Consider the following 446351-nt stretch of genomic DNA (forward strand, 5'->3'; position numbering starts at 1 on the left):
CTCGAACAGCATGCCGAGATACATCACCGCCACCCGGTCGGCGATGTGCTCGACCACGCTGAGGTCGTGGCTGATGAAGAGATAGGAGACGCCGAACTGGCTCTTCAGGTCCTCCAGCAGGTTGATGACCTGGGCGCGGACCGAGACGTCGAGTGCCGAGACCGGCTCGTCGCAGATGATCAGCTTGGGGCTGAGCGCCAGGGCGCGGGCGATGCCGATGCGCTGGCGCTGGCCGCCGGAGAACTCGTGCGGGTAGCGCTGCTTGGCGTCGCTGGGCAGGCCAACCCAGCGCAGCAGGGTCTCGACCCGCTCGGCGGTGGCGCTGGCCTTCCATCCCGCGAGGACCATCGGCTGCGCCACCGAACGGCCGACCGTCGAGCGTGGGTTCAAAGACCCGTAGGGGTCCTGGAAGATCATCTGCACCTTGCGGCGCATGTCGGCGAGCTGCTCGCGGTTCAGCGGCGCAATGTCGACGCCCTCGACCACGATCTCGCCCCCGGCCACCGGGACCAGCTTCATGATCGCCTTGCCGAGGGTGGACTTGCCGCAGCCCGATTCGCCCACCAGGCCCAGCGTCTCGCCGACGGCAAGATCGAGGCTGACGCCGTTCACGGCGCGCACGATGCCGCCCGATGTGTTGAACTGGACGCGCACGTCCCTCAGCGAAAGGAGCGACACGGTCAGCCTCCCTCGGCCGCGAAGCAGGCGACGAGTCGGCCCGGCCCCGGAACCGTGAGGGCAGGCTTCTCGGTGAGGCAACGGTCCATCACCCGCTTGCAGCGCGGCGCGAAGGCGCAGCCTTCCGGCAACGCATTCAGCGGCGGCACCATGCCGGGAATGTCGGCCAGCCGTTCGGCGCGCTCGGCGCCGGGGATCGGCGTCGCGCCGATCAGGCCCACCGTGTAGGGGTGCAGCGGGTTCTCGAACAGGTCGTCGACCGAGGCCTCCTCGACCTTGCGGCCGGCATACATGACCACGACGCGATCGGCCGTCTCGGCGACGACGCCGAGATCGTGGGTGATGAAGATCATCGCCATGCCGGCATCGGCCTGCAGCTTCTTGAGCAGCGCCAGGACCTGCGCCTGCACCGTGACGTCGAGCGCCGTGGTCGGCTCGTCGGCGATCAGTACGGACGGGCTGCAGGCGATTGCCATGGCGATGACGACCCGCTGGCACATGCCGCCGGAGAGCTGGTGCGGATAGGCGTCGAGGCGGCGCGCCGCATCGGGCATGCCGACCAGCTCCAGCAACTCGTGCGCCCGCACGCGCGCCTGACCGCGACCGAGCTCGGTGTGGGTCATCAGCACTTCGACGATCTGCTTCTCGACCGTCGTGACGGGGTTCAGGGAACTGATCGGATCCTGGAAGATCATGCCGATCTCCTTGCCCCGGATGCCGAGCATGGTTTCCTCGGGCAAGGGCACGATGTCCCGCCCGTTCAGCCTGACCTCGCCGCCGACGATGCGGGCCGGCGGGTCGGGCAGGAGCCGCATGATCGAGAGCGCCGACAGCGACTTGCCGCAGCCCGATTCGCCCACGATGGCGACGGTCTCGCCGGCGCCGACGGTGAGGCTCAGCCCGTCGACCGCCTTCATCTCGCCGCGGCGCGTGAACAATGTGGTGCGGAGGTTGCGAACCTCCAGGGGAAGGGCGGCCATCGCTCAGCGGTCCCGGAGCTTGGGGTTGAGCGCGTCGTTCAGCCCGTCGCCCACCAGGTTGAGGCAGAGCACGGTGATCATGATCGCGATGCCGGGGATGGCGCAGATGTACCAGGAACTGCGGATGAGCTGCCGCCCGTCGCCGACCAGCCGGCCCCAGCTCGCGACGTTGGGGTCGCCAAGGCCGAGGAACGAGACGGCCGATTCGAACAGGATGGCGCCCGCCACGACCAGCGAGGACAACACGATCACCGGCGGCAGGGCGTTGGGCAGGATCTCCGAGATGATGATGCGGAGGTCGCTCATGCCCATGGACCGGCAGGCCTGCACGAACTCGCGGTCGCGCAGCGACAGGAACTCCGCCCGGGTCATGCGCGCGATCGGCGTCCAGCTCACGATGCCGATGGCGATCACGATGTTGGTGAGGGTCGAGCCCAGGATGACCACGATGGTGAGCACGAAGATCAGGTTCGGGATGGTCTGGAACAGCTCGGCCACGCGCATGCCGATTTCGTCGACCCAGCCGCCGAAATAGCCGGCGGCGGCGCCCACGCTGACGCCGATCAGCGTGGCGACCGTCGAGGCGAACAGGCCGATCAGCAGCGTCGCCCGCGCGCCGTGCACGATCATCGAGAGGATGTCGCGACCCAGCGAATCGGTGCCGAGCGGGAACTCGGGGTCCTCGCCCGGCCACAGTTCGGGCATCCCGACGATGCGCAGCGGGTCGGTCGGGAAGAAGACCGACGCGAAGGCCGCCATCAGGGCGACGACCAGGATCAGGCAGGCGCCGACCAGCGCGCCGCGGTTGCGCGAGAAGCGGCCGAGAAATTCGAAGCGCTGCATCAGCGGATCTCGATCCGCGGATCGAGCCACATGTAGATCAGGTCGACCGCGATGTTGGCCGCGATGACCACCAGCGATCCCAGGACCATGATGCCGAGTACCACGGGGTAGTTGCGCGAGCTCACGCTGTCGAACAGCAGCGAGCCGACGCCCGGCCAGCTGAACACGCTCTCGATGACGACGCTGCCGGCCAGCACGGTGCCCATCTGGACGCCGAGGATCGTGACCACCGGCAGCAGCGCATTGCGCAGCACATGATGGATCGTGACCTTGTTGCGGCTGAGGCCCTTGGCGCGGGCGGTGCGCACGAAGTCAGCCTGCGCCACCTCCAGCATCGAGGATCGCATGACGCGCGTGTAGATCGCGGCATAGAAGAGGCCGAGCGCCAGGGTCGGCAGGATCAGGTGGTGCACGATATCCAGAACGCCGCCGGTGCCGCCGATCTTCATCATGCCGCCGACCGGCAGCCAGCCGAGTTTCACCGAAAACAGCACGATCAGCATGATGCCGAGCCAGAAGCTGGGTGCGGCGTAGAAGAACATGGCGCCGATCGAGACCAGGCTGTCCCAGAAGGTGCGGACTTTCATCGAAGCGACGACGCCTGCCGCGACGCCCACCGAGACGGCGAGCGCGATGCTCGACACCATCAGCAGGATGGTTGCCGGCAGGTGGATCCAGATTGCCTGGATGACCGGCATGTTCTGCCGGTAGGAGAAACCGAAGTCGAAATGCAGCAGCGCCCAGATGTACTTCAGAAGCTGCATCCACACGGGATCTTCCAGCCCGTAGGTCTTGCGCAGCAGTGCAACCGTCGCCGGGTCGCTCACCTGGTTCTCGGCCGTCATCAGCTCGAGGAAGCTGCCCGGTGCCATCTGGATCAGGCAGAAATTGATGATCACCACGCCCAGCATCAGCGGGACGGCCTGAATCAGCCGTCGCCGCAGGAGCTTGAACGCTGCCGCCCGGCGGGCGGAGCCGCGCAGCGTGGGCGTTGGCGAGACTAGCTCGCCAGCCATAGGTCTCCCCAGCTCGCCGCGAGGAAGTTCGGGTCGTTCGAGTGGTTCTGCACCTTGGTGCTGGCCAGGGTGATCGACTCCAGCTCGACCAGCGGCAGGAGCGGGGCTTCCTGGGTGATGATCTTCTGGAACTCGAAGACCAGCGCCTTGCGCTTGGCCGGATCGGTTTCGACCTTGATGCTGGCGACCAGCTTGTCGACGTCGGGATTGGAATAGCCCGAGGCGTTGCGGAAGGGCACACCCTTCAGGATCCCATCGGTCGTGAAGTACTGCGTGGTCGATGGCACCGGCTCGGACGGGTTGGCCTGATTGGAGATCGCCAGGTCGAAATCATAGTCGGTGTAGATGCGCTTGATGGAACTCGGACGGTCGGGGACCGTGAGATTGATGCCGATGCCGACATCCTCGAGGGCCTGCTTCACGTAGGCGCCGACCTTGCCGTTCTCCTGGAACCAGCCCGCCGAGAGCAGGTTCAGCGTGAAGCGCTTGCCGTCGGCCTTCTTCGGAAAGCCTGCTGCGTCGAGCAGGGAGGCCGCCTTTTTCGGGTCGAACGGCGTCTTGAACGTGTCGGCGGTGAAGAACTCCTTGTTGGGGGAGTAGATCGGGCTCGTGCCCGGCCGCGCGTAGCCGTAGTAGACGGTCTTGGCGATGAAATCGCGGTTGACGGCGTTGAAGATCGCCTGGCGCACCTCGCGCTTGGCGAAGATCGGATTGCGCATGTTGCATTCGAGCGTCGTCGACCAGACGGCTTCCTCGTAGCCCTTGGACGTCGCGACGAACTTGCCGGTGCCGGTGAGGCGCTTGATGTCCGGTGGTGCGACCGGGTTGAATACGCCCATGTGGATATCGCCGGCTTCCATCGCCGCGGCGCGACCCGCCGGGTCACGCACGTAGCGGATGATCAGACGATCGAGATAGGGCTCGTCCTTCTTCCAGTAGTTCTCGTTTTTCACGTACTCGAAGTGACTGCCGCGCACCCATTCCTTGAATTTCCACGGACCCGTCGCAATGGGCGCGTTGTTGGCCGGATTGGTGACGGGATCGCTGCCGGCATAGACATGCTTCGGCACGATGTAGGAGACGATACCGCACAGCGTGGAGGCGAAGAAGAATTCCGGCGTCGGATTGTTGTACTTGAAGACGACCGTGTCGGCGTCCGGCGCTTCGATGCCGGCGAAATCGGTGAGCGCCGAGGCGGCAGCGTACTTCTTCCAGATCTCGCTGACGGAATATACGACGTCGTCGACGGTCATGTCCTTGCCGTCGTGGAACTTCACGCCCTTGCGGATCTTCATGGTGTAGGACTTGAAGTCCGCCGAAGGCTTCCACGACTCGGCCAGCACGCCTTCGAACTTGCCGTCCATGTTGCGCTTCGCCAGCCGCTCGAACAGCTTCGAGGAGGAGAAGGTCGGGCTCGAACCGCCGCCGGCCGGCACATAGCAGGCCTGCGGTTCGCCACCGCCCCAGGTCGCGACCAGCGTGCCGCCCCGCTTGGGCGTGCCCTGCGCGAAAGATCCCTTCGAAGCGCCGACCAGACCGGCCGCAACTACACCCGCGCCGAACACGCGGCGTGAAACCTTGATCGTCATGAATCCCTCCGTTTCCCCAATCCCCGACGCAGACTAAGCAAACTTCATACCGTGTGGCCTAGGCCTGAAGCGTCGAATAGGTCGCACGACCGACGGCGACGAGTGCGCCCTGGTCGTTGAACACGTCGACATCGACGACACCGACGCTCTTGCCGGCACGGCGCACGCGCGCCGTCGTGGTGAGCGCCGTCTTGATCGCGGGCCTGAGATAGTCGACCCGGAAGTTGATGGTCGGCAGGCCGCGGCGCAGCGCCATGACCAGCGCGTAGTCGCCGACCGTGTCGATGATCGCCGCGATCGGGCCGCCATGCCATTGGCCGGTACCGGCGCCACGCTCGAACTCCGGACGCATGGAGCAGGTCATGGTGACTTCCTCCTTCGCCGGATCGGTCGCGGTCACTTTCAGGCCAAGAAAGGCGATGAACGGGGAGCGGTCGAGCTGCGCCTGCATCTCTTCCGAGGTCAGCGGCTGGAGCTTGTCGCTCATGGGGCCACCACGATCTTGCCGAACACTTCGCGATCCTCGATCACGCGCAGCGCTTCGCGCGCCTCGGCGAGCGGGAAGATCTTGTCGACCAGGACCTTGAGCTTGCCGCTCTGCACCAGTTCCAGGAGCTTCTCGATGTCGGTGCGCATCCAGCCGTTGGAGCCCAGGATCTTCAGTTCGAAGGTCCAGATGAAGCGGATATCCTCGGTCGGCGCATAGCCCGCGGTGGCGCCGCAGGTCAGCAGGCGGCCGCCGACCTTCAGCGTCTTCAGCGAATTCACCCAGGTGTCGCCGCCGGTGTAGTTGACGACGACGTCGACGCCCTGGTCGGTGCCGTTGCCGCGCCGCGTGGGCTTGCCGTACATCGCGAAGATTTCCTTCATGAAATCCTTTTCGATGTAGTTGATCGTCTTGTCGGCCCCGAGCTCGGCCAGGCGCTTGGCCTTGGCGTCGGTGCCGGCGCAGGCGATGACCTCGCAGCCGGCGAGCTTGGCGAGCTGCAGGCAGCACACGCCCACGCCACCGGACGCGCCGAGGATCAGGACCTTCTCGCCCTTCGCGACATGACCGTTGGTGACCATCATGCGCAGCGCCGTGCCGTACGCGACGGGAAGCGCCGCGGCGTCGGCGTAGCTCACGCCGTCGGGAATCTTGATGAGCTGATGGGCGCGTGCCTTGCACAGTTCGGCCAGGCCGCCATGCACCGTTTCGCCCATCAGGCCGCCTTCGACCCTGTTGATCGGATCGACCAGGACGCGGTCGCCCTTCTTCCAGCCGGTCACGCCGGCGCCCACTTCGGCGATCTCGCCGGCGACGTCGAGGCCCATGATGGCGGGCATCGGCACCTTGATGCCGGGCATGCCGCGGCGGGTGAAGACGTCGTGATAGTTCAGCGACGAGGCCTTCACCGCGACGATGACGTCGCCTTCGCCCGGCGTCGGGTCAGGAAAGTTGGTCTCGAAGACGAGGCGGTCCGGTCCGCCGTGCTCACGGACGACTGCTGCTTTCATGGGTCAGACTTCTCCAGTTGGGATCTGCTTTGCGAGGACACGCTTGTCGATCTTGTTGGTGCCGGCGAGCGGCATTTCATCGACGAACAGCACGCGCCTCGGATGCTGGTAGGCCGGCGCATTGGCCAGCGCGTAGGTCTTCACCGCCTGCTCGTCGAGCTGGGCGTCGGCCGCCTTGACGACGAAGGCGATCGGCTTGTGGCCCTTCAGCTCGTCGGGGACGGGGATCACGGCGGCCTGGTGGATGCCGGGGTGGCGTTCGAGCATCTTCTCGACCTCGCCGGGATAGATGTTCTCGCCGCCACACACGAACATGTCGTCGACGCGGCCGACGAAATAGAAGAAGCCGTTCTCGTCGCGGCGGAAGACGTCGCTGGTGCGATAGAAGCCGTCCGGCGTCATCACCTCGGCCGTCTTGGCCGGCAGCTTGTGATAGTGCGTCATCAACGCGCCGCACTTCATCTGGAGCTCGCCTTCGTCCTGCACTTCCTGGCCGTCGCGCACGAGGCGGAGCTGAACCTCGGGATGCGGATAGCCCGTCGAGAGGACCGGCTGCGGCAGTCCTTTGGGGTGCGGCCCGAACACGACGGGGCCGGCTTCGGTGGTGCCGTAGCCGTTGCTGACGACAGCCTTCGGAAACACCGCGTGCACCTGATCGATCAGCGATTGGGTAACGGGCGCCGAGCCCATGCGGACGGCCTCGACGGCCGAGAGATCGGCTCTGGCGAGCAACTCGCGCTCACGCAGCATCATCGCGATCATGGTGGGCACCGACGTGAGGAACGCCACGCGATGCTTCGCGGCGGCCTCGATGTAGCCACGCGTCGTGAACTGCGGCAGCAGCACCACGGTGTCGCCCTGCGAGAAGGTGGTCTGGCACATGGCGAGGCCGTTCATGTGATAGAGCGGCGCGGCCACGAGGGCGCGCTGGCCGAGGGGCCCCGGCCGGCGCACGCGCTGGCTGATCGCCCAGAGATGCGAATAGTGAGACAGTACCACGCCCTTCGGACGGCCCGTCGAGCCCGACGTATAGAGGAACATGGCCGGTTCCTCGGGCTTCATCGGAAGCGGCGTGAACGGGCCCTCGTCGAGCAGGCTCTCGAAATCCCTGTCGAATGAGAGTTTTGGTACGTCGTCGGGCGCCAGTGGGAGACGCGCATCGTCGCCGATCACCATCTTGGCGTCGCAGTCGCCCACGACGTAGGCGACCGTCTCGGCCGGCAGCTTGTAGTTCACCGGCACCGAGACGAGCCCGGCCTGCATGGTGCCGAGGAACGTGAGCAGGAACTCCGCGCGGTTGGCCGACAGGATCGCAACCCGATCGCCGCGCTGCAGGCCGCGCTTCAGCAGCCCGCGCGCCACCGCGCCACTCAGCCGGATAATGTCGGCATAGGTGTAGCTGCGCTCGGCGCCATTCCCGCCGGCATCGATCAGCGCCAGGTTGTCGGCCGGCACGTCGCGCGAGATCGCATCGCCCTGATTGTCGTACTTGATGGTCACCATGAGGAAAGTCCCGAAAGTGCCTGGTCGGTGAGCTTCAGCCCGTAGTCGAGCGTGTCCTTGCGCCACTGCCCGTCGAAGGGACAGAAGGCGTCCATCATGTCGGCCTGCAGCGTGGCCAGGACGTCGGGATCCAGGCCGTGATGGTGGCGGCGCAGCCACTGGTCGAGGCGCAGCACGCGGCGCATGTTGACGCCCCGTGTGCCGAACTCGATCACCGCGCCGCACATGTCGCGATTGCCGAGGAAGCGCTGCACGCCCTGGAAGACGAGACCGGTATAGTTGGGCCGCGCCATGCCGTGCGGCCGCACGCCGTCGACATTGTCCTTGCCCCACCAGTCGCAGGCGCGTGCGAACAGCGGACCGGCCGGATCGTTGAAGCAGAGGAAGAACGGCTTGCCGTAGTCGCCGATGCCGGTGTGCCAGTCGATGAAGGCCACGCGCTCGGCGCCGGCCAGCGTCTCCTCGACGATGGCTTCCAGCGTCCGGTTGGACCATTCACGGTCCTTGCCGCCGAACATCAGTCCGTCCTGGTGCGCGTACTGGCCCCGCGCCAGGGTGTCGAACAACACGTCGCGGCCTTTGCTCTCGGCGAACCGGTCGAGCACGCCCGCGACGCGATCGTTCTCCGCGTCCGTCCATTCACGGATCAGCAGGTCCGCGTGGAGCGTCTCGTAATGGGGGTTGGCGGGCGCCGGGCCGGCCTCGCGGTCGATGAAGTTGCGGTTGAGATCGACGTTGTTCTCGGTGGTGCGCGTGAAGTGCGCGAAGCCGTAGGGATTGAGGCCATGCACAAGCACCACGCCGAGGTCGGCCGGCAGACGCGCGGCGCCGCCCGATTTCAGCCAGCCGATCTGGACCGCCGACCCGGAGAACCCTTCCTGACCGTGCGTGCCGCTCACGAACAGCGCCTGCCGGGGCGCCTTGCGGTCGCCGAAGCAGGCCACGTCGATGGCCAGCGGACCACCGTCCGGCGCTTTCTTCGCGGGGTGCAGGAAGGAACGCACCTCGCCCTGCGCCGCCGTCGCAGCCTTGTGAAATTTCGCGCGCGCATTGGCATAGCTCGCCGCGAAGCAGTCGTAATATTCCATCGAACCCCTTCTCGGCCGCTCCCCAGCAGCCCTGACGTCGTTCTTCAGTCTATTCGATGAACTCCAACACTGCGTTCAACGCTTCCCTGGCGGGCACGACCACGCGACCCGCACTCTCGGTCACGCCGCCGATCCTGCCGGCTTGCAAGGCACGTGCCGCCTTGGCCGTCGAAAGGGTGCGGAAGGTCAGGCCCGCCATATAGGCCTTTCGACCCTCGGGGTCGGGCACCGCATCGCCGAACTGCGCCTTGAGTTCGGCTTCCGTCACGATCTCGACACGCGAATTTCCGACCACCACGGCCTTGCCGCCCTTGATGTCGCGCACCGATTCCGCACCGAACATGTCGGCATAGAGTTTCGAGGCCGCAGCGGGATCCGGCTCGACGATCAGGAAGCGCGCGATGGCGACCGTGCCGTTGGCGTGATGCCGCCACTCGTCGCGCCACACCACGTCGCGGGTGAAGTGATGACAGTAGTAGACCCGCCCGTACGGCACGACGCCGGCCTTCATGCGGACCGTGCGGAAGCGCGCGTCACGCATCTCGTCGCCGACCTTCACGGGGCGCGTGAACTCGACCGGCGCCTCGACCGGAACGCCCGCCTTGCTGAGGGCTTCGTAGGTAACGGCGGAATCCTCGGACCCGAACACGAGACCGTTGAGGCCGAACGGAAAGGTGAGCAGGTCAAGGCGACCCGACGTGGCATCCTTCGGGATGGCGATCAGTTCGAGATAGTCGGTCCCGAACATCGCGAGGTGGTTCATCGAGCCGAGCGAGTGGTAGCCGCGTTCGGTGAGCGAAAAGCCGAGCCGTGTATAGACATCGGCGGCATGATCCATGTCGTTACGCGCATTGATGACCACATGGTCCAGCGTCGCCAGCGGCAGCTTCATCTCGTGTCCCCTCTCGCCGTTCATCGTTGCCGATCTTGGCACAGCAAACACGTCAGGATTTCTTATATTTGGTCACGATCCATTTATGCGCGGAAACCATTTCCAAATTCGACCGTCAAACAAGAACAATAATCCTATTTTCGCGCTTCGGCGGTCAATGCCGCCTTGTGGCGTGCGTCTTGCCGCAACGTCAGGCCGATGCGTTGCGAGCGATCACTTCGCGAAAGAAGTCGGGGCTGAGCCTGGGCGTCCGCTTCCGTGTCGCATGGTCGACGCGGACGAGGCTGATAGGCGGCGCATTGAGTCCACGCGCCGCCGGCACGGCGAGGCCGTGCGCGAAGTGGCCGGTCTCGCGGCCCCGCTCGGTCACGGACCGCTCCAAAGCATGCTGCGTGCCCACCCGCCCGCGGGGGCGGGTTGCCGTTCTCAGGTGCTTTCGTTGCTCAGCACGTCACCGAACAGCTTCCACGTCTCGCCATCGAAGGCGGACAGGCGCACCGACTGGATGGGATAGAAGTCCGTCGGGCTGGTGTTGATCTTGATGCCGGGCAGCAGCATCGGCACCACCAGGTTCTTCATGCTGGCGGCCTGCTTCATCAGGTTGTCGCGCGTGAGGTTGTCGCCGCAGGCGTTGAGGCAATGCCGCATCGTGGACGAGACCGCATAGGCATAGACGTTGCCTGAGTCGGCCGGATTGGCGTCGGGCAGGTACTTCTTCATCCACGCGTCCCATTCCTTGTAGTCCGCGTCGTTCACCCACTGCTTGTCGGTCGCGTCCTTCAGGTAGGCGGCGGTGATGATACCCTTGCTGTTCTCGAAGCCGGCGGGCTTCAGCACCGCGGCCACCGAGGCCGAGACGTTGGCGAGATAATGGTCTGGCTTCCAGCCGAGATCGGCCACCTTGCGGATGGCCTGCGCCGCCGCCTTCGGCGCGCAGTCGTTGAAGAAGACGTTGGCGCCGGAGCTCTTGATCTGGATGATCTGGCTGTCGACGGTCGGATCGGTGACCTCGTAGCTCACCTTCGCCGTGACGTACTTCTCGTTTTCCTTGCCGAGGCCGTCGAGGAAGCCGCCGATGTAGTCCTTACCGGAATCGTCGTTCTGGTAGATCATGCCGATGCGCAGATCCTTGAGATTGTCCTTGTACTTGGCCAGCACGTGCTTGGCGTAGATCGCCGCCTCGGTGTGGTAGTCGGGCTGCCAGCCCATGGTCCAAGGGAACTCCTTGGGCATGCCCCACTTGGAGGCGCCGGTGGCGACGAAGAGCTGCGGTACCTTCTTCTGGTTCAGGTACTTCTGCACGACCGTGTTGGTCGGGGTGCCGAGCAGCTGGAAGATGGCGAAGACCTTGTCGTCCTCGACCAGCTTGCGGACCATCTCGACGGTCTTGGGCGGGGAGAAGCCATCGTCGTAGGTGAGGAAGTTGATCCTGCGGCCGTTGATGCCGCCGGTCTCGTTCACCATCGTCCAATAGGCGGCGATCGCCTTGCCGATCGTGCCGTAGGCCGACAGCGGCCCGCTGTACGGGTTGGTGTGGCCGAGCTTGATTTCCTTGTCGGTGACGCCCGGGTCGTACTTCTTCTGGGCACTTGCGATGTAAGGGGAGAACGCGAGCGCAGCACTTCCGGCCGCGAAAGTGCGGCGGTTCATCTTGGTCATTTGTTTCCTCCAGTCGTCGTTATTAGAGCAGGTGGCCTGCTCGTTCTGCCTTGGTACGCAGGTAATTCTCGTTGTGCCCGTTGGACGGGAAGGAATGCTGGACCCGGGCCGCAACCTCGATGCCATAGCGCTCGAGCTGCGCGATCTTCTCCGGGTTGTTGGTCATCAGCCGCACGCGCTGGATGCCCATGCGCGACAGCATGGTGGCAGCGGGTGCGTAGATGCGTTCGTCGGCGTCGAAGCCGAGTTGTTCGTTGGCGTCGATCGTGTCGAAGCCGTCGTCCTGCAATTCATAGGCGCGCAGCTTGTTCACGAGGCCGATGCCGCGCCCTTCCTGGGCGAGATAGAGCAGCACGCCCGATCCCTGCTTGGCGATCTCGGCGATGGCGCTGCGCAGTTGCACGCCGCAGTCGCAGCGCAGCGAGCCCAGCAGGTCGCCGGTGAAGCATTCCGAGTGCAGGCGGATCAGCACCGGTTCGGTCGGGTCGATGTCGCCGACGACGATGGCGAGATGTTCCTTGCCGCCGTCGCTGGGGCGCCAGGCAAGGATGCGGGCATTTTCCGCGCCCTCCAGCGGGACGTGCGCCTGCGCCACCTGCTGCAGGGTGCGCGACGCCGTCTCCTCGTAGCCCGCGACGTCGGCCGCATCGACGTAGACGAGATCCTGTTCGCGCGCCCAGTCCCGCCGCTTGTTGCCGGGATCACGGGTGAGCGGTCCCAGAACCACGGCGGGCAGAAGGCGGGCGAGCTTGGCGAGTTCGATCGCGGCCTGGGCAAGGCCCGGCGCATGGCTGGCCACGGGCCGCGACAGGTGGCGCAAAGCCACGTGGCGGCCGGTACTGTCGCTTTCGTGCGGCCGCAGGATGACGTCGACGGGCACGCCCTCCGGCAGGTCGATCGTGATGGGCTTGTTGGTCTCGCCCATGCCGCCCGCGATATGCGGCGGAATTTCCATGCCGATCGCCTCGGCGCGCCGGCGGGTGGTGACCAGGACGGGGGCGCTCTGGGCGAGACCCTGCAGGCGCTGGAGGGCGCGCGGACCGCAGGATTCGGCGGCTATCACCAGGCAACCGGCCCCGTGCTCGTCGCGCAGCACGACGATACCGCCGCGGCGGAGTTCGGCGAGGGCGCGCTCTACGGCGGCAACTGCAGACGCTGTGCGAGAATGGATCGGGCTGGAACTCATGTCTCTAGCTATCACGCCATGGGAATTCGCCGAAGTGAACCGCTTTTGTGCCCTGATCGTACCGGATAGAGTGAATTTCGAGATGGCTGACAGGTAAAGAACGCATGTCCGTGAACAATCGTGGCAAGAAAATCCTGTTGGTCGATGACGATCAGGCGTTGCGTGGCGTGCTTGCGGAGCAGCTCGATCTCTACGACGGCTTCACGACGATCCAGGTCGGGACGGCGGCGGAGGGTCTCGAGAAGGCCAAGATCGCGCATTATGACGCGATCCTCCTGGACATCGGCCTGCCCGACATGGACGGGCGCGAACTGTGCAAACTGATGCGCCGCCAGGGCGTGCGGGCGCCGGTCATCATGCTGACCGCGGCCGACAGCGACGCAGACACGATTCTCGGCCTTGAATCCGGTGCAAACGACTACGTCACGAAGCCATTCCGCATCAACGTCCTGCTCGCCCGCCTGCGGGCCCATCTGCGCCAGCACGAGCGTAGCGAGGATGCGGTGATGACGATCGGTCCCTATGAATTCCATCCCGCGGCCAAGATGCTGATGGAGAAGGGCGGCAACAAGAAGGTCCGGCTGACCGACAAGGAAGCCTCGATCCTGAAATACCTGTTCCGCGCCGGCGACCGGCCGATCGCGCGCGACGTGCTGCTGAACGAGGTCTGGGGCTACAATGCCGGCGTCACGACCCACACGCTGGAAACCCACATCTATCGGCTGCGCCAGAAGATCGAGAAGGATCCCGCCAGCGCCGCGATCCTGGTGACCGACCGGGGTGGGTACCGCCTTCAGCCGTAGGGGCTTGCCAATTCGTGAACGGAGCGTCATCTTTTCCGCAAGCAATATGTGACGACTTGCCCGGGAGGGTGATGCCATGACCACGCAGCGGATTTACGCCCTGCCCGTCGACGTGACGCAGTGGACGTTCGACGGCGCGACCGACCTCCAGTTCAACTGGGAATACGACGACGGCTCGTCGTCGCTGCTCGAGCTCTACGAGAAGGGCAAGCAACAGCAGTGGGACGCCAGCACGCGCCTCGACTGGTCGCTCGAACTCAATCCCGACAATCCGATGGAGCTGAAGGACGAGGCGATCTCGATCTACGGCACGGATTACTGGAACAGGATGAACGAGAAGGAGCGAAGCTGGCTCAGGCTCCATCTCCAGGCCAACTCGATCTCGCAGTTCATGCACGGCGAGCAGGGCGCGCTGATCGCCAGTGCCAAGATCGTCGGCACCGTCCCCGACATGAACGCCAAGTTCTATGCCGCCACCCAGGTGATGGACGAGGCGCGCCACGTCGAAGCCTACAAGCGGCTGCTGCACGAGAAGTTCAAGGTCGCCTATCCGATCAACAAGGCGCTGCAGACGCTGCTCGAGCAGACGCTGACCGACCGCCGCTGGGACATGACCTATCTCGGCATGCAGGTGCTGATCGAGGGTCTGGCGCTCGCTGCCTTCCAGTCGATCCGCGACAAGGCGGGCAACACGCTGGCGGGCGCCGTGAACGCCTATGTGATGCAGGACGAGGCGCGGCACGTTTCGTTCGGCCGCCTGGCGCTGCGCGAATACTATCCGCACCTCTCCGATGCCGAGCGCGACGAGCGCGAGGAGTTCGTGGTCGAGGCGCTCTATTTCATGCGCGACCGCTTCAACCAGTCCGAGGTCTGGGAGCGGCTCGGCCTGCCGGCCAAGGTGCTCGACGACATCCACTACAATTCCAAGCAGATGAATTCCTTCCGCGGCCGGCTGTTCAGCCGCGTGGTGCCGACGGTGAAGGATATCGGCCTGTGGGGTCCGCGCGTTCAGAAGGCGTTCGCCGAGATGGGCGTGATGGACTACGCCAAGATCGATGTCGCCGAAGTCCTCGCCAACGACGGCAAGGTCGCCGACGACTTCGACCGGAAGATGTTCGTCGAGAAGTCGATCGCGGCGGAGTAGCGCCGGGTCAGAGCAGAAGCAGCAACAGGACGAGCAAAGCGGCCGGGACGAGCAGCGGATAGGCCAGCACCGGCAGCAGCGCGCCGCCGATCACGGCCCCGATCAGGTAGCCGGTCCAGGTGAGCGCCAGCAGCCATGTGTTCACGGCGGACGGCGGCGGTGTCGGCGACCCCGGCCAGAGCCGGTCGACGGCCGCGTCGGCGGTGCGCGCCAAGGTGCTGGTCACCACCACCGTGCTCACCGAATGGCCGGCGAAGCTGGTGATCGCCGAGGCCTGCAGCCCCATGGCGAAGGCCACGATCATCACCGCATTCTCTTCGCTGACCGGGAGGAAGCCCACCACCGCGATGAGGACGGCTTCGAGCAGCAGGACCGCAGCCGGCCCCTTGAGCAGTCGCACCAGCACGCGCGCGAGCATGGCGCCGGGAAAGAAGGCGACCAGCGGCGTCAGGTGGTTCCAGGCGCCGAGATGGTTGCCCTTCGCCAGGTCGATGCCGGCCAGCACCGTGTTGCCGGTCATGTTTGCCGCAAACACGCCGTTCATGGTGACGTAACCCACGGCGTCGGCGATGCCGGCGACCACCGTCAGGATGGTCGCCTGCGCGAGGGGGCGGACGCTAATCGCTACACCACGTCGTAGGTGATCTCGACCTCGGCCCCGAAACAATGGCCCTGGCAGGTCAGGATCCAGTTATTGGCGAGATCGTCGGGCGTGTAGATGTCGTTCTTGGCCAGCACGACCTTGCCCTTGATGGTCTTGGCCGCGCACGAGGCGCAGAACCCCTCCTCGCAGGAAGAGAGCGGGTTGAGCCCGCCGGCGCGAGCGGCTTCGAGAATGGTCTGGCCCTTTGCGTAGGCAACCTTGTGCGCCTTGCCCTCGAAATGGATGGTGATCTCGCCCGGGATCACGTCGCCCTCTTCGCTCGGCTCGACCGGAACCGCGTCGTTGCCCGAGGCCTCGAAGCGTTCGATCCGCACCTTCTCGTGCGGCATGCCGTGCGCGAACAGCGTCTGCTCGACCAGGCTCATGAAGGGGCCGGGGCCGCAGAGATAGACGTCGCCCGCCTCGAAACCCTTCATCGCCGCGACGATCTCCTCGGGCTTCAGGATGCCCTGCGTCGAATCGAGGTGATGGATCACCTCCAGCCGGCCGGGATGGGCCTTCGCCAGGGCCTCGAACTCGGCATCGAAGATCACGGAAGACCTGTCGCGGTTGGCATAGAGCAGCCGGATGCGCCGCGTGCCCTTCAGGGCGCTCTTGATCAGCGCCATCATCGGCGTGATGCCGCTGCCGCCACCGAACAGGAGCAGGGGCGCGTCGCCCTCGCCCAGCACGAAGCGGCCGGCCGGCGGCAGCACGTCGAGCATGCCGCCTTCCTTCAGCGCGTCGTGGAACCAGTTGGAGCCCTTACCGCCGGCGACCCGCTTGATCGTGACCTTCGGCAGACCGTCGGTCTCGGGGGCGCTGGACAGCGAGTAGCAACGGTTGAATGTCCCGTCGGCGTGCGGGACGCGGAAGGTCAGGAACTGGCCCGCGCGATACCGGTACTTTTCAGCGAGTTCGGGTGGGACCTCCAGGACGAAGGAGCGCGCGTCCGGCGTTTCCTGGATGATCTTGGCAATGCGCAGCTGATTATAGGACATCAAAAACTCATCTTCAGATGCCCGTTTTCCGGGCGGACTCTCCTAGCAGACTGTGCTAGCGTCCGCCGAGAAAAATGAGCGGAGCGTCATTGTTCCGACGCTCCATAGGGATGGGACAAGGTTCAGGGCCAGGAGGCAAGAGCCGATGACGACGCAAAAAATTTATCAGCTGCCGGTCGAAATCACGAACTGGAAGTTCGACGGTGCCACCGAGATTGCGTTCAACTGGGAGTACGAGGACGGGTCCGCCGACCTGCTGAACCTGTACGAAAAGGGCAAGCAGCAGCAGTGGGACACCAGCACCCGTATCGACTGGTCCCAGGAGCTGTTCGAAGGCAACCCGATGGGCATGGCCGACGAAACGATCCCGATCTACGGCTCTCCCTTCTGGGACAAGATGACCGACAAGGAGAAGGACTGGCTGCGCTTCAACCTGCAGTGCCATTCCATCTGCCAGTTCATGCACGGCGAGCAGGGCGCGCTGATCGCCACCGCCAAGATCGTGAACACCGTGCCGGACATGAACGCCAAGTTCTATGCCGCCACCCAGGTGATGGACGAGGCACGTCACGTCGAGAGCTACAAGCGACTGATCCACGAGAAGTTCAAGGCGGCCTATCCAATCACGGAATCGCTGAAGAACCTGCTCGAGCAGACGCTGACCGACCGCCGTTGGGACATGACCTATCTCGGCATGCAGGTGCTGATCGAGGGCCTGGCGCTCGCCGCCTTCCAGCGCATCCGCGACACCGCCAAGAACAACCTGGCCGGCGCCGTGAACGCCTACGTCATGCAGGACGAGGCGCGTCACGTCACGTTCGGCCGCATGGCGCTGCGCGAATATTATCCGCACCTCTCCGATGCCGAGCGCGCCGAGCGCGAGGAGTTCGTCGTCGAGGCGCTCTACTTCATGCGCGACCGCTTCAACCAGGGCGAAGTCTGGATGCGGTCCGGTCTGCCGGTGAAGGAAATGCTGGAGCACGCCTATCACTCGGGCGCCATGCAGCAGTTCCGCACCCGCCTGTTCACCCGCATCGTGCCGATCCTCAAGGAGATCGGCCTGTTCGGGCCGAAGGTGCAGAAGGCGCTGGGCGAAATGGGCGTGCTCGGCTACGCCGAGATCGACATCGAGAAGCTGATCGGCAACGACCTCAAGGTCGCCGAGGATTTCGATGCCAAGAAGTTCGTGAAGGAACAGATCGCCGCCGAGTAACGCGCGATCGCAGCCGCAATCGGAAAGGGGGCCTCACGGCCCCCTTTTTTCGTTTGCACCACCCCGTCATCTGGACCGGAGCCTCGCGCAGCGAGGCGGAGTGGAGAGATCTTCTCTCTGCGACTTGTCGGCTTTTGGTGGAGCGAAGGTCTCTCCACTTCGCGCCTTCGGCGCTTCGGTCGAGACGACGGTGTTTGCTAAATTCTTCTACTGACAGGTATCGATCCGCGGCGCCGCGCCGAGCACCGTCGCCACCTTCGTGATGTCGATGCAGCGTGTGCCGATCCACGCCTTGCCCTGCACGAAGATCGCGAAGCGGGCGAAGGCGTCGGCCTGTGCGTCGGGTGTCGGCCTCTTGCGGGCCAGCAGCCAGCTCAATGCGTAGATGTTGCCGGTCGCGAAGTCGGCCGACGCGATGTCGGGATCCTTCTGCCAGAGGGCCACGTTCTTCTTCGCCGCGCCGGTCGCGTCGGCAATGCCGGCCAGCCACGTGTTGGCGTTCGCCGCCAGCGCGTAGGAGCCGCCGTTCTGGGCGATCAGCGCCTTCACCTCCCCGGCCGCGCCGACATAGCCCTGGCCCTCGACCGTGCTGCCGGCGCAGCCGACCCGGCACAGCGCCACGAACATCAGATACTCGGCAAGGATGATCTCTATGTTGCCGTTGTTGTGCCGTCGCCAGGCGCGCGCGAGGTTCCAGCCTTGCGTCAGCTCCGCGCCGGTCCAGGGCTTGGCCGCCTGCGGCGTGTCGCGCTCGAGCTCGCCGATCACGGCCTGCGCGGCGGCCTGCCATTCGGGAGGGATCTGGGCGGCGGCCGGTGTGGCGGCGCCGAGCAGGATCAGCAGCAGGGTCGAGAAGACTCGTCTCATGTCGCGCTCCCTAGATGATCAGTATTTGCGAGCCGTCTTGCGATCGCGGCTTTCGTATTGAACGATGTCGTCGGCCCGCAGCACGGTGGCGTCGGGCGGCATCAGCCAGCGCATCTGTGCCGGCTTGATCAGGCGGTAGTGGCGGGCATCGTCGAGCGCCGCGCCGACGTCCCAGCAATTTTCTTCGCTGGTGATCCATTCGTCGGTCGCGAAGCGGCGCAGGTCGATCGAGGCCGAATAGGTGCGCAGCGTCTTGCGGCCCTTGTTGAAGTACTCGTGGAAGTACGACATCGCGAGCTCGCGCAGGCTGCGATAGACCGGGTCGCGCCAGCGCAGCCAGGCATGGTTGCTCTTGGAGATCGCGCCCCAGCAGCCGTCGCGGCGGAACAGGGTGACGACGTGATCGGAATCCTCGCGCGTGGCCGTCAGGTCCATGACCAGCGGCGGCTCCCCCTGCAGCCACAGTGCGCAGGCCGCGACGAAAGCCGCCTCCAGGCAATGGGCCTCGCGATGGCGCAGCACGCCGCGCACGGACCGCAGGCTGTCGCCGCCCTGCTCGAAATTGGCGGGGAGGGCAGACACGTATTCCTGCACGCGCTGCGGCGTGCGCAGCGAGGTGAGGATGCGGCCTTCGGTGGCGGTGAGGCCGAGCTCGGCAGGCGTGGGGCGTTTGCGTCTGCGCATCGAGTGCAATTGTGCCGGGATGCGCCGTGGCAGGCTAGTAAATGAAGCCGGCCATCGAAAAAGGATCGGGGTGGTTGGTGGAGCTGAGGGGGATCGAACCCCTGACCTCCTCATTGCGAACGAGGCGCTCTCCCAGCTGAGCTACAGCCCCCTCCGACCCTTGGAGAACCGCGCGGATAATGGTTGCCGGGCCCCCTGTCAAGCAAACCGGCCTGTGATAGCGTCCGGCCCCTGCTTTTGATGAGGTGAGCCAATGGCCAGCGCCAAGAAAATCGTTCAGACGGACGCCGCCCCCAAGGCCCTCGGCCCCTATTCGCAGGCGGTCGTGGCCAACGGGCTGGTCTTCTGTGCCGGTCAGATCCCGCTCGATCCGGCGACCGGCAACATCGTCGAGGGTGGCATCGCCGAGCAGACGCACCAGGTGCTGAAGAACCTGCGGGCGGTGCTGAAGGCGGCCGGCAGCGACCTCGGACAGGCCGTGAAGACGACGGTGTTCCTGAAGAGCATGGACAGTTTCGGCGCCATGAACGAGGTCTATGGCCTGCCGGAATATTTCGGCAGCGCCACGCCGGCCCGCTCGACCGTGGAAGTCGCGCGCCTGCCGCGCGACGTCATGGTCGAGATCGAAGTCGTAGCCCTGGTCTGACGTCATGGATCCGGTGAGCTGGCTCCTGGCGCTGGGCTCCTTCACGGTGTTCGTCCTGCTGGTCGTGCACCTGTTCCTGTCGCTCGTCCTGATCATCCCGACCTGGCGGATCTGCACGCGCGCCGGTTTCTCGGGCGCCCTGTCGCTGTTCCATCTGGTGCCGGTCATCGGTTCCTTCATCGTCATGGGCATGCTGGCCTTCAGCACGTGGCCCGCGGGCGAAGCCGCGCCGAGGCGATAGATGTTCGGGGTGGAAATCGCGGCCCTCACGGGCCTGTTCGGTCTGACCGGCGCCTTCGCGCTGATCGGCACCATACTCGCGGCCTGGATGGCCTGGCGCATCGTCGAGAAGGCCGGCCTGCCCGGCTGGACCGGACTGGGCGCCATCCTGGTGACGCTGACCGGTATCGGCACGATCGTGCCGCTGATCCTTCTCTGGGTCTTCGCCTTCATGCGCTGGCCGCGCGACGAGCCGGCCGGCGCGAGCGGCGGCGGTTTCACGGCCCCTCATCGGCCCGCACCGGCCACCGGGCCGGTGGCCTTGGGCGGGCCTTCGATGGCGCTGCCCGACGCGCGCGGCTGGCGCCTTGCCGGCGCACTCGCCAATGGCGGCACGGTCTCGCTGGGGATCGACGGGACGTCGGGCAGCTACACGCTGACGGGCGCGCCGGCGGGCGCCTCGACCGATCTCAGCGTGCCCGATCCGTCAGTCGGCCAGCCGCATGCCCGCCTTCTGGTCTCCGGCCGCAGGCTGGGCCTGGAAGACCTGGGCAGCCCCGGCGGTACCTTCATCGACGGCGCCCGGCTGTTGCCCGAGCACGGTCCGCGCGACATCAGCGCCGTGCGCTCCGTCCGCCTCGGCAGCGTCGAACTCGTCCTGACGCGCGCCTGAAATGGGCTTGTGATCGGCAATCGCTGCCGAGTAGGGTGCCGCGGCCGGCGGTTGGCCGGCCTCGAGGCGTGGAGGCCAGATGCTGTCGTTGGCGGTGCTGATCGACAAGATCATCGACATCTACACATGGATCGTGATCGCGAGCGCGATCATGAGCTGGCTGGTGGCGTTCGGCGTGGTGAACGTGCGCAACCAGTTCATCCGGGTCGTGGTCGATCTGCTGTTCAAGCTGACGGAACCCGTCCTGCGTCCGATCCGGCGCATCCTTCCCAATCTCGGCGGCGTCGATATCTCGCCCGTCATCCTGCTGCTCGGCCTGTTCTTCATCCGCAGCCTGCTGTGGGAGTATGTCTGGCCGGCCCTGGTTCGCTGACGTTCCGCTGAGCAGCCTGCCGACCGATCCCGTTTTCCTGCGTCGCCTCTCCGGCGGCGTGACCATCCAGCTTCGCGTGCAGCCGCGGGCGCGGCGATCCGTGCTCGAGCGGACCGCCGACGGCGCGCTCAAGGCCGCAGTGACGGCAGCGCCCGAGGATGGCAAGGCCAATGCCGCCGTCGTCGCCCTGCTGGCGGCCGCTTGGCGCGTCCCGAAATCGACCATAGAAATCGTGCGCGGCGGGACGGCGCGAGAGAAGACGCTCAGCGTCGCGGGCGAGCCGGATGCGCTCGTCGGACGGATTGCCGAATGGATGGACAAGAATGGCTGACGCAAAACTGATCGATGGAAAAGCCTTCGCGGGCGGCCTGCGCCAGCGCGTGGGTGCTGGCGTGGCCGACCTGATCGCCAAGGGCGGGCCGAAGCCCGGCCTCGCCACCGTGCTGGTCGGCGCCGATCCGGCCAGCCAGGTCTATGTCCGCAGCAAGGGAAAGCTTGCGGTCGAACTCGGCATGGCGAGCTTCGATCATCAGCTGCCGGAGAACACGACCGAGGCGGAGCTGCTGGCGGTGGTCGCGCAGCTCAACGCCGACCCCACGGTCAACGGCATCCTGGTCCAGCTTCCGCTGCCCCGGCATATCGACACGGCGAAGGTGCTGATCGCCATCGATCCGGCCAAGGATGTCGACGGCTTCCATCCGGTGAATGTCGGCCGCCTGGGATCGATCGCGCCGGGCGCCCCGCTCGATTTTCCGGTGCCGTGCACGCCGCTCGGCGTGTCGATGCTGCTGCAGGACGCGCTGGGTTCGTTGTCAGGCCTCAATGCCGTGATCGTCGGCCGCTCCAATCTGGTGGGTCGTCCGGTGGCCCAGCTTCTGCTGCGCGCCGATTGCACGGTGACGATCACCCATTCGCGCACCCGCGACCTGCCCGCGGTCTGCCGTCAGGCCGACATTCTCGTGGTCGCGATCGGCAAGACCGAGTTCGTGAAGGGCGGCTGGATCAAGCCCGGCGCGGCGGTGGTCGATGTCGGCATCAACCGGATTCCGACGCCGGAAGGCAAGAGCCGGCTGGTGGGCGACGTTGCCTTTGCCGAAGCGCAGAAGGTGGCGGGATATGTCACGCCGGTGCCGGGCGGCGTCGGCCCGATGACCGTGGCCTGCCTGATGTACAACACGCTGCAGGCGACTCGTCGCGTCGCTGGCCTGCCGTTCGTCGCGGTCTGATGGGGCGGTCTGATCAGTTCTTGAGCATGCCCGCGACGAGGGCCGTCACGTTGTGCCGCATCATCTTCTCGTAGGTCGGCGCGGGTCCATTAGGGCCTGACAGCGCGTCGGTGTAGAGGCGCGGGCCGACGACGGCCCCCGATTCGCGGGCGATCTGATCGACCAGGCCGGGATTGGTCATGTTCTCGACGAACAGCGCCTTGATGCGTTGCTCGCGCGCCTCGCGGATCAGCAGCGCGACATCGCGGGCCGAGGGTTCGCTGCTGGTGTTGTAGCCGCGCGGGGACTGGAACTTCACGCCATAGGCGGCGGAGAAATAGCGAAACGAATCGTGGCCGGTGATCGCCCGGCGCTTGTCGGCCGGTACCTTGGCGATCTCCGCCTTCACCCAGGCATCGAGCTCGACGAGGCGGCGGTCGGCCTGCGCCGCACGCTCCTTGTAGTGCGCGGCGTTCGCCGGATCGGCATCGACGAGACCCTTGGCGATGTTGGCGACATAGGTGCGCACGCGCTGGACGTCCTGCCAGCAGTGCGGATCCGGTCCGTGGGCATGTGAATGCCCGTGCCCATGGCCCGATCCGGCGGCCAGGGTGGCGACACCGGTCGAGGCCACGACCGCGCGTCCCTTGAAGGGCGCGGCCTTGGCGAGACGGTCGATCCAGCCCTCGAAGCCAAGCCCGTTGCTCACGAGGAGCTGGGCGTCTGCCAGCATGCGGGCGTCGCTGGGGCGGGGCTGGTAGGCATGGGCGTCCATATCGGCGCCGACGAGGACGGAGAGGACGACCTTGTCGCCCGCCACCTCGGCCACCAGGTCGCCCAGGATCGAGAAGGTCGCGACGGCCCTGATCGGTGTCTGGGCGGCGGCGGGCAGGCCGGGCAACAGGCCCAGCGCCAGGAAGAGAAGCGGGAGACGGCGACGGGGAAGCATGCTGTTATAATATAACGTCAGACCGGGAAGTCGAGCCACTCCGGGGTGTGACCGGTCGCCGCGAAGAAGCGCAGCAGATCGGCGAGGCTCAACGCCGTCGTCATGGTGTTCACCAGCGGATGGGCGTTGATCGGCCCGCCCTCGGTCAGGCCGCGATCAAGCACCACGCGAACCTTGTGGTCGGCATCGTTGATCGCCGACAGTGGCGTCACGGAGCCCGGCTCGACGCCGAGATGGCGCTTCAGCCGCTCCGGGCTGCCGAACGAGAATCGCCCGGCTCCCAGCCGTTCTCCGAGGCGCTTGAGGTCGATGGCCCGATCCTCCAGTGCCACGATCAGCCACATCTCCTCCTTCTTGTTGCGCAAAAAGAGGTTCTTGATGTGATGGCCGGGCAGGTTGCCGCGCAGGGCCTTGGCTTCCTCGACCGTGAAGACGGGCGGGTGCTCGACGGTGCGGTGGGCGATGCCGAGCTCGTCGAGTCGGCTCAAGAGTTGTTGCGGGCTGAGCATGGGGGTGCGCTAGATGGCTGGAATGAAGGGTATCGTTCTCTCGGGCGGCAGCGGCACGCGGCTCTACCCCATGACGCGGGCAGCCAACAAGCAGCTCCTGCCTGTCTATAACAAGCCGATGGTCTACTACCCGCTGACCACGATGATGCTCGCGGGCTGCCGGGACATCCTGCTGATCGTCAATCCGGGCGACGTCGAAGCCTATCGCCGCCTGTTCGGCGACGGCAGCCAGTGGGGCATCAACGTCTCCTACGAGCCGCAGCTCAAGCCCGGCGGCATCGCCGAGGCCTTCATCATCGGTCGCAAATTCATCGGCAATTCGCGGGTCGGCCTGATCCTGGGCGACAACCTTTTTTACGGCGATTCGCTGCCCGAGGTGGCGGGACGCGGCGCCGAGGGCAAGGGCGCGTGGGTCTATGCCTACTGGGTGGCCGATCCTACCGCTTATGGCGTGGTGGAGTTCGATGCCGCGCAACGGCCGGTCAGCATCGTCGAGAAGCCCAAGCAGCCCAAGTCGAACTGGGCCGTGACCGGACTCTACTTCTACGATTCCGACGTCTGCGACGTCGCCACCCAGGTCCCGCGCTCGGCGCGCGGCGAACTCGAGATCAGCGACATCAACGCCCATTACCTGAAGGAAGGCCGGCTAACCGTCGAGCGGCTGGGTCGCGGCTATGCCTGGCTCGATACCGGCACGCCGTCGAGCCTGCTGCGGGCCGCCCAGTTCGTGGAGACGGTCGAGGAGCGCCAGGGCCTGCAGATCGGCAGCCCCGAGGAAATCGCCTGGCGCAAGGGCTACATCGACGACGGCGCCTTCGAGAAGCTGATCCAGCCGATCCGCGAGAGCGAATACGGCAAGTATCTGCAGCGTCTCCTGGCGCGCGGATGAGGGTCGCGACAGCCCCTTGCCAAGGCGCCGGAAAAGCCCTATCAGAGCCGCCTTCCGGCGACCTACCCAGCCGGATCGGAGCGCGGGCGTAGCTCAGGGGTAGAGCACGACCTTGCCAAGGTCGGGGTCGAGGGTTCGAATCCCTTCGCCCGCTCCAATTTCTACCAGTCCTTTCGGCGGCTCGAACTGCTTCGGCATCCGCGCCGACTGGACTAGGTTGCCGGCGAGCCCTCGGATCCTAGAGAGCGCCGGATGAAGGTTAAATTCCTGCATATTCCCAAGACGGCGGGAACGAGCGTCCGTCGCTTCCTGAGCCGGTTCTTTCTGTCCCGCCATGTCTGTCCGGCGGTCAACAACGAGCAGTTCAGGGCATTGCCGCCGGAGCGCCTGCGTTCGTACCGCCTGTTCGCGGGACACATCGACTGGACCAGCCTCGACCGGATCGAGGGCGAGTGCTTCACCTTCAGCATCCTGCGGCAGCCGCGGGAAAGACTGGTCTCCTTCTACTTCTTCCTGCGCGCGGAAGCCTCGAAGCTCGATCCCGTCGCTTTGGCGACGCCGGAGAGGCGTGGGCTGCATGCCGCGATCATGTTGTCGCCAGACGCATTCTTCTGCGACGGCGGTTCCCCCGAGCTGCGCCGGCATCTCGATTCCGTCCTCGACAATTTCTACAGCTACTACTTCGCCGAGGGATCCTACGACGCGCGGCGGCGCTTGAAGGCGGGGCTGACGATTTCCGAAGCCGAACTCCTGGCCAGGGCAGGGCACAATCTGGACAGGCTGGACGGTCTCTATTCGATCGACGAGCTGGTCTTGCTGGAGAAGGACATCGTCGAAGTGTGCGGCCGGCGCGGGATCGGATGGCGGGGCACGCTGCACGCGCGGTTCTCGCCGCTTCGCGACCTCAAGCTGAACACCAACGCCGGGAGCTACGCGTCGCGCCTCGACGAGCTGAAATCGCTCGGCGCAACGAATCGCACTTTCGATCGGATAGAGGAGATGACGCGTCTCGACGACGTCATCTGGAAGCGAGCGACGGCGCGGCTTCGGCAAGGCTGACCGGCTGCTGCGTCGCGCCCCCTTTACGTTGATCGGCCTCAGATTCCCGCTAGTTTGAACGGGATAGGGGCGTCGAAGTGCGGTGTATCAAGTGAAGACTTCAAGCGATCCGATCGAAAGCACGGGCCTCCTCGTCGTCCGCACGGTGGCAGACCTGCGCCGCGCCGTCGCCGGCTTCCGCAAGGCGGGCCGCACGATCGGTCTCGTGCCGACGATGGGCGCGTTGCACGAGGGCCATGTGAGCCTCGTGAAGGGCGCGCTCGAGCGCGGCGACGTGCCGGTGACCAGCATCTTCGTCAATCCGACGCAGTTCGGACCGAAGGAGGATTTCTCCGCCTATCCGCGCGACGAGGAAGGCGACTTCACGAAGCTGCGCGAAGCGGGCTGCCGCATCGTCTTCGCCCCGACCAAGGACGAGATGTATCCGGGCGAACAGCTCACGACGGTGACGGTCGCCGGCATCACCGACGGTCTGTGCGGTCCGCTGCGGCCCGGCCACTTCCAGGGCGTTGCCACGGTGGTGAGCAAGCTGCTGCTGATGGCGCTGCCGGACCGCGCCTATTTCGGCGAGAAGGATTACCAGCAACTCCAGGTCATCAAGCGCATGGTGCGCGACCTCGCGATGCCGTTCGAGATCGTGGGCATGCCAACGGTGCGCGAGCAGGACGGGCTCGCGATGTCGTCACGCAATCGCTACCTCAGCACCGAGGAGCGGACGAAGGCGCTGGTCATGTACAGGCAGCTCGTGAAGGTCGCCGACACGGTGCGCGACGGCACGAAGTCCTGCTCTGAGGCGACGGCGGTGGCGTCGCAGGCGCTGCGCGACGGCGGCTTCGACATCGTCGAGTATTTCACCGTCGTCGATGCCGACAGCCTGAAGCCGCTGGAGCATGTCACGGGCCCGGCGCGCGTGATCGCCGCCGCGCGCCTCGGCCGCACGCGCCTTATCGACAATCTGGCGGTCTGACGCAGGCTTCGGTCGCTCAGGCGGCCTGTTCGAGCGTCGAGGCGACGTCGCGCGTGGTGACGCGGCGCAGGTCGCGTACCTTGGTCGTGTCGAACGGCCGCGCGCGATGCATGGTGCAGCGATTGTCCCAGATCACCAGATCGCCCTTCGCCCAGCGATGGGCATGGACGAAGCGCGGCTGCGTCGCGTGCTCGATCAGGTCGAGGATGATCAGGCGTCCGTCGGCCACCGGCATGCCCAGGATGTGCGAGGCGTGCGCGGCGAGATAGAGCGTCTTGCGGTGCGAGCCTGGATGGGTGCGCACGAGCCGCTGAGGTACCGGCGGCAGCGAGGCGCGTTCCTCGTCGGTGTACTGCACGACGCCGAGCTGTTCGCGCGAGCGCCAGATCGAATGTTCGGCGACCAGCCCCTCCAGTTCGTTCTTCTTCGCCTCGGGCAACGCGTCGTAGGCCGCGCGCAGGTCGGCGAACTCGGTGTCGCCGCCTTCCTCGGGAATGACGTGGGCGTAGAGCATGGAGAGGGCGCCGGGCACGGCGCGGAAAGAGGCGTCGGTATGCCAGAGCCGGTTGGCCAGGCCGTCGAGACGCCGCCGCGCATCGGGCTTCAGCACGTTGCCGTCGCCGTCGAGGTTGGAGATGTCGGCGACGTCGCTCGATTCGATCCGGTGCTTGATGTCGCGATGCCGGAGTTTCAGGGCCGAGGAAGCGATCGGGCCGAAGTTGCGGGCAAAGGCCACCTGCTTCTCGTCGTCGAGTGTCTGGCCGCGAAAGACCACGACGGCATAGCGGTCGATCGCGTCCTCGATGGCCTGCCGGTCGGCAGGATTCAGCGGTCGTGACACGTCGACGCCGGCAATCTCGGCGGCGAAATCAGGATGAGCTGGCGTAACGGTGATGCTCACGACCGCCTCCCGCGGCTATAATGCCTTTGAAAACATTCTCTCCCAGGAAACGCCATGCCGCAAACGATGAAGCTCGCCCTGCTCGACGATTACCAGAAGGTCGCCATGCGCATGGCCGACTGGGACCGCCTCAGGAAGCGCGGCGTCGAGATCACGGTCTTCCACGAGCCCTTCGCGTCGGCCGAGGATGCGGCGCGGAAGCTGGCGCCCTTCGATATGCTGGGCCTGCTGCGCGAGCGGACGGCGTTCCCGCGCGCCCTGATCGAGAAGCTGCCGAACCTCAAGTTCATGGTGCTGACCGGCGCGCGCGCCGCCAGCCTCGACGACAAGGCCGCGGCCGAGCGCGGCATTCCGGTCTCCACGACGCCCGGCGGCGGCTCGAACGCGCCGACCGCGGAGCTTGGCTGGGCGCTGCTGATGATGTGCGCCCGCGATCTCGCCAAGGCCGAGCGGCTGGCGCGGCAGGGCAAGTGGCACGACGGCATCGAGCAGATGGTGGTGCTCGAGGGCAAGCGCCTGGGCATTCTCGGCCTCGGCAAGCTGGGCAGCCGCGCCGCGCGCTACGGCAAGGCCTTCGGCATGGATGTCGTGGCGTGGAGCCAGAACCTCACGCCAGAGAAGGCGGCGGAGGGCGGCGCTACATACGTCAGCAAGGACGAGCTGCTCGCCACCTCGGACTTCGTGTCCATCCATCTGGCTCTGTCGGACCGCACGCGTGGCCTGATCGGCGCGGCGGACCTCGCGAAGATGAAGAAGACCGCGATCCTGGTGAACACCTCGCGCGGTCCGATCGTCGATGAGGCGGCTCTGATTGCGGCGCTCAAGAACCGCACGATCCTGCACGCCGGCCTCGACGTCTACGACAAGGAGCCGATGTCGGCCGACCATCCCTTCACCAAGCTCGACAACGTTACGCTCATTCCCCACCTGGGCTACGTCGTGGAGGAGAGCTACCGGCACTTCTACGAAGGCACGATCAAGGACATCGAGGCCTGGCTCGACGGCGCACCGATCAACGTCCTCAACCCGGACGCGCTCAAGAAGGCGTAGGCGTCTTCACGCGAACGACGATCAGCCAGATCGCGCCGGCGAGGATCACGCCGGCGGCCAGCCACTCCGCTGTGGTCAGCCTTGCGGGTGTCAGCCAGCCGGCGTGCGCGAGGATGGCTTCGAGCGCGATGGCGAAGAACGGCATTGCGGTGAGGGCGATCAGGTAGGTCTGCACGCCCGAATGGTTGATGGTCCAGAAGCCGAGCCAGGTGCCCGGCGCGCGGAACAGCAGGCCGGCCAGGATGGCATAGAGCCAGAGCTCGATACGGCCGAATGCGTCGCCGCCGCCGGCCCAGGGCGACGCCATCGCCCCCGCGAGGCCGGCCACCGTCCAGACCACGATCAGCGCCAGCGACGCGGCGACCAGGATCTCGCCGGTGAAACGGCTGCGCGCCGCCGCATCGTTCGCCCGGTTGCGCGGGTGATAGGCGATCATCCACGACGCCGCGACCGCCACGGCCTCCGAGGCGAGCAGCCAGGCGACGCCGCGCCACGCCGTCTCCGAACCCAGGCCAGCGACGAACGCCACGATGCCGAGAGCCAGTAGGGCAAGCCCCGGCCAGTCACGCCGGGCAGGCGACTGGCGCGACAAGGCCCATCCACTCCCTGCGCCGATCAGCACGCTCACGGTCGAGATGAGGGTGCTTTGCGTGACGGCGAGCCACACGATGGCGGCGGCGGTGCAGCCGTTGATGATGACGCGCATGAAGGCGTAGCAGACCGTCCAGGGCAGCAGCAGGTCGGCCCAGCTTCCCGGCGTGCGCCGGCCGACCCATAGCAGGACCAGGCCGGCGCTCAGGAGCTGCACCAGCGTGTAGGCCCAGGCGTCGAGCTGCGCTCCGCTCACGACGTGGCGGGTCAGCAGCAGATAGATCGACCAGAGGAGGGAGTTGCCGAGCGCGATGGCCAGGACGTGACCGCTCATTGCGGATCTCGGAGGCTTTGTCTCAGGTGCGGAAGCGCAGCAGCAGGTGATTGACGCCGTTCAGCTTGACGTAGAGGTCTTCGAACTGCGCGTAGAAATCCTCCCACTGCGGCAGGCCGCCCTGGCTGCCGAGCGAGGTGTAGATCTCGGCGACCGTCCGGCGGCCGTCGATCTGCGAGATGATGCGCGGCGCGAGTGCCGGAAGCTGGGCGCGCCACGGAAAGCCGTCGAGATTGGCGACCAGCGGCGCGCCGGGCTGCAGGCCGGCGGCGAACTTCTGCGCATCCATCTCGCGCAATACCGGAATGGCGGAGGTGTCCTCGGGCCGCGCCACCGTGTCGAAGCCGGCGCGCGTGGCATAGAAGACGTGGGTGCGCAGATTGCCGGCGAGACGTTCGGCGAAGGCCGCGCGCTCCAGCAGCGGCAGCGAGCTCATCTGGCGCGAGATCACCGGATCGCTCATGTAGGTCGAGGGCTCGTAGCGCACGGGCTCGAGAAAGGCCACGACGCGCAGGCCGGAGGACGCGGCCATCTTGCCGATCTGCGGTACCGTGAAGGCACGGTCGCAACTGTGCAGCAGCAGGTCGTAGAGGCCCGCATCGCCGCCCGTCACGTGATCGTTGAGATAGGGGTTGCGGCGGAACAGGTTGGTCGTCGGCAGGAAGCGGATCAGGCGCTTGGCCATCGCCAGCCGGTCCTCGATCGCCATCGACAACGGCGCCAGCGTCTGCAGCATCTCCTGCAAGGGATAGACCCCGCTGCGGCCGTATTCGCCGTAGAGCATGATGCCCATGCCGCCCTCGTTGTGCAGCACGCTGGCCAGCGCCTGCATGCCGGCCGCCGGATCGGTCAGGTGGTGCAGCACGCCGGTGCAGTCGATGTAGTCGAACTGGCCGATGTTCATCGTCGGCAGGTCGAGCAGCGAGCCGGTCAGGAACTGGATGTTGCGCAGGCCGCGCGCCTTGGCCCGGGCCTCGCAGATCTGGCGGGAGGCCGTCGAGAGGTCGAGATAGACGACCTCGCCGGGGCAGCGCCGGTCGACGAGCTGCTGCGCCAGCATGATGCAGGCGTCGCCCGTGCCGCCGCCGGCGACCAGGGCGCGGAAAGGGCGGATGAAATTCAGCCGGCCGGAAAACAGGTAGTGGTTGATCTCGAGGATGTGGCTCGGCGTGCCCGTGATCAGGCGGATCGCCTCGTCGCGCGGGTCGCGCGCCGGGTACGGCAAAGCCTCGTACTGGGCGCGAACGCTGTCCAACGGCGAGGGAACGGTCATCAGGGCCTTGTTTGGCGGCGGGCGGGGCGCTACCGGGGGGATGGCAACACCTGCTGAGCATTACTGCAACAAATCGAAGGGCCATGAAAGGCTATTTCGGCATCGGTATCGAGGGTCCGAGCAAGTCGATGAACGTCGGCACTTTGTTCCGGACCGCCCATGCGTTCGGCGCCTCGTTCGTCTTCACGCTACGCGCCCAATACGACGTTCGTGCCGGCGCGCTGGCCGATACCTCGGACGCGCCGGGGTCGGTGCCGACCTACCGGTTCGCCGATCTGGATTCGTTTCGCCTGCCGCTGGGCTGCCGGCTGGTCGGCATCGAGATCACCGACGATGCGATCGAGCTGCCGACGTTTCGGCATCCGCGCCAGGCGGCCTACGTCCTGGGTTCCGAGCGGGAAGGCCTGTCCCCGGGGGTTCAGGCGGTATGCGACTACGTCGTGAAGATCCCGACCCGGTTCTCGGTCAATCTCGGCACCGCCGGCGCCCTGGTCATGTACGACCGGCTGATCAGCCTCGGCCGCCATGCGCCGCGGCCGGTCGGCGAGGGCGCGCCGACGGAGGAACTCGACCAGCCGGTCTTCGGCGAGCCGATGTACAAGCGCAAGCAGCGGCTGCGGCAAAAAGCGCAATCAAAACAATAGATTGGCCGGGCGCAGTTGCGCAGAGGCAGTGCGGCGACTATCTCACGCGCTTCAATGACCGTTTTGCCCACCGAACCGCTACAGATTCTGGAGCCCGGCGCCGCCGCGCACGGCCGCAACGACCTGCGCCGGAACCTGATCGGCCTGTCGCGCGACGGTCTGAAGACGGCGCTCGCGGAGGCCGGTCTGGAGCCGTTTCGAGCCGCCCAGATCTGGCAGTGGATCTACTGGCATGGAGTCACGGACTTCGGTCGCATGACCAACATCGCCAAGAAGGCGCGTGACCGTCTCGCCGACCAGTTCGTGATCGAGCGGCCCGCGATCGTGACGGAGCAGCGTTCGGTCGACGGCACCCGCAAGTGGCTGCTGCGCTTCCCCGACGGCAACGAGGCCGAGACGGTCAACATCCCGGAGACCGATCGCGGCTCGGTCTGCGTTTCCAGCCAGGTCGGCTGCACGCTCACCTGCACCTTCTGCCACACCGGCACCCAGCCGCTGGTGCGCAACCTGACGCCCGACGAGATCGTGGGCCAGTTCATGGTGGCGCGCGACAGCTACGGCGAGTGGCCCACGCCGACCGCCGATGCCCAGCGCATGCTGTCCAACATCGTCATGATGGGCATGGGCGAGCCGCTCTACAATTTCGACAATGTCGTCACGGCGCTGAAGATCGTGATGGACGACCAGGGCATTGCACTCAGCCGCCGCCGCATCACGCTCTCGACCTCCGGCGTCGTGCCGATGATCCCGAAGGTGGGCGAGGCGCTCGACGTCAACCTCGCGGTGTCGCTGCATGCCGTCAGCGACGAGGTGCGCGACACGCTGGTGCCGATCAACAGGAAGTGGCCGATCGCCGAGCTGCTGAAGGCCTGCGCCGACTATCCCGGCGCGCGCAACAGCCGGCGCATCACCTTCGAATACGCGATGCTGAAAGGCGTCAACGACAGCGACGCCGATGCGCGAGAACTGGTCCGCATCCTGAAGCCGATCCACGCCAAGGTGAACCTTATCCCGTTCAACCCCTGGCCGGGTGCGCCCTACGAGTGCAGCTCGAACAACCGCATCCATCGCTTCGCCGAGATCGTGAACGATGGCGGCCTCAGCGCCCCGGTGCGCACGCCGCGCGGCCGCGACATTTCCGCCGCCTGCGGTCAGCTCAAGAGCGCAAGCCTGCGTCAACGCGGCGAGAAGGTGGCTCTGTAGCCAGCACTACCTCATCCTGAGGAGCGCGCGCAGCGCGCGTCTCGAAGGATGGGCGAGGGACGTGGTGCGCGTGCCCATGCTTCGAAACGGCTGCTCCGCAGCCTCCTGAGCAGGAGGTTGGGTGTGGTTCTGCTGCGTGAACGCAGCGACCTTCGACAGGAAGGCGAGTTCCGTCGAAACGGGCTGAAGCCTGGCCGCGCGGAACCACTCTTCGAGGCTGCCTTCGGTGTATTCCGCGGAATACGCCCCGAATCATCCGCTTCGTCTATCCGCCAGGCCTGCGACCTGCAACGGCCTGCTAGAACTTCTTCATGAACCACAGCCGCGAATGGCCCGGTGGATAGTCATCGATACGGCCAAACTCGGTGTATCCGTGCCTGCGATAGAAGTCGGGAGCCTGAAAGCCTGTTGTGTCGAGACGAATCCCGACACAGCCGCGTGCCCGGGCAATCTCTTCAGCTGCGACAAGCAAGCGTGAGCCGATTCCTTGGCCACGGTAAGGTTCGGCGACAGCCAGCGCATCGATCGAGCACCAGGACCAATAGGTTTGCCCCCGCACGCCGCCGTGAACTTTGCCTGCAGCGTCGCGCGCGAACAGCCACAGCGGCACATGCTTCACGGGGCCGACGAGCCCGGCATTGTAGTCATTGAGGATCGTGTTCAACGTCGCGAAGGGGTCTTCGGCGGCTTGCGTGACCTCTTCGAACGAGAGTGGCGGAAGGGTGATGGACATCGAGATTAGCTCGGCCTCTGGGATCGGTTGCTGCCGCGGGTGCGAACAGCGCCCCATATGATCGGGCGCTTGTATTCCCGCGTCCTAGCGTTTGAACGATGTGACCTTCGACAGGAAGGCATTCTCGGTCGAGACCGGCCGCAGCCCCGCGGCCGCAGCGCCTTCTTCCAGGCTGCTGCCTACATACTCCGCGTAATAGGGTTCGTGGAAGTAATGGGGGAAGAGGTCGAGCAGCCCGTCCCAGTCGGGGCGGTCGCCCTTCTGCAGCGAGTCGACGATCACGACCAGGCCGCCCGGCTTCACGGCGCGCGCCATCTCGGCGATGACCTTGGCGCGGATCTCCTTCGGCAGCTCGTGCAGCAGGAACGAGGAGACGACAAGATCGAGGCTCGCCTCGCCGAAGGGCAGCGATTCGGCGGCGGCTTCTTCGAGTTTCACACGCGCCGTACGGCCGATCAGGCGGCGCGCCTCCTCGAGATAGGGTTTGCTGAGATCGATGCCGGTGAGTCTCATGCCCGGCCACGCTCCATTGAGCGCCGCGAGCAGGCGGCCGGTGCCGCAGCCGACGTCGAGGCCGCGGACGTCGCGCTGGTTGCGGCCGGCGAGCCAGGTCGCGACCGGCGCCAGCGCACGGCGGCGCATGACGTCGGCGGCGCCGGTGAACAGGACCTCGACCTGCGTGTCGTACAGGGCGGCCGAATGGTCGGAGAGCCAGCCGTCGCTCTGGAAATGGAAGTTCTGCCGGTAGTAGTCGGGCAGGCCGTCCGCCTGGGTGCCGGGCGGCAATTCTTCGTCGAGCGTGCCGTGCCGGCGCGCGTCGACCTGCGGCAAATCGCGGAAATAGAGCAGGCTGCGACGCAGGAATTCGGCCGGTTCCGGGCCGAGAAGGCGTGGCGCCGGATAGAGGCCCGCTGCGACATCCCGCCATTCGCGCTGGAACAGGGCCCGCATGTCTGCGGTCAGTTCCGCCCGGCTGGGCGTCGGCCCGATGGCGAAGTCGGGCTTGGGCATGGGTTTCAGCAGCCGCCGGCCGGCCGCGTAGTGGCCGGCATACCAGGCGACCCGGGCAGTCTGCTGCGCAGCGTAGGAAAGGCGGTCGAGGGGGGAAACCATGGGAGCGTATTCCTCACCCCGATTATAGCCTCTTTGCGGCGCGCTTGCCCCGGTGGGGTCGACCGCTATATTCCGCGCGCCTTTACCGAATCGACATGAAAGCGGCCAGCATGAGCGTTTCTTATACCGGGCCCTACAAGAAGGGCGAGATCAAGAAGGTCGTCCTGGCCTATTCCGGCGGCCTCGACACCTCGGTCATCCTGAAGTGGCTGCAGACGGCCTATGGCTGCGAGGTGGTGACCTTCACTGCCGATCTCGGCCAGGGCGAGGAACTGTCGCCGGCCCGCAAGAAAGCGGAGCTGCTGGGCATCAAGCCCGAGAACATCTTCATCGAGGATGTCCGCGAGGAATTCGTGAAGGACTTCGTCTTCCCGATGTTCCGCGCCAACGCCCTCTACGAGGGCCAGTACCTTCTCGGAACCTCGATCGCCCGGCCGCTGATCTCCAAGCATCAGATCGACCTCGCGCTGAAGACCGGCGCCGACGCGGTCTGCCACGGCGCCACCGGCAAGGGCAACGACCAGGTCCGCTTCGAGCTGTCCTATTATGCGCTGAAGCCCGACATCAAGGTGATCGCGCCGTGGCGCGAATGGGAGCTGACCTCGCGCACCAAGCTGCTCGAGTTCGCCGAGAAGCACCAGATTCCGATCGCCAAGGACAAGCGGGGCGAGGCGCCGTTCTCGGTCGACGCCAACCTCCTGCACTCCTCCAGCGAGGGCAAGATTCTCGAGGATCCGTGGGAAGAGGCCGACGAGATGGTCTACCAGCGCACCATCTCGCCCGAGGCCGCGCCCGACAAGGCGACCTATATCGAGATCGAGTTCGAGAAGGGCGACGCCGTCGCCATCGACGGCGTAAAGATGTCGCCCGCGACGCTGCTCACAAAGTTGAACGAACTGGGCAAGGCCAACGGCATCGGTCGCCTCGACCTGGTCGAGAACCGCTTCGTCGGCATGAAGAGCCGCGGCATCTACGAGACGCCGGGCGGCACGATCCTGTACGCCGCCCATCGTGGCATCGAATCGATCACGCTCGACCGCGGCGCCGGCCATCTCAAGGACGAGGTGATGCCGAAGTACGCCGAGCTGATCTACTATGGCTTCTGGTATTCGCCGGAGCGCGAGATGCTGCAGGCGCTGATCGACAAGAGCCAGGAGAACGTCACCGGCACGGTGCGTCTCAAGCTCTACAAGGGCAACACCACCGTGGTCGGCCGCAAGTCGCCGGTGTCGCTCTACTCGATGCAGCACGTCACCTTCGAGGACGACCAGGGCACCTATAACCAGCGCGACGCCGAGGGCTTCATCAAGCTCAACGCGCTCCGGCTGCGGCTGCGTGCCCTGGGCCAGGGCGGTCCCAAGAGCTGACCTGACCTCACCTGACCCGACGGGACCGGCGCATGCCATTTGACGACGACGAGCGCCGCCTCCCCGGAGGGCGCGGAACGGGCGAGCGGGCCATCAACCTGCCGCCCGCCGTGCTGTGGCTGATCGGCATCAACGTCGCCGTCCATCTGCTGCGCCAGCTTCTCGGCGAACAGGCGGATCAGGAAATCATCCTGCAGTTCGGCCTGGTGCCTGCCGCCTATACGACCGACAGCGGTCGCGATCTCTTCTCCCTGATCGCGGCGCCGATCACCTACCAGTTCCTGCATGGCGGCTGGATGCATCTCGGCGTCAACATGCTGACCCTGGCGGCCTTCGGCGCGCCGGTCGAGCGGCTGCTGGGCGTGCGCCGCTTCGTGCTCTTCTATCTGGTGTGCGGCGTCGTCTCCGGCTTCGTCCACATCCTGGTCTATCCCGATTCGATCGACCCGGTGGTCGGCGCCTCCGGCTCGATCAGCGGTGTCTTCGGCGCCGTGCTGATGTTGATGCGCTATGTCGGCAGCCTCACGTCGCTGCTGCCGGTCGCCGGCATCTGGATCGGCCTCAACGTGTTCTTCGGCATCTTCGGCGGCACGCCCGGTGCGGGTGGCGAATCGGTCGCGTGGGTCGCGCACATCGCGGGCTTCCTGTTCGGGCTCGCGAGCATACGCTTCTTCGCACCGAGGATGAGTTAAGCCGCTATAGTCGGCGCATGGCCGACAACGGGATCCCGCTTCGCCGCACTCTGGCCGCCAACGCCGTTGCACTGGCGCCGTCGTGGGGTGCGCTGGCGATCCTCTACGGCCTTGGAGAATTGCCGGGCCGCAGCGCGCTGATTGCCATGGCGGGGATCGCCCTGGTCACGTTCTTCCTGATCCAGCGCTATCTGAATTCCCTGGCAAGCTTCGCCCGCTTCGTGGGGGAACTGTCCGACGAGCGGGAGCCGGTGATGCCGCGCCTTTCCTTCGCGCCCGCCACGGAGGAACTCGCGACGGCGGCGGCCACCCTCTCGACCGGCTGGCGCCGCCAGCGCGCTTCGATCGACAACCTCGCGGCCTCGGCGCAGGCGATCGTCGACGGGCTTCCCGATCCGCTTGTGTCCGTCGACCGCCAGCGCCGCATCGTGCGCACCAATCTCGCCGCCGCCCTGCTGCTGGGCAGCTCCGGCGGCGCCGAGCGCGACGTCTCCACGGTGTTGCGCCAGCCGCAGCTCCTGGCGGCCATCGATGCGCTGCTCGAGACCGGCCCCGACGGCAACTTCGCGAAGCCCGACCAGTCCGTGGTCGAACTGGTGCTGGCCGGGCCGCCGGAACTCGACATGGTCGCCCATCTGCGCCGCCTTCCGCGGGCGGCGGCTGACGGCTCGCTGGCGCTGATCGTGCTGCATGACACCACGGCGCTGCGCCGCGCCGAACGGATGCGGGCCGATTTCGTCGCCAATGCCAGCCATGAGCTGAAGACGCCGATCGCCGGTCTGGCGGGATTCATCGAGACGTTGCGCGGTCCGGCGCGAGAGGATGTAGCGGCGCGCGAGCGCTTCCTCGGAATCATGGCCGAGCAGGCCGACCGCATGCGGCGCCTGGTCGACGATCTCCTGATGCTGTCGCGCATCGAGCAGCACGAGCATGCGCGGCCGGCCGCCGCCGTCGACCTCGCGCCGGTGCTTCGATCCGTCCTCGACCTGCTGCAGCTCAAGGCGTCGTCGCGCGGCGTGACGATCGCCCTCGATATCGCGCCGGATCTGCCGCGCGCCGTCGGCGATTCCGACGAACTCACCATCGTGTTCCAGAACCTGATCGACAATGCGGTCAAGTATGCGCGGCCGGCTACGGAGGTGCGCGTGATCGCGGCACCGTCCGGCCCCGATCGCGTGGGAATCGCCGTCAGCGACAAGGGCGACGGAATTCCGGCCTCGCACCTGCCGCGCCTCACCGAGCGCTTCTACCGCGTCGATGCCGCCCGTTCCCGCCAGCTCGGTGGAACCGGGCTGGGCCTCGCCATCGTCAAGCACGTGGTGAACCGTCACCGCGGCCGGCTCGACATCCAGAGCGCGCCCGGCGAGGGCTCGACGTTCACGGTGACGCTGCCGGCCGCGGGGAAACAGTGATGCAGCCGGTGCGCAACATTGCGAAAGCCGCGTGTAAGTTTCAACCGGCATAGTCGCTTCGAATAACGCGTGAGTGTATGCGCATGACATCGAAGGCGAGCGAACCGTGCGAGATCGTCGTGACCGCCCGGATGATCCGGGCAGGCCTCGACGTGGTGAAATCCTGGCCCTCCCTCGCCGACGGCGAGGCGCTGGCCACGGCTTACCGTGCAATGGCGGCGGCGGCGCCTCCTGAAAGTCTCGCCCTGAGCATGCCGACGCCGACGATGCTGCAGGCGCTTCGGCTGCTCGGTCACAAGTAGCGGCAAGTCGTTCGAGCAGCACTCTGGCGGCGGAACGACCTGCCGAGCCCGTGCGTTTCATGGACGATGAGCATCATCGACTCGTTGGGGTGGGCGATGGCCACCCAGTTTCAGCCCCTTCGCTCGGGTTACGTCTATCGTCAGGATCGCACCGGCCGGCCGATTCTCGTGACGGCCGGCGAGCGCCGAGGATTTGTACGAGCCTTCGGTTGGAATTTCCCGGCGCATGTCGCCGGCTTCATGGCGACGGTGATCATGGCCGCCATGGTGACTGCGCATCTCTATCCCAAGGGAAACGAGACGGGGGGCTTCGTCCTGATGGGCGGGCTTCTCGCCATCATAGGCTTTGGTCTCTACGCGTCCGTGAAATGGGCAATGCATGCACCCAGCCGCGTGCTGTCCGATCGCCCGACATTGTCTAACGGCGCAGGATCCTGACCGCGATCATGGCAGTCGGAATGCCGACCACGAATCCTGCCACGACTGCGTAGAACAGAAAGAAGACCATCGAGAAGATCACCATGCCCATCGTCCCGCGCTCGGGCACGGCAGGCGCGTCGGCGAGGGTCGCCAGCACCGCCACCGCGAACAGAGCGACCGACAGCAGCGGCCCACTGAGCGCGGAGAAGGTAACCTGCCATCGTTGCGTCCTGTGCGGCCAGCGGGACGTCCCGAACCAGGCCGCCGCGAAGGTGATGGCCACGATCGTGACGACAGAACCCACGATATGGATCACGCTTGTCTTCCTTCCCGTATTCTCCGTGTTCTCCGTGTTCAACGTCGCGGCCGGCTCCGGGTTCGGCCTTCGTGAATTTCTCCACATCTGTCTTCGGTCTGTAACTCAATTGTCGCGCGGGCGAAGCCTGCGGCCGGTACCGAGCCACGGTAGGGCGTGGAGGCCGGATGCTTCGACTGGAAGACGTTACCAAGAGCTTTGGCGGCAAGCCTGCCGTTGACGGCGTCTCGCTCGTCGTGCCGGCCGGCCAGATGGTCGGCGTGATCGGCCGTTCCGGCGCCGGCAAGTCGACCCTCCTGCGGATGATCAACCGGCTGGGCGATCCGACCTCAGGCCGCATCCTGTTCGGCGACACCGACGTCACGGCGCTGCGCGGCCGCCCGCTGCGCGCCTGGCGCGCCCGCTGCGCCATGATCTTCCAGCAGTTCAATCTCGCCGGTCGCCTCGACGTTCTGACCAACGTCATGATGGGGCGGCTCAGCTACGTCGGCACGTTGTCGGCACTCCTCAATCTCTGGAGCGAGCATGACCGTGCCGTTGCGCTCTCCGGTCTCGATCAGTTCGACATGGCCAGCCTGGCGGCTCAACGGGCCGACACACTGTCGGGCGGCCAGCAGCAGCGCGTGGCCATCGCGCGGGCGCTCGTGCAGGAGCCCGACATGATCTTGGCGGACGAGCCCATTGCCTCTCTCGATCCGCGCAACACCAGGATGGTCATGGATGCGTTGCAGCGCATCAACAAGCAATTTGGAATCACGGTGATCTGCAACCTGCACTCACTCGATACGGCGCGTGCCTACTGCGATCGGCTGGTCGGCATGGCTCAGGGCCGCGTGGTTTTCGATGACGTTCCGCAAGCCCTCACCGACGAGGTTGCCCGCGGACTGTACGGGCTGGATGCCGGGGAGATCATGGATACGGCGGGCACGGCCTTGCCCGCTCCGGCCACCGCCTATCGGCCCTCGTTCGCCGTCGCCTGAAGCCGGGACACCGCGCCAAATCAAGCCATCCAGACGGAGTAAATTCATGATCAAGCGTCGTTCGGTTCTCGTCTCCACGGCGGGTGTGCTTCTCGCCGTGCCCTTTGCCGCGAATGCCCAGGACTGGAAAGCCAAGTATCCGGAGATCGTGGTGGCGATCGTTCCCGCCGAGAATGCTGGCGGCGTCGTCGACCGCTACGGTCCGTTCGTCAAGTACCTCGAGAAGGAACTCGGCACGAAGGTCACCCTGCGCGTCGCCAACGACTATACGGCGGTGATCGAGGGACAGAAGAACCGTCAGATCCACGTTGGCTTCTATGGCCCCGGATCCTATGCCCGGGCGTACGCCGTCTCGGGCGGCAACACGGTCGCTTTCGGAACGACCCAGAACCAGGACGGCTCGATCGGTTACTATTCGGTCGTCTATGTGAAGGCGGACAGTCCATACAAGAGTCTCGACGACCTGAAGGGCAAGAAACTCGGGCTCGTCGATGTCGAGTCGACTTCAGGCTACAAGGCGCCGGTCTTCTTCATGAACAGGGAAGGCAAGGCGCCGGACAAGTTCTTTTCGGTGGCCCAGGTGACTGGCAGCCACGAGAACGCCGTGCTGGCCATGACCCAGGGTACGGTCGATGCGGCCACCAACTGGTGGAATTCCGACACCGACTCGAACCTCACGCGCATGCTCAACAAGGGCATGCTCAAGAAGGCCGACGGTTCGCCGATGAAGTACGAGGACTTCCGCATCGTCTGGAAGTCGCCGCTGCTTGCGGGCTCTCCCTTCGCCTATCTCAACGACATGCCGGACGACCTCAAGAAGGCGATCGCGAGCGCCTTCTACAACGCCCACAAGAAGGACAAGGCTGCGTTCGACAAGCTGTCGGACGGTAAGGATCTCGCCTTCGTTCCGGTCGGTCACAAGGACTATCTGGAGTTCATCGAACTCAACAAGTACCTCGAAGAACTGCGCCGCAAGAAGGGCTGACCGTTCGTCGACCGGGGCGTGACGACTCAGATGGCAAAGACCTTGGCGATATTGCCAGCGGCGCAGCTTGCTCCGCTGGCCGAAGCCTATCGTGCCGCGATGGCGGTCAAGCGACGCTGGACCATCGGCGGTCTCGCGGTGCTGGCCGTCTGCACGGCATTGTCAGTATGGGCCGGTCAGGTCGACATCGTGAAGTTCTGGTCGGGTTTGCCCCGGTTCGCCAGTTACTTCCACGACATACTGCCGCGCCTGCGGTTTGAGACTTTCGCCGCCGACATGGCCGAGTGGTTCTGGAACCTCGACGGATGGCTTGGCCTTCTATGGGACACGCTGCTGGTGGCCTATGTGGGCACACTGGCCGGGGCAATGGCGGGATTCGTCCTCTGCTTCCTCGCTTCCGCGAACCTGACGAGATCGCCCGTCGTGCGGATCTTCGCCCGGCGCTCATTGGAGTTCGGCCGGACCTTTCCCGAAATCGTCTTCGCCCTGATGTTCGTCTATGCCTTCGGCTTCGGTCCGATGCCGGGGGTCCTCGCCATTGCCATTCACACCGCGGGCGCGCTGGGAAAGCAGTTCTCGGAGGTCGTCGAGAATGTGGACATGAACCCGGTCGAAGGCCTGACCGCGAGCGGAGCGAACTATGTCGAAGCCATCCGTTTCGGCGTGGTGCCGCAGGTACTGTCGAACTTTGTCAGCTATTCCCTGCTGCGGTTCGAGATCAACGTGCGCGGCGCGACCGTGCTCGGCTTCGTGGGCGCAGGGGGAATCGGCAAGGAGCTGATCTCATCCATCCGGCAGTTCTACTACGCCGACGTGAGCGCGATTCTGGTCATCATCATCGGTACGGTCTTCCTGATCGACTGGCTGACCGAAATGCTGCGTCACAGATTGCTCGGCATTGAAGGAGGCGCTCGATGAGCGAACCCGCGAGACCGGTCCGCGGCCTTGGAGAAACCGATCGGTCCGAGCTGAAGCGCCGTTACCCGCAGGCGTTCCGGGCGCCGATAGCCAAGCGGTGCCTTTCGCTGGCGATCGTCTTCGGCGGAGCCGGTCTCGCGGTCTACACGCTGTGGCGCTTCGGCTTCTCGCCGGCGAAGTTCGTCGACGGGCTGGACAAGCTTGGCATCGTCGTCGTGTTGATGATGCCCCCCGATCCCGGCAGCCAGTTCTGGCACTACACCTCGGCTCTTGCCGAGACCCTGGCGATCGCATTTCTCGGCACACTGGGCGCCGCGGTTCTCGCCCTTCCCATGAGCATGCTTGCCGCGAAGAACGTCGTCGCCAATCGTATCCTCCACTTCGCGAGCCGGCGATTCCTCGACACGATACGCGGTGTCGACACACTGATCTGGGCTCTCATCTGGATCAATGTCGTCGGCCTTGGACCCTTCGCCGGCATCCTGGCCATCATGACTTCGGACTTCGGCTCGTTCGGCAAGCTTTTCTCGGAGGCGATCGAGGCGTCGGATCGCAAGCCGGTCGACGGCGTGCTGTCAGCCGGCGGGTCGGAACTGCACGGCTTCCGCTTTGGCATTCTGCCGCAGGTTCTGCCCGTGCTGCTGAGCCAGGTCCTCTACTACTTTGAAAGCAACACGCGCTCGGCCACCATCATCGGTATCGTGGGCGCGGGCGGCATCGGTCTCTACCTTGCCAACGAGATCGCCCAGGCGGAGTGGCAAAGGGTGGCTTTCATCATCCTGATGATCCTCGTTACGGTCTCCGTCATCGACTGGTTCTCGAGCAGGCTCCGTCTCGCCATGATCGGTCGTCGTGCGGGAGCAACCGCTTGAGCGGAAGCATGCAAGATGCGCCGGGGTTGCCCCGTTATGCACTCTATTACGCGCCACGTGCGGAAGAGGCGCTGGCGGTCGTCGCCGGCCGCTGGCTTGGTCGCAGCCCGGATTCGGGTGAGGCGCGCGACATCGCCCCGATCGGAAGCATTTCCCGGGAGCGGCTGTCCGAGCTGGTGGCGGACCCCGGGCTCTACGGTTTTCACGGCACGTTGAAGCCGCCGATGGGGTTGGCCGACAGGGTCACCGAACGTGATCTGCTCGACGCGGTCGGCGCGTTTGCCGCAACGGAACGCCAGATCGATATCCCGTCCGTCGCGCTGGCGGAGCTGAGCGACTTTCTTGCCCTCGTGCCGTCGGAGCGATGTTCCACCCTTCAGGATTTCTCCGACCGATGTGTCGCGGAGTTCGATGCGTTCCGTCGTCCCGCCGGAGAGGCCGAGCTGGCGCGCCGGCGCGGCGCGGGCCTGAGTGTGCGGCAGGACGAGCTGCTGCGGCGCTGGGGCTATCCCTACGTGATGGAGCAGGGCCGCTTCCACCTGACGCTCACGAGCCGGGTAACGGATCGGGTGGAGCGAGCCGTGATCCTGGACGAGCTGCGCCGTCGGTTCGCAGCCTTCATCGGTCAGCCGCTGGCGGTGAGGGACATTTGCGTCTTCCGTCAGCCGGCGCCTGGTCGTCCGTTCACCGTCCTGGCGCGGTTCAGGCTCGGCGGAGGGCGGCGCCTGACCACTCAAGTGTGGAGAGCAGCCTGACGAAGGCCTCGGCGGCCTTCTCGAGGGTGCCGTCGTTGACGATCGTCACCAGGCGCGGGTCGTCGATCTCGTAGGCTTCGGCGCGGTCGAGCCGTCTGGCGGCTTCGGCTGAGCTCTCGCGCCCGCGCGCCGCAAGTCGCTGTCTCAGCCGATCGGCCGGCGCGGTGATGAGGACGGGCCGGGCCTGCGAGTCCAGGCCGCCGGTCCGCAGGAAATGATCGCGCGAGCCGCTCACCACCACGGTCAGGCCGGCGGCGCGCCAATCGTGGATCTCGCGGCCGACTCCATAGTCGTTCCCGTGGGCGCCCCAGTGATAGGCGAACAGACCATGGGCGCGGCGCATGGCGAATTCCGCGCGCGTCACGGCCACATGGTTTTCGCCGCCGGTGTCGGCCGGCCGGGTGATGTAGCGATGCGCGAACACGACGGGCGCGTCGGACGGGAGCAACGCGCGGGCGCGGCCAAGGACGGAGTCCTTGCCGGCGCCGGACGGGCCCATGACGTAGACCAGTGAACCTTCCATCGCCGTGCCCCGGCTCAGACGACGCGCTCGCCTTCGCGCCACACGGCGCGCACGACGGCGGCACCGTCGACGGTACGCACGCGCGCCAGATCGGCGCGACGTTCCGGCGCGATCTCGCCCCGGTCGCCCATCCCGACGGCGCGAGCGGGATTGAGCGAAGCGAGCTTCACGGCCTGCGGCAGCGAGATGCCGATGCCCGACGAAGGCAGCTTGAAGACACTTTCCATCAGGCTCGCCGGCACATAGTCAGATGACAGGATGTCGACATGGCCGGCGCGCAGCAGGTCGATGGCGGCGATGTTGCCGGAATGCGAGCCGCCCAGCACGAGGTTGGGCGCGCCCATCAGCACGGCCAGGCCGGCATCGCGCGAAGCCCGGGCTGCCTCATGCGTGGTCGGGAACTCGGCGATGGTCATGCCGTTCGCAACGGCCTCCTGCACATGACCATGGGTCGCGTCGTCGTGACTGGCGATCGGCAGGGCGCGGGCCTGGGCGCGGCCGACGATCTCGCTGCGGTGCCTCACCGCGTTGCGATGGTGCAGCTCGGTGACGCGGGCCGAGAACTCCTCGAACTGCGCGTCGGTCATCGCATACTTGCCCTTGTAGTACTGCTTTAGCTTCTCGGGATCGAGGAACTGGCGCTGGCCGGGCGTGTGGTCGTTGATCGACACCAGGCCGACCAGCGGCAGGTCGATCCACTTGTCGACGGCCTCGACCGCGTCGTCCGCCGTGATCTCGCAGCGCAGGTGGATCCGGTGTTCCGCGCGCGTCATGCGCCGGTCGGTGACGGCGCACACCGCCTCGATCATGCGCTCGCGGTTCTGGACGCGGTCCGACTTGCCGTGGACGTCGCCCAGCGCCAGCGAATCGAACACCGTGGTGATGCCGGCGGCGCTGATCTGCGTGTCGTGCGCCATGACGGCCGAGACGCTGGGCCATTTCACGCCGGGGCGCGGCGCGAAGTGCTTTTCCATGTTGTCGGTGTGCAACTCGACCAGGCCGGGCACGAGATAGTCGCCTTCGAGGTCTATTGCGCCTGCCGCGCAGGAACGGTCCTGGGCGATCTCGACGATGCGGCCTTCGCGCACGATGACGGTGCCGTCGAACTCCGCATCGGCGGTGACGACGCGGGCGTTAGTCAGGATGGTCTCGACGCTCATGGGGAAACTCCGGCCGGTTGGGCAGGGGGGAGGACTTCATGGACGCGGGTCGCCACCGCGTCGCGCACGTCGGTGTCGTGGAAGATGCCGACGACGGCAGCGCCGGCATCGCGGCGCTGGCGGATGAGCTCGACCACACCGTCGCGATTGGCGGCATCGAGCGAGGCCGTGGGCTCGTCGAGCAGCAGGATCGGGTAGTCGACGATCAGCGAGCGCGCGATGTTCACCCTCTGCTGCTCGCCGCCGGAGAAGGTCGCCGGCGGAAGCGACCACAGCCGTGCGGGAATGCCGAGCATGCCCAGCAGGAACTCCGCGCGTCGCTGCGCCTCGTCGGCGTCGGTGCCGCGTCGCAGCAGCGGCTCCGCCACGACATCCACGGCAGACACGCGCGGGATCACGCGCAGGAACTGGCTGACGAAGCCCATCGTGCGGTGACGCACGTCGAGGACGGTGCGCGGCTCGGCGCCGACCAGCTCGGTCCAGGCCTCGTCCTGGCGCACGCGGATCGAGCCGCCGTCGGCGCGATAGTTGCCGTAGAGCGAGCGAAGCAGGGTGCTCTTGCCGGCGCCGGACGGGCCGACCAGCGCGAGACATTCGCCGGGCGAGACGGACAGCGCCACGTCCCGCAGCACGGGAAGCGAGAGACCGCCCTGAGCGTGTACGATGAACGACTTGGTGAGGCCGCAGACACGGAGGGCGGGCTGGGAGGAGGTCATGCGCTCACACCGGCAGGATCGAGGCGACGAGCATTTGCGTGTAGGCGTGCTGCGGATCGTCGAGCACCTGGTCGGTCAGACCCTGTTCGACGACCGTGCCTCCCTGCATCACCATCAGCCGGTGCGTCAGCAGCCGCGCGACACCGAGATCGTGGGTCACCAGCACGGCCGATAAGTGAAGACCTCCGACGAGCCCGCGCAACAGGTCGAGGATGCGGGCCTGCACGGAGACGTCGAGCCCGCCGGTCGGCTCGTCCATGAAGACCAGCCGCGGCTTGCTGACGAGGTTGCGGGCGATCTGCAGGCGCTGGCGCATGCCGCCGGAATAGGTCGTCGGGCGGTCGTCGAGGCGGTCGGCATCGATCTCGACCCGTGCCATCCAGTCGATGGCCTCGCGGCGGATCTCGCCATAGTGGCGCGCGCCCACGGCCATCAGCCGCTCGCCGATGTTGGCGCCGGCGCTCACGCCCATGCGCAAGCCCTCGCGCGCGTCCTGGTTCACGAAGCCCCATTCGGTGCACGCGAGCAGGCGGCGGCGCGCCTCGGAGAGGCGGTGCACGTCGACGGTGCCGGCGGACTGCGTTTCGTAGGCGACGGAGCCGCCGTCGGGCAGGAGCCGGCCGGCCAGGCAATTGAGCAGCGTCGTCTTGCCGGAGCCCGATTCACCCACGATGCCCAGCACTTCGCCGGGCCACAGGTCGAAGCTCACGTCGCGGCAGGCGACGCGGCCGCCGAAACGCTTGGTGACGCCGCGAGCGGAGAGGAGCGGCGCGCTCATCGCCGGCTCTCGCAATAATCGGTGTCGGAGCAGACGAACAGGCGCTTGCCGGCATCGTCGACGATCATCTCGTCGAGGAAGCTTTCCCTGGAGCCGCAGAGTGCGCAGCACTCCGTCCAGGTCTCGATCTCGAAAGGATGGTCGTCGAAATCGAGGCTCTTCACCGGTGTGTACGGTGGCACGGCATAGATGCGCTTCTCGCGGCCGGCGCCGTAGAGCTGCAGCGCGGGGCTGCGGTCGAGCTTGGGATTGTCGAACTTCGGGATCGGCGAAGGGCTCATGATGTAGCGCCCGTTCACCATCACCGGATAGTTGTAGGTCTTGGCGATGCGGCCGTGGCGGGCGATGCTTTCGTAGAGGCTCACCTGCATGACGCCGTACTCGGACAGCGCATGCAGCGTCCGCGTCTCGGTCTCACGCGGCTCGAGCATGCGCAGCGGCTCGGGGATCGGCACCTGGAAGACCAGGATCTGGCCGTCCGTCAGCGGCGTCTCGGGCACGCGATGCCGTGTCTGGATAACGGTCGCCTCTTGCGTGTGCGTGGTCGTGGCGACTTCGGCCACCTTGGCGAAGAAGCGGCGGATCGAGACGGCGTTGGTCGTGTCGTCGGCGCCCTGGTCGATCACCTTCAACGTGTCGTCACGCCCGATGATCGCTGCCGTCACCTGGATGCCGCCGGTGCCCCAACCATAGGGCAGCGGCATCTCGCGGCCACCGAAGGGAACCTGATAGCCCGGCACCGCCACGGCCTTCAGGATGGCGCGGCGGATCATCCGCTTGGTCTGCTCGTCGAGATAGGCGTAGTTGTAGGCGGTATCCTGGATGTTGCTGTCAGGCATGGGTCACTCCGCCGCCTGGCTGAGGGCCGCCTGCTCGCGGCGCTTCTCGACCTCGGCGCGCAAGGCCCGCACCACCACCAGCTCGGACTGGAAATCGACGTAGTGCGGCAGCTTGAGGTGCTGGACGAAGCCCGAGCCCTCGACATTGTCGCTGTGCGCCAGCACGAACTCCTCGTCCTGGGCGGGCGACGTCGCGGCCTCCCCCAGCTCGTCGGCGCGCAGCGCGCGGTCCACCAGGGCCATGGCCATCGCCTTGCGCTCGGCATGGCCGAACGCCAGGCCATAGCCGCGCGTGAACTGAGGCGGCACGTCGTGCGAGCCGGCAAACTGGTTGACCATGTCGCACTCGGTCACCTCGATCTCGCCGATCTCGATGGCGAAGCCCAGCTCCTCCGGCACGAAGGACACGGGCACGAGGCCGTAGCGGATCTCGCCGACGAAGGGATGGTTGTTGCCGTAGCCACGCTGCGTCGAATAGCCGAGGGCCAGCAGGAAGCCTTCGTCGCCACGCGCCAAGTTCTGCAGGCGCAGCGGTCGGTTGGCGGGCAGCACCAGCGGCTGGCGCGTCAGGTCATTTGTCTCACCCTCCACCGAGGTGGGTGGCGGTTCGAGCAGGCCGTCGCGCTGCAGGATGTCGCCCACGCGCGGCAGGCTGTCGGTGGTGTCGGCGGGCGCCGTGGCCGCGGTCGGGCGCTCGCCCGACGCCGTCAGCGCGAAGTCGAGCAGCCGGTGGGTGTAGTCGTAGGTCGGGCCCAGCACCTGGCCGCCCGGCACGTCCTTGAAGGTCGAGGAGATGCGGCGCTCCGCCACCATGCGGCTGGTGTCGAGGGGCTCCGACGCGCCAAAGCGCGGCAGGGTCGTGCGATAGGCGCGGAGCAGGAAGATCGCTTCGATGAGATCACCGCGCGCCTGCTTGATTGCGAGGGCCGCCAGGCTGCGGTCGTAGCAGGAGCCCTCGGTCATCACGCGATCGACGGCGAGGCCCAGCTGCTGATCGATCTGCTCCAGCGAAAGCTCGCAGACGTTGCGGTCGCCGCGGCGCTTGTCGGCTAGGAGATCCAGCGAATGGGCGATGGCGGTTTCGCCGCCCTTGACTGCGACATACACGGTCAGGCCTCCACGGCGACGCTGCGCGGCAGCGAGACAAGTCGGGAACCCGAGGCGAAGACGAGGTCGACGCCGCAGGGGAAGAGCGCGTGGTTGGCGGCCCAGGCCGGCCAGAAGCGGGAGCCGAGCCCGGCGATGGCGACGCGTGTCTCGCCGTCGATGCCGGGGCCGCGCCAGGTGCAGCTCGGACCGTCCTCGAGCGACGGCACTTCGATCACCAGCGTGGCGGCGCGGTCGGGATAGGTGTCGGTGCCAATGGCGAAGCCGGCAAAGGGATCGCCGCCACCGCCGATGATCACGGCGAAGGTCGCGGCTTCGCGCGCATGGACAATGGGGGAACCGGCATGGAAGCGCAGGAAGTCGCGGACTTCCTGCTTGTCGAGACCTGCCTCGAGCCAGAGCGGCGTCTCGCGGTCGGCGAAGGTCAGCAGGAAGGCCACGGTTGCGGGACTGAGTGTGCCCGGACCGGTGGGCGCGTCGCGCAGTTCGACGATGCGGCCGGGATGGGAAAATGCATCAAGCACGCTGCGGAACAGGCGCTGCGCGTCGTGCGGCGGATCGGCGAGGCCCGGTGCGAGCAGGCTGGTCACGTGCCGGCCTCGCGGGCGACGGTGAAGAAGTCGACCTTGGTGGCGGCGGCGCGCGCGGCGATCAGGCGGTGTCGGGCCTCGGCTTCACGTGCAAGCGGCGCCACGAGTTCGGCTTCGAGTCGTTCTGTCCAGTCGGCCCGCTGACCCAGCGCATCGATCGCGGCGACGGTCTCGGCGTGGCGGGTATCACGGCCGCCGACATAGCCGAAACCCATCTCGCCACCGTCGAGGCGCACCGCGGCGCGAGTGACCGTCATTTCACCGGTGCAGAAGGGCGCGCCGGTGCCGGAGATGCGGCCCTGCACCATGACCAGCCCGATCTCGGGGCGGCGCAGGACGACATAGGAGGGAGTGGCCCCAAGCGCCTGCCACAGGGCTTGCAGCCTTGTGCTTGGTGCTTTCGCGAGGACGGAAAGCCATCGGCGGCGACGCTCGATTGACGGGTTGGGAGACATGGGGCGCTCTTGAAAGAGGCGCACCATCCAAGCGTCCCGTTACCGTTCCGAGGGAGCGACGTTAAGTTCCCATGACACTCGGCCCGTTGTTCCCGCCTGGGGTCAACTCATTGATCCAGAACAATTCCTTACGTCGATTCGGGGTCCATCCTCAGCCAGCAGTCCTCTTTGTCATCGAAGTGTAATATATTCGTCATAGTAGAGAGACGTATGGCTCCTAGATGACGGGCGCTTCGAAATTCAACGAAGGAGAACCCCGTGAACCTTACCAAGATCGTCCTCGCGACAGCCCTCGCGCTGTCCCCGGCCGCGGCCTACGCCATCGACATTTCCGGCGCCGGCGCGACCTTCCCCTACCCGATCTATGCCAAGTGGGCCGATACCTACAAGAAGGAGACCGGCAACGGTCTCAACTACCAGTCGATCGGCTCGGGCGGCGGCATCAAGCAGATCAAGGCCAAGACCGTGACGTTCGGCGCCACCGATGCGCCGCTCACGGGCAAGGACCTCGAAGAGTCGGGTCTCGTGCAGTTCCCGATGGTGATGGGTTCCGTGACGCCCGTCGTCAATCTCGAAGGCATCAAGCCCGGCGAACTGACGCTCGACGGGCCGACGCTGGCCCAGATCTACCTCGGCCAGATCAAGAGCTGGGACGATGCGGCGATCGCCAAGCTCAATCCCAACGTCAAGCTGCCGAAGCAGGCCATCGTGCCGGTGCGTCGCTCGGACGGATCGGGCACGACCTACAACTTCGCCTACTACCTGGCCGAGGTGAGCCCGGACTGGAAGACGAAGGTCGGCGTCAGCACGGCACTGCAGTGGCCGGTGGGCATCGGCGCCAAGGGCAATGAAGGCGTCGCCGGCAACGTGGCGCAGACCAAGGGCTCGATCGGCTATGTCGAGTACGCCTACGCCAAAGAAAACAAGATGACCTTCACCAAGATGATCAACAAGGCGGGCAAGGCGGTCGCTCCGGGCTCGGACACGGTGCAGGCCGCCGCGGCGAGCGCCGACTGGAACTCCAAGCCGGGCTTCGGCGTGATCCTGGCCAACCAGCCCGGCGACAAGTCCTGGCCGATGGCGGCCGCGACCTGGATCCTGATGTACAAGAAGCCGGAGAAGATGGCGGAGTCGGCCGAGGCGCTGAAGTTCTTCGCCTGGGCCTACACCAAGGGCGACGCCATGGCGGACTCGCTCGACTACGTGCCGATGCCCCAGAACGTCGTCAACGACATCATGAAGATGTGGGCGGCGGAAATCAAAGACGCCAGCGGCAAGCCGCTGTACTCGCCGACGAACTAGATGGTGACGGGGCGGGTGGCGACACCCGCCCCTCTTTCTTGGGGGGCTTATGGCTTCGGGGGAGCGCGACGTGAGTGAGGTTGCATTGAAGGGCGCAAGCGCGCCGGCGGCGGCATCCGCCTCGCGGGCGGCGGTGCTCCGACGCCTGAGATTGACCGACACGATATTCCACGGGCTGACGCGCGGCGCTTCGCTGGCGGTGCTCGCCCTGCTGAGCGGCGTCATCATCGCCCTCGTCATCGGCGCGGCTCCGGCGCTCAGCACGTTCGGCTTCGGCTTCCTGTTCGACGAATCGTGGAACCCGGTGACCGAGCGGTTCGGCGCCCTGGCGCCGATTTTCGGTACCCTGGTCACGTCCTTCATCGCCATGCTGATCGCGGTGCCGGTCGGCCTGATGGTCGCCTTCTTCCTGACCGAGCTCTGCCCCAAGGTGCTGCGCCGCCCGATCGGCATCGCCATCGAGCTGCTGGCCGGCATACCCAGCATCATCTACGGCATCTGGGGCCTGTTCGTCTTCGCGCCGTTCATGCAGGAGCACGTGCAGCCGCTGTTCATCAATACCTTCGCCAATGTGCCCGTCCTGTCGACGATCTTCGCGGGCCCGCCCTACGGCATCGGCATGTTCACCGCCGGGCTCATCCTGGCGATCATGGTGCTGCCCTTCGTGACCTCGATCTCGCGCGACGTGTTCGACGCGGTGCCGCCGGTTCTCAAGGAAGCCGCCTACGGCGTCGGCTGCACGACCTGGGAAGTGTTCCGCTACGTCGTCCTGCCCTTCACGCGGGTCGGCGTCATCGGCGGCTTCATGCTGGGACTCGGTCGCGCGCTGGGCGAGACGATGGCTGTCACCTTCGTGATCGGCAACGCCCATCACATCTCGGCCTCGTTGTTCGCGCCCGGCACGACGATCTCGGCCTCGATCGCCAACGAATTCACCGAGGCGGTGGGCGACCTCTACACATCGTCGCTGGTCGCGCTCGGCCTCATCCTCTTCTTCATCACCTTCTGTGTGTTGGCGATGGCGCGCTACATGCTGATGCGCCTGCAGCGGCAGGGAGGGAAGTAAGACAATGGCTACTATTGCCTCCAAGACAGCCGCCCTGGACAGTCCGCTCTACGCGGGCCGCCGCCGCCGCAACGCCATCGCCAAGGGCCTGGCTTTCGCCGCCACGATCTTCGGACTGGGCTGGCTGGTCCTGATCCTGGGCATTCTGGTCTACAAGGGCATCGGCGGTCTCTCGCTCGCCGTATTCACCGAAAACACGCCGCCTCCTGGGGCCGCGGGCGGTCTGCTCAATGCGATCATGGGCAGCATCGTGATGACCGTCCTGGGGGTGATAATCGGCACGCCGATCGGCGTCCTCGCCGGTACCTACCTCGCGGAGTACGGCCGTCACGACAAGCTCTCGAGCGTCGTGCGCTTCATCAACGACATCCTGCTCAGCGCGCCGTCGATCGTGATCGGCCTGTTCGTCTACGAGATCATGGTGGCGCCGATGGGTCACTTCTCGGGATGGGCCGGCGCCGTCGCCCTGGCGGTCATCGTGATCCCCGTCGTCGTCCGAACGACCGAGGACATGCTGACCCTGGTACCCGACACGCTGCGTGAGGCGGCTGCCTCGATCGGCCTGCCGCGCGCCCACATGATCGTCCGCATCGCCTATCGCGCGGCGCAGGCGGGCATCGTCACCGGCATCCTGCTGGCCATCGCCCGCATCAGCGGCGAGACGGCACCGCTGCTGTTCACCGCCCTGAACAACCAGTTCTTCAGCATGAACATGAATGCGCCGATGCCCAGCCTGCCGGTGGTCATCTTCCAGTTCGCCCTTTCGCCCTACGCCGAATGGCAGAAGCTCGCCTGGACCGGCGCGCTCCTGATCACCGTCACCGTCCTGGGTCTCAGCATCCTGGCCCGTTCGCTCACCTCCGCGAGGAAATCCTGATGTCCATGCAATCCACGGAAACGCCCAGCGTCGCCGTTCCTGTCGCGACGCACGCGAAGCTCGACGTCTCCAAGCTTACGTCCAAGATCTCGATCAAGAACCTCGAGTTTTTCTACGGCGACAGTCGGGCGCTCAAGGGCATCACCATGTCGCTCTACGCCAACAAGGCGACGGCGTTCATCGGGCCCTCGGGCTGCGGCAAGTCGACCCTGCTGCGCGTCCTGAACCGCATGTACGACCTCTATCCCGGCCAGCGCGCCACCGGCGACGTGATGTTCGACGGCGACAACCTGCTGCGCGACGATCAGGACATCAACCTGCTGCGCGCGCGCATCGGCATGGTGTTCCAGAAGCCGACGCCGTTCCCGATGACGATCTACGAGAACATCGCCTTCGGCATCCGGCTCTACGAGAACTTGCCCAAGTCGGAACTGGACGGCCGGGTCGAGCAGGCCCTGCGCCGCGGCGCGCTGTGGGACGAGGTCAAGGACAAGCTGGGCGCCAGCGGCCTCAGCCTGTCGGGGGGCCAGCAGCAGCGCCTCTGCATCGCCCGCACCGTGGCGGTGAAGCCCGAGGTCATCCTGTTCGACGAGCCGTGCTCGGCGCTCGATCCGATCTCGACGGCGAAGATCGAGGAGCTGATCGACGAGCTGAAGAAGGACTACACGATCGTCATCGTCACCCACAACATGCAGCAGGCGGCGCGCGTCTCCGACTTCACCGCCTTCATGTATCTCGGCGAGCTGGTCGAGTTCGGCGCGACGGCGACGCTCTTCACCACGCCCAGCGACAAGCGCACCCAGGCCTACATCACCGGCCGGTTCGGCTGAGCCGGCACGACGAAGAAAAGAAGGGACAGACCATGCCCGAACATACCCTGAAGCGGTTCGACGAGGAGCTGGAGCGGCTGAGCGCCACGATCAGCGAGATGGGCGGCCTGGCGGAAAGCCAGCTCGCACGGTCGCTGGCGGCCCTGCGCGAACGCGATACCGAGGCGGCCGAGAAGGTGATTGTCGACGATGCCCGCGTCGACGCGCTCGACGAGGCGGTCCAGGAGCAGACCGTGCGTCTGCTGGCACTGCGTCAGCCGATGGCGGTCGACCTGCGCGTCATCCTGTCGTCGATCAAGATCGCGGCGGCGCTCGAGCGCATCGCCGACTATGCCAAGAACACCGCCAAGCGCAGCATCGTGCTCAGCCAGACGACGCCGCCGGCTGCGGCGGTGACCGGCATCGAGCGGCTCGGCCGGCTGGTGCGCGCCGCACTCAAGGACGTGCTCGATGCGTTCGCGCACGGCGACGTGGCCAAGGCCCGTGACGTGTGGGAACGCGACGAGGAGATCGACCAGGTCTACACCGGCTTGTTCCGCGAGCTGCTGACTTACATGATGGAGGATCCGCGCACGATCACCGCCTGCACGCACCTCATGTTCATGGCCAAGAACATCGAGCGCGCCGGCGACCATGTCACCAACATCGCCGAACTGGTGAGCTTCCGCTCCACCGGCCATGGGTTCGACGAGGCCCGGCCGAAGGGAAGTGCTGCGATCTACGCTACGCCGGACGCCCCGGCGGGGACCGCGCCGTGAGCATGACCGCCACCAGCCCCTCGCGCCGCGACGCGCAAACCTCGTCGATGAAGCCGCACGTGCTCATCGTCGAGGACGAGACGGCCCTAGTCGAGCTGCTGCGCTATAATCTCGAACAATCTGGCTTCAAGGTCGCCGTCGCCTACGATGGCGAAGAAGCGCTGCGCTCCGTCCAGGAGGACGTGCCCGATCTCATCCTGCTCGACTGGATGCTGCCGCTGATGTCGGGCATCGAGGTCTGCCGCCAGCTGCGCCGCCAGACGGCGACCGCCAACGTGCCGATCATCATGCTGACGGCGCGCGGGGAGGAAGGCGATCGCGTGCGCGGCCTCGACGCCGGCGCCGACGACTACGTTCCGAAGCCCTTCTCGCCCACCGAGCTGGTGGCGCGCATCCGCGCCGTGCTGCGGCGCATCCGCCCGGCGCTGGCCGACGAGGCGCTGTCCTATGCCGACATCGTCATGGACCTGGTGGCGCACCGCGTCACGCGCGGCGGCAAGCCGCTGCATCTGGGGCCGACCGAGTTCCGCCTGCTGCGCCATTTCATGGAGCATCCGGGCCGCGTCTTCTCGCGCGAGCAGCTGCTCGATTCGGTGTGGGGCAAGGACGTCTATGTCGAGGCGCGCACCGTCGACGTCCACATCCGACGCCTGCGCATCGCGCTCAACGGCGAGAGCCATGCCGATGTGATCCGTACCGTCCGCGCCGCGGGCTATGCGCTGGACTCCACGCCGGGCTGACGCGCCCGGTTTTCCACACGGTCCTTAACGGTTCTGTAGCGTCCGGCGCCTAGACAGGGTCTGCCCGTTCCGCGCCGGCAACCCCACGCCCCGCATCGGAACGGGCCGGTCCCCCGGCTCGGCCACGATACCCGCAGCCGACTTACTCACCCCTTCTTCCGTCAGGAAGGAGGGGTTTCTTTTTCAAAGTGGCGGCGGACGATCAACGCCAGCACCAGCGCCGGCAGGCCGAGCAGGGCGGTGTAGACGAAGAAGATCGCGTAACCGCCGAACTTATGGGTGGCCGAGAACTCTTCCTGGAGTTTGTCGACGACCCAGCCCGAGGAGCCGCCCAGCAGCTTGCCGGGCAGGGTCATGATCGAGGTGAACAGCGCGTACTGTGTCGCCGTGTAGGCCGTGTTGGTGAGGCCCGACAGGAAGGCGATGAAGATCGAGCCGGACATGCCGCCCACCAGGTTGTCGATGCTGATGGCGACGGTGAGGATCATCAGGTCCGGCTGGCCGACCCAGGCGAGCCACGAGAAGGTGAGGTTGCTCGCCGCGATCAGGAAAACCGCCGGCGCCAGCAGGCGCGCCGCGCCGACGCGGAAGACCAGGGCGCCGCCCAGCAGCGCGCCCAGGATCGTCATGACGAACCCGTAGATCTTGGAGACGTCGGCGATCTGGTCCTTGGTGAATCCCATGTCGATGTAGAACGGGTTCGCCATCACGCCCATGGCGATGTCCGACAGCCGGAACAGGCCGATGAACAGCAGCAGCAGCAGGGCCATCCAGCCGTAACGCGCGAAGAAGTCGACGAACGGGCAGACGATGGCGCCGTAGACGAAGATCAGCGCCTTGCGCGACCAGTCCGGCATCGATCCGAGACCGGCGGCGAAGGAGGCGACCTTGCCTTCGAGTTCGGTCGTGCCGGTGGATGCGCGCCGTTCGGGTTCCGAGATCAGGAGGGTCGTCGCAATGCCGACGAGCCCGAGCGCTGCCATGGTCTGGTAAGCGGCGGTCCACGAGACGAACTGCGCCACATAGAGCGCGCCTGCGCCGGCGGCGAGAACGGCGATGCGATAACCCAGCTGGTAGGTCGCGGCCGTCGCGCCCTGCAGGCTGGCATCCGTCGACTCGATACGGAGGGCGTCGAGGGCGATATCCTGCGTCGCGGATGAAAAAGCGACGACCAGCGCGAACACGACCATCCACCACAGGTCGGTGCGCGGGTCGCAGAAGGCCATGGCGAGCAGGCCGCCGGCGATGCCGGTCTGGGCCAGCAGCATCCAGGAGCGGCGTCGACCGAGCCATCGCGTGAGCAGCGGCAGCGGCACGCGATCGACGACTGGCGACCAGACGAACTTGAAGGAGTAGGTGATGCCGATCCAGCTGATGAAGCCGATCGCGGTACGGCTGATGCCGTACTCGCGCAGCCACGCCGATAGCGTCGAGAAGACCAGCAGGAACGGCAGCCCGGCCGAAAAGCCGAGGAACAGGAACTGGACGACGCGCGGATGGCGGTAGGTCGCCAGCGACTCGCGCCAGCCGCGCGCCTGCGCGTCTGAGTTCATGCCTCCCTCCGACCGTTGGCCATCACAGCTGACAACGGGAGAGGAAGAGAAGGATCCCTCGCTTCGCTCGGGATGACACTTTTGGTCGAACTTGCACGAGGCGCCGATGCCGAAAACAGTGTCATCCCGAGCGAAGTGAGGGATCCTTGAGTCATGTGCATCGCCCTATGTAGATTCGGGGAGGTGCCCGCAGGACGGTTTGGCTCAAAGCAGGCCCTTGAGCGCCTGCTCGGGACGCGCGCCGACATGGGAGATGACCTCGGCGGCGGCGATGCCGCCCAGCCGCGCGCATTCGGCGAGCGGCTTGCCGTGCGTGAAGCCGAACAGGAAACCCGCGGCGTAGAGGTCGCCGGCGCCGGTCGTGTCGACGACCTTCGAAACCGGTGCGGCCGGGACTTCGTAGGTCTCGCTGCCCTTAATCACGACCGAGCCCTTCTCGCTGCGCGTGAGGGCGGCGATTTTCGCCTCCTTGCGCGCTTCAGCGAGCGCTTCCTCGAAGGTCTCGACCTCGTAGAGTGCTTTGATCTCGGCTTCGTTGCCGAACAGGATATCGACCTTGTTGCGGACCAGGTCGCGGAACTCCTCGCGGTAGCGATGGACGCAGAAGGAATCCGAGAGCGTGATCGAGACCTTGCGGCCGGCGGCGCGCGCGGCGTCGAAGGCCTTGAGCACGGCCTGCTTGGCGGCCGGTGCATCCCACAGATAACCCTCGACATAGGTGACCTGCGCCGAGGCCACCAGCTTGGCGTCGATGTCGACGGGGCCGAGGCCCGTGCAGGCGCCGAGATAGGTGTTCATCGTGCGCTGCGCGTCGGGTGTCACCAGGATCAGGCAGCGCGCCGTCGCGGGGCCTTCGGTCGCCGCCGGAGTCGCAAAGGATACGCCGGTCGCCTTGAGGTCGTGGCCGAACACCTTGCCGAGCTGGTCGTTGCGCACCTTGCCGATATAGGCGCCCTTGCCGCCGAACGAGGCGATGCCGGCCATCGTGTTGCCGCAGGAGCCGCCGGACATTTCGATGCCGGGACCCATCCCGTCATAGAGCTGCTCGGCGCGCGCTTCGTCGATCAGCATCATGCTGCCCTTCACCAGCCCGTGCTGGCCGAGAAAGGCTTCGTCGGAACGAGAGATGACGTCGACGATGGCGTTGCCGATTCCCAGCACGTCGAAGGGGGCGGATGTCATGAAGTCTCCTACAGCGTCAAAGCGATACCAGGTGCATGCCCGGCTTGGTTTCTTCCAGCAAGGTGACGAGGCCGGCCACCGCGAACGGTATGTCGGCCCGCAGGCTCGCACGATCGATGTCGAGCGATCGCAGGCCCATTTCGCACACGATGAGCCGCGCGCCAAGCTCGACACAGGCCTGCAGCAGCGTCTCGAAGTCGCCGACGCCGCGCGCGCGGTTGGCGGCGTCGCGATCCCAGTCCTGGAGCGCCGGCGGCGAGCCCTGCAGGGCACGGATGCCGCCCATGGTGAAGAACAGCACCGCCGGCTTGTTCACGGCCAGCGCGGCGGCCGCGAGGGCGAGGCCGTAATGGACGCTCTCGTAATCGTCGGAACGCAGGATGACCGAGACGCCGTCGTCGCTCACCGGGATGCCCCCGCCGCGGCGCCACAGGTCGGACAATCGGCGCGCTTGGTGACGGAAAGCGTCTCGAAGGAGGCGTTGAGCGCGTCGTAGAGCAGGAGCGAACCCGAGAGCGAGCGGCCGACGCCCAGGATTTCCTTCACCACTTCCGTGGCCTGCAGGGTTCCCAGGGTCCCGGCCAGCGCGCCCAGCACGCCGGCCTGCGCGCAGCTCGGGACGGACTCTTCCGAGGGCGCCGCGGGAAAGAGGCAGCGCAGGCAGGGATGGCCGGCGCCCTGCCATGCCTTGTAGGTCGAGATCTGCCCGTCGAAGCGCAGGATCGCCGCCGAGACCAGCGTCTTCCTGAGCCTGAAGCAGACGTCGTTCAGCAGGTAGCGCGTGGCGAAGTTGTCGCTGCCGTCGGCCACGAGATCGTAGCCCGCGATGATGCGCTGGGCATTGTCGGCGGTAAGGCGCTCGTCATGGGGCTGCACCTGCACCTCGGGGTTGATCTCCGCGAGGGCGCGGCGCGCGCTCTCGACCTTGGAGATTCCCACGTCGGACGTGCGGTGAATCACCTGGCGCTGCAGGTTCGAGAGGTCGACCGTGTCGTGGTCGATCACACCCAGCGTGCCGATACCGGCCGCGGCCAGATACTGCAGGAGGGGTGCGCCGAGGCCGCCGGCGCCGACCACCAGGACTTTCGCCGCGACGAGCTTCGACTGGCCGACGCCGCCGATCTCCGCCAGCACGATATGTCGCGCGTAGCGGCGGATCTGCGTTTCCGACAGGGCAGGTAGCGACGTCATGGTCCGCTTATAGCATGGGACCCGGTGCCCAATGCCTGTATCAGCGAGCCCGATGACCTCCACCCCGAGCCCGATCCGCCCGTCGCTCACGCCGGCGCTTCTCATCCTGCTCGCGCTGCTGTCGTCGTTCACGCCGCTGTCGATCGACATGTACCTGCCGGCGCTGCCGGTGATCGCCGTCGACCTGCGCGGCACCGCGGGCGACATCCAGCTCACTTTGTCGGCCTTCATGATCGCCTTCGGGCTGGGGCAGGTCTTCTACGGGCCGGCGGGCGACCGGTTCGGCCGGCGTCCGGTCATCCTGCTCGGACTGGCGGTCTATGTCGTGACCAGCGTCGGCTGCGCCTTCTCCGCCGAGGCCGCGCACCTTATCGGCCTGCGCCTGCTGCAGGGGCTGGCGGCCTGTGGCGGTGTCGTGCTGGCGCGCACGATGGTGCGCGATCTTGCCGAGAAGGATCAGGCGGCGCGGGCCATGTCGCTGATGATGGCCTGCACCTCGATCGCGCCGATGCTGGCGCCGCTGATCGGCGGCCAGATCCTGTGGTTCCTCGGCTGGCGGGCGATCTTCTGGGTACTGGCCGGCATCGGACTGCTGGCCCTCGTCCTGGCCTATATCCGCCTGCCTGAGACGCTGCGACCGGAGTATCGCCAGCCGCTCGTCGTGTCCTCGATCCTGAAGCGCTTCGGCGAGCTGTTCCGGCATCGCGCCTTCATGGGCTACGCCTTCACCAGCTCGTTCATGTTCGCCGCGCTGCTGTCGTTCCTCTCGGGCTCGCCCTTCGTCTTCATCGAGCGCTACGGCATCGCGCCGCGCGCCTATGGTTTCGTCTTCGGAGGGATGGTCGTCTTCATGACCGTGGGCAGCCTCCTGAACGCGAAGTTCGCGCCGGTGTTCGGCGCCGGCAAGATCCTGCGCCACGCCGTGTGGGTCCCGGCGATCACCGGGCCGATGGCGATGGTGCTGGGCTGGATCGAGGCCCGCTACGGCACGATCGGCATCTGGCCGTTCTTCCTCTGCTTCGCGCCGCAGATCGCGACCATCAGCCTGATCGGCCCCAACTCGATGGCGATGGCGCTGCAGCGCTATCCGCACATGGCGGGTACGGCCTCGTCATTGATGGGCGTCATGCAGTTCGGCCTGGGCGCGGCGTTCGGCGCCGTGGTCGGCCAGACTTTCGACGGCACCATCGCGCCGATGACAACGGCGATGGGCATCGCCGGCATCCTCTGCCTGATCTCGCACCGCGCGCTGGTGCGGCGCGGTTAACGCCGCAGGTCGATCGTCAGCAGGTCGCCGCGGTCGTTGCCGACGGCCAGCCTGAAGCCGTCGGGCGACCAGGCGAGGCAGGTGATGGCCGCGCCGTCGGCCATCTTCAGCACCACCGAGCGCCTGGTGCGGATGTCGCCGAGCTGCAGCTCGCCGGAATCGTATCCGCCGGCCACGAACTCGGCGGTGGGATGGGCCGCGACCACGGTCATCAGGCCCGCGCCCTCGTCGCCGAACTGCAATGGCGGCTTGCCCTCGGGGCCCTTGCCGGAGAACGGCCAGGCCGTGAAGACCGGCTGCGAGGAGGTGTAGAGGAAGCGCGCGTCGGCGGTCCACGACAGCGACTTCACCTTGGCGGGATAGCCCTGCATGCGCATGTCGGTGGCCTGCGCCACGCGCCAGACATGGATGTCGTTTTCCTGCGTGCCGGTGGCGATGAACTTGCCGTCGGTGCTCCAGCGCAACGCCACGTGGCTGCCCTGCCAGGCGAAGCGGCGCGGCGGCAGGACGACTTCCTTGCTCAGGCTCCAGACGGTGATGCCGCCGTAATGCGCGCAGGCGACACGGCTGCCGTCCTTGCTGAAGTCGAGGCCGGCCACCGTGCTCGGATGCGGCCCGAACTCGCGGACCTCGCCGTCGCGGAACAGGAACATGCTCTTGCCCGCCGACGCGGCGACCGCGCCCGTCTTGTGGGCCACGAGATGCTCGATCCACTTGCCCTTCTGCGCCAGTAGCTCCGTCGCCGTGCCGTCGGCGGCGAGGCGCAGCACCCGGCCATCGTCGCCGCCGCTGACGAAACCGTCGCCGGCCGGATCGCCGACCAGCGACAGCGCGACGCCCTTGTGCAGTGGGGCGGTCGCCTCGGGTGCGGCTTGCTTGATGTCGGCGGGAAGCAGGCGGACGCAGCCGTCGCCCAGGGCGAAGGCCACGGTCGAGCCGTCGCGATTGAAGGCACAGGCCGCGACGGGAGCGTCGGTCGCGACGGAGCGGGCCGGCGGGAGGGTCTGCTGCCAGGCCGGATTTGCGAGATCGATCTTCACGGTCTTACTTCAGGCACTCGTCGAAGCCGCGCTGCAGATTGTCGGCGTCTAGGTTCCGGCCGATGAAGACCAGCTTGCTCGAACGCTTCTCGCCATCCTTCCACGGCGTGCCCCAGTCGCTGTCCATCATCATGTGGACGCCCTGGTAGACGTAGCGGCGCGGCGCACCGTCGATGGCGAGGATGCCCTTGCTGCGGAAAATGTCGCCGCCCTTGATCTGCAGCAGCGCGCCCATCCATTTCTGGAACTTGTCGGGATCGACCGGCCGGTCGGCGGTGATCGACAGGCTGCGGACCTCGTCCTCGTGCTTGTGATCGTGGCCGCTGTGCAGGAAGTCCGGCTCGAACTCGAGGATGCGGCCGAGATCGAACGCGCCCTTGTCGAGGATGGCGTCGAGCTCGATCCGGCTCTTCTCGGTGCGATGGATGCGGGCGTAGCGGTTGATGCCGCGGATCCTGTCCTCGACCTTCTTGAGCTCGTCGGCGCTCACCAGGTCGGTCTTGTTGAGCAGGATCACGTCGGCGAAGGCCACCTGCTGCTCGGCCTCGCTGCCCTGTTCGAGCTGGCCGAAGAAGTGCTTGGCGTCAATCACGGTCACGATGGCGTCGAGCCTGGTGCGCGCCTTGACGTCGTCATCGGTGAAGAAGGTCTGCGCGACGGGGCCGGGATCGGCCAGCCCGGTCGTCTCGACCAGGATGCCGTCGAACTTGTCCTTGCGCTTCATCAGGCCTTCGATGATGCGGATCAGGTCGCCGCGCACGGTGCAGCAGATGCAGCCGTTGTTCATCTCGAACACTTCCTCGTCGGCATTCACCACGAGGTCGTTGTCGATGCCCAGCTCGCCGAATTCGTTGACGATCACGGCGTACTTCTTGCCGTGCTGCTCGCTCAGGATGCGGTTGAGCAGCGTGGTCTTGCCGGCGCCGAGATAGCCGGTGAGCACGGTGACGGGCACTTGCGCCGAAGTCTGTGGGCTGGCCATGGAGGGTCCTTGAAATTGGGTCCCTGAGATAGGGTGGGGCTTGCGAAGAGTCCAGTTGGCGGGGCCGGTTTGTTGACACGGCCAATTCGGTTCTCCTAAACGTCCGATAGCAAGGCGCATCTGAAAATCGCGCCGGAGATGTTTTGGGGGAAGTGATGTTTGCACGCAATCTGCTGTTCGTCGCCCTGGCCCTGTTCGTGGCGGGTTGCGAAACCTACTCGGCGCCGCGCTACGGAATGTCGGCCGACAATATCGTGGCGTTGAAGAGCCTCGCGCCGAGCCGGATCGCGGTCGGCGCTTTCACGGAGGCACAAAAGTTCGCCGATGGCTGTCGCGCCGCCGGCCCGATCACGGCATCCGACGGCATGGGCTTCGCCGCCTACATCCGCAAGGCCTTCGTCGACGAGCTGAAGATCGCCGGCGTCTACGCCGACAGCGGGACAGTTACCCTGACCGGCACCGTCGACAAGCTGGCCTTCTCCTCGACCGTCGCCTACTGGGACATCGGGCTCACGGTCCGGTCGTCGAACGGCAGGTCGGTCAGCGTCGAGGAGCATTATGTTTTCGATGGCGCGTTCGCTGCGGTGACGGCGTGCAAGCGCGTTGCCGATGCCTATTTCCCGGCCGTCCAGAACACGCTGCAGAAGCTGATCGCTTCGTCGGATTTCCGCGGCCTGGTGATGCCCTGACCTAGGGGCGCTCGCCCCGGATCAGCTTGGGCAGGTCGCCGACCAGGCCCATTGCGTGGCGGACGAAGAACTTGCGCAGCGCCGGCACGCGGTTGACGGCGGCGAGGCCGGCATCGCGCACGAGGCGAAGCGGCTTGATGTCGTTGGAGAACAGGCGGTTCAGCAGGTCGGTGGCGGCGACCATCGTGAGATTGTCCGCCCGGCGCCACTGCGCGTAGCGCTCCAGCGTGTCGGCGCCACCGACGTCGAGGCCCAGCCGCTTGGCGTCGGCCATCACCTCGACGAGGGCGGCGATGTCGCGAACGCCGAGATTGTAGCCCTGGCCCGCGATCGGGTGGATGCCGTGGGCGGCATCGCCCACCAGCACGAGTCGCGTGTCGATGTAGCGCTCGGCATGGACGAGACGCAGGGGATAGGACCAGCGCGGGCCGGCGGGCGCCACGGGACCGAGATGATCGCCGAAGCGCCGGGCGAACTCCGTCTGGAAACTGGCCGCATCGAGTTCGAGGAGGCGGCGCGCGATCGAGGTCCGCTCCGTCCACACGATCGACGAGCGATGCTCGCCGCCAGGACCGTCGGTCATGGGCAGGATGGCGAAGGGGCCGCCGGGCAGGAATTTCTCCTGGGCGACACCCCGATGCGGTTCGGCGTGATGGGCGACCAGGACGATTGCGATCTGGTCATAGGACCAGCTCCGCGCCCCGATGCCGGCATCCTCGCGCGTCGAGCCGAAACGGCCCTCGGCCGAGGCGACCAGCCGCGTGGCGATGCGCCGCCCGCTTTTCAGGACGATGCCGGCGCGATCGGGACCGCGCTCGCTCTCGACGACTTCGTCGGGCGCCACGAGTTCCACTTTCGGGCAACCGGCGAGACGGCGCAGAAGCGCGGAGCGCAGGAAGCGGTTCTCGACGATCCAGCCCATCGGTGCGGCAGTCTCCGGATCGTCGGAGGCTTCGCGATGGTCGAAATGCAGGAAGAGGGGGCTTGCGCGGCCGTCGTGGCCGGCGTCGGAAATCCGGATGTCCCGGATCGGTTCGGCATTGGGTGCCAACTCGTCCCAGAGGCCGAGAGCCGCGAACAGGCGCTGGCTCGTGTAGGCGATGGCGGTGGTTCGACCGTCGAACCCCTGTTCCGTCATCGCGGACAGCGGTACGCGGTCGACGAGGGCTGTCGAAAGTCCCGTCTCACCGGCGGCCAGTGCGAGAAGGCTGCCGTTGAGGCCTGCGCCGACGATGGCGAGGTCGAAGGGGGAGCGGTCGGAGGGGCGCCTGTCCATCAGCCATAGATGGCAGCCGCCCCGGGGGGCGGCAACCCTCTATGGCTGCATGGATCGGTTGCCGATCGGTTGCCCGGGATCAGAACGCCTTGGCGATGCCGAGGATGACGCGGCTGGCGCAGTTCTGGGTGCCGAGGCAGTCCTGAACGCTGAGGTTGGTCCCGGTGTAGACGGCGGAGAGGTCGAAGCCGTAGACCGAGACGACGAGGCCGAGCTGCCAGTCCCAGTAGTTGTCGTTGGGAATGCCGTAGTTGATGTTGCGCTCGACATACTGGTTGCCGATCGTGCCGAAGGCCTTGAAGGCCACGTTGTCGTTCACGTGGATGAACGGCATCGGAACGGTGACCGAGGCCCACTTGTACCAGGCGTTGCCGGAGTTGGCGAAGAAGTTGGGGCTGTAGCGGACCGCGGCGCTGACCTGGGCGAAGCCGAAATCATAGCCGGCGACGAGGCCGAACTCGTTGAAGTCGTAGAACAGGCTCGAGGGGGCGCTGAGGTAGTTGTAGCGGATGTAGCCGAGGTCGAAGGTGAGCTTGTCGTCCATCAGCTTGAGCTTGAGGCCGGTGAGCACGTCGATCTCGGCGGTGGTGCCGGTTCCGGGGAAATTCACGTTGGAGCCCCAGGCGCCGAGATAGGCGCTGAGGGGGATCTTTTCGCTGACGGTGGGGGTCTCGTAGCCGAAGGCGGCCTGGACGGCGATCTGGCGCTGGGTCTGGGAGATACCGCGATAGGAGTAGTCGTTCAGGACGGCGAAGCCGGCGGTGAACGTGCCGCCCCACGGGGCCTTCCAGCTCTCCTTCTCCGGGGGAGCCGAGGTCGCCGGATCGGGCGTGCCCTGCGCCACTTGCGGGGTCGGCGTGACTTCCACGGTCTGCGGGTTTGGCGTGCCCTGTGCTTGGGCAACGCTGGCTGCGCACATTGTGATCAGCGCAGACGCCAGAACAGCGGATTTTTTGAACAACATGACCACCCCAAAATACTTTTGACTTGTTTCCGCCCCAATCCCTGCAAGCCGCATGCCAATCGCGCGCCGCTATTTCACAGCGCGTTTGGCACGACACTTGCTCGCGCTGATTTGAACTTTGGGGGCGGGGGTGCCGCCCGGTGGAGGACAGGCGCAAATGAAAATGATCGTGGCAATCTTCAAGCCCTTCAAGCTGGACGAAGTCAGGGACGCCCTGACCTCGCTCGGCATCCAGGGACTGACCGTAAGTGAAGTGAAGGGGTTCGGCCGGCAGAAGGGCCAGACCGAGATCTATCGCGGCGCCGAGTACGCCGTGAGTTTCCTGCCGAAAGTGAAGATCGAGGTCGTCATCGACGACGGCATGGTCGAACGGGCGGTCGAGACCATCCGCAAGGCGGCGGGCACCGGCAAGATCGGCGACGGCAAGGTCTTCGTCGTGCCGGTCGAGCAGGCGATCCGCATCCGCACCGGTGAGTCCGGCAGCGAAGCGCTCTGATCCTAGGCAACGCAATCAACTCAAGAACCAGGGGACCATGATGAAGTTCAAGACCAACTCGGTGCTTGCCGGCGCGGGGGCGGCCGCAGTGCTGCTCCTGCCGGCGCTTGCGCTGGCCCAGGCCGCCGCGACGCCGGCTCCGGCGGCGGCGCCGAAGCTCGATACCGGCGACACGGCATGGATGCTGATCTCGACCGCGCTTGTCCTGATGATGACGATTCCGGGCCTGGCGCTGTTCTACGGCGGCATGGTGCGCAAGAAGAACGTGCTGTCGACGGTGATGCAGAGCTTCGCCATCACCTGCATGATCTCCGTGCTCTGGCTGATCGTCGGCTACAGCCTGGCCTTCACGCCCGGCAGCACGGTCGTCGGCGGCCTGAGCCGCATCTTCATGTCGGGCCTCGCGCTGGACAGCGTGCATGACCTCGCCAAGACGATCCCCGAGACCGTCTTCATGTGCTTCCAGCTCACCTTCGCCATCATCACGCCGGCCCTGATCGCCGGTGCCTTCGCCGAGCGCATGAAGTTCTCGGCGATGATGTGGTTCATGGCCCTGTGGTCGCTGATCGTCTACGCGCCGGTCGCCCACTGGGTGTGGGGCGGCGGCTTCCTCGGCGACTGGGGCGTCCTCGATTTCGCGGGCGGCACCGTGGTTCACATCAACGCCGGCGTCGCGGGCCTCGTCTGCGCGCTGGTGATCGGCAAGCGCAAGGGCTTCGGCACCGAGAACATGGCGCCGTTCAACCTGGTCTACTCGGTGATCGGCGCCGCCCTCCTGTGGGTGGGCTGGTTCGGCTTCAACGCCGGCTCAGCGGTCGGCGCGAGCCCCAACGCCGGCATGGCGATGGCGGTGACGCAGTTCGCCTCGGCCGCGGCGGCCATGGCCTGGATGTTCGCGGAGTGGGTGACGCGCGGCAAGCCGTCGGTCCTCGGCATCATCTCGGGGGCTGTCGCCGGCCTCGTCGCCATCACCCCGGCTTCAGGCTTCGTGACCCCGATGGGCTCGCTGGCCATCGGAATCGTGGCCGGCCTGGTCTGCTTCTGGGGCGCTACCGGCCTCAAGAAGGCGATGGGCTATGACGACTCGCTCGACGCGTTCGGCGTGCATGGCATCGGCGGCTTCGTCGGCGCCATCCTGACGGGTGTGTTCGCTGTCGAGGTGATCGGCGGCGAGGGCAAGAAGGGCCTGATCGACGGCAACGCCGGCCAGGTCCTGACCCAGCTCTGGGGCACGCTGGTCGTCGTCGCCTGGTGCGCGGTCGCCACGTTCATCATCCTCAAGATCGTCGATGCCCTGATCGGGCTGCGCGTGACGACCGAGGAAGAGGTCGAAGGCCTCGACATCAACCTGCACGGCGAGACGATCCACTAGGACCGTCTCTCCTCGAGATCTGGAACCCCTCTCCTCCTGGTTCCCTCTCATCCGCCGCTCCGTGTCGCGGCGGACCCTCGGGCCCGGCGAGTCTCTCGCCGGGCCTTTTTCTGTCCGGCGTTTGACGCCGCGAACGGCAGACGCCAGTCTGTCGGCGAACGCCGAAAAGGCAGAGGGGAACAAGATGAAGCTCGTGTCCGCCATCATCAAACCGTTCAAGCTGGACGAGGTGCGGGACGCGCTGACCGGCGTCGGCGTGTCGGGTCTGACGGTGAGCGAGGTCAAGGGGTTCGGCCGCCAGAAGGGCCAGACCGAGATCTATCGCGGCGCCGAATATCTCGTGAGCTTCCTGCCCAAGGTGAAGATCGAGATCGTGGTCGACGACAACCAGGTCGAGCGCGCGGTCGAGGCGATCCAGAAGGCCGCCCACACCGGCAAGATCGGCGACGGCAAGATCTTCGTCACGCCGGTCGAGCAGGCCGTGCGCATCCGCACCGGCGAATCCGGCTCCAACGCCCTCTGAGGTGGCTGGGCCCTTCGAGGAACGACAAGAGCAAGACTGAACGGCAAGCAAGCAAGACAAGACACGGGGGATGAAATGAACAGGACGATCCTGCGCTTCGGCGTGTTTTTGGCGTGCCCGATGATGTTCGCCCCGGTCGTCTGGGCCGCCGACAAGCCGCAGATCGACACCGGGGACACGGCGTGGCTGCTGATGGCCACCGTTCTGGTCCTGATGATGAACATTCCGGGCCTGGCGCTTTTCTATGCCGGCATGGTCCGCAAGAAGAACGTGCTGGCGACAGCGGTCCAGGCCTTCGCCGTCGCGGCGCTCGTGACCGTCCTGTGGTTCGCCGTCGGCTATTCGCTGGCCTTCACCGACGGCGGCGCTCTCAACGGCGCGATCGGCTCGCTGTCCCGCGCCTTCGGCAATGGCCTGCTGGGAAGCACCCATGATCTCGCCAAGACGGTGCCGGAGAACGTTTTCCTGATGTACCAGGCGACCTTCGCCGTCATCACGCCGGCGATCATCGCGGGCGCCTTCGCCGAGCGCATGAAATTCTCGGCGATGATGTGGTTCATGGCGCTGTGGGTGCTGTTCGTCTACGTCCCGGTGGCCCACTGGGTATGGGGCGGCGGCTTTCTGGGGGCTGCCGGCGTGCTCGACTTCGCCGGCGGCCTCGTCGTCCATCTCAATGCGGGTATCGCGGCGCTGGTCTGCTGCGTCATGATCGGCAAGCGGCACGGCTACGGTCAGGAATACATGGCGCCGCACAATCTGGTGCTCACCCTGATCGGCACGTCGCTGCTGTGGGTCGGCTGGTTCGGCTTCAATGCCGGCTCGGCACTGGCCTCGGGCGAACTGGCCGGCAGCGCGATGCTGAACACCCACATCGCCGCATCCGTCGCCGCTTTGGTCTGGATGGTCATTGAATGGGCAGCCCGCGGCAAGCCGTCGGTCCTGGGCATCCTCACCGGTGCGGTCGCCGGCCTCGGCATGATCACGCCGGCCGCGGGCTATGTGGAGCCGTGGGCGGCGATGGTGATCGGCGTCATCGCGGGCGCGGTCTGCTACTGGGCTTCGATCGTGCTCAAGAACAAGCTCGGCTACGACGATTCGCTGGATGCGTTCGGCGTCCACGGCGTCGGCGGCATCGTGGGATCGATCCTGGTCGGTGTCTTCGCGACCCGCGCGATCAACGACGTGGCCAAGGGCCAGCCGGTCGGGCTGGTCGACGGCCATGCCGGCCAGATCCTGACCCAGCTCTACGGCGTCGTCGTGATCGGCGTCTTCTGCGCCGTGGCGACCTGGATCATTCTCAAGATCCTCGATGTCGCAATCGGACTGAGGGTCACGCAGGACGAAGAGGTCGAGGGGCTCGACACGGCGCTCCACGGCGAGCGCGTCCAGTGAGGCAGCGGGCGGCCGACTAGCGCTAGTGGCCAGGCGGGGAAGGGGTCCCAACCCCTTCCATTGTATGAAGAAACAAGCCTATTCCATTGTTGTGATTGGCAAATTTGTTCCATAGAATATGGCGATAGGCTGGCCAAGTCGGGTCAGCACCGTTGCTTTATTGGGGCCGGTTCTGGCCCATTGGATACGAGAATGCTCAATCCGCGCCTGACCGAGACGCTGACCGACTTTCCATTCGCGCGGCTGAACTCGCTCATCGCCCCGATTACGCCGCCCGCGCACCTGTCGATGATCAACATGTCGGTCGGCGAGCCGCAGGGCGCGATGCCGGCCTTCGCCCGCCAGATCGTGATCGACGAGGTCGACGGCTGGAACCGCTATCCGCCGAACCAGGGCCTGCCCGATCTCAATCTCGCGATCTGCGAATGGCTGACGCGACGCTACAAGCTGCCCCAGGGCTTGCTCGATCCGAACATCCACGTCCATCCGACGGCGGGCAGCAAGGAAGGCGTCTACGTCATCTCGACGGTGGCGACGCCGCAGGAGAAGGGCGGGGCCAAGCCGATCGTCGCGTTGCCCAACCCGTTCTACCAGGCCTATCTCGGCGGCGCGGTCCTGTCTGGCGGCGAGCCGCTGCTGGTCAACGCCGAGGCCTCCAACGGCTTCCTGCCGGACTATGAGAGCGTCGACGAGGCGACCTGGCGGCGGATGTCGGTCGTCTATCTCTGCTCGCCGGCCAATCCGCAGGGTGCCATCGCCAGCAAGGACTATCTCAAGAACCTGCTGCGTCTCTGCCGCAAGTACGACACGGTGCTGGCCGTCGACGAGTGCTACGCCGAGATCTACACCGGCGCACCGCCGCCGGGGGCCCTCGAAGCGGCGCTCGAGATCGACGAGACCGCGGGGAAGGACCCGTTCCGCAACCTGGTGGTCTTCCATTCGCTGTCGAAGCGTTCCAACGCTGCCGGCCTGCGCTCGGGCTTCATGGCCGGCGATCCCAGGCTCGTGGCGATGGTGTTGCGCTGGCGCAGCTACGGCGGCCCGCAGATTCCGTTCGCCGTCCAGAAGGCGTCGGCCGCGCTGTGGCGCGAGGAGACGCATCCGGTGCAGACGCGCGAATGGTACGCGAAGAACTTCCGCGTCGCCGAACAGATCCTTCACAACCGCTTTTCCTATTACACGCCGGGCGGCGGCTTCTTCCTCTGGCTCGACGTCGGCAACGGCGAGGAAGCGACGCGCAAGCTCTGGGGCGAGGCCCACGTCAAGGTCCTGCCGGGCGCCTATGCCTGCCGCGAGACCAACGGCATCAACACCTCCCATCGCTACATCCGCGTGGCGCTGGTGCATGACGAGAAGACCACGCGCGAGGGGCTCCAGCGCCTCGCGGCCGTCCTTTAGGGAGCGTTTGCGCGCATGGCCATGCTGAGCCTTTCGTCAGCGTTGCAGCCCCGGACTTCCATCCTGCCGGAAGGCGGGCGCGATTTCCTGCGTCGCCGCATGATGGAGATCGTGGGTGTCGCGACGGCGGGTTTCGGCCTGATGCTGATGATGGCGCTGTTCACCTACAGCCCCGGCGATCCCTCGCTCAATCACGCCACGGCGCGCGCGCCGAACAACCTGCTCGGCCTGCCGGGCGCCTACATCTCGGACCTGCTGCTGCAGACCTTCGGCCTGGCCATCATCCTGGCACCGGTCGCCTTCATCACCTGGGGCGTCCGCATGGTGCGCACGCACCATCTCGGCTTCTTCGGGCTGCGCCTGTCGCTGCTGCTTCTGGCGCTTCTGATGATGAGCGTGGCCTGCGTCGGCCTCGGCGACGTCGGCGGCGCGGCGACGCATGCCGGGCCGGGCGGCCTGGTCGGTCTCGCCCTGGTCGGCCGCTTCCGAGAGCTGGTGCTGACCCATTCGAGCGGCGGTGCGCTCACCCTGATCGAGCCGGTGTGCGCTGCCCTCGCCTTCATCGCGATGGCGCCGGCGCTCGGCATGAACCGCACCGACCTGCCGCTGATCTTCCGCATCCTGCGGGCGCCCTTCCTGTGGACCGTGTTGGGCGTGCGGGCGGCCATCGGCCTGTGGCGCGGCAAGCCGCAGAACCTCGAGGAAGAGAACGAGCCGCCGGCGCCGCATATCGGCTACGCCGAGATTCCGGGCGAGATCGACGCCAGCCAGTACGATCCGGCGCGCTTCGAGAACCGCTATGAGCAGATCCCCGAGGAAGGCACGGCGATGCCGGCGCGCGAGTCGCTGATGGTCGACGCGCCCTATGCGCCGATCGAGCGTCCGGCCGACGACATCCCGGCTGCGCCCGACGGCTTGAGGATGCATTCGCCGGTTCTGGACGAAGCCGCGCCGGCGCGCGCCCAGGAGCGTACCTTCCTCAGCCGCCTCACCGGGGGCCTGCGTATCGAGCCCTTCATGCGCCGCTCCGCGTCGGCCTCCGCGCCCGCCGCAGAGCGCATCGAGCCGGGCTTCGGTGGCCACGAGGCCGCGCCTTCGCCGCAGCAATACCGGCAGCCCGTCGCCGACGAGGAATTCGAGGCGCCGCCGCATGCCGTCGCGCCGCCACCGTCGTCGCCGCCGGCGGTGGTCGAGGAAGAGATCGACGAGCAGGCCGACGAAAATCCCTTCACGCCCGACAATGCCCTCGATCTCGAGCAGCCCGCGGTCGCGGTGGCCCAGCCGGCCGTGAAGATCGTGCCGCGCAAGACGGCCGTGGCGCAGGGCAAGCGGGCTGCCAAGGCCGGCCAGCGCGAACTCGACCTCAGGGCCGGGGAGTACAAGCTGCCGCCGCTCGACATCCTGTCGCTGCCTTCGCGGGTCAACGCCCAGCCCAAGATCGACGAAGAGGCGCTGGAGCAGAATGCGCGCCTGCTCGAAACGGTGCTCGACGATTTCGGCGTGAAGGGCCAGATCGTCAAGGTGCGGCCGGGTCCGGTCGTGACGCTCTACGAACTCGAGCCGGCGCCGGGCACCAAGTCGAGCCGCGTCATCGGCCTTGCCGACGACATTGCCCGCTCGATGAGCGCGGTGTCGGCGCGCGTCGCCACCGTGCCGGGCCGCAACGTCATCGGCATCGAGTTGCCGAACGCCAAGCGCGAGACGGTGTTCCTGCGCGAGCTTCTCTCGACCAAGCACTACGAGGACGGCCGCCTCGCCCTGCCGCTGGCGCTGGGCAAGGACATCGGCGGCGATCCGGTGATCGCCGACCTCGCGCGCATGCCGCATCTGCTGATCGGCGGCACCACCGGCTCGGGCAAGTCGGTGGCGGTCAACACCATGATCCTGTCGCTGCTGTACCGGCTGACGCCGAACCAGTGCCGCTTCATCATGATCGATCCGAAGATGCTGGAACTCAGCGTCTACCAGGACATCCCGCATCTTCTGACGCCCGTCGTCACCGAGCCGCGCAAGGCGATCGTGGCGCTGAAGTGGGTCGTGCGCGAGATGGAAGACCGCTATCGCGCCATGAGCGCGGTCGCGGTGCGCAACATCGCGGGCTACAACGAGAAGCTCCTCGAGACCGCGCGCAAGGGCGGCGTGTTGACCCGCAAGGTTCAGACCGGCATCGATCCCGAGACGCGCAAGCCCACCTTCGAAGACGAGGAGATGGACCTCCGGCCGCTGCCCTTCATCGTCGTTATCATCGACGAGATGGCCGACCTCATGCTGGTCGCCGGCAAGGAAATCGAGGCCACCGTGCAGCGCCTCGCCCAGATGGCGCGCGCCGCCGGCATCCATGTCGTGATGGCCACGCAGCGCCCGTCGGTCGACGTCATCACCGGCACCATCAAGGCCAACTTCCCGACCCGCATCTCCTTCCAGGTCACGTCCAAGATCGACAGCCGCACCATCCTGGGCGAGCAGGGCGGCGAGCAGCTGCTGGGCCAGGGCGACATGCTGTACATGGCCGGCGGCGGCAAGATCGCCCGCGTCCACGGCCCGTTCGTGAGCGACGGCGAGGTCGAGGAAGTGGTCCGCCATCTGCGCGCCCAGGGCGCCCCGGCCTATATCGATTCCGTCACCGACGATCCCGAGTCCGAGGCCGAGGGCTCCGGCCTGCCGGGCGACGGCGAGGAAGGCGAGAGCGACCAGCTCTACGATCAGGCGATCGCCCTGGTCGCCCGCGAGCGCAAATGCAGCACTTCTTTCATCCAGCGCTATCTGCAGATCGGCTATAACAGGGCCGCCCGCATCGTCGAACGCATGGAGCGCGAAGGCGTCGTCAGCTCCGCCAACCATGTCGGCAAGCGCGAAGTCCTGGCCCGCGACATCGACGACCGGGAGCGCTGAGCGCCCGCGCAGAGGGCGAACGAGGAACGATGAGCGAGCAAGCCCAGCCTGGATCCGCCGCGAGGCCGCCCGTTGCGGGTGGCCCGGTTGCGTCAGCCTCGGTGCGCCACCGACGACGCATCCCGTTGGTTTGGATCGTTCCCATCCTGACCGTGCTGATCGCCGCCTGGCTTGCCTGGGACACGTTCTCCAAGCGCGGCCCCGTCATCACGGTGGCCTTCGACACGGCCGCCGGCCTGACGGCGGGCCAGTCGCAGCTCAAGTATCGCAACGTCGTCATGGGCACGGTGAAGTCGATCACCATTCCGCCGGACCTCTCAAAAGTACTGGTGACGATCGAGACCGTGAAGGAAGCCGAGCCGCTTCTCACCGACAAGACGACGTTCTGGGTGGTGAAGCCGCAGCTCTTCGCCGGCAACGTCTCCGGCCTCGAAACCATCCTGTCCGGCTCCTACATCGGCATGCGGCCCTCGACCGACAAGGGAACGCCTACGCGCAGCTTCGTGGGCCAGGAGGATCCGCCGATCCTCCAGGCATCGGTCAAGGGCACGGTCTTCCGGCTCGATACCGCCAGACTGGGTTCGATCAGCCTCGGCGCGCCGATCTTTTTCCGCGATATCGAGGTCGGCACGGTGCTGGGCTGGGACCTGCACGATCTTGCCAGCCGTGTCGCCATCCATGCCTTCGTGCGGGCACCGTTCGACCGCTATGTCCGCGACGACAGCAATTTCTGGAATGCCTCCGGCCTGTCGGTTTCGCTGGGTGCGAACGGCATCAGCATCCAGATGGAGTCGCTGCGCGCCATCCTGCTGGGTGGCATCGCCTTCGATACCGCGCACGACTCGACCGCCCCCATCAGCAAGGCCGATCATCGTTTCAAGCTCTACGCCAGCATCGAGGAGGCCAAATCGGCGGGCTTCGGCCAGCAGATCAAGCTGATTTCAATGTTCCCTGGCTCGGTCGCCGGTGTCACCGAGGGGGCCGATGTCACATTTCACGGTCTCAAGATTGGCGAAGTCACCCGTGTCGGGCTGGTCTACGATCCCAAGCAGGACCGCGTCGTGGCGCCCGTCCACTATCGCGTCGAGGCCGGCCGCATCAGCAATCTCGCCAAGGCGCAGGGCCTCGAGCCGGTCAACATCGCCGAGGAGATGATCCATCGCGGACTGCGCGCTACGCTGCAGGCGCCAAGCCTGATCAGCAACTCCAAGATCATCTCGCTGCAGGTGGTGCCGGATGCCGCCCGGGGCGAGCTCGAGAAAATCGGAGACCACTATGTCATCCCGGCCGCCGAGATCGGCGGCTTCGACAGCATCACAGCTTCGGCCAGCGAGCTCTTGAGCAAGATCAACCGCATCGACTTCGACAAGATCGGCAACAGCCTGCTTGGCGCCGCCACCGGCATCGAGCAGACCGTGAACGGGCCGCAGATCAAGGCGACACTGGCGGCGCTCGAGAAGGCGATGATCGACGTGCAGGACATCGCGGCCAAGCTCGACAAGGACGCAACGCCGGCGCTGAAGCGCCTGCCCGAGATCGCCGCGCAGCTCCAGGAGGCGGTCGTCAAGGCGAACAAGCTGATCGGTTCCGTCGACAAGGGCTATGGCGACACGTCGAAGTTCCATCGCGACATCGAACGCCTGCTGCCCCAGATCACCGACGCCGCGCGCTCGATCCGCGCTTTGGCCGACCTGCTGTCGCGTCACCCCGAGGCCCTGATCAAGGGCCGCACCAACACGGGCAAGGAATGATCTCCACTCGCTTCGGCCGCCGCCGCTTCGGTCTTTTTGGCCTTCCGATCCTTGCGGCGCCCGCGCTGCAGGCCTGCGGCTCCTCGCCGGAACCCATCCTCTACACGCTGGCGGTTCGTCCCGGTCCCGTTCTGTCGCGCGGCCCGCGCATCGTGCAGATCCGCGACATCGGCCTGCCGGGCTATCTCGACCGCAAGGAGATCGTCCGCTCGACCGAGGACTTCAAGCTCGACGTGCGCTCCAACGCCTGGTGGGGCGAGCCGGTCGGCGGAATGATAGGTCGCACCATCGTGCTCGAACTCTCGCAGCGCCTGCCCGGCAGCCAGGTCTACAGCGAGGCCGGATCGATCACGATCGATCCCTATGCCGCCGTCGGCATCGACATCCAGCGCTTCGACGCCGACAAGGCCGGCAATGTCATCCTGCTCGCGCAGGCCGCCATCCAGTTCAACCGGCCGACCCGCACGGCGGCGCGCAACTTCTCGATCACGAAGCCCGTGCCCACGCCGGACACGCCAGGCCACGTCGCCGCCATGAGCGATGCGCTGGGCGAACTGTCGGACGGCATCGCCACGCTTCTGCAGTAGCCGATGTTGCGGGCCTTCGCCGCGCGACGCGAGGCCGGGCCGCTGGTCACGCAGCCCCAGCTCCGCGAATGTCCGGGCTGCGGCCTGTTCCAGATCGTGCCGGCGATGACGGCCAACATGCGTTCCGAATGCGAGCGCTGCGGCACGCCGCTGCGCGCCACGCGCGCCGACCCGACCGGCCATTGCCTGGCGCTCACCTTCGCCTCGCTGGTCCTGTTCGCCGTGCTGTGGCTGTCGATGCTGATGAAGGTTTCGACGGCCGGCATCGTGCACGAGACCACGCTGCTCTCGGGGCCTGCCGAGCTGGTGCGCCATGGCCTATGGCCACTGGCCATTGCCGTGGCCTTCACCACGGCGCTGGCGCCGCTCATCAAGTTCGCCGGCACGATCTATGTGTTGATCGGCCTGCGCATGCGAACCCTTCCGCCGAACCTGCGTGGCATCTTCCTGATCTCCCGCCGCATGGGAACCTGGGCGATGCTCGAGGTGCTGCTGCTCGGCGTGTTCGTGGCCTACACCAAGCTGGGCGATCTGGTGACGATCCAGCTCGGGCCCGCGGTCTATGCGCTGGGAATCCTCACCATTGTCATCGTGTGGGCGGAGCTGGCGCTCGATCCGCAGGCGGTGTGGGACGAGATCGAGCGGCGCGGCCAGACCCATGCGCCGATGCCGGCCGTGGCGCCGCTGGAATACCGGGCCGGTGCGGCCGGTTGCGAGGACTGCAAACTCGTCTGCGTGCCGGCCGAGCATGACGGAAGATGCCCGCGCTGCGGCGCGCGCGTGCATGAACGCAAGCCTGACAGTCTCAATCGGACGCTGGCGCTCGTGCTCGCCGGCGTCATCCTCTATATCCCGGCCAACATCTATCCGGTGCTGACGGTCATCCAGCTCGGCTCCGGCGCCCCCAGCACCATCATGGGCGGGGTGGAGGAGCTGGTCTCCTCGAAGATGTACCCGTTGGCGCTGCTGGTCTTCTTTGCCAGCGTGCTGGTGCCGCTGTTCAAGCTGATCGGCCTCGTGAGCATGATCGGTGCGACCTCGCTCACCGGGACGGCCGAGAATGCCGGCGTGCTGCTGCGCCAGCGTACGCGGCTCTACTTCATCGTCGCCTGGATCGGCCGCTGGTCGATGGTCGACATCTTCATGGAGTCGCTGCTGGGCGCGCTCGTCCAGTTCGGCCGCGCCGTCACCATCGAGCCCGGCATGGGCGCGCTCGCCTTCTGCGCTGTCGTCATCGTCACCATCTTCGCCGCGGAAGCCTTCGATCCGCGCCTGATGTGGGACGCCGCTGCACGCAACCCGCACCGCACGGCTCTGCCGTCGGCGGCGAGCCGGAGTGATGGGCAGGCCGCGACCGTCAGTTCAGGCTGAATGCCAGGTTCAGCTTGATGTTGTGTTCGTTACGGAAGGAGCCGTTCAGCCTCCGGATCGAATCGAGCTCGTAGCCCAGCGATCCTTTGGCCCAGGCGGTGAGCTGGCGGCCGAAGCCGATGAAGGCGCGGTTCTGCGCGAAGCCCGACGTCCGGGTTGGACGATCGGTGCTTACATTGATGAAGACTTCGTCGGACAGGGCGAGTTCCCAGGGCGAGCGCCACAGCGGAATGCGCACGCCCGCCAGAGCGCGCGTGCGCACCAGCAGACGGCCGTCGTCGAAGAACAGCTCCTCCCAGCGCAGTCGGCCCGCTACCGGTAGGCCGTCGATGCGTGTGCGATGGAGGATGTCCTGGAAAGGCCCGCGCGACTGCCGCGCTCCCGGAAGGTAGCGGGTGAACTGGACGTAGCCGGCGGCCAGCGCCCAGTTGGGTGAGAGGACATATTCGAAGCCCGGCCGGACCTGCAGCGTCCGCAGGCGGCTCATGTTCTGGTCGAAGCGCAACTGCGCATCGAGATGGAACGACCAGTTCCTGTCGATCCGGTATTCGAGCGCCGCGGCGGGCGATTCCCAGACGCTGCCATTCTGCGCTTGCGCCGCCTGTGCCTGTCTCTGGCGCCTTTGCGCCTGCGCTGCCGTGGCGGCGAGGCTGAACATCGTCAGCAGCGCTACGAATCGGAAAATCGAACTCGGCACCGGATCGACGATAGCGGCGGCGCCATGGACGAGCAATCCGAGGTGACTTTTGCGCAGCGAGTGACGTCTGCGGCGCCGGATTGACTCGCCCGGACTCGAATGTCCTAATGTCATAACAATAGAAGAGCCGACTCATGATGTGTCGGCCAAAAAATCCCTGGGAGGGAATGATGAGGGCTTTCAAGGCCGCCGTGCATGCGTTCGCGTTTGCCAGCCTGGGCCTGCTGTCGGCCACGGCAGCGCGCGCCGACGATATCGTCGTCACCCACTACGGTTCGCTGCTCTATGGCGTGCCCTATGCCATCGCGATGGAGAAGGGCTACTTCAAGGAAGCCGGCGTCGACATCAAGGGCATCCTGACTTCCAAAGGCGGCGGCACGTCGGTCCGCAACATGATGGCGGGTGAAACGCTGTTTGCCGAGGTGGCGCTTCCGGCGGCGCTGAGCGCCATCAAGGAAGGCTTCAACATCAAGATCATCAGCGGCGGCACCAACGGCCGCAGCTCCTTCTGGGTCACGCGTCCCGGCGAGGCGATCGACAAGCCCGCTGACCTCAAAGGCAAGCGCTTCGTCTATTCGCGCCCGAAGTCGGTCAGCGAGGCGATCACGCTCACCGCGCTGAAGTCGTGGGACATCACCGCGGCCGACGTGAAGATGATTGCCATCGGCGATTTCGGCGCGGGCCTGACGGCGCTCGAGCACAACAAGGTCGACGTCGCCATCATCCCCGAGCCGATCTACTCCCAGAAGGAGAAGGCGGGCACCAAGTACAAGACGCTCGGCTGGCTCGATGAGAAGCTGCCGGCCTACGCCCAGACGGTCGGGATCGCGACCGACGAGATGATCGCCAAGAACGGCCCGAAGCTGAAGGCGGTGATCGAGGCGCGGCGCAAGGGCGTCGAGTTCCTGCACGCCAATCCGAAGGAAGCGGCCGAGATCGTCTCCAAGGCCTACAACCTGCCGCTCGACGTCACGACCAATGCCATCAACAACATCAAGAAGATGAACCCGACCTGGTGGAGTCGCGGCGATCTGGCGATGCCGCTGATGCAGTCGATGGCCGATGCGCTGGGCTCGGTCGGCGCGTTGCAGCTTCCCGTGGACTGGAAAGCGGCAATCGATCCGAAGTTCGTGCCCGCCGCGGCGGCGAAGACCCAATGATCGCCGGCGGGCCGCGCCTGGCGGCCGTCGGAGCCGAGGCTGCCCACAAGGTCCATGCGCGGCTCGACGGCGTGACGCGCGTCTACCCGCCGCGCGCGGGCCATGGCGAGGTCCATGCGCTCGGGCCGATCTCCTTCGATCTCAGGGCCGGCGAGTTCTTTAGCGTCGTCGGCCCGTCGGGTTGCGGCAAGTCGACCCTGCTCGATGTGCTGGCGGGCCTCGCCATGCCGTCGGCCGGCTCGGTCGAGTTCGAGGGCAAGCCGGTGCGTGGCGAGGTACCGGACGGCGTCGGCGTCGTGTTCCAGGAAGATGCCAGCTTCCCGTGGCTCACGGTCGAGGACAACGTGTCCTTTGGCCTGCGCCGGGCCGGCGTCGATGCGGCGGAAAGCAAACGGCGGGTCGATTTCGCGATCGGCTTCATGGGCCTGCGCGATTTCAGCCGCGCCTATCCCAGCCAGCTCTCCGGTGGCATGCGCCAACGCGTCTGCATCGCGCGGACCCTGGTGATGCAGCCGCGCCTGATCCTGCTCGACGAGCCTTTCGGTGCGCTCGACCAGCAGACGCGCCTCCTGATGGGCGACGAATTGCTCCGGCTGTGGCGAGAGACCTCGGCAACGGTACTGCTGATCACCCATGCGCTCGACGAGGCCAACCTGCTGTCGGACCGCATCGGCGTCATGTCGGCTCGGCCGGGCCGCTTCATGGACATCGTTGAGACCGGCTGGCCTCGCGACCGCGATTCGCGCATGGCCGAGCGTGCCGATTTCGGCGCCGTCACGTCGCGCCTCTGGTCTTATCTGCGCGGTGAATCGCTGCGCGCCCTGGGGCAGGGGACGGCGGCGCGATGAGCAAGGCCGGCTGGATCCGCACCATCCTGCTGGTCGGCGCCGTCGGCGCTCTCGAACTGGCCTGCCGGACCGGCGCGATCGCGCCGACCATGGTGACCGCCCCGTCGAAGATGGTGACGACGCTCATCGCGACGCTGCAGTCCGACGAGATCGGCATGCACCTGCAGCACACGCTGTCGGCCGTGGCGATCGCCATGAGTATCGCCATCGTCGGTGGCTTCGTGATCGGCTTCATCCTCAACTGGGTGCCGTTCCTGCGTCGGGCGTTCAGCCCGTTTCTTGCGGCCTACTACGCCATTCCGCATTTTGCGTTCTATCCGCTGCTGATCGTCATCTTCGGCCTGGGACCCGTGCCGTTGATCGTGCTGGCGACGATGTTCGCCATGGTCGCGATGATCCTTGCCACCATGGCGGGTCTCGACCGTGTGCCACGCGTGCTGCTCAAGACGGCGCGTATCCATCGGCTGTCGCTGATCGAGGAGATCTGGCGCGTCCGCCTGCCGGCCGCGGCGCCGCACATCCTGTCGGGCCTGAAGCTGGCCGTGGCCTATTCCTTCATCGGCGTGATCGCCGGCGAGTTCATCCTGTCGACCAGCGGCATCGGCCACGAGATCGCGTTCGCCTACGACAATTTCGACAATCCCCGCATGTATGCGCTGATCCTGTTCGTGCTGGGCATCGTCACCCTGTTCAACATGGCGGTCTTCGCCTGGGAGCGTCGCATGCTGCGGCGGCGCGGCGCATGAGCGGCGGCCTGCTGACCCTGCGCGCCTGGCGCGATCCCATCCTCGTCGCGATCTCGCTGGTGGCGCTTTGGCAGGTCCTGCACGAGATCGCGGGCGATTCGGCGGTAACCGCGCCGGCCCCGACCATGGCCCATCTCTGGGAGATGATCGGGCAGGCGCGCTTCCTGCCGCACCTGCGCGAGACCGGCCTCGCCTTCCTGCAGGCGCTGGCCATCGCCTGCGGCGGCGGCGTGCTGATCGGCGTCGTGCTGGGCGGGCACAAGCTCACGGGCGAGGTCGCAGAGCCGATCCTGGTGGCGCTCTATTCAGTACCGAAGATCACCCTCTATCCGGTGATCCTGCTGTTGTTCGGTCTCGGCATGCCGGCCAAGGTTGCCTTCGGGGCCCTGCACGGCATCATCCCGGTCGTGCTCTTCACCATGAATGCGGTGCGCAACGTCAACCGCACCTATCTGCGGGCAGGTCGCGCCATGCGCCTCACTCCGGCGCAGACCGCCTGGTTCGTGCTGGTTCCCGCCACCTTGCCGGAAATCTTCTCCGGCCTGCGCATCGGCTTCTCGCTCACCCTGCTGGGCACGATGCTGGGCGAGCTCTTTGCCTCGCAGCGCGGGCTGGGTTTCCTGCTGATGACGGCGATCGACCTGCACGACGTGAAGACGATCCTGTCCATCGCCGTTCTCATCTCGATCTTCGCGATCGTGGCAAATTCCGCCCTGCTGGCCATCGACAAGCGCCTGCACCGCGGCGCCGCGGCGGAAGCGTCGGAGAAGCCATGAACCGGATCGCCGTCGTCCGCGAGATGGGCTCGCCGCTGCACCACCAGATCTACCTGGTGCTGGCGGACGGCATTTCGACCGGCCGCTATGCCGAGGGCGAGCCGCTGCCGACCGAGGAGCAGCTCACCCGGATGTTCAGCGTCTCGCGCATCACGGTCCGTCGCGCCATGACCAGCCTGCACGATGCCGGCCTGGTCGAACGCGGCGCCGGCCGGCGCACCGTTGTGCGGCCGCAGATCGGACAGCCGATGCGCATGCCGATGACCTCCGTGATCGAGAACATCGTTTCCTACGGCGCCGAGACCGTGGCCAAGGTCGTGGAGTTCGGCTACGTGCAGGCCCGCGGCTTCGCCCGGGACCGGCTGTGGGATGCCAACCAAACGCCGGTGCAGCGCGCCGTGCGCGTACGCTACCAGGACGGCACGCCGGTGATGCATCTCACCAGCTACATTCCGGCCGCGCTGGGCGAGACCTTCACGAAGACCGACCTCAACCGCATTCCGATGTTCCAGCTGCTCGCGCGGGCCGGTGCTCATATCTGCGGCGCCGAACAGCTCGTCTCGGCCGTGCTGGCCGAACCGCTGGTCGCCTCGCGGCTGGGGGTCAAGGTCGGTGCGGCCCTGATCGACCTGCGCAGCCTGATGATCGACCAGCAGGGGCGGGCCGTCGAATATGTCGAGATGCTGGCGGTGCCGGAGCATCTCAAGCTGCGCTTCAATATGCACCCCGAGCAGCTCAGGTCCACCGGCGTCGCGCCGGCGCAGAAACGCAAACGCTGAAGGAGGAAACCATGTCGAACGCTGCCAATTTCCGCAAACTCATCGCGTCGAAGAAGATGATCGTCGCCCCTGGTGCGATCGATTGCATCACCGGCCGTGCCATCGCGCAGGCGGGCTTCTCCGCCGTCTATATGACCGGCGCCGGCACCTCGGCGACGCTGGGCTATCCCGACTATGGCCTGATCACGATGAGCGAGATGGTGGGCAATGCCAGCCGCATCGTGAACTCGATCGACATCCCGCTGATCAGCGACAGCGATACCGGCTTCGGCAACGAGCTGAACGTCTATCGCACGGTGCAGGAATTCGAGCGCGCCGGCGTCGCCGCGATCCACATCGAGGACCAGGTGTTCCCGAAGAAGTGCGGCCATCTCGACAACAAGGAGCTGGTCAGCCGCGAGGACTTCATCGCCAAGATCCGCGCCGCCGCCGCGGCCCGCAAGTCGAAGGACTTCTGCATCATTGCCCGTACCGATTCGCGCGCCGTGGTCGGCCTCGACGAAGCGGTCGAGCGCGCGAACGCGGCACTGGCCAACGGCGCGGACGTAGCCTTCGTCGAAGCGCCGCAAACCATGGCCGAGATCGAATCGGTGCCGAAGAGGGTCAATGGTCCCTGCCTGCTGAACGTCGTGCGCGGCGGCAAGACGCCGGAGATCGACCTCGATGTCGCCGAGCGCATGGGCTACGCCATCGCCATCGTCCCCGGGCTGCTGCTGGGCGGCATCATCCAGGCCTGCGACCGCCTGCTGGGCGACCTGAAGCAGGGCAAGTTCCCGCCGGTCAGCGGTTCTCCGGGCAAGACCTTCGCCCGCTTCGGCGCCGCCGAATGGGACGAGCGCCGCACCGCCTTCCGCGACCAGGTCAAGGCCGCCGCCGAGTAGTTAGCATCATGTTCCTCTCCCCCCGCGGCTTGTAATCAAGCCGCCTCTTAGGGGGAGAGGCTAGGTGAGGGGCTGAGTCGGTGCGTTGCCCCCTCACCCAACCTCTCCCCCTAGCGTGGGAGAGGGGTAAGAAAATGAAGGAGGAAGTGCATGGCCGCCGCGCGCACGATGTTCGAGAAGATCTGGCAGCGTCACGTCGTCGTCGATCGCGACGACGGCTACACGCTGCTCTATATCGACCGCCACCTGATGCATGACGGCTCCGCCGCGGGCTTCGCCAAGCTGCGCGAGCGCAACATGAAACTGCGGCGCCCGGATCGCGGTTTCGCCACGCCCGACCATTACGTGCGCAGCGACAGCCGCGACGTGGCCGACATCGTCGACCCGCATCATCGCAAGCTGGTCGAGGCGATCCGCACCAACACCGCCGAAAGCGGCGTCACCCTGTTCGATCTCGGTGACGAGCGTCAGGGCATCGCCCATGTCGTCGGCCCGGAGCAGGGCGTGACCCAGCCCGGCCTCACGCTGGTCTGCGGCGACTCGCACACCTCCACGCACGGCGCGCTGGGTGCGCTGGCCTTCGGCATCGGATCGTCGGAAGTGGCGCATGTGATGGCCACGCAATGCCTGTGGCAGCGCAAGCCCAAGGCGATGCGGATCAGCGTCGATGGCACGCTGGGCGAGGGCATCACCGGCAAGGACGTCATCCTGGCGATCATCGCGAAGATCGGTACCGCGGGCGCGGTCGGCCATGTCATCGAATATGCCGGCAGCGCGATCCGCGGCCTGTCGATCGAGGGCCGCCTCACGGTCTGCAATATGTCCATCGAGGCCGGCGGCAAGGCCGGCATGGTGGCGCCGGACGACACGACCATCGCCTACCTCAAGGGGCGGCCCTTCGCACCGAAGGAATCCGAGTGGGACAAGGCGGTCGCCTTCTGGCGCACCGTGCCGAGCGACGAGGGCGCCACCTTCGACCGTGACGTCAGCCTCGACGCGGCGTCGATCGCGCCGATGGTCACCTGGGGCACCAGCCCCGAGGACGCGCTGTCGATCACCGGCCGCATCCCCGAGCCCTCGACGGCGCCGGATGCCGCGAAGAAAGACAGTATGAAGCGCGCCCTCGACTATATGGGCCTCGTGCCCGGCACGCCGCTCGATCAGGTGCCGGTCGATCGCGTGTTCATCGGGTCCTGCACCAACAGCCGCATCGAGGATTTGCGCGCCGCCGCCAAGGTCGCCAAGGGCCGCAAGGTCGTGATCCCCTCCTGGGTGGTCGCAGGATCGGGCCTGGTGAAGAAGCAGGCCGAGGCCGAAGGGCTCGACAAGATTTTCCGCGAGGCCGGCTTCGAATGGCGCGAGCCCGGCTGCTCGATGTGCGTCGGCATGAACGGCGACACCGGCAAGCCGCAGCAGCGCATCGCCTCGACCTCGAACCGCAACTTCATCGGACGCCAGGGGCCGGGCGTGCGCACGCACCTGCTGAGCCCTGCGATGGCGGTAGCCGCCGCCGTGTCCGGCCATTTCGCCGACGTCCGCAAGCTGGCCTAGGGGAGCATCGCCATGGAAGCTTTCACCACGCTCGACGCGGTCGCGATCCCGATCGACCAGCCGAACCTCGACACCGACCAGATCATCCCGGCGCGCTTCCTCGGCAAGCCGCGCGACATGCAGGTCAGTGCGCTGTTCCACGACCTGCGCTACACGCCCGACAAGACGCCGCGGCCGGACTTCGTCACCAACATGCCGGCCTATGCCGGCGCGAAGATCGTGGTCGCGGAACGCAACTTCGCCTGCGGCTCCTCGCGCGAGAATGCCGTCACGGTGATGGTCGACAACGGCCTGCGGGCCTTCATCGCCCCGAGCTTCGGCGACATCTTCTTCAACAACTGCTTCCAGAACGGTGCCCTGCCGATCCGCGTCGACGCCGCGCGTGCGGCCGAGCTGCGCGGGCTGCTGCACGCCTCGCCGGGCGCGAAGATCAAGATCGATCTCGCGGCCCAGACAGTGACCGGTCCGGACGGCAAGACCGACCGGTTCGAGATCGATTCCTTCCGCAAGGACTGCCTGCTGAAGGGTGCCGACGAGGTTACCCTGACGCTGGGCTACGACAAGGACATCAAGGCCTTCGAGGCCAGGCAGCGCCAGGAGATGAGCTGGCTGTAACTACTTCGCCGGCCCGAAGCCCTGCAATGTCCAGACGAGCGGTGCGGGGTCGATGCGGACCTCGCCGGTCTGCGGCCGGTCGATGTCAATGATCAGCACGATGGCGAGGGTCCAGACCGCGAGCAGCACCACCGATAGCAGGAGCTGGCGGCTGCCGACGAGGCCGAACCCGTAGCCCACCGCCCCGACCGCGAAGATCGAGACGGTCAGGAGGAGCCGTAATATGTAGGCCGGCACATGGGCGTTCAGATTGCGCCTGTTCGTCAGCGACAGGTCGATCATCTCGTTGAGTGACGTGAGCAAGAGGCCCGAGATCGGCGTCGGCGAGCGTTCGGCCACGGTGCGGGCGAGGGCCCATATCTCGGACTGGAGGTTGTTCGTGCGCTGCAGCAGCTCCTCGGGCGGCGAGGGGTTCGAACCGGTCACTACCGCGATGCGGACTTCGGTGTACTCGCGCAAGAGCTTTTGCAGCGCCGCACCCTCTGCGCCCGTCCCGACGCTGGCGCGCAGCCAGACGGTGCCGATCGCATTGGCCTCGGCCAGGACCGAATCGCGGCGCTGCTGGTAGCGGTCCGAAGCCATCGACAGCGAAACGCCCAGCAGGAACGCCAACAGACCCATCATGCCGGCCGTCGCGAAATTGACCGACGATTTCTCGCCTTCGGTGGGGACATGACGACTGGCGGCGAGCCGCCCGAACCGGACGCCGATCTCAAGGGAGGCCAGCAGGATCAGCAGGACGAGGAGGCCGGCGAGGTGAAGGTTGCCGCTGGAAAGCCTGCCGAGGAAGGCGAACAACGTGTCGAAGGGGCCGAGGGACATGCAGGCGAAGGATCGGCGATCAGTCCTCGCGGAACAAGGTCGATCTCGCCGGATCCGTCGCCATCCGCTCTTTGACTAGGGTCCCGCCGCGCCCAGCGATATCGCGGCGTCCCGGCAGGCCGTCTCGCATGCCCGGCAGGCCTTGGCGCACAGGCAGCAGTGGTCGTGCTCGTCGACATGCAGGTCGCATTCGGCGGCGCAGGCTTCGCAGAGTCCGGCACAGGTTTCGGCCATGCTTCGCAGCAGGACTGAATTGGAGGCGGTGACACGCGCCAGCGCCGGACCTGTGGTGGCGCAGGCCTCCGCGCAATCCAGCGCCAGCCGGATGCAGCGGGAGAGGCTGACCGCGGCATCGTCGAGGCTCACATCGGCACAGGAAACGCAGGCCTCGGCACAGGCATGGCAGGCCTCGATGGCGCGCGCGAGGGGCGCGCTGAGGGACCCGCGGGCCGGCGGGAAGCGGGACGGCCTCGGATGCGCGTGCATGGCGTCTCCTCTGTTCATGAACAGCGGAGAAACGCGCGCGAAGCCGGTTGGTTACGGGATCAGGGTTTCCAGCGCAGGAAGTTGGCGATCAGCCGCAGGCCGGTGGCCTGGCTCTTCTCCGGATGGAACTGCGTGCCCGCGAGATTATCGCGGCCGACGATGGCCGTGACCGGTCCGCCATAGTCGGTCAGTCCCAGCACCGTTTCGGGCTTGCTGGCCGCAAGCTGGAAGGAATGGACGAAATAGGCATGGTCGTGCGGGTGGATCCCGTCGAGCAACGCGTGCGCCTTGAGGTCCGACAGCTCGTTCCAGCCCATGTGCGGAATCTTGAGATGATCCTTGCCCGGTTCTATGCGCACCACGTCGCCGGCGATCCAGTCGAGCCCGGCATGGATGCCGTATTCGACGCCGCGGGTGGCCATGAGCTGCATGCCCACGCAGATGCCGAGGAAAGGCTTGCCGCGCTCGATCACTTCGCGCTGCAACGTGTCGACCATGCCCGGCACGCCATAGAGGCCGGCGCGGCAGTCGGCGAAGGCGCCGACGCCCGGCAGCACGATGCGGTCGGCGGCGGCGACCTCGGCCGGTGACGACGTCACCAGCACGCGCGGGTCCGTGCCCGCCTCGCGCGCGGCGCGCTCGAAGGCCTTGGCGGCAGAGCGCAGGTTGCCGGAGCCGTAGTCGACGATTGCGACGGTCATGTCGGGGTGCCTAGAGCACGCCCTTGGTGCTGGGCACCGCCGTCGTCTGCCGCGGGTCGATCTCGACCGCGACGCGCAGCGCCCGGGCGATGCCCTTGAAGCAGCTCTCGACGATGTGGTGGTTGTTCTCGCCGTAGTGGTTCCACACGTGCAGCGTCAGGCCGCCCAGCTGGGCGAAGGCCTGGAACCATTCCTTGAACAGCTCGGTGTCCATCGTGCCAAGCTTTGGCTTGGTGAATTCGACCTTCCAGATCAGGTACGGCCGGTTCGACGCATCGAGCGCCACCTCGGTCAGCGTCTCGTCCATCGGGATGGTGGCGCTGCCGTAGCGGCGGATGCCCTTGCGGTCGCCCAGCGCCTTGGACAGGCACTCGCCCAGCACGATGCCGGCATCTTCCGTCGTGTGATGATAGTCGATGTGCAGGTCGCCCTCGGCGCGCAGCGTGATGTCGATCAGGCTGTGGCGGGAGAGCTGCTCGAGCATGTGGTCGAGGAAGCCGATGCCGGTCTTGATGTCGTAGACGCCGGTGCCGTCGAGGTTGATGGCGGCGGCGATGCGGGTTTCCTTGGTCGCCCGCTCCACGGTCGCGCGTCGTCCGCCGGCGCCGGGTGTGGTCAAGGGAGTGGTGGTCGTGGCCATGGGGAGGTTCATACAGGAACGCGGGCGGCACGGTCGAGCGCGACACGCGTCAGAATGACGCCGGCCAGCACGATCAGCCCGCCCAGCACCCGGGCGGTGGTGAGCGGATCGCCGAAGAAGGCCGCCGAGAGACCGACCCCGGCCACCGGGATCAGGTACATGTAGACCATGACCCGGCTGACCCCGAGCCGCTCCAGCCCGGCGGTGAGGCCAAGGAAGGCGACGCCCACCGGGAAGATGGCAGTGTAGAGCCAGAAGCCCAGCAGCCTGTCGTCGAGCCGTCCGAACTCGCTCAAGGAATCGAAAGCGAGCGAGATCGGCACCAGTACGAGCGAGCCGAGCAGGGTCGTCCAGGCCATGACCGGAAGCGCGCCCAGCCGCTGATTGTATGGCGCGCAGCGCTCAACATAGAGCGCCCAGGCGAAAGCCGAGAGCATCCAGAGCAGGGTGCCGTCCAGGCTGCCGAACGACAGCGTGACCGAGGTGAGGCTGTTGTTCACGACCAGCACGACGCCCGCGAAAGCCAGTACGATGCCGGCCCAGCCCAGCCCCGGCAGCCGCCGCCCGCCGAACCAGGCGAGGATCGCGGAGAAGGCGGTGGTGGTGGTCATCACGATCGAGCCCAGGCTCGGCGCGGTGCGCGTCATCGCCAGGCCCCAACAGGCCTGGAACAGGGTGACGCCGATCAATGAGAGCAGGAACAGCGGCACCCAGTCGCGCCGCGCCAGACCGAGCGGCCGGCCCATCAACGCCATGGCGGCGAACAGGAAGAGGCTCGCGATCAGGTAGCGCGAGCCGCTGTAGAGCAGCGGACTCATGACCTGGAGCACGTCCTTGGCGAAGGGATAGCTCGATCCCATCAGAATGGCCGTGCCGAACATGATGAGGTCGCCCGTGTAGCGGCGTTCTGCTTTCACTCGTTCCTCAGTCCTCTCCGCCCGCGCAGCCGGGGGAGAGGAGGAAAGAGGGATTATTCACTTACTGCTTCGGCGCCGTCGACGTCTTCTGGGCGCCCCAGAAGCCGAACAGCGTGCCGGCGACGCGGCGGATCTGGATCTCCTCCGAGCCTTCGGTGATGCGGTAGCGGCGGTGGTGGCGGTAGATGTGCTCGAACGGCGTGTGGCGCGAATAGCCGATGCCGCCATGGACCTGCATGGCACGGTCGGCGGCGTCGCACACCAGCCGGTTGGCGCGGTAGTTCGACATGGCGACCCATTCCGAGACGTTCATGTGGTGCTCGCGGTCGAGATGCCACGCCGTCTTGCGCACCAGCCCGCGCGTCATCTCGGCCTCGGTGTGCAGCTCCGCCAGCGGGAACTGGATCGCCTGGTTGGTCGCCAGCGCCTTGCCGAACACCTTGCGGTTCTTGGCGTAGGCCACGGACATGTCGATGCAGTATTGCGCCGCGCCAAGGCTCGACGCGGCCTGGCGGATGCGGTTCTCGTGAACGAAGGTCTGCGCCACGTCGAGGCCGCGGCCTTCCTCGCCCAGCATGGTCGAGCCCGGCACCGTGACGTTGGTCAGCGACACCTCGGCATGGTCGGACGGCATGTTGAACGTCCACCACATGTATTCGATCTTGAAGCCTTGGGTCTTCACCGGCACCAGGAACGCCGAGATGCCGCGCGCATCGCCGTCCTTGCCCGAGGTGCGGGCGAAGACGAGGTCGACCGTGGCGGTATGCATGCCGGTGTTGAACCGCTTCATGCCGTTGATCACCCAGTCGGAGCCCTGCTTCGTCGCGGTGGTCTCCATGAAGGTGGCGTCGGAACCGTGCAGCGGCTCGGTGAGGCCGAAGCCGATGCGCTCGGTGCCCTTGAACATGCCCTCGATGTAGCGGTCCTTCTGCTCCTGCGTGCCGAAACGATGCAGCAGCAGCGCGACGGGGAAGTTGCCGACGATCGAGCTTTCGTTCTGCAGGTCGTTGTGCAGGCCAAGGCCCTTGTGCGCGAGATGCTCGCGGATCAGCGCCATGGCGAGGTTGGAGCCGTTCTTGCCGCCCAGTTCCTTCGGCAGGCCGAAACGCAGGTGACCGGCCTTGTCGGCCCGGCGCTTCATTTCCGCCAGCAGCTCCTCCCATTCGTGCCGCGGCTGACCGTCATTGTCCCAGTCGGTGCGGGCGTGCTCGCGGCGATGGTCGAAGAAGCGGATATTGTCGTCCTGCCGTTCCAGCGGCCGGATCTCGCGCTCGATGAACTCGTCGAGTTCACGCAGATAGGCTGCGATGTCGGCGGGAATGTTGAAATCCATAGTGAGCTTCCTTGGTAAACGGTTGTTCACCTCATACCACAGGACGCCGACCCGCTGCCTTTCCAATCGTGCGAAGAGCGCCCTTGCGGGGCGCTCTTCTGGTCGGTGCCACATGGGCGCGAGGCAGGTCGGGTCAGATGACGCCGACGATGCCGATGAGGCGAACCATCACGCTCAGCGCTGTCGGCGCCGTCGAGTTGATCTTGTCGACGGCCTTTCAGATCGCGTCCGCCCGCTGATACAGGGCCTCGATCACGGACATCAGTTCCTTTGCCGTCAGGCGACTCTCGCGGGCACTGCGGACAAGTTCGTCATGGGCCGCCAGTGTCTTCTGGGAGAGTCGGGCAAGGTCGACGGACTGGAGTTCGGCCGTTCCCGCCTGGGCAGAGGCGATGGCCTCGAGCGCCGCGCGCCTGTCGGCGGAGAAGGCGACCGTCCTCGGGATGACGTTGTAGGTGAGAACCCGGTTGTTCAGGTCCTCTGCCGCGCCGTCGGCGATCGTGCGCTGGAATTCGGCCATCAGGCTCAGTCCGCCGCTTCGTGGCCTGACCCTGCGATCATTCGCTTGACGCCTTGGAGGGGTCTTGGAGGCGTGCCGCTCGTCACTCCGTGGGTTCACCACAGAGAGCCGCGAATCCCTTCATTCCGCGAACGTGGGGATTGCCACAGAGGTTTTCCGATCGGCCGGCCTAGCGTGCGTCCAGACACAGCGGTGTCGTTCGGGAGAAGCACAAATGGCTCAGTTCAACATGGAGATCGCGGCGCCGACTTTGCCGCTCAGCGCGACCAGCGGCGACAAGGACATACTGCGTCTTCAGGAATGGCTCGTCGTCCGCGGCATCGGTGTCGGCGAGAACGGAAACGCCGCGCCCGGAACGGCGGCCTCGGTCGGAATCGACGGAGACTTCGGTCCATCGACCCAGGCCGGTTGCGCGACCTTCGCCGCCGCCGCCGGTCTTCCGTCTGCCGCCGTCAACGCCACGTTCTGGCAGGCGCTGACCGTCGGGATGGCGACGGCCTTCGCTTTCCAGTCCACGTGTCCGAATGTCGGCGACGCGGTGATCGAGACGGCGCGCGCGCATCTCGTCCAAAGGCCCCTCGAGGCGCGGCGCTTCGTCGACAGTGAGCTCAGGGGGCGCGACAATTCCGGCCCCTGGGTGCGGGCCTACTGCCTCGGCATCTCGGACCAATGGTGCCAGGGTGCTGCCTCGCAATGGGTGAAGCAGGCCTTCGCCGCCCTGGGCAGGCCGTTGCCGTTTCCCCTGGATGGCCAGGGAATTGCGCCGCTCTATGTTCCCTCCATCGTCGGGTCGGCCCGCAGGAACAATCGTCTCGTGTCCGGTGCAAGCACCACTGCGGTTCCGGCGGGCTCCTTCTTCTTCGTGCGCGGCACGATCAACGGGCAGCAGAGTCACGTTCACGTCGGCGTGGTGATTTCGCCGATACGACCGGACGGTAGATTCGACACGATCGAGGGTAACGCCAACACTGATGGCGGCCAGAACGGATGGGAGGTTTGTCAGCGAACCAGATCGCGGGCGACCTGCGATTTCGGCGTGCTGGCGTGACACTCGTATGCGGTCGACAAGCCGAAGATCAGGCGGCTCATCCCGTCGGCAGGTCGACCCGGAAGCGGCTGCCGCCGCCTTCTGCAGCAAGGCAAACCGCGTCGCCGCCATGGCGGCGGGCGATGTCGAGGACGAGAGCCAGGCCGAGTCCGCTGCCGCGCCCGCTCTCCGCCGAGCCGGCCATGCGATAGAAGGGCTCGAAGATGCGCTGGCGCTCGGCTTCGGGGACGCCAGGGCCTCGATCGGTCACTTCGAGGACGGCGCAATCGGACTCGCGAGTGACCGACACGGCGACTGAATCGTCGCCGTCCTTGCCGGTGCCGTAGCGCTGGGCGTTCTCGACGAGATTGCGGACCAGGCGGCGCAGCAGGGTGCGGTCGCCGTTGACGGTCACGGGTTCGCCGCTCACCTCGACGTCGTAGTGCGAGGCTTCCTCGGCGGCGAGCGCCAGCAGGTCGATCGGCTCGTGTCTTTCCAATGTTGGCAAAGCTTCCAGCCGGCTTGCCAGGAGGATCTGCTCGATGAGCTGGTCGAGTTCGGCCACGTCGCGCTTCAGCGATTCGCGCGTCCGGGGATCGGCGGCGTCGCCCAGCAGTGAGGCGGCGACCGAAATGCGGGTGAGCGGCGTGCGCAGCTCGTGACTGGCATTGGCCAGCAGCAGCCGGTGGGCCGCCACCAGCTCCTCGATGCGCTGCGCCGAGCGGTTGAAGCTCGCGGCCAGCGCGGCCACTTCGTCGCGACCCTCCACCTTCACGCGGGCGCCGAGATCGCCGTGGCCCAGCCGGTCGACGCCGGTCTTGAGCCGTTCGAGCCGCCGGCCGAGGCCGCGCACCACGGGAAACGAGCCGACCGCGACGGCGATGGCGACGAGAGCCAGTGCCGCCGCGATCCAGTAGATGGGGTTGGGCCGTTCCCGGACCTGACGCGCCACCAGCCAGCGGCCGTCGGGCAGTTGCAGCACGAAGTTCGGCCCACCGGGGCCGCGACGCCAGCCGGTGCGGGCGCGACTCGGCTCGAAGCGCGGCGGCGGCTTGCCGGCCATGGCGATCATGTCGCCGTCGGGTTCGTAGAGCGCGATGTCGAAGCGCAGCTTGCGCTGCAGCGCCTCGATCGCGCGCTGCTGCTCGGGCCGCGGTGCGTTGCTGTCGGGTAGCAGCGCGCCGGTCAGTTCCGCCGCGACGTCGAGATATTGCGGCGTGCGGTTGTCGTCGTCCGCCAGCCGCCACAGCAGCACCGCCGCGCCGACGAACACCGCCAGCACGACGAGGATGGTGACGTAGAATTGCAGGTAGAGGCGCTGCATGGGCTAGCGGTCCTGGTCCCTGGCGAAGACGTAGCCGGTGCCGCGCAGGGTCAGGATGCGGCGCGGTTTCTTCGGATCGTCCTCGATGGCGGCGCGGATGCGGCTGATATGGACGTCGACCGAGCGGTCGAAGGCTTCGAGCTTCTCGCCCTTCAACACGTCCATCAGTGCGTCGCGCGAGAGGACGCGGCCGGCGCGCTCGGCCAGCGCCAGCAGAATCGCGAACTGGTACGAGGTGATGGCGCGCTCCTCGCCGTCGATCCTCACGACGCGCGCCCCCTTGTCGATCTCGAGGCGGCCGAAGCGAAGAACGTCGGCTTTCGCTGCGGTGCCGCCCTTGCGGCGCAGGATGGCGCGCAGGCGGGCCTGCAATTCGCGCGGCTCGAAGGGCTTGGCGAGATAGTCGTCGGCGCCCAGTTCGAGGCCGACCACGCGGTCCATCGGCTCGCCGCGCGCCGTCAGCATCAGGATCGGGACGTCGCTGCTGCCGCGCAGGCGGCGGCAGAGATCGAGGCCGTCGGCGTCGGGCAGCATGAGGTCAAGGATGACCGCGTCGAAAGTCTCGCGCTTCAGCTGGGCTTCGCCGTCGCGGCCGGTGCCAGCGACGGTCACACGAAAGCCCGCCCCGCCGAGATAGTCGGAAACCATCCCGGCGAGGCGGTCGTCGTCGTCGATCATCAGGATGCGCTCGGCCATCTGCTCAGTATCGGACCGGCGCGGTCCCGATGTCATCTTCCGTCAGTCCTTGCTTGCTTCAGCCCTTCCGCGGACCGTGCTTGTGATCGCTCCAGGTCTTGAAGAAGGCCTGGCGCTGGTTGGCGTTCAGCACGTTGCCGGCGTCGGTCAGCGCCTTGGTGAAGCGCTTGGAGCTGTCGTCCGCGATCTTCATCTCGGCGGCGCGGATCTGCTCGATCTTCGCCGGGTCGATGGTCGGGGCCTCGAGCGCCGCACGCATCGCCTTGCGGTTCTCGGCGCGCTGGGCGTGCAGCGGCTTCAGGTCGGCGAAGGCGGCCTGCAGGATGCCGGTGATCTGCTTCTTCTGTTCCTGCGTCGCGTCGGTGCCATTGAGCGCCTTGTCCACGCGCTTCTCGATGCGCTCCTGGAACTTGGCCGGGTCGACCGACCCGCCGTCCGCCCGGGCAAAGGCCGGCGCGCCGGCGGTCGCCGCGAGGCTGCCCGCGAGGAGGGCGGCCATTACCGTCTTGATGCTGAGGTTCGTCATGTCTGTCTCCATCTGGTTTCGGGTTGCTGTCCCCGTGAAGCCAAGATGGAGGGTCCCGGTTTCGCGCCCATCTCGCGGCGGTAAAGTTGTGTAAAGTGCCCCGGCCATGACGATCGTGACGACCGAGCGCCTGTCGCTCAGACCATTGCTGCCCGCCGATGCCGAAGACTACGCGGCCATGCGCTTTCATCCCGAGGTGGCGAAGTGGCTGCCGCCGGCGCCGGGCAAGGCGCAGGAAGGCGATTTCGTGGCGTTGGCCCACACCACCATCGAGCGCTTCATCGTTTCCTGGCAGGAGCGCCGGTATGCGCCCTGGGGCGTGTTCCGCGAAGGCAAGCTGATCGGCCATGCCGGGCTGAACTACATCGAGCAGTTCGATGGCGTGGAAGTGTTGTGGTCGCTGCATCCCGACGCTTGGGGCCAGGGCTATGCCGCCGAAGCGGCACGCGCGGCACTCGCCTACGGATTCGAAACGCTGGGACTGGACCGGATTTTCGCGATCACGCTCGAGGAGAATCGCGCTTCGCGCGCGGTGATGGAGCGGATCGGCCTCACCTACCGCAAGCGCGTCGATTACAAGGGCTTCACCGACATCGTCTGGTACGACATCGATCGCACGGCCTATGCCGAGAGGATGTCCAGCGCGGCGCGGTGAACGGCAGGGTCGCCGGCCGCGACGACCGCGCCCTCGGAATGCATGTCGAGCGGCTTGCCCTTCCAGTCTGTGATCACGCCGCCCGCGCCCGTGATGACGGGGATCAGCGCGGCATAGTCGTAGAGCTTGAGGTCCGCCTCGACGACGAGGTCGACGTGCCCTGCGGCCAGCAGCCCGTAGGCGTAGCAGTCGCCGCCCCAGCGGAAGAGCTTCACCTTCTCGGTGAGCGTCTGGTGCGATTTGGCGTAGCCGCCGGCAAACATGGAAGGTGCGGTCGAATACATGTAGGCGTTCGCGACGCTCGCACAGGCGCGCACCGAGATCGGCTTGCCGTTCAGGGTCGAGCGCTCGCCGGCCACGCCCAGCCAGCGTTCCTGCAGGATCGGCTGGTCGATGATGCCGAGCACCGGCTTGCCACGATGGAACAGGCCGATCAGCGTGCCGAACAGCGGCAGGCCGGTGATGAAGGCCTTGGTGCCGTCGATCGGATCGAGAACCCAGACGTATTCTGCGTCGGTGCGGACTGCGCCATGCTCTTCGCCGAACACGCCGTGATCTGGCACGTGACGCGTCAGCAGATCCCGCATCGCCGTCTCGGCTTCGCGGTCGGCGATGGTCACGGGGCTCTGGTCGGTCTTGTCGTCGACCGTGACGCCGGTTCGGAAATAGCGGGCCGCGATCGGCCGCGCGGCGTCGGCCAGCTGGTGGGCCAACGCGACGAGGTCGGAAGGAACCACCTAGGGAAGCGGCGCGGGCGTGTCGGCCATCGTGCGCAGGTAGGCGATCATGTCGGCGCGCTCCTGCTCCTTCGGGAGGCCGGCAAACGCCATCTTCGTGCCGCGCACATAGGCATTCGGCTTGAAGATCAGATGATCGATGTCTTCGTAGGTCCAGTTGCCGCCCTTGGCGGTCAGGGCCGAGGAGTAGCCGAAGCCGGCATGGCTGGCCTTGGGACGATTGACGACGCCCCACAGGTTCGGGCCGACCTTGTTGGCGCCGCCCTTGTCGATCGTGTGGCAGCTGAAGCACTGCTTCTGGAACAGCGCCTTGCCGGCCTCGACGTTGGCGCCGGCCAGCTTCGGACCGATCGGCGGAATCTCGATCGCGGCGGGCGCGGCGGCCGTGGCCGTCGGGGCTTCGTCGGTGACGGCAAGCGCCGGCTTGTCCAGCTTGTGCGGGTGCACGACGGCATTGGAGACCTTGCCGACCACCATCGCGAAGAGGGCGGAAGCCAAAACGCAGCCTGCGATCGTGTTGAAACTGGCCATAGTCAAATCCCGAAACGGCAAATTCTACGGACGCTGCTGTAGCATGCCCGCACGCCCGCCAGTAGTATTCCATCGCGTCTGGCAGCTCGCGCGGCGGAACGTCGCAAGTGCCGGATATTACGAGGTTTTTCGCCTATCGGTGGGCGTCGAAACGCGACGCGGGGAGCAAGGTAAATGGCCAAGGGACGGGGCGGCAAAGCCGCCGCCAGCAACATCATCGCCTTCCAGGGCGAGCCCGGCGCCAATTCCGACATGGCCTGCCGCGCCGCCTTTCCCTGCATGACGACCCTTCCGTGCCCGACCTTCGACGCCGCCATGGGCGCCGTCCAGGCCGGCAAGGCGGAGCTGGCCATCATCCCGGTCGAGAACTCGATCGCCGGCCGGGTGGCCGACCTCCATAGCCTGCTGCCGCACACCAGGCTCAAGATCGTGGCCGAGCATTTCCAGCGGGTCGAGCACTGCCTGGTGGCTCTGCCGGGGGCGTCGCTGAAGTCCATCCGGACTGTGAAGAGCCACGTCCAGGCGCTGGCCCAGTGCCGGAACTTCCTGAAGAAGAACAAGCTGCAGCCGGTGGTCCATGCCGACACGGCCGGCGCGGCCCGCGAGATCGCCGAGATCGGCGACGCCAGCGTGGGCGCCATCGCCTCCTCGCTCGCCGCCCGCATCTACGAACTCAAGGTACTCGCCAAGAACATCGAGGACGCCGACCACAACACCACCCGCATGCTGGTCTTTTCGCGCGAGGAGGCCCATCCGGACTGGCGCACGGTACAGTGCATGACCGCCTTCCTGTTCCGCGTGAGGAGCCGGCCCGCGGCGCTCTACAAGGCGCTGGGCGGCTTTGCGACCAACGGCGTCAACATGGTGAAGCTGGAGAGCTACCTCTCCGGCGCCCGCTTCGAGCAGGCGCTGTTCTACGCCGAGGTCGAAGGCCATCCCGACCAGCCCAACGTCGCGCTGGCGCTCGAGGAGCTGGACTTCTTCTCCGACGAGCTGAAGCTGCTGGGCTCCTTCCCGACCAATCCGTTCCGGCGCAAGGGCTGGGACGCCCCGACCCGTCCCGGCACCTGAGAAAGACAATGCCGCAACAGCCCGTCCGCATCGCACCGTCCATCCTGTCGGCGGATTTCGCCGCGCTCGGCCAGGAGATCGAGGCCATCACCAGGGCCGGTGCCGACTGGGTCCATGTCGACGTGATGGACGGGCATTTCGTGCCCAACCTCACGATCGGCCCGATGGTGGTGAAGGCGCTGCGCAAGCACAGCAAGCTGCCCTTCGACGTCCATCTCATGATCTCGCCGGTCGATCCGCTGGTCCCGGCCTACGTCGATGCCGGTGCCGACGTGATCTCGTTCCATCCCGAGGCCGGGCCGCACGTCCATCGCACGATCCAGCTCATCAAGAGCTTCGGCCGCAGGGCCGGCATCGTGCTCAACCCGGCGACGCCGCTGTCGGTCGTCGAGCCTGTGCTGGGCGACCTCGACCTGGTGCTGGTGATGAGTGTCAATCCGGGCTTCGGCGGCCAGGCCTTCATCGAGAGCCAGTTCGCCAAGATCGCTGCGCTCCGCAAGGCGATCGACGCGCTGGGCAAGCCGATCGACCTGGAAGTCGACGGCGGCGTCAACGTCGAGACCGCGAAGCGCTGCATCAAGGCCGGCGCCGACGTCCTCGTCGCCGGAACGGCCGTGTTCACGGGCGGACCCGAACGCTACGCGGCCAACATCGAGGCGCTGCGCTCATGACCGACATGATCCTGCACCACTATCCGAACTCGCCCTTCTCCGAGAAGGTGCGCATCGCCTTCGGCGTCAAGCAGGCCGCCTGGAAGTCGGTGGTGATCCCGAACATTCTGCCGAAGCCCGACCTGATGCCGCTGACCGGCGGCTATCGCAAGACTCCGGTGATGCAGGTCGGCGCCGACATCTACTGCGACACGCAGCTCATCATGCTGGAGATCGAGAAGCGCGCGCCGACGCCGCCGCTCCTGCCCAAGGGCAAGGAAGGCGTGGCGCGGGCGCTGGCCATGTGGATCGACCGCAACATCTTCTGGGCGGCGGTCGGCGTCGTCATGGGCGCGCTCGGCGACAAGCTGCCGGAGGCCTTCCTGAAGGACCGCAGCGCCTTCTCCGGCCGTTCGTTCGATCCCGCCGCGCTCAAGGCCGCGGCGCCGACGGCGCTGCAGCAGACCTACGCGCAGCTCGTCATTGCCGAACAGATGCTGGCCGACGGCCGGCCCTACCTGCTCGGTGACGAGCCGTGCCTGGCCGACTGCGCGCTCTACAATCCCGTCTGGTTCATCAAGGAGCGGCTGGGTGGCGGAAAGACGGTGCCGCCGTTCGACCGGCTGCCGCTGATCACGGGCTGGTCGGAGCGCATGAAGGCCGCCGGCAGCGGCAAGCCGACGGAGATCTCTGCCGCCGAGGCAATCGCCATTGCCAAGGAAGCGACGCCGGAAGCGACGAGCGTCGATGCCAGCGATCCCAGCGGCCTCAAGGCCGGTCAGACGATCGGCGTCACGCCCGACGATACCGGCAAGGTGCCGGTGAGTGGCGTGCTGGTCGGTCTCACAAACGACCGCGTCTCGATCAAGCGGCACGACGACAAAGTGGGCGACGTCGTCGTCCACTTCCCCCGCGCCGGCTTCATCCTCACGCCGGCTTAAACGACCTCGACGCCGATTTCGGCGGCGATCCGGCGCAGACCGGCGACGGAGCGCGCCGTGGCGTTGCGTCCGTCCTGCGGACAGTGCGTCTCGATGCTGGCATGGATCTCACGGACCGGGCGCGGCGCGCCGGCGACCGCGGTGAGTAACCGCGTGAGCTCGGCGGCCCAGGGAATGTCACCGTCGCCGAACGGCACGGTCCGCCGGGCCGAGCTGTCGCGATCCTTGAGATGGATGAGGTCCACGAGCGGCGCCAGGTGGGCGATCTCTGCATCGCTCGGCGGTTTGCCGATGGCCCAGGCATTGCCGATATCGACCAGCGGCTTCAACTGCGGCGGCATCGGATTGGGGTCCGTGGCTTCGGCGAGTGCCGTGAAGAAGTCGGAGAGGTCGGTGATCGAGCCGATGTTGCAGACGGGCTCGTTCTCGATCTCCACGGCGATGGAATAGGTGAGGCCGAGGTCGGCCAGCCGCTCGAAGCGGCCGATCAGGTCGGCCGGCCTGTAACCCGGATAGCGCAGGTGGCTGAAGACGCGGATCTTCTCGGCGCCGAACACGGTGGCCATGTCGAAGGCGTGGACCAGCGGGTCGTCCGCGGGGCATTCGGCCGGATCGAAAGCAAAGTCGACCGGACCACCCTCCGTTCCCTTGCCGGGCGCGGCCCATTTCAGCAGCGGCGACACGAACGTCGGGACGCTCAGGCCTTCCTTCTCGAGCCGCCGCGCGATCGCGCTTCCCTGCTCGAGCGACAGGCCGAGCAGGTTCTTTCCATCCACCGTGCGCATGTCGAGGCGACGCACCTCGTGTTCGCTGCAGAAGGAGATCATTTCGTCGAGGGAGGGGCCGATTTCATCGCCGATGACGGCGAGCGCGAGACGGGGGAGGGACATGCGGCTACCCTACTATGGACCGGCTGCTTTGGCTAAAGTCCGGCCAGGCGCAAGGGAGACGGCATGAGCGACGACGCGATCTTCGTGGGAGCCAGCGAGGCGGACCAGTATCTCCTGCTGAAGTATGCCAACCGCCACGGTCTGGTCGCCGGCGCGACGGGGACCGGCAAGACCGTGACTCTGCAGACCATCGCCGAAGGTTTCTCCGCCTATGGTGTCCCGGTCTTCATGGCCGACGTGAAGGGCGACCTTTCCGGTGTGAGCCAGCCCGGCGGAAACAATCCGCGGGCGCTGGAGCGTGCGAAACAGCTCGGCATCGACGGCTATGCCGGCCGCGCCTTCCCGACGGTCTTCTGGGACCTGTTCGGCGAGAAGGGTCATCCCATCCGCACGACGGTGAGCGAGGTCGGGCCGGTGCTGATGGCCCGGCTGCTGCAGCTCAACGAGACGCAGGAAGGCGTGCTCAACATCGTCTTCAAGCTGGCGGACCAGCAGGGCCTCCTGCTGCTCGACTTCAAGGACCTGCAGGCGCTGCTGCAATGGGTTGCCGAGAATGCCGGCACGCTCACCACCGAGTACGGCAACGTCAGCAAACAGTCGGTCGGCACCATCCAGCGCCAGCTCCTGACGCTCAGCCAGCAGGGCGGCGAGAAGTTCTTCGGCGAGCCGGCGCTCGACCTCGCCGACATGATTCGCTGCGATGCGGCGGGCCGCGGCACGATCAACATCCTGGCGGCAGACCGGCTGATGCAGAGCCCGCGCCTCTATGCGACCTTCCTGCTGTGGCTGCTGTCGGAACTCTTCGAGGCGCTGCCCGAGGTGGGCGATCTCGACAAGCCGAAGTTCGTCTTCTTCTTCGACGAGGCGCACCTTCTGTTCGACGACGCGCCCAAGGCGCTGCTGTCGCGCATCGAGCAGGTCGTGCGCCTGATCCGTTCGAAGGGCGTCGGCATCTACTTCATCACCCAGAACCCGCTCGATGTGCCGGAGACGGTCCTGGGCCAGCTCGGCAACCGGGTGCAACACGCGCTGCGGGCGTTCACGCCGCGCGACCAGAAGGCCGTGAAGGTGGCGGCCGAGACGTTCCGTCCCAACAAGGCGTTCAATGCCGCGCAGGTCATCACCGAACTCGGCGTCGGCGAGGCGCTGCTGTCCTTCCTCGACGCCAAGGGCGTGCCTTTCCCGGTCGAGCGCTGTCTCGTCGCACCGCCTCAGGGCCGCATCGGTCCGGCGACGGCGGAGGAGCGGGCCGCGGTGATCGCGGCGAGCCCGCTCGGTGGCAAGTATGACCGGGCGATCGATCGCCAGTCGGCCTATGAAGTGCTGACCGGCCGCGTTGCATCGGCTTCCTCACCCCCGGTATCGGCGTCCCCGGACGGTGCCCCGCGCCGCCGCGGCCAGTATGGATCGGTACCGCCGACGGTGCCGGCGAAGACAGGCCCATGGGGGCCTCGCCCGGCCGGGCCGCCGCCCCAGGTCGAGCAACCGGTTCCGCCCGAGCCGCGGCCCCAGCCGCGTCTCAAGACAGCGCAGCCCCAACCGCAGGCGCCCACGCCGGCGCCGAAGAAGGCGCCGGCTGGGCGTCAGCGCGATTCAGTGGGGATCACGGTCGCCAAGGCGGCGGGGCGCAGCATGGCCACCATCGCCGCGCGGGAAGCGGCTAAGGCCGTGTTCGGCAAGGGCAAGGCCGCCAGCATCGGCGCCAGTGTGGGCGGCGCCGTGCTGCGCGGCGTGCTGGGGTCGATCCTGCGAGGCTGAGCCGGCTTTCGCTCAGCTCAGACGCCGATCAGCTCAGGCGGTCCAGTTCCTTGACGATGGCGTCGCCCATTTCCTGGGTGCCGACCTTCTTCACGCCGTCGGTATTGCCGACCAGAAGATCGCCGGTGCGGTAACCCGCCTTCAGCACGTTCTCGACGGCGGTCTCGACCATGTCGGCGTCCTTGCCGAGGTCGAACGAGTAGCGAAGCATCATCGCGTAGCTGAGCGTCTGCGCGATCGGATTGGCCAGGCCCTTGCCCGCGATGTCGGGCGCACTGCCGTGGATCGGCTCGTACAGCGCCTTGCGGCGGCCGGTGGCGTCGGGCGCGCCGAGCGAGGCCGAGGGGAGCAGGCCGAGCGAGCCCGTCAGCATCGACGCCTCGTCCGACAGGATGTCGCCGAACAGGTTGTCGGTGACGATCACGTCGAATTCCTTGGGCGCGCGCAGCAGCTGCATGGCGAGCGCGTCGGCGTACATGTGCTCAAGCTTCACGTCGGAGTACTTCTCCTTGTGCAGCTTGGTCGCCTCTTCGCGCCACAGCACGCCGGTGTGCATCACGTTGGCCTTCTCCGAGGAGAGGACCTTGTTCTTGCGCTTGCGGGCCAGTTCGAAGGCGACGGCGCAGACGCGGCGGATTTCCGGCGCCGTGTAGCGCTGCGTGTCGAAGGCCTCGACCTCGCCGGCGGCGTTGACATGGCGGCCGCGCGGCTCGCCGAAGTAAACGCCGCTGGTCAGTTCGCGGATGATCATGATGTCGAGGCCCTTGACGATCTCGGGCTTGAGCGACGAGGCGTCGACCAGCGCGTCGAACACCTTGGCCGGGCGCAGGTTGGCGAAGAGGTCCATCTCCTTGCGCAGGCGCAGCAGGCCGCGCTCGGGCTTCTTGCTGAAATCGGCGGTGTCCCACTTCGGGCCGCCGACCGAACCGAACAGCACGGCATCGGCCTCGAGGGCGGTCTTCATGGCGTCGTCGCTGAGCGGCACGCCGTGCTTGTCGAGCGCGGCGCCACCGACCAGGTCCTCGGTGATGTCGAAGCCGACCGCGCGCTTCTTGCCCATCCAGGCAATGATCTTGCGGACTTCGTTCATCACCTCGGGGCCGATGCCGTCGCCGGGCAGCACGAGCAGATTGCGATTGGACGCCATGATGGTCAGGTCTTCCGTTGGGTTTGGAATTCGGATCGGTTTGGACGGTCTTCGGTCCGCTTGAATGACCTCATCCTGAGGAGCGCCGCCTTCGGCGCGTCTCGAAGGATGGGCAACAGGCGCGGTGTCCGTTGCCCATCCTTCGATACGCTCGCTGCGCTCGCTCCTCAGGATGAGGTCGGGGGTTTGTTCCTCAGGCCGCGCCGTGCAGCCAGGGCTGCGACTCGCTCTGGCGGCGCTCGAAGTCGTCGATGTCCGACTTCTTCTCCATCGTCAGGCCGATATCGTCGAGACCTTCCATCAGGCACTTCTTGCGGAAGGGATCGATTTCGAAGCGGACGGTGCCGCCGTCTGGACCCTTGATCTCCTGCTTCTCGAGATCAACCTCGATGATGGCGTTGGAGCCGCGGCTCGCATCGTCCATCAGCTTGGCGATGATCTCCTTCGGCATCTTGATCGGCAAAATGCCGTTCTTGAAGCAGTTGTTGTAGAAGATGTCGGCGAAGTCCTCGGAGATGATGCAGCGGATGCCGAAGTCGAGCAGCGCCCAGGGCGCGTGCTCGCGGCTCGAGCCGCAGCCGAAATTGGGACCCGCCACGATGATCTTGGCGTTCTGGTAGGCCGGCTGGTCGAGGACGAAGTCCTTCTTCTGGCCGTCCGCCGTCCAGCGCATCTCGTAGAACAGGCCTTCCTTGAGACCCGTGCGCTTGATGGTCTTCAGGAACTGCTTCGGAATGATCATGTCGGTGTCGACATTGACCATGGGCAGCGGCGCAGCGACGCCGCTCAGCGTCGTGAATTTTTCCATGAGACCTCCCGGAAAGGCCGGAATAAACGGGCTTTCCGGGCCGGGGTCAAGCCGCCGATTCTCGTCTAGCGGGTCTTGATGACCAGGGTGTTGGCGATCATGTCGTGCAGCCCACGCTTGCGCTCGGTGAAGCCGACCATGATGTAACCGATGCAGAAGATCAGGGCGGAGAGGATCTTGGCGAAGTATCGCCCCGTGGCATTGAGGAAGCTGAGGCGCTTGCCGTCGCCGGTCACGACCCTAAGCCCCATGGCCATCTTGCCGACCGTGGCGCCCCGCTCGGAACTCTCCATCAGGGCGAAATAGAGCCAGAAGACGAGGATCGACAGCAGGTTTGCCGTCGGGTCGATATTCTCCGGATTCTCGAAATCCATGTATTTGACGCCGAATACCGACATCACGACGCCCAGCACCAGACTGACGAGGATGGCGTCGATGATGTAGGCCACGACGCGGATCCAGAAGCCGCCATAGGCCACTGGAGCGTTGCCGTCCGGCCGGGCGTCCCAGACGGGCGGTGGGGGTGGGGCGGCGGAACCTGAGTTCGGGACGCTGGCCATGTGTCTCTCCCACGAGGGTCGGCGAAAACGACGTGCCTACATTGGCCACGGGCGTTGCCGACTGCAAACAGAAACGGGCGGTGCCTTGCGGCACCGCCCGTCTTTCGTTCGCCGTGAAACGGCGATTACTGGAAGTCGCGAACGTCGGCGAGCGTGCCCCGGATGGCGGCTGCCGCGGCCATGGCCGGGCTCACCAGATGGGTACGGCCGCCACGGCCCTGACGGCCCTCGAAGTTGCGGTTCGAGGTCGAGGCGCAGCGCTGGCCGGGCTCGATGCGGTCGGCGTTCATCGCCAGGCACATCGAGCAGCCCTGCAGGCGCCATTCGAAGCCGGCCTCGATGAAGATCTTGTCCAGACCTTCACGCTCGGCCTCGGCCTTCACCAGGCCGGAGCCCGGCACGACCATCGCCGACACGTTCGAGGCGACCTTGCGGCCGCGCGCGATCTCGGCGGCGGCGCGCAGGTCTTCGATGCGGCCGTTGGTGCACGAGCCGATGAACACGCGGTCGATCGGCACGTCGACGAGGCGCGTGCCCGGCGTCAGGCCCATGTAGGCCAGCGACCGGGTCCAGGCCTCGCGGCGGTTCTCGTCCGGCGCGTTGGCCGGGTCGGGAACGACGTCGGTGATCGGCAGCGCGTCCTGCGGGCTCGTTCCCCAGGTCACCATCGGCGGAATGTCCGAGGCGTTGAGGTCGAGCTGCACGTCGAAGTGAGCGTCCTTGTCCGACGGCAGGCGACGCCACTGGCTCAGCGCCAGGTCCCACGCTCCGCCCTTCGGGGCGAACGGACGACCCTGGAGATACTTGAAGGTCGTCTCGTCCGGCGCGATCAGGCCGGCGCGGGCGCCCGCCTCGATCGACATGTTGCAGACCGTCATGCGGCCTTCCATCGTGAGCTCGCGGATGGCGCGGCCGGCATACTCGATCACGTAGCCGGTGCCGCCGGCCGTGCCGAGCTTTCCGATGATGGCCAGAATGACGTCCTTGGCGGTGACGCCGAGCGGCAGGCTGCCCTCGACCGCGACGCGCATGTTCTTGGCCGGCTTCTGGATCAGCGTCTGCGTGGCGAGCACATGCTCGACCTCCGAGGTGCCGATGCCGAAGGCCAGCGCGCCGAACGCGCCATGCGTCGAGGTGTGGCTGTCGCCGCACACGATCGTCATGCCGGGCAGGGTCAGGCCCTGCTCGGGGCCGATCACGTGCACGATGCCGCGGCGCGGATCGTTCAGGTCGAAGTAGGGCACGTGGAAGTCGGCGACGTTCTTCTCGAGCGTCTCGACCTGGACGCGCGACTCCTCGTCCTCGATGCCCTGGCTGAAGTCCGTCGTCGGCGTGTTGTGGTCGGCGACCGCAATGGTGGCGTCGGGACGGCGTACCGGCCGTCCCGCCATGCGCAGGCCCTCGAAGGCCTGCGGGCTGGTCACCTCGTGAACGAGGTGACGATCGATGTAGATGACACAGGTCCCGTCGTCCTGGCGATGGACGACGTGGCTGTCCCAGATCTTCTCGAACAGGGTCCGCGGAGGCGGCGGCGGCGCCGGCGGGGTGGCCGACTTCTTGCGGAACGCCATGGTGCGCCTACTTCTTCCCGCCGCCCTTGGCGTTGCGGACGCTCTTCTCTTCCTTCGGCTTTTCCTTCTTGAGCTTCTCGCGGCGCGGACGCTTGAGAGCCTCCTCGGCCTGCGTGGCGATCAGCTCGCGCTGGGCCTCGGTGTCCTCGGCGATGCGGCTCGCCTTGCCGCGCAGATCGCGCAGGTAGTAGAGCTTGGCGCGGCGCACGACGCCCTTACGGACGACCTCGATTTCCCAGATGTTCGGGCTGTAGAGCGGGAACACGCGCTCCACGCCTTCGCCGAAGCTGATCTTGCGCACCGTGAACGACGAGTTCACGCCGGCATTCTTGCGGCCGATGCACAGGCCTTCATAGACCTGAAGGCGCTCGCGGTTACCTTCCTGCACCTTCACGTGCACCTTCAGCGTGTCGCCCGATTCGAAATACGGAACGGGCCGCTCTTCCTGCACCTTGTCGATCGTCGTCTGGCCGATCGCGTCGAGAATGTTCATCTCATCCATCCTTTCGTCACTTCTCATCGTTTCCCGCCGCGGTCCGGCGCGCGGCCCAAAGATCGGGCCGTCGCCTCCGCGTGATCTCTTCCCGCTGCTTCATCCGCCAGTCGGCGACCTTGCCGTGGTGCCCCGAGACCAGAACCTCCGGCACGCGCCGTTCGATTCCATCGGGGCCTGCCCAGGTCGCGGGCCGGGTGTAGTGCGGGTACTCCAACAATCCGTCCTCGAAACTCTCCTCGTTCGCCGAATCGGCCGCGCCCATCACACCGGGCAGCAGCCGCACGCAACAATCCATCATCGCAATGGCCGCGATCTCGCCGCCCGAAAGCACGAAATCGCCGACCGATATCTCCTCCAGCGCGTGGGCCTCGATGACGCGCTCGTCGACGCCCTCGAACCGCCCGCACACCATCAACACGCCCGGTCCCGCCGCCAGCTCCCGCCCGCGCGCCTGACTGAACGGCGCGCCACGCGGCGAGAGCAGGACCTTCGGCACTCCCGGCATCGCGACCGCCTCGATCGCTGCCGACAGCACGTCCGGTTTCATCACCATGCCGGCGCCGCCCCCGAAGGGTGCATCGTCCACCGTGCCATGGCGATCCCTGGCGAACCGCCTGATGTCGACGGCCTCCAGCGACCACACGCCCTCCCTGAGCGCCCGGCCGGCCAGGCTCTCGCCCAACGGGCCCGGAAACATCTCCGGGAAAAGCGTAAGCGCGGTTGCGCGCCACACCTTTATTCCTCCGCCTCCTTCGCCGGCCCGCCCGTCAGCAAACCTGCCGGCGGATTGACCGTAACCTTGCCGCCCTCGACATCGACCTCGGGCACCGCCTCGTCGGTGAAGGGCAGCATCACCGAATGCCTCGATGCGCTGCCTCCCGACACTTCCATCGTCCGCCCGGCGCCGAAATCGTGGAAGGCCATGACCTTCCCCCAATCCCGGCCCTCCCGGTCGAACGCGGCGAGCCCGATCAGGTCCGCCTCGTACCACTCCCGCTCGTCCGTCTCCGGCAGTCGCTCGCGCTCCACATAGAGCCGCAAACCCCGTACTGCCTCGGCCGCCGTGCGATCGGCTACACCCTCGATCCGGGCAAGCACCGCGCCCTTTACGGAGCTCAGCGCCTCGACCCGGTACTCCTTAGTCCCTTTCTCGTCCGACAGCGCGCCGTAGGAGGCGATCGCCATCGGATCCTCGGTGTAGCTCCGGATGCGCACCAGGCCGCGGACTCCATGGGGTGCCGAAACGACGCCCAGCAGGATGCGACCCTTGCTCATCGGAACCACCGCCCGATCAGGTGGCCGCAGCCTCCGTCGCGGGCTCGGCGGCGGCAGCCGCGGCGGCCTCGGCCTTCATGCGCTCCTGCGCCTTGGCGCGCGGGGCGGACTTCTTGGTCTGCTCGCGGCGCTCGCGCGGCTTCATCAGCTCGGCCTGCGACAGGAACTTCGCGACGCGGTCGGACGGCTGCGCGCCGACCTTCAGCCAGTGGGCGATGCGCTCCTTGTCGAGCGTCAGGCGCTGCGCGTGGTCGCGCGGCAGCAGCGGATTGTAGGTGCCCAGCTTCTCGATGAAGCGGCCGTCGCGCGGGCTGCGCGAGTCGGCGACGACGATGTGGAAGAACGGACGCTTCTTGGCGCCGTGACGGGTCATGCGGATTGCGATCATTCTCTCAAGTCCTCTCTTCAGTCTCTCGATTCGTCGATCTGTCTAACTTCGTTCAACCTTCAGCGCGGAAAGCCAGGCGGCATGCCCATGCCGCCGCCCAGGCTGCGCATGAACCCCTTTTCGCCGAGCTTGTTCACCCGCTTCATCATTTTCAGCATGTCGGCATGCTGCTTGAGCAGCTTGTTGACGTCTTGCACCTGCACGCCCGAGCCCTTGGCGATGCGCTTCTTGCGCGACGCGTGGATCATGTCGGGGTTGCGGCGTTCCTTCGGCGTCATCGCGAGGATGACGGCTTCCTGGCGCTTGAGCTGGCCCTCGTCGATCTTGGCCTTGGACATCGCGGCCTTGGCCTGCATCGCGCCCGGCAGCATGCCCATCAAGCCCGACAGCCCGCCCATCTTGCGCAGCTGGCGCAGCTGGTTGAGCAGGTCGTCCATGTCGAACTGGCCCTTGCGGACCTTGGCGGCGAGCTTCTCGGCGTCTTCCTTGTCGATCGTCTCGGCGGCGCGCTCGACCAGCGAGACGATGTCGCCCATGCCGAGGATCCGGGACGCGATACGGTCGGGATGGAACGGCTCCAGCGCGTCGAACTTCTCGCCGACGCCGATCAGCTTGACCGGGCGGCCGGTGACGGCGCGCATCGAGAGCGCCGCACCGCCGCGCGCGTCGCCGTCGACGCGGGTCAGCACGATGCCGGTGACGGCCAGCCGGTCGTTGAAGGCCTTGGCCACGTTCACGGCGTCCTGGCCGGTCATGGCGTCGGCGACGAGCAGCGTCTCCTTCGGCTTGGCCAGGTCGCTGATGTCGGCCACTTCCTTCATCAACTCTTCGTCGATGGAGAGGCGGCCCGCCGTGTCGAGGATGAGGACGTCGAAGCCTTCGCGCTTGGCCGTCTCGAGCGCGCGCCGGGTGATGGCGAGCGGCATTTCGAGCGGGACGATCGGCAGGGTCGGGACGTTGGTCTGCTCGCCCAGAACCTTGAGCTGGTGCTGCGCGGCCGGACGACGCGTGTCGAGCGAGGCCATCATGACCTTGCGCCGCGTCGAGAAGCTGCCGCCGAACATCTCGGCCGCCATGCCCTGCGGGCCCTGGCTCAGCCGATAGGCGATCTTGGCCGAGGAAGTGGTCTTGCCGGAGCCCTGCAGGCCGACCATCAGGATGACGACGGGCGGGATGGCCCCGAGGTCGAGATCGGCGACGGTGCCGCCCAGCATCTCGACCAGGTGGTCGTTGACGATCTTGATGACCATCTGGCCCGGCGTGACCGAGCGGATGACGTCGGCGCCGATCGCCTTCGGCCGGACCTCGTCGATGAACTGGCGGACGACCGACAGGGCGACGTCGGCCTCGAGCAGGGCGGTCCGCACCTCGCGCAGGGCCGCGTCGACATCGGCCTCGGACAGCGCACCGCGCCCCCGAAGCTTGTCGAAAACATCGCCCAGACGCTTGCTAAGACCCTCGAACATCGTGCTCCCGTTCGCTCAAAGACGTATCGCGCCGATGCGCGAACCTTCGCGGATCAGCGGAGCTCCCCGAAGGGGGAACCATGTAAATCGGCACGACCGATTGAGCCGGCGGGGTATAAGGCTTGCCGCGTCAGGAGTCAAAACGCTTGGACGGCTCGTCTAACTCATTGAATAACAACGATTCCCGGCGCCTCCCGGGCTGGTCTGTGCTGGCCTTTCTGGTCGCCGCGCCGCTGATCGGGCTGGCCGCTTTCTGGCTTTTGCCCGATCGGACCAACCTGTCGATGCTGGCCATCTTCTTCGCGGCGGGCCTGCTGGGCATCGCGGTCGCGGTCCTGCCGCTCGGCCGGAACGCGCCGGCCGCCCTCGGCTTGCGGCCCGTGGGCTGGCGCCCGATCGTCCTTGCGGTGGTGGGCACCACGGTCCTGTCCTTCGTCGTCAGCCAGCTCGGGCCGCAGCCCGAGGGGGTGCGGCAAGTCACGGAGGGCATCCAGGGCGTGCGGGCACTCCAGACCCTGGCCGTCCTGGGCATTTTGGCCCCCCTTGCAGAAGAACTCGTCTTCCGCGGCCTGCTTTACGGCTGGCTGGCCGGCCGGTGGAACAACCTCGTTGCCTTCGTGATCAGCTCGCTGGCTTTCGCGGCCGCCCATGCAGAGCCCGTGCACATTCTTCTGGTCCTGCCGCTGGGCTTCTGGTTCGGCTGGCTGCGCTGGCGTACCGGCTCGCTGGTCCCCACGATCGTGGCGCACATGATCAACAACACGATCGCCGTGGCGGCCGCGGCGTTCCTGGGCGGCTCCTGATCGGAGAGATCAGGAGGCGAGCTTGCGCTCGACGAAGTCGAGCCGGTCCTGGCCCCAGAAGATCTCGCCGTCGATGACGAACGAGGGCGCGCCGAACACACCCTGCTCGATGGCATGCTTGGTGTAGGCTTCGCGCTTCTCGGCAATGCCCGCGGCCTCGCTCGCCTTCATCACCGCCGCGCCGTCGAGGCCACAGCCGTCGATGATCGCCTTCAGCGTGTCCGGATCGCCGCTGTTCTTCTCCTCGGCCCATAGACCGGTCAGCAAGGCGTGAGCGACCTTTATGGCGTCCGCCATGCGGCCCTGCTCGCGCAGCGCGATCACGCATTTCGCAGCCGGCACTTCGTTGGCGGGAAAGAACTTGGGCTCGAGCGTTGTGTTGACGCCGAGATGGTCGCGCCAGCGCTTCAGCTCCATCATGCGATAGGCTTGGCGTTGCGGCGAACGCTTGGGCAGCGGCAGGCCGCCGGATACGGCGAAGATCGAGCCGAAATCGACCGGCCAGATCGTGACGCTCGCGCCGTGCTTTTTCGCCATGGCGTCGAAGCGCGCGGACCCGAGATAGGTCCACGGCGAATTCAGCGAGACGTAGTAGTCGACATGCTTGCCCATGCGTTCCTCGTATTTCTCCAGTGGCGCGGACTGTGGCGCAAAGCCTGTCGATGCGCCATCTTCGCGGCGTGACCGAAGACGCTCATTCCGGACGGGCCATTGCCATCACCGGCGGCGACGCCGCCTATTTCGGCCTGATGCGCGATTGCATCGAGTCGCTTCAGGCGACGGACGTGGGTCGGGCGCTGGCGCTCGGGGTGCTCGATTGCGGATTGACCGGGGAACAACGTGCGTGGTGTCGCGAACGAGGTGCAACGCTCGTCGTGCCCGAGTGGGATTTCGACTTCCCGGGCCGCGAGAACCTGAAGGACGGCTACAAGGCGCTGACGGCGCGGCCCTTCCTGCCGCGCTATTTTCCGGGCTTCGACCTGTATCTCTGGATCGACGGCGACTGCTGGGTACAGCAGGGCGACGCGGTCGATCTGTTCCTGAGCGCCGCGCGCACCGGCGCACTGGCCGTCGCACCCGAGATTCACCGCTCGATGCGCCACTATCGGCACGCCTGGAAGGAATTCTCGACGATCAACGGCGCGGCGTTTGAGGCCTGCTTCGACCGGGAAACCGCCGAGCGGCTGATCCGCTATCCGCTGATCAATGCCGGTGTTTTCGCGCTCGCGGCCGGGGCGCCTCACTGGCGGGGCTGGGCGGAACTGCTGGGCGAAGCCCTGCGGCGGTCCACCGACATGACCGACCAGGTGGCGCTGAACGTCCTGGTGTACGACCGCGGCTTCGCCTGCGAACCGCTGCCCAGTCGCTGCAACTGGCCGGTCCATCATGCCACGCCGGCCTGGGACGCCGGCCGCGGCCTGTTCGTGGAGCCGGCCATGCCCTACGAGGCGCTCGGCATCCTGCATCTCACGATCTACACCAAGCGGCTCGCCACGCTCGACGTGCGCGAAATCGGCGGTCCGCACGCGGGCCAGGTGCGGGCGCGCTCGTTGCGCTGGCCCGGCCGAACCGCCATATAGCGCCGCATGGCCGGAACGCCTTTTCTCAAGATGCACGGGCTGGGCAACGACTTCGTCGTGCTCGATGCGCGTACCGCTGCGCTCGATCTCACGCCGCCGCGCCGCCGCGCCATCGCCGACCGCCGCCTGGGCGTGGGCTGCGACCAGCTCATCGTGCTGGAGCCGCCGACCGAAGGCGAGGCCGACATCTTCATGCGCATCTACAATCCCGACGGCACCGAGGCCCAGGCCTGCGGCAACGCCACGCGCTGCGTCGCCTCGGTGGTGATGGACGAACTCAAGGCCGAGGAAGCGACGATCCAGACCATCGCTGGCCTGCTCGAATCGCAGAAGGTCGGCCGCGGCGCCAACGGCCTGCCCGTGATCTCCGTCGACATGGGACTGGTGCGGATGGACTGGCGCGAGATTCCGGTCGCGACGGCGTGCGACACGAATCACCTGCCGGTCGGCATCGGCCCGCTGCAGGATCCGGTCGGCACCAATGTCGGCAATCCGCATGCGACCTTCTTCGTCGACGATCTGGCGGCGATCCCGATCACGGAGCTGGGGCCGAAGCTGGAGCACGATCCGTTTTTTCCCGAGCGTGTGAACGTCGGTGTCGCCCAGGTGATCGGCGAGAACAGGGTGAAGCTCAGTGTCTGGGAACGCGGCGCGGGCCTGACGCTCGCCTGCGGTTCGGGCGCCTGCGCGGCCGGCGTCGCCGCGGCACGGCGCGGGCTCACCGGCCGCAAGGTCGATGTCGTGGTCGAGCACGGCACCCTCACCATCGAGTGGCTGCGCGACGATCATGTTTCGATGACCGGCGGCATCGCGCTCGCCTACAGGGGCGAACTCGACCGCTCCCTGCTTTCCTGAGGTGCCGCGGTGAGCGAGACGGAACCCGAGAAGAAGGGCTGGTTCGCGCGGTTTCGCCGGGGCACCCCGGCCGTCGAGACGCCCAGGCCGGCCGAGCCCGAAGTCGAGAAGCCTGAACCGGTAGAGCCGGCCGTCGCGGCCGAGTCCGAACCTGAGCCGGCTCCCGTCGAAGCGGTGGCCGAGAAGGAACCCGAGGTCGAGAAGCCCGAAGTCGAGAAAAAGGGCTGGCTGTCGCGTCTGCGCGAGGGCCTGTCGAAGTCGACCAAGAAGGTCGCCGAAAGCATCACCGGTCTCTTCACAAAGAAGAAGCTCGACCAGCAGACGCTCGACGATCTCGAGGATGCACTGATCCAGGCCGATCTCGGCGTCACCGTGGCCAGCCGGCTCGTGGCCAAGCTCGGCAAGGAGCGCTTCGGCAAGGAAGTCACCGACGAGGAAGTGCGCGCGGCCTTCGCCGACGACATCGCGGAGATCCTTCAGCCGGTCGCCGTGCCGCTGTCCATCGATCCTGCGCGCAAGCCGCATGTCGTGCTGGTGATCGGCGTGAACGGCAGCGGCAAGACCACGACCATCGCCAAGCTGGCCGGGCTCTACAAGGGCGAGGGCCGTTCGGTGATCCTGGCGGCAGGCGATACGTTCCGCGCCGCCGCCGTCGAACAGCTCAAGGTGTGGGGCGATCGCGCCGGCGTGCCGGTCGTATCCAAGCCCACCGGCGCCGATGCCGCAGGCCTCGCCTACGAGGCGCTGGAGCGGGCGCGCGCCGAGAAGACCGACGTGCTGCTGATCGACACCGCCGGCCGCCTGCACAACAAGACCAACCTGATGGAAGAGCTCGCCAAGATCGTGCGCGTGATCCGCAAGCTCGATCCCGAGGCGCCGCATTCCTGCCTGCTGGTGCTCGATGCCACCACCGGCCAGAACGCCCACGCCCAGGTGGAGACGTTCAAGGCCATGTCGCCGGTCGATGCGCTGGTGCTGACCAAGCTCGACGGCAGCGCCAAGGGCGGTGTGCTGGTGGCGCTCGCCGAGAAGTTCAAGCTGCCGGTCGTGGCCATCGGTGTCGGCGAAGGCATCGACGATCTCAGGCCGTTCGAAGCCCGTGCCTTCGCGCGCGGATTGATGGGATTGCCGGCATGAGCGAGAAGAGCGACGACAACGGCGCGCGCAAACTCTACGCCACGGCGCTGGAACTTGCGCCGCTCATCCTGTTCTTCGTCGCCAACGGCCGCTGGGGCATCTACTGGGGCACCGGCATCTTCATCGTCGCCACCGCGGTCGCGCTGCCCTGCTATCGCTGGCTGGAGAAGCGCTGGCCGGTCATGCCGCTGGTCGGCGGCTTCTTCGTGCTGGTGTTCGGCGGCCTCACCATCTGGCTGCAGGACGACACCTTCATCAAGCTGAAGCCGACCATCGTGAACTGCCTGTTCGCCGTGATCCTGGGCGGCGGGCTCGTGCTGTTCAAGAAGCCGCTGCTGAAGCCGCTGTTCGGCGCGGCCTTCAAGCTGACCGACGAGGGCTGGTATCAGCTCACGATGCGCTGGACGATGTTCTTCTTCGTGCTCGCAATCGTGAACGAAGTGATGTGGCGGAACTTCCCGACCGACACCTGGATCGCCAGCAAGATGTTCCTGAGCTTCCCGCTCACGCTGGTCTTCGCCTTCCTGCAGATTCCGCTGCTGAAGAAGTATTGGGACGGCGACGACAATCCCTTCGCGCGGGGCAGCTGAGGCCGAGCAGAGCTCGGCCAGGAAGCGGCAGGACATTGCTTGCAATGTCCGGGAGCGCCGAAGAACGATCGATCACCTCATGACCCCTCCGTCGCGTATGACGCGACACCTCCTCATTTGAATGGGGAGGAAAGAGGTCAGACGCCCGCGGGCTTCCTGGGCGGCCACATGCGGGCGAGGTCGCCGGTCGGGTTGGAGTAGGTCGAGAAGTCGGCCTTGTCGCGCGATTCGTGGAAATGCGCGAGCGCCCAGACGACGGTCGGAAAGGCGAGCTGGTCCCACGGGATATCGGCCCAGTCGACCAGCGCCACTTCCTCGCTCTCGATGCCGCAGGCGATGTCCGGCGTGACCAGCTTCGCGCGGTACATGATCTGCACCTGGCCGATGCGCGCCACGCTGTACATGGCCAGCAGCCGGTCGATCTCGATGGTGGCGCAGGCCTCTTCCAGGGCCTCACGCTGGGCGGCCTGCTCGGTCGTCTCGCCCAGTTCCATGTAGCCGGCGGGCAGGGTCCAGAAGCCCTTGCGCGGTTCGATGGCGCGCCTGGCCAATAGAATTTTGTCTTCCCAAGTACAGACCGCGCCCGCGACCACCTTGGGATTCTGGTAGTGGATGAACTCGCAGCGCCCGCAGATCAGCCGCTCGCGATTGTCGCCCTCGGGTACCCGCTTCTCGAAATGCTCGGGCGGATCCCACGGCAGGCGGGGACGATCGGGTGGTGTCGGCGGGGCACTCATGTTTCTCGCTCCTACGCAGCCCGGATCAGCGCCGCGACGCCGGGCAGGGTCTTGCCTTCCATCCATTCGAGGAAGGCGCCGCCCGCGGTCGAGACGTAGGAGAACTTCTCCTCGACGCCGGCCGCGGCCAGCGCCGCCACCGTGTCGCCGCCGCCGGCCACCGACAGGAGCTTGCCGGCCGTGGTGAGCCGGGCCACTTCCTGCGCCAGCGCGACCGTGCCGGTATCGAACGGCTTGATCTCGAAAGCGCCGAGCGGGCCGTTCCACACCACGGTCGCGCAGTCGGCCAGCTCCTTCTGGTAGAGGGCGATCGACTTGGGCCCGACATCCAGGATCATCTGGTCGTCGGGGCAGGCATGGGCATCGACGACGAGGTGAGGGGCATTGGCCTTGAACTCGCCCGCGACCATGACATCGATGGGCAGAAGCACCGTGCACCTGGCGGCTTTGGCCTTCTCCACGATCTCGAGCGCGGTGGACGCCAGATCCTTCTCGCAAAGCGACTTGCCGACAGGGAACCCCTGCGCGTGGAGGAACGTGTTGGCCATGCCGCCGCCGATGATCAGCCTGTCGACCTTGCCCACCAGATGGCCGAGCAGCTCGAGCTTGGTCGAGACCTTGGCGCCGCCGACGATGGCGCACACCGGGCGCTTCGGATTGCCAAGCGCCTTGTCGAGCGCTTCGAGCTCTTCCTGCATCAGGCGACCGGCGACCGCCGGCAGGCGATTGGCGAGTCCCTCGGTCGAGGCATGGGCGCGATGGGCGGTCGAGAAGGCGTCGTTCACGTAGACGTCGCCCAGCAGCGAGAGCTTGTCGATGAAGCCCGCTTCGTTTTTTTCCTCCCCCTTGTGGAACCGCAGGTTCTCAAGGAGGAGCACGTCACCGGCCTTCATGTTGCGCACCGAATCCTCGGCGATGGGGCCGATGCAATCCTCCGCGAAGCCCACCGGCTTGCCGAGCGCCTTCTCCAGCGGCTCGATCAGCGGGCGCAGCGTCATCTCGGGTACGCGCTTGCCGTCGGGGCGGCCGAAATGGCTGAGCACGATCACCTTCGCGCCCTTGGCCGCCAGCTCCTTGATCGTGGGCGCGGCGCGCTCGATGCGCGTGGCATCGGTCACCTTGCCGTTCTTCATCGGCACGTTCAGGTCGACGCGCACCAGCACGCGCTTGCCGGACATGTCCATGGAATCGATCGTCTTGAAGGTCGTCTGCGGCATGAACTCTCTCTTGTCTGTCGAACGGCCGTCTGGCGTTTCCGCCGTCTAGCGCTTCCGAATAACGAATACCAGCACCTCGCCCTCGCGCGTCGCCGAGACCAGCTCGTGGCCGGTCTGCCGGCAGAAGGCCGGGAAATCGGCCTCGGCGGCGGGATCGGTCGCGCGCACCGTGAGCAGGCCGCCCGCGTCCAGCTCGCGCAGCTTGCGGTTGGCGCGCAGCACCGGCAAGGGGCAGAGCAGGCCGGTCGCGTCGTATTCCAGCGTGTCGGTCATTTGGGCCTGTAATATTGCATGGCCTCGGGCAGCCAGCGTCTGATGTCGGCAATGCGTGTCGTGTCCGCGGGATGGGTGCCAAGCCACTCCGCCTGCCGCTTGCCGGAACCGGCGGCGCGCATGCGTTCCCACAGGCCCACGGCCTCGCGCGGATCGTAGCCCGCCAGCGCCATCAGAACGAGGCCGATCCGGTCGGCTTCCGATTCCTGTGCGCGCGACATCGGCAGGATGTAGCCCACGGTGGCGCCTGCGCCGACCGCGGCCATCATGGCAGGCAAATAGGTGCGGCTGCGGCCGCTGACTGTTGCCGAGAGCGCAACCGCCGCGGCCGTCGTGCCGACCGACGCCACCATCTGGTCGCTCATGCGCTCCGCCCCATGGCGCGCCAGGGCATGGGCGACCTCGTGGGCGATCACGACGGCCATCCCGGCCTCGGTCCGGGTGATCGGCAGCAGGCCAGTGTAGACCACGATCTTGCCGCCGGGCAGGCAGAAGGCGTTCGGCTCGTTCTTGTCGACGGTCTTGAATTCCCAGCGAAAGTTCGGCGCACGCCACAGTTCCTGCGGCGGCCGCTCAGCGGCAGCGGCGATGCGGCGGCCGACCTTCTCGACCAGCGCATTGACCTGCGCGTCGCGCGACAGCGTTTCCTTGTTCAGAACCTCGCGATAGGCCTGCAGGCCCATCTGCCGCTCTTCGCTTTCGCTCACCAGCATCATCTGCGAACGGCCGGATACCGGTGCCGTCTCGCAGGCAGCGAGCAGGGACGTGAGGCCGCACAATGTCAGCAGCAAGCGTGAGGCAAAAGCCATGTGGCGAAGTCTAGGGAACGCACCGGGTGCGGTCGAGCGTGCGCCGCGCGAGGGCGTGCTATAGGGGAGTGTCCACCGAACGAAGACCAAGTTGACCCGCCATCGTTATTCCACGATCGGCGACGAACTGTTCGCCGCCGGACGTTTCGACGAAGCCATGTCGGCCTATCGCCAGGCGCTTGCGGCGTTGCCGCGCGATGCGCAGGCGCGCATGGGCCTCGATGCGATTCTCGAACGCTCCCGCACCGCGCAACCCAACGCACAGCTCAGGACCTTGTTGCTGGAGGCCTATGCCGATGACGGTGCCAATTGGGATGCGGTGGGCTGGGGCGCGGCCAACCAGCTCGTGGTGGGCTGGCCTTCCGACAACGACCTGCAGCGTCTCGCCGACGATCCCCTGCTGCACGCGTTCCTGCGCAAGTCGGTGAACGGCGACGCCGATCTCGAACGCAAGCTGCTGGCGTTGCGCAAGGCCGTCGCCGCCGCCGAGCCGAGCCCACAGGTCAGCGAGCTGATCGCGTCCCTTGCCGAGCAGGCATGGCTCAACGAGTAGATCTGGCCCGACGATCCGGCGATCGTCGACGATCCGGCGATCGTCGACGAGCCGGCGGCGACGATGTTCCGGCCGCCCTCCGGTCCGCGCGCCGAGGTCGTCGAGGAACAGGGCCTGAAGGCCACGATTCCCGAGATCGCGCCGATCGCCGATGCCGGCTCGCTGTCGGTGCAGGCGATGTACGAGACCAATCCCTATCCGCGCTGGACGCATCTCGCGCGCCGGCCGCCGGCCGCCGGTCGACGTGCGTGAGGCGTTGATGCGCGATTTCCCGCATGCGACCGAAGTCGAGTTCGGCGAAGGTCCGCTCGAGGTCCTGATGCCGGGTGCCGGCACGGGACAGCATCCGCTGACCGTCGCCTCGTCATATGCGAATGCGCGCGTGACCGGCGTCGATCTCGCCAGCGCGAGCCTCGCCTACGGCAGCGCATGGCGGCACGCTACGGCATCGACAACATCGACTTCCTGCGCGGCGACATTCTCGACCTGCCGAAACTTGGTCGCAGCTTCGACCATGCCGAGTGCGTCGGCGTGCTGTATCACATGGCCGATCCGAGGGCGGGTCTGCAGGCGGTCTCCACGGTGCTGCGGCCCGGCACCTTTCTGCGGCTCGGCCTCTACGGCGAGAGTGCGCGCGCTGGTGGTGAAGGCGCGAAGTGACATCGAGATGGCGCGCCTGCCTTCGACTCTCGACGGTCTGCGCGAGTTCCGCCGCAAGGTGATGAGCGGCGAATGGCGGCGGCTGCGGCCGCTCACCGCCTGGGAGGATTTCTGGAGCGCGAGCCTGCTGCGCGACCTCTGCTTCCACGTGCAGGAGCATCGCTTCACCGTCTCGCGCCTGCGTACCTTCCTCGAAGGCAGCGGGCTGCGTTTCCTCGGCTTCGAATTCAACGTCGGCGCGTCGCAGAGCGCGGCGGCCCATGCCGGCCCGCTCGAACTCTATCGCGCGCGCTTTCCCACCGAACGGACGATGTCCGACCTCGCCCGCTGGGAACAGCTCGAACGCGAGAAGTCGAACCTGTTCCCGGGCTATGCCTTCATCTGCCAGAAAGAATTAAGCCACTTCCCCCTTCAAATGGGGAAGTGCCCCGTCATAAGGGGCGATGGGGTCATGCGCCTCAGCGCCATCGCTTTGACCCCTCCGTCGGCGATTACGCCGACACCTCCCCATCTGAATGGGGAGGCGGGTCTTCAGTCGGCGAAGAAGCCCGGCCCGCCGCGGCGCTTCAATTCCTCGCCGGCATCGCGGCCCATTGCGGCCGCATCGGTAGCGCTGCCACGGCGTTCGGTCTCGATCACCTGCGACCCATCGGGCCGGGCGATCAGGGCGCGCAGGTGCAGCGCGCCGTCCGTCAGGATCGCGTGACCCGCGATCGGCGTGCGGCAGGAGCCGTCGAGCACGACCAGCATCGCCTGCTCGGCGCGCACGCAGACGGCGGTGGCTTCATGGTCGATAGCGGCGAGCCAGCCGCGGGTGCGCGCATCGTCGGTGCGGGCCTCGATGCACACCGCGCCCTGTCCGACCGCGGGCAGCATCTCGGCTTCGGGAATGGGCGTGCCCACGGGCCTGCCCAGACGCTTCAACCCGGCGAGCGCCAGGATCGTCGCGTGAACGGTGCCGGCGGCGCGTTTGGCGAGGCGTGTTTCGACATTGCCGCGGAAAGTGACGATCTGCAGGTCGGGCCGCCGATGCAGCAGCAACGCCTTGCGGCGCAGCGCCGAGGTCCCGACGATGGCGCCGCGCGGGAGCGCGTCGATGCGTTCCAGGTCGCCGGCGATCAGCACGTCGCGTGCATCCTCGCGCGGCAGGAAAGCGGAGACGGCGAGGCCCGGCGGCTGCGCGGTCGGCATGTCCTTCATGCTGTGCACGGCCGCATCGATGCGGCCGGCCAGCATCGCTTCCTCGATCTCCTTGACGAACAGGCCCTTTCCTCCCGCCTCCGAAAGCGGCCGATCCTGGATCACGTCGCCGGTGGTCCTGATCGGCACGATCTCGATCGCACCGGGAGCGGAGAGGGCCGGAACGGAGCGGGCCAGGGCGTCGCGCACCAGGCCGGTCTGGGTGAGCGCGAGAGGACTGCCGCGCGTGCCGAGCCGAAGAAGGGGGGGCATCATGGCCGCTGCTCTAGCTTAGGTTGCCTGCGCGCGCCACCGGCGACGAAGCCGTTGCCGCAAATTCAAGACCGCGTGAATTGGCGCGTAGCGATGCCATCCCGGCCAGCGTTCCGGTCATTTCGCCGTGACGTGGCGCGCCAACATGTGGGTCAACATCAATCTCTTTCCGTCATGGTTGCTGCATCTGGTCCGTCCCTATGGCGGCACGGCCGAGCGCATCTCCATCGCCTCAATCTCAGCTTCCAGAACGACGGCAAGACGCCATCTGGCGCTGCGGCCTTCCGCCCTCTAGAAATCACGCATGCGCGTGATGGGCATCGAAACGAGCTGCGACGAGACGGCTGTCGCCGTGATCGAGGCGCCGGCGGGAACGCAGGCGGTCGGCAGAATCCTTTCCAATACCGTCTACAGCCAGCTCGCCGAGCATCGCCGCTTCGGCGGCGTCGTGCCCGAGATCGCCGCGCGTGCGCACCTCGAACGGATCGACGGGCTGGTCGCGCAGGCGCTCGACGAGGCAGGGCTCGGGCTGGCGGATCTCGACGGCATTGCCGCGACGGGCGGGCCTGGCCTGATCGGCGGCGTGATGGTGGGGGTCATGACCGCCAAGGCGCTGGCCTTCGCACATGAAAAGCCCTTCATTGCGGTCAATCACCTCGAAGGCCATGCCTTGTCGGTGCGGCTGACCGAGCCGGTCGCGTTTCCCTATCTGCTGCTGCTGGTGTCGGGCGGGCATTGCCAGCTGCTGACAGTGCGCGGCCCTGGCGACTTCACGCGGCTCGGCACGACCATCGACGATGCGGCCGGCGAGTGTTTCGACAAGACCGCCAAGCTGCTGGGCCTCGGCTTTCCCGGCGGGCCTGCCGTCGAGAGGGCGGCGGTCGGTGGCGATCCGCGCCGCTTTGCTCTGCCGCGGCCGATGTGGCGCAAGCCGGGTTGCGATTTCTCCTTCTCCGGCCTCAAGACCGCCGTGCGACTGGCGGTCGAGAAACTGCCGGCCGACGATCCGCAGGCCATCGCCGATCTCTGCGCCTCCTTCCAGCGCACGGTGGGCGATGTCTTCGCTGACCGTTGCGCCAACGCGCTGGCCCTCGCGCCCTCGTCGACGCTGGTGGTGGCGGGCGGCGTCGCGGCCAATGTCTATCTGCGCGGCCGACTGGAGGAGATCGCGGCGTCGCACGGCGCGACCCTGGTCGCGCCGCCTGTCAGGCTCTGCACCGACAATGGCGCCATGATCGCCTGGGCGGGCGCCGAGCGGCTGCGCCTCGGCCAGGTCGACACGCTCGATTTCCGGCCGCGACCGCGCTGGCCGCTCGATCCTGCCGCCGCCAATCGGATGTAGAGTGCCGCCATGAGCCAGGCCCCGCCCGTCTTCGAAACCGTCGCCGCCTTCGCGACGCCGATCCTGATCGCCGATCTTCCCGACGGTCCGCAGCTCAATGCCGCGCTGATCCCGGTCCTGGCCAAGCGCGAAGCCGAGCAGCCGAACGAGCCGCACAGCACGCTCGGCGGCTGGCAGTCGACCTGGGACCTCGACAAATGGGCGGGCGTTCCGGCGATCAAGCTGCTGGCGATCGCGCGCAACATCGCCAACCGCAGCACCAGCGATCGTGAAGGCAATGCCGTCACCATCGCGTGGAAGGCCAACATCTGGGCCAACATCAACCGCGGCGGTCACGGCAACGAATTCCATTCCCATCCCGGCAGCTACTGGTCGGGCGTCTATTATGTCGACGATGGCGGCATCCCGGCCGATCCGTCGTTGGGCGGCGAACTCGAGTTCATGGATCCGCGCGGACCGGCGCCGGCGATGTATGCACCCTATCTCGCCTTCAGCCTGCCGGGCGGCCTGTCGGTCGGCACCAACCAGACGATCTCGCCGCGGGCCGGGCGGCTGGTGATGTTCCCGTCGTGGGTGCTGCATCAGGTGCGACCCTATCGCGGCACCGCCCAGCGCATCTCCATCGCCTTCAATCTCAGCCTGTGACCGACATCGCCCATATCGGCGTCGTCGGCGGCGGCGCCTGGGGAACGGCGCTGGCCTGTCTCGCACGCCGGGCCGGTCGCAAGGTGACCCTCTGGTCGCGCGATCGCAGTGTATCGGCCGCGATCGCGCACGACCGTCGCAACGAAATCTACCTGCCGGGACAATCGCTCGATGCCGGCATCGAGGCCGCGGCCACCCTCGGCGAGCTGGCCGCCTGCGACGTGATCCTGCTCGTCTGCCCCGCGCAGGCCGTGCGGGCCCTGGCGCGCGACCTGCCGGGAGCCGCGCCCGTCGTGATCTGCGCCAAGGGCATCGAGGCCGCGACCGGTCTGCTGATGCCCGAGGTGCTGGCGGAAGTGCTGCCGGGCCGGGCCGTCGCGATGCTGTCGGGGCCGAGCTTCGCGGAGGAGGCGGTGCAGGGACTTCCCACCGCGGTCAGCATCGCCACGGGCGACGCCGCACGGGGGCGCGATCTCGCGGCCGCGCTCGCGGCGGGCATGTTCCGTCCCTACTGGACGGACGATGTCGTCGGCGTGTCGCTGGGCGGCGCGGTCAAGAACGTGCTGGCCATTGCGGCCGGCATCGTCGAAGGCCGCGGCCTCGGTCACAACGCCGCCGCCGCGCTCATCACCCGCGGCTTCGCCGAGATGGCGCGGCTCGGCCTGGCCATGGGCGCCAATCTCGAGACGCTGACGGGCTTGAGCGGGCTGGGCGATCTCGTCCTCACCTGCCACGGGCCGTTGTCGCGCAACCGCGCGCTGGGCGCGGCGCTCGGCCGGGGCACGACGCTGGCGCACTACATGGAAGGGCGGCGGCAGGTGGTCGAGGGCGAGGCGACGGCGCCGGCCGTTCTCGAACGCGCGGCAAAGCTCGGCATCGAAATGCCGATTTGCACCGCCGTCGATGCTATCCTGCACCGCGGCGCGGACCTCGACGAGGCGATCCGCGCCTTGTTGGCACGGCCGCTGCGCCGTGAAGGCGAATGAAGCTGGGGGAATGACATGGCTTATTGGCTCATCAAGTCCGAGCCGTCGGCATATTCGTGGACGCAGTTCGTCGCCGACAAGAAGACCTCGTGGACCGGCGTGCGCAATGCGCAGGCCGCGATGAACCTCAAGGCGATGAAGCCCGGCGACCGCTGTTTCTTCTACCATTCCAACGAGGGCAAGGAGATCGTCGGCCTCGCCGAGGTGGTGAAGTCGGCCTATCCCGATCCCACCGACGAGGCCGGCAAGGCCGTCACCGTCGACGTGAAGGCGCTGGGGCCGGTCAACACGCCGGTGACGCTGGCGGCGATCAAGGCCGAGCCGAAGCTCAAGGATTTCGGCCTGGTGCGCCAGTCGCGCCTGTCGGTGGTGCCGGTTTCCGCCGAACAGTGGAAGCTCATCGAGAAGATGGCCAAGTAATCCGGCTTCGCCAGGCATCACGACAATGGTCGACAATACCCGCGGCATCGTGGCGATGCTGGCGTCGGTCGTCGTCTTCATCTTCAACGATGCGCTGATCAAGCTTGCGGCCGAGAACATGCCGTCGGTGCAGGCGATCGGCATGCGCGGCCTCTTCGCCACGCTCTGGTGCGCGCTGGCGATGCTGGCGACCGGTGACTGGCGCAGGATCTCCTATGCGGTGCATCCCCAGGTGATGCTGCGCAGTGGACTGGAAGCCGCCGCGGCCATCATCTACCTGATCGCGCTGTTCCAGATCCCCTTCGCGATCGCCACGGCCGTCAACCTCTCGATGCCGCTCATCCTCACGGTGCTGGCCGTCCTGGTCCTCAAGGAGGACGTGCGCTGGCGACGCTGGACGGCGGTCGGCGTGGGTTTCGTGGGTGTCCTGCTGGTGATCCAGCCGCGGCCCGGCGACATCAACGGCTGGACCTGGGTGGCGCTCACCGGCACCGGCCTCAGCGCCTGCCGCGACGTCGTCGCCCGCCACCTGCCGCCCGCGGTGCCGACGCTGGTCGTGTCCTTCTCGACGGCGATCACGGTCGCGATCGCCGGCTGCATCTGGGCGTTGTTCGAGGGGTGGCAGCCGATCGATGCGCAGACCTGGGGCTACCTCGCCGCGTCCTCGCTGCTGCTCGCCATGGGATACCAGTTCCTCGTGATCGCGCTGCGTTCGGGCGGCGAGATCTCGGTGATGGCACCGTTTCGCTATTCGTCGATCCTGTGGGCGCTGGGCATCGGCTACGTGGTGTGGGGCGAGGCCCCCAACACCCTTGCTCTCTGTGGCATCGCCGTGATCGTCGGTTCAGGCCTCTACATCCTGCACCGCGAGCGGGTCAGGACCTGAGCCGCCGCGTCGCTTATTTGGCCACCCAGGCCTCGTAGTCACGCGCCACGTCCTCGACCGCCTGGTCGTAGAATCGCTTGCCGTGCTCGGGTGTCGCTTGGCTTGGGTCGGAGCCGATGCGGCCGTCCGGGAAGGCGCGGCGATAGTCCTCGGAGTCGGCGAAGGAGCCGTTCGGTGCGATGCGCGGCTCGAGCACGCGGCGGTCCATCGTCTCGGGGTATTTGTACCACGTCAGCGCCACTTCCGAGGCCGTGGCATGGCTGCCTTCACCGGTCGGATAGAGTTCGGAGCTGAGCCGCTTGATGCCCGGGCTGTCCCACCAGTTGCGAAGGGCGCACTTGATCGAGGGCTGGTTGCTCATGCGCTCCATCGAACGCTCGGCATAGATTTCTGAGAAGGCCGCGGTCACCGTGGCGATGTTGCCGCCGTGGCCGTTCACGAAGAAGAAGCGCGTGAAGCCATGCTTGGCCAGCGACAGCACGTTGTCGCGCACGACGGCGATCAGGGTCGTGGGCTTGAGCGTGATCGAGCCCGCGAAATCGAGATGATGCTGGGCCATGCCGACGGAGATCGTCGGCGCCACCAGCGCACCCACCTTCTCGCCGACGCCGCGGCCCACCATCTCGGCGGTGAGGGCGTCGGTGCCGATCAGGCCGGTCGGGCCGTGCTGCTCGGTCGAGCCGATCGGAATGATGATCCCGGTCCTGGTCTTGAGATAGTCCTCGACGAATTGCCAAGTCTTGAGCTGAAGCTGCACGAACCGAAACTCCTGTGATTTGTCCGCAGGATGCGTCGCTTCGTGCAGCGAGACAAGAATATCGATGGGCGTCGTCAGCCCGGCACGACCCTGGCGGCCAGCCGGCGCTTGTCGAGGTCGGCCAGCGCCTTTTCGCGGGCGTCGGAGATCTGCTTGGCCTCGATCGTGCAAAGCTCCCGGTTGGTCGAGCTGCAGCGGGTATTGATGAGGTCGATCTCCGCCTTGGCGCCGGACTCGATGCGCTGTCGGATGCCGGCATAGTGCGCGTCGCGCGCTTCGTCGCTCGGGAAGCTCGCGGGCGTCAGGATGACCATCACGCGTTCCGGGTACTTGTTGTTGGCGCCGGAAGCCGCGTCGATGGCGACACCGACCAGGCCGCCCAGCAGGATGTTGCCCACCGTGGCACCGGTGAAGCTGGCGACCAGAACCTCGTTCGACTGTTCGTAGCCGTCGAGGGTGCAGGCCAGGATGACGGTTTCCTTGGAGCGCGACAGGCCCACCTTGCCCGGTGTCGGCTTGATGAACCCGACGGTGGCGCCCTGGCGATTGACCGCGCAGGTGGCGCCCTTCGGCTCGGTATCGACGTAGACTTCCTGGGTGGTGCCGCCGACCACCGTGGCGCAGGCCGCGGTGGTCGCAAGCAACGCAACACTCATCATCAGGCGGCCGACGGCCGCCATTCTACCAACGCTCATTCTCTGGTTTCTCCCCCTGCCGGAAAGCCCGACGGAGGAGTGCTACCATGGGGCGTGGGAGAGATGAAAGAACAACTAGGAGGATGGCAGCGGCTCGCCCAGATCGCCTTCGCTGTTGATCAGCAGCACGCGCGAGTCCGGGCCAAGGCCGAGTGCCTTGAAGGCTTCGGCGTCGGTGCAGACGCGCATCAGGCCGGCGAGGCCCGCGCAACCCGAGGGGCCGGAGATGATGGCCGGGTCCTCGCCCAGCGGCTGGGCGTAGAGGCGGCGGGCCGGGAGCACTTCGTCTTCCCGGATGGTCATGAACCAGTCGGCCGCCGTGCCGATGATCGGCCATGTCACGGGCGAGATCTCGCGGCAGGCGAGGCCGCCCATCACCGTGTCGGCATTGCCGCTGGCCAGCGTCGGCTTGCCCGCGAGGTTGCTCTGGAACCAGCAATCGGCGCTTTCGGGCTCGACGACGATCGAGACCGGGCGCTGCTCGCAGACCGCCCAGAGATAGCCGATCACCGCGGCCGCCAGTCCACCGACGCCGGCCTGCACGAAGACATGGGTGGGCGCCGCGCCCCATTGCTGGACGGCGGCCTCGTGGACCAGCACGCAGTAGCCGCGCATGACGCTGCGCGGCACCGAATCGTAGCCTTCCCAGGACGTGTCCGAGATGATCGTCCAGCCCCTGGCGGCGGCCTGGTTGCGGCACTCGGCGACGGCGGTGTCGTAGTCCCCGTCGACTCGGATCACCTCGGCGCCCCTAGCTCGGATCGCGGCTTCCTTTTCCGCGCTGGTGAACTTTGGCAGGAAGATCACGCAGCGATTGCCGAACAACTTTGCCCCGGCCGCCACCGAGCGGCCGTGATTGCCGGAACTGGCGGCGGTGAAGACGAACTTGCCCGTGATTTCCTTGTGCTCGCCTTTCATCACGCTCTCGAAGGAGGGCGAGGAATGATAGGCGTCGCCGACCGCGCCGGTCAGCACGTTGGCCACGGCGATCACGCCGCCCAGGGCCTTGAAGGCGCCGAAGCCGAAGCGCTGGCTCTCGTCCTTGACCCGGATCTCGCCCACGCCCAGCCGCGCCGCCAGGGCCGGCAGCTCGTAGAGCGGCGTGGGCTTGTGGGCCGGGCAGGCCTTCAGCTCCTCGCAGAGTTCGGGAATGCCGTTGGGATTGATCACGAACTGCTGTTCGCGACCGAATTCGAGGGGGCGCAGGGCCCGCGGATTCTTGGCCAGCCAGGGGGTCGTCATGACCCGGTCATAGCATGCTAAGCTCGGTAAAACGGAGTGGCCCATGAAGGTGAATGTCGAAGTGACCTGTACGCCCGAGGAGGCTCGCGCCTTCATGGGGCTGCCGGACATCAAGCCCATGCAGGACCGAATCATGGGCGAGATCGAGGAACGCCTGCGCAGCAGCCTGGGCGCCATGAACCCCGAGACGATCTTCAAGACCTGGCTGCCGGCCTCCATGCAGGGCATGGACCAGATGCAGCAGATGCAGCAGGTCTTCTGGTCCCAGCTCGCCAACATCGCCACCGGCGGATCGACCAAGAAGGAGTAGGCGGATCATCATGAGCCAGCGTGACAAGCCAGCCGATCCCAAGCCCTACTACGAGGCCCACGTCTTCTGCTGCACCAACCGGCGTCCGGCCGGCCATCCCCGCGGCTGCTGTGCCGAACGGGGCGGCGAGGCGCTTCGCGATCACATGAAGAGCAAGGCCAAGGCGCTCGGCCTCAAGAACGTGCGCATCAACAATGCCGGCTGCCTCGACCGCTGCGAGCTGGGGCCGACCCTCGTCATATATCCCGAGGGGATCTGGTACCGCGTGCCCACCAAGGAAGACGTTGACGAGGTGCTCGACACGCACCTGCTGAAGGGCGGCCGGGTCGAGCGGCTGATGCTGAAGCCGGAAGACAAATAGCCGGCGGAGCGGGGCGGACAGAGCCGCCTTTGCTGCGACTGGCCTACCGTTCCCGGCGGTCCAACAGTTCCGTCGCAAGCGCCGTCCATTCCGCCTCGAGCGATTGCTGCGACACGGGCCGGCCGGCCCGGCGATACCAGTAGCCGGCGTTGGACAGATCGCCCTCCTCGCGATGGAGGTGGGCATGGACGCTGTCGCAATCGGCCTCGCCCTCGTGTGCCTGGACGCATTCATGAGCCCGCGCCCAGTCGCCGCGCCGCACCCACCACAGAGCCTGCAGCGCGGGGCTCGAGCCGGCCGGCGGCTGGTCGGCGGTGACGCTGGCGGCGAAGGTGTCGAGCGCGCTCATGGCTCCTCCTAGCGGCGTTTCAGGCGGAAGCGCAGCAGATGGATGCGATGGGAGAAGAAGCCCCAGGCCGAGAACTTGAGATAGCGCTCGTAGCGCCGCGTCTGGTCCTTGCCGACCATCTCGATCGCCTCGGCCCGCCGGGCCTTGAGGTTGGCGGCCCAGATCTCGCAAGTCCGGCCGTAATCGTTGCGGTCGTTGCGGAAGCGCTCGACCTCGAACAGGCCGTTGGCGGCGGCCAGGATTTCCGGCAGGCGCGGCAGTTCTGAGTCGGGGAAGATATCTTCCACCAGCGGGCCCATCGGCACTTTGTCGTCGGGATCGCCATAGGCGATGGTCTGCAGGGTCATGCGCGCATCGGGCGCCAGCATGTCGCGGCAGCGCGTGAAGAAGTGGCGGTAGATCGCCGTCTTCGTCGTCGAATCGTCCTTCGGCTTGGTGAAATGCTCGAAGGCACCGACCGAAATGATCGAGCCGTAGGGCTCTGCCGGCTGGTGGCCGGCCCAGCTCTCGACGCGGATCTCGACGGGCGGCGCGCCAGCATCGCGGATCGCTGCACGCGCGAGCTCGGCCTGGGCGTCGCTCAGCGTCAGGCCGACGCCGCGCGCCAGCGGCGGCGCGCCGGGGGCGCGGTTCGCGACGGCGGCGCGCAGCATGCCGCCCCAGCCGCAGCCGATGTCGAGCAGGCTTGCCGAGCGGTCGGCGCCGGCGTTGCGCAGATGCCAGTCGATCTTGCGCCGCTGCGCATCGGCAAGGGGCGCGTTATCGCTCTCGTCGCGCCACATCGCCGACGAGTAGGTCATCGTCTCATCCAGCCACAGCCGGTAGAAGTCGTTGCCGACGTCGTAGTGTGCGCGGATCGCCTCGGGCGACGCGCCGGTGGCCGTTATCTGTTCACTCATCGATTGGTTCCGATCATCATTTCGCCACCATAGTCCATTTGCGTGTCGGTGCCGAAAGCGGGATTGACCTGCCTTTTGGTCGCCTTGCATCAAGATGACGTTTGTCTCAGAAATGCCACCGCGCGGGCGTGGATCGGGCGCTATAAGCGCGCCTCGTGCAAAAGGGTTCAGGCAGGCAGGATTGCTCCCGAATGACGACGATGGACGAGCCGCAGGGCGTTGGACAGAAGGGCCGCTTCTATCTCACCAAGAACATCTGGGTTCCCCAGGAGCCGCTGGAGAAGCTGAACCTCAGGCTCTCCGACTGGATTCTGCGGAACATGCCGAAGCTGCCGCTGGCCGGTGAGGAGGCGCTGAAAGCATTCCCGGTCCTGTCCGAGCTTTCGAAGAGTCACGACAAGATCAAGGCCGACCTGAATTACCTGCTCAGCCACCATGAGGAAATCCCGGCCCTGCACGAGGTCCATCCGCGCGATCTCTACGTGCCGGGCCGTGCCTGGCGCACGTTCCTGCTGAAAATCTACGGTCACGAGATCACGGCGAATACCGCCGCGGTTCCGGACACGATGGCCGCCATCAACCGTCTGCCCGGCGTGCATACGGCACTGTTCAGCATCCTGGCCGGCCGCGCCGAGATCGAGCCGCACCGGGGCTCCGCCGCCGGCGTCATCCGCTTCCATTATCCGCTGATCGTGCCGGGCGAGCCGGAGAAGTGCTGGATCGAGATCGGCGGCCACCATTTCTTCTGGGAGGAGGGCGTGCCGCTGGTATTCGACGACACCCGCGAGCACTGGGTCAAGAACCAGACCGACGAGACGCGCGTCGTGCTGATCATCGACTTCAACGCCGACATGCCGTTCCCGGTGAACCTCTACACCACGCTGCGCTACGAACTCGGCCGGCGCAGTGCGGAGGTGAAGGCGGTGTACGACCGTGCCGCTATCGGCGTGCCGCCGCGCTAGGCCGAGCGTAGCTCGGCCTCCTGAGCGACAGGACATTGCTTGCAATGTCCGAGAGCGCCGAAGGACGAACGACCGCCTCATGACCCCTCCGTCGCGTATGACGCGACACCTCCCCATTTGAATGGGGAGGAGGGGCTTCCCTATTCGACCAGTTCGGCGAGCCTCGTGATGATGCGGGTCGGCTGCGCCGTGGCGTTGGCCGGCACGCCGGCCTTGAACGGGTCGTACCAGATGCCGCACATGCCGAGCATCTGCGGCGCCACGACTTCCCACTCGTAGTTGTCGCCGACCATCCAGGCATCCTCGGGGCCGACGCCCAGCCGCTCCAGCGCGTGGCGATAGACGCCGAGCTCGGGTTTGCCCTGGCCGAATTCGCCCTCGATCTGGATGTGATGGAAGCGGTGGGCCAGTTCGAACCGCTCGATCTTGGCGCGCTGCGTCTCAGACGCTCCGTTGGTCACGAGGGCCAGGCGCACGCCGGCATCGCGCAGCGCGTCGACCGTGGCATGGGCGTCAGGATAGAGCCGGTATTCCTGGCGCCGCAGTTCGGTGAAGGAATCGGCGATGCGGTCGGCCAGCGCGTCGTCCGGGCGGCCGAGCCGGGCGAGGCCGCGACGGACCGACAGGCGGCGCGCACCGGGAATGTCGAGGCGCCACTTCGCCGCCTCGGCACGATCGTTCCAGAAGGCCCGCGCTTCCTCCATCACCGCCGTGCGTACCCGCGCGATGGCGGCCTCGTCATGGGCGTCGAGATGCGCGGAGAAGACGTGGAGCAGGCGCGTCCAAGCCTCCTCGGGCTGGGCGTAGGCGCGAATCAGAGTGTCGTCCATGTCGAACAGGATCGCGCGCGGAAGGCCCGCTTTGGAAAGACCGGCCATCTCAGTTGGTCGGCTGGCCGGCGAAGGTCGTGGGCGCGGGGCTGATCACCACGCCGCGATCGCCCTGGATCTCGATCACGGCGAGCGCCCGCTCGGAGCGGCCATCGGGCAGGAAGCGGAAGATTCCATCGACGCCGGAAAAGCCGCTGGGGTTGGTGAGCGCTTCGGCGGAGAAGTCGCCGCCGGGCTTCAGTCGCGCGAGATGGCCGGCGAGGCCGACCCCATCATAGGCAAGGGTCGCCAGTCGATGCGGCGGACGCCCGTAGGTCGAGACGAAGCGCCGCTCGAAATCGGCGCGCTTGGCCGGATCCGGCGCGGCGTACCAGGCGCCTCGCAGCATGGTCTCGGTGCCCACGCCGGGGAAATCCCAGACGCCGGTGCCGATCAGCTGCACCGCGCGCCCGTCGAGACCGTTCGTGGCGAGAGAGGCGAGGGCGATTGGAAGTGTGGGCGGCGCGACGGGCACCAGAACGGCGAGCTTGCCGCCGTCGCCCTTGGCCGATGCGGCGAGCTGACGGGCCTGGATCGGGATGTCGGTGCCATTGGGATCGAAGAATTCGCGGCCGACGACGGTGCCCCCGCGCGTGTTCACATAGGTTTCGAGGGTGCGGGCCATCTGCTCGCCATAGGACGTCTGCGGCGCGAACGTCGCGAACCGGCGAATGCCCGATTCGAAGGCGTGGTCGACCACGCGGCGGACCTGGGGCGGGGCCGCGATTCCCATGATCCAGACGCCGCGCTGGGCGACCTGTTCGTCGTTCGAGAAGGCCACCACGTTCATGCCGCCCTGGTTGACCAGGGGCACCAGAGCGGAGGCCGACGTACCGTAGAGCGGTCCGAGGACGAGGGCGGCGCCGTCGATGCGCGCCTTGCGATAGGCTTCGATGGCGGTATCGGCGCTGTCGCCGCTGTCATAGGCGGAGAGCGCCAGTTCCTTGGAGCCGCTGTCGAACAGGGCCATTTCGGCGGCCTGCTGCATCGCCTGCCCGATCGGGGCGGCCCGGCCGCTGAGCGGCAGCAGGAGGGCGATGCGTACCTTGCCCGAGGCGGTGAGCGGCGAACCGGATTTGGCCGCAACGGTCACCGGTCGCGCGGCGGGCGTGCTAGTCTTGGGAGGCTCGCTGCAGGCACCCAACAGGAGGGCGGCGGTGGCGAGCACGAGGAATGACCTACGCATCGGCGCGAAACTCCGGCGATCGGAATCAGATGAATCTGGACGAACGGCCCCAAGCTACCGACGGGCAGGCCCCGCGTAAACCGCCGCTCGCCCCGGGCCTGCATATTGTTGCCACACCGATCGGCAACATGCGTGACATCACGCTGCGGGCACTCGACGTGCTGCAAGCGGCCGATCTGATCGCCTGCGAGGACACGCGCGTGTTCGCCAAACTGGCAACCCACTATGGCATCGACGTCCCGACGGTGTCCTACAGCGACGCCACCCAGGACCGGTCGGAGCCGCGCCTCGTCCGCGCCCTCGCCGCCGGCAAGAGCGTCGCCCTGGTGTCGGACGCGGGAATGCCGCTGATCTCCGATCCCGGTTACCGGCTGGTGCGCGCCGCAGTCGATGCCGGCCATGCCGTGACCTCGGCGCCCGGTGCTTCGGCCGTTCCCATGGCCCTCGCGCTTTCGGGGTTGCCGACCGACCGCTTCTTCTTCGCGGGCTTCCTGCCGGCCAAGGCGACCGAGCGACGGCGCGCCATCGGCGAAGTCGCGACCATCCCCTCCACGCTCGTGTTCTTCGAGGCGCCACACCGCTTGCCGGAGGCGCTGGCCGATCTCCTGGAACTGCTGGGGGACCGCCCGGCGGCCGTCGCCCGCGAGCTCACCAAGATGTTCGAGGAGGTACGCCGAGCGCCGCTGGCCACGCTCGCCGCGCACTATGCCGCCCATCCCGATGTGAGGGGCGAGATCGTCGTCGTGATCGGCGCGCCCTCCGCCGACACCCAACGCAGCGCCGGCGACGTCGACGAGGCCTTGCGCGAGGCGATGACAGGGGCCTCGGTGAAGGATGCGGCCGCCGAGGTCGCCGCGCGCTTCGGGCTGAAGCGGCGCGACGTCTATGCCCGCGCGCTCGAACTGAAGCGCGGCGCCCCATGACGCTGCAGACGCGCCAGAAGGCCTATCGCATGGGCCATACGGCGGAGTGGCGCGCGGTATGGCGGTTGCGCCTCGGCGGCTACTCCATCCTGATGCGGCGCTACAAGACGCGACTGGGCGAGATCGACATCGTGGCGCGCCGCGGCAACGTGCTGGCCTTCGTCGAGGTCAAGGCGCGTCGCGACTTCGCCACGGCGGCCGACGCGCTGGGCGCGCGGCAGTTCGGCCGGGTCGCCCGGGCGGCCAGCCTGTTCATCGCCCATCATCCGCGCTATGCCGCCTGCTCGGTGCGCTTCGATGCGGTGCTGGTCGGTGGCGTATGGCCACGCCATCTGCCCGACGTCTGGCAGGCGCCGGAGTGATGCGTGTCGGATGATCTGGGTCGACTGAGGGATCTGTGCGCCGGCGACGGCGAACGGATCGATCTTCTCGAGGCGGGCTTCCTGCTGAGCAGCCTCGCGCGTGAAGAGCCTGTCGATCTCGCGCCCTTCCGCCAGCAGGTGACCGCGATGGCGGCCGATCTCGCCGACCTCGTCCACCGGCGCGGCGCCTCTCCCGAGGCCCTCGCCGAGGTGATCGCGCGCTCCTACGCCTATCGCGGCGACAGCGAGACCTACGACGATCTGCAGAACGCCGACCTCGTGCGGGTCATTGAGCGCCGCAAGGGCCTGCCGGTGGCGCTCTCGATCCTCTATCTGCATGTGGCCCGCGCCCAGGGATGGACGGCCGAGGGACTGGCCTTCCCCGGCCATTTCCTGATCCGCATCGGCATCGACAGTGCGCGACACGTCGTCGATCCGTTCCACGAAGGCGCGGTGCGCGACGCCGCCGACCTGCGCAGGCTGCTGCGGCAGGTCCTGGGCGGCGATGCCGAGCTGGTACCGGCACATTTCGATGCCGTTTCCGACCGCGACGTGCTGCTGCGCCTGGAGAACAACGTCCGGCTTCGTCTCGCCCGGCGCGAGGACTGGGCGGGCGCGGCGCGTTCGCTCGACCGCATGCTGGCGATCGCGCCGGACCGGGAGGAACTGCTGTTCGAGGCCGGTCAGCTCAATGCACGCCTCGACAAGAGGCGGGCCGCCATCGCCGCCTACCAGCGGATCCTGGAACTGGACGGCGATCCGGGCCTGCGCCAGCGCGTTTCGGCGCTGTTGCAGGAACTGCGCCGCGGCCTTAACTGAAAACCCGTCGCCCTTCGTTTCGAGCCCGATAGTCAGGATAATCCCATGAAGCTCAGCGTCGCCATTCAGATGGACCATGTCTCGACCATCGACATCGACGGCGATTCGACCTTCGTGCTGGGGGTGGAGGCGGAGAAGCGAGGTTATGCGGTCTGGCACTACACGCCGCAGGACCTGATCTTCCGCGACCGCAAGGTGATGGCGCGCGCCCAGCCGATGAAGCTCCGGCGCGAGAAGGGCAATCACTTCACGCTGGGCGCCCCGGAGATGATCGACCTGTCCACGATCGACGTGGTCCTGTTGCGCCAGGATCCGCCGTTCGACATGTCGTACATCACGACGACGCACCTGCTGGAGCATGTCCATCCGAAGACCCTGGTGGTCAACGATCCGGCGAGCGTGCGCAATGCGCCGGAGAAACTGTTCGTCACGCATTTCGACAATGTGATGCCGCCGACGCTCATCACCGCCGACGCCCGCGCGCTGCGCGAGTTCCGCGACGAGCACAAGGACATCATCCTGAAGCCTCTGTTCGGCAACGGTGGCGCCGGCGTCTTCCGGGTGCGGCCCGACGACGAGAATTTCGCCTCGCTGCTCGAGATGTTCTCGCAGCGCAGCCGCGAGCCGGTGATCGCCCAGCGTTATCTTCCCGAGGTGCGCAAGGGCGACAAGCGCATCATCCTGATCGACGGCAAGGCGGTCGGTGCGATCGACCGCGTGCCGGCGGCCGGCGAGGCGCGCTCCAACATGCATGTCGGCGGCAAGGCCGTGAAGGCTTCGCTTACGAAGCGCGACATCGAGCTGTGCGAGACGATCGGGCCGGAACTGGCGAAGCGCGGCCTGATCTTCGTCGGCATCGACGTCATCGGCGACTACCTCACGGAGATCAACGTCACGTCGCCGACCGGCCTGCAGCAGATCAACCGCTTCGACGGCGTCGCGCTCGAGGCGCAGATCTGGGACCGGATCGAGGTCCGTTACCAGGAAACCCGCGGGAGCAGGTGATGATCCGACGTTCGCTTCTTTCCCTCTCGATCATCCTCTCGGCCGGCGCAGCTGTCGCGCAGTCGACGAATTCCGACCTGTTCGGCCAGAAGCAGATCGTGCGGGCCGTGCTCGAGGGAGACGACGAGAAGGTGCGACAGGCGCTGCTGAAGCAGGAGAGCCCGAACCAGACCGCCAACAACGGTTCGCCCCTGCTGACGGTGGCGGTCCGCGCCGGACATATTCCGGTCGTCGAGACCCTGCTGAAGGGAGGCGCCAGGCCCGACGCGGTCGATCCCGAGGGCTACACCGCGCTCATGCGCGCGACCGAGAAGGGCGATGTCGAGATCGCCGAAATCCTGCTGCGCCGGAACGCCAGCACGCGAGTGCAGAATCGTCAGGGCCAGACGGCGCTGATGATCGCCTCGGCCCGCGGCTACGCGGAGATCGTGCGGTTGCTGCTCGAAAAGAAGGCTGACCCGAACTCGCGCGACTTCACCGGGCGCACGGCGCTGGGCTATGCCAGGCAGGCCAATCGCGGTTCGATCGAGGCGATGTTGCGCCGGGCCGGCGGCAAGGAATGACCGCTTCCGGGACGACGCCGATCCGGATCACCGGCTCGCTGGCGATCGACCCGGAGGAAATCCAGGAAAGCTTCGTTCGGGCGGCAGGCCCGGGGGGCCAGCACGTCAACACCACATCGACGGCGGTGCAGTTGCGCTTCGACGTTCGCCGTTCGCCGTCGCTGCCCGACGACGTGCGGCAACGGCTGGAACGCCTGGCCGGACGGCGCCTGACGCGCGACGGCGTACTGATTCTCGTGGCGCAGGGACAGCGCAGCCAGCTGCGCAATCGCGAGGAGGCGCTTGCCCGCCTGGTCGAGCTGATCCGCGAGGCGACCTACAAGCCCGCGCCGCGCGTGAAGACAAAGGTGAGCCGCGCCGCCAAGCGTCGTCGCGTCGACGACAAAAAGCGTCACGGGGCCGTCAAATCGCTGCGCCAGGCCCGGCGATCCGACGACTGACGCCGCGCCGCATGTTGCGCTAAGGTCGCGGCCTCGCAGTGGAAGAGGTGTGCCGTGACGGATGTTCGCAAGGAGACAGACAGCCTCGGTGAGGTGAGCGTGCCCGCCGACAAGCTCTGGGGCGCCCAGACCCAGCGGTCGCTCGAGCATTTCAGCATCGGCAAGGACCTGATGCCACGCGAGATGATCACCGCCTACGCGACGCTGAAGAAGGCCTGCGCCAACGCCAATCATGCGGGCAAGCGGCTGGACGACACCGCGCACAAGCTGATCCTCGAGACCTGCGACGAGATCCTGGCCGGCCAGCACCACGACATGTTCCCGCTGCACGTCTGGATGACCGGCAGCGGCACGCAGTTCAACATGAACGTGAACGAGGTGATCTCGAACCGCTGCTGCCAGCTTGCGGGCACGCCGCTCGGCTCGAAGAAGCCGGTGCATCCCAACGACCACGTCAACATGTCGCAGTCGTCGAACGATTCGTTTCCGTCGACGATGTATATCGCGGCCGCCGTGAACACCAAGGAGCGGTTGCTGCCGTCGCTGAAGGCGCTGCACGATGCGATCGATGCCAAGGCGAAGGAATGGGCCAGCATCGTCAAGATCGGCCGCACCCACATGCAGGACGCGACGCCGATCACGCTCGGCCAGGAATGGTCGGGCTATGCCGGCATGCTGGCCGACAACATCGAGAGGATCGAGGATGCGCTGAAGGGCGTCTATCGCCTGGCACTGGGCGGCACGGCGGTGGGCACCGGCATCAATGCGGCGCCCGGCTTCGCCGAGGAAGCGGCGGCCGAGATTGCCAAGCTGACCGGCCTGCCGTTCGTCACGGCGCCCAACAAGTTCACGGTGCAGGGCGCGCACGACGCGCTGGTGCAGCTCTCGGGCGCGTTTCGCACGCTTGCGGTCTCGCTCTACAAGATCGGCAACGACATCCGCCTGATGTCGTGCGGCCCTCGCGCCGGTTTCGCCGAGCTGCACATCCCGGAGAACGAACCGGGCTCCTCGATCATGCCGGGCAAGGTCAACCCGACCCAGGCCGAGGCGCTGACCATGATCGCGGTTCAGGTCATGGCCAACGACGTCGCCGTCGGCTTCGGTGGCGCCAGCGGCTATCTCGAGATGAACGTCTACAAGCCGCTGATGATCTACAACGTCGCCCATTCGATCACGCTGATGACCGACGGCTGCGCCAACTTCCGCAGGTTCCTGGTCGAGGGCACCCAGCCCAACCTCAAGAAGATCAAGGAATATGTCGACCGCTCGCTGATGCTGGTGACGGCGCTGGCGCCGGTGATCGGCTACGACAAGGCCTCGAAGATCGCCCACTACGCGATCGACCACGACCTCACGCTGAAGGAAGCCGCCCTGAAGCTGGAATACGTGTCGGAGGCCGAGTTCGACAAGGTCGTCGACCCATCGAAGATGGTCCATCCCTACGTCGCCACGGAATAGCGACGCCGGAGGCTAGCGCTCCACGATCCAGCGCCGCTCGCTCATGAAGCGGGCGGTGGCCAGGCCGAGCGCCATGCCACCCACGATGAAGCAGCAGCCCGCGCCCGCCTCGATGGCGGCCAGCACGTTGCCGTCGTTCAGCAGCACGATCGTACGGAAGGCAAGGATGCCGGGCGTCATGATGATGATGCCGGGCACGGTGAAACAGATGCGCGGCTCGTGGAGCCAGTGTTTTCCCAGCGACGCCAGCAGGCCGACGACCAGTGCGCCCACGAAGGTCGCGGCCGGCAGGATCAGGCCGAGATCGTGCAGCGCCAGCCGCAGCTCGTTGCCGATCAGCGACAGCAGACCGACGGTCAGCACCGTTCGAAGGGGGCTGTTGTAGAGGAGCGCGAAGCCGCAGCCGCCGGCGAAGCTCGCCACCGCGCGCCACACGACGGTCATCGCATCCGGGCCGACAGCCGCAGCGGGTGCCGATACGTCCGTCAGGCCGGCGACGGCCGCCACGGCCGACAGGCCGAAGGCGGCGGCCAGCAGGATCATGATGGCGTAGAAGAGCCGCGCGACGCCGGCCAGGGTCTGGTGCTGCACCAGATCGAGCAGCGAGGCGACCAGCGGAAAGCCCGGCACCAGGAAAAGCGCCGAGGAGATGAAGCCCACGGCGAGCGGGGCGGAGAAGCCGCGGCCGGCGAGGCCGAAGACGATCAGGCAGTAGAGACCGGACGCGATGACCGCACAGACGGCGGTAACGGCATACTGGTTGAGCTGATGCCGGAACATCAGTCCGCGTCCCGCCTGGCCGACGGCGCCGGCGACCACCGCCGCACCGGTCGCGAGCAGGTCGCCGCCGTTCAGGTAGGAGAAGGCTCCCGACGCCAGGCCGATGGCGATGGCCACGGTCGGCAGGGCGTGGAGCGGCGATCCCCGTTCGATCCTGTCGAGGGCCTGCCCTAGGGCGTCCGGCGTCAGGCCGGGCGTGCTGGCTTCGGCAAGTCTTTCGAGCGCGCCGATTCGCGCCGCATTGATACCCGGTGCGCCGACATCGCAGGTCAGCGTGGCGGTCTCGCCCTGCCGCCGTATCGTGGCGGACATGGCGTCGAGCGTCACCTGCAGCGACAGGTTCTCGATCCCCATGTTGCCGGCCAGCCGGGCCATCGCCTCGCGTACGCGGAAGGCGGTGTCGCCGGCGCGCAGCATCAGCGCGCCGAACCGCAGCAGGACGTCGAGGGTCTCGGTGAGCTGGGCCCGCGAATCGGCCATCAGACCGTGTGCAGGCCCAGCACTTCGGCGGTGTCCTTGCGGACGCGCTCGACCAGCGCCGCGTCGGTCTTGAGGTCCTGGCCGTAGGAGGGGATCATTTCCTTGAGCTTGGGCACCCAGTGTCCGGTGAGCTGCTGGTGGAAGCAGTTCTCGAGCATGTGCACCATGATCCAGACGGCGGTCGACGCGCCGGGCGAGGCGCCGAGCAGGGCGACGATCGAGGAGTCGGCCGAGTGAACGATCTCGGTGCCGAACTCCAGCTTGCCGGTGCGCGCCACGTCCTTGCGGATGATCTGGACGCGCTGGCCGGCGACGTCGAACTCCCAGTCCTTCTCGTCGACGTTGGGATAGAAGTCGCGCAGCGCATCGAAGCGGTGGCTCTTCGTCTGCAGCACCTGACCGATCAGGTATTCCTCGAGCGGAAGATTGTCCCGCGCCACGGCCAGCAGCTGCAGGAGGTTGTCCGGCCGCAGCGACAGCGGCAGATCGAACATCGAGCCGTGCTTCAGGAACTTGGTCGAGAAGCCGGCGAAGGGTCCGAACAGGAGCCAGCGCTTGTCGTCGACATAGCGCGTGTCGAGGTGAGGCACCGACATGGGCGGGGATCCGGTCGCCGCCATGCCGTAGACCTTGGCCAGGTGGCGGGTGGCGATCTCCTGCTTGCCCGAGCGCAGCCAGATGCCGCTCACCGGGAAGCCGGCGAAGCCGTCGGCCTCGGGGATGCCGGACTTCTGCAGCAGTGTCAGCGCCGCGCCGCCCGCGCCCAGGAACACATATTTGGCGCCCAGCGAGCGCTTGGCGTGGGTCTTCTCGTCCTTGACGTCGATCGTCCAGCCGCCGTCCGTCCGGCGATGGAGATCGGTTACCTCCTGCGAGAACTCGATCGAGAAACCGTCCTGGCGCCGCAGGTAGTTGAGCAGGTTGGTCGTGAGCGCCCCGTAGTTCACGTCGGCGCCCGTCACCATGCGCGTGGCGGCGACGACCTGGCCGGGATCGCGGCCCTCCATGAGCAGAGGCGCCCACTCGGCGATCTGCTTGTGGTCCTCGGAATATTCCATGCCCCGGTAGCAGTGATGCGCGCTCATCGCCGCGTGGCGCTTCTTCAGGAAGGCCGCCCGGTCGGCGCCGATCACGAAGCTCATGTGCGGGACGGGATGGATGAACGAGTCCGCCCGCTGGATCGCGCCCTTCCGGATCAGGTACGACCAGAACTGCCGCGACATGTCGAACTCAACGTTGACCTCGAGCGCCCTGGAGATGTCGACGCTGCCGTCGGGACGCTGCGGTGTGTAGTTCAGCTCGCAATTGGCGGCATGGCCGGTGCCGGCGTTGTTCCACGGGCCGGAGCTCTCCTGCGCCTCGCCCTCGAGCCGCTCGAGGATCTTGATCTTGAGATGCGGCTGCAGCTCCTTGAGGAAGGTGGCCAGCGTCATGCTCATGATGCCGGCGCCGACCAGGACGACATCGAAATCGCCGGTATGATTGTCTGCCATCGAACTCTCCTAACGGCGATCTTCGGGGGTGGCGCGCCTGAACGGCACGGGGGCATCCTTGCCCAGCACGACGTAGAGGCGCCGCCAGGGCTGGTCGTCGACCAGTCTCCAGGTATGCCCGCCGCCGGTCGTATCCTCGGCCAGCAGGATGTCGCCGGGGGCCAGGGTGAAATGCTGCTCGCCGCGGGTCTTGAAGTCGAGCGTGCCGCTCAGGGTGATGACGAGCTGGCGAACCGGCGCGGTATGCCAAGCATAGGTCCCGCCCGGCTGGGTTTCCTGCAGCGAGGCGCTCGTGACGTCGATCTTGCCGCTGAGCAGGTCGCCGTGCGCGCCCGGTTTCAGGTCGATCCAGCCTTCCTCCACATGCGAGTTCTGGTCCTCGCCCGTCCATATCCGCACGCACCGAATCATGCTGCCGCCCTGAATTTGCAGTGTTTGGCCAAACTAGTACGGGCCCTCCCGACTGGCAACAAACCGGTCGATGCATTAAGGCAGACCGAGCGGGGCGATCTGTCGACTGTCCGGGGAGGATTGGAAGCTGGCGACGCTGTTGGTGAAGAATGCGCTCGTCGTCACGATGGACGAGCAACGCCGCGAACTGGCCGATGGCGGGCTTTACGCGGTGGATGGCATCCTTCGCAATGTCGGTCCGACCACGTCGCTGCCCGCGACCGCCGATACGGTCATGGATCTGAAAGGCCACATCGTCCTGCCGGGATTGATCAATGGCCATCATCATCTCGACCAGACGCTGACGCGGGCGCTGCCGGCGGCGCAGAACAACAATCTCTTCCGCTGGCTCAAGGCGCATTACGAACTGTGGGCGGCGCGCACGCCCGAGGCCAGCCGCACCGCCACGCTGGTCGGCTGCGCCGAACTTGCCTTGTCGGGCTGCACGACGGTGTTCGATCACGCCTATGTCTTCCGCAACGGCTGCGCCGTCGACGACCAGATCGCGGCGGCGAAGGAGATCGGCATCCGCTTCGCCGTTTCGCGCGGCTCGATGTCGCTCGGCCAGTCGAAGGGTGGATTGCCGCCCGATTCCTGTGTCGAGGACGAAGACGACATCCTGAAGGATTGCGAGCGCGTGATCGGCCGCTACCACGATGCCGGGCCCGGCTCGATGACGCAGATCGTGCTGGCGCCCTGCTCGCCCTTCTCGGTGACGCCGGAGCTGCTGCGTCAGTCGGCGGCGCTGGGCCGGCGCCACGGCATCCGCCTGCACACCCATCTGTGCGAGACGGTCGACGAGGAGCGCTACACGCTCGGGCGCTACGGGATGCGTCCCGTGGAATACATGCGGTCCGTCGACTGGGCGGGCGACGATGTCTGGTACGCGCATGCGATCCACGTGAACGATGCGGAGATCCAGGAATTCGCCCGCGCAGGCATCGGCGCCTGCCATTGCCCCTGTTCGAACATGCGACTCGCCTCCGGCATCGCGCCGGTGATGAAGTATCGCCGCGCCGGCGTGAAGGTCGGCATCGGCGTCGATGGATCGGCCAGCAACGACGGCAACCACATGCTGGGCGAGGTGCGGCAGGCGATGCTGCTGGCCCGCCTGCAGATCGGCCTGCGCCCGCCCGAGGGGCCGGATACAGCTCTCTCGACGTCGGATCCGAGTCGCGACGCCGAATGGATGACCGCCCGCCAGGCGCTCGAACTGGCGACGCTGGGCGGTGCCTCGCTGCTCGGCCGCGACGACATCGGAGCCTTGGCTGTCGGCAAGCAGTGCGATTTCTTCGCCCTCGACCTCAACAGCCTGGGCTATGCCGGCGCGCTGGCCGACCCTGTCGCCGCCACGCTGTTCTGCGCCCCGCAATCGGCCCGCCACACGGTCGTCGCCGGCCGACCCGTCGTGCGCGACGGCCAGATCGTGACCATCGACCTCGACCGCACGGTGGCTGAGCACAACCGCCACGCCGCCCGGCTCGCGGCGATGGCCTGATGGCCAGACAGGGTTCCCCAGGGACCTGGGATTGGGCTAGAAGACCCCCATGTCCCCGTAGCTCAGCCGGATAGAGCAGCGGTTTCCTAAACCGTTTGGGTGACGTGGAAATGCAGTAAAATCAGGGATTTTGGCCACTGTATCGGGCCTGCATTGATGGCTTTTTGCCTCAGAGTCCCCAACAAAGTCCCCAACGACAAACAGCGCCGGATCAGCTCCGTCTCTGCGCTCTTTCGATCAGCCGTTCATACAACGCAATCGTATCGTGTTCTCGGTCGATCCACTGCTGTGTAGTGTCGACCCACTCACCACCAGCTGATCTGGTCCCCGTGCGCATGCCTCCAGTTGTGAACGGCTCGATGAACTTCCTTGAGGCCTCAATCCTGGCCTTCAGGCTGTCGATGTAATCCTGATCTGTCGCCATGCCGCCTCCTCACCGTTTTGCTTTCGCCCGGGGAGCGAACTTGGGCCGTCTCGCAGTGGCCTTCGTCACGGCCGCTCGCACCTCCTCGTCCGCCACCTGAATATAGAGGTCCGTCGTCGCCGGGTCTTGGTGTCGGGCCGCCTGCTTCGCAACCGATCTGTCAGCTTGGGCAACCGACGTGATGTAGCGGGCTCGTACATCATGGAAGCGCCGCGGGTCGACAACGCCAGCGCGCTGCGCCGACTTGCGCCAAGATCCGCTCAGGGTCTTGAGTGGCTCCCAGCACTCCTTCGGCACGCGCTTGCCTGCGAGGAACGCCCGAACGTGAAGCCTGCCGGGCCACGTAACTAGACGCTGCTGGCCGCGAGCGATTGCCTGGCGCTGAAGCCGCTGCAACAGCTTCCATCCGGCAGCACCGCCCTACGCATGCTCGTCGTTTCCGCTCTTTGTCTCTTCTCGGAAGAATAGGCCCTTGGCCTCGCGGTCGATGTGCTTGCGCTCTACCTTCAGCGCCTCGCTGGCGCGGAAGCCGAACAAGCGGCTGAGTTCGGCGGCGTCAGCGGCCCATGGGGTGAGGTGGGCGCGTCGGTCGGCGAGCTCGCGGTCGGTCATCGGTCGGGGCTTCCGACGGGCCACCTTCTCCAATTCGATCTCAAGCGGAGGATCCTGACTGAGGACGGGCGCTCTCGTGACTGGGTCCCTGACCTTGGCGGCGACGTCGATCAGCCTCTGGAGATGCTTCAGGTAGTTGTTCACCTGCCGTTTTGATCGAAGCTTGCCAGTGTCGCGCCAGAGTTCGGGGTTCCCCAGATCGGCAGCGGTCGGCTTGCGGCTGCCGCCCAGCCACTTCCTCACGGTCTCGATCGAGACGTGTAGCGCGTACTCGTCTATGCGTGCCTGAGTGAGCGACCGAAAGGGTGTCTCTGCCCCGAAGAACCGCATGATGTGATCGCCCCACAGGCGAATGTTGTCGACGTGCTCGGCTTTGCGTCCACGTTCGACGACGCGCTTCAAAAGGGCTGCCTGAGCCTGAGCGACCGCATAATCACCCGCTCGCACTGTTGACCGGTTTGCGCGGGCGCTGTCCCGAGCGGCGACGCGCACCGCTTCCTCGGCAGCCTTCGCGGCCGTGCGGGTCGTTACAGGGTTGCCTGTCTCATCGAGGCAGTAGCCGTGGTGGCGAACGCCGTTCAGCCAGAAGTCATATGACCATGCTCGGCTACGCTGCTTGTTCTGGAAAACACTGACACTCGGGAGCGTAGTCTCCAACACGCGACAGCGGAAGGCCGTTGCACTGGGGCCTGCAACCCCATGTCAAACTTTGGAAGCGACTTCGGTGTGACGCTGGCAAGTGTCCTCCACCAAAGGATCGCGCAGGTCGCGACGTATCGGGCCATGTAGCCGTGTTCGCTTTCCAACGGTAGAAACGCAGAAAAGGATTGCACGTGTGCATGGGTGGTGCAACTAATGAGGTCACCAATCTATGGGGGAGCCATGAAAGCGTCATTGGGAACACTGATAGCTGTAGCGATTATGGCGGTGACATCCGTCGCCAGTAGTCAGCCGCGCCCAGCCGCCGGCGGCTTTGATGGATGCAAGGACAATGACTTCTCCTGGGATAAGCCGGAGAGGAACAAGCCCTTTACATTCAACGGAAACAACTGTGGTGGTGCGATCGTCTTCAAGCTTCGGTTCACGGGGTGCGAGCAGCGCGCGCCGAACTGCACGCCTGCGGATCCGGGGCAACCACGTGTAAACAAGGATGGTCAGCCCAAGGAAAACAACGCTCGAGCAAGCATCAGCCTATATCGAACAGGTGGGACAAAAGACTACTGCTCTGACCAATCGGCTGCGCATGACTTCAATTTCGACAGCTTCAATTTGGAGTGTATTTACGAGTATCCGCTCCCGCCGGGCGCAAAGGATTTCCTCATCACAATTGATTACGACACAAACGATGTGCGCGAGGATATCCGGTGGATCGGATCATTCGTCTATAAGGCAAAGAAGCCCTAGCGGCCTTCATCCCAATCAATCAACAGGAGGAATTGATGCCAGTTCAACCGCCGCAAGAACATCCGCATGGCTGGGGTTCAATAGTGTCGCTAAAGGAATCACCTCGGCCGGATCTGGATAAGATTCAGAATTGGATCAATGGTCGTAGACCCGATGAAATAGGGCACATCCACGCTGTCTTCTCTCAAGATGGAGGGCCGGGTTCTGACTACAATATCACTGTCTTCTGTAAGAAAGGTGCGGGCAAGTTGGGCGCCGTCACGGTCGGTTTGCACCCTTATCAGGGCCCACAAGATTTTGTGGTGAACCACATCACCGGGAGATCACTTGTGGTGATCGGGTTCTACAACGCTGTGGGGCAGGACAGTGTTTTCACTGTCATGAAAAACTAAATCTTTCGAAGGCTGAAGCCCCGGCTATGGGTCAAATGCAGACGATGCGTTTCAAATCGCATGGAGTCCGTTGCCCAATCGCCGGGCAATGTAGGCTAGGTGCGTGAGTTGGGTGGGCGCTGAAATGGAAAAGCGCCGATGGGCTAGGGGGAACATATGAAATTCTCGATGTTCGCGATCGTGGCGGTGTTGGTTGTTGGTGCCTGCGCTACAGCGCCTACTCCCGTTCCACCTCCGCCCAATAGTTCATCTGGGGATCCAACAGCAGCGAGCGTGCCTACTGGTGGAGTTCGCCTCATCGACAAGAGGCTGCTGGCTGGTAACATCTCCAACGTCCCGTCAGGCAATGGCGAGGAAGCAAATCATCCGATCGCCATCCTGGGGGTTGGGCCTCCGGCTGGGCATCAAGCACAATACGGACTGGTAATGAATCCCAGGATCCCTCCCGCGACGGGAGGGACCCCTGTGATCTCAGTCAAGTATGCTTTGGATGCTCCATACAAGTCATTCGGGGGCACTTTTGGGATCAGCGGAGGGTCAAGCTGTTCGGGCAATCATGCCACTGTTCTCTTTACCATTTCGACAAATAAAGGTGTGGTTGGGACGGTAAGCACCAAGGTATCCAAGGCGCCGGAGTTCAACCTCTTCGACATCCGCGGGGCAATGGAGCTGTCAATTACCGCTGAAGTGGCGTCGGGAAGTCCTGCGCCTTGGTGCGCGGATGGGATGATCGGGGAGCCACAACTTTACCCTTAGAAGCGTGTCGGTGGCAGCGTAGGGGGCCAAACGTCGCTTCAAAAGCTGGCTTTCTTAGATCCGAGATCCCAATGCTCTTAGCTCAGCGATCGCCTCGCGCGCGGCGGCATTCGATGGCCGCCGGCGCGGAGGCTTCGCGGGCGTTGCCTCCGGACGGTCATCTACGATCGCGTGCCGTCGCTTGTACTGCACGACCGATTCCAGATTGATCCGAACCCCGCTTGGCTGGTCGTCGGTCTTGCAGACCCGGTGCCCCTCGATCGCCTCGCAACGCACCAGCGCCCGAACCGTCGCCTGATCGCAGCCGAGAATCACCGCCGCCTGGGCGACGGTTATGGGGTCGGCTTCGGTCTTCCACTCGGCATCATCGGCGGACCTGAACGGATCCTCGCGTCGCAGGCGAGCGAGGAAGGGGAAGGCGCGCAGCTTGAGCTGGTGGCTGTTCGGGCTTCGGCGAGCCATGACGATCTCTCGGTAGGACGTGGCCCCACGCCGCCGCCGCCAGGTTCTGTCTCGCGCCAGTCCTAATCCTGGACCTTGGGCTTTGGCGACTCCTTCGAGCGCAATACGATTTGTGCGCATTGCAGGTCGTCTGCCGCATGCATTGCAGACCTTGCTATGGCTTGTGTGACGGCCTTGCAGGCACCTCGCGCCGGGCTGCGCTAACTGAAGCGCTGCTGCCAGAGGCGAGCGACGATCAAGATCCAGATCACTGTCTCAGGGACAAAATGGAAGCGGAAGTATAGACTGCGGGCCGTGAAAGCGAACTCAACCATTGCATGCTCCTTAAGATGTTTCCTGATGCCTGCGCGCAGGACCATCACCAGAGCCTCATGAACCGGACTCTGCTATTGCAAGGTCGAAATTGCTCGCGCCTAAACTGCGCTCATGTCCAAGGCAAACCGGTAGCTGCCCATACAGGCGTTGCGTCTTCCTAGCTCCGACACCATGTCTGTGTTGCGCGGTTTAGCGCTCGCAAAATCTATTGGTTTGGACGCCGAACTTCAGGTATCGGCCAAGGCTTGTAGGTCCATCCTAACGTCGCCATGCAATTCGAAAAAAGCGGGCGATTTCCCTTGCTCTCCGAGTGGCACGATTTCTGATCATCCGTCAGCATGCGCCTCTCATACGGGCCCTGCCACCCGTAAGGCTGCTCCGTTGGTGCGGGCCTAGGTGCTGGTGGTGTGGAGATCATCTTCCAACCTTGGCTGTACATGCAGTCGAGAAAGAGAGGGTGCGGATTTGGTGGTCGGCTCTCAATTTCGATGGGTAGGGCCTTTTCGCAACGTCCCAGTGCTCGCTTCCATTCCTCAATACCTGCTGGGCCATCGTCTTGGATGTATCCAATGGTCCTCTGGTACGCCTGAGCAAATACACCGGTGGCTGTCCAGCCCATGCTTAAGCAAGCGCAGAACAGCACTATAATGATCTGTCGCCTTCCATTATTACTTGCGCGCTGGACAGCCCTACCCTGAAGCGTTGTTCGGTGCAGCGCTTTATCTCTTGATGGCAACATCAATATTGATCTCCTTGCAAGCCTGGAGCAGTTAGAGGTCATTGTCCGACGCAGCCTCTCGGTCCTCAAGAGTTTCCTCCGCTCCAGTTGAATCAAGCGATACAAGTTAGCTTTTGGCGACTTGTCAGTTGTTGGCCTTGGCGAACTCTCGCCTCCGAAGTTGTATGGTAGGTTGTTCCTCAACTAGGGGAGAAGGACATGCTGGGAGCAGCAAGGGCTATCCTGCTCGTGGTTGCAATGATGTTGGGGCGTGTGGGGCGCAAGTCGAAACGACCGTTACGGCCCATCACAGGCTGCCCGGGGGCGCTGTGGGCAAAACCTTCCAGATGCTGCCCTACTCGAACCAGGAAGGCAGCCTGGAGTGGCAAACCTACTCTGATCTCGTCGCCCGCCAGTTGACGTCCAGAGGCCTCGTAAGGGTCGAAGGGGATGTAGTCCCGGATCTAGCCGTCTTTATCGCCTATGCGATCGATCGCGGTCGCACCACTGTGTCCTCCGTGCCGATGTATGGTCAGACGAGCAGTGGCGGCACTTCAACGACGACCGGCTATGTCGGGACGCGACCGGTCTACGCCTCGACCTATACGCCTCTGACATACGGAGTGACCGGATATGCTCCGGTCGAGAGTACCGTTTACGGGCGGGCGATGAAAATCGGCATTGTCGACGTGCGGGCGACGCTGGCCCAGAACAAGACTGTGACAGTGTACGAAGCAACGGCCACGAGCTCGGGGGAGAGCGGCACCCTGAATGCGGTCATGCCTGCGATTGTCGAGGGCGCCTTCAAGGACTGGCCAAGCCAGTCTGGTGCCACGCGCACCGTGTCGGTGCCGCTGTCGGCAACGAAATAGCTGGGCCCTAACCACCTCGCTCTTGCTCTAGGCAGCAGCGCCACGTCTAGCTATAAACGGGGCCAATCGGGACCAAGTCCCCAACAAGAGTCCCCAACAGGGAACGCGAAGTCTGAATAATCCCAGTGTCCCCGTAGCTCAGCCGGATAGAGCAGCGGTTTCCTAATTGTGGGGCCGTTCGCTAAGTGGTTGAAAACTAACGGCGTGGCGTGGGGCGAATGGCCCCGTTTGGACCACTTTGAGACGACTAGTCCCTGACAAAATCCCTGACGGATACTTTGCACATCTCGGCGAGCATTGGAGGCATTAGACTCTTGTTCGCCACGCCCGTTAGTAGCTGCGCAATTCCGCCGAAGGAACTGGAGTTCTACGTCATTCGTTGAGGTTACTCGATCATCACCCGGAATGCCTCGCTCTTGCCGACGACCTTGTTATCGCGCTTCCGGATGACGAACGCCTCGACGAGATGAACGCCACGATACTTCAGTTCTTCCCAGCGGCCGTTATCACTTTCCGGCTTCTCGAATTTGCCACGCAACGCGTTCTCCGCTGCAGCCGCCTCGTCAGTATTCGTCACGCGCCACTGGACGGTGTAGAGCGAAGCGTCGAAAGGCATGCCGGTGTTCGTAACCGCTTTGAAGTGGAGATAGTAGCCCGGCTGAAGCGGATCGAGCGACTGCACGGAGCCGACGACCTGTGCGCCGTACTTGCTGCTATGCAAGTCGGCGCGAACGGTCACTGACATCATCTGGTTTGCAAGAACGCGCTTCCACTTCGGTGCCTCCATGTACGATTTCTTGTTGAACGTTGCGGGTAGGATGCGACCACCGAAGAGCTTGATAGCATCCACCAGATCTCCCGCGAAGTTCGATGCCTCGGCCAGCGTGCGACGCACATCGGCAGCAAGTGCCTTGCTGACCGACTTGCCCTCCTCAAGTACAACGCCGCTCGCGTAGTCCTCACCGAAGACGCGCCGCCATTTTGCGATGCTCTCCGAACGATCCTGTTCGTCGTACGCGTCGTCGATCCAATCGCGGTAGGTGTGGATCTTGTCGCGGAAAGTTAAATACTGCTCTTCTGTCCAGGCGTCCGCGAAATTCTCTGTCTGCAGGAACGGATTTGTGACCGCCGGCTTCGTCAGGTTCATCTGCAGCCAGTCGTCCATTCGGCCGATCACCGTCTTCAAAGCGGTCGGCGTGTCGACGAACGCGGCGCTATCCTTGTCGGCGGCGTTGATACGATAGCCGAGGATCGTCGTCAGTAGGACGGACGAACAGGTGAAGCGTGTTTTGATGTCTCGCAGATATTTAATGAGACGCGTAACCTTCCGGAAGCTGTTGCTGCCTGAATAGCTGTTCTTCTCGACGAGCCAATCGGTGTATTTCTGGGGCTCGGAGCGCTCGAATTGGTTTGTGTCGTGGTTGCAGACTTCGAGGCGCGTGAACCCGCCGCGATTCACTACGCACGGTGCTACGTCGATCTTCTTATCGTTCGCGTAGGTGATAGTGACGCAGTGGGACCACCCCTTCACCATGCCCTTGTAAGTGCCGTTCGCCTTGAAGGCATCTAGCAGTGTGTCGAGATATGTTTCGGCGTCCCAGCCATCGACCGGCTTTACGAACACGATCAGATCCGCATCGAATTCGCCTTGATCGACGGGCTTGATGATTGTTTTGTGAGCCCACGACCCTTGCTCCATCCAGCCGTGCAAGTGGGGCTTCCAGTCCGATGCGCGCACTGCGTCTTTGATCGACCCGACGCTGTTCTCTAGATTCGTGACGCGTGTCGAGTTTAGGTTGACAGTATCGCGCAGGAAGTCGTTGAAGAGGTCGACGTGCTTCATTTGCGGTTCGCCCGATCGTTCGCGCGATCCGCCTGATAGTCGCGCCAGCGCTGGTCGAGGTTCTTGCGCTGCAGTTTGTATGCATACGGCACGATCTCGGGGGCACCTTCGATCGCGGCATTGTAGTCGGTCATCGCGAAGAGAACGTCTGGCAAGGGATAGTCGGCACGGTCGGCCGTCATGAGCCGATGCCGCACTTCTTTGATGTCATTTGCCGCGGACAGATGCGCCTGGAAAGCGCCGAGCACGTCGGACGACAACACGAAGATGAGCGCCGCGAGGAAGATCCGTACCATGACGAACGCGGTATCGCGCGTTACATAGGGCGTGCTGGCTAGCGCGACTGCGATCGCGATGAAGCCGAACAACACCAGGATGACGAGCATCACGTACGCACTGATCCGATGAAGGTCTTCGCTATAGATCGCTGACTCTTCGATCATTTCCGCGAGCCGGGCTGGGCCAGGCGGGCTGTTCGTCGCGTAGTACATATGGTCTTCGCATTTCTTCGCTTCTGTTGAGTCGACGGTGAAACGACCGCGGAGGCTCTGGATCTCGCTGGTTGAAAGCGGCTGATCGAGCCCGCCGAGCAACAATGCGCCGCGACGCGCCGCGACGCGCCGCGTTCGCGGCGGACCGGGATTTGACATAGAGATAATTGACGAGGCACCAAGTAACGAGCAGCACGCCGCCTGCGATTGCGAGCCCGTAAATCAGTACTTTCTCAGAGTCGGGCACGACGACCGAAATCGCGGCAGGCAGTGCGGCGGCTAGCTGGAGGCCGAACAACCACTTGCGGAGCAGCGCGGCCTTGTTGAACTCGGCTCGCATATAGCCGACGAGATTGGCAGACGTCAGGCTCATGGCCGAACTCCTAGGGTCGGACCCAAACTTGGGTTTGCCGGCTGGCCCAGTCTACGGGAATCGTTCCCGACCTGTTCACATCGATGTGGAAATCGTGGAAATGCCGCTGCTCGGGACCGGTTTCAGATGAAAATGCGCCCATACTGGGCCAAGGCTGCGAGGGGCGAGCCCTAAGGGAAAATTCACTTGCCTCGCTGGCGATGGTCTGTCCGACTCCTTCAACTAAGACGGGGCGTTTGGATCGTCTCGAGTGATGACGTGACCTATTTTGCAACACACCGCTTAGAACGCTCCGGGCGATGTCCCATGGCCTTATTGACGGCGGCACGCACTTCGCCGGCTGCGAGCTTCACATAGAGCGCGGTGGTGGCTGGATCGGCATGCCGAGCCGCATCTTGGGTCGCTGCGGCCTGGACCTTGGCAACCTCAGTTACGTAGCGAGCGCGGACGTCGTGAAAGCGATGAGGCTGCTCGATCTCTCCGGTCTTGATCGTGGTGCGCCATGAGCGACGCACGCTCTTGATCGGGCACCAGGCTGCGACAGGAACTTCCTCGCCACGCAGCATCGCTCTCCAGTGCTTCGGGCCTGGCCATGTAACGAGATGCTTCTGCCGACGCTCGACTGCCTGTCGGCTGAGTCGTTCGAGCAACACCATGCCCACCTCGCCGCCGAATACGCGCTCGTCGCGTCCACTCTTGGTTTCCTCGCCGGAGAAGAATAGCCCGCCCTCCTCGCGGTCTATATGTCGCCGCTCAACCCAGAGGGCCTCTCCGCGGCGCAGGCCGAAAACCCTCGATAGCTCAGCCGCTTCCGCCGTCCAAGGCGGCGCCACGGCCTGGCGCGCATCAAACTCACCGTCAGGCATTGGGCGGGGTTCGCGCCTGGCTGTTTTCAGCAACTTCACTTCGAGCGAGAAGTGCAGCTCGCGTTCGCGGGTAATTGGATTGCGGGTGCCGTAGGCAATTGCAAATAGTGCGGCCAAGCACATTAGATAGCTGTTGGTCGTGCGGGGAGACCGGACGCGCTTCGTTGTCCTCCACCACTTGTCGTCAGTACGGTCGCGGCGCTTCTTTGGATCCGGACCGCCAATCCACACCCGCAACTTCCGTGTCGCCGCGTACTGCCGATATTCCTCGACGCTTGCGGCGGTAATCTCGGTTATGGCCGTCGCCGGCCCGAAGAAGCCCAAGATTTCGGCAACGTAGAGCTTGTGGTTCGCGATGTGGTCGGGATCCGTCCCGACCTTGCGTTGCAGATGCAACGTCGCTGCCATCGCCAGAGTATAGGTGCCGGGTCGGGCGCCCTTCCTGGTCAAGCTATACGTCTGCCGTGCTGCCCGACGCAGCATGCTCTCGATTTCAGCCGCCTCTCGCCGGTTCTTGGCCTGTGTGTCGGTTGTTGGGTCGACGCAGTAGCCTTGGTAGCGTTGGCCCCCAAGCTGGAAATCGTATGTCCACCGACCGCCGCGCTTTTGGTTCTTGAATACAGTCACGGTGTCTTCCTGACCGTGATACCCATGGCCAGAAGTTCGGCCATGGCTGCGTCGTGTACCGTCGACCGCTGACGGCGGCGCGAGATTGGCTGCGTCTGCGCGTTGTCATTTACCGGTTCGCCACCGATTTGATGGCGCGCGATGTAGTCGTGGATGGAAGCCAGATGTACGCGGATGCCTCGCGGGTTTTTGCCTTTGCCGACGCGATGGCCACCAAGTTGCCGGCTGACCAGTAACGCCCGCACAGTAGTTGGATCGCACCCCAGCCGGCGTGCCGCTACCGCGACCGTCACCGAGTCATCGGGTGACTCGGAGGAGGTTGGAGGTGGCGACGGGTGAGGCTGGGTCGTCATCGACTATTTGAGTAGCCGTGTCGGACATCGCCGCGAAGGCCTGTACGCCAAGGTGGTAGCAGGTTCGAACCACCCTTCGCCGTTGCAGTTGCCGGGCGGGAGCAAATAGACCGTGTTGATCGTGTGCATCGTTGTAGTTCCGGACGCCTCGGTGCGAAGTAGATGTCGCGGCAATCGCGACATTTTCCTAAGGCATTGAAATTACGATGACTTTTGGCGACGTGGATGCAAGTGTTGTTGGTGGCGCCAAACAGATTGTTCGCCGTCTCTGGGTGCTGAAGCCCGCCTCGATGGGGTTCTCGAGCGCCGCTTAGCGTCCGCTCTCTTGGCCTGAGATCCCGCGGTCAGATCCTTTCGTCGCGCTGCCGACGGGCAGACTGGTCGCGCCGGGTGGCCGGTCGTCGCCCCTTCGCACGGCGGGCGGCAATCACCGCCCCATAGCGGTGACCTGCTTCCACGTTATCGGCCAGCACATAGAACTCGCGACTTGAACTGTCTCGATGCTGGAGCAGGGGTGTGACCAGCCGGATCAGGTCCGGTCGTTCCAGTACGAGCGTCGTTGCGGCGCTGTGCCGGAACGCGTGTGGGAACATGGACTCGTCGAAAGCCGCCCCGGTGCGATCCACGATCAGGTTGTAGATGCCGCGCGCCGAAAGTGGGCCGCCGCGCTTGTTGAACCAGACAGCAGCTTCGGCCTCCGGTGAGGACATTTTCGAGTTGGCAGCCAGCACGGGCCGAAACTCGTTGAGGTAGCGCTCGAAGAGGGCGGACAGTTCCGCTCCCAGCTGCCCCTCGTGCGGACGGTTCTCTTTCATTTCCCGGGCCGACCACGCAATCCGATAACCGTCCCCCTGCCGGAGAAGGTGTTGCCTCAGCCTCATCAACGAGACGGTGTCGAGTCGCGGCACTGCGAGCGCCATAAAAACGATGATCAACCCGTCGCGGTAGAGGATCGCCCGCTGATGTAGCGTTGCGCCGCCTTCCAGGACCGCTTGCTTCATCAAGGACACGCCAAGCTCTACGATCCGGGCGGTGTGCTGCGTACGCGCTTGTGTCCGTCGTCGATCGGACGGTTCGCCTCGCAAGCTGTTGATGCCTCGCATGAGCCAGGCAGCCGGTGTCTCCGGCGAAAGAGCTGCCAAGGCTGCCCGTACGCCATCGACGCGCGTCGCCATGGTCCTCGGCGACAAGCCGGCGAAGCGCATATCGTCGACATAGGCCCCCATAAATCCGGGCGTCACCCAGCCGCTGAAGTCGGCATGTTCGTTCAGCCGGCCAGTCCATTTTAGCCAACCGACGAAGTACGAGACGTTCCAAACATGCAGGTCGAACGTTCCATCGCGCCAGGTCGCCGCGACGTTGCGTTTGGTGAACGCTCCAGGCTTGGCCTGGCGCAGGTCGTGTAGACGCCGCAGAGTCGGCGGCCACGTCGACGGCTTGATGGCAGGGTACGGCAGAAGTCTGGGCATGTACGGTCTTCCCTATGCGATCTTGAGCTTGGTGAGCCGGGCATTGCGCTCGCCGAGTACCACCGTCGTGAAGTGCTCGATCGCCTTCGTGGCGCAGAGACGGGCATAAAACTTCTCGGTCGTCGTCTGCCACTTGTGGCCCAGCATCACCTTGGGCACGCCAAAGTCGCCGGGATGAGCGTCGAGGTAGATCATCGTGCCGATATGGCGAAACAAGTGGACGTTGACGTCGAGGTCCAAACGGCGGCGGATCGTTCGCTTAACGAGGTCGGCCACCATGCACCGGCCTTTCGGCGTGCCGTCGGTCCGTAGGAACAGCATGTTGGTCGCCTTCGCCTTCAGGAGCGGCCTGCACTTCGCCATATAGAACTGCAGAAGAGCGATCGTCTGCTTCTGCAACGAGAAGCGCAGCGGCTGTTTGTTCTTGACCTCATCCTGCTCGATCAGGATGTGCCACTTGTTGTCCTTGGTGGGCGCGACCGGCCAGAAATGCTTCGACAAATCCAGGTGCGCAAGGTTCTTGCGCCGCACCATAGTCGCGAGCAGAAGCTCGATGGCAACGGCTGCCATCATCTCCGTTGCGTCTTCTACCGTGATTGCCTTCTTCTTCTTGATCTCGGACAGAATCCGGTACGGCAGGTAAAGGAACTCGTTCACGACCTCTGGGCTCGAGAATTGATCGAGCTTCTTCATGTTCTTGTCGCTAAATTCCGCGGGCCCCAGCTCGCGTTCGATAAAGTCGAAGATTTCTCCGCGTATGGCGTCGCGTACGGCTTCGCCGGGGTGGACGTAGTTGTCGGCCATAGAGAGCCAGGCGGCTGCCATGTTCAGATGGTCCTTCAGGAACTTGTCACCGGCGCGCGCGCGCTGCCAGTTCAGGCCCTCCTTCAGCCAGTGGATGTCGAGCAACGCCGACAGGTTGACGATTGCGGCAGGGCTGCGGCCAGCGTGGACCTGGGCGGAGGCCGTTCGCCACGCCACCTCCCGGTAGCGGACCAGGGTGTCCGGCCGAAGCTGCTTGGCGGCCGTCGTGTCGAAGATGTTCTTGGCTGGTTTGCCCGACAACTCCAAGTAAGTACCGATGTCGGACCAAAACGACGAGGGGAGAAGATCCCGAGGGATGCTCCACGTCCTCGGATTGGTGAGGCTCGGGAACTCGGGCAGTGGCCAGTCCGGGATCGTCCTGCGCGCGGCGTTCGACGTCCGCAAGGCCTTCTGCAGCGTGGCGCGCGGGTTCTTGAACGTCGAGTGGTTCAAGGTCTCGTCGGCGAATTCATGCCAGACCGCCAACGTGACCTCCGGCGGGTCGATGCGGCGCGCGGAGCAGAATTTGGCGAGCGTGCTCAGGCCCTGGATTTCATCCTGGCTCGGAAGAGACCGAGCAAGTTCTGTCCAGGCGTGCCTCGTGACGCCCCCGCGACGAGTCCCGACAGCCAAGATGCCGGCACGAACAAGTACTCGATTGAGAAGCGTAACGACGCCGGAGCGATGACGCCTGTTCTTCAGTTTTCGAATTTTCTGGATGCGATCGTCAACCAGGTGACGCACCTCCAGCGGGATCGTTGACAGCGGAGTGTCGTCGATCCTGCCCAGCCATCTGATCGCAGAACATTCATTATTATGTTGGTTGCGCGTTCGGGTTGGATCGGCCCGGACCCAGTCGAGAAGGTCCCGCGCCGTATCCAGGCGCGGGATGGACGGCTTCGCAGTAGCGATCGCGAGTTGGTGGACGGTCTCGAAAGCCTCGAAGGCGTCGAGCGGGTCGAACTGATCTTCATCGTTGGACATGGGGTGCCTTGGGGTGACAGGAGCGGACGGGGGGACGAATTAACGGGAGTGATACACGAAGAAGTTTATTTGATTGTTTGAACACACAGCCGTTAACGGCGTGACTGTGCATGACAGGAGCGGCCTACAAAGGACTGCTTTAGCTGTACTTTTTCTTCGCGATCAGCATCGCAAGATCGGGCTCCGAGACGCGCAGAGCGCGACCAAACTTGCAGGCCGGCAATTGGCTGTCCGCGATCCAGCGACGGACTTCCCGGACGCTGAAGTTAGTGATGTCGGAAACCTGCTTTACCGTCAGCAGCTTTGGGATCTTCGACGGCGAGGGCGGCTGATTGGAATTCGTTGACATGGCATGCCTCCTGTCGCCGTCCTGTCCCGGACATGGACGGGTGCGGCGTGTAGGTCAGGAGTAGTCGGGGAAGTGGAGGTCGGGTATGTAGTTCAGCCGAACTGGCAGCTCTCTGCTGCCGCACGTCGGTCACCGCGATCGGCGCGTGTGAGCAACCAAGACGCTCGGCCCGAGCGTCAAACTCCGAAGCGCCTACTCGGCGGCGTTATTGGTTCTACAGATTGCAGAGATCTGCGCGAAAGTGCGTGAACGAGCAGGGCCCTTTAGCAAGTAGTCGATGGCGCCGGCACGTTCCTGCGGCGGAAACCCCAAGCGTCCTTCTCGGAGCATCGCGCCACAGCAACAGCTAAATCATATGGAGAAACCGGGCTCAGTCGTCCTCATCTTCGTCGTCCTCGTCCTCCAAGATATGCCCATACAGCTCGCGTATTGGCCGACTGCCGAGGTCTGCCGATTGCTCTAACGTCAGCTCTGGACTGAATATGTGGTTTACGCGTCGGATTTCGATCAGCTGAACCGTGTCCCAGTGCGGCCCGCGCTCGATCCTGTCATGAAGATCTTCGATCTCTTCCAGGTACATCTCAACGTCGAGAGTTCCAGCGCTGGTTTTGTAGTACGCTACCGCGTGCCACCGGGCGAGATTGCTCAATGCGTCGTCTGACATAGTGTTTCTCCTCAGCCTTGCCTCATGCACCCGATTGTCCCGGCACGACCAACTGAGTAGCCGAGATTGGCAGAACGCCAAGTGAAATCTCTGACGTTCGTAAAGTGCACACCTGTATGTATTATCGCTTACACTTGGCGCTTCCTTAGGGTGGTCGTCGGTCCAGCGACGGGCTCGTGCAATCAATTGCACGAACCCCTTTTGTCAACGAGGCGATCAGCGATGCCGTGCGCGGTACGCATCGATTGCCGCGTCATACTCGGCGCGCTCTGCAGGACTTAGTTTGGCGTAGCCCTCTTCAACGACGAGGATGCCTGTCTGCTCGTAAGCATAGATCAATTCCGGACGTATGCCCGCTTGCTGCATGGCTTTCACGAGGCCCTTTTGAATTTTTGCTATTTTAGACATTTGTAGAAATCCACTTCTGGAATGTAATGAAAGGCAGTTATGTCTCCCGCAGGTGAGCGCCTACGATGGGACACTGTTTTCCTTTAGAGCGTGGGATCCGCGCGGCGCGTGATTGAGAATTGACGCGGAGCCTCAATCAGCAAGCGGAGCCGGTGCCGCCCCGCCTCAGGCTCCAGACCAATCCAGATATTCGAGATGACTTCGGTCATGCGGCTGGAGTGGATAGTAGTTTTCAAGCCGGTTTCGACGATCAGGGTCGCGGCGTTGCGTCCGTCGATTGAGAGAATCGTCAGCCAATGATCGGCTATATCGATCACCTCGCCAACCTTGACGCCAAGAACCAGGGCCATGATGACCTCCAGATGTTTGTGTGAACGGGCTAGAGGTATTCAGCCGTTGGCGGCGCGCTAAAGCCGGCACTGATCCGGTTACGCCGGTCGGCCTGCTGCGCTTGGACATCGATCCGTGCTCGAAGCTGTTCGAGGACTTTCGGCCGAAGCACGCCGACGGTCAGTAGTTGTCCGACCGGAACCCAGTGGGGCTCACCCGCAGTAGGGGGCCCGGTTCTGCGCCGGCCTGCGCGCGGGATTGCGAGCAGCGTGAGGCCGGCTTCTAGGCGTTGATTTTCGGTTTTCTCGGTTCGGGACTGGACGTGGAAGTAGGGCCAGTGCGGCGTGTAGGCGAACGCTACACGCGCTTTACGAACGGTGCTCTCGTCGAACGCTCGTATAGAGAGGGCAAACTCAATCGTCCCGTTGAAGGGTGGCGTCGTCATTTCAATCTCCTAAGTGATTGAAAAGACGATGACTTTTACCGGCGAGGATGCAAGGAGAAGGCGCCGCGAGGCCGAAGAAAGTCAGCTCGCCCACAGCCAGTGCGTTAGCTGCCGGAGGTTCTTGCCTTGAAGGCCGTCTGCCACAGGAGCCCAAGCGACTCCGGCGTCGGTTGCCATAGCGGGAAAGACGCCGGCCACGCCTTGCGGTATTTACTCACGCGGCCCTTACCTGAGGCCGGATCGCCATCGAGGAACTTCTCGCGCGCCCTCGCGCTGAAGTGGTCGTAGGAACGCTTCGATGGATGGATGCGAATTCCGCCGCCGTAGTGGGCCGGCTTCTGGCGAAATCCATACTTTACGATGTTCACGCCCTCGCTGATCGGACCGACATGATGTCGACCGATAGTCAGCGGGCCGGCAGGGCTGCTCTCAAGTGCAGAACGTAAGGCCTTGAATGACTCTCTGGCCTGTCCCAGGCCCTTGGCGCACACGGTGATGTCATCGCCGTAGATGACTGAACGGTGTGAAATGCCTGTCGCGCTGACCAGCGGTCCGAGGACTGCGCGCGACATGATGAGGGTAGAGGTCAACGACCCCTGGGGTAGGCCCTGCCGGGCCGCTGTATCGGTTTCGAAGGTGAAGTGGTCGTATATGTCGAGGGGGAAGCCGAACAATTCCTCCTTCCATTCGGGTGGCTGCTCGACCGTGTCCCCGTCCTGCACCAGGAGCACATTGCGCGTGACCTGGTGCGGGAGCGGGAGCAGCTGAACGAGCTTGTCTTGGTTGACGGACCTGAAGCAACTCCTGATGTCGACGGTAACTACATGGTCATACCCCTCGGTTTCGATCATTTCTTTCACGCGAAGCATCTGCGCGTCTGCTCCTCGACCACGCCGTAAGAAGTCGAAGTCACAAGGCGGGAGCCAGACATCGAGGATGTCGGCACAAAGTGTCTGGAGAGCACGGCGGGCGGGCCCGAAGTTCAGAACCAGCCGTGCGGGGCCTCCTGGGTTGTCTACTGCGACCTGTCGGATGACCTCGTCGATCCGCCGGTAGGGGTTGAGAAGGCCAGCCCTCACATTCAGGACCGCCAGCGACTCGTAACGCCCCTCAGGCGTCGATCTCGCTGACCGAATTACTGCCGACAATCGGCCGGAGAACGAGCGCAAGATGCTCCGGGTGAGAGCTTCCGCACGACCATGGTCGCCTGCTGAGAGTGCGCTTGCGAGGCGGTGGAGCTGGTCCTGATGTCGCTCGGCCAGCTTTCTGACCCACGCCAGCTGGGCGCCGTCGAGCGCCATCGCCAGTGCGCGGCCCATAGTCGATCTGTTGATGCAGTTCATCACTCGCTACCCGCGTCTTGGAGTGGACCATTGCGGGTGGCGGCCAAGGCGAGAATGTCCGCGAGCCGGTAGTAGGTTCGAGTTCCAGAACCCTTCGTAATGCGCTCGGGCATTTTTCCGGCATCTTGCCAGCGATACAAAGTCTGGCGGGAAACGCCGAGCACTTCGGCTGTCTCGTAGATGCAGAGGAGCCCCATTACGCGACGGAATGCGACCTGATGGTCTTTCTTGGTCATCTTCACGAGCGCCCACCCAAAACGGATGTGACAGTCTTGCGCTGCTGATTGCAGAGGTCGCGTGCGTCGCCCCCTGGACCGACGCGACCTGTCGTTAAGCATGCGCACCGGGTTGGTGACGCTATTTCCCTGACTTCGATGGCTACGGGAGTCGCGCTGTCGGCTGCACGATACGCAAGGAAACGCGCGAGAACTTCTTGCGCATCGTCGAAGGCCTGCTCGACGGCTGCGGGGGTGGGAAGCCCGCCTGAAGCCCAGGACTTCAGCGCCCCCAGTACAGCGCGGCGTTGCACAGCTGCGTCCAGAGGCTCGCGCCGGTCATCCAGCATCGCCATGAGCAAGAGCACGGCGTTCGACAATGGAGTGGTCTGAAAATTGTTCACGGGCGCTCCTGGTGTCACTGCGCTGTGGGCGCTTTTCGGAGCATTCAAGCAGTAGCCGAGATGCAGCCGATAGGGAGAGAAATCTGAACGCATTGCGAAATTGGCAATCAAACGAATATTTTCGTCTGCGCAGGTGCGCAGGTGCGCTGGAGAGCGGCGTCGGCGCTGGGGATTGTATGATCATTACGTATGGCTTCCCGTGCGCTGCCACCGGGTTGCTGAATCAGCGCGTGATTGGCCTTGTGCAATTGATTGCACGGCAATTCGACAGCGGCCGGCGGCAAGTCATCTGCACGGGTCGGGGGCTGGATGCAGGACTAGTTGGCGGGCAAGCGATTCCAAGTATCTATTCGGCCTGCTACGGAGCCGGCGAAGCACTTCGTCGCGGCAGCGGGTGGTAGAGTAAGAAGACGACGGACGCAGAGCCCCACAAGGTGGCCTGATCGGAATGAGCGAGTGGGGTCGAGGATCCATGAAGGCGACAATCGAACCGGGAAGTTTTGTCGAGCTGCGGGGCCGTCCCTGGCTGGTCGAGGAAGTTCAAGGTGAACTGACCGACCTGCAGACCCCAAACCTTTCCTGCATTGCCGATAATGCTCAGGGGGAGCGGCTTGAAGTTCTCTGGGATGCTGAAATCGGGGCCGTCTTGCTCGATGAGGATGGCTGGCGGCATGTCGGTGCCGGCCTTCCTGATCGTGCGGAAGTGCTAGCCGCCTAGCTGCTCACGTCCATCCCGATCAGCCCGTAGGCCCGGCGCTGGCTTACCCCGTGGAACCGTTGCACGTGGTCCACTGCCCGCCGCCGAACGGCGGGCCTCAGAACTTCCCCGAGGCGATATCCCTCAGTGCCGCATTGTCGAGCATCGCTTCGGCCAGCAGCTTCTTCAGCCAGCGGTTTTGCCTCTTCCAGCCGCCGTAGCCGCTTGGCGTCCGAGACCTGCATCCCGCCATACCTGCTCCGCCAGTGGTACAGCGTCGCCTCGCTGATCCCGTGCTGGCGGCACAAATCCGCATGCTTCGCCCCCGCATTGTGCAGCTTCAGGATCTCGATGATCTGCTCTTCGCTAAACCGCTTCCGCTTTATGTCCGTTCTGCTCGAACGGACTCAACAGTACTACGTGAGAGTTTCAGCAGAGCAGGTCACCGGGTGCGCGCGCCCCGTCGATCAATGATCGCTCGCGCCCCTGATGATAGCCCGTTCGGTCAAGCTGGCGTACGAACCGCCTTGGATGGTTTCCAACATAGGATCGGCGCGTAGAGGAAAGCGAAGCCCAGAAATGCTGCGGACCAGGCGAGGGCCGCAACGGGCAGCAGGGCCTCGCCCCATTCCGGATGCAGTACTGCACAGATGCGCGCGAGCGCCGCGGTGAATGCCACCGCATAGACCGCCTGCAGGGCGGGCGAAGCGACGAGCGCGCGGCCGGTGTGGCCGAGGCTCGCGCGGCTCATGACAGCAAGCGTCATGATGCCGAAGGCGCCGGCCGTCCAGGCATGGACGCCGGCACTTGGCGCCGTGATGCCGAAGGCGGACAGCCCGGCGAGCAGGAAGCCCAGGGGAACGAAGGCGTAGCCAACATGCAACACGAGGACGAGCCTGTCGGAAAAGCTGCGGTAGCCGGCCCAGCGGCAAAGTCGGATGAGATTTAGAGCGGCAGCGGCGAGCAAGCCGACGCCGGTCTGTGCCTCTTCGGGCATGACGACCCAAAGTGCGAGGGCGGCAGTGCTCAGGGTGATGCAGGCGACATCGAAGCGACCGAAGGGGGCCGGCAGGCGGCCGGCTTGGCGCCGCATCAGCCAGTTGCGCGTAAAGCTGGGGATGATGCGGCCGCCGACCACCATGATCAGGACGAGCACCGCCGAGATGCCGAGGCGGGATGAATAGAGCGCGATGCCTTTGAAATGCGCCTCAAGATGGAAGCCCAGGTTCCCGGCTGCGAGCAGGGAGAGAAGTGCGACCATCTTGAGATTTTTCCAATTCTTGCCGGCCACAATCTCGCGTGCCACGGCGGCCGCCATGAGGACCAGGAAAGCGCAGTCCACGACGGTCGTCCCTAGCCAGCCGATACCGGCGGACACGGCGACGGCGTAGCGGCCTGCAAGCCAGACCAGCACCAACCCTGCCAGCGGTAGCCCCTGCAGCGGCATCCGCCCGGTCCAATTGGGGATGGCCGTCAGCAAGAAGCCCGCGACGATGGCCGGCACGAAGCCGAACAGTAGCTCGTGGACATGCCAGTCGCGCGGCGAGAAGGCCGTCGCCAGCGACAGCTCGCCGTAGAACATTGGCAGCCAAGCCAGTACTTCGATGCCGGCCCAGATCGCCCCCAGGAAGAAGAAGGGGCGGAAGCCGTAGGACAGCAAAGCGGGGCCGGCGTAGAGCTTCAGTCGCGGAATCGCAGCCATGGTCCGTCCTTCACAAACGCATCCAATGTCAGTCGCGTCTCTCCGGGCCCCTCAAGGCGCGGGCGCCGGCGAATTCGCGCAGGCGTGCCGGATCGACGATCGTCACCTGGCGGCCTCCACCGCTGATGCCGAGAGGACGTAGCGCGGCGAAGGCGCGCGACAGGCTCTGCGGCGTGATGCCCAGCCGGCCGGCGACGAGGCGCCGGCCTCCCGGCAGCGTTACCGTGACGGGGCCGGTCTCGCGCGGCGCCAAGGCGAGGAGGAAAGCCGAAAGCCGCTCTATTGCGGAGAGTAGCTTCAGATCCTTGATCTGCCCTATGAGCGTACGCCAGTAGCCTGACAGTAGTAGCACCGCTCCGTAGGCCAATGCGCCCGTGGCCCGCACCTGGGCGCGGAACGCCGCGGCCGGCCACATCAGGATACGCCCCTCTTCGAGCATTCGTGCCGTCAACAGGTAAGGCGCATCGAGCACCACTGCCGGCACGATGAAGGCGTCGCCCGCCCCGAAGAATTCCACCAACGCCTCTTCATGGCCGGCCGAACCGAACAAGCCGACGCGACCGGACAGAACGACATGAAGGAACTCCGCCTTTTCACCCTGCCGGCAGAGCGTTGCGCTCGCTGGCAATGTCTGGACGAAGCAGGCGGCCAACATCGCCGCAAGATCGGGTTCGCCCACCTGGGCGAACAAGCGCGAGCGACGGATCAGCGGCATGTCGGTTGTGCGCATAATTGGGCTCTACCTTCTTGCTTTAGGTAGTGGTGCACCCCTCAAAGACAAAGCTCGTTGATCTGGCGCAACCGCAGGCCTTTGCAGAATTACCAAATGGTAACAGGCACTGTTCACAAAAGAGAACATTCGAACGAAGAGTCCCGCCACCCGGGCCGGATTTGACTCAAATCAAATAGTCCGACGCAGCCTGCACCAAAGTTTCCCTCGTGCCGCCAGTGAGTGGCGCAACGGGGAGCATCTGATGCAGCGACCGCCGAGTATCCAGGAAACGGTCCCGGAAGGAAGGGGCGCGGCGCTCGGCATGAGCACCCTCGCCTTCACCGTCTGCTTTGCCGTCTGGACGATCTTTTCCATCATTGGAATTCAGATCAAGAAAGACCTTGGACTCACGGACACGCAGTTTGGGCTGCTTGTGGGCACGCCGATCCTGACCGGCTCGCTGATCCGCCTCATTCTCGGCATCTGGGCCGATCAGTATGGCGGGCGTGTCGTCTATGTCGGCGTCATGGTCGCCGCAGCGATGGCGACCTGGCTGCTCACCTTCGCTTACGACTACCCGACCTTCCTTCTGGCCGCGCTTGGCGTCGGCATCGCCGGTGGCTCGTTCGCCGTGGGCATCTCCTACGTTTCCCGTTGGTACGGGCCAGGCAGGCAGGGCACAGCGCTCGGCATATTCGGTGCAGGCAATGTCGGGGCCGCCGTCACCAAGTTTGTCGCGCCCTTCGTCATGGTGGCCTACGGCTGGAAGAGTGTCGCCGAAATCTGGAGCGGCGCTCTGCTCGTGATGGCCCTGCTATTTTGGTTCACGACCAGGGACGATCCCGCACTTGCGGCACGGCGCAAGTCCGGCGCAAAGCCGGAGCCGATATCGGCCATGCTCGAGCCGCTGCGCAACATCCAGGTCTGGCGTTTCGCTCTCTATTATTTCTTCGTCTTCGGCGGCTTCGTGGCGCTGGCGCTTTGGCTGCCGCGCTACCTGATCGGCGTCTACGGTCTCGACATCACGACTGCCGGCATGATCGGCGCAGCCTACTCCGTACCGGCCAGCCTGTTTCGCATCTACGGCGGTGTCCTGTCTGACAGGTTCGGCGCCCGGCGCGTGATGTACTGGACCTTCGGTGTCTCGGTCGCCGCCTGCTTCGTGATGTCCTATCCGCCCACGCAATATGTCGTGAAGGGTATCACCGGACCAATCTCGTTCACGCTGGAGATGGGCCTGATCCCCTTTACCGCCGTAGCCTTCGTGCTGGGCTTCTTCATGAGCCTGGGCAAAGCCGCGGTCTACAAGCACATCCCGGTCTACTACCCCAAGCATGTCGGCGCCGTCGGCGGCGTCGTTGGGCTGGTCGGCGGATTGGGCGGCTTCGTGCTGCCGATCGCCTTCGGTGCGCTGAACGACCTGACCGGCATCTGGACGAGCTGCTTTATGCTCATGTTCCTCGTCGCCGCCGTCTCGCTGGTGTGGATGCACGTGTCGATTCGCGCCATGGAGCGCCACGCGGCGGGCGAAGCGCTGGGCGGGTTGCCCGAGCTCCCGGAAATGCAGGAAATCCACCGGCCCGAGCATGTCGGCAAGCTCTCGGGCAAGACCCTCGACGACTGGCGGCCGGAAGACAAGGTCTTCTGGGAGCAGACCGGTCGCCGGATCGCGCGACGCAATCTCGCGATCTCGATCCCCGCCTTGCTGCTGTCGTTCGCTGTCTGGATGGTATGGTCGGTGGTCGTCGCCAAGCTGCCGGCGGTCGGCTTCCAGTACACGACAGACCAGCTGTTCTGGCTGGCGGCGCTGCCCGGCGTCTCCGGAGCGACGCTGCGGATCTTCTACTCCTTCACCGTGCCGATTTTCGGTGGACGGCTGTGGACGACCCTCGCGACCTGGTCGCTGATGATCCCGGCGGTCGGCGTCGGGTACGCCGTGCAGAACCCAGCCACGCCCTACTGGATCTTCCTGGTGCTGGCGCTGCTCTGCGGCTTCGGTGGCGGCAACTTCGCCTCGTCGATGTCCAACATCTCGTTCTTCTTTCCCAAGGCGGAGAAGGGCAACGCCCTTGCCCTCAATGCTGGTCTCGGCAACCTGGGCGTCAGCGTCGTACAGTTCATCGTCCCGGTCGTCATCACGACCGGCGTTTTCGGCTGGCTGGGCGGGGATGCCCAGATCGCCCGGGACGCCAGCGGTACGACCAGGCTCTGGCTGCAGAACGCCGGCTTCATCTGGGCGCCGTTCATCGCCGCCTCGGCCTTTGCCGCCTGGTTCGGCATGAACGACATCGCGTCGGCCAAGGCCTCGTTTGCCGAGCAGTCGGTGATCTTCCAGCGTCGACACAACTGGATCATGTGCTGGCTCTACACCGGCACCTTCGGCTCCTTCATCGGCTACTCGGCGGGCTTTCCGCTGCTCGCCAAGACGCAGTTCCCCGAGATCAACGCTCTTCAGTACGCCTTCCTGGGGCCTCTGGTCGGCGCGATTTCGCGCTCGTTGACTGGCTGGGTCGCCGATCGCTGGGGCGGCGGGCGCGTCACCTTCTGGGTATTCGTGGTCATGGCGCTGGGCGCGCTGGGGGTCGTGCACTTCCTCGGCGAGAAGAACTTCGCTGGGTTCTTCGCCATGTTCCTGTTGCTCTTCTTCGCGAGCGGTGTCGGCAACGCATCGACCTTCCAGATGATCCCCGCGATCATGCGCAAGGACATGGACCGGCTGATGCCCGGCGTGTCGGCAGATACGCGCCGCATGCAGTCCGACAAGGAATCGGCTGCGATCATCGGCTTCACGTCGGCGATCGCCGCCTATGGCGCGTTCTTCATTCCCAAGAGCTTCGGATCTTCGATCGCGCTGACCGGCGGCGCATCGCTCGCGCTCTACGGGTTCCTGGCCTTCTACCTGAGCTGCATCCTCATCACCTGGTTCTTCTACACCCGCCGGGGCGGCCTGCTGTTCGACATCGAGCGCGGTTGCGCCGCGGTGTCCGTGCCGTCTGCCCGTCCTGCTCGCTGAAGGATATTAATCATGTCGCATTTCCTCGATCGGCTGACGTTCTTCAAGAAAGTCCGGGAGCCGTTCGCCGACGGCCACGGCATCACCACTGAAGAGAATCGCGGTTGGGAGGATGCCTACCGGAAGCGCTGGCAGCACGACAAGATCGTGCGCTCCACGCATGGTGCTAACTGCACGGGCTCGTGCTCATGGAAGATCTACGTCAAGGGCGGAATCGTCACCTGGGAGACGCAGCAGACCGACTATCCGCGCACGCGCCCCGAGCTGCCGAATCACGAACCGCGCGGCTGCTCGCGCGGCGCAAGCTACAGCTGGTATCTCTATTCCGGCAATCGCGTGAAGTATCCGCTGGCTCGCTCGCGCCTGCTGCGGCTGTGGCGCGAGGCACGCGCCACCCTGTCGCCGGTCGCGGCATGGGCGTCGATCGTCGAGAATCCTGAGAAACGCAAGGCCTACACCAGCAAGCGCGGGCATGGTGGCTTCGTGCGCGTCGGCTGGGACGAAGCGACCGAAATCGTCGCCGCGGCCAATGCCTATACGGCAAAAGCTCATGGACCGGACCGGATTTTCGGATTCTCGCCGATCCCGGCCATGTCGATGGTCTCCTACGCCGCGGGCTCACGCTACCTGTCGCTGATCGGCGGCGTCTGCATGTCTTTCTACGACTGGTACTGCGACCTGCCGCCGGCCTCACCGCAGACCTGGGGTGAGCAGACCGACGTGCCCGAGTCGGCCGACTGGTACAATGCGGGGTTCGTCATCCTCTGGGGCTCAAACGTGCCACAGACGCGCACGCCCGACGCACATTTCTACACCGAGGCTCGGTACCGCGGCATGAAAAGCGCCGTGATTTGCCCCGACTACTCTGAGGCGTCGAAGTTCGGCGACATCTGGCTGTCGGTGAAGCAGGGAACCGACTCCGCGCTGGCCATGGCGATGGGTCACGTGATCCTGAAGGAGTATCACGTCGACAGGCAGGCCAAGTATTTCCGCGACTATGTCCGCCAGTACACCGATATGCCGATGTTGGTGAAACTTGCCAAGCGCGACGGCATGTACGTTCCCGACCGCTTCGTTCGCGCGTCCGACTTTGACGCGTCTCTGGGGGAGTCCAACAATCCCGAATGGAAGACAGTCGCTTTCGATGAAACGACAGGCGATGTCGTGGCGCCACGCGGGTCCATCGGCTTCCGGTGGGGCGAGAGCGGCAAGTGGAACCTGGAGAACAAGGAATCCGCGGGCAGAGACGTGACCCTCCGGCTGTCGCTCGCCGACGTGCGGGATGAGGCGGTGGACGTGGGATTCCCATACTTTGGCAACATCAAGCACGAGCACTTCGCCTCGACGGATCATGAAGGCGTGCTCAAGCGGCGGGTGCCGGTGAAGTCGCTGAAGCTGGTCGACGGCGACGCGTTCGTCGCCTCGGTTCACGACCTGTTCGTCGCCAACTATGGCGTCGACGCAGGGCTGGGCGGGCCCAACGTCGCCGGGTCGCTCGACGACGACGTGCCCTACACGCCGGCATGGGCGGAGAAGATCACCGGCATCTCGCGCGACAAGATCATCCAGGTGGCGCGCGAGTTCGCGACCAACGCCGAGAAGACCAATGGCCGGTCGATGATCATCATCGGCGCAGCGATGAACCACTGGTACCACGCCGACATGAACTATCGCGGCGTGATCAACATGCTGGCGATGTGCGGCTGCGTTGGGCAGTCCGGCGGCGGCTGGGCGCACTATGTCGGCCAGGAGAAGCTGCGCCCGCAGTCCGGCTGGTTGCCGCTCGCCTTCGCCCTCGACTGGGGGCGTCCGCCACGGCAGCAGAATTCGACGTCGGCCTTCTATGCCCACAGCGACCAGTGGCGCTACGAGACGATCAACGTCGGCGACATCGTCTCGCCAACCGCGCCTCCGGGGAAGTGGGACGGCGCGATCATCGACTACAACATCCGTGCCGAGCGCATGGGCTGGCTGCCGTCCGCGCCCCAACTCGAGACCAACCCGCTGCAGGTGTCGCGCGATGCGGCGGCAGCCGGGATGGAGCCGAGGGACTACGTCGTGCAGAAGCTCAAGAGCGGCGAGCTGAAACTGTCCTGTGAGGATCCTGATGATCCGAAGAACTGGCCGCGCAACATGTTCGTGTGGCGCTCCAACCTGCTCGGGTCCTCGGGCAAGGGACACGAATACTTCCTGAAGCATCTGCTGGGTACGACCCATGGCGTGATGGGCAAGGACCTGGGGCAGGAGGGCAAGGCCAAGCCGGCCGAGGCGGTGTGGCACGAGGAGGCGCCGCAAGGAAAGCTCGACCTGCTGGTCACGCTCGACTTCCGCATGTCCACGACCTGCGTCTACTCCGACATCGTCCTTCCCACGGCCACCTGGTACGAGAAGAACGATCTCAACACCTCCGACATGCACCCGTTCATCCACCCGCTGACCGCGGCGGTGGATCCGGTCTGGGAGGCACGCAGCGACTGGGACATTTACAAGTCGATCGCCAAGGCATTTTCGCGTGTTGCGCCCGAGGTCCTCGGCGTCGAGAAGGACGTCGTGCTGACGCCGATCATGCACGACAGCCCGGGGGAGATGGCGCAGCCGTTCGACGTCAAGGACTGGAAGCGCGGCGAGGTCGAGCCGATCCCCGGCAAGACCATGCCCGCCGTCACCGTCGTCGAACGCGACTATCCCAACGTCTACAAGCGCTTCACTTCACTCGGACCGCTGATGGACAAACTCGGCAACGGCGTCAAAGGCATTGCCTGGCCGACAGGGCACGAGGTCGAGCTGCTGAAGCAGTTGAACGGCGTCGTGACTACCGAGGGCCCAACCAAAGGTCTGGCGCGCATCGAGAGCGACATCGACGCCGCCGAAACGCTGTTGATGCTGGCGCCGGAGACCAACGGCGAGGTCGCTGTGCGTGCCTGGGGTGTCCTGTCCAAGACCACGGGCCGCGACCACACCCATCTCGCGTTGCCCAAGGAAGACGAGAAGATTCGATTCCGCGATGTCGTGGCTCAGCCGCGCAAGATCATCTCGGCGCCGACCTGGTCGGGGCTGGAGAGTGACAAGGTCTGCTATAACGCCGGTTACACCAACGTCCACGAACTGATCCCTTGGCGCACGCTCACCGGGCGCCAGCAGCTCTATCAGGATCACCTCTGGATGCTGGCATTCGGCGAGGGCCTGTGTGTCTACCGTCCGCCGCTCGATCTTCGCGCCGTCAAGCCTGTGATCGACCGCCAGCCAAATGGCGAGAAGCAGATCGTGCTGAACTTCATCACGCCCCACCAGAAATGGGGCATCCACTCTACCTACACCGACAACCTCATGATGCTGACCCTGTCGCGCGGCGGTCCCATCGTCTGGCTTAGTGAGGTCGATGCTGCGAGGGCGGGCATCGTCGATAACGACTGGGTCGAAGCCTACAACGTGAACGGCGCTCTGGTCGCCCGCGCCGTCGTCTCTCAGCGCATGAAGGAAGGCACGCTCTTCATGTATCACGCGCAGGAGAAGATCGTGAACGTGCCGGGCTCGGAGATGACCGGCAACCGCGGTGGCATCCATAACTCGGTCACGCGCGTGGTGATGAAGCCGACGCATATGATCGGCGGCTATGCCCAGCAGGCCTACGGCTTCAACTACTACGGCACCATCGGGACCAACCGCGACGAGTTCGTGGTGTTGCGCAAGCTCGGCAAGGTCGACTGGCTCGAACGCCCGCACAAGGACGCCGTTCCCGTCCTCAGCGCCGCCGAGTGAAGGGGAGAAGTATCATGAAGATTCGCGCTCAAATCGGGATGGTGCTGAACCTCGACAAGTGCATCGGCTGTCACACCTGTTCCGTTACCTGCAAGAACGTATGGACCAATCGCGAGGGTATGGAATACGCGTGGTTCAACAATGTCGAGACCAAGCCCGGCATCGGCTACCCGAAGGACTGGGAGAACCAGACGCGCTGGAAGGGCGGCTGGACGCGCAAGCGCAACGGCCGGATCCAGCCCAGGATCGGCTCCAAGTGGCGCATCCTCGCCAACATCTTCGCGAACCCCGACCTGCCTGAGATCGACGACTACTACGAGCCGTTCACCTTCGACTACGAACACCTGCAGAAGGCGCCCGAGCTGGAAGCCTTCCCGACGGCGCGGCCGCGCTCGCTGATCAGCGGCAAGCGCATGGAGAAGATCGAGTGGGGACCCAACTGGGAAGAGATCCTCGGCGGCGAATTCGCCAAGCGCTCCGTCGACGCCAATTTCGAGGGCGTGCAGAAGGAGATGTACGGTCAGTTCGAGAACACCTTCATGATGTACCTGCCGCGACTGTGCGAGCATTGTCTCAACCCGGCCTGCGTCGCGGCTTGCCCGTCGGGTGCCATCTACAAGCGGGAAGAGGACGGTATCGTCCTGATCGACCAGGACAAGTGCCGCGGCTGGCGCATGTGCGTGTCCGGCTGCCCCTACAAGAAGATCTATTTCAACTGGTCGTCGGGTAAATCGGAGAAGTGCACCTTCTGTTACCCTCGCATCGAAGTGGGACAGCCGACAGTATGCTCCGAGACCTGCGTCGGTCGCATCCGCTACCTCGGCGTCATGCTCTATGACGCCGACCGCATCGAGCAGGCCGCGAGCGTGGCTGACGACAAGAAGCTCTACGACGCCCAGATGGGCATCTTCCTGGATCCCAACGACGAGACGGTGATTGCCCAGGCGCGTCGCGACGGCGTGCCCGATGCCTGGTTGGAGGCCGCACGCCGCTCCCCGGTGTGGAAGATGGCCATGGAATGGAAGGTCGCCTTTCCGCTGCATCCCGAATACCGCACGCTGCCGATGGTCTGGTACGTGCCGCCGCTGTCGCCGATCCAGGCGGCGGCCGAGGCGGGCAAGATGGGCATCGACGGTGGCATGCCGGACGTTCGCTCCCTTCGCATCCCTCTGCGCTATCTCGCCAACCTGCTGACGGCGGGCGACGAGGGACCGGTGGCGCGCGGTCTGGAGCGCATGCTCGCCATGCGCGCCTACATGCGCGCCAAGACCGTGGATGGCGTGATCGACGGCGCCGTCGCGGCGCGCGTCGGGCTGAGCCCACAGCAGATCGAGGAGATGTATCACATCATGGCGATCGCCAACTACGAGGACCGCTTCGTGATCCCGACAGCCCACCGCGAGACCGCCGAGGACGCCTATCAGCTTCGCGGCGCCTGCGGCTTCAGCTTCGGCAACGGCTGCTCGTCCGGCGACGACGGGGGCAATCTGTTCTCCGGCGGGAAACTGCGCGCCAAGAATCCGATGGAGGTCGTGTGATGAAGACGCTCAGGGCCCTCGCCGCACTGCTTTCCTACCCGAGCACCGACCTCATCGAGGCGGCCGACGAAATCCGCCAGGTAATCGACAGCGATGGCATCCTGCCATTGGCGGTACGAGGGGAGCTTCATCGATTGATCGATGACCTCGCCGGGGGCGATCTCTACGACCTGCAGGAGCGCTACGGCCTGCTGTTCGACCGTACGCGATCGCTGTCGCTGCATCTCTTCGAGCATGTCCACGGCGAGAGTCGAGACCGTGGCCAGGCCATGGTCGACCTGCTCAAGCTCTACGAAGAGAGCGGCTACACGCCCACCGCGACCGAGCTGCCTGACTTCCTGCCGCTGTTCCTGGAGTATGCGTCGACGCGTCCGCCGCAGGCGGCCATCGAGCTGATCGGCCAGCCGGCCAACGTGATCGCGGCCCTCAGGGAGCGCCTGGCAAAGCGGAGTTCGCCTTACGTCGCCGTGATGTCTGCGCTGCTGGCGATTTCGAAAGCCAGGCTCGATGAGAAGGCGCTGGCGGTGCTGCGGGCAGAACCCGATCCCGAACCGGACGATCTCGAGGCATTGGACGCAGCCTGGGAAGAGGAGGAAGTGACCTTCGGTCCGGGGGCTGCCGACGCGAAGGGTGCGTGCGGCGTCGAGGGGCTTTCGACCCGGCTGCGCGCGGCCATGCGGCCGGCCGAAGGTGTCGCACCGCCTCTCGCTCATGGAAGATCGACTGGGCGTCACGCCACGGCGCCCTCCAACCCGGGAGTCCGGTCATGAAGGACTACGTCTTCCATCTCCTGTTCGTCTGGTATCCCTACATCTGCCTGACGATCTTCCTGCTCGGCAGCCTGATCCGGTTCGACCGCGAGCAATACACCTGGCGCGCCAGCTCCAGTCAGATCCTGCGCAAGCGTCAGCTCGCCTGGGGCTCCAATCTGTTCCATGTCGGCATCCTGTTCCTGCTGCTGGGGCATACAGTGGGTCTGCTGACGCCGACCTGGCTCTACACGCTCTTCATCACCGTCGAGCACAAGCAGCTGATCGCCGTCGCCGCCGGTGGCATTGCGGGCGTCGTCTGCTTCGTCGGCCTCACCATGCTGCTGCACCGTCGCCTGTTCGATGTCCGCATCCGCGCAAACAGCTCGGTGATGGACATCGCCATCCTGGCGATCCTGTGGCTCCAGCTCTGTCTCGGCCTCGCCACGCTGCCGTTCTCCTTCGCGCATTCGGACGGGTCGGTGATGCTGATCCTGTCGCACTGGGCGCAGGGCATCGTGATCCTGCATCCGGTCGACGCCAGGCCATTGCAAGGCCTCGACTGGCCCTACCTCACGCACCTTGTGTTGGGCATGACCCTGTTCCTCGTGTTCCCATTCAGCCGCCTGGTGCACATCTGGTCGGCACCGGTCTGGTACCTCGGCCGTCGTGGCTACCAGGTCGTGCGTCGGCGGCGTCCCCTGTCTGAATCGGGTCGACCTGTCTCTCGTCAGCCGGCGGAGTGAAAGCGATGAGCACCTCTCAGTCGGCCGCTGCACCGCACCCGGCCCGCCGTCGCTTCACCCGACCGGTACCGGTCAGCGTCAACGGCGTGGTCATCCCGAGTGCGGCCATCGCTCGCGAAACCCAGCATCATCAGGCCTCCGATCCCGACCAGGCCTGGATGCTGGCGGCTCAGGCGTTGGCAATCCGCGAATTGCTGTCGCAGGAGGCCGAAAGGCTCTCGATCGTGGCCGAGCCGATCGATGACGGCGAGGGCCGCCGCGAGACGCCGCACGAGGCGCGCCTGCGCGCCCTGATCGAGCGTGAGGTGGTCGTGCCAAGCGCCGATGAAGGCGCATGCCGGCGCTACTACGACGCCAACATCCGCCGCTTCCGCTCACCCGACCTGTTCGAGGCTGCCCATATCCTGTTCGTGGCGGCACCGGATGACATTGTCGCCCGCGACGCAGCCCGAGAGTCCGCGATGGCACTGGTCGCCCGGCTGGCGGAGGAACCCGCCGGTTTCGCCGCTGCAGCCGCCGCGCACTCGGCCTGCCCGTCGTCGAAGCAGGGCGGCAATCTCGGCCAGGTCAGCACGGGCCAGACCGTTCCCGAGTTCGAGATGGCGTTGCGCGGCATGGTTCCAGGGCTGGTTCATCCCGAGCCCGTCGAGAGCCGCTATGGTCTGCATGTCGTGCGGCTCGACCGCCGCGTCGACGGCGAGGTGCTGCCGTTCGATCTCGTCCGGGATCGCATTGCCGATTACCTCGACGAGGCGGTCCGCCGCCGCGCCCAGCAGCAATACGTATCAATCCTGGCCGGCCGCGCCCAGGTCGCCGGTGTCGATCTCGCCGCCGCGCGCGGCCCGCTCGTTCAGTAGGAGGCGGCCATGGTGCTGGGCGAGGTTCTGGAACGACTGGGCGATGAGACTTTCGCCGCCGGGACGCTGGTGGCGCTGGAGGATCTCAACCTGATGGTCCGGGTCGAGGCGGCCGGCCGGCCGTTCGGGGAGGGAATCGGAGAGTACGCCGCCGGGGCCTCGCGCCGCTTTGCACAGCTCGCTTCCGACGACGATTGGCTCGCCCTCATGACGGCGCTCGAGCGCGCCGACGATGCCGGCACGGCCTGCCTGAAGCACATGCTCGAATGGTCGCTGCGCCACGACGCCCACAGTGCTGACGGCGGTGCAGATGGGGGCTGTGGCGGCCAATGCACCTGTAAGGGGAGTTGAACGATGTCCGACGTGCTCATCGCCGCGCTGGCCTATGCCGACGGCGTCTATCCTGATCGCGTGATGGCCCGCGCCATCGAACCGTTGCGCGAGCGCGGCATTGCCCTGGCGGGCGCGCTGCAACTGGAGTCCACAGGCATGGAGGGCCGGCACCCTTGCGATATCGTCCTGCAGGATCTCTCGACGGGCGAAGTCACGGCGATCGCCGAAGATCGCGGCCGGGAGGCGCGCGGATGCCGGCTCGATGTCGGCCTCCTGACCGATCTGGCCGAGGCCGTCACCGCGAGCCTCCGCCTTGAGCAACCGCGTCTTCTGGTGGTCAACAAGTTCGGCAAGATCGAAGCCGACGGCGGCGGCCTGCGCGGCGCGATCGCCGAGGCGGTCAGCCAGGGCATTCCGGTCCTGGTCGGTGTTCCGGCGCGCAATCTCGACCGCTGGCGCATCTTTGCCGGACCGCTCGCGGTGGAACTGCCGGCTGACTCTTCCGTGATCGCCGAGTGGCTCCAGGCGCATGGCCTGCCCGTCGCGCCGGGCGTCGGCGTGCGGGATGCCGGTACGCTGCGGCGCGGCTAGCAGCGCGGATGACATGAGATGGACGATCTCACGCTCGCGCGGGCGGTACATGTCCTGGCGGTGATCCACTGGATCGGCGGTGTCGCCTTCGTAACCGCGGTAATCCTGCCCGCCTTCGTTGTCTTCGAGGAGCCATCGCGGCGCCTGGCCCTCTTCGAGGCGATCGAACATCGCTTCTCCACCCAGGTGAAGGTTTCGGTTCCCCTGGCTGGCTTCAGCGGCGCCTACATGGCGTGGCGTCTCGACTTGTGGGGCCGGTTCCTCGAACCGGCCGGATGGTGGCTGGCGGCAATGGTGCTTGTCTGGGTGCTGTTCATGACGCTCCTCTTCTTGGTCGAGCCACTGGTGTTGCGCGGCCCTTTCCGTCGCCGGGTCGCTGCCGATCCGGCCGGCACATTCCGGATCATGCACCTTGCACACATCGTTCTGCTCGCGATGGGCATGGGGGTCGCGGCAGCGGGTGTGCTTGGCGCCCACGGGCTGCTGGGTTGAGGCCGCAAAGGAACAGGAAATGTCGGCACTGGCCCGCCTTGCGTCGCGCTTCCTGGCGGCCGCGACGATCGTCATCGCGTCCGCCAGCTGCACGTCGACCCAACCGGCGTCGCCTCGCCTGTTGGCGCGTTGCACGCAGCTCTACATGCTCTGGTTTAGGTACGAACAGCACACCACGTTCCATCACACGGGACAGCAGGCACAGGCTGAACTTGCACTCGATGATTGCAAGCAAGGCCGTTACGACGCCGGTCTTCAGCAACTGGAAAAGATGCTGCGGCGCGGCCAGGTTCCCATTCCTCCTGAGTGATGTCTCCCGGAGCGACCGTCGTCGGCCAACGGAGGGATTTGAACCGGAGGGCCTCCGAGCAACGGTGCGGGCCACGCGGGCCAACGGACATTGCGTCGTCTCTCCGTCCGGGACGTCCTCTTCAAACGTGCCGGGTTGAGGCACATCAATGCGCGCTTGCCGCGGAACTGGCCCGCTTGTCTGGCGGGAACGCAAGGGAGGCGGCGGTGATGGAAACTCCCCACGAGCATGGCGCGCTCCAGGAGACGGTAAGGCGGTTCGTCGAGCAGGAACTGATTCCCCTAGAGAAGACGATGCTGGCGCGCGAGGCCGGCGGCGGAGAACTCCATTTGACCGCGGCCGAGTCGGCGCCCCTTCTGCAGAAGTGTCGTGAACTGGGGCTTTGGGGCCTCGATGCGCCGGCCGAACTGGGCGGTGCCGACCTGTCGACAACCGCACTGATGCTGGTGCAGCAAGAACTGAGCCGCACCGTTATTCCTTTCTCTTTTCCCCCTGAATCCCCGGTTCTGCGTCTGCTGCTGGCGGTGGCGAACGAGGACCAGCGCGAGCGTTATCTGACGCCATACGCCGAGGGGAAGCTCCGCTCCGCCACGGCGATCTCCGAGCCGGGTGCCGGCGCCGATCCCGCGGCGATGGCCACGCGCGCCGTACAGGACGGTACACATTGGGTCCTCAACGGTCGCAAGCTCTGGGTGAGCTACATGCCGCAGGCGGATTTTACCATCGTTCTGGCCCGCACCGCCGCAGGTAGAGATCATCGCGGCATTACCGCCTTCATCGTCGACCGTGACACGCCGGGCTTCCGCATTGAGCGCGAGATTCCCATGCTCGGCGGTCATCGCACCTACGAGATCGCGATCGAGGATTGTCGCATACCGCACAGCCAGGTGCTGGGCGAACCCGGCAGCGGCTTCGCGCACATGCAGCTTCGGCTCACGCGTCGCCGACTGCTGATGGGCCCGATGTGCATTGGCATGGCGCGCCGGGCGCTCGACATGATGTGCGATCACGCCAAACAGCGCACCACTTTCGGCGTCAGGCTCGCCGACCGCCAGGCCATTCAGTGGTGGATCGCCGACGCGGCGATCGCGATCCATGCTTGCGAGTTGATGGCACTGGACGCCGCGGTCAAGCAGGACGCCGGCCGTGATGTCCGCACCGAAGCTTCAATGATCAAGGTTTTTGCCACCGAGATGGCGAGCCGGGTAATCGACCACGCCATGCAGGCTTTCGGCGCTATGGGGATGACGAAGGAAATGCCCCTGCAGCTCATGGCGCAAAAGGTGCGGACCATGCGCGTCTACGAAGGGCCGACCGAGGTGCACCGCATGGTGGTCGCCCGCCGGCAGTTGGCTCAGGGACGATGAGCCCAGAGCGCGGGGGCGGCGCCGGCGCCGCCATCGCCAGCCTTTTCGTCCGCTACGAGGGGCGCGATGTCGGGACGGAGCTTTTCGCGCTGACCCGCGCGACCCTCCTTCGCATGGACCATGTAACCCTGCAGCAACTCGGCCAGCCGGTCCGTTGCGAACAGTTGCTCGGAGAGGTCCCCTAGAACCATGTCGTCGAGGCGGTCCATACGGATGCGCCGGCCGGGACATGCGGTCTGCCCTGCTTCATTGCTTGGGAGCAGCTGTAGTACCGATAGGTGCCACCCTTGCCAGTGTTGGGGATCATTGCAGAGCCGCAGCCGCCACAGCGGACGACCGATACCAGCATCGTCGGTCCGTTGACGTTGCGCGGAGCGATGAACTTGGGCGCTCGCACGTGAAGCACAGACTGGGCTCGATTGTACTTCTCTTAGCGACCATCGGCGGTACGTCGAGTTCGACCAACTGCGAAAGGGGACGCTTCTCGAGGGGGCGGCTGTCGGTCCGGTTGAAGTGATGTCGGCCGCAGTACGTGGAACTGGTCAGCAAATGGTCGCCTCTTCATGGGGGCGTAGATCGGAACAGCAGCGAACCGGATGGGTCCCGTGGCCCGCAATCCGCCCCCTTCAATGGGCGCGCTCGGGCTGTAAGGCTTGAGCTGCGCCCGCATCTTAGGCCGTGGAATCGATTCCAGGCGCGAACCCGAAGGGGACGAATCGTCAATTGGTCGAGACAGTTCAAGCAATCACGGCATCAACGGATTGAGCGTTCATGCGACCTACTCGGGCACGCACGATCGCGTTGAAACCGAAGATGCTCGCGTCGCCCTTGCTTGGCGACGGAGCGCAAAAGCAAGCGCGCCACAAGCCGCCTCGCGCTGCTCGTGGCGGCAAGCGTATCAGCACGGCCTGGCCGCTCTGCGCCAGGGTCGCCTTCTGTAGAGAGAAACGAGAACAAAGTCCCTGACGAATGTCCCTGACAAACGCAGTAGCGCTGTGGACGGATCGCCCGCGTTGATCGAGTGAACTTCGGAATATCCTGACAGAGCGCTCTTATTTTGCTAGTCCTCACGCCACGTCCCCGTAGCTCAGCCGGATAGAGCAGCGGTTTCCTAAACCGGAGGTCGGAGGTTCGAATCCTCTCGGGGACGCCATTTCGCCTAAGCCCTTGAGCTCCTTGAATCAGCGAAACATTTTCCGCTTGTGCCGCGCTTAGACAGCAGTCGGCCGTCGCCATGTCTCGTTTCCTGTTGCATCCTGCCTCACATTGCCCGCCCGCCAAGCGGCGCTGACTGCGGGCGCGCAGCTTCCGGGCGGTCGTTTATCGGGTTCCGAGCCTAGGTTTCGAGCGTGCCCGCCAGGCGCTGCGCGGCGTCGGCATAATCCTTCATGAAATCGTAGACGACCGAACGCGCCGACTGTTCCGTGTTCATGAGGCCGACCGCCTGGCCGACATAGTAGGTGGCAAGCCGCTGGGCTCCCTCATGACCGCTGGCGGCAAGCTTGTCGATCCTGGCCAGCGCCGGTCGGCTGATGAGGCCTTGTAGCGGCATTGGCAGCGGATCGGGGGCGCTCTCGCCGTGCCAGCCGTCGGTCCAGGCCGACCTGAGCTGCCGTGTCGGCTTGCCGGTCCGGCTGCGCGATCGCACGGTGTCGCGGGAGGTCGCCGCCAGCATCTTCTTCTTCACCGTCGGGGTCGTCTCGGCCTCCGCCGTCGTCAGCCAGACCGAGGCGGTCCAGGCGCCGGCGGCGCCCATGGCCATGCACGCCGCCATCTGCCGCCCGGTCGCGATTCCTCCGGCCGCCAGCACGTCGATGTCCTTGTAGTCCTCAATGGCCTGCAGCACCTCGGGCACCAGCACCATGGTCGAGACCTCGCCGCAGTGCCCGCCTGCCTCGGTGCCTGCGACCACGAGAATGTCGACCCCGGCCTTGGCGTGCTTGATCGCATGTTCCTTGGCGCCGGTGAGGGCGCCCACCAGGATGCCTTTGTCGCGGGCGCGCTTCATGATCGACGGCGGCGGCACGCCCAGGGCATTCACGAACAGCTTGATGGGATGGCTGAAGGCGACGTCGAGAAGGCGAGCCGCGCCGTCTTCCCGCATGTTGTCCGTATAGTCGTGGCCGCCTTGCCCGGCAGACCACAGATCGGCGGTATCGATGCCGTGCTGGGCGAGCAGGCCGGCGACATGTCGGCGATGCTCAGGTGGCACGCGGGCCTCGAGGTCAGCCGCCGTCAGCCCGCCCTCCTTGTCCTCCATCTTGTTGGGAATCAGCAGGTCGATACCGTAGGGCTTGCCGTTTACGTGCTCGTCAATCCATTTGAGATCGATTGCCAGGCTCTCCGCGGTGTGGGCGACGGCGCCCAGCACGCCGAAGCCACCGGCATTCGACACCGCGGCCACGACGTCGCGGCAATGGCTGAAAGCGAACAGGGGAAACTCGATTCCAAGTTTCCTGCACAAAGCAGACTTCATCCGACGTTTCCCTCAGGTAAGAAATAGAGGCGGCCGAGAAAGCCACGAGTTGGGGTTGGACGGGCGCACCTGAGGTGGCCCGGCACAATTTCCCGGGTGGGCCCGTGACGCCATGTCCGCGACCGACACGCTGGGCTCGCCAAGAGTGCCATCTGCGAGGCATTGTCACGGTGATGCTCGCGGGACGCAAGAAGCCAGCGTCTTGAATTTGACCAAGCGCGCGTTAGCCGAGCCAGCAACCCGCGCGTCGTCTCGGCCCCCATCACGACCTTGGCCCAGTACGATGCTGAGTAGGCCAAGGCCCAGTGGCGCCGCGTCGCCGACCAGCTCAGGCCAAAGGTGCGAAAGTTCGCAACACTCATGGACGATGCCGCGCCCGACGGTCTCGGCCTCCATGACCTTCCCGCCCCAGCACCGCAGCAAGTTGCACAGCGCCAACCCGCTGGAACGACTGAATGGCGAGATCAAGCGCCGCACAGAGGTCGTCGGCATCTTCCTCAACGAAGCCGCCATAACCCGTTTCGTCGGCTCAACCCCGCGCTCGTCTTCATGAGCGACGATCAGCTACACCACGCTTCGGGACACGATCGCCTGGGGCCCGCAATTCCTGTCGAAATGCTCCTGCAAGGTGCAAGAGTAGATGACTATCGAATCCTGGAAGTCCTTGAGTTCAGAGGAAATTCAGGACGACTGACCAGTTTTCTCCTTTGACCACCCCGGCACGCCATCTCACTACAATGCATGCCTGCTTGAATTTAGATAGATCATAATTCTGTTGTCGACCCCGTTCTACCTCGGATTGGTATGATTCCTTGGCAAGCGACGGGCCTGTGAACGGACTGACCAAAAAGGGAAGAAAGTGGGCTTATGAAGCCGCGATCCCAGTTGATGTTCGCGAGAGCTTCAACGGTAAAAAAGAAGTTCCAAAAGGTGTTCGATACTCAAGACGAGGTACGTGTAGAATGCCCGCGCCACGCTACTTTGCGTAAGTTAGATTAGTGTTGGCACCCAAGGCCCGCTATGATGCGCGCAGAGAGAGTGAATTAGCAGAGAAACGATGCGCCCTCGACTTTCACTCCATGCGTTCGAGCCTTCGAACTTCGTCAGCCTCGAGCGAACACGACGTCACTACTTGCGAGCAATGTCGGCGAAATATGATCTGTCGTCAGATGAAGAGGCGAATGCAGACGCTTCTGCGCATGTGTTCTTCGCGGGTAGCAATCGAATTCCCCTGCGTTCAGATAGCCCGCCAATCATCGTGCCGTTGCATGGCGGCGCCACGCTAAGCAGCGGGTTTCTCAAGGAGCAGCTTCCGCGTTTGCGTTTTTGTGACCGCATCATCGCAAACTGCTCGGCGGACGTTGATTGTTTAAGACTGCTCCACCCCAGAGCACACTGCATCATAAGAGTTCTGCGGTTGCCCGTAGATTCCAGCGTCTTTCGTCCGATCTCAAAGTCCTTCGCAAAGGAGCAACTGGGTATCCCGCAAACCCGATTTGTGGTGGGTTTGATCGGCCGCCTCATTCCACAGAAAGGCATACATACCTTCATTCGCCTAATATCGCAGATGCGGGATCGAAACCCGCAGCACGACATAATGGGAATCATCGTTGGCGACTTCATTGCGTCTTATCCGGTTCTACCCTATCGATCTAGCTCAAACTACAAGCGCCACATCCTCGGATTGATCGAGCGCGCAAAGCTTAAGCGACACATACGGTTGATTGGTGGTCGGGACGTCAACGATACCGTACTTCGAACAGTTTATTGCGCCATGGACGTTTACGCGCAGCCAAGTCAAACCGTTGATGAGAATTTTGGCTATGCTGCTGTAGAAGCGATGGCTTGCGGAACTCCAGTAATTGCAACCGAGTATGGTGGGCTTAGAGACACTGTCGCTCACGGCGAGACCGGCTATCTGATTCCGACTTGGGCGACCTGCGGCGGCTTAAGATCAGATTGCAATGCCGCAATCCACTACATGGAGAGACTTCTCGACCCTCGACTTCGCAAAGCAATGGGCGTCGCCGCTCTCGCCAAGTCGAGGAAAACCGGCTCACTCGCTAGCTTTCAACGTCGTCTAGTAGCGATCATTGATGAAGCCGTTGCACACCCGTCAAGACGACGGCTGGGAAATTCACCGCTTGGTCCCCTTGCCCGTGCGAAATCACTCTTGCCTCGTAGTGAACCTGATTGGTCGACGATCTATCCAATGTCAGCGGCGTACGGCCTACAAGTTCCGAGCGTCAGGGGAAAAAACCGAGAAATTAGTCTCGCAGGTAAGTTTAGGGTTTCCAAAGATGGGAGAGTACAATTGCTCGACCCGGCGTGGCCCGCGACTGCTTCTCTCGAAAGAAGAGAACTAGAAATATTGCGAAAACTACGCAGTGGCGCGGATGCGCATGAATTGGTTGCTGCTTATCCAAGGCATTCAGTTAACAAACTAATTAACCTCGGCTTTATCGTCGTGAACCGACGGTGGTCATAGCGTGATCCCTGATCTGGACATTCTAATCACGTGCGATGCAGCGTGGAATGTTGGTGAAATGCTCCGCAGCAATCAGCGAGCTTTTGCAGAGGCTAAGGCCAACGTGACAGTAGTGGTTGTGGATCGTAAGGCCCCGGCCACTCCTCCAGGCCCAGCTCATAGAGTAATTTTTGTACGACAACCGCGGTTCAAGAAGGCGCTGGGCATCAACGTTGGCGCTCTTCATCTCAAAGGCCGGTACATGCTAATTCTTGATGCGGACATTCTTGTTTCGCGACGTACTCTCGCTGCGATGAAGGCCGCAGTGATTGGCGGTCGCTTTGTCACCGTGAGAAAAGTCAAAGATCCAACGTCGAGGCGACACCAGCCAGCCGACTTCTCTTACGTTGTCGAATTTCCCGACCAACCAGTCAGAGTTACGTCCCTCCGCCGTTACTCCGATGGTGCCCGGAGCGGGCCGGGCCTGATCATGCTCCGCCGAGAAGACTTTATCAGAGTGGGTGGAATGAGTTCTGATTTGTATGGTTGGGGCTGGGAGGACATCGATTTGCTAGTGCGACTACAAAAGGCCGGCCTGCGGCGCCGCACCATCGGTCAAGTACGCCACCTCCGCAGCTCAGTCATCACTAGTACAGCGCTCATCAAGCGTCAGTTGAGTGAAAGGCGTAATATCATGCGGTGCATCAAGAGGTACCAAACAGGGAACTCTCAAGGGTCCATTAGCACTGACATGGCGAATGTGCGCGATCGGAAAATACATGTCGCAGCGGCCTAAACCTCCGCGCGTTTTCCTCATGGCTCAAGGCAGTCAAACGCGAATGCGGGGTCACATTGACGGCCCCAAGCAATTATTAAGACTCGGCAGAGGAACTTCCATATTGGGACGAACGGTTAGTCTACTGCGCCAGTCCGGCATCCACGACATTTTGGTTGTTGCATGCTCTTCGCCCGCCTGGGCCCGTTTTTGTGAAACATATGGCGTGGCCCTTCTCAGCTTGGATGAACCGGGCGACACACTGCTGGACGGCATCTATCGCGTTCGCAAGCACTGGTCCGAAACGGCCGCCAACATGTTCATAATGGCCGACGTAATTTTTTCGCGACGCTGCTCTAAACTTCTGATCGCCCCAACCAACTGGTACTTCGTTGGGCGCATAGGCCCCAATGAGCTTACCGGACGTCCGTGGGATGAGCTTTTTGCATTTGCATGCGCCTCGAACCGGGTAGCCGATCTACGCAGCCTACTGCGCAAGCCTTCGGTCCGACGGCGGCAATGCAGCGCTACCGGCTTTGGAAAGTTGTGGTCGCTCTACCAACTGATCAAGGAAACTGAACCTCGCCGGTTGAAATTCAGCGATCCAAAAGATTTTACCGATGATATCGACACACCTGACGACCTGAAAATGTTGCCAATCCTTGCTCGCGCAGTCGCCAAAGAAGCGCAGCGCGAAACTACTTGCTGAACGTCGGCCTAGCGCAACAAGGCGCTTATTGACGATGCCGTCGCATGAACCAGTTGGGAGATAGCTTGTCGCTGTGCAGCAAAGGCGTCTTTGGGGAGCTGTAGACAGGCGCGTCCTAGGCCCCCTGCCCAGTGCTGATCAACCTCAAAGCCTGACGGAGCCTCTGCTAAATGCGATGCAAGCCCCTGAAACCATCTCACAAGCCGCTTTGAGTAAGGCAACTCGAGGTGAAGCTCCACGGTGACTGCTTGCTCAATCGCAATCACCTCGTAGTGCACGTAAGGCGGCCAGCCGAGGGGCTTTATGCTCACATAGTCTCCTTCCCTCGCCATCTCGCATCCTGGAAGCAGGTCAAGGAACGTTTGGGCCGCGACTCGTAGGGGGGCGGGCAGTGTGAGGCACACGGTAGAGCCGGGGGAAAAGTTTGACTCTAGTCCCAACATGTACGCTTTCGAAAAAGCAGTGGTCGCTTTCGCGGGTGGTAGCTTGTCGGGCCAACCGAACGCCGATCCCGATCGCTTTAGCGTTAGTGCACGCCGCAAGTGAGCTATGGGACCTAACCACCATTTCCACTGGCTCAAATTTCCAGCATCGTTTCCCGTCAGCAATTGCGACGCAACTCTGAGCAGTCGACGCCTCGGAGTTCTGCCCCAGCTAAGTTTTGGCATTTCGCATAGCCGAGCGATCTCAATAAGCTCGAGTGCGTGCGCCACCAAAGAGAAGTACTGGAGCGGTAATGAGCTCCCAATAGAAGACAGTCTCAGTGCGGGCTGACTACCATAGCGATTGTCGAATATTGCAAGCCTGGCATTCACAAATTCCAATTTTTCGGCCACCCTACACTGGGCGCGCTTCATGATGCGCGACGTAGGTGAAGTGCCTCTAGCACCCAAACAAAGCGCTTCAGCGAGATGAAAGCCCCAACAGAAGCCGATTCTCGAATCGAGCCCCTCGTCACACATTCGCATCAAGCTGGTGAAGCTACAGCTCTCGGTCCCCAAATAGATTTTCTGATTGGCTCGCGGCAACAAACACGCCGCGGCTATCGCCACATGACCTAAGTCTTCTGCGCCAATCCCAGGCAGATCGCGGGAAGAAAAAACGATCTCAGAAAGTGACAACCCAGTCGGCATAACTAGCTCGCTCGCATCAACCCCTCCTAGGGCCGCGTACGCGAAGCATTGCCATGGGTGTTTTTCCGAAGTCTTTCCTTCGGCATGCCGACTGTTATGCCGAAACCGTAGGCGCAGGCTATCGGCCCCCCGTGCTTCAAGGAACGCAGGCAGCTTATCGAGCCAAGTTTTCTCACCAAATTGATGGTTGCCTAATCCAACCACCAAGTGCGCAAATTCCGAGATTTCCAGAGTGTGAGCCAAGACAGGCTCTCGTCTCTGAAACCATCTATTGGTCTGATTGAGCAGCGCGCGCCGCGCTGCGATCGCAGATACTTCTATCTCTTGGCCTTCGATTTCCGAGTCATGATGACATCAGCAATGAGCTCACTCTCATTGAGATCTGCCTCAAAAATAAACTCTGAACAACCTTGGGCAGCGCAGCCTAGAATCGTTACTGGCCCCGCCAAATTAAGACGTACGATTGCTTTTCTCGCGGGCTGCCGAGCACCGACTTTAATACGCTTCGCCATTAGACGGTTCTCCCCATTGTCTATTCCCATGAGCTAGCACGGGATATATTCTCGCGCAATACGTGCGTGTTTGTGCCGACCTACATGCGTATCCGGCGCGAAGTGCTTAAGCTTATGGGCTAGGGTTCGAGGCAGCCGGCTAGGGTCGACCGGGTCGTGGACAATGCGGCCGTGGCAGCCAACCACGACATGCGGCACACCGCACAAGCTGTTGCCTCCCAGCATGTAGTGCATACTCGGATTCAAGACCTCAAGATTGGCAAGCAACGGATCCAGCGGCGCGGACGAAGGGAGCGAAATCGGGATGAGGCTAAGGGGCGCACCATTTGACTAGCAATGCCCACGCTTCTTCCGGTGGTCGGCCTTCAACAAAATGAGGCACATCACTAATGCTCAGCTCGAAGATTGAAGCGATCGACGCTCTCATACAGTCGCCATAGATGCCAAAATCTGGGTCGTGGCGGTTGCAACGCTGGTGTACGGGAATCATTTGGGTTCGGCGTGCGAAAGGTTGGGCATAGTTGCTACGGCAGTCCGGAAGCAAACATCACTCTCTGCGTGCTTGGCGAACCCGGCGGCTGAGCACAATGGCCAGCAGGAGCGAGGCGGCGTTATGGCGCTCTCGCGGAGCTTGATGAGGAGTATCGCATCTCCCTAGGGAAGCCATCGAAGACCGTGGAAGCAATCCGCAAACCCAGTTTATGCTCCGGTTGCAGGGTCGAAAAACTACCCAATTCCCGTCCTCTCGGGCACGCCACTCCCTGTGCGAAAGAGAGAACTAGAGGCAACGAAGAAGAAGGCCCGGTTTGCGCCAGCCCCTCCAGGGCGGGCTGAGAACGAAGGCATTCCCGGCCCAATGAGCCGGACTCGGGACGACACTCCCGCCCGGAGAACCAGGGGATCAGGACCGTGGTTTCGCATCGCACCATGTGCGCCAGCCGGTTGGCCATCGTCGCTTTCAAACGGCGGTTCCACGGCTCGAGGGGCTGATACACACCTCTGGCCAACCGCGGTCGCGATGCTCTAACAATCCTGGCGAACCACTCACGACATCATCTCTCGGGGGAATCATCGCTCATGCAACTCGACAAGACAGTGGCCGCGGTCGTTACAGGCGGTGCGTCCGGCCTCGGCGCCGCCACCTCGCGCATGCTTGCCTCGCACGGCGTGAAGGTCGCGATCTTCGACCTCAACGAGGAACAGGGCGAGGCGCTCGCCAGGGAAATTGGCGGCGTCTTCTGCAAGGTCAACGTGACGTCGACCGAAGAGGTCGAGGCCGGGTTCGCGAAGGCGCGGGCGGCCAACGGACAGGAGCGCATTCTGGTGAACTGCGCCGGCGTCGGCGGCGGTGCCCAGAAGACCGCATCGCTCGACAGGACGACCGGTGCTCCCAAGGAATATCCGCTGGAGAATTTCGAGCGCATCATCAACGTCAATCTCATCGGCACGTTTCGCTGCATCACCAAGTCGGCGGCGGGCATGCTGACGCTTGCACCGCAGGCCGACGGCGATCGTGGCGTGATCCTCAACACCGCATCGGTCGCGGCCGAGGACGGCCAGATCGGCCAGGTCGCCTATACGGCCTCGAAGGCCGGCGTCGTCGGCATCACGCTCGTCGTGGCGCGCGACCTCTCCAATGACGGAATTCGCTGCAACACGATCCTGCCCGGCATCTTCGACACGCCGCTGCTCGCGCGGGCGCCGGACAACGTCAAGGCGGCGCTGGCGGCCTCGGTGCCGTTCCCCAAGCGTCTGGGACGCCCCGAGGAATATGCTCAGGTCGCCCATACGATGATCACCTGCGGCTACTTCAATGGCGAAGACGTACGCATCGACGGCGCCATCCGCATGGCGCCCCGCTAGAGTCGGCATCGGGAAAGGACAAGACAATGACCGAAGCATGGATCATCGATGCCTGCCGCACGCCCCGCGGCGTCGGCAAGGCGGGCAAGGGCGCGCTGTGGGAGGTTCATCCGCAGCAGCTCGGTGCGACCGTTCTCAAGGCGATCGCCGAACGCAACAGCATCGACACGAAGGAGGTCGGCGATGTGATCTGGGGGACTGCCGCCCAGGTCTCGAAGCAGAGCGGCGATCTCGGTCGCATGTCCGCCCTCGATGCCGGCTATGACGTCAAGGCGAGCGGCATCACGATCGACCGTTTCTGCGGTTCGGGCATCAGCGCCGTGAGCCTCGCCGCCGCCTGCATCAAGTCGGGCATGGAAGACCTGGTGATCGCCGGCGGTACGGAGATGATGTCCATGGACCGCAGCCGCGGCAGTGGGCCGCCGGTCATGGACAACGGCAATCTGCGCCTCCGCCTGCATCATCCCCAGACGCACCAGGGCATCTGCGCCGACGCCATCGCCACGCTGGAGAAGATCCCGCGCCAGGCGCTGGACGAGGCGGGCTATATCAGCCAGCAACGCGCGGCGATCGCCATCGCCGAGGGCCGCTTCGCCAAGTCGCTGATCCCCGTCTACAAGGAAGACGGCACGCTCGCCCTCGATCGCGAGGAATATCCGCGTCCGCAGACGACTCGCGAGGGGCTGGCAAGCCTCAAGGCCGCCTTCGCGGCGATGGCCGACGTCCCGCTCGACGACAAGGGCATGACTTATCGCTCCCTGATCCTGCAGGCCTATCCCGACCTCAAGATCGAGCATGTCCATCATGCCGGCAATTCCTCCGGCGTCGTCGACGGCTCGGCCGCCGTGCTGCTCGCGTCGCCCGACTACGCCAAGGCCCACGGCCTCAAGCCGCGCGCCCGCGTCGTTGCCATGGCGAACATGGGCGACAGCCCCGAGCTGATGCTCAATGCGCCGGTGCCGGCGGCCCGGAAGGTCCTGGAGAAGGCCGGTCTCAAGAAGAGCGACATCGACCTCTGGGAGATCAACGAGGCCTTCGCCGTCGTCTCGGAGAAGTTCGTGCGCGATCTCGATCTCGATCGCGACAAGGTCAACGTCAACGGCGGCTCGATCGCACTCGGCCACCCGATCGGAGCGACCGGCGCCATCCTGATCGGCACCGTCCTCGACGAGCTCGAGAGACAGGACAAGCAGTTCGGTCTCGTCACGATGTGCGCCGCCGGCGGTATGGCGCCGGCGATCATCATCGAGCGGATCTGAAAAGCCCCGAGAGAGAAGTCCCTCGACGACTCTGAGACCGACGGGACATTGCCCCGTCGGAGGACGGCACGCCTGGCACCCTCAGGCGTCGCTGTTTCCCTCCGACCGTAGCGCTTCTCGCGACGAATGCGCGAGAAGCCGAACACGGCCGACATGACCGGCCAAACCGGAGCGGAACAAGGTTCGCAGTCTTGCAAGAGAATGGCGGACCCGGCGAGAGTCGACCTCACCACCTCTGCCTTCGGAGAGAATTGCTCCGGCTCTCTCTACTGGCCACTCCGGCACGGCAGTTCCCTGCGGCTAGCGCCAGAAGATCGCCAGCAGGATGATGATGGGAATAGGAATGCCTATCAGCCAGAGCAGGATCGAACGGCCCATTTGATGTCTCCTCGAGTTCGTATGATTGCTGATGTCCAACGAGGGATGGCGGCAGGGGTTGCGCAGTATCGCAACGTGCGGGCTGCCATGGCGTTCACGCAGCGCTACGGGAGTACAGTTCTTGGCGCTTCTCAATGATCGTACCGTCCTCATCGTCGAAAACGATCCCGCCATCGGTCTCGACCTGAGGGCGACGCTGTTTTCGGCCGGGGCGCTTCCCGTCGGTCCCGCCAACAGCGTCGAGGCTGCTTTCGCGCTGATTGCCGATCATGCGATCGACGGCGCCATTCTCGACATCCGGTTGAACAAGGATGAGCTGGTGTTCCCTGTCGCCGATACACTGCAGGCCCTGCGCGTGCCTTATGTATTCGCCAGTGGCCGCTCGACGGCACTCATGCCGCTGCGACATGGCGACAGGCCGTTCTTCGACAAGCCGTTCCGCGCCGAGGAGATCGTCGAGGCGCTGGCGAAGCTGATCGCCGGGCAATAGCGAACGGCGCTCGGAACTTCCGTCGGCGCTCAGAACTTTCGTCGGAAAGAGAATAGGTCGCCGTCGGGATCGTCATGGCCGGCGATCGCGGTCGCGAGGATCTGCGCCGAGAGCATCGAGAAGGTTATGCCGTTGCCGCCATAGCCGAGGGCAGCGAAGCAATTCTTCATGCCCGGCACCGCGCCGATCGAGGGCGATCCCGTGGGAGAGGCGCCAAAGCTCCCCGCCCAGGCATAGTCGGCCTTCGGATGCAGGTGCGGCATCAGCCGCGCGAGCTTCGTCTCGAGCGCCGCGATCTTCTCCGGGATCAGCGCGTCGCGCGTGGCCTGGTCGATGGATGCCTCGTCCTCGCCGCCGCAGATGATGCGGCCCTGTGGTCCGACGCGCAGGTAGAGGTAGGGATCCGACGCCTCGCTGATCATCACCGCGTCACGCCAGGTGGCGCGCGGCTGAGGACGGGTCGCGAGAGCCCAGGTCGAGGTGATGCGATGGCCCTTGTGGGGAACGCCCTTGGGCATCTCGTAACCGGTGGCGAACACGACCGCCCGTGCCCGGATCGAGGGGCCATCGGTATGAACGACGGCGCCGGTCGCAAGAGGCTCGACCGCCATCGCCTCCGCCGGTGCATAAAGGCGCAACTTGCGTTCAAGGGCCACGCGCAGAAAGCCTGCCGCCAGTCTGCGCGGGTCGGCGGTGAGGCCGCCGTGGCCGAGCAGCGCGGCGCGACCTTTGATCCCATAGAGGTGCTCGATCTTGCCGCGCGTGAGGAAGGACACTTCGAAGCCGGCACGTCGCCGGGCTGCCGCTTCCTCGCGCAGCCCGTCTGCGTCCAGCACGTCGCCTTGCAGATAGAGAGAACTGCGGCGGGTGCAGTCCTGACCTAACCCAAGGCGATGGAGACGCTCGTCGAGTGCGTCGAGGGCGAGCTTGGATCGCCGCCACAGGCGTTCCGCGCGCGACAGTCCGATCCGGCGCGCGAGACGGCCCAACGGCATGTCGAGTTCGTACTGCAGCAGGGCGGTGGAGGCCGTCGTCGAGCCCGCCAGCGGCCCACGCCGGTCGATGACGGCGACGTCAAACCCGTCCTCCGTCAGGCGTTCGGCGATCAGGGCGCCGCTGATGCCGGCGCCGATCACCAGGACGTCGCAGGCGATGTCGCGTTGCAGCCGCCGCGCCGGGATTCGAGGGATCGGTACGCCCTGCCAGACGCTGCGCCCGGTTCTCAGTTTTCGACTCTGGGTCGCGCTCACCGGTCTGTCTCGCAATAGGCCACCCATTGCAACGCCGTTCGGCAGCCGACGTTGCAACGGCCCTTCCTCACGCGCGTTGGCGACCGAGATTGCAGTTAATTTTGAAGGAGCAAGCGATGCCGACGCCCAAGGAAATCGAAGAGAAGTTCTGGTCCGCCCTGAAGTCGGACATGACCATGATGCTGGGGCTCGACGGTGTAGAGGACGGCCATGCCCGTCCCATGACCGCTCAGCTCGACGGCGAGCGCGGGCCGATCTGGTTCTTCACCAGCCGGGACAACACCATCGTCCAGAAGCTGGGTGCGGGGCAGGGCAATCGGGCGATCGCCACCTTCACCTCGAAGGGCCACGATCTCTTTGCCACGGTGCATGGCGGTCTCACGCTGGACAACAATCCCGCCACCATCGACCGGCTTTGGAACCGCTATGTCGCGGCGTGGTTCGAGGGCGGCAAGAGCGATCCCAAGCTCGCCCTGCTGCGCCTCGATGCGGAGCGCGCCGAGATCTGGCTGGATGCGTCGAGCGTGATCGCGGGCATCAAGATGCTGCTCGGCGTCGATCCGAAGCCCGACTACAAGGACAAGGTCGCGGAAGTGAGCCTGCGGGGCTGAGCCTGGGCTCCCGTCGCCGGATCAGTCTCCGGCGGCGGGCAGACCCTCGGCCGGCGGCGCGGTCGGCTTCACCTTCTTGGCCTTGCCCCGCTCCTCGAAGCGTTGCAGCACCGTGAAGAACGACGGCACGAACAGCACGGCCAGGCAGGTCGAGGCGATCATGCCGCTGAACACGCACAGGCCCAGCGAGATGCGCGAGTTGGCGCCGGCGCCGGTCGCCGTCACCAGCGGGACGACGCCGAGGATGAACGCGAACGAGGTCATCAGGATGGGCCGGAAGCGGGTACGGGCCGCGTCGATGGCCGACTCGATGATTTCCATGCCCTCGGCACGGCGCTCGCGCGCCACCTCGACGATCAGGATGGCGTTCTTGGCGCCCAGCGCGATCAACAGCATCAGGCCGATCTGCGTGTAGATGTTGTTGGCCAGACCGACCGCGGTGAGGGCGATAGCCGGACCGCTCAGCGCAAGCGGCACCGCGAGAATGACGCCCAGCGGCGCGATCCAGCTCTCGTACTGGCCGGCGAGGCAGAGATAGACCAGCAGGATGGCCAGCGCGAAGACGTACATCAGCTGGTTGCCGACGATGTTCTCCTGGTAGGCCATGCCGGTCCATTCGAAGCCGGTGCCAGGCGGCAGGATCGCCTTGGCGATCTGGTCCATCAGCTCGATGCCTTCGCCCGAGCTGAATCCCGTGGCCGGCGAGCCGACGATCGCCGCCGATGGATAGAGATTGTACAGGCTGATCAGCGGCGGGCCGAGCGCCGGCTTGAGCTCGGCGATCGCGCCGATCGGCACCATCTGGCCGTCGAGGTTCTTAACCTGCAGCCTCAGGATGTCCTCGGGCCGGGTGCGGTACTGGGAGTCGGCCTGGATGTAGACCTGCAGGCTGAGGCCGAATTTGTTGAAGCGATTGACGTAGGCCGAGCCCATGTAGCTCGAGAGGGTCGTGAAGACGTCGCCGACCGGCACCCGCAGCGACTCGGCCTTGACGCGGTCGACCTCGATGCGGACATGCGGCGCGCCGGAGCGGAACGTGGTCACGACGTTGCTGAGCGCCGACTGCGTGCCGGCGTTTCGGACCATCGTGTCGGTGATGGCCTGCAGCTTGGCGTAGTCGAAGCTGCCGTCCTTCTGCTCGATCTGCATCTGGAAGCCGCCGGCATTGCCGATACCCTGGATGGCGGGCGGCACGATCACGACGGCGCGGCCGTCCTGCAGGACCTTCAGCTTCTCCATCAGGCCGAGCGCGATCGAGCGGAGGTCCTGTCCCTCCGCTTTCAGGCGCACGTCCCAGTCCTTGAGGATGACATAGGACACAGCGGCATTCGCCAGCGAGGAGTTGCTGTCGAGAATCGACATGCCGCCCAGCGCGACCACGTTCTCGACGCCCGGCGCCGCCATGGCGATCTCGGCAACCTGATGCAGCGTGGCGCCGGTACGCTCGAGCGAGGCGCCGTCCGGGAGCTGCACGGCGATCATCAGGTAGCCCTGATCCTCGTTGGGAATGAATGCGGTCGGCAGGCGGGCAACGCCCCAGCCGCCGATACCGGCCGCCACGAGCGCCAGCAGCACCATCAGCCCGGCTCGGTGGACCATGAAGCCGACGAGGCCCGCATAGGCATCCTCGAGCTTGCCGTAGACCTTGTTGAAGCCGCGGAAGAAGACGTTGCGCTTCTCCGGCGGCGTCGCCGGCCGCAGCCACATCGCGCACTGGGTGGGCTTCAGGGTGGCGGCGTTGACGGCGCTGATCAGGGCGGTGGCGGCGATGACGAGGGCGAACTGCGCGAACATCTGGCCGGTCAGGCCGGGCAGGAAGGCGGCGGGCAGGAACACCGACATCAGCACCAGGGTGATGCCGATGACCGGCCCGAACAGCTCGTCCATGGCCTTGATCGACGCGTCGTGCGGTGTCATCCCGCGCTCGATATGGTGCGCCACGCCCTCGACGATCACGATCGCGTCGTCGACCACGATGCCAATCGCCAGCACGATGCCGAACATGGTCGTGGTGTTGATGGTGAAGCCGAGGGCGGCCATCGCGGCGAAGGCGCCGATGATCGTGACGGGGATCGTGGTCGCGGGCACCAGCATTGCGCGCCAGTCCTGCAGGAAGATCACGATCACGATCAGCACCAGGATGCCGGCCTCGATCAAGGTCATGAAGACCTCGTGGATCGAGGCGTTCACGAAGCGGGTGGTGTCGAACGGCACTTCGTAGGCGAGGCCCGGCGGGAAGGACTTGGACAGCTCGGCCATCTTGGCCTTGACCCGCTTGGCGACGTCGAGCGCGTTGGCGTCGGGCAGCTGGTAGATCGCGAGGCCCGAGTTGGGCTTTCCGTTGATGTGCGACGTCGTGGAGTAGGTCTGGGCGCCCAGTTCGACACGGGCGATGTCGCGCACCCGCACGATCTTGCCGCCGTTGCCCTGCTCGGCCTTGACGATGATGTTGCCGAATTCCTCAGGCGTGCTGAGACGGCCGACGACGTCGATCGTGTATTGGAAATCCAGCCCCTTGGGCGCCGGCGGCTGGCCGACCTGGCCCGCCGTCACATCCTGGCTCTGCTGCTGGATGACCTTGCTCACGTCTGCGGGCGTGAGGCCGAACGTGTAGAGCTTCTGCGGGTCGAGCCAGACGCGCATCGAATACTGGCCGACGCCCAGGACGTTGACGTTGCCGACGCCGGGCAGGCGCGCGAGTTCGTTGACGAGATTGATGGTGGCGTAGTTGCTGAGATAGAGGCTGTCGTAACGCTGGTCGGGTGAGGTCAGCGATACGATCTGCAGGATCGACGTCGATTTCTTCTGCACGACGAGGCCCTGGGCCTGCACCGGCATGGGCAGCGAGGCGAGCGCCGCACTGACCTGATTCTGCACCAGCACCTGCGCGAAATCGAGATCGGTGCCGATCTCGAAGGTCACCGTGAGCGTGTAGGTGCCGGCGTCCGTGCTGTACGACTGCATGTAGATCATCTTCTCGACGCCGTTGACCTGCAGCTCGACGGGCAGGGCGACATCGTTGACGACGACCGCGGCGCTGGCGCCCGGGTAGGTCGTGGTGACCTGGACCGTGGGCGGCACGACGTTGGGATATTGCGCGACCGGCAGGGTCGCCAGCGCCACGCCGCCGATCAGCACGATGATGATGGCGAGGACGTTGGCCAGGACCGGCCGGTTGATGAAGAAGGCGGAGATCATGACTGCGTTCCCCGGCCGGTCACTTGGGAGCGGCGGGAGTGCCGTCGGTCGCAACGGGAATTGTCGTAACCTTCGGAACCACCTTGGCGCCCGGAATCGCTGCGCCGTTGGTGCTGAGCACGACCTGGTCGTCCGGCTTCAGGCCCGACGGGATCACGCGCAGGCCGTTGGCGAGGAGCTGGCCGGTGGTGATCCGGGTCTGGACCACGACATTGTCCTTGTTGACCGTGAGCAGGTACTTGCCGGCCTGATCCTCTCCGATCACGCGATTGGGCACGAGCAGCGAGGCCGTGGCGCCCAGCCCTTGAGGCACCTTCACGCGCACGAAGAAGCCGGGGATCAGCGCGCGCGTCGGATTCTTGAAGAGTCCGCGGACCAGGATCGTACCGGTCGTCGCGTCGAGTTCCGGCGACACGTAGTTGAGGAAACCCTTGTGGGGAAATCCCTCCTCGTTCATCAGGCCGATTTCCAGCGGAATCTTGCTCAGTTCCTCGACGTCGAGCCGGCGATCCTTCAGATTCTGACGGATCTGCAGCACGTCCTGTTCACTCATGTTGAACGTGACGTAGATCGGGTCGAGCTGGACGATCGTCGCCAGTTTGGTGGCGTTCGTGGCGCCGACCAGCTCGCCGACCGAGACCAGATGCTTGCTGACGATTCCGTCGAACGGTGCGGAGACCGTGGTGTAGCCGAGATTCGTCTGGGCGATCGTGAGATTGCCTTCGGCATTCTCGACATTGGCCCGCGCATTGTCGCGCTTGGCCTTGGCCTGATCGAAGGTAGCCTGGGCGGAGACGTTCTGGCGGAGCAGGGTCTCCTGGCGGGTGAACTCGGCTTCGGCCTGCGCCAGCAAGGCCTTGGAGCCGTCGAGCTGGGCCTCGGCTTCCTTGACCTTGGCCTTGTACATCGTCTGCTCGATGCCGAAGAGCTGCTGGTCCTTTTTGGCCTCGGAACCGTCGATGTAGTTCTGCGAGGTCAGGAAGCCCTCGACACGGGCGACGAGGTCGACGGTCGCGAAGGCCACCGTGTTGCCGGTCAGCACCTCGAACGGAGCCACGTCCTGTTTGACCGGGACGCCCACGGAGACTTCGGCGGGCGGCGGCGGCTGGAACTTGTTCTCGGGCTTGCAGCCGGCCAGCAGCACGGCCAGCGCGATAGCTCCCATGAGCGGCGCCACGGCCCGAAGCGGTCTCGTGACTGCAAAAACTACGGCTTCATCGCTACGATTCGACATGTTTCCGACGATGCTCCCCGCGAGGCCGGTCCCAGCGTTAGCGCATCCCATGCGCGATTGCCACCGCCCAGCGGGGTCACAGCCGCTTGAAGAGCAGCGAGAGATTGTTCGCCGGCATCTCGACGATCTCCGGGGCCGAAAGGCCCGCTCCCCGTGCGAGTTCGATGACGGTCTCGAGGTCGCGCACGCCCCATGCGGGATTGCGCCGCCTGAGGTCGGCATCGAACGCTTCGTTGCTCGGCGCGGTGTGCCGGCCGCCCCGGCGGTAGGGGCCATAGGTGAAAAGCAGGCCGCCCGGCGGCAGCAGCCGCGCGGCGCCGGTGATCAGCCCAACCGCAGCCTCCCAAGGGGCGATGTGAATCATGTTGCAGCAAAGGACTGCGTTGGCCTGCTCGACCGGCCATGTCGACCGTGTGACGTCGATCTCCAGCGCCGGCCGTACGTTGGTCAGGCCCAGGGTTCGGACCCAGTCGTCGACGCTGGCGCGGGAATCGGCATCGGGATCGCTGGGCTGGAAGGTGAGATCGGGCCGGGCGGCGGCATAATGCACGACATGCTCGCCGGTGCCGCTGGCGATCTCCAGCACCAGCCCCTTTTCCGGCAGGCGCGGCTGCAGGACTTCGAGGATCGGTTGCCGGTTGCGGGCCGCCGCCGGTGCTTCGCGCTTCATCGTGCCTCCTGGATGGCCTGCCAGATCCGCGCGGGCGTCGCCGGACCGTCGAAGCCTTTCACGCCGAGCGGGGCCAGCGCGTCAAGGATGGCGTTGGCAATGGCGGGGAACGCCGCGATCGCGCCAGCCTCGCCGCAGCCCTTCACACCGAGGGGATTGGTCGTGCAGCGGGTGGGATTGAAGCCGAGGTCGAACGACGGCAGGTCGTCGGCGCGCGGCAGGGCGTAGTCCATGAACGAACCGGCGATCATCTGGCCCGAGGCGGAATCGTAGGTCGCGTGCTCCAGCAGCGCCTGGCCCGAGCCCTGTGCCATCGCGCCGTGCGCCTGGCCGGTCGCGATCATCGGATTGACCAGCACGCCGTAATCGTCGACCGCCGTGTAGCGCGCCAGTTCGACCCGGCCGGTGTCGCGATCGATCTCGACCTCGACCACATGCGCGCCGTTGGGGAAGGTCATGTGCTCGCGCTTCCAGGCATGGAACGTGTCGAGCGGCCTCCCCTGGTTGCGGCCCAGCGTCGCCACCTCGATCAGGCCGATGGCACGGTCGGTGCCGGAAACCACGAAACGCCCGTCCTCGAACCGGATGTCGGCTTCGGCGGCTTCCAGTGCATCGGCGGCCAGCGCTGTGCCCTTGGTGACGATTTCGTCGGAGGCGCGCCAGATTGCTGTTCCGCCCATGTAGGTGGCGCGCGAGCTGCCGTGACCGCCGCCGAACGGGATCGCATCGGTATCGCCCTGGACGAGGCGGATGCGCGCGTTCGGCACGCCTAGCCGGTGGGCGAGGATTTGCGGGAAGGTCGTCTCGTGGCCCTGGCCGATATGCTGCGTGCCGGTGATCAGCGAGATCGTGCCGTCGGCCTCGAAACGCACGTCGACATTCTCGTCCGGCGGGCCACCGGTCGCCTTGATGTGATAGGCGACGCCCAGCCCGCGCAGCCGGCCGCGCCGTTCGCTCTCGCGCCGGCGCGTGTCGAAGCCCGTCCAGTCGGCGCGTGCCAGCGCATGATCGAGCGACTCGGCGAAGTGGCCGCTGTCGACCTCGAAGCCGAAGGCGTTGGTCATGGGCATCGCTTCCGGTGGCACCATGTTGCGCCGGCGGAGATCGGTGCGGTCGAAGCCGGTCTGCCGCGCCGCCGCATCGATCAGCCGCTCGACGATGTTGATGGCCTCTGCGAAGCCCGGTCCGCGCGTCACCCCGATCGGCGCAGTGTTGGTGACGACGGCCACGACATGCAGCGCGATCGAGGGGATGCGGTACACCGACCCCTGCAGGTGGATGTACTGATAAGTCTGCACGCCGCCGCCGGCCCCGGCCATGTAGGCGCCGAGGTTGGCGATGCTGGCGATGCGCAGCGCCAGGAACCTGCCCTCGTCGTCGAGCGCCAGTGAGGCCTCGGCCTGCATGTCGCGGGCGGCGTGGTCCGACAGGAACACCTCGCTGCGGCTCGCGATCCACTTCACCGGCCGGCCGACCCGGCGCGCCGCCCACAGGATCAGCGCGTGCTCGACATACGCGAAGTTCTTGGCGCCGAAGCCGCCGCCCACGTCGGGTGCCACGAACCGCACGTCCTTCGCCTCGACGCCGAGCGAGCGGGCCACGAAGTTGCGGTTGATGTGGATGTTCTGGCTGGAGACATGGAGCGTGTAGCGGCCGGTCGTCGGATCGAAGGTGCCGACGCCGCCACGCGGCTCCATCGGATTCATCACGATGCGATGGTTGTCGAGCCTGAGCGACACGACATGCGCCGCCGCCGCGAACGCCGCCTCGGCGCCGGCCATATCGCCGGTGTGCCAGTCGAGACAGGTGTTGCGCGGGATCTCGGCGGCAAGCTGCGGTGCGTCCGTTGCTCGTGCCGCTTCCGGGGACGTCACCGCGGGCAGAGGCTCGTAGTCGACGGCAACCAGTTCGGCCGCGTCGAGTGCCTGGGCGTGAGTCTCGGCCACGACCAGCACCACCGGCTCGCCGGCGAAGCGGGTCTTATCGTGGGCCAACAGCGGCTGCGGGGCGAAGGCGAAGGGCTCGCCGGTTTGCACATTGGCCTCGGCATAGGGCCGCAGCGGCTTCAGACCATCGGTCTCGGCATCGGCGGCGGTCAGAACGGCAAGCACGCCGAGGGCCGCGCGGGCGGCCCTCGTGTCGATCGACTTGATCAGTGCATGGGCGTGCGGCGACCGTAACAGTACGGCCTGTGCCAAACCCTCGAACGTCAGATCGTCGAGATAGGCGCCCTGGCCGGTGACGAACCGCGCATCCTCGCGGCGTCGCGGTGAATCTCCCATCCGTTCGATCGTCATGTCCGTAACGTCTCCGCATTCTGCGCCTGCCGCTTCTCGTCCCACCAGTCACGCATCTGCAGACCCCAATAGGCAAGCTGAGTCGCGACCCGTCCGGCCGGTCCGCCGGCCCAGCCGGTGCCGAACGGCGCGAACAGGCGCCAGCGCGTGGGGTCGCCCAGGATGCCAGTGGCCACCGCATCGGCACCTGCCGCGGTCTGCGCGAGCCCATGCCCGCCGAAGGCCGAGCAGACCCAGAGGGAGGGCTCGATCTCGCCGACCTGGGGCATCTTGTGCGGCGCGTAGCCCATGATGCCGGGCCAGGCATAGGCGATGCGAATGTCGCCGAGCTGCGGATAGACCGAGAGGATGTCGCCGCGCATCATCTCGCGAAGACGCGACGGCTCGTTCGTGTCGGTGGTGATGCGGCCGCCCCACAGCAGCCGGTCGCCATCGACGACGCGGTAGTAGTCGCCGGCGCGCCGCGTGTCGGAGATGGCGCCGGTCCAGCGGATCGCCTCGCCGAGGCGCGAACCCAGCTTGTCGGTGACGGCGACGTAGGTCGCGACCGGCAGCACCGCGCGCGCGAGGCGCGGCTGCACGGCGCCGAGATCGGCATTGCCGGCCAGCACGACATGCAGTGCCTTTACGTTGCCGCCGGGCGTGCGCAGCCGCCAGCCGCTGTCTTCGCGCGCTAGTTCGAGGGCCGCAGTGTCCTCGTATATCCGGCTGCCGTGCCGCTCGATATCGGCAGCCAGCGCGAGCGCAAGGTTCAGCGGGTGGATATGGAAAGACGTCGGGTCGTGGATTGCCTGATGATAGCGCTTTGAGTCGAGGACCTCGTGCACGCGCGCGGTCGGCCACGGTTCGAACGTGGCGCCGAGCTGGTCGGCGAGCGTGCGCGTTCGGTCCGCGAAGCCCGCGCCCTGGTCGGTGCGCGAAACGCTGAGCTTGCCGCTGCCCATGAGGATGTCGGGCCGGCCGAGTTCGCCGAGGGCCTCGCGCACGATTGCCACGCCGCGCTGCGACTGGGCGTAGAGTTTGCGCGTATGGTCGAGCCCGAGCCGGTCGATCAGCGCGCCGGACCGCTGCGCATAGCCCGGCCCGACGAAACCCCCGTTGCGGCCCGAGGCGCCCCAGCCGATGCGGCGGCGTTCCAGCACCACCACGCGCTTGCCTTGTCGCGCCAGCAGCCGCGCCGTGTGCAGGCCCGCAAAGCCGGCGCCCACGATGGCGACATCGGCCTCGTCCTGTGCGGTCAGAGGCGCTCGGCTGCGGCTCTCGTCTCGCGTGGCGGCATACCAGCTCGCCGGATAGTCGTTCTCGGCCATTTCATTCTTCTCCGCGAGAAGAGGTGCCATGGGAAGGCTTGCGCGGTCACGCCCTCTCCCGCACTAATTTTCCCAAGGACTTTCTACCGGCTTCCGCAATTTCTGGGGGACGCATGTCGATCGATTTCGATGCGGTCATCATCGGCGCAGGCTTCGGCGGCATGTACATGCTGCACCGGCTTCGCCAGAAGGGTTTCACGGCGCGTGTGTTCGAGGCCGGCAAGGGCGTCGGCGGCACCTGGTACTGGAACCGCTATCCCGGCGCGCGCTGCGACGTCGAAAGCGTGCAGTATTCCTATCAGTTCTCGCCCGAGCTGGAGCAGGAATGGGAATGGTCGGAGCGCTACGCCACCCAGCCCGAACTGCTGCGCTACGCCAACCACGTCGCCGACCGCTACGACCTGCGCCGTGACATGCGCTTCGAGACGCGAGTCACGAAGGCCACTTTCGACGAGACCGCCAACCTGTGGCGGGTCGAGACGGGGCAGGCCGGCGCTTCCGGCTCGGCCGAAAAGGTCACGGCGCGCTTCGTCATCACCGCGATGGGCTGCCTGTCCTCGCCGAACACGCCGAAGATTCCCGGCCTGGAAGACTTCACGGGGCCGACCTATCACACCGGCAACTGGCCGCATGAGGGCGTCGACTTCACCGGCAAGACGGTGGGCGTGATCGGCACGGGCTCGTCGGCCATCCAGTCGATCCCGGTGATGGCCGAGCAGGCCAAACACCTCACCGTGTTCCAGCGCACGGCCAACTACACCGTGCCGGCACACAACAGGCCGCTCGATCCCGATTATGTGCGGCAGGTGAAGGCGAGCTATCCGGAGATGCGCAAGCGCGCCAAGACCAAGCCCGCCGGCATCGATTTCACGATCAACCCCGCCTCGGCCGTCGAGACTCCGGAGGAAGAGCGCAACCGCCAGTTCCAGGAGCGCTGGGATTATGGCGGGCTGGGCTTCATGGCCTCGTTCTCGGATCTGCTGCTGAACGACGATTCGAACAAGCATGCCGCCGACTTCGTTCGCGCCAAGATCGGCGAGGTGGTCAAGGACCCGGAGACGGCCGCGGCGCTGGTGCCCAAGAACATCATCGGCTGCAAGCGTTTGTGCGTCGACACCGGCTACTGGGCGACCTTCAACCGGCCGAACGTGACCCTGGTCGACATCAGCGACGAACCGATCGAGCGCATCACCGCCAACGGCCTGCGCGCCAAGGGCAGGGACTACACGTTCGACTGTCTGGTGCTGGCGACCGGCTTCGACGCGATGACCGGCGCGCTGCTCAAGGTCGACTTCCGCGGCCGCGGCGGCGTCTCGCTGAAGGAGCGCTGGAACGAGGGGCCGAAGACCTATCTCGGCCTGACGGTCGTGGACTTTCCCAACCTGTTCATGATCACCGGCCCAGGCAGCCCGTCGGTGCTGACCAATATGCTTCCCTCGATCGAGCAGCATGTCGACTTCATCGCCGACTGCCTCGACGCGCTGCGCGCCAAGGGCAAGACAGTGATCGAGGCCGAGCCGGAGGCGCAGGAGGCCTGGGTCGGCCATGTCGGCGACGTGTCCAACATCACGCTGCGCTCGACCTGCAGCTCCTGGTACGTCGGTGCCAACATCCCGGGCAAGCCGCGCGTGTTCATGCCGTATATCGGCGGCCTGCCGGCCTATATCCAGGCTTGCGAGAAGGTCGTGGCGAACGGCTACGAGGGCTTCGCGCTGGCCTGAGCGTCGCCCGACGTCATGAAAGCGCGGTTGACGCCCGTCTCTCCATCGCTCTAATTTTAACCTATTGGTTAATTAATTGAGCGATGCGAGGCTGGCATGCGCAGAATACTGGCCATCGTCGGTGCCGTGGTCGTCGTGGCGGTTGCGGCGATCCTGATCTACGCCGCGACCAGGCCCGACTCGTTCCGCGTGCAGCGGTCGGCCACCATGAATGCACCGGCCGAGAAGATCTTTCCCTATCTCGAGGGCCTGAAACGCTGGACCGAATGGTCGCCCTACGAGGGACGCGACCCGCAGATGAAGCGTGCCTATAGCGGCGCGGACAGCGGCAAGGGCGCCGTCTACGAATGGGACGGCAACGACAATGTCGGCAAGGGCCGCATGGAGATCGTCGATTCGAAGCCGCCGAGCAAGGTCGTGATCAAGCTCGATTTCCTCAAGCCCTTCGAAGGTCACAATACGGCCGAACTCACCGTGGAACCAAAAGGCGGCCAGACGATTGTCACCTGGGCGATGTACGGTCCCAGCACGTTCATGACCAAGCTGATCGGCACGTTCATGGACATGGACGACATGATCGGCCGCGACTTTGCGGCCGGTCTCGCCAAGCTGAAGACCGTCGTCGAGAAATAGTCACCGTCTCGAGGAGAGTTTGATGTTCGGCGGAGTGCGTACCTTTGCCGTCGTCCTGGCGATGACGGCGGCGACACCGGTCTTCGCGCAAGCACCAGCGTCGCTGCCACCCGGTGTGTTCGCCGCGGAGCGCGACATCGCCCTGGCGACGGCCGGCGCATACTCGCTCGACGAGGCGCATACGGCGGTGATCGCCCGCGTGTCCCATCTCGGTTATTCGCAGAGCGTCTTCCGCTTCGATCGCGTGAAGGGCTCGCTCACCTGGAATCCGGCGGCGATCGAGAAGTCGCAGCTCTCCGCCACGGTCGACACCGCTTCGATTGCGACGAACGTGAAAGGCTTCGCCGAGGAGCTGGCGGGTGACGGGTTCCTGAAGGCAACGGCCTTTCCGCAGGCGACTTTCGTGTCGACCGCGTTCGGGCCGACTGACAAGACACGAGGCAAGGTCGAGGGGCAGTTCACGCTCATGGGCAAGACCCGGCCCGTTACATTCGATGTCGAGCTGGGCGGCGCCGGCAAGGGCTTCGGCGGCAAGCCGCGGATCGGCGTCCGCGCTGTCGCGACGATCAACCCGCAGGATTACGGCATGATGCCGTTCTTCACGGACCCCATCCAGATCCAGATCGATACCGAGTTCGAGAAGAACGACTAGCACAGGAGCGGCAAATGGCGATCCAACCGTATCTGTTCTTCAATGGCCGCTGCGAGGAAGCGCTTGCCTTCTACCAGGACAAGCTCGGTGCCAAGGTCGAGATGATGATGCGCTTCAGGGAGAATCCCGACGCCGGCGCCATGGAGCACATGAAGGTGAATCCCGAGGCGGTCATGCATGCCAGCCTGCGGATCGGCGACGCGACGATCATGTGTTCCGATGGCATGTCGGGCGACGGCAAGACCAACTTCCAGGGCTTCTCGCTGGCGCTCGACGTCGCGACCGAGGCGGAAGCCGACCGCGCCTTCGAGGCGCTGGCCAAGGACGGCCAAATCCAGATGCCGATCGGCAAGACGTTCTTCTCGCCGCGCTTCGGCTGCGTCGCCGACAAGTTCGGTGTGTCCTGGATGGTGATGGTGCCGCAGCCGATGTAGTGGCTGCTTATGAGTAAGGATCCTTCGCTGCGCTCCAGGGCGGGGGCTACCCCGCCCGCGATGACACGCGTGGTGTCATCCCGAACGAAGTGAGGGATCCTTGTTTTCGCCTACTTCTTCTCGACGTTGGCCGAGCGCAGTGGCACGCCGAACTCGCGGCGGCAGACGTCGGCCAGGACCTCGACGCCCTTGCGGATCGTCTCCGGCTCGGGATTGGCGAAGCAGAGCCTGAGGCGAGAGCGGGCATATTCCTTGTTGGTCGACCATTCCTGGCCGGGATTGAGCGACACGCCGGCGGCCAGCGCCGCCTGGGCGAGTTTCGTCGTGTCGACCTGGTCGGGCAGCTTGATCCAGAGATAGATCCCGCCCTCGGGATCGCCGAATTCGGCATCGGTACCGAACTGCTCGGCCAGCGCCTCCCGCAGGGTCTGCAGCTTGGCTGCCAGTGTCTTGTTGAGCTTCGGCACGTGGTCGGCGAAGTGCTGCTTGCAGAATTCGGCCAGCACCATCTGCTCGAGCGCGCCGGAACCCGCGTCCTGCTTCAGGCCGAGGATGCGACCGAGGATCTCCCACTTGGCGACGATGTAGCCGACCCGCAGCGCCGGCGCGATCGACTTGGAGAAGGAGCCGATGAAGATGACGCCTTCGCCCTTGGCCATGGCGTAGAGCGAGCGCGGGCGCTTGCCGCTCCAGATCAGGTCGGAATAGCACTCGTCCTCGAAGATCATGACGCCGTACTCGGCGGCGATCTTCAGCAGCTCGGCGCGGCGCGCCTCGCCCATGATCGCGCCGGTCGGGTTTTGCACCGTCGGGATGGTGTAGATGTATTTGGGCTTGATGCCCTTCTGCCTCAGCTCCTCGAGCTTCTGCTTCAGTACGTCGAGGCGCAGGCCTTCATGGTCGAGCGGGATGCCGACCACGTTGGCGCCCAGCTTGTTCAGCTTGGTGAGGGCGCCGCCGTAGGTCTCCTGCTCGATGATGACGGTGTCGCCCTTGGTCACGAGCAGGCTGTTGATCAGGTCGAGGCCCTGCATCGAGCCGGAGGTGATCAGGATCTCGTCCGACGCGCAGTCGATGCCGGCATGGTCCTTGAGCTTGGCCGAGAGGAACTCGCGCAGCGGCTTGTAGCCCAGCGGCCCGCTGTTCAGGCCGTAGGTGGCGAGCGTCGCACCCTCGCGCTTCAGAACCGCCGTCGCCGCGTCGATCAGCGCCTGGACGGGCACGTTCTTGGCGTCGTTGTGGCCGCCGATGAAGTTGTACTTCGGGAAGCCGTTCCACTTTGCGGCGGGGGCGGGCGTGCCGGGCGCCAGCAGGGGCGCGAAATCGAACGGAGCGGTCATGGTCGTTTCCTCTTTGGTTGGCCAATTGCTGGGCCAACCAAAGGGAATTCGCAACAGATTTGCTCCGATCAGGCCGTCGCGCGGAACGAATTGGCGTGCGCCATGTCCCAGGCCTTGCGCCAGCGCGGGTTGCTGGTGCCCGATACCAGCTCACCCTCTTCCAGCGCCGGGAAGAGATCGGCGAAGGTCTTGACCTCGCTCGACGAGACACGGCGGGAGATGTGAACCGGCTTGAAATCCGTCGGATGGTCGAGGCCCGCCGCAGCGGTCAGTTCGGCCAGTTCATGCAGCGTGGCGCGGTGGAAGTTCACCACGCGCTCCATCTTGTCGGGCACGACCAGCGCGCGCTGGCGTGTCGGATCCTGTGTCGCGACGCCGGTCGGGCAGCGGTCGGTGTGGCACGACTGCGACTGGATGCAGCCCACGGCGAACATGAAACCGCGCGCGGAGTTGCACCAGTCGGCGCCGAGCGCCATCGCCCGGATGATGTCGAAGGCGGTGATGATCTTGCCGGCGACACCGATCTTGATGCGATGCCGCGCGCCGATGCCGACCATGGCGTTGTGGACGATGTGCAGACCCTGCCGCATCGGCTTGCCGACATGGTCGAGGAATTCCATCGGCGCCGCACCGGTACCGCCTTCCTTGCCGTCGACGACGATGAAGTCGGGATAGATTCCGGTCTCCAGCATCGCCTTGCAGATCGCCATGAATTCCCATTCGTGGCCGACGCAGAGCTTGAAGCCGGCGGGCTTTCCCCCCGAGAGGCGGCGCATCTCGGCGATGAACTGCATCATCTCGATCGGCGTCGAGAAAGCCGTGTGGTGCGATGGCGAGATGCAGTCCTCGCCGACCGGCACGCCGCGCGTCAGCGCGATCTCCTCGCTGACCTTGGGTGCGGGCAGCACGCCGCCATGGCCGGGCTTGGCGCCCTGGCTGAGCTTCAACTCGACCATCTTGACCTGCGGGTTGGCGGCACCGGCGGCGAACTTCTCGGCGGAGAAGGTGCCGTCGGCGTTGCGGGCGCCGAAATAACCGGAGCCGATCTCCCAGATGATGTCGCCGCCGCCTTCGCGGTGATAGGGGCTGTAGCCGCCCTCGCCGGTGTCGTGTGCGAAGCCGCCCAGCTTGGCGCCGCCGTTCAGCGCTCGGATGGCGTTGGCGCTCAACGCGCCGAAACTCATGGCCGAGATGTTGAAGATCGACGCGGAGTAGGGCTGCGTGCAGTCAGGCCCGCCGATGACGATGCGGAACGGCTCCTTGCTGACCGGCGTGGGCGAGATCGAGTGCGTCATCCACTCGTAGCCCTCCGAGTAGACCTCGTAGTTGGTGCCGAAGGGGCGGACGTCCAGCATCATCTTGGCGCGCTGGTAGACGATGGCGCGGCGGTCGCGCGGGAACGGCAGGCCGTCCTTCTCGCCTTCGAAGAAATACTGCCGCATCTCCGGCCGGATCGCCTCGAAGATGAAGCGCAGATGCGCGGCGATGGGATAATTGCGCAGGATCGCGTGCTTCGTCTGGTAGTAGTCGAAGAAGCCGACGAGGGTCAGGAACAGGGCGATGGCGAAGCCGACGCCGATCCACCACGATTTCGGATCGAAACCCCAGGCGAGGCCCAGCAGGACGGCGAAGAACGTCGCCAGCGTCCAGGTAATGAATCGCGGCGTGAGCGGTAGCGGCATCGATTTCATTCTGTTTCCTCAGGCTTCATTGGCGGGCCGGATGCCCGCCCTCACTCTAGCGCAGTTAACTGCGTTCGAATGACACGCTCTTGACGACCGCATAGACCGGCCTGCCGGGGGCCAGGGCCAGGCGGTCGACCGATTTGGCGGTCAGCCGGGCCATCAGGACGGCGCCGTTGCAGTCCAGGCGGATATCGGCCTGCGCGCCGCCCGTCGCCGTGATGGAGGCGATCCGCCCCGCCAGCACGTTGAGCGCGCTGATGTCCTCGGGCGGCCTCAGGCTCAGCATCACGTCGCGGGCGCGGATGTAGGCGCGGACGGGTGCGCCGACGGCGGCGTTGAGGCGCGGGACCTGCAGTTCGCCGGCTACACTCTGCAGCACCGAGAGATGGAAGGTCTCGTCGTGGCGGCTCACGGTCGCATCGAGGACCGCGCCGCCGTCGTTGGCGTCGGCCAGCGGCAGGATGTCGAGCACCGGGCCCACCGCCGTCACCTTGCCTTCGGTCATGATGACCACGGTCGTGGCCAGCCGCGCCACCTCGGCCACCGAATGGCTGACATAGAGGATCGGCACGCCGGCCTCGTCGCGCAGCCGTTCGATGTAGGGAAGGATCTCGGCGCGCCGCGATTCGTCGAGCGAGGCGAGCGGCTCGTCCATCAGCACCAGCCGCGGCCTCGCCAGCAGGGCACGGCCGATCGCGACACGCTGCTTCTCGCCACCCGACAGGGACTCGGGATTACGCTCCAGCAGAGGACCGATGCCCAAAAGCTCGACCACGGCGCCAAGATCGGCCGCCGCCCCGCCGGTGCCGCGCGCGAACCAGTGGCCGTAGAGCAGATTCCGTCGAACGCTGAGATGCGGAAAGAGGCGGCTGTCCTGGAAGACGTAGCCGATGCGCCGCTTGTGGGGCTTCACGAAGACGCCGCTTTCGGTGTCGACGAGCGTCTGTCCGTCGACCGAGACGCGGCCGCGATCGGGACGGATCAGGCCGCCGACGATGCTGACCAGGCTGGTCTTGCCCGAGCCCGAGCGGCCGAACAAAGCCGTCAGGCCGGGCGCGGCGGTGAAACGCGCCTGGAGATGGAAGCTGCCGCGCCTGTGGTCGACGTCGACGTCGAGGCTCATGCCGTCTGCCGCCGTGCGCCGATGCGTTTGGCCAGCAGCTCGGAGCCGAGCAGCGCCAGCATGGAAATCGCGATCGAGACCAGGGTGAGTCGCATCGCGGCGGCGTCGCCGCCCGGGACCTGGGTCAGCGCATAGATCAGGGTTGGCAGTGTCTGCGTCTCGCCGGGGATGTTGGACACGAAGGTGATGGTGGCGCCGAACTCGCCCATCGACTTGGCGAAGGCCAGGATCGCGCCCGCGAGGATGCCGGGCAGGCAGAGCGGCAGGGTGATGGTGGCAAACACCCAGAGACGATTGGCGCCCAGCGTGCCCGCTGCGGCCTCCAGGCGCTGGTCGACCGCCTCGATGGAGAGACGGATGGCGCGCACCATCAGGGGAAAGCCCATCACCGCGCAGGCCAGCGCCGCGCCGGTCCAGCGAAAGGAGAAGACGATGCCGAACTCCTCGGCCATGAACGAGCCGATCGGCCCACGCCGGCCGAACGAGAGCAGCAGCAGGTAGCCGGTGACGACCGGCGGCATGATCAGCGGCAGGTGGACCAGCGTGTCGAGCACGCTCTTGCCCCAGAAGCGACCGCGCGCCAGCAGCCAGGCGATGGCGATGCCGAGCGGCAGGCTGAAGATCGTCGCTGTCGTGGCGATCAGGAGGCTCAGCCGCACGGCCGTCCATTCTTCCGCAGTCATGTCCTCTTCCCGGTCAGGAAGTCGATATAGTCCGCCGGATATAGCGCTGCGTCCAGAGCCGGCTCGCCGCGGCGAGGCCGCGCCGAAGTGCCACCAGCACGATTACCAGCAGCGAGACGGCCAGCACCTTCTGCGCCGGCCGCGGCACCAGCTCGGGATCGAGATTGGCGGCCAGCACGCGCATCGGATCGATCTTGTTCACCAGCCCGTACCACGACGCCTCGAAGGCGACGGTGATCAGCGTGGCGCCGGCGGCGAGCAGGAAGAGGCCGGCGAAGCTCGCACGAAGCCGCACCGGCAGCAGGCGCCACAGCATCAGCCACGCGAAAAGCCCGGCCGCAAAGGCCGCTTCGCCAATCTTCACCTTGGACTGGATGAAGAAGTGCAGGATCGCCAGGGCGACGGCGGGATAGACCAGCCAGTGCAGGCGCTTCCAGTTGCGCTTCAGCCGCTTCTGCCAGCCATTGGTCGAGGTGATCGCGAGCGCGACGAGCGCCAGCAGGGCCACGAAGCCGATGGTGAGGTAGAAGCGCTTCACGATCTCCGTGGCGACGACGACCAGGTCCCACTTCTGGTCGAGCACGTAGATCAGCAGATGCGCGACCGCGTAGAGCGCGGCCGCCACGCCGACGCGCCGCCGGATGTGGATCAGCGGCATCCAGTCGAAGATCGCGCGCGCCGGCGTCAGTGCCAGCGAGACCAGCAGCAGGGCGACCGACCAGTCGCCGGTCGCATGGGTGGCAAGGGTCACGGGGCGCGGATCGAGGTCGCCGGCGTACCAGCGCCAGGCGAGGTCGACGGCGGGCAGGCAGAGGGCGACCAGGGTCGCGAGCCTCAGCCAGGAGATGATACGCTGATTGGACACGCGCGGACCCTAGTCGATGGAACGATCAACGATGGGTCAAAGATACGTCATCGCTGGTTGCCGAACAGGAAGCGGTAGGTGCCGATCGTCGGCGCGGTCTCGACGCCGAAAGGCCGGAGGCGGCGCTGCGTGAACAGGGAGCGTGTCGCCGCGCCGACCGCCGCCACGTCGGTACCCTCGATCAGGGCGACCCATTCGGCCTCCTCTGCCCGGGGGTGATCCATGCTCTTGTCCTGCAGCGGCGCATGGGCCACTTCGAGGTCGTTCTCGCCCACGGCGGCGCCCAGCAGTCCGGGGCGGGCAATCAATTTCGGCAGGGCCTGCTCGGACAGCCATTCCACCAGCGCCTTGCGCCGGCGCGGGTCCGGCACGAAGCGCACCGTCGCCAGGGCGCCGCCGACACCGTGCGTCTGGTCGACCTGGATGCGCAGGGTGAAGCGGCTGAAATGCGTGAATCGCGCCATGACCGCCTGGCTCCAGGGAGTCTGGTTGGCCAGCGTATGGAGGTAGCCGGGCGTGCCCAGGTCGTCGACCGAGTCGCACTCATAGGTCGCGAGATACTTCGGGGCGGCGCGGACCGCGACGTAGCGGCGGGCGCGGTGGAACCCCGGCAGGTTCATGCGCTCGTCGATATGTTCGCGATTGTACCACTCGTTGTAGTCGCGCTCGTCCCGCGCCGAGACCTCGGTCAGCGTGATCAGCATTCCCTTGCCGAGGAGGGCCATGGTCTAATTTGCCTTAGGCGGTTGGAGGGCCTGGGAAACGCAGCACTATAAATGAGACCGTAAGCGAATGCAGCGTGCCGACGCCCGGTCGGTGTGATCGAGGCACATGATAGCCCAATCAAACGCAGCGGAAGCGGACGTAGTAGTTGATCTCGTCCACCAGGCGCTCGCTGACGATCCTGGGGTTGAGGTTTTTGACCTTGCAGACCTCACGGGTGACGCGGGTCGCGGCTTCCTCGCCGCGGGCGCGCTCGCTTTGCGGGTCGGGGTTGATGACGACGGCATCACGGACGATCAGCAGGTCGAACTCGTTGGGCGTGCCGGTGGGGGAGAGATTGGCCTTCATGCGTTTGCCGGCGACATTGAGGGTGCGGGACGACGTGCCTTCGATCGTCTGCTGATCGTGGCACGCGACCATCGCGAGGGCGGCCAGCGTTGCGGTGAAGAACAGTGCGAGTCGCTGTGGATTCATGTACCCCTCGTTGGGAGAGTATGCCCATCAGCTTGCGATCCGCTTGATCAATGTCAATGCGTGGTCGGCTGGGCAGCAGACGATGGCTGTCGAACGGGAGGGGGACCATGAAGCGGATTTCCGTCGAGCCTGCGGGCAATCGATCCGAACTCTCGTGCGGGCGGCGCGGAATACTCTTCGTCTCGCTGGCGGCGGCGGTGACGGCGGTCGCGCTGCCGGCTCTGGGTCAGACACCGACATCCACGCCGGTGGCGTCCGGGAAGCAGCCCTTTTCGCCGGCCGAGCTCGACCAGATCCTGGCGCCGATCGCGCTCTATGACGACGCGCTGCTGTCGCAGGTGCTGATGGCCGCGACCTATCCGCTGGAAGTCGTCGAGGCCTCGCGCTGGCAGCAGGCCAATCCCGCGCTGACGGGCGACGCGGCGGTGAAGGCCGTTGCCGACAAGACGTGGGACGTCAGCGTCAAGTCGCTGGTCGCGTTTCCGACCGTCCTGAAGCAGATGAACGATCGTCTCGACTGGACGCAGAAGCTGGGCGATGCGCTGCTCGGCCAGCAGGAGGATGTCGCGGCCTCGATCCAGCGTCTGCGCGCCAAGGCCGCCGCGGCGGGCACGTTGAAGGCCGGCGCCGGCCCGCAATACACGGTGTCGGCCGAGACGCAGGCGGGCGAGACCGTCTATGCCATCGCGCAAACCAGCCCGCAGGTCGTCTACGTCCCGAGCTACGACCCCAATACTGCTTACGGCACCTGGTCCAATCCTGCCTATCCGCCGACCAGCTGGCCCCTGGGCGGCGCGCTGCTGCGCGGCCTCGTATGGGGCGCCGGCATCGCGGCGGCGGGCGCCCTGTTCGGGGGCTGGCGCTGGGGCTATGGCGGTGGCGGCTGGGGCGGCAGCTACACGACCGTGAACGTCAATCGCGCCGTCAACATCGACCGTAACTTCAACCGCAACACCATCGGCACCGGCGATCGCTGGCAGCACCAGGTCGACCATCGGCGCGGCGTCGCCTATCGCGATCCGGCCACGCGCCAGCAGTTCGGCCAGAACCGGCCGGGCGCGGATCAGCGCGAGCAGTTCCGCGGACAGGTGCAGCGTCCCGCCCAGGGACCTGCCGGGGGGCCGGGGGCGAATCGCCCTGGCGGCCCCGGGGGTGGTCCAGGTGGGGGTGCGGGCGCCAATCGCCCTGGCGGCGGTCCGGGCGCGGCCCAGCGTCCGGGCGGCGGCGCTGCCCAGCGCCCCGGCGGTGGCGGCGGTGCCATCGGCGGCGTCAATCGCGGCGGACAGGTCAATCGTGAAGCCCAGCGCGGTCGCGCGCAGCAGCAGCGCAGCGGCGGCGGCGGCGGCGCACGTGCCGGCGGTGGTGGGGGCGGACAGCGTGCCGGCGGCGGTGGCGGCGGCGGTGGTGCACGGCCGAGCGGCGGTGGAGGCGGCGGCGGTGGTGCGCGTGGCGGCGGCGGCGGCGGCGGTGGTGGTGGTGGCCAGCGTGGTGGTGGTGGCGGTGGAGGTCGGCGATGACGAGATTGGTTTTCCAGGTCGCCGCAGCGCTCGCTGTGTATGCGAGCCTGGTCGGCATATCCGTTGCGCAAACGCCGGTGCCCGCGCCGTCCCAGACGCAAGCCCAATCACAGGCGCCCGAGTTGAAGGGCTTCCCGACGCCCGACGCAGCGGCCGAGGCGCTCACCGAGGCCATCCGCAAGCAGGACGACAAGGCCATCACCGCCATCCTCGGCGTCGATTGGCACACGCTGATCCCTGGCAGCGACTGGCAGGACGACGAGTTGCGGGACAATTTCCTGAAGGCCTGGGATCAGAGCCACAAGATCATCCAGGAGACGCCCGACAGGGCGCTGGTCGGCGCCGGCACGACGGGCTGGATCTCGCCCCTGCCGATCGTGAAGCAGGGCGACGTGTGGCGCTACGACGTCGATGCCGGCCGCGTTGAGCTGGAAGCGCGTCTCATCGGCCGCAACGAGCTCTCCGTCATCCAGACCCTGCTGGCCATCGTCGACGCGCAACGCGATTACGCGTCGCTCGATCCGATGAAGCTCGGCGTCCCGGTTTACGCGCGCCGTCTGGTGAGTTCCCCGGGTCTCAGGAACGGGCTCTACTGGGAGACCAAGCCGGGCGAGCCCACGAGTCCGCTGGGCCCGATCCTCGCCCGGGCGCAACTGGGAGACATCGAGAAGAACGGCTATTACGGCTACCGCTTCCGGCTGCTCTATAGCCAGGGCCCCGACGCGCCGGGCGGCGCGCGCGACTACCTGGTCCGCGACCGCATGCTGGGCGGTTTCGCCGTCATCGCCTGGCCGGTCCATTACGGCGAGACCGGCGTCATGACCTTCATGATCAGCAACGACAGCGACGTCTACGAAAAGGACCTGGGCGAACAGACGCCGCAGCGCGCAGCGGCGATCAACGTCTTCAATCCCGACAGCAGCTGGAGCAAGGCCGACATGACGCCGCCCTGAGGCGCAGGCTCATCTGCAACTCGGATCACGACCCTTTGCGCGCCTTCTCTCCGATGACGATGCGTATGGCGGCGTCGGTCGGGCTGGGCGTTTGCGGGCCGTTGAGCGTGCCGCGGAAGCGGCCCCAATTCGCGGGCCAGTCCCCCTTGCTGGCGTTGAAGCCGGCCGCGCCCAGTGCCTCCACAAGGGCCGCAGCGGCCTCGTGTACGCCCGGGTCGCTGCCATCGCGGACAAGCACCACGACGCCGAAGATCCCGGCCACGCCGCCCCACGTCCATGTCTGCGGCAACCATCCGGCTTGGCTGAGATCGGCGGACAGGGTCGCACCGATGGCAGGCGCATCGGAGATCTGGCCGAGCAGGAAAATGGCGGCTTGCGTGCCGGCATAACTCCGCAGGGTCGCGACGAACGGCGACTGCGGCGGGGCGGGCGCCGGTGCAACGGCTGGCGCGGGGGCGGATGCCGCTTCCGGCCCCGGGGCGGGAGCCTGCATCGACTCCGGTGGCCGCGTGGTCGCATCGCGCACGAGCTTTCCGAGGTCGGCAAAGCGCCTCCGGATCTCGGCGGCGTCGAACAGCGGCGCCCGCACGCTTTCGGGGGCCGGTCTGCTCTCGGTCGCCGCCTGGGTCGCCCGCTCCGTGGCTTCGCGGGCTGCTTTCTCGAACTCGGCCGCCTGCTCCCGCGCCGCGGTAACCTGCTGCTCGATCATCGCCGCCCGATCGCGCGTCGCGGCGATCTCACGTTCGAGCGTCGCGACCCGCTCGCGCGCCGCCACGGCTTCGCGCTCGCGCTGTGCGGCCTCGTCCTCCATTCCCTTGTATCGGGCGAGGGCGGCCTGCTCGTGGCTGCGTACGGCATTGCCGTAACGAAAGGACAGGAAGGTGGTGATGCCCAGCGCCGTCACGGCGAGGAGAGTGGCGACGAGGCTCGCGATCATGGCCTTGTCCATGATCGACGCCCATCCCCGAAGCTGATCGATGTCCATGTTCACCGGCTGGTTGGAGCGCATGCCATGCCCGTGCCCTTCCCGCACCGGATTAACAATCGGCGAATCGCCGCCATCCGGTGATTTGTCGTGACAAATCGGAGGCGTGGATCCCGAGAAAACCAGTCACCGGCAAACCGTCAGCCGGCATGGCCATGCGCCATATCGATCAACGCCTTGAACGCGGCCGAGTGATTGCGCTTGCTGGGATAGTAGAGACAGAGCGGTGCCAGTGGCGGCGTCCAGTCCTCCAGGACGCGAACGAGGCGTCCTGCCTCTATGTCTTCGCGGACATCGGACTCCATGAAGTAGCCGATGCCGACATGGTCGAGCACCGTGATGCGGGAGAGGCTGGCCTCGTCCAGCGTGATAGGCCCTTGAACGTCGATGTGGACGGGCTGACCGTTCTTCTCGAACTGCCAACGATGCAGCACGCCATTGGGCAAGCGGATGCGAAGGCATGCGTGGCGTAGCAGGTCGGGAGGCACGCGGGGCTTGCCGTTGGCCTTGAAATACTCGGGCGATGCGACCACGGCAAAGCTACGGGGAGGACTGACGGGAATGGCGATCATGTCGCTCGGCACTAGGTCGGCGCTCCTCAGGCCAAGATCGAATCCCTCGGCAACGATGTCCAGGATCCGGCCCTCGGTGACGAGATCGATGTGAACTCGCGGATAGCGCCGCAGGTACTTCAAGAGGAGCGGTCCGAGCACCTCCCGCGCACCCGTCGCGAATGCATTGATCCGAAGGGTCCCGGATGGGGTCTCCTGCTGCGAGCGGGCGGCGCCCATCGCATCGTGCAGGGTGCGTACCGCAGGCCCGACTTGATCGACGAAGTTTCGTCCAGCATCCGTCAGGGAAACGCTACGGGTGGTGCGATTGAACAATCGGACGCCGAGTTGGCGCTCCAGCTTGCCGATGACGTTGCTCAGTGCGGTGGTCGACAGGCCAAGTTCCTGCGCCGCTGCCCGGAACGATCCGCGCCGGGCAATGGCGAGAACGGCATCGAATTCGATCAGACCCTGCCTCGCCATTGTCCCGCTTTTCGCAACACCGCATGGCGTTTTGCCCCGATTATCGTGAGGGATCGCTGTCTCTAAATCAATCCTGTCACTTCAGGGAGACGAGCGATGTCGATCGAACTACCCAAACCCATAGCCGACTATGTTGAGGCCAACGCGCAGCTGGATGTCGACGGCATGCTGAAGCCTTTCGCCGGCGATGCGGTCATCGTGGACAACGGAAAACGTCAGGAGGGCCACGCCGAGCTGCGAAGCTTGTTCGAAGACGAGGTGGTTGCGGTCAAGGCGATCTTCACGCCGGATGCCGTTCGCCACGAGAACGGTCAGGTCGTGGTCGAAGGCCCTGCCCATGGCGACTTCAAGGGCAGCCCGATTCGCTTCACCTACCGGTTCACGCTCGAACACGACGCGATCAAAGCCTTGGAGATCAAGATATGACCATCCAGGCTGATCCGACCGAGTTCGCGGGAAAGCGCGTGCTCGTCACCGGCGGCACCAAGGGTCTGGGCCGCGCCACCGTCGACCGCTTTCGGGCCGGCGGCGCCCGGGTGATCGCTGCCGCTCGGGGGCACGCTGAGCCCATCGACGGCGTCGAGTTCGTGCAAGCGGACCTGACGACGGCCCAGGGAGGGGAGATCCTGGCCGAAGTCGCGCGTGAGCACATGGGCGGCGTCGACATCCTGGCCCATGTGATTGGTGGCTCGTCGTCGCCGGGCGGCGGCTTTGTCGCCCTGACGGACGATCACTGGTTCGCCGAACTGAACCTGAATCTTCTGGCAACAGTTCGGCTTGATCGTCTCTTGGTTCCGCAGATGATCGAACGCAGCGCTGGCACGGTGGTGCACGTCACTTCCATCCAGTCGGTCCTGCCTCTTCCCGAGTCAACTACGGCCTACGCAGCCGCCAAGGCTGCGCTCAGAACCTACAGCAAGGCTCTGTCCAAGGAGCTGGGGCCGAAGGGCGTGCGGGTCAATGTCGTCTCCCCCGGCTGGATCATGACCGAGTCGTCCGTCGATCTGCTGAAGCGTCTGCAGGCCGCCAATGGCGGCTCGATCGAGGAGGCGCGGCAAGTCGTTCTCGACGGGCTGGGCGGGATCCCGATCGGTCGTGCAGCCGAGCCCTATGAGGTTGCCGACCTGATCGCCTACCTGGCCTCCGATCGCGCCGCCGCGATCCACGGCGCCGAGTTCGTCATCGACGGGGGCACTGTTCGAACCGTCTGAAGACTCGCCCCGACGTTTGCCCTTCGTGGCGGACGTCGGGAAGCGGCTCCGGGTTGCAAATGGCAGCGGGCGGGATTCGAACCCACAGCTGGCAAGAGCGTTGATTCATCCCGCAGTCGCTACCGCTTGGTCTATGCTCCCGGCAATTCGGGAGGAACAACCATGAAAATCGCCAGGATCGAGGACCTTCACTGCGACGCCGGCTGGCGCGACTTCTCCTTTCTCAAGATCACGACCGACGACGGGCTGGTCGGCTGGTCGGAATACAACGAGGGTTACGGCAGCGCGGGCCTCACGGCCGTGATCCGGCGCATGGCGCAGGGGCTGATCGGCCAGGACCCGCGCCCCATCGAGCGCATCATGTCGACGATCTACGCCATCACCCGCCAGGCACCGGGCGGCATGAACCAACAGGCGATGGCGGCGATCGAGAACGCCCTGATCGACGTCAAGGCCAAGGCGCTGGGCATCCCCGTCTGCGAGATGTTCGGTGGGCCGGTGCGCGACCGGCTGCCGCTCTACTGGTCGCATTGCGGCAGCTACCGGTTCCGCAACGCCGAGGTGATGGGCGTCGAGCCGGTGCGCTCGCTCGACGATCTGGTGAAGCTCGGCAAGCATGTGAAGGAGCGCGGCTTCAAGGCGCTGAAGACCAACATCTTCCGCTTCGATCTCGATCCGCCGAACATGTACCAGCCGGGCTTCGGGCGCAGCCCCGGCGGGCCTGAACTCAATGCCGACGGCGCGGTGCTGGGGGCGATCTCCGACGGGCTGGCCGCCTTCCGCCAGGGCGCCGGCCACGAGATGGGCATCCTTCTCGACACCAACTTCAACTTCAAGACCGAGGGCTACATCAAGGTCGCGCGCACCTGCGAGCCCTACAATCTCTTCTGGATGGAAATCGATTCGTACGATCCCGAGGGGCTGCGCCTGATCCGCGACCGCGCGTCCATGCCCATCGCCTCCTGCGAATCGCTGTTCGGCCGCCGCCAGTTCCGACCGTTCTTCGAGAACCGCTCGATCGATGTGTCGATCATCGACGTGCCGTGGAACGGGCTCGCGGAATCGCTGAAGATCGCCTCGATGGCCGAGGCCTACGAGATCAACTGCGCGCCGCACAATTTCTACGGCCACATGTCGACCCTGATGAGCGCCCATCTGTGCGCTGCCATGCCCAACTTCCGCATCATGGAAATCGATATCGACGACGTGCCGTGGAAGGACGATCTGGTGACTCACCCGCTGGTGATCCAGAATGGCGAACTGATCGTGCCCACCCGGCCCGGCTGGGGCGCCGACATCAACGAGGAAGCGGTCAAGGCACATCCGCCGAAGAACCCGCATCCCTGAGAGGAATCATAATGGTCTACGAGTTTCGCACCTACACGCTGGCGCCCGGCAAGATGCCGGAATACCTCAAGGCCGCCGAGACGATCGGCCGTCCGGCGCGCGGCAACAACTATGGCGTCAACCACGGCTACTGGACGTCGGAGTTCGGCGCGCTGAACCAGATCTGGCATCTGTGGAAGTACGACAGCTACGAGGAGCGCACGCGCCTGCGCACCGAGCTGCAGAAGAACAAGGACTGGACCGAGAAGTACATTCCGATCGTGCGGACCTGCGTGGTCCGCCAGGACCTGCGCCTGATGAACACCGTGGTCGACATCAAGCCGGACGATGGCACCACCGGCAACATCTACGAACTGCGCATATACCGTTGCGGCCTCGGCGGCGCGGTGCAGTACGGCAAGGACTTCAAGGAAGTCCAGGCGGCGCGCGAGAAGTACTCGCCGATCTGGGGCGCCTGGACCGGCGAGTTCCCGCAGCCCAACGAGTGGATCCATCTCTGGCGCTACAAGAACCTGCAGGAGCGCTTCGAGGCCCGCGCCGCGGCCATGAAGGATCCGGCGTGGCAGGCCTATCTCGCCAAGGGTCCGGCCAAGCTGCAGGAGATGCACTCCACCCTGCTGCTGCCGACCAACTACTCGCCGCTGAAGTAGTAACCGCTTCTTTGTCATCCTGAGCGCAGCGAAGGATCCTTCGCCTGCGGCTCAGGATGACAATTTTTTTGAGACTGAGAGTACCGCGCATGGACGTGTTCGACGATGTCAGCCTTTCGTTGATGAAGTTCGGCGTCGGCCAGCCGGTGCCTCGCAAGGAAGATCCAACCCTCCTGCGCGGCGAGGGCCGCTATTCGGACGACGTCAACCTCGCTGGGCAGGCCCATGCCGTGATGGTGCGCAGCCCGGTCGCGCACGGCGTGCTCCGAGGCATCGACATCGAGACCGCATCCGCCATGCCTGGCGTGCTCGCCATCCTCACCGCGGCCGACCTCGACGCGGCTGGATTCGGCCCACTGCGCTGCCCGATGAACGTCCCGCAGCGCGACGGCTCGCCGATGAAGACGCCGCCGCGGCCGTCGCTCGCCGTCGGCAAGGTGCGCTATGTCGGCGAGGCGGTGGCCTGCGTCGTGGCCGAGACGGCCGTGCAGGCCAAGGATGCGGCGGAGGCGGTCGAGCTCGACATCGAAACACTGCCCGCCGTCACCGCGCCGCACGAAGCGCTGAAGCCCGGCGCGCCGCAGATTCACGACGAGGCGCCGTCCAATCTCGTGCTCGACTTCCACTACGGCGATGGAGAGGCGGTGAAGAAGGCCTTCACCGAGGCAGCCCACGTGACCCGCCTCGAGATCGTCTCCAACCGCATTGCCGTCAGCGCCATGGAGCCGCGTTCGGCGATCGGCTCCTACGATCCGGCTACGGAGCGCTGGACGCTGCATCTCGGTTGCCAGGGCGTCATGGGCATCCGCGGCACACTGGCCAAGGACGTGCTCAAGGTGACGCCGGACAAGGTCCACGTGCTGACCGGTAACGTCGGCGGCTCCTTCGGGATGAAGTCGCAGGTCTATCCGGAGTATGGCCCGCTGCTGTTGGCTTCCAGGAAGCTCGGCCGGCCGGTGAAATGGACCGACGAGCGCTCCGAAAGCTTCCTCAGCGACCATGCCGGCCGCGATCACCAGCGCGTGGCCGAACTCGCCCTCGACAAGGATGGCCGCTTCCTCGCCGTCCGCCTGTCGGGCACAGCAAACGCAGGCGCCTATATCTATCCGCCGATGCCGGCGACCACGAATGCGGTGAAGAACGTCATCGACGTCTACCGCACACCCGCGATGGAGGTGAACTCCAAGGTGGTCTTCACCAACACGACGCCGGTCGCGGCCTATCGCGGTGCCGGTCGGCCCGAGGGCAACTACTTCATGGAGCGCCTGATCGATACGGCGGCGCGCGAACTCGCGATCGACCCGGCCGACCTGCGGCGGCGCAACCACATCGCGCCCGACCAGATGCCCTACAAGGCGCCGTCGGGCATGAACTACGATTCCGGTGAATTCACCGCGGTGCTCGACAAGGCGCTGAAGGCGGCCGATTGGGAGGGCTTCGCGGCCCGCAAGGCCGAAAGCGCGGCGCGCAACAAGCTGCGCGGCCGGGGCATCGGCTCCTATCTCGAGGTCACCGGCCCTCCCAGCAAGGAGTATGGCGGCATCCGCTTCGAGGAAGACGGCACCGTCACCATGCTGAGTGGCACACTCGATTATGGCCAGGGGCATGCGACGCCCTTCGCCCAGGTGCTGGCGGCGCATGTCGGCATTCCGTTCGAGCGCTTCCGGCTGCTCCAGGGCGATTCCGACCAGCTCAAGGTCGGTGGCGGCACCGGCGGCTCGCGTTCGGCGCTGGTCGCCTCGCAGGCCTTTCTGGAGGCCGGCGACAAGCTGATCGAGCAAGGCAAGCAGATCGCCGCTCATGTCCTCGAAGCCTCGGCCGTCGATATCGAGTTCGCGCACGGCCGTTTCACGATTGCCGGCACGGACCGCAGCATCGGGATAATCGAACTCGCCGACAGGATTCGCGGTGGCCTGACATTGCCGGCCGACCTGCCCCAGTCGCTCGACGTCAGCCACATCTCGGACAATCCGCCGTTTTCATTCCCCAACGGCTGCCATATCGCCGAAGTCGAGATTGACCGCGACACCGGTCATATCGATGTCGTGCGCTACTTCATGGTCAACGACTTCGGCACGGTCATCAATCCGATGCTGGTCGCGGGCCAGGCGCATGGCGGGGTGCTGCAGGCAATCGGCCAGGCGCTGATGGAACATACGATCTACGACCCGCAAGGCCAGCCGGTCACGGGCAGCTACATGGACTATGCCCTGCCGCGTGCCGAGCACGCGCCGGATATGTCGATCGAGAGCCACGCCGTGCCCTGCAAGACCAATCGCATGGGCATCAAGGGCTGCGGCGAGGCGGGCTGTGCCGGCGCGCTGCCGTCGGTCATGAACGCGATCGTCGATGCGCTGGACGGCAAGCACATCGACATGCCGGCCACGCCCGAGAAGGTCTGGCGCGCGATCAACGCGGGTTAAAGACGAAGCGGATCAATGGAGCGCGCCACTCCAGTGGCGCTCAAGCATCGTCGACGAGCGTGAGAAGAGCGCCACTGGAATGGCGCGCTCCAATGAGACGGCTCGACCTCAGACCTTCTCGATCTCGATCGTCTTCTTGACCGCAGGCCGTTCCAGCATGCGGGCATGGTGGGCTTCGAGCGCGGGGAAGTCGCCCGGCTTGCGCTCGAGCTGGTCGCGGAAGCGCCAGTAGACGCGGAACAGGTGGATGTCGGCGATCGAATAGCGATCACCCAGGATCCATGTGCGATTGCCCAGGCGCTTGTCCGCCACCGCGTAGAGTTCGCGGGCTTCCGCGACGCCCTGCCGGATCGCCGGATGAATCGTCGAGGCGACGTAGGACATCCACGAGACAGCCTGCGCCTCGGCTTCCGTGTCGCCGGCCGGCAGCAGGTTCGCCGCGGGATAAGTACGGGCGAGATAGAACAGGATGCCGGCCACCTCGGTGAGTGGTTTCCCGTCGATCATCAGGACCGGCACCTTGCCCACCGGATTGACGGCAAGGAAGTCGGACGTGCGCGTCTCCTTGCGCGGCACCGAGACGGCGTGCTTGTCGAAGGTGGCGCCGACCTCGTGGAGGGCGATGTGGGCTGCCATGGAGCTGGAGCCGGGCGAGTAATAGAGCTTGAGCATGGTCAAAGCGTACCATGCCTGTCATCGCGGTCGAAGGTTGGTTATCCTCCCGCCATGACCACGCTTCTGCTTTCGTCCCATGCGCTTCGTGTCTGGGGCGAGCGAATTGCGGCAGCCGTGCCGCCGGGCACGCTGTCCTTCCTTACTGCCGAAGCGGCGCTGGCCGCCGACGGACCCGGCGCCGCCGATATCGCCTTCATGACCCGCGAGGTCACGGGCAAGTCCAGTCCGGGCAATCTGACGCCCGAATTGCAGGGCTTCGACGCGGTCGTGCTCAAGTCGCCGAACCTGAAATGGCTGCAGATCCACCCGGCCGGGGCCGAACGGCCGATCTATCGCGAATTGCGAGCGCGCGGCGTCAAGGTGACGACCGCCTCGGGCGCCACGGCCGTCACCGTAGCGCACAGCACCCTGGGCGCCGTGATCGCGATCAACCGGCGCTTCCCGCTGCTGGCCGATGCACAGCGCCGCCATGCCTGGGAGCCGCGGCTGGGTGAGCGCTCGCCGCGCGACCTGGCCGGCCAGTGTGCCGTGATCGTCGGCATGGGACCGATCGGACAGAACATCGCCAGGCTGCTCGCGATGCTGGGCATGCGCGCCATCGGCGTGCGGCGCACCGCCGAGCCGGTTGAGCCGTGTGAGCGCGTCGTCGCCTATGAGCAGTTGCACCAGGTGCTGCCGGAAGCCGACTGGCTGATCCTCTGCTGCCCGGCCTCGCCGGTGACGCGCGGCATCGCCAATGCGGCGGCCTTCGCGGCGATGCCCGACGGTGCGCATTTCGTGAACGTCGCGCGCGGCGAAGTCGCGGTGGAGAACGACGTCATCGCCGCGTTGCAGAGCGGCAAGCTCGGCGGCGCCTATCTCGACGTGTTCGAGCGCGAGCCGCTCGATCCGGCCTCGCCGCTGTGGGACCTGCCCAACGTGCTGGTCTCGCCGCACACCGCCAGCCATTCGCTGGGGCAGAACGAGGCGATCTTCGGCATCTTCCTCGAAAACCTCGCGCGCTTCCGCGCCGGTCAGGCGTTGCGTAACGACGTCGACAGGCTCGGCTGAAGCGCACGCGCGACCGCCTCGCGGTCGAGGCGCGCCCTTAGGCCGATGACTACCAGCTTGCCCGGTGTCGCGCCGGGAGGTGCCGCGTCGATCTCGAAGCGCTGGCCAACGACATGCAGCGCGATCGGTTTGCCGTCACCGCGATTCAGGATGCCCTTGGCGCGCAGCACGCCGGTGCCAGGCGCGCCGAGGCTCTGGCCGAGCTCCGCGGCGTCGACGTCATCGGGCACATCCAACTCCAGTGAGTCGTAGAGCGATGCCGCGTCCGGCGCGCCGGGCGTCGTGAGTGTCGCCGACAGGCGAGGCGCTGCGCCGTCGCGCAGGCCGAGCAGCAGGTCGGGCGCGATCTCGGCCCGTGTTGCCGGGATAAGCCGTGCCGCGGGACTTTGCGTCGCCAGCCACGCGAGCGTCTCCTGCAATGACGTCTCGTCCACGAGATCGCAGCGATTGGCAATGACGAGGTCGGCGGCGGCGAGCTGGCGGGTGATCGTGTCGCCGAGGTAGGCGTCGTCGGCCATCGTCCGCACGGTCTCGACGTCGACCATCACGACGATGCCGTCGATGCGATAGGCCGGCAGGAGGGTGACGGCGCTGGCGACCATGCCCGGCAGCGCGACGCCGCTGGTCTCCAGCACCACGCGCTCGATGTCCGGCCGCTGCTCGGGCAGCGTCATCAGCGTGTCCATCAGGTCGGAGCCGTAGCTGCAGCAGACGCAGCCGCCGGAAATCTCCAGCGTGTCGCCGCTCGACGACACGATCAGGTCGCGGTCGATCGGCGTCGCGCCGAAATCGTTGACCAGCACGGCGAGCCGCTGGCCGTCGGCGGCGCGCAGCAGGCGATTGACGAGCGTCGTCTTGCCGGTGCCGAGATAGCCGCCGATCACCGTGACCGGCAGCCGCCCGCCGGGCCGTGCCCCGCTCACGTCTTCGCTCACACCCCGTTGGCGGGGAAGGGACGGCCGCCCTGGACCGTGCCCCAGATGCGCACGTCCTTCAGCTTGTCCGGCGCGATCTCCAGCGGATCGTCCTCCAGCACCGCGAAGTCGGCGCGCTTGCCGCACTCGATCGAGCCGACCTCGCCATCGAGCCTGAGCGTCCAGGCGGCGCCCAGCGTGATCGTGCGCAGCGCGTCGGCCACCGAGATGGCCTCGCTGGTGCCGAGCGTCCGGCCGCTGGCGGTAAGCCGGTTGACGGCGCACCACGCCGTGAAGATCGGGCCGAGCGGCGTCACCGGCGCGTCGGAATGGATCGCGAGCGGCACGCCGCTGGCCAGCGCGGTGGCGCAGGCGTTCATGCGCATCGCCCGTTCCGGGCCGACCGTCGTCTCGTAGTGCTGGTCGCCCCAGTAGAAGTGATGGTTTGGGAACAGGTTGGCGCACATGCCGAGCCGCGCCATGCGCCGAAACTGCGCGGCGTCGGCGAGCTGGCAATGCTGCAGCGTGAAGCGATGGTCGCGCGCCGGCTGGTCGAGCAGCGCGCCTTCGAGGCAATCCAGCGCCATCTCGGTCGCCTGGTCGCCATTGGTGTGGCTGTGCACCAGCACGCCCTTCTGTAGTGCGAGCTTGTAGAGGCCGCTGATCGCCTCGGGCGGCGTGTACCACAGGCCGTTCGGCGCGCCGTTGTAGTAGCCGGGCCACCGCAGCCGCGCGGAGAAGCCCTGGATCGAGCCGTCGACGAACAATTTGATGGCGCCGAGCCGCAGCCGGTCGGTCGATTTCGCCTTGAGCTTCACGGCGATGTCGACCACCTGCTCCGGCGTCAGCGCCTGGAAGCGGCGGAACGAGACGATGCGCACGGGGAAGCTGGCTTCACCGGTGACGCGTGCCATCATCGAGACCGCGTCGTCCGGCAGCAGGTTGGCGAGATCGGTCGCCGTGGTGACGCCCTGGCGCACGCAGAGCTTGGCGAAGCGCTTCAGGCCTTCCTCGTCGTTGGCCAGCGCCTCGCGGTCGAAACCGACATGGGCGCCAACGATCGTCATCGCCTCGGGGCCCTTCAGTTCGCCGGTCGGCAGGCCGTCGGCGCCGAGCGGAATGCCGGGATGGTTGACGCCCGGCCGCATCAGGCCGGCCAGTTCGAGCGCGCGGGTGTTCACGTTGAAGATGTGGCCGCTGGCATGCATCACGCCGATCGCGCGCGTCGTCGACACGCGGTCGAAGTCGGCGCGCACGACGCGACGGTCGCCGTAGTAGATGGGGTCGAGGCCCCAGCCGGCGAGCACTTCGGTTGGCGAGGCAAGCTTGCGCTCGGCCTCCTGCAGGCGCGCCACGACGTCCTCGATGGACTCCGCGCCCTTCCACACCTTGCCTTCGGGATCCATGCGGTCGAAGCGGCCGAGATAGGTGTAGCGCCAGAAGGTGCCCTCGGCAGCGTGGCTGTGGCCCTCGACGAGACCGGGCATCAGCACCTTGTCGGCGAAGCGTTCGTCCAGCGTGTAGGTGCCCCAGCCGGCGAGTTCCTCCAGCGGGCCGGCGCCCAGGATGCGGCCGTCGCGCACGGCCACGTGCGTGGCCTCGGGCCGGGCGGGATTCATGGTGAGGATTCGGCGGGCGCGGAAGATCGTGATCGGGCTGAGTGTCATGTCTCCGACAGTAGCGGCCCTGCGGCGGCAACGCCAAGCGTTGCGAAGTTGCCGGCAACGTATACGCTGCCGGAAAGCAGGCGAATGACCTGCTCCAGACAAACAAGGCCAGAGGGACGGCGCCGCCTCCTCGCTTCGGCCCGGAGGAGACATCGATGCGCCTGTCACGTCGCGCCACGCTCGGCCTGTTGGCCACGTCACCCGCCCTGGCGGCGCCCGCGGTATGGGCGCAAGGGCGCGACTGGCCCAACCGGCGGCTCCGACTCCTCGTTCCCAGCGCCGCCGGTGGCTACGAAGTCTATGCCCGCATCCTGGCGCCGCGCCTCGCGGAACTGCTGGGCCAGCCCGTCGTCGTCGACAACAAGCCCGGCGCCAACGGCATCATCGGCATGCAGGAAGTCCAGCGCAGCGCGCCCGACGGCTACACCTTCATGTTCGCCCATATCGGCGCGATCTCGATCGGCAGCAGTATCTACACCAACATGCCGCTCGATCCGGTCGACGATCTCGCCTCGATCTCGGTCGCCGTCACCTCGCCGCTGGTCTGGGTGGTGACGCCGTCGCTGCCCTTCAGAACGATGCCGGAGTTCATCGCCAAGGCGAAGGCGGAGCCCGGCCAGTGGCGCTACGGCCTGCCCGCGTCCGGCAGCATTCCGCACCTGGTCGCGGAGGACACCAAGATCCGCCACAAGCTCGACATGCCCGCGGTACCCTACCGCAGCACGCCGCAGTCGCTGTTGGCGGTGATCAACGGCGAGGTGCCGATCACGGTCGACAGCCTCGGCGCCAGCGCCGGTCACATTGCCGGCGGCAAGCTGCGCGCACTGGCCGTCACCTCGCGCGAGCGCTCGGAGAAGCTGCCCGACGTGCCAACGATGATGGAACTCGGCCTCGATCCGCGCGAATGGGTCGCCTGGTACGCCTTCATGGCGCCCAAGGGCACGCCTGACGAAATCATCCAGAAGCTGAATACGGCCATCAATCAGGCGCTGCGCGAGGAGGCCATCGCCACGCGCATCCGCGAGCTGGGCGCCTCGCCGCGCATCACCACGCCGGCCGAGACGCTCGCCTTCATCACGCAGGAGCGCACCGACTTCGGCGCCATCGCGCGAGCCGGCAAGATCAGGGTGGAATAACGTAGATCTTTGATTTTCTGAGTCGAAATCAAATGCTTCCCCATTCACATGGGGAAGTGCCCCGTCACACGGGGCGATGGGGTCATAGGCCGAGCAAAGCTTATGACCCCTCCGTCGGCGTAAGACGCCGACACCTCCCCAGATGACTGGGGAGGCGGACTCGCTTCTCTACCGAACCGTATTGCGCGGCACGTCGCGGAACGGCTTGGTCGTGTCGATGCTCGGCTCCTTGGGCATCTTGAGGACGCGCTCGGAGATGATGTTGCGCTGGATCTCGTCGGTGCCGCCGGCAATCGACGTGGCCGGCACCGAGACCAGGATCTCGGCGATCGTGCCGTTCAGCGGGCTGTCGGCGCCGGTCAGCAGGGCGTCGGCGCCCGAGAGCTGGGTGTGGATGCGGGCCGCAGCGCGGGCGATATGGCTCGCGACCAGCTTGCCCAGCGAGCCTTCGGGGCCCTGCGGCTTGCCCTGCTGGGCAGCGGCGCGGGCGCGGCGCGCCGTCCATTCGGCGGCCTTCGACATGGTGAGCAGCCTGGCGATCTCCTGCCGCGCCACGGGATCGTCGAGATGGCCGGTTTCCTTGGCGCGCGACAGGATCAGGTCGACCCGGCCCGCGCGCTGCGGATACCACTTGTAGGGCTCCATCGTCGTGGCGATCTCGGCCCGCTCCTCGTCGTAGGCGCGGCCCTTGCGGTCCGACCCCATCGCCCAGGTGCGCAGGCCGTCGGCGCCGCGGCGCTCGTGCATCAAGGTCGTCGTCGTCACGGCCCAGCCGTCGCCCACGTTGGCGACGAGGAACTCCGGCTCGACCACGGCGTCGGTCATGAACACCTGGTTGAACGAGGCGTGGCCGTTCATCTGCTTCAGCGGCTGCACGTTCACGCCGGGCTGGTGCATGTCGATGATGAAATAGGACAGGCCCTTGTGCTTGGTCTGGTCCCAGTCGGTGCGGGCCAGCAGCAGGCCCCAGTGTGCGTGATGGGCCGAGGTCGTCCAGACCTTCTGGCCGTTCACGATCCACTTGTTGCCGCTCATCTCGGCGCGGGTGACGGCGCCGGCCACGTCGGAGCCGGAGCCGGGCTCGCTGAAGAGCTGGCACCAGGTGTCCTCGCCGGTGAGGATGCGGCGCAGGAACTTCTCCTTATGGAGATCGGTGCCGTGCGCGAGGATGGTCGCGGCGGCCAGGGTGCGGATGCCGGCCTTGGCGACGCCGATCGCGCCGATGCGCGCGAATTCTTCGTCGACGACGGCCTGGAAGGCCTGCGGCAGGTCGCGGCCGTACCATTCCTTGGGCCAGGTCGGGACGCCCCAGCCCGAATCGGCCAGCTTGTTGCGCCATTCGACGAGGCCGAGTTCGGGGCTCCAGTTGGCTTCGAGCCAGGCGCGCACGTCGGCGCGGACGGAGTCTTCGGTGAGTTCGTTCATCTTCCTGCTCCTCAGGCGGCCCAGTGCTGCATCATCTGCTCGCGGTGGTGATGGGCATCGCCCAGCAGCACCTCCGAGCTCTTGGCGCGCTTGAACCAGAGATGGGTGTCGTTGTCCCAGGTGAAGCCGATGCCGCCATGGATCTGGATGGCATGGACGGCCGTCTGCAGGGCCGCGTCGCTGGCGGCGGCCTTGGCGAGCGATGCCACGGCGACGATATCGTCGTCACCCTCGTCGAGCGCGGCGGCGGCGTAGTAGGCCGCCGACTTGGCCAGCTCCACGTCGACCAGCATGTCGGCATGCTTGTGCTTCATCGACTGGAACGAGGCGATGGCGCGGCCGAACTGCATGCGCATCTTGGCGTATTCCAGCGAATCCTCGCGCAGGCGGTCGGAGACGCCGGCCATTTCGTTGGCCAGGCAGACCGCAGCCTCGACCATGGTACGGGCGAACGGCGCGGCGGCGGCGCCGGCCTCGCCGAGCAGGGTCGCTTCCACGCCCTTGAAGTCGAGGTGGGCGAGTTTGCGGGTCTCGTCCATCGTCTTCAGCAGCTTGCGCGACAGGCCCTTGGCGTCGCCCTTCACGGTGAAGAGCGAGAGGCCCTTGTCGCCGCTGCTGCCGGGGGCGCGGGCGAGGACCACGATGAGATCGGCGGTGTGGCCGTCGAGGACGTAGCTCTTGAAGCCGTCGAGGACGTATCCCGAACCGGACGGCTTGGCCGTCAGGGTCGTGGCCGCGGCATCCCAGCGGGACGGCTGCTCGACCCAGGCGAGGGTGGCGACGGTGTCGCCGGCGGCGATGCCGGGCAGCAGCGCCTGCTTCTCGGCTTCCGTGCCGGCATTGAGGATCGCGCCGGTGGCCAGCACGGCGGTCGAGAAGAACGGCGCGCAGAGCAGCGACCGGCCCATCTCCTCCAGCACGATGCAGAGTTCGCCGAAGCCGAAGCCCTGGCCGCCAAAAGCCTCGGGAATGCGCACGGCAGTCAGGCCGAGTTCGCTGTTGAGCTTGCGCCAGGCAGCGGCCTCGAAGCCGGCGTCGGTCGCCATCAGGCGGCGCACTTCCTTGGTGGGCGAACGCTCGCCCAGGAAGCGGCGCAGGTTCGACCTGAACTCTTCCTGCTCGCTGGAGAAACTGAACTTCATAAAACGAATCCTCCCAGTGCCGATTTTAGGCACTGGGAGAGATGACCGGAAGCGCCCCCGACGGGTCGGAGATTGCAGGGCGAGACGCCGACGCGGCGTCACCGCCTCACAGGTCGAGCAGGTCGATGTGCACCGTCGACGGGTTCTGCGCGCCGGCGGCCACGAAACCGAAGCTGGTTTCGCCGTCATGGGCGATCGTTCCGTTGTGGGAGGTATTGCCGATCACGTAGCCGCTCGCATCGTGCGACACGATGACGGCGTTCCAGATGTCGGTGATCTGGTTGGTCGTCTCGATCTTGACCTGCCAGCCCGTGACCGTGGCGTCGCCCTCGTTCTCCAGGGTCACGCTGCCGTTGAAGCCGCCCGACCAGGAATTGACGATCGCGAACATGGCCTCGAGATCGCCCGAGCCCGACGGCTCCGTCGGGGTGGTGGGAGTCGATGGCGTGGTTGATGTCGTCGGCGCGGTGTCGTCGTCGACGATTGTGCCGGTGCCGGTGGCGCGCGTGATCGTGGCGCCCACCGCGTTGCTGAGGACGACGCCGAAATGCTCGTTGCCCTCGACCAGTCTGTCCGGGCTGATCTCGATCGTGATCGTCTTGCTCTGTTCGCCGGCCGCGAAGGTGACGTGGCCGTTCTCTGCGATGAAGTCAGCCGCGCCGGCCTCGCCGTAGACGGTCTGGTAATCCACGGTCACTTCGTGCGTCGCGGCTTCCGAAAGCGTCAGCACGAAGCTCGCGCTCGGACCACTCGGCGCGCCTCCGTCGCCCGGCGCATCCTCGTGGAACTGGTATTCGATGGGCGTGAGGTAGCCCATCTTCGTCTGGTTCACGGTGTTCCAGTTGTCGTTCAGGATGCCCCCGGTGTCGCCCGAGTTGGGGTTCCACGACCAGAAGGTCCAGCTCGGCCCCTTCTGTCCCGGTGCCAGGTCGGACGTGCCGTCGTTGTTGAAGTCGCCACCAAGATACGAGGTGATCGCTTCCAGCCAAGGTGCATCCTTCGGGTCCACCAGCTTGGTGCCGAACTCGCCGATCCACACGGGCGCGATGCCTTCCTTGTAGATGTAGCCCCACATCTGGTCGAACTTGGCGGGCAGGTTCGCCGGGAAGTCGGGGCCCTGGAACCATGACTGCTCGTAGACCGAGTTGGGATAGTCGTGCGCCGAGTAGACCAGCTTGTTGTCGAGCGCGAGGTCGATCGGCCGGTCGCGCACGCCCATCAGGTTGCCGCCCCACCAATAGCTCTGGCCGTTGTAGGTGCCGATGCCTTCGACGAAGATCAACCAGTTGGGGTTCACCGTGCCGATGGCGTTGCCGGCCGTCTCCGCCGCCAGCGCCCAGTCGTTGGCGCCGCCGCTGCCCCAGGTACCGTTGTAAGGCTCGTTGTGCAGGTCCGCACCGATGACCGACTGATCGTCGGCATAGCGCGCCGCCAGCATCTTCCAGTCGTTGATCCAGGCCGACTGCGTATACTGGCTGTTGTACCACAGGCCATTCTCGGACGTGCCGGCCCCGGCATTGCTGCGGTGATGGTCGAGGATGATCTTGAGGCCGATCTCGTTTGCATAGTCGACGATCTTGTCCATGACCTGCAGCGCCGACAGGCCCTGCAGGTCCGGGTTCTTGCTGAAGTCGATGCCGTTCGGCGCGGTCGTCGTATGCAGCATCTCGCTCGAGAAGGGCATGCGGATGGTGTTGAAGCCCAGATCCACCATCTGGTCCATCATGTCCTTGTAGCCGCGCGTCCACAGGCCGTGCGGCGCGAAGGTCGACGATTCGAAGCCGAACCAGTTCACGCCGGCGATCTGCACCGAGTGTCCGGCCGAGTCGATGATCTGGTTGCCCGAGGTGCTGAGCCAGCCGGGCGCCGCCCCGCTGCCGGGATTGCCCTCGATCACCGTCGCGTCGGAAATGCCGAGCGTCGGGCCGGCCGGCGCATCGTCGTTGACGATCGTGCCGGCACCGGTCGCGTCGGCGATGGTCGCGCCGGTCGGGCTCGACAGGACGACGCTGAAGCCTTCGTTGGCTTCAACGGCCGAATCGCCAGTCGTGGCGATCTGAATCGTCTTCTGCGTCTCGCCCGCTGCGAAGGTGAGCGTGCCGGATTGCGCGACATAGTCGCTGCCGGCAAGCGCCGTGCCGTTGGCCGTCGCGAAATTCACGGTGACCGGCGAGGTGGAGGCCGCGGACAGGCTCACGGTGAAAGTGGTCTGGCCGGGCGTTGCCGCGCTGCCTTCGGCGGACGAGGCGTCGTTGATCGAGAGCGAGGGCAGGGCGGTGGCGCTGTCGTCGTTGACGATGGTGCCGAGCGCGCTGCCGTCCCTGATCGTGGCGCCGGTCGGCGAGGTGAGGTTGACCTTCAGGGTCTCGCTGGCCTCGACCGCCGTGTCGCCGGTCACCTGGACGCGGATGACCTTCGACGTCTCGCCGGCGGCGAATGTCAGCAGGCCCGACTGGGCGACATAGTCCTGGCCGGCTTTGGCGGTGCCGTTGGTGGTCGCATAGGCGACCGTCACCGGGCCGGACGTCGCCGCGGACAGGCTGACGGTGAAGGCCAGCTCGCTGGCGCCGCTGTTGCCCTCCGTCACCGTGGCGTTTGCAATCGTGATCGTGGCGTCGTCGTTCACGATCGTCCCGATGCCAAGGCGGTCGGCGATCTTGCCGCCGGTCGCTCCGGTCAGGTTGATCTTCAGCGTATCGTTGCCTTCGATGATCGTATCGCCGGTGACCTTGATGTTGATCACCTTGGAGGTCTCGCCGGGCGCGAAGGTGACCGTGCCGGTCTGGGCGACGTAATCCAGCCCTGCCTTGGCCGTGCCATCCTCGGTGCCGTAGGTCACGCTCACCGGGCCGGTGGTGGCCTCCGAAAGGGTGATCGTGAAGGCGAGATCGCGCGTGCCGCCGTCGCCTTCCTTCACAGTGGCGTCGGCGATGGTGATCCTGGGGACGATGACGTCGTCGGTGAGGACCGTGCCGACCGCCGCGCCGTCGGCGATGGTGGCGCCGCTCGGGGCGGAAAGAGTGAGCGCCAGCGTCTCGTTCAGCTCGGCGACCTTGTCGCCGTTCACCGTGATGCTGATGGTCTTCTGCGTCTCGCCGGCGGCGAAGGTGATGGTGCCCGACTTGGCGACGTAGTCCGAGCCCGTCGTGGCGGTGCCGTCGGCCGTGGCGTAGGCGACCGTAACGGGACCGGTCGCGGCCTTGGACAGGCTGACCGTGAAGTTCATCTGAACGGCGCCGCTGTTGCCCTCGATGACCGAGGCGTCGCCGACCGAGATCGTCGGCAGGACCGGCGGCGGCTCCTCGCCAACGCCGTTCAGCTCCAGCCCAGTCGTCGTCGTGCCGCCCGAGGCGCCGGGAGTCGCCTGGAAGCCGAAGGTGACGCTCCCGCCGGACGAGACGTCGCCGTTGTAGGAGGCATTCCGGATGACGTAGTGGGTGCCGACGCGGCTGACGATCTCGGCGCCCCAGATATTCGTGATGGTGTAACCGGCATCGAACTCGACGGTCCAGCCATGGAGGCTACCCGTGCCGGCATCGACGGTCATGTTGCCGATGAAGCCGGAACCCCAGTTGTCCTTGACCGTGTACTTGACCGTAGCCATCGCTTCCCTCCGCTCAGTTTCCGCGCATCGCGTGCGAGACAGATGCCATCGACATTGGGGCGTTACATCGGCGACCGGCCGGGTAGTCGGTGAACCCGGCAGGAAAGTCGGCGAACGGGTCGCTGCGCGCCTGGCAGGCAGTGCTTGCCTGACTGCTCCAAATGCCCAATCTTTCTCGGGAATTCAGCCGTCCCGCCCGGAGCGCCTCGACCTTGTCCGCACTTCTGCTTGCCCGGTGGAACGGCCTGTCTCTGTTCTGGCGGGTCCAGATCGCGGGCTGGGGGCTGTTCGCGATCGCCGACCTGTTGGCGCAGCGTATCGCCTTTCACAGCTTTTCGGTCGCCTTCGCCCGGACAGGCCTCATTCTCGTCTGCCTGGTCGCGATTTCGACGGCGATGCGCGGCGTCTACGTCACGCATCGCTTCGCTCATCGCGTTTCGATCGGCGGTGTGGCGCTGATCGCGCTGCTCTCGCTGCTGGGAGCGCTCGTCGTCGCGAGCATGATCGTTCTGATCCATGAGGCTGTGCCCTGGATCGTGCCGCCCGACCGTCGTGGCGTCGAAGAGTTCTTCGTTCCATTCGTGCATTACTTCTTTGCCCTTGCGGGGTGGAGCCTCGCCTATTTCTGGCTGCGCGCAGAGATGGCGGAGCAGGCGCAGCATCGAAGGACAATGCGCGCCGAAGCCGAAGCCCTGCGGGCCGAACTCGAACAGCTTCGCCTGCAACTCGATCCTCACTTCCTGTTCAATGCCCTGAACGGTGTCGCGGAGGAGATCCCCGAGCACCCGACCGCGGCATTAGACATGCTCCGCAACCTCACCGCCTACCTCCGGCACTCGCTCGACGGCATAAGTCACACGGTTGTCACGGTGGAGAGCGAAGTGACGGGCCTCGCCGCCTACCTCGCCGTCCAGAAGGCGCGCTTTGGCGATCGCCTGCAGACACGGCTGGACGTGGCGCCGGAGGCCATGAGCCATCGTATCGCGAGCTTCCTGCTGCAGCCGCTGGTGGAGAACGCCGTCAAGCACGGGCGGCGCGAGCACGATCTCGATCTGCGCATCGTCATTCGCGCGAACGGCGATGCGCTTCATGCCGAGGTCTCGAATGCAGGAACGCTTGCCCCCGCCAATACACCGCGCCGCCAGCGCCTGGGCATCGGCGTGGAGAATGTGCGGCGCCGGCTCGCGCTGCATTATCCCGGACGGCATGCTTTCGAGCTGCGCGAAGCGGGCGAACGGCCTGAAGAGAAGAGGGTGATTGCAACACTGGAGCTGAGGGGCGAGCCGTGCGGGTCCTGATCGTCGATGACGAGGCGCTGGCCCGCAGCGCCATGCGGCGCTTGCTGGCGTCGCTTGCTCATGTGGAGATCGTGGGCGAGGCGGACAGCGCCGAGGAGGCCCGCACGCAGGTTGCGATGCTGCAGCCCGACCTGATCTTCCTCGACATCGAGCTGGGCGGCGGGAGCGACGGCTTCGACCTGATCGAGTCGCTGGAACGTCCGCCCATCGTGGTCTTCGTCACAGCCTTCGCGGAGCACGCGGTCGAGGCCTTCGCCGTGAATGCCGTGGATTACCTGCTGAAGCCGGTCGAGCCGGTCCGCCTCGAAGCGGCGCTGGCGCGGGCGGCGCGCCAGCTCGCGCTCTCGGCGCTGCCGCCGGGGCCGGGCGTGATCGAGCTCAGGACACCGCGGCGGACATTGTTCGCGACGCCGGGGGAGATCGTGGCGGTCTCCGCCGACGGCGACTTCACACGGGTCTTCGTGGCGGGCCAGCCGGCGGTGATGATCCTGCGTACCCTGGCGCATTTCGAGGAGCTGCTGCCGGCACCGCCCTTCGTGCGGCTGGGCCGGTCGGTGCTGATCAACCGCGACCGGCTGCGCAGCCTCGAAGCGCCGACGCGCTCGACCGGCCGTCTCGTGCTCGATGGCATGGCCCATCCCCTGACGATCGGCCGCGCCGCGACGGCCCGCCTGCGCGAGATCCTGGCGTCAGATAAAGGCTGAGAGCTTCCGGCTGTTCGGTCTGGCATCGATGCTGCAAGGCACTCTCCAGCGATCGTCGTCCGGGAGGAGCTCATGAAAGCCGTCGTCATCCACGCCACCGGAGGTCCCGAGCAACTGGTTCTCGCCGAGCTGCCGGACCCCGTGCCGGGGGCGGGCGAGGTCCTGATCGATGTGGCCTATGCCGGCTGCAACTGGGCCGACACCCAGGTTCGCATGGGCATCTACCCGCATCCCATGACCTATCCGATGATCCTGGGCTTCGAGGTCTCCGGCACGGTCGCGGCGCTAGGGTCGGGGGTGACGGGCGTGAAGGTGGGCGATCGGGTGGCGACCTTCCCGGAAAAGGGCGGTGCCTATGCCGAGAAGTGCGTCGCTTCCGCCCTGGGCCTCATCAAGCTGCCGGACGCGGTCCCGCTCGACGTCGGCGCGGCCTTTCCCATCCAGGCGCTCACTGCCTGGCACATGATGTGGACGATCTACGGCGGCATCGGACCGGGCGACACGGTGCTGGTGAACGCGATCGGCGGCGGGGTCGGGCTGATGTGCACCCAGCTTGCCGTGCGGGCGGGAGCGCGTGTCATCGGCACGACCGGCACGCCGGGCAAGGAAGCCAGGGCGCTGGCCTTCGGCGCCTCGCGCGTCGTGGTGACCTCGCAGGAGGACTTCGAGCGCGCGGTGCTCGATTTCACCGGCGGCAAGGGCGTCGATCTCGCCATCGACTCCTACGGCGCCACCATGCTCGACCGCACCTTCGGCGTGGTGAAGATGCTCGGCCACATCATCAGCATCGGCGAGGCCGAAGGGCAGCCGTTCAAGAACATTCGCGAGCGCATCCTGCCGCGCTCGCAGACCTTCACCCGCCTGCATCTCGGCCATATCGACCAGACGTCGGCCGAGTGGCAGGCTGGCGTCGACCATGTGCTGGCGGCCCTGGCCGAGGGCTGGCTCAAGGTCCCGATCGAGGGTGTGTTTCCCCTGGCCGAGGCGGCGGACATGCACCGCCGCCTCGAAGGTCGGGGCGTCGCCGGCAAGCTTTTGCTGAAGGCGGCCGGCTGACGCGCACTAGCGATCCAGCCAGACGTCCTCGAAACGCCAGTTGTTGTAGATGCTGTTGATGTGCAGCGTGACGTTCTTGACCTGCGGCTGCCAGCATCCGGCGATACGGCCGTGGCTTATGATCGGCCGCGCCACGTCCTCCTGCAGCTTGCGGTCGATCTCCCAGACCATTTCCTGCCGCTTCTTGCGGTCGGTCTCGCGCGACTGCTCCTCGAAGAGCTTGGTCATCTCCGGATTGCAGTAGTTGTTGTAGTTGCGCAGCGAGCCGCAGGCATAGCCCTCGAACAGGGTCACGTCGGGATCGTCGACCGCGCTGCCGGTGAGGTTGAGCGCGACGACATAGTCCTTCTTGAAGACGCGGTTGTAGTAGACGCTGGTGTCGATGATCTCGAGTTCGGCGTCCATCCAGATCTGCTTGAGCTGGTCGATGAGGATCACCGCCGGATCCTTGAAGGTGGCGATGTTGCGGGTGCTGACCTTGAGCTTGAGGCGCTTGTCGGGCCCGTAGCCTGCTTCCTTCATCAGCGCCCGCGCTTCCTCGCGGGCCTTCTCCACGTCGCCATAGCCGATGAGGCCCTGCAGCTTCTCCTTGGGCAAACCCCAGACACCGTCTGGCGGCGGCAGCATGGCTCCGCCCATCTGGCCTTCGCCCTCGCTCAGGATCCTGATGAAGGCATCGCGGTCGAGGGTCAGCGCCATGGCGCGGCGAACTTTCGGGTTGTCGAACGGCGCAACCTCGCGATTGACGATCAGGTTGGTGCTGACGCCGCTTTCGCGCATGGTGCACTGCGCCTGGGGTGCGTCGCGCTTGATGTTCTTCAGCAGCGGCACGGTGACGTCGGCCGGGAAGGTCATGTCGAACTTGCCGGCGACGAACGACAGCATGCGCGTCGAGCGGTCGGCGATGATCGAGAACTCGATGGCGTCGAGATAGGGCCGTCCCGGCTTCCAGTAGTCCTGGTTCTTCACCAGCTTGATGCCCTCGTTCATCTTGAAATCGGCCAGCTTGAAGGGCCCGGTGCCGACCGGCTTGCGCCGCATGTCGGCGGCCGGGACGTGGCAGGGATAGATCGGCGTGTAGCCGGAGGCGAGCAGCGCGAGCAGCGAGGGTTGCGGCTGCTTCAGATGGAAGGTCACCTCCGACGGGCTGTCCGCGGTCACCTTCTCCAGGTTGCCGTACCAGGCGCTGCGCGGATTGCGGCGCAGTTTTTCCGGCGTGAGGATCAGGTCGAAGGTGCAGGCGACGTCGGCCGCCGAGAACGGCTTGCCGTCGTGCCACTTCACGCCGTCGCGGGTCTTGAAGACCAGCTTGCGGCCGCCGTCCTTCGTCTCCCAGCTCGTCGCGAGGTCGGGCACGATGGTGTCGAGGCTGTTCTTCGGCGCGTTCTGGTCGAAGATGACGAGATTGTTGTAGATCGCCATGAAGGGGACGGCGACCGAGACGGTCGATTCCTCATGGATGGAGGCGCTGGGCGGGGTGTCCATGTGCTGGATGCGCAGCGTGCCGCCGCTCTTCTGTGCCCATCCGGGGCCTGCCCACCCGACGAGCGATGCGGCGATGCAGATCGAAGCGAAACGCGTCTTGGTGATTTTCATTCTGGTTTCCTCCCGACAACGGCTTGCTGTTGATGCTTGTGACTCTCCGTAGGATTGCAGTGCGGCTGAAAGCCTAGACCGCGTGCAGTCGGTGTGTCGACCTGCTTGCGCGGTCTGCTATCGTCCGCCGCCCTTTGCGAGAAACCCGAGGAGATCCGAAGTGACCAGTGCCCCCCAAGGTCTGCGCGCCCTGCTGGCCGAACCCGGCCTCGTCGTCATGCCGGCGGTGTGGGACGGGCTGACCGCCAAGCTGACCTATGGCGAAGGCTTCAAGACGGCGTTCCTGTCGGGCTCGTGCGTCGCCGCCAGCCGCCTGGGTGGCCCCGATCTCGACCTCGTCTCGTTCGGCGAGATGTTCGATTCCTTCAACATGGTGCACAGCGCGGCGCCCGACCTGCTGGTGCTGGCCGACGGTGATCACGGCTACGGCAATGCGATGAACGTGCAGCGCACCGTGAGTGCCTACGGCCGCGCCGGCGCCGCCGCCGTGCTGATCGAGGACAAGATCACGCCGCGCGCGCTCACCGCCGCCGGCAAGCCCTGCCTGCCGCGCGAGGAAGCGCGCATGAAGATCCGCGCCGCCGTCCAGGCTGCGAAGGAGTCGGGTATCCTTGTGCTTGCGCGCACCGATTGCCGTCCCACGCAGGGCATCGACGAGGCCGTGGCCCGCATCGAGATGTATGTTGAGGAGGGCGCCGACATCCTGTTCCTCGACTCGCCGGCCGACGACGAGGAGATCCGGCGTGGCGTCGCCGCCGCCAAGGGGCGCCCGTCCTTTGCCGTTTTGTCCCCCGGCGCGCCGCGCGCCACGCCCTCGCAGACCGAAGCCCTCAAGCTCGGCTTCAAGATCGGCACCTATCCGACCGGCATGCTGTCGCCTGCCGCCGCCGGCATGAAGGCCGGACTGGCCGCACTCAAGGCCGGCGAGGCCGAGAGCAAGAGCGCGCTGTCGCCCGCCGACCTGCGCGCGACGCTGGGCTACGCCGACTACGACACCGCGGCCAAGCCGTTCATCGTGAAGGCCTGAGACCCGACTTCCACCGCAGCATTGCGTTGCCGCGCGGGCCCGGAGTATTCACCGGGCACGCGCGGGCATTCCCGAGAGTAGAGAGTTCATGAAACGCAAAGTCAGCAAGGCATTCGTTCATCTCGGTGCTTCCAAAATCCATGGTCTCGGATGCTTCGCCGACATCGACATCAGGAAGGACGAACTGGTCCGCGTATGGGACGGCAAGGACAGCCGCTTTATTCCGCTGGCCAGGGCGCACGCCTCACCGCAGGTCCAGCTCATCAAGCGCTTCGGCATCCGCAGCGCCGGCGGCTACTGGGCGCCGCTCGACTTCCTGCGGATCTCGACCGGCTGGTACATGAACCACGCCGCCGATCCCAACATCGGCTCCGACGACGGCGACGTGACCTACTATGCGCTGCGCGACATCAAGGCCGGCGAGGAACTCGTCATGGACTACCGTCTCATGGATGCGCGGCACGACAATCTTAGTCGTGACGAGGTCGTGCCGGCGACGTCCCGGGCCAAGCGGCGCCGCAAGTAGACATTCGCCAGATCGATCCGGCGGCAACCGAAGCTACTTCCGGGCCGTTCGCTTCCTTGTGCAGGAACAAGGAGAATGCCATGGCCACCGATCCCGATCCCAAGCCGCGGGAACGAACCAACACCGATATCGAGCGTGACACCGGCACCGGGGAGACGGTGCGACCGCGTGACAAGGACACCAGCCGCACTGTCGGCCCGGAGGACGAGGATCGCCGCGTGCGTCCCGGCGAACAGCGTCCGCCCGGGACGATGCCCTGACGGCAGTGCCACGCGCCGGAGCTTCGTTGCTTTAGCGCTTGCGGACGAACTCGGCGCGCAGGACCAGGCCCTTGATGGTGTCGTGGCGGCAGTCGATCTCCTGGGCATCGCCTGTAAGACGGATGGTCTTGATGACCGTGCCGCGTTGCAGCGTCTGGTTGGCGCCCTTTACCTTGAGATCCTTGACCAGGATGACGCTGTCGCCGTCGGCCAACAGGTTGCCGACCGAGTCGCGCACCTCCACGCCTCGCGCAGCCTCCTCGGCCGCCGCCTTCTTCGCGGCTGCTTCTGCGGCGGGCATCCACTCGCCGCTGGCTTCGTCGTAGACATAGTCGTCGTCGGTGTCGGCCATCTGCACTTCGGCTCCTGCAAGCGAGCGAGCGCTCTACAGGCCGGGCGCAACCGTCGCAACCCGGCGCATCGTCTCCCCCTGAGACATCCGGGACGCGTTACAGGCTCGGAGGGAGGCGATCGGCGTCTCCCGTTGCGCAGTTCCCTAAAGGGACTGTTTCAGGATCCAGTCTCGTGCCGGACCCGCTTGCTGGAAGACGCGCATCGGGCGGTTCGCGGCCGCCAGCACGCCGAGTATGCGAGCCACCATGGCGATCTTGTCCTCGGATACGACGACGGCCAGCGGACCGACCGGTCGGGTGTGATGCGCTGACCTCATGCGAACTCCCACCGCCAGGATGTTGTCGGCCCCCATACTGGTATCGGCGCTGCTTCCGTCGAACAGCTTGCGGTAGGCATACAGTTTGGCGTTGTCGATCACGTCCAGATAGGCCTCGAACTCCGGCCGGGTGACGTCGCCCTCGGCGACAACGGTCATGAGCTGATGTTTCGAATGTATGGTCCAGTGAACCGGCATGGAGCCCAACTCTGCCAGCGACCCTGCTCAAGTGCCAGAGATGCGAAAGGAGGGGGTGACGCTGCCGGGCGGCAGGCCTATTGCTGAGATCGTTCATCGTTCGTGGGAGCGCCAACCAGTGACCTCGCATGAGGCTTTCCCGTCGGGTCCAGCCGCCTCGCTGTCCGAGCCGATCCGTTTCGATGGAAGGCGCCTGCGCAGCGAGCGCACCCGGCATCTGATCATCGAGGCCTATGTGATGCTCCTCCAGGAGCATGGGCGCATGCCGACTGCGGCGGAAATCGCGGCGCGGGCCGGCTATTCGGTTCGCTCGATTTTCGAGCGTTTCACCGACCTGGAGGCTCTCAGCCTCGCCACCGCCGACTACGCCATCGCGCTGGGGCAGGCCGAGGCCGAGCCCCGGGATGTCGGCGGCGATCGGGCCGCGCGCATTCGTTCGCATGTGCATACCCGTGCCCAGGCCTGCGCGAAGTGGCTTCCCTTGTGGCGGATCCTCACGGCCAAGCCGGTGGAAGAGCAGTTGCCCGATATCCGGGCGCGCGTGCTGGCTGTGCGCCGGGCCAACGTCGAGCGGCTGGAACTGATGTACCGGCCCGAACTCACCGCCCTGGATCCCAAGGCCCGGGAGACCCTTGTGCTTGCCCTGGCGACCCTCACCAGTTTCGAGAGTTGGGGAGCCCTGAGAGACGACTTCGGCTTGCCGTGGGACTCTGCCCTGGACGTCTGGGCGTCGGCCATCGATCGGATGCTGCCGTCGATTTCCTGAAGACGCGGCTGTTCAGGCCTCCAGCGCCGCCAGATAGGCTTCCGCGCGCGCCGTATCCTGCGGTCCTCCGGTGAATCCCACATATCCATCGGGCCGGATGAGGCGCAGCGTCTTGGCATCGATGGGGTCGCACGCCGGCCCCATCGTCACGAGGTTGGGAAACTTCGCGGCAAGTCCGGCCACCGGATCAGGAAGGCCGAGCGCCGTGAAACGGCACCCGCCGGGTCCCTCGGCCAGCCGGTGCGGCCAGCGTTCGCCCGCTTTGGGACCGTTGGCGACCGGGCCGCTCGCGGCCGTGAGGGGACTGTCGGGATAGCCGATGTCCATCTCGCCGAGTTGGTCCGCAACCTTGTGCTGGATCTGAGGGAAACCGGCGGCGAAGCGCAGGACGGTGTTCCGGATATCCTGCAGCAGCGGATTGCGCAGTGTCGCCAGCTCGGTCAGCCGACCCGCATTCTTCAGGACGAGATCGCCGACGGCTGAGCGCTCGCGCGAGTAGCTGTCCAGGAGTGCGGGCTTCGCCGCGCCTTCGATCACCAGTGCCAGCTTCCAGGCGAGATTGAAGGCGTCCTGCATGCCCGTGTTCATGCCTTGGCCGCCGGCCGGGCTGTGAATGTGGGCGGCGTCGCCCGCAAGGAATACGCGACCCCTGGAGTATTCCTTCACCTTGCGCTCGTTGATGCGGAAGGCGGCGAGCCAGACCGGATCGGTCATTGCGATGGCAGGCGAGCCGCGATGCGCCATCAACGCGTTGATTTCCCCGAGCGTCGGATCGGGATGGAGTTCGCCGTCTGCGGCGGGACCCAGGTCGGCGATCACCCTCCAGCGATCCCCGACGATGGGAAAGAAGGCGAGTATGCCGTCGCGGTGCCAGAAGATGTGCAGGTGATCCTGGCGATCGAGGCCTGTGACGTGGCCGTCGGCCAGCGCCCAATGGGATTGCAAGGTCGAGCCTTCGAAGGCGAGGCCAAGTCCGTGACGAACCGCCGAATGCGCGCCATCGCAGCCCACGAGCCAATCGGCCTGAATCGTCTCGCTGTCGCCGCTGGCCCCTGTGAGGACCGCTTCCACCGAATCGCCCCTGTCCGTGAAGCCGCTCAGGCCGACGGTACGCTCGACCGTCACCCCTGCCGCCGCCAGCCGCTCCTCGAGGATGCGCTCGGTCTCGCTCTGGGGGATCATCAGCGCGTAGGCGAACCGGCTGTCGATCAGGTCGAACGCAATCCGGGCAACGATCTGCTTGCCGGTTGATATCTGCGCGCCGTGCGCCTGAAGGCCGGCCGACAGGAACCCCTGGACGTAACCGGCCGCGTCGAACAGTTCGAGCGTCCGGCTCCACAGGACGAGCGCCTTGGATTTGTCGGTTCGCTGGGCCGCCTTGTCGACGATGCGCACGGGAATGCCATGGCGAACCAGTTCGTTGGCGAGGGTGAGGCCAACGGGACCTGCACCCGAGATGAGCACCTTCGGATTGCCGGGCATGCGACATTCTCCCCTCTCAGTGTCGCCTGGAGCTTAGCGGGAGCCGGATTCAGGACCAATCGGTCCTTGCAAATGCCCTGGCAAAAGGCCATATCCAGCGCGTCGATAGACGGACGATTGATTTGGTCCGCGTTTCCGGCCTTGCCGGCAAACCCGCTCCACGAACACTTGATCCCGAAAACCAGTGCGAATTCGACGGCCGGCTGCGCGTCCCTTTGTTTTTGCGGGACGCCGCGCGGGTAAGCATATCTAAAGTAGTGAAAGGGTTACCCATGGCTACGGGAACCGTGAAGTGGTTCAATATTCAGAAGGGCTTCGGCTTCATCCAGCCGGACAACGGCGGTGCCGATGCCTTCGTGCACATCAGCGCCGTCGAGCGCGCGGGCCTGGGCTCGCTGAACGAAGGTCAGAAGGTCGAGTATGAACTCGTCGCCGACCGTCGCAGCGGCAAGATGGCCGCAGACAATCTGAAGACTGCCGGCTGATGAGCCGGCTGCCGCTTGCGGCAGCCACGCTCCAGCGAAGCAAAAAGGCCCCGCACCCTTTGGGTGCGGGGTTTTTCTTTTCCCCGGCCTCTACGGTCGCGGCGCTGCCTCGAAGGTCCACCGCCAACGCACGCTCCCTGCACGCATTCCCGACGGGGAATCGCGCCTCAAGCCCCCTCGATGTCGACGGACCTGAACCTTGGGAGGCCCCGATGGGCAAGAAATCCAGCAAGCGCACGGAATACGTGCTGTTCAACGTCACTTACGAAGACGGCAGCCAGCGCTCCAACCGCCGCGTGCCGCTCGATGCCCTCGAAGGGCTCGAAAAGGACCTGCCGGCGCGCGACATCATCGCGGAGCAGGATCGCGAGGTTGCCGAGAAATCAGGCAAGCCGGCGCTCGCCATCAAGACGCTGGTGCGCGCCTGATCGTTCAGGCGAGGATCGAGCGCGCCGCCTCGGCGACATCCCTCACTTCGGTGAAGGGATACCATTGCGGGTCGGCCGTCTCGGCCCGGCGGTTCACCCAGTAGGCGCGGATGCCGAGCGCCCTGCACACCGCCATGTCGAGCGGCTGGCTGGCCGCCACATGCACGGTGTCGGCCGGCGTCACGCAGAGCACGGCATGGGCGTGGTGGAACAGCCGCGGGTCCGGCTTGTAGGCGCGCGCCTGCTGCGCGGTGATCACCGCGTCGAGCGCGAGGCCGAGGCCGGGCAGGCTGCCGGCGATCAGGTCGTCGTCGGTGTTCGAGATCGCCGCGAGCCGCCAACCGCCCGCGCGCAAGGCTGCGAGGGCGGCCGGAACGTCAGGATGCACCGGCAGTCGTGACAAACCTGCGATCAGGCCTTCGACATCCTCATCGCGTATCGCAAGCCCGCCATGGTCCAGCGCAAACCTCAGGCTCTGGCGCAGCACGTCGCGATAGGGTCGCCATGGCGGCGTGTCGCGCAGCCGGCGGCCTTCGGCGTGGAAGGCATGGATCAGCGGCGCGAGATCCATCCCGGGCTTGCCATGTCGCGCAACGATCGCGCGAAAGCCCTTTTCGACACCTTCGTGCCATTGCACCAGCGTGCCGTAGAAATCGAAGGTGACCGTCCGCGTCATGCCGTGAACGGTCCGATCTTCGCCGTGGCGAAGGCCGGACGCGCCTGGATCGCGGCCCACCATTCGGCGACGCGAGGATGCCGCGCCGCCGTGATCTCCTCCGGCGCGATCTCCTCGTCGATGCGCTTGATGAAGGGCACCGCGCCGATGTCGGCGAGCGAATAGTCGTCGCCTGCCAGCCATCGGCTCTGGCGCAGCGTCTCCTCCATCCGGTCGACCAGGCCGACGGTCAGCTTGGTGCGCGCCTCCTGGCGCTCTTCATCGGTGTAGGGCCGGCGCGCTGTGCGCAGCCATGCTTCGCGCCGCTCCTTGCTGGGAACGTTCGCGAGCTTTTCGGCGAGTTCGGCGTCGGACCATTGCGAGGCGACCTTGGCCATCGAATGCGCCCAGTTGAAGATGATCAGGTTGCCGATCAGACCGTCGACGTGGCGGATCCAGTTCCGCATCACGGCGCGATCGTAGGCGTCGGCCGGACGCAGCGGCGGCTTCGGCCAGGTTTCATCCACGAACTCGCAGATCGTGCCGCTCTCGTAGAGCGATCGGCCGTCCTCCAGGATCAGGAGCGGAATGACACCGTTTGGATTGAGCTTCAGGAAGGATGGTGCATGGTGTTCCATCTTCGCGAGGTCGATCACCTTGCTCTCGAAGGGCAGGTTCTTCTCGGCCAGGCACAACCGAACCCGCCGCGACGCCGATGATCTCCAGCCGTGATAGAGCGTGAGCATTTCCCGATCCCCAATGATGCGTAAGCCCGTTCAGCTTGCGGACCTGCCGATGGTGCCGCAAGACAGGAAGGGCGGCACGATGCCACGCCGGCAACAAGCAGCGCCGTATTTCGTTGAAGGCAGCATGACCTACCTCCTGCCTTTTGTTTCTTTTTTCCTTCTGGCAACCTTCGTGTGCCTCGTCCTGCCCGGCCGGTCGATGGCGGAACCGACCTCCGCGGAGGCCGCGCGCTGCGAGCAGCTCATCGACTATTACGACCGCTACGGCGCGGGTCGCAGCCCCCATTCCGATGGCCGGCGCAACATGACCCGCATCGCCGCCAGCATCGATTGCGAGCGCGGCGATTTCGCGCGCGGCATTGCCGAGATGGAGGCGCTGCTGCTGGCGAGGAAGTTCACGATCCCGCCTGCCGGGAATTGATCAGCGAGGCCCCGGCGTCGGCGGCAGCAGCCTGTCGATCGCCGTGATCCAGGCGTCGATGGCGTCCGCGACGGAGAGGCCATGGCGCTCGCGCATGCGCCCCCAGCTCTCGAAGTCGGTAACCTGTTCGAGCGCGATCAGGATTTTCCTGCGGTCAGCTTCCGGAAGGGGGGCGAGTTCCGCGCGGTACATCAGGGCGAGCCGCGCCCATACCGCGTCGCGCATGAGGCCGATCCGGGTCTTCAGGAACTCCGATTCGTTCTGATTGTGCAGGAGCACCCGCCAGAGCGGCAGCCAGCGCTCGCAGACTCCGGCGCGGGTCTCCACCTGGGCTCGCAGGCGCTGCTCGCGGGTGCCGTCGAGGTCGCGGATTGCAGCCTGGGCGAGACCTTCGGCAAAGGCATAGTCGGCGGCGGCCAGGCTGAGCGCCAGCAGGTCGTCGAAACGCTCGAAGACCGAGCGCACCGAATAGCCGGCGCGTTTGGCGATCTGGGCCGCTGTCGGGATTTCGGGACTGTCGCGCAGCAGTTCAAGATAAGCCTCGATAATGAGCTGCTTGGTCCGCTCGCTGCGCAGAGCCCGGCCGTCTATGCGGCGCGGTTTGGGCAAGCCTCCCGGCGACGTCGCCCGTGTCGTCTTGTTGCCGTCCTGCACCCTGTCTCCGGACCGGTTCCCACCGCACGAAGGCGATTGATGTTGCGAGTGTGACGGGTTTCGCGCCGCCCCGCCAGCCGTGACGCACCCCGATCGAAGCCGATAGACCTCGCTCTGGAACGTCTCAAGAGGTCGCGCGTTGCAGGGATATGAGCAAGACCCCCGAACGCACGCCCAACGACCGCCAGCATCAGGCGGCGTTGCGCGTTTCGACCAAGCAGATCGCCAAGGACGCCGTGCGCGGCGGGCCGAAATCCGTCAAGAAGGACAAGCGCCCGACCGGGCAGGGCCAGAAGGGCTAGGAGCCCGGCGCCCGCGGGCCGCGCGATGCGCGTCGCTGTTTTCAGCACCAAGCCCTACGACCGGCATTTCCTGGACGCCGCCAACACGTCCGACTGTCACGAGCTGGCCTATCTCGAACCACGCCTGACACGCGAGACCGCGGCCCTGGCCGATGGTGCAACGGCGGTCTGTGCCTTTGTGAACGACGCGCTGCCGGTCGACGTCCTCCGGGCACTCGCAGGGTGGGGCATTCGCCTTGTGGCGCTGCGGTGTACGGGCTTCAACAATGTCGACCTCGTCGCGGCCCGGAAGCTCGGGATCACCGTCGCCCGGGTACCCGAATACTCACCGCACGCCGTCGCCGAGCATGCCGTCGCCCTCGTGCTGGCGCTCAACCGCAACATCCATCGCGCCTATGCCCGCGTCCGCGAAGGCAACTTTGCGCTCGAGGGGTTTCTGGGCTTCGACATGACGGGCCGGACCGTCGGCGTCATCGGTACCGGGCGCATCGGTGCCACCTTCGCCCGCATCCTCGCAGGCTTTGGCTGCACGATCCTCGCCGTCGATCCGGCACCCGACCCGGCCTGTATCGCGGCGGGCGTGCGCTACGTCGAGCTGTCCGACCTGCTGGCGTCCGCCGACATCGTGTCGCTCCATTGCCCTCTGACGCCCGCGACCCGCCACCTGATCGACCAAGCCGCGCTTGCCCGCATGCGCCGGGGCGCCATGCTGATCAATACGAGCCGCGGGGCGGTCATCGATACGCCGGCGGTGATCGCGGCGCTGAAGGCCGGCCACCTCGGTCATCTCGGCCTCGACGTCTACGAGGAGGAGGCTGACCTGTTCTTCGAGGATCTGTCCGACAAGGTGATCCAGGATGACGTCTTCGCCCGGCTTCTGTCCTTTCCCAACGTGCTCGTCACGGGGCACCAGGCGTTCTTCACCGCCGATGCCCTGCACGGCATCGCGGGCACCACGATCGCCAACATCACGGGCTTCGAGCGCGACGGCCGGGCCGTCCACGAGATTTCGGTCGAGAAGCTCGCCTGACGCGGGCAAGCGCGACGGCGATGAGGCTGGCTAGGCCCTCCGCCCGCGCACCAGTCCGACGATCAGCAACAGGATGATCGCACCCAGCGCCGCGAACAGGATCTCCGAGAGGAGCCCGCCGCCCAGACTGAGGCCGAGGCGGGGAAACAGCAGGCCCGCGAACAGCGCACCGGCGATGCCGACCAGCAGGTCGCCCACCAGCCCGAACCCGGTGCCGCGAACCACCTTGCCGGCGAGCCAGCCGGCAACGATGCCGACGATCAGGATGACGAGGATGCCTTCGGCCGACATGTTCATGGTGAGATCTCCCGGCCGTCCCGCGGAGGCGCAGCACATCGGCGCAGGGTGAACGCGCCAGACTTCCGGGCGTTGCGGGCCGTCGGTCTGCCCGCCGCAATGACGCCGCGCTGGAGGTCTATGCCACAACCCATCCGGGAGGCTATGGTCCGCCCCCTTTCAAGCCAGCGAGAGAGAATCAGTTCATGCGCCTCATCCATCTGCCCCTGCTCGGCCTGCTCCTGCTGCCCGTTGGCGTCCAGGCCGCCGACCAGGCGGCCGCGTCTGCCTGCGCCGCGCAGCTCTCGAAGGACGGCCAGCTCCTCTACGGCAAGGTCGCGCCGACCATGACGCCCAAGACCGACATCAAGGATGCCCTGACCGGCGTCGCCCGCCCGATGGTGATGGGCGGCTCGATGTCCCGTGACAATGCCCGCGTCGCCGCCGAAGCGGCCGGCGAGTGCCTGAAGTTCCTGAAGTAAGGCGGAGCTGACGTCCGGGGCCGGTCAAACCGGCGGCGGCGCGGGCGGCCTCTTCCTGAGGGCCGCCATCATGCCGCCGGTCAGTAACAGTCCCATCACTGCCATGACGATCACCGCGCTGCGCGGGCCGAGCGCATCGGAGATCGCGCCGGCCGCGAGCTGGCCGAGCGGGGCCGTGCCGATGCACATCGTGACCACGCCCATCAGCCGGCTGCGCATCTCGGGCGGCGCCTCGGTGAGCATGAGGGTCGACTGCATGTTACCGAAACCCGCCGTCCCGAAGCCACCCAGCACGAGGAGCGCGAAGGCCAGCCAGTAGAACGGCGACAGCGCCATCAGGATCAGCGCGCACATGAACAGCGCCGCGCCGCCGGCGAAGGCCAGTCGCCGGTCCATGCGCAGGAATCCCGCCGCGATCAGCGCGCCTCCGATCAGCGCCCCCAGCGGCTCGCCGGCCGCCAGCAGGCCGACCAGCGCGGGAGAGACGTGGAACGCGCCCTGCCCGAGCGGCGCGACCAGGCCCGAATAGGCGAAGGCAAAGGCGTTGGTGACGATGGTGATGCCGAACACCAGCAGGATGGTGGGCCGCGTCCACGCGAAGCGCAGCCCCTCGGCGATCTCGTGCGGGATCCGAACGAGATCGAGCCGCCGCGTCACCTGCGCGTGGACGAGGCCGGCGATGGCGAAGGCGCCGGCGAACTGCACCAGCGCGGTGATCGTGTAGGCGCCCTTCATGCCCAGCCACTGGAACGCGATCCCGCCCAGCAGCGGGCCGACCGCGCGCGTCGCGGCCGAGGTCATGCTGTCGAGCGCGATGGCGTTGACGATGCGGTGCGGTCCGGCAACCTCGCCCACCATGCGGCGGCGGGTCGACATCTCCGTCGACCACATGGTGCCGGAAACGAGGTTGCCGACCGCCACGTGCCAGACCTCCAGATGTCCCGTGGCGGCGAGCGTGGCCAGCAGCGTCGAGATCAGCGCGGGCACGACGAGCGCCAGCATGAAGATCAGCTTGCGGTTCAGTGCCTCCGAGAGCGCGCCGGCGAACGCACCGAACAGGAGCTGCGGAAGCTGGCGCAGCGCCACCACGACGGTGACGGCGAAGGCCGAGTGCGTCGCTTCCCAGGCGAACAGGCCCGAGGCGAGCAGCTCCAGCCAGCGCATCGCATTGGCGAAGGCGCCGACCAGCCACAGTCTCAGGAAGTCGGGCGAACGCAGAAGCTCCCGGATCGGCGAGTCCATTGGTGGGATTCTATCAAACACGGCCGGCCTCCGGCCATGCGTCGTCCGGGGCAGGAGCGAAATCTTTCGCTCTGTAAGGTCAGGAGGCCTCGCTCGGCCCCGAGGACGCACGAATGGCGTCGAGGATGCTTGGGGCGCGGGGCGGTTGTGCTAGGCTCGACAAAACAGAAAAATCGGAGGAACACGTATGAAGAGACGTAGCCTGCTCGTCGCCGCGCTCGCCGCGCCGTCGATCGTCCCGGCCGTTGCGCTGGGCCAGGGCGCCTGGCCGAACAAGACGGTGAAGTTCATCTGCCCCTTCGCGCCGGGTGGCGGCACCGACACGGTGAGCCGGCTGATGTGCGACCAGCTCTCGAAGATCCTCGGCCAGACCTTCGTGGTCGACAACAAGGGCGGCGCGGGCGGCAACATCGGCACCGTCGAACTCGCGCGCGCCGCGCCCGACGGCTACACGCTGGGCCTCATCTCGGTGGCCAGCCACACGCTCAATCCGATGCTCTACACCAGGCTGCCTTACAATCCCGACAAGGACATCGTGGCGATCTCGCGCGTGGCGACTCTTGCCAACCTGCTGGGCGTGACGCCGTCGCTGCCGGCAAACAACGTCGCCGAGCTGATCGCGCTCTGCAAGAAGGACCCGGGCAAGTATTCCTTCGCGTCGTCGGGCCCCGGCACGTCGCTGCATCTGAGCGGCGAGCTGTTCAAGAAGATGGCCGGCGTCGACATCATCCACGTGCCCTACAAGGGTGCGGGTCCGGTCTATTCGGACCTGATGGCGGGCATCGTGAACATGATGTTCGCCAACATGCCCTCGATGCTGCCGCAGGTCCGCTCCGGCAAGCTGAAGGGGCTGGGCGTCACCTCGGCGCAGCGCTCCAAGGCGGCGCCCGAAATTCCGGCCATCGCCGAGACCGTGCCGGGCTATGTCGCCACCTCGTGGTACGGCATCGGCGCGCCGGCCGGCACGCCCGAGCCGATCCTCGCGAGGCTCGAAGCCGCCATCGCCGAGGCACTGAAGTCGCCGGACATCCAGAAGCGCTGGAGCAGCGATCTCGGCCTCGACCTGCCGCCGCCGGGCCGTGCCGGCTTCGACCAGTTCCTGGCCGAAGACCGCAAGCTCTGGGAGCCCGCGGTCAGGGCGTCGGGCGTGAAGCTCGACTGATCCCTCATCTGGAGTGGCGTTGATGTCCGTACAGTTTGCTGAAACTCCCGACGAAGCCGGGGAAATCGCGGCGCGCTGGCTCGACTCGTTCGGGGCAGCGCTTCAGGCGCAGGATGCCGTTGCCGTCGCGGCGACCTTTATCTCCGACGGACATTGGCGCGACGTGCTCGCCTTCACCTGGGACGTCGTCACTCATTCCGGGCGGACGGCGATCGAGGCGGCGCTGGCGCCGGTGCTGGCGCGAACCGCGGCGAGAGACGTCCATATCCCCGCCATGCGCACGCCGCCGCGTCGCGTGAAGCGGGCGGGCATCGACTGCATCGAGACGATCTTCGAGTTCGAGACGGCCTTCGGTCGAGCCAACGCCGTCGCGCGTCTGGTCGACGATGGCGGAACGTGGCGGGCGTGGTCGCTGCTCACCACCCTCGAGGAACTGCACGGCTGGCCCGACGGACGGCCGCGCGAGTTGAGCGACGCCGAGCGCTACAGTCGCGACTTCGGCGGCGCCAACTGGCTCGACCAGCGGGTGAAGGCGCAGGCCTACGAGGACCGTGATCCCGTCGTGCTCGTCGTTGGCGGCGGGCAAGCGGGCCTTGCCACCGCCGCGCGCCTGCGGGCGCTGGGCGTGGATACTCTGATCGTCGATCGTCACCAGCGGATCGGTGACAACTGGCGGCGGCGCTATCACTCGCTCACCCTGCACAACGAGGTGCACGTCAATCACCTGCCGCTGATGCCGTTCCCGCCAACTTTCCCGGTGTTCATTCCCAAGGACAAGCTGGCGAACTGGTTCGAGTCCTATGTCGAGAATCTCGATCTCAACTACTGGACCGACACGCAGCTCACCTCGGGCCACTACGACGAGGGCGCGCAGCGCTGGACGGTGACGCTGAAGCGTGGCGACGGGACGGAGCGCGTGCTGCATCCGCGCCATGTCGTCTTCGCCACCGGCGTGAGCGCCATTCCGATCAAGCCGTCGCTGCCGGGTCTCGACTCCTTCACCGGCACGGTGATGCATTCCGGTGCCTATACGAACGGCGCGGCCTGGAAGGGACGCAAGGCGATCGTGGTCGGCACCGGCAACAGCGGCCACGACGTGGCACAGGATCTCTGCGCAAGCGGGGCCCATGTCACCATGGTGCAGCGCAGCCCGACCTATGTCGTGTCGATCCGCGAGGCCCAGAAGGTGTACTCGATCTACACCGAGGGCCTGCCGTTCGAGGATTGCGACCTGCTGGCCGCCGCCTCGCCCCATGCGGTGCTGCAGCGCGCCTACCAGCTCTCTACCGCCGAGATGCGCGGGATCGACCGCGATCTGCTGTCGGGACTGGAGAAACGTGGTTTCCGCCTGACGTTTGGCGAGGACGATACCGGCTTCCAGATGATGTATCTGCGCCGCGGCGGCGGCTACTACTTCAACGTCGGCTGCTCCGATATGATCATCGACGGGCGCATCGAGCTGATGCAGTACGACGACATAGACCGGTTCGAAGCCGGCGGCGTGCGCCTGAAGGACGGCACCTTGCACGAGGCCGAGCTGGTGGTCGTTGCCACCGGCTACAAGAACCAGCAGGAGACGGTACGCGCCTTCCTGGGCGACGCGGTGGCCGACCGGATCGGTCCCGTGTGGGGCTTCGACGAGGGCGGCGAACTCGCCAACATGTTCAAGCCGACGCCTCAGCCCGGCCTCTGGTTCATCGCCGGCAGTCTGGCCCAGTGCCGCATCTACTCGCGCTATCTCTCGTTGCAGATCAAGGCGCGGGAAGAGGGGCTGATCGCTTGACGCTCGAAGCGTCTCATTGGAGCGCGCCACTCCAGTAACGCTCAAGCTTCGTCGGTGGTCAAAGGCATGAGCGCAACTGGAGTTGCGCGCTCCCTTGACTCTAAATGAACTGGCGGATTGCCGCGATGACCACTAGCGCGCCGATCGCCATGACGGCGCTGCCAAGCGAGATCACGTAGAGCGCGCGGCCCGGCGACAGGCGGCCCATGTGGGCGGCGATCCAGAAGAAGGGATCGTTGACGTGGCAGATCGCCATCGAGCCCGCGCCGATCGCGGCGGCGGCGATGGCGCGGCCCGAGGCGCTGTCGAGGCCGAGCGCGGGCAGCATCGGCTCGACCATGCCCGAGGCGGTGAGCACGGCAGTGAGCGAGTTGCCCTGCATCGTCTTCACGATGGCAGCTGCCAGGAAGGGCGTCAGCACGCCGTAGCGCGGGTGCAGCGCATATTCGGCCAGCAGCTCCGACATGCCGGTCTCGTCGAACACGCGGGCGAGGCCGCCCGACGCGCCGACTGCCAGCAGCAAGGGCGCCCAGGACCGGCCGGCCAGCGCCGAGGGCTCCCAGCGACGCGCCAGGACGATCGCGAGCGTGATCGCGATGGCCGTCAGCATCAGCGGCTTGGAGATGCCGATGTAGAGTTCGCGCGAGCCGCCCTTGCCCAGCGGCTCGCTCGGCATCTGGGCGACCGACTGCAGCACGAGCAGCACCAGCGGGATGCCAATGCACAGCCAGGCCCAGGAGAGCTGCCCTTCGACCGGCGTCGATGGCACTTGCCGCGCGACATGCCACCAGCCCAGGGCGACGGCCGCCGCGGCGACGGGCAGCGCGATCATGAATTCGGTGCGGATGTTGGCCTTCATCACCGACGCTGCCGCAACGGCCAGCGGTGAGGGGGCGAGCAAGGCCGCGACGGCCAGGAGGGTGAGGGCGAGGCCCAGCGCGCGGCGCGGTGCGTCCTGACCCGCCGGCTGCAGCAGCGCCAGCCCGCCCGAGGCCGAGGCGCCCAGGCCTGCCACGATGCCGGCGGCGGCCGACGTGCCGGTACCGAGCGGCGTGCGCAGCAACAGGGAGCCCACCAGCGCGCCTGCGACGACGAGCAGGCCGGTCTGCTCCAGCGCCGTCGTGAAGCCCAGTCCGAAGGCCTTGCCGACCGACTGGAAGGTCATGTCCGCGGCGATGCCATAGACGACGACCGTGGCCATGATCGCCAGGAAGGCCGGCAGGCGTACCCGCTGGATCAGGAAGACGATGGCGGCGACGGCGATCGGGAGCAGGAGGGAGGCGAGAATCATGACGGGACGAACCTTACTGGCCTGCTACAGTCCCGTCATGCGCCTCCTCGTCGCTCTCCTGATCCTGTTCGGTCTCGTCGCGCCCGCCGCGCAGGCCGAGGCGCTGGTTCGCATCGAGGGCAAGAACTTCGTGGAGCCCGACGGCCGCATCCTGCGCCTCAAGGGAATCAGCCTCGGCAACTGGCTGATGCCCGAAGGTTATATGTTCAAGTTCGAGGTCGCGAAGTCGCCACGCCAGATCTACGGCGCGTTCGACCGACTGCTGGGACCCGAACGCGCCGCCGATTTCTGGCGGCAGTATCGCGACCGCTACGTCACCGAGGACGATATCCGCTTCATCAAGTCGGTCGGTTTCAACATGGTGCGGGTGCCGCTGCACTGGCGGCTGTTCATGGGGGCCGACGGCGAGATCGGGGGCGAGGGCTGGTCGCTGCTCGACCGCGTGGTCGGCTGGGCCACCGCCGCCGGGCTCTACGTGATCCCCGACCTTCATGCGGCGCCAGGCGGACAGACCGGCATCAACCACGATGACGGGCCGGGCTATCCGCTCATGTTCTATGTGCGTCGCGATCGCGATCTCACGGTGAAGCTGTGGCGCGCCGTGGCGCAGCGCTATCGCGGAAACCCGGCGATCCTGGGCTACGACATCCTGAACGAGCCGATCGCGCCCTATCACGACGTGGCGACGCTGAACGCGCGGCTCGAACCCTTCTACAAGCGCGCGACGGCGGCGATCCGCGACGTCGATCCCGAGCGCATCGTGATCCTGGCGGGCGGCCAGTGGAGCTCGAGCTTCGCGATGTTCGGTCCGCCCTTCGCGAAGAACCTCGCTTACACCTACCATTCGTTCTGGGCGTCGACGAAGCGCGACTCGATCCAGCGGCACCTGAACTTCGCCAACCTTTACGACGTGCCGCTGTTCCTCGGCGAGACCGGCGAACTGACCGACGAATGGAACGAGCGCTTTCGCCGCCTGCACGAGATGCACGACATCGGCTGGTCGTTCTGGACCTACAAGAACCTCGACACGCCATCGACCATCGTCTCGATCACGCGACCCGACGGTTGGAAGGAGATCGTGGCCTATGCCGACGGCGCCACGAAGGAGAAGCCGTCGCCTGAGTTGATCGATCGCGCCGTCGCGCAGTACCTCGACGGGATACGGTTCAGGAACGGCACGGTGCGCTGGAGCTACCTGGCCTCGCTTGGCCTGAAGAGTGCTCCGTAGACAATCATCTTCCTCCCCATTCAAATGAGGAGGTCGTCGTCTTGCGACGACGGAGGGGTCAAGAGGCGGTCGTTCGTTCTTCTTCGCTCCCAGGCATCGCAAGGCGATGTCCTGCTGCTACCGAGCTGAGCTTCGCTCGGACCATGACCCCATCGCCCCGTATGACGGGGCACTTCCCCATCTGAATGGGCAAGCGGTTGATCTCCGGCGGTTCAGTGTCCGCGGCGCCACTGCCGTCCGGACGAGCCCGGCTTGCCGATGCCCAGAAGCGCCGACATGCGCGCTTCCACCGAATCGCGGAAGCGGATCCAGTTGCCCTTGCTGCCGGGCGACTCGGCATCGAGCGCGCGGCGGACCAGCGCCTTCGAGTTCGCATGCCGCCAGTCGCCGAACGCGGCGCGGATGGAGGTCGCCTCCTCGTCGAGCATGCGCTCGACCAGGCGGAGGATGTGGTTGCGGATCGGGCCCCAGTCCTTCGTCGAGGAATTGTAGGTGCCGCCCATGACGGTCGCGTTCGAATGCTTGTTGGAGCCGTGCATGCGATAGGCGTAGAGCGCGTCGTGGATAGCGACGGATCCCGTGAGCAACCCGGCGAAGGTCGACAGGTAATAGTCGAGATAGAGCTTCAGGTCGCTGTCGGGCACGACCAGCACGAGGTCCACGAAACTGCGCCGGAACATCATGCTCGCCATGCTGTTCGTGGCACTGAGCGACGTCCATTGCGGATGGAACGTCACCCGTCCGTTGGTCGGGAAAGTAAAATCGCCGGTTGCCGGATCGATGCGCGGCACGACATTGGAGTCGAAGGCCTTGCTGGACGCCTCGCCCTTGTCGAACCACCAGGCGGTGCCTGCCAGGAGGCGATCGTCGGCGTCGATGATGTGCGAATCGCAATAGGTGAGCGACACGGGAAACGCGGCGTTCATGTGCACGCACAGATGCCGCTCGATGAAATTTTCGTACCACTTGTCGTCGGAATCGAGGAAGCCGACGAACGGCGTATCCAGTTCCGCGAGGCCGCGCTTGATGGCGCCGGTCTGCCCCACATTGGCGTCGAGGCGGATGTAGTTGAACCGGGAATCGTTCAGGCGCGACAGGCAGCTGCGGATTTCCTCGTCCGATCCGTCGGTCGAGGCATCGTCAATCACGATCGTGCGCAGGTCGCGGCAGGACTGGCGCGCGACCGATTCGATCGCCCGTCCCACGAAGGCGCCGTTGTTGTAGTTGGCAATCACCACTCCGACCGGAGGCGTTGAAGGCATACTGACTGGTTCCGTGTGACTTGATTGAACTCTGGGCGGGGCGGTCGCACCGATCCTGCGGCGGCAGATTGAAGATGGGCGACGATGGCGGCCACTGCAACCTCGAGCGGATGCCTAGGTTTGGCCTGCCATTGCCCATCCGTAAAGACTCTGATTCGCAGTCAAAAGCGGTTTTTTGCAGTCGAAAGGGAGAGACAGCCGCAGTTTGTCGATGGTAGTGGGTCTGGTCGGCTCGCCGTCCGGGGACGGCCGGGCTGCCGCCAAAGGATCAGACGAGAATGGCGCAGGCCCCATCTCCTGCCGGATCGCCACGCACCGAGCTGGCGGAAACACTAAAGTCGTGCCGCTCCTCCTATCTGGGCGTCGCGGTTTTTACAGCCGTCCTGAACGTCCTGTATCTCACCGGCTCCTTCTTCATGCTGCAGGTCTACGACCGGGTGCTGCCGAGCCGCAGCGTTCCGACCCTGGTCGCACTGTGCGTGCTGGCGCTCGGCCTCTACGGTTTCCAGGCGGTGCTGGACATCGTCCGCAACAGGGTCCTGATCCGGATCGCCGGCGGGTTCAGCGAGGCGCTGGACCGCCGAATTTATCATCTGCTGGTCAAGCTGCCGCTGCGGGCGCCGCAGATGAGCGGCTTCGAGCCGGTCCGCGACCTCGACGCCATCAGGACGTTCATGTCCGGCGGCGGCCCGCCGGCCCTGTTCGACCTGCCCTGGATGCCGCTCTACCTCGGCATTTGTTACCTGTTCCATCCGCTGATCGGCCTGACGGCGACCGTCGGTGCCCTGATCCTGGTCGTCATCACCTTCCTGACCGAGGTCAAGGTTCGACAGCCCTCGATCGAGGTTTCGTCGCTTTCCAGCAAGCGGAGCGGGCTGGCCGAGGCCAGCCGGCGCAATTCAGAGGTACTGCACGCCATGGGCATGGTCGGCCGATTTGCCCATCAGTGGGCGGATTACGGCCGGCGCTACGTGAGCGCCCACCAGCGGGCCGGCGACATCACCGGCGGCATGGGCAGCTTTTCCCGGGCGCTCCGCATGGCGCTGCAGTCGGCGGTACTGGCGGTCGGTGCCTATCTGGTGATCAAGGGGCAGGCGACGGCGGGCATCATCATCGCCGGCTCCATTCTGTCGGCCCGGGCGCTGGCGCCCGTGGAGCAGGTGATCGCCCAGTGGCGCGTCTTCGTCGCGGCCCGCCAGAGCTGGCACCGGCTGAACAATCTGCTGGCCCGCATTCCGGACGATCGCGAGGTCATGGCGCTGCCCAAGCCCAAGGCCACCCTGTCGGTCGAGGCGGTCAGCGTGGCGCCCCCGGGCGTCAATACGCTGGTCGCGCGCGATGTTGCATTCTCTCTGAAGGCGGGCCAGGGCCTGGGCATCATCGGCCCCAGCGCCTCGGGCAAGTCCTCGCTCGCCCGTACCCTGGTGGGCGTCTGGCGCCCGGTGACGGGCAAGGTCCGGATCGACGGCGCCACGCTCGACCAGTGGTCGTCCGAGGCCCTCGGCGAGCATATCGGCTACCTGCCGCAGGACATGGAGCTGTTCGCCGGCACGGTCGCCCAGAACATCGCCCGCCTCGAGCCGGAACCCGACGCCAAGAAGGTGATCGCGGCGGCCCAGGCGGCCGGCGTGCACGAGATGATCCTTGGCCTGCCCAACGGCTATGAAACCGAGATGGGCGAGAGCGGCACCGCCCTCTCGACCGGGCAGCGCCAGCGCGTCGGACTGGCGCGCGCACTCTACGGAGAACCGTTCCTCGTGGTGCTCGACGAGCCCAATTCCAGCCTCGACCATGACGGCGAGGAGGCCCTGACCAAGGCGATCATGTCCGTGCGGGCGCGAGGCGGCATCGCCATCGTGATCGCCCATCGCCCCAGCGCGCTCGCCGCCGTCGACCAGCTTCTCGTGATGCGGGCCGGCCGGCAGCAGGCCTTCGGACCGAAGGACGCCGTCCTGCGCGAGACGCTGAAGGCTGCCGGTCCTCAGCCCGGCTCGCCGCCGGGCGCTCCGGGTGCCCCGGGCGGAGCGGCACCGCCGACACCACTGCGGGCCACGCTGGGTCCGGTGGCGCCCATCGTGCGCGCCAGGGAGCCGTCATGAAGCCCACCGTTTCCATCCCATCGCTGACGCGCCGCCCTCTCGTGATCGGCATGGCCGCCTGTTTCATCCTCGTCTTCGGGGTTGGAGGGTGGGCCGCCACGACACAACTTTCCGGCGCGGTGATCGCGCCCGGCAAGCTCGTCGTCGACACCAATGTGAAGAAGATCCAGCACCCGACCGGCGGCGTCGTCGGCGAGCTCCTCGTCAAGGAAGGCGACCGGGTGAAGCAGGGCGACGTGGTCGTCCGGCTCGACGGCACCCAGGCCAAGGCCAATCTCGGCATCGTCACCAAGGCGCTCGAGGAGATGGCGGCCCGCCAGGCGCGCTTCGAGGCGGAGCGCGACAACGACAATTCGGTCGACTTTCCGCCCGAGCTGACTTCACGCGCGAAAGATCCCGAAGTCGCGCGCCTGATGAGCGGCGAGCAGAAACTGTTCGAGATGCGCCGCACCGCACGCAACGGCCAGAAAGCCCAGCTGCGCGAGCAGATCCAGCAGCTCAACCTGCAGATCGAAGGCATTCAGGCGCAGGAAGCCGCCAAGGGCAAGGAACTGAAGCTGCTCGCGCAGGAACTGGAGGGTGTCCGCACGCTCTGGAAGCAGAACCTCGTGCCGATCAGCCGCGTCACGCAGCTGGAGCGCGACTCGGCCCGGATGGAAGGCGAGCGGTCGGCGCTCATCGCCTCGCTGGCGCAGAATCGCGGCCGCATCGCCGAGCTGGAACTGAAGATCCACCAGATCGACCAGGATCTCAGCACCGAGGTCGGCAAGGAATTGGCCGAGATCCGGGCCAAGAAGTCCGAGATGACCGAGCGCCGGATATCGGCCGACGATCAGCTCAAGCGCATCGATCTCGTGGCGCCGCAGAACGGCAGGGTGTTCCAGCGCAACGTCCACACGGTCGGCGGCGTCGTCCAGGCCGGCGAACCGCTCATGCTGATCGTGCCCGATTCCGATTCGCTGATCGTCGATGCCAAGGTGCCCCCGCAGGACATCGACCAGGTTCACATCGGCCAGCATGCAGTCCTGCGCTTCGCGGCCTTCAACCAGCGCACGACACCGGAAGTCGACGGCGAGGTCATCCATATCGGTGCCGACGTCACGCAGGAGGACAAGGCGACCGAGCCTTACTACTCGGTGCGCATCCGCGTCGCCGAAAGCGGGATGGCCAGCCTGCAGGGCCTGCAGCTTCTGGCCGGCATGCCGGTCGAAGCCTTCATCCAGACCACGCCGCGCACCGTGGCCTCGTTCCTGGTGAAGCCGCTCACCGACCAGCTCGCGCGAGCGTTCCGCGGGCGTTGATCATTCGCCTCCCCATTCAGATGGGGAGGTGTCGCGTCTTACGCGGCGGAGGGGTCATGACCCCATCGCCCCGTATGACGGGGCACTTCCCCATTTGAATGGGGAAGGGGGCTACATCGCGTCCCGCAAAATCATGTCGGCCGCCTTCTCGCCGATCATGATCGACGGCGCGTTGGTGTTGCCGGAGGTCAGCGTCGGCATGATCGAGGCGTCGGCGACGCGCAGGCCCTGGATGCCGTGGACGCGCAGCCGCGCATCGACGACGGCCATCGCATCCGAGCCCATCTTGCAGGTGCCGACGGGGTGATAGGTCGTCTCGGCGGCCTTGCGCACCCAGTCGAGAATCTCGTCGTCGCTGTTGCCCCCGGGGCCGGGCGCGATCTCCGTCACCTGCAGCGGCGCCATCGCCGGCGCGGTCATGATGGCGCGGGCGATGCGCACGGCGCGCACGGTCAGTTCGCCGTCGACCGGCGCCGACAGGAAGTTGAAGCGGATCTCCGGCGCCTGGCGCGCGTCGGCGGAAACGATGTGGATGTGGCCCTTGCTCTCGGGTCGCATCGGATGGGCGTAGCAGGAGACGCCCGACTGGCGCGCGATCCGCGGCCCGCGCGGGCCCGCTTCGGTGAACATCGGCACCCAGCCCAGCAGCAGGTCGGGCGCGGCGAGCCCTTCGCGCGAGCGCACGAAGGCACGCAGCGGCGCGCCGACCATCGAGAGAAGACTGTCCTGTCTGAACGCCCAGCGCAGCGCCTGGTTCACGAGGCCGAGGCCACGGCCGCGATCGTTGAAGGTCACGCCCTTCCTGCCGACGGTCCACCGGGTGCGCGGCGCATAGTGGTCGCGCAGGTTCTCGCCGACGCCCGGCAGGGCATGGCGGACCTCGAGGCCGAGGCTGCGCAGCCGGTCCGGCTGGCCGATGCCCGACAGTTCGAGGAGCTGCGGCGAGTTGATCGACCCGCCGCTCACGACGACCTCGCGGGCCGCGCGGGCCTCGTGCGAGGCCTCGCCGATCCGGTATCGGACACCGGTGCAGCGCTTGCCGTCGAGCAGCAGAGACGAGGCGAGCGCCCCGGTCACGATGTGGAGATTGGGACGCTTGCGGGCGGGATCGAGGTAGCAGCGCGCGGTGCTCATGCGCCAACCCGAGGCGATGGTCGCCTGGCTCATGGCGATGCCGTCCTGCTTCGCGCCGTTGTAGTCGGGGTTGTGGGCGATGCCGACTTCGCCGGCCGCCTCGATCACCGTGGCGTAAAGTGGATTGAGCGGCTGGGGATTGGTGACACGCAGCGGCCCGCCCCGTCCGCGAAAGCGCTCGTCGCCTTCCTCGTAGCTTTCCATGCGCTTGAAGAAGGGGAGCACGTCCTCGTAGGCCCAGCCCTGGTTGCCCATCTGCGCCCAGGTGTCGAAGTCCTGCGCCTGGCCTCGCACGAAGGCCAGCCCGTTGATGGCGCTGGAGCCGCCCAGCAGCTTGCCGCGCGGCACCGGGATGCGGCGGCCATTGGTGCTGGCCTCGGGCTCGGAACTGTAGAGCCAGTTGACGCCCGGATTGGTGATCAGCCGGGAGTAGCCGACCGGGATGCGGGTCCACGGATGGTCGGCGGGGCCGGCCTCCAGCAGCAGCACCTTGTTCTTCGGATCGGCCGACAGCCGGTTGGCAACGACGGCGCCCGCCGAACCGGCGCCGACCACGATGAAGTCGTATTCCATTGCGCCAAGTATCCCGCGCGGGTTACCGCCTGTCGACTGCCGCGACGACGGCCCGACTTTACGCGGGCCGATGTTTGGGCATGATGGCGCCCCCGACAACCCCGAAGGAAAAAACCATGCGCGGTGTCTCCCTCCTGCTTCCCCTCGGCCTCTCGCTCGCCTGCGCCGCCGGCCTTGCGCACGCGCAGCCGGCCGCCGTCGACATGACAGGCACCTGGACGGGGACGAACAGGAGCATCGTGAGCGGCCTGCCGGCGCACTTCCCTGTGACGTCGCCCGCGACGATCGTCGACGGCAACCGGCTGGTCGAGCTCAAGATCACCGTGAAGATCGACGGCCAGGACGAGGGCCGCTTCTGGGGAACGCTCTCTTCGGAATCGAAGGCCGAGCCGATCATCGGCGTCATCGGATCGGACGGAAAGCGCGTGCGCATGATCGGGCAGGGCGGCAGCGCCATCGAAGGCACGTTGCTCGACGACGGCACGCTCGAACTCTTCTATACGGAGAACCGGGCGGGCGTTTCGGTGGCCGCCACCAACGTGCTGAAGAAAGCCAAATAGGAACTCCCCGCGATGATCTCACGCAGAAGCATGCTGGCGGGCCTTGCCCTGCCGGCGCTGGCCGGTTGCGGTGGCCCGACCCCGACCGCCTCGTCTTCCTCGGCGACGGGCCAGACGCGGCCCGGCCTCGATGCCGTCATCGACATCAGCCACAACGTGAAGGTCACCAGCTTCGCCGCGGTCCGTCGCAGCAACATCCTCGCCGTCATTCACAAGGTGACCGAGGGCGGTGACTGGTTCGATCCGTCCTATGCCTCGCGCCGTCGCCAGGCCGAGGCGGCCGGCCTCCTCTGGGGCGGCTATCATTTCGGCACGCGCCAGTATTCCGGCGAGCGCCAGGCCGAAGCGTTTCTCTCGGCCTGCCAGCCCGGCCCGCAGACCGTGATGGCGCTCGATCTCGAGCCCAACGACGCCAACCCGCGCAACACGATGCGGCTCGACCAGGCCGAGGCCTTCGTCCGCACGGTGCAGAAGGCCACGGGCCGGCTGCCGATGCTCTACGCCCATCCCGCCTGGGCGAACGGCGAAGTCTACGGCCGCAAGCGCCTCCGGCTCGACGCCGCCGTGGTGCCGGGCTCGCTCCTGTCGCGCTGCGACCTGTGGCTCGCCGACTATCGCGAAGAGCCCCGGCTGCCCAACGCCTGGTCGAAATGGACGATCTGGCAGTACGTCGCCGACGAGACCGTCCAGAACTTCGCCTATGGCAGCGAACCGCGCCACGTCGAGGGCGTCGGCCATTGCGACCGCAACATGTACAACGGCGACGCCGCCAGCCTGAACCGGTGGTGGAAGAACGGCGGGCGGTAGGCCGAGCCTCGCTCGGCCTCCTGAGCGTCAGGACATCGCGGAGCGATGTCCGGGAGCGCCGAAGGAAGAGCGATCACACGAAGCTCATGACCCCTCCGTCGCGTAAGACGCGACACCTCCCCATTTGAATGGGGAGGAAGCTGGTTCTAACGCGCCGCGAGCGCCTTGAACGCTTCGCGCGTCGCGTTGAGCGCGAAGTCGATGTCGGCTTCGGTGTGGGCGGTTGACAGGAACATGTTGTGGCGCGGGTGCAGGTAGGCGCCGTGCTTCAGCGCCTCCAGCGTGAAGAAGTTGCCCTTCTCGCAGTCGGGATCGTTGTCGAACAGCACCGTCGGCATCTGGGGCGGGCCGCTCTGGCGCACGCCGATGCCGAACTCGGCCGACTGGGCGGCGATGCCGTCGCGCAGGCGCTGGCCCATGGCGCGCATGTGCGCCGGGCCGTCGACGCTCTCCAGCACGTCGAGCGTCGCCAGCGCGGCCGCCATCGACACGGCGCTGCACCAGAACGAGCCGGTGACGTAGAGCTTCGACGCGGCCTCGCGATAGCGGTCGTTGCCGGTGACGGCGGCCAGCGCATGGCCGTTGGCGATCGCCTTGCTCCAGGCGCTGAGGTCGGGCTGCACGCCCACGAGATCCCAGCTGCCGCGCATGGTCAGGCGGAAGCCGGCGCGCACGTCGTCGACGATCAGCGCGGCGTCGTTGGCATCGCACAGCTCGCGCGCGCGCCGGGCGAAGGCCGCGTCCGGCATCTCCTGGTCCTTGCCGAAATCGTGCTTGAAGGCGGAGACGACGATGCCCGCCAGGTCATCGCCGGCGCGCTGCACGGCGCTTTCGAGGCTGCCGGTGTCGTTGAATTTGAAGGTGAGCATGTGGGCGCGATCCTCCGGCGTGACGCCGTACGGGTTCGGCGTGCACCAGGGGATGGCGCCGTGATAGGCGCCTTCGGCCACCAGGATCTTGCGCTTGCCCGAGGCCGCGCGCGCCAGCGTTACGCAGGTCGTCGTGGCATCGGTGCCATTCTTGCCGAACAGCGCCCAGTCGGCATGCGGGATCAGCCCGACCAGCCGTTCGGCCAGCTCGACCAGCCGCTCCGACGGGCCGTTCAGGCAATCGCCCGCCGCCGTCTGCCGCGCGACCGCCTCGGCCACCACCGGATTGCCGTGGCCGACCACGATCGGCCCCCAGCTGCACATGAAGTCGACGTAGCGCTTGCCGTTCACGTCCCAGAGATGGCAGCCCTCGCCGCGCTCGAAGAACTGCGGATAGCCCTCGGGCAGCCGGTCGCTGCGCAGGTGGCCGTACATGCCGCCGGGAATGACCTGCTGGGCACGCTGCCTGAGTTTCTGATCGGCTGTGAGGGACATGGGGCAGGCTCCGCGAACGCTGTGAACTGGCCTATATATACCGCACGAATGAAGGCCTGCACCCGGCACGGGTCGCAAGGCAGCCAAGGGGGAAACGGATGGATCTCAAGGGAAAAGTGGCCGTCGTGACGGGCGGCAATGGCGGTCTGGGCCAGCGCATCTGTCACGCGCTGGCGGCCGAGGGCTGCCACATCGCCGTCGTCTACGCCAAGAGCAAGGACCAGGCCGAGGGCGTCGCCCGCGATCTCGAACGCCACCAGGTCACCGCCGCCACCTTCGCCTGCGACGTGACGCAGCGCGACCAGGTCGACCGGCTGGTCGACGACGTGGTGAAGCGCTTCGGCCGGCTCGACATCCTCGTGAACGATGCCGCCTACAACAAGTCGATCCCCTTCACCGATCTCGACGGCCTCACCTATGAGGAATGGACGAAGATCATCGACATCAACCTGACCGGCCCGATGCTGCTCACCAAGGCGGTCGGCCCCGTCATGAAGCGCCAGGGCGAAGGCCGCATCGTCAACATCGCCTCGGTTGCTGGGCTGGGGCCGACCGGCTCCTCGATCGCCTACGCCGTCTCGAAGGCCGGCCTCATCCATCTCACCAAGTGCATGGCCGTGGCGCTGGCGCCGGAGGTGCTGGTGAACTGCGTGGCGCCGGGCCTGCTCGAAGGCACCCGCGCGACGGCGAACCTGCGGCCCGAGGTGGTCGCGAAGAACGCCAGCGCCTCGCTCCTCGGCAAACCTGCCGACAAGGACGACTGCGCCGACCAGGTCGTCACGATGTGCCGGACCAACACCACGACTGGCCAGACGCTGGTGATCGATTCAGGGCGGGTGTTTCATTGAGGGAAGACGAATCGAACTCTCACACGACCTCATCCTGAGGAGGCCCGAAGGGCCGTCTCGAAGGATGGGCAATAGGCGCGGTTCTCGTGCCCATGCTTCGAGACGCGCTCCTGCGGAGCGCTCCTCAGCATGAGGTTGATGGTGGTGATTCTATTGAACTCTGTAAGACTCTAACCCGGCAACACGAACCTCACTCCCGCGCGCGCCAGCCCACCGCCCAGCGCTGCCGCCGTGCCATCCGCGCGCCAGCAGGCGGCGCCGGTCATCGTGCCGTCGTCGTGGAACTGGATGGCGTTCATGCCGCCGGCCACAGTCGGCATGATCTTGAGCGTGTGGCCGCGGGCTTCGAGGCCTTGGCGTACCGGGGCGGGGATGCCGTGCTCGACTTCCAGGACGGGACCCTCGGTCCAGATGCGCGGCGCCTCGACGGCTTCCTGCAAGGTCATGCCGTGGTCGATCAGGTTGAGCAGGGCCTGCAGCGCCGAGGGGAAGATCTTGCGGCCGCCGGGCAGGCCCAGCGCATAGCGCACCTTGCCGTCCCGCAGCGCCATCATCGGCGACATCGAGGTCGTCACGCGCTTGCCCGGCGCGATCGACAGGGTGTTGCCGCGGCGCGGGTCGTAGTTGTTCATGTAGTTGTTGGGGATCATGCCGGTGCCCGGCACGATGAAGCGCGCGCCGAACAGGCTGTTGATGGTCTGCGTCGTGCTGACCACGTTGCCCTTGCCGTCGGCCACGGTGAGATGGGTCGTGTCCTGGCCTTCTGCCGCCTGCAGCCCGCCGGTCCAATTCGTGGCGCGGGCGATGTCTAAAAGCTTGCGGCGCTGGTCGGCATAGTCGCGGCTCACGATGCGCTCGACCGGCACCTTCACGAAGTCCGGATCGCCGCTCGCCTCGGCGCGGTCGGCGAAGGCGATCTTCAGCACTTCCGCGAGCAGGTGCAGCGTGTCGACGGTGCCGAATCCCATCTTCGCGATGTCATAGGCTTCGAGGATGTTCAGCATCTGCGCGATGTGCACGCCCGAGGCGGCGGGCGGCGGCGGGCCCAGAATCTCCCAGCCGCGATAGTGGCCGCGGATCGGCGCGCGCTCTTCCACCTTGTAGCCGGTGAGGTCCTCGCGGCGCACGAAGCCGCCGGTCTTCTCCATGCACTCCACGAGCAGGTCGCCGAGCGGTCCGCCATGTAGCGCCTTCTCGCCCTGCTGCGAGACCAGGGTCAGCGCCTCGGCGTATTGCGCCTGCACCAGCCGCTCGCCCGCCTTCAGCGGCGTGCCATTGGGCAGGAGCAGCGCGGCGGCGAGCTTGTCCGTCGACAGGTCGGCGCCGGCATCCTTGATGCAGTCCGAAAGATAGGGCGTTACCGCGAAGCCGCGCGCGGCGTGGCGGATCGCGGGCTGCATCACGTCGGCCAGGCTCATCGTGCCGAAGCGCTCCAGCGCCAGGCACCAGGCGCGCAGCGCGCCCGGCGTCGCGACCGACTTCGGCCCGACCAGGTTCTCCTGGCCTTCGACGTCGTAGACTTCGGGCGCGGCGCCGGGGACCGGCTTGTACATGTCGGGATGGCCCATCTGCGGCACGGCGCTCATGCCGTCGAGGATGCGATGGCTGCCGTCGGCCAGGCGGATGTGGCAGGTCGTACCGCCGATCAGGCCGACCATCATCGGCTCGACCACGGTCAGCGCGAACTGCATGGCGACGGCCGCATCGACCGCATTGCCGCCGGCCGCCAGCATCTCAAGCCCCGCCGCCGAGGCCAGCGGATGGTTGGAGACCGCCATGCCGCGCGGCCCGTGGGCCGGCTGCTTCTCGCAGGTGAAAGGCGTGCCGGCGCGCTCGCGCCATGTCGACTGGGTCATCCGTGTCCTCGCTGAATGTCGGTGAAATCTCGCATGCGGTTCAGGCGGCGGCTACCGCCCCGTCGTCCCGAGCGGAGCGCAGCGCAGTGTCGTTCCGATATAGATCGAGCCATCAGACCTCAATTGCTTCCCCATTCAGATGGGGAAGTGCCCCGTCATACGGGGCGATGGGGTCATGGGCATCGCAAGGCTATGACCCCTCCGTCGGCGTAAGACGCCGCCACCTCCCCATTTGAATGGGGAGGAAAGTAATTCTGCTTCGCCCGAAAACACTCGACTGCGCCGCCCCAGGGGCGGCTTCGCTCAAGACGACGGGGATAGGCTTGGAAGCACTACTCCCCCACGCGCTGCTCGGCTTCCTCGCAACGCTGCAGCCGTTCGCACGCGGGCTCGTCCTTGTCGCCCTTCGGGTTGAAGCATTGCGCGGCATCGGTCGAGCCGTCGGCCACGATGCTTGTCAGCTTCGCGCGGAACTCGGGCGGGCGCTCGACGTCTAAAAGGCCCTTGCGGGTCAGCTCGTTGGCGAAGCGGATCACCAGCCGCTCGCGGGCGCGCATCGCGTCGGGTGCCGAGGCCTTGGCGTCGCGGCACCATTGCATCGAAGCCGCCTTGCCGCAGCCCCAGAGCTGCATCTGGCGGAAGCGCTCGGCGAGCTGGCGGTTCACGCCGAGGCAGTAGGCGGTGTTTTCGTCCTCGGTCGTGGGCGGTTCGTCCTGTTGCGCCAGTGTCTGTGCCAGTGCCGGCAGGGCGGCGAGCACGAGCAGGAGGACGACGCCCAACCGCATCCCGTCAGATGAACATGTCGAGCTGATTGTAGTTCTTCAGCACCGTGTCGCGCATCGCCTCGCTCCAGCGGTTCTCGTCCTGGCGGTCGGCGAGCGGGCGATAGACGTAGCTCTTCTCGTGCGGGAAGCGCTGGCGGCGTGCGTCGATGGCCAGCAGCAGGATGCGCAGCCGTTTGTCGATGCGCTCGCCGTCGTAGGTCACGACTTCGCCGGTCAGGCGTTTGGTCGTGACGTTCAGCACCCGGCGGCGCGGAAAGAAGCCGGCATTGAGCGTGACGCGACGGTCGGGCGAGCTGTTGGCGAAGGAGCCGTGCAGCAGCTGGCGGTTGGTGACGATCGTGTCGCCGGCGCCGGCCAGCATCGGCACCGCGCCCTCGATCCGGTCCGAGCCGCTCTCGGCGACCAGCTTGCGGATGTCGGCCTTGCCGTGGCGGTGGCTGCCCGGCAGCACCCAGACGCAGTTGCCCGCGGTGCTGGGATAGAGCTGGGTCATGAAGTTGAAGCCGTGGGCGCCCATCTCCCAGTCGGCGGCGTCCCAATGCGTCGTGCCGTCCTGGTGCCAGGCGACCGAAGGGCCGAGGCCCGCTTCCTTGATGAAGGTCACCTCGTTGTAGGGCACGAAATCCTCGCCGAGGATCGCCTCGGCGGCGGCCATCAGGCCGGGATGGCCGTAGAGCCGGAACGCGGCGTTCATCAGGTAGAGGTTGCCGTCGAGCAGTTCGACGGTCCAGGCCGGCGCATCCGCAGCCAGGGTCGGCTGGCTCATCGCCACCGGATGGCGACCGTTGTTCTTCGTGGTGCCGCCGAGCGGGTCGCTCAAGGGCTTGGCCCAGCGATAGGGCGGCTTCAGCACGCCCTCACCGAACGCCGGACGCCCGTGACGGTCGAGTGTCGCGCCGGGTTCGACCGGGGCACGGTCGAGAATGGCATCGACGTCGGCGCGCAGCTCGGCCAGTTCCTCGGGCCCGGCGACGCCCTCGAAGACGTAGAAGCCGTGCGTCCAGTAGGCGTCGAGGATGTCCTGAGCGAGCCTTCCGTCGGCATCGAGCCGGATCGGCCCGCGATTGCCCAGCGCCCGTGCGCGGGCTTCACCGGCGCGGCTGTACTCGGCCATCGTGCGCGCGTGGTCCTGCGCGGTGAGGGGGGCAGCGGCTTCGGCCATCGCCATCGGGACGTCTCCGTTATTCTTTACGCGCCGACGATAGCGCGGGCCTTGGCCTCGGACCAACGTCCCGCAAAAATCCGCCCGCACTGCGGTAGCGCCTGCTTCCCCATTCAAATGGGGAAGTGCCCCGTCATACGGGGCGATGGGGTCATGACCCCTCCGGCCCTGCGGGCCACCTCCCCATTTGAATGGGGAGGAAGGTAATCAGCCCTTCGCCGCCAGCGCCGCCTCGATCGCGCGGTCGAGCTTCGATCCCGTGCCGCTCACGGCGGTGAACCAGTCGACGATACGGCCGTCGCGGCCGATCAGGATCTTGTGGAAGTTCCAGCTGGGCGTGCCGATCGTGCCGGTCTGCGCCGCCGCCCAGCGGTAGAGCGGATGGGCGTTGGCGCCGGACACGATCTGCTTGTCGGCCAGCGGGAAGGTGACGTCGAAGCTCGCCTCACAGAAGCGCTTGATCTCGGCGTTGCTGCCGGGCTCCTGGCTGCCGAAATCGTTCGACGGCACGCCCAGCACCACGAGGCCCTTGTCCTTGTAGCGCCGCCACAGTTCCTCCAGCCCCTTGTACTGACCGGTGAAGCCGCAGAGGGAGGCGGTGTTGACCAGCAGCACGACCTTGCCGGCATAGTCCCTGGTCGGCAGCGGGCCGCCGCCGATCGATTCGAGCGACACGCCGGCCCAGTCGACCGGCTGGCGTCCGGCCTGCGACCAGGCTGCCGCCGACAGGAGCGCGCCTGCGACCGCGAAAGCCAGCATGCGCAACACCTTCATGGATTGCCGCCTGCGCCGGTGTTCCCGACGCGATCCCGCCCGTTCGTCATCGCTGTCTCCTTGCGGCCGAGTGTATCGCACAGGACCCCGCCCGGCGTCCCGGTGGTGCTGTACCGGTGGCGCTGTACCAGTGGCGCCATACCGGCAGCGCTGTACCGGCGGCACGTCGCCCGCCATGCTGCCGCCCGGTGGCGTTCGTAAGAAGGGGGCGTGATGGCATCGTCCGGTCCAGTCGAAATCTTCCGTAACCTGTCACTGCGGCGCGCCGCGGAAGAACGGCTCGCGTCGCCCGAGAACCCCTTCCTGCTCGAGGCGCTGCGCAAGGAGAAGCTCGAGGGCCAGCGCATCGCGGCCTGGGCGCGCACGATCGCGCTGACGGCGAGCGGCGTGCTGATCGCGTTCCAGAACGCGAGCTGGAGCATGCTCTATTTCCACGGGCTCCTGCTGGTCTTCATCGGCCTCGGCTGGGCGCAGCTGCGCTTCGCCACGGTGGGCCGCTCGCGCATCGAGCTGATGCTGATCCTGGCCGACCTCGTGCTGCTGGCGGTGGCGCTCACGGTACCGAACCCCTTCGCGTCCGAAAGCTTCCCGACGGCGATGATCTTCCGCTTCGATACCTTTCCCTATTTCTTCATCATCCTGGCGCTCGCCACGCTCGCCTATTCCTGGCGGACCATCCTCACCATGGGCAGCGTCGTCATCGTGATCTGGGGCGTGGCGGTACTGGGCGTGGCGCTGTTCGGCAACACGGACCCCGAACTCGGCGCCCGGGTGGCCGCCGCCTTTGCCGGCATGCCCAGCCTGCGCGGGATCGTCGACCCCAATTCCGTGGTCTGGTCGATCCGGGTGCAGGAAATGCTCCTGTTCTTCCTGGTGGCGGCGATCCTCGCGCTGCGCGGCCAGCGGTCGAACGCGCTGCTGATCCGCCAGGCCGGTATCGCCGCCGAACGCGCCAACCTCTCGCGCTATTTCCCGCCTTCGATGGTCGACGAGCTGGCCGCGGCCCGCAACGACGTGGGGGCGGTGCGCTCGCAGGACGTCGCGGTGCTGTTCGCCGACATCGTGGGCTTCACCCAGCTCGCCGAGCGCGAGACGCCCGAGACGGTGATGCAGCTCCTGCGCCGCTGCCATGGCGTCATCGAGCACGCGATCTTTTCCAACGGTGGCACCCTGGACAAATACCTGGGCGACGGGGTGATGGCGACCTTCGGCACGCCACGCATCTCGCCCACCGATTGCGCCAACGCGCTGGCCGCCGCCCGCGACATCGTCCAGGGCATGGCCGCCGCCAACACCGAGCTGGCGGCCGCCGGCCTGCCGACGCTCAGCATCTCGGTCGGCGTCCATTTCGGGCCGGCGATCCTGGGCAACATCGGCACGGAGCGGCGGCTCGAATTCGCGACGCTGGGCGACACGGTGAACGTGGCGAGCCGGCTGGAAGCCGCGACCCGCGCGCTCGGCTGCCGCATCGTCGCCAGCGACGCGGTGGTGTCGCGGGTCGGCGAAGCCGGCGGCGGCAACGGCGTGCCCGACGGCTTCCGCCGCGTCCCGGCGCTCGCCCTGCGCGGGCGGGAAGCGCCGATCGACGTCTGGGTGGCCTGAGCGGCTACTTCTTCGTGGCGGCGTAGCGCGCCTTGGCTTCGTCGTTCGGCGGATAGAGGCCGGGCAGGGCCACGCCGCGCTCGACTTCCGACATGATCCAGCCTTCGAGCCGCTCCTGCTCGGTGCCTTCCTGGGCGACGGCCTCGACCAGCGCCTGGGGGATCAGCACCGCGCCGTCGTCGTCGACCACGACCACGTCGTCGGGGAACACCGCCACGCCGCCGCAGCCGATCGGCTCCTGCCAGCTCACGAAGGTGAGGCCGGCGACCGAGGGCGGCGCCGCGGCGCCCTGGCACCAGACCGGCAGGCCGGTGCCCAGCACGCCCGCGATATCGCGCACCACGCCGTCGGTGATCAGGCCGGCGACGTTCTTCTTGACCATGCGCGCGCACAATATGTCGCCGAAGATGCCGGCGTCGGTGACGCCCATCGCGTCGGCCACGACGATCGCACCCTCGGGCATCGCCTCGATGGCGGCGCGGGTCGAGATCGGCGACGACCAGCTGGCCGGCGTGGCGAGATCCTCGCGGGCCGGCACGAAGCGCAGGGTGAAGGCGCGTCCCACCAGGCGTCCCTGGCCCGGCTTGATCGGCCGCGTGCCGCGCATCCAGACGTTGCGCAGGCCCTTCTTCAGCAGGATCGTCGTGATGCTGGCCGTGGTGATCTTCGACAGCGTGTCCTTGAGGTCTTTCGAAAGCGGGGTCGGGGGCGTCGGCACGGTGTCTCCGTTTCTCTGGAATTCGGGGTCAGGCGGAGAATAGGCGACGGGCCGACCCGACGCCACACGAAGACGTTCAAGGGAGCGCGCCACTCCAGTGGCGCTCATGTCATTCTGCCGATGCAGTATGAGCGCCACTGGAGTGGCGCGCTCCAATGAGCTTAACCTCTTAGAACCTTGCCCGCCTTCGCGTCGGTCAAGCGTCCCTGTTCCCAGGTGAGGGCGCCGTTGACCACCGTGTATTCGACGCCGCGCGAGGGCATGACGATGCGTTTGGCGCCGCCGGGGAGATCGTGGCGGCGTTCGCCGTGGTTGCTGGAGCCGATGGCGGCGGGATCGAAGATCGCCACGTCGGCGGGGGCGCCTTTCCGCAGGCGGCCGCGGTCCTTGAGGCCGAACAGGTCGGCGGGATCGGAGGTGAGCTTGCGCACGCCTTCCTCCAGCGTGATCGCCTGCTTCTCGCGCACCCAGGTGCCCAGCAGGTAGGTCGGGTAGCCGGCGTCGCACAGCATGTCGACATGCGCGCCGCCGTCGCCCAGCGCCATCAGGATGGCGGGGTTGTTCAGCAGCTCGCGCATGCGGTCCTCGCGCGTGTTCCACGAGGAGATGGTGAGCTCGGTGTCGAGATCGTCGGCCAGCACCGTGTCGAGGAAGGCGTCGACGCTGTCCTTACCCTGCTCCTGCGCGATCTGGGCGATCGACTTGCGCTCCAGATGCTTCAGCGCCGGATTGCGCACGTCATGGACGACGACGCGGCGCCAGTCGCTGAAGCCGGTCGGGTTTTTCAGGTCGGCCTTGAACTGGGCGCGGAAGGCCGGATCGGCATAGACCTTTTTCTGCGCTTCCTTCGAGGTGTCGGCGAACACCCGCTTCCAGGCCGGGAAGGCGGCGAAGGCGAAGGGATTGTCCATGTTGCATTCGCGCGTCAGCGGCAGCGGCGAGGTCTGCGGCCGCGCGCCCTTGGCGATCTGCGGCGCCGCGCGGCGCAGCGTGTCGCGCACCGCCTCGGGAATGTCGTCGCGGTCGAACAGGGCGATGAAGGTCACCGGCCGGCTGCTTTCCGTTAACAGGAAGTCCAGCAGCTCGCACTGGTCCTCTTCCAGCACGCCGACCTGGCGCGTCAGCGCGATCTCGATGGTGCCCCGGCCGCGCTTCTTCAGCTGGTTGGCGTAGGCCTTCATCTCCTCGCGGCTGGCGTTGCGGCAGGCCAGCGGCTTGCCCTCGAAGCCCATATGCTGGTTGAGCGTGGTCGAGGAGAAGCCCAGCGCGCCGGCGTCCATCGCCTCGCCGATCAGACGGGCGATCTCGTGCGTCTCCTCCGGCGTGGCGGCGCGGTCCATCGAGGCCTCGCCCATCACGTAGTGGCGGAACGGCGTCAGCGGCGCGATGAAGGCGAGGTTGAGCGACGGCTTGCGTGCCGCGGCGGCGTCCATGAACTCGGGGAAGGTTTCCCAATCCCAGGTGATGCCCTTGTTCAGCACGTCGAAGGGAATGCCCTCGACGTTCACGAGATCCTTCATGGCGATCTCGCGCGTCTCGGGCTTGCAGGGCGCGATGCCGACGCCGCAATTGCCCATCACCACCGAGGTGACGCCATGCCACGACGAGGGCGTCACCGCGCCGTCCCAGCAGATCTGCGCGTCGTAATGCGTGTGCGGGTCGACGAAGCCCGGCGCGACGACGAGGCCGTGCGCGTCAATGGTGCGCTTGGCGCCCTCCGTCACCTTGCCGATCTCGGCCACCTTGCCGTCCACGATCGCGACATCGGCCTGGTAGCGCGCGGCGCCGGTGCCATCGACCACGGTGCCGTTCTTGATCACGAGGTCGTAGCTCATTGTGCGTTTCCTCCCAGAAACTTCTGGCGGAAACGCTACCACCGGTGGCCGCCCGCGCCACTCCCCCGAGCCGCAGAGCGCATTCACGCACGCTCCTCATGTTCCTCGCCCCCGCGAGGGGGAGAGGCTAGGTGAGGGGGCGGGTCGAAGCGTCGGTGCGCAACCCCCTCACCCAACCTCTCCCCCGAGTGGGGGAGAGGAGCTCGAAGGGTTCACCCCGGAATCTCCGGCTGGACGAGCTGGGCCAGCAAGGTCAGCGACTCCTGCCAGCCGAGGTAACAGGCCTCGGTCGGGATGACGGCGGGGATGCCCTCCTGCACGATCTCGATCTCGGTGCCGACCGAGACCTTGCGCAGGACGATCGTGGTCTGCATCTCGCCGGGCAGGTTGGGATCGTCGAATGTGTCGGTGTGGCGGATGCGCTCGTTGGGCACCAGCTCGACGAAGGTGCCGCCGAAGGAATGGCTGTTGCCCGACGAGAAGTTGGTGAAGGACATGCGGTAGCCGCCGCCGATCCTCGCATCCATCGAATGGACGTGGCCGGTGAAGCCGTGCGGCGGCAGCCACTTGCACATGGCGTCGGCGTCGAGGAAGGCGCGGTAGATGCGTTCGGGCGGCGCGGTGAGGACTCGGTGGAAGCGGACGGTTCCGGTCTGGGTCGACATGGGCAGATTCTCCTTGGGCGCAGTCTGCCCCGGACAACGGCCACCTTCAAAATAGGTTCACGATTGGCGGGCATTAGTTCCGTCGTGCCGACCAAGCTCATCGACGTCTTCCTGCGCGACGAATATCTCCGCTCCTATTCGATCGCGCTGGGCTTCGTGAACGCCCCGATCTTCGACCAGGACTACGTCGACCGCGCCCGCATCCAGATGCAGGCCGACGGCTGGTCGGCGGATGAAGTCCAACAGGCCCGCTTCGTCGTCCGCGACGAGGAGCGGTAGAGTCTTTCCGCTTCGAGTTCACCCACCACCACCTCATCCCGAGAGGCGGACCAATCACTGACCTCATCCTGAGGAGCGCCCTACAGGGGCGCATCTCGAAGGATGGGCAACGGACGCGGTGCGCGTTCCCATGCTTCGAGACGCGGTCCCGGGGACCGCTCCTCAGCATGAGGTTGGTGTTGTTGCTTTGATCGGACTTGGAAAGGCCGTCAGGCCTTCACCGGCCCCGGCAGGTCGAGCCCGACGCCGGTCAGGTGCCCGAAGGTCCGATGCAGCCGCTCGATTACCGGGGCGGGCAAAGGCGGCCGCAGGATCGACTCGATGTTGGCCTTCACATGCGCCCGATTGCCGGTGCCGAACAGGATCACGTCGGCGCCCTTCTCGTGGCGCGCGTAGCGGTAGGCCGCATCGGTGATGCTCTCCGCGCCGCCCTCGGCGACGAGGAAGGCGAGCGGGTCGCCATCCGCGCTCCCCTGGGACAGCACCGACGCCTCGAGCCGCCCGTCCTCGACCAGCTTCGCGAACACGGCGCGGCGGTAGGCGTCGTTGCTGAAGATGTTGCGCACGACGAACATCAGCAGCGTGCCGATGCCGCGCCGTACGGTCACCGGAAACACCCTGGTGCGCGCGCCCTGGTTCACCAGGCTGTAGGCCAGCATGATGACCTCCCACGGCGCCTCCTCGACGGCGCGCGCGAGCATCGCCTGCTCGGGATCGCGCGGACCCGTCTCGGTGAGGCCGACATGGCGCACCTTGCCCTGCTCCTTGAGCCGCAGCAGCGCCGGCGCCAGCACGTCGCGATGATGCTCGTAGGCCGCCGGCCCGACCGCGTGGAAATGGAAGATGTCGACATGGTCGAGCCGGAGCCGCTTCAGCGATGCCTCGACCTTCTGCGTCACCGTCTCTGCCGTGTCCTCGGTCTTGAACAGCGCCTTGGTCGAGATCACCAGCCTGTCGCGGTCATAGGCCTTCACCGCCGCGCCCACGATCTCCTCGGTCCCATAGACCTCGGCCGTGTCAAGGAAGTTGACCCCCAGATCGATCGCCGCCCGCGCGACTCCCACGCACTCGTCGAAACTCGCCCCGCGCCCCAGCCCGAGCCGGCTGTTGCCGCCGCAGCCGAGCCCGGCGACAGAGACGGTGAGGCCGGTGGTTCCGAGGGGGCGGGAATCCATCAGGTGTTCCTGTTAGGCTTCGGTGGCAGACAAATAATGTAAACGACTACCTCTACGATTCTCAAATTCCCACAATGGCTGTGCGGAGCTTGTCTTCGGATAGCGCGCGATAGGAACGCTGAAACGCCGCGACTAATTACTCGATTGAGCAAATGGCGACTTGGGGAATATCCGCGGAATCCGGTTGGAACAAGCCACGACACAGCTTTTGATTGATACATTGACGGCTTTAGAAAGCCGAAAGCAGTGATGTCCAGCTGCGGAATACGAGTCATCCAACTAAATGAGACCTGACATGAAGCTAATGCAATGTGTTGTTCCTGTTTTGAAAGATGACGAGAGAGGCGTCCCAAGAGCCGTCGGTTCTTGCGTACTTCTAGAGATTGCTGAGCAGTATTTCCTGCTATCAGCCGCTCATGTGCTTGATGAAACTGCTTCTAGTACGCTCTATCTGCCGGGTAGAAACAAGCTCATCGCAATTACCGGTCATAAGATCTGTAGTGTGGCTCCCAACGGTGATCGTGATCTTGACTGGATTGACGTTGGGTATGTTTGCTTGACTAAACAAGAAGCAGAAGAGGTCTCGACGCAGTTCTTCTTCTTGCCTGTTGCATTTGTTGACACCGATGACATGGCGAGTCCGGGTTCTCACTATATTTTTTCCGGCTACCCAGCCACCGCTGTAACAAGGCGATACCAAGCGAACGTATTCGATGGTCAGGTGCATACTTTTGTTGGCCGAAATTCTCCGTACCAAACGTATTGGAAGGCCGGGACCAATTTTCTCGCAAACGTCGTTGTTGGTTTTCAAGCTAAGAAGGCCAAAGATCAACTTGGCAAAATCGTAAGACCGAAAGACCGACAAGGAATGAGCGGCGGCGGCATATGGGTAAGCAGCGGGTCAAATTTGATGCGAAACATTCCAACTCTTCGGCTTTGCGGAATAGGAATCGAGCATCAATCAAAGAATCAATGTTTGGTCGGCACGCGCCTATTCGTTCTTTTGGAAATGATAAGAAGGGACTTCCCTCATCTCTCAAATGCAATTCCTACTAGTGCTGTGCTTGCGATAATCCCAACTTGGGCGCAGGAGGGAGAAATCCACGCGGCTAATCAATTTTCACGCACAAGGTTACCTCACCGCACGCGCATGTAATCATTCGCCGCTCTCAAGGCTCGCGGTTGGCAAATTGACTCGCGCCATTTTCGCGTCGTTACCTTGCTCTTCGCCAGCGGGAACAATTCTGCTTAGATCCAATTCTCGCTGCCGTGGTTGCTGGGGGCTCATGTAAGTCTCCGGGTCTATACCGCGATCTCTTAGAAATGGCGCGTCACGAAGTTTGTCGCGAAGACCAAGCATGCGCTTTTCAGCTCTCTTTATGAAAGTTGAATAAGTCATGGCGCGAATAGTTACCCGGCCATTCAGCTTCGTCTCGTCTGCTGCTTCTTCTGGATCTATCTTGGAGCCCAGTACGTAACAAGTCGTTGTCGCAGCGTCCGTTAATAAGCCCCTCGCAATAAGTTCTTTCACATATTGCCATGGCTGCTGCTTTTCCTCGGCGCCAATCAACACACCGGGCTTCTTGATCTCTGCAATGACGAGGCGGGACACGCCGTCAACCTCATGTCCAAGGTCATGAGAGTCGCGACTGTAAAAGCCGACGCTACCATCGGGTAGAATCACGAAGTCAGGCCGTAATTTGCTGCCCCGCTCCTTACTGCCGAAGATCTTGCTGATAACCTCAGTCATGCCGCGGTTGCTTGTAAACTCCAGACTTTCGAACTCCGGACCGAATACCCAAAGACTGCGATCGAATAGTGGCTGCAGATCGCTAACTTCCTTCATGGTTTCGTCGCGGAGCTTTTGGTCGAGTTCTTCGATCAACTTAAGCCGCTGCGCTATCTCATCGAGGGCCAACTTGGCTGTACGAACAGTCCAGTCAACGAGCAGTGCGTGCAGTTCATCCAAGTCGCCCGGCTTCATCTCGTGCAGTTTGGCGATGAGTTCGTACTTGGAGGTTGCCAGCTCCAGATTGGCAAGCACTCCGGCGACTTGCTCGACGGTGTCTTCGTTCATGGACGGACAGGCATCGACGACGCGATCGACAAAATCGTTCCAGCGATCCCGGCTTATCGGCGGCAGTTTGGCTACTGTATGCGCCAGTGTCTCTCGAACCGCTTCCTTCGTTTCCCTGCGTCGATCTGCATTGATCTCGCTGAGATACTCCCGAATCTTAGAATGCAGTATCGGTTGGGTCGCACGCCAAGCGTTGCCCTCCGGAGAAAACCCTGACCAATCTGGCTTTACCTCGCCGGCCAAAAAATCGGCCCGTACAATGAATATAAACCGCTTGGCCTCGCTGCTTCGCCCATCGACAAGACGTTCCTGATCAAAGCCAGTCCAGCCGGGGGTCCCAACAATGCGGTTGTTCACGCGCCAAGCAATGCCGTGTTGGCGTGTCGTCTTGTCCGCCTTTTGCGTATCGATGACAGCGAGGTTTGCTATTCCGAAGCCTGGTACCTCTACGTCAATCACGCGTCGTTGTGCGATAGGTATGTCATCGAAAGTGACTTTGGTGCCGTTGATCGTGACGACAAAGTTGGGATCCGCCAGAAAGCGCGTTCCGACTACTTCACGCGCTTCTTCGGGCGTCATCGCGAGTGGCCGGGGATCTAGCGCCGCGATTTCCGTTCCATGCCCATCGATATCGGCTTCGGCCTTCAGGCGCTTAATAGTGAATGGTTGGCCTTCGCCGCGGCGGACTTCGAATGCGACTGCCTTCCCGTCGCGCCATGTTCGGACGCGATATGCCTCGCAGAAGCGGAATGCAGCGTGTCGGCCTTTTCCGTTACGTCCATAGGCCGTCCGTGGACGCAATTCCGAAAGCTCTGATGGTGGCTGTGACACCTCTCCTTCGTCGCGCAGGCGATTATAATCCAGCGTCTTCCAGCGTGTCTGGAATTGTGCTTCCGTCATGCCTTTCCCATTGTCTGAAATGGAAAATGGGGCATCGGTGGCTCGTTCTGGCCAAACAATATCGACCTGCGTTGCCCATGCATCCCAAGAGTTAGCAACCAGCTCGACGAGTGCGACCGCAGGATCGGCAATAATCGCCCCCGCGTGCCGATCCATAAATCTGTTGTCGAAGAGTAGCCCTGGTTGTTTGGCCATCATTCCCCCGGCACACATCCTAGCGAGCCGGCATCATCGGGTCTATGCGAGCGGAACTGCGCTGACCGTACGGGCTACTGTGCTCCATCGGCGTAGCGGCTTGTTGGCGTACTCAACCAAGCCGACCACTTTTGACAGCACTGCAAGCGGAGATCTGTATCGACAACTGGCGCGGGTCAGACAAAAGCACCAAGGTCCAGATGCTTCGCTATTGTGGCGTGCTTCGGCCGTAGTACTCCGCCAACCCCTCCAACGCCGCCTCCCCATCTCCTTTGAACGTCGGTCCGTGCATCAGCGCGATCGTCGTCGGCTTCAGTGCCGCCAGCCGGCGTAGCGTCGGTGCGGCCATCGGCGTCGGCGGCATGAAGGGCAGGCGCTCGGCGACCGCGATAGCGGGGGCGACGATGTCGCTTTCGGTGGTGGGATCGGCGGGGCCGGTCTGGGTGAAGAGGTCGCTGCTGAACAGCGTGCCGGTCGTCTCCTCGTAGATCAGGCCGGCGTCCCAGTTGTGCGGGACGTGCGGCGTGTCGAGCCAGCGCACCCGCTTGCCGCCGAGGTCGAGCACCTCGTTGTCCTGGAGCGCGCGCGGCGGGCGATCGGCCATGTCGCTCAGCCAGATGTTGCAGCCGGTCAGGCCGTGCGCCGGCTGGGCGTTGGGCGCGGCGGCGAGCCACTGGTTGAGCGCGCCGCTTTCGTCGCCCTCGGCGTGCGAGCAGGTCGTCCAGCGCAGTTTGCTGAGCGGGATCACGGTCTTCACCGCCTCGACGATCAGCGGGAAGAGGCTGCGCTGGCCGTAGTGGAACAGCAGCGGCTCGTCGGCGTCGATCAGGAACTGGTTGAAGGTAAAGCCGGTCGGGCCGACGTTGGGCACGAAGGTCGAGAGCCGGTAGATGCTGGGCGCGATCTCGGCGACGGTGGTTCTCATCGCGGTCTCCTTGGGGGCCGAGCGAAGCTCGGCCCGTGGAGCGGCAGGACATTGCCTTGGCAATGTCCGAGAGCGCTGAAGGAAGAGGGATCACGGAGGCTCTGACCCCTCCGTCGCGTATGACGCGACACCTCCCCCTTTGAAGGGGGAGGAGCATGATTCCTACGGCAGCGGCTGCCAGATCGTGCTGCGGACCTCGCCGAACTCGCGCGGCAGCTTGGTCCAGGTCTCGCCGCCGTCGGTCGAGCGGAAGAGCTGGCCGAGGTTGGAGCAGACGAAGATCAGCTTCGGGTTCGAGGGATGCGTCGCCACCGTCCACGGCGTCGAGTTGAGCTCGCCCGGCAGGTTGGCGTCCTGCCAGTGGGCGCCATGGTCGGTGCTGCGCAGCAGCCGGCCGGTCGAGCCCGGCGGGCCGTTGCCGTTGGTCAGGAACACCGTCGCGTCGCCGTCGGCGCGGGGCACGATGGTGCGGGTGTACTGCCAGGGCGAGTCGAGTTCCTGGAAGGCGAAGGTCTCGCCATTGTCGCGGCTCAGGTTCAGGCCGCGGTTGGTCGTGGCATAGACCAGCTTCGAGCCGTTGCGGATCACGGCGAGGCCGTGGATGTCCTCGGAGTTGATGCCCTGGCCCACCTTCTTCCAGGTGCGGCCGCGATCGGTCGAGCGGTGTACGCCGTCGATCTCGACGCCGGCCCACAGCGTGTCCTTGTCGACCGGATCGAAGATGATTTGAGTGACGCGCGGCTTGCCCACGAAGATGCAGGCGTCGGCGAAGGAGCCCTGTGCGGGCGTGAAGCTTTTGCCGCCGTCGGTCGAGACGAAGATGTGGGCGGGCTGGGTGCCGACCACGATGAGGTCGGGATCGTCCGGCGCCTGCGCCATCGCCCAGATGTCGTACTCGTCCAGCACCGAGGGCAGGTGCGTCCATTTCTGGTCGCCCTCGTTCCAGCGGTAGAGGCCGGAATCGGTGCCGGCCAGCACTTCGCCCGGCCGCTTGGGATGCGCCGACAGCGCCCAGACGCGCGCCTCGAGATAGAGGCCGGATTCGATATAGGGCCGGATCCAGGTCTCGCCGTCGTCGCGGCTGAACCACACGGACATGCCGGCGGTGCCGACACAGAGCAGGTTGGGCATTCGAGTCCTCCGTTCGGCGCCCTCATTGGGTGGGGCCGCCGCATCAAGGATCCTTCGCTGCGCTCAGGATGACAGGGAAGTGTCATCCCGAACGAAGAGAGGGATCCTTCTCGCCCATTGAAGGCCGCGGCGACCTCGCAGGCAAGCCGGCCGTGCCCTTGCCACTCCGCGCGAATTGAACGACAGTCATGGCAACTGCGCCATGGGGTTACAGGCGCGGAACAGGGAGCTTTGAGATGAAATTCACCGCACTTCTCGGAATGGCGGCGGCGTTCGCCGTCGCGGGCGGCAGCATCGCCGCGGCCCAGACGCCGGCACCGGCGCAGCTCGACACCAAGAAATTCAACGTGATCGGCACGTGGAACTTCCTCAACATCAACAAGAAGGTCGAACAGCCTTTCTGGAGCGAGCAGCTCGGCGCGGCCTCGGGCGGCAAGCTGACCGGCAACATCAAGTCGATCACCGAGCTCAACCTCAAGGGCACCGAGGTGCTGCGGCTGCTGAAGACCGGCGTCTATGACGTGGCGCATGCGCTGCCGATCTATGTCGACGACGGCGCGGCCATCTTCGAGGGCTCGGACCTGTCGGGCGTGGCGCAGAGCGTCGCCCAGCAGCGCGAGATCCTGAGCGCCTGGATGCCCGAGATGCAGAAGGTGATGCGCGACAAGTTCGGCTCGATGATCGTGTCGACCTTCGCCTTCCCGCAGCAGGTGTTCTTCTGCCGCGACGAGATTTCCAGCCTGGCCGACATCAAGGGCAAGAAGGTGCGCGTGCAGGGCGTCTCCCAGTCCGACCTGGTGAAGGCGCTGGGCGGCGCCGCGGTCACCATCCCGTTCGGCGAGGTCGTGCCGGCGCTCGAGAAGGGTGTCGTCGACTGCGGCATCACCGGCACGCTGCCGGGCTACCAGGCGAAGTGGCCGGAAGTTGTGAAGACCGTCGTCGACGTGTCGCTGGGCTATACGGCGGGCTTCGTGTCGGTGAACCTGGCCAGCTGGAACAAGCTCTCGAAGCCGACCCAGGAATTCATGACGGGCCAGTTCAAGAAGCTCGAAGAGGCGGCCTGGGCCAGCGTCGAGTCCGACACCAAGGAAGGCATCGCCTGCGACACCGGCAACGGCCCGTGCTCGGTCGGCCCGCCGGCCAAGCTGAAGCTGGTGATGCCGACGGACGCCGACCGCGCCCTGGTCAAGAAGGCGCTGAACGACGTCGTGCTGCCCGAATGGGCCAAGCGCTGCGGCGCGGAGTGCGCGGCCAAGTGGACCGAGATGGTCGGCAAGCGCTACGGCCTCGTCGCGAAGGCGAACTGAACAGCAGCGGGGCCCGGCCCCGCCGCTAAACTGGCTCGGGAAGCACACATGGAACGTCTATGGCGCGGCGCCTCGGTCGCCGCCCTCTGGGGGGCGTGGGCCGGCGGCGCCATGATCCTGCTGGCGGCCGTCGTCGTCACGGTCGAGGTGATCAGCCGCAAGCTGCTCGCCTTCGCCTTCTCGGGCTCCGACGAGATCGCGGCCTATCTCTTCGCGGTGGGGACGTCGTGGTCGCTGGCACACGTGCTGGTGACGCGCGGCCACGTTCGCATCGACGTGCTCTACGGCAACCTCGGCACGCGGGCCAAGGCGGTGTTCGACCTGCTCGCGATCGTGGGGCTCGCGATCCTCGTCCTGGCCATCGTGGATCGCGCCGGGGAGATCTTCCTCGACAACCTGACCGGCGGAAACCGCTCCAATACGCCGCTGCGCATCCCGCTCGCCTGGCCGCAGGCGCCGTGGTTCGCGGGCTTCGTCCTGTTCCTGATCGTCACCGTGCTGGCCTTCCTGCGCAGCCTGCTCGCGCTGCTGCGCGGCGACCATGCGATGGTCTCCGCGACGATCGGCGTGCCGTCGCAGGACGAGGAAGTGAAGGGCGAGCTGGGCTCGCTGGGAATCGGGACCGCGTCCGAGGCGTCGGCAAACAAGGCGGCGAAGAGGTAGACATGCTCGGCACAGCCCTTCTTCTTCTCATCGCCCTGCTGGCCGTCAGCGTGCCAGTGGCGGCCGTCATGGGCGTCCTCGGACTGGCGCTCAACCAGTTCTTCTCGTCCATCCCGCTCTACCTCGCGATGGGCGACATCGTGTGGAACGCCAGTTCCGAATACATCCTGATCGCGATCCCGATGTTCGTGATGCTGGGCGAGATCCTGCTGCGGTCGGGCATCGCCCATCGCGTCTATGCCGCGATCGCGACCTGGCTGTCCTGGCTGCCGGGCGGGCTCATGCACGCCAACATCGGCACCTGCGCGATGTTCGCCGCCACCTCGGGCTCGAGCGTGGCCACGGCCGCGACGGTCGGCGTCGTGGCCCTGCCGCAGGTCAAGATCCGCGGCTACGACGAGCCGCTGTTCCTCGGCACGCTGGCCGCCGGCGGCACGCTGGGCATCCTCATCCCGCCGTCGATCAACTTCATCCTCTACGGTCTGCTGACCCAGACGTCGGTGCCGCGGCTCTACCTGGCGGGCATGATCCCCGGCCTGCTGCTCACCGCCTTCTTCATGGCCATCGTGCTGATCTACTGCCTGGTCTCGCCCGCGAAGGGCGGCACGCCGGTGGAGAGCAGCTGGCGCGACCGGCTGCGCAGCCTCAAGGACCTCGTCGCGCCGCTGTTCATCTTCGGCGTCGTCGTCGGCTCGATCTATGCCGGCTGGGCGACGCCCACGGAAGCGGCCTCGATGGGCGTCTTCGCGGCGCTGGTGCTGGCGGCCTGGGAGCGCGCGCTCTCTTGGCCGATGATGAAGGCGGTGTTCGAGGGCACGATGCGCACGACGGCGATGATCATGCTGATCATCATCGCCGCGCAGTTCCTGAACTTCGTACTGGCCAACATCGGCGTCACCGACGGCGTGGCCAAGGCGATCGAGGCGCTGGGCCTCGGCAAGTTCGGCACCATGCTGCTGCTGATCGTGTTCTACCTGATCCTCGGCTGCTTCATGGAAACGATCTCCATGATGATCCTCACGACGCCCTTCGTGTTCCCGATCGTGGTCGGACTGGGCTGGGATCCGATCTGGTGGGGCATCGTGCTGACGATCCTGATCGAGGCGGCACTGGTGACGCCGCCGGTGGGCCTCAACCTCTACGTCGTGCAGAGCCTGCGAACGACGGGCGCCATCGCCGACGTGATCCGCGGCGCCCTGCCGTTCGTGGGAGCGATGCTCGCCCTGATCCTGCTGCTCATGGCCTTCCCCGACATCGCGCTCGGCCTGCCGCGCTGGGTGATGGGCGGCAGTTAGGCCGGGAGGGGCCGCGCTCAGGGGGCGCGGCCGGGCGGGAACTGGATGTTGAAGCCCGCGAAGACCTGGAAGCTAGGCTGTCCGGGGCCGCTCTGAACCACCGAGTATTGCGGCTCGAGATAGAGGTTGAGCACGTTGCCGTCTTCGAGGCGCTTGACCCGGCCGAGGCCCAGTCCGACCGGCACGACCGCCCGCTGGCGGCCGAAGTCGATCGTCGTGATGCCGCTCGACCGCACATAGAAGCCGTCGCTGAGATTGTAGAACAGGAAGGGCTGGACGGTGAGCGAACGCGCGCTGCCGTCGAAGGCCTGCTGGTAGGCGACCAGCGCCGCCAGCAGCCCCCAGTCGTAGGGCGCGCTCACGACGCCCTGCACACCTGCCTGCCATTTGCGTTCGCCCAGCGCCGGGCTGGTGGCGGTCGGCAGGATCAGGAGCGGCCCGATCCCCATCTTGGCGTTGGCGAGCTGGAAGAGCGGCACGTCGAACAAGGTGAGATCGCCCAGGCCGCTCTCGGTGCCGGCCGGTCCCCACACCGTCGTGCCGGTGGCGAGCGAGGCGCGCATGAGCTGGGGCCAGCCGAACGTGTCGTGCGGCAGGATCCCGCGCAGGAAGGGCTGGTCGGCGCCGCTGCCCGGCTGGCCGCTCATCACCGGCTGCAGGTAGTTCTGCACCTGGATCGCCGGGATGTCGGTCAGCGGATTGTTGGCGACGTTCTGCTGCGCCGCGGCCGGCGACAGCGCCGTCCCCAGCAGGATCGCCACGCTCCATGCGCCGGGCAGCGCCCGCGCCCGGAGGGTCATCGGGCGTGCGTCATCTGGCGAGGACGCGCAACAGGGTCTCGTTGAAGGCGTCTGCCGCCTCGTAGGCCACCCAGTGGCCGGCGCCGGGGATGACGTTCATCTCGAAATCCGGCTGCAGCGCGCGGAACAGATCGATGCGCTCCTGGATGTGCGGATAGGTCGTCGAATCGAACTCGCCCCAGATGCCGGTGAGCGGCGTCTTCACCCGCGGCAGCACTTCGCTGAGCTTGAAGGCCTGGCCCATGATGCGGCTGCGGGTCTTGGCGCGTGTGGTGTTGAGGATCTGCATGTGGATCGCGATGCCGTCGACGTTCTTCGGATCGTGCAGCATCAGGATCTCGAGATTGCGCCGCGCCTCGGCGGCCAGCATCTCGGGCGGCATCTCGGCCAGCAGCTTGTGCAGCTTCGGACCGGGCTTGCGCGTGGCCTTGAGGCCGCCGGCGCCGACCAGCGCGATGCGTTCGATGCGGTCCTCGAACAGGGTCGCGATGTGGCCGGAGACCATGCCGCCGAAGGAGAAGCCCGCGATCGAGAACGGCTTGTCCTTCGGGACCAGCTCCTGCATCGCGGCCTCGACGCAATGCGTCACAGACCAGATGTCGTTCACATCGTCCGGCGGATCGCTGTCGCCGAGGCCCGGCAGGTCGGCGGCGTAGACGTTGAAATGGGCGCTGAGCGGCAGGACGTTGCGGATCCAGTGGATCCACGAACCCGAGCCGCCATGGAACAGCAGCAGGATCGGCTTTTCGGGCGCGGCCCCGAAGACGTGCCACATCATCCGGCCGGTGCCGCCGGCGCTCCTCGCGCCCATCGGCACGCGCACGATCTGCGACCGGTTGGCGACCTCTTCGATGTGTTCGGCGGCGGTGCGGCCGTCGGCCATGCGGGGGACGGCGGAGAAATCCAGACTCATGCCTTGATCGCACCCAGCAGACGTTCGACGAATTCCGGCGCCTTCTTGCGGTCGATCCAGCGCAGCACCGTGACGAGGTCGTTGTCGGGATCGATCCAGACGATGTGGCTGCCCCAGCCCAGCGCGAAGTAGCTGCGCTCCGAGGCAGCGGCGAACTGGCGCTTGTCGGTGTTGAGCCACCACATCAGCCCGTAGAAGGGCGCGACGGGGCAGGGCTTCACCAGCTCGTCGGTCCAGCCCTGGGGCAGGATCTGCTTGCCCTCCCAGACGCCGCCCTGCGCGACGAGCCTTCCCATCAGCGAGAGGTCGCGCGCCGAGATGACGATGCCGCCGCCCCAGTGGCCGCCGCCCGGCACCGACAGCATCGGCCTGCCGTCGATCGTGTCGAAGGAATTGCGATAGCCGTCCCACTTCCAGGTCTGCGAGCCGCCGATCGGATCCATGATGCGTCGCTTCAGCACCTGCGGCAGCGGCTCCTTGAACACCTGCAGCAGCGAGCGCGACAGCCGGTTCACCCTCACGTCGTTGTATTCGTAAAAGCTGCCCGGCTTCTTCATCGCGCGCCGCGTGCCCTTGGGCGCATCGGCGACGGCGACGCCCACCACGCGATTGTGATCGATGCGGTCTTCCTTGCCGAAGACGCTGCCCGACCATTCGCTGGTCTGCGTCAGCAGGTGGCGCCAGGTGATGTCGCGGTTCTGCTCGCTCGTGAACCCGTCGTCGAGCGCATAGGCCGCGACCTTGTCGTCGAGGCTCTTGATCAGCCCGTCGCCCAGCGCCAGGCCGGCGAGGAGGGCAAGATAGCTCTTGGCCACGCTGAAGGTCATGTCGGCGCGGTCGACATCGCCCCATTCGGCGAGCTTCTGGCCGCCGCGATAGACGATACCCGAGGGACCGCCGCGCGGCGTCACCGGGCCCAGCACCTCGTTGTCGGGCGCCTTCTCCCCGGAATCGTAGGTCATCACGAACTGCCCGTCGGGCATGTACATGCTGGCCGGCCACTTGGATTCGGCGGCCAAGGCGAAGGAGATGGCGTCGTTCAGGTCGTTCATGCCCGCAATCAACATTGGAGCCCGTCCGGGAGCAAGCGTAGAAAGTGCATCATGGCCACCGCAAATCCGCTCCCCGCCTCGATCACCATCCGCCGTCCCGACGACTGGCACGTCCACCTGCGCGACGGCGTCATGCTGGCGGCCTGCGCCGTGCACACCGCGCGCCAGTTCGGCCGCGCCATCATCATGCCGAACCTCGTGCCGCCGGTGACGAAGGTGGCCGAGGCCAGCGCCTATCGCGACCGTATCCGGGCCGCGGTGCCGAAGGAGCTGAACTTCGAGCCGCTGATGACCTGCTACCTGACCGACGGCGCCGACCCGGCCGAGCTGACGCGCGGCAAGGAAGAAGGCGTCTGGGTCGCGGCCAAGCTCTACCCGGCGCATGCCACCACCAACTCCGCGCACGGCGTGACCTCGATGGATCGCGTCGCGAAAGGGCTGGAGGCGATGGAGAAGGCCGGCATGCCGCTGCTGGTCCATGGCGAGGTGACCGATGCCGAGGTCGACATCTTCGACCGCGAGGCGGTGTTTTTGGACAAGGTGCTGGCGCCGCTGCTGAAGCGCCATCAGGGCCTCAAGATCGTGCTGGAGCACATCACGACCCGCGAGGGCGTGGCCTTCGTCGAGGCCAATCCCGGCAGGATGGGCGGCACGATCACGCCACATCACCTCAGCTACAACCGCAATGCGCTGTTCAAGGGCGGCATCCGTCCGCACTTCTATTGCCTGCCGATCGCCAAGCGAGAGGAGCATCGTCTCGCTCTGCGAAGGGCGGCGACCTCCGGCGGCACGCAGTTCTTCCTCGGGACCGACACCGCTCCGCACACGACCGACACCAAGGAATGCGCCTGCGGCTGCGCCGGCGTCTTCAACGCCCCGGTCGCGATGCAGGTCTATACTCAGGTCTTCGCCGAGGAGGGCGCGCTGGCCCATCTCGAAGCCTTTGCCTCGCTGAACGGCCCGCGCTTCTACGGCCTGCCGGTCAACGAGGAGACGGTCACGCTGCATGCCCGGCCGCTCGACATCCCCGACCGCGTGGCGGTTCCGGGCGGCGGAAAAGACATCACCGTCTTCCGCCCCGACACGCCGGTCGACTGGTCGTTCTAGGATCGCTGGTCTATCGTAGCGGCATGAGCAAACGAGGCATTCCCGAAGGCGCCGTCGTCCGCGGCACCGACAAAGGCTACGACGATCCCCCCAAGGCCCCCCTGAAGCCCGGCAGCGAGCGGCCGGTCGAGCAGATCGAGAAGGTCTATCCGTACATGCGGCCGCGCGATGCGGCGACGCTGATCCTGGTGCGGATGAAGGGCAACACGCCGGAGGTGCTGATGGGCTGCCGCGCCGCCGCCCATGCCTTCATGCCCAACCGCTATGTGTTCCCCGGCGGCAAGGTCGACCCCGACGATGCGCGCGTTCCCGTCGCGACCTCGCTCGATCCCTTCGTCAACGAGCGACTGATGCGTGCGGCCTCGGCGCAACGCGCGCGGGCGCTGGCCGTGGCGGCGGTGCGCGAGACCTTCGAGGAAAGCGGCCTGATGCTGGGCAAGCCCCTCCAGGGGGGCGCGCCCAAGAAAGACTATGGCGAGCACTGGCAGGGCTTCCTCGACAAGGGCATGGCGCCGGCGCTCGACTGCCTCGACCTGATCGCGCGCGCGGTGACGCCACCGGGGCGGCCGCGCCGCTTCAACGCGCGCTTCTTCATGGCGCGGGCCGAGGATGCGACAGGCGAGATCCGGCATTCGAGCGAGATGGGTGACATCCGCTGGGTACAGCTCGACGAGGCGCGCGAGCTGCCGCTGCCGACCATCACCGGGTTGATCCTGGGCGAGATCGGACGGCTGGTGAAGGAACCGCCCAACCGCAAGGAGCAGCGCAAGATTCCGCTCTTCACCACGGTGCATCGCAAGCACCTGATGATCGAGGAATAAGATCGTGGCGGAGCGTGCGGACGACGCCCCGCCGCCCGCCGCTCCCCGGCGCACCGCCGCCATGTCCGTCCTGCCGCGCGGCGGCGTGCGCCTGCGCACGCTGGTTCTCATCCGCTGGGGCGCCGTCGCAGGGCAGGCCTTCACCGTCGCGGTGGTGCATTGGGGACTTGGCTTCGGCATGCCGGTCCTGGCGGTCGGCGGCACGATCGCCCTTTCGGCGCTGCTCAACCTCACCGTCAGCATCGGTCGTCCCGGCTCGGCGCGAATCTACGACCGCGAGGCCGCGGTCTTCCTGGCATTCGATATCCTGCAGCTCGCCGTGCTGCTCTACCTCACCGGCGGCCTGATCAATCCCTTCTCGCTGCTGCTGCTCGCGCCGGTCGCGATCGGCGCAACCATCCTGTCGCTGGCGAGCAACGTGGCGCTCACGCTGCTCACGATCGCGAGCATCGCGCTGCTGGGCCTGTTCTATCAGCCGCTGCCGTGGAAGGGGCCGCCGCCCAACCTGCCCGACATCTATCAGGCGGGCGTGTGGGCCGGCCTGTCGCTCACGACCCTGCTGATCACCCTCTACGGTTGGCGGCTGGCCGAGGAGCAGCGGCAAATGGCCGATGCGCTGGCGGCGGCCCAGGCGGCGCTGGCGCGCGAGCAGCAGCTCTCGGCGCTGGGCGCCCTCGCGGCGGCTGCCGCCCACGAACTGGGCTCGCCGCTGTCGACCATCGCGGTCGTCACGAAGGAAATGCAGCGCGAGATCGAGTTCGACGATCCGTTGCGCGAGGACGTCGAGTTGCTGGCCGCCGAATCGGAGCGCTGCCGCTCGATCCTGGCGCGCCTGTCGATGGACCCGGCCGGCGACGTCTCGGACTCCTACACGCTGGTGCCGCTGCCGGCCCTGATCGAGGCCGCCGCACAGAACTACGCCCGCGAGGAGATCGAGATCGCTTTCGTGTCGGGGCCTTTCGGCGAGGGGGTGCCAAAGACCGCACCGATCCAGCTGCGCAGCCCCGAGATCATGCAGGGTATCGGAAACATCGTGCAGAACGCCGTTTCCTTCGCCCGCAAGGAGGTGCGCGTTGCCACCCGCTGGACGCGGGACTGGTCGGAAGTCGAGGTCGTGGACGACGGGCCGGGCTTCTCCGAGGCCCTGCTCGACGAGTTGGGGACACCGTTCATTTCGACCCGGCAGGGCCAGGAAGGGCATATGGGCCTGGGCGTCTTCATCGCCAAGACGCTGCTGGAGCGTACCGGGGCCAACGTGACCTTCGGCAATCGCAGCGACACGGGCGGCGGGGCGGCCGTCTCGGTGCGCTGGCCAAATCCGGTCTTCAAGGCTACATAGCGGCCGATGTCGAAGGAATCGCCATGACCCAGGACAGCGGCGCCAATCGCCCTGTGTCCCCTGTCATCGCCGGTGCGACGAGCAACAAGGACCGTACCTTGCTCATCGCCGACGACGATGCAGCTTTCCGCAACCGGATCGCGCGTGCGCTTGAGCAACGCGGGTTCATCGTGACCGCGGTCGGCTCGGTGGCCGAGGCGCTGGCGCAAACCGCCCGTCCACCGGCCTTCGCCGTGCTCGACCTCCGGCTGGCCGACGGCAACGGCCTGGAGCTGGTCGGCCCGCTGCGCCAGGCCCGCCCCGACATTCGCATCGTCGTCCTGACCGGCTACGGCAACATCGCGACCGCCGTCGCCGCCGTGAAGGAAGGCGCCGTCGACTATCTCGCCAAGCCGGCCGACGCCGACGCCATCGAGCAGGCGCTGACGGCCCACGGCCGCAAGCTGCCGCCGCCGCCCAGCAATCCGATGTCGGCTGACCGCGTCCGGTGGGAGCATATCCAGCGCGTGTTCGAACAGTGCGACCGCAACGTCTCCGAGACCGCGCGCCGCCTCAACATGCACCGCCGCACCCTGCAGCGCATCCTCGGCAAGCACGCCCCGCGCGAGCACTGAGGCTTCTGTCCCGGGTTAACCACCCACCTCATCCTGAGGAGGCCGCGCAGCGGCCGTCTCGAAGGATGGGCTACAGGCGTGGTGCGCGTTCCCACCCTTCGAGACGCGGTCCTGCGGACCGCTCCTCAGGGTGAGGTGGTTTGGGGAATAGCGACTAAGCCCGCCGGTTCGCGGCGTTCCAGTACTGTTCGAGATTCGAGATCAGTGCCGGGCTGAAGTGGCAGTAGGCCTGCTCGCGCGCATAGAGCGCGGCGTAGCGGCGGAACGTGTCGAGTGGCTCGACCCCGAGGCGCAGGGCGCGGCGATTGCCGATGGCGCCGACCGCGCCCGATCCGGTGAGGCGATCGATCACGCGGGTGATGGTGGCGTCGATCTCGCCGGGTTCCACGACTTCGTCGCAGATCATGCGGCCGACCTCCGAATCGCACTCGATGCGACGCTCGTACATGATCGCCTGGCGCGCGAGGCGATCGCCGACGAAGCGCGACAGCCGCAGGTTCGCCATCGCCGGGATGATGCCTTCCTTGCGCGCCGGCAGGGTCATGTAGGCGTCGCGACCGGCGATGTTGAAGTCGGTCGCCAGCAGGATCTGGCAGCCGCCGCCGATCGCGAAGGTCTCGACCGCCGAGATCCAGAGCTTCTCGATCGAATCGCCCGCGACCTCGTCGGGCGCCACATCCGGCCGCGCGAGGCCGCGGAACATCTTGTTCACGAAACCCATGTCGCGGATCAGGAACCACAGGAACGGGATCTTGCCGTAGTAGAGGTGCGTGAGGTTGATGCCGGCATTGTAAACGCGGCGGCCGGCATACTTGCCCTCCGGCACCACGTCGCCGCGCAGCACGGCGACCTCGCTCTGCCGGTCGAGGATGCAGACATCGGCGCCGATCTCGGTGGCGGCCTGGGTGGCATTGTCCTCCGAGTTGAGGAATCGCCGGTTGGATAGGAGCAGCACCGCCGCCTTGCCCTGGCGCTCGACGCGCGCGTAGCCCAGGTCGAGCGTTCCGTCGCGCTGGAACTTCGCCAACGCCTCTGTCGATTCTTCGCGCGGCAGCAGCATGGCATGGCACAGGTGCAGGCCGCAGTCGGCATTGGCGAGGAACTGGTTGCAGAGGATGCCCTGGTCGATTTCCACGCCGTCCTTCTCGGATTGGCGCAACTCGGCTTCGGCCGCGACCTGGGCTTGCGTCGGCGCGAGGCCGGGCACGAGGGCGGCGGCGTCGTAGACCAGCCGCTCGATGCGCACGAACTTGGCGCGATTGTCGGTCAGCTTGTCGTAGAGCGTGCGAGCGTGGCGGCGCAGGAAGGCGAAGCGGGCCTCGCGCGCCGCCTGCTTCAGGGACTCGGCGGCGTCGTAGGCGGCGGCATCGCGATTGGGCTTTGCGGGCAGTCGTGCCAAGCGTTCGGCGGCGTCGCGCCAGTAGCCTGAGAACGCGGCCACATCGGCCGCGAAGTCGCTGCCGGCCACGACCGGCCCCGGTGCCACATCCATGTCGACGTTCCTGCCTGCAACATTTGTCATTTTGAGCATGCTGCAAAGCATGCCGGATCGTAAGCAGGCAACTTAGATGTGGCGTATGGACCCGACAACCCCACCGGAACCTTCGGTCGTCCTGTCCAAGCGTCATGTGCCGGCGACCGCGAGCTCTTCGAGCTTGTTAGACGATCAGGATGCTGGATTGCGAGAGGGCAAGGCCCGGTGACAGGATGGCGAATGTCGATGCGCCACCGGCACCCGTACCGTCGGCGTCGAATTGCAGGGCGCCCGTTGCGTTGTTGTAGATGATGCGATCGTCGGCATCCAGGGCGGCACTGCCGATCCGGAATGCGCCCGACGTCAGCTTGCCGGGTGCGAGGCCAACGAAGATGTCGTTCTCGAGCACGACGAGATCGCTGCCAACCGTGAAATCGAGGATGGTGTCGACGTTGCCGGGTCCGAAGGCGGTGTCGAACACGAACCTGTCCCGGCCGACGTCGCCCGACAGGGTATCCGAGCCAAGCCGGCCGTAGATCATGTCGTTGTTGATGGAACCGGTGATGACGTTCGCCACATCGTTGCCGATGCCGGTCAGGGAGCGAAGCCCCTCGAGCGACAGGTTTTCGACGTTGGCAGGCAGGGTGTAGCTGGTGGTCGTGCGCACCGTGTCGATCCCGGCTCCCGCCGCCTCGACGATCGTATCGCTGGCCTTGTCGACAAGGTACGTATCGTTGCCGCCGCCACCGGCCATGAAATCGCCACCGGTGCCGCCGTCGAGCAAATCGGCTCCGGCCGTGCCGATGAGCGAATCCGCGAGCTTCGTCCCGATCAGTTGCACTTCGTCGATGTCCACGATGATCTTGCCGGAAAGATCGAGCGTCCCGCTGATCTTCATTTGAACGGAGAGAACATGCTGACCGTCGCCGCCGCGCGGCGCGGCCACGCCTGGTTCGAGCATGTTGCCGACGAACGTGCCGATCCCGGCAATCTGGGCCTGTGTGAAGGTTACCATGCCATCGACTGCGGCGTCGAAGTACACCTGCTCGATGCTCAACAGCCTGGCGTTCCAGAAGTCGGTGATGCCGCTGATGAACAGGGTGTCGGTTCCGTCGTCGCCGGCCACTCTCTCGCCCATCGGGACGGCTTCGTAGCGGAAGATGAATGTGTCATCTCCATCCTCGCCGAGCAGCATGTCGATACCCTCGCCCCCTTCGAGAATGTCGTTGCCGGTGCCGCCGAACTGGACATCGTCGCCGCCTCCCCCGAAAAGCAGGTCGTCACCGTTGGCGCCGACCAATCGATCCCCGCCGCCGGGCACGAAGGTGAAACGGCGCTCGCCATACAGGGAGTCGTTGCCATCCCGGCCGCGCAGCGTGTCGTCGCCGATACCCCCGAAGATCGCGTTGTCACGGGCGTCTCCCGACACGGTCTCCGACACCACGTCCTGCGCGTAAACGGAAAAGTAGAGCGGGCCGGTGACAATGCCGTTGCGGGTTGAGGTCACGGCGCCAGTGACGGCGCCCAACTCGCCTTCTGCATCGAACATGAGGCGATCGCGGACGACGATCTGCCGCAGGGCGTTCATGCCGAAGGCGCCCCCGCCGTCGTCCACCAGGGTCAGCGTATTGATGTCGAGGAGATCCTGGTCGACCGCCGTCAACGAGCCGACGACGTCCCCATTGCCGGGATTCTCGAACAGGAAGGCCGTGGATGACCCGGTCGACGCAAAGGCGACGTCGGTTGGAGGATCGTTGGCATCGGCGACCGCGAACGTCACGACGCGCTCAACGGCATTGCCGGCCGAGTCGGTGGCCCGCACGGTCAGGCTTTCGATCGGACTCGTCTCGAAGTCGAGGACCGTGCCGTCAAGATACAGTCCGGCGCCCACGACCGAAAAGCGGCCGATATTGTCCACGACCACGAACGTGGGGGGCGAGGGCGAATCGGGATCAACGACCGACAGCGTGCCGATCAGCGTGCCGGCTCCGGCGCTCTCGGACAGCGGCGCACCGGCCGGCGACAGGGAGATCGACTGAGGGGCGATGTTGGACGTAACACCGCTCAAGATCCGGTACTCCATCGCCCCGTTGCGCGAGACGATGATCAGGTCGCCGTCCGGCTGCTGGGTGATCCGCGGATGATCGCCGATGGCGATCGCTGTTGGCGACATCGTCAGGCTGCCGTCGTGGCCGAAAGCGGCGAGATAGACCGTGCCGACGAAGGCCTGGCCCGATACCCACGTCAACGCGAACCCGCCGTCGATCAGGCTGATCGCGTCGAAGCTGTGGTGGTAACCGGGACCGATGAGGCTCAAGGTCGGCGTGACGGCATTACCAAGGGGATCGAAGACGCGTCCGCGCGTCGTGCCGTTCGGCCCGTCGATCCAGGTCACAATGAAGTTGCCGGTGCCCAGCGCGGCGACTTCTACTTCGTATTGCTGACCCGTGGCGACGGCAACGGGAATTGCGATGCTGCCGCCACCCGGTGCGTCGAGCACGTGGGCGTAGATATCGTAATTGAAATTGAAGTTGAAGCCAGGCCCCAGTGCTTCGCGCTGCTGCCAGGCAAGTACATGGCCGCCACCGGAGAGCGGGGCGAGCTTCACATGGTCGTCGGTTGTGGGGCCGAACCCAAGCGCTTGCTCTGTGTCGTAGACGATGGTCGCTTGCGGGTCGCTCCGCGCGATGGAGCCGACCTCCTCGTTGTACGTGGTGTAGCGGTCTTGGAGGGCGTCCCAGAAACCGTGATAGTGGCTGAGGGCGGCGACCCAGTTTCCGTCGGCGTCGATCGCCAAATCGTCGAGCAGTGTCTGGGTATGGTCCCGTGTGTAGATGAAGAATTCCGAGGAGACGGCAGGCGGCGCTCCTGCCTGAGGAGTGACGATTCGGCCGGCTATCGCCCGATAGGGTGGAAGCTCCGGCACCTCGCCGATGAAGTGGATCGGATCGTCGGATGGCGTGCGCCACATTGTCTCGTAGGCCAGCAGGAATGTCCCGTCCTCCAGCGCAACGACCTGGGGCCGCCATTGGTCCTGGGGCGTGACGCCGCCGAGGCTGTGCGCCCTGAACTCGGAACCGAGGGCGGTTCCGTCGGCAGCGAACAGGCGGGCACTGATCTGCCAGCCATTGGCCAGATAGGCAGTCAGGTCGGTGCCCGGCACCGGCGGGGGATTGCCATCGGGCTGCAGTGTTTTTTCGGTGTCGTTCATCCATGTAATGAGGAAGCGGCCATCCGCCATGACAGCGACCGTGGGCAGGCTGTGATAGCCCGGCAGGGCAGAATCTGACACGAAGCCGGAGCCAACGATGACGGCCATGGACGCCTCCTCACGGATCCGGGACTGTCGGACCGCCGTTGGAACGGTAGGCACGCCGGGAGGTGGTCGCTACCTACGATCGTAGGAGGAAGAGCTACCGGTTGCGATCAATCCGGAGAATTCCATGATCGTTGATCACAAAACCGAGACTTTGGACCAGCCTGCCTTCTGTTAGTCTCGAAGCGCGGGGCGAACTGGGGGCGGGTATGAGGGAAGAAGAGGCTTTCTCGGAAGCCATCGGGGCGCTCTACGACTGTATCCTTGACCCTGGAAAATGGACGAACGCGCTCGGGCAACTCTCGCGGTACGTGGGCGGATCGAGCGCGCTCCTGTTCCACCAGGATCATCGGTCCGGCACCGGAGGTTTCCTCCAGTCCTACAATGCCGATCCGGGCTGGACGCGGCTCTACTTCGAATAATACGTGCAGCTCAATCCCGTGCTGCCGCTCACCGCCTTCATGGATGTCGGTTCGTCGACCTCGCTGTCGCGCGTGATGGACATGGAGGAGTATCGCGGGACGCGCTTTTATGCGGAGTGGGCGGCGCCGCAGCGTTTTCACGATGTGGTCGTGACGGTCCTCGCCAAGAGTGCGTCGGCGATGGGGATGTTCGGCGTGACGCGGCTCGAAGACGAGGGCCTTGCGGGCGAGAGCGAGATTCGGCGCATGGAACTCGTCTCGCCGCACATACGGCGTGCCGTGACCATCGCCCGTCTGTTCGACGGCGTGCGCGCGCAGGACGCGGCGCTGAACGCGACCTTCGATGCGATGTCCGATGCGGTGTGGCTGCTCGATGCGGCGGGCGTCGTGCTGTTCGCCAACGCGGCGTCGCGGGTCCTGACCGAGGATAACGGACCGGTTACCAATGCCGGCGAGCGCTTCGCCTTTCGCGACAGTGTCGCTGCGGAAAGCCTGAACGCCGCCCTGCGCGGCATTGGCAACGGAGGCCCGGTTGGCGAATTCCCCGTCTCGACACCCGACGGCCGACCCTTCATCGCCTATCTCGTGTCGCTCGCCCCGAAGGGGCGCCTGGCCCCGGCGTCAGGGGCCGCGTGCGCCCTGTTCATGCGCCCGGTGGTCGCCGACGAAATGCCGCCCATGCAAGCTCTTGCCCAGCTCTATGGCCTGACGCCGCGAGAATTCCAGGTCCTCACCGGTCTGCTGCAGTTCGGCGGCGTGCCGGAGGTGGCGCGCAATTTCGGATTGTCGGCAACCACCGTGCGCTCGCACCTCCAAAGCATTTTCGACAAGACCGGCGTGCGCAGCCAGAGCGACCTCGCACGGCTGGCCGCGTCGAGCCTTCCGCCGGTCGTCTCACGCTGACGCAGCCTTCGGTCACGACCGCGAGCAGATAAGCGGGCCGGTTCGCCGATTGCCACGGAAACCGCTAGTGCCGGCTCACGTCGCCAGCCTTGAAAGTAGATGGAGCGGGCGACGGGATTCGAACCCGCGACCTACGGCTTGGGAAGCCGACGCTCTACCCCTGAGCTACACCCGCATTGGTCCCATTCTAGCGCGCGGTTGCGCCCGAGGTCCAATCGTGTATCTCAGGCAGATGCTCGATGAAATCCTCACTCCCGAAGAGCGCGCCGTCGTGGCGCGCGCCCGCGCCTTTGCCGAGGAGCATGTCGCGCCGAATGCCGCGCGCTGGGAATGGGAGCGCCGCTATCCGCTCGAAGCCATCAAGGCGGCCTGCGCCATCGGTCTCAATACGATCGAGCTGGCAAAGAAGCATGGCGGGCAGGGCCTGTCCTTTTCCTGCAAGCTGCGCGCCTTCGAGGAGATCGCGAAGCACGACTTCGCCTTCGCCTTCGCCTTGATCAACCACCACAATGCGTGTGCGCGCTTCGCCCGTGACGGCCAGCCTGCACATGTGGCGCGCCTGCTGCCGCGCATGTTGCCAGGCGACCTGATCGGCTGCGCCGGTCTCAGCGAGCCCGGTGTCGGCAGCGACTTCGGCGGCCTCGAGATGGAAGCCGTTCGCGTCGAGGGCGGCTGGAAGGTGAACGGCGCCAAGGCCTGGATCACCAACGCTGCGGTCGCGGGCCTTTCCGTGGCCTATGCGCAGACCGACCGGTCGCAGGGCTATCGCGGCATCATCTGTCTCGCGATCGAAGCGGAGCGGCCCGGGTTCCATCGCGATCCGCCATTCCAGCTCCATGGCGGCCACGCGATCGGCGTCGGCGGCTTCCGGCTGGTCGACTATTTCGCACCCGACGAGGCGGTGCTGCATCCGCCCGGCAAGGCCTTCAAGGCGGCGCTCGCCGGCATCAACGGCGCCCGCGCCTATGTCGCGGCCATGTGCTGCGGCATGCTGCAAGCCTCACTCGAGACGGCGGTGCGCTACACGCAGCAGCGCCAGACCTTCGGCCAGCCGGTGATCGAACATCAGGGTGTGCGCTGGAAGCTGGTCGACGCGGCGACCGATCTCGAAGCCGCGCGCCTGCTCACCTATCGTGCCGCGCGCCTGATCGACGAGGGCGCCGACGCGGTGATGCCGGCCGCCTACGCCAAGAAGTTCGCGACCGACATGGCCGTGCAGCGCATCGCCGACTGCATCCAGGCGATGGGCGCCAACGGCCTGCGCGCCGACTATCCGCTGGCCCGCCATCTCGCGGGCGCCAAGATCGCAGCCTATACCGACGGCTCGATCGAGATGATGAACGAGCGCATCGGCGCGGGCCTCGCCTCGGTGTTCGGCGCGCCGTCCTAGGCGTTGTGGGCGCGCTTCAGCGCCTGGTCCAGATCGTCGAACAGATCGCTGCTCTCCTCGACGCCGACGGAGAGGCGCAGCAGGTCGGGCGGGCAGGGGGTGCCCGGGCCCTCGATGCTGGCGCGATGTTCGATCAGGCTCTCGACGCCGCCCAGTGACGTGGCGCGCTTCCACAGGCCGACGCGTGCGGCCGTGGCGATGGCCGCGCGCTCGCCGCCCTTCACCCTCACCGACAGCATGCCGCCGAAGCCGCCCGTCATCTGCCGTGCCGCCGCCGCGTGGCCGGCAAAGGTGGGCAGGCCGGGATAGAGGACCTGTTCGATCATCGGATGCTCGGCGAACTTCTCGGCGAGGCTCTGGGCCGACTTGCAGGCCCAGGCAACGCGCGGGAACAGCGTGCGCATGCCGCGCATCAGCAGCCACGCCTCGGTCTGGCCAAGGATGGTGCCGAGCTGCGAGCGGATGGTGCGCAGCTTCGCCCAGTAGGCGTCGTCGCGTGCGCCGGTCAGCGCGCCGGCGATGATGTCGGAATGGCCGTTGAGGTACTTGGTGGCCGAGTGCATCACGATGTCGGCGCCATGCTCGATGGGCCGGGTCAGCACCGGCGTGGCTACCGTGGAGTCGACGCCCAGCAGCGCGCCGGCCTTGTGGGCGATGGCCGCGATCGCGGCGATGTCCGACACGCTCCAGGTCGGATTGGCCGGCGTCTCGATCCAGACGAGCTTGGTGACGCCCGGCTTCACCGCGGCGGCCACCTGGTCGGTCTGGTCCGTGTCGACGAACTCGACCTTGAGGCCCCATTGCGTGGCGAAGGTCATCAGCCAGTTGCGCAGGGCCCAGTACATGACCTTCGAAGTCACGACATGATCACCGGGGGAAAGGGCGAGGAAGCAGGCCGTCGCCGCGCTCATGCCGGAGGAAAAGATCAGAGACTTCGCGCCGCCTTCGAGCGCCGTGAGCGTCGCCTCGGCCTGGTCGAAGGTCGGATTGTCGGCCCGGGCATAGATGCGGCCCGAGCGGTAACCATTGTCCTCGTCGCGCAGGTAGGTGCTCGCCATGTGGATGGGAGGGACCACGGCCTTGGTGACGGGATCGATCCAGCCCATCGCCTGCGCGGCGAGGGAGGCGGGGGCAAAGCTCTTCTCGGACATCGGGGCACCGTCGGCTTACGCGAATCTTACGTCGAACGCGCCCTTATGGCGCATCGCAGCACTTGAAATGCGGGGGCACTAGTAGCTTCATATGTAGTGATCTGCATTCAATATCGCTAACATCGACCAGGTTGCCGAACAGGCGGCAACCACTCGCTGGGGAGTCAATAATGGACGTTCAGACCCTGCACACCAAGCAGCTTCAGACAGCCGGTCGCGGTGACCGCGTCGCACGCACCCGCGAATCGATCGTCGCGTCGGCGCTGGCCCTCGCCACGGCGGGGCAGGTCGCTCCCATCGTGCGTGATATCGCCCAGATGGCAGGGGTTTCCGCCCGTACTGTCTTCCAGCACTTCGCCGACACCGCCGAACTCTACGTCGCGGTCCTGGGCCGCGTGCTGGCGGCGCTGGTGGGCGAATCGAAGGAACTCGCGACCGTCGGTCCGGTCGAGCAGCGCATCGCCAGCATGATCGACCAGTGCGCCGACCGCTACGAGCAGCTTCGCCCGATGTGGACCTTCGTGGAGACCCTGCAGCGCCGCTCGCCCGAGGCCGCCGACATGATCTCGCAGATCTACAGCGCCAACACTGCGAACCTCTCGCAGGCATTCGCACCCGAGCTGGCCGCGCTGCCGGCCGAATCGCGCCAGCGGGCGCTGACGGCCCTGGCGCTCGCCATCGCGCCGGAAAGCTGGGTCGTCCTCCGCCAGCGCCTCAACCTGTCGGTCGAGCAGGCCCGCGAGGAACTCAGCTTCGTCGTGAAGTCGGCGTTCGCGACCGAGGCCGCGCGCCGCTAGCGGCACGAGGCTCAGCGCCGCCTGCGGCGGTGTGGGCCAGCATCTCGAGCGAGCGGTCGCGCAGGCCGAGCTCGCCGAGGTTCCTGACCGTGTTCTGCACATACTCGAGGCTGCTGCCGGTGGCGCCATGGCCCTGGCGAATCAGCTTCAGCGCCTCCTTCGCCGGCAGCTTGCCGGCGAACTGCCGATGGGAGCGGTCGGCGAGATAGACCAGCGCCGGTACGATCCGCCCGTTATCCAGATGGATCGGCCGCACCGTCTCCTCATAGACGCCGTCATTGTCGATCTCGCGATGGATCAGGTAGCGGCGCACCTCGTCGTAGGTGGCGGCCGGCAGCCGGTGCGCCAGCCCGCGGCAGGAGCCGCCCGGCAGCAGGCCGAGGATCAGGCCCGGCTTCTTCGGTGTACCGCGATAATGTTCCGAGTAGATGCAGAAGGCGCGGTGCCAGCCTTGCAGCCGCGCGGCCTGGGTTTCGGGTGTCGCGAAGCCCGGGTTCCACATCAACGAGCCGTAGCCGAACACCCACCGAGGCTTAAAGGTGGGCTTTGCGGCGGCGCCCAAGCCCCTAGGCCTGGTGGAGATGGATCAGCGCCCGGCGGATCTCGCGCGTGCGCGTGAACAGGTCGAACAGCTTGTCGCCCTCGCCCCAGCGGATGGCGCGCTGCAGGTAGAACAGGTCTTCCTGGAAGCGCTGGAGGACTTCGAGCACGGCCTCGCGATTGTTCATGAACACGTCGCGCCACATCGTGGGATCGGAGGCGGCGATGCGCGTGAAGTCGCGGAAGCCGCCGGCGGCGAACTTCAGCACCTCGCTGTTGAGATGGCCGCCGAGATCGTCGGCCGTTCCCACGATCGTGTAGGCGATGAGATGCGGGAGATGCGAGGTGATCGCCAGGATGCGGTCGTGATCCTTGGGATCGATCCGCTCGACCAGGCTGCCCAGGCCCTTCCAGAAGGCTTCGAGCTTGTCGACCGCTGCCGCGTCGCTGTCGGGCAGCGGCGTCAGGATGCACCAGCGCCCCTGGAACAGGTCCAGTAGCGCCGCTTCCGGGCCGGAGTTTTCAGTGCCGGCGACTGGATGGGCCGGCACGAAGTGCACGCCCTTCGGAATGTGCGGCGCCATGTCGGCGATCACGGTCTGCTTCACCGAGCCGACGTCGGAGATTATGCAGCCGGGCTTCAGGGTGGAAGCGATGGCCTTGGTGGCCGGGCCGCACGCGCCGACCGGGGTGCAGACGATCACCAGGTCGGCGTCCCTGCAGGCCTCGGCGAGGTCGGTGCCGCAATGGTCGGTGAGCTTCAGCTTGTTGGCGAGGGCGGCCGTCTCGGGGCTGCGCGTCGCCGCGACGATGTGCTTGGCGAGGCCGCGCTTGCGGGCTTCGAGCGCGATGGAGCCGCCGATCAGGCCGATGCCGATCAGCGCGATCTTGTCGAACAGGGGCTCGCTCATTTCTGCGCTGCCACGAAGCGGGCGAGCGAGGCCTGCACCGCCTTCACCTCGGTCTCGGTGCCGACGGTGATGCGCAGATGCTCGGGCAGGCCGTAGCCCGCGACCAGGCGCGGGATCAGGCCGTCGTTCATCATCCACTCGTTGGCCGCCGCGGCGCGCTCCTTCGAACCGAAGCCGACCAGCAGGAAGTTGCCGACGCTGGGCAGCGGCTTCAGGCCGAGCTTCGTCAGCTCCGCGCTGAGCCAGGGCAGCCAGATGTCGTTGTTGGTGCGGCTGGCGTCGGTATGGGCGATGTCGTCGAGCGCCGCGACGCCTGCGATCTGCGCGGCGAGGTTGACGTTGAACGGCTGGCGCAGCCGGCTCATCACATCGACGATGCCGGCCGGGCCGTACATCCAGCCGAGCCGCAGCCCGCCCAGCCCGTAGATCTTCGAGAAGGTGCGGGTCATCACCACGTTCTCGGCCTGGTCGACCAGCTCGACGCCCGACTCGTAGTCGTTCTTGCTGACATACTCGGCATAGGCCGCGTCGATGATCAGCAGCACGTTCTTCGGCAGGCCGGCATGCAGGCGGCGGACATCGTCCTTGGTGACGTAGGTGCCCGTCGGATTGTTCGGATTGGCGAGGCAGACGATGCGAGTCTTGTTCGTCACCGCGGCGAGCAGCGCGTCGATGTCGCTGCCGTAATCCCTGGCGGGCGCCGCGACCGGCGTGGCGCCGACGCCCAGCGCGTTGATCGCGTACATCAGGAAGCCGTACTGGCTGTAGAGCAGTTCGTCGCCCGGGCCGCAGTAGGCGCGGACCAGCAGGTTCAGGATCTCGTCGGAGCCGGCGCCGCAGACGATGCGCGCCGGATCGAGGCCGAAATGGCGTCCGATCGCCTTGCGCAGCTTGCTGGTGTCGCCGTCGGGATAGCGGTGCAGTTCGGACGCCGCCTTGGCGTAGGCGGCCATCGCCTTGGGCGAGGGGCCGAGCGCGCCCTCGTTGGACGAGAGCTTGGCGATCGTCTCCTTGCCGTCGATCGAGTCCTTGCCCGGCACGTAGGGCGCGATCTTCATGATGCCCGGACGAGGGGTGAGCGCGCTCATGCCAGTCTCCTTCGAAAGTTCAGGTCACGGCTTGGCGTCGATCGGCACGGCATAGGCGCCGATCGCCGCCGCTCGTCCGTTTTCGAGGCCCAGGGCCGCTTCTAGTTCGCGCAGGCGCGGATCTTCGTCGGCGATCACGCCCGGCACCTCGACGAGATAGTGATGCACTCCGGCCATGACCTGGTCCAGCGCCGAGGTGAAGGCCGGAAGGCCGGCCTTGGCCAGTGCCGCAGCGATACGGTCGCGGCTCAGGCCGTTGTTGGCCTCGATGGCGATCAGCGCGCGATCCGAGCCACTCGGCTCGGCGTCGATGCGGGCCAGCACGAAGGCCGAGATGCCGCGCGCGCGGGCGTTGGGCATCGACAGGAAGGGCAGGCGGGCGATGACGGTCGGCAGGGTCGTGTCCTTGCCGGCGAGCATCGGCCACCACGGCGTGGAATCGGCCTCGAGCGGGGCGGGGACGACGCCGATGGTCGTCGGCCCGGCGCGCACCGCGGCCAGCACGCCGGCCGGCGTGTCGTGGGCGACGAAGGGGATCTGGCAGCCGAAATGATCGCGCGCGAGGTCCCAGTATCCGGGCTGGTCGGCCGGGCGGCAGATCGCGATCTTGAGGCCGGGCGTCTGGATGAGCGTGAAGGCGCTCATCATCTCACGCCACATGCGATAGACGGCGCCGGCCGGGAACTTCCCGTCATGCGTGGCCAGTCGCTTGCGCAGGACCTGGGCCTCGCGGCCCGGACGCAGCGCCAGGCCGCCCGACGGCTTGGTTGAGGAAATGTGCGCGACGACCTCCGAGCGGCGACGGATCAGACCGTGCAGGTCCGTGTCGATGGCATCGATTTCCTGCCGCAAGATTTCGAGATTGGGAGCGTCCATAAGGCCGTTAATTTCCTGTGCGCAGCGGCGATACTACGTCCGGACGGCCCGCGTAAAGGCAAACAAGCCGCAAGAGACTTGCCTCGCGCCGCCGACGACCGTATAGAGCCTCTCCGTGGAATTTGGGCCGACCGGCTTGCGACCACGTTAAACATCGCTAAAAGGTCGGAGTGCTCGAAAAAAGCCCCCGTCCTTCCGGCCGGGGGCTTTTTCGTTGGCTCCTTCGCGGGAGAGGGCAGTGCTGAACGACCTTACCGATGCCGAGCGCAAGGCGCTCGCCCAGTGCCGCCACGCGGTCCTGGGGGCGGACCGGCCGCTGAGGCTCGACTGCGGCGTCGATCTCGGACCGTATCGCGTCGCCTACCAGACCTACGGCGAGCTGAACGCCGACAGGTCGAACGCAGTCCTCATCTGCCACGCCCTGACCGGCGACCAGTTCGTCGCCGACCGCAATCCGGTGACCGGCAAGCCCGGCTGGTGGGAAAGCATCGTCGGCCCGGGGAAGATCCTCGATCCGGCGCGCTACTTCATCATCTGTACCAACGTGCTCGGCGGATGCCTGGGCACCACCGGTCCGCTCGACACCGATCCGAAGGCCGGCCAGCCCTGGAACCTGCGCTTTCCGGTCGTGACCATCGGCGACATGGTGCGGGCGCAGGTGGCGCTGATCGATCATCTCGGCATTCCCGACCTGTTCTGCGTCATCGGCGGGTCGATGGGCGGGATGCAGGTGCTCGAATGGACCGCCAGCCATCCGAAGCGCGTCTTCTCGGCCGTGCCGATCGCCTGCGCCGCCCGTCACTCCGCCCAGAACATCGCATTCCACGAAGTCGGCCGTCAGGCGATCATGGCCGACCCGGAATGGAAGGGCGGTGACTACCGGCTGCACCAGACGATGCCGTCGCGCGGCCTCGCGGTGGCCCGCATGACGGCCCACATCACCTACCTTTCGGAACAGGCACTGCAGCGGAAGTTCGGGCGCGCGCTACAGGATCGCAATGCGCTGGGGTTCGGCTTCGACGCCGACTTCCAGGTCGAGAGCTACCTGCGCTATCAGGGCTCGACCTTCGTCGATCGGTTCGACGCGAATTCCTATCTCTACATCACCCGCGCGATGGACTATTTCGACCTCGCGGGCGCGCATGGCGGCGTGCTGGCCAATGCCTTCAAGGGCTCGGCTACGCGCTTCTGCCTGATGTCCTTCACCAGCGACTGGTTGTTCCCGACGCGCGAGAGCCGCGCGGTCGTGCATGCGCTGAACGCGGCGGCGGCCAACGTGTCGTTCGTCGAGGTCGACAGCGACAAGGGCCATGACGCCTTCCTGCTCGACGAGCCCGAGATGTTCCGCACGCTCTCCGGCTTTCTCAAGGGTGCCGCGTCGGTGCGCGGGCTGGGAGGTCTGTCGTGAGCACGCCGATTCGTGTCGATCTGCAGCTCATCGCCGACATGGTCGAACCGGGCACGCGTGCGCTCGACGTCGGCTGCGGCGACGGCTCGCTGCTCGCCTATCTGATGAACTTCAAGCGGGTCGATGCCCGCGGCATGGAACTCAGCCAGGCCGGCGTGAATGCCTGCGTAGCCAACGGCCTCTCGGTCATCCAGGGTGACGCCGATACCGACCTGCGCGACTATCCCGACGACGCCTTCGACTACGTGATCCTGAGCCAGACGCTGCAGGCCACGCGCGAGCCGCGCCAGGTCCTGGAGCAGATGCTGCGCGTCGGCAAGCACGCCATCGTGTCGTTCCCCAACTTCGCGCACTGGCAGGTGAGGCTGCGGCTGGTGTTCGGCGGTCGCATGCCCGAGACAACCTCGCTGCCTTACAAGTGGTACGACACGCCCAACATCCATCTCTGCAGTATCGACGACTTTCGCGCGCTGTGTCGGACGATGGGCGTGCGGATCGAGAGGGCGATCGTCCTGAACAACAAGAGCCGCCGCATCACCTTGCCGCCGCTGCTGGCCAACCTGATCGGTGAGCAGGCGGTGTTCATGCTGCGGCGGGACTAGCCGGACGCTACGGGCCTTTGTCGGCCGTCGCCGAGATCGCGAGATTCCTGCCCAGGAATGCGCGGTCGCCGGGTCCTCCCGGACCATGTCCGACGCTCCAGAGTTCTGGCCAGTCCAGACGTTCCGCGCCCCACGCGGACGCTGCCGACAGGGAAGTCCAGGGCGCATCGGCTGCCAGTCGATACAGCAGGCCGCCCGGCCCCATGCCCGGGTGAACGAGTAATTGAATGTCGAACGGCGCATCGGCCGCGATCGAGGGGCCGAGCCAGTAATGCGGGCTGCGGCCGGGTTCAGGTTCGAGGATCACCGTCAGCCGCTGCGACGGTCCGCTCAGTCCGATCCAGACCGGCGCGCGGACACCCGGCCGGCACGCCGCGAGGAACGTCTGGGCCGAACTGGCGCCGGCATCGGCGGTCTGGCCGGTGAAGCGGAAGGTCGCGATCCTGTCACGGGCGATGCCGGCGTCCTGCAGGCTGGTCCACCGGTCGACCGTCGGCACGGACGGCGGCCAGGACAGGCTTTCACGGACCTGTCCGCTTGCGTCGAAAACCTGGTAGCGCAGGCCGTCGCCATCGATCGCGGCCTGCACCGCATGAAGATACTCGATCCCCTCCGGCATTCGATGCGCGGTGCCGGCACCGGCCGTGCAGATCTGCAGGACGCCGCGATGGACCTGGATGTCGAAGGCGAGGATGTGGCCGCACAGGTAAGCGAGTACGCCGTTCGCGCTCAGCACATCCCAGAAGATGTTTGCATGCTCGGGGCCGACGTCGCGCTGATAGGGACCGCTGAAGCCGTTGACCGGATGGATCGGATGATGGCCGGCGACAACCTTGTGACGCGCATCGGCGTGCTGGTTCAGCACGGCGCGAAGCCAGTCCGTCTCGACGTGACCTTCGCCACCCAGACCCGTCCAGAGCGTGTGTACGAAGACGAGCAGAAGGTCGCCGCGCCGTATCCAGTACGACAGGCCTTCCTGCCCGACCGGTCCATTGCGAGGCAGGTGAGCATGAATCTCACGGAACACCTGCTCGCTCATGACGTCGTAGGTCGCGTGGTTGCTGGTCGTGTGCCACATCGGAGTTGCGCGTCTATCGAGCCAGGCCATCTCCTGATCGAGCCAGTGGCGCCACTGCTGGCGCAGAGCATCGGCATCGGCCGTGTAGCCGGCGATCTCGTCGCCGAGGAACAGGATGAATTCGGGCGAGGGCACGAGACGCCGCACCGAGGCATTGATGCCTGCGAAGGTCCTTTCGTGCGGGGCGCCCGGCACGCCGGAGCACGCGTCGCCATAGAAGACAAATTGATGGCCGGGGCCGCGAGGCATTAGCGCCGGGATCGATTGGCCGGCGGCCGGGCGTTCGTAGAACCCCTCGATCGCGTCTTCCCGCACCTTCACGAAGCCGTGGCGCAGGTAGAGCCGGTCGGCCTTGCTGCCGGTCAGCACTTCGAGGCGGACGGGGAGACCCGTCGCGTCGGCTTCGGCCAGCAGCGCTTTCAGGATCGTCGTGCCGAGGCCGGAGCCGTGCAGGCGGCGCTCGAGATAGAACGAGTCGATCCTGATCTCTTGCTCGTGCTCGCGGAACCCGACGCAGCCCACGCGCACGCCGTCCTGCAGGATCAGCCGTGTGCCGGGCTCGTCGAAGTGGCCGCGGAACATGCGGCGCGAGCGCTCGGGTGTGTAGCGGCCGACCCGTTCGAGATGCTCTCGCATCACGTCGGTGCGAATCGCCAGCAACGGCTCGAAGTCATCTTCGGTCACGGGACCGAAGCGCCATGCCTCAGTCACGCGCCGCGATCCGGGCGAGGCGCGGTTTGGCGATCGCCAGCCAATCCTTCGTATCGAGTTCCATCGAGCGGTCGAGGCGGCCGGCATTGAAGAACAGTGTCTCGTTGGCGAGCAGGTCTTCCTCGACGACGATTGAAATGGCCGGGTCGAGAGCGAACGGCGGCACCGCGCCCATGACGCACCCGGTCAGCGCCTGGGCCGTCTCGGGCGAGGCGAAGCCGCACTTGCGGGCTTCGAAGAGGGCGGCCACGGCGGCGAAGTCGAGCTTGCGGCTGCCCGGCAGGATGGCGAGCACATGGCGCTTGCCCCCGCCGCCGCCGCGCACGTCCAGCACCATGGCCTTGGCGGCCTGGTCGGGGCGATTGCCGCGGATGGCGCTGATCGCTTCCGACTTGCCCTCGGCCTCGTGCTCGATGACGCGGAACTTCGCCTTCGCCTCGGTGAGGAGCGCCACCAGCCGGTCGAAGACTTCACCCGCCACGGATCACCTTCTCCGACAGGATCCTGAGCGCGTCCTCGAGGCTCGGTACCTGGCCATCGGCGGGCGCAATGTGCGCGTCGACCGTACGGCGATGGCTCCTCTCGATGGCCTCGGTCATCAGCGGATCGACGCCGGTCTCGCGCAGCGTCTGCGCCACCAGCCCCATCTCTTCCCAGCGGCGATGGGCATGCACGACATGCGTCTGCACGAGCATGGTGATGAAGCCGCTCAGCCCCATCGAGTCCGCATCGCCGAGGCAGCCCAGCACTTCGTCGAGGATGCCCTGTCGTTGCGCGGCGACCAGCGCCTCGACACCCAGCGCCTCGATGCCCTTCACCAGCGTGCTGCGCAGCATCTTCACCGACGAGGCGCTGCCGGGCTTCGGTCCCAGCAAGGTGGCGACGAAACCGTTGTCGTTCATCCAGGCGACCGCCTCGGCGGCGTCCTCACCGGCCACCAGCATCGGCGCCTTGATGCCCTGCTTGAAGAAGCCGCCCATGACGGCGACATCGACATAGAGGCCGGCGCCCTTCCCGATCTCGGCGCGGTCCTCGTCCGACATCTTGCCGGTCACGGTGCAGAGGTCGAGATAGTGAGCGCCCTTCTTCAAGAGGGGAGCAGCGGATTGCGCGGCCGAGAGCGCATGCTCGCCCTGCACGGCACAGATCACGAGATCGGCTTCGCTCAGCGCCTCGGTGTAGCCGTCGGCGATCGCGATATCGAGACCGCGGGCGACCTTGCCCAGCGCGGTGCCACGCGCGTCCTTGTCGAGCGCGGTGTCGATGGCGATGAGGCGACGCGGCGCGTTGTCACCCGGCTTGGAGGGACCGCGCCAGCCGCCTTCGGCGGCAAGACCACGGGCGATGGCCGATCCCGCCTCGCCAAAACCCAGCAGCGCGATCACGCGCGGAGAAAATGCCATGTCGTTCTTTCCCGGAGATCAGGAGGCGGGTTTTTCGCCGTCCTCGGTGTTGCGCGCGGCCCCTGCAACCTGGGGGGTGTCGCGCGAACTGGCGACACGCAGCTTGGGCCGCGCGGCGACGACCGCCTGCGGCTGGCTGCGTTCCGCAATGCCCGCATAGAGCTGCTTGCCGGATTCGATGACGTTGACGCCGCCGAAGCGGCCGAGCCAGCGCTGGCCGAAGCGCTCGATCGTCGGCGCCATGCGCATCATGAGCCGCGAGCGCGTCGGCGGCATGTAGAGCGCGCGCGTCTGGCGCAGCGGTGCGAACATGTTGGCGCGCAGCAGCGCGTTGAGCTGGCCGGCCGAATAGGGATGGCCGTGGTAGAAGGGCGAGCGGTCGATCTGCGACCAGAAGCCTGTACGGGTCGGCGCCACGACGACCATGCGGCCGCCGTCAGCCATCACGCGCCAGATCTCGCGCAGCATCGGGCGCAACTGTTCGGTGCATTCGACGGCATGAACCAGTACCACGCGGTCGACCGAGCGGTCGGGCAGCGGCAGGTCGAGTTCGTCGACCAGGGTCGCGAGGTTGCGGCCCTCGCGCGGCCACCGCGCCACACCCTGCTGGGCCGGCATGAAGGCGAGCGTGCGGCCGGCCTCCTCCATGAAGGGACGCAGCAGCGGTTGCGCGTAACCCAGGCCCAGTACGGTCTCGCCTCGAACGTTCGGCCAGATTTCGCGCAACCGGGTGCGCAGCAGCCGCCCGGTCATCTGACCCAGCGTGCTGCCGTAGAATTCCTCAAGGTCGAGGACGTCGCTCCACATGCCCCGACTGTAGCAGAAAGCCGGGCGGCCGGGCCATGGCCGGCGCATTCCAGCTCTGCTAGCGTTGCAACATGAGCACAACGCTAGACATCGTCCGAATCCCGGTCCTGAACGACAATTACGTGTGGTTGATGCGCGAGCCGCAGAGCGGCGCCGTCGGCGTCGTCGATCCCGCCGTGGCCGGTCCGGTCCTCGCGGAGGCCGAAAAGCGCCGCTGGAAGATCACCCATATCCTGAACACCCACCATCATGGCGACCATGTCGGCGGCAACCTGGAGATCAAGAAGGCGACCGGCTGCACCATCGTCGGCCTGCGCCAGGACCGCGCCCGCATCCCCGGCATCGACGTCGAGGTCGACGATGGCGATCGCTACCGGTTCGGCGAGGCCGAAGCCGAGATCTTCTTCGTGCCGGGCCATACCAGCGGCCACATCGCCTACGCGTTCCGCGACCAGAAGGCGCTGTTCTGCGGCGACACGCTGTTCGCGCTGGGCTGCGGCCGCATGTTCGAGGGCACGCCGCAGCAGTTCTGGACATCGCTCAGCCGCCTGCGCGCTCTGTCCGACGACATGCGCGTCTACTGCGCCCACGAATACACCCAGTCGAACGCGCGCTTCGCGCTGACCGTCGAGACCGGCAACCAGCAACTGAAGGCACGCTCGGCCGCGATCGACGCGGCGCGCGCCAAGGGCGAGGCCACCGTGCCGTCGCTGCTCGGCGAGGAAAAAGCCACCAACCCGTTCCTGCGCGCTGACGTGCCGGCGGTCCAGGCCGCGGTCGGCCTCGCCGGCGGCGATCCCGTCGCGGTGTTCGCCGAAGTGCGTCACCGCAAGGACGTGTTCCGCTAGGGCTAACGAAGGATCCCTCACTTCGTTCGGGATGACACTATTGCTGGGATTTGCGCTGTGCGCCGATCCTAAAGGTTGGTGTCATCCCGAGCGTAGCGAGGGATGCTTGTTTCATATGAGTGTCTCAAGCCGCGACACGCACGCCATCGAGGACTGACATCTCATCGTCGGTCGGCGGCTGCCAGATCGTTTCGATAAAATCGAACATCGGGCGCGTGACATTCACGCGAAAGGTTTCGCCCTGTTGTGCGTTGCGCTGTTCGACCCTGCGCCAGCGCTCGGTGACGTCGACGTCGAGGAAGTGCAGGCGCACGGCGATGCCGGCTGCCAATGTCTGTTCCGCGATGCGCCGGCGCTGGTCCAAGCGCTGAAGGCCGAGATCGAGGATCGACGGCACGCCTACGCGGGCAAGCTCGAGAGCCGTCGCGAGGATCTGCCGCTCACAGCGCAGCACACGCTCCTCGATCCACGGCCAGTTCGGCTGTGCCGGTCTGTCGGGCGCGAACAGCGTCACCATCCAGTCGTCGATCGACAGATGCAGCGCACCAAGCTGCTGGCGCAGCTTGGTCGCGTAAGTGGTCTTGCCGGCACCGGTGGAGCCGCAGATCAGGTGGATCATGCCAGGTCTCCGGGCTGGCCGGCGGTCAGGCGGCCGACCAGATCCGACAGGGTGGCGATCTCCGACTGGGTCCAGCGGTCGCGGAACAGGTCGGCGGCCATACGCTCGAGCGTCGTCCGCGCTTCGACGACCCGCTTCTGGCCGGTCTCGGTCAGCACGACATAGGCGAGGCGGGCGTCGCGCGGATCGGCCTGGCGTCCGACGCAACCCAGTTTCTCCAGCGGGTTGGTCATGCGGGTCACGGTCGAGGGGCTGACATGCAGGCGCTTGGCGAGGTCGACACGGCTCAGCCGCCTGAGGGGCGCGCGGTCGAGGTGCATCAGCAGCAGCACCTCCTTGAGCGCCAGCCCGTGCACGGAGCCGAGTTCGCCGGCAAAGCGCTCTTCGAGGCGCGCCGTGGCGCGAAGCAGGTTCAGGGTGGCGGAGAAGGCAGAGTTGGTCATCGGCTCGATATAGGCCGATATGTTTCCGTATGCAAGTATATTGCAATTAGATCAGCGCTGTTTCCTCAGCGGCGGACCAGGCAGAAGTAGCCGCTGAGCCCGAGCGCCAGCGCCAACGCGGCATAGAGGGGTGTCTGCGGAACGGCGAGGAACAGCCACGGCGCGGTGAGCGGGCCGACGGCGGCGCCGAAGTCGCGCCAGGTCGAATAGCTCGCCTGGCTGGAGAGGACCGTGCCGTGACCCCGCTCGATCACCAGCACCGGGATCAGCGTGTTGAACATACCGCGTGTCGTCACGATCATCAGCGCGCCCAGCAGCTCATGGTCCGCCGCGATCAGGACGAAGCCCGAGACCAGCAGGGCGGCGTTCGCGATGGCGATGCGCCGTGCTCCGAAGCGGTCGCCGATCCAGCCGCCGATCGGGCCAGTCGTCACCTCGACCAGCCACCGCAGGGCCAGCAGCAGCGCCGTCGCCATCACCGGAGCCACGGAAGTGATCGAATCCTTCATCAGGAAGGCGAGCGTCAGCAGGAAGACACCGTCGCCGGAGAAGCCCATCACGAAGCCCCAGACTTCGAGGCGATGCGGCACCGGCAGCTTGAAGCCCTTCTTCGCCGCAGGTTCCGGCGGCAGGCGCGGCAGGACGATCGCTGCGCACAGTGCGACCAGCGTCACGGCGCCAAAGATCAGGAAAACCGGCCGCGCGCCCAATTCCAGCACGATCCAGGCGCCGCCGACCAGTGACAAGGCCTGGACGAGACCGATTGCCGCGCGGCTGGCGCCGACCCGCTTGCCGGCATTGGCGCGGTCGCTCACGGCATAGGCCAGTGTCGAGAGATTGAGGGCGGCATAGGAGATGCCCCACAGGATGCGGGCCACGATCTGCGCCGTGGGGTCCTCGACCAATCCATAGATGGTCGTCGAGACGGCCGAGCCCAGCGCGGCCGCGATCATCAGTGCGTGCGGGCCCACGCGCTCGCCGAAATGGGCGACGCCGGAATTGGCGACGAGACGGATCCAGCGGTTGAGCGACAGCAGCACGCCGACCATCGCCAGCGAAAGACCGAACTCCTGATGGTAGAGCGGCAGCACCGCGTAGAGCAGCGTGTCGCCGATCATGCAGACGGCGATCACCAGGCCCGGCAGCGCCATGCCGACGGGCGCGGCGCGGCCGGAGGGAGCGGCGCTCACTGGGTGCGCAGGACCAAGGCCTCGCGCAGGGCCGCGGCGCAGAGCGTTGTGCCGCGCCGGGCGCCGTGTAGCAGCATCGGCGAACTCAGGAAGCCGTGCAGCATGCCGCCGAACTCGACCAGGTCGGCCTGCGTGCCTTCCTGGTGCAACCGCCAGGCATAGGCGCGGCCTTCGTCACGCAGCGGGTCGTAGCCTGCCGTGACGACCAGGGCCGGCGGCAGGCCGGCCAGCGAGGCGGCGCGCAACGGCGAGACCCGCCAGTCGCCGCGGCCCGCTTTGTCGGGCGTGTAGTGGTCGAAGAACCATTCCATGGTGACGGCGTTCAGCCCGTAGCCGTCCTCGTAGCGACGGTAGGACTCGGTGCGGGCGACCGCGTCGGTCACGGGATAGGCGAGCAACTGCATCAGGAGCTTCGGTCCGCCATGGTCCCGCGCCCAGATCGACACCGCGGCGGCCAGGTTTCCGCCGGCGCTGTCGCCGCCGATCGCCAGGCGCGTGGGATCGATGCCGACCGACTCGCCGTTGGCGGCGACCCACTTCAGGCCGGCGACGACGTCGTCGAAAGCGCCGGGGAAGCGGGCCTCGGGCGCCAGGCGATAGTCGATGTGGAAGACCGCGATGCCGGCTTCGATGGCGAGCTGGGCGCAGAGCACGTCATGGCTGTCGAGATTGCCGAAAACCCAGCCGCCGCCATGCGCATAGACCAGCGCCGGTAGCTTGGCGTCGGGAGCGGCTGAAGTCGGACGGTAGATGCGCACGGCCAGCTCGCCGTCCGGGCCGGGGATGGTCCGATCGACCACCGTGACATGCGCCGGGCGCGGGCCCTGGGCGCCGGACCGCAGGGAGAGATAAAGGTCGCGAGCCGCCTGAGGGCTCAGCGTGTTCCAGGCCGGACGGTTCGCGGCCGCCATCAGGTCGATCAGCCGCTGGGATTCCGGATCGAGAGCCATTCCACCCACTCCATTCAAAACATTTGACCCACTCTAGCAGGCGTCGCCCCTGTTTCGTCACGAGGCGAATGGTAAGGTGTGCCATGACATTCGAACCGGACTTCAGCGAGCGCCCGTCGGCTTCGCCTTCCTGGTGGCGCCGTCGCTGGGACAGCGTGCGGACATGGCGCCCGGGCCGTTCGACGTCCGTCCCATCGTCAGGCGGTCGCACTGCCTGGAAGTGGACATGGCGCATCGCCCTGCTGCTGGTGATCCTCTACTATCCGGTCGGCGCGCTGGTGACCGAGGATATCGACGACGATCCGCAGTTCACGGCGCGCGGCGTTGCACCAGGCGAAAGCAAGGCCGTGGCCACCGCGGCCGATCTCGTGACACGGGAGGTCGACGTCCACACCTGGACGCCGATGATGCCGTTCTTCATGCCGTCCGGCCTTCTCGACAACATGCCGAACTACCAGCGCGGCATCATGTCGGCGCTGGGCCGGTTCAGCACCGAGCTGATGGACCAGCTCGGCCGCACGCGCGGCTCGAGCCAGACCGACCGCGACCTCGAGCAGGCGCGCGGTTTCCTGAACGAGCAGCCCAACATCTGGCTGTGGCAGCCCAGCGTCTCGCTGCTGCCCTCGGCGACCTCGGCGCAGAAGTATCGCGCCGGCCGCGACAAGCTGATGGCCTACAACAAGCGGCTGGGCACCGGTCAGGCCGTGTTCGAGAGGCGCGCGGACAATCTCCAGGCGCTGCTCGACCGCATCGCCAACGATCTCGGCTCGGACTCCGCGGCGATCGACCAGCACGTCATCGAGAAGGCCGGCGACCTGTTCGACGCCAGATGTGACGACATCTTCTATTTCAACAAGGGTCGTCTCTACGTCTACTACCTGTTGCTGCGCGACCTCGGTTCCGATTTCCAGAACGTGATCCGCGACCGCGAACTCACCAACGCCTGGAACGGCACGGTCGAGACCTTCCGCATCGCCGCCCAGCTCGACCCGTGGGTCGTCTGGAACGGTTATCCCGATGCGCTGCTGTTTCCCAATCACCTGCTCGCGCAGGGCTTCTACCTGCTGCGCGCACGCACGCAGCTGCGCGAGATCACCAACATCCTGCTGAAGTAGGCCGCGGCGTGGAGATCTATCTCCCCATCGCCGAGCTTTCGATGAACGTGTTCGTCCTGCTCGGCCTGGGCGCCGCGGCGGGACTCCTGTCGGGCATGTTCGGCGTCGGCGGTGGATTCCTGGCGACGCCCCTTCTGATCTTCGTCGGCATCCCGCCGGCCGTCGCCGTCGCCAGCCAGGCCAACCAGGTGGTGGCCAACTCGATCTCGTCGCTGCAGGTCCAGTGGCGGCGCGGCAACGTCGACCTGCGCATGGGACTCGTGCTGCTGGCGGGCGGCATGCTGGGCTCGTCGGGCGGTGTCTGGCTGTTCACGTACCTGAAGCGGATCGGCCAGATCGATTTCGTCATCGCGGTGCTCTACGTCGTGATGCTCTCCACGATCGGCCTGCTGATGCTCTTCGAGAGCCTGCGAAGCTATTTCAGGCGGCGGCGCAATCCCGACGGGCCGCGTGGCAAGCTCCATACCCACTATCTCGTGCACCGGCTGCCGCTGAAGCTGCGCTTCTACAAGTCGAAGCTCTACATCAGTGCCCTGCTGCCGCTCGGTCTGGGCTTCGTCATCGGCATCCTGTCGGCGATCCTGGGCGTCGGCGGCGGCTTCGTGCTGGTGCCGGCCATGATCTACCTGCTCGGCATGCCGACCGCGGTCGTAATCGGCACGTCGAACTTCCAGATCCTGTTCGTGGCGGCCAACGTCACCTTCCTGCAGGCCGCGACCAACGGCACGGTCGATGTCGTCCTGGCCCTGCTGCTGATCCTGGGCGGCGTCGTCGGCGCGCCGATCGGCGCGCGGATCGCCGCCAAGTTGCCGGGCGTGGCGCTGCGGGCCTTGATGTCGATCCTGATCCTGGCGGTGGCGGCGGAGCTCCTGACCGAATTGCTGCGCACGCCGAGCTCGCTTTATTCGCTCGGCAGCCGAGAGGTGCTGCCATGAGAGGGGTGGCGGGTACGCTGGCCGCCCTCGGCGCCGCGTTCGTCCTCTTCGTGGGGGCGGCCGGCGCCTCGGCCCAGGGCCCCCGGGTCGAGCCGGCACCGGGCAGCCTTCCGGCACCGGGCAGCCGTCCGGCGCCCGGCATCGGCGGACCGCCCGACGCCATCGGGCCGCCTTCGGTGCCCAGCGAACCCACGACTCCCGACCTGATCGTCGATCTCTCCCTGGCTCGCGTGTCGATCACCTCGGCCTTCCAGGGTGAAAGCATCCTGATGTTCGGCATGTTCGATCCACCCGGCGAGATCGTGGTCGTCGTGGCCGGGCCGGCCGCGCGCGAGACGGTCATGCGCAAGCAGCGATTCCTCGGCATCTGGCTCAATACGGGACGGCAGTCGTTCGACGACGTGCCGGCCTATTATGCGATTGCCGCCAGCCAACCGTTGCAGCGCCTGCTCGCCCGCGGTGCCGGCGGCGAGATCCTGTCGCTCGAGGACAGGCTGGCAAGCGTCAAGCCCGCGACGCCGCGGGATACCGCCGATCTTGCGCGCTTTCGCGCGGGCCTCGTCGAGGTCAAGCGGCGCGAGGGCCTCTATCCGGCGGCCATCGGGCAGGTCACGGTGCAGGCGGGCCGTCTGTTTCGTGTCGACCTGCCGTTTCCGTCGCGGCTGCCGGAAGGCGTCTACGAGGTCCGGGTCTACCTCCTGCGCGAAGGCAAGATCGTCGCGGCGGTGTCGCGCCCGCTGCCCGTCGGCAAGGTCGGCTTCAGTGCCCAGCTCGCCGGATGGGCGAGCCATGACGGAGCCCTGTACGGGTTGGGTGCCGTTCTGATGGCCTTGCTGGTCGGCTGGATCGGCGGCTCCGTCATGCGGCGTCTCTAGGAGAGGGGGAGCGGTTCATGAGCGTGCAGCCGAAGTCCGACGAACGTGTCTTCCTCGTCGTGGTCGACGAAAGCCCCGAGATGCGCAACGCGTTGCGCTACGCCTGCCGGCGCGCCAAGCGGACGGGCGGCCGCGTCGCCATGCTCTATGTCATGGACCCGCCGGAAGGCCAGCAATGGGGCTCCGTGGTGGAGCTGATGCGCGAGGAGTCGCGTCAGCAGGCCGAGGAAGTTGTGGCCCGTCACGCCGACGTGGCGGTCTCGCTGACCGGCCAGCCGCCTTCGATCTACATTCGCGAAGGCAAGAGCCGGGACGAACTCGCGAAGCTGCTCGTCGAGGATCGATCGATCTCGGTTCTGGTGCTCGGCAGCGCGTCGAGCGGGGAGGGGCCGGGGCCCCTGGTGACGGCGTTCACCGGCAAGGCGGGCGCGCAGCTCCGCATCCCTCTCACGATCGTGCCGGGCGCCCTGACGGATGCCGAGATCGACGCTATCTCATGATGTATGCGGGGAGTTTCGCCACCCAACTGCGGCGATCCGCGTCGAAAGCTTCTTTGTATCGAAACTGGTGACAAAGGTTACATTCCATAGAAAATATCATAAGCATATGATATTAAACAATAATACCTATTTATTCCATAATATCTATACAGTGCCGCTCCAGAATCATCTTGATCGGCTTGACCGTGGTTCCTACGTCCGAGGGCATCGAGTGGGGATGGAGACGTCCTGATCCCCAGCCTGAGCGATGCCGAGCGGGATCCCCCGCGAAGCGTTCGAACCGGAGGTAGGTTTGTTTATCCAGACCGAGCAGACGCCCAATCCGTCGACCCTTAAGTTTCTCCCCGGCCGCGTGGTCATGGAGAAGGGGACGGCGGACTTCGCCAACGTAGAGGCCGCCACGCCGTCGCCGCTTGCCAAGAGGCTGTTCGCGATCGAAGGCGTAGAGCGCGTGTTCTTCGGTTCCGATTTCGTCACCGTCACCAAGACGGCCGACCGGGACTGGCAGATCATGAAGCCCTCCATTCTCGGTGGCATCATGGAGCACTACACGTCGGGCGATCCCGTGATCGTCGACGGTGAGGCGGCCGTGGCCGCCGCGGCGGACGACGATGAAGTCGTTGCCCAGATCAAGGAACTTCTCGACACGCGCGTCCGGCCGGCAGTGGCCCAGGACGGCGGCGATATTGTGTTTCACGACTTCCGCGACGGCATCGTCTACCTGCACATGCAGGGATCCTGCTCGGGTTGCCCGAGTTCGACAGCCACGCTGAAGATGGGGATCGAGAACCTTCTGAAGCACTACGTGCCGGAAGTGGTTGAAGTCCAGGCGGCCCAGTAGGCCGCTTCAGCTCGAAGCGTACGCGTTGTGATGGCGTTCGCGGCCCCCCTCGGGGCCGCGCGTGCGGCCGTTCGTGCGAGCAAATCAAATGATGAGTGTGGCATGCAGTTGACCTTACGGCCCGCGATCGAGCGCGGACGCCAATATGCTTTTCCCGCCGCGTGGGCGGCGGTGCTGGCGACCGGTGTCGCCTTCTACAAGCCGCTGCCGTCCCTGGACGTGGCGCCCTATCTGTCATTCGTGGGCGTCGGCAGCGCCTATGCCCACGAAGCCGAGCAGCCGCATTTCCTGGTGCTGGAGGCCGAACCCGCCGCCCTCATGTTCGTGCGGCACGAGGTGAGCGAGCCGGACGACGTGGTCAATCGCTCGGCGCGCGACGGTTCGGGCGCCCACGGCCGCTTCGCCGCTCCCGGCAATGCGGTTCGCCGCCAGGTTCAGGTTCGCGCGATCAGCCCGCGCACGGCCGACGAGCTGGCCGGTTTCTTCCGCGACGTCTCCTACACGCTGACCGACATCCGCCAGGGCGAGGCGGTGCCGCCCTACAAGGTCGACCGCGTGCCGGCCGATCTCGGCAACAAGGACGGCAACGAGCGCAAGATGCTGTTCATCACGGCGCTGCTGCCGGTGATCCTCGAGGTCAACCAGCGCGTCCTCGCCGACCGCGAGCAACTCCTCTATCTGCGCGACAAGCTCTATTCGACGCCGCAGATGCTGACGGCCATCGAGCGCATCTGGCTCGACGATCTAGCCGACCGCTACGAAACCTCGGCCGACAAGATCGACGAGCTGGTCCGGCGCGTCGACATCGTCCCGCCGTCGATGGCGATCGCCCAGGGAGGCGTCGAGTCCGGTTGGGGAACGTCCTTCGCGGCCCGCACCGGCAACGCCCTGTATGGGCAGATCCAGGCGGTTGGCCGCCACAGCGTCTCCGTGCCCTGGAAGCCCGGCGCCGGCATGCCGCAGCCTTTCGCCGACGTCGGCGAGTCGACCGAAGCCTACATTACCAACCTCAACACCCATCCTGCCTATGCCGGCTTCCGCAGCGAGCGGGCGGCAATGCGCGAGAAGGGCGAGAATCCGGACGGTTTCCGGCTGATCGGTTCGCTCCTTCGCTATTCCGAACGCGGACAGGGCTATGTGCAGTTCGTGCGCCAGATCATGCGCGAAAACGACCTGCGCGATTTCGACAAGGCGCGGCTCTCGGGCTTCTGAGGCGGCCGATCACATCATCGGGCGTGGCAGGTCGGTGTCTGCGACGAGCGGATAGCGCCGGGCGTCGAACAGCTGATAGTGCCACCATTCGTTGCGGTAGAAGTCCCAGCCGGCTGACGTCATCAGGCCCATGAGCAGCAGGCGATTGCGCTGCGCCTCCGCGGAGATATCGGTGCGCCCGTGATGGGACAGCGGCGTGAAGGCATCGAACCCGGTACCCATGTCGAGCTCCCGGCCTTGTTCGTCGAGCAGACTGAGATCGACCGCCACGCCGCGCGAATGGGGCGAGCCGCGGCGAGGGTCGGCGATGAATTCCGGATCGGGATTGACGTTCCAGAGAGCCCACTGCGCCTCGACCGGTCGCAGGGCATCGAAGATGCGCAGCCGATATCCCAGCGGCCGGGCGAGGTCGATCGCCGCGGCGAGCTTCGCGGCAGCCTCTCGGTGCAGCCAGCATTCGGCGTTTCGGTACACCGGTCGTCCCGTTAGATTTGCGTCCGTCGCATAGGCCAGCGTCACGTCGACGTCGAAGTCGGGCGGAGCGATCGCAACAATGTCGAGCTTCATGACACAACAATGCCCAGCCGCCTTCATCGGCGCCAGTACCCCGCGCGGTGGCTGCCTGTGAGCACTGTCCTCGCCTTCGATTGCGCGGTGAGCGGACAGGGCGTCGCGATCGTTCGTGACGGCGTTTCCCTCGTGACCCTCGTGGAAGAAGGGCGCGAACAGGCGGCACGACTCCTGCCGGCGATCGCCGCTGCACTCGACCAGGCCGGCGTCGCTCGACGCGAACTCGAGCTGATCGCCGTCACGACAGGTCCGGGAAGTTTCACGGGTGTGCGCGTCGGATTGTCGGCGGCGCGCGGCCTCGCGGTCGGTCTCGGCATTCCCCTGGCGGGGATTTCCACCACGACGGTGCTGCGCGCGCAGGCGCCCGCCACCGACCGGCTGGTGGTCGCCGCGGTCGACACCAAGCTCGGCGACTGGTTCTGCGCGATCGGCGAGGAGGCGTCGCCGTTCGCCGCGACCGCGGGGGATGTCGCGGCGCGTCTTGCCGGCCGCGCGTGCCTGATCGTGGGCAAGGATGTGGACCCGCTCGTCCAGTCGCTGCTGGCTGGCGGTCTCGATGCGGTTGCCCATGACGGCCCGCCCGATCCGGCCGTCCTCGGCCGCCTTGCCGAAAGCGTTGGCGTAGCGTCATGGCGTGACCGCAATAGCGACGAAGGCCTGCCGCGGCCTCTCTACCTGCGGGGCGTGAACATCACCCTGCCGGATGGCGCCCGCCGCACGGTCGAGTGATGGATGCCGGCTTCACGCTTGCCCGACTGGGCGCACTCGATCTCGATCGCGCGGCGCGCCTCCATCGCGAAGCCTTCGAGCCGATGGGGGAGCACGCCTGGACGCGGCGGGATCTTGCGGGCCTGCTGGCGTCGCCGGGAAGCGTCGGCTTCCTTCTGACGGAAGCGTCCTCCGACATCGGCATGGCCATCTCTCGCGTCGTGGCCGACGAGGCCGAACTTCTTACCGTCGCCGTCGATCCCGGCCATCGCCGCCGCGGTGCTGCCCGCCGGCTCCTCGATGCGGTGACAGGGCAAGCCCGTACCGGCGGTGCGAAGACGCTTTTCCTTGAAGTCGGTGCGGATAATCCGGGCGCCCGGACGCTCTACGATTCACTCGGGTTCGTCGTCGTGGGCAAACGCGCCGGCTATTATCCGCGGGCCGGGCGGGCAGCCGCGGACGCTTTCATCATGCGTCTCAGTCTCACCTGATCAGGCGCGCCGGATGATCACGATTTGGGCATCGCCATCGGCTTCGATGGACAGGATGGCATGGCCTTCGTCGCGCGCCGCGCGGGGCACGTTGCGCAAAGGCTCCTCGCCGCGAAGCCGTACGGCGAGGGTTTCCCCAGGCTGCATGCGTTCGAGCCTGAGCTTGGTCCGGACGAACGTCATGGGACAGACCTCGCCGGTAATGTCGATGTCATGGTCGGCCTGTATGGACATGTCCAACTATACCCCGAACGCCTGCCAGTGTAGGGTAGGCTGTCATGCCAGACCGGAAATCCAAACTCGAAGTCCTATGCGCAGAGCGCGGCCTCAAGATGACCGACCAGCGACGCGTGATCGCACGTGTGCTGTCGGAAGCGTCGGATCATCCCGACGTCGAGGCCGTGCATCGTCGCGCGACGGCGATCGATCCGAACATCTCGATCGCGACGGTGTACCGGACCGTGCGTCTGTTCGAGGAAGCGGGCATCCTTGCGAAGCACGACTTCGGCGACGGACGCGCGCGCTACGAGGAAACGCCGGACGAGCACCACGATCATCTGATCGACATCCAGAGCGGCAAGGTTGTGGAATTCCACAACGACGAGATCGAGGAGCTGCAGCGGAAGATCGCCGAAAAGGCGGGCTATCGGCTGGTTGGGCATCGCCTCGAGCTTTATGGCGTTCCCCTGGACGGGAAATCCGACCGCCAAAAATAAGTGGACTGGATCGGCGCCACCCCGATAATGGGCCCATGATCGGGGCGGCCCCCTTGCGGATTGTTCATGCGCATCGACCGCGTTGACAGCGAAGCCGAGCTTCTCGGACCGCCGGTTTCCAACGCGGAGATCGTGAAGGTCGTCGCTGGCGATTTCGAAGTTCGCCTGGCGCAGACTTCTGCTGAAATCGAAGCGGCGCAGGCTCTGCGTTTTCGCGTTTTCTATGAAGAAATGGCGGCGCATGCCTCGCCGGAGATGAAGGCGCTCGGCCGCGACTTCGATCCGTTCGACGAGGTCTGCGACCATCTGCTCGTGCTCGATCGCCGCCGCGGCGAGGGGCCGGAAGGCATCGTCGGCACCTATCGGCTGATCCGCCGGTCGGCGGCGCTCAAGATGGGCTGCTTCTATTCCTCGGCCGAATACGACATCCAGAAGATGATCGACTATCCGGGCGAGGTCCTGGAACTCGGCCGGTCCTGCATCGCGAGGGACGCGCGCAATACCGCGACGATGCAGATGCTGTGGCGCGGCATCGCGCTCTACGCCTACCACTACAACATCCAGGTCATGTTCGGCTGCGCCAGCCTGCCGGGCATCGACCCGGAACAGCACGCCCAGGCGCTGTCCTACCTCTATCATCACCATCTGGCGCCGCCCGACGTCCGCGTGCGCGCACTGCCGAGCCGCTACGTGAAGATGGATATGCTCGAGCCGGGCAGCTACGACCCGCGCAAGGCGATGGCGCGCGTTCCGCCGCTGATCAAGGGGTACCTGAGGCTGGGCGGCTTCGTCGGCGACGGCGCCGTGATCGACCACGAATTCAACAGCACCGACGTCTTCATCATCGTGAAGACCGAACTGGTGACGGAGAAGTACATCCGGCACTACGAACGCGGGATGCGTGAGTAGCGCGGCGGACGCTCCTTTCGCCGCGACCTGGATCGGCTCTCCCCTGCGTGGCGCTTTTCGGCTGTTGAGCTACCTGCTCCTGACGCTGGTCCTGCTGCCGTTCCATCTGCTGGCGCTCGCCTGCCGCATTACGCCTGTCGTGCGCTGGATGCCGGTGTTCTATCACCGCACGGTCTGCACGATTCTCGGGATCAAGGTGAAGGTGAACGGAGAGCGCTCGACCGTCACGCCGACGCTCTATGTCTGCAATCATGTCTCGTATCTGGACATCGAGGTGCTGGGCGGGCTGATCCCCGGAAGCTTCGTCGCCAAGGCCGAAGTCGCGACCTGGCCCTTCTTCAGCACCCTGGCCAAGGCGCAGCGCACGATCTTCGTCGAGCGACGCTCGAGCAAGACCAGCAACAGCCGCGACGAGATGCTGCAGCGGCTGAACACGGGCGACAATCTCATGCTGTTCCCCGAAGGGACCAGCAGCGACGGGACCCGTGTCCTGCCTTTCCGCAGCGCCCTTTTCGCCGTGGCGCAGTTGCGGCGCGACGAGCGGCCCATCGTGGTGCAGCCGGTCGCGATTTCCTACACGCGGCTCGACGGCATCCCGCTCGGTCGCTACTGGCGGCCCCTGTTCGCCTGGTTCGGCGATCTCGACCTGGTGCCGCACCTCTGGCAGATGGTCTGCCTCGGCGAGACCGAGGCGGTCGTCACCTTCTTCCCGCCCATCGACATCGACCAGCTTGGGGATCGGAAGAAGCTCGCGGAATACTGCTTCCGCCAGGTCTCCTCCGGCGTGCAGGCAGCGAATTCCGGCCGCCCCGAGCTGCTGCCGTCGCTGGCCGGGCCGGCTGCCGACCCTCGACCCTGATCGGCGACGGTGATAGATACCGCGCGTTCCAGCACCGGAGACCGATGAAGGACGTCCGCACCGACGGGCAGCCCAAGCGCGTGTTCATCCGCACTTACGGCTGTCAGATGAATGTCTACGACTCCGACCGCATGGCCGACGTCCTGCGGCCGCTGGGCTATGCGCTGGCCGAAGCGCCCGACCAGGCGGATCTGGTGGTGCTGAACACCTGCCATATTCGTGAGCACGCTTCCGAGAAGGTCTATTCCGAGCTGGGACGGTTGCGCGACCTCAAGACCGAACGCCGCGCCGAGGGCCGCGACTATACGATCGCCGTCGCAGGCTGCGTCGCCCAGGCCGAGGGCGAGGAGATCCTGCGCCGCCAGCCCGCCGTCGACATCGTGGTCGGCCCGCAGGCCTACCACCGTCTCCCCGAACTGCTGGCCCAGGTCGCGCGCAAGTCAGCCGCGGCGGGACCGGGCAAGCTCATGCCGGGCGCCGGCGTGCTGGACACGGAATTCCCGCCCGAGAGCAAGTTCGACCATCTGCCGTCGCCGCAGGGGATCCGGGCCGGCTCGGCGTTCCTGTCGATCCAGGAAGGCTGCGACAAGTTCTGCACCTTCTGCGTCGTGCCCTACACGCGCGGCATGGAATATTCGCGGCCGGTGGCGGCGGTGCTGGCCGAGGCGCGGCAGCTCGTGGCCGCCGGCGCGCTCGAACTCACGGTGCTGGGCCAGAACGTCAACGCCTATCACGGCGAGGGACCGGATGGGTCGACCTGGTCGCTGTCGCGCCTGGTGCGCGCGATCGGCGAGATTCCGGGCCTCGCGCGGCTTCGCTACACCACCTCCCATCCGCGCGACATGGACGACGACCTGATCGCCGCGCACGGCGACGTGCCGCAGCTCATGCCCTACCTGCACCTTCCGGTGCAGTCGGGATCGAACCGCATCCTCGACGCGATGAATCGCGGTCACGATCGCGACCTCTATCTCCGCATCGTCGAACGGCTGCGCAACGCGCGCGACGACCTTGCGTTGTCGTCGGACTTCATCGTTGGCTTTCCCGGTGAGAGCGATGCCGACTTCGACGAAACGATGCGGCTCATCCAGCAGGTGGGCTTCGCGTCGGCCTATGCCTTCCGCTACAGCCGCCGGCCGGGCACGCCCGGGGCGGCCTTGACCGACCAGGTGCCCGAGAACGTGAAGGTCGCGCGCCTCGCCGCGCTGCAGGCGCTCGTCGGGCAGCAGGCACGCGCGTTCAACGAATCGAAGGCCGGCTCCACCGTGCCCGTGCTGTTCGCCGAGCCCGGCCGCAAGGCGGGGCAGATCATGGGCAAGACACCGTGGCTGCAGTCGGTCTATGCGCAGGGCGACCCGCGCCTGTTCGGCCGCATCGTCGACGTGCGGCTGATCGAAGGCTACGCCAACAGCCTGCTGGGCGAGATCGTCACCGGCGACTACGAGGTGGCTGCGTGAGCGACCAGGCCGCCGGTACGCGCGCTGCCGACGTCCGGCGCATGACGTTCGACAACAATGCCCTGGTGGCTGTGCTCTACGGCAACCATGACCGCAATCTCGTTCGCATCGAGCAGCTCACGAACGCCCAGTTGAGCGCACGCGGCAACCAGCTTGCCATCACCGGCACGCCCGACGATGCCGCCATGGCGCAGAAGGCCATCGCAAGCCTCTACGAGCGGCTGAAGCGCGGCCTGTCGATCGAGAGCGCCGACATCGATGCCGCCGTGCGCTTTGCCCGCAGCGGTCCCGAAGGCGGCGACGCCGAGAGCATCCGCACGCGCAAGCGCACCATCCAGGCGCGTACGCCAGGCCAGCGCGGCTATCTCGCGGCGCTGCGCGAACGCGACATGGTGTTCGCGCTGGGACCCGCCGGCAGCGGCAAGACCTATCTCGCCGTCGCCATGGGTGTGTCGCTGCTGCTGGCCGGCAAGGTCGAGCGCATCGTGCTGTCGCGTCCCGCCGTCGAGGCGGGCGAGCGGCTGGGCTTCCTGCCCGGCGACATGAAGGAAAAGATCGATCCCTACCTGCGGCCGCTCTACGACGCGCTGCATGACATGATCCCGGCCGAGCAGATCGCGCACCGCATGGAATCGGGCGAGATCGAGATTGCGCCGCTGGCCTTCATGCGCGGCCGCACCTTGGCGCACTGCTACGTCATCCTCGACGAGGCGCAGAACACGACGCCGATGCAGATGCGCATGTTCCTGACGCGCCTCGGCGAAGGCTCGCGCATGGTCATCACCGGTGATCCCAGCCAGACCGACCTGCCGAACAACCAGAAGTCGGGCCTGAACGATGCCGTCGAGACATTGACGAACGTCGAAGGCGTGCGCTTCGTGCGGCTCACCTCGCAGGACGTCGTGCGCCACGATCTCGTGACGCGCATCGTCGATGCCTATGACGCCCGCGACAAGCAAGCCAAAGGCTAGGCCGTCGCTTCGCTGCACGGTGATCGTGCTGGACGAAGCGTGGTTGAAGGCGCTGCCCGACGCGGAAAAGCTCGCGCGCCGTGCCGCACGAGCTGCCTTCGCCGGCACGCGCCGTCGTGGCATGCGCTCGCTCAACGTCGCACTCGACGACGACAAGGGTGTGCGTGTGCTCAACGCGCGCGACCGCAAGAAGGACAAGCCGACCAACGTCCTGTCCTATCCCTCGGGCGAGCGTGATTTCCTGGGCGACATCGTACTGGCGCGCCAGACCGTCTGGCGTGAGGCGCGCGAACAGAAGAAGTCGCCGGCCGACCATTTCACGCACCTGGTCGTGCACGGCACGCTGCATCTGCTGGGCTACGACCACGAGACGGGCGAGGATGACGCCGAGCGCATGGAAGCGCTGGAGCGCCGCGTGCTGGCCAGGCTCGGGATCGCCGATCCGTATCTGGAGCGATAGAGAAGCCTTCGTCGGTTCGTCCGAGTAAGGATCCTTCGCTGCGCTCAGGATGACAGCTGCTTTTGAAGTGGCGCACTGCGCAAACCTCAACAACAGTGTCGTCCGAGCAAGGATCCTTCTCTGCGCTCAGGATGGCACCTGCTTTTGAAGTGGCGCACTGCGCAGACCCCAACAACAGTGTCATCCTGAGCGCAGCGAAGGATCCTTAATCCTGCCTCGCCGAGCTACAGCATCTCCAGCGGCTGCTTTGTTCGCGGCGGCGGAAAGGCGCGGTCGAGTTCGTGCAGGATTTCCGGGGTCAATTTTACCTGAAGCGCGGCGAAGTTTTCCTTCACGCGCTCGCGGTTGGATGACTTCGGGATCGTGACGACGCCCGGCTGGGCGAACAGCCAGGCCAGCGCCAGTTGCGCGGGCGTGCAGCCGACCTCGTCGGCGAGCTTCTTCAGCGGCGCCTTGCGCAGCAGGCCGCCCTGGTCGAGCGGCGAGTAGGCCATCAGCGGGATCGATCGCTTGCGCATCCACGGCAGCAGGTCGAACTCCGGGCCGCGGCGCGACAGGCAGTAAAGAACCTGGTTGGTGCCGGTCAGTCCCCCGTCGAGCCTCGCGGCATCCTGCATGTCATCGAGGTCGAAATTGCTGACGCCGAAATCGCCGATCTTTCCGGCATTCTTCAGTTTGTGGAACGCCTCGAACGTTTCCTCGATCCGCGCGCCGCCGCGCCAGTGCAGCAGATAGAGGTCGATGCGCTCCAGCCGCAGGCGCTTCAGGCTGCGCTCGCAGGCGGCGATGGTGCCGGCGCGCGAGGCGTTGTGCGGATAGACCTTGCTCACGATGTAGGGGCGGGTGCTGCGACCGTGCAGCGCGTCGCCGACGATTTCCTCGGCGCTGCCCTCGCCATACATCTCGGCGGTGTCGATCATCGGATAGCCGAGATCGAGCCCGTATTTGAGGGCATCGAGTTCTTCCGGCCGCCGGCGGGCGCTTTCGCCCATGCGCCACGTGCCGAGGCCGAGCGCCGGCATTTCGGCGCCGGAAGGAAGCTTGCAGGAACGCATCAAGAACTTCCCATGATTGCAACGCGGGGCCGATAGCCTATCTTACGGACCATGCCTGATTCCACAGCGCACAGTACCAAGCCGGGCCTCGGCCCGGCTTCGTCGACTGAGCCTCTTTCGACCCCGGTGACGACATCGCCGGCTTCCGATGTCCCTTCGAGTGGCGGCCTGCTGCGCGCCCTCCTGCGGCGCCTGCGCCGCAAGGATAAGAACGAAGCGGTTCGCGAAGCGATCGAGGAGCTGATCGAGGAGACGCCCGAGAGCGACACCCCTATCAGCGACGACCAGCGCGTCCTGCTCGCCAACATCCTGAAGCTGCGCGACAAGACCGTGGCCGACGTCATGGTGCCGCGGGTCGACATCGTGGGCATCGCCGCCGACACGCCGCTCGACGAGGTCGTGCGGCTGATCCAGGCCGAGGCGCATTCGCGCTATCCGATCTACCGCGAGTCGCTCGACGACGTGATCGGCATGATCCACATCAAGGACGTGCTGGCCTACTGGGGGAACTCCAAGAAGTTCAACCTGCGCGACATTCTGCGCCGCGTGGTGTTCGTGGCGCCGACCCTGCCGGTGCTCGACATGCTGCTCGACATGCGCCGCTCGCGCACGCACATGGCGCTGGTCGTCGACGAGTTCGGCGGCACCGACGGGCTTCTCACCATCGAGGATCTCGTCGAGGAGATCGTGGGCGAGATCGAGGACGAGCACGACGTCGCGCAGACGCCGACGGTCGCGCGCCGCGTCGACGGCACGATCGACGTCAACGGCCGCACCCCGATCGAACTCCTCGAGGAAGAGATCGGCAAGGTCCTGTCGGAAGACGAACGACGCGAAATCGACACGGTGGGCGGATTGATCTTCTCGCTGCTCGGCCGCATTCCCGAACGCGGCGAGGTGGTTCGTCATCCGTCGGGTGTGGAGTTCGAGATTCTCGATGTCGATCCCCGGCGCATCCGCCGCCTTCGCGTGCGGCCGCCGACGACGGCGCCCGCCGCCTGACCGCCGCCTGACGCGATGATGCTCAAGGGCTGGCGCGCCGCAGGCGTCGCCTTCCTGGCCGGTGCGCTTGCCGCGCTGGCCATGCCTCCTCTCTACTGGCTGCCGCTCGCCATCGTCGGCGCGGTGGTCTTCGTCTGGCTGTGGGACACCGCGGCCGGGCCGAAGAGCGCCCTTCTGCGGGGCTGGGCCTGGGGAACCGGCCATTTCGCCGTCGGCTCCTACTGGATCGTCGAGGCTTTCTTCGTCCCGCCGGCCGACTACGGTCCGCTGGGGCCGCCCATCGTCATCGGGCTGGCGGCGCTGCTCGGCTTCTTTCCCGGCATGGCGGCCGGCGCCGCCAAATGGGCCGCCGAACGCTGGCCCAAGCTGGGCGGGCGGTATGCACGCCTGGTGCTGCTCGCCATCTCGTGGACGGTTGCGGAGTGGCTGCGCGGCCACGTCTTCACCGGCTATTCTTGGAATCCCCTGGCACATGTCTGGGCCTTCGCCGTTCCTCTCCTGCAGGGGGCGGCGCTGTTTGGGGTCTACGGGCTCGGCCTGCTCACCTTCATGATCCTGGCCGCGCCGGCGGCAGGCTGGCGGGCCTCGCTGCTCGCTCTGGTCGTCGTGGCAGGTGCTGGCTTCGCGGGGCAATCGGTCATGGTCCCGGTCGAGATGGGCGACGGACCGCTGGTGCGCATCGTCCAGCCGAACACGCCGCAGGCGGAGAAATGGCGGCCCGAGAACCGCACGCGTCAATTGAACAAGCTCGTCGACATGAGCCGCCGTGACGGGTTCGACAAGTTGTCGGCCGTCATCTGGCCCGAGACGGCGCCGCCCTTCATCGTCGAACCGGGATCGCCGGCGCTGGAGGTGATGGCGAAAGCCGTACCGCCCGACGGCTACCTGCTCACCGGCGCGGCGCGCGGAACCGGCAAGCGTGACGAGGGGGTCTGGAACTCCCTGCTGGTCATCGACAAGGCCGGCACGATCGTCGCCACCTACGACAAGGTGCACCTGGTCCCCCTCGGCGAGTACATCCCGTTCCACAAGCAACTCGCGCCGGTCTCCGGCTTCATCGGCCGGGGCTCGTTCGAGGAGGGGCTGTCGAGGGTGACGCTCGACCTGCCGCGCCTGCCGTCCTTCTCGCCGATCATCTGCTACGAGGTGATCTTTCCGGCCGCCGTGACCGGTCCCGGCGCGCGGCCGCGCTGGCTGCTGAACGTGACCAACGATGCCTGGTTCGGCCTGTCGAGCGGCCCGTACCAGCACCTCGCCAGCGCGCGCCTGCGCGCCGTCGAGGAGGGCCTGCCGATGATCCGGGCCGCCAACACCGGCGTCTCCGCGGTGATCGATGCCTACGGCCGGGTGCTGGCGGCCCTCGACATGCAGCAGGAAGGGATCATCGACCACCGCATCCCGGCCACCCGGGAGCCCACGCCCTACGGTCGCTGGGGGGACGCGATGCTTCTGGCGCTCCTGCTTCTGGCCGGTGCCGTTCTTGCGCTCATCGTTCGCTTCACATCGAGTGAAATATCAAGAATTTCAAGCCGTTAACGATCAGGTTCGGCTTGCATTAGAATTTTGGGCGGCATAAGTAATATGCACTCTGCGCGTGTAGATATGCATTTTTGCACATGTTGATTTGTCGGCATTCACTGCACGCCATTCGGCCACGATTGAGCCGTATCGGCGTCTGTCTCGTGTTTTAGCGTTCTGAAGGAGTAGGGAACTGATGGCCAAGTCGCATCCCGTTGATGTTCACGTCGGAGCGCGGATGCGCCAGCGGCGCACACTCCTCGGCATGAGCCAGGAGAAGCTCGGGACCGCGGTCGGCCTCACTTTCCAGCAGATCCAGAAGTACGAGCGCGGCTCCAACCGCATCGGTTCGAGCCGCCTGTTCGAGTTCGCCAAGGTCCTCGACGTGCCGGTTTCCTATTTCTTCGATGAGATGCCCGCGAACGCGCTGGCCGGCCGGCCGATGTCGGGCCGCGGCAAGAAGGGCGGTTTCGGCGAAGCCGGTACGCCGTTCGAGCAGGAAAAGGATCCGCTCATCAAGCGCGAAACCCTCGAACTCGTGCGCGCCTACTACAAGATCGGCGAGAGCCGCGTGCGCAAGCGGATCTTCGAGATGGTGAAGGCCGTGGGTGCGGCAAGCCACGCCGAGACGGTCGGCGGCCGCAAGGGACGGCAGCCCCGCGCCTGAACGGCGCAGGAAATAGGCCCGCGATCCTCTTGATTTCCACTGCCATTTGGCGTTTTTAACCAACCGTGGTCCCGATGGGCGGGACCGCCGCGGACGGATTTGGACGACTTGCCACCGCGAAAATAAAGGCTAAGCCGGCCGTTGGCGGAAGCACCGCCCTGCCCGGAGTCCATGCGAACTTTGGGAGGGATCTTTGGCGCTCAAGGACTACATCTTCACCAGCGAGTCGGTTTCGGAAGGCCATCCGGACAAGGTCGCGGACCAGATTTCCGATGCGATCCTGGACGCGTTCATCGCCAACGACGTGAAGCTCGGCCACGCCGACGACAGCCACGCCAACACCCGCCTCGGCTGCGAGACGCTGGTCACGACCAACAAGATCGTTATCGCCGGCGAAGGCCGCGCCTCCGAGCCGTTCATGAAGAAGTACGGCAAGCAGACGGTCGTGAACCGTGAGGCGATCGGCGAGATCGCCCGTAACGTCGTGCGCGACATCGGCTACGACCAGGACGGCTTCTCGTTCCATGGCGCCGACGTGGAAGTGCTGCTGCACGGCCAGTCGCCCGACATCGCGATGGGTGTGGATGCCAAGAAGAAGGGCGGCAACCTCGGCGAACAGGAAGGCGCGGGCGACCAGGGCCTGATGTTCGGCTTCGCCTGCCGCGACAGCGAGGAATACGAGAAGGGCTCGTTCATGCCCGCTCCGATCTTCTTCTCGCACAAGATCCTCGAAGTGCTGAGCAAGGCCCGCCGCTCGGGCGAGCTGGGCGACCTGCAGCCCGACGCCAAGAGCCAGGTCACGGTGCGCTATGTCGACGGCAAGGCCGTCGGCGCCACCAAGGTCGTCGTTTCGACCCAGCACCGCGAAGCCAACAAGAAGGGCAAGAAGTACAATTCGGGCATGATCCGCGAGATGATCTCGGGTCACGTCGAGAAGTCGCTGCCCAAGGGCTGGATGCCCAAGAAGGCAGCTGACTTCTTCGTCAACCCGACCGGCAACTTCGTCGTCGGCGGTCCCGATGGCGATTGCGGCCTCACCGGCCGCAAGATCATCGTCGACACCTACGGCGGCTTCGCGCCGCACGGCGGCGGTGCGTTCTCCGGCAAGGACCCGACCAAGGTCGACCGCTCGGCCGCGTATGCCGCGCGCTACCTCGCCAAGAACGTCGTGGCCGCCGGTCTCGCCGACCGCTGCCTGATCCAGGTGGCCTACGCGATCGGCGTCGCCGATCCGATGTCGCTCTATGTGAACACCGAAGGCACCGGCAAGGTCGACGAGCGCAAGCTCGAGAAGGTCCTGTCGGATCTCTTCCCGCTGCGTCCGACCAACATTCGCCGTTCGCTGCAGCTCAACAAGCCGATCTATCAGCGCACGGCGGCCTACGGCCACTTCGGTCGCAAGCCGGAGAAGGACGGCGGCTTCTCCTGGGAGCGCACCGATCTCGTGGCCGAACTGAAGCGCGCCTTCGGCGCCCGCTAGGTCTTCGATCTTCGTGAAAGCGAGGGCGCACGCCGCAAGGCGTGCGCCCTTTGCTTTAGGGAACGCCGCTACATAATTGAATCCAAGGGTATTTCTGGTACCCTTGGCGAATGGCTCCTCTCGAGAACGGCGGCTTCCAGCAGCCCGGATGGGATGAGGCGGGCCATCTGCGCGTCGACCCGCTCATGAGGGCGCTGCTCTACGTCGCCCAGCAGGTCGGCCGCCCGGTCAGCGAGGCCGACATCCGTCGGTTCGTGGCCGTACCCTCCACCGGTCTGGACGAGGCTTCCTTCCTGACCGCCGCGACACGGCTCGGCCTCGACGGCGAGGCGATCGATCTTGCCGCCCGACCGTTCGACGAATTGTCGCTTCCCTTTGCCGTCGTCGGAGCCGCCGGAACGGTCCATGTCGTGGTCTCGGGCCGCGCCAACGGCTGGACCGTGCTCGATGTGGTCGAAGGGCGCGTCTGGCAAGCGACGGCGCAGGAGGCGCGCGCCCTCGGGCGGCGTGCCCTGTTGCTGCGCCAGCCGCTGGGGCCGCGTCCGTCGGAACAATGGTACGCGCCGCTGTGGGCGCGCGTGCGGCCGGTCGTCTTCAAGCTCGCGGCCGCATCGTTCTTCATCAACGTGCTCGGCCTTCTCACGCCGCTCTTCATGATGCTGGTGGTCAACGCGGTGATCGCCGGTCGGCCACCCGAAGGCATCTGGCCGGCGATGGCGGTGCTGTGCGCCGGCATGCTCGTCGCGTACACCGCCGACTTCGGCTTGCGCGTCGCGCGTGGCTGGTTGTCGACCAGGACCGGCGCGCGGCTCGATGTATTGATGAGCGCCGAGGTGCTGCATCACCTGATGGCGCTGCCCTACAGTCATTTCGAGCGCACGCCGTCGGGCGTCATTGCCGAGCGCCTGCGCCAGCTCGACGTCCTGCGCGGCTTCTTCACCGGGCAGATGCCGGCGCTGGCGATCGACCTGCTGTTCGTCGTGATCTTCCTGATCGCCACCTTCGCCCTCAGCGCGACGCTCGGTCTCGTCGCGGCGCTGGCCATCCCCGTGCTGATCGCGGTCTCGCTTGCCGGTCATCGGGCCCAGCGGCGGCTGGCCGACGAGACTTTCCAGGCGCTCGCGGCCAAGAGCTCGACGTTGACGGAGACCGTCGCCAACGCCGCCACCATCAAGGCACTGGGGCTCGAAGCGGAAGTCGAGAAGCGCTGGCAGGCGCGGGTGGAGCAATCGGCCCGCACCAGCCTGCGCGCCAGCAACCTCGCCAACATCGCCGCCAGCGCATCGGGCACGTTGCAGCTCGTGGCGTCGCTGGTGATCGTCACGATCGGCATTGGCGAGATCGCCGATCACCGCCTCACGATCGGCGCGCTCATCGCGGCCAACATGCTGGCCGTCCGCGCGTTGCAGCCGATGCGCCAGCTGGCCGGTGCCTGGCACCAGCTCCAGGCGGTGGGTGCCGCCTTCAAGCGCATCGACGAGCTGATGCGCGAGGCGCCCGAGACGCCTCCTGGCGAGTTCGCGCCGATGCCGGCGCTGGTGGGCGACATCGCGCTGGAGCGCGTCACCTACCGCGCTCACGATCGCGGGCAGCCCATCCTGCGCGAGGCCGATCTCGCGATCTCGGCGGGGGAGATCATCGGTCTCGTGGGACCGTCGGGGTCGGGCAAGACCACCATCGCCAATCTCGTCCAGGGCCTCGTCAGTCCGAGCGACGGCCGCGTGCTGGTCGACGGCACCGACATCGCCCATATCTCCCCGGCGCAACTGCGCGCGCAGATCGGCGCGGTGCCGCAGGACCTTCAGCTCTTCACCGGAACGGTGCGCGACAACATCGCGATGGGCGTCGCCGACAAGGATCCCGGTCGCGTCGTGGCCGTCGCGCGTTTCGTGGGCGCGCACGATTTCATCCAGCGCCTGCCCAAGGGCTACAACACCGTGCTGGGCGAACGCGGGCAGGGTCTCTCGACCGGACAGCGCCAGCTTCTCTGCATCGCGCGCGCGCTGATCCGCAATCCGCGAATCCTGATCCTCGACGAGGCGACCAGCGCGCTCGATCCCGCCACCGAAGAGCAGCTCCTGCGTCAGCTCAAGGCCAACACGCGCGGCCGCACCGTCATCATGATCACCCACCGTCTCGCGCCGCTCGCCATCGCCGATCGCGTGGCGCTGGTGATGGATGGGCGCATCGAACGGGTCGGTCCGCCGACCGATGTGATGGCCTATGCGCGCATCCGCATGGCCGAGGCCAGCCGTGGCCAGACGCCGGGGGCTCCCACGTCCGTGCCGTCGCGCCCGATGCCGGGTTGAACGTCAGGCGAAGTCGACGAACTCCGGGTCCTCGAGGCGCGCCAGCCGCTCCGATGCGAGGCGGGCGCAGTCGATGAGGAGCGCCTTGCGTCGCGCCGCCGTCACCGGGTGGCGTGCGGGATGACGCAGGATCTCGCCGCCATAGGCATCGGCGACGATCAGGCCGACCTTCTCGGGGATCAGCGATTGCGGGAAGTCGACCGGCACGGCGAAGTAGAGCTGGTCGCACCAGGCGAGATAGTCCGGCCATTTCTGGTCCACGCGCCAGTCCTCGATCGAGGATTTCACCTCGACGATGGTGAGTTCGCCGCTGCCGGCGATCGCCACGATGTCGGCGCGCCGTCCGTCGGGCAGCGGCAGTTCGCGCAACACGGTACGGCCGGACTGGCGCATCAGGCGGCAGGCCCCGCGGCAGACCGCGAGGGTGATGTCGGGACGCGTCTGGCGCGCGACGGTAGGTATGTCCACGGGCGGCGTGTCCACGGGCGATCAGGTCAGCGCCGGACCTGCACGAGGCGCGGCATGCCTTCGTCGAGTGGAAGTTCGGAGGTCGGCTTGAACGCCTGCGCCAGCGCCTCGCCCCGCTTGCGGTCGCGATCGGATATCTTGTCTCCAGCCTTCTCGCGGACGGCGCGGGATTCCGGGTGACCGCCGCGTTCGGCGAGGAACAGCCACTTGAAGGCCTCGACCGGATCGCTGGTCCCGGCGCTGCCGGTCAACAGCATGACGCCGAGCGCCTGCTGCGCCTCGGGCAGTCCCTGCTGCGCGGCGCGGCCGTACCAGAGCTGCGCCTGGACGGGATCGCGCGGCACGCCGGAGCCAGCGAGATAGGCATTGGCGAGCTTGAACTGGCCCGACGGCACGCCTGCATTGGCCGCCGCCTGGTACCAGCTCAACGCCGACTTCAGGATCTTCTCGTTGGCCGCCTTGTCGCGCGTGGCCGGCGTGCGGACCGCCATGTCGCCCAGCGCCAGTGCCGCCTCGGGGACGCCGTTCTGCTGGGCCTGGACCAGCCAGCGTTGCGCCGCGGCAGGGTCCTGCTTCACACCCGACCCCTCGGCCAGAGCCAGGCCGTAGCGCAGGGCGGCGAGCATGTGACCCCGCTCGGCGGCCTGGCGGAAGAGATCGGCTGCCCGCGTCGGATCGGCCGACGCGGGTGGCGCATTCTCCGCCATCGCCCGCCCAAGCGCATAAGTCGCGTAGGGGTTACCATCGGCGGCGGCCTTCTCCAGCCAGGCGCGGGCCTGCATCAGATCACGGGGCACGCCCTGGCCGCGAAGATAGATCAGCCCGAGATTGAGTTGCGCGCGACGATGGCCCTGGGCTGCGGCCTTTTCGAAAAACTCCACGGCGCGCGCGGGATTGCGCGCCATGCCGGCCTCGCCATTCATGAGGGCGAGCGCCAGCCGGTGCTGGCCTTCGGCCGATCCCGCATCGGCGGCGCGCTGGATGAGGTTCAGCCCTTCGGCCTTGGCCCCGCGATCGATCAGGATCGCACCCAGCCAGGCAGAGGCATCGGCATTCGACGACCCGAGCGAGCGGAGCGCCCGCTCCGCGGTTGCCGTATCGCCCTGCCGATACGCCGAGACGGCGGGACGCAGCGGTGCGGCCACGTCCGAGGCATCAGTGGATTGCTGGGCTTGCGCGGAAGCACCCGCGGCAACGAGTGCCGCGACGAGCGCCAGCCGCGCCGCGATCATTTCGTCTTGAACTGGTAGGCGAGCGCTGCGGCCTTTGCCTTCTCGATTTCGTCGGCCGGCAGTTCGCGCGCCGCCTGCTCGAGTGCGAGGTTGGCGTTGGGCACGTTCCAGCGGTCGGCGATCGCGCACCACTTGTAGGCCTCGAAGAGGCTCTTCGGCACACCCTTGCCCTCGGCATAGGCACCGGCCAGCGGGATCATGGCCGGGAGATAGCCGCGCTCCGAAGCATCCAGCAGCAGGGGCGTCGCCTTGCTGATGTCGAACAGCTTGGATTCGGCGTTACCGTAGATATAGAGGCCCAGCAGGAACTGGGCGCGCGGGTCGCGCTCCTTTGCGAGGACCTGCAGTTCCTTCTCGGCCGCCACGGGATCGCCTGCCTGCAGGGCCTTGACCGCCTCTTCCATGCCGGCGGTGGCCGGCTGGGCCGCGGCGGCCAGCAACAGGGCGGCCCCGGCGAGGGGCAGGAGGGCGCGGACGGAACGAACGAAAGGCACGGAGAAGCTCCCGGATGGCGCGGCGGGTATTGCGGAATGACGGACCGTCTAGCATGGAATTGAGGCCGAAACACGAAACCCGGCAGGCCATGGGCCGGGGAAGACGGGGAGGAAACATGCTCGAGAAACTTGCGGGCCTGGTGAACGACGACGAAGTGCTGGTGCGACGGGGCCGTCATCTCACGGGCGCGTTCCTGGTCGAGGCCCGTCCCCGGTCCTGGCTGATCCATGTGCTGCGCGGGCGGATCGAGAAAGTCGAGGAAGGGCCGTTCGTCATGCCGTCCTGGCGCTTCGCCCTGCGCGCCGACGAATCGGACTGGCAGCGCTTCTGGCAAGCGCGTCCGGCGCCGGGCGAGCATGATCTGCTGGCGCTGGTGCGTCGCGGCCTGATGAAATTCGAGGGCGACCTCCAGCCCCTGATGGCGAACCTGCTCTATCTGAAGGGGGTCCTCGAGGCGCCGCGGGCGCTGGCCACGTCCAGGGGAGCCGCGCAATGACCGCCGCCCTCGAGCCAATCGTCGGTCGCTATCTCTCGCTCGATTTCGAAGGCCGTCGCTACCGCGTCTATTTCGAGGAAGCGGGCGAGGGGATCCCGCTGATCTGCCTGCACACCGCCGGTTCCGACGGCCGGCAGTATCGCGGTGTCCTGAACGACGCCGAGGTGACGAAGCACTTTCGCGTCATTGCGTTCGATATGCCCCGGCACGGCAAGTCGTCGCCGCCGCACGGTTTCGAGCGCGATGAATATCTTCTGACCAGGGATTTCTACACCGCGTTCGTCATCGCCTTCGCAGATGCCCTGTCGTTGGAGCGACCGGTGGTCATGGGTTGCTCGATCGGCGGTCGTCTGGTCCTCAACCTTGCCGCCCTGCATGCCGACCGCTTTCGCGCCCTGGTCGGGTTGCAGGCGTCCGCCCATGTCGCGCCCTACTACGACACGGAGTGGCTGCATCACGCGGATGTCCATGGAGGCGAGGTCTGCGCCGGGATCGTTTCCGGCCTCGTGGGACCCGATGCCCCGGATGCCCACCGCTGGGAAACGCTCTGGCACTACATGCAGGGCGGTCCGGGGGTCTTCAAAGGCGACCTGCATTTCTACAAGGTCGACGGGGACCTTCGTCAGCGGATTGCCGCGATCGATGCCCGGCGCTGTCCGCTCTTCCTGCTTACCGGGGAGTATGACTATTCCTGCTCGCCGGCCGAGACCGAGGAGGTCGCCGCCATGGTGCCGGGCGCGACATGCATCATCATGCCCGGCCTCGGCCATTTCCCGATGAGCGAGGATCCCGACCGCTTCCTGGATCACCTGCGGCCGGTTCTCGACCGGATCGCAAAGCCGGGATAATTGCAGCGAAAAGCGTCGCGCCTGTCGGTTCAGGCGACCGCTACGCCTTGAAAAATATAGAGAAAACCGCAGTTTTCGCTGAATGCGCGCGATCCCTGCGTACCCTTTTTCGACTATCTTGCGTTGTTCTTGTGTAGGAATTATTGAACATTATCGGAGCGGTCCGGAGGCAGATATGCAATTTTGCAACTAACTGCCTTTCAGGACGGCTGTTACAGTCTGTTTGTTAGTCCGGTTTGGTCTCAAATTGCATCGCTGAAGGTTTTTGAGGAACGATCAAGAGGCAGCGCTTCGACCCAGCGCTCCAACCAGAGAATCCAGAAAGCCCGCCGGCGGCCTCCCAAGCCGCTCATCGAAGCCCCTTCCCACACACCCCAAGGCTTCGATACCCCACACCCAGGCGGGCTCATAAGGAAGGCCGGTCGTTCCCCAAGCGACCGGCCTTTCGTATTTTTCGGTGCGTTCAATCCATCGTCCATGAATCTGCAGGCTGGCGGCCAAGCAGATCAGTTTCATATATTGCGGCAGAAATGCAATCTCAGATCGACAAAAACGCCTATCTGAGAGTTTATAAATGCAGATAAATAAGGGTTTCGTCTATTTTAGATATGCATTTTTGCAAGTTACGCAAAATCGGGAGGATGGTAGATTTTTGACAGGATAACTTTCCCCAGTCGGTTTCCATGAAGATTGTCGGATTTCCCGTTGATGTCTCGCGCTCGCAGGATAGCCGCATCTTACGAGGGCAGCGGATCCGGCAGTCACTGATCCAGACCACCCTGGATCTTATCCAGGCTGGCGATGTGGAACCGAGTCCGGGGGTCATTGCCTCCATTGCGGGCGTTCCGGGACCTGTCCTTTTCCAGCATTTTCCCCAACTCCCGGACCTCTACGAGGCCGCGTTCGAGCTGTCGGTCAGCCGGGCCTTCGATCCCGATCGTCCCGTGAATCGGACGGTGCCCCTGGCCAAGCGCACGGCATTGCTCGTGTCGGACCGGGCGCAGACCTTCGAGCAATGGTTGCCGGTCTGGCACTTCGCCGAGCGCGTGCGCGGCGCGGCGCCGGCCGTCAGCCACGGGATCGCGCATCTCCGCCGGATGCTCCGGGAGCGCGTTGCGATCTGGTTTGCCGTCGAACTCGACGCGCTCGAGCCTACGGCGCGCGAGCCGGTTCTCGATTCCCTCGACGTGGCCTTCGGATTCGAGCGCTGGATGAACATGCGCGACCGGCTGCGTCTTTCGCCGATGAATGCTTCGCGCACCTGGCGCTTCGAGGCCGAATCGATCGTCCGGCGGGCCTTTACCACGGTGTCCGGTCACAGCGGCGCGGCCGCCTGAGCCCGGCGGACCTCATTCGGTCAAAACGAAAGGGCGGCGGAATGAACCGCCGCCCTTTGTCTGTAGAGGCGTCTTTCGGGACAGCGCGGGCCTAGTTGGCCTTCGCCTGGAACTTCTGATGGCAGGCGCCGCAGGTCTTGCCGACATCGGCGAAGGCCGTCGCCAGGGCCTCGGTATTGCCGGAGCCGGCGGCGACCGCGAGCTTGTCGTAGGCGGCGTCAGACGCCTTGCTGGCGGCCTGGAAGCCCGCCCAGTCGGTCCAGACGGCTGGCAGGGCGCGCGTCTCGCCCTTGTCCGAACCGGCCGGGAACATCTTCACGAAGGCGGCCTCGAGCGTCTTGAGCTTGGCGGCCTGCTCCACCGCGCCGGCAGTCGGGCCCTTGGCGTCGACGATGGCCTTCACGGCGCGCATCGCGGCGGCCGCCTGCTTGCGGTTGTCCTTGCGCTGGGCGATCACGTCGCCCTGGGCCATCGCGATCGTCGCGCCGCCCACCATTGATCCAGCCGCCAAGGCGCCGATCAACGCCACAACCAAAGTCTTCCTCATACGACCATCCCCTTTGAATTACGGTCCACGGGCAATTTATGCCTCGCCGACGGTGTATTTGTTGCAGAGGTTGGCGCGGAAAGCGAATAGGCACGTGGACCACGATCAATCACGACTGCGTGTGGTGGCCCCTCGTAACCCCTGCCCACCGGGCCGAAGGTTCGATTATGCTCGCCGCTTGCACAGGAGATGACGACCGATGGGCGGCAAGAACGACAAGATCCTCGTCTGGGACGTTCCCGTCCGGTTGTTCCACTGGCTGCTCGTGATCCTGATGGCGACCTCGTATTTCAGCGGCCGCGCCAAGGGCGACTGGATGCAACTGCACTTCTGGTCGGGCTACGCCATCCTGACGCTGCTGCTCTTCCGCATCGTCTGGGGCTTCGTCGGAAGCAGCACGGCGCGATTCTCGAGCTTCCTGAAGGGCCCCGGCGCGGCGCTTGCCCACGTCTCGCACCTGTTCCGCAAGGAAGGCCCGCGCGACGTCGGTCACAACCCGATGGGCGGCGCGATGGTCGTGGTTCTGATCTTCGCCGTGCTGGCCCAGGTCGTGGCCGGTCTTTTCACGGCCGACACCGACACCGGCATGGTGAACGGACCGCTGGCGCTCAAGGTCGCCGACAAATGGGTCGACCGCGCCACCGCCTTCCATGCCTGGTGGATCAACGTGCTGCTGATCCTGGTGGCGATCCATGTCGCGGCCGTCGCGCTCTACCTCGTCTGGAAGCGGCACAACCTGATTGGCCCGATGATCACCGGCCGCAAGCGGCTCGACCAAGCGGTCGAGCCGGGCGAGCCCGCACCGCGGCTCCGCTTCGGCTCGGGCCGCCTTGCGATGTCTGTCCTGCTGGCCTGCGCCGCCCTGGTCTACTTCATCGTGCGCGCGGGCGGCTGACCTGCTCGCGCGGCCTTGCTGGCCCGAAACCGCCCCTCTAGGGTGGTCGAAACAACAGAGAAATTTGGATTTTGCACCATGAAATTTACCGGTACCGACTCCTACGTTGCCAGCGACGACCTGCGCGTTGCCGTTAACGCGTCCATCGCGCTGCAGCGCCCGCTGCTCATCAAGGGCGAGCCGGGCACCGGCAAGACCGTGCTGGCACATGAGGTCGCCAAGGCGCTGAACGCCCCGATCATCGAGTGGCACATCAAGTCGACCACCAAGGCGCAGCAGGGCCTCTACGAGTACGATGCGGTCTCGCGCCTGCGCGACAGCCAGCTCGGCGACGAGCGCGTGAAGGACATCGGCAACTACATCAAGCGCGGCAAGATGTGGGATGCCTTCACCGCCGAGACCCGGCCGATCCTGCTGATCGACGAGATCGACAAGGCCGACATCGAGTTCCCGAACGACCTGCTGCTCGAGCTCGATCGCATGCAGTTCTACGTCTACGAGACGCAGCAGACGATCAAGGCCGAGCAGCGCCCGATCGTGATGATCACTTCGAACAACGAGAAGGAGCTGCCGGACGCCTTCCTGCGCCGCTGCTTCTTCCACTACATCCGCTTCCCCGATCGCGAGACGATGACGCAGATCGTCGATGTCCACTTCCCCGACCTGCAGCGCAACCTGCTGCGCGAGGCGCTTAACGTGTTCTACGACATCCGCGAAGTGCCGGGCCTCAAGAAGAAGCCGTCGACCTCCGAGCTGCTCGACTGGCTGAAGCTGCTGATGGTCGAGGACATGTCGCCTGAGTCGCTGCGGTCGAAGGACAGCAAGCAGCTCATCCCGCCGCTGCATGGCGCGCTGCTCAAGAACGAGCAGGACGTGCACCTGTTCGAGCGCCTGGCCTTCATGGCGCGGCGGGAGCAGCGTCAGTAATCAACGCTGAGAGGAGAACGCGATGTTCATCAACTTCTTCCTCGAGCTGCGCAACGCCAAGCTGCCGGTGTCCATCAAGGAATATCTTTCCCTGATGGACGCGATGGACAAGGGAGTCGCCGACTACAGCGTCGACGACTTCTACTATCTGTCGCGCGCCGCGCTGGTGAAGGACGAGCGCAATCTCGACAAGTTCGACCGCGTGTTCGGCACGGTGTTCAAGGGCCTCGAGGCGCTGCCCGCCGAGGGCGTCGCCGCCGAGATTCCCGAGGAATGGCTGCGCAAGCTGGCCGAGAAGCTTCTCACCGAAGAGGAGAAGAAGCAGATCGAGTCGATGGGCGGCTGGGAGAAACTCATGGAGACGCTGAAGAAGCGTCTCGAGGAGCAGCAGAAGCGCCACCAGGGCGGCAGCAAGTGGATCGGCACCGCCGGCACTTCGCCGTTCGGCGCCTACGGCTTCAATCCCGAGGGCGTGCGCATCGGCCAGGACAAGGGTCGCGAGGGCCGCGCCGTCAAGGTGTGGGACAAGCGCGAGTACAAGAACCTCGACGACACGGTCGAGATCGGCACGCGCAACATCAAGATCGCGCTGCGCCGGCTTCGCAAGTTCGCGCGCGAGGGCGCCGAGGTCGAGCTGGACATGCCCGACACGATCCGCTCGACCGCATGCAACGCTGGCTACCTCGACATCAAGATGGTGCCGGAGCGGCGCAACAAGGTGAAGCTGCTGATCCTGTTCGACATCGGCGGCTCCATGGACGCCCATATCCGCGTTTGCGAGGAGCTGTTCTCGGCGGCGCGCTCGGAGTTCAAGCACCTCGAATTCTTCTACTTCCACAACTGCCTCTACGAGAAGCTGTGGAAGGACAACCGTCGCCGCCACGTCGATACCTTCTCGACGCAGCAGATGCTCCATACCTATCCGCCGGACTACAAGATCCTGTTCGTCGGCGACGCCTCGATGAGCCCCTACGAGATCGCCTATCCGGGCGGCTCGGTGGAGCACTGGAACGAGGAGTCGGGACAGACCTGGATCCAGCGCGTGTCCGACACCTATCGGAGCATGGTGTGGCTGAACCCGGTGCCCGAACGGCACTGGAGCTACACGCCGTCGATCCAGCTGCTGCAACAGCTCAGCAGCAATCGCATGTTCCCGCTCACCTTGGGCGGCCTCGACAGCGCGATGAAGGAACTGAACAAATAACACGCGGTGTCATCCTGAGCGTAGTGAAGGATCCTTCGCTGCGCTCAGGATGACACTGTCGATTGGGAGGGAAGAATGAAGACCGGCCCGGCAATCGCTGAAATCCTGAAGCGGGAAGGGGTCGAGTATCTCTTTGCCTATCCCGTCAATCACCTGATCGAGCATTGCGCGGCCATCGATATCCGCCCGATCATCGTGCGCCAGGAGCGTATCGGCCTGCACATGGCCGACGCCATGTCGCGCCTGACCAAGGGTCGCAAGATGGGCGTGTTCTGCATGCAGAGCGGCCCGGGTTCGGAGAACGCCTATGGCGGCGTGGCCCAGGCGTTCGGCGAATCGGTGCCGCTGCTGGTCATTCCGGCGGGCTATCCGCGCCGCATCGCGCACGTGCCGCCGAACTTCAATTCGACCATCACCATGGCGCACGTCGCCAAGCATGCCGAGCCGATCACCTCGGGCGCCGACATCGAAAACATCATGCGCCGGGCCTTCAGCCTGCTGCGCAACGGCCGCGGTGCGCCGGTCATCATCGAGTTCCCGGCGGAGGCCAATGGCGAGGACGCGCCCGATCCGCTGACCTATGTGCCGGTCGTTGCGACCAAGTACGGTCCTGATCCGGCCGCGGTGAAGGAAGCCGCCAAGGTGCTGGTCGAGGCCAAGCGCCCGGTCATCTATGCCGGCCACGGCGTTCACTGGGCCGAGGCCTATGATGAGCTGAAGGAGCTGGCCGAGCTGCTGGCGATTCCCGTCTGCACTTCGCTCCAGGGCAAGAGCAGCTTCGACGAGACCCATCCGCTGTCGCTGGGCTCCGGCGGCCGCGCGTACCCGAAGCAGGTGCGCCATTTCCTAGACAATTGCGACGTGCTGTTCGGTATCGGATGCTCGTTCACCGAGACGAACTTCGGCATCTCGATGCCGAAGGGCAAGACGGTGATCCACACGACGCTGGATCCCAACCATCTCAATAAGGACGTGCGCGCCCAGTACGGGCTGATCGGCGATGCGAAGCTCGCGCTGCGCGCGATGATCGACGAGTGCAGCAAGCTCGTCGGGGGCAAGCAGCGCGATGCCACGCCGATCGTGGCCGAGATCAAGCCAATCGCCGACGCGTGGCTCAACGAGTGGATGCCCAAGCTCACCAACAACGAGGCACCGCTCAATCCGTATCGCGTTCTGTGGGACCTGCAGCACACGGTCGACAAGGCCAACACGATCATCACCCACGATGCCGGCAGCCCGCGCGACCAGCTCTCGCCGTTCTGGAAGACGACCGCGCCGCACACCTACATCGGCTGGGGCAAGACCACCCAGCTGGGCTACGGGCTCGGCCTCGCGATGGGCGCCAAGCTCGCCTGCCCGGACAAGCTCTGTATCAATGTCTGGGGCGACGCCGCCATCGGCTTCACCGGCATGGACTTCGAGACGGCGGTGCGCGAGCGCATTCCGATCATGTCGATCCTGCTCAACAACTTCTCGATGGCGATCGAGCTTCACATCATGAAGGTGTCGACCGAGAAGTACCGTTCGACCGACATCTCGGGCGACTACGCCGCGATGGCCAAGGCCTTCGGCGGCTACGGCGAGCGCATCACCAAGCCGGAGGACATCATCCCGGCGATCAAGCGCGGCATCGAGCAGACAAAGAAGGGCGTGCCCGTCCTGCTTGAGTTCATCACCTCCAAGGAAGTGACGATCTCTACGCCGAAGTGACACTCGCGTAGCGAGTGTCATCCTGAGGCCAAAGGCCGAAGGATCCTTCCGATGCAGAAGGATCCCTCGCTGCGCTCGGGATGACAAGGTGTGATCGTTGAGACTAGGCTCGCGGCATGACGATGATCCTCACCCCGACCGCCGAACACGACGTCGCCGCCCATGACGGCCTCTGGATCAGTCCCGTCGATGCCGAGCGCGTCACGGGCTGGACGCTGAAGCCCGAAGGCATGTGCCGCGCGGATCTGTGCGTGCCCTTGCCCGCTTCGGCTCTTGCCCCGAACGAAATCGACCTCGAAGCGTTCTGGACGAAGCTCGGCGGCCCCGTGATCGCGAGCGATCGGCGCGACGTGTGGGCGCTGGGCGCCCCGCCGGAAGAACGTAATGCCGCGCTCGAAGGGCTCGAGGCGCCGGACTTCACTTTGCCGGACGTGGACGGTGTGCCGCGATCGCTGTCGCAGTTGCGCGGCCGCAAGGTCTTCCTCGCCACATGGGCCAGTTGGTGAGGCTGCCGATTTGACTTGCCCGTGTGGCAGGCCCTCTACGAAGAACTGAAGGACAAGGGGTTCATGGTCGTGGCCGTGGCGCAGGAGAGCCGCGGCGCCGATCACGCCCGCCCGTGGATCGAGCAGGCGAAGTCGTCCTACTGGCAGCTGATCGATGCCGAGCACGGGCTGGAAGACCTCTACAATCTCGTGAACGTGCCACAGGCGATCTGGATCGACGAGCAGGGTCGCATCGCACGGCCGCCCGAGACGGCGGGCTCGACCGACCATTTCCGGCGCATGGATCTCACGACGCGCACGATGACTCCCGGAGACCAGGCCGAGCGCCTCGCTGCGCGACAGGCCTATCTGGACGCGGTGCGCGCCTGGGTGTCGACGGGGGCGCATGCGCTTCCCGCCGATGAAGCGCGCGCCAATCTGCCGAAGGTCACGCCGGAGATCGCCGAAGCGCGGGCGCGGTTCCGTCTCGGCGTCTGGCTGCGCGCCAACGGCCGCGCGGCCGAGGGCGACCTCCAGATGGCGGAAGCGAGCCGCCTGCATCCGGAGTCGTGGAGCCTGTGGCGCCAGGCCGCGGACATCGACGAGGTCGGCAAGGCGTCGGGCCCCGATTTCTGGAAGCGCGTGCAGGCGCTGGGCGATCGTCCGTATTATCCACCACCCAAACTGTAGTTCGCCAGCGACACGGACCAGCCACAATCGGCTGATGGCTGCGAGACCATCACACCTCCGTGAGAGCGGGATGGTTGCTTGGGCGGTGGCACCCTGGCTGGGTTAGGTTGTTTCTATATTTCCTGAATAACGGGAGACTGGGATGGCTGTCCTCAACGTCAACGGCAAGGCGGTCGAATACACCGCCGACCCGAACACTCCGCTTCTCTGGGTCCTGCGCGAGCAACTGGGCCTGACCGGTACCAAGTATGGCTGCGGCATCGCGCAATGCGGCTCCTGCACCGTCCATATCGACGGTGCGCCCGTGCGCTCCTGCACCGTGCCGGTCAACACCGTTGGCGACAAGAAGGTCCTGACCATCGAGGCCGTGGCCGCCAACGGCGTGCTGAACAAGATCCAGAAGGCCTGGGTGGAACTTGACGTTCCCCAGTGCGGCTACTGCCAGAGCGGCATGGTGATGGCGGCGACGGCGCTGCTCGCCGCCAAGCCCAACCCGACCGATGCCGACATCGACGCGGCCATGACCAACATCTGCCGCTGTGGCACCTATCAACAGGTTCGCGCGGCCATCCACGCTGCGGCGAAGGCCTGAGGGAGGAACGCATCATGACGATCCAGACATCCCTCGGCCGTCGCGGCTTCCTCGTCAGTGGCGCCGCCGTCGCCGGCGGCTTCTCCCTCGGCTTCCATCTGCCCTTCGACGAGAACGTGGCCCATGCCCAGGCCGTCAAGGAACTGAACGCCTGGGTGGTCATCCATCCCGACGACAAGGTGGTGATCCGCATCGCCCGCTCCGAGATGGGGCAGGGCACGCTCACCGGCCTCTGCCAGCTCGTGGCCGAAGAACTCGAGTGCGACTGGAACAAGGTCACCTGGGAGTATCCGACGCCGGGAGAGAACCTGAAGCGCAACCGCGTCTGGAGGAACTTCTCGACCGGCGGCAGCCGCGGCATCCGCGAGAGCCAGCAGTATGTTCGCGAGGGCGGTGCCATCGCGCGCGAGATGCTGATTGCCGCGGCAGCCAAGCAATGGAACGTGCCGGCCGGCGAATGCAGCGCGGCCAACAGCACCATCACCCACAAGGCGTCGGGCAAGACGGTGACCTATGGCGCCGTTGCCGCGGCGGCGGCGGAACTCGAACCGCCCAAGGAAGTGAAGCTGAAGGACCCGAAGGACTGGAAGGTCGCGGGCAAGCCGCTGAAGCGGCTCGACACGGTCGAGAAGGTCACGGGCAAGCAGCTCTACGGCATGGACCACACGATGCCGGGCCTGCTGAACGCCACCGTGCGCGCCTGCCCGGTGATCGGTGGCAAGCTCAAGGACTTCGACGCCAGCAAGGCCGAGAAGATGCCGGGCGTGAAGAAGATCTTTGCGATCGACGGCAACGCCGTCGTGGTCGTGGCCGACACCTACTGGCAGGCCAAGACCGCACTCGACGCCGTCACCACCAACTGGGACATCGGCGAGCTCGGCAAGGTGTCGACGGAGACGATCAACGCGATGCTGAAGGAGGGACTCGACGCCAAGGAAGCCTTCGTCGGCAACAAGGCGGGCGATGCCCAGAAGGCGATCGAGGGCGCGGCCAAGAAGGTCGAGGCGGTCTATAGCTTCCCCTACCAGCATCACGTCACTATGGAGCCGATGAACGCTACCGCGCGCTACACGGCCGACAAGTGCGAGGTCTGGTGCGGCACCCAGAACGGTGAGGCCGCGCTTGCCGCGGCGTCGGAAGCGGCCGGCCTGCCGGTCGCCAAGTGCGAGGTCTACAAGCTCATGCTGGGCGGCGGCTTCGGCCGGCGCGGCCGGTCGGACTATGTCCGGCAGGCGGTGCTCGCCGCCAAGGAAATGCCCGGCACGCCGATCAAGCTCATCTGGTCGCGCGAAGAGGACATGACGCACTGTCAGTATCATCCGACTACGATGGCCAAGATGACGGCCGGCCTCGATGCCCAGGGCAACCTGGTCGGCCTGCACATCCGCCTCTCGGGTCAGTCGATCCTGGCGTCGCTGCTGCCCCAGAACCTTGTGAACGGCATGGATCCCATCGCCTTCCAGGGGCTGATGCAGACCGGCGTCGAAGCGGCCTACGGCTACGACTTGCCGAACCTGCTGTTCGACCATGCGATGCGCAATCCGCACATCACGGCCGGGTTCTGGCGCGGCGTGAACGTGAACCAGAACGCCGTCTACATGGAATGTTTCATGGACGAGCTGGCGGAAGCGGCGGGCCAGGATCCGCTCGCCTATCGCCTGAAGTACCTGAAGCCCAAATGGGCGGCGGTGCTGAAGGCGGCCTGCGACAAGGCGGGCTACGGCAAGCCGCTGCCCGAGGGCCGCTTCCACGGCATCTCGCAGGTCATGGGCTATGGCAGCTACGTCGCCGGCGTCGCCGAGGTGTCGGTGAGCAAGGACGGGCAGCTCAAGATCCACAAGATCACGGCCGCCACCAATCCCGGCCATGTGGTCAATCCGGCGCAGATCGACCGCCAGGTCGCGGGCTCGTTCGTCTATGGCCTGTCTGCGGCGCTGTACGGCGAGATCACGGTCAAGGACGGGGCGGTCGAGCAGACCAACTTCGACACCTACAACGTGATGCGCATCGACGAGATGCCCGACGTCGAGACAGTGCTCGTTCCCACCAACGACTTCTGGGGTGGCGTCGGCGAGCCGACCATCGCCGTCGCCGCGCCGGCCGTACTCAACGCGATCGCCAAGGCGACGGGCAAGCGGGTGCGCAACCTGCCGCTGATGCATCACGAGCTGAAGAAAGGCGTCTGATGGTCCGGTCGCTGCTGTCGGGCCTGGCTGGCATTGTGTTGCTGGCGGACCCGGCCTCGGCGGCCGATGCCCCGCCGGGCGCCAGTTCCTGCACGGGCTGCCACGCGCCGAAGAAGGTGGCGGATTCGGTGATGCCGCATATCGTCGGCCGCAAGGCCGAGGATATCGTCACCTTCATGCGCGAGTATCGCAGCGGCGCGTGGCCCTCGAGCGTTATGGGCCGCATCGCCAAGGGCTTCGACGACCAGCAGACCCAGGCCATCGCGGCCTGGTTCGCCGCGCAGCCGGAGTAAGTGGAGCAGGCATTGGCCACGCGCCGTCATTTCCTGAAGCTCAGCGCCGCTGCCGGACTAGCGCCGGCCGTGGTGTCCGCGCAGGGCAGGGCGAAGGTCGTCGTGATCGGCGGCGGCTTCGGCGGCGCCACGGCGGCGCGCACGCTGAAGTCCCTGCAGCCTGCGCTCGACGTCACCCTTGTCGAGCCCAATCCCGTTTACACGTCCTGCCCGTTCAGCAACGCCGTGCTGGCCAACCTGCGGGAAATCGACCGGCAGCAGTTCGGCTACGACGGTATCAAGAGCGCGGGCGTCACGGTCGCCCAGACGAGCGCGAGCGCGGTCGATCCCGAGGCTAAGACGGTAGCGCTGGCCGACGGCAACAGGCTTTCCTACGACCGGCTGGTCATGACGCCCGGCATCGACTTCAACTGGGGCGCCATCGCGGGCTACGACGAGGCTGCCGCACAGAAGATGCCGCATGCGTGGAAGGCGGGCGACCAGACCGTGCTGCTGCGCCGGCAGTTGCAGGCCATGGACGATGGCGGACTAGTCGTTATGTCGGCGCCGGCCAATCCCTTCCGCTGCCCGCCCGGCCCCTATGAGCGCGCCAGCCTGATCGCCTACTGGCTCAAGATCTGGAAGCCGAAGTCGAAGCTGCTGCTGCTCGATGCCAAGGATGCCTTCTCCAAGCAGCGCCTGTTCCAGAACGGCTGGGCCGAGCTGTATCCGGGCATGATCGAATGGGTACCGCTCAGCAAGGGCGGCAAGGTGACGTCCGTCGATTCCGCGACACTGACGCTCACGACCGAGTTCGCGAGCCACAAGGCCGCCGTCGCCAACGTGATCCCGCCGCAGAAGGCTGGCGCCATCGCCGCGCAAGCTGGCGTCGCCGACCGCACCGGCTGGTGCCCCGTCGAACCTGTTGCTTTCGAATCGACCTTGCGGCCGGGCATCCACGTGCTGGGCGACGCAGCCATCATGGGCGGCATGCCCAAGTCCGCCTTCGCGGCCAATGCGCAGGCCAAGGTCTGCGCCGCGGCGCTGGTGCGCCTGCTGGCCGGCGACAAGCCGCAGGATCCGATCCTGATCAACACCTGCTACAGCCTCATGGCGGCCGATTACGGCATCTCGATTGCCGGCGTTTATCGCCCCGACAAGGGCCAGCTCACCGATATTCCGGGCGCCGGCGGCTCCAGCCCGCTGGTTGCCGTGGGCGGCCTGCGTGGCCAGGAGGCGCTCTATGCGTTGAGCTGGTTCCGCACCATCACCGCCGAGACCTTCGGTTGATGCGATGCGGATCCCGCTCGTCATCGCTCTCTTGCTCATCGCGTATCCCGCGGCTGCCCAGCCGGTCACGCCACAGATCGTGGACGATGCCATCCCGGCTTCGCTCACCGGCAGGCCGGGCGACGCCGCAAGAGGGCGGGCCATCGTCGCCAACCGCAGCACCGGCCTCTGCCTGCTCTGCCATTCCGGACCGATCGCCGAAGAACGCTTCCAGGGCGATATTGCGCCGAGCCTCGCCGGGGCGGGCTCGCGCTGGTCGGAGGGACAGTTGCGCTTGCGGATCGTCGACGGCGCGCGTCTCAATGCGGACACGATCATGCCGGCCTACTATCGAACCGACGGCCTGCAGCGGGTCGCCCGCAACTTCGAGGGAAAGACCATCCTCTCGGCCGGGCAGGTCGAGGATGTCGTGGCCTATCTCGTTACGTTGAAGGATTGAATGGATCGTCGTCGTTTCCTGGCCGGTACGGCCGCCACCGTTATCGTCCTGCCGCTTGCGCGCGCGTCGGCGACGCAGGAAGCCATGGCCGATGCAATCAGGAAGGTGGTCGGCACGACCACCCCGACCGAGGGCCGCGTGAAGCTCGACGTGCCGCCGCTGGTCGAGAATGGCAACACCGTGCCGCTCACCATCACGGTCGAGAGCCCGATGACTGCGGCTGATTACGTCAAGGCGATCCATGTCTTCAACGAGAAGAATCCGCAGCCCAACGTCTTGTCCGCGCGGCTCGGCCCCCATAGCGGGAAGGCTATCGTGGGTACGCGCATCAAGCTGGGAGACAGCCAGCGGATCGTCGCCATTGCAGAGACGAGCGACGGCAAATTCTGGATAGGCGGCGCCGATGTGATCGTCACCCTGGCCGCCTGCCTCGAGGAGTCGACCTGATGTCGAACATCCTCGTGAACGCCCCCAAGACCGCCAAGCGCGGTGAGGTCGTCGAGATCAAGGCGCTGATCCTGCATCCGATGGAGACCGGCTTCCGGCCTGGCCCCAACGGCCGCATCATCCCGCGCAACATCATCGAGCGCTTCACCGCGACCTGGAACGGCACCGAGATCTTCGCGATGGAGATGTCGCCCGCGATCGCGGCCAACCCGTTCGTCTCCTTCTTCGCTCAGGCAAACGAGAGCGGCACGGTGATCCTGCGCTGGACCGGCGACGAGGGCTTCGCCGTCGAGGAGCGGGTCGCCATCGCCGTCGAATGAGCGCACGGCTCCTCTGCCTCGGCCTGGTGCTGGTCTTCGCCACCTCGTACGCGGCGGCGCAGGTGGCGACCGACAAACGACGCTCCGGCTACCAGGACATGGGCGAGGCGCTGCAGAAGATGCAGGACGACGACACGGCCAATCCCGGCATGCTGTTCGTCCAGCTTGGCGGCCAGCTCTGGGCGAAGCCCATGGGCACCGACAACAAATCCTGCGCCGACTGTCACGGCGCCGCGGCCAACAGCATGAAGGGCGTCGCCACACGCTACCCCGCGATCCCGCAGGGGGCCGATCGGCCCGTCGACCTCGAGGGCCGCATCAACCTCTGCCGCACCGAGAACCAGAAGGCCGAACGGTTGCCGCCGGAGAATCGCGACCTGCTGGCGCTCGAAGCCTACGTGGCGCACCAGTCGCGCGGCATGCCCATCGCGCCGCCCTACGGTCCGGTCCTCGACGCGTTTCGCGCGCAGGGCGAGGGGATCTACCGCCGCCGCCAGGGCCAGCTCAATCTATCCTGCGCAATCTGTCACGACGACAATGCCGGCAAGAAGCTGGCGGGCATCGCCATTCCGGAGGCTCATCCCACGGGCTATCCGATCTATCGCCTGGAGTGGCAGGCGCTGGGCTCGCTGAAGCGGCGGCTGCGCAATTGCCTGGTCGGCATTCGCGCCGAGGCGTGGCCGCTCGATGCGCCCGAATATGTCGCGCTCGAGCTCTATCTGATGGAGCGTGCGAAGGGCCTGCCGCTCGAAACGCCCGCGGTACGACCCTAGACGCGGGTCGCGCCGGGAGGTGAATTTTCTCCTGTCGGCGATCGAGGAAGCTATTCCTGCCGCCAGCGCCCGGCGATTCGACCGACCGTTTCATTGCTGGTGTCGCCGGCCGGACCGTACAGTCCCCATCATGCTCAGCCTTGCCAACACCCTCGCCGCCCGGGCGGCGCGTCTCATCCAGACGGCCTATCAGGAGCCCGCACTCTGGACCATTTCCACGCACGGGCGCGTGGTGGGCTCGCTGATGTGCGAAGCGGAGAGCTGGCGGATCTCATGGTTCGATGGCGCCGATCCTCGGCTCGTCAGCTATGGCGGCTGCGTCGACGGCGATCCCGATGCCCTGGCGATCGTGCTCAGCGAACGGCTCGGCGCCCCGGTTCGCCTGGAGTCGCTTCCGGTCTAGACTGACGGACCGCCGCTTACGGATATTGACATCATGGATGCCATCGACAGGAAGATCGTGGCGCTCCTTCAGGAGGATGCGAGCCTTTCGCTTGCGCAGATCGCGCATCGGGTGGGTCTGTCGCAGAGCCCCTGCTGGAAGCGTATCCAGCGGCTGGAGAAGACCGGCGTCATCCTGAAGCGGGTGGCGCTGATATCGCCCGAGTCGATCGGCATGGGATTGACTGTCTTCGTGTCGATCGAGACCGGCGACCATTCCTCGGCCTGGCTGGCGAAGTTCGCCAGCACTGTGACCGCCATGCCCGAAGTGATGGAGTTCCATCGCATGGCCGGCGACATCGACTACATGCTGCGCGTCGCGGTGACCGACATGCAGGCCTACGACCAGTTCTACAAGAAGCTCATCGACACGATGCCGCTCAAGAACGTCACCTCGCGCTTCTCGATGGAGCGCGTGAAGTCGACCACGGCCTATCCGATCGCCTCCGACCTCAAGCCCGTCCGTAAGCGGTAGGCCGGGACGGCCGGAAGAGCAGGCGGTCGAGTGCGAGGCTGCCCGGGCCGAACTTGGCGAGATAGAGCAGCGCGACCGCCCAGACGCCGTGCGTGTCGAAGGCATTGGGATAGACGAAGATCTCGATCACCAGGGTCATGCCGAGCAGCGCGAGGGCGGCGGGGCGCGTGAAGAGGCCGAGGAAGAGCAGGATCGGCAGGCTGAGTTCCGCGGCCGTCGCCATCCAGGAGGCGAGCTCCGGTGGCAGGAGCGGCAGCCTGTATTCCTCACGAAACAGCGCCAGCGTCGTTCCGCTGGCCCAACCTTCCAGCTTGAGCAGTCCCGAGCGCAGGAAGATCGTGCCGATCGAGAGGCGTGCGAGCAGCGCCAGCAGTTCGTGCGGAATCTGCGCGAGAAGCGCGTCGAGGCGGAGAAGCAAGGCAGTCATGCAGGCAGTCCTTCGAGAATGCGGAAGATCGCGCCCGCGCTGAAGAGCGAGGCAAGCGTGGTGGGAAGGTCAAAGGCATCGGGCGCGTTCGTCATCGCCTCCCCCAGCGTGGCGCCCTCTTCGAGAGCGGCGAGCAGCAGGTCTGCACCGGGTGGCAACAGGCTCACGAGGACCTCGTGATCCGGCCGCGTGACGAGGGCCGTTTCACCGGGGCGGTCGGGGCCGATCCGCCGGACTTCCGCGTCGAACGTATTGGTCGTCCAGATCGACACGATCGGCCAGGGCGACACGATGACGGTGGCGGCAGGATGCAGGACGAGCCTCGCGGACCCGAGGTCGGCGGCGGCAAGGGCGGCCAGCCGGTCGATTGCGACGGCCGTGGCGTCGGCAGCGTGAAAGGCCTGCTGGCGCGCCCATTCGAGCCGGGCGACGTCCGGTAGATAGGGCAGATCGGCGGCGGGCTCGAAGGTTTCGAGAAAGACGGCGAAGTCGCCGCCATACTCGGCGAGGACGGGCGATCGCGGCGGAAGCCGCTCGACGAAGACGAGGGCGGTGGCTTCGAAGAATTCCTCGCCGACCAGGCGGTGAACGACGGGGAATTTCGCCACGAGCGCCGCGACCAGGCTCGCCTTGACGTTGTTGCGATAGACGGCGAAGCGCCGCTCGCGCGAGGGGCCGGCCGTCTCCGCCACGGAAGAGGGCACCCGCAGGCGGGCTCGCAGCAGCGCCTGCGCGAAGGCCTCCTGCGTCGTGGCCAGCGGCGACATCTCAGGCTGCGCGAGCATGGACTTCACCGGTCGCGCGCAGCACCGAGTCCGCATGCATCACTTCCGCCTCCAGGACCGGCCAGGCCGGCACGTCGCCGTCCCATTCGATGAGCGTCGGCCGGGGCCCGAGCCTCGCGATGAGCCGGCGATGCAGGTCCCACACTTCGGGGGAAACGGCACGATCGTGCGTGTCGACGAGTAGAGGCGCCGCGCCGTCGTCCAGCACGGCATGACCGGCCAGGTGAATCTCGCCGACATGCTCGACCGGGAAAGCCTCGAGATAGGCGAGCGGATCGAAGCCGCGATTGACCGCGGACACGACGACATTGTTGAGGTCGAGCAACAGGCCACAGCCGCTGCGCCGGGCGAGCACGCGCAGGAATTCGGTTTCGGCCATCTCCTCGCCCTCGAAGCGCAGATAGGTCGATGGATTCTCGATGAGGATGCGTCTGCCGAGCGCGGTCTGCGCTTCGTCGACGTGCCGCACCACCAGGTCCAGCGTCGCCTCCGTGTAGGGAAGCGGCAGCAGGTCGTTCAGGAAGACCCCGTCATGCGTGGACCAGGCCAGATGTTCGGAGACGACGAAGGGCTCGTATCGATCGGCGACCGTCTTCAGGCGCGCGAGATGGCCCGGCGTCATGCCGCCGGCGGAGCCGATCGACAATCCTACGCCATGCAGGGAGACCGGATAAAGCGCACGGATGCGCTCGAGGAAGAAATGCGGCGGACCGCCCGCCCCCATGTAGTTCTCGGCATGCACCTCAAGCCAGCCGACATCGGGCCGGGCGTCGAGGATGTGCCGCTGGTGCTCGGGCTTCAGCCCGGCGCCTGCACGAGGGGAGCGATCCGCCGTCACGACGAGCGTCCTTACATCGGCGCCAGGGTGCCCTTGCGCTTCATGCCGTCCTTCAGGGTCACTTCCATGGTCGCGCACGAGCCCTTGGCGACGTACTTCCACGCCTTGGCGTCGTAGTCGGCCTTCGACTGTCCCGAGCAGGAGTTGTTGCCGGTGGCGGCGCAGTCGTTCTTGCCGGCCATGGAGATGCCGTAGCAGCGCTCTTTCTCGGCATTGGCGGTCTGGGCGTTGGCACCGGCCGACATGAGGGCGGCAGCGGCGACGGCGGCCGCGAGGGCGGCATTGGTGGTGCGATTGATCATGGATAAGTCCTCCTGGCTATCGAGCCATTGTCGGCCCGCAAGAGGTCATTCGCAGGATCGTGTTCGGGCGTTACATCGTCGGCGAGTTCTTTTTTCGCCGGATGACCTGTAATGTCTGGCCCCATCAACACGAATACGTGAGGGATCGAGTCTGTTGCCTGCTCCGGACGATCTCTCCGCGCTCATGCGGGCAGCCCGGAAGGGGGACGACGAGGCCTATCGCCGCCTGCTGGTCCTCGTCGCGGCGTGGTTGCGGGGAGTGGCGTTGCGCGGTCTCGCCGCCGCCGGCCGGCCACGTGCCGATTGCGAGGATGTCGTTCAGGAGACTTTGCTGGCCATGCATCTGAAGCGCGATACCTGGGACGAGACGCAGCCGCTTCAGCCCTGGCTGCGCGCGATCGCGCGTCACAAGCTGGTCGATCATCTGCGTCGCCGCGGCTTCACCGATCACGTCGATATCGACGACCATTCGGACACGCTCGCAGCTCCCGAGGCGGCGGAAGAGGGAAGTGCGCTGGACGCCCGGCAGATGCTCGGCCGGCTGCCGGAGCGCCAGCGGCGCATCGTGGAAGGCATTTCCATCGAGGGCCAGAGCGCCCGCGAGGTGGGCGCGCGTCTGGGTCTGAGCGAGGGTGCCGTTCGCGTGACCCTACATCGCGCGCTGCGCACACTGGCTGCGGTCTACCGCAAGGACAGGACATGAAGACCGAGCAGCTCGTCGCCTCACTGGTCGCCGACCGGGCGCAAACCTCCTTTCCGCTCGGGCGCGCCGTGGTCCGCGCCGTCGCGCTCGGCGCACTGGTTTCGCTCGCGATCTTCGCCTTGGGGTTCGGGCCGCGCGTGGATCTGGCGGCCGCCTTCGCGACCTGGCGATTCGACCTGAAGCTCCTGCTGGTGCTGGCCGCGCTGGTGGCGGCCTCGGGCGCCTGCATCGCGCTGGCGCGGCCCCTGTCGTCGGGGACATGGCGCCGGGGCGTCGTGCCGGTTGTTTTGATCGCGGTGGTGGGACTGGCCAGCGAGCTGCTCCTGGCACCTCCGGGCAGCTGGGCGACGAGGCTGGTCGGCAGCAACGCGTTGGTGTGCCTGACCGCGATTCCGATTTTTGCGCTCGCGCCGCTGGCGGCTCTGTTGCTTGCGTTGCGTCGCGCGGCGCCGGCCTCTCCCGCGCTCGCTGGAGCCGCGTCCGGCGCTCTGGCCGCCGCCGCGGCCGCCACCCTCTACGCCTTTCATTGCTTCGACGATTCGCCGCTGTTCGTCCTCACCTGGTATTCGCTGGCGGCGATCCCGGTGATCCTCGTCGGGGCGGCGCTCGGGCATCGCCTGCTGCGCTGGTAGCCAGGGGATCAGCCGCCTCGGCGCAGGACGTCGAACAGCCGCCGGGCCGGGCGCGGCAGGCGGCGGGAGTCGCGTACATAGAGGGCGAGTTCGCGCATCGACCAGGCCTCGGCCAGGCGTAGAGTCGCGATCGGCAGGACGCGCCGGTGCCGCGACGCGGTCGTCTCCGGCACGATGCCCACGCCGACGCCCGCCGCGACCATGGCGCACACGGCGTCGAGACTGCTGACGCGGACGCGCAGCCGCAGCGCGCGACCCAGTCGGGCGGCCTGCATGGCCACATGCTCGTCGAGTGCCGTGCCGCGCGGCAGGCCGACGAAGTCGAGGTCGAGCAGGTCGGCGAACGCGGTCTGGCGCTTGCCCGCGAGGCGATGGTTCGCCGGGACCGCCAGCACCAGCCGATCGGTGCGAAAGGGATGACTCTCGAGTCCGGGAACGAGGGCCGCCTGCGAGCCGATGCCGATGTCGGCGTCACCGGCCGCGATGGCGGCGCCGATCGCCGGGCTCTCGCGATCCTCCAGATCGATGTCGATCGTCGGATTGGCTGCCAGGAAATCCGCCAGCAGGGCGGGCAGGTGCTCCGAGAGCGCCGAGGTGTTGGCGAGGATACGGACGCTGCCCTTCAGTCCGCGCGAATAGGCGCTGAGGTCGCCGCGCATCGTTTCGATCTGCTGCAGAACGATGCGGGCATGGTCGAGCAGGCTGCGGCCCGCCTCGGTCGGCTCGACACCGCGCCGGCCGCGCTTCAGCAGGGGAACCCCCAGGATCTCTTCCATGCCGCGGATACGCGCGCTCGCCGAGGCGAGCGCCAGGTGGGCGCGCTCGGCGCCGCGCGTGATGCTGCCGGTCTGAACCACGAACTGGAACAGACGCAGGTCGGTGAAGTCGAAGCGCATGATCTCTCAGCCTATGGACAGTCCGAAGGCAGACTCCGTATTCTCCACATTGCGAAGCGCCCTGCCACCTTCCAAGAGTGCCGCATGGTCCTGTCGACACTCGCCTTCGTCCTCGCGGTCTTCCTGGTGGCGGGCTTCAGCAAGGGCATCATCGGTCTCGGGCTGCCGACCATTTCGATGGGCCTGCTGGCCCTCGTTCTGCCTCCCTTCGAGGCGGCGGCGCTTCTGATCCTGCCGTCGCTGGTCACCAATGTCTGGCAGATGGTCGACGGTCCCCATCTCAGCAGGCTCCTGCGGCGGCTCTGGCCGCTCAATCTCGGCGTCTGCCTCGGCACCTGGGCGGGGGCAGCCTTCGTCTCGGGCCTCGGAGGAGCCTACGGGGCCGCGGCGCTGGGCGTCGCGCTGATGGCTTACGCCCTGTCCGGCCTGGCGGCCCTGAAGTTCGCCGTTCCAGCCCCGGCGGAACGATGGCTGGGACCGGCGGCCGGCGCTGCGACCGGAGCGATCACCGCGGCCACCGGCGTCTTCGTCATTCCGGCCGTGCCTTACCTGCAGGCGATCGGTCTCACAAAGGATGAACTCGTGCAGGCGCTCGGCCTGTCGTTCACGGTCTCGACCCTGGCCCTTGCCGTCACCCTCATGGGCCGAACCGATCTCGGCGCCGGCCTGGCCTGGCCCTCGGTGGCGGGTGTCGTCGTGGCGCTGCTCGGCATGCGACTGGGACAGGCAGTGCGGACCCACCTGTCGCCGCAGACCTTCCGGTTGTGCTTCTTCGCCGGGCTTCTGGCCCTCGGCGGCTATCTCGCAGCGCGCGGTCTGGCCTGACGGCTGGATGGACGGTCGGAGAAGGCGGGGATAGCTTCAGGAACCCTTCTCATCGTGGAGCGTTTCCATGGCCGTGCACGCCCTCAAAACTTCCAAAGTCGCCAATCTCCGGTCGAACGTGTCGCCCGAAGAATGGCAGGCTCGCGTCGATCTCGCCGCCTGCTACAGGCTGATCGACCTGTACGGCATGTCGGATCTGATCGCGAACCACATTTCGGTGCGTGTGCCGGGCGAGCCCGATGCCTTCCTGATCAACGCCTACGGCCTTCTGTACGAAGAGATCACAGCGTCGAGCCTGCTGAAGATCGATCACGAGGGCAACATCCTCAATCGCCCGGAGTTCAGCGGCGGGCTCGAATACGGCGTCAACCGCGCGGGCTTCGTGATCCACAGCGCCATCCATATGGCCAAGCCCGAGGTCGCCTGCGTGATCCACACGCACACCTGGCCCGGCATGGCGGTTTCGACCATGGAATGCGGCCTGCTGCCCAACACGCAGACGTCGATGCGCTTTGCCAAGATCAGCTATCACGACTTCGACGGTGTGGTTCTCGATCTCGCGGCGCGCGAGGCGCTGGTGAAGAGCCTGGGCGACAACAACGCCCTGATCCTGCGCAATCACGGTCTGCTGACGACCGGCGCGACCATTCCCGAGGCATTCAACGCCATGCACCGGCTGGAGCTGAGCTGCAAGACGCAGCTCGCGGCCATGTCGTGCAACACCAAGCTGATCGACGTCCCCGCCGACGTGGTGGACGCGACCTACAAGAACTATCAGCCGAAGACCCGCCGGCCGTTCGGCCTGCTGGACTGGCCGGCTCTCCTGCGGAAGCTCGACCGGATCGATCCGGGCTTCCGCGACTAATTGGATACACCGCACAGCTCCATACGCGCCTTCGCCGCCGTTGCCAGTGGTTACTGGACGGCGCCGGGATATCGCGCCGTCGCCTGGTCGCTGACCGGCGGTCTCGTGGTGCTGGGTGCGGCCAATGTCGGCATCGCCCTGTGGCTGAACATCTGGAACAGGGACTTCTTCAACGCCCTCGACAAGCGTGACGTCGGGCAGCTCATGGAGCTGCTCTGGATGCTCGCCGCCATCGTCGCGTCGGCGGGCGTCGCGGTGGCGATCCAGCTTCACGTCAAGCGCCGGCTGCAGATCAACTGGCGCTCCTGGCTGTCGCACGTCACCGTCCAGCGCTGGTTGAACGGGGGCCGCCAGTACCAGCTCGGCATGCTGGCCGACGAGGTCGACAATCCTGACGGCCGCATCGCCGAGGACATCCGCGTTTCGACCGAATTCGCCGTCGAGTTCGCCCAGAGCATCCTGCAGTGCGTGCTGCAGCTCTTCACCTTCCTCAGCGTGCTGTGGATCCTGTCGGGCACGATGCCGATCAAGCTGTTCGGCTTCGAGTTCAACCTGCCGGGCTACATGGTCTGGGCTGCCGTGGCCTACGCCCTGGTCGGTTCGCTGCTGACCTACTTCCTGGGCCGCGGCCTGATCCACGCCGGCAACATTCGCCAGAGCCGCGAGGCCGATTTTCGCTCCGGCCTGACACGCGCGCGCGAGCATGCCGAGGGCATCGCCCTGATGCGCGGCGAGGACGACGAGCGCGAGCGGCTGCGCGGCTCGCTCTTCGACCTGCGTTCAGCCTGGAATGTCCAGACGCGCGGCCAGGGCAACCTGTCGCTGCTCACCAGCTCGCTGGCCTATCTCGCGCCCATCGTGCCGCTGATCGTCGCCCTGCCGCGCTATCTCGGTGGCGAGATCGCGCTGGGCGGCCTGATGCAGACGGCGCAGGCCTTCTCCAGCGTGCAGTGGGCTCTGTCCTGGCTGATCGACAACTTCCCGAAGTTCGCCGAGTGGCGCGCCTCGACCGATCGCCTGGTGCATCTGCACGTGGCGCTTACCGACCTCGAAGAAAGCAGCGAGATGGCGGACGAGGAGCGGATCGTGGTCCATCCGCCGGCTGAATCGGACCGGCTCATCATGCGGGAACTCGGCGTGGCGCGGCCCAGCGGCGAGATGCTCGTCGCCGAGGCCGAAGTCGAGATCCAGCGCGCCGAGAGGGTGTTGATCCGGGGCCAGTCGGGCAGCGGCAAGAGCACGATCATGCGCGCGGTCGCCGGCGTCTGGCCGTGGGGCCGCGGCGCCATCCATCTGCCGACCGGCAACATCACCTTCATGCCGCAGAAGCCCTATTTCCCACTGGGAACGCTGCGCGACGTGATGCTCTATCCGGCCGAGCCGGAAGGCGTCAGCGACGACGTTCTCAAGGACATGCTGCACAAGGTCGGCCTCGATCATCTGCGCGACCGTCTCGACGAGACCGAGCGGTGGGATCACATCCTGTCCGGCGGCGAGCAGCAGCGCGTCGCATTCGCCCGGGTGCTGGTCCAGAAGCCCGACTGGATCTTCATGGACGAGGCCACGTCGGCGCTCGACGAGGCCGGCCAGGAAAACGTCATGAAGCTCCTGATCGAGGAGCTGCCGGAGACATCGGTCGTCAGCATCGGCCACCGCCCGGGGCTCGAGGTTTTCCATACGCGCGAGCTGACGCTGGAGCCCGGCGCCGACGGAACCCGCCTGCGGTCCGACGCCGGCAAGCGCTCGCTCGGCGACCTCTACCGCAAGATGGCGGCGGCCAGCCGCTCGACGCCACGCGATCCCGGCTTCTGGGCGCATGTTCGCGCCAGTCTGCTGGGCCGCTGAGCCTCGCGCCGTCCCTTTTGTGAGGCCTTCGTCCGCGTGATATCCCCGCGGGTACATGATCCGCTGGATGGCATCCCATGTCGGGCTGGCAAGGCCCCGTCGCTTCGAGCGGACGATCGCCGTGCTCGCATCGCTGGTCCTGGCGGCATTGGCCGTCGCGCTCACGTGGGCCTATGGGCTCGCCACCGGACTGCCGCCGGGCTCGCCGCGGAGCTGGTACTTCGCCTATCTCGCTTCCCTGCTGGGGCTCGGCATCGTCTGCTCACGCTGGCCGCGCATCGCGATGATCGTGCTGTCGCTGGCGGCGGTCGAGATCGGCCTTGGATTCGGCTCCGTGGCGATGGTGCGACACGACCTGGCCGACAGCGACCTGATGCCGGCCAACGCGCCGCGCGAGGTGGAGCGCGTGTGGCATCCGCTCCTGCAGGCGACCAATGTACCGACCGCACAGGGTTCGCGCGGTAGCTATCGGGTCGATTCGCAGGGATTGCGCGGGCGGGAGCGCTCATCCGCGGAATTGCGGGACAAGACGGTCGTCGCCGTGTTCGGTGGATCGACGACCGAGGATCTCGCCATCGCGGACGGTGAGACCTGGTCCGAGCGGTTGGAAAGCCTGCTGGGCGTCGATCGCTTCGCCGTGCTGAACCATGGCGTGACCGCCAACAGTAGTGTCCAGATCGCGATCCGGACGGCCTTCTATCAAAGCGCCTACGACACCGTGCCGGACTGCGCCGTCTACTATGTCGGCGGGACGGACATCAACGGCTCCCACACCGCAAATCTCGATCCCGGCTTCGCCAATCATCAGACTCCACAGCTCGTCGACGCACTGGAGGCTCGCCGCGTCGAACGTGCCCTGCCGGAGTTTTCCCCGCTGCTGCGCCTGCTGGGACGCCTGGCCGCCTTTGCCTTCGATACGGTCCGGGCACCGCCAAACCCAGGAGGGAAGGCGAGCGCCGATCCCGATCCTGCGCTCGAGGCCATATTCCTGCGCAATGTCCGGACGATCTCTTCGATCAACCGCGAGCGAGTCGTTGCGACCCTCTGGATCGGCGAGGTTTTCGATTTCGATTCGCTCGTCAAATCCGGTGGCCGCAGGGGCATGTGGAGCGCCTATCTGAGGGTAGGCGATCTGCAAGCCCTGTTGATGCGGCTGAACGGCCTCCTGCAACGCGAGGCCGGGGCGCTGGGCGACACCTACATCGCACTCGACGAGAAGCAGTTCGCGCCTGACGACTTCGCTGACGGCGAGCACTTCTCCGCGAAGGGCGCCGCCCGGTTCGCGTCCCTGATCGCGCCCCGTGTCGCCGAGGTATGCCGCAAGAAAGAGCGGCCGGTACGCCCTTAGGGTCTTTCCGTCTCAGATTGACCCACAGACCTCATCCTGAGGAGCGCGCCGGAGGCGTGCGTCTCGAAGGATGGGCAACAGATGAGGTGCGTGTGCCCACCCTTCGAGACGCGGTCCTACGGACCGCGCCTCAGGGTGAGGTCGTTGTTGAAGAGCGAGGTGATTCTATCTTGTCCCGAAAGGCTCTAAAGCACTTCGTGGAAGCCGATGGCGACGCGGTCGGGCGCTCGGGTGGCGACACCGACGAAGGTCGCGCGTTCCAGCCATTTGAGCGTGGGCTCCGACGTCTCGAAGCGCGGCGCGGTGCGGAAGTGGTAGCTGCCCGGGGGCATCGCCTCGCCTCGGGTCATGCGCTCCAGCACCTCGGGGCTCGCGACACGCAGGCCGTCGTTCTGGACGAAAATCATGGCGCCGGCGGCGCTGCGGATCGTGTAGCGCGCGACGACCTCGATCGTGCCGTCGGGCCGCACGATCTGCCAGTCTGCGCCGCCTGGCAGGATCTCGCCCTCCAGCCGGGGACCGCGCACCTCGCCGCCCAGGATGTCGATGATGCGGCGATGACCGCGCGCCGTCTGGCCGAGATCCTGGATCGGCCCCACCTTGGCCTTGATGGAAAAGGCGAAGCGCAGGGACGGTGCGGTCTGGATGAAGGTGTCGACGTCCATCGGCCTCACGCCTTCTGCTTGCCGAGCAGGTGGTCGGAGATGATGCGCTGCTGGATCTCCGAGGTACCCTCGAAGATCTTGGTGAGGCGCGCATCGCGCCAGTAGCGCTCGACGGCGTGCAGAGTCGTGTAGCCTGCGCCGCCGAAGACCTGCAGCGCCTCGGAGGTGACGCGCTCGGCCATCTCGGAGGCGTGGAACTTCACCATCGCCGCTTCCTTGTCGCAGCGCCGCTTCTGGTCGATCTCGTCGCAGACGAAGTACATGAGCTGGCGCGACGCCTCGATCTCGGTCGCCATGCGCGCGAGGCGGAAGCGCGTGTTCTGGAATTCGCCGATCGCCTGGCCGAACTGGCGGCGCTCCTGCGCATAGGCGGTGGCATCTTCCAGCGCGCCGCGCGCGAGGCCGATGGCGCGGGCGGCGGTATGGGCGCGGGCGCGCTCCAGGCCGGCCGAGATGTAATAGAAGGCGCGGCCTTCCTCGCCGATCAGCGCCGAGCCGGGCAGGCGGCATTCGTCGAAGGCCAGCTCCCAGGTCTTCCATCCGAAATAGCCGATCTTGGGAATGGGCGAGCCCTTCACGCCCGGCGGCAGGGTGCCCCTCGGCTTCTCGATCAGGAAGGACGAGAGGCCGACATGCTTGCGCTTGGGATCGGGCGCGTCGGAGGTGCGGGCCACCAGCATGATGTAGTCGGCGCCGTCGGCGAAGGTGCACCAGTACTTGTTGCCGGTGACGACCCAGTCGTCGCCGTCCCGTCGGGCCCGGCAGGAGATGCTGCCGAGATCGGAGCCGACATTGGGCTCGGACATGGCGGCGGCGCCGAGAAACTCACCGCGAGCCGCGCGGGGGAGGAAGACGGCGCGCTGGGCCTCGGTCATGCCGCGGCCGGCGCTCAGCCCATTGCCACGGGCGATGATGGAGGCCACGCTCATCCAGCCGCGCGCCAGTTCCTCGGCGATCAGGCAGTATTCGAAGACGCCGAGGCCCATGCCGCCATATTCTTCGGGGATGACGATGCCGAAATAGCCCATGTCGGCCAGCTTCTGGATGAGCTCCGGCGGGATGTCGCCCTTCTCCGGATCGAGCTTGTTCGCGACCGGCAGCACTTCCTTCATGACGAAGGCGCGCGCCGTCTCCTGGATCATGCGGCGCTCGTCGGTCATGTAACCCATGGATTTTCCCCGTTTCTTGCATGAGCATAGTATCGAACTCGAAGGAGATCACAGTGCGCAGATTTCTGCTTGGCGCCACGGCGCTTTTTCTCTGTGCGGCATCCGCCGTTTTTCCCGCAGCAGCTCAGGACTGGCCGACACGGCCCATCACCATCGTCATGGGGTTCCCGCCGGGCTCCGGCACCGACGTGGTCGCGCGAGTCCTGCAACCGCTGCTCGACAAGGCGCTCGGCCAGCGCATCGTGATCGACTACAAGGCCGGCGCCGGCGGGAACGTAGCGTCCGAATTCGTCGCGAACGCCAGGCCCGATGGCTACACCTTCCTGCTGGGCACGGCCGGAACGCATGGCATCAATGCCGCGCTCTACAGCAAGCTCCCGTTCGATCCCGAGAAGGACTTCACGCCGATCTCGACGCTGGTCGACGTTTCTAACGTGCTGGCGATCAATCCCAAGGCGATCGACGCCAAGGACGTGAAGGACTTCATCGCCAAGGTAAAGGCGGCACCCGGCAAGTACAATTACGCCTCGACCGGCAACGGCGCCGGCACGCATCTGGCCTTCGCCGAGTTCAATGCCAAGGCCGGACTCGACATGGTGCACGTGCCCTACAAGGGTTCGCCCGACGCCATCCAGTCGGTGCTGAACGGCGACACCTGCTGCATCTTCGCCCAGGTCCAGATCGCCATGCCGCAGGCGGCGGCCGGCAAGATGAGATTGCTGGGCGTCTCGACCAAGCAGCGCGTGCCGGCCATTCCCGACGTGCCGACGATCGACGAGGCGGGCCTGCCGGGCTTCGACAGCTATACCTGGTTTGGCCTTTTCGCGCCGAAGGGCCTCGATCCGGCGATTGCACTCAAGATGAACCTCGCCATCAAGACGGCGCTGGCCGATGCCGGCGTCCAGAAGAAGCTGGTCGAGCTCGGAAACACGCCGCGCTATGAAACGATCGAGCAGTTCCAGGCGACCGTGAAGCGCGACCGCGCGAAGTGGGCCGACGTCGTGAAGACGGTCGGCGCCAAGATCGAGTGAGCCGGACAGGAAGAGGGGACGTTCCATGAAGAAGATGTTCGCCGCGATGGCGCTCGGTGCGGCGCTTGCCCTGCCGGCGGTACCGGCGATGGCCGGCAAGGACCTCGATGCGGTGAAGGCACGCGGCCAGCTCGTCTGCGGCGTGGCGGTGGGCGGCATCGCGGGCTTCATGGTGGTCGACAACCAGGGCAGGTGGACCGGCATGAACGTCGACATCTGCCGTGGAGTCTCCGCCGCGCTGTTCGGCGATTCCGAGAAGGTGAAGTACGTGCCACTGTCCGGCCAGCAGCGCTTCACCGCGCTGCAGGCGGGCGAGGTCGACCTCCTGTCGAACAACTCGACTTGGACACTGACGCGCGACACCGCGCTCGGCCTCGATTTCGTCGGCATCACCTATTACGACGGCCAGGGATTCATGGTGCCGAAGAAGCTCGGCGTGAAGAGCGCCAGGGAGCTGAACGGTGCCTCGATCTGCGTGCTCACGGGCAGCACGTCCGAACTCAACATCGCCGACTATTTCCGCGCCAACAAAATGAGCTTCAAGCCGGTCCTGTTCGAGGACCCGGACCAGAGCCGCAGCGCCTTCTTCAATGGCCGGTGCGACGCCTATTCAGGCGACCAGGCCCGCCTCTACGCGACGCGCATTGCCAATGCGCCCAATCCCGACGACTACATCGTCCTGCCGGAAGTCATTTCGAAGGAGCCGCTGGGACCGGTCGTGCGTCACGGCGACAACCAGTTCGCCGACATCGTGCGCTGGACCCAGTATGCGATGCTGGAAGCGGAGGAGTACGGCATCACCTCGAAGAACGTCGACGAGATGCTGAAGAGCGACAATCCTGCGATCAAGCGCATCCTCGGAGTCACGCCGGGCATGGGCAAGGCCCTCGGGGTCGACGAGAAGTGGGTCTACAACATCATCAAGCAGGTCGGTAACTACGGCGAGAGCTTCGAGCGCAACGTCGGCTCGGGCTCGCTGCTCAAGATCCCGCGCGGCCAGAACGCGCTGTGGACCCAGGGCGGCCTGCAGTACGCCCCGCCGATTCGCTGAACGCTTCCGTCCAGGGCAACACCACCGCCTCATCCTGAGGAGCGCGCCGCAGGCGCGCGTCTCGAAGGATGGGCAACAGGCGCGGTGCGCGTTCCCACCCTTCGAGACGCTCACTGCGTTCGCTCCTCAGGGTGAGGTCGTTCGGAAAGCAGCGAAGGACCTCTACATCTCACCGGCTGGCGCAGGATCGTCTTGAGCTTGGAAGCGGCCGTCTTGCGGGGATCGCTGAGATAGATCTCGTGATGAGGCCCGGCGAAAGTCAGGCCCTGGGCCGGCATGATCTCGTCGTGCAGACGGGCGAGGGTGGGGCCTTCGTCATCGTAGCTGCCGACGTGGAGTGTCTGTAGCGCGCGGCCTTCGGTAAGCGTCTCGAACCGCAGGCTCGACGGTGTGTCGCCGAGTTTCCTGCCGGCTTTCTCGACGGCAGCGTCGAAGAACGAAAGCTCGATGAAGTCGGGCACCATGATCATCATGGTCCAGCGCCAGCGTTCCTTGCGCCTGGCCACGAAGTCCGCCGGATCGTCGGCCCACCACAGGCCTTCCAGCGGCGGCACGACGTAATCCTTCCCGATCGCCTTTGCGGCGAACTTCATCGCGTAGCTCACCGGATAGAGCCACTCGATCGCCTGCCGGTAGGCGGGAGCTCTGTTGGGATCGCCTTCGCCATCGATCTTCACGAAGTCGAGCGTCGGCACGTCGATCTCGACGAATCGGCCGGCGGGTGCGGCGTAGAGCGCTGCCAGCGTCTTCCTGAAGTCGATCTTGGTCACCGGACGATCAGGCGGCGGCGTCTTCGCGGATCATCGCCGCGCCCTTCTCGCCGATCATGATGGTGGGGGCGTTGGTGTTGCCGGTCGTCAGCGTCGGCATCACCGAGGCGTCGATGACACGAAGGCCTTGAAGGCCGCGAACGCGCAGGCGCGAATCGACGACGGCGCGCGGATCCTCGCCCATCCTGCAGGTGCCGACCGGATGGTAGAGCGTGTTGCCGGCGCGCCGGGCGTAGGCCAGCAGGTCGGCATCGGTCTTCACATCTGGGCCGGGCTGGATCTCGCCTGTGCTGTGCTGGGTCAGGGCGGGGGCCTCGAAGATGCGGCGCGCATGACGGAAGCCGCCCAGCAGGGCCAGTTCGTCGGTGTGGGTGGTGAGGTAGTTCGGCTTGATGTGCGGCCGGGCGAAGGGATCGGCCGAGGCCGCCATGATGGTACCGCGGCTGTCGGGTTTCACGACGCAGACCACGCAGCTCATGCCGGGCTTTTCGTCGAGCTGTCCGAACTTCAACGGATGCGAGCTACCGGGCGTGAACAGGAGCTGCAGGTCGGGCGAGGCCAGCCCCTCGCGGCTGTCGCAGAAGACCTGTGCCGTGGTCACGCCAAAGGTGAGCGCGCCGCGGCCGGTGAAGGCGAAACGCAGGACTTCCGGCAGCACGCGCGGGAAGCGCGAAACCTCGTTGACCGTCTCCGCGCCCTTCACGCGATGCACGACGCGCACGACATAGTGGTCGATCAGATTGGCGCCCACCCCGGCCAGGTCGTGGACGACCGGGATGCCGAGCGACTGCAGGTGCTCAGCCGGCCCGATGCCGGAGATCTGCAGGATGTGCGGCGAGTTGACGGCGCCGCCCGAGACGATGACCTCGCGGTTGGCGCGTACCTCGGTGAGGGTGCCGCCGCGCTGGAAGGTGACGCCGACGCAGCGCTTGCCCTCGAACATCAGCTTGCCGCCCTGGGCATTGGTCTCGACCCGCAGATTGGGACGGCCGCGCGCCTCGCGAAGATAGGTCTGCGCCGTCGAGCCGCGCCAGCGGCCACGCCGGGTCATCTGCGAATAGCCGACGCCGTGGCGTGTCTTGCCGTTGAGGTCGGGATTGAACGGGAAGCCCGCCTGCTGCGCGCCTTCGACGAAGCGATGGGTGAGCGGCAGGATGGTGCGATAGTCCTCGACCTTGAGGGGGCCGTCCTGGCCGCGCACCTCCTTGTCACCGCCCTGCACGTACTGCTCGGACTTCATGAAGAAAGGCAGCACGTCGTCGTAGCTCCAGCCGCGACAGCCCATCTGCGCCCAGTTGTCGAAGTCGGCGGGCGCGCCGCGCACGTAGAGCATGCCGTTGATCGAACTGGAGCCGCCCAGCGTCCGGCCGCGCGGCCATTCGATGCGGCGATCGCCCGAGCCCTTCTCCGGTTCGGTCGTGAAGTTCCAGTTCACCAGCGGATTGCGGATCAACGAGCGGATGCCGGCCGGGATATGGATCATCGGGTGCCAGTCGCTGGGGCCGGCCTCCAGCAGGATCACCGAGGCGCCGGTCTCGCTGAGGCGCGCCGCAACCGTGCAGCCGGCCGATCCCGCGCCGACGACGACATAATCCGCCTGCATGTCTCTCTCCCCTTCAGAGCGTGCCCGACCGCTTGTCGCGAGGCACGAAATAGTCCGTCGGCGCCAGCTCCGGGTCTTCCTGCGCGAACATGTTCTGCACGTGCCGCTCGACGTCCGCGCGGAACAGCGCATGCGAGATCGCCTGGACGAGACGCGTCGAGCCGACGAACAGGCCGGGAATGTCGCCGGCCAGCGCCCCGTGGCTCAGGATGCTGCCCCAGTTGAAGAGATGGATGTCGCCCATGTGTGGCGTGCCGCCCGGCACCTTCTCGACCAGCTCGAAGCCCGGGCCAAGATAGGGATAGCGCGCGGCCTCGGCGTTGGCCTGCGCGTCCTCGGGTGAGCGCCGGTCGCCCCACAGGGTGGCGTTGGCGGCGAACGAAGCGATTTCGGGCCGCCGCGCCAGGTCGATGTCGAAGCCGGTGCCAATCAGGACGGCGTCGAAGCGTTCGGTCGCCTTGGCCGTCTTCACCGTCACGCCGTCCTGGTCGACGCTCATGTCGAGCCACGGCTCGGCGAAGCGGAAGGCGAAGCCCGGCAGCTTCTGTGCGCGCAGGACCGATTCGTGTGGCGGCGGCGAGCCGGCGGCCAGCATGTAGGTGTAGATCTTCCAGCGCCAGTCGTCGTCCAGCATGCCCTGGCCGCGCTGGAAGCCCGGGAAAGACGCGCCCTTCGACTTGTTCACCTGCGGCAGGTGCGGCCGCCGCGCGTAGCAGATTGCCTCGCGTGCGCCGGCCTCCAGCGCCGTGCAGGCATTGTCGATCGCGGTGGCGAGCACGCCCAGGATGCCGAGGCGCTTGCCCTCGAGTTGCGTGAAGTCGATCTCTTCCAGCGTGTGATAGACGCGGCCCGCGCGGGAAGGGTGCTCCGGATCGAACGAAGGGAGCGACGGCCAGCGGAAGCCACCCGATCCGTCGCGGCCGTTGGCGAGCACGAGTTTGCGCGTCAGCACCGTCTCACCGGTCGACAGGCTCGCCCGAAGGAAATCGCCCGCCGCCTCGACCTTGAGCAGCGACACGCCGTTCTCGACTTTCAGGTCGACGACCTTGCGCACCCACAGCAGGTACGAAAGCCAATCGAGGCGCGGGATCTTGTAGAGCTTCTCCCAGCCTTCGGCGCCGTGCTGCGCCTCGTACCAGGCGCGGAAGGTGAGGGAGGGCACGCCGAGATCGGGGCCGGTGAGATGCTTGGGCGAGCGCAGGATCGGCATGCGCGCCGTGGTGTTCCACGGCCCTTCGTGGCCATGGGTGTTGCGCTCGATCACACGGATGTTGCGGATGCCCTCACGGGTCAGACCCCAGCCGACCGTCTGGCCGCACATGCCGGCGCCGACGACGAGCACGTCGAGGACAGGCCTGCCGTCGGGTCCGATCTTCTCGGGCACCCAGTTGGCTGGCGGATAGTTCAACCGCGCCAGGTCGTGACGCGCGATCTTCTCGAGCGCGTCCAAACCCGCCGAATGCCGCTCGACAACACCGTCCATGCCGTGCTTCTGACCCTCCACGGATTTCCTTAGCAGGGCCGACCGCATGATTGAACTGCCGTGCTTCTACAGCCTGTCCTCCCCCTGGGCCTATTTCATGGGCCCGCAGCTTGAGGACATCGTGCGGCGCCACAAGGTGCGGCTGGTCCTGAAGCCGTTCGACTTCCAGGAGATCGTTCCGCGGACCGGTGGCGTACCGCTCCGGACGCGGCCGCCGGCCCGCCGCTCGTATCACGAAGAGGAACTGGATCGCTGGCGGCGCTACCTGCAGATGCCGCTGGCGCTGAAGCCTCGCTACTATCCGGAGAAGGTCGCCGATCCAGACTGGAACAAGCGGCCCGGGTGGATGGTGATCGCGGCGCAGTTGCGCGGTCTCGATGCCTTCCGGCTGAGCCATGCGCTGCTGCGCGCCCTGTGGGCCGAGGAGCGCGACACGGCATCTGCCGAGGTGCGGATCGCGATCGCGGAGGAGAACGGGATGGACGGCCGCGCGCTGAACCAGGCCGAGATGAGCGACGAGGTGCAGGCGGCTTACCGGACCTTCACGCGCGAGGCCGAGTCGCTGCAGGTCTTCGGGGCGCCGACGTTCATCGTCGATGGCGTGCGCTTCTGGGGCCAGGACCGGCTGGGATTTGTCGACCGGGCGCTGGACGCGCTGCGGGCGAAGCAGGGACATTGAAAGGGAGAGATAAAATGCGTGGACGTCAGGTCCTTCTGGAGACGCTCATCAATCACGGCGTCGATCGCATCTTCGGCAATCCGGGGACGACCGAGAGTCCGTTGCTCGATTCGTTGCCCGACTATCCGCAGCTCGATTACATCGTGCACCTGCATGAGGGCGTCGCGACCGGCGCCGCCAACTTCTATGCCCAGGCCAGCGGCAAGACCGCTTTCGTGAACCTCCATGTGGCGCCGGGCCTCGGCAATGCGATCGGTGCGATCTACAGCGCGCTCAAGAACAACTCGCCGATGGTCGTGACGGCCGGCCAGCAGGACACGCGCATGCGCCTGCGCGATCCCATCCTCGGCCATGACCTTGCATCGATCGCCGCGCCCGTTACCAAGTGGAGCGTGCAGGTCGAGCGCGCCGACGAGCTGGGCCCGATCCTCCAGCGCGCCTTCAAGATCGCCAACGAGGCGCCGGCAGGTCCGGTCTTCGTGGCGTTGCCCATCGACGTGATGGAGCAGGAGACTTCGATTCCCGCCGGCAAGCCCGGCCATTCCTACAGCGCCACGCGCCCCGATCCGGCGGGCATTGCCGCCATGGCGAAGCTGCTGGCGGCCGCCAGGAACCCGGCCATCGTCGCCGGTGACGACGTTGCCCGCGCCGGTGCCGACAAGGCGCTGGTAAAGCTGGTCGACAAGCTCGGCGCCGCGGTGTGGTTCGAGGGTCTGCGCGGCCAGAACTCCTTCCCGACCGATCATCCGGCCTATTGCGGCACGCTGGCCTTCGATGCGACCGGGATCGCCAAGCAGCTCGCGGGCAACGACCTCGTGCTGATGGTGGGCGGGCCGTTCTTCGAGGAAGTCTGGTACGCCGCCGGCTCGCCGTTCGCGCCCGGCACCAAGGTGCTGCAGATCGAGGGCGGGGCGTCGCGGCTCGCTCACAACTTCTCCCTCGATGCGGGCGTCGTCGCGGATGCCGGCGCCGCGCTCGAGGCACTTGATGCCGCCTTGACGGGGGGCGATGCCGCGGCAGCCGCCAAGCGCAACAGCGCGATGAAGGCGCGCAAGGACGCTGACGATGCCGCGCAGAAGGCGCGCGTCGAGAAGGCCTGGTCGCGCACGCCGACCTCGATGGCGCGCGCCATGGCCGAGATTCGCGCGGGCTCGCCCGGCGATGTCGTCGTGGTCGACGAGACGATCACGGCCAACCTCGACCTCTTCAAGACCTTCACCTTCAACGGACCGGGCGACTATTACAGCGGTCGCGGCGGCGGCATCGGCCAGGGGCTGGCCGGCGCCATCGGCGTGGCGGTCGCGCAGACCAAGCGTCCGATCCTCTGCGTTTCGGGCGACGGCTCGTCGATGTATTCTATCCAGGCGCTGTGGACGGCGGCGCATCACGACCTGCCCATCGTGTTCGTCATCCTGGCGAACCGCGAGTATCGCGTCCTGAAGCACAATATCGATGCGTATCGCCAGCGCTTCGATGTGAAATCGAACAAGCCCTACATGCACATGGACCTGACGGGCCCGACCATGGGCTTCGTCGACCTCGCAAGGGGCATGGGCGTCGCCGGCACCTATGTCGCCAAGGCCGACGACATCAAGGCGGCCGTCGAGGCCGCGTTCAAGTCCGGCAAGCCGCACCTCGTCGAAATCGAGATCGAAGGGAAGCGCTAGGGCAACGCCCTAGCGCTGGCGGGCGGCAGCGCCTTCTGAGGCGCGAGAGCCCGCACGGTTCAGAATAGACAAGGATCCCTCGCTACGCTCGGGATGACAGCTTCGCTGTCATTTCTGGAACGCGCGCACCTTCGCCTGGTGCGCGCGGGCGGCACCGGTAAGCATCGGGAGATCGTTGCCGGCCAGCAGGAACTTCATGCCCTTGTCGGTGTAGATCTTGAGCAGTTCCTCGGTGTAGGCGCCGCCCATGCCGGGCCACTTGCCGTGCTTGCGGCAGGCGGCGATGACCTTGTCGACGGCGGCCTGGACCTTCGGATTGCCGGTGTCGCCGGGGATACCCATTTCCATCGACAGGTCGCTCGAGCCGACCAGCAGGCAATCAATGCCCGGCACTGCCGCGATCGCCTCGGCGTTCTCGACCGCCCTGGGCGTCTCGATCATCACCACGATCAGCGTGTTCTCGTCCGACTTCGTCGTCATCTCACCGAGCGGCATCGGCTCGTAGTCGAACTGCGCCTGGCCGCCGCCCACCGAACGATGGCCGCGCGGCGGGTAGCGCAGCTTGTCGGCGATCTCCTTCGCCTCCTCCGGCGTATCGACATGTGGGACGACGATGCCCAGGGCGCCGCCGTCGAGGACGCGCGTCGCCATCGTGAGCTCGCCATACGGTACGCGCACGATGGGCGCGATGCCGGAGTCCTGCGCAGCGATCGCGATTTCGCAGGCCGTCTCGATCGACATCGATCCATGTTCGAGGTCGATGAACAGCCAGTCGAAGCCCGCCGCCTTCATGACTTTCACGATGTCGACGTTGCGGACCAGCCGGATGCCGATCCCGATCGACAGTTCGTTCTTCTTCAGGCGCGCCTTGGCGGCATTGACTGCGAACGCCATTCTCTCCTCCGTGTTTTTCGTGCTTTTGCCCGAAGGAGGCTATTCGTCATGACCTTCCATGTCGAACGCATCGATCATGTCGTGCTACGCGTGCGGGACCTCGCCGGCATGGTCCGTTTTTACGAGCAGGCGCTGGGTTTTCGGGAGGAACGCCGCATCGAGCGGTTGAGCCTCGTCCAGATGCGGGCCGGCGCCTCGATGCTCGACCTGATCGCATCGGACGCCCCGGCCACCGCGCCGAACATGGATCATCTCTGCTTCCGCGTGGAGCCGTTCGATCGTGACACCATCGTCATGCAACTCGCGCCGTTCGGCATATCGGTCGGCGAAACGGTCGAGCGCTACGGCGCCGAGGGCAACGGTCCCTCGGTCTATTTCCGTGATCCGGAAGGCAACCAGATAGAACTGAAGGGGCCTGCGCTTTAAGGCTTGGCCATCGCACACGATGTGATAGCCTCTCCCGCAACGGGGAAGAAGAAACACGCCAACGAGCGTGCCTCTGGGAGGATTAGAAAATGCGTAAACGCTTGGCAATCATTGCCGGCGGCCTGGCGGCCGCCGTCGTCATCTCTGCTCCCGCCTTTGCGCAGAAGCAGGGTGGAACACTCCGGATATCCCATCGCGACAATCCGCCGAGTGCATCGATTCACGAGGAAGCGACCATCTCGGTGAACATGCCGTTCATGGGCGTGTTCAACAATCTCGTGTTCTTCGATCCGAAGGAGAAGATCAACAGCCCCGACAAGATCGTGCCCGATCTCGCCGAGAGCTGGTCGTGGAACAGCGACAAGACGAAGCTCACGTTCAAGCTGCGCAGCGGCGTGAAGTGGCATGATGGCAAGCCGTTCTCCTCCGCCGACGTGAAGTGCACGTGGGACGCCCTGAGCGGTGCCGACGAGAAGCAGCAGATCATCCGCAAGAACCCGCGCAAGGTCTGGTACAAGAACCTGAAGGAGGTCACGACCAACGGCGACAACGAGGTGACGTTCACGCTGGAGCGCCAGCAGCCGTCGTTCATGTCGATGCTGGCGGCCGGCTATGCGCCGGTCTATCCGTGTCACGTCGACTCGCGCGTGATGCGCTCCAAGCCGATCGGTACCGGTCCCTTCAAGGTTGCGGACTTCAAGCGCAACGAGGCCATCAAGCTGGTGCGCAATCCCGACTACTGGAAGAAGGGACGTCCCTATCTCGACGCCATCGAGTTCAAGATCGTGCCGAACCGCAGCACCCGCGTGCTCGGGTTCGTTGCCGGTGAGTTCGACCTGACTTTCGATTCCGACATCACCTTCCCGCTACTGAAGGACGTCAAGGGCCAGAAGGCGGACGCCATCTGCGAAGCGCGGCCGACGAACGTCCACAGCAACCTGCTGGTCAATCGCGACGCCCCGCCGTTCGACAATCCGAAGCTGCGCGAGGCGCTTGTCTATTCGCTCGACCGCACGCCGTTCAGCGACATCCTGGCCCAGGGCAATGACCTGCGCGGCGCGACGATGCTGCCGCCGCCGGCCGGCGTCTGGGGCATGACGCAGGACGAACTGCAGAAGCTTCCCGGCTTCGGGCCCGACATCGAGAAGAACCGCGAGGTCGCGCGCGGGATCATGAAGGAGCTGGGCTACGGCCCCGACAAGCCGCTCAAGATCAAGGTGGCGACCCGCAACATCGCGATCTATCGCGATCCGGCCGTCATCCTCATCGACCAGCTCAAGCAGATCTACATCGATGCCGAGCTGGAGCCGATCGACACCACGATCTGGTACAACAAGATCCAGCAGAAGAACTACCAGGTCGGCATGAACCTGACGGGCGCCGGCCTCGACGATCCGGATGGCGTGTTCTACGAAAACTTCTACAGCACGTCGGATCGCAACTACACGGCGTACAAGAACCCCGAGATCGACAAGATGATCGACGAGCAGTCCGCCGAGACCGACATTAACAAGCGCAAGGTCTTGGTGTCGAAGATCGAGCAGGCCCTGCTCAAGGACGCGGCGCGTCCGCCGATCACGCATGGTGTTGCGAACACCTGCTGGGCGCCGGCGGTGAAGAACCTCGTGCTCCAGCACAACAGCATCTACAACGGCTGGCGTCTCGAAGACGTCTGGCTCGACAAGTAAACCGGCCCACCGGACGGAGGCACGACGAGGATGGGAGCGTATCTTACCCGCCGCGTACTATTGATGGTTCTGACACTCTTCGGAATGTCGGTGCTCATCTTCGTCATGCTGCGTCTGGTGCCCGGCAACATCGCTGACATCCTGGTGGATTCGGCGGGCATCGCCGATCCGAAGGAAAAGGCCAAGATCGCGCGCGAACTTGGCCTCGACCGGCCGATCTTCGATCAGTACCTGCAATGGATCGGCGGTCTGGTGCGCGGCGACCTGGGCTTTGCCTACGTGTCGGAGCGGCCCGCTCTCGAGGAGATCGCACCACGCATCCCGATCAGCGCCAAGCTGGCCGGGCTTGCGCTGTTCTTCTCGGTCATCCTCGGCGTGCCGCTCGGCGTCATCAGCGCCGTCCGGCAGAATTCGGTCGTCGACTATCTGTTGCGCATCATCAGCCTGAGCGGCCTTTCGCTTCCCTCTTTCTGGCTCGGCCTGCTGATCCTGATGGCATCGGTGCAGTGGTTCGGCATGATCCCGATCTACACCAACGAACCGCGAAGTTTCATCGACGAGATGCTGTTGCTCAGCATTCCCGCGGCCGCGGTCGGGTTCCGAAGTTCGGCCCTGATCATGCGACTGACGAGATCGTCCATGCTCGAGGTGCTGCGGCAGGACTATATCCGTACGGCGCGCTCCAAGGGCGCCTCGCAGACCACGGTCAACTACGAGCACGCGCTCCGCAATGCCCTGCTGCCGGTCGTCACCATCATCGGCATCGAGGCGGCGTTTCTCGTCGGCGGCCTGATCGTGACGGAGACCGTGTTCAACATCCCGGGCGTGGCGCGCTTCCTCGTCGAGGCCATCCTGTGGCGCGACTATCCGATCGTGCAGAACCTGGTGATGCTGATCGCCTTCTGCGTGGTCGTCGTCAATTTCCTGGTCGACATGGCCTACATGGCTCTCGACCCTCGCATCAAGTACGCGGACTGAGGCGCCCATGGCTGTCATCGATCATGATGCCGCTCTGGCCAAGGCCGGCGCCAACGTATCGGGCTTCTGGAGTCAGGCCAGCTTCCTGGCCCGGCGCTATCCACTCGGCGCGGTGGGCGCGATCCTCGTCCTGCTGTTCGTGCTGACGGCCCTCTTCGCCAACGTCATCGCACCGCACGACCCGCTGTCGACGAACTCGCGGGCCTCGCTGGCCACCCCGGGCGGCACCTACTGGCTGGGGGCGGACTTCATGGGCCGCGACATGTTCAGCCGCATCGTCTACGGCGCGCGCATCTCGCTGGCCGTCGCCGTCGGCGCGACCCTGCTGGGCGGCATCCTGGGCGTCGTCATCGGCCTGATGTCCGGCTTCCTGGGCGGCTGGGTCGACCTGGCGACCCAGCGCCTGATGGACATCATGCAGTCGCTGCCGCTCCTCGTGATGGCGCTGGTCATGGCCGCATCACTCGGGCCGTCTCTGCAGAACACCATCATCGCGATCGCGATCCCGCTGGTGCCGAGCGTGGCGCGCGTCGTGCGGTCGAGCACCCTGTCGCTGCGCGAACAGCCCTTCGTCGAGGCCGCCCGGGCCATCGGCATGGGCGAGATCCGCATCGCCGTCCGGCACGTCCTGCCCAACACGCTGGCGCCGCTGATCGTCCTCGGCACCGCCCAGCTCGGCTCGGCGATCCTGACCGAGGCGTCGCTGTCCTTCCTGGGCCTCGGCATCCCGGAGCCGTATCCGTCCTGGGGCCGGATGCTCTCGGAATCGGCGGCCGAATATGTGCGAACGGCGCCGTGGCTGGTGATCTTCCCCGGTGTCGCCATCAGCCTCACGGTGTTCGGCACCAACCTGCTGGGCGATGCCCTGCGCGACATCCTCGATCCGAGACAGCGTACATGAGTTCACTTCTGGAAGTGTCCGACCTCGGCACGTGGTTCTATACGCGCCAGGGCATCGTCAAGGCGGTCGATGGCGTCGACTTCGAGGTCGCCGCCGGTGAGACCCTGGCCATCGTCGGTGAATCCGGCTGCGGCAAGAGCATGACCGCGCTCTCGCTGATGCGGCTGATCCCGGAACCGCCGGGACGCATCGTCTCGGGCTCGATCCGGCTGGCCGGCCGGGACCTGCTCAAGATCTCCGAGGAGGAGATGCGCGACGTGCGCGGCAACGAGATCTCGATGATCTTCCAGGAGCCGATGACGTCGCTCAATCCGGTGATGACGATCGGCAAGCAGATTTCCGAGGCGCTCATCCTGCACCGGGACATGGACCGCAAGGCGGCGATGAAGCGGGCGATCGAGATGCTGGACCTGGTCCGCATTCCAGAGCCCGCGCAACGCGCCAAGGAGTATCCGCACCAGCTCTCGGGCGGCATGCGCCAGCGTGCGATGATTGCCATGGCGCTGGCCTGTAACCCGAAGGTGCTGATCGCCGACGAACCGACGACCGCGCTCGACGTCACCATCCAGGCCCAGATCCTGGAGCTGATCGTGGAACTGCAGCGCGAGTTCAGCGCCGCGGTCATCCTGATCACCCACGATCTCGGCGTCGTGGCCGAGACGGCGCACCGGGTCATCGTCATGTATGCCGGCCGCAAGGTCGAGGAAGCGACCGTGGGAGAGCTGTTCGCCAAGCCGCTTCACCCGTACACGGTCGGCCTGATGAATTCGATCCCGCGCCTCGACCTGATGCGCGGGCAGACCGATCGCTCGAACGAGCGCCTGCAGGAAATTCCCGGCATCGTGCCGCCGCTGTTCGATCTGCCGCCCGGCTGTGCCTTTGCCCCCCGGTGCAACAGGGCGGACGACAAGTGCCGCAGCGAACGTCCGGTTTACGAGGAGAAGCAGCCCGCTCACTGGGCGGCTTGCTGGCACACCCATGGTTAGCGCAAATCCCCCCGTCCTCGAGGTCACCGACCTCAAGAAGCATTTCCCGGTCAAGAAGGGCCTGCTCCGTCGCACGGTCGGGCAGGTCTATGCCGTCGATGGCGTGTCCTTCACCGTCAATGCTGGCGAGACACTCGGTCTCGTGGGCGAGTCCGGCTGCGGCAAGACCACGGCCGGCCGTGCCGCCATGCGCCTGGTCGAGCCGACCTCGGGCTCGATCAAGGTCGAGGGCAAGGAGATCATCGGCCTGTCCAAGTCGGAACTGCGCCCCTATCGCCGGGAAATGCAGATCATCTTCCAGGACCCGTTCTCCTCGCTGAACCCGCGCATGACGGCGGGCGACATCGTGGGCGAGCCGCTGCTGGTCCATGGCGTGGCCAATACCAAGGACCGTCAGGAGCAGGTGTCGGCGTTGTTCGCCCGCGTCGGCCTGCGTCCGGCGCAGATGAAGAACTACCCGCACCAGTTCTCGGGCGGCCAGCGCCAGCGCATCGGCATCGCGCGCGCGCTTGCCCTGGGGCCGAAGCTCATCGTCGGCGACGAGCCGGTGTCGGCGCTCGACGTCTCGATCCAGGCCCAGGTCATCAACCTGCTGATGGACCTGCAGCGCGAGCGCGGCCTTTCCTACCTGTTCATCTCGCACAATCTCGCCGTGGTGGAGCATATCAGCCACCAGATCGCGGTCATGTATCTCGGTCGCATCGTCGAATATGCCGACACGCGCTCGATCTTCACGAATGCGCAGCACCCCTATACCGAGGCCTTGCTGTCGGCCGTGCCGGTGCCGGACCCCGCCATCAAGCGCAAGAAGCTGGTGCTCCAAGGCGACGTGCCGAGTCCGGTGAAGCCGCCATCGGGTTGCCACTTCCACACCCGTTGCCCCTATGCGGTGGCCCGCTGCAAGGTGGAAGTTCCTTCGCTCCGCGAAATCGCACCAGGCCACCAGGTCTCCTGCCACCTTCGCTAGGCATTTCGGGATACACGCCTCTCCCCAGAGAGGGAGTCGCGCCCGGTTACAGACGCGCTACACTGTCTCCAAAGGGAGAGAGGAAGCGTCATGGCCAATTGGGATTACATCGTCGTCGGCGGCGGCTCCGCGGGGTGCGTGCTCGCCAACCGGCTGACCGAGGATGCCAACGTCAGGGTGCTGCTGCTCGAAGCCGGCCCGCGCGACAAGTCGATGTGGATCGACATTCCCGCCGGCTTCACCAAGCTGCTGAACCACAAGCAGTTCAACTGGAACTTCGAAATGGAAGCGGAGGAGGGCGTCGCCAACCGCCGTATCCCCTGTCCGCGCGGCCGCACGCTCGGCGGCTCGAGTTCGATCAACGGCATGCTTTATGTGCGCGGCCAGCCGCTCGACTACGACACGTGGGGACAGCTCGGCAATCGTGGCTGGTCCTATGAGCGGATTCTTCCCTATTTCAAGAAATCGGAAAACTACGAGCCGGGCGGCGACGACTCCCGCGGCAAGGGCGGTCCGCTGAACGTCGCGGAGATGCGCGAGACCAACGAGCTCTGCGACGCCTTCATCGATGCGGCCGAGGCAACCGGGTATCCGAAGAACAAGGATTACAACAACGGCAACCAGGAAGGCTTCGGCTACTTCCAGGTGACCATGAAGGACGGGAAGCGCTGGTCGACGGCGCGTGCCTTCCTCGACCCGATCCGCAATCGCCCGAACCTCCAGATCGTGACCGATGCGCTGGTCGATCATGTCATCCTCGAAGGCAAGCGCTGCGTCGGCGTCGCCTACACGGTGCATGGCCAGAAGCAGGAGGCACGCTGCGGCCGCGAGGTAATCCTCTCCTGTGGCGCGGTGCAGTCGCCGGGCGTGCTCGAACATTCCGGCATCGGCCAGCCCGAACTGCTGCGCCGCTACGGCATCGAGGTGAAGCACGAGCTGAAGGGCGTCGGCGAGAATTACGGCGACCACTTCGCGCCGCGCATGAACTGGAGGGTCAAGCTGCCGGTGACGCTCAACGAGAAGACGCGCGGCGTGAACCTCGTGAAGGAAGTGATCAAGTACTACACGACCGGACGCGGCGCGCTCAGCCTCACGGCGGGCGTCGTCTACGGCTTCGTGCGCACGCGGCCGGGTCTCGAATCGCCCGATATGCAGTTCCACATGGCGCACGCCAGCTACGACACGGCCCAGAAGCGCGATCTCGAGCGCGAACCGGGCATGACCGTGGTGATCGGCCAGTGCCGGCCCGATTCGCGCGGCTCGATCCACATCAAGTCGGCGACCCCCGGCAGCGAGCCCGCGATCCGGCCGAACTTCCTTTCGGCCCAGACCGACCGCGACGCCACGGTCGCGGGCATGCAGATCGCCCGCAAGATCGTCTCCCATCCGTCGCTGTCGAAGTACATCGCCTTCGAGAAGACGCCCGGCGACAAGATCCAGAGCTACGACGAGTGGCTGAGCTTCGCCCGCGGCAACGGCCAGACGACCTACCATGTCATCGGCACCTGCAAGATGGGTTCCGATCCCATGGCGGTGGTCGACGACCGGCTGCGGGTCCACGGCATTGCCGGCCTGCGGGTCGTCGACGCCTCGATCATGCCGACCGTGCCGTCGGGCAATACCAACGCGCCCACGATCATGGTTGCCGAGAAGGGCGCGGACATGATCAAAGAAGATGCGAAGGCGGGCCTCAAGGCCGCTGCCTGAAGCCCGAAATCTGGGGGACATGATGAAGCCTGTGAGGTCCATTCTCGCCATGCTGGCGATCGGCGGCCTGGTGGCGGCCTGCGAGGGCCAGATGCCCAAGACCGAGTCGAAGCGCGACATGCTGACCGATTCGGGTTTCAAGGTCGTGTCGCTGAAGACGCCGGGCCAGGCGGCTTCGTTCAAGCAGCTGCCGCCGCACAAGCTGGTTCGAAAGACGTACCAGGGCAAGCCGGTCTGGGTCTATGCCGACCCGACCATGTGCGGCTGCCTCTACATGGGCACGCAGAGCAACTACAACGCCTACATCAAGGAAGCGTCGAAGCAGATGATGACCACGGCGATGCGCGCCAACTTCGCCGACGATCCCTACAGCCCGAGCTCCATGGACGCCACCGTCGACAACGACTGGGATTGGGGCGAATGGGGCAACCCTGGATATTACGGCCTGCCCTACTGAGGCCGGTCTGAAACCGAAACGCCCGGTGGAGAGATCCACCGGGCGTTTCTCTTTGGGGACTTTGGTTTGTTCGGACCTGCGCCACCTCATCCTGAGGAAGCCCCCTCGAGTACCTCGGGGTAAACTCCGGGCTGTCTCGAAGGATGGGCTACAGACGAGGTGCCCGTACCCACTCTTCGAGACGCGCTCCGGGGGAGCGCTCCTCAGGGTGAGGTCGTGTTGGAGTTCGACATGACCTGCTGAAGAGCTTGAGTCCTATTTCGGCTGCGTCGCCGGCACGCCCAGCGAGAGCATCAGCCGGTTGGCCCAGTTGAAGAACGAGGCCGCGCCGATCAGGTCGGCGATGGCGGCGTCGTCGAGGCCGACGGTGCGCAGGCGTTCGACATGCTCCTTGCCGAAGGTCATCGGCAGGGCCGTCAACGCGACCGAGGCGGCCACGATGGCTTCCCAACGCTCATCGAGTTTGGCCTCGACGCCCTCGTCCAGCAGCCGCTGCACGTCGTCGACGCGCTTCGAGTAGGTCGCGGCGAAGCGGGCATGGACGGAGGCGCAGTATATGCAGCCGTTGAGGCGCGACGTGGCCGCCGCCGCCAGTTCGCGCTCGGCGCGCGGCAGGCCGGCCTCGGGATTGTAGAAGATGTCCTTGTCGGTCCGCGTGCGCGCCTCCAGCACGTCGGGGTCGCGGGCCAGCAGCCGGAAGTAGGGCGACTTCACGCGCGCCGCGTCGACCAGGCTCCTGATGTGATGCTCGGTCATGTCGGCTTCGGCCATGGGTTCGAGCCAGGGCAGCCAGTCGAGCATGTCGCGGGTGAAGACCACCGGCTCGGTGTGCGGCGGCAGCGTCAGGGTCTTGTCGGTGCTCATAGCGTGCTCGCGAGGACGGTCAGGCCGGAAACGACCCGGATCTGGTAGGACAGGAAGGAGACGAGCTGCGAGATCGTCACGATGTCGTTGGTCGACCAGCCGGCGTCGAGCAGCGACTGCAGCGATGGCGCCGACGCATCGCGCGGATGGAACACCAGCATGTGCGTATGCTCGAAGGCGGCCGTCAGGCGAGGCCCGAGCGCGGCGCGTCCGGCATCGCTCACCTTCCAGGTCGGTCCCGGTGCATCCTCGACCGAGAGCGGTCCCTTGGGGAAGCGGCCATAGGGGCCCTTGGCCTTGGCTGCAGCGACTTCCGTCGCCACGGCCGTATGCAAGGTTGCCGGCAGCTTGGCCGCATAGAAGGCATCGGTCCTGGCTTCGCCGTGCAGGCCCGCGACGAAAGCCGCGATGGCATGGCGCTCGTCGGCGCTGACGCCGCCAGGTTCCTTCGGTTCAAACAGGGAAGCGTAGCTCGCCTGCGCGTGCTTGCGCGCCTCGGCCCGCTGGGCGCGAATCGCGTCCAGCTTCGAGCCCGGGGCGATTCCCACCAGGCTGTCGATCACGTCTGTCATGCGACTTGTCTCGTCCCCATTCTGATTTCCGGCGCCCAGCCCAATGCGGGCGCGACCTTCTCGGCCAGCAGCTCGATCGACCGCAGGATATAGGGGTGCGGCGGATCGATCGAGTGAACCTGCATCGTGAGGTCGGTGGCGCGTTCCAGGGTGGAATCGCCCTGCAGCGAGGCGATGACTTCGTCCGGTGTGCCGATATGCACGTCCATGGCCGCGATCAGGTCGCCGACCAGGCTGCCCGAGGTGAAATTGCCGGTGGCAGCCAGCCGGTGGCGCATGCGGGACAGGCCGGTCTCGGCCAGCCGCATCGCCTCCTTGCGATCGTCAGCCACGAAGATGGTGCGGGACGCCAGGATGCGCGGCTCGACGCCCTTGGGCAGGGCTTCGAGATAGGCATCGAGCATCGGATTCTGGATGTCGGCCAGCGAGGCGTGCGGCGCGTCGGGAGACCGTGGCTGGGTGCGCGACAGCATCAGCCCATCGCCCGCCAGCCCGGCCCGCCGCGCGCCCGGGACGGTGAAGGTCGCCTGCCAGACGCGGTCGACCAGGGTCGGACTCGACGGGTAGAGCTTGTCGCCGCCGGGGAGGGCGTCGCCTGACCAGGCGGTCTTCAGCAAAGCGAGGTTGTTGTCGAACAGCACGTGCCGCTTGTCGCTCTCGAGGCCGAAGGCGGTGAAGGCGGTGAGATTGCCGCCCGGGCCGACGCCGACTTCGAGGCGGCCGCCGCTCATCAGGTCGGTGACGGCGGCGTCCTCGGCGACGCGGATCGGCAGTTCCAGCGGCAGCGTGACGATGCCCGTGCCGAGCCGGATTCGCGACGTATGGGCGGCGACGTGGGAGAGAAACACGAACGGGGCGGGCAGTCCGCCTTCGCCCTCGTGGAAATGGTGCTGGGCGATCCAGGCCGAATCGAAGCCGCACTTCTCGGCGTGCTGGATCTGCTGGGTGGCCAGCCGGTAACGCTCGGCTGCGTCCACCTGGTCGAGGAGGCGGGTGAAGAAGCCGAGGCGCTTGATCGGAAACGTCGTCATGGGCTCAACCCCTGCTGCCCGCCCTCGGAACAAAGGAAAAATTATCCTCCGAGCAGTGCGGCCGACGGCAGCAGCTCCTTGCGCTCGACCTTCTTCACGATCTCGGTGAGCCTGGTGTGGGTCGGTGCCTTCACGCCGATGAAGTTGCCGCGCTCGGCGATGTAGCCGTTCATGAACTCGATCTCGGTGCGGCGGCCCTTGATGATGTCCTGGGCCATCGAGGGGCGCTGGATGTCGGCGCGCGGATTGGGATTGGTGTTGGAGCCCGGCCGCAGGATCGCCTCGACCTCGTCGAGCGCGGCCTTGTCGTCCTCGGAAGCACGGGCCAGCAGCTCCGGCTCGAACTTGCCGATCTTCTCGATGTGGTAGCCCAGCGCCTGGCCGACGCGCACCGCCTCGCCGCCCAGCTTGATCGAGAAGCGGCGGACCGCGTCGTTGCGGTCGCAGTCGGTGCCGGTCATGCCGGTGGCGGCCGAGACGCCGTTCTTCATGCCGTTCTGGCAGAGCTTGGACCAGCGCTCGCCCCACAGGTTGGTCGTGGTCTTGGCGCTGTCGATCATGCCGACCATCTCGCGCAGTTCCTCGACCCGCTTGGTGATGCGGCCATGGACCTCGCCGACGCGGAAGACCGTGTGCTTGTCGCCGCCCTTGGAGACGGTGCGGCGGATCTTGCCGGCCTCGTACATGTCGACCGAGATCAGCGAGGCGACCATGCCCACGGTCTTGCCCCAGCCGACGATGCCCGCGATGCGCTCCTCGTTCAGGCAGTTCTGCAGCGACACGATGTAGCCGTCTGGCGCGAGATACTGCTTGATCAGCGCCGTCGCCCATTCGGTGTCATAGGACTTCATCGAGACGAAGGCGATGTCGATCGGCTTCTGGCGCGAGAGGTCCTGCATCTCGGTGAGATGCATGGTCTTGGCCTTGGTGACCGTGAACTTCTCTTCCGGCGTGACGCCGTCGAGTTCGAGCCCGCGCTTGCGGATGATCTCGATGTTCTCCGGCCAGAAATCGATCAGTGTCACGTCGTGGCCGGCATGCGCCAGGTAGCCGCCGACATAACCGCCCAGGGCACCCGTGCCGACGACTGCGATTCTCTTACCCATCCTGATCTCCCTTGAAGCTGTTCGTTAAGGCGCGACGCGCGGTTCCTTGCGCGCGCGGTCGAGATAGCGTTCGGCGTCCTCGGCCAGCAGCAGCCGGTCGGCCATCAGTTCCGTGACCACGGCCTGGACCTTGGCGACATAGTCGGCGCCGTCCTTGTAGCGTTCGGCGATCGAGGGGCGGGGATCACCCGAAGCTTCACGGGCCGCCTTGTCGACGGGGAGCGGCAGGCAGCTCCCGTCGCGGTCGGCGATCTCGCCTTTCGGATAAGGCGGCTTGTATTCGTTCCAGCCGGTGTAGGTGGCGAGCGGTACGGCGATGTCGGGCAAGCGGATGCCTGCGACCTCGTTGCCGTCGGCGTCGACCTTGCTGACCAGCGTGCGATAGACCTTGTCGCCCGCGACGGGCTTCACCCAGTCGCCCGGCGGCGACACGGTGTTGGTGGTGCGCACGATCGCCGCGCCCGGCACTGCGGGAAAGCCGGTCTTGTCCGGCTCGACCAGCGTACCGGCGGCGAGCGTCGGCACCCGGCTGGGCGGCGGCGTCTTTCCGGAAACGACCCATTCGTCGAGCGCGACGAGCAGGGCGCGGATGGCGGGCATCGGATTGTGCGGGTTGCGCGGATTGAGGTTGGGGCCGGGATCGGTCGTCGCGCCGGCGCGACCGCCATGCTGCGTACCGGCAACCATGTAGACGCGCGAATTCTCCGGCAGGGCGATGTCCCTGGTGCCGAGCGGATCGGTGTGCAGCAGGGAGGCGCCCTTCTGCCAGTACTCGGTCGAGGTGTTGGTTTCGATCAGCAGCGGATCGCTGCCGTCGCGCCGGAACAGTGAACCGGTCTTGCCCGTCAGCGGATCGCTCTGCGTCGCCGTCGAGAAGGGAAACTCATTCTCGGGGAAGCCGTGATCCTCGTGCTGGGTGTTGGTGCGCGCCGGCTGGGCGAAGGGCGTGTTGTAGAAGACGCGCCCGACGCCTGCGATGTGGCTGTGGATGCCGTCGAACACGCGGCGGCCCTGTTCGTCGCGATTGAAGCCTTCGGAGATGTGATTGCGAAGGTAACGCCCGGCCTGCGAGAAACCGATTGCCAGCGCGTGCGTCATGGGACGACCGGTGGCCTTCACCGCGTCGGGCGAATGGCGCAGCCAGCTCACCACGTCGCGCGTAGCCGCGAAGCCCAGGCCCTGGACCTTCGGGTTCTTCGCTTCGTAGTGAAATTCGTAGAGGAAGCCCGGCTGGGCCTTGGTGCCGTCGCGCAGTCTGATCGAGCGGGCGTCGATGAACGACCACTGGTTCAACGGCAGTTCGCGCGGCTCGTCGTCGGCGCGTTCTCGTACGGTGAGTCGGGCGCGGGGCTGTTCGAGCGTGGCGGCCTCGTGCGACAGCTTGAAGGCTTCGAGGACGCCGATACGCGTGCCCGAGACCCATTCCTCGCGAACCGTCTGCACGATCGGCTGGCCGTTGTTCGTCGCGACCGGCGCGGTGAGCGCGAGGCCCATATTGGCGCGCGGTGCATCGGGGTCCCAGCCCGACCAGACGATGGTGTAACCGCGGCGCAGCGGAAAGGCGTTGCCGAGATCGGCCAGCGTCTTCGGGTCGTTCACGCCCTGCGGTCCGTCGGCGATGTTGCCGAACAGCATCTTGCGGCCGCGATTGTTCACCTCGTAGAGGATGCGCCCGTTGCCGCGCGAAGAATCCTTGGGTCGCAGGATGAAGACGCTGGTCGCGTATTCGACCTTGCCGGCGGCATTGCGCGGCGCCTTGTCGATCAGGGCGATACCCCGATTGCCGGGCGCCGCCGGATCGACCTCGCCCCTGGCGACGGCGATGACGCGCTCGTAGGCGCCGGCCTCGCCGAACGGCGTGCCGTCGGCGAGGGGCTCGACCTTTTCGATCTCGAGGGAAAGAAGCACTAGGCCCTGGCTTCCGCCTGGACCTCTTCCGCCGGGAAGTTCAGTTCCACGCCGACGCCGTCGGGATCGTAGAGGAAAATCTGCGCCGCGCCGGTCCGTGGCACGATCTGCTCGCGGAACGTCACGTTCTTCGACTGCAGGCGCTTGCGCACGCCGGGCAGGTCGCTGGCGGCGAAGGCGATATGGTCGAAGCGGCCGGTGTCCTCGAACTTCTTCTCGGTGCCGCGCACGACGATGCCCTCACGCGGCTTGCGCTCGCCCAGCAGGTGGACGGTGGCCACGCCACCGGAATAGAGCCAGTAGCCCGGGAAGCCGAGCGGCGGACGGTCGCCGTTCTCGAGGCCGAGCACGTCGCAATAGAAGTCCTTGGTGGCTTCGAGATCCGACGGCTCGATCGTGTAGTGCTGCAGGGGGCCAAGCGGCATGGTTGTCTCCGTGGGTCAGACGAAAGTGAGGTCGGCTTCGGCGCCCATCATCCACGCACCGACGGTCTCGAAATGGGAAAGCCGGCCCTGCAGCTGCTGGGTCACGGTGTGGATGTCGCGGAAGCGGCGCTCCAGCGGATGGTTCTCGAAAATCGCGGTGGCGCCCGCGGCATTGTAGGCGAAGTCGACAGCGTCCTTGGCCTTGTGGATGGCGTTGGTCGCGGCCATGCGGATGGTGATGCGCTGCTCGACGGTGATGGTGTTGCCGGCCGAGAGGTCCTTCCAGATGCCGGCCATCGACTGCAGCAGGAAGGCGCGCGCGGCCCGGAGATTGACCTCGGCCTGGGCGAGGTTGGACTGCACCACCGCGTTATCGCGGATGGGGCTCTTCATCCCGCGCGGCACCTTGTTGCGCGCGACGTCGAGGAAGCAGTCGAGCGCGCCGCGGGCGATGCCGCAGGCCACGCCCGCGAAGCCCACCTGGTAGCAGGTGCCGGCGCCCATCCGGTAGAGCGGGCCGGCCTCACGGCATTCGAGTTCGAACTCGCGGGTGATCGAATGGTCGGCGCGGACGAAGAAGTCGGTGAGGGCGAACTGGTCGCTGGCCGTGCCGCGCAGGCCGACCGTGTTCCAGATGTCCGTCCACTGAACGTCGCCGGTGCGCACCAGCATCGTGCGCTCCTGCTGGCGGCCGTTCGCGTCGAGACGCGGGGAGCCATCGGCCTGGAAGATCGGGCAGTGGGCGCCGAGCCACGTCGCGTGGCGACCGCCCGAGGCGAAGGCCCAGACGCCCGTCACCTTGTAGCCGCCGTCACACTCGACGGCTTTGACCCTGGGACCGGGACCCCAGGCCAGCACGGCACGCGGATCGTCGCCGAAGATCGATCGCGCGACCGGCAGGTCGAGATAGGCGGCCGACATGGCGCAGCCGCCGGCCTGGCTCAGGCACCAGGCGGTCGAGGCGTCACCACGGGCGATCGTCTCGATCACATGGAAGAACGTGACGGGATCGGTCTCGATTCCCTCCGAGGTGCGCGGCAGCAGCAGGCGGAACAGCCGGGCCTCATGGAGCTTGTCGAGCAGCGTCGGCGGCAGCCGGCGCGTCTCCTCGATCTCGTTCGAAGCGGCCTCGACGGCCGCCCGGACGGCCTCGGCACGTGCGATCACGGCGGGGTCGCCGGCGAGATCGGCGGCAGACAGGATCAACGTATCCAAGACCTTCCCCTTCGACGGATGTGTGCGTCAGGCTTTTGCCAGTTCGCGATCGATCCGTTCGATCGACTTGCCCTTGGTTTCCAGCCCGAAGAAATAATAGACCATCCCGGCCCTCAGGAACCAGCAGCCGAGATAGAGGGTTCGCAACGCTACGCCTCGGGTTGCGGCAGCGGCAAGGCCGCGGGGGCGATCCAGTTTGCCCGTCGAAATCCGCCGCTGCATGGCAGCCCCCGCGTTTGGTAAGGAGAGGGGAACGAGGGGAGATTCATCATGCACTGGACCGATCGCCGGAAGCGTTTCCGGGCGCTGCTCGCGGGCGACCGCTGTATTCATCCGGGCTCGGTGTTCGATCCGATTTCGGCACGGATCGCCGAGGATCTGGGCTTCGAGATCGGCATGTTCGCCGGTTCGGTCGCGTCCATGACCGTGCTGGGAGCCCCCGACCTGATCGTCCTCACCTTGAGTGAGTTCGCGGGCCAGGCCTATCGCATCAACCGGGCCGGGAACCTGCCGCTCATGGTCGACGCCGACCACGGCTACGGCAACGCCCTGAACGCCCGCCGCACGGTTGAGGAGCTCGAGACCGCGGGTGTCAGCGGCCTCAGCCTCGAGGATACCGACCTGCCGACGCCGTACGGCACCACGGCACCGCGGCTGATCTCGATCGAGGAAGGCGTCGGAAAGATGAAGGCGGCGCTCGGCGGCCGGCAGGATCCGGATCTTTGCATTGCAGGCCGGACCAGCGCCGTGATGATCACCAGCCTCGACGACGCGATCGCGCGCGGCAAGGCCTACGAGGGGGTGGGCGTCGACGCGCTGTTCTTCGTCGGCGTTCGCACCCGTGCCGAGCTCGACGCGATCTCGGAGGCGACCACACTGCCGATCATCCTGGGTGGCGTGTCGGGGGACCTGACGGATCTCGCCTATCTCAGCGCCCGCCGGGTTCGGATCGCGCTGCAGGGCCACCAGCCCTTCGCGGCGGCGGTGAAGGCGACCTATGAGACGCTGAAAGCGCTGCGCGAGGGCACGCAGCCGTCGAAGCTGCAGGGCGTGGCCAGTCCCGAACTGATGAAGAAGGTCACGCGCGACGCCGACTACGCGCGCTGGACGAAGGATTTCCTGGGCTGAGCGAAGCTCAGCCGGTCGGTACCAAGGTCACGGCGACTCCGTAGGAATGGGAGTCGCCGCCCAGGATGACGCCGCGCAGCGGGCTCACGTCGGAGAAGTCGCGGCCCCAGGCCACGGCGACGTGATCCTCGTGCGCGATCAGGTCATTGGTCGGGTCGAGATGGACCCAGCCGGCCGCCTCGCCGCACCAGACGGCGACCCAGGCATGGCTCGCATCGGCGCCGCGCAGGGCGATCTCCTCCCGCGAATGGATCGTGCGGATGTAGCCGGACACGTAGCCCGCCGCGAGCCCGTGCGCCCGCAGCGCCGCGATCTGGACATGCGCGAAGTCCTGGCAGACGCCGGCCTTGCCCGCAAAGACGTCGCCCAGCGGCGTCGAGATGTCGGTGGCGCCCGGGTGGTACTCGAAATCCGCCTTGATGCGCGAGGTGAGCTCGCGCGCCGCCTCGAGGATCGGGCGTCCGGCGGTGAAGGACTGGGCGCCGTAGTCGCGCAGCGCCTCGACGCTCGGCACGAGAGGCGAATCGTGGATGAATTCGCTCGCTTCCACGGGCACGGGAAAGCCGTCGCCGAACAGCGATTCCCGGATGTCTTCCCAGGCCGGAGTGGAGGCGGCGGGCGGCGGTTCGGGGAAGCTTACATCGACTTCGGCCCGCACCTCGATGTCGAAGCGCGTGTGGGGCTTGTCGATCCGGTAGATGTCGATGAGGTTGCCGAAATGGTCGACATGCTGCACGGCAAGCGCCGGCAGCGGGCTCGTCACGATGCCGATGGCGCTGACCTTCTGGCCGGGAAAATCGCGGGCGCGCAGGTGGGCGATATGGTGCGCCGAGTCGACCGTGCTGGCGTAGGTGTAGGTCGTGCGGTGCGAGAGCAGGTAGTGCACGGCGGTCCTCCCCTCAACTGCCCGAGGAGCCCACGGCCTGCGCCGCCGGCACGTGGGAGAAATAGGCGCGCGTAATGGCCTCGGACAGCCGGTCGAGGTGCTCCTCGGTGTCGGAGGTGACGTCGCGCAGCATGGCGAGCGCCAGTCCTTCGTGGCGCCACGCCTGCTCGTCGCCCCCGAACTGCCGCACGACCGCTTCGAGGTCGATCTCCAGTGATTCCGGCGGCGCGGCGACGGTGACGCCCGAGGCGCGCGCCAGATAGTCGAGATGGCCCTTGATGGCGCGAAGCTGGAACACCAGCCCGCGTGGGTTGGCATCGTCGAGGATCACGAGGTCGAGAACGGGCGCGGGCTGGAGCTGGCCGAGATAGCGCGTCCGATAGGTGATCGTGCTGTCGCACAGTTCGAGCGCGAGACGCATGGAGGCGTCCCAGTCGATCGGCGAGAGGGTGAAGGGGCCAAGTGCGGAGGTGAGGACATGCAGCGCCCGTTCGAGCCGTCGGCCGAGATCGAGGAAGCGCCATCCTGTGCCGCGCGTCATGTTCTCCTGCGCGAGACCCGACAGCGTGGCGACGAACCGCACGATCTCGTCGAGCGCGGCAAGCAGGGGATCGAGGTTGCCGCGTGCTGCCAGCAGGCGCTTGCGGACCTCGATCATCTCGGGCCCGGCGGCGACCGTCATGTCGACCGAGAACCGGTCCCGCATGGTGGCGGTCAGGCGCTGGATGCCGTCGAGCACGGTGGCGAGGCCGCGATCGTCGGTGGCCACAGCCGCCAGCCCCTGCTGGAACAGCGCACTTTCAGGCGGGGCGAGGGCGGATGAGTGATCCATCAGATTGCTCTGGTCGAGCAGACGGCCGAGCAGCCTGAGTTCGACCGCGTCGCGTGGGCCGACGGCGCCTTGCGCCACCCGCGCCGCAGTCGTGCGCAACATGCGCGCATCGTTGTCGAGCCGCTCGATGTAGCGGCCGAGCCAGAAGAGATTGTCGGCGACTCGGCTCTGCAGGTCCGCACTGCTGCGCTCGACGGCGAGCTGATGGAAGCGTCTCGTCGGCGGAAGCTGGACGTCGGCAGCATCCTCGGCAAGGACCCAGACGTCCTTCAGCGTGCCATGCAGGCGGGACAGGGAGCGCAACGCCGTGTCGCCATCGGGCTCCCGCGCCAGGCCGCCCGGCAGCACATGATAGGTATCGTGATCGGCCACCACGAAGGCGCGCAGCACCACGGCCGACGGCACGAGAGACTCGCCGTCCCATCTGGGAGTGAGCGAAGGCGTCATGGGGTATTGCGCGACGAACTGGCCGGGCTGGGCGCGGATGCGCTCGACCAGCGCCTTGCGCTCCGCGGCCTCCAGCATGCCCACGACGATGGGCTCGCGATCCTGGCCGAGGCAGGGGCGCACGATCATGAGATCGAGATTGGCCAGCGCGAAGCTCAGGGCTGTCGGCTCGCCCAGCCACCAGACATCGAGCGACGGTAGTTCCAGCTTCTCGCCCAGCAGCCGTTCGCCCAGCCGCTCCAGGAACGGCATCATGGCGGGCGTCTCGACCACGCCCGAGCCCAGCGCATTGGCGAGCGCGATCTTGCCGCTGCGCGTGGCTTCCACCAGGCCGGTGACGCCCAGTGCCGAATCGGCACGCAGTTCCAGCGGATCGGCGAAGGCGCTGTCGAGGCGGCGCAGCAGCACGTGGACGGGGCGCAGGCCGGCCAGCGTCTTGATCGAGACCTGACCGTCGCGCGCGACGATATCGCCGCCCTCGACCAGAGGGACGCCCAGGACGCGCGAGAGATAGACGTGTTCGAAGTAGGTCGCCGACAGGGATCCCGGCGTCAGCACCGCCATGTTGGGCTGCGTCACGGCGGCCGGTGCGAGCGAACGCAGAGATTCGTGCCAGCGGTCGACGAAGGGCCGCAGATGGCGGACCGGGATGGAGCGAAAGGCTTCCGGCAGGCTGCGCGCCAGCACGCGACGCATTTCGAGCGCGTAGCCCGCACCTGCGGGAAGCTCGGTGTGATCGGCGAGCACGTGCCAGCGCCCGTCGCCCAGGCGCACGAGATCGACCGCGTAGTGGCCGAGATGCTGTTGCGGCGCCACGCCGTCGGTGACCCGTGCCGGACGATGGAAGTGCCGGTTGGCATGTACCAGCATCGGCGGCAGCAGATGCTCCTTCAGCAGCGTTTGGGGCCCGTAGATGTCGGCCAGCACCTTGTCGAGCAGCCGCGCGCGCTGGATCAGGCCGGATTCGATCTGCGCCCATTCGTCAGGCGCGATGACCAGCGGCAGGGGGTCGAACGTCCAGCGCGCCGCGCCGCGATCGTCCAGCAGGTTGACCGTGGCGCCGGACTCTTCGAGCTGGCGGCGCGCGCTCTCGACGCGCTCGCCCAACCCGCCGGGCAGCGAGCGGATGACGCTCAGAATGCCTTGCCAGTGGTAGCGGATCGACTTCTGGCCGGTGACCAGTTCATCGTATGCGCTTGCCGGCGAGGAAGAGAGGCCGCGCAACGATTCCATGGGCCCGAAGGAAATGTGAAACGGTTGTTGGACTGCCTGAGAGGCGGGCGGACTATAGGGCCTATGCCCGCCGCAGGTCGAGCGTCAGCGGATGCTCCGGATTGGCGAGGGGCCGCGGTTCCGGCGTCGTTCCGCCGGTATGCCCGATGGCGAAGAAGCGGGCGCGGCGGCGCGCTTCGGCCTCGTTGGCGTTCACGGGCACGCGGTCGTAGTTGCGCCCCCCCGGATGAGCGACGTGATAGGTGCAGCCGCCGATCGAACGGCCGCTCCAGGTATCGTGGATGTCGAAGGTGAGCGGCGCGTGCACGCCGATGGTCGGGTGCAGCGAGTTGGCCGCCTGCCAGGCGCGATACCGCACGCCGGCGACATACTCGCCAGCCGTGCCGGTGGCGCGCAATGGCAGCCGCCAGCCGTTGCAGGCGATGACGTGCCGCTGGTCGTTGAGGCCGGCGACCTTGACCTGCAGGCGCTCGACCGTCGAATCGACGTAGCGCACCGTGCCGCCGCCGCCGGGCTCCTCGCCCAGGACATGCCAGGGTTCCAGCGCATGCCGCAGCTCGAGTTCGAGACCGCGCTGCGCCACTTCGCCCAGCCGCGGGAAGCGGAACTCGAAATGCGGCGCGAACCATTCCGGGGCGAAGGCGTAACCTGCCTCGCCGAGATCGGACAGCACGTCGTTGAAATCCTGCCAAACGAAATGCGGCAGCATGAAATCGTCGTGCAGGCGCGTGCCCCAGCGGCTGAGCGGCCGCTCGTAGGGGCGGTCCCAGAATTTGGCGACCAGGCCACGCAGCAGCGCCTGTTGCGCAACGCTCATGCGCCAGTGCGGTGGCATCTCGAAGGCGCGCAACTCCAGCAGCCCGCGGCGGCCGGCCGCCGCATCGGGCGTGAACAGTTTGTCGATGCAGAACTCGGTGCGGTGCGCGTTGCCGGTCGCGTCGACCAGCAGGTTGCGGAACACGCGGTCGACCAGCCACGGCGGAGTCTGGCGGCCTGGCGCGATCTGCTTGAAGGCGATCTCCAATTCGTGCAGCGCATCGTTGCGCGCTTCGTCGACGCGCGGATGCTGGCTGGTCGGGCCGATGAACAGGCCCGAGAAGAGATATGACAGCGACGGATGGTTCAGCCAGTAGCCCAGCAGGCTCTTCAGCAGGTCGGGTCGACGCAGCATCGGCGAGTCGGCGGCCGAAGGACCGCCCAGCACGAAGTGGTTGCCGCCGCCGGTGCCGGTGTGGCGACCGTCGATCATGAACTTCTGCGCACCCAGTCGCGTCGTGCGCGCTTCCTCGTAGACGATCTCCGTGCGCTCCACGAGCTCGGTCCAGTTGGCCGAGGGATGGATGTTGACTTCGATCACGCCTGGATCGGGCGTAACGCTGAAATTGAGAACCCGTGAATCGTTGGGCGGCGTATAGCCTTCGAGGAAGATCGGCTGGCCGAGTTCCTCGGCCGTGTCCTCGAGTGCCGTCACGAGGTCGAGATAGTCCTCCATCCGCTCGGTCGGTGGCATGAAGACGTGGAGATGGCCGTCGCGCGGCTCGAAGGCCATCGCGGTGCGCACGACCCCGGCAGCCGAGGAGCCTATGGCCGGGCCTTGTCCCTTGTCCGGTGCCAGCGCCCGTCGCCATGCCTCACGACGGGCCTCGGCATCGCCGGGCTCTTCGGCGACGAGGCCCGGCTCCTGTCGGCGCAGGACCGGCGCGCGCCGGAAGGCATCGAGCGGCGGCAGGTCGGGATGCGGCGCCATCGGATCGGGCTGGACGATGATGTCGGTATCGCCGGGTGTCGCCCACGGCAGGGAATCGAGCGGCAGGCGGTAGCCGATCGCGGAGTCGCCGGGGATCAGGTAGCACTTCTCCGAGCGCAGAAACCACGGTCCACTCTTCCAGCGTGGCGCATGGCCGTGTCCGTTGCCGCGCCCGTTGGCATCGCGGATGACCGGCAGCACATAGCCGACCGAGCTTTCGAGGCCCTTCTCGAAAACCCGTGCGAGGCGCTCGCGCTCCAGCGGATCCTTCACCTTGGCTTCGTCGACCAGGACGTTGCTGGGCAGGCGCCGCTCGCGCCAGAGATAGTACCAGGTGTCCTCGTAGGCGGGGAAAAGGTAGTCCGGATCGAGCTGCAGGCGTTGCGCGAAAGCGAGCGCAAACCGGTGCGCGGCCTCGACGGTGGCGCCGGCCGGCTTGGACTCCTGCGCGTAGAGCTGGGGGTTGCGCCAGATCGGCTCGCCGTCCTTGCGCCAGTAGCAGCCCAGCGCCCAGCGCGGCAGTTGCTCGCCGGGATACCACTTGCCCTGGCCGAAATGCAGCAGCGGTCCGGTCGCGAAGCGCTGGGCGAGCTTGCGGAACAGGACGCCCGCCAGCCGCCGCTTTTCAGGGCCGAGCGCCAGCGTGTTCCATTCCGGCCCGTCCATGTCGTCGACCGAGACGAAGGTCGGCTCGCCGCCCATGGTAAGGCGCACGTCGTGGCGGCCGATGTCGCGCTCGATCGCCTCGCCGACCTTGAGCAGGGTGGCCCACTGTTCCTCGGTGTAGGGCTTGGTGGTGCGCGGCGTCTCGCGCACCCGCGTCACCGTCATCGCGTGCTCGAACTCGACCTCGGCCTTCTCGATCGCGCCCTCGACCGGCGCTGCGCTCGACGGCTCGGGCGTGCAGGCGAGGGGGATGTGTCCTTCCCCGGTGAGCAGGCCGGAGGTCGGGTCGAGCCCGATCCAGCCGGCGCCCGGCAGGTAGACTTCGCACCAGGCATGGAGGTCGGTGAAATCTTGTGTGGGGCCCTCGGGCCCTTCGAGTGGCTTCTCGTCGGCGACCAGCTGGATCAGGTAGCCCGAGGCGAAGCGCGCGGCGAAGCCCAGGTGGCGCAGGATCATGACCAGCAGCCAGCCGGTGTCGCGGCACGAGCCCTTGGCGCGGGCGAGTGTCTCCTCGCAGCTCTGCACGCCCGGTTCCAGGCGAACGATGTAGCCGATCTCCTGCTGCAGCCGGGCATTCAAGCCGACGACGAAGTCGATGGTGCGCTGTTCTTTGCGGTCGACCTTGGCGAGCCAGGCCGAAAGTCTCGGTCCCAGCGGTTCCAGCTTGCGGAACGGGGCGATCTCCTCGGCCAGCGAGGCGTCATAGGCAAAGGGCCAGGTCTCGGCCGAGGGCTCCAGGAAGAAGTCGAACGGGTTGATGACCGACATGTCGGCCACCAGGTCGACCGTGACCTCGAACCGGTCGGTCTTCTCTGGAAACACCAGCCGGGCGAGGTGATTGCCTTGCGGATCCTGCTGCCAGTTGATGAAATGCTGGGCTGGCGTGATCTTCAGCGAATAGGAAAGGACGGGCGTCCGGCTGTGCGGCGCCGGCCGCAGACGCACGATCTGGGGGCCCAGTTCGATGGGACGGTCGTACCGGTAGGTCGTCCTATGATGCAGCGCGACGTGGATGCTCATGACGGCCTGCTGTTTCGCTCCGAGACAGACTAAGCAAGTGACATGCCACTAAGCAAGGAAGTGGCGCTATGCTCCGGGCACGATCTTTTCCGGCATGGCTTGGCGGGGGTGTTCATGACCAGCTATTTCGATCTCACCGGCAAGGTGGCCCTGATCACCGGCGGCAGCCGGGGGCTGGGTTACCAGATGGCGAAGGCCTTCGCCGCACATGGCGCCGATCTCTTCATCACCAGCCGCAAGCTCGAGACCTGCGACAAGGTCGCCGCCGAGATCCGCGCGATGGGCCGCAAGGCCGCGACCCATGCCTGCAACGTCGCCAACTGGCAGGAGCTCGACGGTCTGGTCGACGCCGCCTACGCCGCCTTCGGCAAGGTCGACATCCTGGTGAACAATGCCGGCTCCTCGCCGCTCGCACCCTCGTCGCTCGAAACGTCCGAACAGCTCTTCGACCGTATCGTGGCGCTGAATTTCAAGGCGCCGTTCCGGCTGATGTCGCTGGTCGGCAGCCGCATGGCGGCGGGCGAGGGCGGTTCGATCATCAACGTCTCCAGCGCCGGCGCGCTCCGCCCGCGGCCGCAGATCGCCCCCTATGCCGGCGCCAAGTCGGCGCTCAATGCGCTCACCGAGGCTTTCGCCTTCGAATACGCGCCCAAGGTGCGGGTGAACACCATCTCGCCCGGCCGCTTCCTCACCGATGTCTCCAAGGCGTGGCCGGAAGAGCACAAGGCCAATCCGACGGCGGCGCTGAAGCGCAGCGGCCAGCCGGAAGAAATCGTGACCGCCGCGCTGTACCTTGCGTCGGGCCGGTCGAGCTTCACCACCGGATCGCTGGTCCGGGTCGACGGAGGAATAGCCTGATGAAGATGAAAGCCGGCGTTCTCACCACCTGCGGTGCGCCCCGCCCCTTCGCGAAGTCCAAGCCCATCCACGTGGTCGAGGTCGATCTCGATCCGCCGGGCGAGGGCGAAGTCCTGGTCAAGGTGGGCGGCGGTGGCCTCTGCCACTCCGACCTGTCGCTGATCAACGGCGACCGGCCGCGCCCGGTGCCGATCGTGCTGGGCCACGAAGGCTCCGGCGAGATCGTCGAGGTGGGCGCAGGCGTGCACGACGTGAAGGTCGGCGACCATGTCTGCTTCACCTTCAACGTGAGCTGCGGCCGCTGCCGGCGCTGCCTCGAAGGCCGTCCCTACATCTGCGAGCGCTCGATAAGCCCGCGTGCCGCGGGCCAGCTCCTCTCCGGCCATCACCGCCTGCACATGGACGGCAAGCCGGTGAACCATCACTCGGGCGTCTCCTGCTACGCCGAATATGCCGTTGTCGACCGCGGCTCGATTGTGGTGATCGACCGCAGTTTGCCGCTTGATGTCGCGGCTTTGTTCGGCTGCGCTGTGGTCACGGGCGTCGGTGCTGTGGTGAATACCGCGCAGATCCAACCCGGCAGCAGCGTTGCGGTCGTGGGCCTGGGTGGCGTCGGACTGTCCGGACTGATGGGCGCGGTGCTGGCCGGTGCCGGCAACATCATCGCCATCGACCTTTCCGACGAGAAGCTCGGTCTCGCCCGTCAGCTCGGCGCTACTCATACGGTCAACGCCAAGGATGCCGACCACATCACGCAGGTGCGCGATCTTACCAATGGTGGCGTCGACTATGCCTTCGATTTCGCCGGCACCATCAAGGCGATGGAGACGGCCTACCTCTCGACGCGCTGGGGCGGCACGACGATCACGGCCGGCCTGTCGCCGATCAGCGCCGACTTCGCGTTCAAGCAAAGCGGTCTGGTCAGCGAGGAGAAGACCATCAAGGGCTCCTACATGGGAAGCTGCGTGCCGGTACGCGACATCCCGCGCTTCATCGCGCTCTACCAGCAGGGCAAGCTGCCGGTCGACCGCATGGTCAGCCAGCGCGTCGGCTTCGACGAGCTGAACGTAGGCTTCGACCGCCTGCAGGACGTCGCCACCGTGCGCCAGGTGCTGGTGCCGCACGGCTGACCTGTACGTCGGGAGCTTCGAGTTCGATGTCGCTGACCATCGCCGTCGAAACGCCTTTGCAGGACGACGTCCGCGCGCTGATCGCGGAGCTGAATGCCGTGCTGCTCGAACTGACGCCGCCCGAGCATTGCCATCACCTGACCGTCGAGCAGATGGGTGGGGCCGACACCACCGTCTTCATCGCCCGCGATGGCGGCACGGCCGTCGCCTGCGGGGCGCTGAAGCGGCATGCCGGCGGGGTCGGCGAGGTGAAGCGCATGTACACGCGGCCGAGCCATCGCGGGCGCAAGATCGGCGAGCAGATCGTGGCGCGCATCGAGGCGACGGCGCGATCGGAAGGGTTGAAGCGGCTGGTGCTGGAGACCGGCGATCGTCATCACGCCGCCTGGAAGGTCTACGAGAATGCGGGCTTCGCGCGTTGCGGGCCGGTGCTCGACTATGCCGACGTGAAGTGGTCCGTTTTCTACGACAAGCCGCTCGCGGGCTGAGAGAGCGTGATCAAGCTCTTCCCCCTTCAGAGGGGGAAGTGCCCCGTCATACGGGGCGATGGGGTCATGAGCGTCGCGAAGTCCATGACCCCTCCGTCGGCATAAGACGCCGCCACCTCCCCATTTGAACGGGGAGGAAAAGGCTTCTGCGTCACCGGAAGTTCTAGGTGGCGGGATCGTAGACCTTGTCGAGATCGGCGTCGTCGTAGGCATACTCGGTCGAGCAGAACTCGCACTTCACCGCGACGCGGCCGGTCTTGTCGCGCAGGTCGTCCAGCTCCTCGCGGCGGATCGAGCGGAGCACGCGGTCGATGCGCTCGCGGCTGCAGCGGCAGCGCGCGGCGAAGCTCCGGCGCTCGAAGACGCGCGGTTGTTCCTGGTGGAACAGGCGATGCAGGAGCGTCGTGCCGGGCAGCGCCGGATCGAGCATTTCCTTCTCGGTGGCCGAGGCCATCAGGATCACGGCCTTGCGCCAGTCGTCCTCGCGCTGCTCGGCGTCGACGTCGAGGCGGCCGGCGTCGAACTCCGGCATCTGCTGCACCATCAACGCCGAGGCATGCCAGTGGCGGCCGTCGGCGCCATCGCTGCGACGGGAGGTGATCTTGATGCCGGTCGGGAGCTGCTCGGACTGGCGGAAATAGGTGTGGGCACAGTCGGCCAGCGTCGCGCCTTCGAGCGGCACGACGCCCTGGTAGCGTTCGGTGTACTGGCCCTGGTCGACGGTGAAGGTGAGGCGGCCCTGGCCGAAGAGCTTCGGCACGTAGCCGTCCGGTGCGTCCTCGTTGCCGCTGCCGAGCGCGATGGCGAGCTTCCAGGAATCGAACTGCGCGTAGCCCCGTAGCGCACCGTCGCTGGTAAGGTCGGTGACGAGCAGCTTGATCGGCCCGTCGCCGCTGATCTGCAGGGTGAAGATGCCGTCGTACTTCAGCGATGTGGCGAGCATGGCGCACAGCACCATCGATTCGGCCAGCGGTCGCGCCACGGCCAGCGGGTAGCCATGACGCTCGATTACCTCGTCGAGGGCGGGTCCCAGCCGCACCAGCCGGCCGCGCACGCCGAGCGCGTCCAGCTGGAAAGGAAGGACGCGGTCCCAGTCATCGGAAGGAAGTCCTCCCGACGTGGAACTCACGAAAGGCACCAGGCCAGGATGCTCTTCTGCGCGTGCAGCCGGTTCTCGGCCTCGTCGAACACGACCGACTGCGGACCGTCGATCACCTCGGCGGTCACTTCCTCGCCGCGATGCGCGGGGAGGCAGTGCATGAAGATCGCGTCTTTCTTGGCCTGGCTCATCAGGTGCTTGTCGACCTGATAGGAGCGCAGCAGGTTGTGACGTCGCGCGGCACTCGGGCTGTCGGGATCCTCGTCGCCCATCGACACCCAGGTGTCGGTGACGACGCAGTCGGCGCCCTTCACCATCGACTCGGGGTCGTGGCCGATCGAGATGCGGCCCTTCGACTTCTCCGCCCACTGGACCACGTCGGCCGGCGGCGTCAGTTCGGTCGGGCAGGCGATGCGCAGCTCGAAGTCGAACTGCACCGCCGCATGGATCCACGACGTCGCCATATTGTTGCCGTCGCCCGACCAGACCACCGACTTGCCCCGGATCGGGCCGCGATGTTCCTCGTAGGTCATGACGTCGGCCATGAGCTGGCAGGGATGCGTCTTGTCGGTGAGCCCGTTGATCACCGGCACGGTCGCGTACTTCGCCATTTCGAGGAGTTTTTCCTCGACGGTGGTGCGCATCATGATGATGTCGACATAGCGGCTGAGCACGCGCGCGGTGTCGGCAATGGTCTCGCCGCGGCCGAGCTGCGTGTCTGTGCGGCCCAGCATGATCGTCTGGCCGCCGAGTTCGCGCATGCCGACCTCGAACGACACGCGGGTGCGTGTCGAGGGCTTCTCGAAGATCATGGCCAGCGTCTTGCCGGTGAGCGGCTTGTCGTGACCCCCGTTCGACCGTGCCTGCTTCATCGCCTTGCCGTGATCCAGGATCTGGCGAAGCGTCTTGGGATCGACCTGGTCGAGGTCGAGGAAGTGCCTGGGCGTTGTCATGGGCGGCCTACTCGGCGGCCCTGGACGCAGCCTCGAACGACTCCGCGGCCTGGCCGAGGATGGCAATACCCTCGTCGAGCGTCGCCTTGTCGGCAATCAGGGCCGGGAAGACCCGGACCACGTTCTCGCCGGCCGGCGGGACCAGAAGGCCCAGCGACTGCAGCTTGTTCACCATGTCGCCCACGGGGACCGACGGGGCGCACTGAAGGCCCTGCAGGAAGCCCATGCCACGCTGCTCGACGAACACCGTGGGGTGCTTCCGGCAGAGTTCCTCGAGCTTGCCCTTCAGGTATTCGCCGCGCTCGCGCACGCCGTCGATGAAGCCCTTCTCGAGCAGGACGTCGAGCACCGCATTGGCCACGCCGGTGGCCAGCGGATTGCCGCCATAGGTCGAGCCGTGCGTGCCGGGGACCATGCCGACCGCCGCCTTCTCGGTCGCCATGAAGGCACCGATCGGGAAGCCGCCGCCCATGCCCTTGGCGATCGCCGCGACGTCGGGCTTCACGCCCGACCAGTCGTAGCCCCACATCTTGCCGGTCCGGCCGAAGCCCGTGTGGATCTCGTCGTAGAACAGCAGCAGGCCGAACTCGTCGCAGATCGCGCGCAGGTCCTTTAGGAACTGCGTGGTGGTGGCGCGGATACCGCCTTCGCCCTGGATCGGCTCCACCAGGATGCCGGCGGTCTCGTCGTCCACCATGTCGCGCACGACGTTGGTGTTGTTGAGCGGCGCGTGGCGGTAGCCGGGGGCCGGCGGGCCGAAGCCTTCAAGATACTTCTCGTTGCCGGTCGCGGCGAGGGCGTTCAGCAGGCGGCCGTGGAACGCCGCCTGGAAGGCGATAATCTTGTACCGCTGGGGCTGGCCGTTCATGAACTGATACTTGCGGATCAGCTTGATGCCGCCCTCGATGGCTTCCGCGCCGGAATTGCAGAAGAACATCGTGTCGGCGAACGAATTCTCGACCAGCCGCTTGGCCAGCTTCTCGCCATTGCCGACCCGGAACAGGTTCGACGTGTGCCAGAGCTTCGAGCCCTGCTCGGTGAGCGCCTTGACCAGATGCGGATGGCAATGGCCCAGCGCGTTCACGGCGATACCGGAGGTAAAGTCCAAGTAACGTCGGCCGTCCACCGCGTAGAGATAGTTGCCCTCTCCGCGTTCGAACACGACGTCCTTGCGACCGTACGTCGGCATAACAGCCGTAATCACAGCGAGCCTCCTCCAAAAACCAAAAACCCCCGCCGTTGCGACGTTTCCGGAATGGAAATGCCGGCTTTTAGCGAGGGCCGGGCACTATCTTACCGGGGTCCGGGTGTGTCAACTTGGGGCGGACGGCCCGGAAGCACACACCTTGAGGGGTTTTTACCCCTCTGCTACGACACCCGCCTTCCGATGAAATTGCTGCCCACCCGCAATTCCACGCTCGCTCTGCACCGCGCCGGCTTCGCCTCCGTGCCCGCGATGCTCGACTACGCGGCGAAGGGCGAGACCGGGGTGACCTTTTATAATGCCAAGGGCGAGCAGCTTTCGGCCTTGGCGTGGCGCGAAATCCGCGACCGGGCGCACGTCGCCGCGCGCAAGCTCATCGGCGCGGGGTTCGCGCGGGGCGAGCGCATCCTGATCACGGCCGATACCTGGCCGGGCTTCTTCGAGGCCTTCTTCGGCGCGCAGTATGCCGGTCTGCTGCCCGTGCCCGTCTCCATTCCGGTCGGAATCGGCGGCAAGGACGCCTATCTCGACCAGCTTCGCCGTCAGTTCGCCGCGTCCGGGGCTGTCGCCGCGGTCGGCCTCGACGATCTGGCTGGCTATCTCGCGGATGCCGCCGACGAGTTCCCGGCGGTGCGCCTCCATGGCGGGATGGACGTTCTCCACGCGCTGCCGGAAAAGCCGGTCGACCTGCGGCCGCTCGGCGCCGACGATCTCTGCTACATCCAGTTCTCCTCCGGCAGCACCCGCCAACCGCACGGCGTTCAGATTACCCAGCGGGCGCTGATGGCCAATCTCGCCGGCATGGTCGGGCCGGCCGGCCTCGGCGTCGTCGAAGGCGACCGCGCGGTGAGCTGGCTGCCGCTCTATCACGACATGGGCCTGATCGGCTTCCTGATGGCGCCGCTCTCGACCCAGATCTCCATCGACTATCTGACGCCGCGCGACTTCGCGCGCCGGCCGATGCAGTGGCTGAACCTGATCTCGCGCAACCGCGGCACGATCTCCTACAGCCCGAGCTTCGGCTACGATCTCGCGGTCCGGCGGGGTGCCGCCCAGGTGCCGCCCGACCTCGACCTCCGCAGCTGGCGACACGCCGGCATCGGCGGCGACATGGTGCGGGCCGACGTGCTGGAGCGCTTCGCCGCGACGTTCGAGCCGTTCGGCTTCAATCGCAAGGCGTTCATCCCGAGCTACGGAATGGCCGAGGTCTGTCTCGCCATCACCTTCTGTCCGCACGATACGGGCGTGCGCACCGACACCGTCGAGCGCACGGCGCTGGCCGAGGCGCAGCGCGCGGTGCCGGCGGCCGATCCGGCCGACGATCACAAGGCGCGCCGGTTCGTGATCTGCGGCCGCGTCCTGCCGGGCCACAGGATTGAAGTGCGCGATCCCGAGGGCGGGGTGCTGCCCGACCGCGCGGTGGGCCGAATCTTCGTGTCGGGGCCCAGCATCATGCCCGGCTATTTCGGCGAACCCGAAGCCAGCCGCGAGGTTCTGTCCGACGGTTGGCTGGATACCGGCGACCTCGGCTACATGCTGGACGGCGAGATCGTCGTCACCGGCCGCGCCAAGGACCTGATCATCGTCAACGGCCGCAACGTCTGGCCGCAGGACATCGAATGGGCGATCGAGGCCCGGCGCGTGGTGAAAAACGGCGACGCGGCGGCCTTCTCGATCGATACCGGCGGGGGCGAGCGCGTGGTGGTGGCCGTGCTGGCGCGCGTTTCCGGCGACGAGGCGCGGAGCGACCTGGCGCGCGACGTGGCGGGCGCGGTGCGCGAGGCGATCGCGGTCGACTGCGACGTGGCATTGGTGCCACCGACCCTGGGCCTGCCGACCACCTCGTCCGGCAAGCTGTCGCGCGCCCGGACCAAGGCCAACTACCTCGCCGGCCTGTATGCGCCGAAGCCTGCGGCGGCCTGACCTCCTGCGATGAGCAAGCTGGTCGCCGTCACCGGGGCCACCGGCTTCGTCGGACCTCACCTGGTCACCGCCCTCGCGCGTCGTGGCTGGCGGCTGCGGATCCTGGTCCGCCGCTGGACCCCGCTGCCGTCGCTGGCCGGCGTCGACGCCGACCTCATTCTGGGCGACCTCTCCTCCGAGTCGGCGCTCCGTCAGCTCGTTGAGGGGGCGGACGCGGTGGTTCATGCCGCCGGATTGATCAAGGCCAGACGCGAGGCAGATTTTCTGCCGGTGAACCGCGACAGTGCCGCGCTGCTGTCGGCGCTCGCGCCCGACGCTCATATGGTCCTTCTCTCCTCCCTGGCTGCGCGTGAGCCACAGCTTTCTGCCTACGGCGCCAGCAAGCGCGCGGGGGAGGCAGTCGTTGCCACCCGCAGCGGGCCCTGGGCCATCGTCCGGGCCCCAGCGGTCTATGGGCCGGGCGACCGGGAGACCCTCGCTTATTTCCGAGCGGTGAAGTCGGGTTTTGCGCCGCAGCCTCGGCTGCCGTCCGCCCGCCTGTCGCTGATCCATGTCGCCGACCTTGCCGAGGCGCTGGCCCTGACCGTGGAGCGGCCACCTCCCGGCAGCACCTACGAGGTCGACGATGGCCGGGCCTACACCTACGCTGACATGGCAGCGGCGGCCGGCGAAGCGCTGGGCCGCCGGCCGTGGCGGATTTCTGTCCCGCGGGGCGTCATGGCCTGTGTCGCGGGCTGGAACGAATTGCGGCAGACCCTGGGGGCCGGGACCCAGATTCTGACCCGGGGGAAGGTGAACGAGATCTTCCACCCGGACTGGTCGGTCCACGACCGGGGACTGGCTGCAGCGATCGGCCTCCAGCCTCGTTATGACCTGACGTTCGGCTTCCGTGACACGATCTTGTGGTATCGCGCGAAGCACTGGCTATAGGACGTGTGAAACACGGCGTAACAATTTGTCATTTCACTAGGAATCGGTGTTTCTGGCACAACGTGGCCGCCCACCCCCGGGCCCTGGAGAGCGTTTTGCGCACTGCCCATCAAATGATCGTCGAAACCGACGGCATGACCGACACTCTCGAACGCGCCCGCATCAGCGGCCAGTCGCGGGGTGAGGTCATTCGCGAAATCTGCCGTCACCTCGCGCCGTTCCAGACCGGCGAGCGCCCGATCACGGGCGACACGGTGATCGCCAAGGACCTGACCATCGACTCGCTCGCCATCATGGACATGGTGATGGAGCTCGAGGACCATTTCGACATCTCGATTCCCATGAACGTCGTGGCCGAGATCCATACCGTCGACCAGCTCGCGGACACGATCCAGAAGCTCTGCGCCCGGCGTTAGCCATGGGTCTGTTCGATCGCTTTGAGGGCCTCCTCGAGGCCTATCGCGACGTTCGGACGACAGGATACGATCCCTTCCAGATCCGCATGGAGCGGGTCCTGTCGCCGACCGAAGCGATCATCAACGGCCGCAAGACGTTGCTGGTCGGCACCAACAACTATTTCGGCCTGACCTTCGACCCGAGCTGCATGGAAGCCGCCATCGAGGCGATCCGTGCCGAAGGCACGGGCACGACCGGGTCGCGCATCGCCAACGGCAGCTACACCGAGCACGTGGCACTTGAGCAGGAGATCGCCGAGTTCTACGGCAAGAAGCACTGCATGGTCTTCACGACCGGCTACCAGGCCAATCTCGGCTTGATTTCGACCCTCGCGGGCGAGGGCGACCAGCTCCTGATCGACGCCGACAGCCATGCCTCGATCTACGACGCCTGCAAGATGACCCAGGCCGAGGTCGTGCGTTTCAAGCACAACGACCCGTCGAGCCTCGAGGCGCGCCTGCGCCGGCTGGGCGACCGTCCGGGCAACCGCGTGGTCGTGCTGGAAGGCATCTATTCGATGCTGGGCGACAGCGCGCCGCTGCGCGAGTTCATCGACGTCTGCAAGAAGTACAAGGCCTACGTGATCGTCGACGAGGCCCATTCGCTGGGCGCGCTGGGCGACAATGGCCGCGGCCTCTGCGAATCGACCGGCGTGATCGACGACTGCCATTTCATCGTCGGCACCTTCTCCAAGACCCTGGGCGCCATCGGCGGCTACTGCGTCTCGGACGAGCCGGACTTCGACATCCTGCGCGTCACGGTGCGCTCCTACATGTTCACGGCGTCGTTGCCGCCGTCGATCGTGGCCTCGGTGCGCCAGGCGCTGAAGGTGGTGAAGGCCAAGCCCGAGCTGCGCACGCAGCTCTGGTCCAATGTCGCCACGCTCTATGAAGGCCTCGCCGCGAAGGGCTTCAAGCTCGGTCCCCAGCATGGGCCGGTGGTCGGAGTGCACCTGCCCGACCGCATGATCGCCATCGGCTTCTGGCGCGCCATGCTCGATGCCGGCATCTATGTGAACGTCGCCGTGCCGCCCGCGACGCCCAACGGCGTCTCGCTGCTGCGCTGCTCGGTCTGCGCGGTCCACACGAAGGAACAGCTCGATCACATGGTCGAGGTGATGACCGGCATCGCCCGCCAGTTCGGTGTCCTCGAAGACCGCACGCTCCGCGTGGTTGGCGGCGCCCACTAGGGCGCACCCGCCATGTTCACCCTCGCGCATCTGTCCGACCCGCATCTGCCGATGCCGCAGGCGCGCGTCCTCGATCTCCTCGGCAAGCGCGCCACCGGCTATTACAACTGGTGGCGCAATCGCGTTCAGCTCCATCGCCCCGAGGCGCTGGCCGGCATCGTGGTCGACATCAAGGCGCAGAAGCCCGATCACATCGCGCTGACCGGCGACCTCGTGAACATCTCGCTGCCTGACGAATTCGCCCGCGCCTCGACGTGGCTCGAAGGGCTCGGCGCGCCCGAGCAGGTCACGGTCATTCCCGGCAACCATGACGTCTATGTCGCCACCCTGTGGCGCGAGGGGCTGGGCCGCTGGGGCGCCTACATGGCGGGCGACGGCCAGCCGCCGGCCACCGACTTCGGGGTCTTCCCGACCCTGCGCCGGCGCGGCCCGGTCGCGCTGGTGGGGCTGAACAGCGGCCTGCCGAAGCCGCCGCTGCTGGCGACCGGTACGCTGGGCGAGGCGCAGATCGCCGCCGCGGAGAAGCTGCTGGGCGAACTCGGACGCGAGGGGCTTTGTCGCGTCGTGATGATCCATCATCCGCCGCTCACCACCGAATCGCGCTTCAAGCGCCTGACCGATGCCGCCGCTTTCCAGGCGATGATCCGTCGCGTCGGCTGCGAGATCGTGCTGCACGGACACAACCATCGCAGCGAGGTCGCTCGTATCGCGGGGCCGCAGGGCGCGGTGCCGGTGGTCGGCGTCACTTCCGCGTCGGCGGCGCCCGGCAGCAAGTACGGCCGTGCGCGCTATCACCTGATCGGCATCGAGCGCGAGGCTGCGGGTTGGCGCATCACCGTCGACATCCGCGCCCTCAAGGTCGATGTGACGGGCTGCGAGCCCGACGGCAGGCTCGTGTTCAACAGCGGCCTGCCGGCCGCCCTGGCAGCGTGAGACGCCCATGGCTTCGTTCGACGTCATCGTCAGTCCGGTCGACTCGAAGGCCGACCTGAAGGCCTTCATCGCGCTGCCCAGGCGCCTCTATGCCGGCCACAAGGGCTACGTCGCGCCGCTCGACCTCGAGCGCATGGAAGCCTTCACGCCGGGCAAGAACCCGCTGTTCGAGCATGTCGAGGTGCGCTTCTTCCTGGCGCGGCGCGCCGGCAAGGTGGTGGGCCGCATCTCCGCGCAGATCGATCGCGCCCATCTCGAGCGTTACAACGACAGCACCGGAAATTTCGGCTGCCTCGCCGCGGAGGACGATCCCGCGATCTTCACTGCGCTGTTCGCGGCGGCCGAAGCTTGGTTGCGCGACAAGGGCATGATGCGGGCGACCGGCCCGTTCAGCCTCTCGGTCAACGAAGAGGTCGGCCTGCTGGTCCATGGCTTCGACAGTCGACCCGTCCTGATGGTGCCTTACGATCCGCCCTATGCCGGACCGAGGGTCGAGGCTTGCGGCTATGCGAAGGCCAAGGACGTCTTCTCCTACGACTACGACGTCCAGAACGCGCCGGAGACGATCGGCGCCAAGCTGCTGGCGCGCGGCGGCCTCGAGGGCCGGGTCAAGGTGCGCACGGCCAACATGAAGATGTTCGATGCCGAGGTGCGCACGCTCGTCGGGATCTTCAACGACGCCTGGAGCGACAACTGGGGCTTCGTGCCCTTCACCCAGGCCGAGATCGATCATGCCTCCAAGGCGTTTGGTCCGGTGATCGTGCCCGAGCTCGCCGTGTTCGTGGATGTCGACGACGAGAGCGTGGCCTTCATCGTGGCGCTCACCAACCTCTACGAGGCGATCAAGGAGTTCGACGGCAAGCTGGGACCGGTGAAGCTCGCCAAGCTCCTGTGGCGGCTCAAGATCGCCGGCGTGGGCAGCACGCGCGTGCCGCTGATGGGCGTGAAGAAGAAGTTCCGCAATCATCCGCTGCTGGGCGCAGGGCTGGCGATGATCGCGATCGATCACCTGCGGCAGAACGGCAAGCGGCTGGGCAAGACCTCGGCCGAGCTGGGCTGGATTCTCGAAGACAACAAGGCGACCAACAACATCATCCGCTCGGTCGGCGGGGTGCACTACAAGACTCATCGCATCTACGAGAAGGTACTGGCGGGGTGACGGCACCGGCGCCTTCGCAGCCGCCCCAAAGGCCGCCATCTGCTTTCGCGCCGCTCGCCAACCGGTCGTTCCTGGCGATGTGGATCGCCAATCTGATGTCCAATGTCGGCGGCTGGATGCAGACCACGGGCGCCGCCTGGGAGATGACCAGCCTGACGCAGGAGCCGATCTTCGTGGCCCTCCTGGCGGCGGCCGGCACGCTGCCGATGTTCCTGTTCTGCTTCTTCGCCGGCATCCTGGCCGACCGCTTCGACCGCCGGCGCTACATCATCTGCTGCCAGATCTGGATGATGGCCGTGGCCGCAACGATGGCCGTCCTGGCCTATTTCGGCCTGCTCAACCACTGGAACCTGCTGGCGCTGTCGTTCTGCATGGGGCTGGGCAATGCGATGAACGCCCCGGCCTGGCATGCCGTGGTGCCGGAAATCGTCTCCGGTCCGCTGCTGCGGCCCGCCATTGCCTTGAACAGCGCGGGCTTCAACCTCGCGCGTACGATCGGCCCTGTGATCGGCCAGTTGCTGCTCAGCCTGGTCGGAGTCTTCCTCCTCTTCGCCATCAATGCCTTCACGTATGTGGGCGTCATTCTCGCGATGCGGGCCTGGAAGCGGCCGGCCGAGGCGCGCGCCGCCCAGCGCCGGGAATCCCTGGGTGAAGCGGCCCGGGCCGGCATCGCCTTCGTGCGCGGCTCGGCCGAAATGCGGGCGATCTTCGCCCGCGGTGTCTGCTTCTTCGTTCCGGGCATGGCGATGGGCACCTTGCTCCCGGTGATCGGCCGCTTCGAACTGGGCCTCGACGAATTCGAGTTCGGCATCCTCTACGGCGTGTTCGGCATCGGCGCCGTGGCCGCCGCGTTCACCATGCCCATGGTCAATCGCCTGCTCGGGCCCGAACGCGCGACCATCTGGGCCATGGGCATCTCGGCCGCCGCCACGATGATGGCGGCACTGGTCATGACGCCCGTCGTGGTGGGCATCGCCGTCACCATCACGGGGGGCTGCTGGATCACCGTCATCGCCAACAACAGCGCGTCGGTGCAGATGATCCTGCCCAACTACATGCGCGCGCGCGGCATGGCGGTCCATCAGATGGTCTTCTTCGGCGCGCTGGTGCTGGGATCGCTGCTGTGGGGGAAGGTCGCCAACTTCTTCGATGTCCGCACGGCCCTCGTCGCCTCGGCCGCGACGCTCGTGCCGTTCACCGTGCTCGCCGCCTCGATCAAGATCCATGGGGCGTCGACGCCGCGCGTCTGACGCCGTCCTGTGATTTTTCCACCACAAGAGACGTGGAAGTTTCCGAGGCGGGGCAGATTCTTCTTGTAACCATGTCGATTAGTTGTAGATAGCACCCGTACAAGACGCCCAACGCACGTGCCGCTGGCCCTCTGTGGTTACGCAACGACGGAAAGTGTTCTTTTTGGCAGTGCCGGTTTCGAGCCGGGTCCGGGAAGGAGCTTCTGAAATGGTTGCTTACCGCGCGGGGCGCGTTCCCCGCTATTATGTCATTTGCCCGACCCTCGCTCGGGCCTCCTTCCTCGCTCAGCCGCATAAACGGATTTTAGCTCAGTCGAGTATCGGCTGACGTATCGCGCCACGTCTGGCGCCGTACGTCGTAGTTCGATCCCTTTCCGACAGACTGACTATCCTACGGGGAACCCCCCAGCGATGACCGAGCGTATTTTCCGTTACCTCCGCGAGCAGCAGCCCGAGACGCCGTGCCTGGTGATCGACCTCGACGTGGTCGAAGGCAACTTCCGGCGCATGCGCGAGCTGCTGCCGACGGCGCACATCTTCTATGCCGTGAAGGCGAACCCGGCCGCACAGGTGCTGGCTCGCCTGGCCACGGCCGGCTCCAAGTTCGACACGGCGAGCCGCGGCGAGATCGAGATGATCCAGGCGACCGGCGTCTCGATGGACCGCGTCTCCTTCGGCAACACGATCAAGAAGGAAAAGGACATCGCCTGGGCCTACCAGCAGGGCGTGCGCCTGTTCGCCTTCGACAGCGAGGCGGAGCTGCAGAAGCTCGCCCGCGTGGCGCCGGGCGCCCGCGTATTCTGCCGCGTGCTGGTCGATTGCGGCGGCGCCGAGTGGCCGCTCAGCAAGAAGTTCGGCTGCGCGCCGGAGATGGCCAAGGACCTGCTGCGCAAGGCCAAGGACTGGGGCCTCGATGCCTACGGCATCTCCTTCCATGTCGGCAGCCAGCAGACCGACCTCGACCAGTGGGACAAGGCGCTGGCCCAGGTCTCGCAGATGTTCTTCGCGCTCGCCGAAGAGGGCGTGGACCTGCGCATGGTCAACCTGGGCGGCGGCTTCCCCGCACGTTACCGGGCGGAAGTGAGCGGCATCGACGCCTATTGCGAGGCGGTGACCCGCGCGCTGGTGCGCCACTTCGGCAACCGCATGCCCGAGGTCATCATCGAGCCGGGTCGCTCCATGGTGGGCGACGCCGGCGTGATCCAGAGCGAGGTCGTGCTGGTCTCGCGCAAGGCGGCGGGCGACCGCAAGCGTTGGGTCTACCTCGACATCGGCAAGTTCTCCGGCCTGGCCGAGACGATGGACGAGAGCATCAAGTACCGGCTGCGCACGTCGGGCGAGGGCACGCGCATGGGTCCCGTGGTGCTCGCGGGTCCGACCTGCGACTCTGCCGACATCCTCTATGAGAAGACGGAGTACAAAATGCCTCTGTCCCTCAAGCCGGGCGACAAGGTCGAGATCCTCTCGACCGGCGCCTACACGACGACCTACTCCTCGGTCGCGTTCAACGGCTTCGCGCCGCTCAGGGCGGTCTGCATCTGAACTGACACAATTCGGGCGTACGGAACGACGGGGCCTTGAGAAAGGCCCCGTTGCTGTTTTTACTGACGGCTCGCGAAAGGAACGGGGACGCTGAAATGGCGAAAAAGACTGCTCGCAAGGCCTCCGCTAAAAAGTACCTCGATTTCCACGGCCGCATGGTCATGGTGGGCTTCGGCTCGATCGGCCAGGGCGTGCTGCCGCTGATCCTGCGCCACATCAACATCAAGCCCGAACAGATCACCATCATCACCGACGACATGCGCGGCGGCGAGAAGGAGGCCGAGCGCTTCGGTATCGAGTTCGTCGAGAAGCGCCTCACCGAATCGAACCTGCGCTCGACCCTGGACAACCGGCTGGGCCAGGGCGACTTCCTGGTCAACCTCTCGGTCGAGGTCGCCTCGACGGCGCTGATCGAGCTCTGCCAGAAGAAGGGCGTCCTCTACCTCGACACCTGCATCGAGCCGTGGCCGGGTGGCTACTCCGACCCCAACCTCTCGGTCTCGCGGCGCTCGAACTATGCGCTGCGGGACACGATGCTGAAGCTGAAGTCGCGCCACAAGGGCGGGACGACGGCCGTGGTCGCGCACGGCGCCAACCCGGGACTGGTCTCGCACTTCGCCAAGCAGGCGCTGGTAAACCTGGCACGCGACACCGGCGTGAAGACGGCTGTGCCGACCACGCGCGAGGGCTGGGGCAAGCTCGCCCAGCGCCTGGGCGTGAAGGTGATCCACATCGCCGAGCGCGACACGCAGGTCTCGCCCAAGCCGAAGGAAGTGGGCGAGTTCGTCAACACCTGGTCGATCGACGGCTTCGTCTCCGAGGGCGGCCAGCCCGCCGAGATGGGCTGGGGCACGCATGAGAAGACGCTGCCGCCCGACGGCAAGCGCCACACGTTCGGCTGCGATGCGGCGATCTACCTGAACCGTCCGGGCCTGCTCACCCAGGTGCGCACCTGGACTCCCATCGAGGGGCCGTTCCACGGCTACATCATCACGCACAACGAATCGATCTCGATCGCCGACTACCTGACCGTGCACGACGGCAAGAAAGCGGTCTATCGCCCGACCGTGCACTACGCCTATCACCCGTGCGACCAGGCGATCATGTCGATGCATGAACTGGCGGGAAAGAACCTGAAGCAGCAGAAGCGCCAGCGCCTGATCGTCGACGAGGTGACGTCGGGCCGCGACGAGCTCGGCGTGCTGCTGATGGGCCACAAGAAGGGCGCCTACTGGTACGGCTCGCAGATCGACATCGACGAAGCGCGCAAGCTCGTGCCCTACAACAACGCGACCTCGATCCAGGTCGTGGCGCCGGTGCTCTCGGGCATCATCTGGGCGCTGGAGAACCCCAACGAGGGCATCGTCGAGGCCGACGAGATGGACTTCCAGCGCAACCTCGAGATCTGCATGCCCTATCTCGGCCCGGTCGTCGGCAAGTACAGCGACTGGACCCCGCTGCAGGGCCGCGGCGAACTCTTCCCCGAGGACCTCGACAAATCCGATCCCTGGCAGTTCAAAAACTTCCGGGTGGTTTGATCAGTCATTGCTTTATTGGTCGTTTCCACATGGGAACGAACGACGCGTAGGGTTTGCCTGAGTTTGGGATGCGCAAGCTGGCCCGAAGCCTTCTCGCCGCCGTATGCTTCGTTGCTGCTGTTACATGGTGGACTTCGTGAGGCTCGGCGCTAGCTGGTTGGGCCAGCACGACGGTGCGCAGAGTTCGCTTGGGTTGGAGATGCGAGTCATACCGGCTCGCGCCCGCGCAGAATGCGACCGTATCGGGGTATTGGCGGCTTTCTCTTTTTACGTCGTAGAGATACAAGATCGCCAATATTCTCGGGGCCTGCCAAAGCCTCGAACCCGCGAGTTTGCGTACGTATCAGCATAGTTGATTCTGTGTTGAGACATGCTGATCGAAGCCCGTCAATCGCACTTGGGAGTTTGAAATGACGCAGCCAACCGTTGCTCAGTATGCGCTCGCGCGCCTCGCACAGCTCGGCATAGATCGCATTTTTGGCGTTCCAGGCGACTATGCGTTCGCGATTGACGATGCTGCGGAACAAGTGCCGGGCCTCAGCTGGGTAGCTTGTGCAAACGAGCTGAATGCGTCCTACGCTGCCGACGGCTATGCCCGAGTGCGGGGGGCGGCCATGCTGTCGACGACCTACGGGGTCGGGGAGCTGTCGGCCATCAATGGTGTAATGGGGTGTAAAGCGCACCGAGTTCCCGTATTTCACCTTGTCGGGATGCCGAGTGAACGCATCCAGCGGCTCGGCTTGGTGACCCACCACAACCTTGGCGATACCGTCTACGATCGATTCCAGGCCATCTCCGGTGCGGCATGCTGCGTGAGTGCGGTGCTGGATCCCGACAACTGCATCGACGAGATGGAACGGGTGATCCGCGAAGCTTTGCGCCAGAGCATGCCTGCTTACATCGTGATTTCGGAAGTGCACGGCGGCATGCCGGTTGTCGGCCAGCCCGTAAAGGGGAAGCCTCTCGCCGAGATCAAGCGCCAGCGCAGTGTTGACGTCGAGCTCGACGCTGCCGTCGAAACCATCCTGTCGCGTCTCGCGGCGGCACGTAAGCCCGTCGCGGTCGTCACGGCCCTCGTGGCACGTTACGGCCTGCGGGATCAAGCCATGGAGTTCATTCGCAAATCGAACCTTCCGGTCGTCATCATGCCGAACGACAAGGGAACCATCGACGAGGCGATGCAGCAGTATAGCGGCCTCTACGCGGGCGGATGGTCGAGCTCGCAGGAGGTTTGCGATTTCGTGCGCGACGCGGACCTGCTGCTCGATATCGGCGGCATGGTTCTCACGGAGTTGAATACCGGGCTGTGGACGGACATGCCGAACGCGGATCGGGTGATCTCCATCCAGGACAACTGGGTCAAAGCCGGAAGCAAGGTCTTCCTGAATGCGGCGATCGATGACGTTCTGGCTGTGCTCGTCAAGAAAGTGCCGACGCGAAAAGAGAGTGGCGCCCTGAACGTGGAAAAGTTCCCGCTGGCGGGAGCTGCAAGTGACAAGCTCTCCTCCACGTCCTTCTATCCGCGCCTGCAGCGGCGTCTCCGTAAAGGGGACACGGTCGTCGTCGAAACCGGAACCTGTATGACGCATCTCAACAAGATGCTGCTCCCGGAAGGCGTGACCGCCGAGGGGCAGGGCCTATGGGGTTCGATTGGCTGGGGAACGCCGGCCTGCCTTGGCGTGGCGATGGGCAAGCAGTCAGGGCGCACCTGGCTCGTGACCGGCGATGGCTCGCACCAACTGACGCTGAACGAAATCGGCGTCATGGGGCGCTATGGAATCAAGCCGGTCATTTTCGTGCTCAACAATGGCATCTACGGCGTCGAGGACGTAATCAGCGAGCGAGGCCATGCCTATGACGATCTCGCGCCGGTGAACTACCACCTGTTGCCCCAGGCCTTCGGATGCAAGGGCTGGTTGATCGCGAAGGTCGAAACCGTGGCCGATTTGGATGCGGTGCTTGAGAAGATCGAGTCGCATCCGGGCGCCTGCTATGTCGAAGTGATGATCCCGAACGAGGAGAGCCAACCCCTTCCGGGTTCGGTGATCGACAGTGGCTACAAGCTCCGGACACCCAAAGCCGGTTAACGCCAGAGGATCGCGAAGAGAATTCTCGCTGTTCTTGGTTCGAGAATGAGAAGCTGTCTGGATCGTCGTCCAGACGGGCCCGGATGAAGGGTGTGAGCATCATCCTGGCGAAGTATACAAGGAGAGAGCCGCCTTTCGAATGGCGCTGGCGTTCGGCCGGGATTTATTGAGCAACCCAAAGCGTGGCAAAGCCTCTCGTTCAGCTGGCTTTTCAACTTCAAGTGTTTGCGAGGAGACGCTCGTAATGTTGCCTGAGGAATCGTTGGTCGAGATACTACGGACGACGAGCCTCGGCCTCGTCGGCCTGATTGCCATTCTGGGACTGAATGCATTCTCTATTCGCCGCATATCGCTGCGCTTCGAGCTGGCCAGTCGTCGGAACCTGGTCAATCACAAATACAATAGGGTGTTCGCAAATTTCTTCGTTTCCGTGGTGCTTCTCGCACTGGTGCAGTTGGGAGCGATTGTGATCTGGGCAATCCTGTTGCAGCTGTTCGATGTGGTTGGCTCGCCAACAAGGGCTCTCCTGTTTGCGGGAAGTTGTTACACGACCATCGGCATTCTTTCTGATATCGCTTCGGAAGGGTGGAAGTTGCTGGCGGTGTTCATTGCGATCTCGGGCATCTTCTCCTTCGCCCTGAGTACGGCCACCGTGCTCAACATGACGCCGCTGTATCGTCGCGCCTGGTTTGCCAAGCATGCCAAGAGGATCGCAATGGTCATGGCGGCCAGTAAGATCACCCTGACCGAGTCAGACGACGACAAGCAGTTGCAAATCGCGCTTCGTCATGCAGCAGAAAGATGAAGACATTGCAGGTCGTGGCGCCGGTGCTCTCGGGCATCGTCGAGGCCGACGAGATGGACTTCCAGCGCAACCTCGAGATCTGCATGCCCTATCTCGGCCCAGTCGTCGGCAAGTACAGCGACTGGACCCCGCTGCAGGGCCGCGGCGAACTCTTCCCCGAGGACCTCGACAAATCCGACCCGTGGCAGTTCAAGAACTTCCCGGTGGTGTGAGAGGCAGAGCGAACCCGGGAGAAATCCTCCGGACGCGTCCGGTCGGTCACAAGCGCCGCCGCCGATGATCCCCATCCGTGACTCGAGCCCGTTGCCTTGAGGGCCGGTCCGCTTCGCTCGTGGTTCGGCCGGGGCATCCTCGTCGTGCTGGCGCTCGGGGGAATGGCGGGCTTCGCGGCGCTGGGCGTGTGGCAGCTCGAGCGTCGTGCCTGGAAGCTGGAACTGATCGACCGGGTCGAGCGGCGCATCCACGCCGAGCCAGCGCCGGTGCCCGGGCCCGAGGCGTGGCCGTCCGTCGATGCGGCCGGGTACGCCTATCATCGGGTCCGCCTCTCGGGCCGGTATCTGCACGACAGCGAGACTCTCGTGCAGGCCGTGACCGAACTCGGCGCCGGCTACTGGGTGCTGACGCCGATGGTCACGCTGCAAGGCACGACGGTTCTCGTCAATCGCGGCTTCGTCGCCGGCGACCGCCGCGATCCCGGCGGGTCCGCGGCCGGCAATCCCGCGCAAGAAACCCAGGTGACGGGGCTGCTGCGCATCACCGAACCCGGCGGCGGATTCCTGCGCCGCAACGATCCCGCGGCGGGACGCTGGTACTCGCGCGACGTCACGGCCATCGCGGCGGCCCGCGGGCTGGCCGATGTCGCGCCGTACTTCGTCGATGCCGACGCATCGTCCGACGCGCCGGGCGGTCCCCGGGGCGGACTGACGGTCGTCGCGTTCACCAATCATCACCTGATCTACGCGCTGACCTGGTTCGTCCTGGCGATCATGGCGGGCGGCGCGGGCCTGTTCATGCTGCTTCCCGAAAGGCGTCGGTGAAGGCTCGATGCGCCTTGTATCGCGGGCGACGCTGACGCGGCCTGGCCGTCAGCGAAACCGGACGGGAAGCTGGATGACGACACCGGCGAAGACCTGGAAAGCCGCCACGCCCGGGCCATTCTGGATCACCGAATATTGCGGCTCGACGAAGGTGTTGAGGCTGGCGCCATTGGGAAGCTCGAACACGCGTCCCAGTCCCAGCCCGACCGGCACCACGGCGTTCTTGCCGAGGGCGAACGACGCGATCCCCGTCGAGCGCAGATAGAACCGGTCGGGAAGGTTGAAGAACAGCAGCGGCTGTGCCGTCACGGTCTGCAGGCTGCCGTCGAGGGTCTGCTGCCACGAGGCGAGGATCGTCGTCAGGCCCCACGAATGGGGCGCGCTCACGACCGCCTCCACGCCGGCCTGCCATTTCCCGGTGCCGAGAGCGGGAGAACTCGCCGTCGGCACGACCAGCAGCGGGCCGATGCCCGTCTTCACGGTGCCGAAATAGTGGACGGCCAGGTTGAAGATCGTGAAGTCGCCCACGCCGTTCACCGCCCTCTCCGGATCCCACGAGCTGGCCACCACGGGCATCGACGCGCGCATCATCTGGTCGACGCCGAACGAGGCGTGCGGCAGGACGAAGCGGAAGTATCCCTGGTCGGCCCCGCTCGCCGGCCGATCCGTGAGCACGGGCTGGGCGTAGTTGTGGAACTCGAACGCCATCTTGGGCGTCAGCGGATCGTTCGAGGTGTTCTGCAGGTTTTCCACGCTCGCTTGCGCCATGGCTTGCGTCGCGACCAGGAACAGGCTGAGCTTCGCCAGCAGGAAAGCCCAGGTCCGGATCAGCCCGGACCTCGCGCGGCAGGCGGAAGACGAGCAGAGGAGCATGCCTGGCATGATCGCATCATTCGAACACCAGTTCATCTTCATCAAGACCCGGAAGACCGCCGGCACGGCCATCGAACTGGTGCTCAGCAGCCTCTGCGGCGCGGCCGACATCATCACGCCGATCCATCCCGACGACGAGAAGATCCGCCAGGCGCACGGCTGGAGGGGGCCGCAGAATTTCCGCATCGGGCCCGGACCGGCGAACGCCCCCGAGGGCATCCTCGATCGCGGCGACGAGGCGGACTACCGGGAGATGATGAAGGGGCGGCACGCGGACAACGAATACTACAACCACATGCCGGCAAGCCTGGCGCGCCGGATGCTCGGCGAGGCGTTCTGGCGGAAGGCCCACAAGTGGACGATCGAACGGCACCCCTACGAGAAGGCGGTCTCGCAGGCCTACTTCAAGATGTGGTTCATGGGGCGGCCCGCCGGCGACTTCCAGCCGGTCCTAGAGGACCTGATCGCAAACGAAGAGATCGACAATCGCGATCTCTACACGATCGACGGCAAGATCGCCCTCGACGAGATCATCCGGCAGGAGGACCTGCCCGGGTCGTTCCAGGCCGTGCTGGCGAAGTCCGGGCTGCGGTTCGACGGCCCGCTGCCGCGGGCGAAGACGGTGCAGCGCGCCGACCGCCGGCCTGCGGCGGAAATCCTGAACGACCGGCAGAAGAAGGCGATCTACGAATCGTGCCGCGAGACGTTCGAGCTGATGGGATACGAGCGGTGAGCCCGTCCCTGGCTAACGCCGGATCGAAACCAGCGGCAGGTCGAAGGGGGCGCTGGCGCCCTTGATGTTGTCCGGCAGCGGCGTGTAGGGCGCGCCGGCGCGCACGCCGGCCAGCACGCCGTTGTCGAACTCCGGTTCGCCGCTCGAACTGATGACGGTCGCGTCGAGCAGGCGCCCGTCGCGGGCGATGACGATCCGCACGACGGTCACGCCCTGACGCTTCTGGGTGTTCGACTGGTAGCGGAAGCCCACGATCTTGCGCAGGACCTGGGCCAGGTAATTGTCCGCGACGCGGGCGCGCGCATAGGCGTCCGCGGGATTGACGAAGGTGTGCTGCGAGGGCGGCTCGGCCGTGGATCCGGACGGCGGCCGCTTCGCCGGCGCGGTCGACAGCGGCGACGGCTTCAGCTCGGGCTTCGGTGCCGGCGGCGGCGGTCGCGGCGGCGTTGCGAGCGCCTGCTGCTGCGGCATCGGCTTGGGCGTCGGCTCGGGTTCGGCCTGCTTCGGCGGCTGGGGCTGCGGCGCGGGCGGCGGTGGCGGCGTCGGGGCCTTCTTCAGCCCCTGCTCGGTCGGGGGCTCCGGCGGGGGCTTGTCGGCCGGCGCCGGCTGGGGCGCCGGGGTCGGCACAGGCGGCGGCTGGACCCGCGCCTCGACCGGCGGCGTCGGCTGCGTAGGTGTCGGCGGGGGCGCCGCGACTTCCGGCTCCGGCCGGAGCATCGTCTCTTCCTTGCTCTCCGGCGGCGGCGGTGGCGCCAACGCTTCCTTCGACACCTGGTCGGTGGGCGGCACCTGGGTCGGCTTGTCCGCCGTGACGGGCGCCGGCGGGCGGATGACCGGGAAGTTGGGCGGCAGGGTCTGCGGAAGCGGGACCTGCTGCGGCTGTGCCGCGGGCGGCTGGGGTTGCGGAGGCGGCGGCGGCGGTTCGGGCGGCTTCGGCTCCTCGAAGGTGACGTTGATCGCCTCCTCGACCGGCGGCGTCGGAGGCTTCTGTTGCGACAGCCACCACAACACCGCGACCACGAGCACATGCAGCAGGATCGCCAGCGCGAGCGCGACGGGCGACATGCGGCTTGAACGTTGGAAGGAGGCGCTTACGGCGTGGGCCACGGGGCGTTCTACAGCTTTTCGCCGGAGACTTGGCTCCCCGACTCGAAGGACGCCGGGAAGGGGAAGGAGGAGGAACGCAGTCTAGAGCAAAAGCAGCGCCTCTTCTTGTCCGCTATCCCCTTGAGATCACGGATGAATTTCTGTGGAATTCGCGCGGCCCTACGCGACCCACATCCACAGTGCGGTCCTGTCGCGGGCTCCCTGCACGGTCAGCGTTTCGCCCGGCCGCATCTCGAGGGGGGCGGGCAGGGGCTGGAACATCACGCCCCAGCATGAGGAAGCCCCCGGAGAGGGTCTGTTCTCGTAGACCCCGTCGGCATCCATGCGAAGCCAGATCCACTGGACGATGCCGTTCACGGCACCGCCCGAGCTGGTCAGCGCGACAGACGCCCGATGGTTGTCGAAGGGTCCGCCGGACCCGAAGTCGAAGGCGAAGAGATCGGCGGGCTCGCTCCTGAGTTCGAGCGTCTCGTTGCCGGCCGCGAGATCGATCCGCCCGTCGAAGACATTCATCGGTGACAGATCGAACCCCTGGACCGACGCGAGTTGCCGCTTGGCGAGTTTGCCGTAGTACGCCAGGGCGATGCGGACGGCGCCATGCGAGGGAATGATCGTGGCATCCGGCCGCGTCAGTCGGCCGACGGCGTCTTCCATGCATCCCAGGACGTCTTCGCCCAGCAGGTCGTTGGTGACGATCTCCGAGACAAGGATGTCGGCGGGCTCGGCCAGGTCGGCGCCGACCGCGAGCTGACGGGAATGCTTGCCGACGATGCTGATGCGATCGGCGTAGCCGTTGTGCTCGACGATTTCGGCCGCCACGCCGGCCATGGCCCTGTTCATCTCGCAGCTTACGACCGTGGTGGCGCCGGCGCGTGCGGCCATCATCGCGAGGAGGCCCGAGCCTGCGCCGATGTCGAGGACCCGCGAGCCGGCGCGCACGGCTCGTCGCAGCGCCGCATCGTAGGCAGCGTTCCGGACCTCGTCGGCCAGGATCGCGCGGTGCCATTCCGGCACGCTTCGACTGAGGACGAGCTTCACGATCCGTTCGACTTCGGGATCGTCGGGTGCGAGTTCACGGGCCCTGTTCGCGAGATCGACGGCACGCTGCATCTCGCCGCCGGAGAGCAGCAGCTTCGCCAGCTGCGCCATGCGGGCCGGTTCCGTGGCGAGACGCTCGGCGATCTCCGGGGCCGAGAGGTGCTTCAGCAGTTCAGCGGAAGAAGACAAAGGTCAGCACCACGAAGAGCGGCAGGAGGATGGCACTGGACCAGGCCATGTAGCCGAAGAAGCTCGGCATGCGGATGCCGGCTTCCTCGACGACCGCCTTGACCATGAAGTTGGGCGCATTGCCGATATAGCTGTTGGCGCCCATGAACACCGCCCCGCAGGAAATCGCCGCCAGCGTGCTGGCGAGGGCGCCCATCAGCACCCCGGCATCGCCGCCCGCCAGGTTGAAGAAGACGAGATAGGTTGGCGCATTGTCGAGGAAGCTGGAGAGGATGCCCGTCAGCCAGAAGTACCAGATGTCGTTGGGTTGCCCGTCGGGGTTCGTCACCAGCGCCACCAGCGGCGCCAGCGCCCCGTCTTTGCCGGCCTTGAGGATGGCGATCGCCGGCGCGATGGTGATGAAGATGCCGGCGAACAGCTTGGCGACTTCCAGCATGGGGCCCCAGCTGAAACCGTTGTCGCTGCGGGACTTCCGCGAGGTCAGGCGCAGCGACAGGAAGCAGATCGCCACCAGGGCCAGGTCGCGCAGGACGTTCTGCAATTCGAGCGTGACGTGAAAGACCGTGAAATGGATGTCGGGATTCCAGGTCCCGCTTGTCAGCACGGCGCCCACGATCATCGCAAGCAGGATAATGTTGATGCCACCCTCGATCCGCACCGGCGTTTCCGGGGTGGGGTCGCGTCGGGGTCGGCCTTCCTTGCGGTACCAGTAGCTGTCGATCGCGTAAAACAGCGCCAGAAGCACGATGGCGCAGACCAGCATCTCGCTGAACAGATGAGTCGTCGTCCAGAAAAAGCTGACGCCTTTCAGGAAGCCGAGGAACAGCGGCGGATCGCCGAGCGGCGTCAGCGCGCCGCCGATGTTCGACACCAGGAAGATGAAGAACACGAAGACGTGGATCTTGTGCCGCCGGTCGTCGTTGGCGCGGATCATCGGACGGATCAGCAGCATCGAGGCGCCGGTCGTGCCCATCCAGCCCGCGAGCACGGTCCCGATCGCCAGCAGGGCCGTGTTCATCGACGGCGAGCCGTGCAGGTTGCCCTTGATGTGGATGCCGCCGGTCACGGTGAACAGCGCCAGCAGCAGCACGATGAAGGGAATGTAGTCGAGCAGCAGCAGGTGGATGATCTCGTAGACGGCGCTGGGCACGCCATGGATCATGGCGAAGGGAATGACGATCAGGGCCGCCCAGACTGCGGACACCTTGCCGAAATGGTGATGCCAGAAGCTCGGCGCCGCCAGCGGCAGGATGGCGATCGACAGCAGGATTCCGACGAACGGGATCAGCCAGGTGAGACCGAGATGGCGTCCGTCGATCGCCGGCGCATCGGTGCCGGCCGCGAATGCCGGCAGTGCGAGGCCGAGCGTCAGTGCGCCGGCAAGGAGATCGCGAATCTTCATCAGACCATGTAGGTTGCTGTGACGCCGCCGTCGACGGTGAGCGTGTGTCCGTTGACGTAGCTCGCGGCAGGGGAGGCGAGGAAGATCGCGGCGCCCGCGATCTCGGAGGGATCGGCCCAGCGCCTGGCCGGACAACGCAGGCGCATGCGTTCCCCGGCGGTCGAGGCGATCAGCGCCTCGTTGGTCTCGGTGGCGAAGAAGCCCGGGGAGATCGTGTTCGAGGTGATGCCCTTGTCGCCGAGCTCGGCCGCGAGGGCGCGGGCCAGGCCGGCAAGTCCCGCCTTGGCCGCGATGTAGGACGAGGCGCCGGGCGCCGCGAGTGTGGCGGCGATCGACGTCACGAGGATCAGCCTGCCCCAGCCCCGGTCGACCATGCCCGGTACGACCAGCCGGATCAGCGCCTGTCCGGCCGACAGGTCGGTGTCGACCAGCCGGGCGAAATCGTTGGTGTCGATCTGGGAGAAGGGACGGCGGTCCCGCTCGCCGACGTTGTGGATCAGGATGTCGATGGGGCCGGCGCCGGCGAGTGCCAGTTGCATGGCCGTGCGGTCGGCCATCTCGAACACAACGCCGTCGGTTGCCCGCCCGGCCGCCCGCAGTTCGGCCAGCCGCGGCGCCAGGCGCGCGTGCGAGCGGCCGTGCAGCAGCACGCGGGCGCCGGCCTCGGCCAGTCCCTTGGCCATTTCCCAGCCCAGGCCGCGGGCCGAGCCGGTGACGAGCGCGGTACGGCCATCCAGTCGGAACTTGTCGGGAAAAGTGGTCATGCGGATCGGGCGGGACAGGGAGTGGACATTCGGCTATTGCGACAGCCGAGTTAGCTTCGGATTCCCAAATGCTGCAACTGCCTAAAGTCGTCGGTCATCGCGGGGCCATGGCCTATGCGCCGGAAAATACGCTGGATTCCTTCCGCGAGGCTCATCGCCGGGGGGCCACCTGGGTCGAGATCGACGTCAAGCTGACGAAGGAGGGCGTGCCCATCGTCATGCACGATTCGTCGCTCAAGCGGACGACCGGGGTCGACCGGCTCGCCTCGGAGATGACCGCGGCGGAATTGCCGCCGTCGGTGCCGACCTTCGAGCAGGCGATCGCCTGCTTTGCCGAATTGGGCCTCGGCTGCAACGTCGAGATCAAGCCGTGCGAGGGCCGCGAGGCCGAGACGGCGCGCGTCACGGTCGCGACCCTTCGCAAGCTGTGGCCGGCAAAGCTGCCGGCGCCGCTCCTGTCGAGCTTCAGGGACGCCTCGCTCGCCGCCGCCCGCGAGACGGCGCCCGAGTTCGCGCGCGCCCTGCTGATCGACGAGGTGAAGGACGACTGGCAGGTCCGGGCCGAGGCGGTGTCGGCGGTCGGCATCAACACCAACGGAAAGCGGCTGACCGCCGTGCGGGCGGTCGAGATCCGCAAGGCCGGCTACCTGCTCAGCGTCTACACGATCAACGACGGGGACGTGGCGCGTGCGCTTGTCGGCATGGGCGTGCAGTGCGTCATCAGCGACGCGCCGGACGTGATCCTGGCCGCCCTCGCCTAGGTCCGACCATTTGGGGGTTGCGCTCGGTGCGCAGTCTTGGTGTTCTGTCATCAGACTGAAACAAATAAGACACACGGCAGTCTTGCCGCCCGCCGATACAACGGCGGAGTTTCATCGGGAGGTTTGTTCGATATGACACGGATTCTGCTTTCGTCCGTCGCGGCTGCGGCGGTTCTGGTAAGCGCACAGGGAGCCCTGGCGCAGACCGAAATCCAGTTCTGGCACGCCATGGGCGGCAATCTGGGCGATACGGTCAACGCACTGGCCGACGGCTTCAACAAGTCCCAGACCGAGTACAAGGTGAACCCGGTCTACAAGGGCTCCTATACCGAGACCCTGACGGCGGCGATCGCGGCTTTCCGCGCCAAGCAGGCGCCGCACATCGTGCAGGTGTTCGAGGTCGGCACCGCGAACATGATGGCCGCCAAGGGCGCCGTCTATCCGGTCTACCAGCTCATGGCCGACGCCAAGGAGCCGTTCGACCCCAAGGCCTATATCGGCCCGGTCTATGGCTATTACTCCACACCGGACGGCAAGCTGCTGTCGATGCCGTTCAACTCCTCGACGCCGGTGCTCTACTGGAACAAGGAGCTGCTGCAGAAGGCGGGTCTCGACCCGAACAAGCCGCCGAAGACCTGGCCGGAGCTGGGCGAGATGGCGAAGAAGGCCGTTGCGGCCGGCGCCAAGTGCGGCTTCACCCCGCAGTGGCAGACCTGGACGATGATCGAGAACTACGGCGCCTGGCACAACCTGCCCTACGCGACCAAGGACAACGGCTTCGGCGGCACCGACATCGAGCTGAAGTTCAACGACGCTCCGCGCGTCAAGTTCATCCAGATGCTGGCCGACTGGGGCAAGGACAAGACCTTCGTCTATGGCGGCCGCGAGGGTAAGTCGACGGCGCTGTTCACCGCCGGCGACTGCGTCTTCCACATCGCCTCGTCGGGCTCTGCGGCGGGTATCGAGAAGGCGCTGGGCGGTGCGTCCAAGTTCGGCATCGGCATGATGCCCTACTCGCCCGACGTTGCGCCCAAGCCGCAGAACTCGATCATCGGCGGCGCCACCCTGTGGGTGCTGCAGGGCCGTCCGGCGGCCGAATACAAGGGCGTCGCCAAGTTCATGAACTATCTCGCCAGCACCCCGGTGCAGGCGAAGTGGCATCAGGAGACGGGTTACGTGCCGATCACGACCGCCGCCGCCGAAGCGACTGAAAAGGAAGGCTTCTACAAGAAGTTTCCGGGTCGCGAGGTGGCCGTCCAGGAGCTGACGCTCAATCCGCCGACGGCCAACTCGAAGGGCCTGCGCATCGGCAACTTCGTGCAGATCCGCGACATCGTCGACGGCGAGCTCGAGAACGTGTGGTCGGGCAAGAAGGACGCCAAGACCGCGCTCGACGACGCCGTGAAGGCGGGCAACGAGCAGCTCAAGCGCTTCGAAGCGGCCAACAAGTAGGGTTGGCCTTGTCTGTGAACTTCTTCATGTTCCTCTCCCCCGTCAGGGGGAGAGGTTAGGTGAGGGGGGTACAGGAAGTGCGTCGCCCCCTCACCCAGCCTCTCCCCCTAGCGGGGGAGAGGAGATTTGAAAGCGGGGCGCGTCTCTGAGCCATGGAAAAGCGCGTCACCTTCAACGAGCGTTGGCTGCCCTACCTTCTGGTGGGACCGCAGATCCTCATCACGCTGGTCTTCTTCTTCTGGCCGTCCGGCCAGGCGATCTACCAGTCGGTGCTGATCGAGGACGCCTTCGGCGGCAACACCAAGTTCGTCTTCCTCGACAACTTCATCCACCTCTTCAACGATCCGGGCTACTACCACTCCGCGCGGCTGACCATCGTGTTCAGCTTCCTGGTCGCTGCCATCGGGCTCGCGCTCTCGTTGCTGCTGGCGGTGATGGCGGACCGGGTCGTCCGCGGCGCCAGCGGCTACAAGGCCTTTCTCGTCTGGCCCTATGCGGTGGCGCCGGCCGTCGCCGGCGTCCTGTGGGGGTTCCTGTTCAATCCCTCGGTCGGCATCGTCGCCTGGATGCTCCAGGGCATCGGCATCGAATTCAACTACGTGATCAACGGCAACCAGGCGCTCCTGCTGGTGGTCATCGCCGCGGTGTGGAACCAGATCAGCTACAATTTCCTGTTCTTCCTGGCCGGGCTGCAGTCGATCCCGAAGTCGCTGATCGAGGCAGCGGCGATCGATGGCGCGGGCCCCGGCCGGCGCTTCTGGGACATCATCTTCCCGCTGCTGTCGCCGGTCGGCTTCTTCCTTCTCGTCGTCAACATCATCTATGCCTTCTTCGGCACCTTCGGCGTCGTCGATTCGCTGACCAAGGGCGGACCGGGCAAGTCCACGGAAATCCTGGTGTTCAAGGTCTTCAACGACGGCTTCCGCGGCCAGGATCTCGGCGGTTCCTCGGCGCAGTCGGTGATCCTGATGGTCGTGGTCATCGCGCTCACTTTCGTGCAGTTCCGCTTCATCGAGCGTCGGGTGCACTACTGATGCCCATACTCACATGGTAGAGAACCGGCCCTTCCTCACGATGCTGAGCCACTTCATCGTCCTTGTCGGCCTGGCGGTCATCGCCTTTCCGGTGTGGATGACCTTCGTCGCCTCGACGCACAGCCAGCAGACCATGCTGCAGTCGCCGATCCCGCTGCTGCCCGGCCCCCATCTGATCGAGAACTACACAAAGGTCCTGACCGAGGGCTATGGCCGGGTCGGCAGCACGCCCGTGATGATGACGCTGACCAACAGCCTGATCATGGCGCTGGGCGTGGCCATCGGGAAGATCGCCATCTCCATCATCTCGGCCTTCGCCATCGTCTATTTCCGTTTCCCCGGCCGGATGTATTTCTTCTGGGCGATCTTCGTCACCCTCATGCTGCCCGTTGAAGTGCGCATCGTGCCGACCTATGGGGTCGTCGCCTCGCTCGGCATGCTCGATTCCTATTCGGGCCTCATCATTCCGCTGATCGCCTCGGCAACGGCGACGTTCCTGTTCCGCCAGTTCTTCCTGAGCGTGCCGGACGAGCTTACCGAGGCCGCGCGAGTCGACGGGGCCTCGCCCATGCGCTTCTTCTGGGACATCCTGCTGCCGATGAGCCGGACCTCGATCGCGGCGCTGTTCGTGATCCAGTTCATCTACGGCTGGAACCAGTATCTCTGGCCGCTGCTGATCACGACCAAGGAAAGTTATTACACCGTGGTCATGACCGTCTCGCGGCAGGCCAACGTGGTCGATTCGGTGCCGAGCTGGAACCTGCTGATGGCCATGGCGATGCTCGCCATGCTGCCGCCGGTCCTGGTGGTCGTATTCATGCAGCGCCAGTTCGTGCGCGGCCTTGTCGAGACGGAGAAGTAGGGCCATGGCGCAAGTCCACCTGCGCGGCGTGAGGAAGAGCTACGACAAGCTCGAGGTCATCCACGGCGTCGACATCGAGGTCGCCGATGGCGAGTTCATCGTCATCGTCGGCCCCTCCGGCTGCGGCAAGTCCACCCTGCTGCGCATGGTGGCGGGCCTGGAGCGCATCACCGGCGGCACGATCGCCATCGGCGACCGCGTCGTGAACGAGCTGGAACCCAAGGATCGCGACATCGCGATGGTGTTCCAGAACTACGCGCTCTACCCGCATTTCAGCGTTTACGAGAACATGGCCTATGGCCTGAAGATCCGCGGCCTGTCCAAGGCCGAGATCGACCAGCGGGTGCAGAAGGCCGCGAAGATCCTCGAACTGGGAACTTTCCTGCAGAGAAGGCCGCGCCAGCTCTCGGGAGGCCAGCGCCAGCGCGTCGCCATGGGCCGCGCCATCGTGCGCGAACCGGCGGTCTTCCTGTTCGACGAGCCGCTCTCCAACCTCGACGCCAAGTTGCGTGTTCAGATGCGGCTCGAGATCAAGCGGCTTCAACGAGAACTGGACGTCACCTCGATCTACGTGACGCACGACCAGGTCGAGGCGATGACGCTCGCCGACCGACTGATCGTCATGAACGCCGGCGTCGCCGACCAGATCGGCACGCCGATGGACGTCTACGAGCGGCCGGCCTCTGTCTTCGTGGCGGGCTTCATCGGCTCGCCGGCGATGAACTTCCTGGCCGGCAAGGTCTCCGCGGGAAGCCGGGCCATCGAACTCGCCGGCACCGGCGCGGTGCATGTGACACTGCCGATCGCCCTTGCCACCACGGCCGCCGACGGCACGCCCGTCGCGGTCGGCATCCGGCCCGAGCACCTGCATCCGGCGGCGGACGGCCCTCTTGAGTTCGAGATCGAGCTGGCCGAGCCGCTGGGCGCCGACACGCTGCTGCACGGCCGGTTCGGCGAGGCGCGCGAGGTCGTCACGGTGCGGCAGGGCGGCCACGTCCTGGCGAAGCCTGGCGAGAAGCGCCGCTTCAAGGCCGGACCAGAGCATATCCACCTGTTCGACTCCCAGACCGGCAAGCGCATCGCCGACGCGACATGACGCTCCGGGCGCGCATCGAGCATGAAGGGCGTCCGCGCGTCGGCGTCCTCGACGGCGAAACGATTCGCCTCCACGAGGGCACGATCTTCGAGCCCGGCGCGGCGACCGGCGAAGAGGTCGCGGCAGCCGACGCACGCTGGCTGACGCCGACCGAGCCCACCAAGATGGTGGCGCTGTGGAACAACTTCCGGGCCGCCGCCGAGAAGAACGGCTGGGCGATCCCGGCCGAGCCGCTCACCTTCCTCAAGGCGCCGAACAGCTTCGCCGCGCACGGCCAGCCGATTCCGGTGCCGAAATCCTATGACGGCCGCGTCGCCTATGAGGGCGAGCTGGGCATCGTCATCGGCAAGGCCTGCTCCGGCGTGTCAGTGGAAGAGGCCGCTTCGCATATCCTTGGCTACACCTGCGTGAACGACGTCACGGCGATGGAACTGCTCAACCGCGACCCGTCGTTCGCGCAATGGACGCGGGCCAAGAACTTCGACGGGTTCGGGGTGTTCGGCCCGGTGGTCGCGACCGGCCTCGACCCGCAGTCGCTCACGGTGCGCACGCTGGTGAACGGACGCGAGCGGCAGAACTACCGGGTCGACGACATGATCTTCCCGCCCGCCGAGCTGGTCAGCCGCATCTCGCAGGACATGACGCTGGTGCCCGGCGACGTCATCGCCTGCGGCACGTCGCTCGGCGTGCTGCCGATGAAGGCCGGCACCGTCGTCGAGATCGCCATCGACGGCATCGGCACGCTGCGCAGCCAATACGGTTAGCGTCCTTCGGGACAAGATAGAATCACGTCGGGCTTCAACAACGGCCTCACCGCTGAGGAGCGGTCCGTAGGACCGCGTCTCGAAGGGTGGGCACACGCACCTCGCTTGTTGCCCATCCTTCGAGACGCCGTGCTTCGCACGGCTGCTCAGGGTGAGGTGAGTGGCTCAATTCGAGACGGAAAAACGCTAGTTCCCCGGCCCTGCGAGCGCGCGGCGCACGGCGGGGGCGAGCAGCCTGCCCGCGGCCGCGTGTCCCGCCGCGTTCCAGTGTCCGTCCTGGGGAAAATAGAGTGCCGCGCCGCCAAGCTCGCGCAGCGCGGCAGCCAACTCGACCGGCTCGGCGCCGTGACGCCGCAGCATCGTCGCGAACCGCGTGGCGGGCAGGGTGACGTCGATGCCGGGCGGCGGCGCCGAGCCCATCCAGCCCAGGTGGCTCCACTGCGTGCCGCCCACCTCCACGCTGGCGGGGATGAGGAAGGGCACGTAGGAGATGCCGGCCTGGCGCAGCAGGCGCGCGGTTTCGCCGATCAGCGCGTCGGTCTCGGCCCAGAGCGTTGCGTCGCGCGTCGAGTCGGGCCGCATATAGTCGACCCAGTCGGCCGCCCGTTCGCGCAGGTCGCGGTTCAGCACCGCACGGGCCACGAAGGCCACGAGCTGCGAGCCCAGCGGCGGCCGCTCCAGCCAGTCCGACCGGAACTTCAGCACGCCCTGCGGATCGACATGGATCTTGGGGTCCAGCACCGCCCGCAGGCTGCCGTCGGCGTTGCGTTCCAGCTGGTGGTTGAACAGCGACCGCACATGCATCCAGTAGAAGCCCTGCACGACCACCGCGGGCCGGTGCCGCTCGATCAGTTGCCGCATCAGGAGGAGCTGCTGGTCGAACGTGTACATCCAGTGGCCGGCGTTGACGGTGCGGACGCCGCCGAGCTGTTTGCCGATCAGGTCGGTGTAGCGCTCGGTCTCGCTGACACCCCAGCCGAAGGTGAAGGAATCGCCGATGAACAGCACTGTCGGCGCCGGGCCCGCCGGTATCGGCCCGCTGCGCAGGCCTTCGTCGTTGGTGCGGATACGCATCTCGAATTCCGGCGCCCGATAGCTGAGCTGCACGTCCGGCTTGTAGCGCCAGATCGTGACCGGGTCGGCGTGGCACATCGGGAGCTGGTCGTCCTGGTCGGTACGGTCGGCGCCCGCCAGCAGGCGCACGCCGAGTTCCGCGGCGCCCAGTACCAACGCGATGGCCACAAGGTTGAAGGCGAGAACCGCCGCCCAGCGTTTTGTCTTCGGCCCGGTCATGATGCCGGTCGATTATTCACGGTTGCCGTCCTCACATGCACTGCAAATGTGCGCCTTGGCGGGGATCGCCAAGGTCGATAAGACGGGGCGATGCTTGCGTTCATCGCCGACGCGTACTCGATGGCCTATGGGCTGGTGAACTCGCTGCTCATCCGGCTGATGTATCCGGCTGGCGCCTGCTTTCTCTATCTGTTGCCCGAGCTGCTGCTGCCGCGCACCCGCAATTCGCTACAGTCCTACCGGCGGGCCGCCACCTTCCTGGTGGTTGCGATCGCCATCAACACCGTCGTGCTCAAGGCCATGGAGGGCAGCGCTGGCTTCCTCGACGTGAAGCCGCTCGCCTTCCTCGACCTTCGGCCGCTCACGGAATCGGACTCCCTCCCGCTCAAGGTCGCGGGATGGCTGATCGCGGCGCTCGGCATCGCGATGGTCGGAAACGTCTTCTATTACTGGATGCATCGCGCGCAGCATCGTTTCGGCTGGATGTGGCGATTCCACAAGGTCCATCATTCCATCACCGAGATGAGCGCGACCGCGAGCTATCACCATGTCGCCGAGGACCTGTTCCAGTTCGCCGCCGTCACCATGCCCCTGTCGGTCCTGCTCGGCGTCGCCTCGGGGCCCGTGCCGTGGCTGGTCATCGTACTGGCCAACACGCATTCCTACTTCATCCACTCATCGGCCCGCCTGAACATCGGCCCGCTGCGTTACGTGGTCTGCGACAACCGCTTCCATCGCATCCATCACTCTCGCGAACCGCAGCATATCAACCACAACTTCGGCACCTCGACGCCGCTGTGGGACATGCTGTTCGGAACGGCCTATTTCCCGCGCGCCGATGAATGGCCGGCGGTCGGGCTCGACGATACTGCCGAGCCGCGCACCATCCGTGACTTCCTGTTGATGCCCTTCCGGCGTTGAGACGCCGCCCCATGGCGTCGACAGACAGGTTCCGATATCACACCCGGACCTGCCCGTTCCCGCGATGATAATGAGTGATCGAACCACAATACCGACCTTGAGCCGGCCCTGGCTGCGCGTGCTGCAGGCCCTCGGCCTCGTCGCCTGCATCGGTCTCGTGCTCTGGCCGCAGCTCGACTGGTCGTTCGAGGCGGCCACCCGATATCGCGGCGACGAAGCCTCGGACTGGAAGGCCACGAACGTCTGGCTGGAAAGCGCCGAGTGTGCCCGCGAGAGCGGAGCCTGGCTGGTGATCTGCGAGCAGGGCAGGCTGGTCCCGATTTCGGACCGGGCACTCGCGGACGATCCGGGCCATGCGCTGGTTCTGGCGCTCTGGGCGCTCGCGGCCGATCGCTCCATCCTCGTGATCGACGTTGCGCATCTGAACCTCGTCATCAATCTTGTCGGTCTGCTCCTGCTTGCGGGCCTTCTGATGGTGCTCGGATCGTACGTGTCTGCCGTCGTGCTGCTGCTCTTAGGTCCGTATGTCTTCCTCGAATGGTTCGGGACGTCACCCCACTGGGCGTTCATCGGGCTTACGGCCATGCAGCCGATCCTGCCCCTGGCGCTGATTGCGCGCTGGCGGCGCTGGGTGCCGCCTGTTGCGGGCACCGGCCTCATCCTTTTGGGCGTCCTTACCCTGGCTTTCGCTTCCCTCGTCCGGGAGGCCATCGCCCAGATGACACTCGTCGTTACCCTGGGCACCCTTGCCTGGATCGCAGTGGCTTCCCGGGCCGACAAGCGACGAGTCGCTGGCCTGCTCGTCCTTGCGCTGGTCACAGTGCTGGCATCGCAAGCGGCACGCCTGACGGTGGCTGTTCGAGACCGGATGCATCCCGTGGAGCCGGCGGAACTGGTGGCGACGCACGGCCTGGCGCACACGCTGTACATCGGTCTCGGCACGGTGCCGAACAAGTTCGGCATCCGGTATGACGATGCCGTGGGCCGGGAAGCCGCCGCGCGGGTGGCGCCTGATGTGAAGTATCTATCCAAGGATTACTTCCGGCTGATGTGGTCGCTCTACTTCGCGCGATGGGCAGACGACCCGATCGAAGTGATGCGCATCTACATGGAGAAATCCTGGTCGATCCTGAGGAACAGGATACCGGACTACTTTCCGCCGCCCTGGCTGTTCCTGCCGCTTGTCCTGATGGTTCATTTTGTTTCGAACGGCCGGGCTGCAAGTTGTGGCACGCCGGCGTGCGGCATGCGTCTCGCCATCAATCTGGTCTGTCTGTCGTTTGTCGGCCTGTTCTTCGTGCAGGCCGTCTTGGCCTATCCCACGCGATTCTATGCGGCGCCCATCGGAGCTTTCATGATCGTGATGCTGGGTGTCGCCCTCGAGAATCTCGCGCACTTCCTGTGGCGGCAGGGAGTGCCCGCGCTCCGTTACTTCAACTCGAACGGATAGATCACTTTCCAGTCGTTCTTCATGTCGACGATGGTCCAGCTGCGGCGCAGGGCCTCGTCCCAGGCCTTGTCGAGCTGACCGACCAGCGAGGGGCGGTCATAGGCATACTCGCGGACGGCGTCGGTATGGTGCACCAGGCCCATGAAACGGGCGCCGCTGCCGGCCGCCGTCCATTCCAGCATCTGCTGGTCGCCGTCGGAGTTGCCGAAGGCGAAGACAGGGCGACGGCCGATGTACTGGTTGATGCCCACGGCCTTGCCGGGGCCGTCGTCGATGAACATGACCTTCGGTTCCTTCATCAGGACGGGGCTGCCGTCCGGCCGAAGTTCGTACCGGGTGACGCCCGACGAGCCCACGACCTGTTCCGGCGGGATGCCGTAGACGCGTTCCGTCCAGGGCCGCATGAACTCGATGCCGCCGCCGGAGACGATGTACGTCTTGAACTGATGGGCCCGGAGCAGCGCCAGCAACTCGATCATCGGCTGATAGACGAGATCCGTATAGGGACGGTTGAAGCGGGGATGGCGCGCGGTGGCCAGCCAGTCGAGGACGGTCTTGGTGAAGGCCTCGGTGGTCAGCCCGCTATGGGTGGCCGCCATGATCTCGATGAAGCCCTTCTCGCCCAGCGCCGCCAGGGCGGCCCGGTCGTCCGCGAGCACGGATCTGAACGGCTCCTGCGTGCGCCATTCCGGATGGCGCGGCGCCAGGGCCTTCACGCGGTCGAGCGCGAAGGCGATCTGGAAATAGATGGGCTGCTCGGTCCACAGCGTGCCGTCGTTGTCGAAGCAGGCGATGCGCTCGGGAACCGGCACCCAGTCGCGCCCGCCGGACAGGGTCGTGCGCGCGATGAAGTCGAGGATCGCGCGTTTCGTCGGTCCGTCGTTCCATGAGGGCAGGAGGTCGCCCTGCGCGAAGCCCGGCCGTGCCGTTGCGGCAAGGCTCGTCGCGGCCATACCCAACAGTAAAGTCCGGCGTCTCATGAAAGCCCCCGAGGTTTTCGCCATTCTACTTCGTCAGTTTTTCGGAGGCGACACGGATGCGGCCACTGCGGCGTGCCTTGTCGAGTGCCTCGTGATCCCGCTCGGTCTGCCGCGCATAGGCCAGCGAAAACCGGGCGAGGGCGTCGTCGAGGGCGGTGCTGTTGCCGCAATAGCCCGCGATCGCGGCGGCATCGCCCGACTTCGCATGGGCCAGCGCCAGCGCCCAGCCGCACAGCGCACAGTATTCGCTGAAGGTTTTCACCCCCTTGGTGTTTCCTTCGACCATCTCGATCCCGCCTTTCATGTCGGCGAGCTGACGGACGTAGAAGTGCCGGTCGTTCAGCTGCCCCCAGCCGAGGAAGATGTCGGGCGATCCCTGGATCATGCGCTGGCCCACCACGACACGGCGTCCTTCGTTCTCGAAGGGCATCCGATAGTCGGAGTAGGCCGCCAGCACGGACGTCTGTGCCTGCTTCACCTGCAGGAACAGCGGATCGTCGCTGTCGTTGCCCATGAGCAGCACGACCCAGCAGCCGGTTCCGACACTCCCCACGCCGACGACCTTGCGCGCGACGTCGACGATGCGATAGCGCGACAGGAGGCGGCGACGGTCGTAGGTCAACGACTCCAGATATGAAGCGAGCATCGCATCCAGTGCCTGTTCGATGGGAATCCCGCCTTCGGTGTGGGTCTCGCGCACCACGAGAGGGATGGACTCGACGATACGATGCTCTCCATCGACCACTTCGGCGAGCTTGCCGAGGACCCGCTGGTGTCCCTTGCTGCGGGCCTTGCCGATCAGCTTCCGGGCATTCTTGCGGGCCGTGGGTGACAGGCTCGCCAGAACAGCGTGCTCGTCGATCCGGTCATACCAGGTGGCGAGGTGCCCCATCTCGGCATAGCGGGCCATCCGCACGCGGTAGGAACGCACGGTTTCCACCGCCGCCTCGGCCGCCTGGTGCTTGTCGCCGCCCATGAAGCGCACGGCGACGGCGGCACTGGCCGCCAGGCGCTTGAGGTCCCATTCCCAAGGGCCGGGAAACACCTCGTCGAAGTCGTTGATGGCGAAGACCAGGTCGCGCTCGGCGGAGCCGAAGACGCCGAAGTTGGCGACGTGCATGTCGCCGCAGGCGTTCACCTGCAGGCCGGTGGTGGGCGTGGTGGCGAGGTCGGAGGCCATCACGGCCGCCGAGCCGCGCAGGAAGGCGAAGGGCGAGGCCAGCATGCGTGCAAAGCGCACCGGCACGAGCTTCTGGGCACGGCTGAGATTCTGCGCCTCAAGGATGGCGACGGGGTCGGGCCGGTCGGCGTTCTTTCGAAACTGGGCGTGGCTCTCGCGCGGCACGGACTCGCGCAACCTCTTCCCGGCTGCCTTGCGTTCGGCCACGGATTGACGCGGCGCGGTGAAGCGGCCGAGGGTCTCGCCAGCGAACGCCGCGTTCGGGTGTTCAAGGGCCGGATCGCTCTTCGGTCGCTCGTGTGGCGTGGTCATTGTGGGCCTCCCAGGCAGCTTTGCGTAGCGCATGGGATACTAGTCTATCCTCGGATGCGCGAAGTACACGAGGTCGATACGGATTGCGTATGGATCGGGTATCGCGACCGGCCCGACCGGCCTAGAATTCCCGATCAACCAAGGAGAGACGGGGATGGACGCCAAAGTCAGGACCACCCGGGGGCGCGGCCGGCTCTACGACAGCGTGCTCGACACGATCGGCGACACGCCGTGCATCAGGATCAACGCGCTGGCCCCCAAGGGCGTCACCATCTACGTGAAGGCCGAGGCCTTCAACCCCGGCGGATCGGTCAAGGACCGTCTGGCCGTCAACATCATCGAGGCGGCCGAGCGCAACGGCACCTTGAAGCCCGGTCAGACCGTGGTCGAGGCGACCAGCGGCAATACCGGCATCGGCCTCGCCATGGTCTGCGCCCAGAAGGGCTATCCGCTGGTGGTCACCATGGCCGACAGCTTCTCGATCGAGCGGCGCAAGCTGATGCGCATGCTGGGCGCCAGGGTCGTGCTCACGCCGCGCGCCCAGAAGGGCTTCGGCATGTACCAGAAGGCCGTCGAACTCGCGAAGGCCAACGGCTGGTTCCTCGCGCACCAGTTCGAGACCGAGGCCAACGCCGAAATCCACGAGGCCACGACGGCGCGCGAGATCCTGGCCGACTTCAAGGGCCAGCGGCTCGACTATTTCGTGAGCGGCTATGGCACCGGCGGCACGGTGACGGGCGTGGCCCGCGTGCTGCGCAAGGAACGGCCGGAGACGAAGATCATCCTGACCGAGCCGGCCAACGCCCAGCTCCTCGGCAGCGGCAAGGCGCAGGAGCGCGGCGCCGACGGCTCACCCGCCGTAAGTCATCCGGCTTTCGAACCGCATCCCATCCAGGGTTGGACGCCGGACTTCATCCCGCTGGTCCTGCAGGAGTCGGTCGACCGCAAGTTCTACGATGAGCTTGTGCCGATCGCCGGTGCCGAGGGGATCAAATGCGCCAAGGCGCTGGCACAGAAGGAAGGCATCTTCACCGGCATCTCCGGCGGCTCCACCTTCGCCGTTTCCCTGCAGGTCGCTGCGAAGGCTGCGCCCGGCTCGGTCATCCTCTGCATGCTGCCCGACACCGGCGAACGCTATCTCACGACGCCGCTGTTCGACGGCATCATCGACGACATGGACGAGGCCGAGATCGCCATCTCGAAATCCACGCCCGGCTATCAGATGGGGTAGGGCGCCAGAAGAGAAGGATCCCTCGCTAGGCTCGGGATGACACCATTGTTGAAGTTGGCGCAGATGCGCCAATGCAGCAAACCGGTGTCATCCTGAGCGTAGCGACGGATCCTACCTTGTTCGATTGCGTCACTCGCGATTGGTGAACCGCGCATTGCCCAGGCCGGTGCCGATCGTCATCACGCCCCAGTGCTCGACGTCCTTCATGTTCGGCACTTCGCTCAGCCCCTGGACGACCGCGTCGTTGTGGATCTGGATGAAGATATCGTGGGCACCGATCTTGGGGAGGTGTGCCGAGAGCGCGGCGGCGAGGTTGAAGGACTTGCCCTCCCAGTTGCCGGGCAGGTTCTGCCCACCCTTGAGGATGAAGCCGTGCTCGTCGATCAGGCCGGGGCAGCCGATTCCCATGAAGGGTGCGAGCTTCATCTTCTCCTCGCCCGCGCGGTCGATCAGCTTGGCGAGCATGGCGGCAATCTTCTCGACCGCCTCGTCGCGCCCGGGCTTGTCGTCGGCGTGGCGCCAGACCTGGCGCTTCCACACGTCGGCTTCTTCGATCTCGCCGCGCTTGCCCGAATTGAGTTCGACAACGCCCACCCGCACGTTGGTGCCGCCGATGTCGACGGCGAGGATGGCATCGTGCCCTGCCATCACCCAGCTTGGGGCGAGATGTACGGCACCAATCAGGCCCGCTTCGTCGGGATCGTTCTGGATCGCCGCGAGCTCGATTTTGATGCCATCGGCCGCCAGCATGATGCTGGTCCGTCCCATCGCCAGCTCTCCGATCCGGCTGCCGATCATGCCGCCTCCGATCACGATGCGCTGCGTGTCCTTCCACGTGTCCAATCGGAGGAAGCGGCGAATCACGGTCGCCAGTTCGCCGGCGAACTCCTCCACGACGGTGTGGACGAGGCCCGCTGACACCGGGTCGCCGCTGGACAGCATCTTGTCGAGCTTCGATTTCGAGATTTCCTCCATCGGCACGTCGCCGAACGGATCCTCTCCGCGCTCCTTCAGACGGTCTCGCCAATCGGCCAGGATGGCGTGAAAGGCGCGGCGACTGGCGCGATCGCCGACGAAGCCTTCTTCATCGCGCAATTCTTCATTGTAGGTATCCACCGTGACGGCCGGCAGGACACGGCCGCCATGGACGAGAACTGCGGGCGGCGTAATCGTCTCTTCGGGGAGCGTCGTATCCTGGGCTTTCGTCATGGCGCTCATGCGCGTCTCCCTGTGAGGCCCCATGAACGGGCGGTGCAGGTCAAAAGTTCCCCTGCGACCGGAAAGCACGGCAACACAGGGGCAGGTCGGACGTTGTGGCCGCGATGAAACTTTTCAAATGCCAGAGCTGCCAGCAGATCCTGTATTTCGAGAACGATGTCTGCGTGAAATGCGGGCACAGGCTCGGATACGTCCCCGAGGCCGCAACCCTCTCGGCGCTGGAGCCGAACGGCGACCTGTGGCGCGCCCTGGTGTCGCCGGACGTGCTGTACCGCTTCTGCGCCAATGCCCAGCAGGCCACCTGCAACTGGCTTGTCGATTCGACATCGCCGGAAGCGTTCTGCCTGTCCTGCCGGCACAACAGGACGATCCCTGACCTGACCGTCGCCGACAACCTCGCCAACTGGCAGAAGATCGAGATCGCCAAGCACCGGATGTTCTATTCGTTGCTGCGGTTCAAGCTGCCGGCCCCGACCAAGGCCGAATCGCCGGAAGCGGGGCTTGCCTTCGACTTCCTGGCAGAGCTTCCGGATCCCAATGCACCCAAGGTCATGACCGGCCACGACAACGGCCTGATCACCCTGGCGCTGGCCGAGGCCGACGACGCCTGCCGCGAGCAGAATCGCGTCGCCATGCATGAGCCGTATCGCACGCTGATCGGCCACTTCCGGCACGAGATCGGGCACTACTACTGGGACCGGCTGGTGCGTGACGGCGGCCAGCTCGACGCCTGCCGCGCAATCTTCGGCGACGACAGTCATGACTACGGTCAGGCGCTGCAGAACCACTATGCCAATGGCGCGCCCCCCGACTGGCAGGAAAGCTTCGTGAGTCAGTACGCGACCTCGCACCCGTGGGAGGATTTCGCCGAGACCTGGGCGCACTACCTCCACATCGTCGATACGCTGGAGATCGCGCGCGCCTTCGGCCTGTCGACCCAGCCGCTTCTGGCCAAAGGCGAGGAGCTGGATGCCAGCGTCGACTTCGATCCCTATCGCGCCACCGAGATCGGCCAGCTCATCGACAGCTGGCTGCCATTGTCGCTGGCGCTCAACAGCCTCAACCGCGCCATGGGCCAGCCCGACCTCTATCCTTTCGTGCTGTCACCGCCAGCGATCGAGAAATTGGGCTTCATTCACAAGCTCGTGCACGGCGCCAACGTTGCGGCCGCGCCCGCGGTTTAGGGTCTTTCCGATCGACGCAGAATCAAGTTCCTCCCCATTCAAATGGGGAGGTGGCGGCGTCTTACGCCGTCGGAGGGGGCATTGCTTTGCGCCACCCATGACCCCATCGCCCCGTATGACGGGGCACTTCCCCATCTGAATGGGGAAGTAATTGATCTTTGATAGCCAAGTCCAAGCCGGAAAGATTCTAGCCCGCGTCAGCGGTGCTTCTGCTGGCGATAGTGATCGGCCAGCGCGTCGCGGCCGAAATCGGCGGCGAGGTCGCGCCACACCGCATGGACGTGGTTGGCACCGTTCTGCGTGTTGTCGTGCTCGATCAGGGTCATGGGGCCGTGGACCCGGAAGTAGTGCGCCTCGCCTGGTGTCACTGACCCCGCCCAGGCGAAACGGAAGGTCGCGAGACCCTGCTGCATCACGCGCTGTTTCTGCTGGGCCAGAAGATCGGCGGCGAGCGTGCCGAGGAAACGGTCCATCAGCGCCTCGACCAGGGTGCGCTGCGCGCCGGTCATCTCACCCAGCAACAAGCCCTTTGGGCTACCGAGATCCTGCTCGCGCTGCGGGCTCGCCACGATCTCGCCGAACGAGCGGTTGGCGATGGTCGCGGCCTGTCGTTGCTGTTCGTTGAGGCCGGCCATGATCTGGCGGGCAATGTCTTCGGAGGCGCCGAGCAGGCGGAAGCCGCGATTGGGGCCGTCGCGCACCGTGGCAGGATGGGCGCCTGTGAAGATCGGCGTCACCGAGACATGGCCGGCGGCGGGCAGGGCCACGTTCAGCGAGAGGTGATGGCCTTCGAAGCGCCAGCCCCAGGGGAAGCGGCCGGGCGTGCCGAACACCGAGACGTAATAGCGGGCGGGGTCGCGAAAGCTGCCCTGCTGCTCGCGCAGCACGCCTTCGAGCAGGCGCACGCCGTCGAGTAGTTCGAGTCCGCGCTGGTTCAGCACCGAGGCGAACAGCGCGCGGGCCGCGTCGGCCTGGTTCTGCCGCATCTCGCCCAGAGCGAGACCCGGGCGGCTGCGCGGGATGTAGTGCCAGTCGAGGCGATTGGCCGAGTCGAAAGCGATCATCGCCTTCTGGCGCTGGCCCTCGTCGAGCGAGATCAGGAAGCGATTGGCGGCGTCGGCGATGCGCTGCGCGGCGTCGACCGTCTGGGCGCTGGCGGCACCGAACGGCAGCAGAGCGGCCACCGCCAGCACGGTCCGCCGCGTGGGCGGGCCGTGGTGGTGATGATGGTGGTGAGGCTCCTCGTCGTGCGGATGCCAGCCGTCGTGCGGCATGGCCGGTCCGTCAGGTCGAGGTCTTCGGGTATTTCAGCGTGCAGCCATAGGCGCGGGTCGAGGAGTCGGCGACCTTCTGGCCGGCCTGCACCTGGCCCAGCGCGACGCGGACGTACTGCGTGGCCTTGGGGATGTCGGCGGCGCTGGACGACGGGATCGAGTCGATGCCGCCCTTGTAGACCAGCGTGCCGTTGGCATCGATGATGTACATGTGCGGCGTCACCGTCGCGCCGTAAGCGCGCGCGACCTTGCTCTGCGGGTCGAGCAGCACGGCGGCCGGCGCGGCGTTGCGGCTCCTGGTGAGGTCGTTCGCCTGCTGCGCGGTGACATGGCCCTGCTCGCCGGTGGCGGAGGAGGCGACGGTCAGCCAGACGACGCCCTTGGCGGCGGCCTCGCGCTGCTGGTCCTGCATGTTGTTGGCGTTGTAGTGCTTGCGCACATAGGGGCAGTCGTGATTCGTCGTCTCGAGCACGACGATCTTGCCCTTGAGGTCGGCCAGCGACCAGGTCTTGCCGTTGCTGTCGACGGCGCTGAACTGAGGTGCGGGCTTGCCCACATCGGGGCTCGTCGTGGCGAAGGCGGCGGCCGGAGCGATGGCGATCGCGGCGCTGCCGAGCAGCAGGGTACGACGGGGGACATTCAGCTTCGACATGGTGCCTCCTAACGTTTGGCTTGCTGGATCGACGACAGTTCCGAGAGGATCAGCGACTCGGTGAGGACCTGCGGCAGGATCTTCGGTCGATCCGCGCCCGGTGCCCAGAACAGGTAGAGCGGTACGCCCGCCCGGCCGAGTTCCTTCAGGACGCCCGTGATCTCGGCATCACGGTTGGTCCAGTCGCCCTTGAGCTTGACGACGCCCGCCTGCTCGAAGGCCTTGCGGACGGCCGGCACTTCGAGTGCGACGCGCTCGTTCACAAGGCAGGTGATGCACCAGGCGGCGGTGAAGTCGACGAACACCGGCTTGCCGGCGGCAACGGCCTCGGCCATCCGGGCACGCGAAAAACGCTCCCAGCCCTCGAAGCTGACGCCGGCACTGGCAGCGCCCGACGCCGAGGCGGCGGTCGCGGGACTGTCGTCGATCTTCAGCGTCGCGGCGAAGGCCAGCAGCACGGCGGCGGCGGCGAGGCCGCGCCGTACCCAGGTGCCCGCCGGGGCGCCGCTGCCGATCCGCAGCAGCCAGATGGCGAAGGCGATCAGGATCATGCCGCCCAGCGCATAGAGCACGCCATCGGCGCCGGTCTGCTGGGTCAGCACCCAGATCATCCAGACGGCCGAGGCATACATCGGGAAAGCGAGGAACTGACGCAGCCGGTCCATCCACGCGCCCGGCCGCGGCATAAGCCGCTGCAGCGCGGGCGTCATCGACAAAGCGAGATAGGGGAGGGCCAGACCGAGGCCCATCGCCAGCAGCACCGCCACGGTGGCGGGCGCGGGCTGGCTGAGGGCAAAGCCCAGGGCCGCTGCCATGAACGGCGCGGTGCAGGGCGTCGCCACGATCACCGCCAGCACGCCGGTGAAGAAGGCGCCGGTCGTGCCGCCGCGCGAGACCAGACCCTGGCCGACGCCGGCCAGCCGCCCGCCGACCTCGAACACGCCGGAGAGGTTCAGGCCGACCACGAAGAACAGATAGGCGATCAGCAGCGAGAAGACCGGCGACTGGAACTGGAAGCCCCAGTTCACCTCGCCGGCAGCCGAGCGGATCGCGATGACCACGCCGGCCATGGCGGCGAAGGAGATCAGGACACCTGCGGTATAGGCGATGCCGTCGCGCCGCATGACGCTCTGCTCGTGACCCGCGAGGCGCGCGAAGGCCGCGGCTTTCATGGCCAGCACCGGGAACACGCAGGGCATCAGGTTCAGGATCAGGCCGCCCAGCAGCGCGAACAGCAGCGCCTGCACCAGCGAGATTTCTTCCGCTCCCACAGCGTTCGCCAGCGACGCCGTGGCCGTCGGCACGAAGGCGGGGTCGAGCCTGGCCGAGAGATCGAAGGCCTGCTTCACGCTGCCGTCGGCAGTCTTCTCCGTCAGGACCAGCGTACCGGCGAGTTCGGCCGGCATTGCCGTCTTGGCGTCGCCCTTCTTCAGCGGAATGCGGATGCCCTTGGCGGTGACCGTGGCGTTCTGCTTCGCCATGGTGGCGACGGGGCCCCACTCGGCCGGGAAGAAATAGATATCGCTGATCGCGCCGGCTTTCAGGCCCTTCGCCTCGACCAGCAGGGTCGGATCGCCGGCCTTCGACACGCCGTAGCGCGCGGGCCACGGGCTCTGCGTCGGCAGCGCGCGGCGCGCCTGCTCAAACAGGGTCCGCGTCTCCGGCGAGGCCGGCGTCGCGGCGGCACCCGACGGCAGCACCAGCTCGAACCGGCCTTCCTCGGGAATGCAGACGTCTTCGCAGACCAGCCAATTGGCTTCCGCCGCGAGGGTGAGCGGCCCCGAGAGATTGGCCGGCGGCGTGATGCGCACCAGCAGGACGGACTCGTCCTTGAAGCCGTAGTTGGTGATGCCGCCGATATCGAAGCGAGACGGCGCCGGCCAGACGATCGGATCGGCCCTGACGCCTTCGGGCAGCTTCCAGGCGATTTCCGTGGGTAGGCCCGATTCGCCCGGATTCTTCCAGTAGGTGTGCCACTTCGGCCGGATGGTCTGGCGCAGGCCGACCCAGAAGGGCTCGCCTGGCTTCACCGTCGCCACTTCGGCCACGAGCTCGGAACGCACATGGTCGGTCTGTACGACAGACTGCGCAAAAGCCGGGCTTGCCAGCAGAACGAGCAGGAAGGCGAGGAAACGTCCCATCGCTTTCCTAAGTGACCCCGGCCCGTGGCGCTGGCAAGGCAATCCGGATCAAGCCGTCGTGATATTTTGCCCGATATCCAGCGAACGTCTAAGGTCTTGGTTACACTGGAGAAATTCATGTTGCGACTGGATGAAGGGCGACTGCTCGGTGCTCTGGACGAGCTGGCGTCCATCGGCGCCATCGAAGGCGGGGGCTGCGCGCGTCTGGCGCTCACCGACGAAGACCGGCTCGGCCGCGATCTCGTCGTGGGCTGGATGAAGGCGCTGGGCCTCGCGGTGACGGTCGATGCCATCGGCAACGTGATCGGCGTGCGCGCCGGTCGCGAGAACCTCGCGCCCATCATGACCGGGAGCCATATCGACACGGTTCGCACCGGCGGGCGCTACGACGGCAATTACGGCGTGCTCGCGGGGCTCGAGGTCGTGCGCGCGCTGAACGAGGCCGGCGTGACGACGCGCCGGCCGATCGCCGTCGCCTTCTTCACCAACGAAGAGGGCGCGCGCTTCCAGCCCGACATGATGGGCAGTCTCGTCTATGTCGGCGGCATCGGGCTCAACGAGGCCTATGTCGCAGCCGACAAGGACGGCGCCTCGGTCGGCGACGAGCTGCGCCGCATCGGCTATCTCGGGCCGGTGAAGCCCGGTGCGTTGAAGCCGCATGCCTTCGTCGAGCTACATATCGAGCAGGGCCCGATCCTCGACGAGGAGAAGGTTCAGATCGGCGTCGTCGAGAGCGTGCAGGGCATCTCGTGGACCGAATACACCGTGACCGGCATCTCGAACCATGCCGGCACCACGCCGATGCGCCTGCGTCGCGACGCCGGCTATCTCGCGGCCTCGGTCAATCTCTTCGCGCGCAAGCTCGCCTGGGAGATGGGCGGCGACCAGGTGGCCACGGTGGGCTCGCTGGCGCTGCGGCCCAACCTCATCAACGTCGTGCCCAATCGCGCGATCTTCTCGGTCGACCTGCGCAACACCGACGAGGCGAAGCTCAAGGAGGCCGAGGCCAGGGTCGCCGCCCATATCGCGGAGGTCGCCGCGGCCGAGCGGGTCGAGGTCGAGGCGAAGGTGCTGGCACGCTTCGAGCCGGTGATTTTCGATGCGGGCCTGGTCGACCGGGTCGAGCACCATGCGAGGGCGCTGTCGCTCAGCACGCGCCGGATGCCCTCGGGCGCCGGCCACGACGCGCAGATGATGCAGCGCGTCTGTCCGACAGCGATGATCTTCGTGCCGTCTGTGGCGGGCCTCAGCCACAATGTGAAGGAACATACCGAAGCGGCCGATCTCGCCGCCGGGGCGCAGGTGCTGCTCAACGTGATGCTGGAGCTCGCCGGCACATAGCTTCTGTACGGCGAGCGGCGGGCCCGGATGATCGCCGTTCTCAATTGTCTGACAACTTCATGGCCGCTAGCATCCCCTCGATGGCCGACAAGCAGCCCGCCAACAATCTTGCCGAGCAGGTGATGGCGCGGCTCAGCGCCGACATCCGCGGAGGCCGGCTGGCGCCCGGCGCGCGCCTTCCGACCGAGCAGGAACTGACCACGGAATTCGGCGTGAGCCGCACCGTCGTGCGCGAGGCGGTCGCCGCTCTGCGGGCCGATGGGCTGGTGGTGACGCGCCGCGGCTCCGGAGCCTACGTCGCTGATCCGGCGGCGGGCCCGTTTCGAATCGTCCCGCCCCGCGCGACCTCGCTGCCCGACATCATCAACGTCATGGAGTTGCGGCTGGCCGTCGAGGTGCAGGCCGCGGCCCTGGCGGCCGAGCGCGCCAGCCGCAAGCAACTCGCGTCGATTGAGGCGGCGTGGCGCGCCATCGAGGCCGCCCTGCAGCGTGGCGAGGGCGCCGTTGCCGAGGACTTCGCCTTTCACCGCGCCATCGCCGAAGCCACCGGCAACGATCAGTTTCCGCGCTTCCTCGCCTATCTCGGCAACCATGTGATCCCGCGCCAGAGCGTGCGGCTCGAAGTCGATACACCGGCCGAGCGCCGCCTCTATCTCGAACGCATCCAGCTCGAACACACGCGCATCGTGACGGCGCTCTCCGACGGCGATCCGGTCGAGGCGCGGCGCGCGATGCGCGACCATCTCACGCGCTCCCTCGAGCGCTATCGCAAACTGGCAGGAGGAAAGAAGAATGGCCGACGCTAGGAACGCCCGGCGCCGCATCGTCCTCACCGGCGCCGCCGGCGGCATCGGCACCATGACCCGGCCGCTGCTGGCGAAGCTCTATCCAGGGCTGGTGCTGAGCGACCGGGTCAAGCCTGCGGACCTGCAGCCGGGCGAGACCTTCGTCGCCGCCGATCTCACCCGGCCCGACGAGGTGGCCGCGGTGCTGAAGGACGCCGACGGCGTCATCCATCTCGGCGGCCATTCGGTCGAGGGCACCTGGGACCAGATCCTGCAGGCCAATATCGTCGGCTGCTACAATGTCTTCGAAGCGGCGCGGGAGGCCGGCGTGAAGCGCCTGATCTTCGCCTCGTCCAACCACGCGATCGGCTTCTATCCGCGCAGCAAGCGCATCGGCACCGACCTCACGGTCAAGCCTGACAGCCGCTACGGTGTCAGCAAGGTGTTCGGCGAGGCGCTGGGTTCGCTCTATTCCGACAAGCACGGGATCGGCGTGACCTGCTTCCGCATCGGCAATGTCGGCCCGATGCCGCTCGACGTGCGACGCCTCTCGATCTGGATCTCACCGCGCGATCTCGTGCAGCTTTTCCAGATCGGCCTCGATCATCCCGATCTCCGCTACGAGATCTTCTACGGTGCGTCGGACAATGCAGCGGGCTGGTGGGACAATTCGCGGGCCCAGCAGCTCGGCTATCGTCCGCAGGACAAGGCCGAGGATCACCGCGTCCACGCCGAGGCCGAGCAGGCAAAGATCGGACCAGATCCGGTCGGCGATCTCTTCCAGGGTGGCACTTTTTGCTCGGCTGAATTCACCAACGACGTGAAGCGCATCGGTTCCTAGACGCTATACTCGTCGGCGAAGAGGTGACGATGACTCGTTTTCTGACTGTCGGTGCGGCGCAGATGGGGCCCATCCAGCGCAGCCATACCCGCCGCGACGTGGTCGAGCGGCTGATCGCCCATCTGCGCGAAGCCAGGCGCATGGGCTGCGATCTCGTGGTGTTTCCCGAGCTCACGCTTACGACCTTCTTCCCGCGCTGGTGGATGAAGGACCAGGCCGAGATCGATTCCTTCTTCGAGCAGGAGATGCCGTCGAACGAGACGGCGGCGCTGTTCAACGAGGCGAAGCGGCTCGATATGGGTTTCTGTCTCGGCTATGCGGAGCTCGCCAACGAGGACGGGCGCATCAGGCGCTTCAACACCTCGATCCTGGTCGAGCGCGACGGCCGCATCGTGGCCAAGTACCGCAAGGTCCATCTGCCGGGTCATGCCGGGCACGAGCCCGAGCGTCCGTTCCAGCATCTCGAGAAGCGCTACTTCGAGGTCGGCAATCTCGGCTTTCCCGTCGTCAAGGCGTTCGGCGCCAACATGGGCATGTGCATCTGCAACGATCGCCGCTGGCCCGAGACCTATCGCGTCATGGGCCTGCAGAATGTCGAAATGGTGCTGCTGGGCTACAATACGCCGCTGCACAACGCGCCGTCACCCGATCACGACGAGCATTCCTGGTTCCACAACCAGCTCTCCATGCAGGCCGGCGCCTACCAGAACGGCACCTGGGTGGTCGGCGTCGCCAAGGGCGGCACCGAGGAGGGCGTACCCTCGCTCGCCGACAGCATGATCGTGGCGCCCTCGGGCAAGGTGGTCGCGCGCGCGGGCGGCGACGGCGACGAGCTTGTCGTCCATCGCTGCGACCTCGATGCCGGCAAGAGCTACAAGACGACGACCTTCAACTTCGCCGTCCACCGCCAGCCCGACCAGTACCGCATGATCGTCGAACGCAAGGGCGCGCAGGACCCAGTTTGATGAAAAGCGAAGGATCCCTCACTGCGTTCGGGATGACAAAAATAGTGTCATCCCGAACGCAGTGAGGGATCCTTGGCGTTGCGCCGCCGTAACGCCTTGCGCCGTCTTCACGATCTGCCTAGGTGACCTTGCGCCCGGCGGGGACGACCCCGCCTTCGAGGGGCAAGCGTCGGGACGACCCGGCTTCTTGCAAAGGGTGCGTCCGATGGCTTGGTTCATTCTTCTGATTGCCGGTCTCTGCGAGATCGGTTGGGCGATCGGCCTCAAATATACCGACGGTTTCACGCGGTTGGCGCCGTCGGTCCTCACCGGTGCGGCGATGGTCGTGAGCGTGGTCCTGCTCGGCATTGCGCTCAAGACGCTGCCGGTCGGAACCGGCTACGCGGTATGGACGGGCATCGGCGCCGTCGGCACGGCAATCCTCGGAATCTTCCTGTTTGGCGAAGCGACCGACCTGCCGCGCCTCGCCTCGATCGGCCTGATCGTGGCGGGGATCATCGGATTGAAGCTGACCAGCGCGGCTTGAGTCTCAGACGACTTCGCTTTTCGCGAAGTTGCCATAACTGCGGTCCGGCGTGCCGCGGAACAGCGACATATGCGTGTGGGTGGCCACGAACGGGTCGCCCACCGCCTTGCGTCCCATGACGGTGGTGGTGCGGCCCGGCCGGTCGAAGCGGTCGCCGTTGGGATGGAAGCCGTAGGACTGCCACACGCCCATGCCGACGGCGGTCAGCCGGTCGGCCGAGACGATGGCCTCGATCTTCGACAGGTCGTAGCGGAAC

At 66.1% G+C, this 446351-nt stretch carries 450 protein-coding genes, 4 tRNA genes, 3 pseudogenes and 1 riboswitch (2 of these 458 only partly in view); of the genes and pseudogenes, 245 read left to right on the plus strand and 212 right to left on the minus strand.

Annotation, left to right across the window (positions count from 1 at the left end):
* From KQ910_RS07050 to ribA, 13 genes are all read right to left on the minus strand, one after another.
* Positions 1-678: the 5' portion of an ABC transporter ATP-binding protein gene (locus tag KQ910_RS07050; protein WP_216957751.1), read on the minus strand. Its footprint begins 264 nt before the window's first position; only the first 678 of its 942 coding nucleotides appear in the window; it begins with the start codon at positions 676-678; its stop codon lies beyond the left edge, outside the window.
* A 2-nt stretch (positions 679-680) separates the two neighbouring features.
* Complete coding sequence (locus KQ910_RS07055) at positions 681-1658, minus strand: ABC transporter ATP-binding protein (RefSeq protein WP_216957752.1); 978 nt, start codon at positions 1656-1658, stop codon at positions 681-683.
* Positions 1659-1661: 3 nt separating this feature from the next.
* Positions 1662-2501 (minus strand): ABC transporter permease, encoded by an 840-nt coding sequence (locus KQ910_RS07060; protein WP_216957753.1) that lies wholly within the window; start codon positions 2499-2501, stop codon positions 1662-1664.
* Positions 2501-3517, minus strand: coding sequence for an ABC transporter permease (locus tag KQ910_RS07065; RefSeq protein WP_216957754.1), 1017 nt, complete (start codon positions 3515-3517; stop codon positions 2501-2503). The genes KQ910_RS07060 and KQ910_RS07065 overlap by 1 nt, the downstream gene beginning before the upstream one ends.
* Positions 3502-5106, minus strand: a complete 1605-nt coding sequence (locus KQ910_RS07070) for an ABC transporter substrate-binding protein (protein ID WP_216957755.1) — start codon at positions 5104-5106, stop codon at positions 3502-3504. The genes KQ910_RS07065 and KQ910_RS07070 overlap by 16 nt, the downstream gene beginning before the upstream one ends.
* Before the next feature lie 58 nt (positions 5107-5164).
* On the minus strand, positions 5165-5593 hold the full coding sequence (locus tag KQ910_RS07075) for a PaaI family thioesterase (RefSeq protein ID WP_216957756.1): 429 nt from the start codon (positions 5591-5593) through the stop codon (positions 5165-5167).
* The gene (locus KQ910_RS07080; protein WP_216957757.1) at positions 5590-6603 is read right to left on the minus strand and encodes a zinc-binding dehydrogenase; all 1014 of its coding nucleotides are present in this window, start codon (positions 6601-6603) and stop codon (positions 5590-5592) included. The genes KQ910_RS07075 and KQ910_RS07080 overlap by 4 nt, the downstream gene beginning before the upstream one ends.
* 3 nt (positions 6604-6606) lie before the next feature.
* On the minus strand, positions 6607-8106 hold the full coding sequence (locus KQ910_RS07085; protein WP_216957758.1) for a class I adenylate-forming enzyme family protein: 1500 nt from the start codon (positions 8104-8106) through the stop codon (positions 6607-6609).
* A complete protein-coding gene (locus KQ910_RS07090; protein WP_216957759.1) occupies positions 8100-9194 on the minus strand; it encodes a M14 family metallopeptidase in 1095 nt (364 codons plus the stop codon). Before KQ910_RS07090 ends, KQ910_RS07085 begins: the two co-directional genes overlap by 7 nt.
* A 49-nt stretch (positions 9195-9243) precedes the next feature.
* Entirely contained in the window at positions 9244-10086 is an 843-nt protein-coding gene (locus tag KQ910_RS07095) for a VOC family protein (protein ID WP_216957760.1), read from the minus strand.
* 190 nt (positions 10087-10276) lie between these two features.
* The gene (locus tag KQ910_RS07100) at positions 10277-10456 is read right to left on the minus strand and encodes a hypothetical protein (protein ID WP_216957761.1); all 180 of its coding nucleotides are present in this window, start codon (positions 10454-10456) and stop codon (positions 10277-10279) included.
* A gap of 56 nt (positions 10457-10512) precedes the next feature.
* A complete protein-coding gene (locus KQ910_RS07105) occupies positions 10513-11745 on the minus strand; it encodes an ABC transporter substrate-binding protein (RefSeq protein ID WP_216957762.1) in 1233 nt (410 codons plus the stop codon).
* A 22-nt stretch (positions 11746-11767) separates the two neighbouring features.
* On the minus strand, positions 11768-12931 hold the full coding sequence (gene ribA, locus KQ910_RS07110; protein WP_216957763.1) for a GTP cyclohydrolase II: 1164 nt from the start codon (positions 12929-12931) through the stop codon (positions 11768-11770).
* A gap of 104 nt (positions 12932-13035) precedes the next feature.
* On the opposite strand from ribA, the gene KQ910_RS07115 reads away from it, so the two are divergent.
* Positions 13036-13734: a response regulator transcription factor gene (locus KQ910_RS07115; RefSeq protein WP_216957765.1), complete on the plus strand. Its 699-nt coding sequence runs from the start codon at positions 13036-13038 to the stop codon at positions 13732-13734.
* 76 nt (positions 13735-13810) lie between these two features.
* On the plus strand, positions 13811-14878 hold the full coding sequence (locus KQ910_RS07120) for a ferritin-like domain-containing protein (RefSeq protein WP_216957767.1): 1068 nt from the start codon (positions 13811-13813) through the stop codon (positions 14876-14878).
* A 7-nt stretch (positions 14879-14885) separates the two neighbouring features.
* Here the strand turns inward: KQ910_RS07120 and KQ910_RS07125 are convergent, their stop codons facing one another.
* Together KQ910_RS07125 and KQ910_RS07130 are read right to left on the minus strand one after the other, a co-directional pair.
* Positions 14886-15545 carry a YoaK family protein gene (locus KQ910_RS07125; RefSeq protein ID WP_255560185.1) on the minus strand — a complete coding sequence of 220 codons (660 nt, stop codon included), beginning with the start codon at positions 15543-15545 and terminating at the stop codon, positions 14886-14888.
* A complete protein-coding gene (locus KQ910_RS07130; RefSeq protein WP_216957770.1) occupies positions 15503-16522 on the minus strand; it encodes a ferredoxin--NADP reductase in 1020 nt (339 codons plus the stop codon). Before KQ910_RS07130 ends, KQ910_RS07125 begins: the two co-directional genes overlap by 43 nt.
* Positions 16523-16667: 145 nt before the next feature.
* Here KQ910_RS07130 and KQ910_RS07135 point away from each other — a divergent pair, with 145 nt between their 5' ends.
* On the plus strand, positions 16668-17735 hold the full coding sequence (locus KQ910_RS07135; protein ID WP_216957772.1) for a ferritin-like domain-containing protein: 1068 nt from the start codon (positions 16668-16670) through the stop codon (positions 17733-17735).
* A gap of 207 nt (positions 17736-17942) precedes the next feature.
* Here the strand turns inward: KQ910_RS07135 and KQ910_RS07140 are convergent, their stop codons facing one another.
* From KQ910_RS07140 to KQ910_RS07150, 3 genes are all read right to left on the minus strand, one after another.
* On the minus strand, positions 17943-18602 hold the full coding sequence (locus KQ910_RS07140; RefSeq protein WP_216957774.1) for a hypothetical protein: 660 nt from the start codon (positions 18600-18602) through the stop codon (positions 17943-17945).
* Positions 18603-18620: 18 nt separating this feature from the next.
* A complete protein-coding gene (locus tag KQ910_RS07145) occupies positions 18621-19286 on the minus strand; it encodes a hypothetical protein (protein ID WP_216957776.1) in 666 nt (221 codons plus the stop codon).
* A gap of 75 nt (positions 19287-19361) precedes the next feature.
* Positions 19362-19437: transfer RNA gene (locus tag KQ910_RS07150), tRNA-Ala, on the minus strand.
* A gap of 102 nt (positions 19438-19539) precedes the next feature.
* Between KQ910_RS07150 and KQ910_RS07155 the strand changes: the two genes are divergently transcribed.
* The 6 genes from KQ910_RS07155 (at position 19540) to folD (ending at position 22423) form a co-directional block, all read left to right on the plus strand.
* Complete coding sequence (locus KQ910_RS07155) at positions 19540-19932, plus strand: RidA family protein (RefSeq protein WP_216957777.1); 393 nt, start codon at positions 19540-19542, stop codon at positions 19930-19932.
* Between the two features lie 13 nt (positions 19933-19945).
* Entirely contained in the window at positions 19946-20173 is a 228-nt protein-coding gene (locus tag KQ910_RS07160) for a hypothetical protein (RefSeq protein WP_156717329.1), read from the plus strand.
* Complete coding sequence (locus tag KQ910_RS07165) at positions 20174-20824, plus strand: FHA domain-containing protein (RefSeq protein WP_216957778.1); 651 nt, start codon at positions 20174-20176, stop codon at positions 20822-20824.
* Positions 20825-20903: 79 nt separating this feature from the next.
* The gene (locus KQ910_RS07170) at positions 20904-21197 is read left to right on the plus strand and encodes a YggT family protein (protein ID WP_068195442.1); all 294 of its coding nucleotides are present in this window, start codon (positions 20904-20906) and stop codon (positions 21195-21197) included.
* Complete coding sequence (locus tag KQ910_RS07175; protein WP_216957779.1) at positions 21172-21528, plus strand: DUF167 domain-containing protein; 357 nt, start codon at positions 21172-21174, stop codon at positions 21526-21528. The genes KQ910_RS07170 and KQ910_RS07175 overlap by 26 nt, the downstream gene beginning before the upstream one ends.
* A complete protein-coding gene (folD, locus tag KQ910_RS07180; protein WP_216957780.1) occupies positions 21521-22423 on the plus strand; it encodes a bifunctional methylenetetrahydrofolate dehydrogenase/methenyltetrahydrofolate cyclohydrolase FolD in 903 nt (300 codons plus the stop codon). The genes KQ910_RS07175 and folD overlap by 8 nt, the downstream gene beginning before the upstream one ends.
* Positions 22424-22436: 13 nt before the next feature.
* On the opposite strand, the gene KQ910_RS07185 is transcribed toward folD, so the two are convergent.
* Complete coding sequence (locus KQ910_RS07185) at positions 22437-23351, minus strand: metal ABC transporter solute-binding protein, Zn/Mn family (RefSeq protein ID WP_216957781.1); 915 nt, start codon at positions 23349-23351, stop codon at positions 22437-22439.
* Positions 23352-23368: 17 nt separating this feature from the next.
* Positions 23369-23839 (minus strand): prolyl-tRNA synthetase associated domain-containing protein, encoded by a 471-nt coding sequence (locus tag KQ910_RS07190; protein WP_369408293.1) that lies wholly within the window; start codon positions 23837-23839, stop codon positions 23369-23371.
* Between the two features lie 43 nt (positions 23840-23882).
* Between KQ910_RS07190 and rfbA the strand changes: the two genes are divergently transcribed.
* From rfbA to panC, 4 genes are all read left to right on the plus strand, one after another.
* Positions 23883-24749 carry a glucose-1-phosphate thymidylyltransferase RfbA gene (gene rfbA / locus KQ910_RS07195; protein ID WP_216957784.1) on the plus strand — a complete coding sequence of 289 codons (867 nt, stop codon included), beginning with the start codon at positions 23883-23885 and terminating at the stop codon, positions 24747-24749.
* 82 nt (positions 24750-24831) lie between these two features.
* Positions 24832-24906, plus strand: a tRNA-Gly gene (locus KQ910_RS07200).
* A gap of 95 nt (positions 24907-25001) precedes the next feature.
* Positions 25002-25808 carry a sulfotransferase family 2 domain-containing protein gene (locus tag KQ910_RS07205; RefSeq protein WP_216957785.1) on the plus strand — a complete coding sequence of 269 codons (807 nt, stop codon included), beginning with the start codon at positions 25002-25004 and terminating at the stop codon, positions 25806-25808.
* A 91-nt stretch (positions 25809-25899) separates the two neighbouring features.
* On the plus strand, positions 25900-26775 hold the full coding sequence (panC, locus tag KQ910_RS07210) for a pantoate--beta-alanine ligase (protein WP_369408294.1): 876 nt from the start codon (positions 25900-25902) through the stop codon (positions 26773-26775).
* Positions 26776-26791: 16 nt separating this feature from the next.
* On the opposite strand, the gene KQ910_RS07215 is transcribed toward panC, so the two are convergent.
* Entirely contained in the window at positions 26792-27676 is an 885-nt protein-coding gene (locus KQ910_RS07215; RefSeq protein WP_216957788.1) for a TauD/TfdA dioxygenase family protein, read from the minus strand.
* Positions 27677-27730: 54 nt separating this feature from the next.
* Between KQ910_RS07215 and KQ910_RS07220 the strand changes: the two genes are divergently transcribed.
* Entirely contained in the window at positions 27731-28726 is a 996-nt protein-coding gene (locus KQ910_RS07220) for a D-2-hydroxyacid dehydrogenase family protein (protein WP_216957790.1), read from the plus strand.
* On the opposite strand, the gene KQ910_RS07225 is transcribed toward KQ910_RS07220, so the two are convergent.
* Together KQ910_RS07225 and KQ910_RS07230 are read right to left on the minus strand one after the other, a co-directional pair.
* Positions 28713-29651: an EamA family transporter gene (locus KQ910_RS07225; protein WP_216957792.1), complete on the minus strand. Its 939-nt coding sequence runs from the start codon at positions 29649-29651 to the stop codon at positions 28713-28715. The genes KQ910_RS07220 and KQ910_RS07225 overlap by 14 nt on opposite strands.
* Before the next feature lie 22 nt (positions 29652-29673).
* Positions 29674-30924 carry a class I SAM-dependent methyltransferase gene (locus tag KQ910_RS07230; protein ID WP_216957794.1) on the minus strand — a complete coding sequence of 417 codons (1251 nt, stop codon included), beginning with the start codon at positions 30922-30924 and terminating at the stop codon, positions 29674-29676.
* Between the two features lie 83 nt (positions 30925-31007).
* Between KQ910_RS07230 and KQ910_RS07235 the strand changes: the two genes are divergently transcribed.
* Positions 31008-31568: an RNA methyltransferase gene (locus tag KQ910_RS07235; RefSeq protein ID WP_216957796.1), complete on the plus strand. Its 561-nt coding sequence runs from the start codon at positions 31008-31010 to the stop codon at positions 31566-31568.
* A gap of 54 nt (positions 31569-31622) precedes the next feature.
* Entirely contained in the window at positions 31623-32771 is a 1149-nt protein-coding gene (gene rlmN, locus KQ910_RS07240) for a dual-specificity RNA methyltransferase RlmN (protein WP_216957798.1), read from the plus strand.
* A gap of 298 nt (positions 32772-33069) precedes the next feature.
* Here rlmN and KQ910_RS07245 read toward each other — a convergent pair whose 3' ends face one another.
* A complete protein-coding gene (locus tag KQ910_RS07245) occupies positions 33070-33504 on the minus strand; it encodes a GNAT family N-acetyltransferase (RefSeq protein ID WP_216957800.1) in 435 nt (144 codons plus the stop codon).
* Positions 33505-33588: 84 nt separating this feature from the next.
* Entirely contained in the window at positions 33589-34617 is a 1029-nt protein-coding gene (locus KQ910_RS07250; RefSeq protein WP_216957802.1) for a class I SAM-dependent methyltransferase, read from the minus strand.
* A gap of 110 nt (positions 34618-34727) precedes the next feature.
* On the opposite strand from KQ910_RS07250, the gene KQ910_RS07255 reads away from it, so the two are divergent.
* The 5 genes from KQ910_RS07255 (at position 34728) to KQ910_RS07275 (ending at position 38828) form a co-directional block, all read left to right on the plus strand.
* A complete protein-coding gene (locus KQ910_RS07255) occupies positions 34728-35984 on the plus strand; it encodes an argininosuccinate synthase (RefSeq protein ID WP_216957804.1) in 1257 nt (418 codons plus the stop codon).
* Between the two features lie 32 nt (positions 35985-36016).
* Positions 36017-36676 carry a rhomboid family intramembrane serine protease gene (locus KQ910_RS07260; protein WP_216957806.1) on the plus strand — a complete coding sequence of 220 codons (660 nt, stop codon included), beginning with the start codon at positions 36017-36019 and terminating at the stop codon, positions 36674-36676.
* A gap of 17 nt (positions 36677-36693) precedes the next feature.
* Positions 36694-38088: an ATP-binding protein gene (locus KQ910_RS07265; RefSeq protein WP_229600351.1), complete on the plus strand. Its 1395-nt coding sequence runs from the start codon at positions 36694-36696 to the stop codon at positions 38086-38088.
* Positions 38089-38171: 83 nt separating this feature from the next.
* Positions 38172-38390, plus strand: a complete 219-nt coding sequence (locus tag KQ910_RS07270; protein ID WP_216957808.1) for a hypothetical protein — start codon at positions 38172-38174, stop codon at positions 38388-38390.
* Between the two features lie 66 nt (positions 38391-38456).
* Positions 38457-38828: a hypothetical protein gene (locus tag KQ910_RS07275; RefSeq protein ID WP_216957810.1), complete on the plus strand. Its 372-nt coding sequence runs from the start codon at positions 38457-38459 to the stop codon at positions 38826-38828.
* Here the strand turns inward: KQ910_RS07275 and KQ910_RS07280 are convergent.
* Positions 38809-39126, minus strand: coding sequence for a hypothetical protein (locus tag KQ910_RS07280; protein WP_216957813.1), 318 nt, complete (start codon positions 39124-39126; stop codon positions 38809-38811). The two genes, KQ910_RS07275 and KQ910_RS07280, sit on opposite strands and share 20 nt — an antisense overlap.
* Before the next feature lie 167 nt (positions 39127-39293).
* On the opposite strand from KQ910_RS07280, the gene phnC reads away from it, so the two are divergent.
* From phnC to KQ910_RS07305, 5 genes are read left to right on the plus strand one after another with little or no spacing between them, the layout of a single operon-like run.
* Positions 39294-40106: a phosphonate ABC transporter ATP-binding protein gene (gene phnC / locus KQ910_RS07285; protein ID WP_216957815.1), complete on the plus strand. Its 813-nt coding sequence runs from the start codon at positions 39294-39296 to the stop codon at positions 40104-40106.
* 46 nt (positions 40107-40152) lie between these two features.
* Positions 40153-41091: a phosphonate ABC transporter substrate-binding protein gene (gene phnD, locus KQ910_RS07290; RefSeq protein ID WP_216957817.1), complete on the plus strand. Its 939-nt coding sequence runs from the start codon at positions 40153-40155 to the stop codon at positions 41089-41091.
* Positions 41092-41121: 30 nt separating this feature from the next.
* On the plus strand, positions 41122-42009 hold the full coding sequence (gene phnE / locus KQ910_RS07295; RefSeq protein ID WP_216957819.1) for a phosphonate ABC transporter, permease protein PhnE: 888 nt from the start codon (positions 41122-41124) through the stop codon (positions 42007-42009).
* Positions 42006-42881, plus strand: coding sequence for a phosphonate ABC transporter, permease protein PhnE (phnE, locus tag KQ910_RS07300; protein WP_216957821.1), 876 nt, complete (start codon positions 42006-42008; stop codon positions 42879-42881). The genes phnE (KQ910_RS07295) and phnE (KQ910_RS07300) overlap by 4 nt, the downstream gene beginning before the upstream one ends.
* A gap of 8 nt (positions 42882-42889) precedes the next feature.
* Positions 42890-43636, plus strand: a complete 747-nt coding sequence (locus KQ910_RS07305; protein WP_216957822.1) for a DUF1045 domain-containing protein — start codon at positions 42890-42892, stop codon at positions 43634-43636.
* Here the strand turns inward: KQ910_RS07305 and phnN are convergent.
* The 8 genes from phnN to phnG are packed head-to-tail and all read right to left on the minus strand — an operon-like array spanning position 43584 to position 49804.
* A complete protein-coding gene (gene phnN / locus KQ910_RS07310; RefSeq protein ID WP_216957824.1) occupies positions 43584-44159 on the minus strand; it encodes a phosphonate metabolism protein/1,5-bisphosphokinase (PRPP-forming) PhnN in 576 nt (191 codons plus the stop codon). The genes KQ910_RS07305 and phnN overlap by 53 nt on opposite strands.
* A gap of 14 nt (positions 44160-44173) precedes the next feature.
* A complete protein-coding gene (locus tag KQ910_RS07315; RefSeq protein WP_216957826.1) occupies positions 44174-45319 on the minus strand; it encodes an alpha-D-ribose 1-methylphosphonate 5-triphosphate diphosphatase in 1146 nt (381 codons plus the stop codon).
* A complete protein-coding gene (phnL, locus tag KQ910_RS07320) occupies positions 45316-46035 on the minus strand; it encodes a phosphonate C-P lyase system protein PhnL (RefSeq protein ID WP_216957828.1) in 720 nt (239 codons plus the stop codon). The genes KQ910_RS07315 and phnL overlap by 4 nt, the downstream gene beginning before the upstream one ends.
* 4 nt (positions 46036-46039) lie before the next feature.
* On the minus strand, positions 46040-46813 hold the full coding sequence (gene phnK / locus KQ910_RS07325; RefSeq protein ID WP_216957830.1) for a phosphonate C-P lyase system protein PhnK: 774 nt from the start codon (positions 46811-46813) through the stop codon (positions 46040-46042).
* Positions 46810-47637 (minus strand): alpha-D-ribose 1-methylphosphonate 5-phosphate C-P-lyase PhnJ, encoded by an 828-nt coding sequence (locus KQ910_RS07330; RefSeq protein WP_369408371.1) that lies wholly within the window; start codon positions 47635-47637, stop codon positions 46810-46812. The genes phnK and KQ910_RS07330 overlap by 4 nt, the downstream gene beginning before the upstream one ends.
* A gap of 18 nt (positions 47638-47655) precedes the next feature.
* A complete protein-coding gene (locus tag KQ910_RS07335) occupies positions 47656-48759 on the minus strand; it encodes a carbon-phosphorus lyase complex subunit (protein WP_216957835.1) in 1104 nt (367 codons plus the stop codon).
* A 2-nt stretch (positions 48760-48761) separates the two neighbouring features.
* Positions 48762-49349, minus strand: a complete 588-nt coding sequence (gene phnH / locus KQ910_RS07340) for a phosphonate C-P lyase system protein PhnH (protein WP_216957837.1) — start codon at positions 49347-49349, stop codon at positions 48762-48764.
* The gene (phnG, locus tag KQ910_RS07345; protein WP_216957840.1) at positions 49346-49804 is read right to left on the minus strand and encodes a phosphonate C-P lyase system protein PhnG; all 459 of its coding nucleotides are present in this window, start codon (positions 49802-49804) and stop codon (positions 49346-49348) included. The genes phnH and phnG overlap by 4 nt, the downstream gene beginning before the upstream one ends.
* A gap of 258 nt (positions 49805-50062) precedes the next feature.
* Between phnG and pstS the strand changes: the two genes are divergently transcribed.
* The 6 genes from pstS to phoB are packed head-to-tail and all read left to right on the plus strand — an operon-like array spanning position 50063 to position 55377.
* Positions 50063-51106: a phosphate ABC transporter substrate-binding protein PstS gene (gene pstS, locus KQ910_RS07350; protein ID WP_216957842.1), complete on the plus strand. Its 1044-nt coding sequence runs from the start codon at positions 50063-50065 to the stop codon at positions 51104-51106.
* A gap of 49 nt (positions 51107-51155) precedes the next feature.
* The gene (pstC, locus tag KQ910_RS07355; RefSeq protein ID WP_216957844.1) at positions 51156-52172 is read left to right on the plus strand and encodes a phosphate ABC transporter permease subunit PstC; all 1017 of its coding nucleotides are present in this window, start codon (positions 51156-51158) and stop codon (positions 52170-52172) included.
* 4 nt (positions 52173-52176) lie between these two features.
* The gene (gene pstA, locus KQ910_RS07360) at positions 52177-53049 is read left to right on the plus strand and encodes a phosphate ABC transporter permease PstA (protein WP_216957845.1); all 873 of its coding nucleotides are present in this window, start codon (positions 52177-52179) and stop codon (positions 53047-53049) included.
* Between the two features lie 5 nt (positions 53050-53054).
* Positions 53055-53879, plus strand: a complete 825-nt coding sequence (gene pstB / locus KQ910_RS07365) for a phosphate ABC transporter ATP-binding protein PstB (RefSeq protein WP_216963668.1) — start codon at positions 53055-53057, stop codon at positions 53877-53879.
* Positions 53880-53911: 32 nt separating this feature from the next.
* Positions 53912-54637: a phosphate signaling complex protein PhoU gene (gene phoU, locus KQ910_RS07370; RefSeq protein WP_216957847.1), complete on the plus strand. Its 726-nt coding sequence runs from the start codon at positions 53912-53914 to the stop codon at positions 54635-54637.
* Between the two features lie 47 nt (positions 54638-54684).
* Positions 54685-55377, plus strand: a complete 693-nt coding sequence (gene phoB / locus KQ910_RS07375) for a phosphate regulon transcriptional regulator PhoB (RefSeq protein ID WP_216963671.1) — start codon at positions 54685-54687, stop codon at positions 55375-55377.
* Between the two features lie 161 nt (positions 55378-55538).
* Here phoB and KQ910_RS07380 read toward each other — a convergent pair whose 3' ends face one another.
* From KQ910_RS07380 to KQ910_RS07395, 4 genes are all read right to left on the minus strand, one after another.
* Positions 55539-56930, minus strand: a complete 1392-nt coding sequence (locus tag KQ910_RS07380) for an AmpG family muropeptide MFS transporter (RefSeq protein ID WP_216957849.1) — start codon at positions 56928-56930, stop codon at positions 55539-55541.
* Positions 56931-57134: 204 nt separating this feature from the next.
* Positions 57135-58112, minus strand: coding sequence for an adenosine kinase (locus tag KQ910_RS07385; protein ID WP_216957852.1), 978 nt, complete (start codon positions 58110-58112; stop codon positions 57135-57137).
* A gap of 16 nt (positions 58113-58128) precedes the next feature.
* Positions 58129-58518 (minus strand): DsrE family protein, encoded by a 390-nt coding sequence (locus KQ910_RS07390; protein WP_216957854.1) that lies wholly within the window; start codon positions 58516-58518, stop codon positions 58129-58131.
* Positions 58515-59303 (minus strand): HesA/MoeB/ThiF family protein, encoded by a 789-nt coding sequence (locus KQ910_RS07395; RefSeq protein WP_216957856.1) that lies wholly within the window; start codon positions 59301-59303, stop codon positions 58515-58517. Before KQ910_RS07395 ends, KQ910_RS07390 begins: the two co-directional genes overlap by 4 nt.
* 52 nt (positions 59304-59355) lie before the next feature.
* On the opposite strand from KQ910_RS07395, the gene KQ910_RS07400 reads away from it, so the two are divergent.
* Positions 59356-60570, plus strand: coding sequence for a Bcr/CflA family multidrug efflux MFS transporter (locus KQ910_RS07400; RefSeq protein ID WP_216957858.1), 1215 nt, complete (start codon positions 59356-59358; stop codon positions 60568-60570).
* Here KQ910_RS07400 and KQ910_RS07405 read toward each other — a convergent pair.
* On the minus strand, positions 60567-61610 hold the full coding sequence (locus KQ910_RS07405) for a WD40 repeat domain-containing protein (RefSeq protein WP_216957860.1): 1044 nt from the start codon (positions 61608-61610) through the stop codon (positions 60567-60569). The genes KQ910_RS07400 and KQ910_RS07405 overlap by 4 nt on opposite strands.
* Before the next feature lie 4 nt (positions 61611-61614).
* Positions 61615-62592, minus strand: a complete 978-nt coding sequence (locus tag KQ910_RS07410; RefSeq protein ID WP_216957862.1) for a CobW family GTP-binding protein — start codon at positions 62590-62592, stop codon at positions 61615-61617.
* Between the two features lie 155 nt (positions 62593-62747).
* Here KQ910_RS07410 and KQ910_RS07415 point away from each other — a divergent pair, with 155 nt between their 5' ends.
* On the plus strand, positions 62748-63281 hold the full coding sequence (locus KQ910_RS07415) for a hypothetical protein (protein WP_216957864.1): 534 nt from the start codon (positions 62748-62750) through the stop codon (positions 63279-63281).
* Position 63282: 1 nt separating this feature from the next.
* Here KQ910_RS07415 and KQ910_RS07420 read toward each other — a convergent pair whose 3' ends face one another.
* Positions 63283-64557 carry a UbiH/UbiF/VisC/COQ6 family ubiquinone biosynthesis hydroxylase gene (locus KQ910_RS07420; RefSeq protein WP_216957866.1) on the minus strand — a complete coding sequence of 425 codons (1275 nt, stop codon included), beginning with the start codon at positions 64555-64557 and terminating at the stop codon, positions 63283-63285.
* A 79-nt stretch (positions 64558-64636) separates the two neighbouring features.
* Positions 64637-65476, minus strand: a complete 840-nt coding sequence (locus KQ910_RS07425; protein ID WP_216957867.1) for a TorF family putative porin — start codon at positions 65474-65476, stop codon at positions 64637-64639.
* Positions 65477-65678: 202 nt separating this feature from the next.
* Here KQ910_RS07425 and KQ910_RS07430 point away from each other — a divergent pair, with 202 nt between their 5' ends.
* The 9 genes from KQ910_RS07430 (at position 65679) to KQ910_RS07470 (ending at position 77303) form a co-directional block, all read left to right on the plus strand.
* Positions 65679-66017, plus strand: coding sequence for a P-II family nitrogen regulator (locus tag KQ910_RS07430; RefSeq protein WP_216957869.1), 339 nt, complete (start codon positions 65679-65681; stop codon positions 66015-66017).
* Between the two features lie 40 nt (positions 66018-66057).
* Positions 66058-67389 carry an ammonium transporter gene (locus KQ910_RS07435; protein WP_216957870.1) on the plus strand — a complete coding sequence of 444 codons (1332 nt, stop codon included), beginning with the start codon at positions 66058-66060 and terminating at the stop codon, positions 67387-67389.
* A gap of 184 nt (positions 67390-67573) precedes the next feature.
* Positions 67574-67912 (plus strand): P-II family nitrogen regulator, encoded by a 339-nt coding sequence (locus KQ910_RS07440; protein ID WP_216957872.1) that lies wholly within the window; start codon positions 67574-67576, stop codon positions 67910-67912.
* A gap of 120 nt (positions 67913-68032) precedes the next feature.
* Positions 68033-69304: an ammonium transporter gene (locus KQ910_RS07445; protein ID WP_229600626.1), complete on the plus strand. Its 1272-nt coding sequence runs from the start codon at positions 68033-68035 to the stop codon at positions 69302-69304.
* Positions 69305-69496: 192 nt separating this feature from the next.
* Positions 69497-70702 carry an aminotransferase class I/II-fold pyridoxal phosphate-dependent enzyme gene (locus KQ910_RS07450; RefSeq protein ID WP_216957876.1) on the plus strand — a complete coding sequence of 402 codons (1206 nt, stop codon included), beginning with the start codon at positions 69497-69499 and terminating at the stop codon, positions 70700-70702.
* 15 nt (positions 70703-70717) lie between these two features.
* Positions 70718-73594, plus strand: a complete 2877-nt coding sequence (locus KQ910_RS07455) for a DNA translocase FtsK (protein ID WP_216957878.1) — start codon at positions 70718-70720, stop codon at positions 73592-73594.
* Between the two features lie 125 nt (positions 73595-73719).
* A complete protein-coding gene (locus KQ910_RS07460) occupies positions 73720-75345 on the plus strand; it encodes a PqiB family protein (RefSeq protein ID WP_216957880.1) in 1626 nt (541 codons plus the stop codon).
* On the plus strand, positions 75342-75932 hold the full coding sequence (locus KQ910_RS07465; protein WP_216957881.1) for a PqiC family protein: 591 nt from the start codon (positions 75342-75344) through the stop codon (positions 75930-75932). Before KQ910_RS07460 ends, KQ910_RS07465 begins: the two co-directional genes overlap by 4 nt.
* Before the next feature lie 3 nt (positions 75933-75935).
* Positions 75936-77303, plus strand: a complete 1368-nt coding sequence (locus KQ910_RS07470) for a paraquat-inducible protein A (protein WP_216957883.1) — start codon at positions 75936-75938, stop codon at positions 77301-77303.
* On the opposite strand, the gene KQ910_RS07475 is transcribed toward KQ910_RS07470, so the two are convergent.
* Positions 77290-78036, minus strand: coding sequence for a DUF2490 domain-containing protein (locus KQ910_RS07475; protein WP_216957885.1), 747 nt, complete (start codon positions 78034-78036; stop codon positions 77290-77292). The genes KQ910_RS07470 and KQ910_RS07475 overlap by 14 nt on opposite strands.
* Positions 78037-78170: 134 nt before the next feature.
* On the opposite strand from KQ910_RS07475, the gene KQ910_RS07480 reads away from it, so the two are divergent.
* The 8 genes from KQ910_RS07480 to leuD (KQ910_RS07515) all read left to right on the plus strand — a co-directional run bounded on the left by KQ910_RS07480 (position 78171) and on the right by leuD (KQ910_RS07515) (position 85356).
* Complete coding sequence (locus tag KQ910_RS07480; protein WP_216957887.1) at positions 78171-79160, plus strand: ABC transporter substrate-binding protein; 990 nt, start codon at positions 78171-78173, stop codon at positions 79158-79160.
* Positions 79157-80008, plus strand: coding sequence for an ABC transporter ATP-binding protein (locus tag KQ910_RS07485; RefSeq protein WP_216957890.1), 852 nt, complete (start codon positions 79157-79159; stop codon positions 80006-80008). The genes KQ910_RS07480 and KQ910_RS07485 overlap by 4 nt, the downstream gene beginning before the upstream one ends.
* The gene (locus tag KQ910_RS07490) at positions 80005-80754 is read left to right on the plus strand and encodes an ABC transporter permease (protein WP_216957891.1); all 750 of its coding nucleotides are present in this window, start codon (positions 80005-80007) and stop codon (positions 80752-80754) included. The genes KQ910_RS07485 and KQ910_RS07490 overlap by 4 nt, the downstream gene beginning before the upstream one ends.
* Positions 80751-81530, plus strand: coding sequence for an ABC transporter permease (locus KQ910_RS07495; RefSeq protein WP_216957893.1), 780 nt, complete (start codon positions 80751-80753; stop codon positions 81528-81530). Before KQ910_RS07490 ends, KQ910_RS07495 begins: the two co-directional genes overlap by 4 nt.
* Complete coding sequence (locus KQ910_RS07500) at positions 81527-82309, plus strand: GntR family transcriptional regulator (RefSeq protein ID WP_216957896.1); 783 nt, start codon at positions 81527-81529, stop codon at positions 82307-82309. The genes KQ910_RS07495 and KQ910_RS07500 overlap by 4 nt, the downstream gene beginning before the upstream one ends.
* An 11-nt stretch (positions 82310-82320) precedes the next feature.
* Entirely contained in the window at positions 82321-83190 is an 870-nt protein-coding gene (locus tag KQ910_RS07505; protein WP_216957898.1) for an isocitrate lyase/PEP mutase family protein, read from the plus strand.
* A gap of 150 nt (positions 83191-83340) precedes the next feature.
* Positions 83341-84741 (plus strand): 3-isopropylmalate dehydratase large subunit, encoded by a 1401-nt coding sequence (gene leuC, locus KQ910_RS07510; protein ID WP_216957900.1) that lies wholly within the window; start codon positions 83341-83343, stop codon positions 84739-84741.
* 12 nt (positions 84742-84753) lie between these two features.
* Positions 84754-85356 (plus strand): 3-isopropylmalate dehydratase small subunit, encoded by a 603-nt coding sequence (gene leuD, locus KQ910_RS07515; RefSeq protein ID WP_216957902.1) that lies wholly within the window; start codon positions 84754-84756, stop codon positions 85354-85356.
* On the opposite strand, the gene KQ910_RS07520 is transcribed toward leuD (KQ910_RS07515), so the two are convergent.
* The 7 genes from KQ910_RS07520 to KQ910_RS07550 form a co-directional block, all read right to left on the minus strand.
* The gene (locus tag KQ910_RS07520; RefSeq protein WP_216957904.1) at positions 85357-86178 is read right to left on the minus strand and encodes a bestrophin-like domain; all 822 of its coding nucleotides are present in this window, start codon (positions 86176-86178) and stop codon (positions 85357-85359) included.
* A gap of 75 nt (positions 86179-86253) precedes the next feature.
* On the minus strand, positions 86254-86664 hold the full coding sequence (locus tag KQ910_RS07525) for a four-helix bundle copper-binding protein (protein ID WP_216957906.1): 411 nt from the start codon (positions 86662-86664) through the stop codon (positions 86254-86256).
* Between the two features lie 59 nt (positions 86665-86723).
* A complete protein-coding gene (gene hisH / locus KQ910_RS07530) occupies positions 86724-87365 on the minus strand; it encodes an imidazole glycerol phosphate synthase subunit HisH (protein WP_216957908.1) in 642 nt (213 codons plus the stop codon).
* Positions 87366-87375: 10 nt separating this feature from the next.
* On the minus strand, positions 87376-88005 hold the full coding sequence (hisB, locus tag KQ910_RS07535) for an imidazoleglycerol-phosphate dehydratase HisB (RefSeq protein ID WP_216957910.1): 630 nt from the start codon (positions 88003-88005) through the stop codon (positions 87376-87378).
* Between the two features lie 8 nt (positions 88006-88013).
* Positions 88014-88922, minus strand: coding sequence for a DMT family transporter (locus KQ910_RS07540; protein ID WP_216957912.1), 909 nt, complete (start codon positions 88920-88922; stop codon positions 88014-88016).
* Positions 88923-88983: 61 nt separating this feature from the next.
* Positions 88984-90255: an acyl-CoA dehydrogenase family protein gene (locus KQ910_RS07545; protein WP_216957914.1), complete on the minus strand. Its 1272-nt coding sequence runs from the start codon at positions 90253-90255 to the stop codon at positions 88984-88986.
* 217 nt (positions 90256-90472) lie between these two features.
* Entirely contained in the window at positions 90473-90775 is a 303-nt protein-coding gene (locus KQ910_RS07550) for a hypothetical protein (RefSeq protein ID WP_216957915.1), read from the minus strand.
* A 229-nt stretch (positions 90776-91004) separates the two neighbouring features.
* Between KQ910_RS07550 and KQ910_RS07555 the strand changes: the two genes are divergently transcribed.
* Positions 91005-91823: a hypothetical protein gene (locus tag KQ910_RS07555; RefSeq protein WP_216957917.1), complete on the plus strand. Its 819-nt coding sequence runs from the start codon at positions 91005-91007 to the stop codon at positions 91821-91823.
* Positions 91824-91860: 37 nt separating this feature from the next.
* Here the strand turns inward: KQ910_RS07555 and KQ910_RS07560 are convergent, their stop codons facing one another.
* From KQ910_RS07560 to KQ910_RS07570, 3 genes are read right to left on the minus strand one after another with little or no spacing between them, the layout of a single operon-like run.
* Complete coding sequence (locus KQ910_RS07560; protein WP_216957919.1) at positions 91861-93126, minus strand: sensor histidine kinase; 1266 nt, start codon at positions 93124-93126, stop codon at positions 91861-91863.
* Between the two features lie 3 nt (positions 93127-93129).
* A complete protein-coding gene (locus KQ910_RS07565; protein WP_216963675.1) occupies positions 93130-93822 on the minus strand; it encodes a response regulator in 693 nt (230 codons plus the stop codon).
* 58 nt (positions 93823-93880) lie between these two features.
* A complete protein-coding gene (locus KQ910_RS07570; RefSeq protein ID WP_216957921.1) occupies positions 93881-94348 on the minus strand; it encodes a Spy/CpxP family protein refolding chaperone in 468 nt (155 codons plus the stop codon).
* Between the two features lie 106 nt (positions 94349-94454).
* Between KQ910_RS07570 and KQ910_RS07575 the strand changes: the two genes are divergently transcribed.
* A complete protein-coding gene (locus KQ910_RS07575) occupies positions 94455-95003 on the plus strand; it encodes a GNAT family N-acetyltransferase (RefSeq protein ID WP_216957923.1) in 549 nt (182 codons plus the stop codon).
* On the opposite strand, the gene hisN is transcribed toward KQ910_RS07575, so the two are convergent.
* Complete coding sequence (hisN, locus tag KQ910_RS07580; RefSeq protein ID WP_216957925.1) at positions 94970-95740, minus strand: histidinol-phosphatase; 771 nt, start codon at positions 95738-95740, stop codon at positions 94970-94972. The two genes, KQ910_RS07575 and hisN, sit on opposite strands and share 34 nt — an antisense overlap.
* Positions 95741-96271: a c-type cytochrome gene (locus KQ910_RS07585; protein ID WP_216957927.1), complete on the minus strand. Its 531-nt coding sequence runs from the start codon at positions 96269-96271 to the stop codon at positions 95741-95743.
* A gap of 174 nt (positions 96272-96445) precedes the next feature.
* Between KQ910_RS07585 and KQ910_RS07590 the strand changes: the two genes are divergently transcribed.
* Genes KQ910_RS07590 through KQ910_RS07600 form a run of 3 tightly spaced genes read left to right on the plus strand, consistent with a single transcriptional unit; the run spans position 96446 to position 98933 of the window.
* A complete protein-coding gene (locus tag KQ910_RS07590) occupies positions 96446-97342 on the plus strand; it encodes a prephenate dehydratase (RefSeq protein ID WP_216957929.1) in 897 nt (298 codons plus the stop codon).
* 8 nt (positions 97343-97350) lie between these two features.
* Positions 97351-98013, plus strand: a complete 663-nt coding sequence (rpe, locus tag KQ910_RS07595) for a ribulose-phosphate 3-epimerase (RefSeq protein ID WP_216957931.1) — start codon at positions 97351-97353, stop codon at positions 98011-98013.
* On the plus strand, positions 98010-98933 hold the full coding sequence (locus KQ910_RS07600) for a glutathione S-transferase family protein (protein ID WP_216957933.1): 924 nt from the start codon (positions 98010-98012) through the stop codon (positions 98931-98933). The genes rpe and KQ910_RS07600 overlap by 4 nt, the downstream gene beginning before the upstream one ends.
* Here the strand turns inward: KQ910_RS07600 and KQ910_RS07605 are convergent.
* Entirely contained in the window at positions 98930-99823 is an 894-nt protein-coding gene (locus KQ910_RS07605) for a sugar phosphate isomerase/epimerase family protein (RefSeq protein ID WP_216957935.1), read from the minus strand. The genes KQ910_RS07600 and KQ910_RS07605 overlap by 4 nt on opposite strands.
* A gap of 63 nt (positions 99824-99886) precedes the next feature.
* Between KQ910_RS07605 and KQ910_RS07610 the strand changes: the two genes are divergently transcribed.
* On the plus strand, positions 99887-101581 hold the full coding sequence (locus KQ910_RS07610) for a helicase HerA-like domain-containing protein (protein WP_216957943.1): 1695 nt from the start codon (positions 99887-99889) through the stop codon (positions 101579-101581).
* Positions 101582-101609: 28 nt separating this feature from the next.
* Here the strand turns inward: KQ910_RS07610 and leuB are convergent, their stop codons facing one another.
* The 9 genes from leuB to ffh form a co-directional block, all read right to left on the minus strand.
* The gene (leuB, locus tag KQ910_RS07615; protein WP_216957945.1) at positions 101610-102728 is read right to left on the minus strand and encodes a 3-isopropylmalate dehydrogenase; all 1119 of its coding nucleotides are present in this window, start codon (positions 102726-102728) and stop codon (positions 101610-101612) included.
* A 193-nt stretch (positions 102729-102921) separates the two neighbouring features.
* A complete protein-coding gene (gene leuD / locus KQ910_RS07620; protein WP_216957947.1) occupies positions 102922-103536 on the minus strand; it encodes a 3-isopropylmalate dehydratase small subunit in 615 nt (204 codons plus the stop codon).
* Between the two features lie 65 nt (positions 103537-103601).
* The gene (locus tag KQ910_RS07625) at positions 103602-104096 is read right to left on the minus strand and encodes an RDD family protein (protein WP_216957949.1); all 495 of its coding nucleotides are present in this window, start codon (positions 104094-104096) and stop codon (positions 103602-103604) included.
* A 125-nt stretch (positions 104097-104221) separates the two neighbouring features.
* Positions 104222-105667 (minus strand): 3-isopropylmalate dehydratase large subunit, encoded by a 1446-nt coding sequence (leuC, locus tag KQ910_RS07630; protein ID WP_216957951.1) that lies wholly within the window; start codon positions 105665-105667, stop codon positions 104222-104224.
* Between the two features lie 7 nt (positions 105668-105674).
* Positions 105675-106160 carry a 50S ribosomal protein L19 gene (rplS, locus tag KQ910_RS07635; RefSeq protein ID WP_216957953.1) on the minus strand — a complete coding sequence of 162 codons (486 nt, stop codon included), beginning with the start codon at positions 106158-106160 and terminating at the stop codon, positions 105675-105677.
* 16 nt (positions 106161-106176) lie between these two features.
* The gene (trmD, locus tag KQ910_RS07640) at positions 106177-106896 is read right to left on the minus strand and encodes a tRNA (guanosine(37)-N1)-methyltransferase TrmD (RefSeq protein WP_216957955.1); all 720 of its coding nucleotides are present in this window, start codon (positions 106894-106896) and stop codon (positions 106177-106179) included.
* A gap of 2 nt (positions 106897-106898) precedes the next feature.
* Entirely contained in the window at positions 106899-107438 is a 540-nt protein-coding gene (gene rimM, locus KQ910_RS07645; RefSeq protein ID WP_216957957.1) for a ribosome maturation factor RimM, read from the minus strand.
* 16 nt (positions 107439-107454) lie between these two features.
* On the minus strand, positions 107455-107826 hold the full coding sequence (gene rpsP, locus KQ910_RS07650) for a 30S ribosomal protein S16 (protein WP_068198414.1): 372 nt from the start codon (positions 107824-107826) through the stop codon (positions 107455-107457).
* A gap of 59 nt (positions 107827-107885) precedes the next feature.
* Positions 107886-109292 (minus strand): signal recognition particle protein, encoded by a 1407-nt coding sequence (gene ffh, locus KQ910_RS07655; RefSeq protein ID WP_216957959.1) that lies wholly within the window; start codon positions 109290-109292, stop codon positions 107886-107888.
* 206 nt (positions 109293-109498) lie between these two features.
* Here ffh and KQ910_RS07660 point away from each other — a divergent pair, with 206 nt between their 5' ends.
* Entirely contained in the window at positions 109499-110095 is a 597-nt protein-coding gene (locus KQ910_RS07660) for a CPBP family intramembrane glutamic endopeptidase (protein ID WP_216957961.1), read from the plus strand.
* A 9-nt stretch (positions 110096-110104) separates the two neighbouring features.
* On the opposite strand, the gene KQ910_RS07665 is transcribed toward KQ910_RS07660, so the two are convergent.
* On the minus strand, positions 110105-110707 hold the full coding sequence (locus KQ910_RS07665) for a 2-hydroxychromene-2-carboxylate isomerase (RefSeq protein WP_216957964.1): 603 nt from the start codon (positions 110705-110707) through the stop codon (positions 110105-110107).
* Positions 110708-110757: 50 nt separating this feature from the next.
* Here KQ910_RS07665 and KQ910_RS07670 point away from each other — a divergent pair, with 50 nt between their 5' ends.
* The 4 genes from KQ910_RS07670 to KQ910_RS07685 are packed head-to-tail and all read left to right on the plus strand — an operon-like array spanning position 110758 to position 114257.
* Entirely contained in the window at positions 110758-111675 is a 918-nt protein-coding gene (locus tag KQ910_RS07670; RefSeq protein WP_216957965.1) for a hypothetical protein, read from the plus strand.
* 6 nt (positions 111676-111681) lie between these two features.
* Positions 111682-112530, plus strand: coding sequence for a diaminopimelate epimerase (dapF, locus tag KQ910_RS07675; RefSeq protein ID WP_216957967.1), 849 nt, complete (start codon positions 111682-111684; stop codon positions 112528-112530).
* A gap of 9 nt (positions 112531-112539) precedes the next feature.
* The gene (gene ftsY, locus KQ910_RS07680) at positions 112540-113667 is read left to right on the plus strand and encodes a signal recognition particle-docking protein FtsY (protein ID WP_216957969.1); all 1128 of its coding nucleotides are present in this window, start codon (positions 112540-112542) and stop codon (positions 113665-113667) included.
* Positions 113664-114257 (plus strand): septation protein A, encoded by a 594-nt coding sequence (locus KQ910_RS07685; protein ID WP_216957971.1) that lies wholly within the window; start codon positions 113664-113666, stop codon positions 114255-114257. Before ftsY ends, KQ910_RS07685 begins: the two co-directional genes overlap by 4 nt.
* A gap of 137 nt (positions 114258-114394) precedes the next feature.
* Here KQ910_RS07685 and KQ910_RS07690 read toward each other — a convergent pair whose 3' ends face one another.
* The 4 genes from KQ910_RS07690 to KQ910_RS07705 are packed head-to-tail and all read right to left on the minus strand — an operon-like array spanning position 114395 to position 117293.
* Entirely contained in the window at positions 114395-114994 is a 600-nt protein-coding gene (locus tag KQ910_RS07690) for an NUDIX hydrolase (RefSeq protein WP_216957973.1), read from the minus strand.
* An 11-nt stretch (positions 114995-115005) separates the two neighbouring features.
* Positions 115006-116211, minus strand: coding sequence for a phosphoglycerate kinase (locus tag KQ910_RS07695; RefSeq protein WP_216957975.1), 1206 nt, complete (start codon positions 116209-116211; stop codon positions 115006-115008).
* A gap of 45 nt (positions 116212-116256) precedes the next feature.
* Positions 116257-116484 (minus strand): sulfurtransferase TusA family protein, encoded by a 228-nt coding sequence (locus tag KQ910_RS07700; RefSeq protein ID WP_216957978.1) that lies wholly within the window; start codon positions 116482-116484, stop codon positions 116257-116259.
* Complete coding sequence (locus KQ910_RS07705) at positions 116481-117293, minus strand: M48 family metallopeptidase (protein ID WP_216957980.1); 813 nt, start codon at positions 117291-117293, stop codon at positions 116481-116483. Before KQ910_RS07705 ends, KQ910_RS07700 begins: the two co-directional genes overlap by 4 nt.
* Before the next feature lie 91 nt (positions 117294-117384).
* Here KQ910_RS07705 and KQ910_RS07710 point away from each other — a divergent pair, with 91 nt between their 5' ends.
* From KQ910_RS07710 to KQ910_RS07720, 3 genes are all read left to right on the plus strand, one after another.
* Positions 117385-117846 carry a tetratricopeptide repeat protein gene (locus tag KQ910_RS07710; protein ID WP_216957981.1) on the plus strand — a complete coding sequence of 154 codons (462 nt, stop codon included), beginning with the start codon at positions 117385-117387 and terminating at the stop codon, positions 117844-117846.
* 63 nt (positions 117847-117909) lie between these two features.
* Positions 117910-118098: a hypothetical protein gene (locus tag KQ910_RS07715; protein ID WP_216957983.1), complete on the plus strand. Its 189-nt coding sequence runs from the start codon at positions 117910-117912 to the stop codon at positions 118096-118098.
* Between the two features lie 177 nt (positions 118099-118275).
* Positions 118276-118506, plus strand: a complete 231-nt coding sequence (locus tag KQ910_RS07720; RefSeq protein ID WP_216957985.1) for a class I SAM-dependent methyltransferase — start codon at positions 118276-118278, stop codon at positions 118504-118506.
* 531 nt (positions 118507-119037) lie between these two features.
* On the opposite strand, the gene hemC is transcribed toward KQ910_RS07720, so the two are convergent.
* On the minus strand, positions 119038-119961 hold the full coding sequence (gene hemC / locus KQ910_RS07725) for a hydroxymethylbilane synthase (protein WP_216957987.1): 924 nt from the start codon (positions 119959-119961) through the stop codon (positions 119038-119040).
* Positions 119962-120262: 301 nt separating this feature from the next.
* On the opposite strand from hemC, the gene tsaD reads away from it, so the two are divergent.
* The 5 genes from tsaD to KQ910_RS07750 are packed head-to-tail and all read left to right on the plus strand — an operon-like array spanning position 120263 to position 124237.
* A complete protein-coding gene (gene tsaD / locus KQ910_RS07730) occupies positions 120263-121300 on the plus strand; it encodes a tRNA (adenosine(37)-N6)-threonylcarbamoyltransferase complex transferase subunit TsaD (RefSeq protein ID WP_216957989.1) in 1038 nt (345 codons plus the stop codon).
* A 9-nt stretch (positions 121301-121309) separates the two neighbouring features.
* On the plus strand, positions 121310-121945 hold the full coding sequence (locus KQ910_RS07735) for a TIGR02466 family protein (protein ID WP_216957991.1): 636 nt from the start codon (positions 121310-121312) through the stop codon (positions 121943-121945).
* On the plus strand, positions 121942-122931 hold the full coding sequence (locus KQ910_RS07740; protein ID WP_216957993.1) for an NAD(P)H-dependent glycerol-3-phosphate dehydrogenase: 990 nt from the start codon (positions 121942-121944) through the stop codon (positions 122929-122931). Before KQ910_RS07735 ends, KQ910_RS07740 begins: the two co-directional genes overlap by 4 nt.
* 15 nt (positions 122932-122946) lie before the next feature.
* Complete coding sequence (locus KQ910_RS07745; protein WP_216957995.1) at positions 122947-123351, plus strand: EVE domain-containing protein; 405 nt, start codon at positions 122947-122949, stop codon at positions 123349-123351.
* A gap of 25 nt (positions 123352-123376) precedes the next feature.
* Positions 123377-124237: a DMT family transporter gene (locus tag KQ910_RS07750; protein ID WP_216957998.1), complete on the plus strand. Its 861-nt coding sequence runs from the start codon at positions 123377-123379 to the stop codon at positions 124235-124237.
* A gap of 13 nt (positions 124238-124250) precedes the next feature.
* On the opposite strand, the gene KQ910_RS07755 is transcribed toward KQ910_RS07750, so the two are convergent.
* From KQ910_RS07755 to KQ910_RS07765, 3 genes are all read right to left on the minus strand, one after another.
* Positions 124251-124994, minus strand: coding sequence for a creatininase family protein (locus tag KQ910_RS07755; RefSeq protein ID WP_216957999.1), 744 nt, complete (start codon positions 124992-124994; stop codon positions 124251-124253).
* A 74-nt stretch (positions 124995-125068) separates the two neighbouring features.
* Positions 125069-125689 (minus strand): hypothetical protein, encoded by a 621-nt coding sequence (locus tag KQ910_RS07760; RefSeq protein WP_216958001.1) that lies wholly within the window; start codon positions 125687-125689, stop codon positions 125069-125071.
* Between the two features lie 75 nt (positions 125690-125764).
* A complete protein-coding gene (locus KQ910_RS07765; RefSeq protein WP_216958003.1) occupies positions 125765-126931 on the minus strand; it encodes a diaminopropionate ammonia-lyase in 1167 nt (388 codons plus the stop codon).
* Positions 126932-126974: 43 nt separating this feature from the next.
* On the opposite strand from KQ910_RS07765, the gene KQ910_RS07770 reads away from it, so the two are divergent.
* Positions 126975-127241 carry a DUF6489 family protein gene (locus KQ910_RS07770; protein ID WP_068193552.1) on the plus strand — a complete coding sequence of 89 codons (267 nt, stop codon included), beginning with the start codon at positions 126975-126977 and terminating at the stop codon, positions 127239-127241.
* A gap of 10 nt (positions 127242-127251) precedes the next feature.
* Positions 127252-127602 (plus strand): (2Fe-2S) ferredoxin domain-containing protein, encoded by a 351-nt coding sequence (locus KQ910_RS07775; RefSeq protein WP_216958005.1) that lies wholly within the window; start codon positions 127252-127254, stop codon positions 127600-127602.
* A gap of 43 nt (positions 127603-127645) precedes the next feature.
* On the opposite strand, the gene KQ910_RS07780 is transcribed toward KQ910_RS07775, so the two are convergent.
* Positions 127646-127951, minus strand: coding sequence for a hypothetical protein (locus KQ910_RS07780; RefSeq protein WP_216958007.1), 306 nt, complete (start codon positions 127949-127951; stop codon positions 127646-127648).
* 8 nt (positions 127952-127959) lie between these two features.
* Positions 127960-128850 (minus strand): SAM-dependent methyltransferase, encoded by an 891-nt coding sequence (locus tag KQ910_RS07785; RefSeq protein ID WP_216958009.1) that lies wholly within the window; start codon positions 128848-128850, stop codon positions 127960-127962.
* Positions 128851-129041: 191 nt separating this feature from the next.
* Here KQ910_RS07785 and KQ910_RS07790 point away from each other — a divergent pair, with 191 nt between their 5' ends.
* Positions 129042-129812: an aspartyl/asparaginyl beta-hydroxylase domain-containing protein gene (locus KQ910_RS07790; RefSeq protein WP_216958011.1), complete on the plus strand. Its 771-nt coding sequence runs from the start codon at positions 129042-129044 to the stop codon at positions 129810-129812.
* Positions 129813-129952: 140 nt separating this feature from the next.
* Here the strand turns inward: KQ910_RS07790 and KQ910_RS07795 are convergent, their stop codons facing one another.
* Positions 129953-130690: an HAD family hydrolase gene (locus KQ910_RS07795; protein ID WP_216958013.1), complete on the minus strand. Its 738-nt coding sequence runs from the start codon at positions 130688-130690 to the stop codon at positions 129953-129955.
* Position 130691: 1 nt separating this feature from the next.
* Complete coding sequence (locus tag KQ910_RS07800) at positions 130692-131867, minus strand: penicillin-binding protein activator (protein WP_216958015.1); 1176 nt, start codon at positions 131865-131867, stop codon at positions 130692-130694.
* Between the two features lie 29 nt (positions 131868-131896).
* Between KQ910_RS07800 and rsmI the strand changes: the two genes are divergently transcribed.
* Genes rsmI through fumC form a run of 7 tightly spaced genes read left to right on the plus strand, consistent with a single transcriptional unit; the run spans position 131897 to position 137437 of the window.
* A complete protein-coding gene (gene rsmI, locus KQ910_RS07805) occupies positions 131897-132790 on the plus strand; it encodes a 16S rRNA (cytidine(1402)-2'-O)-methyltransferase (protein ID WP_216958016.1) in 894 nt (297 codons plus the stop codon).
* Positions 132787-133152 carry a YraN family protein gene (locus KQ910_RS07810; protein ID WP_216958018.1) on the plus strand — a complete coding sequence of 122 codons (366 nt, stop codon included), beginning with the start codon at positions 132787-132789 and terminating at the stop codon, positions 133150-133152. The genes rsmI and KQ910_RS07810 overlap by 4 nt, the downstream gene beginning before the upstream one ends.
* Positions 133153-133155: 3 nt before the next feature.
* Positions 133156-133971: a SirB1 family protein gene (locus tag KQ910_RS07815; RefSeq protein ID WP_216958020.1), complete on the plus strand. Its 816-nt coding sequence runs from the start codon at positions 133156-133158 to the stop codon at positions 133969-133971.
* Between the two features lie 45 nt (positions 133972-134016).
* Positions 134017-134976, plus strand: coding sequence for a glutathione synthase (gene gshB, locus KQ910_RS07820; RefSeq protein WP_216958021.1), 960 nt, complete (start codon positions 134017-134019; stop codon positions 134974-134976).
* Positions 134976-135539, plus strand: coding sequence for an ankyrin repeat domain-containing protein (locus KQ910_RS07825; RefSeq protein ID WP_216958023.1), 564 nt, complete (start codon positions 134976-134978; stop codon positions 135537-135539). The genes gshB and KQ910_RS07825 overlap by 1 nt, the downstream gene beginning before the upstream one ends.
* Positions 135536-135979: an alternative ribosome rescue aminoacyl-tRNA hydrolase ArfB gene (arfB, locus tag KQ910_RS07830; RefSeq protein ID WP_216958025.1), complete on the plus strand. Its 444-nt coding sequence runs from the start codon at positions 135536-135538 to the stop codon at positions 135977-135979. Before KQ910_RS07825 ends, arfB begins: the two co-directional genes overlap by 4 nt.
* A gap of 54 nt (positions 135980-136033) precedes the next feature.
* Positions 136034-137437 carry a class II fumarate hydratase gene (gene fumC, locus KQ910_RS07835; RefSeq protein WP_216958027.1) on the plus strand — a complete coding sequence of 468 codons (1404 nt, stop codon included), beginning with the start codon at positions 136034-136036 and terminating at the stop codon, positions 137435-137437.
* 12 nt (positions 137438-137449) lie between these two features.
* On the opposite strand, the gene KQ910_RS07840 is transcribed toward fumC, so the two are convergent.
* The 3 genes from KQ910_RS07840 to KQ910_RS07850 are packed head-to-tail and all read right to left on the minus strand — an operon-like array spanning position 137450 to position 140589.
* Entirely contained in the window at positions 137450-138697 is a 1248-nt protein-coding gene (locus KQ910_RS07840; protein WP_216958029.1) for a threonine/serine exporter family protein, read from the minus strand.
* Positions 138697-140190 (minus strand): malate dehydrogenase (quinone), encoded by a 1494-nt coding sequence (mqo, locus tag KQ910_RS07845; protein ID WP_216958030.1) that lies wholly within the window; start codon positions 140188-140190, stop codon positions 138697-138699. The genes KQ910_RS07840 and mqo overlap by 1 nt, the downstream gene beginning before the upstream one ends.
* Before the next feature lie 9 nt (positions 140191-140199).
* Positions 140200-140589, minus strand: coding sequence for a cupin domain-containing protein (locus KQ910_RS07850; RefSeq protein WP_369408297.1), 390 nt, complete (start codon positions 140587-140589; stop codon positions 140200-140202).
* A 139-nt stretch (positions 140590-140728) separates the two neighbouring features.
* Here KQ910_RS07850 and KQ910_RS07855 point away from each other — a divergent pair, with 139 nt between their 5' ends.
* The gene (locus KQ910_RS07855) at positions 140729-142138 is read left to right on the plus strand and encodes an 8-oxoguanine deaminase (protein ID WP_216963678.1); all 1410 of its coding nucleotides are present in this window, start codon (positions 140729-140731) and stop codon (positions 142136-142138) included.
* 211 nt (positions 142139-142349) lie between these two features.
* Here the strand turns inward: KQ910_RS07855 and KQ910_RS07860 are convergent, their stop codons facing one another.
* A complete protein-coding gene (locus KQ910_RS07860) occupies positions 142350-142562 on the minus strand; it encodes a hypothetical protein (RefSeq protein ID WP_216958034.1) in 213 nt (70 codons plus the stop codon).
* A gap of 420 nt (positions 142563-142982) precedes the next feature.
* A complete protein-coding gene (locus tag KQ910_RS07865) occupies positions 142983-143576 on the minus strand; it encodes a site-specific integrase (RefSeq protein WP_216958051.1) in 594 nt (197 codons plus the stop codon).
* Between the two features lie 480 nt (positions 143577-144056).
* Here KQ910_RS07865 and KQ910_RS07870 point away from each other — a divergent pair, with 480 nt between their 5' ends.
* Together KQ910_RS07870 and KQ910_RS07875 are read left to right on the plus strand one after the other, a co-directional pair.
* The gene (locus KQ910_RS07870; protein WP_216958053.1) at positions 144057-144578 is read left to right on the plus strand and encodes a hypothetical protein; all 522 of its coding nucleotides are present in this window, start codon (positions 144057-144059) and stop codon (positions 144576-144578) included.
* Between the two features lie 35 nt (positions 144579-144613).
* A complete protein-coding gene (locus KQ910_RS07875) occupies positions 144614-144970 on the plus strand; it encodes a hypothetical protein (RefSeq protein ID WP_216958055.1) in 357 nt (118 codons plus the stop codon).
* A gap of 810 nt (positions 144971-145780) precedes the next feature.
* Here KQ910_RS07875 and KQ910_RS07880 read toward each other — a convergent pair.
* Entirely contained in the window at positions 145781-146188 is a 408-nt protein-coding gene (locus KQ910_RS07880) for a hypothetical protein (RefSeq protein WP_216958057.1), read from the minus strand.
* 1362 nt (positions 146189-147550) lie between these two features.
* Here KQ910_RS07880 and KQ910_RS07885 point away from each other — a divergent pair.
* On the plus strand, positions 147551-148093 hold the full coding sequence (locus KQ910_RS07885; protein WP_216958059.1) for a DUF4136 domain-containing protein: 543 nt from the start codon (positions 147551-147553) through the stop codon (positions 148091-148093).
* 385 nt (positions 148094-148478) lie between these two features.
* Here the strand turns inward: KQ910_RS07885 and KQ910_RS07890 are convergent, their stop codons facing one another.
* From KQ910_RS07890 to KQ910_RS07950, 13 genes are all read right to left on the minus strand, one after another.
* Complete coding sequence (locus tag KQ910_RS07890) at positions 148479-149936, minus strand: SMODS domain-containing nucleotidyltransferase (protein ID WP_216958061.1); 1458 nt, start codon at positions 149934-149936, stop codon at positions 148479-148481.
* A complete protein-coding gene (locus KQ910_RS07895) occupies positions 149933-150586 on the minus strand; it encodes a hypothetical protein (RefSeq protein ID WP_216958063.1) in 654 nt (217 codons plus the stop codon). Before KQ910_RS07895 ends, KQ910_RS07890 begins: the two co-directional genes overlap by 4 nt.
* 477 nt (positions 150587-151063) lie before the next feature.
* Positions 151064-152293, minus strand: coding sequence for a site-specific integrase (locus KQ910_RS07900; protein ID WP_216958065.1), 1230 nt, complete (start codon positions 152291-152293; stop codon positions 151064-151066).
* Positions 152290-152586, minus strand: a complete 297-nt coding sequence (locus tag KQ910_RS07905; RefSeq protein WP_216958067.1) for a helix-turn-helix domain-containing protein — start codon at positions 152584-152586, stop codon at positions 152290-152292. Before KQ910_RS07905 ends, KQ910_RS07900 begins: the two co-directional genes overlap by 4 nt.
* 404 nt (positions 152587-152990) lie before the next feature.
* Positions 152991-154115 carry a tyrosine-type recombinase/integrase gene (locus tag KQ910_RS07910; protein ID WP_216958069.1) on the minus strand — a complete coding sequence of 375 codons (1125 nt, stop codon included), beginning with the start codon at positions 154113-154115 and terminating at the stop codon, positions 152991-152993.
* A gap of 12 nt (positions 154116-154127) precedes the next feature.
* A complete protein-coding gene (locus tag KQ910_RS07915; protein ID WP_216958071.1) occupies positions 154128-155903 on the minus strand; it encodes a tyrosine-type recombinase/integrase in 1776 nt (591 codons plus the stop codon).
* Positions 155904-156042: 139 nt separating this feature from the next.
* Complete coding sequence (locus KQ910_RS07920; RefSeq protein WP_216958073.1) at positions 156043-156252, minus strand: helix-turn-helix domain-containing protein; 210 nt, start codon at positions 156250-156252, stop codon at positions 156043-156045.
* 370 nt (positions 156253-156622) lie between these two features.
* A complete protein-coding gene (locus KQ910_RS07925; RefSeq protein WP_216958075.1) occupies positions 156623-156916 on the minus strand; it encodes a hypothetical protein in 294 nt (97 codons plus the stop codon).
* A 216-nt stretch (positions 156917-157132) separates the two neighbouring features.
* Positions 157133-157324, minus strand: a complete 192-nt coding sequence (locus tag KQ910_RS07930) for a hypothetical protein (RefSeq protein ID WP_216958077.1) — start codon at positions 157322-157324, stop codon at positions 157133-157135.
* Between the two features lie 83 nt (positions 157325-157407).
* A complete protein-coding gene (locus KQ910_RS07935; protein WP_216958079.1) occupies positions 157408-157674 on the minus strand; it encodes a hypothetical protein in 267 nt (88 codons plus the stop codon).
* Positions 157675-157703: 29 nt separating this feature from the next.
* Positions 157704-158099: a hypothetical protein gene (locus KQ910_RS07940; RefSeq protein ID WP_216958081.1), complete on the minus strand. Its 396-nt coding sequence runs from the start codon at positions 158097-158099 to the stop codon at positions 157704-157706.
* Positions 158100-158203: 104 nt separating this feature from the next.
* The gene (locus KQ910_RS07945; protein ID WP_216958083.1) at positions 158204-159442 is read right to left on the minus strand and encodes a reverse transcriptase domain-containing protein; all 1239 of its coding nucleotides are present in this window, start codon (positions 159440-159442) and stop codon (positions 158204-158206) included.
* The gene (locus KQ910_RS07950) at positions 159442-159678 is read right to left on the minus strand and encodes a helix-turn-helix transcriptional regulator (protein ID WP_229600635.1); all 237 of its coding nucleotides are present in this window, start codon (positions 159676-159678) and stop codon (positions 159442-159444) included. Before KQ910_RS07950 ends, KQ910_RS07945 begins: the two co-directional genes overlap by 1 nt.
* Before the next feature lie 855 nt (positions 159679-160533).
* Between KQ910_RS07950 and KQ910_RS07955 the strand changes: the two genes are divergently transcribed.
* Positions 160534-160779, plus strand: a complete 246-nt coding sequence (locus KQ910_RS07955) for a hypothetical protein (protein ID WP_216958088.1) — start codon at positions 160534-160536, stop codon at positions 160777-160779.
* An 8-nt stretch (positions 160780-160787) separates the two neighbouring features.
* On the opposite strand, the pseudogene KQ910_RS07960 reads toward KQ910_RS07955, so the two are convergent.
* The 3 genes and pseudogenes from KQ910_RS07960 to KQ910_RS07970 all read right to left on the minus strand — a co-directional run.
* Positions 160788-161144, minus strand: a pseudogene (locus KQ910_RS07960) (transposase); the annotation flags it as partial.
* Between the two features lie 119 nt (positions 161145-161263).
* A complete protein-coding gene (locus tag KQ910_RS07965; RefSeq protein WP_216958089.1) occupies positions 161264-162460 on the minus strand; it encodes an NnrS family protein in 1197 nt (398 codons plus the stop codon).
* 28 nt (positions 162461-162488) lie between these two features.
* A complete protein-coding gene (locus KQ910_RS07970) occupies positions 162489-163175 on the minus strand; it encodes a cyclic nucleotide-binding domain-containing protein (RefSeq protein WP_216958091.1) in 687 nt (228 codons plus the stop codon).
* A gap of 259 nt (positions 163176-163434) precedes the next feature.
* Between KQ910_RS07970 and KQ910_RS07975 the strand changes: the two genes are divergently transcribed.
* From KQ910_RS07975 to KQ910_RS08025, 11 genes are all read left to right on the plus strand, one after another.
* On the plus strand, positions 163435-166185 hold the full coding sequence (locus KQ910_RS07975; RefSeq protein ID WP_304627846.1) for a nitrate/nitrite transporter: 2751 nt from the start codon (positions 163435-163437) through the stop codon (positions 166183-166185).
* Positions 166186-166197: 12 nt separating this feature from the next.
* The gene (locus KQ910_RS07980; protein ID WP_216958095.1) at positions 166198-169944 is read left to right on the plus strand and encodes a nitrate reductase subunit alpha; all 3747 of its coding nucleotides are present in this window, start codon (positions 166198-166200) and stop codon (positions 169942-169944) included.
* A gap of 14 nt (positions 169945-169958) precedes the next feature.
* On the plus strand, positions 169959-171482 hold the full coding sequence (gene narH / locus KQ910_RS07985) for a nitrate reductase subunit beta (RefSeq protein WP_216958096.1): 1524 nt from the start codon (positions 169959-169961) through the stop codon (positions 171480-171482).
* Positions 171482-172252, plus strand: a complete 771-nt coding sequence (gene narJ / locus KQ910_RS07990; protein ID WP_216958098.1) for a nitrate reductase molybdenum cofactor assembly chaperone — start codon at positions 171482-171484, stop codon at positions 172250-172252. The genes narH and narJ overlap by 1 nt, the downstream gene beginning before the upstream one ends.
* Positions 172249-172977 carry a respiratory nitrate reductase subunit gamma gene (narI, locus tag KQ910_RS07995; protein WP_216958100.1) on the plus strand — a complete coding sequence of 243 codons (729 nt, stop codon included), beginning with the start codon at positions 172249-172251 and terminating at the stop codon, positions 172975-172977. The genes narJ and narI overlap by 4 nt, the downstream gene beginning before the upstream one ends.
* A gap of 5 nt (positions 172978-172982) precedes the next feature.
* Positions 172983-173834 (plus strand): peptidylprolyl isomerase, encoded by an 852-nt coding sequence (locus KQ910_RS08000; RefSeq protein ID WP_216958102.1) that lies wholly within the window; start codon positions 172983-172985, stop codon positions 173832-173834.
* Positions 173835-173843: 9 nt separating this feature from the next.
* Positions 173844-174185 carry a hypothetical protein gene (locus tag KQ910_RS08005; protein ID WP_216958104.1) on the plus strand — a complete coding sequence of 114 codons (342 nt, stop codon included), beginning with the start codon at positions 173844-173846 and terminating at the stop codon, positions 174183-174185.
* A 3-nt stretch (positions 174186-174188) separates the two neighbouring features.
* On the plus strand, positions 174189-174758 hold the full coding sequence (locus KQ910_RS08010) for a DUF2478 domain-containing protein (RefSeq protein WP_216958106.1): 570 nt from the start codon (positions 174189-174191) through the stop codon (positions 174756-174758).
* An 18-nt stretch (positions 174759-174776) separates the two neighbouring features.
* Positions 174777-175250, plus strand: coding sequence for a hypothetical protein (locus tag KQ910_RS08015; protein WP_216958108.1), 474 nt, complete (start codon positions 174777-174779; stop codon positions 175248-175250).
* Positions 175251-175269: 19 nt separating this feature from the next.
* Positions 175270-175560 (plus strand): hypothetical protein, encoded by a 291-nt coding sequence (locus KQ910_RS08020; RefSeq protein WP_216958110.1) that lies wholly within the window; start codon positions 175270-175272, stop codon positions 175558-175560.
* Between the two features lie 209 nt (positions 175561-175769).
* Positions 175770-176927, plus strand: coding sequence for an acyl-CoA dehydrogenase family protein (locus KQ910_RS08025; RefSeq protein WP_216958112.1), 1158 nt, complete (start codon positions 175770-175772; stop codon positions 176925-176927).
* On the opposite strand, the gene KQ910_RS08030 is transcribed toward KQ910_RS08025, so the two are convergent.
* Together KQ910_RS08030 and KQ910_RS27165 are read right to left on the minus strand one after the other, a co-directional pair.
* Positions 176915-177136 (minus strand): hypothetical protein, encoded by a 222-nt coding sequence (locus KQ910_RS08030; RefSeq protein WP_216963985.1) that lies wholly within the window; start codon positions 177134-177136, stop codon positions 176915-176917. The genes KQ910_RS08025 and KQ910_RS08030 overlap by 13 nt on opposite strands.
* Complete coding sequence (locus KQ910_RS27165) at positions 177109-177276, minus strand: recombinase zinc ribbon domain-containing protein (protein ID WP_369408372.1); 168 nt, start codon at positions 177274-177276, stop codon at positions 177109-177111. The genes KQ910_RS08030 and KQ910_RS27165 overlap by 28 nt, the downstream gene beginning before the upstream one ends.
* Positions 177277-178003: 727 nt before the next feature.
* On the opposite strand from KQ910_RS27165, the gene KQ910_RS08040 reads away from it, so the two are divergent.
* Positions 178004-178080: transfer RNA gene (locus tag KQ910_RS08040), tRNA-Arg, on the plus strand.
* Between the two features lie 183 nt (positions 178081-178263).
* On the opposite strand, the gene KQ910_RS08045 is transcribed toward KQ910_RS08040, so the two are convergent.
* The gene (locus tag KQ910_RS08045) at positions 178264-179403 is read right to left on the minus strand and encodes a nitronate monooxygenase (RefSeq protein ID WP_216958116.1); all 1140 of its coding nucleotides are present in this window, start codon (positions 179401-179403) and stop codon (positions 178264-178266) included.
* 234 nt (positions 179404-179637) lie between these two features.
* On the opposite strand from KQ910_RS08045, the pseudogene KQ910_RS08050 reads away from it, so the two are divergent.
* The 7 genes and pseudogenes from KQ910_RS08050 to KQ910_RS08080 form a co-directional block, all read left to right on the plus strand.
* A pseudogene (locus KQ910_RS08050) lies at positions 179638-179935 on the plus strand (transposase); the annotation flags it as partial.
* A 609-nt stretch (positions 179936-180544) separates the two neighbouring features.
* Positions 180545-181891: a glycosyltransferase family 4 protein gene (locus tag KQ910_RS08055; RefSeq protein ID WP_216958118.1), complete on the plus strand. Its 1347-nt coding sequence runs from the start codon at positions 180545-180547 to the stop codon at positions 181889-181891.
* 292 nt (positions 181892-182183) lie between these two features.
* Positions 182184-182666, plus strand: a complete 483-nt coding sequence (locus KQ910_RS27170; RefSeq protein WP_369408373.1) for a galactosyltransferase-related protein — start codon at positions 182184-182186, stop codon at positions 182664-182666.
* Positions 182667-182685: 19 nt separating this feature from the next.
* Positions 182686-183354, plus strand: a complete 669-nt coding sequence (locus tag KQ910_RS08065; protein WP_216958122.1) for an NTP transferase domain-containing protein — start codon at positions 182686-182688, stop codon at positions 183352-183354.
* A 2722-nt stretch (positions 183355-186076) separates the two neighbouring features.
* Positions 186077-186862, plus strand: coding sequence for an SDR family NAD(P)-dependent oxidoreductase (locus KQ910_RS08070; protein WP_216958124.1), 786 nt, complete (start codon positions 186077-186079; stop codon positions 186860-186862).
* Between the two features lie 26 nt (positions 186863-186888).
* Positions 186889-188121 (plus strand): acetyl-CoA C-acetyltransferase, encoded by a 1233-nt coding sequence (locus KQ910_RS08075; RefSeq protein ID WP_216958126.1) that lies wholly within the window; start codon positions 186889-186891, stop codon positions 188119-188121.
* A gap of 499 nt (positions 188122-188620) precedes the next feature.
* Positions 188621-188989, plus strand: a complete 369-nt coding sequence (locus KQ910_RS08080) for a response regulator (protein ID WP_216958128.1) — start codon at positions 188621-188623, stop codon at positions 188987-188989.
* A gap of 29 nt (positions 188990-189018) precedes the next feature.
* Here the strand turns inward: KQ910_RS08080 and KQ910_RS08085 are convergent, their stop codons facing one another.
* Positions 189019-190239 (minus strand): NAD(P)/FAD-dependent oxidoreductase, encoded by a 1221-nt coding sequence (locus tag KQ910_RS08085; protein WP_369408299.1) that lies wholly within the window; start codon positions 190237-190239, stop codon positions 189019-189021.
* 116 nt (positions 190240-190355) lie between these two features.
* On the opposite strand from KQ910_RS08085, the gene KQ910_RS08090 reads away from it, so the two are divergent.
* The gene (locus KQ910_RS08090) at positions 190356-190850 is read left to right on the plus strand and encodes a pyridoxamine 5'-phosphate oxidase family protein (RefSeq protein ID WP_216958129.1); all 495 of its coding nucleotides are present in this window, start codon (positions 190356-190358) and stop codon (positions 190848-190850) included.
* Between the two features lie 21 nt (positions 190851-190871).
* Here KQ910_RS08090 and KQ910_RS08095 read toward each other — a convergent pair whose 3' ends face one another.
* From KQ910_RS08095 to KQ910_RS08115, 5 genes are all read right to left on the minus strand, one after another.
* Positions 190872-194048: an efflux RND transporter permease subunit gene (locus KQ910_RS08095; RefSeq protein ID WP_216958131.1), complete on the minus strand. Its 3177-nt coding sequence runs from the start codon at positions 194046-194048 to the stop codon at positions 190872-190874.
* 19 nt (positions 194049-194067) lie between these two features.
* A complete protein-coding gene (locus tag KQ910_RS08100; protein ID WP_216958133.1) occupies positions 194068-195213 on the minus strand; it encodes an efflux RND transporter periplasmic adaptor subunit in 1146 nt (381 codons plus the stop codon).
* Positions 195214-195358: 145 nt separating this feature from the next.
* Positions 195359-195952 carry a DUF938 domain-containing protein gene (locus KQ910_RS08105; protein ID WP_216958134.1) on the minus strand — a complete coding sequence of 198 codons (594 nt, stop codon included), beginning with the start codon at positions 195950-195952 and terminating at the stop codon, positions 195359-195361.
* Positions 195949-198249 (minus strand): xanthine dehydrogenase family protein molybdopterin-binding subunit, encoded by a 2301-nt coding sequence (locus KQ910_RS08110; protein WP_229600356.1) that lies wholly within the window; start codon positions 198247-198249, stop codon positions 195949-195951. The genes KQ910_RS08105 and KQ910_RS08110 overlap by 4 nt, the downstream gene beginning before the upstream one ends.
* Complete coding sequence (locus KQ910_RS08115; protein ID WP_216958136.1) at positions 198246-199559, minus strand: NAD(P)/FAD-dependent oxidoreductase; 1314 nt, start codon at positions 199557-199559, stop codon at positions 198246-198248. The genes KQ910_RS08110 and KQ910_RS08115 overlap by 4 nt, the downstream gene beginning before the upstream one ends.
* Positions 199560-199672: 113 nt before the next feature.
* Between KQ910_RS08115 and KQ910_RS08120 the strand changes: the two genes are divergently transcribed.
* From KQ910_RS08120 to KQ910_RS08135, 4 genes are all read left to right on the plus strand, one after another.
* Positions 199673-201280 (plus strand): flavin-containing monooxygenase, encoded by a 1608-nt coding sequence (locus KQ910_RS08120; RefSeq protein WP_216958137.1) that lies wholly within the window; start codon positions 199673-199675, stop codon positions 201278-201280.
* A gap of 96 nt (positions 201281-201376) precedes the next feature.
* A complete protein-coding gene (locus tag KQ910_RS08125) occupies positions 201377-201913 on the plus strand; it encodes an SRPBCC family protein (RefSeq protein ID WP_216958140.1) in 537 nt (178 codons plus the stop codon).
* A gap of 22 nt (positions 201914-201935) precedes the next feature.
* Positions 201936-202565 (plus strand): YceI family protein, encoded by a 630-nt coding sequence (locus KQ910_RS08130; protein ID WP_216958142.1) that lies wholly within the window; start codon positions 201936-201938, stop codon positions 202563-202565.
* Between the two features lie 14 nt (positions 202566-202579).
* Entirely contained in the window at positions 202580-202999 is a 420-nt protein-coding gene (locus tag KQ910_RS08135; protein WP_216958143.1) for a VOC family protein, read from the plus strand.
* A gap of 110 nt (positions 203000-203109) precedes the next feature.
* Here KQ910_RS08135 and KQ910_RS08140 read toward each other — a convergent pair whose 3' ends face one another.
* From KQ910_RS08140 to KQ910_RS08170, 7 genes are all read right to left on the minus strand, one after another.
* Entirely contained in the window at positions 203110-204339 is a 1230-nt protein-coding gene (locus KQ910_RS08140; protein ID WP_216958145.1) for an aminotransferase-like domain-containing protein, read from the minus strand.
* 68 nt (positions 204340-204407) lie between these two features.
* Positions 204408-206030 carry an FMN-binding glutamate synthase family protein gene (locus KQ910_RS08145; RefSeq protein WP_216958147.1) on the minus strand — a complete coding sequence of 541 codons (1623 nt, stop codon included), beginning with the start codon at positions 206028-206030 and terminating at the stop codon, positions 204408-204410.
* Positions 206031-206085: 55 nt separating this feature from the next.
* A complete protein-coding gene (modC, locus tag KQ910_RS08150) occupies positions 206086-207147 on the minus strand; it encodes a molybdenum ABC transporter ATP-binding protein (protein WP_216958149.1) in 1062 nt (353 codons plus the stop codon).
* Complete coding sequence (modB, locus tag KQ910_RS08155; RefSeq protein ID WP_216958151.1) at positions 207144-207830, minus strand: molybdate ABC transporter permease subunit; 687 nt, start codon at positions 207828-207830, stop codon at positions 207144-207146. The genes modC and modB overlap by 4 nt, the downstream gene beginning before the upstream one ends.
* A gap of 13 nt (positions 207831-207843) precedes the next feature.
* Positions 207844-208695: a protein-methionine-sulfoxide reductase heme-binding subunit MsrQ gene (locus KQ910_RS08160; protein WP_216958153.1), complete on the minus strand. Its 852-nt coding sequence runs from the start codon at positions 208693-208695 to the stop codon at positions 207844-207846.
* A 47-nt stretch (positions 208696-208742) separates the two neighbouring features.
* Positions 208743-209420 carry a DUF4286 family protein gene (locus KQ910_RS08165; protein WP_216958155.1) on the minus strand — a complete coding sequence of 226 codons (678 nt, stop codon included), beginning with the start codon at positions 209418-209420 and terminating at the stop codon, positions 208743-208745.
* Between the two features lie 118 nt (positions 209421-209538).
* Positions 209539-209892: a hypothetical protein gene (locus KQ910_RS08170; RefSeq protein WP_216958158.1), complete on the minus strand. Its 354-nt coding sequence runs from the start codon at positions 209890-209892 to the stop codon at positions 209539-209541.
* Between the two features lie 107 nt (positions 209893-209999).
* On the opposite strand from KQ910_RS08170, the gene KQ910_RS08175 reads away from it, so the two are divergent.
* Positions 210000-211409: a DUF3300 domain-containing protein gene (locus KQ910_RS08175; RefSeq protein WP_216958159.1), complete on the plus strand. Its 1410-nt coding sequence runs from the start codon at positions 210000-210002 to the stop codon at positions 211407-211409.
* Positions 211406-212362: a DUF2950 domain-containing protein gene (locus KQ910_RS08180; RefSeq protein WP_216958161.1), complete on the plus strand. Its 957-nt coding sequence runs from the start codon at positions 211406-211408 to the stop codon at positions 212360-212362. Before KQ910_RS08175 ends, KQ910_RS08180 begins: the two co-directional genes overlap by 4 nt.
* A gap of 25 nt (positions 212363-212387) precedes the next feature.
* Here the strand turns inward: KQ910_RS08180 and KQ910_RS08185 are convergent, their stop codons facing one another.
* Together KQ910_RS08185 and KQ910_RS08190 are read right to left on the minus strand one after the other, a co-directional pair.
* Positions 212388-213371, minus strand: a complete 984-nt coding sequence (locus tag KQ910_RS08185; RefSeq protein WP_216958163.1) for an FtsB family cell division protein — start codon at positions 213369-213371, stop codon at positions 212388-212390.
* A 116-nt stretch (positions 213372-213487) separates the two neighbouring features.
* Entirely contained in the window at positions 213488-214381 is an 894-nt protein-coding gene (locus tag KQ910_RS08190) for a LysR family transcriptional regulator (protein WP_216958165.1), read from the minus strand.
* A gap of 96 nt (positions 214382-214477) precedes the next feature.
* Here KQ910_RS08190 and KQ910_RS08195 point away from each other — a divergent pair, with 96 nt between their 5' ends.
* From KQ910_RS08195 to KQ910_RS08215, 5 genes are all read left to right on the plus strand, one after another.
* Complete coding sequence (locus tag KQ910_RS08195) at positions 214478-214807, plus strand: nuclear transport factor 2 family protein (RefSeq protein ID WP_216958167.1); 330 nt, start codon at positions 214478-214480, stop codon at positions 214805-214807.
* A complete protein-coding gene (locus KQ910_RS08200) occupies positions 214804-215592 on the plus strand; it encodes an SDR family oxidoreductase (RefSeq protein ID WP_216958170.1) in 789 nt (262 codons plus the stop codon). Before KQ910_RS08195 ends, KQ910_RS08200 begins: the two co-directional genes overlap by 4 nt.
* A 162-nt stretch (positions 215593-215754) precedes the next feature.
* Positions 215755-216939, plus strand: a complete 1185-nt coding sequence (locus KQ910_RS08205) for a mandelate racemase/muconate lactonizing enzyme family protein (RefSeq protein WP_216958172.1) — start codon at positions 215755-215757, stop codon at positions 216937-216939.
* 11 nt (positions 216940-216950) lie between these two features.
* The gene (locus KQ910_RS08210) at positions 216951-217589 is read left to right on the plus strand and encodes an NIPSNAP family protein (protein WP_216958175.1); all 639 of its coding nucleotides are present in this window, start codon (positions 216951-216953) and stop codon (positions 217587-217589) included.
* A gap of 89 nt (positions 217590-217678) precedes the next feature.
* Complete coding sequence (locus tag KQ910_RS08215) at positions 217679-220012, plus strand: xanthine dehydrogenase family protein molybdopterin-binding subunit (RefSeq protein WP_216958177.1); 2334 nt, start codon at positions 217679-217681, stop codon at positions 220010-220012.
* A gap of 108 nt (positions 220013-220120) precedes the next feature.
* Here the strand turns inward: KQ910_RS08215 and KQ910_RS08220 are convergent, their stop codons facing one another.
* Complete coding sequence (locus KQ910_RS08220; RefSeq protein WP_216958179.1) at positions 220121-220684, minus strand: glutathione S-transferase family protein; 564 nt, start codon at positions 220682-220684, stop codon at positions 220121-220123.
* 54 nt (positions 220685-220738) lie between these two features.
* Here KQ910_RS08220 and KQ910_RS08225 point away from each other — a divergent pair, with 54 nt between their 5' ends.
* Entirely contained in the window at positions 220739-221737 is a 999-nt protein-coding gene (locus KQ910_RS08225) for a D-2-hydroxyacid dehydrogenase (RefSeq protein ID WP_216958181.1), read from the plus strand.
* Here the strand turns inward: KQ910_RS08225 and KQ910_RS08230 are convergent.
* Positions 221701-222660: a CobW family GTP-binding protein gene (locus KQ910_RS08230; protein ID WP_216958183.1), complete on the minus strand. Its 960-nt coding sequence runs from the start codon at positions 222658-222660 to the stop codon at positions 221701-221703. The two genes, KQ910_RS08225 and KQ910_RS08230, sit on opposite strands and share 37 nt — an antisense overlap.
* Positions 222661-222668: 8 nt before the next feature.
* A complete protein-coding gene (locus tag KQ910_RS08235; RefSeq protein WP_216958185.1) occupies positions 222669-224318 on the minus strand; it encodes an amidohydrolase in 1650 nt (549 codons plus the stop codon).
* A 155-nt stretch (positions 224319-224473) separates the two neighbouring features.
* Here KQ910_RS08235 and KQ910_RS08240 point away from each other — a divergent pair, with 155 nt between their 5' ends.
* Positions 224474-225454, plus strand: coding sequence for a Bug family tripartite tricarboxylate transporter substrate binding protein (locus tag KQ910_RS08240; RefSeq protein WP_216958186.1), 981 nt, complete (start codon positions 224474-224476; stop codon positions 225452-225454).
* Between the two features lie 168 nt (positions 225455-225622).
* On the opposite strand, the gene KQ910_RS08245 is transcribed toward KQ910_RS08240, so the two are convergent.
* From KQ910_RS08245 to KQ910_RS08255, 3 genes are all read right to left on the minus strand, one after another.
* On the minus strand, positions 225623-226879 hold the full coding sequence (locus tag KQ910_RS08245) for an acyl-CoA dehydrogenase family protein (protein ID WP_216958188.1): 1257 nt from the start codon (positions 226877-226879) through the stop codon (positions 225623-225625).
* A gap of 11 nt (positions 226880-226890) precedes the next feature.
* On the minus strand, positions 226891-228021 hold the full coding sequence (locus tag KQ910_RS08250) for an acyl-CoA dehydrogenase family protein (protein ID WP_216958191.1): 1131 nt from the start codon (positions 228019-228021) through the stop codon (positions 226891-226893).
* A 106-nt stretch (positions 228022-228127) separates the two neighbouring features.
* Positions 228128-231625 (minus strand): Calx-beta domain-containing protein, encoded by a 3498-nt coding sequence (locus KQ910_RS08255; RefSeq protein WP_216958193.1) that lies wholly within the window; start codon positions 231623-231625, stop codon positions 228128-228130.
* A 212-nt stretch (positions 231626-231837) separates the two neighbouring features.
* On the opposite strand from KQ910_RS08255, the gene KQ910_RS08260 reads away from it, so the two are divergent.
* The 3 genes from KQ910_RS08260 (at position 231838) to KQ910_RS08270 (ending at position 234683) form a co-directional block, all read left to right on the plus strand.
* Positions 231838-232923 (plus strand): sensor histidine kinase, encoded by a 1086-nt coding sequence (locus tag KQ910_RS08260; RefSeq protein WP_216958194.1) that lies wholly within the window; start codon positions 231838-231840, stop codon positions 232921-232923.
* Complete coding sequence (locus tag KQ910_RS08265) at positions 232911-233627, plus strand: LytR/AlgR family response regulator transcription factor (RefSeq protein WP_369408300.1); 717 nt, start codon at positions 232911-232913, stop codon at positions 233625-233627. The genes KQ910_RS08260 and KQ910_RS08265 overlap by 13 nt, the downstream gene beginning before the upstream one ends.
* A 72-nt stretch (positions 233628-233699) precedes the next feature.
* Complete coding sequence (locus KQ910_RS08270) at positions 233700-234683, plus strand: quinone oxidoreductase family protein (protein ID WP_216958196.1); 984 nt, start codon at positions 233700-233702, stop codon at positions 234681-234683.
* A gap of 6 nt (positions 234684-234689) precedes the next feature.
* On the opposite strand, the gene KQ910_RS08275 is transcribed toward KQ910_RS08270, so the two are convergent.
* Positions 234690-236279, minus strand: a complete 1590-nt coding sequence (locus KQ910_RS08275) for an ABC transporter substrate-binding protein (RefSeq protein ID WP_216958205.1) — start codon at positions 236277-236279, stop codon at positions 234690-234692.
* Positions 236280-236439: 160 nt separating this feature from the next.
* On the opposite strand from KQ910_RS08275, the gene KQ910_RS08280 reads away from it, so the two are divergent.
* The 3 genes from KQ910_RS08280 (at position 236440) to KQ910_RS08290 (ending at position 238092) form a co-directional block, all read left to right on the plus strand.
* Positions 236440-237306 (plus strand): isocitrate lyase/PEP mutase family protein, encoded by an 867-nt coding sequence (locus tag KQ910_RS08280; protein ID WP_216958207.1) that lies wholly within the window; start codon positions 236440-236442, stop codon positions 237304-237306.
* 88 nt (positions 237307-237394) lie between these two features.
* Positions 237395-237832 (plus strand): SET domain-containing protein-lysine N-methyltransferase, encoded by a 438-nt coding sequence (locus tag KQ910_RS08285; RefSeq protein ID WP_216958209.1) that lies wholly within the window; start codon positions 237395-237397, stop codon positions 237830-237832.
* Between the two features lie 80 nt (positions 237833-237912).
* Complete coding sequence (locus KQ910_RS08290; protein WP_216958211.1) at positions 237913-238092, plus strand: hypothetical protein; 180 nt, start codon at positions 237913-237915, stop codon at positions 238090-238092.
* A 31-nt stretch (positions 238093-238123) separates the two neighbouring features.
* Here KQ910_RS08290 and KQ910_RS08295 read toward each other — a convergent pair whose 3' ends face one another.
* Positions 238124-238444, minus strand: coding sequence for an alkylphosphonate utilization protein (locus tag KQ910_RS08295; protein ID WP_216958213.1), 321 nt, complete (start codon positions 238442-238444; stop codon positions 238124-238126).
* A gap of 144 nt (positions 238445-238588) precedes the next feature.
* Complete coding sequence (locus KQ910_RS08300) at positions 238589-238921, minus strand: STAS/SEC14 domain-containing protein (RefSeq protein ID WP_216958216.1); 333 nt, start codon at positions 238919-238921, stop codon at positions 238589-238591.
* Between the two features lie 157 nt (positions 238922-239078).
* On the opposite strand from KQ910_RS08300, the gene KQ910_RS08305 reads away from it, so the two are divergent.
* Positions 239079-239726 (plus strand): TetR/AcrR family transcriptional regulator, encoded by a 648-nt coding sequence (locus KQ910_RS08305; protein ID WP_216958218.1) that lies wholly within the window; start codon positions 239079-239081, stop codon positions 239724-239726.
* 12 nt (positions 239727-239738) lie between these two features.
* Here KQ910_RS08305 and KQ910_RS08310 read toward each other — a convergent pair whose 3' ends face one another.
* Positions 239739-241208 (minus strand): FAD-dependent monooxygenase, encoded by a 1470-nt coding sequence (locus KQ910_RS08310; protein WP_216958220.1) that lies wholly within the window; start codon positions 241206-241208, stop codon positions 239739-239741.
* Positions 241209-241480: 272 nt separating this feature from the next.
* Here KQ910_RS08310 and KQ910_RS08315 point away from each other — a divergent pair, with 272 nt between their 5' ends.
* Positions 241481-241693: a cold-shock protein gene (locus KQ910_RS08315; protein WP_216958223.1), complete on the plus strand. Its 213-nt coding sequence runs from the start codon at positions 241481-241483 to the stop codon at positions 241691-241693.
* Positions 241694-241905: 212 nt separating this feature from the next.
* Positions 241906-242121: a hypothetical protein gene (locus KQ910_RS08320; protein WP_216958225.1), complete on the plus strand. Its 216-nt coding sequence runs from the start codon at positions 241906-241908 to the stop codon at positions 242119-242121.
* Between the two features lie 4 nt (positions 242122-242125).
* Here KQ910_RS08320 and KQ910_RS08325 read toward each other — a convergent pair whose 3' ends face one another.
* Both KQ910_RS08325 and KQ910_RS08330 read right to left on the minus strand, forming a co-directional pair.
* On the minus strand, positions 242126-242797 hold the full coding sequence (locus tag KQ910_RS08325) for a haloacid dehalogenase type II (RefSeq protein ID WP_216958234.1): 672 nt from the start codon (positions 242795-242797) through the stop codon (positions 242126-242128).
* Complete coding sequence (locus tag KQ910_RS08330) at positions 242794-243522, minus strand: glutathione S-transferase family protein (protein ID WP_216958236.1); 729 nt, start codon at positions 243520-243522, stop codon at positions 242794-242796. The genes KQ910_RS08325 and KQ910_RS08330 overlap by 4 nt, the downstream gene beginning before the upstream one ends.
* Positions 243523-243535: 13 nt before the next feature.
* Between KQ910_RS08330 and KQ910_RS08335 the strand changes: the two genes are divergently transcribed.
* Complete coding sequence (locus KQ910_RS08335; RefSeq protein WP_216958238.1) at positions 243536-243943, plus strand: hypothetical protein; 408 nt, start codon at positions 243536-243538, stop codon at positions 243941-243943.
* Here KQ910_RS08335 and KQ910_RS08340 read toward each other — a convergent pair whose 3' ends face one another.
* A complete protein-coding gene (locus KQ910_RS08340; protein ID WP_216958240.1) occupies positions 243944-244597 on the minus strand; it encodes a hypothetical protein in 654 nt (217 codons plus the stop codon).
* Between the two features lie 149 nt (positions 244598-244746).
* On the opposite strand from KQ910_RS08340, the gene KQ910_RS08345 reads away from it, so the two are divergent.
* Together KQ910_RS08345 and KQ910_RS08350 are read left to right on the plus strand one after the other, a co-directional pair.
* Positions 244747-244899 carry a hypothetical protein gene (locus KQ910_RS08345; protein ID WP_216958241.1) on the plus strand — a complete coding sequence of 51 codons (153 nt, stop codon included), beginning with the start codon at positions 244747-244749 and terminating at the stop codon, positions 244897-244899.
* Between the two features lie 25 nt (positions 244900-244924).
* Positions 244925-245929, plus strand: coding sequence for a 2-hydroxyacid dehydrogenase (locus KQ910_RS08350; RefSeq protein WP_216958243.1), 1005 nt, complete (start codon positions 244925-244927; stop codon positions 245927-245929).
* Positions 245930-245959: 30 nt separating this feature from the next.
* On the opposite strand, the gene KQ910_RS08355 is transcribed toward KQ910_RS08350, so the two are convergent.
* Positions 245960-246226 carry a GlsB/YeaQ/YmgE family stress response membrane protein gene (locus tag KQ910_RS08355; protein ID WP_216958245.1) on the minus strand — a complete coding sequence of 89 codons (267 nt, stop codon included), beginning with the start codon at positions 246224-246226 and terminating at the stop codon, positions 245960-245962.
* Between the two features lie 185 nt (positions 246227-246411).
* Between KQ910_RS08355 and KQ910_RS08360 the strand changes: the two genes are divergently transcribed.
* A complete protein-coding gene (locus KQ910_RS08360; protein ID WP_216958248.1) occupies positions 246412-246687 on the plus strand; it encodes a hypothetical protein in 276 nt (91 codons plus the stop codon).
* Positions 246688-246711: 24 nt separating this feature from the next.
* Here the strand turns inward: KQ910_RS08360 and KQ910_RS08365 are convergent, their stop codons facing one another.
* A complete protein-coding gene (locus KQ910_RS08365; protein ID WP_216958250.1) occupies positions 246712-247929 on the minus strand; it encodes an MFS transporter in 1218 nt (405 codons plus the stop codon).
* Between the two features lie 187 nt (positions 247930-248116).
* Here KQ910_RS08365 and KQ910_RS08370 point away from each other — a divergent pair, with 187 nt between their 5' ends.
* Together KQ910_RS08370 and KQ910_RS08375 are read left to right on the plus strand one after the other, a co-directional pair.
* Complete coding sequence (locus KQ910_RS08370; RefSeq protein WP_216958252.1) at positions 248117-249091, plus strand: Bug family tripartite tricarboxylate transporter substrate binding protein; 975 nt, start codon at positions 248117-248119, stop codon at positions 249089-249091.
* Between the two features lie 22 nt (positions 249092-249113).
* The gene (locus KQ910_RS08375; protein ID WP_216958254.1) at positions 249114-250874 is read left to right on the plus strand and encodes a flavin-containing monooxygenase; all 1761 of its coding nucleotides are present in this window, start codon (positions 249114-249116) and stop codon (positions 250872-250874) included.
* Between the two features lie 100 nt (positions 250875-250974).
* Here KQ910_RS08375 and KQ910_RS08380 read toward each other — a convergent pair whose 3' ends face one another.
* Positions 250975-252165 (minus strand): GntT/GntP/DsdX family permease, encoded by a 1191-nt coding sequence (locus tag KQ910_RS08380; protein WP_216958256.1) that lies wholly within the window; start codon positions 252163-252165, stop codon positions 250975-250977.
* Here KQ910_RS08380 and KQ910_RS08385 point away from each other — a divergent pair.
* Positions 252164-253393 (plus strand): glycoside hydrolase family 5 protein, encoded by a 1230-nt coding sequence (locus KQ910_RS08385; protein WP_216958258.1) that lies wholly within the window; start codon positions 252164-252166, stop codon positions 253391-253393. The genes KQ910_RS08380 and KQ910_RS08385 overlap by 2 nt on opposite strands.
* A 212-nt stretch (positions 253394-253605) precedes the next feature.
* On the opposite strand, the gene KQ910_RS08390 is transcribed toward KQ910_RS08385, so the two are convergent.
* Complete coding sequence (locus KQ910_RS08390; protein ID WP_216958260.1) at positions 253606-254655, minus strand: glycosyltransferase family 2 protein; 1050 nt, start codon at positions 254653-254655, stop codon at positions 253606-253608.
* A 278-nt stretch (positions 254656-254933) separates the two neighbouring features.
* Here KQ910_RS08390 and KQ910_RS08395 point away from each other — a divergent pair, with 278 nt between their 5' ends.
* Both KQ910_RS08395 and KQ910_RS08400 read left to right on the plus strand, forming a co-directional pair.
* Positions 254934-256754 carry a type I secretion system permease/ATPase gene (locus tag KQ910_RS08395; RefSeq protein WP_216958262.1) on the plus strand — a complete coding sequence of 607 codons (1821 nt, stop codon included), beginning with the start codon at positions 254934-254936 and terminating at the stop codon, positions 256752-256754.
* The gene (locus KQ910_RS08400) at positions 256751-258055 is read left to right on the plus strand and encodes an HlyD family type I secretion periplasmic adaptor subunit (protein ID WP_216958264.1); all 1305 of its coding nucleotides are present in this window, start codon (positions 256751-256753) and stop codon (positions 258053-258055) included. The genes KQ910_RS08395 and KQ910_RS08400 overlap by 4 nt, the downstream gene beginning before the upstream one ends.
* 111 nt (positions 258056-258166) lie before the next feature.
* Here KQ910_RS08400 and KQ910_RS08405 read toward each other — a convergent pair whose 3' ends face one another.
* Positions 258167-259762 carry a GMC family oxidoreductase gene (locus tag KQ910_RS08405; RefSeq protein ID WP_216958266.1) on the minus strand — a complete coding sequence of 532 codons (1596 nt, stop codon included), beginning with the start codon at positions 259760-259762 and terminating at the stop codon, positions 258167-258169.
* A gap of 116 nt (positions 259763-259878) precedes the next feature.
* Here KQ910_RS08405 and KQ910_RS08410 point away from each other — a divergent pair, with 116 nt between their 5' ends.
* Complete coding sequence (locus tag KQ910_RS08410; protein ID WP_216958268.1) at positions 259879-260322, plus strand: hypothetical protein; 444 nt, start codon at positions 259879-259881, stop codon at positions 260320-260322.
* 12 nt (positions 260323-260334) lie between these two features.
* Positions 260335-261129 (plus strand): glycoside hydrolase family 25 protein, encoded by a 795-nt coding sequence (locus KQ910_RS08415; RefSeq protein ID WP_216958270.1) that lies wholly within the window; start codon positions 260335-260337, stop codon positions 261127-261129.
* Positions 261130-261275: 146 nt separating this feature from the next.
* On the opposite strand, the gene KQ910_RS08420 is transcribed toward KQ910_RS08415, so the two are convergent.
* Positions 261276-262493 carry an aminotransferase class III-fold pyridoxal phosphate-dependent enzyme gene (locus KQ910_RS08420; protein ID WP_216958272.1) on the minus strand — a complete coding sequence of 406 codons (1218 nt, stop codon included), beginning with the start codon at positions 262491-262493 and terminating at the stop codon, positions 261276-261278.
* A gap of 98 nt (positions 262494-262591) precedes the next feature.
* Here KQ910_RS08420 and KQ910_RS08425 point away from each other — a divergent pair, with 98 nt between their 5' ends.
* The gene (locus tag KQ910_RS08425) at positions 262592-263341 is read left to right on the plus strand and encodes an SDR family NAD(P)-dependent oxidoreductase (RefSeq protein ID WP_216958274.1); all 750 of its coding nucleotides are present in this window, start codon (positions 262592-262594) and stop codon (positions 263339-263341) included.
* A 170-nt stretch (positions 263342-263511) separates the two neighbouring features.
* On the opposite strand, the gene ggt is transcribed toward KQ910_RS08425, so the two are convergent.
* The 4 genes from ggt to KQ910_RS08445 form a co-directional block, all read right to left on the minus strand.
* Complete coding sequence (gene ggt, locus KQ910_RS08430) at positions 263512-265197, minus strand: gamma-glutamyltransferase (RefSeq protein ID WP_216958276.1); 1686 nt, start codon at positions 265195-265197, stop codon at positions 263512-263514.
* 332 nt (positions 265198-265529) lie between these two features.
* Positions 265530-265976, minus strand: a complete 447-nt coding sequence (locus tag KQ910_RS08435; RefSeq protein WP_216958278.1) for a hypothetical protein — start codon at positions 265974-265976, stop codon at positions 265530-265532.
* A 10-nt stretch (positions 265977-265986) separates the two neighbouring features.
* On the minus strand, positions 265987-267150 hold the full coding sequence (locus KQ910_RS08440) for a phytanoyl-CoA dioxygenase family protein (protein ID WP_216958280.1): 1164 nt from the start codon (positions 267148-267150) through the stop codon (positions 265987-265989).
* A 201-nt stretch (positions 267151-267351) separates the two neighbouring features.
* Positions 267352-267918 carry a glutathione peroxidase gene (locus tag KQ910_RS08445; RefSeq protein ID WP_229600357.1) on the minus strand — a complete coding sequence of 189 codons (567 nt, stop codon included), beginning with the start codon at positions 267916-267918 and terminating at the stop codon, positions 267352-267354.
* Positions 267919-268131: 213 nt separating this feature from the next.
* Between KQ910_RS08445 and KQ910_RS08450 the strand changes: the two genes are divergently transcribed.
* A complete protein-coding gene (locus tag KQ910_RS08450) occupies positions 268132-269520 on the plus strand; it encodes an adenylate/guanylate cyclase domain-containing protein (RefSeq protein ID WP_216958282.1) in 1389 nt (462 codons plus the stop codon).
* 4 nt (positions 269521-269524) lie between these two features.
* Here KQ910_RS08450 and KQ910_RS08455 read toward each other — a convergent pair whose 3' ends face one another.
* The 3 genes from KQ910_RS08455 to KQ910_RS08465 form a co-directional block, all read right to left on the minus strand.
* Positions 269525-270238: a ribonuclease activity regulator RraA gene (locus tag KQ910_RS08455; RefSeq protein WP_369408301.1), complete on the minus strand. Its 714-nt coding sequence runs from the start codon at positions 270236-270238 to the stop codon at positions 269525-269527.
* Between the two features lie 161 nt (positions 270239-270399).
* On the minus strand, positions 270400-272073 hold the full coding sequence (locus KQ910_RS08460) for an N-acyl-D-amino-acid deacylase family protein (RefSeq protein ID WP_216958286.1): 1674 nt from the start codon (positions 272071-272073) through the stop codon (positions 270400-270402).
* A gap of 212 nt (positions 272074-272285) precedes the next feature.
* Positions 272286-272738 (minus strand): SRPBCC family protein, encoded by a 453-nt coding sequence (locus KQ910_RS08465; protein WP_216958288.1) that lies wholly within the window; start codon positions 272736-272738, stop codon positions 272286-272288.
* 84 nt (positions 272739-272822) lie between these two features.
* Here KQ910_RS08465 and KQ910_RS08470 point away from each other — a divergent pair, with 84 nt between their 5' ends.
* Complete coding sequence (locus tag KQ910_RS08470) at positions 272823-273017, plus strand: hypothetical protein (RefSeq protein WP_216958290.1); 195 nt, start codon at positions 272823-272825, stop codon at positions 273015-273017.
* 209 nt (positions 273018-273226) lie between these two features.
* Here the strand turns inward: KQ910_RS08470 and KQ910_RS08475 are convergent, their stop codons facing one another.
* Entirely contained in the window at positions 273227-274192 is a 966-nt protein-coding gene (locus KQ910_RS08475; protein ID WP_216958292.1) for an aldo/keto reductase, read from the minus strand.
* Positions 274193-274487: 295 nt separating this feature from the next.
* Here KQ910_RS08475 and KQ910_RS08480 point away from each other — a divergent pair, with 295 nt between their 5' ends.
* Entirely contained in the window at positions 274488-275348 is an 861-nt protein-coding gene (locus KQ910_RS08480) for a hypothetical protein (protein WP_216958294.1), read from the plus strand.
* On the opposite strand, the gene KQ910_RS08485 is transcribed toward KQ910_RS08480, so the two are convergent.
* The 3 genes from KQ910_RS08485 to KQ910_RS08495 all read right to left on the minus strand — a co-directional run bounded on the left by KQ910_RS08485 (position 275349) and on the right by KQ910_RS08495 (position 279420).
* Complete coding sequence (locus KQ910_RS08485) at positions 275349-277367, minus strand: ATP-binding protein (protein WP_216958296.1); 2019 nt, start codon at positions 277365-277367, stop codon at positions 275349-275351.
* A gap of 205 nt (positions 277368-277572) precedes the next feature.
* Positions 277573-278289: an oxygen-binding di-iron domain-containing protein gene (locus tag KQ910_RS08490; RefSeq protein WP_216958297.1), complete on the minus strand. Its 717-nt coding sequence runs from the start codon at positions 278287-278289 to the stop codon at positions 277573-277575.
* Between the two features lie 162 nt (positions 278290-278451).
* Positions 278452-279420 (minus strand): WD40/YVTN/BNR-like repeat-containing protein, encoded by a 969-nt coding sequence (locus KQ910_RS08495; RefSeq protein ID WP_216958299.1) that lies wholly within the window; start codon positions 279418-279420, stop codon positions 278452-278454.
* A gap of 236 nt (positions 279421-279656) precedes the next feature.
* Here KQ910_RS08495 and KQ910_RS08500 point away from each other — a divergent pair, with 236 nt between their 5' ends.
* From KQ910_RS08500 to KQ910_RS08510, 3 genes are read left to right on the plus strand one after another with little or no spacing between them, the layout of a single operon-like run.
* Positions 279657-280727: a TRAP transporter substrate-binding protein gene (locus tag KQ910_RS08500; RefSeq protein ID WP_216958301.1), complete on the plus strand. Its 1071-nt coding sequence runs from the start codon at positions 279657-279659 to the stop codon at positions 280725-280727.
* A gap of 48 nt (positions 280728-280775) precedes the next feature.
* Complete coding sequence (locus KQ910_RS08505) at positions 280776-281390, plus strand: TRAP transporter small permease subunit (protein WP_216958303.1); 615 nt, start codon at positions 280776-280778, stop codon at positions 281388-281390.
* Between the two features lie 2 nt (positions 281391-281392).
* Positions 281393-282685, plus strand: coding sequence for a TRAP transporter large permease (locus KQ910_RS08510; protein ID WP_216958304.1), 1293 nt, complete (start codon positions 281393-281395; stop codon positions 282683-282685).
* Between the two features lie 17 nt (positions 282686-282702).
* On the opposite strand, the gene KQ910_RS08515 is transcribed toward KQ910_RS08510, so the two are convergent.
* The 3 genes from KQ910_RS08515 to KQ910_RS08525 are packed head-to-tail and all read right to left on the minus strand — an operon-like array spanning position 282703 to position 285450.
* The gene (locus KQ910_RS08515) at positions 282703-283485 is read right to left on the minus strand and encodes a hypothetical protein (RefSeq protein ID WP_216958306.1); all 783 of its coding nucleotides are present in this window, start codon (positions 283483-283485) and stop codon (positions 282703-282705) included.
* A gap of 10 nt (positions 283486-283495) precedes the next feature.
* On the minus strand, positions 283496-284398 hold the full coding sequence (locus tag KQ910_RS08520; RefSeq protein WP_216958308.1) for an alpha/beta fold hydrolase: 903 nt from the start codon (positions 284396-284398) through the stop codon (positions 283496-283498).
* Positions 284395-285450: a serine hydrolase domain-containing protein gene (locus tag KQ910_RS08525; RefSeq protein WP_216958310.1), complete on the minus strand. Its 1056-nt coding sequence runs from the start codon at positions 285448-285450 to the stop codon at positions 284395-284397. The genes KQ910_RS08520 and KQ910_RS08525 overlap by 4 nt, the downstream gene beginning before the upstream one ends.
* Positions 285451-285501: 51 nt before the next feature.
* Between KQ910_RS08525 and pyrC the strand changes: the two genes are divergently transcribed.
* The 4 genes from pyrC to KQ910_RS08545 are packed head-to-tail and all read left to right on the plus strand — an operon-like array spanning position 285502 to position 289331.
* Complete coding sequence (gene pyrC / locus KQ910_RS08530) at positions 285502-286557, plus strand: dihydroorotase (protein ID WP_216958312.1); 1056 nt, start codon at positions 285502-285504, stop codon at positions 286555-286557.
* 23 nt (positions 286558-286580) lie between these two features.
* Positions 286581-287378, plus strand: a complete 798-nt coding sequence (locus KQ910_RS08535) for an NUDIX hydrolase (protein WP_216958314.1) — start codon at positions 286581-286583, stop codon at positions 287376-287378.
* A 4-nt stretch (positions 287379-287382) separates the two neighbouring features.
* Positions 287383-288717 carry an ActS/PrrB/RegB family redox-sensitive histidine kinase gene (locus KQ910_RS08540; RefSeq protein ID WP_216958316.1) on the plus strand — a complete coding sequence of 445 codons (1335 nt, stop codon included), beginning with the start codon at positions 287383-287385 and terminating at the stop codon, positions 288715-288717.
* Between the two features lie 23 nt (positions 288718-288740).
* Positions 288741-289331, plus strand: a complete 591-nt coding sequence (locus KQ910_RS08545; protein WP_082752368.1) for an ActR/PrrA/RegA family redox response regulator transcription factor — start codon at positions 288741-288743, stop codon at positions 289329-289331.
* 154 nt (positions 289332-289485) lie between these two features.
* Here the strand turns inward: KQ910_RS08545 and KQ910_RS08550 are convergent, their stop codons facing one another.
* Positions 289486-290823, minus strand: coding sequence for an enoyl-CoA hydratase/isomerase family protein (locus tag KQ910_RS08550; protein WP_216958318.1), 1338 nt, complete (start codon positions 290821-290823; stop codon positions 289486-289488).
* Positions 290824-290989: 166 nt separating this feature from the next.
* The gene (locus KQ910_RS08555) at positions 290990-294124 is read right to left on the minus strand and encodes a hypothetical protein (RefSeq protein WP_216958320.1); all 3135 of its coding nucleotides are present in this window, start codon (positions 294122-294124) and stop codon (positions 290990-290992) included.
* Positions 294125-294330: 206 nt separating this feature from the next.
* Here KQ910_RS08555 and KQ910_RS08560 point away from each other — a divergent pair, with 206 nt between their 5' ends.
* Both KQ910_RS08560 and KQ910_RS27175 read left to right on the plus strand, forming a co-directional pair.
* Positions 294331-294543: a hypothetical protein gene (locus KQ910_RS08560; protein ID WP_216958323.1), complete on the plus strand. Its 213-nt coding sequence runs from the start codon at positions 294331-294333 to the stop codon at positions 294541-294543.
* 3 nt (positions 294544-294546) lie between these two features.
* Positions 294547-295446, plus strand: coding sequence for a helix-turn-helix transcriptional regulator (locus tag KQ910_RS27175; protein WP_216958325.1), 900 nt, complete (start codon positions 294547-294549; stop codon positions 295444-295446).
* A gap of 100 nt (positions 295447-295546) precedes the next feature.
* Here the strand turns inward: KQ910_RS27175 and KQ910_RS08570 are convergent.
* Positions 295547-295621: transfer RNA gene (locus KQ910_RS08570), tRNA-Gly, on the minus strand.
* 42 nt (positions 295622-295663) lie between these two features.
* On the opposite strand from KQ910_RS08570, the gene KQ910_RS08575 reads away from it, so the two are divergent.
* The gene (locus tag KQ910_RS08575) at positions 295664-296836 is read left to right on the plus strand and encodes an acyl-CoA dehydrogenase family protein (RefSeq protein WP_216958327.1); all 1173 of its coding nucleotides are present in this window, start codon (positions 295664-295666) and stop codon (positions 296834-296836) included.
* On the opposite strand, the gene KQ910_RS08580 is transcribed toward KQ910_RS08575, so the two are convergent.
* Positions 296833-297987: a trans-sulfuration enzyme family protein gene (locus tag KQ910_RS08580; RefSeq protein WP_216958329.1), complete on the minus strand. Its 1155-nt coding sequence runs from the start codon at positions 297985-297987 to the stop codon at positions 296833-296835. The genes KQ910_RS08575 and KQ910_RS08580 overlap by 4 nt on opposite strands.
* Before the next feature lie 170 nt (positions 297988-298157).
* On the opposite strand from KQ910_RS08580, the gene KQ910_RS08585 reads away from it, so the two are divergent.
* Positions 298158-298784 (plus strand): TetR/AcrR family transcriptional regulator, encoded by a 627-nt coding sequence (locus KQ910_RS08585; RefSeq protein WP_216958331.1) that lies wholly within the window; start codon positions 298158-298160, stop codon positions 298782-298784.
* On the opposite strand, the gene KQ910_RS08590 is transcribed toward KQ910_RS08585, so the two are convergent.
* Genes KQ910_RS08590 through KQ910_RS08605 form a run of 4 tightly spaced genes read right to left on the minus strand, consistent with a single transcriptional unit; the run spans position 298735 to position 302199 of the window.
* Entirely contained in the window at positions 298735-299307 is a 573-nt protein-coding gene (locus KQ910_RS08590; RefSeq protein ID WP_369408302.1) for a gamma-glutamylcyclotransferase, read from the minus strand. The genes KQ910_RS08585 and KQ910_RS08590 overlap by 50 nt on opposite strands.
* A 43-nt stretch (positions 299308-299350) precedes the next feature.
* The gene (locus tag KQ910_RS08595; protein ID WP_216958333.1) at positions 299351-300235 is read right to left on the minus strand and encodes a prephenate/arogenate dehydrogenase family protein; all 885 of its coding nucleotides are present in this window, start codon (positions 300233-300235) and stop codon (positions 299351-299353) included.
* The gene (hisC, locus tag KQ910_RS08600; RefSeq protein ID WP_216958335.1) at positions 300232-301323 is read right to left on the minus strand and encodes a histidinol-phosphate transaminase; all 1092 of its coding nucleotides are present in this window, start codon (positions 301321-301323) and stop codon (positions 300232-300234) included. Before hisC ends, KQ910_RS08595 begins: the two co-directional genes overlap by 4 nt.
* 24 nt (positions 301324-301347) lie before the next feature.
* The gene (locus KQ910_RS08605) at positions 301348-302199 is read right to left on the minus strand and encodes a chorismate mutase (protein WP_216958337.1); all 852 of its coding nucleotides are present in this window, start codon (positions 302197-302199) and stop codon (positions 301348-301350) included.
* A 105-nt stretch (positions 302200-302304) separates the two neighbouring features.
* Positions 302305-302380: riboswitch (SAM riboswitch) on the plus strand.
* A gap of 60 nt (positions 302381-302440) precedes the next feature.
* On the opposite strand from KQ910_RS08605, the gene metX reads away from it, so the two are divergent.
* Both metX and metW read left to right on the plus strand, forming a co-directional pair.
* Complete coding sequence (gene metX / locus KQ910_RS08610) at positions 302441-303607, plus strand: homoserine O-acetyltransferase MetX (protein ID WP_229600647.1); 1167 nt, start codon at positions 302441-302443, stop codon at positions 303605-303607.
* Complete coding sequence (gene metW, locus KQ910_RS08615) at positions 303604-304209, plus strand: methionine biosynthesis protein MetW (RefSeq protein WP_369408303.1); 606 nt, start codon at positions 303604-303606, stop codon at positions 304207-304209. The genes metX and metW overlap by 4 nt, the downstream gene beginning before the upstream one ends.
* A gap of 7 nt (positions 304210-304216) precedes the next feature.
* Here the strand turns inward: metW and KQ910_RS08620 are convergent, their stop codons facing one another.
* The 4 genes from KQ910_RS08620 to KQ910_RS08635 are packed head-to-tail and all read right to left on the minus strand — an operon-like array spanning position 304217 to position 308256.
* On the minus strand, positions 304217-305971 hold the full coding sequence (locus KQ910_RS08620) for a GNAT family N-acetyltransferase (protein ID WP_216958341.1): 1755 nt from the start codon (positions 305969-305971) through the stop codon (positions 304217-304219).
* A gap of 19 nt (positions 305972-305990) precedes the next feature.
* A complete protein-coding gene (locus tag KQ910_RS08625; RefSeq protein WP_216958343.1) occupies positions 305991-306479 on the minus strand; it encodes a YbaK/EbsC family protein in 489 nt (162 codons plus the stop codon).
* Positions 306469-307401, minus strand: coding sequence for a DUF1932 domain-containing protein (locus tag KQ910_RS08630; RefSeq protein WP_216958345.1), 933 nt, complete (start codon positions 307399-307401; stop codon positions 306469-306471). Before KQ910_RS08630 ends, KQ910_RS08625 begins: the two co-directional genes overlap by 11 nt.
* An 18-nt stretch (positions 307402-307419) precedes the next feature.
* The gene (locus tag KQ910_RS08635) at positions 307420-308256 is read right to left on the minus strand and encodes a class I SAM-dependent methyltransferase (RefSeq protein ID WP_216958347.1); all 837 of its coding nucleotides are present in this window, start codon (positions 308254-308256) and stop codon (positions 307420-307422) included.
* 23 nt (positions 308257-308279) lie between these two features.
* On the opposite strand from KQ910_RS08635, the gene gloB reads away from it, so the two are divergent.
* Entirely contained in the window at positions 308280-309056 is a 777-nt protein-coding gene (gene gloB / locus KQ910_RS08640) for a hydroxyacylglutathione hydrolase (protein ID WP_216958349.1), read from the plus strand.
* Between the two features lie 124 nt (positions 309057-309180).
* On the opposite strand, the gene KQ910_RS08645 is transcribed toward gloB, so the two are convergent.
* The 4 genes from KQ910_RS08645 to lipP1 form a co-directional block, all read right to left on the minus strand.
* Positions 309181-309675, minus strand: a complete 495-nt coding sequence (locus KQ910_RS08645) for a P-loop nucleotide/nucleoside kinase family protein (protein WP_216958351.1) — start codon at positions 309673-309675, stop codon at positions 309181-309183.
* Positions 309672-310118 carry a MarR family winged helix-turn-helix transcriptional regulator gene (locus KQ910_RS08650; RefSeq protein WP_216958353.1) on the minus strand — a complete coding sequence of 149 codons (447 nt, stop codon included), beginning with the start codon at positions 310116-310118 and terminating at the stop codon, positions 309672-309674. Before KQ910_RS08650 ends, KQ910_RS08645 begins: the two co-directional genes overlap by 4 nt.
* Positions 310119-310183: 65 nt before the next feature.
* Positions 310184-311308, minus strand: coding sequence for an MFS transporter (locus tag KQ910_RS08655; protein ID WP_216958361.1), 1125 nt, complete (start codon positions 311306-311308; stop codon positions 310184-310186).
* Entirely contained in the window at positions 311305-312258 is a 954-nt protein-coding gene (gene lipP1, locus KQ910_RS08660) for a LipP1 family hormone-sensitive lipase (RefSeq protein WP_216958363.1), read from the minus strand. Before lipP1 ends, KQ910_RS08655 begins: the two co-directional genes overlap by 4 nt.
* Before the next feature lie 83 nt (positions 312259-312341).
* Here lipP1 and KQ910_RS08665 point away from each other — a divergent pair, with 83 nt between their 5' ends.
* From KQ910_RS08665 to KQ910_RS08690, 6 genes are all read left to right on the plus strand, one after another.
* Positions 312342-313373 (plus strand): DUF2333 family protein, encoded by a 1032-nt coding sequence (locus KQ910_RS08665; protein ID WP_216958365.1) that lies wholly within the window; start codon positions 312342-312344, stop codon positions 313371-313373.
* 8 nt (positions 313374-313381) lie between these two features.
* Positions 313382-314308: a sulfite exporter TauE/SafE family protein gene (locus KQ910_RS08670; protein WP_216958367.1), complete on the plus strand. Its 927-nt coding sequence runs from the start codon at positions 313382-313384 to the stop codon at positions 314306-314308.
* Entirely contained in the window at positions 314305-315183 is an 879-nt protein-coding gene (locus KQ910_RS08675) for a TIGR02186 family protein (protein ID WP_216958369.1), read from the plus strand. The genes KQ910_RS08670 and KQ910_RS08675 overlap by 4 nt, the downstream gene beginning before the upstream one ends.
* Before the next feature lie 17 nt (positions 315184-315200).
* A complete protein-coding gene (locus KQ910_RS08680; RefSeq protein WP_216958371.1) occupies positions 315201-315683 on the plus strand; it encodes a universal stress protein in 483 nt (160 codons plus the stop codon).
* Between the two features lie 292 nt (positions 315684-315975).
* Entirely contained in the window at positions 315976-316524 is a 549-nt protein-coding gene (locus tag KQ910_RS08685) for a NifU family protein (RefSeq protein WP_216958373.1), read from the plus strand.
* Positions 316525-316626: 102 nt separating this feature from the next.
* Positions 316627-317736 (plus strand): glucosaminidase domain-containing protein, encoded by a 1110-nt coding sequence (locus tag KQ910_RS08690; protein ID WP_216958375.1) that lies wholly within the window; start codon positions 316627-316629, stop codon positions 317734-317736.
* Positions 317737-317745: 9 nt separating this feature from the next.
* On the opposite strand, the gene ddpX is transcribed toward KQ910_RS08690, so the two are convergent.
* Positions 317746-318303, minus strand: coding sequence for a D-alanyl-D-alanine dipeptidase (ddpX, locus tag KQ910_RS08695; RefSeq protein WP_216958377.1), 558 nt, complete (start codon positions 318301-318303; stop codon positions 317746-317748).
* Between the two features lie 57 nt (positions 318304-318360).
* Here ddpX and tsaB point away from each other — a divergent pair, with 57 nt between their 5' ends.
* Together tsaB and KQ910_RS08705 are read left to right on the plus strand one after the other, a co-directional pair.
* Complete coding sequence (gene tsaB / locus KQ910_RS08700) at positions 318361-319035, plus strand: tRNA (adenosine(37)-N6)-threonylcarbamoyltransferase complex dimerization subunit type 1 TsaB (protein ID WP_216958379.1); 675 nt, start codon at positions 318361-318363, stop codon at positions 319033-319035.
* On the plus strand, positions 319035-319505 hold the full coding sequence (locus KQ910_RS08705) for a GNAT family N-acetyltransferase (protein WP_216958381.1): 471 nt from the start codon (positions 319035-319037) through the stop codon (positions 319503-319505). The genes tsaB and KQ910_RS08705 overlap by 1 nt, the downstream gene beginning before the upstream one ends.
* Here the strand turns inward: KQ910_RS08705 and KQ910_RS08710 are convergent, their stop codons facing one another.
* Positions 319506-319739 (minus strand): sulfurtransferase TusA family protein, encoded by a 234-nt coding sequence (locus tag KQ910_RS08710; protein WP_068199089.1) that lies wholly within the window; start codon positions 319737-319739, stop codon positions 319506-319508.
* A gap of 44 nt (positions 319740-319783) precedes the next feature.
* Between KQ910_RS08710 and KQ910_RS08715 the strand changes: the two genes are divergently transcribed.
* The 6 genes from KQ910_RS08715 to ybeY all read left to right on the plus strand — a co-directional run bounded on the left by KQ910_RS08715 (position 319784) and on the right by ybeY (position 324877).
* Positions 319784-320221 (plus strand): Fur family transcriptional regulator, encoded by a 438-nt coding sequence (locus KQ910_RS08715; RefSeq protein ID WP_068199091.1) that lies wholly within the window; start codon positions 319784-319786, stop codon positions 320219-320221.
* Between the two features lie 66 nt (positions 320222-320287).
* On the plus strand, positions 320288-321130 hold the full coding sequence (locus tag KQ910_RS08720; RefSeq protein ID WP_216958383.1) for a GNAT family N-acetyltransferase: 843 nt from the start codon (positions 320288-320290) through the stop codon (positions 321128-321130).
* Positions 321123-321989: a lysophospholipid acyltransferase family protein gene (locus KQ910_RS08725; RefSeq protein ID WP_216958385.1), complete on the plus strand. Its 867-nt coding sequence runs from the start codon at positions 321123-321125 to the stop codon at positions 321987-321989. The genes KQ910_RS08720 and KQ910_RS08725 overlap by 8 nt, the downstream gene beginning before the upstream one ends.
* 44 nt (positions 321990-322033) lie before the next feature.
* Positions 322034-323446: a tRNA (N6-isopentenyl adenosine(37)-C2)-methylthiotransferase MiaB gene (gene miaB / locus KQ910_RS08730; RefSeq protein ID WP_216958388.1), complete on the plus strand. Its 1413-nt coding sequence runs from the start codon at positions 322034-322036 to the stop codon at positions 323444-323446.
* Positions 323447-323487: 41 nt separating this feature from the next.
* Positions 323488-324417 (plus strand): PhoH family protein, encoded by a 930-nt coding sequence (locus KQ910_RS08735; RefSeq protein WP_216963703.1) that lies wholly within the window; start codon positions 323488-323490, stop codon positions 324415-324417.
* A gap of 25 nt (positions 324418-324442) precedes the next feature.
* Positions 324443-324877 carry an rRNA maturation RNase YbeY gene (gene ybeY, locus KQ910_RS08740; protein ID WP_369408305.1) on the plus strand — a complete coding sequence of 145 codons (435 nt, stop codon included), beginning with the start codon at positions 324443-324445 and terminating at the stop codon, positions 324875-324877.
* Positions 324878-325101: 224 nt separating this feature from the next.
* On the opposite strand, the gene KQ910_RS08745 is transcribed toward ybeY, so the two are convergent.
* Positions 325102-325932, minus strand: a complete 831-nt coding sequence (locus KQ910_RS08745; protein WP_216958392.1) for an aldo/keto reductase — start codon at positions 325930-325932, stop codon at positions 325102-325104.
* 126 nt (positions 325933-326058) lie between these two features.
* Between KQ910_RS08745 and KQ910_RS08750 the strand changes: the two genes are divergently transcribed.
* The 5 genes from KQ910_RS08750 to KQ910_RS08770 all read left to right on the plus strand — a co-directional run bounded on the left by KQ910_RS08750 (position 326059) and on the right by KQ910_RS08770 (position 332908).
* Positions 326059-326934, plus strand: coding sequence for a hemolysin family protein (locus KQ910_RS08750; RefSeq protein ID WP_216958394.1), 876 nt, complete (start codon positions 326059-326061; stop codon positions 326932-326934).
* A gap of 15 nt (positions 326935-326949) precedes the next feature.
* Entirely contained in the window at positions 326950-328470 is a 1521-nt protein-coding gene (lnt, locus tag KQ910_RS08755) for an apolipoprotein N-acyltransferase (RefSeq protein ID WP_216958396.1), read from the plus strand.
* A 178-nt stretch (positions 328471-328648) separates the two neighbouring features.
* On the plus strand, positions 328649-329119 hold the full coding sequence (locus KQ910_RS08760; protein ID WP_216958398.1) for a helix-turn-helix domain-containing protein: 471 nt from the start codon (positions 328649-328651) through the stop codon (positions 329117-329119).
* A 193-nt stretch (positions 329120-329312) separates the two neighbouring features.
* Entirely contained in the window at positions 329313-330599 is a 1287-nt protein-coding gene (metK, locus tag KQ910_RS08765; RefSeq protein ID WP_216958400.1) for a methionine adenosyltransferase, read from the plus strand.
* Positions 330600-330709: 110 nt separating this feature from the next.
* A complete protein-coding gene (locus KQ910_RS08770; protein ID WP_216958402.1) occupies positions 330710-332908 on the plus strand; it encodes a peptidase domain-containing ABC transporter in 2199 nt (732 codons plus the stop codon).
* Between the two features lie 3 nt (positions 332909-332911).
* On the opposite strand, the gene KQ910_RS08775 is transcribed toward KQ910_RS08770, so the two are convergent.
* From KQ910_RS08775 to KQ910_RS08785, 3 genes are read right to left on the minus strand one after another with little or no spacing between them, the layout of a single operon-like run.
* Positions 332912-333376 (minus strand): MmcB family DNA repair protein, encoded by a 465-nt coding sequence (locus KQ910_RS08775; protein ID WP_369408306.1) that lies wholly within the window; start codon positions 333374-333376, stop codon positions 332912-332914.
* Between the two features lie 26 nt (positions 333377-333402).
* Positions 333403-334608 (minus strand): tetratricopeptide repeat protein, encoded by a 1206-nt coding sequence (locus KQ910_RS08780; protein ID WP_216958406.1) that lies wholly within the window; start codon positions 334606-334608, stop codon positions 333403-333405.
* Positions 334605-335102 carry an SEL1-like repeat protein gene (locus tag KQ910_RS08785; protein ID WP_216958408.1) on the minus strand — a complete coding sequence of 166 codons (498 nt, stop codon included), beginning with the start codon at positions 335100-335102 and terminating at the stop codon, positions 334605-334607. Before KQ910_RS08785 ends, KQ910_RS08780 begins: the two co-directional genes overlap by 4 nt.
* A gap of 116 nt (positions 335103-335218) precedes the next feature.
* Here KQ910_RS08785 and KQ910_RS08790 point away from each other — a divergent pair, with 116 nt between their 5' ends.
* From KQ910_RS08790 to KQ910_RS08800, 3 genes are all read left to right on the plus strand, one after another.
* Positions 335219-335599, plus strand: coding sequence for a hypothetical protein (locus KQ910_RS08790; protein ID WP_216958410.1), 381 nt, complete (start codon positions 335219-335221; stop codon positions 335597-335599).
* Positions 335596-336447, plus strand: a complete 852-nt coding sequence (locus tag KQ910_RS08795; RefSeq protein ID WP_216958412.1) for an alpha/beta fold hydrolase — start codon at positions 335596-335598, stop codon at positions 336445-336447. Before KQ910_RS08790 ends, KQ910_RS08795 begins: the two co-directional genes overlap by 4 nt.
* Positions 336448-337130: 683 nt before the next feature.
* Complete coding sequence (locus tag KQ910_RS08800; protein ID WP_216958414.1) at positions 337131-337784, plus strand: TetR/AcrR family transcriptional regulator; 654 nt, start codon at positions 337131-337133, stop codon at positions 337782-337784.
* A 91-nt stretch (positions 337785-337875) separates the two neighbouring features.
* Here KQ910_RS08800 and KQ910_RS08805 read toward each other — a convergent pair whose 3' ends face one another.
* Positions 337876-338331, minus strand: coding sequence for a c-type cytochrome (locus KQ910_RS08805; protein ID WP_216958416.1), 456 nt, complete (start codon positions 338329-338331; stop codon positions 337876-337878).
* A 199-nt stretch (positions 338332-338530) separates the two neighbouring features.
* On the opposite strand from KQ910_RS08805, the gene KQ910_RS08810 reads away from it, so the two are divergent.
* The 16 genes from KQ910_RS08810 (at position 338531) to KQ910_RS08885 (ending at position 351477) form a co-directional block, all read left to right on the plus strand.
* Positions 338531-339226, plus strand: a complete 696-nt coding sequence (locus KQ910_RS08810) for a cytochrome b/b6 domain-containing protein (protein WP_216958418.1) — start codon at positions 338531-338533, stop codon at positions 339224-339226.
* A gap of 78 nt (positions 339227-339304) precedes the next feature.
* Positions 339305-340153 (plus strand): AAA family ATPase, encoded by an 849-nt coding sequence (locus KQ910_RS08815; RefSeq protein WP_216958419.1) that lies wholly within the window; start codon positions 339305-339307, stop codon positions 340151-340153.
* A gap of 22 nt (positions 340154-340175) precedes the next feature.
* Positions 340176-341357 (plus strand): vWA domain-containing protein, encoded by a 1182-nt coding sequence (locus tag KQ910_RS08820; protein ID WP_216958421.1) that lies wholly within the window; start codon positions 340176-340178, stop codon positions 341355-341357.
* Between the two features lie 30 nt (positions 341358-341387).
* Entirely contained in the window at positions 341388-343067 is a 1680-nt protein-coding gene (locus KQ910_RS08825; protein WP_369408375.1) for a thiamine pyrophosphate-requiring protein, read from the plus strand.
* Positions 343068-343183: 116 nt separating this feature from the next.
* Positions 343184-343573 carry a thioredoxin domain-containing protein gene (locus KQ910_RS27370; protein WP_216958425.1) on the plus strand — a complete coding sequence of 130 codons (390 nt, stop codon included), beginning with the start codon at positions 343184-343186 and terminating at the stop codon, positions 343571-343573.
* A gap of 15 nt (positions 343574-343588) precedes the next feature.
* On the plus strand, positions 343589-344242 hold the full coding sequence (locus KQ910_RS27375) for a TlpA disulfide reductase family protein (RefSeq protein ID WP_216958427.1): 654 nt from the start codon (positions 343589-343591) through the stop codon (positions 344240-344242).
* A gap of 142 nt (positions 344243-344384) precedes the next feature.
* On the plus strand, positions 344385-344834 hold the full coding sequence (locus KQ910_RS08840; protein ID WP_216958428.1) for a (2Fe-2S)-binding protein: 450 nt from the start codon (positions 344385-344387) through the stop codon (positions 344832-344834).
* A 14-nt stretch (positions 344835-344848) separates the two neighbouring features.
* Positions 344849-347020: a xanthine dehydrogenase family protein molybdopterin-binding subunit gene (locus tag KQ910_RS08845; protein WP_216958430.1), complete on the plus strand. Its 2172-nt coding sequence runs from the start codon at positions 344849-344851 to the stop codon at positions 347018-347020.
* Positions 347020-347313 carry a c-type cytochrome gene (locus tag KQ910_RS08850; protein WP_216958432.1) on the plus strand — a complete coding sequence of 98 codons (294 nt, stop codon included), beginning with the start codon at positions 347020-347022 and terminating at the stop codon, positions 347311-347313. Before KQ910_RS08845 ends, KQ910_RS08850 begins: the two co-directional genes overlap by 1 nt.
* Positions 347314-347325: 12 nt before the next feature.
* Positions 347326-348582 carry an NAD(P)/FAD-dependent oxidoreductase gene (locus KQ910_RS08855; protein WP_229600359.1) on the plus strand — a complete coding sequence of 419 codons (1257 nt, stop codon included), beginning with the start codon at positions 347326-347328 and terminating at the stop codon, positions 348580-348582.
* Positions 348583-348586: 4 nt separating this feature from the next.
* Entirely contained in the window at positions 348587-349021 is a 435-nt protein-coding gene (soxX, locus tag KQ910_RS08860) for a sulfur oxidation c-type cytochrome SoxX (RefSeq protein WP_216958434.1), read from the plus strand.
* Positions 349022-349468 carry a SoxY-related AACIE arm protein gene (locus KQ910_RS08865; protein ID WP_216958436.1) on the plus strand — a complete coding sequence of 149 codons (447 nt, stop codon included), beginning with the start codon at positions 349022-349024 and terminating at the stop codon, positions 349466-349468. It abuts the gene before it with no gap.
* Positions 349468-349788, plus strand: a complete 321-nt coding sequence (soxZ, locus tag KQ910_RS08870) for a thiosulfate oxidation carrier complex protein SoxZ (protein WP_216958438.1) — start codon at positions 349468-349470, stop codon at positions 349786-349788. Before KQ910_RS08865 ends, soxZ begins: the two co-directional genes overlap by 1 nt.
* Positions 349785-350561, plus strand: coding sequence for a sulfur oxidation c-type cytochrome SoxA (gene soxA, locus KQ910_RS08875; RefSeq protein WP_216958440.1), 777 nt, complete (start codon positions 349785-349787; stop codon positions 350559-350561). Before soxZ ends, soxA begins: the two co-directional genes overlap by 4 nt.
* Positions 350562-350691: 130 nt before the next feature.
* Complete coding sequence (locus tag KQ910_RS08880; RefSeq protein ID WP_216958442.1) at positions 350692-350964, plus strand: hypothetical protein; 273 nt, start codon at positions 350692-350694, stop codon at positions 350962-350964.
* Between the two features lie 33 nt (positions 350965-350997).
* Positions 350998-351477: an Lrp/AsnC family transcriptional regulator gene (locus KQ910_RS08885; RefSeq protein WP_216958444.1), complete on the plus strand. Its 480-nt coding sequence runs from the start codon at positions 350998-351000 to the stop codon at positions 351475-351477.
* Here the strand turns inward: KQ910_RS08885 and KQ910_RS08890 are convergent.
* From KQ910_RS08890 to KQ910_RS08905, 4 genes are read right to left on the minus strand one after another with little or no spacing between them, the layout of a single operon-like run.
* Positions 351455-351904, minus strand: a complete 450-nt coding sequence (locus KQ910_RS08890; RefSeq protein WP_216958446.1) for a DoxX family protein — start codon at positions 351902-351904, stop codon at positions 351455-351457. The genes KQ910_RS08885 and KQ910_RS08890 overlap by 23 nt on opposite strands.
* Positions 351901-352689, minus strand: a complete 789-nt coding sequence (locus KQ910_RS08895) for an HvfC/BufC N-terminal domain-containing protein (RefSeq protein WP_216958448.1) — start codon at positions 352687-352689, stop codon at positions 351901-351903. The genes KQ910_RS08890 and KQ910_RS08895 overlap by 4 nt, the downstream gene beginning before the upstream one ends.
* Positions 352673-353527, minus strand: coding sequence for an MNIO family bufferin maturase (gene bufB, locus KQ910_RS08900; RefSeq protein ID WP_216958449.1), 855 nt, complete (start codon positions 353525-353527; stop codon positions 352673-352675). Before bufB ends, KQ910_RS08895 begins: the two co-directional genes overlap by 17 nt.
* A gap of 11 nt (positions 353528-353538) precedes the next feature.
* Entirely contained in the window at positions 353539-353829 is a 291-nt protein-coding gene (locus tag KQ910_RS08905) for a BufA1 family periplasmic bufferin-type metallophore (protein ID WP_216958451.1), read from the minus strand.
* A gap of 154 nt (positions 353830-353983) precedes the next feature.
* Here KQ910_RS08905 and KQ910_RS08910 point away from each other — a divergent pair, with 154 nt between their 5' ends.
* Both KQ910_RS08910 and KQ910_RS08915 read left to right on the plus strand, forming a co-directional pair.
* Positions 353984-354532, plus strand: a complete 549-nt coding sequence (locus tag KQ910_RS08910) for a sigma-70 family RNA polymerase sigma factor (RefSeq protein WP_369408307.1) — start codon at positions 353984-353986, stop codon at positions 354530-354532.
* Positions 354529-355164: an NrsF family protein gene (locus KQ910_RS08915; protein WP_216958455.1), complete on the plus strand. Its 636-nt coding sequence runs from the start codon at positions 354529-354531 to the stop codon at positions 355162-355164. The genes KQ910_RS08910 and KQ910_RS08915 overlap by 4 nt, the downstream gene beginning before the upstream one ends.
* An 8-nt stretch (positions 355165-355172) precedes the next feature.
* Here the strand turns inward: KQ910_RS08915 and KQ910_RS08920 are convergent, their stop codons facing one another.
* Complete coding sequence (locus KQ910_RS08920) at positions 355173-356060, minus strand: LysR substrate-binding domain-containing protein (RefSeq protein WP_216958457.1); 888 nt, start codon at positions 356058-356060, stop codon at positions 355173-355175.
* Between the two features lie 84 nt (positions 356061-356144).
* Between KQ910_RS08920 and KQ910_RS08925 the strand changes: the two genes are divergently transcribed.
* The 4 genes from KQ910_RS08925 to KQ910_RS08940 all read left to right on the plus strand — a co-directional run bounded on the left by KQ910_RS08925 (position 356145) and on the right by KQ910_RS08940 (position 360943).
* The gene (locus KQ910_RS08925; RefSeq protein ID WP_216958459.1) at positions 356145-356885 is read left to right on the plus strand and encodes a sulfite exporter TauE/SafE family protein; all 741 of its coding nucleotides are present in this window, start codon (positions 356145-356147) and stop codon (positions 356883-356885) included.
* Between the two features lie 67 nt (positions 356886-356952).
* On the plus strand, positions 356953-357750 hold the full coding sequence (locus KQ910_RS08930) for a class II aldolase/adducin family protein (protein WP_216958462.1): 798 nt from the start codon (positions 356953-356955) through the stop codon (positions 357748-357750).
* Positions 357751-359595: an ABC transporter ATP-binding protein/permease gene (locus KQ910_RS08935; protein ID WP_216958463.1), complete on the plus strand. Its 1845-nt coding sequence runs from the start codon at positions 357751-357753 to the stop codon at positions 359593-359595.
* Between the two features lie 67 nt (positions 359596-359662).
* On the plus strand, positions 359663-360943 hold the full coding sequence (locus KQ910_RS08940) for an SGNH/GDSL hydrolase family protein (RefSeq protein WP_216958464.1): 1281 nt from the start codon (positions 359663-359665) through the stop codon (positions 360941-360943).
* A 185-nt stretch (positions 360944-361128) separates the two neighbouring features.
* Here the strand turns inward: KQ910_RS08940 and KQ910_RS08945 are convergent, their stop codons facing one another.
* Positions 361129-361608 carry a DUF3237 domain-containing protein gene (locus tag KQ910_RS08945; protein ID WP_216958466.1) on the minus strand — a complete coding sequence of 160 codons (480 nt, stop codon included), beginning with the start codon at positions 361606-361608 and terminating at the stop codon, positions 361129-361131.
* Positions 361609-361613: 5 nt separating this feature from the next.
* Positions 361614-362777 (minus strand): acyl-CoA dehydrogenase family protein, encoded by a 1164-nt coding sequence (locus KQ910_RS08950; protein ID WP_216958469.1) that lies wholly within the window; start codon positions 362775-362777, stop codon positions 361614-361616.
* Between the two features lie 53 nt (positions 362778-362830).
* Here KQ910_RS08950 and KQ910_RS08955 point away from each other — a divergent pair, with 53 nt between their 5' ends.
* Both KQ910_RS08955 and KQ910_RS08960 read left to right on the plus strand, forming a co-directional pair.
* Positions 362831-363808 carry a Bug family tripartite tricarboxylate transporter substrate binding protein gene (locus KQ910_RS08955; RefSeq protein ID WP_216958471.1) on the plus strand — a complete coding sequence of 326 codons (978 nt, stop codon included), beginning with the start codon at positions 362831-362833 and terminating at the stop codon, positions 363806-363808.
* Between the two features lie 25 nt (positions 363809-363833).
* Positions 363834-364859, plus strand: coding sequence for an amino acid ABC transporter substrate-binding protein (locus KQ910_RS08960; RefSeq protein ID WP_216958473.1), 1026 nt, complete (start codon positions 363834-363836; stop codon positions 364857-364859).
* A 110-nt stretch (positions 364860-364969) separates the two neighbouring features.
* Here the strand turns inward: KQ910_RS08960 and KQ910_RS08965 are convergent, their stop codons facing one another.
* The 3 genes from KQ910_RS08965 to KQ910_RS08975 are packed head-to-tail and all read right to left on the minus strand — an operon-like array spanning position 364970 to position 368715.
* Positions 364970-365629, minus strand: a complete 660-nt coding sequence (locus KQ910_RS08965) for a GyrI-like domain-containing protein (protein WP_216958475.1) — start codon at positions 365627-365629, stop codon at positions 364970-364972.
* 7 nt (positions 365630-365636) lie between these two features.
* Positions 365637-367232 (minus strand): GMC family oxidoreductase, encoded by a 1596-nt coding sequence (locus tag KQ910_RS08970; RefSeq protein ID WP_216958478.1) that lies wholly within the window; start codon positions 367230-367232, stop codon positions 365637-365639.
* A gap of 13 nt (positions 367233-367245) precedes the next feature.
* Entirely contained in the window at positions 367246-368715 is a 1470-nt protein-coding gene (locus KQ910_RS08975; protein WP_216958480.1) for an FAD/NAD(P)-binding protein, read from the minus strand.
* Positions 368716-368761: 46 nt separating this feature from the next.
* Between KQ910_RS08975 and KQ910_RS08980 the strand changes: the two genes are divergently transcribed.
* Both KQ910_RS08980 and KQ910_RS08985 read left to right on the plus strand, forming a co-directional pair.
* Positions 368762-369394: a 2-hydroxychromene-2-carboxylate isomerase gene (locus KQ910_RS08980; protein WP_216958482.1), complete on the plus strand. Its 633-nt coding sequence runs from the start codon at positions 368762-368764 to the stop codon at positions 369392-369394.
* Positions 369395-369408: 14 nt separating this feature from the next.
* Positions 369409-371061: a thiamine pyrophosphate-binding protein gene (locus KQ910_RS08985; protein ID WP_216958485.1), complete on the plus strand. Its 1653-nt coding sequence runs from the start codon at positions 369409-369411 to the stop codon at positions 371059-371061.
* A 108-nt stretch (positions 371062-371169) separates the two neighbouring features.
* Here KQ910_RS08985 and KQ910_RS08990 read toward each other — a convergent pair whose 3' ends face one another.
* Positions 371170-371955 (minus strand): HpcH/HpaI aldolase family protein, encoded by a 786-nt coding sequence (locus KQ910_RS08990; RefSeq protein ID WP_216958487.1) that lies wholly within the window; start codon positions 371953-371955, stop codon positions 371170-371172.
* A gap of 48 nt (positions 371956-372003) precedes the next feature.
* On the opposite strand from KQ910_RS08990, the gene KQ910_RS08995 reads away from it, so the two are divergent.
* From KQ910_RS08995 to KQ910_RS09030, 8 genes are all read left to right on the plus strand, one after another.
* Complete coding sequence (locus tag KQ910_RS08995) at positions 372004-372381, plus strand: VOC family protein (RefSeq protein WP_216958490.1); 378 nt, start codon at positions 372004-372006, stop codon at positions 372379-372381.
* Positions 372382-372470: 89 nt separating this feature from the next.
* Complete coding sequence (locus tag KQ910_RS09000; RefSeq protein ID WP_216958492.1) at positions 372471-374069, plus strand: ABC transporter substrate-binding protein; 1599 nt, start codon at positions 372471-372473, stop codon at positions 374067-374069.
* A gap of 30 nt (positions 374070-374099) precedes the next feature.
* Complete coding sequence (locus KQ910_RS09005; RefSeq protein ID WP_216958495.1) at positions 374100-375047, plus strand: ABC transporter permease; 948 nt, start codon at positions 374100-374102, stop codon at positions 375045-375047.
* A gap of 7 nt (positions 375048-375054) precedes the next feature.
* Positions 375055-375948 carry an ABC transporter permease gene (locus tag KQ910_RS09010; RefSeq protein ID WP_216958498.1) on the plus strand — a complete coding sequence of 298 codons (894 nt, stop codon included), beginning with the start codon at positions 375055-375057 and terminating at the stop codon, positions 375946-375948.
* A complete protein-coding gene (locus KQ910_RS09015) occupies positions 375945-376934 on the plus strand; it encodes an ABC transporter ATP-binding protein (protein WP_216958501.1) in 990 nt (329 codons plus the stop codon). Before KQ910_RS09010 ends, KQ910_RS09015 begins: the two co-directional genes overlap by 4 nt.
* Complete coding sequence (locus KQ910_RS09020; RefSeq protein WP_216958504.1) at positions 376927-377901, plus strand: ABC transporter ATP-binding protein; 975 nt, start codon at positions 376927-376929, stop codon at positions 377899-377901. The genes KQ910_RS09015 and KQ910_RS09020 overlap by 8 nt, the downstream gene beginning before the upstream one ends.
* 90 nt (positions 377902-377991) lie before the next feature.
* A complete protein-coding gene (locus KQ910_RS09025) occupies positions 377992-379608 on the plus strand; it encodes a GMC family oxidoreductase (RefSeq protein ID WP_216958506.1) in 1617 nt (538 codons plus the stop codon).
* Positions 379609-379639: 31 nt separating this feature from the next.
* Positions 379640-380065, plus strand: a complete 426-nt coding sequence (locus KQ910_RS09030) for a hypothetical protein (RefSeq protein WP_216958509.1) — start codon at positions 379640-379642, stop codon at positions 380063-380065.
* A gap of 255 nt (positions 380066-380320) precedes the next feature.
* On the opposite strand, the gene KQ910_RS09035 is transcribed toward KQ910_RS09030, so the two are convergent.
* Genes KQ910_RS09035 through KQ910_RS09070 form a run of 8 tightly spaced genes read right to left on the minus strand, consistent with a single transcriptional unit; the run spans position 380321 to position 387408 of the window.
* Positions 380321-380929, minus strand: a complete 609-nt coding sequence (locus KQ910_RS09035; protein ID WP_216958512.1) for an alkylhydroperoxidase domain protein — start codon at positions 380927-380929, stop codon at positions 380321-380323.
* Positions 380926-381501, minus strand: coding sequence for a CMD domain protein (locus KQ910_RS09040; protein WP_216958515.1), 576 nt, complete (start codon positions 381499-381501; stop codon positions 380926-380928). Before KQ910_RS09040 ends, KQ910_RS09035 begins: the two co-directional genes overlap by 4 nt.
* The gene (locus KQ910_RS09045) at positions 381498-382532 is read right to left on the minus strand and encodes a putative FMN-dependent luciferase-like monooxygenase (RefSeq protein ID WP_216958518.1); all 1035 of its coding nucleotides are present in this window, start codon (positions 382530-382532) and stop codon (positions 381498-381500) included. Before KQ910_RS09045 ends, KQ910_RS09040 begins: the two co-directional genes overlap by 4 nt.
* A gap of 41 nt (positions 382533-382573) precedes the next feature.
* Complete coding sequence (locus tag KQ910_RS09050) at positions 382574-383638, minus strand: ketopantoate reductase family protein (RefSeq protein WP_216958521.1); 1065 nt, start codon at positions 383636-383638, stop codon at positions 382574-382576.
* Between the two features lie 24 nt (positions 383639-383662).
* Entirely contained in the window at positions 383663-385546 is a 1884-nt protein-coding gene (locus KQ910_RS09055; protein ID WP_216958524.1) for an alpha/beta hydrolase domain-containing protein, read from the minus strand.
* Entirely contained in the window at positions 385546-385971 is a 426-nt protein-coding gene (locus KQ910_RS09060) for a VOC family protein (protein ID WP_216958527.1), read from the minus strand. The genes KQ910_RS09055 and KQ910_RS09060 overlap by 1 nt, the downstream gene beginning before the upstream one ends.
* A 15-nt stretch (positions 385972-385986) precedes the next feature.
* Positions 385987-387186 (minus strand): acyl-CoA dehydrogenase family protein, encoded by a 1200-nt coding sequence (locus tag KQ910_RS09065; protein WP_216958529.1) that lies wholly within the window; start codon positions 387184-387186, stop codon positions 385987-385989.
* 27 nt (positions 387187-387213) lie between these two features.
* Positions 387214-387408, minus strand: coding sequence for a hypothetical protein (locus KQ910_RS09070; protein WP_216958531.1), 195 nt, complete (start codon positions 387406-387408; stop codon positions 387214-387216).
* A gap of 48 nt (positions 387409-387456) precedes the next feature.
* Here KQ910_RS09070 and KQ910_RS09075 point away from each other — a divergent pair, with 48 nt between their 5' ends.
* A complete protein-coding gene (locus KQ910_RS09075) occupies positions 387457-388314 on the plus strand; it encodes an isocitrate lyase/PEP mutase family protein (RefSeq protein ID WP_216958534.1) in 858 nt (285 codons plus the stop codon).
* A 7-nt stretch (positions 388315-388321) separates the two neighbouring features.
* On the opposite strand, the gene KQ910_RS09080 is transcribed toward KQ910_RS09075, so the two are convergent.
* The 3 genes from KQ910_RS09080 to KQ910_RS09090 all read right to left on the minus strand — a co-directional run bounded on the left by KQ910_RS09080 (position 388322) and on the right by KQ910_RS09090 (position 395145).
* Positions 388322-389200, minus strand: coding sequence for a transglutaminase family protein (locus KQ910_RS09080; protein ID WP_216958537.1), 879 nt, complete (start codon positions 389198-389200; stop codon positions 388322-388324).
* A 13-nt stretch (positions 389201-389213) separates the two neighbouring features.
* Entirely contained in the window at positions 389214-391712 is a 2499-nt protein-coding gene (locus tag KQ910_RS09085) for a circularly permuted type 2 ATP-grasp protein (RefSeq protein ID WP_216958539.1), read from the minus strand.
* A gap of 61 nt (positions 391713-391773) precedes the next feature.
* Entirely contained in the window at positions 391774-395145 is a 3372-nt protein-coding gene (locus KQ910_RS09090) for a transglutaminase family protein (protein ID WP_216958542.1), read from the minus strand.
* A gap of 114 nt (positions 395146-395259) precedes the next feature.
* On the opposite strand from KQ910_RS09090, the gene KQ910_RS09095 reads away from it, so the two are divergent.
* From KQ910_RS09095 to KQ910_RS09105, 3 genes are read left to right on the plus strand one after another with little or no spacing between them, the layout of a single operon-like run.
* Positions 395260-396003 (plus strand): SDR family NAD(P)-dependent oxidoreductase, encoded by a 744-nt coding sequence (locus KQ910_RS09095; protein ID WP_216958544.1) that lies wholly within the window; start codon positions 395260-395262, stop codon positions 396001-396003.
* Positions 396003-397133, plus strand: coding sequence for a zinc-binding dehydrogenase (locus KQ910_RS09100; RefSeq protein WP_216958547.1), 1131 nt, complete (start codon positions 396003-396005; stop codon positions 397131-397133). The genes KQ910_RS09095 and KQ910_RS09100 overlap by 1 nt, the downstream gene beginning before the upstream one ends.
* Positions 397134-397159: 26 nt before the next feature.
* Positions 397160-397621: a GNAT family N-acetyltransferase gene (locus tag KQ910_RS09105; RefSeq protein WP_216958550.1), complete on the plus strand. Its 462-nt coding sequence runs from the start codon at positions 397160-397162 to the stop codon at positions 397619-397621.
* A 163-nt stretch (positions 397622-397784) separates the two neighbouring features.
* On the opposite strand, the gene hslO is transcribed toward KQ910_RS09105, so the two are convergent.
* The 3 genes from hslO to KQ910_RS09120 are packed head-to-tail and all read right to left on the minus strand — an operon-like array spanning position 397785 to position 400877.
* Positions 397785-398750, minus strand: coding sequence for an Hsp33 family molecular chaperone HslO (gene hslO, locus KQ910_RS09110; protein ID WP_216958553.1), 966 nt, complete (start codon positions 398748-398750; stop codon positions 397785-397787).
* Positions 398747-399673, minus strand: coding sequence for an ornithine carbamoyltransferase (gene argF, locus KQ910_RS09115; RefSeq protein WP_216958555.1), 927 nt, complete (start codon positions 399671-399673; stop codon positions 398747-398749). Before argF ends, hslO begins: the two co-directional genes overlap by 4 nt.
* Positions 399674-399680: 7 nt before the next feature.
* The gene (locus KQ910_RS09120; protein ID WP_369408309.1) at positions 399681-400877 is read right to left on the minus strand and encodes an aspartate aminotransferase family protein; all 1197 of its coding nucleotides are present in this window, start codon (positions 400875-400877) and stop codon (positions 399681-399683) included.
* A 183-nt stretch (positions 400878-401060) separates the two neighbouring features.
* Here KQ910_RS09120 and KQ910_RS09125 point away from each other — a divergent pair, with 183 nt between their 5' ends.
* The 13 genes and pseudogenes from KQ910_RS09125 (at position 401061) to KQ910_RS09185 (ending at position 415726) form a co-directional block, all read left to right on the plus strand.
* On the plus strand, positions 401061-402800 hold the full coding sequence (locus tag KQ910_RS09125; protein WP_216958559.1) for a fatty acyl-AMP ligase: 1740 nt from the start codon (positions 401061-401063) through the stop codon (positions 402798-402800).
* 9 nt (positions 402801-402809) lie between these two features.
* Entirely contained in the window at positions 402810-403730 is a 921-nt protein-coding gene (locus KQ910_RS09130; protein WP_216958561.1) for an NAD-dependent epimerase/dehydratase family protein, read from the plus strand.
* A 134-nt stretch (positions 403731-403864) separates the two neighbouring features.
* The gene (locus KQ910_RS09135; RefSeq protein WP_082751878.1) at positions 403865-404146 is read left to right on the plus strand and encodes an acyl carrier protein; all 282 of its coding nucleotides are present in this window, start codon (positions 403865-403867) and stop codon (positions 404144-404146) included.
* A gap of 2 nt (positions 404147-404148) precedes the next feature.
* A complete protein-coding gene (gene spt / locus KQ910_RS09140) occupies positions 404149-405375 on the plus strand; it encodes a serine palmitoyltransferase (protein WP_216958564.1) in 1227 nt (408 codons plus the stop codon).
* Positions 405376-405387: 12 nt separating this feature from the next.
* Positions 405388-406308, plus strand: coding sequence for a metallophosphoesterase family protein (locus tag KQ910_RS09145; protein WP_216958569.1), 921 nt, complete (start codon positions 405388-405390; stop codon positions 406306-406308).
* A gap of 7 nt (positions 406309-406315) precedes the next feature.
* Positions 406316-407467, plus strand: coding sequence for a dATP pyrophosphohydrolase (locus KQ910_RS09150; protein ID WP_216958572.1), 1152 nt, complete (start codon positions 406316-406318; stop codon positions 407465-407467).
* Positions 407464-408717, plus strand: a complete 1254-nt coding sequence (locus KQ910_RS09155) for an MFS transporter (protein WP_216958575.1) — start codon at positions 407464-407466, stop codon at positions 408715-408717. Before KQ910_RS09150 ends, KQ910_RS09155 begins: the two co-directional genes overlap by 4 nt.
* A 411-nt stretch (positions 408718-409128) precedes the next feature.
* Positions 409129-410259, plus strand: a complete 1131-nt coding sequence (locus KQ910_RS09160; protein ID WP_216958578.1) for a type III PLP-dependent enzyme — start codon at positions 409129-409131, stop codon at positions 410257-410259.
* Positions 410260-410354: 95 nt separating this feature from the next.
* Positions 410355-411797 carry a homospermidine synthase gene (locus tag KQ910_RS09165; RefSeq protein WP_216958591.1) on the plus strand — a complete coding sequence of 481 codons (1443 nt, stop codon included), beginning with the start codon at positions 410355-410357 and terminating at the stop codon, positions 411795-411797.
* Between the two features lie 410 nt (positions 411798-412207).
* A complete protein-coding gene (locus KQ910_RS09170) occupies positions 412208-413884 on the plus strand; it encodes an alpha-keto acid decarboxylase family protein (protein WP_216958594.1) in 1677 nt (558 codons plus the stop codon).
* A 139-nt stretch (positions 413885-414023) separates the two neighbouring features.
* Entirely contained in the window at positions 414024-414689 is a 666-nt protein-coding gene (locus KQ910_RS09175; RefSeq protein ID WP_216958596.1) for a hypothetical protein, read from the plus strand.
* 29 nt (positions 414690-414718) lie between these two features.
* Positions 414719-414901, plus strand: a pseudogene (locus KQ910_RS09180) (homospermidine synthase); the annotation flags it as partial.
* 96 nt (positions 414902-414997) lie between these two features.
* Positions 414998-415726, plus strand: coding sequence for an SURF1 family protein (locus tag KQ910_RS09185; RefSeq protein ID WP_439653319.1), 729 nt, complete (start codon positions 414998-415000; stop codon positions 415724-415726).
* Between the two features lie 48 nt (positions 415727-415774).
* Here KQ910_RS09185 and KQ910_RS09190 read toward each other — a convergent pair whose 3' ends face one another.
* Positions 415775-416608, minus strand: a complete 834-nt coding sequence (locus KQ910_RS09190; RefSeq protein WP_216958598.1) for a hypothetical protein — start codon at positions 416606-416608, stop codon at positions 415775-415777.
* On the opposite strand from KQ910_RS09190, the gene KQ910_RS09195 reads away from it, so the two are divergent.
* Positions 416607-417332 carry a hypothetical protein gene (locus tag KQ910_RS09195; RefSeq protein WP_216958600.1) on the plus strand — a complete coding sequence of 242 codons (726 nt, stop codon included), beginning with the start codon at positions 416607-416609 and terminating at the stop codon, positions 417330-417332. The two genes, KQ910_RS09190 and KQ910_RS09195, sit on opposite strands and share 2 nt — an antisense overlap.
* 12 nt (positions 417333-417344) lie before the next feature.
* Here KQ910_RS09195 and KQ910_RS09200 read toward each other — a convergent pair whose 3' ends face one another.
* From KQ910_RS09200 to KQ910_RS09215, 4 genes are all read right to left on the minus strand, one after another.
* A complete protein-coding gene (locus KQ910_RS09200; protein ID WP_216958602.1) occupies positions 417345-418397 on the minus strand; it encodes a TonB family protein in 1053 nt (350 codons plus the stop codon).
* A 201-nt stretch (positions 418398-418598) separates the two neighbouring features.
* Positions 418599-419666, minus strand: a complete 1068-nt coding sequence (locus KQ910_RS09205; protein ID WP_216958603.1) for a 50S ribosomal protein L11 methyltransferase — start codon at positions 419664-419666, stop codon at positions 418599-418601.
* The gene (locus KQ910_RS09210) at positions 419650-421068 is read right to left on the minus strand and encodes a sodium:proton antiporter (RefSeq protein ID WP_216958605.1); all 1419 of its coding nucleotides are present in this window, start codon (positions 421066-421068) and stop codon (positions 419650-419652) included. The genes KQ910_RS09205 and KQ910_RS09210 overlap by 17 nt, the downstream gene beginning before the upstream one ends.
* The gene (locus tag KQ910_RS09215; RefSeq protein ID WP_216958607.1) at positions 421068-421832 is read right to left on the minus strand and encodes an SDR family oxidoreductase; all 765 of its coding nucleotides are present in this window, start codon (positions 421830-421832) and stop codon (positions 421068-421070) included. The genes KQ910_RS09210 and KQ910_RS09215 overlap by 1 nt, the downstream gene beginning before the upstream one ends.
* Before the next feature lie 68 nt (positions 421833-421900).
* Here KQ910_RS09215 and KQ910_RS09220 point away from each other — a divergent pair, with 68 nt between their 5' ends.
* The 6 genes from KQ910_RS09220 to KQ910_RS09245 all read left to right on the plus strand — a co-directional run bounded on the left by KQ910_RS09220 (position 421901) and on the right by KQ910_RS09245 (position 427801).
* Positions 421901-422593, plus strand: a complete 693-nt coding sequence (locus KQ910_RS09220) for a glycerophosphodiester phosphodiesterase family protein (protein ID WP_216958609.1) — start codon at positions 421901-421903, stop codon at positions 422591-422593.
* A 132-nt stretch (positions 422594-422725) separates the two neighbouring features.
* Positions 422726-424045 carry a sn-glycerol-3-phosphate ABC transporter substrate-binding protein UgpB gene (ugpB, locus tag KQ910_RS09225; RefSeq protein ID WP_216958610.1) on the plus strand — a complete coding sequence of 440 codons (1320 nt, stop codon included), beginning with the start codon at positions 422726-422728 and terminating at the stop codon, positions 424043-424045.
* Positions 424046-424197: 152 nt separating this feature from the next.
* Complete coding sequence (ugpA, locus tag KQ910_RS09230; protein ID WP_216958613.1) at positions 424198-425079, plus strand: sn-glycerol-3-phosphate ABC transporter permease UgpA; 882 nt, start codon at positions 424198-424200, stop codon at positions 425077-425079.
* Positions 425080-425092: 13 nt separating this feature from the next.
* Positions 425093-425941 carry a sn-glycerol-3-phosphate ABC transporter permease UgpE gene (ugpE, locus tag KQ910_RS09235; RefSeq protein WP_216958615.1) on the plus strand — a complete coding sequence of 283 codons (849 nt, stop codon included), beginning with the start codon at positions 425093-425095 and terminating at the stop codon, positions 425939-425941.
* 4 nt (positions 425942-425945) lie between these two features.
* Positions 425946-427037 (plus strand): sn-glycerol-3-phosphate import ATP-binding protein UgpC, encoded by a 1092-nt coding sequence (locus KQ910_RS09240; RefSeq protein WP_216958618.1) that lies wholly within the window; start codon positions 425946-425948, stop codon positions 427035-427037.
* Positions 427034-427801 carry a fumarylacetoacetate hydrolase family protein gene (locus KQ910_RS09245; RefSeq protein ID WP_216958621.1) on the plus strand — a complete coding sequence of 256 codons (768 nt, stop codon included), beginning with the start codon at positions 427034-427036 and terminating at the stop codon, positions 427799-427801. The genes KQ910_RS09240 and KQ910_RS09245 overlap by 4 nt, the downstream gene beginning before the upstream one ends.
* 186 nt (positions 427802-427987) lie before the next feature.
* Here the strand turns inward: KQ910_RS09245 and KQ910_RS09250 are convergent, their stop codons facing one another.
* Positions 427988-429094 (minus strand): SGNH/GDSL hydrolase family protein, encoded by a 1107-nt coding sequence (locus KQ910_RS09250; RefSeq protein ID WP_216958622.1) that lies wholly within the window; start codon positions 429092-429094, stop codon positions 427988-427990.
* Between the two features lie 90 nt (positions 429095-429184).
* Here KQ910_RS09250 and KQ910_RS09255 point away from each other — a divergent pair, with 90 nt between their 5' ends.
* Together KQ910_RS09255 and KQ910_RS09260 are read left to right on the plus strand one after the other, a co-directional pair.
* Positions 429185-430015: a sterol desaturase family protein gene (locus tag KQ910_RS09255; protein ID WP_216958625.1), complete on the plus strand. Its 831-nt coding sequence runs from the start codon at positions 429185-429187 to the stop codon at positions 430013-430015.
* 118 nt (positions 430016-430133) lie between these two features.
* Positions 430134-431465 carry a hypothetical protein gene (locus KQ910_RS09260; protein WP_216958628.1) on the plus strand — a complete coding sequence of 444 codons (1332 nt, stop codon included), beginning with the start codon at positions 430134-430136 and terminating at the stop codon, positions 431463-431465.
* On the opposite strand, the gene KQ910_RS09265 is transcribed toward KQ910_RS09260, so the two are convergent.
* Entirely contained in the window at positions 431444-432418 is a 975-nt protein-coding gene (locus tag KQ910_RS09265) for an HAD family hydrolase (protein WP_229600361.1), read from the minus strand. The genes KQ910_RS09260 and KQ910_RS09265 overlap by 22 nt on opposite strands.
* Positions 432419-432470: 52 nt before the next feature.
* Positions 432471-433937, minus strand: a complete 1467-nt coding sequence (locus KQ910_RS09270; RefSeq protein WP_216958633.1) for a DUF2252 domain-containing protein — start codon at positions 433935-433937, stop codon at positions 432471-432473.
* Positions 433938-434091: 154 nt separating this feature from the next.
* Between KQ910_RS09270 and KQ910_RS09275 the strand changes: the two genes are divergently transcribed.
* The gene (locus KQ910_RS09275) at positions 434092-435168 is read left to right on the plus strand and encodes a PLP-dependent cysteine synthase family protein (protein ID WP_216958636.1); all 1077 of its coding nucleotides are present in this window, start codon (positions 434092-434094) and stop codon (positions 435166-435168) included.
* A 129-nt stretch (positions 435169-435297) separates the two neighbouring features.
* Here KQ910_RS09275 and KQ910_RS09280 read toward each other — a convergent pair whose 3' ends face one another.
* A complete protein-coding gene (locus tag KQ910_RS09280; protein ID WP_229600362.1) occupies positions 435298-436386 on the minus strand; it encodes an ROK family protein in 1089 nt (362 codons plus the stop codon).
* Between the two features lie 104 nt (positions 436387-436490).
* On the opposite strand from KQ910_RS09280, the gene KQ910_RS09285 reads away from it, so the two are divergent.
* Positions 436491-437570 (plus strand): zinc-binding metallopeptidase family protein, encoded by a 1080-nt coding sequence (locus KQ910_RS09285; protein WP_216958639.1) that lies wholly within the window; start codon positions 436491-436493, stop codon positions 437568-437570.
* Between the two features lie 197 nt (positions 437571-437767).
* On the opposite strand, the gene KQ910_RS09290 is transcribed toward KQ910_RS09285, so the two are convergent.
* Genes KQ910_RS09290 through KQ910_RS09300 form a run of 3 tightly spaced genes read right to left on the minus strand, consistent with a single transcriptional unit; the run spans position 437768 to position 441637 of the window.
* A complete protein-coding gene (locus KQ910_RS09290; protein WP_216958643.1) occupies positions 437768-438844 on the minus strand; it encodes a DUF3500 domain-containing protein in 1077 nt (358 codons plus the stop codon).
* 10 nt (positions 438845-438854) lie between these two features.
* Positions 438855-439496: a redoxin domain-containing protein gene (locus tag KQ910_RS09295; RefSeq protein ID WP_216958646.1), complete on the minus strand. Its 642-nt coding sequence runs from the start codon at positions 439494-439496 to the stop codon at positions 438855-438857.
* Positions 439497-439504: 8 nt separating this feature from the next.
* Positions 439505-441637 (minus strand): protein-disulfide reductase DsbD family protein, encoded by a 2133-nt coding sequence (locus KQ910_RS09300; protein WP_216958649.1) that lies wholly within the window; start codon positions 441635-441637, stop codon positions 439505-439507.
* Between the two features lie 117 nt (positions 441638-441754).
* Between KQ910_RS09300 and KQ910_RS09305 the strand changes: the two genes are divergently transcribed.
* From KQ910_RS09305 to sugE, 5 genes are all read left to right on the plus strand, one after another.
* A complete protein-coding gene (locus tag KQ910_RS09305) occupies positions 441755-442978 on the plus strand; it encodes a Zn-dependent hydrolase (protein ID WP_216958652.1) in 1224 nt (407 codons plus the stop codon).
* A gap of 59 nt (positions 442979-443037) precedes the next feature.
* A complete protein-coding gene (locus KQ910_RS09310; protein ID WP_216958656.1) occupies positions 443038-443784 on the plus strand; it encodes a FadR/GntR family transcriptional regulator in 747 nt (248 codons plus the stop codon).
* On the plus strand, positions 443771-444604 hold the full coding sequence (locus KQ910_RS09315; RefSeq protein WP_216958659.1) for an NAD-dependent epimerase/dehydratase family protein: 834 nt from the start codon (positions 443771-443773) through the stop codon (positions 444602-444604). The genes KQ910_RS09310 and KQ910_RS09315 overlap by 14 nt, the downstream gene beginning before the upstream one ends.
* A 29-nt stretch (positions 444605-444633) precedes the next feature.
* Positions 444634-445569, plus strand: coding sequence for an N-carbamoyl-D-amino-acid hydrolase (locus KQ910_RS09320; protein ID WP_216958662.1), 936 nt, complete (start codon positions 444634-444636; stop codon positions 445567-445569).
* Between the two features lie 205 nt (positions 445570-445774).
* Entirely contained in the window at positions 445775-446095 is a 321-nt protein-coding gene (gene sugE, locus KQ910_RS09325; RefSeq protein WP_216958665.1) for a quaternary ammonium compound efflux SMR transporter SugE, read from the plus strand.
* Between the two features lie 3 nt (positions 446096-446098).
* Here the strand turns inward: sugE and KQ910_RS09330 are convergent, their stop codons facing one another.
* Positions 446099-446351: the 3' portion of a YybH family protein gene (locus KQ910_RS09330; RefSeq protein ID WP_216958667.1), read on the minus strand. The gene runs 215 nt beyond the window's last position; 253 of the gene's 468 nt are visible here — the last part of the coding sequence; its start codon lies off the right edge, out of view — the gene reads right to left on this strand; its stop codon occupies positions 446099-446101.

This window comes from Reyranella humidisoli, from assembly GCF_019039055.1.
GTDB classification, from domain to species: Bacteria; Pseudomonadota; Alphaproteobacteria; order Reyranellales; family Reyranellaceae; genus Reyranella; species Reyranella humidisoli.

Bases quoted from the DNA above. Each gene is read 5' to 3' on its own strand.
- KQ910_RS07055 (WP_216957752.1), bottom strand. From the start codon at position 1,658: ATGGCCGCCCTTCCCCTGGAGGTTCGCAACCTCCGCACCACATTGTTC.
- KQ910_RS07060 (WP_216957753.1), bottom strand. From the start codon at position 2,501: ATGCAGCGCTTCGAATTTCTCGGCCGCTTCTCGCGCAACCGCGGCGCG.
- KQ910_RS07065 (WP_216957754.1), bottom strand. From the start codon at position 3,517: ATGGCTGGCGAGCTAGTCTCGCCAACGCCCACGCTGCGCGGCTCCGCC.
- KQ910_RS07070 (WP_216957755.1), bottom strand. From the start codon at position 5,106: ATGACGATCAAGGTTTCACGCCGCGTGTTCGGCGCGGGTGTAGTTGCG.
- KQ910_RS07075 (WP_216957756.1), bottom strand. From the start codon at position 5,593: ATGAGCGACAAGCTCCAGCCGCTGACCTCGGAAGAGATGCAGGCGCAG.
- KQ910_RS07080 (WP_216957757.1), bottom strand. From the start codon at position 6,603: ATGAAAGCAGCAGTCGTCCGTGAGCACGGCGGACCGGACCGCCTCGTC.
- KQ910_RS07085 (WP_216957758.1), bottom strand. From the start codon at position 8,106: ATGGTGACCATCAAGTACGACAATCAGGGCGATGCGATCTCGCGCGAC.
- KQ910_RS07090 (WP_216957759.1), bottom strand. From the start codon at position 9,194: ATGGAATATTACGACTGCTTCGCGGCGAGCTATGCCAATGCGCGCGCG.
- KQ910_RS07095 (WP_216957760.1), bottom strand. From the start codon at position 10,086: ATGAAGCTGCCGCTGGCGACGCTGGACCATGTGGTCATCAATGCGCGT.
- KQ910_RS07105 (WP_216957762.1), bottom strand. From the start codon at position 11,745: ATGACCAAGATGAACCGCCGCACTTTCGCGGCCGGAAGTGCTGCGCTC.
- ribA (WP_216957763.1), bottom strand. From the start codon at position 12,931: ATGAGTTCCAGCCCGATCCATTCTCGCACAGCGTCTGCAGTTGCCGCC.
- KQ910_RS07115 (WP_216957765.1), top strand. From the start codon at position 13,036: ATGTCCGTGAACAATCGTGGCAAGAAAATCCTGTTGGTCGATGACGAT.
- KQ910_RS07120 (WP_216957767.1), top strand. From the start codon at position 13,811: ATGACCACGCAGCGGATTTACGCCCTGCCCGTCGACGTGACGCAGTGG.
- KQ910_RS07130 (WP_216957770.1), bottom strand. From the start codon at position 16,522: ATGTCCTATAATCAGCTGCGCATTGCCAAGATCATCCAGGAAACGCCG.
- KQ910_RS07135 (WP_216957772.1), top strand. From the start codon at position 16,668: ATGACGACGCAAAAAATTTATCAGCTGCCGGTCGAAATCACGAACTGG.
- KQ910_RS07140 (WP_216957774.1), bottom strand. From the start codon at position 18,602: ATGAGACGAGTCTTCTCGACCCTGCTGCTGATCCTGCTCGGCGCCGCC.
- KQ910_RS07145 (WP_216957776.1), bottom strand. From the start codon at position 19,286: ATGCGCAGACGCAAACGCCCCACGCCTGCCGAGCTCGGCCTCACCGCC.
- KQ910_RS07155 (WP_216957777.1), top strand. From the start codon at position 19,540: ATGGCCAGCGCCAAGAAAATCGTTCAGACGGACGCCGCCCCCAAGGCC.
- KQ910_RS07165 (WP_216957778.1), top strand. From the start codon at position 20,174: ATGTTCGGGGTGGAAATCGCGGCCCTCACGGGCCTGTTCGGTCTGACC.
- KQ910_RS07170 (WP_068195442.1), top strand. From the start codon at position 20,904: ATGCTGTCGTTGGCGGTGCTGATCGACAAGATCATCGACATCTACACA.
- KQ910_RS07175 (WP_216957779.1), top strand. From the start codon at position 21,172: ATGTCTGGCCGGCCCTGGTTCGCTGACGTTCCGCTGAGCAGCCTGCCG.
- folD (WP_216957780.1), top strand. From the start codon at position 21,521: ATGGCTGACGCAAAACTGATCGATGGAAAAGCCTTCGCGGGCGGCCTG.
- KQ910_RS07185 (WP_216957781.1), bottom strand. From the start codon at position 23,351: ATGCTTCCCCGTCGCCGTCTCCCGCTTCTCTTCCTGGCGCTGGGCCTG.
- rfbA (WP_216957784.1), top strand. From the start codon at position 23,883: ATGAAGGGTATCGTTCTCTCGGGCGGCAGCGGCACGCGGCTCTACCCC.
- KQ910_RS07205 (WP_216957785.1), top strand. From the start codon at position 25,002: ATGAAGGTTAAATTCCTGCATATTCCCAAGACGGCGGGAACGAGCGTC.
- KQ910_RS07220 (WP_216957790.1), top strand. From the start codon at position 27,731: ATGCCGCAAACGATGAAGCTCGCCCTGCTCGACGATTACCAGAAGGTC.
- KQ910_RS07225 (WP_216957792.1), bottom strand. From the start codon at position 29,651: ATGAGCGGTCACGTCCTGGCCATCGCGCTCGGCAACTCCCTCCTCTGG.
- KQ910_RS07230 (WP_216957794.1), bottom strand. From the start codon at position 30,924: ATGACCGTTCCCTCGCCGTTGGACAGCGTTCGCGCCCAGTACGAGGCT.
- KQ910_RS07235 (WP_216957796.1), top strand. From the start codon at position 31,008: ATGAAAGGCTATTTCGGCATCGGTATCGAGGGTCCGAGCAAGTCGATG.
- rlmN (WP_216957798.1), top strand. From the start codon at position 31,623: ATGACCGTTTTGCCCACCGAACCGCTACAGATTCTGGAGCCCGGCGCC.
- KQ910_RS07245 (WP_216957800.1), bottom strand. From the start codon at position 33,504: ATGTCCATCACCCTTCCGCCACTCTCGTTCGAAGAGGTCACGCAAGCC.
- KQ910_RS07250 (WP_216957802.1), bottom strand. From the start codon at position 34,617: ATGGTTTCCCCCCTCGACCGCCTTTCCTACGCTGCGCAGCAGACTGCC.
- KQ910_RS07255 (WP_216957804.1), top strand. From the start codon at position 34,728: ATGAGCGTTTCTTATACCGGGCCCTACAAGAAGGGCGAGATCAAGAAG.
- KQ910_RS07260 (WP_216957806.1), top strand. From the start codon at position 36,017: ATGCCATTTGACGACGACGAGCGCCGCCTCCCCGGAGGGCGCGGAACG.
- KQ910_RS07265 (WP_229600351.1), top strand. From the start codon at position 36,694: ATGGCCGACAACGGGATCCCGCTTCGCCGCACTCTGGCCGCCAACGCC.
- KQ910_RS07270 (WP_216957808.1), top strand. From the start codon at position 38,172: ATGACATCGAAGGCGAGCGAACCGTGCGAGATCGTCGTGACCGCCCGG.
- KQ910_RS07275 (WP_216957810.1), top strand. From the start codon at position 38,457: ATGAGCATCATCGACTCGTTGGGGTGGGCGATGGCCACCCAGTTTCAG.
- phnC (WP_216957815.1), top strand. From the start codon at position 39,294: ATGCTTCGACTGGAAGACGTTACCAAGAGCTTTGGCGGCAAGCCTGCC.
- phnD (WP_216957817.1), top strand. From the start codon at position 40,153: ATGATCAAGCGTCGTTCGGTTCTCGTCTCCACGGCGGGTGTGCTTCTC.
- phnE (WP_216957819.1), top strand. From the start codon at position 41,122: ATGGCAAAGACCTTGGCGATATTGCCAGCGGCGCAGCTTGCTCCGCTG.
- phnE (WP_216957821.1), top strand. From the start codon at position 42,006: ATGAGCGAACCCGCGAGACCGGTCCGCGGCCTTGGAGAAACCGATCGG.
- KQ910_RS07305 (WP_216957822.1), top strand. From the start codon at position 42,890: ATGCAAGATGCGCCGGGGTTGCCCCGTTATGCACTCTATTACGCGCCA.
- phnN (WP_216957824.1), bottom strand. From the start codon at position 44,159: ATGGAAGGTTCACTGGTCTACGTCATGGGCCCGTCCGGCGCCGGCAAG.
- KQ910_RS07315 (WP_216957826.1), bottom strand. From the start codon at position 45,319: ATGAGCGTCGAGACCATCCTGACTAACGCCCGCGTCGTCACCGCCGAT.
- phnL (WP_216957828.1), bottom strand. From the start codon at position 46,035: ATGACCTCCTCCCAGCCCGCCCTCCGTGTCTGCGGCCTCACCAAGTCG.
- phnK (WP_216957830.1), bottom strand. From the start codon at position 46,813: ATGAGCGCGCCGCTCCTCTCCGCTCGCGGCGTCACCAAGCGTTTCGGC.
- phnG (WP_216957840.1), bottom strand. From the start codon at position 49,804: ATGTCTCCCAACCCGTCAATCGAGCGTCGCCGCCGATGGCTTTCCGTC.
- pstC (WP_216957844.1), top strand. From the start codon at position 51,156: ATGGCTTCGGGGGAGCGCGACGTGAGTGAGGTTGCATTGAAGGGCGCA.
- pstA (WP_216957845.1), top strand. From the start codon at position 52,177: ATGGCTACTATTGCCTCCAAGACAGCCGCCCTGGACAGTCCGCTCTAC.
- pstB (WP_216963668.1), top strand. From the start codon at position 53,055: ATGCAATCCACGGAAACGCCCAGCGTCGCCGTTCCTGTCGCGACGCAC.
- phoU (WP_216957847.1), top strand. From the start codon at position 53,912: ATGCCCGAACATACCCTGAAGCGGTTCGACGAGGAGCTGGAGCGGCTG.
- phoB (WP_216963671.1), top strand. From the start codon at position 54,685: ATGAAGCCGCACGTGCTCATCGTCGAGGACGAGACGGCCCTAGTCGAG.
- KQ910_RS07380 (WP_216957849.1), bottom strand. From the start codon at position 56,930: ATGAACTCAGACGCGCAGGCGCGCGGCTGGCGCGAGTCGCTGGCGACC.
- KQ910_RS07385 (WP_216957852.1), bottom strand. From the start codon at position 58,112: ATGACATCCGCCCCCTTCGACGTGCTGGGAATCGGCAACGCCATCGTC.
- KQ910_RS07395 (WP_216957856.1), bottom strand. From the start codon at position 59,303: ATGACGTCGCTACCTGCCCTGTCGGAAACGCAGATCCGCCGCTACGCG.
- KQ910_RS07400 (WP_216957858.1), top strand. From the start codon at position 59,356: ATGACCTCCACCCCGAGCCCGATCCGCCCGTCGCTCACGCCGGCGCTT.
- KQ910_RS07410 (WP_216957862.1), bottom strand. From the start codon at position 62,592: ATGGCCAGCCCACAGACTTCGGCGCAAGTGCCCGTCACCGTGCTCACC.
- KQ910_RS07415 (WP_216957864.1), top strand. From the start codon at position 62,748: ATGTTTGCACGCAATCTGCTGTTCGTCGCCCTGGCCCTGTTCGTGGCG.
- KQ910_RS07420 (WP_216957866.1), bottom strand. From the start codon at position 64,557: ATGGACAGGCGCCCCTCCGACCGCTCCCCCTTCGACCTCGCCATCGTC.
- KQ910_RS07425 (WP_216957867.1), bottom strand. From the start codon at position 65,476: ATGTGCGCAGCCAGCGTTGCCCAAGCACAGGGCACGCCAAACCCGCAG.
- KQ910_RS07430 (WP_216957869.1), top strand. From the start codon at position 65,679: ATGAAAATGATCGTGGCAATCTTCAAGCCCTTCAAGCTGGACGAAGTC.
- KQ910_RS07435 (WP_216957870.1), top strand. From the start codon at position 66,058: ATGAAGTTCAAGACCAACTCGGTGCTTGCCGGCGCGGGGGCGGCCGCA.
- KQ910_RS07440 (WP_216957872.1), top strand. From the start codon at position 67,574: ATGAAGCTCGTGTCCGCCATCATCAAACCGTTCAAGCTGGACGAGGTG.
- KQ910_RS07445 (WP_229600626.1), top strand. From the start codon at position 68,033: ATGATGTTCGCCCCGGTCGTCTGGGCCGCCGACAAGCCGCAGATCGAC.
- KQ910_RS07450 (WP_216957876.1), top strand. From the start codon at position 69,497: ATGCTCAATCCGCGCCTGACCGAGACGCTGACCGACTTTCCATTCGCG.
- KQ910_RS07455 (WP_216957878.1), top strand. From the start codon at position 70,718: ATGGCCATGCTGAGCCTTTCGTCAGCGTTGCAGCCCCGGACTTCCATC.
- KQ910_RS07465 (WP_216957881.1), top strand. From the start codon at position 75,342: ATGATCTCCACTCGCTTCGGCCGCCGCCGCTTCGGTCTTTTTGGCCTT.
- KQ910_RS07470 (WP_216957883.1), top strand. From the start codon at position 75,936: ATGTTGCGGGCCTTCGCCGCGCGACGCGAGGCCGGGCCGCTGGTCACG.
- KQ910_RS07480 (WP_216957887.1), top strand. From the start codon at position 78,171: ATGAGGGCTTTCAAGGCCGCCGTGCATGCGTTCGCGTTTGCCAGCCTG.
- KQ910_RS07485 (WP_216957890.1), top strand. From the start codon at position 79,157: ATGATCGCCGGCGGGCCGCGCCTGGCGGCCGTCGGAGCCGAGGCTGCC.
- KQ910_RS07490 (WP_216957891.1), top strand. From the start codon at position 80,005: ATGAGCAAGGCCGGCTGGATCCGCACCATCCTGCTGGTCGGCGCCGTC.
- KQ910_RS07495 (WP_216957893.1), top strand. From the start codon at position 80,751: ATGAGCGGCGGCCTGCTGACCCTGCGCGCCTGGCGCGATCCCATCCTC.
- KQ910_RS07500 (WP_216957896.1), top strand. From the start codon at position 81,527: ATGAACCGGATCGCCGTCGTCCGCGAGATGGGCTCGCCGCTGCACCAC.
- KQ910_RS07505 (WP_216957898.1), top strand. From the start codon at position 82,321: ATGTCGAACGCTGCCAATTTCCGCAAACTCATCGCGTCGAAGAAGATG.
- leuC (WP_216957900.1), top strand. From the start codon at position 83,341: ATGGCCGCCGCGCGCACGATGTTCGAGAAGATCTGGCAGCGTCACGTC.
- leuD (WP_216957902.1), top strand. From the start codon at position 84,754: ATGGAAGCTTTCACCACGCTCGACGCGGTCGCGATCCCGATCGACCAG.
- KQ910_RS07520 (WP_216957904.1), bottom strand. From the start codon at position 86,178: ATGTCCCTCGGCCCCTTCGACACGTTGTTCGCCTTCCTCGGCAGGCTT.
- KQ910_RS07525 (WP_216957906.1), bottom strand. From the start codon at position 86,664: ATGCACGCGCATCCGAGGCCGTCCCGCTTCCCGCCGGCCCGCGGGTCC.
- hisH (WP_216957908.1), bottom strand. From the start codon at position 87,365: ATGACCGTCGCAATCGTCGACTACGGCTCCGGCAACCTGCGCTCTGCC.
- hisB (WP_216957910.1), bottom strand. From the start codon at position 88,005: ATGGCCACGACCACCACTCCCTTGACCACACCCGGCGCCGGCGGACGA.
- KQ910_RS07545 (WP_216957914.1), bottom strand. From the start codon at position 90,255: ATGGATTTCAACATTCCCGCCGACATCGCAGCCTATCTGCGTGAACTC.
- KQ910_RS07550 (WP_216957915.1), bottom strand. From the start codon at position 90,775: ATGGCCGAATTCCAGCGCACGATCGCCGACGGCGCGGCAGAGGACCTG.
- KQ910_RS07555 (WP_216957917.1), top strand. From the start codon at position 91,005: ATGGAGATCGCGGCGCCGACTTTGCCGCTCAGCGCGACCAGCGGCGAC.
- KQ910_RS07560 (WP_216957919.1), bottom strand. From the start codon at position 93,126: ATGCAGCGCCTCTACCTGCAATTCTACGTCACCATCCTCGTCGTGCTG.
- KQ910_RS07565 (WP_216963675.1), bottom strand. From the start codon at position 93,822: ATGGCCGAGCGCATCCTGATGATCGACGACGACGACCGCCTCGCCGGG.
- KQ910_RS07570 (WP_216957921.1), bottom strand. From the start codon at position 94,348: ATGACGAACCTCAGCATCAAGACGGTAATGGCCGCCCTCCTCGCGGGC.
- KQ910_RS07575 (WP_216957923.1), top strand. From the start codon at position 94,455: ATGACGATCGTGACGACCGAGCGCCTGTCGCTCAGACCATTGCTGCCC.
- KQ910_RS07585 (WP_216957927.1), bottom strand. From the start codon at position 96,271: ATGGCCAGTTTCAACACGATCGCAGGCTGCGTTTTGGCTTCCGCCCTC.
- KQ910_RS07590 (WP_216957929.1), top strand. From the start codon at position 96,446: ATGGCCAAGGGACGGGGCGGCAAAGCCGCCGCCAGCAACATCATCGCC.
- rpe (WP_216957931.1), top strand. From the start codon at position 97,351: ATGCCGCAACAGCCCGTCCGCATCGCACCGTCCATCCTGTCGGCGGAT.
- KQ910_RS07600 (WP_216957933.1), top strand. From the start codon at position 98,010: ATGACCGACATGATCCTGCACCACTATCCGAACTCGCCCTTCTCCGAG.
- KQ910_RS07605 (WP_216957935.1), bottom strand. From the start codon at position 99,823: ATGTCCCTCCCCCGTCTCGCGCTCGCCGTCATCGGCGATGAAATCGGC.
- KQ910_RS07610 (WP_216957943.1), top strand. From the start codon at position 99,887: ATGAGCGACGACGCGATCTTCGTGGGAGCCAGCGAGGCGGACCAGTAT.
- leuB (WP_216957945.1), bottom strand. From the start codon at position 102,728: ATGGCGTCCAATCGCAATCTGCTCGTGCTGCCCGGCGACGGCATCGGC.
- leuD (WP_216957947.1), bottom strand. From the start codon at position 103,536: ATGGAAAAATTCACGACGCTGAGCGGCGTCGCTGCGCCGCTGCCCATG.
- KQ910_RS07625 (WP_216957949.1), bottom strand. From the start codon at position 104,096: ATGGCCAGCGTCCCGAACTCAGGTTCCGCCGCCCCACCCCCACCGCCC.
- leuC (WP_216957951.1), bottom strand. From the start codon at position 105,667: ATGGCGTTCCGCAAGAAGTCGGCCACCCCGCCGGCGCCGCCGCCGCCT.
- rplS (WP_216957953.1), bottom strand. From the start codon at position 106,160: ATGAACATTCTCGACGCGATCGGCCAGACGACGATCGACAAGGTGCAG.
- rimM (WP_216957957.1), bottom strand. From the start codon at position 107,438: ATGAGCAAGGGTCGCATCCTGCTGGGCGTCGTTTCGGCACCCCATGGA.
- rpsP (WP_068198414.1), bottom strand. From the start codon at position 107,826: ATGATCGCAATCCGCATGACCCGTCACGGCGCCAAGAAGCGTCCGTTC.
- ffh (WP_216957959.1), bottom strand. From the start codon at position 109,292: ATGTTCGAGGGTCTTAGCAAGCGTCTGGGCGATGTTTTCGACAAGCTT.
- KQ910_RS07665 (WP_216957964.1), bottom strand. From the start codon at position 110,707: ATGGGCAAGCATGTCGACTACTACGTCTCGCTGAATTCGCCGTGGACC.
- KQ910_RS07670 (WP_216957965.1), top strand. From the start codon at position 110,758: ATGCGCCATCTTCGCGGCGTGACCGAAGACGCTCATTCCGGACGGGCC.
- dapF (WP_216957967.1), top strand. From the start codon at position 111,682: ATGGCCGGAACGCCTTTTCTCAAGATGCACGGGCTGGGCAACGACTTC.
- KQ910_RS07685 (WP_216957971.1), top strand. From the start codon at position 113,664: ATGAGCGAGAAGAGCGACGACAACGGCGCGCGCAAACTCTACGCCACG.
- KQ910_RS07690 (WP_216957973.1), bottom strand. From the start codon at position 114,994: ATGAGTGCCCCGCCGACACCACCCGATCGTCCCCGCCTGCCGTGGGAT.
- KQ910_RS07695 (WP_216957975.1), bottom strand. From the start codon at position 116,211: ATGCCGCAGACGACCTTCAAGACGATCGATTCCATGGACATGTCCGGC.
- KQ910_RS07700 (WP_216957978.1), bottom strand. From the start codon at position 116,484: ATGACCGACACGCTGGAATACGACGCGACCGGCCTGCTCTGCCCCTTG.
- KQ910_RS07705 (WP_216957980.1), bottom strand. From the start codon at position 117,293: ATGGCTTTTGCCTCACGCTTGCTGCTGACATTGTGCGGCCTCACGTCC.
- KQ910_RS07715 (WP_216957983.1), top strand. From the start codon at position 117,910: ATGTTCCGGCCGCCCTCCGGTCCGCGCGCCGAGGTCGTCGAGGAACAG.
- KQ910_RS07720 (WP_216957985.1), top strand. From the start codon at position 118,276: ATGGCGGCACGCTACGGCATCGACAACATCGACTTCCTGCGCGGCGAC.
- hemC (WP_216957987.1), bottom strand. From the start codon at position 119,961: ATGATGCCCCCCCTTCTTCGGCTCGGCACGCGCGGCAGTCCTCTCGCG.
- tsaD (WP_216957989.1), top strand. From the start codon at position 120,263: ATGCGCGTGATGGGCATCGAAACGAGCTGCGACGAGACGGCTGTCGCC.
- KQ910_RS07735 (WP_216957991.1), top strand. From the start codon at position 121,310: ATGAGCCAGGCCCCGCCCGTCTTCGAAACCGTCGCCGCCTTCGCGACG.
- KQ910_RS07745 (WP_216957995.1), top strand. From the start codon at position 122,947: ATGGCTTATTGGCTCATCAAGTCCGAGCCGTCGGCATATTCGTGGACG.
- KQ910_RS07750 (WP_216957998.1), top strand. From the start codon at position 123,377: ATGGTCGACAATACCCGCGGCATCGTGGCGATGCTGGCGTCGGTCGTC.
- KQ910_RS07760 (WP_216958001.1), bottom strand. From the start codon at position 125,689: ATGAGCGTTGGTAGAATGGCGGCCGTCGGCCGCCTGATGATGAGTGTT.
- KQ910_RS07765 (WP_216958003.1), bottom strand. From the start codon at position 126,931: ATGACGACCCCCTGGCTGGCCAAGAATCCGCGGGCCCTGCGCCCCCTC.
- KQ910_RS07770 (WP_068193552.1), top strand. From the start codon at position 126,975: ATGAAGGTGAATGTCGAAGTGACCTGTACGCCCGAGGAGGCTCGCGCC.
- KQ910_RS07775 (WP_216958005.1), top strand. From the start codon at position 127,252: ATGAGCCAGCGTGACAAGCCAGCCGATCCCAAGCCCTACTACGAGGCC.
- KQ910_RS07780 (WP_216958007.1), bottom strand. From the start codon at position 127,951: ATGAGCGCGCTCGACACCTTCGCCGCCAGCGTCACCGCCGACCAGCCG.
- KQ910_RS07785 (WP_216958009.1), bottom strand. From the start codon at position 128,850: ATGAGTGAACAGATAACGGCCACCGGCGCGTCGCCCGAGGCGATCCGC.
- KQ910_RS07790 (WP_216958011.1), top strand. From the start codon at position 129,042: ATGACGACGATGGACGAGCCGCAGGGCGTTGGACAGAAGGGCCGCTTC.
- KQ910_RS07795 (WP_216958013.1), bottom strand. From the start codon at position 130,690: ATGGCCGGTCTTTCCAAAGCGGGCCTTCCGCGCGCGATCCTGTTCGAC.
- KQ910_RS07800 (WP_216958015.1), bottom strand. From the start codon at position 131,867: ATGCGTAGGTCATTCCTCGTGCTCGCCACCGCCGCCCTCCTGTTGGGT.
- rsmI (WP_216958016.1), top strand. From the start codon at position 131,897: ATGAATCTGGACGAACGGCCCCAAGCTACCGACGGGCAGGCCCCGCGT.
- KQ910_RS07810 (WP_216958018.1), top strand. From the start codon at position 132,787: ATGACGCTGCAGACGCGCCAGAAGGCCTATCGCATGGGCCATACGGCG.
- gshB (WP_216958021.1), top strand. From the start codon at position 134,017: ATGAAGCTCAGCGTCGCCATTCAGATGGACCATGTCTCGACCATCGAC.
- KQ910_RS07825 (WP_216958023.1), top strand. From the start codon at position 134,976: ATGATCCGACGTTCGCTTCTTTCCCTCTCGATCATCCTCTCGGCCGGC.
- arfB (WP_216958025.1), top strand. From the start codon at position 135,536: ATGACCGCTTCCGGGACGACGCCGATCCGGATCACCGGCTCGCTGGCG.
- KQ910_RS07840 (WP_216958029.1), bottom strand. From the start codon at position 138,697: ATGGCCGATTCGCGGGCCCAGCTCACCGAGACCCTCGACGTCCTGCTG.
- mqo (WP_216958030.1), bottom strand. From the start codon at position 140,190: ATGGCAGACAATCATACCGGCGATTTCGATGTCGTCCTGGTCGGCGCC.
- KQ910_RS07860 (WP_216958034.1), bottom strand. From the start codon at position 142,562: ATGGCGACAGATCAGGATTACATCGACAGCCTGAAGGCCAGGATTGAG.
- KQ910_RS07870 (WP_216958053.1), top strand. From the start codon at position 144,057: ATGAAAGCGTCATTGGGAACACTGATAGCTGTAGCGATTATGGCGGTG.
- KQ910_RS07875 (WP_216958055.1), top strand. From the start codon at position 144,614: ATGCCAGTTCAACCGCCGCAAGAACATCCGCATGGCTGGGGTTCAATA.
- KQ910_RS07880 (WP_216958057.1), bottom strand. From the start codon at position 146,188: ATGGCTCGCCGAAGCCCGAACAGCCACCAGCTCAAGCTGCGCGCCTTC.
- KQ910_RS07890 (WP_216958061.1), bottom strand. From the start codon at position 149,936: ATGAAGCACGTCGACCTCTTCAACGACTTCCTGCGCGATACTGTCAAC.
- KQ910_RS07895 (WP_216958063.1), bottom strand. From the start codon at position 150,586: ATGTCAAATCCCGGTCCGCCGCGAACGCGGCGCGTCGCGGCGCGTCGC.
- KQ910_RS07910 (WP_216958069.1), bottom strand. From the start codon at position 154,115: ATGCCCAGACTTCTGCCGTACCCTGCCATCAAGCCGTCGACGTGGCCG.
- KQ910_RS07915 (WP_216958071.1), bottom strand. From the start codon at position 155,903: ATGTCCAACGATGAAGATCAGTTCGACCCGCTCGACGCCTTCGAGGCT.
- KQ910_RS07920 (WP_216958073.1), bottom strand. From the start codon at position 156,252: ATGTCAACGAATTCCAATCAGCCGCCCTCGCCGTCGAAGATCCCAAAG.
- KQ910_RS07925 (WP_216958075.1), bottom strand. From the start codon at position 156,916: ATGTCAGACGACGCATTGAGCAATCTCGCCCGGTGGCACGCGGTAGCG.
- KQ910_RS07930 (WP_216958077.1), bottom strand. From the start codon at position 157,324: ATGTCTAAAATAGCAAAAATTCAAAAGGGCCTCGTGAAAGCCATGCAG.
- KQ910_RS07935 (WP_216958079.1), bottom strand. From the start codon at position 157,674: ATGGCCCTGGTTCTTGGCGTCAAGGTTGGCGAGGTGATCGATATAGCC.
- KQ910_RS07940 (WP_216958081.1), bottom strand. From the start codon at position 158,099: ATGACGACGCCACCCTTCAACGGGACGATTGAGTTTGCCCTCTCTATA.
- KQ910_RS07945 (WP_216958083.1), bottom strand. From the start codon at position 159,442: ATGAACTGCATCAACAGATCGACTATGGGCCGCGCACTGGCGATGGCG.
- KQ910_RS07950 (WP_229600635.1), bottom strand. From the start codon at position 159,678: ATGACCAAGAAAGACCATCAGGTCGCATTCCGTCGCGTAATGGGGCTC.
- KQ910_RS07955 (WP_216958088.1), top strand. From the start codon at position 160,534: ATGAAGGCGACAATCGAACCGGGAAGTTTTGTCGAGCTGCGGGGCCGT.
- KQ910_RS07965 (WP_216958089.1), bottom strand. From the start codon at position 162,460: ATGGCTGCGATTCCGCGACTGAAGCTCTACGCCGGCCCCGCTTTGCTG.
- KQ910_RS07970 (WP_216958091.1), bottom strand. From the start codon at position 163,175: ATGCCGCTGATCCGTCGCTCGCGCTTGTTCGCCCAGGTGGGCGAACCC.
- KQ910_RS07975 (WP_304627846.1), top strand. From the start codon at position 163,435: ATGCAGCGACCGCCGAGTATCCAGGAAACGGTCCCGGAAGGAAGGGGC.
- KQ910_RS07980 (WP_216958095.1), top strand. From the start codon at position 166,198: ATGTCGCATTTCCTCGATCGGCTGACGTTCTTCAAGAAAGTCCGGGAG.
- narH (WP_216958096.1), top strand. From the start codon at position 169,959: ATGAAGATTCGCGCTCAAATCGGGATGGTGCTGAACCTCGACAAGTGC.
- narJ (WP_216958098.1), top strand. From the start codon at position 171,482: ATGAAGACGCTCAGGGCCCTCGCCGCACTGCTTTCCTACCCGAGCACC.
- narI (WP_216958100.1), top strand. From the start codon at position 172,249: ATGAAGGACTACGTCTTCCATCTCCTGTTCGTCTGGTATCCCTACATC.
- KQ910_RS08000 (WP_216958102.1), top strand. From the start codon at position 172,983: ATGAGCACCTCTCAGTCGGCCGCTGCACCGCACCCGGCCCGCCGTCGC.
- KQ910_RS08005 (WP_216958104.1), top strand. From the start codon at position 173,844: ATGGTGCTGGGCGAGGTTCTGGAACGACTGGGCGATGAGACTTTCGCC.
- KQ910_RS08010 (WP_216958106.1), top strand. From the start codon at position 174,189: ATGTCCGACGTGCTCATCGCCGCGCTGGCCTATGCCGACGGCGTCTAT.
- KQ910_RS08015 (WP_216958108.1), top strand. From the start codon at position 174,777: ATGGACGATCTCACGCTCGCGCGGGCGGTACATGTCCTGGCGGTGATC.
- KQ910_RS08020 (WP_216958110.1), top strand. From the start codon at position 175,270: ATGTCGGCACTGGCCCGCCTTGCGTCGCGCTTCCTGGCGGCCGCGACG.
- KQ910_RS08025 (WP_216958112.1), top strand. From the start codon at position 175,770: ATGGAAACTCCCCACGAGCATGGCGCGCTCCAGGAGACGGTAAGGCGG.
- KQ910_RS08030 (WP_216963985.1), bottom strand. From the start codon at position 177,136: ATGGACCGCCTCGACGACATGGTTCTAGGGGACCTCTCCGAGCAACTG.
- KQ910_RS27165 (WP_369408372.1), bottom strand. From the start codon at position 177,276: ATGCTGGTATCGGTCGTCCGCTGTGGCGGCTGCGGCTCTGCAATGATC.
- KQ910_RS08045 (WP_216958116.1), bottom strand. From the start codon at position 179,403: ATGAAGTCTGCTTTGTGCAGGAAACTTGGAATCGAGTTTCCCCTGTTC.
- KQ910_RS08055 (WP_216958118.1), top strand. From the start codon at position 180,545: ATGTCGGCGAAATATGATCTGTCGTCAGATGAAGAGGCGAATGCAGAC.
- KQ910_RS27170 (WP_369408373.1), top strand. From the start codon at position 182,184: ATGAAGGCCGCAGTGATTGGCGGTCGCTTTGTCACCGTGAGAAAAGTC.
- KQ910_RS08065 (WP_216958122.1), top strand. From the start codon at position 182,686: ATGGCTCAAGGCAGTCAAACGCGAATGCGGGGTCACATTGACGGCCCC.
- KQ910_RS08070 (WP_216958124.1), top strand. From the start codon at position 186,077: ATGCAACTCGACAAGACAGTGGCCGCGGTCGTTACAGGCGGTGCGTCC.
- KQ910_RS08075 (WP_216958126.1), top strand. From the start codon at position 186,889: ATGACCGAAGCATGGATCATCGATGCCTGCCGCACGCCCCGCGGCGTC.
- KQ910_RS08090 (WP_216958129.1), top strand. From the start codon at position 190,356: ATGCCGACGCCCAAGGAAATCGAAGAGAAGTTCTGGTCCGCCCTGAAG.
- KQ910_RS08095 (WP_216958131.1), bottom strand. From the start codon at position 194,048: ATGATCTCCGCCTTCTTCATCAACCGGCCGGTCCTGGCCAACGTCCTC.
- KQ910_RS08100 (WP_216958133.1), bottom strand. From the start codon at position 195,213: ATGGGAGCTATCGCGCTGGCCGTGCTGCTGGCCGGCTGCAAGCCCGAG.
- KQ910_RS08105 (WP_216958134.1), bottom strand. From the start codon at position 195,952: ATGAAGCGCGAAGCACCGGCGGCGGCCCGCAACCGGCAACCGATCCTC.
- KQ910_RS08110 (WP_229600356.1), bottom strand. From the start codon at position 198,249: ATGACGATCGAACGGATGGGAGATTCACCGCGACGCCGCGAGGATGCG.
- KQ910_RS08115 (WP_216958136.1), bottom strand. From the start codon at position 199,559: ATGGCCGAGAACGACTATCCGGCGAGCTGGTATGCCGCCACGCGAGAC.
- KQ910_RS08120 (WP_216958137.1), top strand. From the start codon at position 199,673: ATGTCGATCGATTTCGATGCGGTCATCATCGGCGCAGGCTTCGGCGGC.
- KQ910_RS08125 (WP_216958140.1), top strand. From the start codon at position 201,377: ATGCGCAGAATACTGGCCATCGTCGGTGCCGTGGTCGTCGTGGCGGTT.
- KQ910_RS08130 (WP_216958142.1), top strand. From the start codon at position 201,936: ATGTTCGGCGGAGTGCGTACCTTTGCCGTCGTCCTGGCGATGACGGCG.
- KQ910_RS08135 (WP_216958143.1), top strand. From the start codon at position 202,580: ATGGCGATCCAACCGTATCTGTTCTTCAATGGCCGCTGCGAGGAAGCG.
- KQ910_RS08140 (WP_216958145.1), bottom strand. From the start codon at position 204,339: ATGACCGCTCCGTTCGATTTCGCGCCCCTGCTGGCGCCCGGCACGCCC.
- KQ910_RS08145 (WP_216958147.1), bottom strand. From the start codon at position 206,030: ATGAAATCGATGCCGCTACCGCTCACGCCGCGATTCATTACCTGGACG.
- modC (WP_216958149.1), bottom strand. From the start codon at position 207,147: ATGAGCCTCGACGTCGACGTCGACCACAGGCGCGGCAGCTTCCATCTC.
- modB (WP_216958151.1), bottom strand. From the start codon at position 207,830: ATGACTGCGGAAGAATGGACGGCCGTGCGGCTGAGCCTCCTGATCGCC.
- KQ910_RS08165 (WP_216958155.1), bottom strand. From the start codon at position 209,420: ATGGCCCTCCTCGGCAAGGGAATGCTGATCACGCTGACCGAGGTCTCG.
- KQ910_RS08170 (WP_216958158.1), bottom strand. From the start codon at position 209,892: ATGAATCCACAGCGACTCGCACTGTTCTTCACCGCAACGCTGGCCGCC.
- KQ910_RS08175 (WP_216958159.1), top strand. From the start codon at position 210,000: ATGAAGCGGATTTCCGTCGAGCCTGCGGGCAATCGATCCGAACTCTCG.
- KQ910_RS08180 (WP_216958161.1), top strand. From the start codon at position 211,406: ATGACGAGATTGGTTTTCCAGGTCGCCGCAGCGCTCGCTGTGTATGCG.
- KQ910_RS08185 (WP_216958163.1), bottom strand. From the start codon at position 213,371: ATGCGCTCCAACCAGCCGGTGAACATGGACATCGATCAGCTTCGGGGA.
- KQ910_RS08190 (WP_216958165.1), bottom strand. From the start codon at position 214,381: ATGGCGAGGCAGGGTCTGATCGAATTCGATGCCGTTCTCGCCATTGCC.
- KQ910_RS08195 (WP_216958167.1), top strand. From the start codon at position 214,478: ATGTCGATCGAACTACCCAAACCCATAGCCGACTATGTTGAGGCCAAC.
- KQ910_RS08200 (WP_216958170.1), top strand. From the start codon at position 214,804: ATGACCATCCAGGCTGATCCGACCGAGTTCGCGGGAAAGCGCGTGCTC.
- KQ910_RS08205 (WP_216958172.1), top strand. From the start codon at position 215,755: ATGAAAATCGCCAGGATCGAGGACCTTCACTGCGACGCCGGCTGGCGC.
- KQ910_RS08210 (WP_216958175.1), top strand. From the start codon at position 216,951: ATGGTCTACGAGTTTCGCACCTACACGCTGGCGCCCGGCAAGATGCCG.
- KQ910_RS08215 (WP_216958177.1), top strand. From the start codon at position 217,679: ATGGACGTGTTCGACGATGTCAGCCTTTCGTTGATGAAGTTCGGCGTC.
- KQ910_RS08220 (WP_216958179.1), bottom strand. From the start codon at position 220,684: ATGCTCAAGCTCTATTACTCGCCCGGCTCCAGCTCCATGGCAGCCCAC.
- KQ910_RS08225 (WP_216958181.1), top strand. From the start codon at position 220,739: ATGACCACGCTTCTGCTTTCGTCCCATGCGCTTCGTGTCTGGGGCGAG.
- KQ910_RS08235 (WP_216958185.1), bottom strand. From the start codon at position 224,318: ATGACACTCAGCCCGATCACGATCTTCCGCGCCCGCCGAATCCTCACC.
- KQ910_RS08240 (WP_216958186.1), top strand. From the start codon at position 224,474: ATGCGCCTGTCACGTCGCGCCACGCTCGGCCTGTTGGCCACGTCACCC.
- KQ910_RS08245 (WP_216958188.1), bottom strand. From the start codon at position 226,879: ATGAACGAACTCACCGAAGACTCCGTCCGCGCCGACGTGCGCGCCTGG.
- KQ910_RS08250 (WP_216958191.1), bottom strand. From the start codon at position 228,021: ATGAAGTTCAGTTTCTCCAGCGAGCAGGAAGAGTTCAGGTCGAACCTG.
- KQ910_RS08255 (WP_216958193.1), bottom strand. From the start codon at position 231,625: ATGGCTACGGTCAAGTACACGGTCAAGGACAACTGGGGTTCCGGCTTC.
- KQ910_RS08270 (WP_216958196.1), top strand. From the start codon at position 233,700: ATGAAAGCCGTCGTCATCCACGCCACCGGAGGTCCCGAGCAACTGGTT.
- KQ910_RS08275 (WP_216958205.1), bottom strand. From the start codon at position 236,279: ATGAAAATCACCAAGACGCGTTTCGCTTCGATCTGCATCGCCGCATCG.
- KQ910_RS08285 (WP_216958209.1), top strand. From the start codon at position 237,395: ATGAAACGCAAAGTCAGCAAGGCATTCGTTCATCTCGGTGCTTCCAAA.
- KQ910_RS08290 (WP_216958211.1), top strand. From the start codon at position 237,913: ATGGCCACCGATCCCGATCCCAAGCCGCGGGAACGAACCAACACCGAT.
- KQ910_RS08295 (WP_216958213.1), bottom strand. From the start codon at position 238,444: ATGGCCGACACCGACGACGACTATGTCTACGACGAAGCCAGCGGCGAG.
- KQ910_RS08300 (WP_216958216.1), bottom strand. From the start codon at position 238,921: ATGACCGTTGTCGCCGAGGGCGACGTCACCCGGCCGGAGTTCGAGGCC.
- KQ910_RS08310 (WP_216958220.1), bottom strand. From the start codon at position 241,208: ATGCCCGGCAATCCGAAGGTGCTCATCTCGGGTGCAGGTCCCGTTGGC.
- KQ910_RS08315 (WP_216958223.1), top strand. From the start codon at position 241,481: ATGGCTACGGGAACCGTGAAGTGGTTCAATATTCAGAAGGGCTTCGGC.
- KQ910_RS08320 (WP_216958225.1), top strand. From the start codon at position 241,906: ATGGGCAAGAAATCCAGCAAGCGCACGGAATACGTGCTGTTCAACGTC.
- KQ910_RS08325 (WP_216958234.1), bottom strand. From the start codon at position 242,797: ATGACGCGGACGGTCACCTTCGATTTCTACGGCACGCTGGTGCAATGG.
- KQ910_RS08330 (WP_216958236.1), bottom strand. From the start codon at position 243,522: ATGCTCACGCTCTATCACGGCTGGAGATCATCGGCGTCGCGGCGGGTT.
- KQ910_RS08335 (WP_216958238.1), top strand. From the start codon at position 243,536: ATGATGCGTAAGCCCGTTCAGCTTGCGGACCTGCCGATGGTGCCGCAA.
- KQ910_RS08345 (WP_216958241.1), top strand. From the start codon at position 244,747: ATGAGCAAGACCCCCGAACGCACGCCCAACGACCGCCAGCATCAGGCG.
- KQ910_RS08350 (WP_216958243.1), top strand. From the start codon at position 244,925: ATGCGCGTCGCTGTTTTCAGCACCAAGCCCTACGACCGGCATTTCCTG.
- KQ910_RS08355 (WP_216958245.1), bottom strand. From the start codon at position 246,226: ATGAACATGTCGGCCGAAGGCATCCTCGTCATCCTGATCGTCGGCATC.
- KQ910_RS08360 (WP_216958248.1), top strand. From the start codon at position 246,412: ATGCGCCTCATCCATCTGCCCCTGCTCGGCCTGCTCCTGCTGCCCGTT.
- KQ910_RS08365 (WP_216958250.1), bottom strand. From the start codon at position 247,929: ATGGACTCGCCGATCCGGGAGCTTCTGCGTTCGCCCGACTTCCTGAGA.
- KQ910_RS08370 (WP_216958252.1), top strand. From the start codon at position 248,117: ATGAAGAGACGTAGCCTGCTCGTCGCCGCGCTCGCCGCGCCGTCGATC.
- KQ910_RS08375 (WP_216958254.1), top strand. From the start codon at position 249,114: ATGTCCGTACAGTTTGCTGAAACTCCCGACGAAGCCGGGGAAATCGCG.
- KQ910_RS08385 (WP_216958258.1), top strand. From the start codon at position 252,164: ATGACGGGACGAACCTTACTGGCCTGCTACAGTCCCGTCATGCGCCTC.
- KQ910_RS08380 (WP_216958256.1), bottom strand. From the start codon at position 252,165: ATGATTCTCGCCTCCCTCCTGCTCCCGATCGCCGTCGCCGCCATCGTC.
- KQ910_RS08390 (WP_216958260.1), bottom strand. From the start codon at position 254,655: ATGCCTTCAACGCCTCCGGTCGGAGTGGTGATTGCCAACTACAACAAC.
- KQ910_RS08395 (WP_216958262.1), top strand. From the start codon at position 254,934: ATGGCGCAGGCCCCATCTCCTGCCGGATCGCCACGCACCGAGCTGGCG.
- KQ910_RS08400 (WP_216958264.1), top strand. From the start codon at position 256,751: ATGAAGCCCACCGTTTCCATCCCATCGCTGACGCGCCGCCCTCTCGTG.
- KQ910_RS08405 (WP_216958266.1), bottom strand. From the start codon at position 259,762: ATGGAATACGACTTCATCGTGGTCGGCGCCGGTTCGGCGGGCGCCGTC.
- KQ910_RS08410 (WP_216958268.1), top strand. From the start codon at position 259,879: ATGCGCGGTGTCTCCCTCCTGCTTCCCCTCGGCCTCTCGCTCGCCTGC.
- KQ910_RS08415 (WP_216958270.1), top strand. From the start codon at position 260,335: ATGATCTCACGCAGAAGCATGCTGGCGGGCCTTGCCCTGCCGGCGCTG.
- KQ910_RS08420 (WP_216958272.1), bottom strand. From the start codon at position 262,493: ATGTCCCTCACAGCCGATCAGAAACTCAGGCAGCGTGCCCAGCAGGTC.
- KQ910_RS08425 (WP_216958274.1), top strand. From the start codon at position 262,592: ATGGATCTCAAGGGAAAAGTGGCCGTCGTGACGGGCGGCAATGGCGGT.
- ggt (WP_216958276.1), bottom strand. From the start codon at position 265,197: ATGACCCAGTCGACATGGCGCGAGCGCGCCGGCACGCCTTTCACCTGC.
- KQ910_RS08440 (WP_216958280.1), bottom strand. From the start codon at position 267,150: ATGGCGATGGCCGAAGCCGCTGCCCCCCTCACCGCGCAGGACCACGCG.
- KQ910_RS08445 (WP_229600357.1), bottom strand. From the start codon at position 267,918: ATGAAGGTGTTGCGCATGCTGGCTTTCGCGGTCGCAGGCGCGCTCCTG.
- KQ910_RS08450 (WP_216958282.1), top strand. From the start codon at position 268,132: ATGGCATCGTCCGGTCCAGTCGAAATCTTCCGTAACCTGTCACTGCGG.
- KQ910_RS08460 (WP_216958286.1), bottom strand. From the start codon at position 272,073: ATGAGCTACGACCTCGTGATCAAGAACGGCACCGTGGTCGATGGCACC.
- KQ910_RS08465 (WP_216958288.1), bottom strand. From the start codon at position 272,738: ATGTCGACCCAGACCGGAACCGTCCGCTTCCACCGAGTCCTCACCGCG.
- KQ910_RS08475 (WP_216958292.1), bottom strand. From the start codon at position 274,192: ATGGATTCCCGCCCCCTCGGAACCACCGGCCTCACCGTCTCTGTCGCC.
- KQ910_RS08480 (WP_216958294.1), top strand. From the start codon at position 274,488: ATGAAGCTAATGCAATGTGTTGTTCCTGTTTTGAAAGATGACGAGAGA.
- KQ910_RS08485 (WP_216958296.1), bottom strand. From the start codon at position 277,367: ATGATGGCCAAACAACCAGGGCTACTCTTCGACAACAGATTTATGGAT.
- KQ910_RS08490 (WP_216958297.1), bottom strand. From the start codon at position 278,289: ATGAGAACCACCGTCGCCGAGATCGCGCCCAGCATCTACCGGCTCTCG.
- KQ910_RS08495 (WP_216958299.1), bottom strand. From the start codon at position 279,420: ATGCCCAACCTGCTCTGTGTCGGCACCGCCGGCATGTCCGTGTGGTTC.
- KQ910_RS08500 (WP_216958301.1), top strand. From the start codon at position 279,657: ATGAAATTCACCGCACTTCTCGGAATGGCGGCGGCGTTCGCCGTCGCG.
- KQ910_RS08505 (WP_216958303.1), top strand. From the start codon at position 280,776: ATGGAACGTCTATGGCGCGGCGCCTCGGTCGCCGCCCTCTGGGGGGCG.
- KQ910_RS08510 (WP_216958304.1), top strand. From the start codon at position 281,393: ATGCTCGGCACAGCCCTTCTTCTTCTCATCGCCCTGCTGGCCGTCAGC.
- KQ910_RS08515 (WP_216958306.1), bottom strand. From the start codon at position 283,485: ATGACCCTCCGGGCGCGGGCGCTGCCCGGCGCATGGAGCGTGGCGATC.
- KQ910_RS08520 (WP_216958308.1), bottom strand. From the start codon at position 284,398: ATGAGTCTGGATTTCTCCGCCGTCCCCCGCATGGCCGACGGCCGCACC.
- KQ910_RS08525 (WP_216958310.1), bottom strand. From the start codon at position 285,450: ATGAACGACCTGAACGACGCCATCTCCTTCGCCTTGGCCGCCGAATCC.
- pyrC (WP_216958312.1), top strand. From the start codon at position 285,502: ATGGCCACCGCAAATCCGCTCCCCGCCTCGATCACCATCCGCCGTCCC.
- KQ910_RS08535 (WP_216958314.1), top strand. From the start codon at position 286,581: ATGAGCAAACGAGGCATTCCCGAAGGCGCCGTCGTCCGCGGCACCGAC.
- KQ910_RS08545 (WP_082752368.1), top strand. From the start codon at position 288,741: ATGACCCAGGACAGCGGCGCCAATCGCCCTGTGTCCCCTGTCATCGCC.
- KQ910_RS08550 (WP_216958318.1), bottom strand. From the start codon at position 290,823: ATGGATGTGGCACCGGGGCCGGTCGTGGCCGGCAGCGACTTCGCGGCC.
- KQ910_RS08555 (WP_216958320.1), bottom strand. From the start codon at position 294,124: ATGGCCGTCATCGTTGGCTCCGGCTTCGTGTCAGATTCTGCCCTGCCG.
- KQ910_RS08560 (WP_216958323.1), top strand. From the start codon at position 294,331: ATGAGGGAAGAAGAGGCTTTCTCGGAAGCCATCGGGGCGCTCTACGAC.
- KQ910_RS08580 (WP_216958329.1), bottom strand. From the start codon at position 297,987: ATGTCCGAGAAGAGCTTTGCCCCCGCCTCCCTCGCCGCGCAGGCGATG.
- KQ910_RS08585 (WP_216958331.1), top strand. From the start codon at position 298,158: ATGGACGTTCAGACCCTGCACACCAAGCAGCTTCAGACAGCCGGTCGC.
- KQ910_RS08595 (WP_216958333.1), bottom strand. From the start codon at position 300,235: ATGAGCGAGCCCCTGTTCGACAAGATCGCGCTGATCGGCATCGGCCTG.
- hisC (WP_216958335.1), bottom strand. From the start codon at position 301,323: ATGAGCGCGCTCACCCCTCGTCCGGGCATCATGAAGATCGCGCCCTAC.
- KQ910_RS08605 (WP_216958337.1), bottom strand. From the start codon at position 302,199: ATGGACGCTCCCAATCTCGAAATCTTGCGGCAGGAAATCGATGCCATC.
- KQ910_RS08630 (WP_216958345.1), bottom strand. From the start codon at position 307,401: ATGGCATTTTCTCCGCGCGTGATCGCGCTGCTGGGTTTTGGCGAGGCG.
- KQ910_RS08635 (WP_216958347.1), bottom strand. From the start codon at position 308,256: ATGCGCCGGCCATGGCCCGGCCGCCCGGCTTTCTGCTACAGTCGGGGC.
- gloB (WP_216958349.1), top strand. From the start codon at position 308,280: ATGAGCACAACGCTAGACATCGTCCGAATCCCGGTCCTGAACGACAAT.
- KQ910_RS08645 (WP_216958351.1), bottom strand. From the start codon at position 309,675: ATGATCCACCTGATCTGCGGCTCCACCGGTGCCGGCAAGACCACTTAC.
- KQ910_RS08650 (WP_216958353.1), bottom strand. From the start codon at position 310,118: ATGACCAACTCTGCCTTCTCCGCCACCCTGAACCTGCTTCGCGCCACG.
- lipP1 (WP_216958363.1), bottom strand. From the start codon at position 312,258: ATGGCTCTCGATCCGGAATCCCAGCGGCTGATCGACCTGATGGCGGCC.
- KQ910_RS08665 (WP_216958365.1), top strand. From the start codon at position 312,342: ATGACATTCGAACCGGACTTCAGCGAGCGCCCGTCGGCTTCGCCTTCC.
- KQ910_RS08675 (WP_216958369.1), top strand. From the start codon at position 314,305: ATGAGAGGGGTGGCGGGTACGCTGGCCGCCCTCGGCGCCGCGTTCGTC.
- KQ910_RS08680 (WP_216958371.1), top strand. From the start codon at position 315,201: ATGAGCGTGCAGCCGAAGTCCGACGAACGTGTCTTCCTCGTCGTGGTC.
- KQ910_RS08690 (WP_216958375.1), top strand. From the start codon at position 316,627: ATGCAGTTGACCTTACGGCCCGCGATCGAGCGCGGACGCCAATATGCT.
- ddpX (WP_216958377.1), bottom strand. From the start codon at position 318,303: ATGAAGCTCGACATTGTTGCGATCGCTCCGCCCGACTTCGACGTCGAC.
- KQ910_RS08705 (WP_216958381.1), top strand. From the start codon at position 319,035: ATGGATGCCGGCTTCACGCTTGCCCGACTGGGCGCACTCGATCTCGAT.
- KQ910_RS08710 (WP_068199089.1), bottom strand. From the start codon at position 319,739: ATGTCCATACAGGCCGACCATGACATCGACATTACCGGCGAGGTCTGT.
- KQ910_RS08715 (WP_068199091.1), top strand. From the start codon at position 319,784: ATGCCAGACCGGAAATCCAAACTCGAAGTCCTATGCGCAGAGCGCGGC.
- KQ910_RS08720 (WP_216958383.1), top strand. From the start codon at position 320,288: ATGCGCATCGACCGCGTTGACAGCGAAGCCGAGCTTCTCGGACCGCCG.
- miaB (WP_216958388.1), top strand. From the start codon at position 322,034: ATGAAGGACGTCCGCACCGACGGGCAGCCCAAGCGCGTGTTCATCCGC.
- KQ910_RS08735 (WP_216963703.1), top strand. From the start codon at position 323,488: ATGACGTTCGACAACAATGCCCTGGTGGCTGTGCTCTACGGCAACCAT.
- KQ910_RS08745 (WP_216958392.1), bottom strand. From the start codon at position 325,932: ATGCGTTCCTGCAAGCTTCCTTCCGGCGCCGAAATGCCGGCGCTCGGC.
- lnt (WP_216958396.1), top strand. From the start codon at position 326,950: ATGATGCTCAAGGGCTGGCGCGCCGCAGGCGTCGCCTTCCTGGCCGGT.
- KQ910_RS08760 (WP_216958398.1), top strand. From the start codon at position 328,649: ATGGCCAAGTCGCATCCCGTTGATGTTCACGTCGGAGCGCGGATGCGC.
- KQ910_RS08770 (WP_216958402.1), top strand. From the start codon at position 330,710: ATGGCTCCTCTCGAGAACGGCGGCTTCCAGCAGCCCGGATGGGATGAG.
- KQ910_RS08780 (WP_216958406.1), bottom strand. From the start codon at position 334,608: ATGATCGCGGCGCGGCTGGCGCTCGTCGCGGCACTCGTTGCCGCGGGT.
- KQ910_RS08790 (WP_216958410.1), top strand. From the start codon at position 335,219: ATGCTCGAGAAACTTGCGGGCCTGGTGAACGACGACGAAGTGCTGGTG.
- KQ910_RS08795 (WP_216958412.1), top strand. From the start codon at position 335,596: ATGACCGCCGCCCTCGAGCCAATCGTCGGTCGCTATCTCTCGCTCGAT.
- KQ910_RS08800 (WP_216958414.1), top strand. From the start codon at position 337,131: ATGAAGATTGTCGGATTTCCCGTTGATGTCTCGCGCTCGCAGGATAGC.
- KQ910_RS08805 (WP_216958416.1), bottom strand. From the start codon at position 338,331: ATGAGGAAGACTTTGGTTGTGGCGTTGATCGGCGCCTTGGCGGCTGGA.
- KQ910_RS08810 (WP_216958418.1), top strand. From the start codon at position 338,531: ATGGGCGGCAAGAACGACAAGATCCTCGTCTGGGACGTTCCCGTCCGG.
- KQ910_RS08815 (WP_216958419.1), top strand. From the start codon at position 339,305: ATGAAATTTACCGGTACCGACTCCTACGTTGCCAGCGACGACCTGCGC.
- KQ910_RS08820 (WP_216958421.1), top strand. From the start codon at position 340,176: ATGTTCATCAACTTCTTCCTCGAGCTGCGCAACGCCAAGCTGCCGGTG.
- KQ910_RS27370 (WP_216958425.1), top strand. From the start codon at position 343,184: ATGACGATGATCCTCACCCCGACCGCCGAACACGACGTCGCCGCCCAT.
- KQ910_RS08840 (WP_216958428.1), top strand. From the start codon at position 344,385: ATGGCTGTCCTCAACGTCAACGGCAAGGCGGTCGAATACACCGCCGAC.
- KQ910_RS08845 (WP_216958430.1), top strand. From the start codon at position 344,849: ATGACGATCCAGACATCCCTCGGCCGTCGCGGCTTCCTCGTCAGTGGC.
- KQ910_RS08850 (WP_216958432.1), top strand. From the start codon at position 347,020: ATGGTCCGGTCGCTGCTGTCGGGCCTGGCTGGCATTGTGTTGCTGGCG.
- soxX (WP_216958434.1), top strand. From the start codon at position 348,587: ATGCGGATCCCGCTCGTCATCGCTCTCTTGCTCATCGCGTATCCCGCG.
- KQ910_RS08865 (WP_216958436.1), top strand. From the start codon at position 349,022: ATGGATCGTCGTCGTTTCCTGGCCGGTACGGCCGCCACCGTTATCGTC.
- soxZ (WP_216958438.1), top strand. From the start codon at position 349,468: ATGTCGAACATCCTCGTGAACGCCCCCAAGACCGCCAAGCGCGGTGAG.
- soxA (WP_216958440.1), top strand. From the start codon at position 349,785: ATGAGCGCACGGCTCCTCTGCCTCGGCCTGGTGCTGGTCTTCGCCACC.
- KQ910_RS08880 (WP_216958442.1), top strand. From the start codon at position 350,692: ATGCTCAGCCTTGCCAACACCCTCGCCGCCCGGGCGGCGCGTCTCATC.
- KQ910_RS08885 (WP_216958444.1), top strand. From the start codon at position 350,998: ATGGATGCCATCGACAGGAAGATCGTGGCGCTCCTTCAGGAGGATGCG.
- KQ910_RS08890 (WP_216958446.1), bottom strand. From the start codon at position 351,904: ATGACTGCCTTGCTTCTCCGCCTCGACGCGCTTCTCGCGCAGATTCCG.
- KQ910_RS08895 (WP_216958448.1), bottom strand. From the start codon at position 352,689: ATGCTCGCGCAGCCTGAGATGTCGCCGCTGGCCACGACGCAGGAGGCC.
- KQ910_RS08905 (WP_216958451.1), bottom strand. From the start codon at position 353,829: ATGATCAATCGCACCACCAATGCCGCCCTCGCGGCCGCCGTCGCCGCT.
- KQ910_RS08915 (WP_216958455.1), top strand. From the start codon at position 354,529: ATGAAGACCGAGCAGCTCGTCGCCTCACTGGTCGCCGACCGGGCGCAA.
- KQ910_RS08920 (WP_216958457.1), bottom strand. From the start codon at position 356,060: ATGCGCTTCGACTTCACCGACCTGCGTCTGTTCCAGTTCGTGGTTCAG.
- KQ910_RS08925 (WP_216958459.1), top strand. From the start codon at position 356,145: ATGGTCCTGTCGACACTCGCCTTCGTCCTCGCGGTCTTCCTGGTGGCG.
- KQ910_RS08930 (WP_216958462.1), top strand. From the start codon at position 356,953: ATGGCCGTGCACGCCCTCAAAACTTCCAAAGTCGCCAATCTCCGGTCG.
- KQ910_RS08940 (WP_216958464.1), top strand. From the start codon at position 359,663: ATGGCATCCCATGTCGGGCTGGCAAGGCCCCGTCGCTTCGAGCGGACG.
- KQ910_RS08945 (WP_216958466.1), bottom strand. From the start codon at position 361,608: ATGGACGTCGACACCTTCATCCAGACCGCACCGTCCCTGCGCTTCGCC.
- KQ910_RS08950 (WP_216958469.1), bottom strand. From the start codon at position 362,777: ATGGGTTACATGACCGACGAGCGCCGCATGATCCAGGAGACGGCGCGC.
- KQ910_RS08960 (WP_216958473.1), top strand. From the start codon at position 363,834: ATGAAGAAGATGTTCGCCGCGATGGCGCTCGGTGCGGCGCTTGCCCTG.
- KQ910_RS08970 (WP_216958478.1), bottom strand. From the start codon at position 367,232: ATGCAGGCGGATTATGTCGTCGTCGGCGCGGGATCGGCCGGCTGCACG.
- KQ910_RS08975 (WP_216958480.1), bottom strand. From the start codon at position 368,715: ATGGACGGTGTTGTCGAGCGGCATTCGGCGGGTTTGGACGCGCTCGAG.
- KQ910_RS08980 (WP_216958482.1), top strand. From the start codon at position 368,762: ATGATTGAACTGCCGTGCTTCTACAGCCTGTCCTCCCCCTGGGCCTAT.
- KQ910_RS08985 (WP_216958485.1), top strand. From the start codon at position 369,409: ATGCGTGGACGTCAGGTCCTTCTGGAGACGCTCATCAATCACGGCGTC.
- KQ910_RS08990 (WP_216958487.1), bottom strand. From the start codon at position 371,955: ATGGCGTTCGCAGTCAATGCCGCCAAGGCGCGCCTGAAGAAGAACGAA.
- KQ910_RS08995 (WP_216958490.1), top strand. From the start codon at position 372,004: ATGACCTTCCATGTCGAACGCATCGATCATGTCGTGCTACGCGTGCGG.
- KQ910_RS09000 (WP_216958492.1), top strand. From the start codon at position 372,471: ATGCGTAAACGCTTGGCAATCATTGCCGGCGGCCTGGCGGCCGCCGTC.
- KQ910_RS09005 (WP_216958495.1), top strand. From the start codon at position 374,100: ATGGGAGCGTATCTTACCCGCCGCGTACTATTGATGGTTCTGACACTC.
- KQ910_RS09010 (WP_216958498.1), top strand. From the start codon at position 375,055: ATGGCTGTCATCGATCATGATGCCGCTCTGGCCAAGGCCGGCGCCAAC.
- KQ910_RS09015 (WP_216958501.1), top strand. From the start codon at position 375,945: ATGAGTTCACTTCTGGAAGTGTCCGACCTCGGCACGTGGTTCTATACG.
- KQ910_RS09020 (WP_216958504.1), top strand. From the start codon at position 376,927: ATGGTTAGCGCAAATCCCCCCGTCCTCGAGGTCACCGACCTCAAGAAG.
- KQ910_RS09025 (WP_216958506.1), top strand. From the start codon at position 377,992: ATGGCCAATTGGGATTACATCGTCGTCGGCGGCGGCTCCGCGGGGTGC.
- KQ910_RS09035 (WP_216958512.1), bottom strand. From the start codon at position 380,929: ATGAGCACCGACAAGACCCTGACGCTGCCGCCGCACACCGAGCCGGTG.
- KQ910_RS09040 (WP_216958515.1), bottom strand. From the start codon at position 381,501: ATGACAGACGTGATCGACAGCCTGGTGGGAATCGCCCCGGGCTCGAAG.
- KQ910_RS09045 (WP_216958518.1), bottom strand. From the start codon at position 382,532: ATGACGACGTTTCCGATCAAGCGCCTCGGCTTCTTCACCCGCCTCCTC.
- KQ910_RS09050 (WP_216958521.1), bottom strand. From the start codon at position 383,638: ATGGGTAAGAGAATCGCAGTCGTCGGCACGGGTGCCCTGGGCGGTTAT.
- KQ910_RS09060 (WP_216958527.1), bottom strand. From the start codon at position 385,971: ATGCCGCTTGGCCCCCTGCAGCACTACACGATCGAGCCGTCGGATCTC.
- KQ910_RS09070 (WP_216958531.1), bottom strand. From the start codon at position 387,408: ATGCAGCGGCGGATTTCGACGGGCAAACTGGATCGCCCCCGCGGCCTT.
- KQ910_RS09075 (WP_216958534.1), top strand. From the start codon at position 387,457: ATGCACTGGACCGATCGCCGGAAGCGTTTCCGGGCGCTGCTCGCGGGC.
- KQ910_RS09085 (WP_216958539.1), bottom strand. From the start codon at position 391,712: ATGGAATCGTTGCGCGGCCTCTCTTCCTCGCCGGCAAGCGCATACGAT.
- KQ910_RS09090 (WP_216958542.1), bottom strand. From the start codon at position 395,145: ATGAGCATCCACGTCGCGCTGCATCATAGGACGACCTACCGGTACGAC.
- KQ910_RS09095 (WP_216958544.1), top strand. From the start codon at position 395,260: ATGACCAGCTATTTCGATCTCACCGGCAAGGTGGCCCTGATCACCGGC.
- KQ910_RS09100 (WP_216958547.1), top strand. From the start codon at position 396,003: ATGAAGATGAAAGCCGGCGTTCTCACCACCTGCGGTGCGCCCCGCCCC.
- KQ910_RS09105 (WP_216958550.1), top strand. From the start codon at position 397,160: ATGTCGCTGACCATCGCCGTCGAAACGCCTTTGCAGGACGACGTCCGC.
- argF (WP_216958555.1), bottom strand. From the start codon at position 399,673: ATGACAACGCCCAGGCACTTCCTCGACCTCGACCAGGTCGATCCCAAG.
- KQ910_RS09125 (WP_216958559.1), top strand. From the start codon at position 401,061: ATGAAATTGCTGCCCACCCGCAATTCCACGCTCGCTCTGCACCGCGCC.
- KQ910_RS09130 (WP_216958561.1), top strand. From the start codon at position 402,810: ATGAGCAAGCTGGTCGCCGTCACCGGGGCCACCGGCTTCGTCGGACCT.
- KQ910_RS09135 (WP_082751878.1), top strand. From the start codon at position 403,865: ATGACCGACACTCTCGAACGCGCCCGCATCAGCGGCCAGTCGCGGGGT.
- spt (WP_216958564.1), top strand. From the start codon at position 404,149: ATGGGTCTGTTCGATCGCTTTGAGGGCCTCCTCGAGGCCTATCGCGAC.
- KQ910_RS09145 (WP_216958569.1), top strand. From the start codon at position 405,388: ATGTTCACCCTCGCGCATCTGTCCGACCCGCATCTGCCGATGCCGCAG.
- KQ910_RS09150 (WP_216958572.1), top strand. From the start codon at position 406,316: ATGGCTTCGTTCGACGTCATCGTCAGTCCGGTCGACTCGAAGGCCGAC.
- KQ910_RS09160 (WP_216958578.1), top strand. From the start codon at position 409,129: ATGACCGAGCGTATTTTCCGTTACCTCCGCGAGCAGCAGCCCGAGACG.
- KQ910_RS09165 (WP_216958591.1), top strand. From the start codon at position 410,355: ATGGCGAAAAAGACTGCTCGCAAGGCCTCCGCTAAAAAGTACCTCGAT.
- KQ910_RS09170 (WP_216958594.1), top strand. From the start codon at position 412,208: ATGACGCAGCCAACCGTTGCTCAGTATGCGCTCGCGCGCCTCGCACAG.
- KQ910_RS09175 (WP_216958596.1), top strand. From the start codon at position 414,024: ATGGCGCTGGCGTTCGGCCGGGATTTATTGAGCAACCCAAAGCGTGGC.
- KQ910_RS09195 (WP_216958600.1), top strand. From the start codon at position 416,607: ATGATCGCATCATTCGAACACCAGTTCATCTTCATCAAGACCCGGAAG.
- KQ910_RS09190 (WP_216958598.1), bottom strand. From the start codon at position 416,608: ATGCCAGGCATGCTCCTCTGCTCGTCTTCCGCCTGCCGCGCGAGGTCC.
- KQ910_RS09200 (WP_216958602.1), bottom strand. From the start codon at position 418,397: ATGTCGCCCGTCGCGCTCGCGCTGGCGATCCTGCTGCATGTGCTCGTG.
- KQ910_RS09210 (WP_216958605.1), bottom strand. From the start codon at position 421,068: ATGAAGATTCGCGATCTCCTTGCCGGCGCACTGACGCTCGGCCTCGCA.
- KQ910_RS09215 (WP_216958607.1), bottom strand. From the start codon at position 421,832: ATGACCACTTTTCCCGACAAGTTCCGACTGGATGGCCGTACCGCGCTC.
- KQ910_RS09220 (WP_216958609.1), top strand. From the start codon at position 421,901: ATGCTGCAACTGCCTAAAGTCGTCGGTCATCGCGGGGCCATGGCCTAT.
- ugpB (WP_216958610.1), top strand. From the start codon at position 422,726: ATGACACGGATTCTGCTTTCGTCCGTCGCGGCTGCGGCGGTTCTGGTA.
- ugpA (WP_216958613.1), top strand. From the start codon at position 424,198: ATGGAAAAGCGCGTCACCTTCAACGAGCGTTGGCTGCCCTACCTTCTG.
- ugpE (WP_216958615.1), top strand. From the start codon at position 425,093: ATGGTAGAGAACCGGCCCTTCCTCACGATGCTGAGCCACTTCATCGTC.
- KQ910_RS09240 (WP_216958618.1), top strand. From the start codon at position 425,946: ATGGCGCAAGTCCACCTGCGCGGCGTGAGGAAGAGCTACGACAAGCTC.
- KQ910_RS09245 (WP_216958621.1), top strand. From the start codon at position 427,034: ATGACGCTCCGGGCGCGCATCGAGCATGAAGGGCGTCCGCGCGTCGGC.
- KQ910_RS09250 (WP_216958622.1), bottom strand. From the start codon at position 429,094: ATGACCGGGCCGAAGACAAAACGCTGGGCGGCGGTTCTCGCCTTCAAC.
- KQ910_RS09255 (WP_216958625.1), top strand. From the start codon at position 429,185: ATGCTTGCGTTCATCGCCGACGCGTACTCGATGGCCTATGGGCTGGTG.
- KQ910_RS09265 (WP_229600361.1), bottom strand. From the start codon at position 432,418: ATGGCCGCGACGAGCCTTGCCGCAACGGCACGGCCGGGCTTCGCGCAG.
- KQ910_RS09270 (WP_216958633.1), bottom strand. From the start codon at position 433,937: ATGACCACGCCACACGAGCGACCGAAGAGCGATCCGGCCCTTGAACAC.
- KQ910_RS09275 (WP_216958636.1), top strand. From the start codon at position 434,092: ATGGACGCCAAAGTCAGGACCACCCGGGGGCGCGGCCGGCTCTACGAC.
- KQ910_RS09280 (WP_229600362.1), bottom strand. From the start codon at position 436,386: ATGAGCGCCATGACGAAAGCCCAGGATACGACGCTCCCCGAAGAGACG.
- KQ910_RS09285 (WP_216958639.1), top strand. From the start codon at position 436,491: ATGAAACTTTTCAAATGCCAGAGCTGCCAGCAGATCCTGTATTTCGAG.
- KQ910_RS09290 (WP_216958643.1), bottom strand. From the start codon at position 438,844: ATGCCGCACGACGGCTGGCATCCGCACGACGAGGAGCCTCACCACCAT.
- KQ910_RS09295 (WP_216958646.1), bottom strand. From the start codon at position 439,496: ATGTCGAAGCTGAATGTCCCCCGTCGTACCCTGCTGCTCGGCAGCGCC.
- KQ910_RS09300 (WP_216958649.1), bottom strand. From the start codon at position 441,637: ATGGGACGTTTCCTCGCCTTCCTGCTCGTTCTGCTGGCAAGCCCGGCT.
- KQ910_RS09305 (WP_216958652.1), top strand. From the start codon at position 441,755: ATGTTGCGACTGGATGAAGGGCGACTGCTCGGTGCTCTGGACGAGCTG.
- KQ910_RS09310 (WP_216958656.1), top strand. From the start codon at position 443,038: ATGGCCGCTAGCATCCCCTCGATGGCCGACAAGCAGCCCGCCAACAAT.
- KQ910_RS09315 (WP_216958659.1), top strand. From the start codon at position 443,771: ATGGCCGACGCTAGGAACGCCCGGCGCCGCATCGTCCTCACCGGCGCC.
- KQ910_RS09320 (WP_216958662.1), top strand. From the start codon at position 444,634: ATGACTCGTTTTCTGACTGTCGGTGCGGCGCAGATGGGGCCCATCCAG.
- sugE (WP_216958665.1), top strand. From the start codon at position 445,775: ATGGCTTGGTTCATTCTTCTGATTGCCGGTCTCTGCGAGATCGGTTGG.